393 protein-coding genes, 3 tRNA genes, 2 rRNA genes, 3 pseudogenes and 2 riboswitches (2 of these 403 only partly in view) are annotated in these 451259 nt (G+C 69.4%); of the genes and pseudogenes, 225 read left to right on the forward strand and 176 right to left on the reverse strand.

What is annotated here, in order from left to right:
- The 3 genes from K4L06_RS08650 to K4L06_RS08660 all read left to right on the forward strand — a co-directional run.
- Positions 1-1643, forward strand: a 23S ribosomal RNA gene (locus tag K4L06_RS08650); it begins 1223 nt to the left of the window's first position.
- Positions 1644-1811: 168 nt separating this feature from the next.
- Positions 1812-1926, forward strand: a 5S ribosomal RNA gene (gene rrf / locus K4L06_RS08655).
- 267 nt (positions 1927-2193) lie between these two features.
- Positions 2194-2757, forward strand: coding sequence for an SMI1/KNR4 family protein (locus tag K4L06_RS08660; RefSeq protein WP_221671014.1), 564 nt, complete (start codon positions 2194-2196; stop codon positions 2755-2757).
- A gap of 336 nt (positions 2758-3093) precedes the next feature.
- Here the strand turns inward: K4L06_RS08660 and K4L06_RS08665 are convergent, their stop codons facing one another.
- The 7 genes from K4L06_RS08665 to K4L06_RS08695 all read right to left on the reverse strand — a co-directional run bounded on the left by K4L06_RS08665 (position 3094) and on the right by K4L06_RS08695 (position 10187).
- Positions 3094-4410 (reverse strand): HAMP domain-containing sensor histidine kinase, encoded by a 1317-nt coding sequence (locus K4L06_RS08665; protein ID WP_221671015.1) that lies wholly within the window; start codon positions 4408-4410, stop codon positions 3094-3096.
- On the reverse strand, positions 4407-5081 hold the full coding sequence (locus K4L06_RS08670) for a response regulator transcription factor (RefSeq protein ID WP_221673567.1): 675 nt from the start codon (positions 5079-5081) through the stop codon (positions 4407-4409). The genes K4L06_RS08665 and K4L06_RS08670 overlap by 4 nt, the downstream gene beginning before the upstream one ends.
- Positions 5082-5099: 18 nt before the next feature.
- Positions 5100-6212 (reverse strand): type 1 glutamine amidotransferase domain-containing protein, encoded by a 1113-nt coding sequence (locus K4L06_RS08675; protein WP_221671016.1) that lies wholly within the window; start codon positions 6210-6212, stop codon positions 5100-5102.
- Positions 6213-6308: 96 nt separating this feature from the next.
- On the reverse strand, positions 6309-7022 hold the full coding sequence (locus K4L06_RS08680; RefSeq protein ID WP_221671017.1) for a 2OG-Fe dioxygenase family protein: 714 nt from the start codon (positions 7020-7022) through the stop codon (positions 6309-6311).
- 43 nt (positions 7023-7065) lie between these two features.
- The gene (locus K4L06_RS08685) at positions 7066-7464 is read right to left on the reverse strand and encodes an MAPEG family protein (RefSeq protein WP_221671018.1); all 399 of its coding nucleotides are present in this window, start codon (positions 7462-7464) and stop codon (positions 7066-7068) included.
- 140 nt (positions 7465-7604) lie between these two features.
- The gene (locus tag K4L06_RS08690) at positions 7605-9365 is read right to left on the reverse strand and encodes a M28 family metallopeptidase (RefSeq protein WP_221671019.1); all 1761 of its coding nucleotides are present in this window, start codon (positions 9363-9365) and stop codon (positions 7605-7607) included.
- A gap of 153 nt (positions 9366-9518) precedes the next feature.
- The gene (locus K4L06_RS08695; RefSeq protein WP_221671020.1) at positions 9519-10187 is read right to left on the reverse strand and encodes a hypothetical protein; all 669 of its coding nucleotides are present in this window, start codon (positions 10185-10187) and stop codon (positions 9519-9521) included.
- A 237-nt stretch (positions 10188-10424) separates the two neighbouring features.
- Between K4L06_RS08695 and gpmI the strand changes: the two genes are divergently transcribed.
- The 3 genes from gpmI to K4L06_RS08710 all read left to right on the forward strand — a co-directional run bounded on the left by gpmI (position 10425) and on the right by K4L06_RS08710 (position 14918).
- On the forward strand, positions 10425-11960 hold the full coding sequence (gene gpmI, locus K4L06_RS08700; RefSeq protein WP_221671021.1) for a 2,3-bisphosphoglycerate-independent phosphoglycerate mutase: 1536 nt from the start codon (positions 10425-10427) through the stop codon (positions 11958-11960).
- Positions 11960-13222 (forward strand): peptidoglycan DD-metalloendopeptidase family protein, encoded by a 1263-nt coding sequence (locus tag K4L06_RS08705; RefSeq protein WP_221671022.1) that lies wholly within the window; start codon positions 11960-11962, stop codon positions 13220-13222. Before gpmI ends, K4L06_RS08705 begins: the two co-directional genes overlap by 1 nt.
- 283 nt (positions 13223-13505) lie before the next feature.
- Positions 13506-14918 (forward strand): S41 family peptidase, encoded by a 1413-nt coding sequence (locus K4L06_RS08710; RefSeq protein ID WP_221671023.1) that lies wholly within the window; start codon positions 13506-13508, stop codon positions 14916-14918.
- An 82-nt stretch (positions 14919-15000) separates the two neighbouring features.
- Here K4L06_RS08710 and K4L06_RS08715 read toward each other — a convergent pair whose 3' ends face one another.
- Positions 15001-15318 (reverse strand): DUF1820 family protein, encoded by a 318-nt coding sequence (locus K4L06_RS08715; protein ID WP_064747972.1) that lies wholly within the window; start codon positions 15316-15318, stop codon positions 15001-15003.
- Positions 15319-15645: 327 nt separating this feature from the next.
- Positions 15646-16341 carry a rhomboid family intramembrane serine protease gene (locus K4L06_RS08720; protein ID WP_221673568.1) on the reverse strand — a complete coding sequence of 232 codons (696 nt, stop codon included), beginning with the start codon at positions 16339-16341 and terminating at the stop codon, positions 15646-15648.
- A 266-nt stretch (positions 16342-16607) separates the two neighbouring features.
- On the opposite strand from K4L06_RS08720, the gene K4L06_RS08725 reads away from it, so the two are divergent.
- The 3 genes from K4L06_RS08725 (at position 16608) to K4L06_RS08735 (ending at position 19158) form a co-directional block, all read left to right on the forward strand.
- Positions 16608-17987, forward strand: a complete 1380-nt coding sequence (locus K4L06_RS08725; RefSeq protein WP_221671024.1) for an outer membrane protein transport protein — start codon at positions 16608-16610, stop codon at positions 17985-17987.
- A gap of 122 nt (positions 17988-18109) precedes the next feature.
- Positions 18110-18841 (forward strand): MOSC domain-containing protein, encoded by a 732-nt coding sequence (locus K4L06_RS08730; RefSeq protein ID WP_221671025.1) that lies wholly within the window; start codon positions 18110-18112, stop codon positions 18839-18841.
- 62 nt (positions 18842-18903) lie between these two features.
- Positions 18904-19158, forward strand: coding sequence for a DUF2164 domain-containing protein (locus K4L06_RS08735; protein ID WP_221671026.1), 255 nt, complete (start codon positions 18904-18906; stop codon positions 19156-19158).
- Between the two features lies 1 nt (position 19159).
- Here K4L06_RS08735 and K4L06_RS08740 read toward each other — a convergent pair whose 3' ends face one another.
- Positions 19160-19633: a DUF3574 domain-containing protein gene (locus K4L06_RS08740; RefSeq protein WP_221671027.1), complete on the reverse strand. Its 474-nt coding sequence runs from the start codon at positions 19631-19633 to the stop codon at positions 19160-19162.
- A 222-nt stretch (positions 19634-19855) separates the two neighbouring features.
- Here K4L06_RS08740 and K4L06_RS08745 point away from each other — a divergent pair, with 222 nt between their 5' ends.
- Complete coding sequence (locus K4L06_RS08745) at positions 19856-20242, forward strand: hypothetical protein (protein WP_221671028.1); 387 nt, start codon at positions 19856-19858, stop codon at positions 20240-20242.
- A 106-nt stretch (positions 20243-20348) separates the two neighbouring features.
- On the opposite strand, the gene K4L06_RS08750 is transcribed toward K4L06_RS08745, so the two are convergent.
- Together K4L06_RS08750 and putA are read right to left on the reverse strand one after the other, a co-directional pair.
- The gene (locus K4L06_RS08750; protein ID WP_221671029.1) at positions 20349-20984 is read right to left on the reverse strand and encodes a LysM domain-containing protein; all 636 of its coding nucleotides are present in this window, start codon (positions 20982-20984) and stop codon (positions 20349-20351) included.
- Positions 20985-21426: 442 nt separating this feature from the next.
- Positions 21427-24618, reverse strand: coding sequence for a bifunctional proline dehydrogenase/L-glutamate gamma-semialdehyde dehydrogenase PutA (gene putA / locus K4L06_RS08755; protein ID WP_255595570.1), 3192 nt, complete (start codon positions 24616-24618; stop codon positions 21427-21429).
- A gap of 540 nt (positions 24619-25158) precedes the next feature.
- On the opposite strand from putA, the gene coxB reads away from it, so the two are divergent.
- The 5 genes from coxB to K4L06_RS08775 all read left to right on the forward strand — a co-directional run bounded on the left by coxB (position 25159) and on the right by K4L06_RS08775 (position 29441).
- Positions 25159-26067 (forward strand): cytochrome c oxidase subunit II, encoded by a 909-nt coding sequence (gene coxB, locus K4L06_RS08760; protein WP_255595571.1) that lies wholly within the window; start codon positions 25159-25161, stop codon positions 26065-26067.
- 27 nt (positions 26068-26094) lie between these two features.
- Positions 26095-27723 (forward strand): cytochrome c oxidase subunit I, encoded by a 1629-nt coding sequence (gene ctaD / locus K4L06_RS08765; RefSeq protein WP_221671032.1) that lies wholly within the window; start codon positions 26095-26097, stop codon positions 27721-27723.
- A gap of 64 nt (positions 27724-27787) precedes the next feature.
- Positions 27788-27922 (forward strand): hypothetical protein, encoded by a 135-nt coding sequence (locus tag K4L06_RS22590; RefSeq protein ID WP_255595026.1) that lies wholly within the window; start codon positions 27788-27790, stop codon positions 27920-27922.
- Positions 27919-28533: a cytochrome c oxidase assembly protein gene (locus K4L06_RS08770; RefSeq protein ID WP_221671033.1), complete on the forward strand. Its 615-nt coding sequence runs from the start codon at positions 27919-27921 to the stop codon at positions 28531-28533. Before K4L06_RS22590 ends, K4L06_RS08770 begins: the two co-directional genes overlap by 4 nt.
- A 29-nt stretch (positions 28534-28562) precedes the next feature.
- Positions 28563-29441: a cytochrome c oxidase subunit 3 gene (locus tag K4L06_RS08775; protein ID WP_221671034.1), complete on the forward strand. Its 879-nt coding sequence runs from the start codon at positions 28563-28565 to the stop codon at positions 29439-29441.
- Between the two features lie 368 nt (positions 29442-29809).
- Here the strand turns inward: K4L06_RS08775 and K4L06_RS08780 are convergent, their stop codons facing one another.
- Entirely contained in the window at positions 29810-30037 is a 228-nt protein-coding gene (locus K4L06_RS08780) for a twin transmembrane helix small protein (RefSeq protein WP_221671035.1), read from the reverse strand.
- 66 nt (positions 30038-30103) lie between these two features.
- Here K4L06_RS08780 and K4L06_RS08785 point away from each other — a divergent pair, with 66 nt between their 5' ends.
- The 4 genes from K4L06_RS08785 (at position 30104) to cyoE (ending at position 33567) form a co-directional block, all read left to right on the forward strand.
- A complete protein-coding gene (locus tag K4L06_RS08785; protein ID WP_221671036.1) occupies positions 30104-30829 on the forward strand; it encodes an SURF1 family protein in 726 nt (241 codons plus the stop codon).
- Entirely contained in the window at positions 30826-31407 is a 582-nt protein-coding gene (locus tag K4L06_RS08790) for a hypothetical protein (RefSeq protein ID WP_221671037.1), read from the forward strand. The genes K4L06_RS08785 and K4L06_RS08790 overlap by 4 nt, the downstream gene beginning before the upstream one ends.
- 67 nt (positions 31408-31474) lie before the next feature.
- Positions 31475-32635 (forward strand): COX15/CtaA family protein, encoded by a 1161-nt coding sequence (locus K4L06_RS08795; protein ID WP_221671038.1) that lies wholly within the window; start codon positions 31475-31477, stop codon positions 32633-32635.
- Positions 32635-33567 (forward strand): heme o synthase, encoded by a 933-nt coding sequence (gene cyoE, locus K4L06_RS08800; protein WP_221671039.1) that lies wholly within the window; start codon positions 32635-32637, stop codon positions 33565-33567. The genes K4L06_RS08795 and cyoE overlap by 1 nt, the downstream gene beginning before the upstream one ends.
- 7 nt (positions 33568-33574) lie before the next feature.
- Here the strand turns inward: cyoE and K4L06_RS08805 are convergent, their stop codons facing one another.
- The 5 genes from K4L06_RS08805 to K4L06_RS08825 form a co-directional block, all read right to left on the reverse strand.
- Positions 33575-34204 (reverse strand): hypothetical protein, encoded by a 630-nt coding sequence (locus K4L06_RS08805; protein WP_221671040.1) that lies wholly within the window; start codon positions 34202-34204, stop codon positions 33575-33577.
- 83 nt (positions 34205-34287) lie between these two features.
- Positions 34288-35280, reverse strand: coding sequence for a bile acid:sodium symporter family protein (locus K4L06_RS08810; RefSeq protein ID WP_221671041.1), 993 nt, complete (start codon positions 35278-35280; stop codon positions 34288-34290).
- A 247-nt stretch (positions 35281-35527) separates the two neighbouring features.
- Entirely contained in the window at positions 35528-35902 is a 375-nt protein-coding gene (locus K4L06_RS08815) for a hypothetical protein (protein WP_221671042.1), read from the reverse strand.
- A 21-nt stretch (positions 35903-35923) separates the two neighbouring features.
- Entirely contained in the window at positions 35924-36739 is an 816-nt protein-coding gene (locus tag K4L06_RS08820; protein WP_221671043.1) for a DNA/RNA non-specific endonuclease, read from the reverse strand.
- Positions 36740-36894: 155 nt separating this feature from the next.
- The gene (locus K4L06_RS08825) at positions 36895-38877 is read right to left on the reverse strand and encodes an alpha/beta fold hydrolase (protein WP_221671044.1); all 1983 of its coding nucleotides are present in this window, start codon (positions 38875-38877) and stop codon (positions 36895-36897) included.
- Between the two features lie 266 nt (positions 38878-39143).
- Between K4L06_RS08825 and K4L06_RS08830 the strand changes: the two genes are divergently transcribed.
- Positions 39144-40286 (forward strand): membrane dipeptidase, encoded by a 1143-nt coding sequence (locus tag K4L06_RS08830; RefSeq protein ID WP_221671045.1) that lies wholly within the window; start codon positions 39144-39146, stop codon positions 40284-40286.
- A 258-nt stretch (positions 40287-40544) separates the two neighbouring features.
- Here K4L06_RS08830 and dnaG read toward each other — a convergent pair whose 3' ends face one another.
- Both dnaG and K4L06_RS08840 read right to left on the reverse strand, forming a co-directional pair.
- Positions 40545-42284: a DNA primase gene (dnaG, locus tag K4L06_RS08835; protein ID WP_221671046.1), complete on the reverse strand. Its 1740-nt coding sequence runs from the start codon at positions 42282-42284 to the stop codon at positions 40545-40547.
- Between the two features lie 101 nt (positions 42285-42385).
- A complete protein-coding gene (locus tag K4L06_RS08840) occupies positions 42386-43207 on the reverse strand; it encodes a YihY/virulence factor BrkB family protein (RefSeq protein WP_255595027.1) in 822 nt (273 codons plus the stop codon).
- 67 nt (positions 43208-43274) lie between these two features.
- Here K4L06_RS08840 and K4L06_RS08845 point away from each other — a divergent pair, with 67 nt between their 5' ends.
- Positions 43275-43916, forward strand: coding sequence for a YihY/virulence factor BrkB family protein (locus tag K4L06_RS08845; protein ID WP_221671047.1), 642 nt, complete (start codon positions 43275-43277; stop codon positions 43914-43916).
- Positions 43917-44843: 927 nt separating this feature from the next.
- On the opposite strand, the gene K4L06_RS08860 is transcribed toward K4L06_RS08845, so the two are convergent.
- On the reverse strand, positions 44844-45290 hold the full coding sequence (locus tag K4L06_RS08860) for a GatB/YqeY domain-containing protein (protein ID WP_221671048.1): 447 nt from the start codon (positions 45288-45290) through the stop codon (positions 44844-44846).
- A 247-nt stretch (positions 45291-45537) separates the two neighbouring features.
- Positions 45538-45753, reverse strand: a complete 216-nt coding sequence (rpsU, locus tag K4L06_RS08865) for a 30S ribosomal protein S21 (RefSeq protein ID WP_031371286.1) — start codon at positions 45751-45753, stop codon at positions 45538-45540.
- Positions 45754-45889: 136 nt separating this feature from the next.
- Here rpsU and tsaD point away from each other — a divergent pair, with 136 nt between their 5' ends.
- From tsaD to K4L06_RS08895, 6 genes are all read left to right on the forward strand, one after another.
- The gene (gene tsaD / locus K4L06_RS08870) at positions 45890-46912 is read left to right on the forward strand and encodes a tRNA (adenosine(37)-N6)-threonylcarbamoyltransferase complex transferase subunit TsaD (protein ID WP_221671049.1); all 1023 of its coding nucleotides are present in this window, start codon (positions 45890-45892) and stop codon (positions 46910-46912) included.
- A 108-nt stretch (positions 46913-47020) separates the two neighbouring features.
- Positions 47021-47377, forward strand: a complete 357-nt coding sequence (folB, locus tag K4L06_RS08875) for a dihydroneopterin aldolase (protein ID WP_221671050.1) — start codon at positions 47021-47023, stop codon at positions 47375-47377.
- A gap of 116 nt (positions 47378-47493) precedes the next feature.
- Positions 47494-48324, forward strand: a complete 831-nt coding sequence (locus tag K4L06_RS08880) for a DUF6159 family protein (RefSeq protein ID WP_221671051.1) — start codon at positions 47494-47496, stop codon at positions 48322-48324.
- A gap of 291 nt (positions 48325-48615) precedes the next feature.
- A complete protein-coding gene (locus tag K4L06_RS08885; protein ID WP_343225744.1) occupies positions 48616-49800 on the forward strand; it encodes an SAM-dependent methyltransferase in 1185 nt (394 codons plus the stop codon).
- Positions 49797-50204: a VanZ family protein gene (locus K4L06_RS08890; protein WP_221671053.1), complete on the forward strand. Its 408-nt coding sequence runs from the start codon at positions 49797-49799 to the stop codon at positions 50202-50204. The genes K4L06_RS08885 and K4L06_RS08890 overlap by 4 nt, the downstream gene beginning before the upstream one ends.
- 213 nt (positions 50205-50417) lie before the next feature.
- On the forward strand, positions 50418-52913 hold the full coding sequence (locus tag K4L06_RS08895; protein WP_221671054.1) for a TonB-dependent receptor: 2496 nt from the start codon (positions 50418-50420) through the stop codon (positions 52911-52913).
- 250 nt (positions 52914-53163) lie between these two features.
- Here the strand turns inward: K4L06_RS08895 and K4L06_RS08900 are convergent, their stop codons facing one another.
- The 4 genes from K4L06_RS08900 to K4L06_RS08915 all read right to left on the reverse strand — a co-directional run bounded on the left by K4L06_RS08900 (position 53164) and on the right by K4L06_RS08915 (position 58112).
- Complete coding sequence (locus tag K4L06_RS08900; RefSeq protein WP_221671055.1) at positions 53164-54396, reverse strand: multifunctional CCA addition/repair protein; 1233 nt, start codon at positions 54394-54396, stop codon at positions 53164-53166.
- 119 nt (positions 54397-54515) lie between these two features.
- Complete coding sequence (locus K4L06_RS08905; RefSeq protein WP_221671056.1) at positions 54516-54893, reverse strand: PH domain-containing protein; 378 nt, start codon at positions 54891-54893, stop codon at positions 54516-54518.
- Positions 54894-55093: 200 nt separating this feature from the next.
- Positions 55094-56008, reverse strand: a complete 915-nt coding sequence (locus K4L06_RS08910) for a complex I NDUFA9 subunit family protein (protein ID WP_221671057.1) — start codon at positions 56006-56008, stop codon at positions 55094-55096.
- A 7-nt stretch (positions 56009-56015) separates the two neighbouring features.
- Positions 56016-58112 carry a lytic transglycosylase domain-containing protein gene (locus K4L06_RS08915; protein ID WP_221671058.1) on the reverse strand — a complete coding sequence of 699 codons (2097 nt, stop codon included), beginning with the start codon at positions 58110-58112 and terminating at the stop codon, positions 56016-56018.
- A gap of 326 nt (positions 58113-58438) precedes the next feature.
- Here K4L06_RS08915 and K4L06_RS08920 point away from each other — a divergent pair, with 326 nt between their 5' ends.
- Together K4L06_RS08920 and K4L06_RS08925 are read left to right on the forward strand one after the other, a co-directional pair.
- Positions 58439-59236, forward strand: coding sequence for a sulfite exporter TauE/SafE family protein (locus K4L06_RS08920; RefSeq protein ID WP_255595028.1), 798 nt, complete (start codon positions 58439-58441; stop codon positions 59234-59236).
- Positions 59237-59527: 291 nt separating this feature from the next.
- On the forward strand, positions 59528-62455 hold the full coding sequence (locus K4L06_RS08925) for a TonB-dependent receptor (protein WP_221671059.1): 2928 nt from the start codon (positions 59528-59530) through the stop codon (positions 62453-62455).
- A 777-nt stretch (positions 62456-63232) separates the two neighbouring features.
- On the opposite strand, the gene K4L06_RS08930 is transcribed toward K4L06_RS08925, so the two are convergent.
- The 4 genes from K4L06_RS08930 to K4L06_RS08945 all read right to left on the reverse strand — a co-directional run bounded on the left by K4L06_RS08930 (position 63233) and on the right by K4L06_RS08945 (position 66876).
- Entirely contained in the window at positions 63233-63991 is a 759-nt protein-coding gene (locus K4L06_RS08930; protein WP_221671060.1) for an endonuclease/exonuclease/phosphatase family protein, read from the reverse strand.
- A gap of 26 nt (positions 63992-64017) precedes the next feature.
- Positions 64018-64908, reverse strand: coding sequence for a thiol:disulfide interchange protein DsbA/DsbL (locus K4L06_RS08935; protein WP_255595029.1), 891 nt, complete (start codon positions 64906-64908; stop codon positions 64018-64020).
- Between the two features lie 131 nt (positions 64909-65039).
- Complete coding sequence (locus tag K4L06_RS08940; protein ID WP_221671061.1) at positions 65040-65708, reverse strand: thiol:disulfide interchange protein DsbA/DsbL; 669 nt, start codon at positions 65706-65708, stop codon at positions 65040-65042.
- A gap of 301 nt (positions 65709-66009) precedes the next feature.
- Positions 66010-66876, reverse strand: a complete 867-nt coding sequence (locus K4L06_RS08945; protein ID WP_221671062.1) for a c-type cytochrome — start codon at positions 66874-66876, stop codon at positions 66010-66012.
- A 171-nt stretch (positions 66877-67047) separates the two neighbouring features.
- Here K4L06_RS08945 and yihA point away from each other — a divergent pair, with 171 nt between their 5' ends.
- Positions 67048-67698, forward strand: a complete 651-nt coding sequence (yihA, locus tag K4L06_RS08950) for a ribosome biogenesis GTP-binding protein YihA/YsxC (protein WP_221671063.1) — start codon at positions 67048-67050, stop codon at positions 67696-67698.
- A gap of 26 nt (positions 67699-67724) precedes the next feature.
- Here yihA and K4L06_RS08955 read toward each other — a convergent pair whose 3' ends face one another.
- Positions 67725-68633 carry a DUF2007 domain-containing protein gene (locus tag K4L06_RS08955; RefSeq protein ID WP_221671064.1) on the reverse strand — a complete coding sequence of 303 codons (909 nt, stop codon included), beginning with the start codon at positions 68631-68633 and terminating at the stop codon, positions 67725-67727.
- Between the two features lie 81 nt (positions 68634-68714).
- Complete coding sequence (locus K4L06_RS08960; protein WP_255595030.1) at positions 68715-70370, reverse strand: alpha-amylase family glycosyl hydrolase; 1656 nt, start codon at positions 70368-70370, stop codon at positions 68715-68717.
- Between the two features lie 289 nt (positions 70371-70659).
- On the opposite strand from K4L06_RS08960, the gene K4L06_RS08965 reads away from it, so the two are divergent.
- From K4L06_RS08965 to K4L06_RS08975, 3 genes are all read left to right on the forward strand, one after another.
- The gene (locus K4L06_RS08965) at positions 70660-73470 is read left to right on the forward strand and encodes a TonB-dependent receptor (protein WP_221671065.1); all 2811 of its coding nucleotides are present in this window, start codon (positions 70660-70662) and stop codon (positions 73468-73470) included.
- Positions 73471-73687: 217 nt separating this feature from the next.
- Complete coding sequence (locus K4L06_RS08970; RefSeq protein ID WP_221671066.1) at positions 73688-75193, forward strand: MFS transporter; 1506 nt, start codon at positions 73688-73690, stop codon at positions 75191-75193.
- Positions 75190-76875: an alpha-amylase family glycosyl hydrolase gene (locus K4L06_RS08975; protein ID WP_221671067.1), complete on the forward strand. Its 1686-nt coding sequence runs from the start codon at positions 75190-75192 to the stop codon at positions 76873-76875. The genes K4L06_RS08970 and K4L06_RS08975 overlap by 4 nt, the downstream gene beginning before the upstream one ends.
- Positions 76876-77080: 205 nt before the next feature.
- Here the strand turns inward: K4L06_RS08975 and K4L06_RS08980 are convergent, their stop codons facing one another.
- The 4 genes from K4L06_RS08980 to K4L06_RS08995 form a co-directional block, all read right to left on the reverse strand.
- Positions 77081-78112: a LacI family DNA-binding transcriptional regulator gene (locus K4L06_RS08980; RefSeq protein WP_221671068.1), complete on the reverse strand. Its 1032-nt coding sequence runs from the start codon at positions 78110-78112 to the stop codon at positions 77081-77083.
- A gap of 150 nt (positions 78113-78262) precedes the next feature.
- On the reverse strand, positions 78263-79186 hold the full coding sequence (locus K4L06_RS08985) for an ABC transporter permease subunit (protein ID WP_221671069.1): 924 nt from the start codon (positions 79184-79186) through the stop codon (positions 78263-78265).
- Positions 79186-79905: a VIT family protein gene (locus K4L06_RS08990; protein WP_221671070.1), complete on the reverse strand. Its 720-nt coding sequence runs from the start codon at positions 79903-79905 to the stop codon at positions 79186-79188. Before K4L06_RS08990 ends, K4L06_RS08985 begins: the two co-directional genes overlap by 1 nt.
- Positions 79902-81470 (reverse strand): peptide ABC transporter substrate-binding protein, encoded by a 1569-nt coding sequence (locus K4L06_RS08995; protein ID WP_221671071.1) that lies wholly within the window; start codon positions 81468-81470, stop codon positions 79902-79904. Before K4L06_RS08995 ends, K4L06_RS08990 begins: the two co-directional genes overlap by 4 nt.
- Positions 81471-81820: 350 nt before the next feature.
- Here K4L06_RS08995 and K4L06_RS09000 point away from each other — a divergent pair, with 350 nt between their 5' ends.
- Positions 81821-83137 carry a glutamate--cysteine ligase gene (locus tag K4L06_RS09000; RefSeq protein WP_221673575.1) on the forward strand — a complete coding sequence of 439 codons (1317 nt, stop codon included), beginning with the start codon at positions 81821-81823 and terminating at the stop codon, positions 83135-83137.
- On the opposite strand, the gene K4L06_RS09005 is transcribed toward K4L06_RS09000, so the two are convergent.
- From K4L06_RS09005 to K4L06_RS09015, 3 genes are all read right to left on the reverse strand, one after another.
- Complete coding sequence (locus K4L06_RS09005) at positions 83131-83751, reverse strand: isochorismatase family cysteine hydrolase (RefSeq protein WP_221671072.1); 621 nt, start codon at positions 83749-83751, stop codon at positions 83131-83133. The genes K4L06_RS09000 and K4L06_RS09005 overlap by 7 nt on opposite strands.
- An 87-nt stretch (positions 83752-83838) precedes the next feature.
- Positions 83839-84594 carry a tetratricopeptide repeat protein gene (locus K4L06_RS09010; RefSeq protein ID WP_221671073.1) on the reverse strand — a complete coding sequence of 252 codons (756 nt, stop codon included), beginning with the start codon at positions 84592-84594 and terminating at the stop codon, positions 83839-83841.
- A gap of 31 nt (positions 84595-84625) precedes the next feature.
- The gene (locus tag K4L06_RS09015) at positions 84626-85687 is read right to left on the reverse strand and encodes a DMT family transporter (RefSeq protein ID WP_221671074.1); all 1062 of its coding nucleotides are present in this window, start codon (positions 85685-85687) and stop codon (positions 84626-84628) included.
- 66 nt (positions 85688-85753) lie between these two features.
- Between K4L06_RS09015 and K4L06_RS09020 the strand changes: the two genes are divergently transcribed.
- The 6 genes from K4L06_RS09020 to fghA all read left to right on the forward strand — a co-directional run bounded on the left by K4L06_RS09020 (position 85754) and on the right by fghA (position 93341).
- Complete coding sequence (locus tag K4L06_RS09020; protein WP_221671075.1) at positions 85754-86683, forward strand: LysR family transcriptional regulator; 930 nt, start codon at positions 85754-85756, stop codon at positions 86681-86683.
- A 275-nt stretch (positions 86684-86958) separates the two neighbouring features.
- The gene (ppc, locus tag K4L06_RS09025) at positions 86959-89706 is read left to right on the forward strand and encodes a phosphoenolpyruvate carboxylase (protein WP_221671076.1); all 2748 of its coding nucleotides are present in this window, start codon (positions 86959-86961) and stop codon (positions 89704-89706) included.
- A 444-nt stretch (positions 89707-90150) separates the two neighbouring features.
- A complete protein-coding gene (locus K4L06_RS09030; RefSeq protein ID WP_221671077.1) occupies positions 90151-90519 on the forward strand; it encodes a hypothetical protein in 369 nt (122 codons plus the stop codon).
- Positions 90520-90822: 303 nt separating this feature from the next.
- Complete coding sequence (frmR, locus tag K4L06_RS09035) at positions 90823-91095, forward strand: formaldehyde-responsive transcriptional repressor FrmR (RefSeq protein WP_221671078.1); 273 nt, start codon at positions 90823-90825, stop codon at positions 91093-91095.
- Between the two features lie 107 nt (positions 91096-91202).
- Positions 91203-92312 (forward strand): S-(hydroxymethyl)glutathione dehydrogenase/class III alcohol dehydrogenase, encoded by a 1110-nt coding sequence (locus tag K4L06_RS09040; RefSeq protein ID WP_221673576.1) that lies wholly within the window; start codon positions 91203-91205, stop codon positions 92310-92312.
- Between the two features lie 198 nt (positions 92313-92510).
- Complete coding sequence (gene fghA, locus K4L06_RS09045; RefSeq protein ID WP_221671079.1) at positions 92511-93341, forward strand: S-formylglutathione hydrolase; 831 nt, start codon at positions 92511-92513, stop codon at positions 93339-93341.
- Between the two features lie 120 nt (positions 93342-93461).
- Here fghA and K4L06_RS09050 read toward each other — a convergent pair whose 3' ends face one another.
- Both K4L06_RS09050 and K4L06_RS09055 read right to left on the reverse strand, forming a co-directional pair.
- A complete protein-coding gene (locus tag K4L06_RS09050) occupies positions 93462-93806 on the reverse strand; it encodes a hypothetical protein (RefSeq protein ID WP_221673577.1) in 345 nt (114 codons plus the stop codon).
- Positions 93807-93899: 93 nt separating this feature from the next.
- On the reverse strand, positions 93900-94700 hold the full coding sequence (locus tag K4L06_RS09055) for a helix-turn-helix transcriptional regulator (protein WP_221671080.1): 801 nt from the start codon (positions 94698-94700) through the stop codon (positions 93900-93902).
- Positions 94701-94819: 119 nt separating this feature from the next.
- Between K4L06_RS09055 and K4L06_RS09060 the strand changes: the two genes are divergently transcribed.
- The gene (locus tag K4L06_RS09060; protein WP_221671081.1) at positions 94820-96241 is read left to right on the forward strand and encodes an FAD-binding oxidoreductase; all 1422 of its coding nucleotides are present in this window, start codon (positions 94820-94822) and stop codon (positions 96239-96241) included.
- 10 nt (positions 96242-96251) lie between these two features.
- Positions 96252-97118 carry an SAM-dependent methyltransferase gene (locus tag K4L06_RS09065; RefSeq protein WP_221671082.1) on the forward strand — a complete coding sequence of 289 codons (867 nt, stop codon included), beginning with the start codon at positions 96252-96254 and terminating at the stop codon, positions 97116-97118.
- 6 nt (positions 97119-97124) lie between these two features.
- On the opposite strand, the gene K4L06_RS09070 is transcribed toward K4L06_RS09065, so the two are convergent.
- The 6 genes from K4L06_RS09070 to K4L06_RS09095 all read right to left on the reverse strand — a co-directional run bounded on the left by K4L06_RS09070 (position 97125) and on the right by K4L06_RS09095 (position 105857).
- Complete coding sequence (locus K4L06_RS09070) at positions 97125-100604, reverse strand: amidohydrolase family protein (RefSeq protein WP_221671083.1); 3480 nt, start codon at positions 100602-100604, stop codon at positions 97125-97127.
- 297 nt (positions 100605-100901) lie between these two features.
- On the reverse strand, positions 100902-101846 hold the full coding sequence (locus tag K4L06_RS09075; protein WP_221671084.1) for a DegV family protein: 945 nt from the start codon (positions 101844-101846) through the stop codon (positions 100902-100904).
- 100 nt (positions 101847-101946) lie between these two features.
- Positions 101947-102585, reverse strand: a complete 639-nt coding sequence (locus tag K4L06_RS09080; RefSeq protein ID WP_221671085.1) for a DsbA family protein — start codon at positions 102583-102585, stop codon at positions 101947-101949.
- Complete coding sequence (locus K4L06_RS09085; protein WP_221671086.1) at positions 102582-102986, reverse strand: DUF1761 domain-containing protein; 405 nt, start codon at positions 102984-102986, stop codon at positions 102582-102584. Before K4L06_RS09085 ends, K4L06_RS09080 begins: the two co-directional genes overlap by 4 nt.
- A 118-nt stretch (positions 102987-103104) precedes the next feature.
- Positions 103105-104397 (reverse strand): amidohydrolase family protein, encoded by a 1293-nt coding sequence (locus K4L06_RS09090; protein WP_221671087.1) that lies wholly within the window; start codon positions 104395-104397, stop codon positions 103105-103107.
- Positions 104394-105857 carry an amidohydrolase gene (locus K4L06_RS09095; RefSeq protein WP_221671088.1) on the reverse strand — a complete coding sequence of 488 codons (1464 nt, stop codon included), beginning with the start codon at positions 105855-105857 and terminating at the stop codon, positions 104394-104396. Before K4L06_RS09095 ends, K4L06_RS09090 begins: the two co-directional genes overlap by 4 nt.
- 138 nt (positions 105858-105995) lie before the next feature.
- Here K4L06_RS09095 and K4L06_RS09100 point away from each other — a divergent pair, with 138 nt between their 5' ends.
- From K4L06_RS09100 to K4L06_RS09110, 3 genes are all read left to right on the forward strand, one after another.
- Positions 105996-106772 (forward strand): AMP nucleosidase, encoded by a 777-nt coding sequence (locus tag K4L06_RS09100; RefSeq protein WP_206412281.1) that lies wholly within the window; start codon positions 105996-105998, stop codon positions 106770-106772.
- A gap of 206 nt (positions 106773-106978) precedes the next feature.
- Complete coding sequence (locus K4L06_RS09105) at positions 106979-107566, forward strand: lysozyme inhibitor LprI family protein (protein ID WP_221671089.1); 588 nt, start codon at positions 106979-106981, stop codon at positions 107564-107566.
- 278 nt (positions 107567-107844) lie between these two features.
- Positions 107845-108402, forward strand: coding sequence for a DUF924 family protein (locus K4L06_RS09110; protein ID WP_221671090.1), 558 nt, complete (start codon positions 107845-107847; stop codon positions 108400-108402).
- 216 nt (positions 108403-108618) lie between these two features.
- On the opposite strand, the gene K4L06_RS09115 is transcribed toward K4L06_RS09110, so the two are convergent.
- Together K4L06_RS09115 and grxD are read right to left on the reverse strand one after the other, a co-directional pair.
- Positions 108619-109056, reverse strand: coding sequence for an NIPSNAP family protein (locus tag K4L06_RS09115; protein WP_343225745.1), 438 nt, complete (start codon positions 109054-109056; stop codon positions 108619-108621).
- 272 nt (positions 109057-109328) lie between these two features.
- Entirely contained in the window at positions 109329-110255 is a 927-nt protein-coding gene (gene grxD, locus K4L06_RS09120) for a Grx4 family monothiol glutaredoxin (protein ID WP_221671091.1), read from the reverse strand.
- A 143-nt stretch (positions 110256-110398) separates the two neighbouring features.
- Between grxD and K4L06_RS09125 the strand changes: the two genes are divergently transcribed.
- Positions 110399-111193, forward strand: coding sequence for a polysaccharide deacetylase family protein (locus K4L06_RS09125; protein ID WP_221671092.1), 795 nt, complete (start codon positions 110399-110401; stop codon positions 111191-111193).
- A 12-nt stretch (positions 111194-111205) separates the two neighbouring features.
- On the opposite strand, the gene K4L06_RS09130 is transcribed toward K4L06_RS09125, so the two are convergent.
- The 3 genes from K4L06_RS09130 to K4L06_RS09140 all read right to left on the reverse strand — a co-directional run bounded on the left by K4L06_RS09130 (position 111206) and on the right by K4L06_RS09140 (position 113875).
- Positions 111206-111880 carry a methyltransferase domain-containing protein gene (locus K4L06_RS09130; protein WP_221673579.1) on the reverse strand — a complete coding sequence of 225 codons (675 nt, stop codon included), beginning with the start codon at positions 111878-111880 and terminating at the stop codon, positions 111206-111208.
- A 102-nt stretch (positions 111881-111982) separates the two neighbouring features.
- On the reverse strand, positions 111983-112600 hold the full coding sequence (locus K4L06_RS09135) for an SGNH/GDSL hydrolase family protein (RefSeq protein WP_221673580.1): 618 nt from the start codon (positions 112598-112600) through the stop codon (positions 111983-111985).
- A 21-nt stretch (positions 112601-112621) separates the two neighbouring features.
- The gene (locus tag K4L06_RS09140; protein WP_221671093.1) at positions 112622-113875 is read right to left on the reverse strand and encodes an aminotransferase class I/II-fold pyridoxal phosphate-dependent enzyme; all 1254 of its coding nucleotides are present in this window, start codon (positions 113873-113875) and stop codon (positions 112622-112624) included.
- Between the two features lie 226 nt (positions 113876-114101).
- On the opposite strand from K4L06_RS09140, the gene rsgA reads away from it, so the two are divergent.
- Together rsgA and K4L06_RS09150 are read left to right on the forward strand one after the other, a co-directional pair.
- The gene (gene rsgA, locus K4L06_RS09145; protein WP_255595032.1) at positions 114102-115217 is read left to right on the forward strand and encodes a ribosome small subunit-dependent GTPase A; all 1116 of its coding nucleotides are present in this window, start codon (positions 114102-114104) and stop codon (positions 115215-115217) included.
- A 378-nt stretch (positions 115218-115595) separates the two neighbouring features.
- Positions 115596-116870 (forward strand): flavohemoglobin expression-modulating QEGLA motif protein, encoded by a 1275-nt coding sequence (locus tag K4L06_RS09150; RefSeq protein WP_221671095.1) that lies wholly within the window; start codon positions 115596-115598, stop codon positions 116868-116870.
- Positions 116871-117044: 174 nt separating this feature from the next.
- Here the strand turns inward: K4L06_RS09150 and phbB are convergent, their stop codons facing one another.
- The 3 genes from phbB to K4L06_RS09165 form a co-directional block, all read right to left on the reverse strand.
- Complete coding sequence (phbB, locus tag K4L06_RS09155) at positions 117045-117785, reverse strand: acetoacetyl-CoA reductase (protein WP_221671096.1); 741 nt, start codon at positions 117783-117785, stop codon at positions 117045-117047.
- Positions 117786-117996: 211 nt separating this feature from the next.
- Positions 117997-119325: a CitMHS family transporter gene (locus tag K4L06_RS09160; RefSeq protein ID WP_221671097.1), complete on the reverse strand. Its 1329-nt coding sequence runs from the start codon at positions 119323-119325 to the stop codon at positions 117997-117999.
- Positions 119326-119435: 110 nt separating this feature from the next.
- Complete coding sequence (locus K4L06_RS09165) at positions 119436-120620, reverse strand: porin (protein ID WP_221671098.1); 1185 nt, start codon at positions 120618-120620, stop codon at positions 119436-119438.
- Positions 120621-120844: 224 nt separating this feature from the next.
- Here K4L06_RS09165 and K4L06_RS09170 point away from each other — a divergent pair, with 224 nt between their 5' ends.
- From K4L06_RS09170 to K4L06_RS09185, 4 genes are all read left to right on the forward strand, one after another.
- On the forward strand, positions 120845-121552 hold the full coding sequence (locus K4L06_RS09170; protein ID WP_221671099.1) for a response regulator transcription factor: 708 nt from the start codon (positions 120845-120847) through the stop codon (positions 121550-121552).
- Positions 121527-122957 (forward strand): sensor histidine kinase, encoded by a 1431-nt coding sequence (locus K4L06_RS09175; RefSeq protein ID WP_221671100.1) that lies wholly within the window; start codon positions 121527-121529, stop codon positions 122955-122957. Before K4L06_RS09170 ends, K4L06_RS09175 begins: the two co-directional genes overlap by 26 nt.
- A gap of 73 nt (positions 122958-123030) precedes the next feature.
- Positions 123031-124134, forward strand: a complete 1104-nt coding sequence (locus K4L06_RS09180) for an ABC transporter substrate-binding protein (protein WP_221671101.1) — start codon at positions 123031-123033, stop codon at positions 124132-124134.
- A gap of 195 nt (positions 124135-124329) precedes the next feature.
- Positions 124330-126621: an NADP-dependent malic enzyme gene (locus tag K4L06_RS09185; RefSeq protein ID WP_221671102.1), complete on the forward strand. Its 2292-nt coding sequence runs from the start codon at positions 124330-124332 to the stop codon at positions 126619-126621.
- A gap of 1182 nt (positions 126622-127803) precedes the next feature.
- Here the strand turns inward: K4L06_RS09185 and K4L06_RS09190 are convergent.
- Positions 127804-128409, reverse strand: a complete 606-nt coding sequence (locus tag K4L06_RS09190) for a flavodoxin family protein (RefSeq protein WP_221671103.1) — start codon at positions 128407-128409, stop codon at positions 127804-127806.
- A 145-nt stretch (positions 128410-128554) separates the two neighbouring features.
- Between K4L06_RS09190 and K4L06_RS09195 the strand changes: the two genes are divergently transcribed.
- A complete protein-coding gene (locus K4L06_RS09195) occupies positions 128555-129445 on the forward strand; it encodes a LysR substrate-binding domain-containing protein (RefSeq protein ID WP_221671104.1) in 891 nt (296 codons plus the stop codon).
- Positions 129446-129790: 345 nt separating this feature from the next.
- Here K4L06_RS09195 and K4L06_RS09200 read toward each other — a convergent pair whose 3' ends face one another.
- Positions 129791-130684, reverse strand: a complete 894-nt coding sequence (locus K4L06_RS09200; protein ID WP_221671105.1) for a LysR family transcriptional regulator — start codon at positions 130682-130684, stop codon at positions 129791-129793.
- 83 nt (positions 130685-130767) lie between these two features.
- On the opposite strand from K4L06_RS09200, the gene K4L06_RS09205 reads away from it, so the two are divergent.
- The 8 genes from K4L06_RS09205 to K4L06_RS09240 all read left to right on the forward strand — a co-directional run bounded on the left by K4L06_RS09205 (position 130768) and on the right by K4L06_RS09240 (position 140289).
- Positions 130768-131382, forward strand: a complete 615-nt coding sequence (locus tag K4L06_RS09205; protein ID WP_221671106.1) for a glutathione binding-like protein — start codon at positions 130768-130770, stop codon at positions 131380-131382.
- Positions 131379-131717 (forward strand): multidrug efflux SMR transporter, encoded by a 339-nt coding sequence (locus tag K4L06_RS09210; protein ID WP_255595033.1) that lies wholly within the window; start codon positions 131379-131381, stop codon positions 131715-131717. The genes K4L06_RS09205 and K4L06_RS09210 overlap by 4 nt, the downstream gene beginning before the upstream one ends.
- Before the next feature lie 267 nt (positions 131718-131984).
- On the forward strand, positions 131985-132521 hold the full coding sequence (locus K4L06_RS09215) for a transposase (protein ID WP_255595034.1): 537 nt from the start codon (positions 131985-131987) through the stop codon (positions 132519-132521).
- A 579-nt stretch (positions 132522-133100) separates the two neighbouring features.
- Positions 133101-135806 (forward strand): pyruvate dehydrogenase (acetyl-transferring), homodimeric type, encoded by a 2706-nt coding sequence (gene aceE / locus K4L06_RS09220; RefSeq protein WP_221671107.1) that lies wholly within the window; start codon positions 133101-133103, stop codon positions 135804-135806.
- Between the two features lie 126 nt (positions 135807-135932).
- A complete protein-coding gene (locus K4L06_RS09225; protein ID WP_221671108.1) occupies positions 135933-137126 on the forward strand; it encodes a DUF3696 domain-containing protein in 1194 nt (397 codons plus the stop codon).
- A complete protein-coding gene (locus K4L06_RS09230; RefSeq protein WP_221671109.1) occupies positions 137123-138121 on the forward strand; it encodes a hypothetical protein in 999 nt (332 codons plus the stop codon). Before K4L06_RS09225 ends, K4L06_RS09230 begins: the two co-directional genes overlap by 4 nt.
- 2 nt (positions 138122-138123) lie before the next feature.
- Positions 138124-139818, forward strand: a complete 1695-nt coding sequence (locus K4L06_RS09235; protein WP_221671110.1) for a DUF262 domain-containing protein — start codon at positions 138124-138126, stop codon at positions 139816-139818.
- Between the two features lie 117 nt (positions 139819-139935).
- Positions 139936-140289, forward strand: coding sequence for a helix-turn-helix transcriptional regulator (locus K4L06_RS09240; RefSeq protein ID WP_221671111.1), 354 nt, complete (start codon positions 139936-139938; stop codon positions 140287-140289).
- A gap of 285 nt (positions 140290-140574) precedes the next feature.
- On the opposite strand, the gene K4L06_RS09245 is transcribed toward K4L06_RS09240, so the two are convergent.
- On the reverse strand, positions 140575-141123 hold the full coding sequence (locus tag K4L06_RS09245) for a hypothetical protein (protein ID WP_221671112.1): 549 nt from the start codon (positions 141121-141123) through the stop codon (positions 140575-140577).
- A gap of 279 nt (positions 141124-141402) precedes the next feature.
- On the opposite strand from K4L06_RS09245, the gene K4L06_RS09250 reads away from it, so the two are divergent.
- The 6 genes from K4L06_RS09250 (at position 141403) to K4L06_RS09275 (ending at position 146732) form a co-directional block, all read left to right on the forward strand.
- Positions 141403-142041 (forward strand): hypothetical protein, encoded by a 639-nt coding sequence (locus tag K4L06_RS09250; protein ID WP_221671113.1) that lies wholly within the window; start codon positions 141403-141405, stop codon positions 142039-142041.
- A gap of 143 nt (positions 142042-142184) precedes the next feature.
- On the forward strand, positions 142185-142718 hold the full coding sequence (locus K4L06_RS09255) for a lysozyme inhibitor LprI family protein (RefSeq protein WP_221671114.1): 534 nt from the start codon (positions 142185-142187) through the stop codon (positions 142716-142718).
- 282 nt (positions 142719-143000) lie between these two features.
- Positions 143001-143534, forward strand: coding sequence for a hypothetical protein (locus K4L06_RS09260; protein WP_221671115.1), 534 nt, complete (start codon positions 143001-143003; stop codon positions 143532-143534).
- Position 143535: 1 nt separating this feature from the next.
- On the forward strand, positions 143536-145332 hold the full coding sequence (locus tag K4L06_RS09265; RefSeq protein ID WP_221671116.1) for an XVIPCD domain-containing protein: 1797 nt from the start codon (positions 143536-143538) through the stop codon (positions 145330-145332).
- A 272-nt stretch (positions 145333-145604) separates the two neighbouring features.
- A complete protein-coding gene (locus K4L06_RS09270; RefSeq protein WP_221671117.1) occupies positions 145605-145847 on the forward strand; it encodes a hypothetical protein in 243 nt (80 codons plus the stop codon).
- Positions 145848-146345: 498 nt separating this feature from the next.
- Positions 146346-146732, forward strand: coding sequence for a hypothetical protein (locus tag K4L06_RS09275; RefSeq protein WP_221671118.1), 387 nt, complete (start codon positions 146346-146348; stop codon positions 146730-146732).
- A gap of 268 nt (positions 146733-147000) precedes the next feature.
- On the opposite strand, the gene K4L06_RS09280 is transcribed toward K4L06_RS09275, so the two are convergent.
- Positions 147001-147963: an alpha/beta hydrolase gene (locus K4L06_RS09280; RefSeq protein WP_221671119.1), complete on the reverse strand. Its 963-nt coding sequence runs from the start codon at positions 147961-147963 to the stop codon at positions 147001-147003.
- A gap of 585 nt (positions 147964-148548) precedes the next feature.
- Here K4L06_RS09280 and K4L06_RS09285 point away from each other — a divergent pair.
- From K4L06_RS09285 to K4L06_RS09300, 4 genes are all read left to right on the forward strand, one after another.
- On the forward strand, positions 148549-148893 hold the full coding sequence (locus tag K4L06_RS09285; RefSeq protein ID WP_221671120.1) for a hypothetical protein: 345 nt from the start codon (positions 148549-148551) through the stop codon (positions 148891-148893).
- 140 nt (positions 148894-149033) lie between these two features.
- Positions 149034-149618: a lysozyme inhibitor LprI family protein gene (locus K4L06_RS09290; RefSeq protein ID WP_221671121.1), complete on the forward strand. Its 585-nt coding sequence runs from the start codon at positions 149034-149036 to the stop codon at positions 149616-149618.
- Positions 149619-149691: 73 nt separating this feature from the next.
- On the forward strand, positions 149692-150285 hold the full coding sequence (locus tag K4L06_RS09295) for a hypothetical protein (protein WP_221671122.1): 594 nt from the start codon (positions 149692-149694) through the stop codon (positions 150283-150285).
- A gap of 147 nt (positions 150286-150432) precedes the next feature.
- Positions 150433-150690 (forward strand): hypothetical protein, encoded by a 258-nt coding sequence (locus K4L06_RS09300; RefSeq protein ID WP_221671123.1) that lies wholly within the window; start codon positions 150433-150435, stop codon positions 150688-150690.
- Positions 150691-150762: 72 nt separating this feature from the next.
- Here the strand turns inward: K4L06_RS09300 and K4L06_RS09305 are convergent, their stop codons facing one another.
- On the reverse strand, positions 150763-151452 hold the full coding sequence (locus K4L06_RS09305; RefSeq protein WP_221671124.1) for a hypothetical protein: 690 nt from the start codon (positions 151450-151452) through the stop codon (positions 150763-150765).
- A gap of 80 nt (positions 151453-151532) precedes the next feature.
- Positions 151533-153245: a M91 family zinc metallopeptidase gene (locus K4L06_RS09310; protein ID WP_221671125.1), complete on the reverse strand. Its 1713-nt coding sequence runs from the start codon at positions 153243-153245 to the stop codon at positions 151533-151535.
- 602 nt (positions 153246-153847) lie between these two features.
- Here K4L06_RS09310 and K4L06_RS09315 point away from each other — a divergent pair.
- The 6 genes from K4L06_RS09315 to K4L06_RS09340 all read left to right on the forward strand — a co-directional run bounded on the left by K4L06_RS09315 (position 153848) and on the right by K4L06_RS09340 (position 159619).
- Entirely contained in the window at positions 153848-154471 is a 624-nt protein-coding gene (locus tag K4L06_RS09315; protein ID WP_221671126.1) for a hypothetical protein, read from the forward strand.
- A gap of 265 nt (positions 154472-154736) precedes the next feature.
- Positions 154737-155318 (forward strand): hypothetical protein, encoded by a 582-nt coding sequence (locus K4L06_RS09320; protein ID WP_221671127.1) that lies wholly within the window; start codon positions 154737-154739, stop codon positions 155316-155318.
- A complete protein-coding gene (locus K4L06_RS09325) occupies positions 155315-156604 on the forward strand; it encodes a lipase (RefSeq protein ID WP_221671128.1) in 1290 nt (429 codons plus the stop codon). The genes K4L06_RS09320 and K4L06_RS09325 overlap by 4 nt, the downstream gene beginning before the upstream one ends.
- 79 nt (positions 156605-156683) lie before the next feature.
- Positions 156684-157256 carry a relaxation protein gene (locus K4L06_RS09330; RefSeq protein ID WP_221671129.1) on the forward strand — a complete coding sequence of 191 codons (573 nt, stop codon included), beginning with the start codon at positions 156684-156686 and terminating at the stop codon, positions 157254-157256.
- Between the two features lie 421 nt (positions 157257-157677).
- On the forward strand, positions 157678-158256 hold the full coding sequence (locus K4L06_RS09335; RefSeq protein WP_221671130.1) for a dihydrofolate reductase family protein: 579 nt from the start codon (positions 157678-157680) through the stop codon (positions 158254-158256).
- A gap of 139 nt (positions 158257-158395) precedes the next feature.
- Complete coding sequence (locus K4L06_RS09340; protein ID WP_221671131.1) at positions 158396-159619, forward strand: MFS transporter; 1224 nt, start codon at positions 158396-158398, stop codon at positions 159617-159619.
- Positions 159620-159897: 278 nt separating this feature from the next.
- Here K4L06_RS09340 and K4L06_RS09345 read toward each other — a convergent pair whose 3' ends face one another.
- Positions 159898-160785 (reverse strand): hypothetical protein, encoded by an 888-nt coding sequence (locus tag K4L06_RS09345; RefSeq protein ID WP_221671132.1) that lies wholly within the window; start codon positions 160783-160785, stop codon positions 159898-159900.
- Positions 160786-161408: 623 nt separating this feature from the next.
- Here K4L06_RS09345 and K4L06_RS09350 point away from each other — a divergent pair.
- Both K4L06_RS09350 and K4L06_RS09355 read left to right on the forward strand, forming a co-directional pair.
- Positions 161409-161834 (forward strand): GFA family protein, encoded by a 426-nt coding sequence (locus tag K4L06_RS09350; RefSeq protein ID WP_221671133.1) that lies wholly within the window; start codon positions 161409-161411, stop codon positions 161832-161834.
- A gap of 64 nt (positions 161835-161898) precedes the next feature.
- The gene (locus tag K4L06_RS09355; protein WP_221671134.1) at positions 161899-162408 is read left to right on the forward strand and encodes a DUF1697 domain-containing protein; all 510 of its coding nucleotides are present in this window, start codon (positions 161899-161901) and stop codon (positions 162406-162408) included.
- A 55-nt stretch (positions 162409-162463) separates the two neighbouring features.
- Here the strand turns inward: K4L06_RS09355 and K4L06_RS09360 are convergent, their stop codons facing one another.
- Positions 162464-162889, reverse strand: coding sequence for a hypothetical protein (locus tag K4L06_RS09360; RefSeq protein WP_221671135.1), 426 nt, complete (start codon positions 162887-162889; stop codon positions 162464-162466).
- A gap of 221 nt (positions 162890-163110) precedes the next feature.
- On the opposite strand from K4L06_RS09360, the gene K4L06_RS09365 reads away from it, so the two are divergent.
- The 5 genes from K4L06_RS09365 (at position 163111) to K4L06_RS09385 (ending at position 166647) form a co-directional block, all read left to right on the forward strand.
- Complete coding sequence (locus tag K4L06_RS09365; RefSeq protein ID WP_221671136.1) at positions 163111-163650, forward strand: DUF2058 domain-containing protein; 540 nt, start codon at positions 163111-163113, stop codon at positions 163648-163650.
- Between the two features lie 92 nt (positions 163651-163742).
- The gene (locus K4L06_RS09370) at positions 163743-164024 is read left to right on the forward strand and encodes a hypothetical protein (RefSeq protein WP_221671137.1); all 282 of its coding nucleotides are present in this window, start codon (positions 163743-163745) and stop codon (positions 164022-164024) included.
- Between the two features lie 193 nt (positions 164025-164217).
- Positions 164218-164835 carry a glutathione S-transferase family protein gene (locus K4L06_RS09375; protein WP_221671138.1) on the forward strand — a complete coding sequence of 206 codons (618 nt, stop codon included), beginning with the start codon at positions 164218-164220 and terminating at the stop codon, positions 164833-164835.
- A 334-nt stretch (positions 164836-165169) separates the two neighbouring features.
- Positions 165170-166012 carry an arylamine N-acetyltransferase gene (locus tag K4L06_RS09380; RefSeq protein WP_221671139.1) on the forward strand — a complete coding sequence of 281 codons (843 nt, stop codon included), beginning with the start codon at positions 165170-165172 and terminating at the stop codon, positions 166010-166012.
- 92 nt (positions 166013-166104) lie between these two features.
- Positions 166105-166647 carry a hypothetical protein gene (locus K4L06_RS09385; RefSeq protein ID WP_221671140.1) on the forward strand — a complete coding sequence of 181 codons (543 nt, stop codon included), beginning with the start codon at positions 166105-166107 and terminating at the stop codon, positions 166645-166647.
- A gap of 45 nt (positions 166648-166692) precedes the next feature.
- On the opposite strand, the gene K4L06_RS09390 is transcribed toward K4L06_RS09385, so the two are convergent.
- Both K4L06_RS09390 and K4L06_RS09395 read right to left on the reverse strand, forming a co-directional pair.
- A complete protein-coding gene (locus K4L06_RS09390; protein ID WP_221671141.1) occupies positions 166693-166989 on the reverse strand; it encodes a hypothetical protein in 297 nt (98 codons plus the stop codon).
- Between the two features lie 26 nt (positions 166990-167015).
- The gene (locus K4L06_RS09395) at positions 167016-167444 is read right to left on the reverse strand and encodes a hypothetical protein (RefSeq protein WP_221671142.1); all 429 of its coding nucleotides are present in this window, start codon (positions 167442-167444) and stop codon (positions 167016-167018) included.
- 240 nt (positions 167445-167684) lie between these two features.
- Here K4L06_RS09395 and K4L06_RS09400 point away from each other — a divergent pair, with 240 nt between their 5' ends.
- Entirely contained in the window at positions 167685-168119 is a 435-nt protein-coding gene (locus K4L06_RS09400; RefSeq protein ID WP_221671143.1) for a PepSY domain-containing protein, read from the forward strand.
- An 87-nt stretch (positions 168120-168206) separates the two neighbouring features.
- On the opposite strand, the gene K4L06_RS09405 is transcribed toward K4L06_RS09400, so the two are convergent.
- Positions 168207-169511: a beta-1,3-glucanase family protein gene (locus tag K4L06_RS09405; RefSeq protein WP_221671144.1), complete on the reverse strand. Its 1305-nt coding sequence runs from the start codon at positions 169509-169511 to the stop codon at positions 168207-168209.
- Positions 169512-169892: 381 nt separating this feature from the next.
- On the opposite strand from K4L06_RS09405, the gene K4L06_RS09410 reads away from it, so the two are divergent.
- Positions 169893-170306, forward strand: coding sequence for a VOC family protein (locus tag K4L06_RS09410; RefSeq protein WP_221671145.1), 414 nt, complete (start codon positions 169893-169895; stop codon positions 170304-170306).
- A 557-nt stretch (positions 170307-170863) separates the two neighbouring features.
- Here the strand turns inward: K4L06_RS09410 and K4L06_RS09415 are convergent.
- The 3 genes from K4L06_RS09415 to K4L06_RS09425 all read right to left on the reverse strand — a co-directional run bounded on the left by K4L06_RS09415 (position 170864) and on the right by K4L06_RS09425 (position 172414).
- Complete coding sequence (locus K4L06_RS09415; protein WP_221671146.1) at positions 170864-171424, reverse strand: DUF3016 domain-containing protein; 561 nt, start codon at positions 171422-171424, stop codon at positions 170864-170866.
- A 153-nt stretch (positions 171425-171577) separates the two neighbouring features.
- Positions 171578-171931, reverse strand: a complete 354-nt coding sequence (locus K4L06_RS09420) for an excalibur calcium-binding domain-containing protein (RefSeq protein ID WP_221671147.1) — start codon at positions 171929-171931, stop codon at positions 171578-171580.
- Between the two features lie 108 nt (positions 171932-172039).
- Positions 172040-172414 (reverse strand): YciI family protein, encoded by a 375-nt coding sequence (locus K4L06_RS09425; protein WP_221671148.1) that lies wholly within the window; start codon positions 172412-172414, stop codon positions 172040-172042.
- A 189-nt stretch (positions 172415-172603) separates the two neighbouring features.
- Here K4L06_RS09425 and tsaA point away from each other — a divergent pair, with 189 nt between their 5' ends.
- The 6 genes from tsaA to K4L06_RS09455 all read left to right on the forward strand — a co-directional run bounded on the left by tsaA (position 172604) and on the right by K4L06_RS09455 (position 178329).
- The gene (gene tsaA, locus K4L06_RS09430; RefSeq protein WP_221671149.1) at positions 172604-173137 is read left to right on the forward strand and encodes a tRNA (N6-threonylcarbamoyladenosine(37)-N6)-methyltransferase TrmO; all 534 of its coding nucleotides are present in this window, start codon (positions 172604-172606) and stop codon (positions 173135-173137) included.
- A 261-nt stretch (positions 173138-173398) separates the two neighbouring features.
- Positions 173399-173914, forward strand: a complete 516-nt coding sequence (locus K4L06_RS09435) for an SRPBCC domain-containing protein (RefSeq protein ID WP_221671150.1) — start codon at positions 173399-173401, stop codon at positions 173912-173914.
- Between the two features lie 143 nt (positions 173915-174057).
- Positions 174058-175068, forward strand: a complete 1011-nt coding sequence (locus tag K4L06_RS09440) for an ABC transporter ATP-binding protein (RefSeq protein WP_221671151.1) — start codon at positions 174058-174060, stop codon at positions 175066-175068.
- Positions 175065-175826 carry an ABC transporter permease gene (locus K4L06_RS09445; protein WP_221671152.1) on the forward strand — a complete coding sequence of 254 codons (762 nt, stop codon included), beginning with the start codon at positions 175065-175067 and terminating at the stop codon, positions 175824-175826. Before K4L06_RS09440 ends, K4L06_RS09445 begins: the two co-directional genes overlap by 4 nt.
- Positions 175827-176276: 450 nt before the next feature.
- On the forward strand, positions 176277-177641 hold the full coding sequence (locus K4L06_RS09450; RefSeq protein WP_221671153.1) for an amino acid permease: 1365 nt from the start codon (positions 176277-176279) through the stop codon (positions 177639-177641).
- Between the two features lie 202 nt (positions 177642-177843).
- Positions 177844-178329, forward strand: a complete 486-nt coding sequence (locus K4L06_RS09455; RefSeq protein WP_221671154.1) for a tetratricopeptide repeat protein — start codon at positions 177844-177846, stop codon at positions 178327-178329.
- A 19-nt stretch (positions 178330-178348) separates the two neighbouring features.
- On the opposite strand, the gene K4L06_RS09460 is transcribed toward K4L06_RS09455, so the two are convergent.
- Positions 178349-178825 carry a DUF2165 family protein gene (locus K4L06_RS09460; protein ID WP_221671155.1) on the reverse strand — a complete coding sequence of 159 codons (477 nt, stop codon included), beginning with the start codon at positions 178823-178825 and terminating at the stop codon, positions 178349-178351.
- A gap of 165 nt (positions 178826-178990) precedes the next feature.
- On the reverse strand, positions 178991-179245 hold the full coding sequence (locus K4L06_RS09465; RefSeq protein WP_221671156.1) for a DUF3297 family protein: 255 nt from the start codon (positions 179243-179245) through the stop codon (positions 178991-178993).
- Positions 179246-179421: 176 nt separating this feature from the next.
- On the opposite strand from K4L06_RS09465, the gene K4L06_RS09470 reads away from it, so the two are divergent.
- From K4L06_RS09470 to K4L06_RS09480, 3 genes are all read left to right on the forward strand, one after another.
- The gene (locus K4L06_RS09470; RefSeq protein WP_221671157.1) at positions 179422-180129 is read left to right on the forward strand and encodes an SIMPL domain-containing protein; all 708 of its coding nucleotides are present in this window, start codon (positions 179422-179424) and stop codon (positions 180127-180129) included.
- A 205-nt stretch (positions 180130-180334) separates the two neighbouring features.
- Entirely contained in the window at positions 180335-181501 is a 1167-nt protein-coding gene (locus K4L06_RS09475) for a lactonase family protein (RefSeq protein WP_221671158.1), read from the forward strand.
- A gap of 611 nt (positions 181502-182112) precedes the next feature.
- Positions 182113-182484 (forward strand): hypothetical protein, encoded by a 372-nt coding sequence (locus tag K4L06_RS09480; protein WP_221671159.1) that lies wholly within the window; start codon positions 182113-182115, stop codon positions 182482-182484.
- A gap of 440 nt (positions 182485-182924) precedes the next feature.
- Here the strand turns inward: K4L06_RS09480 and K4L06_RS09485 are convergent, their stop codons facing one another.
- Entirely contained in the window at positions 182925-185051 is a 2127-nt protein-coding gene (locus K4L06_RS09485) for a hypothetical protein (RefSeq protein WP_221671160.1), read from the reverse strand.
- 341 nt (positions 185052-185392) lie between these two features.
- On the opposite strand from K4L06_RS09485, the gene K4L06_RS09490 reads away from it, so the two are divergent.
- From K4L06_RS09490 to K4L06_RS09505, 4 genes are all read left to right on the forward strand, one after another.
- Entirely contained in the window at positions 185393-187318 is a 1926-nt protein-coding gene (locus K4L06_RS09490; RefSeq protein WP_221671161.1) for a peptidoglycan recognition family protein, read from the forward strand.
- A gap of 133 nt (positions 187319-187451) precedes the next feature.
- The gene (locus tag K4L06_RS09495) at positions 187452-189584 is read left to right on the forward strand and encodes a SpoIID/LytB domain-containing protein (protein WP_221671162.1); all 2133 of its coding nucleotides are present in this window, start codon (positions 187452-187454) and stop codon (positions 189582-189584) included.
- 56 nt (positions 189585-189640) lie between these two features.
- A complete protein-coding gene (locus K4L06_RS09500; protein ID WP_221671163.1) occupies positions 189641-190405 on the forward strand; it encodes a M23 family metallopeptidase in 765 nt (254 codons plus the stop codon).
- Between the two features lie 145 nt (positions 190406-190550).
- Positions 190551-191465, forward strand: coding sequence for a HEAT repeat domain-containing protein (locus K4L06_RS09505; protein WP_221671164.1), 915 nt, complete (start codon positions 190551-190553; stop codon positions 191463-191465).
- A 44-nt stretch (positions 191466-191509) separates the two neighbouring features.
- On the opposite strand, the gene K4L06_RS09510 is transcribed toward K4L06_RS09505, so the two are convergent.
- A complete protein-coding gene (locus tag K4L06_RS09510) occupies positions 191510-192259 on the reverse strand; it encodes a hypothetical protein (protein ID WP_221671165.1) in 750 nt (249 codons plus the stop codon).
- A gap of 424 nt (positions 192260-192683) precedes the next feature.
- Here K4L06_RS09510 and K4L06_RS09515 point away from each other — a divergent pair, with 424 nt between their 5' ends.
- Positions 192684-192893: a cold-shock protein gene (locus K4L06_RS09515; protein WP_064747037.1), complete on the forward strand. Its 210-nt coding sequence runs from the start codon at positions 192684-192686 to the stop codon at positions 192891-192893.
- Between the two features lie 224 nt (positions 192894-193117).
- Positions 193118-193660 (forward strand): hypothetical protein, encoded by a 543-nt coding sequence (locus tag K4L06_RS09520; protein ID WP_221671166.1) that lies wholly within the window; start codon positions 193118-193120, stop codon positions 193658-193660.
- A gap of 390 nt (positions 193661-194050) precedes the next feature.
- Here the strand turns inward: K4L06_RS09520 and K4L06_RS09525 are convergent, their stop codons facing one another.
- Together K4L06_RS09525 and K4L06_RS09530 are read right to left on the reverse strand one after the other, a co-directional pair.
- Positions 194051-195667, reverse strand: a complete 1617-nt coding sequence (locus K4L06_RS09525) for a peptidoglycan recognition family protein (RefSeq protein WP_221671167.1) — start codon at positions 195665-195667, stop codon at positions 194051-194053.
- A gap of 208 nt (positions 195668-195875) precedes the next feature.
- On the reverse strand, positions 195876-197162 hold the full coding sequence (locus K4L06_RS09530) for an MFS transporter (protein WP_221671168.1): 1287 nt from the start codon (positions 197160-197162) through the stop codon (positions 195876-195878).
- A 321-nt stretch (positions 197163-197483) separates the two neighbouring features.
- Here K4L06_RS09530 and K4L06_RS09535 point away from each other — a divergent pair, with 321 nt between their 5' ends.
- The 10 genes from K4L06_RS09535 (at position 197484) to K4L06_RS09580 (ending at position 213625) form a co-directional block, all read left to right on the forward strand.
- Positions 197484-198161 (forward strand): DsbA family oxidoreductase, encoded by a 678-nt coding sequence (locus tag K4L06_RS09535; RefSeq protein WP_221671169.1) that lies wholly within the window; start codon positions 197484-197486, stop codon positions 198159-198161.
- Between the two features lie 286 nt (positions 198162-198447).
- Positions 198448-199437 (forward strand): hypothetical protein, encoded by a 990-nt coding sequence (locus tag K4L06_RS09540; RefSeq protein WP_221671170.1) that lies wholly within the window; start codon positions 198448-198450, stop codon positions 199435-199437.
- A gap of 166 nt (positions 199438-199603) precedes the next feature.
- On the forward strand, positions 199604-203983 hold the full coding sequence (locus tag K4L06_RS09545; protein WP_221671171.1) for an RHS repeat-associated core domain-containing protein: 4380 nt from the start codon (positions 199604-199606) through the stop codon (positions 203981-203983).
- Entirely contained in the window at positions 203980-204309 is a 330-nt protein-coding gene (locus K4L06_RS09550) for a hypothetical protein (protein ID WP_221671172.1), read from the forward strand. The genes K4L06_RS09545 and K4L06_RS09550 overlap by 4 nt, the downstream gene beginning before the upstream one ends.
- Before the next feature lie 1237 nt (positions 204310-205546).
- A complete protein-coding gene (locus K4L06_RS09555; protein WP_221671173.1) occupies positions 205547-205942 on the forward strand; it encodes a hypothetical protein in 396 nt (131 codons plus the stop codon).
- Positions 205943-206225: 283 nt separating this feature from the next.
- Positions 206226-206486 carry a hypothetical protein gene (locus K4L06_RS09560; RefSeq protein ID WP_221671174.1) on the forward strand — a complete coding sequence of 87 codons (261 nt, stop codon included), beginning with the start codon at positions 206226-206228 and terminating at the stop codon, positions 206484-206486.
- A gap of 689 nt (positions 206487-207175) precedes the next feature.
- Entirely contained in the window at positions 207176-208354 is a 1179-nt protein-coding gene (locus K4L06_RS09565) for an efflux RND transporter periplasmic adaptor subunit (protein WP_221671175.1), read from the forward strand.
- Positions 208355-208366: 12 nt separating this feature from the next.
- Positions 208367-211564, forward strand: coding sequence for an efflux RND transporter permease subunit (locus K4L06_RS09570; protein ID WP_221671176.1), 3198 nt, complete (start codon positions 208367-208369; stop codon positions 211562-211564).
- Positions 211557-213014: an efflux transporter outer membrane subunit gene (locus tag K4L06_RS09575; RefSeq protein ID WP_221671177.1), complete on the forward strand. Its 1458-nt coding sequence runs from the start codon at positions 211557-211559 to the stop codon at positions 213012-213014. Before K4L06_RS09570 ends, K4L06_RS09575 begins: the two co-directional genes overlap by 8 nt.
- On the forward strand, positions 213011-213625 hold the full coding sequence (locus K4L06_RS09580; RefSeq protein ID WP_221671178.1) for a TetR/AcrR family transcriptional regulator: 615 nt from the start codon (positions 213011-213013) through the stop codon (positions 213623-213625). Before K4L06_RS09575 ends, K4L06_RS09580 begins: the two co-directional genes overlap by 4 nt.
- Before the next feature lie 79 nt (positions 213626-213704).
- On the opposite strand, the gene K4L06_RS09585 is transcribed toward K4L06_RS09580, so the two are convergent.
- Positions 213705-215132, reverse strand: coding sequence for a PLP-dependent aminotransferase family protein (locus K4L06_RS09585; protein WP_221671179.1), 1428 nt, complete (start codon positions 215130-215132; stop codon positions 213705-213707).
- Between the two features lie 273 nt (positions 215133-215405).
- Here K4L06_RS09585 and K4L06_RS09590 point away from each other — a divergent pair, with 273 nt between their 5' ends.
- Complete coding sequence (locus K4L06_RS09590) at positions 215406-216326, forward strand: DMT family transporter (RefSeq protein WP_221671180.1); 921 nt, start codon at positions 215406-215408, stop codon at positions 216324-216326.
- Positions 216327-216483: 157 nt separating this feature from the next.
- Here the strand turns inward: K4L06_RS09590 and K4L06_RS09595 are convergent, their stop codons facing one another.
- The 7 genes from K4L06_RS09595 to K4L06_RS09625 all read right to left on the reverse strand — a co-directional run bounded on the left by K4L06_RS09595 (position 216484) and on the right by K4L06_RS09625 (position 222277).
- On the reverse strand, positions 216484-216762 hold the full coding sequence (locus K4L06_RS09595; protein ID WP_221671181.1) for a hypothetical protein: 279 nt from the start codon (positions 216760-216762) through the stop codon (positions 216484-216486).
- Between the two features lie 284 nt (positions 216763-217046).
- Positions 217047-218267 carry an RtcB family protein gene (locus K4L06_RS09600; protein WP_221671182.1) on the reverse strand — a complete coding sequence of 407 codons (1221 nt, stop codon included), beginning with the start codon at positions 218265-218267 and terminating at the stop codon, positions 217047-217049.
- A 1-nt stretch (position 218268) separates the two neighbouring features.
- Positions 218269-219030 carry a hypothetical protein gene (locus K4L06_RS09605; protein ID WP_221671183.1) on the reverse strand — a complete coding sequence of 254 codons (762 nt, stop codon included), beginning with the start codon at positions 219028-219030 and terminating at the stop codon, positions 218269-218271.
- 248 nt (positions 219031-219278) lie between these two features.
- Complete coding sequence (locus K4L06_RS09610) at positions 219279-220409, reverse strand: slipin family protein (protein ID WP_221671184.1); 1131 nt, start codon at positions 220407-220409, stop codon at positions 219279-219281.
- 368 nt (positions 220410-220777) lie between these two features.
- Positions 220778-220848: transfer RNA gene (locus tag K4L06_RS09615), tRNA-OTHER, on the reverse strand.
- Positions 220849-220850: 2 nt separating this feature from the next.
- Positions 220851-220920 (reverse strand) — tRNA-OTHER (locus K4L06_RS09620).
- Between the two features lie 775 nt (positions 220921-221695).
- The gene (locus tag K4L06_RS09625) at positions 221696-222277 is read right to left on the reverse strand and encodes a cysteine hydrolase family protein (protein ID WP_221671185.1); all 582 of its coding nucleotides are present in this window, start codon (positions 222275-222277) and stop codon (positions 221696-221698) included.
- A gap of 126 nt (positions 222278-222403) precedes the next feature.
- Between K4L06_RS09625 and K4L06_RS09630 the strand changes: the two genes are divergently transcribed.
- Positions 222404-222838: an Lrp/AsnC family transcriptional regulator gene (locus K4L06_RS09630; RefSeq protein ID WP_221671186.1), complete on the forward strand. Its 435-nt coding sequence runs from the start codon at positions 222404-222406 to the stop codon at positions 222836-222838.
- 243 nt (positions 222839-223081) lie between these two features.
- Here the strand turns inward: K4L06_RS09630 and K4L06_RS09635 are convergent, their stop codons facing one another.
- Entirely contained in the window at positions 223082-224074 is a 993-nt protein-coding gene (locus tag K4L06_RS09635) for a polysaccharide deacetylase family protein (RefSeq protein ID WP_221671187.1), read from the reverse strand.
- Positions 224075-224195: 121 nt separating this feature from the next.
- Positions 224196-224522: a DUF6249 domain-containing protein gene (locus K4L06_RS09640; protein WP_221671188.1), complete on the reverse strand. Its 327-nt coding sequence runs from the start codon at positions 224520-224522 to the stop codon at positions 224196-224198.
- 185 nt (positions 224523-224707) lie between these two features.
- On the opposite strand from K4L06_RS09640, the gene K4L06_RS09645 reads away from it, so the two are divergent.
- The 4 genes from K4L06_RS09645 (at position 224708) to K4L06_RS09660 (ending at position 227032) form a co-directional block, all read left to right on the forward strand.
- Positions 224708-225298, forward strand: a complete 591-nt coding sequence (locus K4L06_RS09645; RefSeq protein WP_221671189.1) for a sigma-70 family RNA polymerase sigma factor — start codon at positions 224708-224710, stop codon at positions 225296-225298.
- Positions 225295-225780, forward strand: a complete 486-nt coding sequence (locus K4L06_RS09650; protein WP_221671190.1) for a hypothetical protein — start codon at positions 225295-225297, stop codon at positions 225778-225780. Before K4L06_RS09645 ends, K4L06_RS09650 begins: the two co-directional genes overlap by 4 nt.
- A gap of 307 nt (positions 225781-226087) precedes the next feature.
- Complete coding sequence (locus K4L06_RS09655) at positions 226088-226642, forward strand: sigma-70 family RNA polymerase sigma factor (protein ID WP_221671191.1); 555 nt, start codon at positions 226088-226090, stop codon at positions 226640-226642.
- Between the two features lie 150 nt (positions 226643-226792).
- Positions 226793-227032 (forward strand): RebB family R body protein, encoded by a 240-nt coding sequence (locus K4L06_RS09660; protein ID WP_221671192.1) that lies wholly within the window; start codon positions 226793-226795, stop codon positions 227030-227032.
- On the opposite strand, the gene K4L06_RS09665 is transcribed toward K4L06_RS09660, so the two are convergent.
- On the reverse strand, positions 227007-227531 hold the full coding sequence (locus K4L06_RS09665; protein ID WP_221671193.1) for a hypothetical protein: 525 nt from the start codon (positions 227529-227531) through the stop codon (positions 227007-227009). The two genes, K4L06_RS09660 and K4L06_RS09665, sit on opposite strands and share 26 nt — an antisense overlap.
- On the opposite strand from K4L06_RS09665, the gene K4L06_RS09670 reads away from it, so the two are divergent.
- From K4L06_RS09670 to K4L06_RS09700, 7 genes are all read left to right on the forward strand, one after another.
- Positions 227530-227988, forward strand: coding sequence for a hypothetical protein (locus tag K4L06_RS09670; RefSeq protein WP_221671194.1), 459 nt, complete (start codon positions 227530-227532; stop codon positions 227986-227988). The genes K4L06_RS09665 and K4L06_RS09670 overlap by 2 nt on opposite strands.
- 33 nt (positions 227989-228021) lie before the next feature.
- Positions 228022-230241 carry a hypothetical protein gene (locus tag K4L06_RS09675; RefSeq protein WP_221671195.1) on the forward strand — a complete coding sequence of 740 codons (2220 nt, stop codon included), beginning with the start codon at positions 228022-228024 and terminating at the stop codon, positions 230239-230241.
- Between the two features lie 48 nt (positions 230242-230289).
- On the forward strand, positions 230290-230517 hold the full coding sequence (locus tag K4L06_RS09680) for a hypothetical protein (protein ID WP_221671196.1): 228 nt from the start codon (positions 230290-230292) through the stop codon (positions 230515-230517).
- The gene (locus K4L06_RS09685) at positions 230517-231254 is read left to right on the forward strand and encodes a hypothetical protein (RefSeq protein WP_221671197.1); all 738 of its coding nucleotides are present in this window, start codon (positions 230517-230519) and stop codon (positions 231252-231254) included. The genes K4L06_RS09680 and K4L06_RS09685 overlap by 1 nt, the downstream gene beginning before the upstream one ends.
- Before the next feature lie 78 nt (positions 231255-231332).
- Positions 231333-231653, forward strand: a complete 321-nt coding sequence (locus K4L06_RS09690; protein WP_064747070.1) for a RebB family R body protein — start codon at positions 231333-231335, stop codon at positions 231651-231653.
- Between the two features lie 113 nt (positions 231654-231766).
- Positions 231767-232102: a RebB family R body protein gene (locus K4L06_RS09695; RefSeq protein ID WP_221671198.1), complete on the forward strand. Its 336-nt coding sequence runs from the start codon at positions 231767-231769 to the stop codon at positions 232100-232102.
- A gap of 283 nt (positions 232103-232385) precedes the next feature.
- Positions 232386-233156: a Crp/Fnr family transcriptional regulator gene (locus tag K4L06_RS09700; RefSeq protein WP_221671199.1), complete on the forward strand. Its 771-nt coding sequence runs from the start codon at positions 232386-232388 to the stop codon at positions 233154-233156.
- A gap of 37 nt (positions 233157-233193) precedes the next feature.
- Here K4L06_RS09700 and K4L06_RS09705 read toward each other — a convergent pair whose 3' ends face one another.
- Positions 233194-233913, reverse strand: coding sequence for an arylesterase (locus tag K4L06_RS09705; protein WP_221671200.1), 720 nt, complete (start codon positions 233911-233913; stop codon positions 233194-233196).
- Positions 233914-233999: 86 nt separating this feature from the next.
- On the opposite strand from K4L06_RS09705, the gene K4L06_RS09710 reads away from it, so the two are divergent.
- Positions 234000-234764, forward strand: a complete 765-nt coding sequence (locus K4L06_RS09710) for an ABC transporter ATP-binding protein (RefSeq protein ID WP_255595041.1) — start codon at positions 234000-234002, stop codon at positions 234762-234764.
- Positions 234761-237274 (forward strand): FtsX-like permease family protein, encoded by a 2514-nt coding sequence (locus tag K4L06_RS09715; RefSeq protein ID WP_221671201.1) that lies wholly within the window; start codon positions 234761-234763, stop codon positions 237272-237274. The genes K4L06_RS09710 and K4L06_RS09715 overlap by 4 nt, the downstream gene beginning before the upstream one ends.
- A gap of 39 nt (positions 237275-237313) precedes the next feature.
- On the opposite strand, the gene K4L06_RS09720 is transcribed toward K4L06_RS09715, so the two are convergent.
- Together K4L06_RS09720 and K4L06_RS09725 are read right to left on the reverse strand one after the other, a co-directional pair.
- The gene (locus K4L06_RS09720) at positions 237314-237571 is read right to left on the reverse strand and encodes a hypothetical protein (protein ID WP_221671202.1); all 258 of its coding nucleotides are present in this window, start codon (positions 237569-237571) and stop codon (positions 237314-237316) included.
- A 114-nt stretch (positions 237572-237685) separates the two neighbouring features.
- Entirely contained in the window at positions 237686-238462 is a 777-nt protein-coding gene (locus tag K4L06_RS09725; protein ID WP_221671203.1) for a hypothetical protein, read from the reverse strand.
- Between the two features lie 99 nt (positions 238463-238561).
- Here K4L06_RS09725 and K4L06_RS09730 point away from each other — a divergent pair, with 99 nt between their 5' ends.
- From K4L06_RS09730 to K4L06_RS09740, 3 genes are read left to right on the forward strand one after another with little or no spacing between them, the layout of a single operon-like run.
- Positions 238562-239626, forward strand: a complete 1065-nt coding sequence (locus K4L06_RS09730) for a class I SAM-dependent methyltransferase (protein WP_221671204.1) — start codon at positions 238562-238564, stop codon at positions 239624-239626.
- Entirely contained in the window at positions 239623-240324 is a 702-nt protein-coding gene (locus K4L06_RS09735) for a 16S rRNA pseudouridine(516) synthase (RefSeq protein WP_221671205.1), read from the forward strand. The genes K4L06_RS09730 and K4L06_RS09735 overlap by 4 nt, the downstream gene beginning before the upstream one ends.
- The gene (locus K4L06_RS09740) at positions 240317-241039 is read left to right on the forward strand and encodes an HAD family phosphatase (RefSeq protein ID WP_343225748.1); all 723 of its coding nucleotides are present in this window, start codon (positions 240317-240319) and stop codon (positions 241037-241039) included. The genes K4L06_RS09735 and K4L06_RS09740 overlap by 8 nt, the downstream gene beginning before the upstream one ends.
- 337 nt (positions 241040-241376) lie before the next feature.
- Here the strand turns inward: K4L06_RS09740 and K4L06_RS09745 are convergent, their stop codons facing one another.
- Together K4L06_RS09745 and K4L06_RS09750 are read right to left on the reverse strand one after the other, a co-directional pair.
- Positions 241377-241916: a DUF1415 domain-containing protein gene (locus K4L06_RS09745; protein ID WP_221671206.1), complete on the reverse strand. Its 540-nt coding sequence runs from the start codon at positions 241914-241916 to the stop codon at positions 241377-241379.
- 11 nt (positions 241917-241927) lie between these two features.
- A complete protein-coding gene (locus tag K4L06_RS09750) occupies positions 241928-242410 on the reverse strand; it encodes a YajQ family cyclic di-GMP-binding protein (protein ID WP_221671207.1) in 483 nt (160 codons plus the stop codon).
- Positions 242411-242559: 149 nt separating this feature from the next.
- On the opposite strand from K4L06_RS09750, the gene K4L06_RS09755 reads away from it, so the two are divergent.
- From K4L06_RS09755 to K4L06_RS09765, 3 genes are all read left to right on the forward strand, one after another.
- The gene (locus K4L06_RS09755) at positions 242560-243615 is read left to right on the forward strand and encodes an NAD(P)-dependent alcohol dehydrogenase (RefSeq protein WP_221671208.1); all 1056 of its coding nucleotides are present in this window, start codon (positions 242560-242562) and stop codon (positions 243613-243615) included.
- A 270-nt stretch (positions 243616-243885) separates the two neighbouring features.
- Complete coding sequence (locus K4L06_RS09760; RefSeq protein ID WP_221671209.1) at positions 243886-244419, forward strand: DUF1453 domain-containing protein; 534 nt, start codon at positions 243886-243888, stop codon at positions 244417-244419.
- Between the two features lie 197 nt (positions 244420-244616).
- Entirely contained in the window at positions 244617-245459 is an 843-nt protein-coding gene (locus K4L06_RS09765; protein WP_221673585.1) for a DMT family transporter, read from the forward strand.
- A gap of 105 nt (positions 245460-245564) precedes the next feature.
- On the opposite strand, the gene K4L06_RS09770 is transcribed toward K4L06_RS09765, so the two are convergent.
- Positions 245565-246200 (reverse strand): OmpW family outer membrane protein, encoded by a 636-nt coding sequence (locus K4L06_RS09770; protein ID WP_221671210.1) that lies wholly within the window; start codon positions 246198-246200, stop codon positions 245565-245567.
- Positions 246201-246810: 610 nt separating this feature from the next.
- Between K4L06_RS09770 and K4L06_RS09775 the strand changes: the two genes are divergently transcribed.
- The 5 genes from K4L06_RS09775 (at position 246811) to K4L06_RS09795 (ending at position 252836) form a co-directional block, all read left to right on the forward strand.
- Entirely contained in the window at positions 246811-247575 is a 765-nt protein-coding gene (locus K4L06_RS09775; RefSeq protein WP_221671211.1) for a DUF2884 family protein, read from the forward strand.
- Between the two features lie 116 nt (positions 247576-247691).
- Positions 247692-249128 (forward strand): dihydrolipoyllysine-residue acetyltransferase, encoded by a 1437-nt coding sequence (gene aceF, locus K4L06_RS09780; RefSeq protein ID WP_343225814.1) that lies wholly within the window; start codon positions 247692-247694, stop codon positions 249126-249128.
- A gap of 103 nt (positions 249129-249231) precedes the next feature.
- Positions 249232-249930 (forward strand): hypothetical protein, encoded by a 699-nt coding sequence (locus K4L06_RS09785; protein WP_255595042.1) that lies wholly within the window; start codon positions 249232-249234, stop codon positions 249928-249930.
- A gap of 97 nt (positions 249931-250027) precedes the next feature.
- Positions 250028-251839, forward strand: a complete 1812-nt coding sequence (gene lpdA, locus K4L06_RS09790; protein ID WP_221671213.1) for a dihydrolipoyl dehydrogenase — start codon at positions 250028-250030, stop codon at positions 251837-251839.
- Between the two features lie 160 nt (positions 251840-251999).
- The gene (locus K4L06_RS09795; RefSeq protein ID WP_221671214.1) at positions 252000-252836 is read left to right on the forward strand and encodes a hypothetical protein; all 837 of its coding nucleotides are present in this window, start codon (positions 252000-252002) and stop codon (positions 252834-252836) included.
- Positions 252837-252961: 125 nt separating this feature from the next.
- Here the strand turns inward: K4L06_RS09795 and K4L06_RS09800 are convergent, their stop codons facing one another.
- Positions 252962-253813, reverse strand: a complete 852-nt coding sequence (locus K4L06_RS09800; protein WP_221671215.1) for a hypothetical protein — start codon at positions 253811-253813, stop codon at positions 252962-252964.
- Positions 253814-254080: 267 nt separating this feature from the next.
- Positions 254081-254287, reverse strand: a complete 207-nt coding sequence (locus K4L06_RS09805; RefSeq protein ID WP_221671216.1) for a DUF2061 domain-containing protein — start codon at positions 254285-254287, stop codon at positions 254081-254083.
- Positions 254288-254621: 334 nt separating this feature from the next.
- On the opposite strand from K4L06_RS09805, the gene K4L06_RS09810 reads away from it, so the two are divergent.
- The 9 genes from K4L06_RS09810 (at position 254622) to K4L06_RS09850 (ending at position 262064) form a co-directional block, all read left to right on the forward strand.
- Positions 254622-254990 carry a hypothetical protein gene (locus tag K4L06_RS09810; RefSeq protein ID WP_343225749.1) on the forward strand — a complete coding sequence of 123 codons (369 nt, stop codon included), beginning with the start codon at positions 254622-254624 and terminating at the stop codon, positions 254988-254990.
- Positions 254991-255000: 10 nt separating this feature from the next.
- Positions 255001-255837: a F0F1 ATP synthase subunit A gene (gene atpB / locus K4L06_RS09815; RefSeq protein WP_221671217.1), complete on the forward strand. Its 837-nt coding sequence runs from the start codon at positions 255001-255003 to the stop codon at positions 255835-255837.
- 75 nt (positions 255838-255912) lie between these two features.
- A complete protein-coding gene (gene atpE, locus K4L06_RS09820) occupies positions 255913-256182 on the forward strand; it encodes a F0F1 ATP synthase subunit C (protein ID WP_064748964.1) in 270 nt (89 codons plus the stop codon).
- A gap of 87 nt (positions 256183-256269) precedes the next feature.
- Positions 256270-256740 carry a F0F1 ATP synthase subunit B gene (locus K4L06_RS09825; RefSeq protein ID WP_221671218.1) on the forward strand — a complete coding sequence of 157 codons (471 nt, stop codon included), beginning with the start codon at positions 256270-256272 and terminating at the stop codon, positions 256738-256740.
- Positions 256741-256756: 16 nt separating this feature from the next.
- Complete coding sequence (locus tag K4L06_RS09830; protein WP_064748962.1) at positions 256757-257284, forward strand: F0F1 ATP synthase subunit delta; 528 nt, start codon at positions 256757-256759, stop codon at positions 257282-257284.
- A 134-nt stretch (positions 257285-257418) separates the two neighbouring features.
- A complete protein-coding gene (atpA, locus tag K4L06_RS09835; RefSeq protein WP_221671219.1) occupies positions 257419-258969 on the forward strand; it encodes a F0F1 ATP synthase subunit alpha in 1551 nt (516 codons plus the stop codon).
- 101 nt (positions 258970-259070) lie between these two features.
- Positions 259071-259934 carry a F0F1 ATP synthase subunit gamma gene (gene atpG / locus K4L06_RS09840; RefSeq protein WP_221671220.1) on the forward strand — a complete coding sequence of 288 codons (864 nt, stop codon included), beginning with the start codon at positions 259071-259073 and terminating at the stop codon, positions 259932-259934.
- A 124-nt stretch (positions 259935-260058) separates the two neighbouring features.
- A complete protein-coding gene (gene atpD, locus K4L06_RS09845; protein WP_221671221.1) occupies positions 260059-261483 on the forward strand; it encodes a F0F1 ATP synthase subunit beta in 1425 nt (474 codons plus the stop codon).
- Between the two features lie 155 nt (positions 261484-261638).
- A complete protein-coding gene (locus K4L06_RS09850) occupies positions 261639-262064 on the forward strand; it encodes a F0F1 ATP synthase subunit epsilon (protein WP_221671222.1) in 426 nt (141 codons plus the stop codon).
- A 182-nt stretch (positions 262065-262246) separates the two neighbouring features.
- Here the strand turns inward: K4L06_RS09850 and K4L06_RS09855 are convergent, their stop codons facing one another.
- Positions 262247-262630 (reverse strand): GtrA family protein, encoded by a 384-nt coding sequence (locus K4L06_RS09855; protein ID WP_221671223.1) that lies wholly within the window; start codon positions 262628-262630, stop codon positions 262247-262249.
- Positions 262631-262760: 130 nt separating this feature from the next.
- On the opposite strand from K4L06_RS09855, the gene K4L06_RS09860 reads away from it, so the two are divergent.
- Positions 262761-263687: a glycosyltransferase gene (locus K4L06_RS09860; protein WP_221671224.1), complete on the forward strand. Its 927-nt coding sequence runs from the start codon at positions 262761-262763 to the stop codon at positions 263685-263687.
- A 10-nt stretch (positions 263688-263697) separates the two neighbouring features.
- On the opposite strand, the gene K4L06_RS09865 is transcribed toward K4L06_RS09860, so the two are convergent.
- Both K4L06_RS09865 and K4L06_RS09870 read right to left on the reverse strand, forming a co-directional pair.
- Positions 263698-264618, reverse strand: coding sequence for an ADP-ribosylglycohydrolase family protein (locus tag K4L06_RS09865; protein ID WP_221671225.1), 921 nt, complete (start codon positions 264616-264618; stop codon positions 263698-263700).
- The gene (locus tag K4L06_RS09870; RefSeq protein ID WP_221671226.1) at positions 264615-266195 is read right to left on the reverse strand and encodes a glycosyltransferase 87 family protein; all 1581 of its coding nucleotides are present in this window, start codon (positions 266193-266195) and stop codon (positions 264615-264617) included. The genes K4L06_RS09865 and K4L06_RS09870 overlap by 4 nt, the downstream gene beginning before the upstream one ends.
- A gap of 90 nt (positions 266196-266285) precedes the next feature.
- On the opposite strand from K4L06_RS09870, the gene glmU reads away from it, so the two are divergent.
- Together glmU and K4L06_RS09880 are read left to right on the forward strand one after the other, a co-directional pair.
- Positions 266286-267650 carry a bifunctional UDP-N-acetylglucosamine diphosphorylase/glucosamine-1-phosphate N-acetyltransferase GlmU gene (glmU, locus tag K4L06_RS09875; protein WP_221671227.1) on the forward strand — a complete coding sequence of 455 codons (1365 nt, stop codon included), beginning with the start codon at positions 266286-266288 and terminating at the stop codon, positions 267648-267650.
- 119 nt (positions 267651-267769) lie between these two features.
- Positions 267770-268747, forward strand: coding sequence for a right-handed parallel beta-helix repeat-containing protein (locus K4L06_RS09880; protein WP_255595043.1), 978 nt, complete (start codon positions 267770-267772; stop codon positions 268745-268747).
- Between the two features lie 295 nt (positions 268748-269042).
- Here the strand turns inward: K4L06_RS09880 and K4L06_RS09885 are convergent, their stop codons facing one another.
- The 9 genes from K4L06_RS09885 to K4L06_RS09925 form a co-directional block, all read right to left on the reverse strand.
- The gene (locus K4L06_RS09885; RefSeq protein ID WP_221671228.1) at positions 269043-269873 is read right to left on the reverse strand and encodes a hypothetical protein; all 831 of its coding nucleotides are present in this window, start codon (positions 269871-269873) and stop codon (positions 269043-269045) included.
- A 470-nt stretch (positions 269874-270343) separates the two neighbouring features.
- Complete coding sequence (locus tag K4L06_RS09890; RefSeq protein ID WP_221671229.1) at positions 270344-271648, reverse strand: ATP-binding protein; 1305 nt, start codon at positions 271646-271648, stop codon at positions 270344-270346.
- Between the two features lie 10 nt (positions 271649-271658).
- Positions 271659-273017, reverse strand: coding sequence for a sigma-54 dependent transcriptional regulator (locus tag K4L06_RS09895; protein ID WP_221671230.1), 1359 nt, complete (start codon positions 273015-273017; stop codon positions 271659-271661).
- Between the two features lie 124 nt (positions 273018-273141).
- Positions 273142-275016, reverse strand: a complete 1875-nt coding sequence (locus K4L06_RS09900; RefSeq protein WP_221671231.1) for a DUF885 family protein — start codon at positions 275014-275016, stop codon at positions 273142-273144.
- Between the two features lie 147 nt (positions 275017-275163).
- Entirely contained in the window at positions 275164-276387 is a 1224-nt protein-coding gene (locus K4L06_RS09905; protein WP_221671232.1) for an FtsX-like permease family protein, read from the reverse strand.
- A 65-nt stretch (positions 276388-276452) separates the two neighbouring features.
- Entirely contained in the window at positions 276453-277763 is a 1311-nt protein-coding gene (locus tag K4L06_RS09910) for an ABC transporter permease (protein WP_221671233.1), read from the reverse strand.
- 10 nt (positions 277764-277773) lie between these two features.
- Positions 277774-278502, reverse strand: a complete 729-nt coding sequence (locus tag K4L06_RS09915) for an ABC transporter ATP-binding protein (RefSeq protein WP_221671234.1) — start codon at positions 278500-278502, stop codon at positions 277774-277776.
- Positions 278503-278545: 43 nt separating this feature from the next.
- On the reverse strand, positions 278546-278752 hold the full coding sequence (locus K4L06_RS09920) for a hypothetical protein (RefSeq protein WP_221671235.1): 207 nt from the start codon (positions 278750-278752) through the stop codon (positions 278546-278548).
- A 2-nt stretch (positions 278753-278754) separates the two neighbouring features.
- Positions 278755-280032, reverse strand: a complete 1278-nt coding sequence (locus K4L06_RS09925) for an efflux RND transporter periplasmic adaptor subunit (protein WP_221671236.1) — start codon at positions 280030-280032, stop codon at positions 278755-278757.
- Between the two features lie 187 nt (positions 280033-280219).
- On the opposite strand from K4L06_RS09925, the gene glmS reads away from it, so the two are divergent.
- Positions 280220-282052, forward strand: a complete 1833-nt coding sequence (gene glmS, locus K4L06_RS09930) for a glutamine--fructose-6-phosphate transaminase (isomerizing) (protein WP_221671237.1) — start codon at positions 280220-280222, stop codon at positions 282050-282052.
- A 296-nt stretch (positions 282053-282348) separates the two neighbouring features.
- Positions 282349-283740 (forward strand): aspartate aminotransferase family protein, encoded by a 1392-nt coding sequence (locus K4L06_RS09935; RefSeq protein ID WP_221671238.1) that lies wholly within the window; start codon positions 282349-282351, stop codon positions 283738-283740.
- Between the two features lie 60 nt (positions 283741-283800).
- On the opposite strand, the gene K4L06_RS09940 is transcribed toward K4L06_RS09935, so the two are convergent.
- The gene (locus tag K4L06_RS09940) at positions 283801-285111 is read right to left on the reverse strand and encodes an iron-containing redox enzyme family protein (RefSeq protein ID WP_221671239.1); all 1311 of its coding nucleotides are present in this window, start codon (positions 285109-285111) and stop codon (positions 283801-283803) included.
- Positions 285112-285941: 830 nt separating this feature from the next.
- On the opposite strand from K4L06_RS09940, the gene K4L06_RS09945 reads away from it, so the two are divergent.
- Positions 285942-286595, forward strand: coding sequence for a glutathione S-transferase family protein (locus K4L06_RS09945; protein WP_221671240.1), 654 nt, complete (start codon positions 285942-285944; stop codon positions 286593-286595).
- Positions 286596-286624: 29 nt separating this feature from the next.
- Here the strand turns inward: K4L06_RS09945 and K4L06_RS09950 are convergent, their stop codons facing one another.
- A complete protein-coding gene (locus tag K4L06_RS09950) occupies positions 286625-287029 on the reverse strand; it encodes a hypothetical protein (protein ID WP_221671241.1) in 405 nt (134 codons plus the stop codon).
- Positions 287030-287378: 349 nt separating this feature from the next.
- Here K4L06_RS09950 and K4L06_RS09955 point away from each other — a divergent pair, with 349 nt between their 5' ends.
- The gene (locus K4L06_RS09955; RefSeq protein WP_221671242.1) at positions 287379-289451 is read left to right on the forward strand and encodes a patatin-like phospholipase family protein; all 2073 of its coding nucleotides are present in this window, start codon (positions 287379-287381) and stop codon (positions 289449-289451) included.
- A gap of 162 nt (positions 289452-289613) precedes the next feature.
- On the opposite strand, the gene K4L06_RS09960 is transcribed toward K4L06_RS09955, so the two are convergent.
- Entirely contained in the window at positions 289614-290669 is a 1056-nt protein-coding gene (locus tag K4L06_RS09960) for a M23 family metallopeptidase (protein WP_221671243.1), read from the reverse strand.
- A gap of 408 nt (positions 290670-291077) precedes the next feature.
- Entirely contained in the window at positions 291078-292631 is a 1554-nt protein-coding gene (locus K4L06_RS09965) for an amidase (RefSeq protein WP_221671244.1), read from the reverse strand.
- A gap of 289 nt (positions 292632-292920) precedes the next feature.
- Here K4L06_RS09965 and K4L06_RS09970 point away from each other — a divergent pair, with 289 nt between their 5' ends.
- Positions 292921-293352 (forward strand): H-NS histone family protein, encoded by a 432-nt coding sequence (locus K4L06_RS09970; protein WP_221671245.1) that lies wholly within the window; start codon positions 292921-292923, stop codon positions 293350-293352.
- Between the two features lie 60 nt (positions 293353-293412).
- Here the strand turns inward: K4L06_RS09970 and K4L06_RS09975 are convergent, their stop codons facing one another.
- Together K4L06_RS09975 and K4L06_RS09980 are read right to left on the reverse strand one after the other, a co-directional pair.
- Positions 293413-294075, reverse strand: coding sequence for a glutathione S-transferase family protein (locus tag K4L06_RS09975; RefSeq protein ID WP_221671246.1), 663 nt, complete (start codon positions 294073-294075; stop codon positions 293413-293415).
- Positions 294076-294362: 287 nt separating this feature from the next.
- Positions 294363-295115, reverse strand: a complete 753-nt coding sequence (locus tag K4L06_RS09980; RefSeq protein WP_221671247.1) for a hypothetical protein — start codon at positions 295113-295115, stop codon at positions 294363-294365.
- A 150-nt stretch (positions 295116-295265) separates the two neighbouring features.
- On the opposite strand from K4L06_RS09980, the gene K4L06_RS09985 reads away from it, so the two are divergent.
- From K4L06_RS09985 to K4L06_RS09995, 3 genes are all read left to right on the forward strand, one after another.
- A complete protein-coding gene (locus K4L06_RS09985) occupies positions 295266-296384 on the forward strand; it encodes a histidine kinase (RefSeq protein WP_221671248.1) in 1119 nt (372 codons plus the stop codon).
- Positions 296384-297124 (forward strand): LytTR family DNA-binding domain-containing protein, encoded by a 741-nt coding sequence (locus K4L06_RS09990; protein WP_221671249.1) that lies wholly within the window; start codon positions 296384-296386, stop codon positions 297122-297124. Before K4L06_RS09985 ends, K4L06_RS09990 begins: the two co-directional genes overlap by 1 nt.
- Before the next feature lie 123 nt (positions 297125-297247).
- Positions 297248-298705: a serine hydrolase domain-containing protein gene (locus tag K4L06_RS09995; protein ID WP_221671250.1), complete on the forward strand. Its 1458-nt coding sequence runs from the start codon at positions 297248-297250 to the stop codon at positions 298703-298705.
- A gap of 46 nt (positions 298706-298751) precedes the next feature.
- Here the strand turns inward: K4L06_RS09995 and K4L06_RS10000 are convergent, their stop codons facing one another.
- On the reverse strand, positions 298752-299669 hold the full coding sequence (locus K4L06_RS10000; protein ID WP_221671251.1) for a LysR family transcriptional regulator: 918 nt from the start codon (positions 299667-299669) through the stop codon (positions 298752-298754).
- A 103-nt stretch (positions 299670-299772) separates the two neighbouring features.
- On the opposite strand from K4L06_RS10000, the gene gstA reads away from it, so the two are divergent.
- The 3 genes from gstA to K4L06_RS10015 are packed head-to-tail and all read left to right on the forward strand — an operon-like array spanning position 299773 to position 301048.
- Positions 299773-300378: a glutathione transferase GstA gene (gstA, locus tag K4L06_RS10005; protein WP_221671252.1), complete on the forward strand. Its 606-nt coding sequence runs from the start codon at positions 299773-299775 to the stop codon at positions 300376-300378.
- 12 nt (positions 300379-300390) lie between these two features.
- Entirely contained in the window at positions 300391-300612 is a 222-nt protein-coding gene (locus K4L06_RS10010; RefSeq protein ID WP_221671253.1) for a 4-oxalocrotonate tautomerase family protein, read from the forward strand.
- Position 300613: 1 nt separating this feature from the next.
- Positions 300614-301048, forward strand: coding sequence for a nuclear transport factor 2 family protein (locus tag K4L06_RS10015; protein WP_221671254.1), 435 nt, complete (start codon positions 300614-300616; stop codon positions 301046-301048).
- Positions 301049-301146: 98 nt separating this feature from the next.
- Here K4L06_RS10015 and K4L06_RS10020 read toward each other — a convergent pair whose 3' ends face one another.
- Together K4L06_RS10020 and K4L06_RS10025 are read right to left on the reverse strand one after the other, a co-directional pair.
- Positions 301147-301416 (reverse strand): hypothetical protein, encoded by a 270-nt coding sequence (locus tag K4L06_RS10020; protein ID WP_221671255.1) that lies wholly within the window; start codon positions 301414-301416, stop codon positions 301147-301149.
- Positions 301416-301745, reverse strand: coding sequence for a hypothetical protein (locus K4L06_RS10025; protein WP_221671256.1), 330 nt, complete (start codon positions 301743-301745; stop codon positions 301416-301418). The genes K4L06_RS10020 and K4L06_RS10025 overlap by 1 nt, the downstream gene beginning before the upstream one ends.
- 344 nt (positions 301746-302089) lie before the next feature.
- Between K4L06_RS10025 and K4L06_RS10030 the strand changes: the two genes are divergently transcribed.
- The 7 genes from K4L06_RS10030 to K4L06_RS10060 all read left to right on the forward strand — a co-directional run bounded on the left by K4L06_RS10030 (position 302090) and on the right by K4L06_RS10060 (position 316155).
- Complete coding sequence (locus K4L06_RS10030; RefSeq protein WP_221671257.1) at positions 302090-304555, forward strand: hypothetical protein; 2466 nt, start codon at positions 302090-302092, stop codon at positions 304553-304555.
- Between the two features lie 3 nt (positions 304556-304558).
- The gene (locus K4L06_RS10035; protein ID WP_221671258.1) at positions 304559-306370 is read left to right on the forward strand and encodes a hypothetical protein; all 1812 of its coding nucleotides are present in this window, start codon (positions 304559-304561) and stop codon (positions 306368-306370) included.
- A complete protein-coding gene (locus tag K4L06_RS10040) occupies positions 306367-307050 on the forward strand; it encodes a hypothetical protein (RefSeq protein ID WP_221671259.1) in 684 nt (227 codons plus the stop codon). The genes K4L06_RS10035 and K4L06_RS10040 overlap by 4 nt, the downstream gene beginning before the upstream one ends.
- Before the next feature lie 376 nt (positions 307051-307426).
- Positions 307427-309580, forward strand: coding sequence for a hypothetical protein (locus K4L06_RS10045; RefSeq protein ID WP_221671260.1), 2154 nt, complete (start codon positions 307427-307429; stop codon positions 309578-309580).
- A gap of 104 nt (positions 309581-309684) precedes the next feature.
- Positions 309685-311964 carry a hypothetical protein gene (locus tag K4L06_RS10050; RefSeq protein WP_221671261.1) on the forward strand — a complete coding sequence of 760 codons (2280 nt, stop codon included), beginning with the start codon at positions 309685-309687 and terminating at the stop codon, positions 311962-311964.
- A gap of 218 nt (positions 311965-312182) precedes the next feature.
- Positions 312183-315206 (forward strand): hypothetical protein, encoded by a 3024-nt coding sequence (locus tag K4L06_RS10055; protein WP_221671262.1) that lies wholly within the window; start codon positions 312183-312185, stop codon positions 315204-315206.
- A gap of 7 nt (positions 315207-315213) precedes the next feature.
- A complete protein-coding gene (locus tag K4L06_RS10060) occupies positions 315214-316155 on the forward strand; it encodes a hypothetical protein (RefSeq protein WP_221671263.1) in 942 nt (313 codons plus the stop codon).
- A 436-nt stretch (positions 316156-316591) separates the two neighbouring features.
- Here K4L06_RS10060 and btuB read toward each other — a convergent pair whose 3' ends face one another.
- The 3 genes from btuB to K4L06_RS10075 form a co-directional block, all read right to left on the reverse strand.
- Positions 316592-318439, reverse strand: coding sequence for a TonB-dependent vitamin B12 receptor (gene btuB, locus K4L06_RS10065; protein ID WP_221671264.1), 1848 nt, complete (start codon positions 318437-318439; stop codon positions 316592-316594).
- A gap of 121 nt (positions 318440-318560) precedes the next feature.
- Positions 318561-318810: riboswitch (cobalamin riboswitch) on the reverse strand.
- A 142-nt stretch (positions 318811-318952) separates the two neighbouring features.
- Entirely contained in the window at positions 318953-319399 is a 447-nt protein-coding gene (locus tag K4L06_RS10070) for a TfoX/Sxy family protein (protein WP_221671265.1), read from the reverse strand.
- Positions 319396-319878 (reverse strand): GAF domain-containing protein, encoded by a 483-nt coding sequence (locus tag K4L06_RS10075; protein WP_221671266.1) that lies wholly within the window; start codon positions 319876-319878, stop codon positions 319396-319398. The genes K4L06_RS10070 and K4L06_RS10075 overlap by 4 nt, the downstream gene beginning before the upstream one ends.
- 72 nt (positions 319879-319950) lie before the next feature.
- On the opposite strand from K4L06_RS10075, the gene bioD reads away from it, so the two are divergent.
- The gene (bioD, locus tag K4L06_RS10080; protein ID WP_221671267.1) at positions 319951-320712 is read left to right on the forward strand and encodes a dethiobiotin synthase; all 762 of its coding nucleotides are present in this window, start codon (positions 319951-319953) and stop codon (positions 320710-320712) included.
- Between the two features lie 191 nt (positions 320713-320903).
- Here bioD and K4L06_RS10085 read toward each other — a convergent pair whose 3' ends face one another.
- The 3 genes from K4L06_RS10085 to K4L06_RS10095 form a co-directional block, all read right to left on the reverse strand.
- A complete protein-coding gene (locus K4L06_RS10085) occupies positions 320904-321317 on the reverse strand; it encodes a phasin family protein (protein ID WP_221671268.1) in 414 nt (137 codons plus the stop codon).
- A 582-nt stretch (positions 321318-321899) separates the two neighbouring features.
- Positions 321900-322253 (reverse strand): 6-carboxytetrahydropterin synthase QueD, encoded by a 354-nt coding sequence (gene queD / locus K4L06_RS10090; protein WP_221671269.1) that lies wholly within the window; start codon positions 322251-322253, stop codon positions 321900-321902.
- Between the two features lie 140 nt (positions 322254-322393).
- Positions 322394-322470 (reverse strand) — tRNA-Met (locus tag K4L06_RS10095).
- Between the two features lie 127 nt (positions 322471-322597).
- Between K4L06_RS10095 and K4L06_RS10100 the strand changes: the two genes are divergently transcribed.
- The 3 genes from K4L06_RS10100 to bfr all read left to right on the forward strand — a co-directional run bounded on the left by K4L06_RS10100 (position 322598) and on the right by bfr (position 324133).
- Positions 322598-323215, forward strand: a complete 618-nt coding sequence (locus K4L06_RS10100; RefSeq protein WP_221671270.1) for an RNA pyrophosphohydrolase — start codon at positions 322598-322600, stop codon at positions 323213-323215.
- Between the two features lie 103 nt (positions 323216-323318).
- Positions 323319-323522 carry a (2Fe-2S)-binding protein gene (locus K4L06_RS10105; protein WP_221671271.1) on the forward strand — a complete coding sequence of 68 codons (204 nt, stop codon included), beginning with the start codon at positions 323319-323321 and terminating at the stop codon, positions 323520-323522.
- A 131-nt stretch (positions 323523-323653) separates the two neighbouring features.
- Positions 323654-324133, forward strand: a complete 480-nt coding sequence (gene bfr / locus K4L06_RS10110; RefSeq protein ID WP_064747275.1) for a bacterioferritin — start codon at positions 323654-323656, stop codon at positions 324131-324133.
- A 186-nt stretch (positions 324134-324319) separates the two neighbouring features.
- Here bfr and K4L06_RS10115 read toward each other — a convergent pair whose 3' ends face one another.
- Positions 324320-324910 carry a DUF4126 domain-containing protein gene (locus K4L06_RS10115; protein ID WP_221671272.1) on the reverse strand — a complete coding sequence of 197 codons (591 nt, stop codon included), beginning with the start codon at positions 324908-324910 and terminating at the stop codon, positions 324320-324322.
- A gap of 63 nt (positions 324911-324973) precedes the next feature.
- On the opposite strand from K4L06_RS10115, the gene K4L06_RS10120 reads away from it, so the two are divergent.
- The 9 genes from K4L06_RS10120 (at position 324974) to K4L06_RS10160 (ending at position 334500) form a co-directional block, all read left to right on the forward strand.
- Entirely contained in the window at positions 324974-325708 is a 735-nt protein-coding gene (locus tag K4L06_RS10120; RefSeq protein WP_221671273.1) for a DUF6776 family protein, read from the forward strand.
- A 3-nt stretch (positions 325709-325711) separates the two neighbouring features.
- Positions 325712-326134 (forward strand): polymer-forming cytoskeletal protein, encoded by a 423-nt coding sequence (locus tag K4L06_RS10125; RefSeq protein WP_221671274.1) that lies wholly within the window; start codon positions 325712-325714, stop codon positions 326132-326134.
- A 32-nt stretch (positions 326135-326166) separates the two neighbouring features.
- Positions 326167-326973: a DUF6776 family protein gene (locus tag K4L06_RS10130; protein WP_255595048.1), complete on the forward strand. Its 807-nt coding sequence runs from the start codon at positions 326167-326169 to the stop codon at positions 326971-326973.
- 58 nt (positions 326974-327031) lie between these two features.
- The gene (erpA, locus tag K4L06_RS10135) at positions 327032-327406 is read left to right on the forward strand and encodes an iron-sulfur cluster insertion protein ErpA (protein WP_221671275.1); all 375 of its coding nucleotides are present in this window, start codon (positions 327032-327034) and stop codon (positions 327404-327406) included.
- Positions 327403-328359 carry an NAD(+) diphosphatase gene (gene nudC, locus K4L06_RS10140; RefSeq protein ID WP_221671276.1) on the forward strand — a complete coding sequence of 319 codons (957 nt, stop codon included), beginning with the start codon at positions 327403-327405 and terminating at the stop codon, positions 328357-328359. Before erpA ends, nudC begins: the two co-directional genes overlap by 4 nt.
- 161 nt (positions 328360-328520) lie before the next feature.
- Positions 328521-329432, forward strand: coding sequence for a regulatory signaling modulator protein AmpE (gene ampE / locus K4L06_RS10145; protein WP_221671277.1), 912 nt, complete (start codon positions 328521-328523; stop codon positions 329430-329432).
- A gap of 379 nt (positions 329433-329811) precedes the next feature.
- Positions 329812-330573: an RNA polymerase sigma factor gene (locus tag K4L06_RS10150; RefSeq protein ID WP_343225750.1), complete on the forward strand. Its 762-nt coding sequence runs from the start codon at positions 329812-329814 to the stop codon at positions 330571-330573.
- Positions 330570-331562 carry a FecR domain-containing protein gene (locus tag K4L06_RS10155; RefSeq protein ID WP_221671278.1) on the forward strand — a complete coding sequence of 331 codons (993 nt, stop codon included), beginning with the start codon at positions 330570-330572 and terminating at the stop codon, positions 331560-331562. The genes K4L06_RS10150 and K4L06_RS10155 overlap by 4 nt, the downstream gene beginning before the upstream one ends.
- Before the next feature lie 94 nt (positions 331563-331656).
- Positions 331657-334500 (forward strand): TonB-dependent receptor, encoded by a 2844-nt coding sequence (locus tag K4L06_RS10160; RefSeq protein ID WP_221671279.1) that lies wholly within the window; start codon positions 331657-331659, stop codon positions 334498-334500.
- 3 nt (positions 334501-334503) lie between these two features.
- Here the strand turns inward: K4L06_RS10160 and K4L06_RS10165 are convergent, their stop codons facing one another.
- From K4L06_RS10165 to K4L06_RS10175, 3 genes are all read right to left on the reverse strand, one after another.
- Positions 334504-334926 carry a DUF2752 domain-containing protein gene (locus K4L06_RS10165; RefSeq protein WP_221671280.1) on the reverse strand — a complete coding sequence of 141 codons (423 nt, stop codon included), beginning with the start codon at positions 334924-334926 and terminating at the stop codon, positions 334504-334506.
- A gap of 25 nt (positions 334927-334951) precedes the next feature.
- Positions 334952-335281 carry a CD225/dispanin family protein gene (locus K4L06_RS10170; RefSeq protein WP_221671281.1) on the reverse strand — a complete coding sequence of 110 codons (330 nt, stop codon included), beginning with the start codon at positions 335279-335281 and terminating at the stop codon, positions 334952-334954.
- Positions 335282-335371: 90 nt separating this feature from the next.
- A complete protein-coding gene (locus K4L06_RS10175; RefSeq protein ID WP_221671282.1) occupies positions 335372-337255 on the reverse strand; it encodes an MFS transporter in 1884 nt (627 codons plus the stop codon).
- A gap of 709 nt (positions 337256-337964) precedes the next feature.
- On the opposite strand from K4L06_RS10175, the pseudogene K4L06_RS10180 reads away from it, so the two are divergent.
- A pseudogene (locus tag K4L06_RS10180) lies at positions 337965-338225 on the forward strand (glycerol acyltransferase); the annotation flags it as partial.
- Here the strand turns inward: K4L06_RS10180 and K4L06_RS10185 are convergent.
- Positions 338210-338470: pseudogene (locus K4L06_RS10185) on the reverse strand (glycerol acyltransferase); the annotation flags it as partial. The pseudogenes K4L06_RS10180 and K4L06_RS10185 sit on opposite strands and share 16 nt — an antisense overlap.
- Before the next feature lie 258 nt (positions 338471-338728).
- On the opposite strand from K4L06_RS10185, the gene K4L06_RS10190 reads away from it, so the two are divergent.
- From K4L06_RS10190 to K4L06_RS10200, 3 genes are all read left to right on the forward strand, one after another.
- Positions 338729-339784 carry an alpha/beta hydrolase gene (locus tag K4L06_RS10190; protein WP_221671283.1) on the forward strand — a complete coding sequence of 352 codons (1056 nt, stop codon included), beginning with the start codon at positions 338729-338731 and terminating at the stop codon, positions 339782-339784.
- 310 nt (positions 339785-340094) lie between these two features.
- A complete protein-coding gene (locus tag K4L06_RS10195; RefSeq protein WP_221671284.1) occupies positions 340095-341852 on the forward strand; it encodes a CocE/NonD family hydrolase in 1758 nt (585 codons plus the stop codon).
- Between the two features lie 106 nt (positions 341853-341958).
- Positions 341959-342636 carry an IS1595 family transposase gene (locus K4L06_RS10200; RefSeq protein WP_221669623.1) on the forward strand — a complete coding sequence of 226 codons (678 nt, stop codon included), beginning with the start codon at positions 341959-341961 and terminating at the stop codon, positions 342634-342636.
- Positions 342637-342811: 175 nt separating this feature from the next.
- Here the strand turns inward: K4L06_RS10200 and K4L06_RS10205 are convergent, their stop codons facing one another.
- Both K4L06_RS10205 and K4L06_RS10210 read right to left on the reverse strand, forming a co-directional pair.
- A complete protein-coding gene (locus tag K4L06_RS10205; RefSeq protein WP_221671285.1) occupies positions 342812-343417 on the reverse strand; it encodes a mechanosensitive ion channel family protein in 606 nt (201 codons plus the stop codon).
- 143 nt (positions 343418-343560) lie between these two features.
- Positions 343561-343965 carry a Rid family hydrolase gene (locus K4L06_RS10210; protein WP_221671286.1) on the reverse strand — a complete coding sequence of 135 codons (405 nt, stop codon included), beginning with the start codon at positions 343963-343965 and terminating at the stop codon, positions 343561-343563.
- 130 nt (positions 343966-344095) lie between these two features.
- On the opposite strand from K4L06_RS10210, the gene K4L06_RS10215 reads away from it, so the two are divergent.
- A complete protein-coding gene (locus tag K4L06_RS10215) occupies positions 344096-345019 on the forward strand; it encodes a LysR family transcriptional regulator (RefSeq protein ID WP_221671287.1) in 924 nt (307 codons plus the stop codon).
- A gap of 65 nt (positions 345020-345084) precedes the next feature.
- Here K4L06_RS10215 and K4L06_RS10220 read toward each other — a convergent pair whose 3' ends face one another.
- A complete protein-coding gene (locus K4L06_RS10220; protein ID WP_221671288.1) occupies positions 345085-345444 on the reverse strand; it encodes a HEAT repeat domain-containing protein in 360 nt (119 codons plus the stop codon).
- A 184-nt stretch (positions 345445-345628) separates the two neighbouring features.
- On the opposite strand from K4L06_RS10220, the gene K4L06_RS10225 reads away from it, so the two are divergent.
- Together K4L06_RS10225 and K4L06_RS10230 are read left to right on the forward strand one after the other, a co-directional pair.
- On the forward strand, positions 345629-345910 hold the full coding sequence (locus tag K4L06_RS10225) for a hypothetical protein (protein ID WP_221671289.1): 282 nt from the start codon (positions 345629-345631) through the stop codon (positions 345908-345910).
- A gap of 637 nt (positions 345911-346547) precedes the next feature.
- Entirely contained in the window at positions 346548-348170 is a 1623-nt protein-coding gene (locus K4L06_RS10230) for an FAD-dependent monooxygenase (protein WP_221671290.1), read from the forward strand.
- Positions 348171-348352: 182 nt separating this feature from the next.
- Here K4L06_RS10230 and purD read toward each other — a convergent pair whose 3' ends face one another.
- A complete protein-coding gene (gene purD / locus K4L06_RS10235) occupies positions 348353-349651 on the reverse strand; it encodes a phosphoribosylamine--glycine ligase (RefSeq protein ID WP_221671291.1) in 1299 nt (432 codons plus the stop codon).
- A gap of 266 nt (positions 349652-349917) precedes the next feature.
- Between purD and K4L06_RS10240 the strand changes: the two genes are divergently transcribed.
- Positions 349918-351375, forward strand: a complete 1458-nt coding sequence (locus K4L06_RS10240) for a sodium:alanine symporter family protein (RefSeq protein ID WP_221671292.1) — start codon at positions 349918-349920, stop codon at positions 351373-351375.
- Positions 351376-351581: 206 nt separating this feature from the next.
- On the opposite strand, the gene K4L06_RS10245 is transcribed toward K4L06_RS10240, so the two are convergent.
- Positions 351582-352268 (reverse strand): hypothetical protein, encoded by a 687-nt coding sequence (locus K4L06_RS10245; protein WP_221671293.1) that lies wholly within the window; start codon positions 352266-352268, stop codon positions 351582-351584.
- Between the two features lie 43 nt (positions 352269-352311).
- The gene (gene purH / locus K4L06_RS10250) at positions 352312-353898 is read right to left on the reverse strand and encodes a bifunctional phosphoribosylaminoimidazolecarboxamide formyltransferase/IMP cyclohydrolase (protein ID WP_221671294.1); all 1587 of its coding nucleotides are present in this window, start codon (positions 353896-353898) and stop codon (positions 352312-352314) included.
- Between the two features lie 393 nt (positions 353899-354291).
- Between purH and K4L06_RS10255 the strand changes: the two genes are divergently transcribed.
- Genes K4L06_RS10255 through K4L06_RS10290 form a run of 8 tightly spaced genes read left to right on the forward strand, consistent with a single transcriptional unit; the run spans position 354292 to position 362177 of the window.
- A complete protein-coding gene (locus K4L06_RS10255; RefSeq protein WP_221671295.1) occupies positions 354292-354939 on the forward strand; it encodes a CDP-alcohol phosphatidyltransferase family protein in 648 nt (215 codons plus the stop codon).
- Positions 354936-356696: a bifunctional alpha/beta hydrolase/class I SAM-dependent methyltransferase gene (locus tag K4L06_RS10260; protein ID WP_221671296.1), complete on the forward strand. Its 1761-nt coding sequence runs from the start codon at positions 354936-354938 to the stop codon at positions 356694-356696. The genes K4L06_RS10255 and K4L06_RS10260 overlap by 4 nt, the downstream gene beginning before the upstream one ends.
- Positions 356693-358039 carry a phosphatase PAP2/dual specificity phosphatase family protein gene (locus tag K4L06_RS10265; protein ID WP_221671297.1) on the forward strand — a complete coding sequence of 449 codons (1347 nt, stop codon included), beginning with the start codon at positions 356693-356695 and terminating at the stop codon, positions 358037-358039. Before K4L06_RS10260 ends, K4L06_RS10265 begins: the two co-directional genes overlap by 4 nt.
- Positions 358036-358503 (forward strand): hypothetical protein, encoded by a 468-nt coding sequence (locus K4L06_RS10270; protein ID WP_221671298.1) that lies wholly within the window; start codon positions 358036-358038, stop codon positions 358501-358503. Before K4L06_RS10265 ends, K4L06_RS10270 begins: the two co-directional genes overlap by 4 nt.
- Positions 358500-359930 (forward strand): TIGR04222 domain-containing membrane protein, encoded by a 1431-nt coding sequence (locus K4L06_RS10275; RefSeq protein ID WP_221671299.1) that lies wholly within the window; start codon positions 358500-358502, stop codon positions 359928-359930. Before K4L06_RS10270 ends, K4L06_RS10275 begins: the two co-directional genes overlap by 4 nt.
- Before the next feature lie 17 nt (positions 359931-359947).
- Entirely contained in the window at positions 359948-360601 is a 654-nt protein-coding gene (locus tag K4L06_RS10280) for a CDP-alcohol phosphatidyltransferase family protein (protein ID WP_221671300.1), read from the forward strand.
- Positions 360598-361230, forward strand: coding sequence for a lysophospholipid acyltransferase family protein (locus K4L06_RS10285; RefSeq protein ID WP_221671301.1), 633 nt, complete (start codon positions 360598-360600; stop codon positions 361228-361230). The genes K4L06_RS10280 and K4L06_RS10285 overlap by 4 nt, the downstream gene beginning before the upstream one ends.
- Positions 361227-362177: a phosphatidate cytidylyltransferase gene (locus K4L06_RS10290; protein WP_221671302.1), complete on the forward strand. Its 951-nt coding sequence runs from the start codon at positions 361227-361229 to the stop codon at positions 362175-362177. The genes K4L06_RS10285 and K4L06_RS10290 overlap by 4 nt, the downstream gene beginning before the upstream one ends.
- Positions 362178-362567: 390 nt before the next feature.
- Here the strand turns inward: K4L06_RS10290 and fis are convergent, their stop codons facing one another.
- The 3 genes from fis to prmA all read right to left on the reverse strand — a co-directional run bounded on the left by fis (position 362568) and on the right by prmA (position 364901).
- Complete coding sequence (gene fis, locus K4L06_RS10295; protein ID WP_031370276.1) at positions 362568-362840, reverse strand: DNA-binding transcriptional regulator Fis; 273 nt, start codon at positions 362838-362840, stop codon at positions 362568-362570.
- Positions 362841-362958: 118 nt separating this feature from the next.
- A complete protein-coding gene (locus K4L06_RS10300) occupies positions 362959-363966 on the reverse strand; it encodes a DUF3426 domain-containing protein (protein ID WP_255595050.1) in 1008 nt (335 codons plus the stop codon).
- Between the two features lie 14 nt (positions 363967-363980).
- On the reverse strand, positions 363981-364901 hold the full coding sequence (gene prmA, locus K4L06_RS10305; RefSeq protein ID WP_221671303.1) for a 50S ribosomal protein L11 methyltransferase: 921 nt from the start codon (positions 364899-364901) through the stop codon (positions 363981-363983).
- A 90-nt stretch (positions 364902-364991) separates the two neighbouring features.
- Here prmA and K4L06_RS10310 point away from each other — a divergent pair, with 90 nt between their 5' ends.
- The 3 genes and pseudogenes from K4L06_RS10310 to K4L06_RS10320 all read left to right on the forward strand — a co-directional run.
- Positions 364992-366011, forward strand: coding sequence for a hypothetical protein (locus tag K4L06_RS10310; protein ID WP_221671304.1), 1020 nt, complete (start codon positions 364992-364994; stop codon positions 366009-366011).
- 288 nt (positions 366012-366299) lie between these two features.
- The gene (locus K4L06_RS10315; protein ID WP_343225751.1) at positions 366300-367244 is read left to right on the forward strand and encodes a hypothetical protein; all 945 of its coding nucleotides are present in this window, start codon (positions 366300-366302) and stop codon (positions 367242-367244) included.
- A pseudogene (locus tag K4L06_RS10320) lies at positions 367241-367591 on the forward strand (hypothetical protein); the annotation flags it as partial. The gene K4L06_RS10315 and the pseudogene K4L06_RS10320, both read left to right, overlap by 4 nt.
- Before the next feature lie 290 nt (positions 367592-367881).
- Here the strand turns inward: K4L06_RS10320 and accC are convergent.
- The 7 genes from accC to K4L06_RS10355 all read right to left on the reverse strand — a co-directional run bounded on the left by accC (position 367882) and on the right by K4L06_RS10355 (position 375169).
- Positions 367882-369249 (reverse strand): acetyl-CoA carboxylase biotin carboxylase subunit, encoded by a 1368-nt coding sequence (gene accC, locus K4L06_RS10325; protein WP_064746090.1) that lies wholly within the window; start codon positions 369247-369249, stop codon positions 367882-367884.
- Positions 369250-369399: 150 nt separating this feature from the next.
- Positions 369400-369882, reverse strand: coding sequence for an acetyl-CoA carboxylase biotin carboxyl carrier protein (accB, locus tag K4L06_RS10330; protein ID WP_221671305.1), 483 nt, complete (start codon positions 369880-369882; stop codon positions 369400-369402).
- 58 nt (positions 369883-369940) lie between these two features.
- Positions 369941-370381 (reverse strand): type II 3-dehydroquinate dehydratase, encoded by a 441-nt coding sequence (gene aroQ, locus K4L06_RS10335; protein WP_221671306.1) that lies wholly within the window; start codon positions 370379-370381, stop codon positions 369941-369943.
- Between the two features lie 294 nt (positions 370382-370675).
- The gene (locus tag K4L06_RS10340) at positions 370676-371275 is read right to left on the reverse strand and encodes a TlpA disulfide reductase family protein (protein ID WP_221671307.1); all 600 of its coding nucleotides are present in this window, start codon (positions 371273-371275) and stop codon (positions 370676-370678) included.
- A 10-nt stretch (positions 371276-371285) separates the two neighbouring features.
- Positions 371286-373802 (reverse strand): protein-disulfide reductase DsbD, encoded by a 2517-nt coding sequence (gene dsbD / locus K4L06_RS10345; RefSeq protein ID WP_221671308.1) that lies wholly within the window; start codon positions 373800-373802, stop codon positions 371286-371288.
- Positions 373799-374131 carry a divalent-cation tolerance protein CutA gene (cutA, locus tag K4L06_RS10350; protein ID WP_221671309.1) on the reverse strand — a complete coding sequence of 111 codons (333 nt, stop codon included), beginning with the start codon at positions 374129-374131 and terminating at the stop codon, positions 373799-373801. The genes dsbD and cutA overlap by 4 nt, the downstream gene beginning before the upstream one ends.
- Before the next feature lie 111 nt (positions 374132-374242).
- A complete protein-coding gene (locus K4L06_RS10355; RefSeq protein WP_221671310.1) occupies positions 374243-375169 on the reverse strand; it encodes a LysR family transcriptional regulator in 927 nt (308 codons plus the stop codon).
- A 115-nt stretch (positions 375170-375284) separates the two neighbouring features.
- On the opposite strand from K4L06_RS10355, the gene K4L06_RS10360 reads away from it, so the two are divergent.
- Entirely contained in the window at positions 375285-376304 is a 1020-nt protein-coding gene (locus K4L06_RS10360) for an NAD(P)-dependent alcohol dehydrogenase (RefSeq protein ID WP_221671311.1), read from the forward strand.
- Between the two features lie 7 nt (positions 376305-376311).
- Here K4L06_RS10360 and K4L06_RS10365 read toward each other — a convergent pair whose 3' ends face one another.
- From K4L06_RS10365 to K4L06_RS10390, 6 genes are all read right to left on the reverse strand, one after another.
- Positions 376312-376722 (reverse strand): hypothetical protein, encoded by a 411-nt coding sequence (locus K4L06_RS10365; protein WP_221671312.1) that lies wholly within the window; start codon positions 376720-376722, stop codon positions 376312-376314.
- A 16-nt stretch (positions 376723-376738) separates the two neighbouring features.
- Positions 376739-377629 carry a hypothetical protein gene (locus tag K4L06_RS10370; RefSeq protein WP_221671313.1) on the reverse strand — a complete coding sequence of 297 codons (891 nt, stop codon included), beginning with the start codon at positions 377627-377629 and terminating at the stop codon, positions 376739-376741.
- Between the two features lie 175 nt (positions 377630-377804).
- Entirely contained in the window at positions 377805-379604 is a 1800-nt protein-coding gene (locus tag K4L06_RS10375) for an endonuclease (protein WP_221671314.1), read from the reverse strand.
- A gap of 162 nt (positions 379605-379766) precedes the next feature.
- Positions 379767-380177, reverse strand: a complete 411-nt coding sequence (locus tag K4L06_RS10380; protein WP_221671315.1) for a helix-turn-helix domain-containing protein — start codon at positions 380175-380177, stop codon at positions 379767-379769.
- Between the two features lie 368 nt (positions 380178-380545).
- Positions 380546-380917 (reverse strand): cupin domain-containing protein, encoded by a 372-nt coding sequence (locus K4L06_RS10385; RefSeq protein WP_221671316.1) that lies wholly within the window; start codon positions 380915-380917, stop codon positions 380546-380548.
- 77 nt (positions 380918-380994) lie between these two features.
- Complete coding sequence (locus tag K4L06_RS10390) at positions 380995-381249, reverse strand: hypothetical protein (RefSeq protein WP_221671317.1); 255 nt, start codon at positions 381247-381249, stop codon at positions 380995-380997.
- Between the two features lie 121 nt (positions 381250-381370).
- On the opposite strand from K4L06_RS10390, the gene K4L06_RS10395 reads away from it, so the two are divergent.
- The 3 genes from K4L06_RS10395 to groL all read left to right on the forward strand — a co-directional run bounded on the left by K4L06_RS10395 (position 381371) and on the right by groL (position 384541).
- The gene (locus K4L06_RS10395) at positions 381371-382240 is read left to right on the forward strand and encodes a helix-turn-helix transcriptional regulator (protein ID WP_221671318.1); all 870 of its coding nucleotides are present in this window, start codon (positions 381371-381373) and stop codon (positions 382238-382240) included.
- A 240-nt stretch (positions 382241-382480) separates the two neighbouring features.
- Positions 382481-382768 (forward strand): co-chaperone GroES, encoded by a 288-nt coding sequence (locus tag K4L06_RS10400; RefSeq protein WP_221671319.1) that lies wholly within the window; start codon positions 382481-382483, stop codon positions 382766-382768.
- 132 nt (positions 382769-382900) lie between these two features.
- A complete protein-coding gene (gene groL / locus K4L06_RS10405) occupies positions 382901-384541 on the forward strand; it encodes a chaperonin GroEL (RefSeq protein ID WP_221671320.1) in 1641 nt (546 codons plus the stop codon).
- A gap of 87 nt (positions 384542-384628) precedes the next feature.
- Here groL and K4L06_RS10410 read toward each other — a convergent pair whose 3' ends face one another.
- The 3 genes from K4L06_RS10410 to K4L06_RS10420 are packed head-to-tail and all read right to left on the reverse strand — an operon-like array spanning position 384629 to position 387241.
- The gene (locus tag K4L06_RS10410) at positions 384629-386047 is read right to left on the reverse strand and encodes a hypothetical protein (RefSeq protein WP_221671321.1); all 1419 of its coding nucleotides are present in this window, start codon (positions 386045-386047) and stop codon (positions 384629-384631) included.
- 43 nt (positions 386048-386090) lie between these two features.
- A complete protein-coding gene (locus K4L06_RS10415; protein WP_221671322.1) occupies positions 386091-386867 on the reverse strand; it encodes a hypothetical protein in 777 nt (258 codons plus the stop codon).
- A gap of 11 nt (positions 386868-386878) precedes the next feature.
- Positions 386879-387241 carry a hypothetical protein gene (locus tag K4L06_RS10420; protein WP_221671323.1) on the reverse strand — a complete coding sequence of 121 codons (363 nt, stop codon included), beginning with the start codon at positions 387239-387241 and terminating at the stop codon, positions 386879-386881.
- A gap of 465 nt (positions 387242-387706) precedes the next feature.
- Between K4L06_RS10420 and K4L06_RS10425 the strand changes: the two genes are divergently transcribed.
- The 5 genes from K4L06_RS10425 to K4L06_RS10445 all read left to right on the forward strand — a co-directional run bounded on the left by K4L06_RS10425 (position 387707) and on the right by K4L06_RS10445 (position 392735).
- Complete coding sequence (locus K4L06_RS10425; protein ID WP_255595052.1) at positions 387707-388459, forward strand: hypothetical protein; 753 nt, start codon at positions 387707-387709, stop codon at positions 388457-388459.
- Positions 388460-388480: 21 nt separating this feature from the next.
- The gene (locus K4L06_RS10430) at positions 388481-389626 is read left to right on the forward strand and encodes a type IV secretion system protein (RefSeq protein WP_221671324.1); all 1146 of its coding nucleotides are present in this window, start codon (positions 388481-388483) and stop codon (positions 389624-389626) included.
- The gene (locus K4L06_RS10435) at positions 389623-390114 is read left to right on the forward strand and encodes a DUF4189 domain-containing protein (protein WP_221671325.1); all 492 of its coding nucleotides are present in this window, start codon (positions 389623-389625) and stop codon (positions 390112-390114) included. The genes K4L06_RS10430 and K4L06_RS10435 overlap by 4 nt, the downstream gene beginning before the upstream one ends.
- Positions 390115-390143: 29 nt before the next feature.
- Complete coding sequence (locus K4L06_RS10440; protein WP_221671326.1) at positions 390144-390629, forward strand: DUF4189 domain-containing protein; 486 nt, start codon at positions 390144-390146, stop codon at positions 390627-390629.
- Between the two features lie 129 nt (positions 390630-390758).
- Positions 390759-392735, forward strand: coding sequence for an alpha/beta fold hydrolase (locus K4L06_RS10445; protein WP_221671327.1), 1977 nt, complete (start codon positions 390759-390761; stop codon positions 392733-392735).
- A 28-nt stretch (positions 392736-392763) separates the two neighbouring features.
- Here the strand turns inward: K4L06_RS10445 and K4L06_RS10450 are convergent, their stop codons facing one another.
- The 3 genes from K4L06_RS10450 to K4L06_RS10460 all read right to left on the reverse strand — a co-directional run bounded on the left by K4L06_RS10450 (position 392764) and on the right by K4L06_RS10460 (position 397941).
- On the reverse strand, positions 392764-395769 hold the full coding sequence (locus K4L06_RS10450; protein ID WP_221671328.1) for a tetratricopeptide repeat protein: 3006 nt from the start codon (positions 395767-395769) through the stop codon (positions 392764-392766).
- A gap of 198 nt (positions 395770-395967) precedes the next feature.
- Positions 395968-397422, reverse strand: a complete 1455-nt coding sequence (locus K4L06_RS10455) for an XVIPCD domain-containing protein (protein WP_221671329.1) — start codon at positions 397420-397422, stop codon at positions 395968-395970.
- A gap of 15 nt (positions 397423-397437) precedes the next feature.
- Positions 397438-397941, reverse strand: a complete 504-nt coding sequence (locus K4L06_RS10460) for a hypothetical protein (protein WP_221671330.1) — start codon at positions 397939-397941, stop codon at positions 397438-397440.
- A gap of 755 nt (positions 397942-398696) precedes the next feature.
- Here K4L06_RS10460 and glnE point away from each other — a divergent pair.
- On the forward strand, positions 398697-401558 hold the full coding sequence (glnE, locus tag K4L06_RS10465; protein WP_221671331.1) for a bifunctional [glutamate--ammonia ligase]-adenylyl-L-tyrosine phosphorylase/[glutamate--ammonia-ligase] adenylyltransferase: 2862 nt from the start codon (positions 398697-398699) through the stop codon (positions 401556-401558).
- A gap of 18 nt (positions 401559-401576) precedes the next feature.
- On the opposite strand, the gene K4L06_RS10470 is transcribed toward glnE, so the two are convergent.
- A complete protein-coding gene (locus tag K4L06_RS10470) occupies positions 401577-402560 on the reverse strand; it encodes a mitochondrial fission ELM1 family protein (RefSeq protein ID WP_221671332.1) in 984 nt (327 codons plus the stop codon).
- A 106-nt stretch (positions 402561-402666) separates the two neighbouring features.
- Between K4L06_RS10470 and K4L06_RS10475 the strand changes: the two genes are divergently transcribed.
- The 6 genes from K4L06_RS10475 to K4L06_RS10500 all read left to right on the forward strand — a co-directional run bounded on the left by K4L06_RS10475 (position 402667) and on the right by K4L06_RS10500 (position 407379).
- Positions 402667-403254, forward strand: a complete 588-nt coding sequence (locus K4L06_RS10475) for a malonic semialdehyde reductase (RefSeq protein ID WP_221671333.1) — start codon at positions 402667-402669, stop codon at positions 403252-403254.
- Positions 403255-403323: 69 nt separating this feature from the next.
- A complete protein-coding gene (locus K4L06_RS10480; RefSeq protein ID WP_221671334.1) occupies positions 403324-403902 on the forward strand; it encodes a YceI family protein in 579 nt (192 codons plus the stop codon).
- Positions 403903-403915: 13 nt separating this feature from the next.
- On the forward strand, positions 403916-404626 hold the full coding sequence (locus K4L06_RS10485) for a pirin family protein (protein WP_221671335.1): 711 nt from the start codon (positions 403916-403918) through the stop codon (positions 404624-404626).
- 81 nt (positions 404627-404707) lie between these two features.
- Positions 404708-404911, forward strand: coding sequence for a zinc-finger domain-containing protein (locus K4L06_RS10490; protein WP_221671336.1), 204 nt, complete (start codon positions 404708-404710; stop codon positions 404909-404911).
- 10 nt (positions 404912-404921) lie between these two features.
- A complete protein-coding gene (locus tag K4L06_RS10495) occupies positions 404922-406064 on the forward strand; it encodes a glycosyltransferase (RefSeq protein ID WP_221671337.1) in 1143 nt (380 codons plus the stop codon).
- On the forward strand, positions 406045-407379 hold the full coding sequence (locus tag K4L06_RS10500; RefSeq protein WP_221673594.1) for an O-antigen ligase family protein: 1335 nt from the start codon (positions 406045-406047) through the stop codon (positions 407377-407379). Before K4L06_RS10495 ends, K4L06_RS10500 begins: the two co-directional genes overlap by 20 nt.
- 76 nt (positions 407380-407455) lie before the next feature.
- Here K4L06_RS10500 and lpxL read toward each other — a convergent pair whose 3' ends face one another.
- A complete protein-coding gene (lpxL, locus tag K4L06_RS10505; RefSeq protein ID WP_221671338.1) occupies positions 407456-408379 on the reverse strand; it encodes an LpxL/LpxP family Kdo(2)-lipid IV(A) lauroyl/palmitoleoyl acyltransferase in 924 nt (307 codons plus the stop codon).
- A gap of 199 nt (positions 408380-408578) precedes the next feature.
- Here lpxL and waaA point away from each other — a divergent pair, with 199 nt between their 5' ends.
- Positions 408579-409871: a lipid IV(A) 3-deoxy-D-manno-octulosonic acid transferase gene (gene waaA / locus K4L06_RS10510; protein WP_221671339.1), complete on the forward strand. Its 1293-nt coding sequence runs from the start codon at positions 408579-408581 to the stop codon at positions 409869-409871.
- A gap of 268 nt (positions 409872-410139) precedes the next feature.
- Here the strand turns inward: waaA and K4L06_RS10515 are convergent, their stop codons facing one another.
- The 3 genes from K4L06_RS10515 to K4L06_RS10525 form a co-directional block, all read right to left on the reverse strand.
- Positions 410140-411564 carry a TolC family outer membrane protein gene (locus tag K4L06_RS10515; protein WP_221671340.1) on the reverse strand — a complete coding sequence of 475 codons (1425 nt, stop codon included), beginning with the start codon at positions 411562-411564 and terminating at the stop codon, positions 410140-410142.
- Between the two features lie 88 nt (positions 411565-411652).
- On the reverse strand, positions 411653-412336 hold the full coding sequence (locus K4L06_RS10520; protein ID WP_221671341.1) for a protein-L-isoaspartate O-methyltransferase: 684 nt from the start codon (positions 412334-412336) through the stop codon (positions 411653-411655).
- A gap of 134 nt (positions 412337-412470) precedes the next feature.
- Positions 412471-413130 carry a TetR/AcrR family transcriptional regulator gene (locus tag K4L06_RS10525; protein ID WP_221671342.1) on the reverse strand — a complete coding sequence of 220 codons (660 nt, stop codon included), beginning with the start codon at positions 413128-413130 and terminating at the stop codon, positions 412471-412473.
- A 62-nt stretch (positions 413131-413192) separates the two neighbouring features.
- Here K4L06_RS10525 and K4L06_RS10530 point away from each other — a divergent pair, with 62 nt between their 5' ends.
- Both K4L06_RS10530 and K4L06_RS10535 read left to right on the forward strand, forming a co-directional pair.
- Complete coding sequence (locus K4L06_RS10530) at positions 413193-414326, forward strand: efflux RND transporter periplasmic adaptor subunit (protein WP_255595056.1); 1134 nt, start codon at positions 413193-413195, stop codon at positions 414324-414326.
- 128 nt (positions 414327-414454) lie between these two features.
- Positions 414455-417619 carry an efflux RND transporter permease subunit gene (locus tag K4L06_RS10535; RefSeq protein ID WP_221671343.1) on the forward strand — a complete coding sequence of 1055 codons (3165 nt, stop codon included), beginning with the start codon at positions 414455-414457 and terminating at the stop codon, positions 417617-417619.
- A gap of 186 nt (positions 417620-417805) precedes the next feature.
- Here the strand turns inward: K4L06_RS10535 and glpK are convergent, their stop codons facing one another.
- The 16 genes from glpK to thrA all read right to left on the reverse strand — a co-directional run bounded on the left by glpK (position 417806) and on the right by thrA (position 440032).
- The gene (glpK, locus tag K4L06_RS10540; protein WP_221671344.1) at positions 417806-419311 is read right to left on the reverse strand and encodes a glycerol kinase GlpK; all 1506 of its coding nucleotides are present in this window, start codon (positions 419309-419311) and stop codon (positions 417806-417808) included.
- 179 nt (positions 419312-419490) lie between these two features.
- Positions 419491-420210 (reverse strand): MIP/aquaporin family protein, encoded by a 720-nt coding sequence (locus tag K4L06_RS10545; RefSeq protein ID WP_221671345.1) that lies wholly within the window; start codon positions 420208-420210, stop codon positions 419491-419493.
- Between the two features lie 377 nt (positions 420211-420587).
- Complete coding sequence (glpD, locus tag K4L06_RS10550; protein ID WP_221671346.1) at positions 420588-422129, reverse strand: glycerol-3-phosphate dehydrogenase; 1542 nt, start codon at positions 422127-422129, stop codon at positions 420588-420590.
- A gap of 326 nt (positions 422130-422455) precedes the next feature.
- On the reverse strand, positions 422456-423544 hold the full coding sequence (leuB, locus tag K4L06_RS10555) for a 3-isopropylmalate dehydrogenase (protein ID WP_221671347.1): 1089 nt from the start codon (positions 423542-423544) through the stop codon (positions 422456-422458).
- Positions 423534-424178, reverse strand: coding sequence for a 3-isopropylmalate dehydratase small subunit (gene leuD / locus K4L06_RS10560; protein WP_221671348.1), 645 nt, complete (start codon positions 424176-424178; stop codon positions 423534-423536). Before leuD ends, leuB begins: the two co-directional genes overlap by 11 nt.
- On the reverse strand, positions 424178-425617 hold the full coding sequence (leuC, locus tag K4L06_RS10565) for a 3-isopropylmalate dehydratase large subunit (RefSeq protein WP_221671349.1): 1440 nt from the start codon (positions 425615-425617) through the stop codon (positions 424178-424180). Before leuC ends, leuD begins: the two co-directional genes overlap by 1 nt.
- Positions 425618-425765: 148 nt before the next feature.
- Positions 425766-427370: a 2-isopropylmalate synthase gene (locus K4L06_RS10570; protein ID WP_221671350.1), complete on the reverse strand. Its 1605-nt coding sequence runs from the start codon at positions 427368-427370 to the stop codon at positions 425766-425768.
- Positions 427367-428539, reverse strand: a complete 1173-nt coding sequence (locus K4L06_RS10575) for a threonine dehydratase (RefSeq protein WP_221671351.1) — start codon at positions 428537-428539, stop codon at positions 427367-427369. Before K4L06_RS10575 ends, K4L06_RS10570 begins: the two co-directional genes overlap by 4 nt.
- 4 nt (positions 428540-428543) lie before the next feature.
- Positions 428544-429404, reverse strand: coding sequence for an aminotransferase class IV (locus K4L06_RS10580; protein ID WP_221671352.1), 861 nt, complete (start codon positions 429402-429404; stop codon positions 428544-428546).
- Positions 429405-429583: 179 nt separating this feature from the next.
- A complete protein-coding gene (locus tag K4L06_RS10585) occupies positions 429584-429820 on the reverse strand; it encodes an ACT domain-containing protein (RefSeq protein ID WP_221671353.1) in 237 nt (78 codons plus the stop codon).
- The gene (gene ilvG, locus K4L06_RS10590) at positions 429804-431558 is read right to left on the reverse strand and encodes an acetolactate synthase 2 catalytic subunit (RefSeq protein ID WP_221671354.1); all 1755 of its coding nucleotides are present in this window, start codon (positions 431556-431558) and stop codon (positions 429804-429806) included. Before ilvG ends, K4L06_RS10585 begins: the two co-directional genes overlap by 17 nt.
- Positions 431558-432586: a ketol-acid reductoisomerase gene (gene ilvC / locus K4L06_RS10595; RefSeq protein WP_221671355.1), complete on the reverse strand. Its 1029-nt coding sequence runs from the start codon at positions 432584-432586 to the stop codon at positions 431558-431560. The genes ilvG and ilvC overlap by 1 nt, the downstream gene beginning before the upstream one ends.
- Positions 432587-432640: 54 nt before the next feature.
- Positions 432641-434374, reverse strand: a complete 1734-nt coding sequence (locus K4L06_RS10600) for a dihydroxy-acid dehydratase (protein ID WP_221671356.1) — start codon at positions 434372-434374, stop codon at positions 432641-432643.
- Between the two features lie 618 nt (positions 434375-434992).
- Entirely contained in the window at positions 434993-436291 is a 1299-nt protein-coding gene (thrC, locus tag K4L06_RS10605) for a threonine synthase (protein WP_221671357.1), read from the reverse strand.
- A 175-nt stretch (positions 436292-436466) separates the two neighbouring features.
- A complete protein-coding gene (locus tag K4L06_RS10610; protein WP_221671358.1) occupies positions 436467-437444 on the reverse strand; it encodes a homoserine kinase in 978 nt (325 codons plus the stop codon).
- Positions 437441-440032: a bifunctional aspartate kinase/homoserine dehydrogenase I gene (thrA, locus tag K4L06_RS10615; RefSeq protein WP_221671359.1), complete on the reverse strand. Its 2592-nt coding sequence runs from the start codon at positions 440030-440032 to the stop codon at positions 437441-437443. Before thrA ends, K4L06_RS10610 begins: the two co-directional genes overlap by 4 nt.
- Before the next feature lie 740 nt (positions 440033-440772).
- On the opposite strand from thrA, the gene K4L06_RS10620 reads away from it, so the two are divergent.
- Positions 440773-441930, forward strand: a complete 1158-nt coding sequence (locus tag K4L06_RS10620) for a M23 family metallopeptidase (protein WP_221671360.1) — start codon at positions 440773-440775, stop codon at positions 441928-441930.
- A 52-nt stretch (positions 441931-441982) separates the two neighbouring features.
- Here the strand turns inward: K4L06_RS10620 and K4L06_RS10625 are convergent, their stop codons facing one another.
- The gene (locus K4L06_RS10625; protein ID WP_221673596.1) at positions 441983-442570 is read right to left on the reverse strand and encodes a hypothetical protein; all 588 of its coding nucleotides are present in this window, start codon (positions 442568-442570) and stop codon (positions 441983-441985) included.
- A 249-nt stretch (positions 442571-442819) separates the two neighbouring features.
- Positions 442820-442922, forward strand: a riboswitch (TPP riboswitch).
- 64 nt (positions 442923-442986) lie between these two features.
- Between K4L06_RS10625 and thiC the strand changes: the two genes are divergently transcribed.
- The 6 genes from thiC to K4L06_RS10655 all read left to right on the forward strand — a co-directional run.
- Complete coding sequence (gene thiC, locus K4L06_RS10630) at positions 442987-444864, forward strand: phosphomethylpyrimidine synthase ThiC (protein WP_221671361.1); 1878 nt, start codon at positions 442987-442989, stop codon at positions 444862-444864.
- Between the two features lie 200 nt (positions 444865-445064).
- On the forward strand, positions 445065-445745 hold the full coding sequence (locus K4L06_RS10635) for an ion channel (protein ID WP_221671362.1): 681 nt from the start codon (positions 445065-445067) through the stop codon (positions 445743-445745).
- Positions 445746-446034: 289 nt separating this feature from the next.
- Positions 446035-448368, forward strand: coding sequence for a winged helix-turn-helix domain-containing protein (locus K4L06_RS10640; RefSeq protein ID WP_221671363.1), 2334 nt, complete (start codon positions 446035-446037; stop codon positions 448366-448368).
- 143 nt (positions 448369-448511) lie between these two features.
- A complete protein-coding gene (locus tag K4L06_RS10645; protein ID WP_221671364.1) occupies positions 448512-449432 on the forward strand; it encodes a helix-turn-helix domain-containing protein in 921 nt (306 codons plus the stop codon).
- A 367-nt stretch (positions 449433-449799) separates the two neighbouring features.
- The gene (locus K4L06_RS10650) at positions 449800-450036 is read left to right on the forward strand and encodes a hypothetical protein (protein WP_221671365.1); all 237 of its coding nucleotides are present in this window, start codon (positions 449800-449802) and stop codon (positions 450034-450036) included.
- A gap of 205 nt (positions 450037-450241) precedes the next feature.
- A protein-coding gene (locus K4L06_RS10655) for a TonB-dependent receptor (RefSeq protein WP_255595061.1) crosses the window boundary here: on the forward strand, positions 450242-451259 show its 5' end (the start). Its footprint extends 1901 nt past the window's final position; 1018 of the gene's 2919 nt are visible here — the first part of the coding sequence; its start codon is at positions 450242-450244; the stop codon falls past the right edge of the window.

Raw genomic sequence — 451259 nt, forward strand, 5'->3', positions numbered from 1 at the left:
GGAAGTGCGAATGCTGACATGAGTAACGATAATGCGGGTGAAAAGCCCGCACGCCGAAAGCCCAAGGTTTCCTTGCGCAACGTTAATCGACGCAGGGTGAGTCGGCCCCTAAGGCGAGGCAGAAATGCGTAGTCGATGGGAAGCAGGTTAATATTCCTGCACCTCGCGTAAGTGCGATGGAGGGACGGAGAAGGTTAGGCAGGCCAGGCGTTGGTTGTCCTGGTGAGAGAGTTGAGGCGGTGCCCTTAGGCAAATCCGGGGGCGCAACGTTGAGACTAAGGACCGGTCCATTAGGACTAGGCTGCTGATATCACGCTTCCAGGAAAAGCTCCTAAGCTTCAGCTTACGCAGACCGTACCGTAAACCGACACAGGTGGGCAGGATGAGAATTCTCAGGCGCTTGAGAGAACTCGGGTGAAGGAACTAGGCAAAATAGCACCGTAACTTCGGGAGAAGGTGCGCCCTTTTTGGTTCATAGCTGAGAAGGGCCGCAGTGACCAGGCCGCTGCGACTGTTTATCAAAAACACAGCACTCTGCAAACACGAAAGTGGACGTATAGGGTGTGACGCCTGCCCGGTGCTGGAAGGTTAATTGATGGGGTTAGCCGCAAGGCGAAGCTCTTGATCGAAGCCCCAGTAAACGGCGGCCGTAACTATAACGGTCCTAAGGTAGCGAAATTCCTTGTCGGGTAAGTTCCGACCTGCACGAATGGCGTAACGACAGCGGCGCTGTCTCCACCCGAGACTCAGTGAAATTGAAATCGCTGTGAAGATGCAGCGTTCCCGCGGCAAGACGGAAAGACCCCGTGAACCTTTACTATAGCTTTACACTGAACGTTGAGTTCGTCTGTGTAGGATAGGTGGGAGGCTATGAAACTGTGGCGCTAGCTGCAGTGGAGCCATCCTTGAAATACCACCCTGTCGTGCTTGACGTTCTAACCTAGGCCCGTAATCCGGGTCGGGGACCGTGTATGGTGGGTAGTTTGACTGGGGCGGTCTCCTCCCAAAGTGTAACGGAGGAGCACGAAGGTACGCTCAGCGCGGTCGGACATCGCGCACTGTGTGCAAAGGCATAAGCGTGCTTGACTGCAAGATCGACGGATCAAGCAGGTACGAAAGTAGGTCTTAGTGATCCGGTGGTTCTGTATGGAAGGGCCATCGCTCAACGGATAAAAGGTACTCCGGGGATAACAGGCTGATACCGCCCAAGAGTTCATATCGACGGCGGTGTTTGGCACCTCGATGTCGGCTCATCACATCCTGGGGCTGTAGTCGGTCCCAAGGGTATGGCTGTTCGCCATTTAAAGTGGTACGCGAGCTGGGTTCAGAACGTCGTGAGACAGTTCGGTCCCTATCTGTCGTGGGCGTTGGAGATTTGAGAGGGGCTGCTCCTAGTACGAGAGGACCGGAGTGGACGAACCTCTGGTGTTCCGGTTGTCACGCCAGTGGCACTGCCGGGTAGCTATGTTCGGAAGCGATAACCGCTGAAAGCATCTAAGCGGGAAGCGCGCCTCAAGATGAGATCTCCCGGGAGCTCGACTCCCCTAAAGGAACCATCAAGACTAGGTGGTTGATAGGCAGGGTGTGTAAGTGCGGTAACGCATTGAGCTAACCTGTACTAATGATCCGTGTGGCTTGACCATATAACCTCAAGTGGCCTTGGACTCGACGACGCGTCGATATTCCAACCCAACACTGACTCGCTACATTCCAATCTATTCGCCGACAACGCAGATCACCGCGTTGAAAGCACCCAACGAGAGCGTGCGCGCTACTTCAATCCACCGAAGCCTGCGACCCTCCACCCTCTCCCTGGTGATAATAGCTGTGTGGAACCACCCGATCCCATCCCGAACTCGGAAGTGAAACGCACACGCGCCGATGGTAGTGTGGCTTAAGCCATGCAAGAGTAGGTCATCGCCAGGGGCTTTACCCCAGAAGGCCGGATCCGAAAGGATCCGGCCTTCTTCTTTTGCGTTCCGGAAACATCCAACCGCGTTCCCACCCCGGGAAACTCCGCTTCGACCGCTGCGATTCGTACGCTCATCATCGCCGACGGGATCAGGCGAAATCGTGCCGCCGGCCCCTTGCGGATCGTGGCCGTTGGACTTTCCCGCCCCTATGGGCGCTGGAGGATTCCGCTGGTTCGGCGACACTGCGAGCTCCGGTAAGGACTACCGATAAGGAGCGAGCATGAGCAAGGAATCGATCCAGGAGCGGTACGAAGTCTGCGCGCCGGCGCTGCGGCAGGCGATCGACCGGGCGGTGCAACGGCTGCGCGATTTCGTCGCCGAGACCGACGACATGAGCCTGGTTTTCGCCGAAACGCTGCCGATCGGGGCGATCGCGCAGTTGGAGAACAAGTACGGCCTGGCGCTGCCGCCGGCCTACGTCTACTTCCTGCGCACCTATGGCGCCTTCGTCGTGCACTACGGCGGCAACGAACTGATCGGCATGGTCGAACCCGGCCATCTGCATGCGACGGCGCCGGACCCGGACGACGCGGTCGGCGGCGACGAAGACGAAGTCGCCGCGGCGATCGGCGAAGCGCTGTTTTTCCAGTACATCGACGACTTTTCGGTCGAGAATTTCTGGGCCTTCAACCCGCGCGACCGTCGCGACGACGGCGAGCTCTGCGTGGTCGCCTATTACCACGATGAGGCATTCGCCCTGGCGCAGGACTCCGGCGCCCGCTTCCGCGATTTCGCTGCGCATATCGTCGATACGGTCGACGATTTCATCGCCACCTACGCTTGAACGCAGCGGTGCGGACCGGCGACAAGTCCCCGGTCGCGGCGCCACCACCAATGGGTAGGAGCAACGTCCCACAGGGATTTCCTCCGGTCACAAGTCGCGGCCAAGGAACGCGCAGGCTCCCAACGCCTTCGCCATCGATCGAAACGGAAAGCCCGACGCGAGCTATGAGCACCAATCGCGTTTGCCTGCCTTGCTCGTCAGCGCAGCCGGCATCGCAGACGGATGCATCGCACCCGTCTGCGGCTGGAGTTGCGCCTTCAGGCGTGCCCCGCCGAGACAGGCGCCGCTAGGACCGCCGATATCCGAGGCACTAGCACAGCAAGTCCCTGTCGCGGCTTACGCCGCTCCTACAGGAGCGGCGGCGATCGCGACCGGCGCGCTAAGGCCGACGACCGCGAGCAACTCGCCATCGTCGCCGTGCTCCAACCGCAGGTCGATACGATAGCGCTCGCATAGCCGCTGCACGATCGCCAGCCCGAGTCCATGGCCCGGGCTGCCGGCGCGACGATGGTGAGGCTCGTGCAGGAGCGCGCGCTCCGCTTCCGGCACCGCGTGGCCGCGGTTGGCGATGCGCAGCGCGCCGGCGTCGGCCTGGATGGCGACCCGGCCGCTGTCGCTGTGCGCGAACGCGTTGCCGATCAGATTCGACAACAGGATATGCAGCGCCGGCGCCGGCCACGGCGCCCGTAGCGAGGCGTCGACCGAGATGTCGACCTCGACCGGCTTGTGTTCGAGCAGCGGCGATTGCTCGATGATCACTTGTTCGATCAGCGGCAGTAGCGCCGTGGAAGTCGCAGCCGGCGCCGGTTCGTCCTCGCGCGCCAGCGCGAGCAGGGCGGTCACCGTCTGTTCGAGCCGCAGCGCGGACTGCTGCAGGTAATGCAGATGCCGTCGTCCTTGCGCGGATAACCCCGGCTCGCCGAGCAACTGCTCGCTGGTGCTGCGGATTACCGCCAGCGGGGTGCGCAACTCGTGGCTGGCGTCGCGGGTGAACTCGCGCTCGCGCGCGACGAAGGCCAGGGTGCGTTCGATCAGGGCCGACAAGCCCTGCGCCAGCACCCCGACCTCGTCGTCCGCGGTGCGCGTGTTCAGTCGCGGCGGCAAGCGCTCGGGCGAGAGCGTCGCGACTTCGGCGGCGAGGGCCGACAGCGGGGCGGTGATGCGCCGCGCCAGCCAGTAGCCGATCGCCAGGGCGACGCCGAGCGTGGCCAGCGCCGACCAGGCCAGCAGGCTCAGCACGCGATCGCGCATCGGCCGCACCACCAACTGGCGGCCGACTTCGGCCACCAGCCACGGGCCGTCCGGATCGCCGGCCGGCGCGAGCGAGCGCAGGTGGTAATGGCGGCCGTCGCGCCCAGCGAATTCCCTGCGTCCGGGTTCGTCGGCGAATGCCGCCCGCAGATCCGCGGGCAGGCTGTCGCGATCGGTATGGACGCGCATGTACGCGGCCTGCGGCTGCGGCCAGTGCGCGGAGGAGCCGCGGCGTTGCTGCAGCGTCGCGGCTTCCTGGGCCAGGGCGGCATCGAAGAACGCGTCTTCGGTCGCGTACATGAAGCTGATCGCGTACAGGCCGAACAGCCCAGCGACGAACAGCGCGAACGCGGCGAAGGCGAGCATCAACCGGTTGCGCAGGCGCTGGCGCGGCAAGCTCATGGTTCGGCCCGCAACTGGAAGCCGACCCCGTGCACGGTGCGCAGCATCGGCCAGTCGAACGGCCGGTCCAGGCCCTGGCGCAGCAGGTACAGATGCGAGCGCAACGGGTCCGACGGCGGCGCTTCGTCGCCCCACAGGCGCTGGATCAGTTCGCTGCGGGTCAGCGTGCGCGGCCAGGCCTCGGCGAGGATCAGCAGGATCCGGTACGGCGTGTGCTGCAGTTCCAGCGCACGGCCGTCGCGACTGGCGCGGCCGAGGCGCCGGTCGATCCGCAGCGGGCCGACCTGCAGCGCATGGGCCTGGCCGCTGCGGTGGCGCTGCGACAGCGCCAGGCAGCGCGCGAGCAGTTCGGCGCCGGCGAACGGTTTGACCAGGTAGTCGTCGGCGCCGGCGGCGAAGCCGTCCAGTTTGTCCTGCAAGGCATCGCGGGCGGTCAGCATCAGCACCGGCACGTGGCGGTCGGCGCGCTCGCGCAGCGCGGCGCAGACCTGCAGGCCGTCCATGCCGGGCAGGGCGAGGTCGAGCACCATCACGTCGGGCGGGTCGGCCAGGGCCAACTGCAGCCCGCCCGGGCCGTCGGCGGCGAAATCGACCCGGTGGCCGTGGCCTTCGAACATCGCCGCCAGCGAGGCGCGCAGCGGCAGATGATCCTCGACCACCAGGATGCGCAGGCATTCGGCCATCGGCGCTCAGTTCCCGATCCGCTCCATCAACTGCTTAGCTTCGGCCATGTCCGGGTGGCTTTCCAGCACGGCGGCGACCAGCCGCCGCGCCGGCTCGCGCTGCTGCAGGCGCAGATGCGCTTCGGCCATGCCCAGGCGCAGCTGGGGCTCGGGCATGTGCGGCTCGGCCAGTTGCATGATGCTCAGCGCGTCGCGCACCTGCGGTTGCGCTTGCGCGGTCTGCAACTGGTAGTAGCCGAGTAGGCCGATCAGTTGCGCGTGGTAGTCCTGCGGCGCCTGCGCCAGGCGCTGTTCGGCGGAGGCGTCGCCGGCCAGCCGTTGCCGCACCAGTTGCATGGTCTTCTCGTCGCGCCACGGCGTGCGCGCGACCGGGGTGCGGCCCAACGCGGCGACCACCGCCTCGGCGACGCCGGGGGTGGAATAGGGGTTCTGGCCGGTGACCAGGCGGCCGTCGACGACCACGTGCGGCATCATCAACGCCGCTTCGCTCCAGCGCGCACCGCGTTCGCGCAAGGCGTCCTCGAGCTGGAACGGGTATTGCTTGGCCCAGCGCTTGCCGAACACGGTTTCTTCTTCGTTGCTGAAGCCGGTCATCGCGCGCCCCGCGGCTAGCGCTCGGCCATCGGCCAGGCGCACGCCGACCAGCGCCGCCGGACCGTGGCAAACCGCCGAAACCACGCCGCCGCGTTCGTACACCGCCGCGATCAGCGAGCCCAAGGCCGGATCGGCGGGCAGATCGAACATCGCGCCCTTGCCGCCGACCACGTACACCGCGGCGTAGTCCTGCGCGCGCAGTCCGGCGGTGGCGCGGGTGTCGGCGAGCAGGCGCTGGGCCTGAGGATCGGCGAGCAGGCGCGCGTTGAACGGTTCCTTGGCGTCGTACTTGTCGGCCTCGACCCGGCCGCCGCGCGGGCTGGCGACCTCGACCTCCAGGCCGTTGTCGCGAAAGATCAGATAGGCCTGGGCGAACTCGTCCATCTCGAAGCCGGGACGGGTCTTGCCCTGGTCGCGGCCTTCGCCGCTGACCACGATCAGGACTTTGTCGCCGGCCCAGGCCGGCGCAGCGGATACGAAGGCGAGGCCGGCCAGCAGGCCGGCGAACAGGGACAGGCGAGGCATGGGCGGTCTCCGCGATGGGGAGACCTCAGTCTGTGCGGCGGATGTGAATCGAACTTCAAATCGCCGCGCCGCGCCGTCGTCAGGACCGCGCCGCAGTCAGGCGGACGGCGGCTCGGCGACGAAGGTCGCCACCAGCACGTCGCGCCAGGCCGGCTGCGCCGGGTCCAGCGGCGCGACCGCGGTGACGCCGTGGTAGACGTGGCGGTCGGCGGCCAGGGCGGTGTCGAGCGGGCGGGTCAGGGTGAAGCTGCCGATCTCGGTGCCGTCGGCGAGGTGGAAACTGGTGGTGCCGCTGCTGATGTTGTGGCGGTCGATCAGCAGCACCAGCACGTAGTCGACGCCGTCGCGGTGCACGCCTTCCGGGGTCGGCTGGCCGGCGGCGTCGGCGCGCGCCTCGATCCGGAACTGGTGCACTTCGATCCGCCACTGCGGCGTCTGCGGCGACAGGCCGGCGAACAGATCGCGACAGAACTCCAGCACGGTGCGCAGGCATGCGCCCTCGGCGATGCGGTCGCGGATCGGTTCGAAATTGCGCGCGATCCCGCCCTGCAGCGTGTTGTAGTCGCGGCTCTGGTAATGCGGCTGGTGCGGCTGGCGCAGCACCGGACCCTGGGCGCCGGCGGCGTACACCGCATGGCGGCGGCGACGGTGCAGGCCGACCTGGGCCAGGTAAGGATCGGGGGCCAGGTCGTTCCAACTGTCGGCGAAGGCCTGCCAGTCCTCGAGCGGGCGGTAGCGCTCCAGCAAGGCGCGCATCACGCCGGCGCCGACGAAAGCGAAATGGTCTTCTTGCAGCGCCAGCTTCAACATGGGCGAACGTCGGGTCCTGCGGCGGAGGTAAGGGGGCGTCGGCTCAGTTCGCGGCCAAGGCGGCCAGGATCAGCAGCGCGATCGCGCAGAGCAGGCCCATTGCCCAGGTCAGGCTGCGCAGGGTCGGTCGGCGGGCGAGGTAGAACACGCCGTGGAGCGTGCGGAACGCGACGAAGGCCAGGGCGAGCGCGGCGATCCATTCGGTATCGACGCCGGCCATCTGCGCGCCGATCACCCCGGCGGCGAACGGGGCGAAGGCTTCGAAGGCATTGAGGTGGGCGGCGTAAGCGGCGATCGAGCGCGGATGGTCCTGGCGCGCCTGCCAGCCGCGCGGGTCGCGGTTGTCGTAGCGCTGGCCGGTGCCCTTGGCGACCGCCACCCACAGATACGGCAGCAGAGCCGCGATCAACAGGCACCAGTACGCGGTGGACATGGTCAGCATGCGCGATCCTTCGGGCCGGCGCCGGCCGCGGCGACCGTATCAGCCTAGCGGAAAAAACGACGGCGCCCACGGGCGCCGTCGTCGTTTCGCTTTGCCCGGACGGCCGGTCCGCAGCCCGGCCGTGCGGCGGCGTGGCCGGCTTACTTCGCCGGCGCCGCCTTGAGCTTGTCGTGCGCGGCGCGGAAGGCGTTGCCTTCGTACCAGTTCGGCCACTGCTCGTTGCCGGCCAGGGTCTTGCCGACCTGGTACAGCGCGTCCAGGTCCTGGACCACGCCGTCGAGCTTCCAGTTCGGATCGAACTGGTCGGCCGGCTTGTGGTAGCGGTTGTCGCGATAGTCGACCTGGGCCTTGCGGCCGGCGTCGGTGCCGCCCTCCAGCAGATCGTCGCCGCCCTTGGCGTACAGCGCCGGCACGCCGGCCTTGGCGAAGTTGAAGTGATCGGAGCGGAAGTAGAAGCCGTCCTGCGGCGTGGCCTCGGCGTGCAGCACCCGGCCCTGGCCGTCGGCGACGGTTTTGAGCAGGTCTTCCAGTTCCGAGCTGCCGAAGCCGACCACGGTCATGTCGCGCGCCTTGCCGATGATCGGCATGGCATCGAGATTGATCACCGCCACGGTCTTGGCCAGCGGCACGGTCGGATGGGCGACGTAGTACTTGGAGCCGAGCAGGCCGGACTCTTCCAGGGTCACCGCCAGGAACAGCAGCGAGCGATCCGGCGGCGGCTGCTGCTTGCTGAATGCTTCGGCGATTTCCAGGATGCCGGCGACGCCGGAGGCGTTGTCGACCGCGCCGTTGTAGATGGTGTCGTGGCCTTCGCCCTTGGGCTGGGCGTCGTGGCCTTCGTGGCCGCCTTCGCTGGTGTGGTGGCCCAGGTGGTCCCAGTGGGCCATGTAGACGACGGTTTCGTCGGGACGCTTGGCGCCGTCCAGGCGCGCGACCACGTTGCGCGAGGACTTCTCGCTGATCTCGCTCTTCAGCTCGACCGAGGCCTTGGCCTGCAGCGGGACCGCCTTGAAGCCGCGCTTGCCGGCGGCCTGATACAGCGCGTCGAGATCCTGGCCGAGGTCGGCCAGCAGCTTGCGCGCGACGTCCTGGCCGATCCAGCCCTGCACCGGCAGGCGCGGTTCGGGGTCGTCCTTGGCCGGCAGGTCGAACTGCGCACCGGACCAGGAGTTGCGCACCACGTCCCAACCGTAGGACGCGCCGGCGTCGTCGTGGACGATCAGCGCCGCGGCGGCGCCCTGGCGCGCGGCCTCTTCGAACTTGTAGGTCCAGCGGCCGTAGTAAGTCATGCGCCGGCCTTCGAACAGGGTCGCGTCCTGGCCGTGGAAACCGGGGTCGTTGACCAGGATCACCACCGTCTTGCCCTTGACGTCGACGCCGGCGTAGTCGTTCCACTGCTGCTCCGGCGCGTTGACGCCGTAGCCGACGAAGACCAGGTCGCTGGCCTGGAGCTTGACCTCGGGCTGGCCGGTGCGGGTGCCGACCACCATGTCGGCGCCGAACTTGAGCTCGCGCGGCTGGCCCTTCACCTCGAGCTTGAGCACCGTGCTTTCGTCGGCGATGGTCTGCACCATCGGCACGGTCTGGAAATAGCTGTCGCCGTTGCCGGGCTTCAGGCCCAGGCGCTTGAACTGCGCTTCCAGGTACTGGACCGTCTTTTCCTCGCCGGGGCTGCCGGGCGCGCGGCCCTCGAATTCGTCGGACGCCAGGGTTTTGACGTGCTGGGCGAAATCGGCCGGGTTGATCGCGCCGTCGAAGGCGTGATCGGCGGCGGCGGACGGGGTTGGGGCATCCGTGCCGGCGGGGGCCTGATCGGCCGGGGGCTGCTTGCACGCCGACAGCGCCAGCGTGGCGGCCACCAGCGAGGCGGCGGTGAGAAGCGAAGTTCGGTTTTGCGACATCGGACCTCCAGGGACGGCCGCGAGGGGCCGGGAATGGCGGAGGTCCATTCTAGGGGCAATGGTCCGGGCGGTGCTTTCCGCGCTGCGGCGCGACCGAAAAGCCCGGCGTCCGGCGCCTGCGCTCGGATCGCAGGCGCCGGACGCAGGCAAGGCTTACTGCGCCGGCGGGGTCGCGGTGTTGAAGGCGATCGGCGTGGCGCCGGTGATCGAACCGGTCTTGGCGGTGGCGTGCACGTACAGCACGACCTTGCGCTCGAACACCAGCGGACCGTCGACGCGCGCGTTCGGGCCGATCACCACCCGCGGGTCGCGCTGCGGCTTGAGCTGGAAGTTGCTGCGCGGCTTGGTGTACTTGATGCCGCCGCGCACGTGCGAGTCCACGCCGACGGTGACGTCGCCGTTGACCGTCTCGATGCCGCCGCTGACGTCGGTGTCGACCAGGCCGATCGAGCCGTTGACGGTCTCGATGTCGCCGCCGATGGTGCCGCCGCGGTCGACGAAGATGCCGCCGTTGACCGTTTCCAGGTCGCTGCTGGCGGTGGTCTTGGCGCCGAGGCGGATACTGCCGTTGACGGTTTCCAGACCGCCGGTCTGGCTGCCGGCGCCGATGTGGATGCTGCCGTTGACGGTCTCGGCGTCGCCGACGCGAGCGTTCTCGCCGACCTTGATGCTGCCGTTCACGGTTTCCAGGTTGCCGCGCTGCTGACCGGCGTCGACGTCGATGCTGCCGTTGACCTTGCTGACCCCTTCCTGCGCGAACGCCAGCGGCGAGGACAGGGCGATCAGGACCGACAGAGCGAGAGTGAGGCGGTTACGGGTCATGGCGTGTTCCGTTTGGCTGATGGACAGGTACTGGGATGCGGCGATGGCCGAATCGGTTTAAGCCCGGCGACGAACGGGGCCTCGACGCGGCGGCGACGCCGCCGGATCAAGCACTTGCGCGCGTCGCGCCGGCCGGGCGGCGCTCGGGCGTCGGCGGTTCGGGCTTGATCGCCGGCTTCGCTACAATCGCAGGGCCCGCGTGCGCCGGCCCCTGCCCCAAGTCATAGGAATCTCGACGTGTCAGCGACCCCCCGCCCCAAGCCCGTAGTGCTGTTGATCCTCGACGGTTGGGGCCATCGCGACGATCCGGCCGACAACGCCCTGGCCCAGGCCGACCTGCCGAACTGGCGCGCGCTGCTGGCCAGCGAGCCGCACACCCTGATCCACACCGAAGGCCGCCACGTCGGCCTGCCGGACGGGCAGATGGGCAATTCCGAAGTCGGCCACATGAATCTCGGAGCCGGCCGCATCGTCTACCAGGACCTGACCCGGATCGACGCGGCGATCGAGGACGGCAGCTTCTACGCCAACGCCGAGCTGCGCGCGGCCTGCGCCGCGGCGCGCGAGGCCGGCGCCACCTTGCAGGTGATGGGCCTGCTCTCGCCGGGCGGCGTGCACAGCCACGAACAACATATCTTCGCCATGCTCGAGCTGGCCCGCCGCGAAGGCGTGGCCCGGGTCGCCGTGCACGCCTTCCTCGACGGCCGCGACATGCCGCCCAAGTCGGCCGCGCCGAGCCTGGAGCGCCTGCAGCAGGCCTGCGAGCGAGTCGGCAACGCGCATATCGCCTCGGTCAGCGGCCGCTATTTCGCCATGGACCGCGACAAGCGCTGGGACCGCCAGCTGCGCGCCTGGAACGCGATCGTCGAGGCCCAGTCCGAGCACCGCGCCGCGACCGCGCTGGAAGCGCTGGAAGCCGCCTACGCGCGCGGCGAGACCGACGAGTTCGTCGCACCGACCGTGATCGGCGCCGCCGCGCCGATCGCCGACGGCGATGCGGTGGTGTACATGAACTTCCGCGCCGACCGCGCGCGCCAGCTCAGCGCCGCCTTCGTCGATCCGGGCTTCGACGGCTACGAGGCGCGCCGGCTGGCGCTGTCGCGCTACGTCTGCCTGACCGAGTACGACGCCCGGTTGCCGGCGCCGGTCGCGTTCGCGCCGGACGAACTGCGCAACACTCTGGGCGAACTGCTCGCCGCGCGAGGTCTGACCCAGCTGCGCATCGCCGAGACCGAGAAGTACGCCCACGTCACCTTCTTCTTCAGCGGCGGGCGCGAAGAGCCCTATGCCGGCGAGCGCCGCATCCTGGTGCCCAGCCCGAAGGTCGCCACCTACGATCTGCAGCCGGAAATGAGCTGCCCGGAAGTGACCGCGCAGCTGACCGCGGCGATCCGTTCGGGCGAGTTCGACGTCGCGGTGTGCAACATCGCCAACCCGGACATGGTCGGCCACACCGGCGACCTGCACGCGGCGATCCGCGCCGCCGAGGCGGTGGACGTGGCGATCGGCGCGGTCGCCGCGGCGGTGCGCGAGACCGGCGGCGCGCTGCTGATCACCGCCGACCACGGCAACCTGGAAATGATGCGCGATCCGGACACCGGCCAGCCGCATACCGCGCACACGGTCGGCCCGGTGCCGCTGGTCTATCTCGGCCCGCGCAAGGCCGCGCTGCGCAGCGGCGGCGCACTGCGCGACGTCGCCCCGACCATGCTCGATCTGCTCGGCGTGGAACAGCCGATGGAGATGAGCGGGCAGAGCCTGCTGGTTTCCTGATGCGGCTGCGGCGCGCGCTGCTGCTGGCGGTCACCCTGACGGTCGCGCTGGCCGCGCCGGCGGCTGCGCAGAACAGCAGCCGCGAGACCGAGCGCAAGCTGGAAAAGGTCAAGAACGAGCTCAAGTCGGTCTCGGCCGAACGGCGCAAGCTCGAAGGCCAGCGCGGCGACGCCTCGCAGCGCCTGCGCGAGGCCGACGAGAAGGTCGGCCGTTCCAACCGGGTGCTGCGCGAGACCGAATCCCGGCTCGCCCGCGAGCAGTCCGCGTTGAAAGACCTGCAGGCCCGTCGCGACGGTCTCAACGCCAAGCTCGGCTCGCAGCGCAAGGAGCTCGCGCAACTGCTGCGCGCGGCCTACGCCCAGGGCAACGACGCGCCGCTGAAACTGCTGCTGTCGCAGGACAAGGTCGCCGACAGCAACCGCGTGCTGACCTACCACGGCTACGTGCAGCGCGACCGCGCCCGGCGCATCGTCGAACTGTCGGCGCAGTTGCGCGAGCTCGATGCGCTGGAGCGCGAGATCGTCGAGCGCCGCCAAACCCTGGACAGCACCCGCAAGCAGCAACGCGACCAGCTCGGCCAACTGCAGCGCGACCGCAAGGAACGCGCCAGCCTGGTGGCGCAGATCAACGAGAAGTACCAGGACCGCAGCGACCGCGAGCGCGAGCTCGGCCGCGACGCCAAGGGCCTGGAACAGCTGCTGGCCAAGCTGCGCGCCGCCGCCGCGCGCGCCGAGGCCCAGCGCCGCGCCGCCGCCAAGGCCCGCGCCGAGCGCGAGGCGCGCGAAGCCAAAGCGGCCGCGGCCGCCGCGGCGGCCGGCAAGCCGGCGCCGCCGCGCGCGCCGCGCAAGCCCGCGGTCGAGGTGGCCAAGGCGCCGCCGCCGCAGGTCGGCGGCCTGGGCTGGCCGGTGTCCGGCGCCTTGCTGGCCGGTTTCGGCGGCACCATGCCCGACGGCCGCAGCAGCGAAGGTTTGCTGATCGGAGCGCCCGCCGGCGCCACGGTCAAGGCGGTCGGCGACGGCACGGTGGTGTATTCGGAATGGATGACCGGCTACGGCCTGTTGCTGATCGTCGACCACGGCAACGGCTACATGAGCCTGTACGCCAACAACGATGCCCTGCTCAAGGACGCCGGCGCCAAGGTCAAGCGCGGCGACGCGATCGCCACAGTCGGCAGCTCCGGCGGCCACGGCCGGCCGGCGCTGTATTTCGAACTGCGCCGCGGCGGCCAGCCGGTCAACCCCAATGGCTGGCTGCGACGCTGAGCACGGTTTCCGGGGCGGTCGCGCGCTCCGCGCCGCATCCGTGCGGGCGAGAGCGGGGCGGCGCCAGTGCGAGCGGGCTCCCACCGGATCAAGCACTTGCGCGCTGATGCAGCGCGCGCTGAACGAATCGGCGCTTCGTTAACGAAAGCTTGCGCGCGCGCGGCTTAACGTGCGCAGATAGGCGATGGAACCCGCGCCCGCCGCGCGCGGTCGTAGCCAGGACCCGGCCCGCCGTTCGCGGCGGTCCGTCGCCAGCCCCTCACTCGCGTCCGGAGCGTCGTGCATGTCTTTGCGTTACCCCCTGCGTAGTCTGCTTCCGCTGGCCCTGGCGCTGGGCGCCGTACCGGCGTGGGCGCAGGAGCCGCCGGCCAAACCGGCCCAGGCGCCGCCGGCGCGCGAATCCGGCCAGCAGACGCCGGCTCCTGCCAACGAAACGCCAAACAAGGAAGCGCCGGCCAAGAAGAAAGCCGCGGGCAAGGGCGAGGACAGCGAGTCCAAGGTGCCGATCGAGGAGATCCGCCGTTACGTCGCGGTCTACAACGCGGTCAAGCAGGCCTACGTCGAACCGGTCGACGACGCCAAGCTGATGCATTCGGCGATCCGCGGCCTGCTGTTCGACCTGGACCCGCACAGCGTCTACCTGGACAAGGTCGCGGCCGAGGATTTCGACGAACAGTCGCGCGGCGCCTACGACGGCATCGGCGTGGAGCTGCAGCGCCAGCCCGACGGCAGCCTGCGGGTGATCGCGCCGATCGACGACACTCCGGCCGCGCGCGCCGGGATCAAGGCCGGCGACGTGATCACCGCGATCGACGGCAAGCCGTTCAAGGTCGACGAAGGCGACAACTCCGGCCCGCTGCGCGGCGCGCCGGGCAGCAAGGTGGTGCTGACCATCGTCCGCGAAGGCCGCGACAAGGCCTTCGACCTGACCGTGGTGCGCGAGACCATCCGCGTGGCCAGCGTGAAGAGCCGCATGCTCGAACCGGGCTACGGCTATCTGCGCATCAGCGCGTTCCAGGCCGACACCGCGGCCGATTTCGAAACCCAGCTGGAAAAGCTCAAGACCCAGGCCGGCGGCAAGTTGCGCGGACTGGTGATCGACTTGCGCAGCAACCCGGGCGGCCTGCTGACCTCGGCGGTGCAGATCGCCGACGACCTGCTGGAGAAAGGCAAGATCGTCAGCACCCGCGGCCGCATCGCGATCAGCGACGCCGAATTCGGCGCGACTCCGGGCGACCGCCTCGACGGCGCGCCGCTGATGGTGCTGGTCGACGCCGGTTCGGCCAGCGCTTCGGAGGTGCTGGCCGGCGCCTTGCGCGACAACGGCCGCGCCCGCGTGATCGGCAGCCGCACCTTCGGCAAGGGCTCGGTGCAGACCGTGCTGCCGCTGGACAACGGCGACTCGGTCAAGCTCACCACCGCGCGCTACTACACGCCCAGCGGCAAATCGATCCAGGCCCTGGGCATCGTCCCCGACGTGGTGGTGCGCGCGGCCAAGCGCGACGGCGATTCGCGTCCGAGCTATTCGGAAGCGGCCCTGCCGGGGCATCTGCACGGCGACGAGGAAGACGCGCCCGGCAAGAACGCCGGCGAGGTGCTGGAAGGCGAAGCGCCGATCGCCGCGGCCCTGGCCGAACTGAAGAAGCCGGCGCCGGCCAAGCCGGTCGCCGATGCCGGCGCCGCTACCCGGCGCTGAGCGCCGGAGAGGATCGGCAAACGAAAAACCCGGCCGAGGCCGGGTTTTTTCTTGCGGGTTTTTCTTGTTCGCCGCCGGCCGCTCAGCGCGGTTTGGCCGGCAACGGAAACGGCGTGACCACTTTCTCGCCGGTGGCGGCATCGCGGATCGCCGACTGGCCTTTGCGTTCGACTTCCTCGATCCGCACGATGCTCTGCATCGGCAGATGCAGCACCCGGGTATTGCCGAACTCGTCGCGCAGCCGCTCCTCGGTCGGATCGACCACCAGGCCTTCGTGCAGATCGAACACCAGTTCGCTGACCTCGGTGAAGCCCCACAGATTGCCCGAGGCGATCTTGCGCGCGTACAGCTCGTAGATCTTGCCGGCGTTGAGGAAGGTGATTTTGTAGAGCGTGGCCATTGGGGCGGGAGTGGGGAATCGGGAATGGGGAATCGGGAATCGGGAATCGGTGAGCGTAACGCGTCGCCTGTGTGAGTTAGCGTGGGGACGCCGGACCGAAACTCAATGGCGATCGCCGACCGCATCCAGCACGGCCGCCGCGGCTTGTGCTCTTTGGGCGGGAATGGGGAATAGGGAATAGGGAATCGGTGAGCGTAACGCGTCGCCTGTGTAAGTTAGCGAGGGGACGCCGGACCGAACTCAATGGCGATCGCCGACCGCATCCCCCATAGCCGCCGCGGCTTGTGCTCTACCTATTCCCCATTCCCAATTCCCCATTCCCGGCCTTCAATACCCCCGCTTGCGCCGCAGCCGCCGGGCGATGCCGGCGCGGGCGATCAGGGCGAAGGCGCCGCCGAAGGCGAAGCCGGCGAGGTGGGCGGACCAGGCGACTGCGCCGAAGGCCGGGCCGATGAAGGTGAACACCACCTGCAGCAGCGCCCACACGCCGATCAACAGCGGCGCCGGCACTTTCACGAACTGCAGGAACAGGCCCAACGGCACCACCACGCCGAGCTTGGCGCCGGGAAACAGCGCCAGATAGGCGCCGATCAGCGCCGACACCGCGCCGCTGGCGCCGATGATCAGCCGGTCGGGGGTGCCGATCGCGAGCACCGCGGCCAGGTTGGCCACCGCGCCGCCGAACAGGAACAAGGCCAGCAGGCGCCACGGCCCCATCGCGCGTTCGGCCGGCAGGCCGAAGATCAGCAGGAACACCAGGTTGCCGAGCAGGTGGGCCCAGTCGGCGTGCAGGAACAGCGCGCTGAACAGGCGCAGGATGCTGCCGTCGCGAATCGCCTCCCACCACGCCAGCGGATTGGACAGGCCGCCCGACAGCGCGCCCCATTCGAGCATCAGCCGGCGCTGCTCCGGTCCGGACAGCACCACTGCCGAGACGATGAAGGCGATCCACAGCAGGGCGAACACCAAAGGCGTGGCCCAACGCAGTCGCGTGCGTTCGCGTGAAGGGATGGCGACGAACATGCTCATGAGCGACGCCTATTCAGCATCGGACGAAGCCGGCGCGATACCGCTTGGAAGCGGAAAAACGCCCGCAATACATGGGTTTGCGACATCTGCACGGACGATTTTGCGATCTTGGGCGTATTGTTAGCGTTCGGTTAATAGCCGCGCTATAGTGCATACGGCGTCGTACGTCGGGAGGGGTTTCCGGCGGAACCGGGCCGACCCGCGCGGCCCGTGCTCAACGCCGCGACAGAACGAAAAATACTCCAACGGAGACTACACGCATGCAAGCCTCACACCGCATCTCCCGCCTGACCGCGCTCGCGCTCGGCATCGCCGGCGTCATCAGCGTCGGTTCGGCCGGAGCGACCGGCTTCCAGATCCGCGAAAACAGCGTCAAGAACCAGGGCCGCGCGTTCGCCGGCAGCGCCACCGCCAAGAACGATGCCGCCGTCGTGACCAACAACCCGGCCGCGATGGTGAACCTGGACTCGCTGACGATTCGCGGCGACGTGACCGTGATCGACCTGACCGCGAAGTTCCGCGGCGGCGGTTCGGCCGCGGCCGGTACCCCGCTCGCGCGTCCGCTGACCGGCGGCAACGGCGGCGACCCGGGCGATGCGCAGCCGGTGCCGGCGCTGTCGATCGTGATGCCGCTGTCGGGCGCGTTCGAGAAGCTGACCCTCGGCGCCCAGTTGAACGCGCCGTTCGGCCTGAAGACCGAATACGACCGCGACTGGGTCGGCCGCTACCACGCGGTCGAGTCGGAAGTGAAGACCATCGACCTGACCTTCTCCGCCGGCCTGGCCCTGACCGACCGCTTCTCGGTCGGCGCCGGCCTGGTCTGGGAACGCGCCGAAGCCACCCTGACCAATGCGGTCGACTTCGGTTCGGCGATCTGCCGCGTCAGCATCGCCGCCTGCACCACCCCGAGCCCGGCCGCCGCGCCGTTCGGCCCGCAGAAGAACGACGGCTACGCCAAGGTCAAGGGCGACGACTACGGCCTGGGCTGGATCATCGGCCTGCAGTGGAAGCCGACCGACAAGTTCTCGATCGGCTACTCGCACCGCTCGGAAATCGACCACGAGCTGGAAGGCAACATCGACTTCACCAAGCCGGCCAACGTCTCGGCGCTGCTGGCCGCGCGCGGCATCACCCAGTACAACTCGGGTCCGGGCGGCGCCAAGCTGACCACCCCGAGCGTCGATACCCTGAGCCTGCAGTACGAGTTCACCGATCAGTTCCGCATGATGTTCGATGCGCAGCAGACCGATTGGCACTCGCTGCAGTCGGTGGACATCGTCCGCGCCAACGGCACGCCGATCACCAGCGAGCCGTTCGAGTGGGAAGACACGATGATGTACGCGCTGGGCGCCGAGTACGACCTCAGCGACGCCATCACCCTGCGCGGCGGCATCGCGTTGGACGAGACCCCGACCAACGATCACCACCGCACCCCGCGCCTGCCGGACAACGACCGCACCCTGTACTCGGTCGGCCTGACCTGGAACGCCAACGAGCACCTGAGCGTCGACGCGGCCTACACCCGCATCGAGATCGACAGCCCGAAGATCGACGTGGTCTCGAGCAGCGGCTCGCGCCTGACCGGTACCTACAAGGGCCACGCCGACCTGTTCGGCATCGCGGCTCAGTACAAGTTCTGATCGGGCCCGCGGTCCGGGCGCAGGCCCGGGCCGCACGGCTGAACGAAAAGCCCCGCTTCGGCGGGGTTTTTCTTTTTCGCGCGTGCCACGATGGCGATTCTCCGCCCGTGGTCGCGCCGCGCATGGATATCGCTTCCGAATCCCGATCCGCCCCGCACGCCGCTGCCGCGGTGCCGGTGCTGGCCTGGCTGAGCGGCCGCGCGCGACCGTACACGCGCCCCGGCAGCTGCAGCGCGATCGACAAGTGCGCCGTCGTCGGCCGGGTGCGGATCGGCGAGCACGGGCTGGAAGGCGACGAGCAGGGCGACCGCCGCGTCCACGGCGGCGCGGACAAGGCCGTGCACCATTACCCCTTCGATCATTACCGGCGCTGGCGCGAGGAGCTCGGCGCGCATGCGCTGCTGGACGCGCCGGGCGCGTTCGGCGAGAACCTCAGCAGCGTCGGCCTGGACGAGGCGAGCGTGTGCCTGGGCGATCGCTATCGCTGCGGCGGCGCGGTGCTGGAAGTCAGCCAGGGACGGCAGCCGTGCTGGAAGCTCAACGACCGCTTCGGCGTCGCCGACATGGCGCGGCGGGTGCAGGCCAGCGGGCGCACCGGCTGGTACTACCGGGTGGTGCGCAGCGGCGAAGCCGAAGCCGGCGACGCGCTGGCGCTGATCGAACGGCCGTGGCCGCACTGGAACCTGCAACGCTTGGCGACCCTGCTGTACACGCGCACCCTGGACCGCGACGAACTGCGCGCCGCCCTGGCGCTGCCGCTGGTGCCGTCGTGGCGCAAGCTGGTCGAGAACCGCCTGGCGCGCGACGCGGTCGAGGACTGGGGCTCGCGCATCGAGGGGCCGGCATCGGCGTGAGCGGGCGCTCGGCCAGGCCGGGCTCGCCTACACTGGCGTCCCGACCGCCACCCGCCCGAACGATGTCCGCGATCCGTTTCGATGCCGAAGAAAAAGCGTTGCTGGTCGGCAAGCTGCAGGCCTATTTCGAGCGCGAGCTCGGGCAGCCCTTAGGGCGCTTCGACGGCGAGTTCCTGCTCGACTTCGTTTCCGAGCAGATCGGCGCGCACTACTACAATCGCGGGGTGCGCGACGCGCAGGCCTTGCTGGCGGCCAAGTTCGACGACATCGCCGACGCCTGCTACCAGCTCGAGCGGCCGACCGAGTTGCGGCGCTGAGTCAGCCCGCGGCGGCGCGCGCGTCGCCGGCGGCGGCGAAACAGGCGCGGGTCGGCGCGCTGAGGATCAGCACCGCTTCCTGGCGGAAGCGTCGTTTGTAGGACTCGGCGATCTCGACCACGCGGCGGCGGCCGTCCGCGCTGTCGACGTGGACCAGATCGATCGCGCGCGAATCCTCCTGTTCGATCTGGCCGCTGGCGCCGCGCCATTGGCCGCGGGCCGAGTAGACGGTCAGGCCGTCGGGAAAGCGCGGCGTCACCACCTCGGCCAGGAACGCCTGCCATTGCGCCTCGCTTACCGGTCCATCGGGGCTGTTCATGCCGAACAGCATCCGATCCAGGCGGCGTTCGCTGCAGGCGCCGGGCGTGAGCGGCAGCGGCGCCAGCGAGGCGCAGCCGGACAGCGCGCACAGCAGCGCGGCCACGGCGAGGCGCAACGGCGGTCGCGGCGGTGCGTGGCGTAGGGCGAGCGGCATGACGGCGTCCCGGTGAGCGGTGGGCTCATCTTGCCAGGATGAACCGCGCGGATACGCCGGTCGCGGCACGGCGTATCTGCGATGGCCGTCGCAGGTGCGCGCGCGGCGCCGGCCTAACCTGCAGATTCGCTTCGAACCGCGCGCGCGGCGCCGGCGGACCGCGCCTCCACCATGCCCTCGCGCCGTTTGCGTTCGGCCGTGTTCCTCAGTCTGGGAGCGCTCATGAGCACTTCATTCGCGCAGGTCCGGTTGCAGGCCCTGCAGCCCGACGATGCCGACTACGCGCCGCTGCTGGCGCTGGCGCAGCCGCGCGCCGAGCAGGCGGTCGGCTTGCCGCTGCAGTTGCAGGTCGACCATCTGGACCGGCAGGGCGATTGGGCGTTCTTGTTGTCGCGCATGCGCGCGCCGGACGGCAACCGGATCGACTGGAAGCGCACCGACTACGCCGAGCAGGCCGCCGCGGGGGCGATGTCGGAACGTTACGCCGCGCTGTTCAGGCGCGACGACGGGCAGTGGCGATTGATCGCGCAGGCGGTCGCGCCCGGCGACGTGGCCTGGGAGACGTGGCCGCAGGAACACGGCGCGCCGGCGAGCCTGTTCGGCTACTGAGCGTTCGCCGGCGGCGAAGCGCGCGTTGCGCGCCATCGCAGGCACGCCGTCGCCGCGCTGCGGCAGCGGCCGCAACGCGACGAAGGCGGCGCCGCGCGCGCTGCGCTCAGCGCGGCTTGGACAGGATGTACCAGTCGCCGCTGGCGCCGCCCCAGCTGATCTCCTGGGTGCCGTCGGCGTTGCGGTTGTTGGAGCCGATGAATTGCGGCTTGCCGTTGGCGTCCAGGCCGGCGAACAGCACCGTGTGCGATTGCCGCGAGTTCTGCATGATCACCACGTCGCCGGGCTTGGCCTGGCTGACGTCGACCCGCTTCCAGCCTTCGTCGATGAGCCGGTCGCGCAGATTGACCACCGAGTCGGTGTGCCAGTCGATCGCGCCGGCCTTCTGCAGGCAGGCAGTGACGAAATTGGCGCAGCACACGTCGCTGGGCACGTTCGGGTTCATCGGGATCTCGCCGCTGCGCTTGAGGTCGCTGGCGTCGCGGCCGAGGAAGCGCTTGGCGATGTCGGCGGCGTTGCCGCGTCCGGTGTCGACTCGGGTGTCGGTATCGACCCGGTTGTCGGTGTCGATGCGGCCGTCGCCGCGGCCCTCGCTCAACCCGTCGAGCTTGAGCGTGTCGCCGGCGAAGATCAGGTCGCGATTGTCGATCTGGTCGTTGAGCGACATCAGCCGCTCGACCGTGGTCTGGAACAGCAGGGCGATTTCGGACAGGGTATCGCCGCGGACGATGTTGTGGATCATGGTGACTCTCCCGTCGAGCGTGTGCCGGATACGGAGAGCAGCCCCCTGACTGCGTCTGCAGGCGAGTGTCCCGCCGTGCCGCGGCGCGCGACAGCCGGGGCGTGCCCTAGCTAGGGCGCGCCCGAGCACCGCAGTGCGATCGCGCGCACGAAACGAACGTTCGCATGAGGCGAGTAACCCGGCGGCAGGTTCCTGTAGGAGCGGCGTAAGCCGCGACCACCGCAGCGGTGTGCGCGAGCGGAGTATCCGCAGCGACGAAGCATCGAGCGCGAGGGGGCATGGGCTTCGGATGCTGCGCTTGCGTGCGTCTCTTCGGTGGTCGCGGCTTACGCCGCTCCTACAAGAGCAGGCCGCCGGTAGCAATTCCAACAAAAAACGGCGCGCCTGGCGGCGCGCCGTTTCGGTGTTGCGCGCATCGCGGCCTGGGCAGCCGCGACGCGGATCAATCGCCCAGGGTCAGCAGCGAGGCGTTGCCGCCGGCCGCGGTGGTGTTGACGGTGATGGTCTTCTCGGTGGTGAAGCGCGGCAGATAGTGCGGGCCGCCGGCCTTGGGGCCGGTGCCGGACAGGTTCTGGCCGCCGAAGGGCTGCACGCCGACCACCGCGCCGATCTGGTTGCGGTTGACGTAGCAATTGCCGACCTTGACCCGCGCGCTGATCCGGTCGATGGTCTCGTCGATGCGCGAGTGGATGCCCAGGGTCAGGCCGTAGCCGGTGGCGTTGATCGCGTCGATCACCGCGTCCAGCTGATCGGCCTTCCAGCGGATCACGTGCAGCACCGGGCCGAACACTTCCTTGTGCAGCTGGTCCAGCGACTTCAGCGCGTAGGCGCGCGGAGCGAAGAAGCTGCCGTGGGCGCTGTCGGCGTCGACCGCGACTTCGCCGATCTTGACCGCTTCCTTGTCCATGCGCGCGGCATGGTCGACCAGCATCTTCAGCGCGTCCTCGTCGATCACCGGGCCGACGTCGGTCGACAGCAGGCCGGGGTTGCCGACCTTCAACTCGGCCATCGCGCCGGCGAGCATGTGGGTGACCTTGTCGGCGATGTCGTCCTGCACGAACAGCACGCGCGCCGCCGAGCAGCGCTGGCCGGCCGAGGTGAAGGCCGAGCCGATCGCGTCCTTGACCAGTTGTTCCGGCAGCGAGGACGAGTCGGCGATCAGCGCGTTCTGGCCGCCGGTCTCGGCGATCAGCACGCCGATCGCGGCGTCGCGCGCGGCCAGGGCGCGGTTGATCGCGCGCGCGGTGTCGGTCGAGCCGGTGAAGGCCACGCCGGCCACGCGCGGGTCGCGGGTCAGCGCCGCGCCGACGGTGGCGCCGTCGCCGGGCAGGAACTGCAGCACCGCTTCGGGGATGCCGGCTTCGTGCAGCAGCTTGACCGCGTAGTAGCCGATCAGGTTGGTCTGCTCGGCCGGCTTGGCGATGACGCTGTTGCCGGCGGCCAGGGCGGCGGAGATCTGGCCGAGGAAGATCGCCAGCGGGAAGTTCCACGGGCTGATGCAGACGAACACGCCGCGGCCGGACAGGTGCAGGGTGTTGGATTCGCCGGTCGGGCCCGGCAGCGCTTCCGGCGCGAACAGCTTGCGCGCGTGAGCGCCGTAGTAGCGCAGGAAGTCGACTGCCTCGCGCACTTCGGCGACGCCGTCGGGGATGGTCTTGCCGGCTTCCTTGGTGCACAGCGCCAGGTACTGCGGCATGCGCTGCTCGAGCAGGTTGGCGGCGTGCTCGAGGATCGCGGCGCGGCTCGCGGCCGGGGTCGCGTCCCAGCCTTCCTGGGCGGCGACGGCGTTGCTCAACGCCCGCTCGACCGTGGCGCTGTCGGCGGCCTGCCACTGGCCGACGGTCTCGCGGCGGTCGGCCGGATTGGTGACGGCGATGTCCGGGCCCTGCACGGTCGCGCCCGGCACCAGCGGGGCGGCGCGCCAGTCGCCGACGGCGGCGTTGACGGCGGCGGCGAGGGACTGCAGTTGCTGATCGTTGGCGAGATTGACGCCCATGGAATTGGTCCTGTCGTAGCCGAAGCTGCGGTAGAGGTCGGCCGGAAGCGGAATGCGCGGATGCGGAATGCTGTCGAAGCCGGACACGGTCTCGACCGGATCCTGGATCAGGTCCTCGATCGCGATGTCCTCGTCGGTGATGCGGTTGACGAAGCTGGAGTTGGCGCCGTTCTCGAGCAGGCGGCGGACCAGGTAGGGCAGCAGGTCTTCGTGCGAGCCGACCGGGGCGTAGACGCGGCAGGGCGCGTCGAGGCGGTCGGCCGGAATGACTTCGGCGTACAGGTCGTCGCCCATGCCGTGCAGCTTCTGGAACTCGAAGTGCTGGGCCCGGCCCATCGACTGGGCGCGACGGTGGATCGTGGCGATGGTCTGGGCGTTGTGGGTGGCGAACATCGGGTAGATCGCGTCCGCGGCTTCCAGCATGCGCCGGGCGTTGGCCAGGTAGGACACGTCGGTGTTCGGCTTGCGGGTGAACACCGGATAGCCTTCCTGGCCGTCGATCTGGGCGCGCTTGACCTCGCTGTCCCAGTACGCGCCCTTGACCAGGCGCACCGGGATGCGGCGGCCGTGGCGGCGGGCCAGGTCGGCGATGAAGTCGATCGCCTCCGGGGCGCGCTTCTGGTAGGCCTGGATCGCCAGGCCGTAGCCTTCCCAGCCGTCCAGCGACGGGTCGGCGTAGGCGGCGGCGATCACGTCCAGCGACATCTCCAGCCGGTCGGCTTCCTCGGCGTCGATGGTGAAGCCGATGCCGTAGCCTTTGGCCAGTTGGGCCAGCTCGAGCACGCGCGGGGTCAGCTCGGCGAACACCCGGGCGCGCTTGGCGTGCTCGTAGCGCGGGTGCAGGGCCGACAGCTTGACCGAGATCGACGGCGCGGCGAATACGTCGGCGTTCTTGTCGTTGCCCCGAGCATCGCCTTGGCGATGCGGAGAGAAATGTTTGCCGATCGCGTGGATCGCGTCGCGGTAGGCCTGCAGGTAGCGCAGCGCGTCCTTGGTGGTCAGCGCGCCTTCGCCGAGCATGTCGAAGGAATAGCGGTAATTGGCGTTGTCGCCCTTCTTCGAGCGTGCCAGGGCCTCGCCGATGGTGCGCCCCATCACGAACTGGTGGCCCATGATCCGCATCGCCTGGCGCACCGCCAGCCGGATCACCGGCTCGCCGACCCGGCCGACCAGGCGCTTGAAGGCGTTGTGGACGTCGCGCTTGGTGTCGTCGGCCAGATCGACCAGCTTGCCGGTCAGCATCAGGCCCCAGGTCGAGGCGTTGACCAGGACCGAGTCGGACTGGCCCAGGTGGCGCTTCCAGTCGGCGTCGCCGAGCTTGTCGCGGATCAGCTTGTCCGCGGTCTCCTGGTCCGGAATGCGCAGCAGGGCCTCGGCCACGCACATCAGCAGTACGCCTTCCTCGCTGCCCAGGTCGTACTGGCGCATGAAGGCTTCGATCGCGCCCTGGTCCTGGGCGCGGGCGCGGACCCGCCGGACCAGGTCGGCCGCGGTCGCCTGGGCGGCGGTGCGGTCGGCATCGGGCAGGCGCGCGAGTTCGAGCAGGCCGCGCACGTGCTGGGCTTCGTCGCGGACCCAGCCGGCGGTGAGCGCGGCGCGCGGACCGGCCGCGGGCGGCGGCAGTTCGGGGCTGATCAGCGCGCTCGGCGCGGAGGCGTGCGAGCGCGGCGGCGGGCCGTCGCTGGCGACGGCGGAGGAGGCGTTGGTGGACATCGGACCCGGGACGGGGGGAGGAAGACGGCCATTTTAGAGCTTTCTATCGGTCCCGGCCTGTATGGCGAGCCGGGGCGCGCCGGCGGCCGGCGAGCGGCCGGGAACGCGCCCTCGTCGCGCCCTCGACGTGCCCGCGCTGCGCGCCGGAACCGGCTCGATTGCGCGAAAGCCCGCCGTTGCTGGCTTTGCGCGCGATTTTTCCTGTCCATGCGGCGGGTTGCCGCAGGGCGGGGCGACCGCTACCATTTCGCGGTTATCCGTAGCGCCGATGCCGGCGTGATGGGCCCTCATCAGGGCTCGCCAGCCACCTCTTCCCGCAAGGTCCCCGCGCTCAGCCAGAATCGGCGCGGCCGGCGCCCGGGAAGGGCAGCCCGCGGAGCGCGCGTTGAACACCACACTGATTTTCTGGGGCTCGATCTGATGAAAGCCGGTAGTTTCAAGCAGTGGGCAGTGGGCATCGCCGCGATGGCCTTGCCGGTTCTCGCAGTCGCCCAGGCGGCCGATCCCAAGCCGTGGCAGCTCAACATGGGCGAGGGCGTCACCGCACAGTCGGCCAACGCCTATTCGGCGCACATGCTGGCGCTGTGGATCTGCGTGATCATCGGCCTGCTGGTGTTCGGCGCGATGGCCGTGGCCATGTTCAAGTTCCGCAAGTCCAAGGGCGCCGTGGCCGACAAGGACTTCACCCACAGCACCAAGCTGGAGATCGTCTGGACCGTGGTCCCGGTCGCCCTGCTCGTGCTGATGGCCTTCCCGGCCACCAGCAAGCTGATCAACATGTACGACACCCGCGACTCGGCGATGACGGTGAAGATCACCGGCTACCAGTGGATGTGGAAGTACGAGTACCTGGGCCAGGACGTGGCCTTCACCAGCCGCCTGGACCGCAAGAGCGACCAGCTGCGCCAGAGCAAGAAGAAGATCACCGTCGCCGACCACGAGCACTACCTGCTCGACGTCGACAACGTCCTGGTGCTGCCGACCGACACCAAGATCCGCTTCGTGATCACCGCCGACGACGTGATCCACGCCTGGTGGGTGCCGGCGCTGGGCTGGAAGCAGGACGCGATCCCGGGCATCGTCAACGAGGCCTGGACCGAGATCAAGCAGCCGGGCGTCTACCGCGGCCAGTGCGCCGAACTGTGCGGCAAGGACCACGGCTTCATGCCGATCGTGGTCCGCGCCCTGCCCAAGGCCGAGTACCAGCAGTGGCTGGCCGAGCAGAAGGCCAAGAACGCGCCGGCCCCGGCCGCCGCGCCGGCGGCTCCGGCCGCTGCGCCTGCCGCCGCCCCGGCCGAAGCCGCGCCGGCCGCGGCCGCCGCTCCGAATTCCGACACCACGGCCGCCGCTCCGCGCGCTGCGACCGTCGGTTGATCGTCAAGCATTCATCAGAGGTAGGCCATGGCAGTCACGCACCCCGTCGCCGATCAGCACGATCACCACGATGATCACGCCCACCAGCAGGGCTTCATCGAGCGTTGGTTCTTCTCGACCAACCACAAGGACATCGGCACGCTGTATCTGATCTTCAGCTTCGTGATGTTCATCATCGGCGCTGGATTCTCGGTCTACATCCGCGCCGAGCTGGCCGAACCGGGCCTGCAGCTGCCGGGCGGCCCCGAGTTCTTCAACCAGATGACCACCATGCACGCGCTGGTGATGATCTTCGGCGGGGTGATGCCGGCCTTCGTCGGCCTCGCCAACTGGATGATCCCGCTGCAGGTCGGCGCGCCGGACATGGCGCTGCCGCGGATGAACAACTGGTCCTTCTGGATCCTGCCGTTCGCCTTCACCCTGCTGCTGATGACCCTGTTCCTGGACGGCGGCGCCCCGGCCGGCGGCTGGACCCTGTACCCGCCGCTGTCGCTGCAGGGCGGCTCCAACGTCGCCTTCGCGATCTTCGCCATCCACATGATGGGCATCAGCTCGATCATGGGCGCGATCAACGTCATCGCCACCATCCTCAACATGCGCGCCCCGGGCGTGGACCTGTTGAAGATGCCGATCTTCTGCTGGACCTGGCTGATCACCGCCTTCCTGCTGATCGCGGTGATGCCGGTGCTGGCGGGCGCGGTGACCATGCTGCTGACCGACAAGTTCTTCGCCACCTCGTTCTTCAACGCGGCCGGCGGCGGCGACCCGGTGATGTTCCAGCACATCTTCTGGTTCTTCGGTCACCCCGAGGTCTACATCATGATCCTGCCGGCGTTCGGCGTGGTGTCGGAGATCATCCCGACCTTCAGCCGCAAGCCGCTGTTCGGCTACCAGGCGATGGTCTACGCCACCGCCTCGATCGCCTTCCTCTCGTTCATCGTGTGGGCGCACCACATGTTCACCGTCGGCATGCCGCTCGGTGGCGAGATCTACTTCATGTTCGCGACCATGCTGATCGCGGTGCCGACCGGCGTGAAGGTGTTCAACTGGGTCACCACCATGTGGCGCGGCTCGATCTCGTTCGAGGCGCCGATGCTGTGGGCGATCGCGTTCGTGATCCTGTTCACCATCGGCGGTTTCTCCGGCCTGATGCTCGCCATCGTCCCGGCCGACTTCCAGTACCACGACACCTACTTCGTGGTCGCCCACTTCCACTACGTGCTGGTGACCGGCGCGCTGTTCTCGATCATCGCCGCGGTCTACTACTGGTGGCCGAAGTGGACCGGCCGGATGTACAACGAGGGCATGGCCAAGTTCCACTTCTGGTGGACCATGGTGTTCGTCAACCTGTTGTTCTTCCCGCAGCACTTCCTCGGCCTGGCCGGCATGCCGCGCCGCATTCCCGACTACAACGTCGTGTTCGCCGACTGGAACCTGATCAGCTCGATCGGCGCGTTCGGCATGTTCCTGACGCCGTTCATGATGGCCTTCATCCTGTGGCGCTCGAAGGTCTCCGGCGTCAAGGCCGAGGCGCGTTCCTGGGAAGGCGCCAAGGGTCTGGAGTGGACCGTGCCGAGCCCGGCGCCGCACCACACCTTCGCCACCCCGCCGGTGATCCGCGACGGCGACCTCGCCCACGGCGACATCACCCACTGACCGGACCGCGCCGCGGAATGCGACGCGCGCCCCGGGCGCCGCGCCGCCTTCCTGGCCACAGACGATGAACCGTCCGCCGACCGATCCGCAGGATCTCGCCCGCCGCCGCGCCGCGGCGCGACGCACGGCCTTGTGGTTCGGCGCCGCGGCGGTGACGATCTACGTGTTGTTCATCCTCAGCGGGGTGCTGTCGAAATGAACGAACGCGACGCCCAGACCGTCGAAGCCCGCCGCCAGGCCGGGCCGAAGATGACCCGGACCATGATCCTGGTCGCGCTGGGCGCGTTCGGCTTCACCTTCGCCCTGGTGCCGATGTACCGCATCGCCTGCGAGAAGGTGTTCGGCATCCGCCTCGAGCGCGGCGCCGGCCAGGCCCAGGCGCAAGCCGCGCCGGCCGCGGCGCGCCTGGTCACGGTGCAGTTCGACGGCAGCGTCAATTCCAAGCTGCCCTGGGACTTCAAGCCGCACCAGCTGAGCATGAAGGTGCGCCCGGGCGAGCAGTACGAGACCACCTACTACGCGCGCAACACCACCGACCGCGCCATCGTCGGCAGCGCCTCGCCGTCGGTCGCGCCGGCGCGCGCGTCGGGCTATTTCAACAAGACCGAGTGCTTCTGCTTCACCGCCCAGACCCTGCAGGCGGGCGAGTCGCGGGAGATGCCGGTGCGCTTCATCGTCGACCCGAACCTGCCGGCCGACGTGCACACGATTACGCTGTCCTATACCTTCTTCAAGAACGACGTGCTCACCGCGCGCCTGCAGCAGGGACCGGTCTCCAAGGCCGCCTCCTCGCCGCTGGCGGCGCCGTAAGCTGGCTCAGCACCCACAGGAACGCCGCCATGGCCCACGCCCATACGCCAGACGCCAATCACTATTTCGTGCCGCACAGCAGCCGCTGGCCGTTCCTCGGCTCGATCGGCCTGTTCACGACCATGATCGGCATCGCCAGCTGGCTCAACGAAGTCAGCTGGGGCAAGCCGGTGTTCTTCGTCGGCCTGGCGATGATGGTCGGCGTGCTGTTCGGCTGGTTCGGCGACGTGGTCCGCGAATCGGTGCGCGGCCACTACAACAAGCAGGTCGACGTCTCGTTCCGGATGGGGATGATCTGGTTCATCTTCTCCGAGGTGATGTTCTTCGCCGCGTTCTTCGGCGCGCTGTTCTACGCCCGCCAGTTCGCCCTGCCGTGGCTCGGCGGCGACGGCGACGGGGTGATGACCAACAGCCTGCTGTGGCCGGAATTCAGCGCGGCCTGGCCGAGCTCGGGCCCGGGCCAGGTCGGCGGCCACTTCCAGACCATTCCGGCCTGGGGCCTGCCGCTGCTCAACACGATGATCCTGCTGACCTCGGGCGTGACCGTGACCCTGGCCCACCACGCGCTCAAGGGCGCGCACCGCAAGGCGCTGCTGGTGTGGCTGGGCCTGACTGTGGCCCTGGGCTGCCTGTTCCTGTTCTTCCAGGCCGAGGAATACATCCACGCCTACAAGGAACTGAACCTGACCCTGGGCTCGGGCATCTACGGCTCGACCTTCTTCATGCTGACCGGCTTCCACGGCGCCCACGTCACCCTGGGCACGATCATGCTGGCGGTGATCTGGTTCCGCTGCCTCAAGGGTCATTTCAGCAAGGACAACCATTTCGCCTTCGAAGCGGTGGCCTGGTACTGGCACTTCGTCGACGTGGTGTGGCTGGGCTTGTTCCTGTTCGTCTACGTGCTGTAAGCGCGCAGGCAGTACCGACGACGAAAGGCCGGCAGCGATGCCGGCCTTTCGCGTTTACGGGGACGGAGGGGGTTAAGCGGGCTTAACCCCCTCCGTCCCTGGGCTTGCTGGGCCTGCGCAAGCTGCAGGCCGTGGTGCCGCGCAGGCGGGCATCGGAGACTTCAACGTCTTGTCGCGGTGGAGCCCTGGATCCCCGCGTTCGCGGGGATGACGGTAGGTGGGTTTCGAGGAATGGCCGTAGGCAGCTTTCGCGGGATGGCCGTGGCTGGGATTCGCCGCGTCTGCGTCGGGCCGTCCTGCCCGCGCAGGCGGGCATCCACAGACTTCAGCGCCATAATAGGCAGCCGGGCCGTGCCGCTCCGGTCGCCTCAGCCCGGGTTGGAGCCCACGCCGTGCGGGGTGATCCAGCCCATCCAGATCGACACGATCACGATCAGGATCAGCGCCACCGACAGCGCGATGCGCCGGGTGAGCGCGTTGACCGTGCGCTTGCTCTGCCCCTTGTCCACCAGCATGTAATACAGGCCCGCGCCCAGGTTCCACAGAATGACCCCGAGGAACGCGATAACCAGCAGGACCTTCAGCTCTTGGCTCATCGCGGCCTCCTTGGGTGCGCGCGCGGGTGCGAAGCGCGGATTATCGCAGTCCGCTCGGAGGATGGGGTGAGCCGTCGCGGCAGCCTGCTGTTCGGCTGGGCGCTGGCGCTGGGCGCGATCGCCTTGTTCGCCAACCTGGGCCTGTGGCAGGCGCGGCGCGCGGTCGAGAAGCAGGCCATGCTCGACGCCGCGGCCCAGGTGCTGCGCGAACGCCTGCCGCGGCCGTTGTCGGCGGCGGCCGATCCGGCGCGGCGCGCCACGGTCGACTGGGCCGCGGGCTTGGGCCGCTTCGACGAACGCGGCGCCTTGTTGCTCGACAACCAGCAACGCCACGGCCGCGCCGGCGTGCGCGCCTACCGCATCTTCCTGCCGCGCCAGGGCGCGCCGTTGCTGGTCGACCTGGGCTGGCTGCCGCTGGCCGGCGACCGCCGTCTGCCGGCGATCGCCCGTCCCGAGGGCGAGGTCGCGCTCAGCGGCCTGCTCGCGCCGCCGCCGTCGCCGGGCATCGCGCTCGGTCCCGGCCTGGCGCGCGAAGGCGAGGCCTGGCTGCTGACCCGGGTCGATCCGGCCGCGATCGCGTCGGCCGCCGGGATCTCGGTGCCGTTGGCGCCGCGCGTGCTGCGCCTGGATCCGGCGTTGCGCCTGGGTTACGACCGCGACCTGGAACTGCTCGCCAACACCTTGCCGCCGGACAAGCACCGCGGCTATTCCCTGCAGTGGTTCGCCCTCGCCGCCGCGGTGCTGATCACCGCCCTGATCCTGACTTTCCGCCCGCGCCGCGCCCGCCCATGACCGACACACCGAACCAGACCGTTTCCCCGCAGCAGCGCAAGCGCAACCGCCTGACCCTGCTGCTGATCGCCGCCTTCTTCTTCGTGCCGATGCTGGTCGCCGGGTTGCTGCGCTTCTCCGACCTGCACCCGGCGGTGAACCGCCAGCACGGCGAGTTGCTGGAGCCCAAGCCCGACCTGCGCCGGCAGCCGCCGCAGCTGGCCGACGGCCGTGCCTACGACTGGAATCCGGGCGCGCGCACCTGGCGGATCCTGGTCGCGCCGCCGTCCGGCTGCGCCGCCGCCTGCGTCACGTTGTCGCGCCAGCTCGACACGGTCTGGCAGTTGTTCGGCAAGGACGCCGACCACGTCGAGCTGCTTTGGGTCGGCGAACCGCCGGCCGGTGCGGCGCGTCCGGCCTCGTTGCGGGTGCTGGCGCCGTCGCCGGCGCTGAGCGCGGCCCTGCCGCGGCTGAACGACCCGGCCGGGGTGCCGGTGTACGTGGTCGACCCGAACGGCTTCGTGATTCTGCGTTACGCTCCCGGCTTCGAGCCGGGCGGACTGCGCGCGGATCTGTCCAAACTGCTGAAACTGATGTGAGCGACCGGCGGTCGCGCGCGCCCTGCGGGCGTCGCCGCGGCCGGCCGCTGCGGGAACCCTTTCCAGAATGAGCGTAACCGGCAAAGGCCTGGCGACCCCGGGCCTGTACAAGAACTTCCACCGCATCGCCTGGCTGGCGGTGGGGCTGGCGCTGTGCGTGATCGTGTTCGGTGCCTTCGTGCGCCTGTCCCACGCCGGCCTGAGCTGTCCGGACTGGCCGACCTGCTACGGCCGCGCCGCCTGGCCGACCACGCCGCACGAGATCGGCGACCACGCCGCGACCCAGATCCGTCCGGTCGAAGTCGACAAGGCCTGGCGCGAGCAGTTCCACCGCATGATCGCCGGCCTGCTCGGCGTGCTGACCCTGACCCTGGCCCTGGTTTCGGCGCGCCGCCGCAGCAAGGGCGTGGCTCAGGTGCTGGCCGCGGCGGCGGCGGTGGCGATCGCGATTCCGCTGTACATGCGCGGACAGCATGTCGCCGCATCGGCGCTGGCGATCCTCGGCGAGGGCATCCTGCTCGCCGCGGCGCTGCGCTGGAGCAATACCGACCTGTCGCGGGCCAGCGCGCTGACCCTGGCGGTGATCATCTTCCAGGCCCTGCTCGGCATGTGGACGGTGACCTGGCTGCTCAAGCCGATCGTAGTCATGGGCCATCTGCTCGGCGGCCTGCTGACCTTGTCGCTGCTGGTCTGGGTCGCCTGGCGCGCCACCGACCGGCCGATCCGCCTGGCCGACGCGCCGGCGCTGTGCCGCTGGATCGCGCTCGGCGTCGCCGTGCTCGGCGTGCAGATCGCGCTCGGCGGCTGGACCAGCGCCAACTACGCCGCGCTGGCCTGCGGCAACGACTTCCCGACCTGCGTCGGCCAATGGTGGCCGCGCCACGACTTCGGCGAGGGCTTCGTGCTCTGGCGCGGCATCGGCGTGGATTACGAAGGCGGCATCCTCGACGGCGAAGCGCGGATCGCGATCCAGCTCGCCCACCGGATCATGGCGCTGGCGGTGTTCGTCTATCTGATCGGCCTGGCGGTGAAGCTGCTGCGCACCCCGGGCCTGCGCGGCTGGGCCAGCCTGCTCGCCGCGCTGACCCTGCTGCAGGTCGGCCTGGGCATCGCCAACGTCAAGCTGGGCCTGCCGCTGGCGGTCGCGGTGGCGCACAACGCCGGCGCCGCGTTGCTGCTGTTCGTGCTGGTCTCGCTGCTCGCGCGCCTGCGCACGCCGGAGCCGTGATGAACGCCGCCACCCGCCCCACCTTCAAGCAGTACTGGGACCTGACCAAGCCGCGCGTGGTCGCGCTGATCGTGTTCACCGCGATCGTCGGCATGTTCATGGCCGTGCCTGGCTGGCCGCCGCTGCGCGAGTCGGTGCTGGGTTTCCTCGGCATCTGGCTGGCCGCGTCCTCGGCGGCGGCGATCAACCAGCTGCTGGATTCGCGCATCGACGCCAAGATGGCGCGCACCTCGTGGCGGCCGATCGTCGCCGGCCAGGTCAGTCCGACCCAGGCCCTGGTGTTCGCGCTGATCCTGGCCGCGGCGTCGATGCTGATCCTGGTGCTCTGGGTCAACGCGATCACCGCGCTGCTGACCTTCGCCTCGCTGATCGGCTACGCGGTGATCTACACCGTCTACCTCAAGCGCGCCACGCCGCAGAACATCGTCATCGGCGGCATCGCCGGCGCGGCGCCGCCGCTGCTGGGCTGGGCCGCGGTCACCGGCATGCAGGGCGAGTGGGACTGGGCCCACGCGCTGCTGCTGGTGCTGATCATCTTCGTCTGGACCCCGCCGCATTTCTGGGCGCTGGCGATCTTCCGCCGCGCCGACTACGCGCGGGCGATGGTGCCGATGCTGCCGGTCACCCACGGCGTGGCCTACACCCGCTGGCAGATCCTGTTCTACACCATCCTGCTGGCGGTGGTCTCGGTGCTGCCCTGCGTGTTCGGCATGAGCGGCTACTTCTATCTGTTCGGCGTGCTGGTGCTGGACGCGATGTTCCTCTACTACGCCTGGCGGCTGATGAACCCGCCGGACGAGCTGTACGCGATGAAGGTGTTCAACTACTCGATCGTCTATCTGATGGTGCTGTTCGCCTTCCTGATGATCGACCATTGGCTGCCGACCTCGCTGCAGCCGGCGCCGTTGTTCCAGTTGCAGCGCGCCGGCTGAGCCGCGCTCAGCGGCACCAGCGCTGGTGGCTGGCGTAGGCCTCCTGCAAGGTCGCCGAATCGCCGTCCTGGGCCATTTCCTCGATCTGCCGGCCGAGTTCGCGGCAGGGCGCGGCCGGATCGCCGCCGCCGAACAGGCGGCCGATCGAGCGCAGGACGCTCTGCGGCGAGCGCGGCGCGGCCATGCGGAAGCGTTCGACGCCGGCGCCGGGCAGGGCCGGCGCGGCGCGCGCGAACGGATCGCGCGCGGCGAAGCTCAGGCCGCGGTCGGCCTGGCGGCGGGCCTGATCGATGAAATCGGCCGACAGGCCGGTGGGCGGGTCGGCGCTGGCCGGCGCGATGGCGGCCGGCGATGTCGGTAACGAGGTCGCGTGCGTCGATGCGGGCGCGAGCGGTCGCCCGACGGCGGCCGTGGCGCGACGCGGCTGTGCCCGGACCGGTTCGCTGCGCGCGGGTGAGGCCGGCGCGGTCGGCGGCGGCGTGCGCACGATCCAGTACAGCTGGGTTTCCACCGCGGTCGCGATCGGCGGCGCGCTGCGCAGCAGCTTGTGCGCGGTCCAGGCCAGCAGGGCGTGGACGACGATGACGACGGCGCCCGCGACGACGCGGTCGTGGCGATCCTTGCCTGGGGAATGCATGACGTCCTCGCGATGCAGTGCGGGGAGTGTAGGCGCGGCCCGGGCGCGGACCCTGACTGGCAGCGAACCGGCGCGACGCCGGCTCAGTCGGCGACGTCGTCGCTCGCCGGCGATGCCGACGCATGGGACCGGCGGGCATACCGCGCCGCGACCTGGGCGCAGACCAGCAACTGGATCTGGTGGAACAGCATCACCGGCAGCACGATCGCGCCCAGCGCCGAACCGGCGAACAGCACCTTGGCCATCGGCACGCCGGTGGCCAGGCTTTTCTTCGAGCCGCAGAACACGATCGCGATCTCATCGCTGCGGTCGAAGCCGAGCCGGCGCGCGGCGACGGTCAGCGCGATCATCACCGTCGCCAGCAGCAGGACGCAGATCGCCAGCAGCAGATAGACCGATTCCACCGGTGTGCTCTGCCACAGTCCGCTGGCCATCGACGCGGCGAATGCGGCATACACCACCAGCAGCACCGTGCCCTGGTCGGTGTAGCGCAGCAGCGCGCGCCGTCGCGCCACCCAGGCGCCGATCCACGGCCGCAGCAGATGGCCGGCGACGAAGGGAACCAGCAACTGCAGCACGATCTTGCCGATCGCTTCGGCCGGGTCGGCCATCCCGCCGTGCGCGCCGACCAGCGCGCTCATCAGCAACGGGGTCAGGAACACGCCGAGCAGGCTGGACGCCGAGGCGCTGCAGACCGCGGCCGGGACGTTGCCGCCGGCCATCGAGGTGAACGCGATCGAGGACTGCACGGTCGAGGGCAGGCAGCACAGGAACAACAGACCCAGGTACAGCTCCGGCGTCAGTCCGCGCGTGGCCAACGGCTTGAGCGCCAGGCCGAGCAGCGGGAACAGGGCGAAGGTGGCGGCGAAGATCAGCAGATGCAGGCGCCAATGCGTCGCGCCGGCGAGGATCGCCTCGCGCGACAGGCGCGCGCCGTGGAGGAAGAACAGCGCCGCGATGGCGACGTCGGTGAAGCGGTCCAGCGCTGCGGCCGGCGCGCCGGACAGCGGCCAGGCCCAGGCCAGCGCGACGGCGGCCAGCAGGGCCAGGGTGAAGCGGTCGACGTGCAGGCGCATGGGCCGGGATTGGGGATTGGGGATGGGTAAGGGCGATCTTGCCTTGTCTTGGGGCAGAGGGGGCTGGGGTGTGCCGTGCATCAGGCGCGGCCAGGGCCGACGTGGCGTAGATCGCCATTGGCCTGGCGGTGTCTTTCCGAAGCCGTCATGCCCGCGAAGGCGGGCATCCAGAGACTTCAGAGTCGTGCCTCGATGAAGCCCAGGATCCCCGCTTTCGCGGGGATGACGGTAGGCGGGTTTCGTCGCCTCAGCAGGGGCGCACGCGCTCGGCGATTTCGGCGGCGCTGTCCGGGGTCACGTACCAGCGGCCCGGGTCTTCGTATTCGAAGTCGATCGCGACTTCCGCCGCTTCGCGGTTGATGCGCATGATGCACACCCGCCACGGCGCCTTGCCGGCGACGTGGGTGGCCAGGCGCAACTGTTCCAGGCGGTTTCCGATCTCCGCGCCCGACGGCGTCAGCGCCTCGCCGGGCTGGCCCTTGTCGTAGCGGAAGCCGTTCAAGCGGCTGATGCCTTCGCCGTACCAGGCGATCAGGGCATAGCCGTCCCAGGGCCGCTCGCCGGCCTTGGGGTCGACCACGATCAGGCGCGCGATCTCGCCGAGCAATTCGTCTCTGTTCATGTCCAACCTTGGGCGTTCGGGTTAGGCGCGGGCTGCGATCAGCTCGTCCATCTGCTCGCTGTCGACCCGGTCGTACCGCTGTCCGGCCCGGTTGTCGAAGCTCACGCGCTGATCGTAAACCCTGCCGCCGTCGGCCGGGTCGATCACCTCATAGGAAATGCGAACCCGGTCCGGTCGATCGGCGCCGCGCGGGCTCAGATCGATGGCGATGCGCACGTCCATGCCCTGGTCGATCCAGGCCGCCCATTCGTTCTCCAGGGTCTTGTAGGTGCCCATGTTGAAGTTGCCGTTCTGCGGGAACAGGTTCTTCAGGCCCTGGTCGGTGACGAAACGGTGACCGAACACGTGCCCGCCCTGGTCGCCGTCGATGCCGCGGTCGGCGGCGTCGCGTTGCGCCTGGGTTTCGGCATCGCTGCGGTCGAGGTCGCTGAACACGGTGCGCAGGGTGGCTTCGGCATGCACCGGACGGCCTTGCTCGTCGACGGTCCAGCGCGCGTCGTTGACCTCGCCGCCGTCGGGGTTGACCACCCGCGCTTCGATCTGCTCGGTGCCGGCGGCGACGCGCCCGGCATAGTCCTCGCGCACCGCCGGGCCGCTGCGTTCGTTCACGGCGCGGTCCAGGCTCTCGCCGAACGCACCGCGCAGCGCATGCAACTGGCTCGCGTCCAGCCGCTCGGCCAGGCCGTTGGCGAGGATCTCGCGCTCGGCCAGCGGCAGCGCGTTCAGCGTCGCCGGCGAGAGCCCGACGGCGGCCGCCGTCGCGTCGTCGCCGTCGAGCGGCGCGCCGGCCGACGGAAGCAGGGAATCGACGGAACGGAAGTTCAGCGGGTCGGTCATCGCCAGGGCCGGCAGCGCAGGACGCCGCCGACCTTAGCGAGGCGAGCGCTGCGGGCCCAGTTAGGGAAAACCCCAGGAGCGAGGAGTGAGGAGTGAGCGCAGAGTAGCGAGTAGCGAGCGACGGCCCGCTTTACTTACGCCTCACTTCTCCAAACTCACTTCTCGCTTTCGCCGATCAGATGCTCCTGCCAGAACCGCATCACCGCCGCGCCGAAGAAATCGCTGTTGGCTTTCTTCTGGAAGCCGTGGCCTTCGTCGTCGAACATCAGGAACCACACCGGCTGGCCGTTGCCGCGCACCGCTTTCACGATCTGCTCGGCTTCGGTGTAGGGCACGCGCGGGTCGTTCTTGCCCTGGGCGACGAACAGCGGCGAGCGGATCTTGCCGGCGTTCTTCAGCGGCGAGATGCGATCGAACACCGCCTTCATCTGCGGGAGGCGCTCGTCGCCGTATTCGGCGCGGCGCAGGTCGCGGCGGTAGGACTCGGTATTGGTGAGGAAGGTGCCGAAGTCGGAGATGCCGACCACGTCGACCCCGGCGCGGATCCGGTCGCTGTAGTGCATCAGCGAGGACAGCACCATGTAGCCGCCGTAGCTGCCGCCGTAGACGCCGACCCGTTGCGGGTCGAGTTCGGGCTGTCGGGCGATCCAGTCGAGCAGGGCGCCGATGTCCTTGACCGAGTCCTCGCGCTTTTCGGCATTGTCCAGGCCGAGATAGGTGCGGCCGTAGCCGGCGGAGCCGCGCACGTTCGGCACCAGCACCGCCGCGCCGAGTTCGTTGGCCAGGAACTGGGCGGTGGCGCTGAAGCTGGGCAGCGACTGCGCTTCCGGGCCGCCGTGGATCTGCACCACCACCGGCAGCTTCTTGCCGGCCGGCACCTGCGCCGGCTTGTAGTAGAAGGCCGGAATCGTGCGCGGCCGGCCGTCGACCTGGTCGAAGGTCGGGTAGCGCACCAGGCTGGGAGCGACGAATTTCGACGCGTCCAGGCCGCCGACTTCGCTGCGGGTCCAGCGGGTCAGCTGGGCCGGCGCCAGGTCGATCACGTAAACGTCGCTGGGCGAGGTCGCGGTGTTGATCGACAGGGCGATGCGGCGGCCGTCGGGCGAGAACTCGACCCCGCCGATCACCCCGACCGGCAGCTCCGGCAGGGTCACTTCGCGATGCCCCGGCAGCGCCAGCACGCGCAGCTTGCCGATCCCGTCCTCGTTGCTGACCAGGGCCAGGTGGCGGCCGTCGGCGGCGAGCGCGAGGTTGTCCACGTCCCAGGGGATGCCGGCGCTGAGCAGCTCGAACTTGCCGCTGGCCGGTTCGTGCCGGCGCAGGGTGGCGAACTCCTGCGGCTTGCCGTCGAGCGGCTCGTCGGAGACGTAGTACACCGCGCGGCCGTCGTGGGAGAAGCGGAAATGGCTGATCGAGGCCTTGCCGCCGTCGACCGGGAACAACTGCAGCTTGCCGGTCTGCAGGTCGACCAGGCCCGGGTAGGACTCGGCGGCCGAGACGTACTTGATCACCAGCAATTGCTTGCCGTCCGGCGAGAAGTCCGAGGCGCTCCAGTTGCCGCCTGCGGTGACCACCGCGCGCGGCTTGCGCGTGGCCAGGTCCATCACCCACACGTCGGTGTCGGTGCCGTTGCGCAGGGTGCTGCTGTAGGCCAGCTGCTTGCCGTCGTGGGAGAACAGCGGGCTCTCGTTGCGCGACTTGCCGTCGGTCAGCAGGGTGGTTTCGCGGCTGGCCAGGTCGAACCAGTGCAGCTGCCAGAACTCGTTGCCGCCGACGTCCTTGGCGAACACGAAGCCCTCGTGGCCGGCCGGCGCGGCGGTGAGGCTGCCGACCGGTTCGCGGTAGAAGGTCAGCTGCTCGCGCATGCCCAGCGGCTGGCAGACCCGGTGCGCCTGGGTGGTCTCGGCGAAGCGGGTGCCGATCAGCAGGCAGCCGTCGCCGGTCCAGCCGCCGAGCCCGGCGCCGCGGGTGTTCTGGTAGCGGTTGAGGCGCTCCAGCAGTTCGGCGGGAATCTCCGGCAGGTTCTCGCTGACCCGATTGCCGTGCTGTTCGCGTTTGATCGCGGACGAGGGTTGGGCGTGGACGCCGGCGCAGGCCAGGGCCAGCGCGGCGACGGACAGAACGTGGCGCAGCGACATCGGCGGTTCCCCCTGGTCGAATCGGATCGAATCGGATCGAAACGGGCGCCGGCCGCGGCGCGGCCGGCGGACAGCCGAGCTTAGCCGGTCGCCGCGAACCGCGCGCCCTCCCGAAAGTCACGGCAGGCGCGGCGCGCCGTTTGGCTTAGAGTGCCGCGATCGCCGCCCGGGTCCGTTTGCAGGAAGAGGGCGGCAGCGTTCGCAGGAACGCGCCATCCAGGGACGAACGCGTCGCGCGGCCGCCGGCCGTATTTCAGGGAGGAAACATGATCGACCGCAGAGGATTCCTGCTCGCCGCCGCGGGCTGGCTGGCCGCGGCCTGCGCAGGCCGCGCCCGCGCCGATGCCGGCGCACTGCCGGCTTGGGCGCCGCCGTCGTGGGCGCCCTACCCGCAGGCGATGGCGATCGACGGCTGCTGCTTCCTCGGCAACGAGGACGGCGAAGCCGACGCGCCGCTGGCGCCGGCGGCGATCGCCGATGCGCGCGCCAGCGGCTTGCGCGCGCTGCAGGTCACGGTCGGGCCGGTGGCGCGCTACGAGAACGCCTACGAGTCGACGGTGCGCGACCTGGCCTACTGGGAGCGCGAGTTCGTTCGCCACCCCGACCTGTTCCTGCCGGTACGCGGCGCCGCCGACCTGGAACGCGCGCACCGCGAGCGCAAGCTCGGCATCGTGTTCCATTTCCAGGACAGCGCGCCGATCGGCGAAAAGCTGGAACGGGTCGACGACTTCCAGCGCCTGGGCGTGCGCACGGTGCAGCTGACCTACAACCTGCGCAATCTCGCCGGCGACGGCTGCATGGAGCCCGGCGACGCCGGGCTGAGCCGGTTCGGCCAGCGCCTGATCGAGCGCCTCAACGAGCGCCGCCTGCTGCTGGACCTGGCCCACAGCGGGCGCCGCACCGCGCTGGAGGCGATCGCCGCTTCGAAGGCGCCGGTGCTGATCAGCCACACCGGCTGCGCCGCCCTGGTCGACCGGCCGCGCAACAAGACCGACGCCGAGCTGCGTGCGGTGGCCGAAGGCGGCGGCGTGGTCGGGATCTACCTGATGCCGTTCCTGCGCGAGAGCGGGCAGGCGACCGCGGCCGACGTGATCGCGCACCTGGAGCACGCCTTGCGCGTCTGCGGCGAGGACCACGTCGGCATCGGCACCGACAATGCGCTGTCGCCGGTGCGCTTGACCGAGGCCTACAAGCGCATGCACCGCGACACGGTGCGCGAGCGCCAGCGGCTGGGCGTATCGGCGCCGGGCGAGCACGAGGACGTGTACCTGTTCGTGCCCGAGCTCAACCACGCCCGCCGCTTCGAGCGCATCGCCGCGATGCTGGCGCAGCGGGGCCATTCCGACGCGCGCATCGGCAAGCTGCTGGGCGGCAATTTCGCCCGGGTGATGAGCGAGGTGTGGGGCTAATGCTCCTGTAGGAGCGGCGTAAGCCGCGACAACCGAAGCGGTGAACGCAAGCGTCCTTGCCAAAACCCGCGTATCGCAGGGGTAGGAGCGACGCAAGTCGCGACCAACCGAAGCGGTGTACGCAAGCGTCCGCGCCGAAGCCCGGATAGCCGGTATAAGCGGTAAGGGCGATCCGAATGCCCGGGCTTCGGCGCGGACGCTTTCGATCATCGCTGCGGTGGTCGCGGCTTACGCCGCTCCTACAGGAAGCGGCGTGGCTCAGGCCTTGGCCGTGGGCCGGGCCAGGCGGGCCTGCAGCAGCGACAGCAGTTCGCGCTTCTCGTCTTCGTTGAGGCCGGACTCGCGCTGCTGGGTCTGCAGCTCGGCCAGGCGCTGCTCGACGGTCTGCTTGTCGAGCTGGCCGATCGCGTCCAGGAATTCGCGCTGCAGGGTGTCGTCGCTGCCGGGCAGGGTCTGGCTGGCCAGTTTCTGCAGCGCCGCAGCCTGCTCGTGCTCGGCGAAATGCTCGAGCAGGGCGCCGGTGCTGATCTCCGGCCGCTGCTGGACCAGGTCGACGATCGCGGTCAGCAGTTCGATCCCCGGCTGACGCAACTGGGCGAAGCGGTACGGCGGCGCCAGCGCCGCGGCCAGCGAGGGCTTCTGCAGCACGATCGCGATCGCGCTGCGCACCAGCGAGCGCTTCGGCGTCGGCGCGGCGCGGCCGCCGCCGTGCGCGCGCTGCGCCGGCTCCGGTGCGGCGGCGCGCGCGCCGACCCCGGTCAGCTCGGTCAGGCGCTGCTTCATCAGGTCGCCGAAGGCGCCGTCGGGAATCTGCGCTAGCAAGGGCTTGGCGCGCTCGGCGAGGCGGCCCTTGCCTTCCAGGGTGTTGAGATTGACGTCGGCGGCGAGGCTGTCGAACAGGAACTGCGACAGCGGCATCGCCTCGCGCAGGCGATGGTCGAAACCGTCGGCGCCCTCCTGGCGCACCAGGCTGTCCGGGTCCTCGCCGTCGGGCAGGAACAGGAAGAAGGCCTGGCGGCCGTCCTTCATCCGCGGCAATACCGACTCCACCGCCTTCCACGCCGCGCCGCGCCCGGCGCGGTCGCCGTCGAAGCAGAAGTACACGTCGGCGGCGTTGCGGAACAGCAGTTCGGCGTGGTCGGGCGTGGTCGCGGTGCCCAGCGTCGCCACCGCGGTGTCGACGCCGTGCTGGAACAGCGCGATCACGTCCATATAGCCTTCGACCACGATCAGGCGCGGGATCTTGTTGTGCGCCTGGCGCACCTGCCACAGCCCGTACAACTCGCGGCCCTTGTGGAACAGCGGGGTTTCCGGCGAGTTGAGGTACTTGGGCCCGTCCTCCTTGTCCAGCACGCGGCCGCCGAACGCGATCACCCGGCCGCGGCGGTCGTGGATCGGGAACATGACCCGGTCGCGGAACTTGTCGTAGACCCGGCCGCTTTCGTTCTTGGAGAACAGGCCGGCGCGTTCGAGCAGCTTCATACGCCGCTCGTCGGTGCCGAGCGCGTCGCGCAGGCCGTTGAAGCCGTCCGGCGCATAGCCGATGCCGAAGCGTTCGCGGATGTCGATGCTGACCCCGCGCGCGTCGAGATAGCCCTGGGCCTTGCCGCTGCCCGCGTACTGGCGCAGGAAGAAGCGCTGCGCCGCCTCGACCGCGGTGTACAGGTCCTGGGTATCGGAATCCTGGTTGCGCGAGCGGGTATCGCGCGGCACTTCCACGCCGATCCGCTTGGCCAGTTCGTCGACCGCGTCGAGGAACTCGAGCCGGTCGTAGTTCATCAGGAAGCTGATCGCGGTGCCGTGCGCGCCGCAGCCGAAGCAGTGGTAGAACTGCTTGGTCGGCGAGACCCAGAACGAGGGCGAGCGCTCGTCGTGGAACGGACAGCGCGCCGAGTACTCCTTGCCCTGCCGTTTCAGCGGCACGCGCGAGCCGACCACCTCGACGATGTCGGTGCGGGCGAGGAGGTCGTCGATGAAGCCGTCGGGAATGCGCGCCATGCCGGGGCGCCCGGGCCTCGGGCGCGATCGCTGCTTGATGGATCGGCGCCTAGGATGCCATGCGCGGCGTCGGCGGGGCGTGGTCGGGTGCGGCCGCTGGCTCAGGCCGGCGCCGCCGCGGTGCGCGCTTCGCTCAGGCGCCGGCGCAGCCGCGCGCGTTCCTCCAGCGTCGCGGTGATCAGCGCGCCGAGCAGGAACACCACCGCGCAGTAGTACATCCACACCAGCATCACCACCAGGCCGCCGGCCGGGCCGTAGGCGCTGCCGAGGCTGGCCTGGCCCAGGTACAGGCCGATCGCGCTGCGGCCGAGCATGAACATCGCCGCGGTCAGCGCGCCGCCGACCAGGGCCCGGCGGCGGCCGACCGGCCGGTCCGGCAGCCAGCGGTACATGGCGGCGAAGACCAGGGCATAGAGCAGGAACGAGACGATGCCGGCGAACAGCGGCAACAGCTCGGGCAGGTAGGCGATCAGCAGCTGCAGCGCCGCCTGCACCGCCATCGACACCACCAGCAGGAAGCCGACGCTGATCGCCATGCCGAACGAGAGCAGGCGCTTGCGCAGCCAGGCCAGCGCCCCGCCCAGGCGCTGGGCGTCGCTGCGGAACACCCGGTTCAAGGCGGTCTGCAGCTGGCCGAACACCGCCGAGGCGCCGACCAGCAGGGCCAGCAGCCCGAATCCGGCCGCCATCGAGCCGGTGTCGGGCCGATGCTCGGCGTTGGCGACGATCAGCCGCGCGGTACCCTCGACCTCGCTGCCGACCAGCAGGCCGATCTGGCGGAAGAATTCCTCCTGCGCCGACGGGTACAGCGCGGTGGTCAGCCACAGCAGCAACAGCACCAGCGGCGCCAGCGAGAGCAGGGTGTAGAACGACAGCGCCGCGGCCAGGGCCAGCAGGTCGTACTCGAAGAAGCGTTCCAGCAACTGCCCCGGCGCGCTGCGCTCCAGCCGCGCCTGCAGGGCGCGGCTGGAGCGCAGCGCGCCGGGGCAGTTGCTGGAACGCTTCTTCGAGTACGACCTGCTGGCCCTGGCCGCGGCGCTGTCGTTCTACACCCTGCTCTCGCTGGCGCCGCTGGTGCTGTTGCTGCTGTGGCTGACCACCGCGCTGTACCCGTCGGCGCAGGAGGAATTCTTCCGCCAGATCGGCCTGCTGGTCGGCGCCTCGGCGGTGTTCGGCCAGCTGCAGACCGCCTTGAACCGGGTGTTCCGCAGCGACGCCCAGCGCCTGGGCGGGGCGCTGGCCTGGCTGCGCAAGCGCCTGCTCTCGTTCGGCATGGCGATCAGCGTCGGCTTCCTGCTGGTGGTGTCGATGGCGGTGCAGGCGGCGCTGCAGCTGCTGATCGCCTACCTGCCCGAGCTGTTGCCGCTGTTCGCCGGCATCGTCTCGTTCCTGCTCTATGCCCTGGTCTTCGCCGCCATGTACCGCTGGCTGCCGGACCGGCCGGTCGGCCGCCGCCGGGCCCTGGTCGGCGGCGCGCTGACCGCGGCGATGTTCATGCTCGGCCGCAGCGCGATCGGCCTGTACCTGGGCCAGGTCCTCGCGCGCGGCCGCAGGACCCGGACGCCGCCCACGGCGGCGTCCTTCACCGGCCCCGGCGATCGTCGGAGCCGCACACCAGGAGGTGTTCCATGAAACCACGCCATCGCGCCCGCCCCGACTGCTTTCGAGACCGCGCCCGCGCTTGAGCCCACCCGCAAGCGCCGCCAGGGCTATCCCTCGGAAACCCAGGTCCGCCGCGGCCGTCGCTTCGTCCACGGCGACAAGGAACTGGTCGAGAAACTGGGCCGCAACGATCCCTGCCCCTGCGGTTCGGCCCGGAGGTTCAAGAGAATTGTTGCCTGCACGGCGGCCGCCACGACGGCGCCGGCCGTCACGACTACTTCCGCGATTGAAGCAGCCGCGATCGAGGCCGCCGCGACTGAGGCCGCCGCAGCGACCGCGACCGAAGTCCGCCTGGGCCCGCGCCTGAACGCCGCGGCCACGCCCGGCTAACCCCGGCCCGGCATACTGGGGGCGACGCCGCACGCGTCGCCCCCAGTATGCCGGGCCGGGGTTAGCCGGGCGTGGCCGCGGCGTTCAGGCGCGGGCCCAGGCGGACTTCGGTCGCGGTCGCTGCGGCGGCCTCAGTCGCGGCGGCCTCGATCGCGGCTGCTTCAATCACGGCTGCTTCAATCGCGGAAGTAGTCGTGACGGCCGGCGCCGTCGTGGCGGCCGCCGTGCAGGCAACAATTCTCTTGAACCTCCGGGCCGAACCGCAGGGGCAGGGATCGTTGCGGCCCAGTTTCTCGACCAGTTCCTTGTCGCCGTGGACGAAGCGACGGCCGCGGCGGACCTGGGTTTCCGAGGGATAGCCCTGGCGGCGCTTGCGGGTGGGCTCAAGCGCGGGCGCGGTCTCGAAAGCAGTCGGGGCGGGCGCGATGGCGTGGTTTCATGGAACACCTCCTGGTGTGCGGCTCCGACGATCGCCGGGGCCGGTGAAGGACGCCGCCGTGGGCGGCGTCCGGGTCCTGCGGCCGCGCGAGATGCGCGCGCGGCGGGTGTGGCTGCGACGGTGGCCGCTCAGCCGGCCAGGCGCTGCTTGGTCAGGGCCGAGACCTGGCCCATGTCGGCCTTGCCGGCCAGCTTGGCCTTGAGCGGGCCCATCAGCTTGCCCAGGTCGGCCAGGCCGGTCGCACCGACTTCGGCGATGACCGCCTCGACCACCGCGAGGATCTCGGCCTCGCCGAGCTTGGCCGGCAGGTAGCGCTCGATCACCACGATCTCGTCGCGCTCGACCTGGGCCAGGTCCTCGCGCGCGGCCGCCTGATACTGGGTGACCGAGTCGCGGCGCTGCTTGACCATCTTGTCGAGCACCGCGATCACCGCGGTGTCGTCCAGCTCGATGCGCTCGTCGACTTCCTTCTGCTTGAGCGCGGCGTTGATCAGGCGGATCACGCCCAGGGACTGCTTGTCGCCGCTCTTCATCGCGGCCTTCATGTCTTCGGTGAGGCGTTGTTTGAGGCTCATGGGATGGGGTCGGGAATGGGGAATGGGGAATGGGGAATGGGGAATGGGGAATCGGGAATCGGGAATCGGGAATCAGGAATGGTTAGGAGCGGGGCGGTCTGCTTTGCCGATTCCCTATTCCCCATTCCCGATTCCCGGCCATCAGGCCACCGGAAACGCAAAAAGCCGGCTGCGCCCGAGGCGCAGCCGGCTTCTTGCTCGTTGCGCGCGCGGATCGGCCTGGGGCCGAACGGCGCGAAACGGGCGATCAGTACAGGCGCTGACGCTTGGTGACGTCGCGCGAAGCGCGGCGGGCCTGGCGCTTCACCGCAGCAGCGGCCTTGCGCTTGCGTTCCTGCGTCGGCTTTTCGTAGAACTCGCGCTTGCGGGTCTCGGCCAGGACGCCGGCCTTCTCGCAGGTGCGCTTGAAGCGGCGCAGGGCAAATTCGAAAGGCTCGTTTTCGCGGACTTTGACGCTGGGCATACGTTATCTCGTTAGGGAACCGGCCCGGGCAGACCGGGAGAGCCGCGCATTATAGCGATGCTCGGACGGAAGGTGCAACATACACCCCCATGAACGCGACATTCTCCCAGAAAACCGTGGCCGGTGGGGCGGTCCGATGAAGGTCCTCGGCATCGAGACCAGCTGCGACGAGACCGGCGTCGCCGTCTACGACACCCAGGCCGGGCTGCGCGCCCACGCCCTCTACAGCCAGATCGCCCTGCACGCCGAGTACGGCGGGGTGGTGCCGGAGCTGGCCAGCCGCGACCACGTGCGCAAGCTGCTGCCGCTGATCCGCCAGACCCTGGCCGAGTCGGACCTGCGCCCGGAAGACCTGGACGGGGTGGCCTACACCGCCGGCCCGGGCCTGGTCGGGGCCCTGCTGGTCGGGGCCGGGGTCGCCCGCGCCCTGGCCTGGGCGCTGGAGGTGCCGGCGGTCGCCGTCCACCACATGGAGGGCCACCTGCTGGCGCCGCTGATGGAGGACGACCCGCTGGGCCGGCCGCAGCCGCCGTTCGTGGCCCTGCTGGTGTCCGGCGGCCACACCCAACTGGTCGCGGTCGACGCCATCGGCCGCTACCGCCTGCTCGGTGAGACCCTGGACGACGCCGCCGGCGAGGCCTTCGACAAGACCGCCAAGCTGATGGGCCTGCCTTACCCGGGCGGGCCGCAGTTGGCGGCGCAGGCCGAACTCGGCGTACCGGGGCGGTTCAAGTTCGCCCGGCCGATGACCGACCGGCCCGGCCTGGACTTCAGCTTCAGCGGGCTCAAGACCCAGGTCCTGCTGGCCTGGCAGAACAGCGACCGCAGCGACCAGACCCGCGCCGACATCGCCCGCGGCTTCGAGGATGCGGTGGTCGACACCCTGGCGATCAAGTGCCAGCGCGCCCTCGACGCGGCCGGCTGCGACACCCTGGTGGTCGCCGGCGGCGTCGGCGCCAACCGCCGCCTGCGCGCGCAGCTGGCGGCGATGGCGGAAAAACGCGGCGGCCGGGTCTGCTTCCCGCGTCCGGCGTTCTGCACCGACAACGGCGCGATGATCGCCTACGCCGGCGCCCTGCGCCTGCAAGCCGGCCAGCACGAAGACGCCGCGGTCAAGGTGACGCCGCGCTGGGACATGGCGTTGTTGCAGGCGGTGTGAGGCGGGAATGGTGAGTCGGGAATCGGGAATCGCAAAAGCGTTCCGATCCCGCCTACCATTCGCCGCGCTTTACGATTCCCCATTCCCCATTCCCCATTCCCGGCACTCATGGACCACGTCTTCATCGAAGGCCTCGAACTCGAGGCCGTGATCGGCATCTACGACTGGGAGCGCAAGATCCGCCAGCCGCTGGTGTTCGACCTGGAAATGGCCTTCGACAACCGGGTGCCGGCGGCCAGCGACGCGATCGGCGACACCCTGGACTACAAGGCGATCAGCGACCGCATCGCCGACTATGTGGGCCAGTCGCAGTTCGGCCTGGTCGAGACCCTGGCCGAACGGGTCGCGGCGATCGTGATCGAGGAATTCGGCGTCAGCCGGGTTCGGCTCAAGCTGACCAAGCCCAGCGCGATCCGCGGCGCGCGCGGGGTCGGGGTGCGCATCGAGCGCTCGCGCGCGCCGTGATCCGCGGGCGCCGAGCGCGACCGGCGAGGCGATCGTCCGCCGGCCCCGGCGCCGCCCCTCTTGCGCATCGTCGCGCCAGGTTCGACGATGCGGCGGGGAATTCGTAGGGAACGGCGATGTTCGACAAACTTTCGCGCAGTTGGGAACTGGTCAAGGCCAGCGCCGCGGTATTGCGTTCGGACCGGGAGCTGATGCTGTTTCCGGTGATCTCGGCGATCTGCGTGTTGGTGGTGCTGGCCACCTTCCTGATCCCGGTGGTGGTCATGGACGCGTTCGCCGACGGCTTCGGCGTCGGCGCGGCGATGCTGAGCTTCGCCTTCTACTTCTGCCAGTACTTCGTGATCATCTTCTGCAACTGCGCCCTGGTCAGCGGCGCGATGATCCGCCTGGAGGGCGGCAACCCGACCCTGGCCGACGGCTTCCGCGCCGCGACCGCGCGGTTGGCCGCGATCGCCGGCTACGCCGCCATCGCCGCGACCGTCGGCATGATCCTGCAGGCGCTCAAGGACCGCGACAACAACTTCATCGTGCGCCTGATCGGCAGCGCGCTCGGCGCGGCCTGGACCATGGCCACCTTCCTGGTGGTGCCGGTGCTGGTGGCCGAGGACATCGGCCCGATCGAGGCGGTCAAGCGCAGCGTGGCCTTGTTCAAGCGCACCTGGGGCGAGAGCGCGGCCGGCATGGTCGGCATCGGTTTCGCCTTCGCCCTGTTGATGATCGGCACCGGCCTGGCCGGCTTCGGCCTGGCCTGGCTGCTGGGCCTGGTGTCGTCGGCGCTGGCGGTGCTGGTCGGCGCGCTGACCGTGCTCGCCCTGCTCGCGCTGGCGGTGTACCAGAGCGCGCTCGGCGGGGTGTACTCGGCCGCGCTGTACCGCTACGCCAACGAAGGCGAACTGCCGGCCGGCTTCGAAGGCCTGCAGCTGGAGAGCGCGCTGGTCCGGCGCTGAGCGAGGATCGCGGCGCGGCCCGAGGGCAGGAGCGACGCAAGTCGCGACCCACCGAAGCGACGTTCGAAAGCGTGCTAGCCGCAGTCCGGCCCGTCGGATCATGCGGATTGCGCCGTTTGCCCGGTCCGCGGCCGCCGCGCTGGCGTAAACCGCTGCGGCTGTCGCGGCTGATGACCGGAGGAAATCCCCGTGGGACGCCGCTCCTACAAGGGCGGCGGCGGTCGCGCTGATGGGGTTCGGGCCGTATCCTGGCGGCCCGCTTGCCGTGCGCCCGTGCGCGCCCCGAACCACGTGAATTCTTTCGATCTGCCGCCCCCCGACGCCGACGCGCTGGCGCACAGCGCGCGCCTGTCCGCCCTGATCCGCGAACAGATCGCCGCCCACGGTGGCGCGATCCCGTTCTCGCGCTTCATGGAGCTGGCCCTGTACGCGCCCGGCCTGGGCTACTACAGCGCCGGCGCGAGCAAGTTCGGCGCCGAGGGCGACTTCGTCACCGCGCCCGAGCTCGGCCCGGTGTTCGCCGCCTGCGTCGCCGAAGCGGTGGCGCCGGTGCTGCGCCAGATCGGCCCGCAGGCGCGTTTCCTCGAACTCGGCGGCGGCACCGGCGCGTTCGCCGAAGTGGCGCTCAAGCGCCTGCTCGAACTCGATGCGCTGCCCGACCGCTACGTCATCCTCGAGCCCAGCGCGCAACTGCGCCACCGCCAGCGCGAGCGCCTGCGCGAACGCCTGGTGCCGCCGGTGTTCGAACTGCTGGAGTGGCCCGACGGCCCGTTCGGCGACGAGTGGGACGGGGTGCTGTTCGCCAACGAAGTGATCGATGCGCTGCCGACGCCGCGCTTCGCGATCCGCGACGAGGAAGTGTTCGAGGAGTACGTGGTCGCCGAAGGCGAGGGCTTCGCCCGCACTCTGCGCCCGGCCGACGATTTCCTCGCCAATGCGGTGCGCCTGGCCGAGCGCCGGATGGAGCGGCCGCTGGCCGAGGGCTATCGCTCGGAACTGCTGCCGCAGCTGCCGTACTGGATCCAGGCGGTGTCCGGCGGCCTGCGCCGCGGCGCGATGCTGTTCGTCGACTACGGCTATCCGCGCAGCGAGTACTACGCGCCCGAACGCGCCGACGGCACCCTGCGCGCCTATTACCGCCACCGCATGCACGACGAGCCCTTGCTGTGGCCGGGGCTGCAGGACCTCACCGCCTCGGTCGACTTCACCGCCCTGGTCGAGGCCGGCGTGGCCGCCGGCTTCGACCTGGCCGGCTACTGCAACCAGGCCAGCTTCCTGCTCGGCAACGGCCTGGCCGGAGTGCTGGAACGGATCGAGCGCATCGACGATCCGGCCGAGCGCCAGCGCCGGCTCAACGAGGTCAAGCGCCTGACCCTGCCCAGCGAAATGGGTGAGCGTTTTCAGGTGATGGGCTTCGAGAAGGAGGTCGAGTTCGGGGTGGCGTTCATGGCCGGCGACCTGAGTTTCCGCCTGTGAGCGCGTTGCGCGAGTTCCATCGCCCGGCGCTATGGTGCGCGCTGGGCGCGGCGATGGTGCTGGCGGTGATCGGCGCGACCCTGCTGCCGGCGCGCGAGCTGCCGCCGCCGCCGTTCTCCGGTTTCGACAAGATCGAACACTTCGCCGCCTACGCGGCGATGTCGGCCTATGCCGGGATGCTGTTCGCGCGCCGCCGCGCCCAGGCGATCGCCGCCGCGGCGTTGATCGCGCTCGGTGTGGCGCTGGAATTCGCCCAGGCCAACCTGACCCAGTCGCGCAGCGGCGACGTCGTCGACGCCCTGGCCAACAGCCTCGGCGCCTTGCTCGGCCTGTTGCTGGCGGCGACCCCGGTGGCCGGCTGGCTGCAGCGCCTGGACCGCTGGCTGGCGCCGCGCGCCGGCTGAACGCGCGGCGTGTTTTTGCGCAAATGCCCCTGTTCAGTGTGCTTCGGGTGCCGTAGCAACTGAACCCCGGGTGAGCCTCGCGTCAGTAAGGCGAGGCTTGTCACATTGCCAGAGTCGGCAAGATCACATGGCAACTTGCGCAAAGGTTAAAAACTTGTGAGGCTCCACCGCGGGCTGATCCGGCCTGCCCGTCCCTCGCAAGGAACCCCTTCCATGTCCGTAGCGCATCGCAACCGTCTGGCCTTAGCCGTGGCCGCCGCCATGGCCGCCACCCTCGTGGCCCCCACCGCCTTCGCCCAGGAGCCCGCCCCCGCGCCCAGCCGCGAAGCGACGACCCTCGATGCGGTCCAGGTCACCGGTTCGCGCGTGCGCGGCCGCGCCGCCGAAGACACCGCGGCGCCGGTGGACGTGATCGGCAAGGAAGAACTGAACGCGACCGGCGCGACCGAGATCGGCCAGATCCTGCAGATGCTGGAGCCCTCGTTCAACTTCTCCCGCACCTTCGTCAGCGACGGCACCGACATCCTGCGCCCGGCGACCCTGCGCTCGCTGGGCCCGGACCAGGTGCTGGTATTGGTCAACGGCAAGCGCCGCCACCAGCAGGCGCTGGTCAACGTGCAGCAGACCATCGGCCGCGGTTCGGCCGGTACCGACATCAACGCGATCCCGCTGTCGGCGATCGAACGCATCGAAGTGCTGCGCGACGGCGCCGCCGCGCAGTACGGCTCCGACGCGATCTCCGGCGTGATCAACATCATCCTCAAGAAGCAGACCGAGGAGACCCAGCTCTCGTTCCAGGCCGGCCAGTACTACGCCGGCGACGGCGAGAACTACTCCGCCTCGGTCAATCACGGCTTCAAGCTCGGCGGCGACGGCTATCTGAACCTGTCGCTGGAATACCGCGACCGCGCCGAGACCAATCGCGCCGGTCCGGATAGCCTGCGGGTGAATCCGCCGCGGGTGACCCAGCGCCTGGGCGACGCCGACGCCACCGACGCCTATTTCTGGTTCAACGGCGGCCTGCCGGTCGGCACCGGCGAGCTGTACTGGTTCGGCGGCCTGTCGCGGCGCGAAGGCGACTCCTCCGGCTTCTTCCGCAGCGCCGGCGACAACCGCACGGTGCCGGCGCTGTACCCGAACGGCTTCCTGCCCAACATCCTGACCACGGTCGACGACCACTCGCTGGCGGTCGGCTACAAGGCGCCGATCAACGACAACTGGGACTGGGACATCTCGATCAACCGCGGCCGCAGCAAGTTCGGCTTCGAAGAGAGCAACTCGGTCAACGTCAGCTGGTGGTACGAGCCCAAGCCGGGCGGCGGCATCTACGCCGCGTCGCCGACCAAGGCCGACACCGGCACCCTGCAGGCCGACCAGACCACCTTCAACCTGGACTTCCGCGGCACGCTCAAGGGCTTCAACGACAACCCGCTGTACCTGGGTACCGGCCTGGAGTACCGCAAGGACGACTACCAGATCCGCCCCGGCGCGCCGGTGACCTACACCTACGGCCGCAACAACGATCGTTCGATCGCGATCGTCGGCCAGACCGGCGACACCGCCCAGCCCGGCATGCAGGGCTTCCCCGGCTTCTCGCCGAACGAAGCGGTCGACGACGGCCGCCACAACTACGCCGTCTACCTCGACCTGGAAACCAACCTGACCGAGCGCTTCCTGCTCGGCGGCGCGGTCCGCTACGAGGACTACTCCGACTTCGGCAACACCACCACCGGCAAGCTGTCGGCGCGCTTCGACGCCAGCGACGCCTTCGCCGTGCGCGGCACGGTCTCGACCGGCTTCCGCGCGCCGGGCGTGCAGCAGCTGTTCTACAGCCAGCGTTCGACCAACCTCAACGCCGCCGGCGAGCTGACCGACACCCTGACCGCGCGCCAGGACAGCGCGGTGACCCGCGCCTTCGGCATCGAGCCGCTGAAGGAAGAAACCTCCAAGAGCGCCTCGGTCGGCTTCGTGCTCAAGCCCAACGACCGCTTCTCGCTGACCCTGGACGTGTTCCGGATCGACATCGATGACCGGATCATCTTCTCCAGCAACATCCAGCCCGAAGCGGTCGGCAGCAACGGCCTGCCGTGCGCGGCCAACAACGCCAACTGCCCGATCCGCGCCATCCTCGACCCGATCGGCGTCGGCCAGGTGCTGTTCTTCACCAACGCCATCGACACCCGCACCACCGGCGTCGACCTGGTCGCCAACCACAACACCGAGTTCGCCGGCGGTTCCAAGCTCAACCTGACCGCGCTGGTCCACTTCAACAAGACCGAGGTCAAGTCGCGCCGCTCGCAGTCGACGATCCTGCCGCCGAACGTGCTGTTCGACGACACCCAGGTGACCCTGATCGAAGAAGGCCAGCCGCGCTCGCACCACGTGCTGCAGGGCGTGTACGAAGTCGGCGCCTGGGAATGGACCGCGCGCGCCAACTACTACGGCTCGGTCGCCGGCGAAGGCTTCACCCCGGGGGTCAAGCAGCGTTGGGGCGGCAAGTGGCTGGGCGACCTGGCGGTGCGCTACAAGTTCAGCGACCAGCTCAGCGTCAGCGTCGGCGGCAACAACATCTTCGACACCTATCCCGACAAGTGGGACAAGGTCGACGGCGCGCCGTTCCCGCAGTTGGGCTTCAAGTACGGCTGGGAAACCCTGCCGTTCGGCATGAACGGCGGCAGCTACTACGCGCGGATCGATTACCGCTTCTGATCGCGCTGTAACGCAGCCGAAAAGCCGCCGCGCTCACCCGCGGCGGCTTTTCTTTGATCGGCCCCTGTAGGAGCGGCGTCCCACAGGGATTTCCTCCGGTCATGAGCCGCGACCACCGCAGCGGTGTTCGCGAGCGTCTCGTCCGCAGCCCCGATCCACGACAACGACGATCGCGGCAGCGACGTAACGCTCCGGGCTTCGGAGGCCGCGCTTTCGAACGTCGCTGCGGTGGTCGCGGCTCACGCCGCTCCTACAAGGGCTGATCGGTCTTGCGCTGGGCGGCGATGGCTTCGATGCGGGCGCGGCGCATGGCTTCGCCGACCGCCGGGCCGCTGAGGCCGGGCGCGAGGTCGCCGGCGCGCACCGCCAGCGCGGCGCGCAAGGCCGCGACCAGGGCCGGGCCCGACGGATAGGGCTGCTCCTCCAGGCCCAGGCGGCCGCGCTTGTCGGCCTCGCAGACCAGGCTCATCTGCTCGATCCGCTGCGGGTTGCGGAAGCCGTCGCAGCGCGCGATCAGCTCGTACACGCTGCGCGGCCGCATCTCGGCCAGGCGGTGCACGTTGAGGTGCTCGCGGCAGACCGCCTCGGCCAGCAGGCGGTGTTCGGTCGGTATCTTGAGCCGCGCGCATAGCTGCGCCAGCGGTTCCAGCCCGGCGTGCTCGTGGTTGTGGTGGCGCGGCAACAGCTCGGCCGGGGTCAACGCCTTGCCCAGGTCGTGGGTCAGCGCGGCGAAGCCGATCACGTCGTCGCCGGGCGCCAGCCGCGCGGCCATGTCCATGACCATCTCGGTATGCACGCCGGTGTCGACCTCGGGGTGGTACTCCGGCCGCTGCGGCACGCCGTACAGCGCTTCGACTTCGGGCAGCACCGCGGCCAGCGCGCCGGCCTGGTGCAGGGTGCGCACGAACGCCGACGGTTGCGCGCAAGTCAGGGCGCGGCGCAGTTCCTGCCAGACCCGTTCGGCGACCAGTTCGGCCAGCTCGCCCGATTCGGCCATGCGCCGCATCAGCGCGATGGTTTCCGGCGCGACCTGGAAGCCGTGCGCGGCGAAGCGGGCCATGAAGCGCGCCGCGCGCAGCACCCGCAGCGGGTCCTCGACGAAGGCCGGGCCGACGTGGCGCAGCACGCGCTGTTCGATGTCGCGCGCGCCGCCGTAGGGATCGACCAGGCTGCCGTCCGCGGCGCGGGCGATGGCGTTGATGGTGAAGTCGCGCCGGCCCAGGTCCTCTTCCAGGCTCACCGCGGGATCGGCATCGACGACGAAACCGCGGTAGCCGCGGCCGGACTTGCGCTCAGTCCGCGCCAGCGCGTACTCCTCGCCGCTGTCCGGATGCAGGAACACCGGGAAATCCTTGCCCACCGCCTTGAAACCCGCGGCCAGCATCGCCTCCGGCGTTTCGCCGACCACCACGTAATCGCGGTCCCCGGCCGGCAGGCCGAGCAAGGCATCGCGGACCGCGCCGCCGACGAGATAGGTTTTCATGGTCGTTTCTCTCGCGGGAATCGGGAATAGGGAATGGGGAATCGTCAAAGCGGATTCGTCGCTGCGAGCAGGACGTTGCTTTCCCGACTCCCGATTTCCGATTCCCGATTCCCAGCCGCTCAGCGCGGCGAGTTTTGCGCCAGCAAGGCGATGATGTCCTCGGCGCCGGCGCTGCGGCCGAGGTGGCGCACGATCGGGTTCGGCTGGCCGGAGACCCACAGCCGCAGTTCGGCTTCCAGGTCGAAGTGGCCGGCGGTTTCCAGCGAGAACATGACGATGCTGCGGTAGGGCAGGCTGAGGAATTCGGTCTTGCGTCCGGTCACGCCCTGCTTGTCGACCAGGATCAGGCGCCGGTCGGTGAACACGATCAGGTCGCGGATCTCGCCGAACGCGCGCTGCACGGTTTCGCCCGGCGCCAGCAGCGGAGCGAAGTCGTCGTTGACCTTGTCGGCGGATTTGGCGCCGGCGTGGCCGAGCAGAGTGTCGAGCAGGCCCATGGCGGGTTCCTTTCGCGTGAGGTGGGGCCATCCTAGCGCAGCGCTGCGGGGCTTGTAGGAGCGGCGTGAGCCGCGACCACCGCAGCGGTGTACGCGAGCGTAGCGCCCGAAGACCTGGGGCGCAGCGCTTGGAGCGGGTACTGTCCGAACGTCCGGGCTTCGGCGACAGCGCTGTCGAAAACCGCTGCGGTTGTCGCGGCTCACGCCGCTCCTACAGGGGGCAGGCCGAGAATTTCGGGGAGCTTCGGCAGTACCGGGGTCGGTTCGACGCCGAGCTTGAGCAGGCCGTTCTCGACGCTGGTCGAATCGGTCTGCAGCGAGCGCCAGTTGTCGCGGCTGATCGGCTTGCCGGGCAGGTGTTCGCCGACCTCGGCCTGCAACTTGCCCAGCGCATCCGGCAGCGGCAGCACCAGGCGCAGGCGGCCGCGCGCGCGGGCGGCGGCGCGCACGATCTCGCCCAGGCTCAGCACGTCCGGGCCGACCAGGTTGTAGCTGCGGCCGATGTGCTGGCCGTCGTTCAACGCGTTGACGAAGGCCTGGGTGACGTCGCCGATCCACACCGGCTGGAAGCGCGCGCCGCTGCGGCCGATCGGCAGCGCCGGCGCGTAGCGCAGCAACTGGTCGAAACGGCAGAACAGGCCGTCGCCGGGGCCGGCGATGACCGACGGCCGGAACAAGGTCCAGTCGAGCTTGCTCGCGCGCACCCGCTGTTCGGCGCGGCCGCGCGATTCCAGGTAATGGCTCTGGCCGGTGCCGGCGTTGAGCGCGCTCATCTGCAGCAGGCGCTTCACCCCCATGTCGCGCATCGCTTCGAGCAGGGCGTCGAGCAGTTCGACGAACACGTGCTCGAAGCCGGCGCCGCTGTCGCCGCGCTCGTTGAGGATGCCGACCAGGTTGACCACCGCATCGACGTCGTCGAGCACGGCGCGCAGGAAGTCCGGATTGCCGACGTCGCCCTCGATCAGGCTGGCGTCGCGCGAGAGCCGGCGCTTCTTGGCCGGCTCGACGCCGCGGCTGAGCACGGTGACGCGGCAGCGCTCGCGCAGCAGATGGTCGACCAGATGCCGGCCGACGAAGCCGGTACCGCCGAGAACCAGGACATGACGGCGCGCCATCGCGGCCTCACTCGCCTTCGGCGCTTTCGGCCGCGGCCGCCGGCGCGGCGGCGGGCTGGGCGGCGGGCTCGGGCGGGCAGACGAAGGCCTTGCGCTTGCCGTCGACCACTCCGCGCAGGCGGTCGCTGACGTTCATCGCATCGCCGTTGAGTTGCCAGTCGTAGATCACGCTGAAGGCGAGCACGCGGGCGACGTACTCGCGGGTCTCCTTGTAGCTGATGGTCTCGATCCAGAACTCCGGCTCCATGCCCGGGCGCTGCGATTGCCAGCGCGCCAGCGGCGCCGGGCCGGCGTTGTAGCCGGCCATGGCGAAGTAGGGCTGGCCGCCATACTTGTCGAGCAACTGGCGCAGGTAGGCGGTGCCGAGCACGATGTTGGTGTCGGAGTCGTACAGGCTGGCGGCGCCGCCCCAGGGCAGGCCCAGGCTCTTGGCCACCTGCGCGCCGGTACCGGGCAGCACCTGCATCAGGCCCATCGCGTTGGCGCCGGAGCGCGCCTTGGGATTGAACACGCTCTCGGCGCGGATCTCGGCCGCGACCCAGGCCGGGTCGATGCGGTTGCTGGCGGCTTCGCGGCGGATGGTGTCGCCGTGGTGCAGCGGGAAGCGCAGGTAGTACAGGCGCTGTTCCTGCGGGGTCTTGTTGAGCGAGAACACCGCGCGGTCGAACCACTGGTAGCCCTGCGCGACCTCGATCGCCAGGCGCCGCTGAGTATCGTCGAAGCGGCTCAGCGCCTCGTCCCATTCGCGCACCGCCCAGCCGCTGCGGTCGATCTGGTACAGGCCCATCGCCCGCAGCAGCGCCGGATCGCGCGCGATCGCGCTCTTGGCGGCGAGGCTGTCCTGCGGCTGCACCGGGCACAGCGCGTACGGCGCGCCGAGCCGGTCGGCGGACAGGAAGCCGTGGAAGTCGGTCTTGCGCGCGGCCTCGCGGTACAGCCGCGCCGCGCTGGCCTTGTCGCCGGCGCGTTCGCTGAGCCGCGCCTCGAAGAACTGCCAGCGCGATTCGCCGCGCTGCTTGGCGCCCATCTTGCGGATCGCCGCCAGCGCGCCGGTCCAGTCCGAGCGCGACATCGCTTCGCGCGCGCGCCACTCGTGCAGGCGTTCGTCGTAGGCGACCTCGGGCACGGCATTGAGCCGGCGCGCCGAGTCGGCCTCGTAGGAGGCCACCGTCCACAGCGCGGTCTGGTACAGCACCCGGCCGCGGTCGGCGTCGCTGAAGCCCAGCGCCGCGGCGTACTTGGGCAGTTGCGCCTCGGCGCTGGCCGGCTGCGCCTTGGCCAGCTTGGCCAGGCCGTAGGAGGCGATCTTGCGGCTGCGCTCGGTCTTGGGCCAACCGAGCCCGCGTTCACTCACGTTGTCCAGGAACGCCGCGTAGTCGTTCGCTAGTGCGAGTTGATCCGCCGGCAGTCCGCGCGCCGCGGCGCGCATCACCGCCGGCTGCCATTCCGCGGCCGCGGCTTCGATGCGTTCCCAGCGCAGTTCCGGGCTCAGCCCGCCGCGCGCGGCGAGCAACGCGAACGGCGCGTCGCAGCCGTCGGGCAGCGACTTGCCGCCGCTGCGCCAGATCGCCTGGGCGTCGCGGTTCCAGGCCTCGTCCAGGCGGCCCAGCGCCTGGCGCGCGTTCAATTCGGCGCAGCGCAGGGCCACGCTGCGTTCCTTGCCGGCGACGCTGCGCGGGGTCCAGGCGGCGAGGAAGCTCGGCCAGTCCTCGCGGCGCGCGGTCGCGGCCAGCCAGATTTCGCGGAACGCGTCGCCGGAGGCTTCCTTGCCGCGACGGGCGAGGAAGTCGGCGGCCTGGCCGTTGTTGACCGCGTCGATGTTGCGGCGCAGGTTCGCGTACTCGATCCAGCCGTACAGCGGATGCCGGCCGAGGTCGGCGTACTGGCCGGCATCGAAGCCGGGGCGCTCGGCCGCTTCCAGGGCGGCGCGCACGCGCGGCAACTGCGGATCGGCCGCCGGCGCGGGCAGCGGATGGGCGATCGCGCGCGGCTTGACCGCGGTGCCGGCAGGGCTCGGCGCCGACGCCGTGGTCTGGGCGCAGGCGGTGGTGGCGAGGGCCGCGACGAAGGCGGCGACGGCGAGGCGGAGAGGGCGCGGGAGCATCGCCGGACTATAGCCCAGAGCGGATGAATGCCTTATATGAACAAGCCCGCGTTGCGAGCGGATTGCTATCGCCGTCGCGATCGACGCCGTCGCCTTGCGCGCTCGCGCAAGACGCGCGGTCGCCAGCGCGCGCAACGGGGCGCAGAATGCGGCCTTCGTTCGCCGCGCCGTGCGCCGCCATCCAGAGCGGACTTCGGTCCCGCGCCGCTGGCGTCGCCCCCGAGATCGCTCTGGACGATCGCATATCGTTGGACCAGGCCCGCTGCGATGAATCGAGTTTCGAATTCCGCCGCCTGCGGCGCGTCGGTTACGACCGGAGCGCAGGCATGACGGTGTGGTTGGTGTTCCTCGCGCTCGGCGCGGTCGCCGGCGTGCTCGCCGGCCTGCTCGGCATCGGCGGCGGCCTGGTGCTGGTCGCGGCCCTGGCCTGGATCGCGCCGTGGATGGGCATCCCGCAAGAGGCGGCCATGCACACCGCGCTGGCCAGTTCGCTGGCCAGCATCGTGCTGACCGCGACCGCTTCGGCGCGCGCCCACGCCAAGCGCGGCAGCGTGCTGTGGCGGACCGTGCGCTGGATGGTGCCGGGGCTGTTGCTCGGCGGCTGGCTCGGCAGTTTCGTCGCGGTGCGCATCGACGGCGACTGGCTGCGCCTGATCGTCGCCGGCTACTGCCTGATCGCCGCGGCGCAACTGTTGTTCGGCAAGAACCGCGCGCCGCTGGCCGACGGCGCGCCGCCGCCGCAGGGGCTGCCTCTGTCGGCGGCCGGGGTCGGCATCGGCGCGGTGTCGGCGGTGGTCGGCATCGGCGGCGGCAGCATGACCGTGCCCCTGCTGGTCTGGCGCGGGGTGGCGCCGGTGCGCGCGGTCGGCACTTCCTCGGCCTGCGGCGTGGCGATCGGCCTGGCCAGCGCGGTCGGCTACGCGCTCAACGCGCCGCCCGGCGCCCTGCCCGAACACGCGATCGGCTACGTCTACCTGCCTGCGGCGATCGGCGTCGCGGTGGCCTCGGTACTGGCCGCGCCCTACGGCACCCGGCTCGCCCATCGCCTGCACGGCGACACCCTCAAGCGGGTGTTCGCCGGCTTCCTGATCCTGGTCGCGGTCAGCCTGCTGCTCGGCGGCTGAGCCCGCCCGCACGGCTTCGCCCCGGCCTAGCTCCAGCCGCGCGCGGCCGGACGGGCGGCGGCTGTCCGCAGACCTGGCTGAACGGGCCACCGCACGACGCCGTATCGACCGTGCGTCCGCCGGCGCCGACGAAAGCGATCCGAAACTGGAACCGGTTTGGCAAGACCCTCCTGTTTGCGCCTTGTGGCGGATTCACGGATTGTTTACAACCTCTCGATGCCTTCCGACCGGTCGGACGGCGTGCCAATAGCCAGCAGAGCTAAGTCACATAACTTGAGGGAGAGAGAGTCGATGAAAGTGTCGCGTCGCCATGCCCTGGCGAAAGCCATCCAGTTGTCCCTGCTGATCGCACTGCCCGGGTTCGCCGCAGCCCAGGACGCCGCTCCGGCGAAGGACGCCACCACGCTCGACACGGTCCAGGTGACCGGCACCCGCATCAAGAAGGCCGAGATCGAAAGCCAGGTCCCGGTCCAGACCCTGACCCGCGACGACATCGAACGCACCGGCCTGACCTCGATCGGCGACGTCGTGCAGGAACTCACCGGCGCCGGCTCGGCGCTCAACACCAAGTTCAACTCCTCGGGCAACTTCGGCTTCTCGCCGAACGGCGACGGCATCGGCGCCGGCTCGGCCCAGGTCGACCTGCGCCACCTCGGCCCCAAGCGCGTGCTGGTCCTGGTCGACGGCATGCGCTGGGTCAACGAGTCCTCCGCCTCCGGCGTGGGCGCGGCGACCGACCTCAACACCATTCCGCTGGCCATCGTCGAGCGCATCGAAGTGCTCGAGGACGGCGCGTCCTCGCTGTACGGCTCCGACGCCATCGCCGGCGTGGTCAACATCATCACCCGGCGCAACTTCGACGGCGGCCAGGTCACCCTGAACTACGGCCAGTACGGCAAGGGCGACGGCGAGCTGCAGGGCGTCGACCTGGCCTACGGCTTCAACACCGACAAGGCCAACCTGTTCCTCGGCCTGAGCTACGTCGACCAGGATCCGGTGTTCTCGCGCGACCGCGCGCTGTCGCGCGTGCCGGTGCCGGGCCTGGGCGTGGAGACCGGCAGCTCGGCGACCCCGAACGGCCGCTTCATCATCACCCCGCCGACCGCCAGCACCGCCTGCCCGCTGACCGACACCGACGACGATCCGAGCACCCCGCCGATCCCGTTCTGCAACATCACCACGCCCAACGGCAGCAGCTTCCCCAACGGCGTGCGCTATCCGCAGGACTTCATTCCGTTCACCGGCGCGAACCGCTACAACTTCGCCCGCGAGAACATGCTGCTGACGCCGTCCAAGCGCACCGGCGCCTTCGCCCAGTTCCGCTACCACTTCAACGACAACGTCCAGGCCTACGTCAAGGCGCTGTACAACCGCCGCGAATCGGTCAACCAGGCCGCGCCGGAACCGCTGTTCCTCGGCCTCGACGCCGGCACCGGCAACATCTGGTCCGAGCACATCACCATCTCGCGCCTGAATCCGTTCAACCCGTTCGGCTTCGACCTGACCACCGAGGGCGCCAATCCGAACCTGGTCCTGCTCGGCCGCCGTCCGGTCGAGGGCGGCCCGCGCATCTTCGAACAGCAGGTCGACACCCAGTACATCGCCGCGGGCGTGGAAGGCAGCTTCGACGCCGGCGACCGCACCTACTTCTGGGACGTCAACTTCGCCAGCAACAAGAACGAAGCCGAACAGACCAACCGCGGCAGCTACAACATCCGCAACGTCAACATCGCCGTCGGCGATCCGGCGGTGTGCGCCGCGACCCCGGGCTGCGTGCCGCTGAACCTGTTCGGCGGCCCGGGCACGATCACCCCGGCGATGCTCAACTGGATCAGCCCGATCGTGCGCGACCGCAGCGAGCAGAAGCTGCAGACCTTCACCGCCAACCTGTCCGGCGACCTGTTCGACCTGTGGGCCGGCCCGCTGTCGTTCGCGGCCGGTTACGAGTACCGCAAGTACGAAGGCTTCTATCGCCCGGATCCGATCACCGTCGCCGGCTTCTACAATGGCACCCAGTCGCTGCCGACCAAGGGCGAGTACGACGTCAACGAAGCCTATGTCGAGCTGAATCTGCCGCTGATCAAGGAAGGTTCGTTCGGCAAGAGCCTGGACCTGAGCCTGGCCGGCCGCTATTCGGACTACTCGACCTTCGGCGGCCAGTTCACCCCGAAGTACGGCCTGCGCTGGCAAGTCGCCGATGAGTTCCTGCTGCGCACCACCTACGCCGAAGGCTTCCGCGCGCCGTCGATCGGCGAGTTGTTCGGCTCGGCCAGCCGCGCCGACCTGCAGCTCAGCGATCCCTGCCTGATCTCGATCACCGGCGCCCCGCCGACCGGCAACCGCGCCAACTGCGCCGCGCTCGGCGTGCCGGCCGGCGCGACCCAGGCCAACAGCCAGATCTCGGTGCAGACCGGCGGCAACCCGGACCTGGAGCCGGAAACCGCGCGCAGCTTCACCGCCGGCTTCGTCTACAGCCCGGCCTGGGCCGCGGGCGTGCCGTGGTCGGACAAGTTCGACTTCGAGGTCACCTACTACCGCCATTCGCTGGAAGGCGCGGTGCAGGCGATCGACGCCCAGACCCAGCTCAACCTGTGCGTGCAGACCCTCGACCCGACCTACTGCAACGGCATCACCCGTTCCAGCGTCGGCGGCATCAACTCGTTCGAGAACAAGCTGACCAACCTGGGTTCGATCAAGACCTCCGGCTGGGACATGGACTTCTTCTGGACCCTGCCGGAAACCTCGTGGGGCCAGTTCAAGTTCAGCTGGCAGAACACCTGGGTGACCCAGTACGACGCGGTCGGCGCCGCCGGCCAGGTGCAGCCGCGCAAGCCGGGCGTGGAAGTCAACGACAGCGCGATCCCGGAGTGGACCTCCAACGCCACCCTGTCGTGGAAGCGCAACGCCTGGAACGCGTCGTGGACCGTCCGCCACATCTCCGAGCTGGACGAAATCTGCCAGGCCTCGGCGCTGGAGTCGCCGTACTGCGACAACTCGGTGACCGGCGAGAACAAGCTCGACGCGATCACCTACCACGACCTGCAGCTGGGCTACCACATCGACTGGCTGAAGGGGCTGCAGATCACCGGCGGCGTCAACAACCTGTTCGACAAGGATCCGCCGGTGTGCCTGTCGTGCTCGCTCAACGGCTACGACGCGTCCACCTACGACATCCCGGGCGGCCGCTTCTTCTACCTGCGCGCGGACCTGCGCTTCTGATCGCGGCGTAGTTCGATCCGATCGCGGCGTAGTTCGCTACCCGCAGCAACGCGAACGGCCGGTGGGCGACCACCGGCCGTTTCGTTTGCGCGCCGGCGCCGGAACAGAAGCCGAGGCAGGGTGGGGATAGGGGTAGGAGCGACGCGAGTCGCGACCGCGTAGCTGCAATCTCGCGCCGTAGCTTCTGTAGGAGCGGCGTGAGCCGCGACCACCGAAGCGGTGAAATACCACGTCGCCGTTCGAAACCCTGTTGCCCGGGCTTCGGCGGCTGCGCTCGCGTGCATCGCTTCGTTGGTCGCGGCTTACGCCGCTCCTACAAGTAGGGGCGACGTTCGGGGTAGGAGCGACGCAAGTCGCGACCGCGAAGCCACGGTCTCGCGCCGCCGCTTACCGCGCCCTGTAGGAGCGGCGTCCCGCCGGGATTTCCTTCGGTCACAAGCCACGACCGCGTAGCTGCCATCTCGCGCCGTAGCTTCTGTAGGAGCGGCGTGAGCCGCGACACGTCTTTGCCGATTGCGCCGTCGCTGCGAGGCCGCGGTCGCGGCTTGTGACCGGAGGAAATCCCCGTGGGACGCCGCTCCTACCCCAAGAGCAGTGCGTCGTTTCGCTCGGCGTCGATGACGGTGTTAGCTCTGCGCATGCCCTGTCGCGGCTTACGCCGCTCCTACTGGAGGGGCGACATAACTGGCCCGGCCGCGCGCCGCCATCGCTTCGGTCGCGGCTTGTGACCGAAGGAAGTCCCGGTGGGACGCCGCTCCTACCCCAGGCGACGCGGGTTCAGCGCAACGCGCTTTCCGGTACGTCCAGTTCCAGCGACAGGGCCAGGTGGTCGGATTGCGCGGCCGGCACGGCGCGGGCGCCGGCGAAGCCGAGGCCGTCGCCGAGCAGGATGTGGTCGATCGCGCGCTGCGGGCGCCAGCTGGGGAAGGTCGCCAGCGGTTCGCTCGGCGGCTGCAGGCGGGTGCCGCGGAACAGGGCCTGCATCTCGGGGCGGTCGGGCGAGCAGTTGAAGTCGCCCATCAGCACCGCGTGCGGGTGGTCGTGCAGCAGCTCGGCGATGAAGGCCAACTGGCTGCCGCGCGAGCCGGCGCCGAGCGAAAGGTGGGCGACGGCGACGGTGAGGCCGTCGTCGCCCTGGCCGTAATGGGCGATCAGCACGCCGCGGCCGGAGATCCGGCCGGGCAGGGGATGGTCGACGACTTCGCGCGGTTCCAGCTTGCTGAGCAGGCCGTTGGCGCTGGAGGCGACGCTGCCGACGCGCCGGTTCGGCTGGTGGCTCCAGTACTCGAAGCCGCCGCGCTGGGCCAGGTAGTGGGTCTGGTTGGTAAAGCCCGAACGCAGGCTGCCCGGGTCGCTTTCGTTGAGGCCGACGATGTCGTGCTCGCCGGCCAACTGGGCGATCGCGTCGAGGCTGCCGCGCTTGTTGCCGGCGGGCAGCACGTGCGACCAGCTGCGCGTCGCGTAATCGCTGTAGCGACGCGTGCTGGAGCCGGCCTGGATGTTCGCGCTGAGCAGGCGCAGCCGGCGTGTGGTCATGCCAGGTCCCTGGGCGTGCGGGCCGATCAGCCCTGGGCCGGAGCCGCCGGGGCGGCGGCCGCCGCCGGAGCCGGAGCCGCGGCGCCGTCGGCCGGAGCGGCCGGCGCGGCGGCCGGGGCCTGCATCGCGGCGCGCTCGCGCGCGACCAGGTGATCGGCGACGCGCAGCATGTCGGCGAAGCCCTTCTCGGTGGTGACCAGGTACTTGCCGTTGATCACCAGCGAGGGGCTGGAGCTGACGCCCGAGCGCTGCATGAACTGCTCGGCGCGCTTGAGCTTGGCGTTGATCGCGAAGCTGTTCATGGTGCCGATGAAGTCGGCCGACTTGGCGCCGTACTTGGCGTAGAAGTCGCCGAACTGCTGGTCGGTCACGCTCTGGTACGGGATGGTCTGCTCGATGTGCACGGCGCGGAACATGGCTTCGTGGGTCTTCTCCAGCAGGCCCAGGGTCTGGGCGGTGTAGAAGGCCTTGGCGAACGGAATCGGGTTGCCGCCGAACGGGCCGGCGACCGGGGTGAACTTCACGTCCGCGGTCTGCTTCTTGCGCCAATCCAGCAGCTGCGGCTCGAACTGGGCGCAATGCGGGCAGGTGTAGCTGAACACTTCGGCGACTTCGATCTTGCCCGCGACCGGCTCGTAAGCCTGGCCGGCCGGGATTTCCTGGAAGTCGGTGCCGGCGACCGGGGCCGGGCCGGCCGGCGGGGTGGCGACGGCGGCGGGCTGGATCGCCGGCTGTTCCGGCGCCGCCGGAGCGGCCGGCGCGTTGTCGGCGGCCGGGGCGGCGGCATCGGCGGTCGGCGCGGCCGGCGCGGCGGTGTCGGCGGCCGGAGCGGTGTCGGTCTTGTTGCAGGCCGCCAGCGCGACCAGCGCGGTCAGCACGAGCGGATAGCGGGACAGCGAGGCCATACGCGAATTCATCGGTGGAATCTCCGCAAAGCGATCGGAATGCGATCAGTCGAGGGGGCGGGCGCGCGCCGGTGCGTCGCGGCTCCGCCGGGAATGGCCGCCAGGATAGCGGCCGTCATGGGCAAGCGGGAGTGCAGGCCGGCTCAGCGCTTCTTGCCGGCGCCGGCGCGCTCGCGCGCGATCAGGTGGTCGGCGACGCGCAGCATGTCGTCGAAGCCCTTCTGGGTGGTGATGCGGTACTTGCCGGCGACGACCATCGACGGGGTGCCGTCGATGCCGCTGGCCATGATGAAGGCCTTGGCCTTCTCCATCGCCTGGCTGGTCGCCGGGCCGGTCATGCCGGCGGCGAAAGCCTGGGCGTTGGCGCCGTAGCGGGCGTAGAACGCGGCGATCTCGGCCGGGGTGGCGTTCTGGATCGGCAGGCTGCGCTGCTCGTGCAGGGCCTTGAACACCGCCTCGTGGGTCTTGCCCAGCAGCTTCATCGACTGCGCGGTGTAGAAGGCCTGCGCGTACGGGGTCCAGTAGCCGCCCCACGGCGCGGCCAGCGGGACGAACTCGACGTCGGCCGGCAGCTTGGCGCGCCAGGCCGCGATCTGCGGGTCAAAGTGGGCGCAATGCGGGCAGGTGTAGCCGAACACCTCGACCACTTCGACCTTGCCCTTGACCGGCGCGAACGGCTTGCCGCCTTCGATCACGACGTAGTCCACGCCGATCTCGGGCGCCGGGCCGGCCGGCGCGCCGGCCTTGGGCGCGGCGAGGGAAGCGAAGGGGAGGGCGGCGAGCAACAGCAGGGCGGCCAAGCGCAGTTTCATCGGTGATCTCGTCGGTGGTGGCCCGCAGCGGACGGAGTCCGTCGCGCGGGCGGAGGGCGGACATGAAAAACGCCGGCGCTAAGGATAACGGCCGGCGTCTCAAGCGGGAGTGTTGGAATGGACCGGCGCGGCATCGCGGAAGTTCCCGTCGCGCGCAAGGTGACCGGGTTCACTGTTCGCGTCGCGGCGCGGCCGCGGGGCGCCTGTAGAGCGCGCCCGTAGAACATGCCTATAGACAGGCCCATAAAACGAAAACGCCGGCCTGTCGCCAGGCCGGCGTCGGGTCGCGGCGTGCGCCGGCTCAGCCCTTGGCGGGCGGCGCCGGAGCGGCGGCCGGGGCCGCAGCGGGCGCGGCCGCCGGGGCCGGCGCCGGAGCGGCCGGCTTGGCCGCAGCCGCCGGCATCTGCGCGGCGGCGACGTCGTCGGCGCGCGGGTGCAGGCCCTGCAGGTAGCTGGACAGCGAACCGATTTCCTCGTCGGTCAGCTGCTTGGCCACGCTGGCCATGATGTTGAACAGGTGCGGGTCCTTCTGCGTGGTGGTGCCGGCGCGGTATTCCTCCAGGCGACGCTGCGAGTAGGCCGCCTGCTGGCCGGCGATGTGCGGGTAGGCCGGGCCCGGATTGCCGGTGCCGCCCGGGCCGTGGCAGGCCATGCAGGCCGGGATGCCGCGGGCCTTGTCGCCGGAACGGAACAGCTGCTCGCCGACTTCGTAGAACTTCCTGCCCTTGTTCGGGCCGGCCGCGATCGCGGTGTCGTCGGCGACGCCGGCGCCGGACTTCTGGGTCGCGAAGTAGGCGCCCAGGTCGCGCGCGTCCTGGTCGCTCAGGGCGTCGGCGTAGGGCTTCATCGCCGCGGCCATGCCGGTATTGCGCTCGCCGCTCTTGAACAGGGCGATCTGGTGGGCGATGTAGCGCTCGCTCTGGCCGGCCAGACGCGGGTACTGCGGATCGGTCGGGTTGCCGTCCAGACCGTGGCAGGCGGCGCAGGTGCCGGCCTTGGTCGCGCCCGCCTTGACGTCGCCCCAGACAGGCTTCGGGCTGCCGGACAGCGGTGCGGTCTGGACCGGTTCCTTGTCGGGAATCGGGGTGACCGTGGTCTGGGCATACGCAACGGCGGCAGCCGCGAGGGCGACGAGGCCGACGAGGCCGAAGACGCGGGCTTGGCTCATGTAGCTGGGCTCCGAACTACTGGCTTGCTGCGGGATGGGCTGGCGGACTGCTGGCGCCCGGCGCGTCGCGCGCGCCGGAACCTTGGAATTATCAGGGTCGGCCCGGACTGGGTCAACGCGGATTCAGGCGCCGACGGCGCTGCGGACGCCGGCGCATGCGATCCTAGTGCGATGACCAATCACCTCGCCCGTGCCCGCTACCTGCTGTCGGCGCATAACCACAAGCAATTGCCGCCCGACGGCGGCCACGAGGTCGCTTTCGCCGGCCGCTCCAACGCCGGCAAGTCCAGCGCGCTCAACGCCTTGTGCCAGCAGAACGCGCTGGCGCGGGTGTCCAAGACCCCGGGCCGCACCCAGCAGTTGGTGTTCTTCGACGTCACCCCGCCGTACCGCGGCCCCGAACCGGCCCCGGACCCGGACCGCTTCCTGGTCGACCTGCCGGGCTACGGCTACGCCAAGGTGCCGCAGAACCTGCAGGCCCACTGGCAGGCCTTCCTGGACCGCTACTTCGAGACCCGCCAGGCCTTGCGCGGCCTGGTGGTGGTGATGGACATCCGCCATCCGCTCAAGGACTACGACCGCCACATGATCGGCTACGCCGCCGGTCGCGGCCTGCCCGCGCACGCGCTGCTGACCAAGGCCGACAAGCTCGGCCGCGGCCAGCAACAGCAGCAGCTGATGGCGGTGCGCAAGGAACTGCAGAACGCGTTCGGCGACACGGTCAGCGTGCAGACCTTCTCCGGCGAGTCCAAGCAGGGCGTGGACGAGGCGCGCGCGGTGGTGATGGGCTGGCTGGGCCTGGGCGAGGCGCCCGCCGAGTAATGCGCCGCTGAGCCCGGGCGCTCCGCTCAGGGCGCCGGCAACCGGCGCGCGGTGCGTACCTCGTGGCGCTCGTCGTACTGGCGCTGGGTGTCCAGCGCGCCGTCGCCGTCGCTGTCGATTTCGCCGCTGGTAAGGCGGCCGCCGGTCCAGTGATCGCGCTTGATCACCCGGCCCTGCGGATCGAACCATTCCTCGGTCCGCAGCACGCCGCGCAGCGCGGTCTGCTGCCGCTCCGGCGCGCCGTCGCCCGAGTAGTCGGTGGTCAGGCCGGTGAACTGGCCGTCGCGGAACGTGGTGACGGTTTCGCGCACGCCGTTGAAATCCTGGTCTTCCTCGACCTCGGTGACCAGGCCGCGAGGATCGTAATGGCTGACCTGGTCGGTCTGGCTGTCGGTATTGCGGTCGGCCTCGATCCGCACCAGGGTCTGGCCTTCGAAGATCAGGCGCTCGTCGGCGATGCCGTCGGCGTCGTAATCGGCGGGCTGCTCGCTGACGCCGGGCCGCAGCGCGAAAGCGGTCGCCGTCGCGCCGAGTGCGGCGCCGATCGCGAGGCACAGGACGATGACGCCCGCGCCCGCGCCGTGCCGGCGCGGTTTGCGCTGGCCGATCGGACGATAGAGATTGGCGTCTTCGACGTAGCCGGCCGTATCCGCCGGCGTTTCGTCGCCGTCGTCGAGTTCGTCCGTGGGCCGGTCGCCTTCGTCGTCGTCCGGGCCAGGCGGGATTTCCGTCTCCTGCCAGGCTTCGATGATCTGCCGCGCGCGTTCGGCGTCCTGGTCCGCGACTTCCAGGCGTACCGCGCCGCCGACCGGCAGCAGGCCGGCACCGGCCTCCAGAGCGGCGCCGAAGACGAAGGCGCGGATGCCTTCCTGGGCCAGGAGCCCGTGCACCAGTTGCGCGTCGGCCGAATGCGCCGCGTGATAGACGATTTGCATCCCTGCCTCCGAAGCGCCCGCGGTTCGTCGGGCGTGGGCGTCAGTATGCGGGCCGGGGCGACGTTCGCGCGATGTGTGTTATCAGCCTTCAGCGCGGGCGACGTAGATCGCGTAGCCCGGCAGGCGCAAACGGCCGGCCTCGACCGTGCCGCTGGGCAGGCCGTGGCCGTGGTCGGCGCGCCAGCCGGCGCGTTCGCCCAGCTCCAGCGCGACCTCGTCGGCGCCGAGGTTGAACGCGATCAGCAGCGCCTGCGCGCCCTCGCCGCGGACGAAGGCCAACACCGGTTCGGGCGTGTCGAGGAAGCCGATCGCGCCGTGCAGCAGCGCCGGATGGCGCTTGCGCCAGCCGAGCAAGCGGCGCAGGCGTTGCAGCGGCGAATCCGGATCGCGTTCCTGCGCGGCCACGTCCAGGCCGCGGTGCGCGTCGGCGATCGGCAGCCACGGTGCGGCGTCGCTGAAGCCGGCCAGTTCGGTCGCGTCCCAGGGCATCGGCGTGCGGCAGCCGTCGCGGCCCTTGAAGGTCGGCCAGAAGGTCTTGCCGTACGGGTCCTGCAGCGCCTCGAACGGCAGCTCGGCCTCGGGCAGGCCCAATTCCTCGCCCTGGTACAGGCAGACCGAGCCGCGCAGGCTGCAGACCAGGGCGCTGAGCAGGGTCGGGTAATGCGCCGGCAGGGCTTCGCCGCGGCCCCAGCGGGTGACCACGCGCTGCACGTCGTGGTTGGAGATGGCCCAGCACGGCCAGCCCTCGCGCATCGCGTCTTCCAGGGTCTGCACGGTGCCGCGGATGTAGCCGGCGGAACGGTCGTCGGTCAGCAGCTCGAAGCTGTAGCCCATGTGCAGGCGGCCGTGGCGGGTGTACTCGTCGGTGGTCGCCAGCGAATCTTCCGAGGAGATTTCGCCCAGCGCGACCGCGCCGGGATAGCGGTCGAGCAGGCTGCGCAGCTCGGCCAGGAAGGCCAGGTTCTCCGGCCGGGTGTTGTTGTAGTAGTGGTACTGGAACGCGTACGGATTGTCCGGGCTGAAGCCGCGGCCGACCCGCAGCTCCGCCGGCTTGGGCGGGTTGTCGCGCAACTGCGCGTCGTGGAAGCAGAAGTTGATCGCATCCAGGCGCAGGCCGTCGACGCCGCGCTCGAGCCAGAAGCGCACGTTGTCGAGCACCGTCGCGCGCACCGCCGGGTTGTGGAAATTGAGGTCCGGCTGCGAGGACAGGAAATTGTGCAGGTAGTACTGCTGCCGGCGCGGTTCCCAGCGCCAGGCGACGCCGCCGAACAGCGACATCCAGTTGTTCGGCGCGGTGCCGTCGGGGCGCGCGTCGGCCCACACGTACCAGTCGGCGTAGGGGTTGTCGCGGCTTTCGCGGCTGCGCTGGAACCACTCGTGCTGGTCGGAGGTGTGGCTGAGCACCTGGTCGATCATCACCTTCAGGCCCAGCGCATGCGCCTTGGCCAGCAGCCGGTCGAAGTCCTCCAGGCGGCCGAACAGCGGATCGACCGCACGGTAGTCGGCGATGTCGTAGCCGAAGTCGGCCATCGGCGACTTGAAGAACGGCGAGATCCAGATCGCGTCGACGCCGAGGTCGGCGACGTAGCCGAGCTTGTCGATGATCCCGGGCAGGTCGCCGACGCCGTCGCCGCTGAGGTCGCGGAAGCTGCGCGGATAGATCTGGTAGACGACCGCGCCGCGCCACCATGCGTCGTTGGCGTGCGGGACGGCGATCGGAAGGCTGGCGGCGGACAAGAGAAACCCCTGGAGATGGCGGGCGGCGTGCTGCATCGCCGCGATGCGCGGCAGCTTACCGCCGCCGGCTGCGGGCGCCGTCGCAACTGCATACGTATTCATGCCGTCGCGACCGGACGAACTGCGACATGAATGCGGCCGCCCGGCATGAATACGTATGCAGAAACCGCTGCGGCCGCGACGGCTTGCCTAACATGCGCTCGGACCGGGGGCGCACGCATCGCCCCGGCGGACGCAGCGCGCCGGCAGTGCGCGCGCGCCACGACTCACAGCGCTTCTGGAGGGGAGCATGTCGAAACTGAAGCCGGCTACGCCGCAATCGCAATTCAACCGCCACCTGCTGACCGCGGCCCTGGCCTCGCTCGGGCTGTGCAGCTCGTGGACGGTGTGGGCCGCCGACGCCCCCGCGCCGCAGGACGCTCCCGCCGCCGCTGCGCCGGCCGAGGCCGCCGCGACCGCGCACGAACTCGACGCGGTCCAGGTCACCGGCAACCGCCGCGTGCAGTCGATCCAGAAGTACGCCGGCACGATCCAGTCCTTCAGCGGCGAAGACCTGACCAAGCTCGGCATCAACACCGACTTCCGCAACCTGCAGGCGGTGGTGCCCGGCCTGCAGATCACCCGCCAGGAGGGCAAGTACGAGATCTTCCTGCGCGGCATCGGCGCGGCCGACTCGGATTTCTCCTCCGACCCGTCGGTGGCGACCTACTACAACGGCATCTACCTGCCGCGCCCGCGCTCGATCGGGCCGATGTTCTTCGACGTCGACCGGATCGAGGTCAACAAGGGCCCGCAGGGCACGGTGCGCGGCCGCAACGCCACCGGCGGCTCGATCAACGTGATCTCCAAGCGGCCCGAACTCGGCGTGACCAGCGGCGGGCTGAAGGTCGGCGCCGGCAACTACGACTTCACCACCGCCGAGGGCGTGCTCAACCTTCCGATCGGCGAAACCTTCGCCCTGCGCGCGGCGCTGTTCGACGAAGAGCGCTCGTCCTACATCGGCAACGGCTATCCCAAGTCGCTGTTCGACGCCGAAGGCCCGGGCGCGATCGACAACCAGGCCCTGCGCCTGTCGGCGCTGTGGGAGCCGAACGAGAAGTTCTCGGCCTATGTGATGCTGGACAAGGTGACCGAGCGCGGCACCGGCGACCCGGGCATGTTCGCCGAGCGCGGCCTGGCCGCCGGCTACGACATCGGCGACCTGTCCGATCCGTTCCGCCAGTACTTCCGCACCCAGGGCAAGACCACCAACGACATCGAGGGCGTCGCGGCGACCTTCACCTACGCGTTCAACGACGCGGTGGCGGTGGAGTTCAACACCTCCTACCGCAAGTACGACTTCTACAACCGCAACGCCTCGCGCGAGTGGCAGCTGGGCCCGGTGTATCCGGGCTCGGATCGCGAGGCCTACCATAATCCCGAACGCCTGGCCTGGTACGACACCTTCTACCAGGCCGACAAGTCCAGCTCGACCATCAACGAGCTGCGCTTCTTCGGCGACACCGGCAAGCTGATCTGGTCGGCGGGCCTGTTCAATTACGAAGAAAAGTACGACTACGTGTCCTGGGACGTCGGCAACGGCTACTTCGGCGATTGCGACTGGTGGCGGCCGGGCACGGTCTGCGGCTGGCAGGACGGCCTGGGCGGCGAGAACCGCGGCGACAACTCCAAGGTCGAGTCGAACGCGGTGTACGGCGACTTCAGTTTCGCCGCGACCGATTCGCTGCGCCTGATCGGCGGCGTGCGCTACACCCGCGACAAGAAGATCGCGCGCGAATCCAACCTCAAGTACCAGTTCGTGATTCCGGAGGGCCTGTTCCAGCAGTTCACCGGCCAGCCGATCGATACCGCGACCAACCCCTACACCACCGGCCTGGTGCTGGGCTCGCCGGGCTTCCGCCTGGCCGCGCCGGGCGGCCGTCCGGGCGGCGATCCGAGCATCTGCAGCGGCTGGACTCCGGCCGAGCTGCGCTGCGATCCGGGCGCGAACACGCTGGACTACTTCCTCGGCGGCTTCGCCGGCTTCGGCGTCGACGACAACTGGGCCCAGTTCCTGCGCCAGAACCGCGACCAGATCCAGGTCATCGCGCGCTCGGACTTCCCCGGCGGCCGCAGCGAGGACGTGTACAAGGACAGCTACGTCGATTGGCGGGTCGGTTTCGAATACGACCTGTCGCCGCAGGTGATGCTGTACGGCACGGTGTCCACCGGCACCCGTTCCGGCGGCATCAACCGGCCGCTGTCGCTCAACGACGGCAGCGCGCTGGCGCCGACCTTCGAGCCGGAAGAGCTGACCTCCTACGAGGCCGGCATCAAGGGCGACTACCTCTGGGGCGAGACCCCGGTGCGGTTGAACGCGTCGGTGTTCTATTACGACTACCAGAACAAGGTACTGCAGAACCTGATCGACGTGCCGGCGCCGACGCCGACCAACCCGAACGCGACCAGCCGCCAGGTGTTCAACGACAACGCCGCCAACGCCAGCGTGCTCGGCCTGGAACTGGAAGGCCGGGTCGGCCTGCCGTACGGCTTCAACCTGGGCTACAACTTCACCTACCTGGACGCGACCTTCGACGACTCCAAGGTGCTGGACACCCGTTCCGGCGGCCTCGGCCTGATCGTGCCGCTGGACGGCAACCGCCTGCCGAACACCTCCAAGTACAACGCCAACGTCAGCCTGTCGCAGACCATCGACATCGGCCGCGGCGCGCTGAACTCGTTCGACTGGACGGTCAACCTGACCTACCGCTCCGACTACTACCTGACCGCGTTCAACAGCCGCGGCTTCGGGCTGGATGCGGCCGGCAAGGTGATCGAGATTCCGCTCGCCGACATGCCGTTCAACAACGGCTCCAACCCGGCCGCCGGCGGCGGCCCGGCCAGCGGGCTGGCGATGCGCGACGACGTCGACGGCTTCCTGACCGTCAACGTCTCGGCCGGCCTGAACTTCGGCAGCGACAGCCAGTTCCGCATCGACGGTTTCGTGTCGAACCTGACCGACGAGGTCTATTCGGGCAAGGGCTTCATCAACAACGCCACCAACATCCGCTACTTGAATACGCCGCGGATGTACGGGATCCGGTTCTCGTCGCAGTTCTGACCGGGTAAGAGCAAGGCAAAGGCAAATCCCCCCTAACCCCCTTTTTCGAGGGGGGAATGCAACGCGGGATTTTGGGGCAGCGATGATCTTCGGGTAAGGCCGCTGCTCTGCTTGTCTTCCCCCTTCGTAAAAGGGAGATCGAAGGGGATTTGCTTTTGACCCAGCAGCGTCCGTCCGGTGTGCCTGTCCCAACCCGCTTCATGCCAGTATCCCCGCCATGACCGATCGCCCCGACGCGCCGTCCCGCAAGCCGCAGCTGTCGTTCTGGCAGATCTGGAACATGTGTTTCGGCTTTCTCGGAATCCAGTTCGGCTTCGCCCTGCAGAACGCCAACGTCAGCCGGATCTTCCAGACCCTGGGCGCAGCCATCGACGACATCCCGATGCTGTGGATCGCCGCGCCGCTGACCGGGTTGATCGTGCAGCCGATCGTCGGTTACCTGTCCGACCGCACCTGGAGCCCGGGCCTGGGACGGCGCCGGCCCTATTTCCTGATCGGCGCGGTGCTGGCTTCTCTGGCCCTGCTGGCGATGCCGAACGCGCCGTTCCTGTGGATCGCCGCCGGCTTGCTGTGGGTGCTGGACGCGTCGATCAATATTTCGATGGAACCGTTCCGCGCCTTCGTCGGCGACCAACTGCCGCCGCGCCAGCGTTCGACCGGCTATGCGATGCAGAGTTTCTTCATCGGCGTCGGCTCGGTGGTCGCCAGCGCGCTGCCGTACGTGCTGGCGCATTACGGCGTCGCCAACACCGCGATGCCGGGCGAAGTGCCCGACACGGTGCGCTACGCCTTCTATGCCGGCGGCGCGGTGCTGCTGTTGTCGGTCGGCTGGACCGTGCTGAGCACGCGCGAGTACCCGCCCGAGCAACTGGCCGCCTACGACGAAACCCCGCCGGCGCCGCCGCGCGCGCCCTGCGACCGGATGCGCTGCCTGCTGCTGGGCGCGGCCTGGGTCACGGTCGGCGCGATCGTCGCCGCGGCGATCGCGATGGCCGCGCTGGACCGCCAGTTGTACGTGCTGGCGGGCATGATCGCCGCGTTCGGCCTGGCGCAGTGGCTGCGCGGCCTGGTCGGCGAGGGCAGCGGCTTCGCCAGCATCATGGACGATCTGCACGGCATGCCGCCGACCATGCTGCGCCTGGCGGTGGTGCAGTTCTTTTCCTGGTTCGCACTGTTCGCGATGTGGATCTACACCACGCCGGCGGTGACCCAGCTGCATTACCACAGCAGCGATACCGCCTCGGCCGCCTACAACGACGGCGCCAACTGGGTCGGGGTGCTGTTCGCCGCCTACAACGGTTTCGCCGCGCTGGCCGCGGTGGCGATCCCGTGGATGGCGCGGCGCTGGGGCCTGCGCTGGAGCCACCTGATCAACGTTTGCCTGGGCGGCGCCGGGCTGATCTCGATCGCCCTGATCCGCGACCCGCAATGGCTGCTGCTGTCGATGCTCGGGGTCGGCTTCGCCTGGGCCTCGATCCTGTCGCTGCCGTACGCCCTGCTGTCGGACAGCCTGCCGGCGGCGAAGATGGGCGTGTACATGGGCATTTTCAATTTCTTCATCGTCATTCCGCAGTTGGTCGCCGCCAGCCTGCTCGGCTTCCTGCTCAAGGCCTTCTTCCACGGAGAACCGGTATGGGCCTTGGTGATCGGCGGCGCGAGCCTGGTCGTGTCCGGGCTGTGCGTGCTGCGGGTGCGCGAACCGGGTGCGGAGGCGAGCGCATGAGCCGGCTGGCGCTGGCGGCGTTGGCCTTGGCGCTGGCCGGTTGCGCGACGGCCGGGCCGGCCGCGCCGCCGCCGCGCGACTACTACGGCACGCTCGAGCCGATGGCCGGCGATGCGGTGTACTTCGTGGTCACCGACCGCTTCGTCAACGGCGACCCGAACAACGACCAGCGCGAGCAGGGCGGGCCGGATCCGGCCACGCGCAGCTTCGACCGGCCGGTGGCGGGCGCGCCGGCCGGCGAGAGCGACAACATCGGCTACCTCGGCGGCGACTTCAAAGGCCTGCTCGACAATGCCGGCTATATCCGCGAGATGGGCTTCGGTGCGGTCTGGCTGACCCCGATCGTCGACAACCCCGATCAGGCCTTCACCGGCGGCGAGGCGGTGACCTGGGGCGGCGCGTTCCAGGATCGCGGCAAGACCGGCTACCACGGCTACTGGGGCGTGGATTTCTTCCGCCTCGACGAGCATCTGCCCAGCCCGGGCCTGGACTTCGCCGCGCTCACCGCCGGCCTGAAGCGGCACGGGCTCAAGACCGTGCTCGACATCGTCGCCAACCACGGCTCGCCCTCGTTCACCATGCCGCAGGACCAGCCCAAGTACGGCGAGATCTACCGCGACGGGGTGCTGGTCGCCGACCACCAGAACCTGCCGCCGGAGCGCCTGGATCCTGAGCGCGAGCCCTTGCACCGCCTGTTCCGCAACCAGAAGGATCTGGTGCAACTGTCCAATCTGGACGACACCAACCCGGCGCTGTTGGACTACTTCGTCGACGCCTATTCGCAATGGCTGGACCAGGGCGCCGACGCGTTGCGCATCGACACCATCCGTCATGTGCCGATGCCCTTCTGGCGCAGTTTCGCCGCGCGCATGCGGGCCAAGCGGCCGGGCTTGTTCATGTTCGGCGAGGCCTTCGACTACAAGGCCGAGAACATCGCGCCCTTCACCTGGGCCGAGAACGGTGCGGTCAGCGTGCTCGACTTCCCGCTCAAGGAGCGCATGGCGCAAGTGTTCGGCCGCGCTCGCGCCGACTACGCCCGGCTCGACCAGCGCCTGTATCTGCAGGGCGGCCCGTACGCCAATCCCTACGAGCTGATGACCTTCTACGACAACCACGACATGGCGCGGCTGGACGCCAACGACGAAGGTTTCATCGACGCCAATAATTGGCTGTTCACCGCGCGCGGCATTCCGGTGATCTATTACGGCTCGGAAACCGGCTTCCAGCGCGGCCGCGCCGAGCATGCCGGCAACCGCAACTACTACGGCCAGGCGCGGGTCGATGCCGGCGCCGCGCATCCGATCCATGCCGCGCTCAAGCGCATCGCCCAGGTGCGCCGCGACTCGCCGGCCTTGCAGCGCGGCTTGCAGTCGAACCTGCTGCTGCAAGGCGACCGGGCCGCGTTCTACCGCGTCTACCAGCACGGCGGCACGGCCCAGATCGCCCTGGTCCTGCTCAACAAGGGCGACGCGCCGGCGGATTTCGCGATCGCCGAGCGCCTGCAGGCGGGCACCTGGCGCGCCGCGCTCGGCGGCGGCGAGACCGCGATCGGCGAAGGCGGCACCCTGCGCGCGCGAGTGCCCGCGCACGGCGTCGAGGTCTACCTGCTCGACGCCCCGGTGCGCGATGCCGGCCTGGCCGCGGCCCTGGACCGGGCGATGGCCCGCGCCCGCCGCCGCTGATCGCGCGCGGACTCCCTACACCCACGAACCCCGCCCGCAGATCCCCCCTTTGAAAAAGGGGGGCAGGGGGGATTTGCTCTTTGCATCACCGGAGCAGGCCACCTGCCCGCGGACGCTCCCGCGGTATCGCACCGCTGCCGCGGTCGCGGCTTACGACAACAGGACATCCCGTGGGCCGCTGCTCCTGCAAGCGGTGACGCCGCGGTCAGCCCGCGCCGCAGGACTTGCGCACCACTAGCGACGTCGGCAGCCGAACGCTGTGCGCTTCTTCGTCGCCGATCAGCTTCATCAGCGTATCGACCAGCAGTTCGCCGGCTCGCTTGGTGTCCTGGAAGATCGTGGTCAGCGGCGGATGGGCGAAGCGCGCCATCGGGATGTCGTCGAAGCCGACCACCGACACGTCCTCGGGCACGCGCAGGCCGCGTTCGGCCAGCGCGCGCATCGCGCCGATCGCGATCAGGTCGCTGGCCGCGAACACCGCGTCGAACGGCAGACCGCGCGCCAGCAGTTCGCAGGCCGCGGCATGGCCGGCGTCTTCCGAGCTTTCCGCGTCGACCTGCAGGGCGCGGTCCAGGCTCAGCCCGACTTCGCTCAGGGCCTGCTCGCAGCCGAGGTAGCGGTCGAGGAATTCCGGGTAGTGGCTGGAGGCGTCGCCGAGAAACGCGATCCGCTGGCGCCCCAATGCGACCAGGTGGGCGCCGGCCAGGCGGCCGCCGCCGACGTTCTCGCAGCCGATCGACAGCCCCGGCTGGTCCGGCAGCACCGCGCCCCAGCGCACGAAGCGGGTGCCCTGTTCGACCAGTTTCTGCAGCTTGCCCTGGTAGGCCAGGTAATCGCCGTAGCCCAGCAGGATCAGGCCGTCGGCCTTCATGCTGTCCTCGTAGTCGGCGGCCCAGTCGTCGGACAGTTGCTGGAACGAAATCAGCAGGTCCTGGCCGTGGCGGGCGCAGGCGCGGGTGATCGAGCCGAGCATCGACAGGAAGAACGGGTTGATGTGCGACTCGTCCGGGGTCGGGTCCTCGAACAGCAGCATCGCCAGGGTGCCCGAGCGCTGCCGGCGCAGGCTGGAGGCGTGGCGGTCGACCTTGTAGTTGAGCTCGCGCACCACCGCCTCGACCCGGCGCCGGGTGTCGGCGTTGACCAGCGGGCTGCCGCTGAGCACGCGCGAGACGGTGGCCTGGGACACGCCGGCCAGATGGGCGATGTCGACCGAGGTGGCTTTGCTCTTCTTGCGCATGGGCCGCAGTGTAGCCGGGACTCGGGACTCGGGACTGGGGACTGGGGACTCGTTAAGAGCCGGTCGGGATCGGCGATGCAGAGCGCTAGGCTTTTCGATTCCCGATTCCCGATTCCCGATTCCCGATTCCCGATTCCCGATTCCCAGCCCTCAGTCGCTCAAGCGAGGATCCATCCAGCCGCGCAGGGCGTCCACCGCGACGTTGATCGCCACGATCAGCGCGCCGATCGCCAGCACCACGCCCAGCACCAGGGTGTAGTCGCGGTTGAGCGCGCCCTGGACGAAATAGCGGCCCATGCCGGGGATGCCGAACACCTGCTCGACCACCGCCGAGCCGGTGACCACGTTGATCAGCGCCGGCGACAGCCAGGCCACCACCGGCAGCAGCGCCGGCTTGAGCGCGTGGGCGAACAGCAGCCGGGTTTCCGACAGGCCGCGCGCGCGCGCCGCGGTCAGGTAGTCGGCCGACAGCGTCTCCAGCAGCGAGGCGCGGGTCAGGCGCGCGCAGTAGGCGATGTTGGGCAGGGCCAGGGCGATCACCGGCAAGACGATGTTGTCCCATTCGCCCCAGCCGCCGGCCGGCAGCCAGTGCAGGCCGACCGCGAACACCAGCACCAGCAGCGGCGCGACCACGAACTTGGGCACCGCCAGGCCCAGCCCGGCCAGGCCCATCAGCAGCCGGTCGGTCCAGCCGCCGGCGCGCAGCGCCGCCCACACGCCCAGGGCGACGCCGAACAGCAGCGCCAGCAGCAAGGCCAGGCCGCCGTTGAGCATCGACACCGGCAGCGCGTTGGCGATCAGCTGGTTGACGGTGTAGTCGGGGTATTGGAACGACGGCCCGAGATCGCCGCGCACCGCGTCGCCGAGCCAGGCCAGGTATTGCATCGGCAGCGGTTGGTCGAGCCGGTACTGGGCGTCGAGCGCGGCCTGCACCTCCGGCGGCGCGGCCTTCTCGCTGTCGAACGGGCCGCCCGGCGCCGCGCGCAGCAACACGAAGCACAGCGTCGCCAGCAGCCACAGGGTGATCGCCGCCTCGAACAGGCGCGAACCGAAGCGGGCCAGCGCCGGCCGCATCAGACCTGCACGCCGAACAGGCGCCCGACCAGGGTCGCCGCCGCCATCGCCAGCGCGCCCCAGAACGCGACCCGCAGCGCGCCGCGCAGCACCGGCGCGCCGCCGGCCCAGGCGGCGAGCGCGCCGGACACGGATAGAGCGGTCAGGGTGGTCGGGATCGCCACCGCCTCGACCTGCTGGTGCGGCGCCAGCAGCACCGCGGCCAGCGGCAGGGCGGCGCCGCTGACGAAGGCCAGCGCCGAGGCCGCCGCGGCCTGCAGCGGCCGCGCGCGCAAGGTGTCGGTGATGCCCAGTTCGTCGCGGGCGTGGCTGCCGAGCGCGTCGTGCGCGGTCAGCTGGCGCGCGACTTCGTGCGCCAGCTCCGGGGCCAGGCCGCGCTTGACGTAGATCCGGGCCAGTTCTTCCAGTTCGCTGTCCGGATCCTCGGCCAGCTCGCGCCGTTCCACCGCGATGTCGGCGCGCTCGGTGTCGGCCTGCGAACGCACCGAGACGTATTCGCCGGCGGCCATCGACATCGCCCCGGCGACCGCGCCGGCGATGCCGCTGGTGAGGATCGCGGCGTTGTCGGCGCCGCTGGCGGCGACCCCGACCACCAGGCCGGCGACCGAGACGATGCCGTCGTTGGCGCCTAGCACCGCCGCGCGCAGCCAGCCGACCCGCTCGGAACGGTGCGCTTCGGGATGGCGGCTGAGCGAATGCGGGCGGGAGGAGGCGTTCATGGGCGCAGGCTCAACCAGCGGCTGGCGTGGCGGTCCAGGGCGTTGGGCTCGAAGCCGCGCACGCGCTCGGAGACCAGGTGCTTGGAGGTGTAGAAGTACAGCGGAATCGTCGCGTGATCGTTGAGCAGGCGCTGCTCGGCGGCGCGCAGCCAGGCGTTGCGCGCGGCGTCGGTGGCGGCCGCGTCGGCGCGCGCCAGGCGCTGGCGGTAGCCGGCGTCGTCGTAGCCGGTCCAGTTGAGCGGGCCGTCGTTGCCGAATGCGGCGAGGAAATTGCGCGCGTCGGCGAGGTCGCCGATCCAGCCGCCGCGGAAGGCCTGGGTGATCGCCCGTTGCTTGCGGTTCTGCACGAATACCTTCCATTCCTCGTTGCGCAGCCGCACCTGCACGCCGAGGGTCTGGCGCCACATCGCCGCCACCGCCAGGGCCAGGCGCCGGTGCGGGGTCGAGGTGTTGTAGCGCAGTTCGACCGTCAGCGGCTCGCGCGCCGAGTAGCCGGCGTAGCGATACAGCGCGCGCGCATGCGCTTCGCGCTCGGCCTGTGGCATCGACGCCCACGGCAGCGTCGCCGGCGCGTAGCCGGCGATGCCCGGCGGGACGATGCCGTAGGCCGGGGTTTCGCCCAGGCCGGTCACATAGCGGGTCAGCTTGTCGCGGTCGACCGCCATCGCCAGCGCCCGGCGCAGGGCCAGGGCGCGGTCGTCGCAGCGCGCCGCGCCGGCGGCGCAAGGCGCATCGCGGAACGGCGCGCGGGTGGTGTTGAGGCCGAGCCAGAACGCGCCCAGGTAGGGCGACAGGCGCAATTGCGCGCCGAAGCGCCGGCGCAGCGAGTCCAGCGGCTGCGGCGGCACCACCTCGGTAAGGTGCAGGTCGCCGGCGGCGAAGCGCTGCAGCTCGGCGGCGGCGTCTTCGGTGACGTGGAAGCGCACCCGCTCGATCGCCACCGCAGCGGCGTCGTGGAAGCGCGGATTGCGCACCAGTTGCAGATTGGCCTGCGGGGTCCAGGCCGCCAGGGCGTAGGCGCCGTTGCTGACCAGTTGCCCGGGCCGGGTGTGCTGGGCGCCGTGGCGCTGCACCGCCGGCAGGTACACCGGAAAGGCGATCGGCAGGGTCAGCAGGGCCGGCAGCGAAGCGCTGCGGTTGAGCCGGAACTCGACCGTGCGCGGATCCGGCGCCGATACCCCGAGCCGTTCCGGGGCCACTTTGCCGGCCTGCACCGCCTGGGCCTGGTCGAGGGCGTCGAACAATTCGCCGAACGGCGCCGCGGTGGCCGGCGCGAACGCGCGCCGGAAGCTGGCCACGATCTGGCCGGCGTCGAGCGGCTCGCCGTTGCTCCAGCGCAGCCCGGGACGCAGCGCGAAGCGCCAGGTGCGGCCGTCGGCCGAGACCGTCCAGCGCTGCGCCATGCCCGGGATCAAGCGACCCTGCGCGTCCTCGGTGACCAGGCCTTCGTACAGGTCGCGCAGCACGTTGCCGCAGGCCACTTCCTGGCAACGGTGCGCGTCCAGCGTGCTCGGTTCGGGGCCGTTGCCGCGCTCCAACTGCGCCGGCGCGGCCTGCGCAGGCACGGCCGGCGCCGCCAGCGCCAGTAGCAGGGCCGAACCATAGCGTTGCAGGACGGACGTTGTTCGGCGCAAAGCGAGGTCTACACTGCCGGGGTCTTGCGATTGTAGGCGAGCCGCCGCATATCCAGACTCGGAAACGGTGCAAGGTGGCACGCAACAGACCGGTCGGCGGGCCCATGACGGGGCGACGGCCGCGGCCGTTGGCCCGTCAGCGACGGCCGGCGGCTTTCCGCGCAGCGACGCGCGAGCAGGGCATCCCGCCTTGCCGAACAGAATCAAGCGAGGTGGATGTGTCCGGTCCCAGCCAGGTCAAGGATATCGAGATTCCCGACGTCAAGGCCGGCGGCCGCGACATGCTGGTCGAGTACCTGGCGTCGGGCGCGCGCCCGGATGCGGACTGGAAGATCGGCACCGAGCACGAGAAGTTCGGCTTCCGCACCGACGATCTGCGGCCGCCGACCTTCGACGGCGAGCGCGGCATCGAGGCGCTGCTCAAGGGCCTGGTCCAGTTCGGCTGGGCTCCGGTCGAGGAAAACGGCCGGGTGATCGCGCTCAGCCGCGGCCAGGCCTCGGTGTCGCTGGAGCCGGCCGGCCAGCTGGAACTGTCCGGCGCGCCGCTGGACACCCTGCACGACACCTGCGTCGAAGCGGCGACCCACCTGCGCGAAGTGCGCACCGTCGCCGAGCCGATGGGCCTGGGCTTCCTCGGCATGGGCTTCCAGCCCAAGTGGCGCCGCGACGAGATGCCGTGGATGCCCAAGGGCCGCTACAAGATCATGCGCGAGTACATGCCCAAGGTCGGCAACCTCGGCCTGGACATGATGACCCGCACCAGCACCGTGCAGGTCAACCTCGACGTGCGCGACGAGGCGGACATGGTGAAGAAATTCCGCGTCTCGCTGGCCTTGCAGCCGATCGCGACCGCGCTGTTCGCCGATTCGCCGTTCACCGAGGGCAAGCCGAACGGTTATCTGTCCTACCGCTCGCACATCTGGACCGACACCGACCCGGACCGCACCGGTCTGCTCGATTTCGTGTTCGAGGACGGTTTCGGCTACGAGCGCTACGTCGATTACCTGCTCGACGTGCCGATGTACTTCGTCTACCGCGACGGCCGCTACATCGACGCCAGCGGCCAGTCGTTCCGCGATTACCTCGACGCCAGGCTGCCGGCCCATCCGGGCCAGCGCCCGACCCTGAAGGACTGGGCCGACCACAGCACCACCGCGTTCCCGGAAGTGCGGCTGAAGAAATACCTGGAGATGCGCGGCGCCGATTCCGGTCCGTGGAACCGGATCTGCGCGCTGTCGGCGTTCTGGGTCGGCCTGTTGTACGACGCCGAAGCGCTCGACGCGGCCTGGGACCTGGTGCTGGACTTCACCCCGGCCGAGCGCCACGCGCTGCGCGACGGCGTGCCCCGGCACGGCTTCCAACTGCCGTTCCGCGACGGCAAGGTGCTGGACCTGGCGCGGCGCGCGCTGGAGATTTCCGCCCATGGCCTCAAGCGCCGCGCGCGCTTGAACCAGCACGGCGCCGACGAATCGATCTATCTGGAGCCGTTGGCCGAGTTCGTGGCGATGGGCAAGAGCCCGGCCGAACGCAAGCTGGAGCTGTTCCACGGAGCCTGGGGCGGCAGCGTCGACCCGGTGTTCAAGGATTTCGCCTACTGAGCGCAGGCGTGGGGGCTTGCCGACGGGCCGTCGCCGGCCCAGGCGGCGAAATCGATCTGCCCGCTATCGGCGACCGTCGCCACGGTCGCCAGCATCTCCAGCGCCGCGCGGTGCCTGAGCGGATCGGCGCTGGCGCACAGGTCGCCGATCACTGTCACTTCGAAATCGCGATCGTGGGCGTCGCGCGCGGTGGTCTGAACGCCGGTTTCGGTGCTGACCCCGCAGATCGCCACGCGCCGGATCGCCGCCGCATGCAGGCGCGCCTCCAGATCGGTGTCGAACAGCGCGCTGACCCGCGGCTTGGTCACGATCCAGTCGCGCGGCCCGATCTGCAATTGTTCGTGGAAGCGCGCGCCCCAGTCGCCGTCGCGCAGGGCGCCCAGTTCGGCCGCGCGGCCGAACAGCGGCGAGCGCCGCGGCAGGTCGGAATAGTCCGGCGCGAACGCCACCCGCACCATCGCCACCGTCGCGCCGGCGGCGCGGGCGCGCGCGGCCAGAGCGTTGCAGCGCGCGATCAGCCCGCTTTCGCGCACCGCATCGGCGGCGCGCGCGAGCTTGCCGTCCGGGTGGACGATGTCGTTGATCAGGTCGATCACGATCAGGGCGGTGCTCATGCGCTGGGCTCCGGAGTCGTGCGGCGGCGGTCCCGCCGAGACCGCAGTGATACCCGCAGCGGCGTGGACGCCGCGTCCAGGCGCGGCTCAGCCGGCGGCGAGCTGCTTGTCGAGTGCGCGCAGGCGGTCCAGGTCGGGTTTGTGCAGGCGGCGCAGGTGCGCCGGCATGCGCTGCGCGCGCGCAAGCGTTTGCGCGCACAGCTCTCGCGCACGCGCGCTGTCGCCCCAGCCGGCCAGGCATTGGGCGTAATGCGCATGGGCCTGGAAGCCGCTGCTGTAGCCGGTCAGGGCCTCGAACTCCTCGCGCGCCTTGGCCCGGTCGCCGCTGTCCGCGACCGCACGCGCATAGGTCAGGTGGCCGTCGGCGGAGCGGTAATCGGGGCGCTTGGCGATCAGCTCCTCCAGCAACTGCCGCGCCTGCGCCGGCTCGCCGGCTTCGAGCAGGGCCCGCGCCAGGCGCACCTGGATGTCCGGGTCGTCGCGATGGATGCCGCTCAGCGCGGCGCGGTAATGCGCCAGCGCCTCGCCGGCGCGGCCGGCGTCGAGCAACGCATCGGCCAGGCGCAGGCGGTGATCGGTGGTTTCGGCCGTATCGAAAGCGTCCTGCGCCTCGCGCAGGGCGCGGTCGGGATCGAGCAGGCGGCGCACGTTGCCGGCCAGGGCGCGGCCGTGGCGGCTGTGGCGCTGTTCCGGCAGCCACACCGCGAACGCATAGACCACGCTGCCGAGCAGCGGGAACATGAAGAGCACCATCAGCCAGTAGCGGTCCTGGCCGCTGCGCACCGCGTGGACGGCGAAATACAGGGCGACGACGACGTGCAGGCCCATTCCCAAGTACGGCATTGGCATTCCCTGGCCGAGTGAGTTCCGGGCGCTAGTGTCGGCATTCACTGCGTCCCGCGCCAGCGGATCGGCCCGCCGCCGGTCGGCGCACGAACGGCACGAATGTGCTTAGGAATGCGACCAGGCCCGAGCGCCGCTCTGCGATTCCGCATTCACCGTTCCCAGTTCCCGCCGTCGCACCAGGCGCCGGCGCGGCCGCGCGCCGCAACGCGACCACCGCGCCGGCGACGATCAGCGCCGCGCCGAACCAGGTCGACGCGCCCGCGACGCGGCCGAACAGCCACCCGTCCAGCGCCGCACCGACCGGCACCGCCACATACATCAGCGGCGCCAGGGTCGAGGCGTTGCCGAGCCCGCGATAGGCCAGGTCGCGCAGCGACTGGCTGCCGAGGCTGCACAGCGACATGCCGAGCAGCGCCGCGACCAGCGCCCAGGCCGGTTGCGCCGCCAGCGCGGCCGGGTCGATCCGGGTCGCGCCCCAGGCCGCCAGCGGCAGGCCGACCAGCGAGGCCTGCAGGTACAGCTTGAACTGGTTGCGGAACGGCGGCTGGTGCTGGGCGCTGCGGTAGAACAGCACCTGCGAGGCGGCCATGGCGAAACCGCCGGATAGCGACAGCGCGGCGAGCCGGTCCAGGCCGTGCGCGCCGGGATTGAGCACCACCGCCACCCCGCAGAAGCCGATCGCCAGGCCGCACAGCGCCGGCCCGCGCAGCCGTTCGCCTAGCCAGGCCCAGGCGATCAGCGGAATGAACAAGGGGCCGGTGTTGTACAGCAGCACCGCCTGCAACAGGTCGCCGTGGATCGCGGCGTAGACGAAGCAACCTTGCGAGATCACCACGCAGACCGCGCGCACCCAGGCCGGGCGGTCGGAGAAAGAAAACACTGCGCGCCAGTCTGCGCGCCCGGCCAGGGCGACTAGGGCCAGCCCGGGCAGGAAGAAGCGGGCCCAGATCACCAGCTCCGCCGGCAGGCCGCCGGTGTAGCGGGTCAGCAGGCCGAGCACGGCCAGGCAGATCGAGGCGGCGGCCATCAGGCCGGCACGCAGCAGCAGGGGGCGGGGGGCGCGGGCGGCGCTCGGAGCAGGGTGGGTCATGTGGTAAATCTAGGCCGCGACCCGTCCTGTTAAAATCTGCAAATCCAAGCCAGGCGGTAAGTTTTTATGACCACCAGCGACCCGTCCCCACGACGCCTGCCGGCGTTGCGCGCGCTGCAGGCCTTCGCCGCGGTGGTGCGCTACGGCGGCATGCGCCGCGCCGCCGAGCGCCTGCACCTGAGCCATGCCGCGCTCAGCCAGCACGTGCAGCACCTGGAAGAGGCCTTCGGCCTGCGCCTGCTCGACCGCAGCGGCGGCCGGGCGCGGCCGACGCCGCTCGGGCGCGAGTACGGCGAGGCCCTGATCGAGGGCTTCGAACGCATCGAGGCGGCGACCGCGCGCCTGCGCGCGCGCGGCGACGAAAGCCGGCGCTGGCTGCTCGGCGCGCCGACCAGCCTCAGCGTCAGCCTGCTGTTGCCGCGACTGGAAGATTTCGCCGCGCGCGCCGGCGCCGAGGTGCAGTTGTTCTGCCCGGCCAATGCCGACGACCTGGCCCAGGGCCGGGTGCACGCCTTGCTGATGCATCGCGACCCGGCCGCGCTGGGGCTGCGCGGCGAACTGCTGTTCGAACAGGCCTTGCAGCCGGTGGCCGCGCCGGCATTGGCGGCGCGCCTGGATCTCGCCCATTGGTGGCGCGAGCGCGCCCCCGGCGCGCGCCTGCTGCACGTGACCAGCGAGGGCTGGCGCGAGGACTGGCCGCACTGGTTCGGCGAGGATGCGGCGCACTGGCCGCTGCCGTCGCTGGGCCTGTCTTCGCCGATGCCGGCGCTGAGCGCGGCGCTGGCCGGGCAGGGCATCGCCCTGCTGTATCCGCGCCTGATCGCCGAACCGCTGGCGCATGGCGCGTTGCTGCCGCTGCCGTGTCCGCAGCCGCCGCCGTTGCGTCGGGTGTACCTGGCCTGGTTGCCGGAAGCGCACGGCAGCGCGCGGCTGGAACGCTTGCGCGACTGGGTCACGGCCTTGTTGCGCGACGACGAGGCGCCGCCGTCGCCGTGACGCCGCGCGCATCGCCGATCGCGAGCGCATCGCGCCGCGGTCGTGTGCGCCGCGGCGCAGCCGGCCTGCGATGCGCGTCGCCGCATATGCTCAGTAGCAAACGTCCTAAGTCGCCGGCGTCGCCGCGGCGGCGGCGCTAAGTCGCGGATGCGGCAGGGCTTGCGTGGCGTCCCGTTGCGCCAGTGAAAAAGTTGCAAAGGAAACGAATGCGCGCGACGGCGCGCGCCGCGCCTTCGGCTTGGATTCGCTTCGTACAGGTGTTGTAGCCTTGAAGGATGAATGTCCTCCTCGATACCAGCGACGAACCGTTGCGCGCCGTAGATTTCGCCTCCACCGACGCCTTGCTGCGCGACGACGTCAAAACGCTGGGCGCATTGGTCGGTGAGATTCTCGCCGAACAGCGCGGGCAGGGCTTCCTCGACGAGGTCGAGCGCCTGCGCCGCGCCGCGATCCGCCGCCGCGAAGCGCAGGCGCCGATCGGCGCGCTGGCCGACGCGCTGGCCGACACCGATCTGGAGCAGGCCGGCGATCTGGTGCGCGCTTTCGCCACCTATTTCCAGGCGGTCAACCTGGCCGAACGCGTGCACCGCATCCGCCGCCGCCGCGACTACGAACGCAGCGGCGCCGGCGCCCAGCCCGGCGGCTTGCGCGACGCGCTCGGCACTCTGGCGCGGCAGGGCGTCAGCGCCGAGGAAGTGGTTGCGCTGCTGGCGCGGCTGCGGATCGAGCCGGTGTTCACCGCCCACCCGACCGAAGCGGTGCGGCGCGCGTTGCTGGAGAAGGAGCGCACCATCGTCTCCTGCCTGGTCGACGATATCGATCGTGGCCGTACCCCGGCCGAGCGTCGCGCCGACCGCGAGCGCATTCGCCTGGCTCTGACCGCGAGCTGGCAGACCGCCGAAGCGCCGGCGGCCAAGCCCAGCGTCGCCGACGAGTTCGAACACGTCGGCTTCTATCTGTCCGAGGTGCTGTACCGGGTGCTGCCGGTGTTCTACGAAATGTTCGAGGACGCGCTGCGCGAAACCTACGGCAGCGCGGCCGCGTTGCCCGACCTGCTCGGCTTCGGCACCTGGGTCGGCGGCGACATGGACGGCAATCCCAACGTCGGCGCCGACACCATCGCCGCTACCCTGGCCGGCCAGCGCGCGCTGGTGCTCAATGCCTACCGGCGCGAACTGACGTCGCTGGCCGAGCTTCTGAGCCAGTCGGTGAGCCGGGTGCGGGTCGACGATGCGGTGTTGGCGCGGGTCGAGGATTACCGTTATCAGCTGCCCAAGGCGGCGGCGCTGCTCAAGCCGCGCCACGCCGACATGCCTTACCGCAACCTGCTCAGCCTGATGGCGGCGCGGTTGCAGGCGACCCTCGACGAGAGCGTGCACGGCTATCCCGACGCGGCGGCGTTCCTGGCCGACATCGGCCTGATCGAACGCAGCCTGGCCGCGCACCAGGGCGCGCACGCCGGCGGTTTCGCGGTGCGCCGCCTGCGCCGCCGCGCCGAGTGTTTCGGTTTCCATCTGGCCAGCCTGGACCTGCGCCAGGACTCGGCCACCCACGATGCCGCCCTGGCGGCGCTGCTCGACGAACCGCAATGGGCGGCGCTGGACGTCGCCGCGCGCGCGGCGCGCCTGCACGGCGTGCTCGACGGCGAAGCGCCGCCGCCGCGCAGCGCCGCGAGCGCGGCGCAATCGACCCTGGACGTGTTCCGCGCCGTGGCCCGGCTGCGCCCGCGCTACGGCGAACGCGCCTTCGGCCCTTACATCGTCAGCATGAGCCGCAGCGCAGCCGATGCGCTGGCGGTGCTGGCGCTGGCCAAGACCGCCGGCTGCGCCGAGCGCGACGGCCGGGTGCCGCTCGACGTCGCGCCCCTGTTCGAGACCGTCGACGACCTCGACGCCGCCGCCGACACCTTGCGCGCGCTGTTCGCCGACCCGGTATACCGCGATCATCTGCGCCTGCGCGGCAATCGCCAGGTGGTGATGCTGGGCTACTCCGACAGCGCCAAGGACGGCGGCATGCTGGCCTCGCGCTGGGCCCTGCACCGCACCCAGAGCGCGCTGACCGCGCTGGCCGCCGAAAGCGGCGTGCGCATCGCCTTCTTCCACGGCCGCGGCGGCTCGATCAGCCGCGGCGGCGGCAAGACTGAGCGTGCGGTGATCGCCGCGCCGCGCGGCTCGGTCGACGGCTATCTGCGCCTGACCGAGCAGGGCGAGGTGATCCACCGCAAGTACGGCATCCGCGCGCTGGCGCTGCGCAACCTGGAACAGACCACCGGCGCGGTGCTGCGCGCGACCCTGCGGCCGCGGCCGCCGGAACCTCGCGGCGACGGCTGGCGCGCGCTGGCGGCCGAACTGGCCGCGCAGGCGCGCGAGCACTACCGCGCGCTGGTGCACGAGAACGAGCTGTTCCCGGCCTATTTCCGCGCCGCCACGCCGATCGACGTGATCGAGCGCCTGCGCATCGGCTCGCGCCCGGCCAAGCGCGCCGGCGCCGGCGACATCGGCTCGCTGCGCGCGATCCCGTGGGTGTTCGCCTGGTCGCAGAACCGCGCCGGCCTGACCGCCTGGTACGGCGTCGGCACCGCCCTGGAGCGCGCGCTGCAGGCGCACGGCCGCGAGACGCTGGCCGAGATGGCGCGCGACTGGATGTTCTTCGGCACCCTGGTCGACGATCTGGAGATGGTCCTGGCCAAGTCCGACCCGGCGATCTTCGAGCGCTACTCGATGCTCGCCCGCGAGCTGCCCGAAGGCGACCTGCACGCGCGCTTCCATCCCGGCATCGCCGAAGAGTTCGAACGCACCCGCCGCGCGGTGCTGGCGATCAAGGGCAGCGACGAACTGCTGACCGGCGACCATCGCCTGCGCCAGTCGATCCGTCTGCGCAACCCTTACGTCGACCCGATCAGCCTGTTGCAAGTCGACCTGCTCGCCCGCTGGCGCGCCGCCGGCCGTCCCGACGACGCCCTGCAACAGGCGCTGGTGGCGACGGTCAACGGGATCGCGGCGGGGGTGCAGAATACGGGGTGAGGCGGGGATTGGGATTCGCAAGGCGGGTCGTCGCGCTGCGGGGTAGGAGCGGCGCCAGCCGCGACCGCGACTCCGCGGCGACGACGCGATTGGCCGCGATGCGCTCGCGTTGTGCTCCTTGTAGGAGCGGCGTCCCACAGGGATTTCCTCCGGTCATAAGCCGCGACAACCGAAGCGGTGCAATACCACGTTTCTTGCCGAAGCCCATCCACCGACCAGCGCTCGCGACCATCGGCCGATCTCCACGGGCTTCGGCCATTGCGCTTGCGACCACCGCTTCGGTTGTCGCGGCTTATGCCGCTCCTACAGGAGCCGCACGCTCTGGTGGGGGGCGTCGTCGTTGCGGAGTCGCGGTTGCGGCTCGCGCCGCTCCTACCCATAGAGCGAAGCCGCACCGTAGGCTTTGCGTATCCCCAATCCCAAATCCTCAATCCCGACCGCCCAATGACGTCTTTCGCTGCAGGGTTCCTGTTCGCCGGTTGGCTGGCGGTCGCGGCTTGCGCGCTGCTGTGGAGCGCGCGCCGGCCGCGTTGGTCGGCGCGCCTGCGGCCCGCGGTCGCCGGTGCGACCGTGGGCGCGATCGCCGGCGCGTTGGCGATCCAGGCCTTGTTCGCGCAGATGGCCGGCGTTTCGCTCGACCAGGCCATGGACGCGAGCGCATCGCCGCCGCTGCGCACGTTGATCTTCACCGCCTGGACCGCGACCAAACTGCTCGGCTCGGTATTGCTGCCGGCGTTGGGCTGGTTGATCGGCCTGGTCGTCGGCCTGTGGTGGGGCGCCAGGCGCCAGCGCGCGCAAGCGTCCGCCCTGTAGGAGCGGCGTCGGCCGTGACCACAGTAGCGGTGCGCGCAAGCGTGGCGGCCGCAGCGCGGATTTGCGGACGGCTTGGCCAACGTGTGGCAGTCGGCGGGCCGTGCACGGCTCGCGGTATTTCGCCGCTGCGGTGGTCGCGGCTCACGCCGCTCCTACAGAGGGAGGACCGGCGCGTCGTCGTTGTCGGCTAGCGGTCGGGCCGCGCAACCATTGCTTTCGAATCCCCAATCCCGAATCCCCAATCCCGGCTTTCTGATACTATAGGGGGGTATAGGATGCCAGCCGCCTCCGGAGCCCGCCGTCATGCCGCATTCGCCGGAAGAGAAAAAGCGCGTACTGACCCGGGTGCGCCGGATCAAGGGCCAGACCGAGGCGCTGGAGCGCGCGCTGGAGGCCGGCAGCGAATGCGCGGCGGTGCTGCAGCAGATCGCGGCGATCCGCGGCGCGATCAACGGGCTGATGTCGGAAGTGCTGGAAAGCCACATCCGCGAGGAACTCGGCCAGGCCGTGGCCGACCGCGGACGCGACGCCAGCATCGACGAGATCGCCGCGTTGGTGCGCTCGTACCTGAAATGACCGCGCATCCGACCTAAGCTGCCGCGGCCGAGCGCCGCGACGGATCCGTTCCACTGTTTCCCTTCCCGGGACGCCACCACCAGGAGACATCGCCCATGAGCCGGGTCATCAAGAGCCGCGCCGCCGTCGCTTTCGCCGCCGGTCAGCCCCTGCAGATCGTCGAGATCGACGTCGAACCGCCGAAGGCCGGCGAAGTGCTGGTGCGCATCACCGCCACCGGCGTCTGCCACACCGATGCCTTCACCTTGAGCGGCGACGACCCGGAAGGCCTGTTTCCGGCCGTGCTCGGCCACGAAGGCGGCGGGGTGGTGGTCGAGGTCGGCGAGGGCGTGACCAGCGTCAAGCCGGGCGACCACGTGATCCCGCTGTACACGGCCGAATGCCGCAAGTGCAAGTTCTGCCTGTCGGGCAAGACCAACCTGTGCCAGGCGGTGCGCGCGACCCAGGGCCGCGGCCTGATGCCCGACGGCACCAGCCGCTTCAGCTACCAGGGCCAGCCGATCCATCACTACATGGGCTGCAGCACTTTCAGCGAGTACACGGTCGTGGCCGAAGTCTCGCTGGCGGTGGTCAACCCCGCGGCGCCGTTGGAAAAGGTCTGCCTGCTCGGCTGCGGCGTCACCACCGGCATCGGCGCGGTGCACAACACCGCCAAGGTCCAGCCCGGCGACACGGTCGCGGTGTTCGGCCTCGGCGGCATCGGCCTGGCGGTGATCCAGGGCGCGGTGCAGGCCAAGGCCGGGCGCATCATCGGCGTCGACACCAACCCAGGCAAGTTCGAGCTGGCCAAGGCCATGGGCGCGACCGACTGCGTCAACCCGAAGGACCACGACCGTCCGGTCCAGGACGTGCTGGTCGAGATGACCGACGGCGGCGTCGACTTCAGCTTCGAATGCATCGGCAACGTCGAGGTCATGCGTTCGGCCCTGGAGTGCTGCCACAAGGGCTGGGGCGAGTCGGTCATCATCGGCGTCGCCGGCGCCGGCCAGGAGATCCGCACCCGACCGTTCCAGTTGGTCACCGGCCGAGTCTGGCGCGGCTCGGCCTTCGGCGGAGTCAAGGGCCGCACCCAGTTGCCGGGCATGGTCGAGCAGGCGATGAAGGGCGAGATCGATCTGGATCCCTTCATCACCCATACCTTGCCGCTGGAACGCATCAACGAAGCCTTCGACCTGATGCACGAGGGCAAGTCGATCCGGACCGTGATCCACTACTGAGCGCGAGTCCCTCACCCCAACCCCTCTCCCGCAAGCCGGAGAGGGGCTGAGGTGGCGAGCGTTACGCCGCTCAGCCAAGCGTAAAGGCAGTAGTTTCTTACCCTGTTGCGTGAGCGCCGAATGTTGTCCCTTCTCCCGCTTGCGGGAGAAGGTGCCCCGCAGGGGCGGATGAGGGCCACGAGCGACCGAGAACCCGACATGCAACGAATCGAATCCCACGCCTGCCACGGCGGCCGCCAGGAAGTCTGGTCGCACACAGCGACCACGCTCGGCTGCGCGATGCGCTTCGGCGTCTACCTTCCGCCGCAGGCCGAACGCGAAGACTGTCCGGTGCTGTATTGGCTGTCGGGGCTGACCTGCACCGAGCAGAACTTCATCACCAAGGCCGGCGCGCAGCGCTACGCCGCCGAGCACGGGCTGATCCTGGTCGCGCCGGACACCAGCCCGCGCGGCGAGGGCGTGCCGGACGCGGAGGGCTACGACCTCGGCCAGGGCGCCGGCTTCTATCTCAACGCGACCCGGCCGAAATGGGCCGGCCACTACCGCATGTACGACTACGTGGTCGAGGAACTGCCGGCGCTGGTCGACGCGCACTTCCCGACCGGCAGCGCGCGCGGCATCAGCGGCCATTCGATGGGCGGTCACGGCGCGCTGACCATCGCGCTGAAGAATCCGGGCCGCTACCGCAGCGTGTCGGCGTTCTCGCCGATCGCCGCGCCCTCGCACAGCCCCTGGGGCGAGAAAGCCTTCAGCGCCTACCTGGGCGACGACCGCGAGACCTGGAAGGCCTGGGACGCGACCGCGCTGATCGCCGGCGCGCGCGAGCGCCTGCCCTTGCTGATCGACCAGGGCGATGCCGACGAATTCCTGGTGCCGCAGCTCAAGCCGGAACTGCTGCGCATCGCCTGCGAGGTCGCCGGCCATCCGCTGCAACTGCGGATCCGTTCCGGCTACGACCACAGCTATTACTTCATCGCCAGCTTCATCGGCGAGCACATCGCCCACCACGCCGCCGCCTTGCGCGGCTGATCGGCGGTCGCGACCGCGGCACGCGTCATCGCGCGTGCCGCGTACGTCGTGTCGCCGGGCCGCTTTCGCCGGTTGCCTTTCGCTGGTTCCGTTTCGCTAGTTCCCGGCTCGCGGCTGCGTTCAAGCGGCGGTGACATCCCGCAATTCCCACCCGCTGCCCGCCAGCAGGCGCAGCCGATGCTTGATGATCGTGCCCGACAGCGCGGTGGTGACCACCAGGTCGATGCGCAGGTCGCGCTGTTCGCCGTGCACGGTCGCCGCCGGGTCGGTGGCGCCCAGGCTGGGATCGACGTCGTCGGGATCGGGCTGCTTGGCGCGCCAGCGCTCGAACAGGCCGTCGCCGCGCAGGGCGGCCTGCAGTTCTTCGGCGAAACCCTCGGCGCTGACCGCGCGGAACGACAACGCAGCGTCGCTGCCGCGGGCGCGTTCGCCGTCGGGCAGGGTGAGGTAGTAGCGGGTGGCCATCATGGCGCCTCGTGCGGAAGTTGCCGCCAGCCTAGGCCGGCGAACCTTGTTGGTTTGTGAACGCGCGAGGCGCGCAACGCCGGCGATCGCCGGTCAGCGCGCCGCGCCGCGGGGTCGGCGCCCGCCGCGCGCAGGCGCGGACGCGTCGTGCGCGTCCGCGTACTCGCTGCGCAGCGTCTCGATCAGCGAATAGACCCAGGGCCGGGTGGCCAACAACAGGCCGACGCTGCGTCGCTTCGACGGCGGCAGACTGAGATCCAGTTCCGCGGATTCCTTGAACTCCGCCTGCAGGCGCTCCAGCTTGCGCCGCAGCACCGCCAGCGACGCCGCGCCCAATTCGCGGATGTCCAAGGCCAACAGGGCGTCCGACGACTGGAATCCGTCGAGCAGGAACTCGCGGCTGGCCGCGCCCAGGTAGCGTGCGCGTACCGGGCCGTCGTCGCGCCAGGAAAAATCGCGCGGCACGCGCAGGCGCACCTTGTCGCCGGGCAGCAGTTCGGCCAGCGCCAAGCGGTCCAGGCGCGCCAGCAGGCGGGTCAGTTCGGCCGCGCTCAGGCCGAAACCGGCGCGGATCGCGTCGGTGCGCCAGCCCTGGCAGAGCAGGTGGAACACGGTCATCAGCCTCGGCGACCGCGCCAGTTCCGCCTCCTGCTTCGGGCTCAGGTGATGGGGCTGGTCGCGCGCGCCGCGGGCGCGCCGCGCGAGCTCGAAAAAGTCCAGGTCCAGCGCGGCGCAGATGCGCTCCAGCCGTTCCAGGTCGATGCGTCCGTTCGACAGCAGGCGTTTGACGGTGGGCTCCGACAGGTCCAACGCGCGGGCCAGATCGGCATAGCGCCAGCCGCGCTCCTTGAGCGTGGTCTTGAGCGCGGCGAGCAGGCGTTCGCGTTCGGCCATGGGGCGAAGGTGCGGGCAGTCGGAATGGAAGGGATCATAATCCGATACTTGTTTCGATGCGGTTGCTGTTTCCGATACCGGGCGGCCAAGGTGGGCCGGCCTCGTCAACGGTATCCGCCATGTCCGCCGCCCTCGTGCCGCACCGCGCTACGCCGCTGTACCTCAACGACGTCCACTCCGGCCTCAACCGCACCGCCGTCGCCGGCCTGCTGCAGCCGCGCAGCCTGGAACAGGCCTGTGCGGCGGTGCGCGACTGCGCGCGCCTGGGCCGTTCGACCATCGCCGTGGGCGCCCGCCACGCCATGGGCGGCCAGCAGTTCCTGTCCGGCGGCTGGCTGCTGGATACCTCGGGCCTGGACCGCATCGTCGATTTCGACCCCGAGCGCGGCTTGCTCACCGTCGAGGCCGGCGTGCAGTGGCCGGCGTTGCTGGCATGGCTGGCGCGGCATCCGCACAACGTCCGCGGCTGGACCATCCGCCAGAAGCAGACCGGCGCCGACGGTTTCAGCCTGGGCGGCGCTTTCGCCGCCAACATCCACGGACGCGGCCTGGCGTTCGCGCCCTTCGTCGAGGACGTCGAGTCCATCGTCCTGATCGATCACCGCGGCGAGGCGCGCATCGCCGACCGCACGCGCGACGCCGAGTGGTTCGCCCTCGCCGCCGGCGGCTATGGCCTGTTCGGCCTGGTCGCGCGGCTGACCCTGCGCCTGGTGCCGCGCTCGGTGCTGCGACGCGAAGTCGCGCTGCTGCGGGTAGGCGAACTGATCGCGCATCTGCAGGCGGCGATCGCCGACGGCTGCAGCTACGGCGACTTCCAGTTCGCGATCGACCCGGACAGCGACGATTTCCTCGATCTGGGCATCGCCTCGTGCTATCGCCCGCTCGCCGACGCCGTGCCCGATCCGGCGCCGCGCCACCTCGGCGGCGAAGACTTCGCCCGCCTGCTGCGCCTGGCGCATACCGATCCGAGCCGCGCGTTCGCCGAATACGCCGCGTTCTATGCGGCCACCGATGGCCAGCGCTACGCTTCCGACAGCCAGCAGGCCGGCGTCTACCTGAACGGCTACCACGCCGGCGTTGACGTAGCGCTGGGGCATTGCGGCTCGGAGATGATCACCGAGCTGTACGTGCCGCGCGAGCGCCTGGCCGAGTTCATGGCCGCGGCCGCCGCCTGCCTGCGCCGCCATCGCGCGCAGCCGATCTACGGCACCGTGCGCCTGGTGCGCGCGGAACGCAGCAGCATGCTGGCCTGGGCGCGCGAGGATTGGGCCTGCATCGTGTTCAACCTGCACGTGCGCCACGATCCGGCCGGCCGCGCCGCCGCGGCGGACGCGTTCCGCGGCCTGATCGACCAGGCCCTGGCCTGCCGCGGCAGCTACTACCTGACCTACCATCGCCATGCCACGCGCGATCAGGTCGAAGCGGCTTACCCGCAGTTCCGCGCCTTCCTGCGGCGCAAGCGCGAGCTGGACCCGGACCGGCGCTGGGACAGCGACTGGCTACGCCACCACGAAGCGCTGTTCGCGCGAGCCGGCGCATGAACGGCGGCGCATGAACGGCGTGTCCACCGCGATGCTGGTCGCCGCTGCGAGCGTGCGCGACGGCAGAGAGCGGGGCGAGCCGTCGGCGCAGGCGCAGCTCGCCCGTGCCTGCCTGGAACGCTGCGGCGCCGGTGGCCGCGGCCTGTTGCGCCTGGTCGATCATGCGCTGGGGCGCTCCTGCCTGAGCGCGCTCGAGGCGCTGGCCCTGCCGGGGCTGCGTGGGCACTACGCCTGGCGCAAGCGGCGCATCGCGCAATGGGCCGATCGCGCCTGTGCGGACGCAGCGGCGCAGGCGGTGCTGATCGGCGCCGGTTACGACGGCCTGGGCTACGGCTTGGCGCAGCGGCATCCGCGGCTGCGAGTGTTCGAGCTCGACCGCGCCGATACCGTGGCGGTCAAGCGCGAGGCCTTGCGGAGCGTGCGCGCGCACGCTCCGCGCCTGCGGCTGCTGGCGACCGATCTGCAGCGCGACGAGGCGCTGGGCGAGCTGTTCGCCGATCCCGGCTTCGATCCGGTCCGGCCGACCCTGTGCGTGGCCGAAGGCCTGTTGATGTACCTGCCGCCGGCGCGCGCGCAGCGCCTGCTGGGCGAACTGGCCCGGCGCCTGCCGCCGTGTTCGGTCTTGCTCGCCACGGCGATGGAACTGCGCCGCGGGCGGGCGCGTTTCCGGCGCGAGCGGCCGTGGGTGCGCGCCTGGCTGCGGCGGCGCGGCGAACCGTTCCGCTGGGGCTGCGAGCGCGACGCGATCGGCGCCTGGCTGGGCGCGTGCGGCTGGACGCTGCACGCGCTGGCCGAGCCGGAAGACTCGGACGATCCCGATCCGAGTCCCGGCGAATGGCTGTTCATGGCCGAGCGCGCGACGTCGCCGCCGCGCTAGTCCGGCTCAGTCCTCGTCGCTGTGCGCCTGGTGCGGGCCATGGCCCTTGGGGCAATGGCAGACCGACGTCGGGCCGTACTCCAGGCCGAAGGTCTGGCCGTCGCGATGGCGTTGCCAATAGAAGTGGGGCGCCTTCTCGCCGCGGTTGCCGAGTTCGGCCATGTCGGCGTCGACATCGAACAAACGGCCGTCGACCATCACGTAGCGGGTGTCGATGGTCGAGCGGATGTTCTCCAGCGGATTGCTGTTGAGCACCACCAGGTCGGCCTTCTTGCCGGTTTCCAGGGAGCCCAGCTGCTTGGACAGGCCGAGGTAGTCGGCGCCGTCGATGGTTGCCGCGCGCAGCGCTTCGAAGTTGCTGAAACCGCCCTGCGGCAGCATCCAGATCTCCCAGTTCGCCGACAGGCCCTGCAACTGGCCGTGGCCGCCGATCTGGATCTTGATCCCGGCGTCGCGCAGCTTCTTCACCGACTTGGCGACCTGGACATGCCAGTAGTCCCAATCCGGCGCGGTCTCGCGCCGGATCGAGCGCGCGTCCAGGGTCTCGCGCGGGAAGAAGCGGTTGAGCTTCTTGTCTTCCCAGACGTTGTCGCGCGCGTACCACCAGTATTCGCCGGACAGGCCGCCGTAGCTGACCACCAGGGTCGGGGTATTGCGCACGTCGGTCTGCCGCCACAGTTCCAGCACGTCCTTGTACAGCGGCGCGACCGGGATGTTGTGCTCGATGCCGGTGACGCCGTCGAGGATCATCGGCAGGTTGTGGTTGAAGGTCGAACCGCCTTCCTCGACCACCAGCATGCCCAGCTCGCGCGCGGCCTGGTTGATCTGCTGGTGCTGCTCGCGGCGCGGCTGGTTGTAGCTCTTGACCGAGAACGCGCCGTTGGCCTTCATCCGGCGCAGGTGGCTGCGCGCGTCGTCGATCGAATTGACCACCGCCTTGAAGTCGCCGTCGGCGCCGTACAGGATCGTGCCGGTCGAGAACACGCGCGGGCCGACCATCTTGCCGGCCTTCAGCAGTTCGGCTTCGGAGAACACGAACTCAGTGGTCGCCGAGGGATCGTGCATGGTGGTGATGCCGAACGCGAGGTTGGTGTAATAGGCCCAGTTCTGCTGCGGCACCACGCCCTGGCCGAAATGCGCGGCATGGGCGTGCACGTCGACAAAGCCCGGCAGGATGGTCTTGCCGCTGGCGTCGATGCTGCGCGCCCCGGCCGGCACCGCGACCGAGCCGCTGGGGCCGACCGCGACGATGCGGTCGCCGCGCACCACCACGGTGCCGTCCTCGATCACTTCCTGCTCGCTCTCGGCATTGCGCATGGTCACCACCCGCGCATGGGTGAAGGCGACCGTGTCCTGCGCCGCGTACACCGGCAGTTCCAGGCCGACCCGCACGCCGACCTCGTCGGCCGACGGCTTGGGCAGGGTCGCCGGCGCGCCGGGCAGGAAGGCGAAGGCCTGGTTGAGCGGGCGCGAGTGATAGCGGTCGCCGACCATCCAGTGCAGCGACCTGGAATCGGCGGCCCAATGCAGATAGCTGCCGACGTCGGCGCTGACCTGGGTCACCGGCATCGCCTTGCTGTCGCGGCTGAGTTCGACCGGGCCGGTGCCGCCGGTCATCAGCGGCGCGACATAGGCGTTGAAAAGCTCGGTGAAGGCGACCCACTTGCCGTCCGGGCTGAGGCTGACCGAATCGACGTACTTCAGGCTGTAGACCTCGCGCGGGTCCTCGCCGTGCAGGCCGACCGACATCAGCTTCTTCTTCAGCCCGCCGCCGGTCAGGTAGAACACGCGCGTGCCGTCGGCGCTGAACTGCGGGGTCTCGCCGCTGTCGGCCACCCGCACCGGCTTGCCGCCGTCGGCGCTCATCACGTAGATGCCGCGATCGACCGACCACAGGCTGCCGGTGAGACCGCCGCCGCCGCTCTTGGTGTAGACGATGCGCTTGCCGTCGGGCGAGAAGCGCGGGCCGTAGTAGAAGCCCTTCTCCTGGGTCAGGCGCTTGCCTCCGCCGCCGCCGGCCGAGGCGACGTAGATCGCGCCCAAGGCTTCGTCCGACCAGGTGGTGTACAGCAGCTTGCTGCCGTCGGCGCTGAAGCTGGGCTGGTATTCGTAAAGATTGTCGTTGCCGGTCAGGCGTTCGGGCTTGCCGTCGGGCAGGCGCTTGCGCCACAGCTGGCCGACCGCGTGGAAGACCAGGGTCTTGCCGTCGGCGCTGGTGGCGACGTCGCGGATCATCTTCGGCGCGAAGCGGCCTTCGTCGAGGGTCTGCTCGAAGCGCAGCGGCGCGGTCACGGTCTGCTCGACCGCGGCGGCGAACGGGATAGGCTGCGGCTTGCCGTCGCCGATCGCGACCCGCCACAGCTTGCCCTGGGCCCAGATCACCACCGCTTTGGAATCCGGGGTCCAGTCGAAGTTGGCGTAGGGGCCGAAGATCGCCCAGGCCTCCTGCATGTCGTGCGACAGCCCGTCCCAGACCGGGCGCGCTTCGCCGCTGGCCAGGTCGAACACGTGCAGCACCGACTTGTCGCGCACGCGCTTGACGAAGGCCAGCGACTTGCCGTCCGGCGAGGGCTGCGGCCGCACCGCGCCGCCGGCGGTATCGATCAGGGTCTCGCTCTTGCCGGTCTGCCGGTCCAGGCGCTTGATCGCGTAGATGGTGTCGTGCGGGTTCTTGTTGTACTGGAAGCTGGGGCCCGGGGTGACGTCTTCGGAGTAATAGACGTAGCGGCCGTCCGGCGACACCGCCGGCTCGCCCAGGTCCTGCTGGTCGTTCTTCTGCTTGGTCAGCTGCAGGCCGCCGCCACCGCCGGCGGCGTGGTAGATCCACAACTCGCCGGCGCCGAGCGAGCGTTCGCCGGTGAAGTGCTTGCGGCCGATCAGGAACTGGCCGTCCGGCGTCCAGGCCGGGTTGTTGAGCAGGCGGAAGTCTTCCTTGGTGACCTGGGTCGGCTGGCTGCCGTCGGCGCGCATGCGCCACAGGTTGTTGCCGCCGCCGCGGTCGGAGGTGAAAGCGATCTCGCGGCCGTCGGGCGAGAAGCGCGGCTGCACGTCCCAGGCCGGGCCGCTGCTGATGCGCCGGGCCTGGCCGCCGCCGATCGGCAGCAGGTAGACGTCGCCGAGCAGGGAGAAGGCGATCTGGCGGCCGTCGGGCGAGACGTCCAGGTCGATCCAGGTGCCTTCATCGGTGTCGAAGCGCACCGCCTTGGTCGGGCCGTGGGCGGCGGTCACGTCCCACTTCTTGTCGTCGGCCTCGGCGCCGGGCTTGCTCGCGCCCTTGGCGGTCTGCGCCGGCGCGCGCGCCGGATCGGTGCCGGCCGGCTTGAGCGCGTCCTGCTCGAGTTGGGCGGCGGGTTTGTCGCCTTGCTTCTTGTCCTGCGGCGCGGGTTGCGGCGCGGGTTGCGGTGCGGGCTGCGGCGGGTTCTGGGCGAACGCCGGCGCGGCGAACGCGCTGGCCAGGGCGAGGGCGAGCAGATGAAGACGGGGCATCGAGCGGCTACCTGGGAACGGGCAAGGTTCCGAGCCTAACCGCTGCCTCGGTGCCGGGGCCTGGGCTGGAAGTCCTGTGCCGTCGGACAGGGGGCGTCGCCGGTGCGGCGCTATCCGCGCTGCGCTCTACACCCGTCATTGCCGCGAAGGCGGCAATCCAGAGACTTCAGAGCCATGTCGCGTTGAAGCCCTGGATCCCCGCCTACGCGGGGATGACGAGCAAAAGAAGGCGAGGTGGCCGCTTTAATCGATTCCCGATTCCCGATTCCCGATTCCCGATTCCCCATTCCCAGCTCCTCACCCCTCGAACTGCGCCTGCTCCGCGGCGAAGCCCAGCGCCAGCGCGCCCTTGCCGACGTTGACCATGCCGGTCAGGCTCATCACGCTTTCGAACAACTCGACGTTGTTCTCGGCGCAGGCCGCGCGCAGGCGGTCGTAGCCGGGCAGGGCGCGCAGCTCGGCCAGTTCGCCGCCGTAGCTCACGCACATCGTCGGCGTGGCCAGGCCGCCGGCGCTCTTGCGCGCGGCGAACTCGAACAGCTTCTGCGCGGCCTGGTCGTAGCCCTTGATCTTGGCCACCGGGCCGGTTTCGCCGCGGTTGCAATGCAGCACCGGCTTGATGTCCAGGGCGCTGCCGAGCGCGGCGCTGAGGAAACTGACGCTGCGGTCGCCGCGCACTCGGGTGCGCGCGCGCAGGTAGTTGAGGTCGCGCGGAATCAGATAGCCGTGGGTGTGCAGGGCCAGGTACTCGAGCCGGGCGCGGATCTTCGGCGCGCCTTCGCCGGCTTCGCGCAGCCGCGCCGCCTCGACCGCGGTCACGCCCTGGGCGGCGAACAGGTTCAAGGTGTCGATCACGCGCAGAGCGAACGGGGTGTGGATGCCGGCGGCGCTGCGCACCGGCTTGTAGTCGTTGAGGATCGCGAAACTGGCCTGGTTGGCGTTCTCGTAGACCGGGCTGCGGGTCTTGGTGATGGTCAGGCAGAACACGTAGTCGTAGTCGATCGCCAACTGGCTGACGAACAGGTCGCGCACCTGCTGCACGGTGTACGGCGTGGTCTCGGCTTCGAAGCCGCGCTCGGCCAGATGGGTGTGCAGGAACTGCAGGGTCGCCTGCTCGTTGCGATGGTCCGCGAGCACGGCCTGGCCGATGCGTACGGTGATCGGCAACAGGTGGATATGGTGTCGTTCCAGGTACTCCAGCGGCAGGTCGCAAGCGGAGTCGACGACGATTCCAATGCGCATGTTCCCCCCCGGGTCGTGGCTGGTATCAATCGAATGTTACGAGCATACCTTTTTGTGGCGACGATCACGCATCGGCTTTGCATCGCTTGGCGGGCCAGGTTCAGGTGCGCCGTTGCTGGCCCAGGGGCAACCTTGTCAGACGCTGCATCTCCGGATCGTGAAGCAGCTCGGGATGCTGCAACGCGGCAAGCGCGAACTCGTGGGCGTCGTAGCCCCAGAACAGCTCGCTTCCGAACTTCAACGTAGGAACGCCGTAGACCCCGGCCGCGATCGCCGCGTCGGTATTGGCGCGCAGCGCGGTCTTGGTCGCCTCCGCGCCGAGCGCGGCCGGGTCAACGCCGAGCGCGTCGATCACCGGCTGTAGCGCCTCGATGCCGTCGCCGGCCTGGCCGCGGCGCCAGATCCAGTCGAAGATCGCATCGACCGCCTCGGGCGTGCCGCCGGCGACGATGCACAAACGCAACGCCGCGATCGGGTTGAACGGATGCGCCGGCGGGTAGCGCAGCTCGACCCCGTCGCGGCGCGCCTGCCACAGGGTGTGGCGATAGGTGAACTCGCGCTTGCCGGGGATTTCCGCCGGCCCCTTCTGCCCGCGCGCCTGCAGCACCGCGGCGAACACGATCGGCACCGGTTCCACCGCCAGTTCGGCCAGGCGCGGGCGCAGCTTCTGCCAGTGCAGATAGGCGAACGGCGAGATGAAATCGAAGAACCAGCGCCGCTCGCCCGCCGCCGCGCTCACTTCCAGGCCCCGAGGATCAGGCCGTACAGGGCGAACTGAAGGATGTGGTAGCCGCTGTCGATCATCCACAGCATCAGTCCGCGCTGGGCGAAGGCGTAGTTGATGCCGAAGCTCATCGAGACGAAGAACAGGCCGACCACGAAGCCGACCCCGAAGCCGTCGGCGGCGTTGGCCGACGGCGGCAGGAACACCGCGAACACCAGCGCGGCCAGGAAGCTGCACGCGATCGCGGTGGCGAAGATCAGCGCCGGGTGGCGCGGCTGCGCGTCCGGGTCGATCCCGGCGGCGCGGCACCACTGTTTCTTGAACAAGGGCCCGTACCACAACCCGCCGAGCAGGAACGAAGACGCGGTCGCGGCGAGGATCGCCAGCCAGTTGAGTTCCAGGGTGGGCAGGGTCATCGCGGCGTCTCCGGGGTTGCGGGTCGAGTCGACGGCCCCGCGCTCGGCGACGACGGTGGCCGTCGACAGCATACGCCGCACCGCACGCCCGCCGCAGGCGGACGCGCGGTGCCCCGGCTCAGCGCGCCGGCGCCGGGTAGGCGCGCGGCAGGCCGTTGTCGGCGCGCAGGTAGCGGTCGCGCAGTTCGGTCTGGCGGCTGCGCATCGGGATCGCGCGGCCGTCCATCCACACCTGCAGGGCGACATGGGCGACGTCGAGCGGGTCGCCGCTCCACAGCACCAGGTCGGCGCGCTTGCCCGGGGCGATGCTGCCGACTTCGCCGGCCACGCCGAAGGCGTCCGCCGGCACCCGGGTCAGCCCGGCCAGGCCGTCGGCCCAGGGCAGGCCGGCGGCGACCGCGTTGCCGGCCAGCTGGCGGACCTTGCGCGCGTTGTGCGCGGCGCCGCTTTCGCTGAAGCCGACCGCGACCCCGGCGGCGCGCAGCCGCGCGGCGTTGTCCATGCTGGCGCCGACCTGGTCGAAGTCGCTGGGCAGGTTGGACAGCGGATTGACGAACACCGGCACCTGGGCCGCGGCCAGCTGCGGCGCCAGGCGCCAGGCCTCGGCGCCGCCGGCGATGGCGATGCGCAGCTTGTGCCGCGACGACCAGCGCAGCAGTTGGCGGATGTCGGCGGCGCGGTCGACGCCGAACACGATCCGGCCGCCGCCGTCGAGGTACTTGAGCAAGGCCTGGCGCCCGGCCGGGGTCAGCAGGGCGGCGTGGTGGCCGGCCGGCAGGCGCCCGCGCGCCTCGTCGAGCAGCTGGTCGAGGATCATCCACTGCGCCGCGCGCGAGCTGCCGCTGAGGCCGAGGCTGTCCTTGCCCAGGCGCACGAACAGCGCGCGCGGGCCGATCGGGTCTGGGCCGCCGTCGAGGCGTTCGACCCCGCCCTGGCCGGCGACGATCGAGCCGCCGGTGGCGGTGCCGGCGCCGAGCAGGGTCCAGCCGATGCCTTCGATGCGCGCGACCGGGATCAGCACCGAATCGGGGTTGTAGGCCAGGGTCACGTCGAACTCCGGCCGCACCGTCATTTCCTTGGTGTCGGCGCCGAGCGCGACGGTCTGGTCGACGGTCGACTTCTCGCCGGACACCTCTTCCAGGCCGAGCTCGGTGATGCCGCCGAACAGGGTCGGGGTCAGCGGCCGGCCTTCGGCCTCGAACACCTGCGCGCCGGCCGGCGCGCTCAGGCCCTTGCCGATCGCCCGCACCACCCCGCCCGAGACCAGCACGTCGGCGTGCTCGATCGAGCCCTGGGCGGTGGCGGTATGCACGGTGGCGTTGCGGATCAGCAGGTTCTGCGCCGGCGCGGCGAAGCTGGCGGCGGCCAGCAAGGCGGCGGCGAGGACGCTGCGGCGGACGGCGCGGCTCATCGCACACCTCCGCTCGCGGCGGCGCCCTGGGTGGCCGGCTGGCCGAGCAGGAAGTCGGACTTGGGCTGGCGCGCCGGGTCGGCGCGGTCGTAGATCCGCGCGCCGTCGACGTAGACCTGTTCGGCCTTGGCGTAGACGCTGAAAGGATTCCCGTTCCAGACCACCACGTCGGCCATCTTGCCCGGCTCCAGGGTGCCGGTGCGCTCGCCGATGCCCAGCGCCTTGGCCGGGTTCTGGGTCAGCCAGCGGATCGCCCGTTCGGGCGCGATCTCGATCCCGGCCAGGCGCGCATGCGCGATCACCTTGGCCGCCTCCTGGTTGAGCCGCTGGATCCCTTCCTCGGAATCCGAATGCACGATCGCGCAGCTGTTGGCCGGACGGTCGACGATGGCGATGTTCTCCTGGATGCCGTCGAAGGCCTCCATCTTGAAGCCCCACCAGTCGGCCCACAGCGCGCCGCACACGCCTTCGGCGGCGAGCCGGTCGGCGATCTTGTAGGCCTCCACGCCGTGGTGGAAGGCGCTGACCTTGAAGCCGAATTCCTTGGCCAGGTCGAGCATGGTGGTCATCTCGTCGGCGCGGTAGCAGTGGATGTGGACCAGGATGTCGCCCTTGATCGCCCCGGCCAGGGTGTCGAGCTTGAGGTCGCGCTTGCCGCCGGTGTCCTTCTCGCTGTCGGCGCCGTTGCCGTTGGGCTTAGCGCTGCTTTGCCACCAGCGCTTCTTCTGCGGCGCGGCGTTCTTCGGCGTGGTCTTGCGCAGGTACTCGCTGGCGTCGATGAAGGCGGCGCGGTAGCCGGCGACGTTGCCCATGCGCGTGCCCGGCGAGGTGTTGCGGCCGCCGTAGACGCGCTTGGGGTTCTCGCCGCAGGCCATCTTCAGGCCCCAGGGCGCGCCCGGGAACTTCATCGCCTGGTAGCTCACCGCCGGCACGTTCTTCAGGGTCACGCCGCGGCCGCCGATCAGGTTGGCCGAGCCGGGCAGGATCTGCAGCGAAGTGATGCCGCCGGCCAGGGCGGTGGCGAAGCCGGGGTCCTGCGGCCAGATCGAATGCTCGGCCCACACGTTCGGGGTCACCGGGCCGGTCATCTCGTTGCCGTCGGAATGGGCGCCGACGCCGGGGCTGGGGTAGACGCCCAGGTGCGAGTGCACGTCGATGATGCCGGGGGTGATCCACTTGCCCTCGGCCGCGATCCGGGTCGCATCGGCCGGAGCCTCCAGGCCGCTGCCGACGGCGACGATCTTGCCGTCCCGCAGCAGCACGTCGGCGCGGTCCAGGCGCTGGCCGGTGCCGGTCAGCACGGTCGCGCCCTGCAGCAGCACCGGGCCCGAGGCCAGCGGCCGGTAGGTGCTGGGGTAGGGGTCCTGGGTGTAGCGCGAGGCGGCCGGCGTGGGCGTCGCGGCCTGCGCGGCGCTGCCCAGCAGCGCCAGGGCGCAGCCGGCGAAGAGCGGTCGAAGCATGGATTTCCCCGAAAAAGCGAGCAATTCAATGGATTGCGGGCGACTTCGAACCGTAGCGGGGGGCGCCGGCGCTGCCAACCCTGACGAAGGTCATAGGCGTGCCACAATGGCCGGACAACAACTAGAAAAGGCCAAAACGTGAAAGACAAAGAACAGATCGTCGAAAACTGGCTGCCGCGCTACACCGGCGTGCCCCTGGACCAGTTCGGCGAGCATGTCCTGCTGACCAACTTCGGCGGCTACCTGCACACCTTCGCCCGCCTGACCGGCGCCGAAGTGGTCGGCCTGGACCGGCCGATGCCGAGCGCGACCGCCGACGGCATCACCATGATCAATTTCGGCATGGGCAGCCCCAACGCGGCGACCATGATGGACCTGCTGTCGGCGATCATGCCCAAGGCGGTGCTGTTCCTGGGCAAGTGCGGCGGCCTCAAGCGCAAGAACCAGCTCGGCGACCTGGTGCTGCCGATCGCCGCGATCCGCGGCGAGGGCACCTCCAATGACTACCTGCTGCCGGAAGTGCCGGCGCTGCCGGCATTCGCCCTGCAGCGCGCGGTGTCGACCACGATCCGCGACCTCGGCCACGACTACTGGACGGGCACGGTCTACACCACCAACCGCCGGGTCTGGGAGCACGACGAGGCCTTCAAGGAACGGCTGCGGGCGATGCGCTGCATGGCCATCGACATGGAGACCGCGACCGTGTTCGCCGCCGGTTTCGCCAACCGCATCCCCTGCGGCGCGCTGCTGCTGGTCTCCGACCAGCCGATGATCCCGGAAGGGGTCAAGACCGAAGCCTCCGACGCCAAGGTCAGCGCCAGCTACGTCGACACCCACATCAGCGTCGGCATCGAAGCGCTGAAGCTGATCCGCCGCCACGGCAAGTCGGTGCGGCATCTGCGCTTCGACGAGTAAGCCGCCGCCGCGCATCGGGCCCCTCTCCCGCGTGCGGGAGAGGGGTTGGGGCGAGGGCTCCACGGTTCTGGCGCGGCTGAACAGTTCACCCATGCCGCCAAGCTCAAATCCCTTGTTTTTAAGGGTTCTGAGACGCCCCGCACGCCGCCTCGCACGGCCTGAGACCTGCCCGGACGACACTGTGCTCCACGACCGGAGGACAGGTCATGGAACAGCTCATCTTCACCGTCATCGGCGCCCTGCTGACCTGGGCGTTCTACTTCATCCAGCGCATCGCCGAACGTCGCGGCACGGTCGACGCGATCGAGCGCGGCAAGCAGTTGCTGGCGCTCAAGCAGGAACTCGACGGCGCCCACACCAGCGTCGAGGAACTGCGCCGCTTCGAAAGCCGCCTGATCGGCAAGGCCGAGACCACCGCGCGCATCGCCGACCGCTACGTCGGCAAGGCCGAGGCGCTGGCGCGCGACAGCGACGACGCCAACGTCAGCCAGGCCGACATGAGCCGGCATGCGCTGGTCGAGCTCGAGCGCGAACAGGCGCGGCTGGAACGCGTGGTCGAGCGCCTGCGCAGCCAGCTCGACGGCAAGAGCCGGGAGGCGTTCGAACAGACCCATCAGGCCTGGCTGGCGTTCCGCGAACGCCATGCGCGCTTCGTCGCGCAGTCGTATTCCTCGCGCGCGGTGCGGCCGCTGATCCACGCGGTCACCATGGAAAGCCTGACCGCGGCCTGGATCAACGAACTGGAGACCCAGCTCGGCGAAGCGCCCGACGCGGGCCCGCCTGCGGCGGCGTAAACCCTGGTTGTCTGTAGGAGCGGCGTGAGCCGCGACCAACCGCAGCGGTGATCGAAAGCGCTGTACCCGAAGCCCGGCCCTGCGGCCATCAGCCGCCGATCGTCGTGTCGGCGCACGGTCTTCGGATGCGACGCTCGCGTACACCGCTGCGGTGGTCGCGGCTCACGCCGCTCCTACAAGAGCAATGCGGCTCACGCCGCTCCTACAAGAGTGCTGGCTTCGACACGGTGTTGCGGCGGTGCTAGGGTGCGGCCTGTCTTTGCGACCTCAGGTTAGCCATGTCCGTCACCGCCCAAGACGTCGTCGCCTTCTGGCGCAACGCCGGACCGAGCCGCTGGTTCGACCGCAACGAGCAGTTCGACCGCCAATGCCGCAGCGGTTTTCTCGAAGCCCACTTCGCCGCCGCCTGCCGCGCGCACGACGACTGGGTCGAACGCGACGCCGAGTCGGCGCTGGCCTTGCTGATCCTGCTCGACCAGATTCCGCGCAACGTATTCCGCGGCAGCGCGCATTCCTATGCCACCGATCCGCTCGCCCGGCACTATGCCCGGCGCGCGCTGGCGCTGGGCCACGACCAGGCCATCGAGCCGGCGCTGCGTGCGTTCTTCTACCTGCCGTTCGAACATTCCGAAGACATCGGCGACCAGCGCCTGTCGCTGCAGCTGCACCGGGCCCTGCCGGCCAACGCCGACGGCAGCGACCCGGCGCAGTGGGCGCAGCAGCACCTGGACCTGATCGAACGCTTCGGTCGCTTTCCGCACCGCAACGCCGCCCTGGGCCGCGAATCCACCGCCGAAGAACAGGCCTACCTCGACGGCGGCGGCTTCAAGGGTTGAGCCGCGCCGGCGCGCCCTGTCGCGGCAAACGCTGTTTGTAGGAGCGGCGTAAGCCGCGACCACCGAAGCGACGAAAAAAACGCGTACCGGCCGAAGCCCGGCGATACGGGCACGAGCGGCTTCCCGCACCGAAGGCCCGGCTTCGGAGGCGTTCGCTCGCGTCCACCGCTGCGGTGGTCGCGGCTCACGCCGCTCCTACAAGAGCCGTCGCGCCGCTTAATCGAGCAAATGCTGCTGCGGCGAATACTCGACCACGCGCAGGGTGCGGTCCTGGATCTGCCCGACCATGCGGCCCTGGCCGCGGGTCTCGCGCTTGATCCGCGTCCATTCCTCGTCGGCCATGAACTGGGCCCAGCGGTCCTGCATCGTCGCCTCGTCCGGCCATTCCAGCAGGTAGGCGAACTCGGTGCGCTGTTCCTGCCGGGTTTCCCACATCGCGACGATGCGGAAATCGTAGCGCTGCATGATCCGCGTCGCGTGATCGCGGAAGCGGGCGTGGAATTGCGGCTTGGTGTCTTCGAAGATTTCGTAGATCCGCAGCTGCTGGATCGGCGCGGCCGCCGGCTTGGGCGGATCGGCGGCGCGGGCCAGGGTGGCGAGCAGGCACAGCGCGGCGAGCGCGCCCAGGGCGCGGATCGGGGAAGCGAAGGTCACGGGTTACTCCGTGGCAGGCGCCGTTCCGTGGCGTGGGTGGGCAACGAGGCGCGAGGTTAGGGCGCGCGGCGCGCGGCCGGCATCGGCCACAAGGCGGAGGCCGGGTTCGCGTTGTTCGCGAGTCAGCTTGGGCCGGAGACGGCGCCCGCACGAAGCGGCCCCCATCCTCGTCCGCCGCTCGCGCCGGCCTGCCGGATCGTCCCATGCAAAAACGACGACGGCCGCGACGCAGGGCGTCGCGGCCGTCGCTGCGGCGGGCTGCGGCAGCGGGCTCAGTACTTGGCGATGCCCGGCTCGATGTCGGCCCAGGCGTCGATGCCGCCGACCACGTTGTAGACCTCGGCGAACCCGAGTTGGCGGAAGTGCTCGGCGGCCTGGGCGCTGCGGCCGCCGTGATGGCACAGGAAGGCCAGCGCGGTGTCCTTGGGCAGGGCTTCGAGCGCGGCGGTGCCGGCGTCGAAGGTATCGAAGGCGACGCCGGCCTGGGCCAGGGCGCGCTCGTCGGCCGGGCGCACGTCGACCAGGCGCAGGCCGCCGGCGACGACGCGCTCGCGCGCCTGCGCCGGGGTCAGCGGCTGCACCGCCGGCGGCGCGTTCGGGTTGACGATCACCAGGCCGCGGCCGCGTTCGTCGTCGGCCCAGTCGATCGACACGCCGTCGGCGCGGCGCGCGTGCATCCAGTCGGTCTGGACCCGCACGCCCTCGATTTCGACCGCGACCGCCGCCGCGTCCACCGGCGCCAGCTGCAGGCGCACGTTGTAGCGCGGGTCGACTTCCAACTGCACCGCATAGCCTTCGCCGGCGTTGGCGACGGCGTCGCGCAGCATCTGCGCCGCGGCCGGGGTGATGCTGAGCTTGGGCGGGCTGCGGTCCGGCGCCGGCAGGCCGAGCAGGCCGTGCAGTTCGCCGCTGGCGGCCATCTGCTCGACGATGTCGCTGCCGCCGACCAACTGGCCGTCGACGTACAGCTGCGGAATGGTCGGCCACTCGCCGTAGACCTTGATGCCTTCGCGGATGTCCGCATCGGCCAGCACGTCGACGTGGGCGTAGCCCTGCGGCAGCAGCGCGTTCAGCGCGCCGGAGGCCTTGGCCGAAAAGCCGCACTGCGGGGCGTTCGGCGCACCCTTCATGAACAGCACGACGCGGTTGGACTGGAGCAGGGTTTCGATGCGCGAACGCAGGGCGGGATCGAGGGACATGAGAGGGGCTGGCGGACGGAGATTGAGGGCGAGATGGGGGCGGGACGCCGGCGGCGCAAGGTAGGATGCCCGGATCTGCCCGCTTGACCCGCCGACTTGATCAGTCCCCTTGATCAGGCCCCGCCCGAGACCGCGCCCGCCGCATGGACCGACCCTTCGCCGCCGCTCACCGTCCGCCGCGCCGGCCCTGGGCCTGGGCGGTCTGGTTCGCCGCCTCGCAGGCGCTGGTGGCGGCGCTGTGGTGGCGCTACGGCTGGGCGGCCGGCCTGGCCAGCCTGATGGCCAGCCATGCGGCGATGTTCTGGGGCACGCTGTGGCCGCGCTCGCGCCTGTTCGGGCCGGTGCTGTCGCGGCTGCCGACCGCCGAGCGCGCGGTCTGGCTGACCATCGACGACGGGCCCTCGGCCGATACCGAGGCGATGCTCGACCTGCTCGACGCGCACCGCGCCAAGGCCACCTTCTTCGTCGTCGCCGAACGCGCCGAGCGCCACGCCGGCCTGCTGCGCGAAATCGTCCGCCGCGGCCACGAGGTCGGCAACCACAGCCACAGCCACCCTTCGGCGTGGTTCTGGGCGCTGGGGCCGCGGGCGATGGCGCGCGAGATCGGCGAGGCCCAGCAACGCCTGGCCGCGTTGCTGCCGCAGCCGCCGCGCTGGTTCCGCGCCGTGGTCGGCATGGCCAACCCGTTCACCGCCGCGCCGCTGCGCCGCCACGGCCTGAGCCGGGTGGCCTGGAGCGCGCGCGGCTTCGATGCGGTCGAGGCCGACCCGGACAAGGTGGTGGCGCGGATCGAGCGCGACCTGGCGCCGGGCGCGATCGTGCTGATGCACGAGGGTTCCGGCCATGGCCGCAATCTCGAGGCGATGAAGCGCCTGCTGGCGCGGCTGGACGAGCTCGGCTACCGCTGCGTCCTGCCCGAGGCGCGCGCCGACGCCTGAGCGCGGCGCGGCTCAGTCCGGGCGCGCGGCGACGATGCGCCAGTTGTTGAACGGGGTGCGCCCGAACAGCGGCGTGAACTCCACCTGCAGTCCGGCCGCGGCCAGGCGCGCGCGCAAGGCGTCGCCGTCGGGGTAGTAGCGCGGGTTCGCGTTCATCCAGCCCAGCACGCGCGAGAACCGATCCACCGCACGGGTGATGCGGGCCCGGCCGGTGCCGTCGTCCAGGCCGGTGCGGATCACCAGCCGCGCGCCGGGCGTCAGCATCGCGATCATCGCGTCCAGCGCCCGCTCCTGCGCCGGGTAGGGAATGAACTGCAGCACGTCGAGGATCACCACGCTGCCGCGGTGCTCGGGCACTTCGCGCGCCAGGTCGACCACCTCGAAGCGGGCCTGATCCAGGCCGACCCGCTCCACCGCACGACGCGCGCGGCGGATCTTGGCCGCGTCGCTGTCGACCCCGCGATAGGGCAGGCGGATGCCGTCGGCGTGCAGGGTATGGGCCAGCAGCCCCAGGCCGCAGCCCAGGTCGAGCAGCGGCGCGCGGCTGCCGCGCAGGGCCGCGCTGACTCCCGGGTACAAGGGATCGCTGCCGAGCTTGGCGCGGCTGTAGTAGTAGTCCCAGCGGTTGCCGAGCGGGTGCTCGGGCAGATAGGCGCGCGCGATGCGGTCCGCCTGTCCGTGGGCCATGGCCTGTACCGCTTCGTTCATCGTCTGGTCGGGCGTGGGGCGCGGGCAGCGTTCAGTGTCGCATCCGCCGGCGCGCGCGGGAACCGCGGCCGGGCGACGCGCTCAGGCCGCGTCGGTCAGCAGGCCGCGGGCCACCGGCAGGGCCAGCGCGGTCCACTCCGCGTACATCGCCGCCGAGGGGTGCAGGCCGTCGTCGGCCAGCATCGCCGCGTCGCTGCCGAGCCGGCGCGAGACCGGCGCGATGTCGACGTAGGCCACGCCGTATTCCGCGCACAGGCGCTGGGCGGCCGCGTTGAAGGCGTCGAGCTCGGCGCCGATGACGGCCGCGCCGCGCGCGTCCTTGGCCCCGAACGGAGTCGCGCCCCAGTCCGGAATCGACAGTACCAGCACCCGGGCGCGGCGGCCGCGCGCATAGCCCAGCGCGCGCTGCAGCAACTGGCGGAACTCGCCGGCGTACTGCGGCGCGCTGCGGCCGCGGTACTGGTTGTTGACCCCGATCAGCAGACTGACGAAATCCCACTCGCCCAGCGGCTCGGACAGGTCCAGCGCGGTGGCCAGCTCGTCGGTGGTCCAGCCGGTGGTGGCGATGATGCGCGGGTCGGCCAGGCCGACCCCTTGCGCGCGCAAGCCCGCGGCCAGCTGCACCGGCCAGCGGCCGTTCTCGGCCACCGCTTCGCCGATGGTGTAGCTGTCGCCCAGGGCGAGGTAGGACAGGCCCATCTCAGGCAGCGCCATCGCCGCTCAGGCCACCGCGGCCTGGGCCTTGCCTTCGGCGCGCTCGGCGTAGCGGTCGAGCACCCGCTCGATGCGCTGGAACACCTCGCGCACCTGCTCCGGCAGCGGCAGCAGGGTGACCCGGAAATGATTGCGGTAGGGCACGTTGAAGCTCGAACCCGGCACCACCAGCACGTCTTCGGTCTCGAGCAGTTCCAGGGCGAACCGGTGGTCGTCGAAGCCCTGCGCCGCGGCCCCGGTCACCGCCGGGAAGGCGTACAGCGCGCCGGCCGGGGCGACCAGCTCCAGGTGCCTGCTGGCCTGCACCGACTCGATCACCGCGCGGCGCGCTTCGTACAGGCGGCCGCCCGGCGCGCACAGCGGGGCGATGGTGTCCTCGCCGTGCAGCGCGGCCTCGATCGCGAACTGGCCCGGCACGTTGGCGCACAGGCGCAGCGCGCCGAGCAGGTCCATGGCGTGATGGAAATCGCCGCTGGCGACCGGATCGCCCGACAGCACCGCCCAGCCCACGCGCCAGCCGCAGGCGCGGTGCACCTTGGACAGGCCGCCGAAGCTCAGGCAGGGCAGGTCGCCGGCGATCGGCGCGACCGGGGTGAACTGGGCGCCGTCGTAGAGGATCGAGTCGTAGATCTCGTCGCACATCAGCAGCAGCTTGTGGCGCGCGGCGATGGCGACGATGCGCTCGATCAGCTCGCGCGGGTAGGCCGCGCCGGTCGGGTTGTTGGGGTTGATCAGGACGATCGCGCGGGTGCGGCTGGAGACCAGTTGCTCGATCTCGTCCGGGTCGGGCAGGAAGCCGTTCTCCGGCTGGCAGCGGTAGTACACCGGACGGCCGTCGTTGAGGATGGTCGCCGCCGACCACAGCGGGTAGTCGGGCGAGGGCAGCAGCACTTCGTCGCCCGGGTTGAGCAGGGCGCGCAGCGACAGGTCGATCAGCTCGCTGACGCCGTTGCCGACGAACACCCGCTCCGGCGAGGCGTTGGGCGTGCCGCGCTGCTTGTGGAACGCGGCGATCGCCTCGCGCGCCATCGGCAGGCCCTGCTGATGGGTGTAGGGATCGGTGTCGGCGATGCGCTCGGCGATGGCGCGCTGCAGGTGCTCCGGCGCGCGGAAACCGAACGCGCCCGGGTTGCCGATGTTGAGCTTGATCTGCTTGCGTCCCTGGGCCTCCAGCTCGCGAGCTCGCCGGGCCAGTTCACCGCGGATTTCGTAGCGGACTTCGGACAGGCGTTCGCGGGTTTTCAGGGGCGGAAGGGACATCGCGGCAGGATCGGAATGGGAAAGGTGCCGTCCAGACTAGCTGAATCGCTGCCACTAATCAGCTGATCGCCCGGCCCGGCGGGGCCGGCGGCTTGCGGCGGGGCGCACGGTTCGGCCGCCCGCATGCCGGCCGGTCCCGTCGCGCGGCCCGCCGCGACGGGCGCGGACGGCAAAACCGCTCGGCCGGCTATGTAGAATCGCGCCATGTCCCCGGTTGTACGCGCCTTTGACCCCTGAACTGTCCGCCCTGCAGGCGATCGGCTGGCCGATCACGGCCACGGACCCGCTGCCGGCCGACCCGGTCTGGCAGGCGGCCCTGGCCGAGCACCCGCACGCCCGCCCGGCCCGGGTGGTCGAGCAGCACCGCAGCGGCTACGTGGTCGCCGACGGTCCCGACAGCAATTTCCCGGTCGATTCCCTGCCCGAATGGCAGCGCCCGCGCTTCCCGCCCGAGCAGCGGCCCGGGGTCGGCGACTGGCTGCTGATCGAGGGCGAGGGCCGGCGCCGGGTGGTCGCGCTGCTGCCGCGGCATACCGCGATCAAGCGCGGCGCCGCCGGCGAGCACTACAAGCAGCAGCTGATCGCCGCCAACGTCGACACCGTATTCGTGGTCTGCGGCCTGGACGCCGACTTCAACCCGCGCCGGATCGAGCGCTACCTGCTGCTGGTGCGCGGCGGCGCCGAGCCGGTGATCGTGCTGACCAAGGCCGACGAGGCCCTGGCCGCCGACGAGAACGCGATCGTCGCCGCGACCGGGGCGTTGATCGAGCTGGCCCAGGGCGTGGCGGTGCGCGCGGTCAATGCCCGCGACCGCGACGGCGTGCGCGAGGCCCTGGCCGACTGGCTGGGTCCGGGCCGCACCGCGGTGCTGGTCGGTTCCTCCGGCGCCGGCAAGTCGACCCTGACCAACAGCCTGCTCGGCATCGAACGGATGAAGACCGGCGCGGTGCGCGAGAGCGACGCCCGCGGCCGCCACACCACCACCCACCGCGCGCTGATCCCGCTGCCCACTGGCGCCTGCCTGATCGACACCCCGGGCATGCGCGAGCTCAAGCCGACCGGCGAGGAAGACGTCGCCGAGAACTTCGCCGACGTCGAGGCCCTGGCCGAGCAGTGCAAGTTTCGCGACTGCTCGCACAACCGCGAACCCGGCTGCGCGGTGCGCGAGGCGATCGAAGGCGGGCGCCTGGACCCGCAGCGCTTCGCCAACTACCTCAAGCTGCGCGACGAAGTCGCCGGAGCCGCCAACAAGCTCGCCAACCGGCGCGCGCAGAAGGCCGATGAGAAGGTGCTGGGCAAGGCGCTGAACAAGCGCCTGGAAGACAAGTATGGGCGGCGCTGAGGCCGGCCCGGGGATGTGCGTGCTGGCCTGCGGCCGAAGGGTGCTGCGGCGACTGCGAGAGCGAGAGCAACAGCAACAGCAACAGCAACAGCAAATCCCCCCTGCCCCCCTTTTTCAAAGGGGGGAGGCGATCGGGTTTCAAAGGGGGGAGGCGATCGGGGCGGTTGGTGAGGCGGCAACCGTCAGCGGCGTGCGCGGCTTTCAACGGCAGCTCGTCGCGCGCCGCCAACCTGTTCGGCCTTCGCTGCTTCCCCCTCCGAACGACGCTTTGCTGTTCCCCCCTTTGAAAAAGGGGGGCAGGGGGGATTTGCCGTTGCCTCTGCCTCTGCCTTTGCTGCAAACCCAAACCACACCGCACCCCGCCCTCCGAGCCGCCGCATGAGCCTGCTCTCGCCCAGCCTGCACGCCGAGATCCAGCACCACGCCGCGCTCGACGCGCGCATGGTCCGCGCCGCGCGCGGGATCAAGCTGCTGACCATGGCCAGTTGGCCGGCCGGGATGGAAGTGCAGTTCCTCGCCGACTACGCCCGCGGCACCGCGCGGCCGCCGGCGATCATCTATCCCAAGTACGACTTCACCGAGGTCCGCGCCGAACTGGACGCGATCGCCGCCGAGGCCGACCCCGACCATCCGCTCGGCGAGTACCTGATCGACTCCTCGCGCAGTTGGGGCGTCGCCGCGCAACTGGTCGAATCGCTGGGTTCGCCGGCGGTAACCGACTACTCGATCCAGTTGTTCGGCCAGCCCGACGTCGCCCTGCCCGGGCAGGGCCCGAGCACGCGCGAGGCCGCCAACCACTTCATCTCGATCGCCGACGAACTCGATCGCGAGCTGATGTCGCCGGCCGAGACGGTGCAGATCTCCGCCACCGCGCTGAGCCTGCAGTTGCAGCGCGACCTCGACGACTACTTCGACAGCCGGGTGATCGACGTGGTGCTCGACCCCGAGCTGATCGCCAAGGCCGCCGCCGGCGCGACCCGGATCCGCCTGCGCAGCGGCGCGGCGTTCAGCGACTACGACCGCCACCAGCTGCTGCAGCACGAGGCCTTCGTGCACTCGCTGACCGCGCTCAACGGCCGCGAACAGCCGGTGCTGCCGAGCCTGGCCCTGTCCTCGCCGCGCAGCACCGCGACTCAGGAAGGCCTGGCCACCTTCGCCGAACAGATCACCGGCAGCATCGACATCGGCCGGATGAAGCGCCTGAGCCTGCGCATCGACGCGGTGGCGATGGCGCTAGACGGCGCCGACTTCATCGAAGTGTTCCGCTACTTCATCGACGCCGGCCAATCGCCGGAAGACAGCTTCGCCTCGGCCCAGCGCGTCTACCGCGGCGTGCCGACCTCGGGCGGCTCGGCCTTCACCAAGGACACCGTCTACCTGCGCGGCCTGGTCGGCGTGCACACCTTCTTCCGCTGGGCCCTGCGCCAGCAGAAGCTGCACCTGTGCCGCTGGCTGTTCGCCGGCAAGATGACCCTCGGCGACGTGCAGCGTTTCGAGCCGCTGTTCCAGGACGGCGTGCTGGCCCCGCCGCGCTGGATGCCGCCGTGGATCACCCGCGCCAACGGCCTGGCCGGCATGCTCGCGTTCTCGCTGTTCGCCAACCGCATTCGCCTGGACCAGATGGCCGAAGGCGACTTCAGCGAAATCGGTTGACGCCTCTGTAGGAGCGGCGTCAGCCGCGACAACCGCAGCGATGTACGCGAGCGCTGCGGCCGAAGCCAGCACGCCGCATGCTCTGTTATTCCCGGACGACCGGTCTTCGGACAATCCGCTGTCGGTCACCGCTGCGGTTGTCGCGGCTGACGCCGCTCCTACAGGGTTGACCCCTCAAGCCATATGCAAGCCGCCGTTGACCGCATAATCCGCACCGGTCACGAACGCCGCATCGTCCGAGGCCAGCCAGGCGCACAGGCTGGCGACTTCCTCCGGCTTGCCCAGCCGGCGCACCGGCACCGAGGCGGCCAGGCGGTCGAGCACGTCGGGCGGAAACGCGCTGATCGCGGCGCTGGCGACGTAACCCGGCGAGACCGTGTTGACCGTGACCCCGCGCGCGGCGAACTCCTGCGCCAGGGCGCGGGTGAAGCCGTGCATCGCCGATTTGGCGGTGGCGTAGTTGACCTGGCCGATCTGGCCCTTCTGCGCGCTGACCGAGGCGATGTTGATGATCCGGCCCCAGCCGCGCGCCGACATGCCGTCGATGACCTGCTTGGTGATGTTGAACAGGCTGTGCAGGTTGCTGGCCATGACCGCGTTCCAGTCGTCGCGGGTCATTTGCCGGAACAGCACGTCGCGGGTGCCGCCGGCGTTGTTGACCAGCACGTCGATCTCGCCGACCTCGGCCTTGACCTGGGCGAAGGCCTCCACGCTGGAGTTCCAGTCGGCGGCGTTGCCCTCCGAGGCGATGAAGTCGTAGCCCAGCTCGCGCTGCTCGCGCAACCAGGCCGCCTTGCGCGGCGAATTCGGCCCGCAGCCGGCGACCACGGTGTGGCCACTGTCGGCCAGCCTCTGGCAGATCGCGGTGCCGAGGCTGCCCATGCCGCTGGTGACGTAGGCGATGCGGAGTGTCATGGCGAACGGTTCCTGTGTTGGACGAACGACGACGGATCGGACTTCTGTAGGAGCGGCGTGAGCCGCGACAACCGAAGCGGTGTACGCGAGCGTTATGGCCGAGAGCGAAAGCAGTGCAGTTGCAATCGGCCTTGACGATCAGCGGTTTCGGGGGAGAGACGCTTTCGATCGCCGCTCCGGTTGTCGCGGCTCACGCCGCTCCTACAAAAGCTCAGGTGGCGAGCGGGTACAGCGCCAGGGCCAGCGATGCGAACATCAGCACCAGCGACACCAGCACCGCCCACTTCAAGGTGAAGCGCTGGTGGTCGCCGAAGTCGACGTTGGCCATGCCGACCAGCAGATAGGTCGAAGGCACCAGCGGGCTCAACAGGTGCACCGGCTGCCCGGCCAGCGAAGCGCGCGCCATCTCCACCGGGGTAATGCCGTAGTGGCCGGCGGCTTCCGACAGGATCGGCAGCACGCCGAAATAGAACGCGTCGTTGGACATGAAGAAGGTGAACGGCATGCTCGCGATCGCCGTGATCACCGCCAGGTAAGGGCCCCAGGCGTCCGGGATCACCGCCAGGAAGCTGCGCGACATCGCCTCGACCATGCCGGTGTTGGACAGGATGCCGGTGAAGATGCCGGCGGCGAAGATCAGCGACACCACCGCCAGCACGTTGCCGGCGTGGTTGCCGATGCGCCGGCGCTGCTCGGCCAGGTCCGGGTAGTTGATCACCAGCGCGATCGCGAAGCCGATCATGAACAACACCGGCAACGGCAGCACGCCCAGCACCAGCGCGGTCATCAGCGCCACGGTCAGGCCGGCGTTGACCCACAGCAGCTTGGGCCGCTTGGTGTCCTCGCTGTCGGCCAGGGTCGGCAGGTTGTCGCTGGCGGTGTCCAGCTCCGGATTCCAGTCCGCGGCATGGCCGTGCAGGGTGACGATGCCCAGGCGCTTGCGTTCGCGCAGGCCCAGATACCAGGACAGCGCGAGCACCGACAGCAGCGCCACCGCCATCGCCGGCACCAGTGGCACGAACACATCGCTGGGGTCGACGTGCAGCGCGGTCGCCGCGCGCGCGGTCGGTCCGCCCCACGGGGTCAGGTTCATCACCCCGCCGGCGAGGATGGTCACGCAGGTCAGGTTGAGCGCGTTCATGCGCAGGCGCTGGAACAGCGGCAGCATCGCCGAGACGGTGATCATGTAGGTGGTCGAGCCGTCGCCGTCGAGCGAGATCAGCATCGCCAGCACCGCGGTGCCGACCACGATCTTGAGCGGGTCGCCCTTGACCAGCTTGAGGATGCGCTTGACGATCGGATCGAACAGGCCGGCGTCGATCATGACCCCGAAGTACAGGATCGCGAACATCAGCATCACCCCGGTCGGGGCGATCTTCTTGATGCCCTCGATCATCATCTCGCCGATGCCCGCGCCGTAGCCGCCGAGCAGGGCGAAGGCGATCGGGATCACGATCAGCGCGACCAGCGGCGACAGCCGCTTGCTCATGATCAGGTACATGAAGGTCAGGACCATGCCGAAGCCGAGCGCGGTCAACATGAGGGACTCCCGGGAAGGCTAGAAGTGAGCGGAGAGGAGTGAGGAGCGAGCGGAAGGCGGGGCGCAGAGAGCGATTTCTCACTCCTCGCTCCCCTGCGCTCGCTCCTGCTTCAAAAGTCGTACTGAAACCGCCCGGTCAACGCCCGGGTCCGGTCGAGCGTGACGCCCGCCAGCCGGTCGCGATTGCGGCTCTCGATCCAGTCGAGCATGAAGCGCAGGTTCGAACGCAGGTGCCAGTTGACGCCGAGGCTGGCCTGTTCCATCGACACGTCGCTGAAGTTCGCGCTGCCGTCGAGGTGCTGCTTGCCGCGGATCGTGTCGTAGCGCAGCGCCACCTGCCAGGCGCCGCTCTCGCGCAAGGGCTTGACCCGGGCGAAGCGGCCGGTCTTGCTGTCGTAAGGCATCGATTCGCCAGTCAGGAACCAGCCGACCAGGCCGTAGGCGGAACGCACCTGGCCGCGCTGCGAACCGTCGTCGAAGTTCGCTCCGCCCAATTCCGACTGCACATACAGCGGCCCCTGCGACAGGCCGAACTCCAGCGAGTACTTGTCGACGTCGGTGTCCAGGCCGCGGTTGAAGTTGACCAGGGTCGCGCGGCTGTTGTCGGACAGGTGGCCGGCCGGGCGCGGTGCGATGCGCAGCCCATTGGCGCCGTCGCGGCCCGGATGATCGTAGTACTCGCGCGCCAGCGACAGGCCCAGATGCAGGGTGCGGTCTTCGTCGCGCAGCGGCGTCCAGGTGCCGCGCGCGCCGACCGCATGGCCCTTGACCTTCCAGGCGTCGATGCTTTCCAGGCTGTAGACGCTGCCGCCGACGGTATAGTCCGGGCGCGCGGTGATCCAGGCCGCGCCGAGCCGGTACAGCGGCGCGACCGAACTGGCGAACATCGAGCGCTCCATGAACACGCCGTAGTTCGAGCTGATCCGGTCGTCGAGGGTGAAGTACTGCTTGAACTGGCCGACGGTCAGCTTGCCGGCCTTGAAATCGCGGGTGAGGTAGACGTCCTTGGCCTCGACGCTGTCGCCGGAGAACTCGTCCTGCAGGCCGGCGAAGTCGCCTTCGATCTTGTAGCCCCAGCCGTAGAACTTGCCCGACAGGTCCAGCCACAGCCGGCGCACTTCGGTGTCGTCGGGGTTGCGCGGGCCGCGCGCGTCGTTGTCGAAACTGGCGAAGTCCCAGTGGATGCGGCCGCCGAATTCGGCGGTGACCGGGCCTTCGGCCTCGTCGGCGGCGAAGGCGGGCGCGGCGGCCAGGCACAGTGCGACGCACGCGGCGGCGTGGCGGATACACGACATCGATGTTCTCCCGTTGCCCCGTCGCCGACCCGTTTTTTATGGGATTTCCGGCGACAGGCGCGCATGTCTGCGCTTATAGTTGCTTCAGCCGGGACGGCCAGCCGCAACCCCTCGAACCCAGGCTAGGCGGGCGAAGCTGTCATTGACCTGTCATGCCGTCCCCGCCCGTCCGATCCGATCGGCGGCTTCACCTGACCGCGGCCGCGCCGCGACGAGAGCATTGCGTGCGCATCCTGCTGGTCGAGGACAATGCGGACCTGGCCGACGCCATCGTCAGGCGCATGCGCCGCGACGGCCATGCGGTGGACTGGCAATCCGACGGCGTCGCCGCGGCCAGCGTGCTGCGCTACCAGGCCTTCGACCTGATCGTGCTCGACATCGGCCTGCCGCGGCTCAGCGGCTTCGGCTTGCTGGCCGGCCTGCGCGAACGCGGCGACGCCACGCCGGTGCTGATGCTGACCGCGCGCGACGGCATCGAGGACCGGGTCAAGGCGCTCGATGCCGGCGCCGACGACTACCTCAGCAAGCCGTTCGATTTCCGCGAGTTCGAAGCGCGCTGCCGCGCGCTGCTGCGCCGCCATCAGGGCCGCGCCGCCGACGCGGTGCAGATCGGCGGCCTGGTGTTCGACGCCGGCGCGCACCGGGTGACCCTGGACGGCGAAGCGATCGAACTGCCGAACCGCGAGTTCCGCCTGCTCGAGATCCTGATCGGCCGGCTCGGCCAGGCGGTCGGCAAGGACGAGATCGGCAACGGCCTGTTCGGCTTCGACGACGAGGCCGGGCCGAACGCGATCGAGCTCTACGTCGGCCGCTTGCGCAAGCGCCTGGCGGCGGCGCCGTTGCGCATCGTCACCGTGCGCGGCGTCGGCTATCTGCTCGAACCCAGCGACGGCCGCGGCGCCACCGATGGCGGTGGAGCGGGCGATGACTGAGCCCGCCGCGCGCCGCGATTCTATCCGCCGCACCCTGCTGCTGTACCTGGGCACTTTGTCGCTGATCGGCGCGGCGCTGCTGTTCCTGGCCGCGCGCAGCTACGGCCGCAGCGCCGCCGACCGTTCCTACGATCACCTGCTGGTCGCCTCGGCTTTGTCGATCGCCGACAGCGTGGCCTTGGTCGACGGCCAGTGGCAGGTCGATCTGCCCTATGCCGCGCTCGACCTGCTGGCGATGGCGCCGGAGGACCGGGTGTTCTACCGCGTCGCCAGCGCCGAGGGCGCGACCATCACCGGTTATGCCGACCTGCCGTCGCCGCCTTCGCCGCCGCCGCGCGACGGCCGGCCGCGGCTGTTCGACGCGGTCTATCGCGGCGAGCCGACCCGCTTCGTCGCGGTCTCGCGCTCGGTCGCCGGGCCGGCGACCCAGGGCCGCGCCATCGTCCAGGTCGGCCAGACCCGGCTCGCCCGCGAGGCCCTGGCCGACGACGTGGTGCTGCGCGCGCTGGTCGCGATCGTGGCCTTGTCGCTGGCGGCGCTGGCCCTGGTCTGGATCGGCGTGCACCGCGCGCTGCGGCCGTTGCAGAAGCTCGAACGCGACCTGTCGCTGCGCGAGCCGTCCGACCTCAAGCCGGTCGCCGGCGAAGTGCCGCTGGAGCTCGACCAACTGGTCGGTGCGTTGAATCGCTTCATGGCCCGGCTGGCGGCCAGCAACGAAACCCTGCGCGCCTTCATGGGCGATGCCGCGCACCAGATGCGCACCCCGCTGGCGGCGCTGCGCGCGCAGGCGCAGCTGGCGCTGGACGAGGACGACCCGGCCGAACAGCGCCGCAGCCTGGTCACCATCGAGCGCAACGCCAGCCACATGAGCCGGCTGCTGAACCAGTTGCTCAGCGACGCCAGCGCGATCCATCGCAGCCACCTGCAGCAGTTCGAAACCGTCGATCTGGCCGAGGTGTTGCACCAGGCCGTGTACGAATCGATCCCGCAGGCCGGGCCGCGGCCCGAAGTGCGGCTGGCCGCGACCGGCGAACCGATGCGCGTGCACGGCGACGCCTTGCTGCTGCGCGAAGCGCTGAAGAACCTGATCGACAACGCGCTCAAGCACGGCCGTCCGCCGCCGGGCCGCGACGGCGGGCCCTTGCAGATCGCCCTGACCGCGGCCGAAGACCCGGCCTGGGCGGTGCTGACCGTCGCCGACCACGGCCCCGGCATCGCCCCGGCCGACGCTGGCAGCGTGTTCGAACGCTTCGCCCGCGGCCGCGACGCCGCCGCCGGCGGCGCCGGCCTGGGCCTGGCGATCGTCAAGCGCATCGTCGACAGCCATGGCGGCCGGATCGATCTGAGCAACCGGGTCGGCGGCGGGCTGGTGGTGACCTTGCGGCTGCCGAGGAGCGAGAAGTGAGGGTAGAGAAGTGAGGAGCGAGCGGAAGCAAGAACAACAACAACGGCAGCGGCGCCTGTGGCGGCGTGGCGGCGTGCGCTTGTGCCTTTACTCACTCCTCACTCCTCTCCTCTCGCTCCTCGCTCTTGCCAGCCCCGCCGCCCCCGGCGACGTCCGCGTCTTCAAGGCCCCGCAAGCCGTTACCGCCCGCCTGCGCATCCACGGCTCGACCGACATCGAGAACTTCGCCGCGGTGATCGCCGACTACCAGCGCCTGCGCCCCGGCACCGAGGTCGAGTACGCCGACCTGGTCGCGCAGGACATCTACCGCCGCCATCTGCAGGCGCGCGAGGGCGGCCGCGCCGGCGCCGACCTGCTGATCAGCAGCGGCATGGACCTGCAGACCAAGCTGGCCAACGACGGCCACGCGCTGGCCCATCGCTCGGCCGCCACCGCCGGCCTGCCGGCCTGGTCGCAATGGCGCCACGAGGCTTTCGGCATCAGCTACGAGCCGGTGGTGATCGTCTACAACAAGCGCCTGCTGCCGCCGGCCAAGGTCCCGCGCACCCGCCGCGAGCTGCTGGCCCTGCTGCGCGACCCGGCCGCGCCGCTGGCCGGCAAGGTCGGCAGCTACGACGTCTCGCGCAGCAGCGTCGGCTACCTGCTGGCGACCCAGGACCACCAGCTCGGCAGCATGGCCGGCGCCCTGCAGGCCGCGCTCGGCGCCAACCGGGTGCGGCTGGAGGAGCGCACCGGCGCGCTGCTGGACCGGGTCGCGCGCGGCGAGCTGGCCCTGGCCTACAACGTGCTGGGCTCCTACGCCCAGGCCCGGGTCGACGCCGGCGCCCCGCTCGGCATCGTCCTGCCCGAGGACTACACCCTGGTCCTGTTGCGCACCGCGCTGATCCCGCGCGGCGCGCCCAATGCCGCCGAGGCCGGGCGCTTCCTCGACTACCTGCTGTCGCCGCGCGGCCAGGCCCTGCTCGCCCGCCAGGTCGGGCTGCAGCCGATCCGCGCCGCCGACGGCGCGCCGCTGGCCCCGCACGCGCGCGACGGCGCCGGCGTGCGCGCGCTGCGGCCGATCACCCTCGGCCCCGGCCTGCTGGTGTATCTGGACGCGCTCAAGCGCCGCCAGTTCCTCGAAGCCTGGCGTAGCACGGTCCAGCCCGGCCGCAAGGAGCCCGCCGATGCGCCCTGAGCCGGGCGCCCATACGCAGGCGTCGGGCGGCTTTCGCGCCGCCCGCGCCGGCTTCGGCAAAGCGCCCGCGGCGCCTGCCGGGTACAACTCCAAAGTACTAAGGACTCCTCCGACGCGGTCGCGCGAATCCGCCTCGGCGATCCTTTAGACTGCTAGCCCGACCACCTCGCGCCCTTGCCACGGCACTTTTATCTGATGTCCGACAACGATCTGAAAACCGCCGCGCTCGACTACCACCGCCTGAACCCGCCGGGCAAGATCAAGGTCACCGCGACCAAGCCGATGGTGACCCAGCGCGACCTGGCCCTGGCCTACTCGCCGGGCGTGGCCTACGCCTGCGAGGCGATCGTCGAGGACCCGAACACCGCCAGCGAGCTCACCGCCCGCGGCAACCTGGTCGCGGTGATCAGCAACGGCACCGCCGTGCTCGGCCTGGGCGACATCGGCCCGCTGGCCGGCAAGCCGGTGATGGAAGGCAAGGGCGTGCTGTTCCAGAAGTTCGCCGGCATCGACGTGTTCGACATCGAGATCGACGAGCGCGACCCGGACAAGCTGGTCGACATCATCGCCTCGCTGGAGCCGACCTTCGGCGGCATCAACCTGGAAGACATCAAGGCGCCGGAGTGCTTCATCGTCGAGCGCAAGCTGCGCGAGCGGATGAAGATCCCGGTGTTCCACGACGACCAGCACGGCACCGCGATCATCGTGGGCAGCGCGGTGCTCAACGCGCTGGAGATCGTCGGCAAGAACATCGGCGAGGTGAAGCTGGCCACCAGCGGCGCCGGCGCGGCCGGCATCGCCTGCTTGGACATGCTGGTCGCCCTGGGCATGAAGCCGGAGAACATCCTCGCGGTCGACCGCGACGGCGTGCTCTACACCGGCCGCGGCAAGATGGACCCGGACAAGGAGCGCTACGCGCGCGACACCGACAAGCGCACCCTGGCCGACATCGTCGCCGGCGCCGACGTGTTCCTGGGCCTGTCGGCCGGCGGCGTGCTCAAGGCCGAGATGGTCGCGACCATGGCCGACAAGCCGATCATCCTGGCCCTGGCCAATCCCTATCCGGAAATCCTGCCGGAGGACGCCAAGGCCGTGCGTCCGGACTGCATCATCGCCACCGGCCGTTCGGACTACCCGAACCAGGTCAACAACGCGCTGTGCTTCCCCTACATCTTCCGCGGCGCGCTCGACGTCGGCGCGACGGTGATCAACGAGGAGATGAAGCTGGCCTGCGTGCGCGCGATCGCCCAGCTGGCGCGGATGGAGTCCTCCGACCTCGGCGGCGCCTACGGCGGCGAAGTGCCGACCTTCGGCGCCGAGTACCTGATCCCGCGCCCGTTCGACCCGCGCCTGCTGGTGATGCTGGCCCCGGCCGTGGCCAAGGCGGCGATGGACTCCGGCGTCGCCGCGCGTCCGATCGCCGACATGGACGCCTACGAAGAAAAGCTCAGCCAGTACATCTACCGCACCAGCCTGCTGATGAAGCCGGTGTACGACAAGGCCCGCGCCGACCGCAAGCGCGTGGTCTATGCCGAGGGCGAGGAAGAGACCGTGCTGCGCGCGGTGCAGACGGTGATCGACGAAGAGCTGGCCTATCCGATCCTGATCGGCCGCCCCGACGTCATCGAGACCCGCATCCAGCGCCTGGGCCTGCGCATGCGCGAAGGCGTCGACTTCGAGTTGACCAACATCAACGACGACCCGCGCTTCAACGACTACTGGCAGCAGTACCACGCCCTGACCGAACGCCGCGGCGTGACCCCGGCGGCGGCCAAGAACCTGCTGCGTTCGCGCCCGACTCTTATTGCGGCGCTGATGGTCGAACGCGGCGAAGCCGATGCGATGATCTCCGGGTTGGTCGGCCGCTTCCACAAGAAGCTGGGCTACATGCGCAGCATCTTCGACTTCGACCCGGGCGTGTCCGGCACCGCGGCGATGACCGGCGTGATCAACGACCAGGGCGCGTGGTTCTTCCTCGATACCCACGTGCAGGTCGACCCGACCGCCGAGCAGATCGCCGAAGCCACCCTGCAGGCGACCTACCGCCTCAAGCTGTTCGGCATCGAGCCCAAGGTCGCGCTGCTGTCGCACTCCAACTACGGCAGCCACGACAACCCGTCGGCGGCGAAGATGCGCAAGGTCCGGCAGATCGTGAAGCAGCGCCAGCCCAAGCTGGAAATCGACGGCGAGATGCAGGCCGACACGGCCTGGGACGATCTGCTGCGCAAGCGCATCTTCCCCAACGCCACCCTGCACGGCCGCGCCAACCTGTTCGTGCTGCCCAACCTGGACGCCGCCAACATCACCTACAACATGGTCCGGGTGATGACCGACGGCGTGGCGATCGGCCCGATCCTGATGGGCTTGGACAAGCCGGCGCACATCCTGACCCCGGCCTCGACCCCGCGCCGCGTGGTCAACATGACCGCGATCGCCGCAGTCGACGCCCAGATCCGCGCCGCGCGCGAGGCCGAGCGCAAGGCCTGACCGGGTTCCGGCGACGCGGCCAGCCCGCGTCGCCGCCTGATCCCCAGCGTTCCCACCCGAAGCATTCCCCCCCTTTGAAAAAGGGGGGCTAGGGGTGGATTTGCTTCCAGCGCCATGCCTCGATGACGCTGGTCGCTCCGACCGACGACGAAGGCGCTCTATATTCTCCGCGTCCCCGGTCGCGGCTCACGCCGCTCCTACAAAAGCCGATCTCGCGCCCTTGCGGTTCCCCCCTTTGAAAAAGGGGGGTAGGGGGGATTTGCTTCTAGCGCCATGCCTCGATGACGTTGGCCGCTCCGACCGACGACGACGGCGCTTCTGTTTTCTCCGCGTCCCCGATCGCGGCTCACGCCGCTCCTACAAAAGCCGATTTCGCGCCCTTGCGGTTCCCCCCCCTTTGAAAAAGGGGGGGTAGGGGGGATTTGCTTCTAGCGCTATGCCTCGATGACGTTGGTCGCTCCGACCGACGACGACGGCGCTCTATTTTCTCCGCGTCCTCGGTCGCGGCTCACGCCGCTCCTACAGAAGCCGATCTCGCGCCCTTGCTGTTCCCCCCTTTGAAAAAGGGGGGAACAGCAAGGGCGCGAGATCGGCTTCTGTAGGAGCGGCGTGAGCCGCGACCGAGGACGCGGAGAAAATAGAGCGCCGTCGTCGTCGGTCGGAGCGACCAACGTCATCGAGGCATAGCGCTAGAAGCAAATCCCCCCTACCCCCCCTTTTTCAAAGGGGGGGGAACCGCAAGGGCGCGAAATCGGCTTTTGTAGGAGCGGCGTGAGCCGCGATCGGGGACGCGGAGAAAACAGAAGCGCCGTCGTCGTCGGTCGGAGCGGCCAACGTCATCGAGGCATGGCGCTAGAAGCAAATCCCCCCTACCCCCCTTTTTCAAAGGGGGGAACCGCAAGGGCGCGAGATCGGCTTTTGTAGGAGCGGCGTGAGCCGCGACCGGGGACGCGGAGAAAACAGGAGCGCCGTCGTCGTCGGTCGGAGCGAGCAGCGTCATCGACGCATGGCGCTAGAAGCAAATCCCCCCTACCCCCCTTTGAAAAAGGGGGGTAGGGGGGATTTGCTTCTAGCGCCATGCGTCGATGACGCTGCTCGCTCCGACCGACGACGACGGCGCTCCTGTTTTCTCCGCGTCCCCTGTCGCGGCTCACGCCGCTCCTACAGGGAATGCGGCCGCCCTCAGCGAACGCTATCGAACTGCAGGTCCCAGTACCGCCGCTGGAAAAATTCGCGGCCCAGGGCGCGCGCCGCCTGCAACGGCGCTTCCGGCGCATCGACGATCTCGCCACGCTGATTGCCGTAGGCGTGCACCGTGCCGATGAATTGCGAACGCGTATAGCGCGCGTACTCCTGCAGCTGCTGCACGATCCCCAGCGCGATCCCCGGATAGATCTCCTCCGACGCCGTCAGCAGCGCCACCTTCTTGCCCGCCACGCCGGCACGCGTTTGCGCGTAATCCGGATAGCTGCGGGCGAAATAGCAGAACATCCGGTCGAAGAACGCCTTCGCCTGCGCCGACATCCCGTACCAGTACACCGGCGTGCACAGCGCCACGCCCTGCGCCGGCAGGAACTCGTCGAAAAACAGATCGCGGAAACCGTCGTCGATCCGACAGCGCCCGTCCGCGTCGCGGCACTGACGGCAATCGCGCAGGAATCCCGTCAAATGGTCGTCGAGGAAGCGCACCACCGCCGGCGTGCCGGCGGCTTCGGCGCCCTCGCGCACGGCGGCGGCCAGGGCGGCGCTGTTGCCGTTGCGGCGGGGGCTGGCGGCGAGGATCAGCAAACGGGGTGGGCTGGCGGTCATTGAGTGGCATCGATAGCGGCGCTAGGCTGGCCGGAGCGATGAATCTAAATCGCCGACAGATAGCTCTACAAAAGACAAAAATTCGCTTGAGATGAGTTGAATTCAGCTCAAACCGGAGCCGTCCGTGTTCGCCGACCTGCCCCTGACCGCCCTGCGCAGCTTCGAATCCGCCGCCCGCCGGCTCAGCTTCAAGGCCGCGGCCGAGGAACTGCACGTCACCCCGACCGCGATCTCGCACCAGGTCCGCCAACTCGAATCCTGGCTCGGCGCCGCCCTGTTCGAACGCCGCGCCCGCGGCGTGGCGCTGACCGCCGAAGGCCGGCGCTTGTTCGACGCCGTGCACGGCGCCCTGCTCGACGTCGTCCACAGCGTCGACAGCCTGCGCCCGCAGCGCAGCGCCGGCAGCCTGACCGTCACCACCACCGCCTCGTTCGCCGCGCTGTGGCTGATCCCACGCATCGGCCGCTTCTACCAGCAGCATCCCGAGCTCAGCCTGCGCATCGACACCGGCGCGCACGTGGTCGACCTCAACCTCGACGCCGGCGTCGACGTCGCGATCCGCTACGGCGGCGCGGTGCCCGCCGACCTGGTGCGTCACGGCGGCCTGCGCGAACACTTCGGCGTCTACGGCGCTCCGGACCGGATCGAACAACTCGCCGCCGATCCGGCGCCGACCCTGATCGGCGTGGCCTGGAGCGATTCGACCCTGTACCCCTGCAGTTGGGCGGCGTGGTGCGAACAAGCCGGCGTCGACTGGCTGGGCCCGGACACGGTGGTGCGCGACTACGACGAAGAGCACTACGCCATGCACGCCGCCGGCGCCGGCCAGGGCCTGGTGCTGGCGAGTTCGATCGTGGTGACCGGCAGCGTCGCCCGCGGCCTGCTCGCGCCCGTGCGCCCCGACATCACCGTCCCCGGCGAGACCTACCACGTCCTCACCGTCCCCGGCCGCGAACGCCACCCGCCGGTACGCGCCTTCCTGCGCTGGCTCGACGCCGAGATGCGCGCGCTTTGATGCCAAGCGGCGTACCGCCCCCTGTAGGAGCGGCGTGAGCCGCGACAACCGAAGCGGTTGACGTCAGCGTCTTATCCGAAACCTCGCACCTACACACCGCGCTTCGGAACCCTCGCTTCCGAACGTCGCTTCGGCTGTCGCGGCTCACGCCGCTCCTACAAGAAGCCACGCACTCACCGTGCTAATAATCCCACCCGAAGGATTCCCCCCTTTGAAAAAGGGGGGCAGGGGGGATTTGCTCTTGGCGCCATGCCGCAGTCGCACTCGCAACCCCGACCAACGACGACGTCACCCGCATTTTCTCCGCATCCCCTTATCGCGCCTCGCGCCGCTCCTACAACACCGTCACGCCAGCGCCACCTCCCCCGGCAACCAGCGCAGCGCGAACTCGCGCAACAGCTTCACCTTCGCCGAGCGGCGCAGGTCCGGATGGGTGGCGAACCACAGATCCGTCTGCACCGGCGCCAGCGGCGCCGAAATCCGCCGCACCCACGGCGAGGCATCGGCCAGATAGCACGGCAACAACGCCCGCCCCAAGCCCGCCTCGCACGCCGCCAACGCCGCCGGCAGCGTATTGACCCGCATCGCGATGCGTTCCTCCGCCACCCGCCCCTGCAACCACTGCGCCGAGGACAGATGCGCCAGGCTCTCGTCCAGCGCCACCCAATCGCCCTGCACCAACGCCGTCTCGTCCAACAGCTTCGCCCGCGCCGGCAGCGAGGCCTTGGCCGCATACGCCGCGATCGAAATCGCCGCGACCTTGCGCGACGACAAACCCTCCGGCGCCAGCGCGCTGGCGCGCAAGGCCACGTCCGCGTCCTGCTGCTGCAGGCTCAGGAACGCATTGGCGATCACCAACTCGCAACGCAGCCCCGGCTGCTCGGCGCGGAACGCCGCGCACATCCGCGCCGCCACCGGCGCCAGCGTGTCGGGCAGGGTGATCCGGATCCGGCCCTCGGTGCGCGCGTCGCGCCCCGACAGCTCGCGCTGCAGGCGCTCGCTCTCGGCCAGCATGCGCTGCGCCCCGGCGATGGTCAGCTCGCCCGCGTCGGTCGGCGTGTAACCGCGCCGGCTGCGCCGGAACAGCGCCGCGCCGACCCGCGCCTCGACCGCCGCCAGGCGCCGGAACGCGCTCGAATGATCCAGCCCCAGCGCCTTGACCGCGCCGGTCAGGCTGCCGTGCGCGCCGATCGCGCGCACCAGTTCCAGGTCGTCCAGGCCCAAGCGTTCGTGTCGCATCTGCAAGCAATCCTTGTCGATTCGCCGTGTTGGCGCCGCCGCGGCGGACGCCGAAAGTAGCGCCATCCCAACGGAGCGCACTCATGAAACTGTACTTCACCCCCGGCACCTGCTCGTTCGCCCCGCACCTGGCGATCCGCGAACTCGGTCTCGACGTCGAACTCAGCCGGGTGCGCATCGGCGCCGACCCGGTCGTGGTCGCCGACGGCCGCGATTTCCGCCAGATCAACCCGCTCGGCTACGTGCCGGTGCTGGAGCTCGACGACGGCCGCGTCCTCACCGAAGGCTCGGCGATGCTGCTGCACCTGGCCGACGCCCATCCGGAGGGCGGCCTGGCCCCGCCCGCCGGCACCGCCGAGCGCGACGAACTGCACCGCTGGCTGGTCTTCATCGGCACCGAACTGCACAAGACCTTCAGCCCCTGGCTGTTCCACCCCGAATACGGCGAACAGGCCGCCCAGGTCGCCCGCGAGCGGTTGTTCAAGCGCCTGGCGGTGGTCGAGCGCCACCTCGAAGGCCGCCAGTACCTGCTGGGCGAGCGCTTCGGCATCGCCGACGCCTACCTGTTCACCGTCGTCGACTGGGTGCGGCCGCTGAAGATCGCGCTCGACGACTACCCCAACATCGCCGCCTACCTCGAACGCGTGCGCGCCCGCCCGGCCGTCGCCGAGGCCTTGCGCCGGGAGAAGACCCCATGAACGCGGAAATGCTGCGCCCCGGCACGGCCTGGACCCTGCTGATCGCCGCCGGCCTGATCGACGTGGTCTGGGCGCTGACCATGAAACTGTCCCAGGGCTACACCCGCCTGGGCTGGAGCGTGGTCTCGGTGATCTCGCTGATCGCCTTCGTCTGGCTGCTCGGCCGCGCCCTGACCGCGCTGCCGGTCGGCAGCGCCTACGCTGTATGGACCGGCATCGGCGCCGCCGGCACCGTGTTGATCGGCTCGGTCCTGTTCGGCGAAGCCCTGACCCCGATGCGCCTGGCCGGCGTCGGTTTGGTGGTTGCCGGCATCGTGGTGTTGCGTAGCGCGTGAGCCGTGCCACCCTGCGTGCCGCCCCTGTAGGAGCGGCGTGAGCCGCGACAACCGAAGCGACGCACGCAAGCGCACCATCCGAAACCTGCCGCAACCAACGCATCACCGCTTCGGCTACAACGCTTTCGATCACCGCTTCGGTTGTCGCGGCTTACGCCGCTCCTACAAAGGGCGGCTATGCCGCGACAACCGGCTGCGGCGAAACCCCACCGCGCGACGTCGCCTATTCCGATCCCGCTTCAACGCCGCAGCGACCACGCTGCCCGCATGGCCCCGATCCCGCCACGCCCACCCGGACATGCCGCGTTGCGTCGCGGCCGCGCATCCGAATCCGGCCGTGTCTATTTCGTCACCTGCGTCACCCGCGACCGCCGCGCGCTGTTCGCCGATCCCATCCTCGCCCACACCATGGCCGAGGCCTTGCTCGACCGCCGCCTCTGGCCGCGCTCGCGGCTGCTCGCCTGGGTGCTGATGCCCGACCACTGGCACGGACTGATCGAACTCGGCGCCTGGGAAACCTTGCCGGACCTGATGTGCCGGCTGAAATCCAACACCGCCCGCCACATCCGCTTCGCATTGCCGCTGGCCTGCCAGGTATGGGCCGCCGCCTACCACGACCGCGCGCTGCGCCAGGACGACTGCTTGCTAAGCGCAGCCCGTTACCTCGTCGCCAACCCACTGCGCGCCGGTCTGGTCCAAAGCATCGGCGACTACCCCTACTGGGGCGCCGTCTGGATCGACGGCGTCCCGCCCCACACCCGTGCCGCCCCACCGCACCGCCTGGCGACGAACCCACCTCTGTAGGAGCGGCGTGAGCCGCGACATCCGCAGCGGTGCACGCAAGCGTCCCATCCGAAGCCCGGCCAACCGGAACGAACATCCCCAACACCCCGATTCGGCCGGCTTCGGCCAACGCGCTGTCAAACACCGCTGCGGCTGTCGCGGCTCACGCCGCTCCTACAAAAAACCGTCACGATCGATGGCGTCCCACCCCGTAAGACGGCGTACCGCCCCCTGTAGGAGCGGCGTAAGCCGCGACATCCGCAGCGATGCACGCAAGCGCCCCATCCGAAGCCCGGCCAACCGGAACGAACATCCCCAACACCCCGATTCGACCAGCTTCGGCCAACGCGCTGTCGACCACCGCTGCGGATATCGCGGCTCACGCCGCTCCTACAAAAAACCCACCCGACCCGCAGCGGCAAAGGCCACCGTCACACACCCACCACACGCCCCCGTATCCACACCAACGCCCCTAGCCAAAACGAACTATTCCACCCCACCGGCCACCCCCCGCAAGCCGTAACCCGGTCGCCGTTTGTTAGACTCGGGGCTCTAATCCGCCCCCCACCTCCGAGGCGCGGCCACGGGGCCGCGAGATCGATGAATCAGCCGCTTGCCAGCTCTTTGCACGACCTGCTCCAGAACGATCCCGATCCGACCGAAACCCAGGAATGGGTCGAATCCGTCCAGGCCGTCATCGCCCGCGACGGCGCCGAGCGCGCCCACCAGCTGCTTGAGGGCATGGTCGAGGTGACCCGCCGCGCCGGCGCCCACCTGCCGTTCCAGCCCACCACCGAATACATCAACACCATCCCGCCGCACCTGGAGGCCAAGAGCCCCGGCGACGCCGCGATGGAATGGCGGATCCGCTCGCTGATCCGCTGGAACGCCATGGCCATGGTCGTGCGCGCCAACCGCAAGCCCGGCGACCTCGGCGGCCACATCGCCAGCTTCGCCTCGGCGGCCACCCTGTACGACGTCGGCTTCAACCACTTCTGGCGCGCGCCCTCGGCCGATCACCCCGGCGACCTGGTCGGCATCCAGGGCCACAGCTCGCCCGGCATCTACGCGCGCTCCTTCCTCGAAGGCCGCATCAGCGAATCGCAGATCGACCACTTCCGCATGGAAGTCGACGGCCGCGGCGTCAGCTCCTACCCGCACCCCTGGCTGATGCCCGATTACTGGCAGATCCCGACCGTGTCGATGGGCCTGGGCCCGATCAGCGCGATCTACCAGGCCCGCAACTGGAAGTACCTGGAAGGCCGCGGCCTGATGCCGAAGTCCGACCGCAAGGTCTGGGCCTTCCTCGGCGACGGCGAGACCGACGAACCCGAATCGCTCGGCGCGATCTCGGTCGCCGGCCGCGAAGGCCTCGACAACCTGATCTTCGTCATCAACTGCAACCTGCAGCGCCTCGACGGCCCGGTGCGCGGCAACGGCAAGATCATCCAGGAGCTGGAAGGCCAGTTCCGCGGCGCCGGCTGGAACGTCATCAAGACCGTCTGGGGCAGCTACTGGGATCCGCTGCTGGCCCGCGACACCACCGGCAAGCTGCGCCAGCTGATGATGGAAACCGTCGACGGCGAATACCAGAACTGCAAGGCCTTCGGCGGCAAGTACACCCGCGACAATTTCTTCGGCAAGTACCCGGAAACCGCCGCGCTGGTCGCCAACCTGTCCGACGACGACATCTGGCGCCTCAACCGCGGCGGCCACGACCCGCACAAGGTCTACGCCGCCTACCACGAGGCGGTGAACACCAAGGGCATGCCGACCGTGATCCTGGCCAAGACGGTCAAGGGCTACGGCATGGGCGCCTCGGGCGAATCGCTCAACCCGACCCATGGCACCAAGAAGATGGACGACGAAGCCGTCCGTCTGTTCCGCGACCGCTTCAACATCCCGGTCACCGACGAGCAGCTCAAGGACGGCGCCGTACCGTTCTACCACCCCGGCGAGAAGTCGCCGGAAGTCGAATACATGCACGAGCGCCGCAAGGCCCTCGGCGGCTACCTGCCGCAGCGCCGGCGCAAGGCCAGCACCTCGCTGGACGTGCCCAAGCTGGACGCCTACGACCGCCTGCTCAAGAGCACCGGCGAGCGCGAAATCAGCACCACGATGTCGTTCGTGCAGGCTCTGAACATCGCCCTGCGCGACAAGCAGGTCGGCCCGCGCCTGGTACCGATCGTCGCCGACGAAGCCCGCACCTTCGGCATGGAAGGCCTGTTCCGCCAGCTCGGCATCTACGCCCCGCACGGCCAGAAGTACAAGCCGGTCGACCGCGACCAGCTGATGTACTACCGCGAAGACGTCACCGGCCAGGTGCTGGAAGAAGGCATCACCGAAGCCGGCGCGTTCGCGTCCTGGCTGGCGGCCGCCACCAGCTACAGCACCAACGACCTGCAGATGCTGCCGCTGTACATCTACTACTCGATGTTCGGCTTCCAGCGCATCGGCGACAGCGCCTGGCAGGCCGCCGACATGCGCGCCCGCGGCTTCCTGCTCGGCGCCACCGCCGGCCGCACCACGCTCAACGGCGAAGGCCTGCAGCACGAAGACGGCCACAGCATGATCCAGGCCGGCCTGATCCCGAACTGCCGCAGCTACGACCCGACCTTCAGCTACGAAGTCGTGACCCTGCTCCAGCACGGCATGCAGCGCATGCTGACCGAGCAGCGCGACGAGTACTGGTACCTCACCCTGATGAACGAGAACTACCCGCACCCCGACATGCCGGAAGGCAGCGCGGACGGGATCATCAAGGGCATGTACCTGCTCAAGGACGCCGGCAAGCCCAAGAAGGGCGAACTGCGCGTCCAGCTGATGGGCAGCGGCACCATCCTGCGCGAAGCCATCGCCGCGGCCGAGTTGCTGGACAAGGACTTCGGCGTCACCGCCGACATCTGGTCCTGCCCCAGCTTCAACGAGCTGGCCCGCGAAGCCATCGACGCCGAGCGCTGGAACCGCGTCAACCCCGAAGCCAAGACCCCGCGCAAGCCCTACATCACCGAACTGCTCGACGGCCGCCAGGGCCCGGCCATCGCCGCGACCGACTACATCCGCATGTACCCGGAACAAGTCCGCGCCTACGTGCCGATGCGCTACACCGTGCTCGGCACCGACGGCTTCGGCCGCAGCGACACCCGCGCCAACCTGCGCCGCCACTTCGAAGTTGATCGGTACTACATCGCCCACGCCGCCATCGCGGCGCTGGCGGCGGAAGGCAAGATGACCGGGAAGGACGTGGCTCGGGCGATCAAGCAGTACAAGATCGATGTGGAGAAGCCGAATCCGTTGGGGGTTTGAATTCCATTGGTGAACAAGAAGGCGGCCTTAGGCCGCCTTCTTCGCTTTTATGAGCTAGATTAGTGAGAGCCTTAAGTAGTTAGGCGCGTCCTGCGAGCACAATCGGCGAAAACCCTGGCCAAGAATATGAAGATTAAATGCATAAAATTTCACGGATACAAAGGGTTCCCGCCGGAGAAAAATGGTCGCGGGATGCAGTCATTTTCTATTGAGCCATTAACACTCGTTTTGGGGAAAAATAACAGCGGGAAAAGCGCTGTCGCACGATTGCCGAGGCTAGTGGTTGGCGGGCTGGCTGCCGAGGATGGAAGAGCATTCCCCACGGAAGTTCGAGGCTTGAAATATGGGAATAATTTTATTGATTTAGTTTACGATGCGGCATTTTATAATATGCCGTATTTTGGTGTTGTTGCCGAAGAGGAGGGGGTGGGGGAGCTAGATTTTGATGTGAAGCTTTACATACAAGGGCTTTTCTCTGCGGAGGATGCTCCGAAAATTTGGGAGTATGAGATGAGGTCTCCGACGCGTTTACGTATTGGCAATCCTTCATCTTCCGCGAATTCCGAGGACCGGCAATCGTTTAAGGGCATGTTGCCAACAACTCTGGGCCTAGATGCATGGAGAAGGGGGGCGAGTTCTCTCTTGGATCGAATGATTCACTTAGGTCCAATTCGAGAGAGGATTGCTACCGGGTACGAAAATGAACCTTTCTCTGCATTGGGCTGGAAAGGAGAGGGGGTTCCTCAACTTTTACGGCAAGACGACCAATTGCTAGAGGATGTCTCCACTTGGTATCTAAATAATATGGGGGGGTGGAGGCTTTCTCTCCAGCGACAAAATGATGCATTCAATATTCGGCTGAGTCGGCCTTCAAGTTCCGTAACAGTGAACTTGTCTCAAGGAGGGGAGGGGCTTCAGCAGGTTCTGCCTATTGTTGCTCATCAACTTTGGAGGGCCCGGTCGAAAGATCATTTTTTAGATATCGTTGAACAGCCCGAATTGCATCTGCATTCGGCTGCGCAAGCTCCATTGGCCGATTTATATGTCAATAGTGCGGTAAGGGGGGGCGGACAGGTAATTGTGGAAACGAACTCAGAAGCTGTGTTGCTTCGTGTGCAGCGACGAGTGGCTGAAGGCGTCATCCCGGCAAACATGGTTGCCATATATTTTGTTGAGAGTGACTACGAAGGTAGCGTGCTGCGCAGGATAAATATGGATGCAAATGGTGACCTTGACTGGTGGCCAGAAGGCGTGTTTGACGAGAATTTTAGGGAGGTCGCCGCGATTCGTCGTGCTCAGCGCCGCAAGGGTGGCGAATGAAGTTTGTTATTTCGGACAAGGCGCTAAATGGCGGGGATCTTTCACTCGCGTCTTTCGACAGACTGGTGGATCGGGTTGCTGATGAAGTCCACAAGTTTGATTTTCCAGGGGCGGATCTCCTCGAGGAATCTCAATGGTATACATCGGCGAGAAGTACACGGAAAAAACTTGTAAGTTCGATGTTGGCAATGCCTCCGGTTAGGCCGGTGCATGAGATACATCGGAAAAGCATCGTGGTAGATTCTCCAGAGAAAATTGATTCTGCAGTTAAAGCTGCTTATTCGCCGCTGGTTATATTGGTCGAGGATCGGGAGGCGGATGGTGTTTTTCTCGATCTGATCATGTCTGTGTTGGGCGCAGATGAGTTGAAAGATCTGTGGGCGCGCGGCAAAAAAGTGATTCCTTCCGGTTACGAGTTGACGAACTCTGGTGGTTTGCATGCAATCCCGCAGCGAATTTCCCGGCTCATTAAAGACTCAGCTGCTGCCGGTGTTTCGCCCCGCATAATGGTCTTATGTGATAGCGACAAGCGCTGGCCGGGCGATACAGAAAATATGAGTTATAGAAAAATTGAAGAGATAAAGCAGGTCTGTCTTGATGCCGGCGCAGCGTTACATATTCTAGAAAAGCGATGCATAGAAAATTATTTGCCCAATGAAGTCTATATTGAGGCTCGCAAGAAGAATCCGGGAAAAGCCTATCAGGCGCTGATCGATGCTCTTCTGAGGCGCACCTCCCAGCAAAGAGACCATCTTCCAGTAAAATCATTTCTCACCGAGAGTGAGCACGACGCCGGAGAGCTCGTCGGGTTTTACACTCCGTCCGAGCGCTCTGATCTGGAGCTTTTTAGGGAAAGAATATTTCCGCCAAGGCCGCGCGTAATGCTTCAGATGCTTAATAATTATCAAGCATGCTTCACCGAAAAGGGGCTTCGCGAGCGTGACGGCCGTGATGAGTTAGGTGCCCTGCTGAATACTATATCTGGAGAACTTTGATCATGAATGATGTCAGCAGTCAGGTGCCGGAAATCACGCCGCAAGTGGTTCACTTGGTTGACCTGCTAAAAAGAGCAAAAGAAGGTCGACTTCGTGTGCCTAGGTTTCAGCGCGAATATGTCTGGCGGCGTCAAGATATCGTAGACCTGTTCGATTCTGTCGTTCGACAGTACCCGATAGGAACTCTGTTTCTCTGGGGCGCGCAGCCCGTGCCAAATAGTAGGGAAAACATTGGTCCCTTGTTTCTCCCGAAGCACGAAGGTGAAGTTCTTCTTGTTTTGGATGGTCAACAAAGGCTGACCACTCTTGTTGGGGTGCTGCTGGCTGATGAGGCGCAATGGGACGCAAGTGGCGATCAAGACCCGGGGCGTTGGGTCTTATATTTTGATGCCAAATCAAGTGGGTTCAGTCATGCGGCGGCTGGGGAAGTGCCGCCCATTTATTATATTCCGGTGTCTACGCTGCTGGATACCGTGAAACTATTTGCCCAAGTTGAAATAATGCTGAAATCAGAGGCGGCTCGTGATGATGTCTTTGATTGGGTAAATAAGGCCCAGGAGGTGGCTCGCGCTATTCAGGGATATCGAATTCCTCTGGTTGAAATAAAAACGAATAATCTCAGTGTGGCCGTTGAGAGCTTTTCTCGATTGAATAAGAAAGGTAGGAGCATCGGTCAGGATGAGATGTTTTCAGCGCTTACGTATACAGAAAATGCTGCTAGTCCATTTCATCTGGCGGTGGAAATTGATGGTTTGCAGGCGGAAATGGTGCGATCCGGCTTCGGTGCCGTCGATCGCAATGTCTTGCTGAGAGCCGTGCTGACTGCCGCTAATTTAGATATGTATCGAACGGATTGGACTAGATTGGGTGATCAGGTTAAGGACGATGTGAGAGGTGGGCTGCCGCAGGCGATTGATGAGGCCCAGAAAGGGCTGGATCTCGCGCGTAAGTTCCTTGCTAGCGTGGGCGTGTATAACGAGCGGATGCTCCCTTATAGTATGCAGTTGGTGGCACTCTCTGCATTTTACGGTCGATGCGAGAAGCCAACGGAAGAGCAGGTGGCGTTGTTAGTTCGTTGGTTTTGGTCGTCATCATTTGCAGGGTGGTTTGGGTCAGGTAACCCTGCTCGTGTTAGGCGTCTTGTTGATGAATTTCGAGATCGTATCTCCAAAGATCCTGCACCTTTAGTACTCGAAAATATGGATATAGCGCAGCATGCACTTCCTACGCCAAGTCGATTCGATTTGCGTAGCGCTCGGGTGCGCGCCCTACTTTGCGTACTCTTCGGCATGAATCCCCTTAGGCCAGATGGAAAGCCCTTGGGGGCTGTGGGTGCTGGCGAGTTGCTGCTAAATCGGGGGCCGGAAGCTATGAATACACTTTGTGCAACCGTAAGTGACTCTGAACTCAGGACTGGTCCCGCGAATCGTATAATTGATGTGTATCTCGAGGGGGCTGGACAAGCGAAGAACTGGGTACTCAATTTAGCAGATGAGATTAGAGGGGCTGTCTTATTGAGCCATTGCATTCCTCTGGATGCATTTGATCTCCTGCGTGAGAATAACAATAACGAATTCTTGCAGCGTCGCATGCATGCGATGATTGATTTGGAGGTCGAGTTTATGAAGAAAGTATCTGTTACACCTCCGGCATCGAGAACGCCGGCATTACCTCCCGTTGATGCGGATGATTTTTGAGCTCATCGCGTGCTGCGAAGAGATCCCTATGCAGTCCATGTCATAGGGTCATAAGGTAGACACGTTATTACGTTTAACGTAATTTACGCTCCGGAGGTTTGAAGCCATCCTTTGCGCATGGCCCAGACCGAAGTAGACGCCCGCTCCATCTTTGCGCAGCGGCTGAAAGCAGCCAGGGAAGATGCCGGGCTCACTCAGAAGGAGCTGGGCATGTCTGTGGGGTTGCCGCAAGAAACGGCCGCGGTCCGCATCAACCGCTACGAAAAGGGCGTCCACGACGCCGATCTGGCCACCGCGCGCCGCATCGCGCAGTCGCTGGGCGTCCCGCTCGCCTTCCTCTACGCCGACACCGACGTGCTGGCCGAGGCCATCCTGACCCTGGGCCTGCTGTCAAAGTCCGAGCAGCGCAAGGCCGTGGCCGACCTCAAGGCCCGGCTGGCGCAGGCAGGAGCTGACCGTCCTCAGCCTTAAGGGCTGCGAGCGCTAAGCTGTCCGATCAGCAAGCGGCAGGTTTGGGCAGGCAAAGCGGAAAATGAGCGAGTCCAGTTCACTCAAACAAGAGATCCGCAAGCGCTTGTTCCGCGCGGCAGCCCGTGTAGGGGACGCGACCGTCCTGTATGGCTTGCGTTGGTGCCGGCGCTGCCGCGGTGTAGGTGACGTGTGCGTCGAGTACTCCGACGGGGCCAAGCACTGGGCAGCCTTCGAGGTGTGTTCGGAGTGTGCGGGCGAGGGCATCGTCACCGACGACAACCCACCTCAGCCCTGAGACGCGCGGTCGCGGCTGTGTGCGCCCGGTATCTCGGCAATCTCAACCGACCCCACGCACTCGGGCCTGGCCGCGTCCACTGAGAACGTCACCGACATCCCGCGCCCGGTCGCCAGGTAGATACCTGTGCGCCGGTAGTAGTCGAGCTGGGACGGATCGGGCTGCGTCAGCGATACCGCGAGTTGCACCGGTACGCAGGGCATCGTGGCGAACTCGGCCATCAGGTGGCGCCCGTCTTCCAGCCGCAGGTAGCGCTGCACTACATGTCCGTCCTGCAGCGTTACTGATGCTTGCTGCGCCGTGCGATCCATGGCCGAAGCAGAGGCGGGAACGGAGAGGCGCCGTTGTAGTGCAAGGTCCAGCCGGTCGAAGCCGTCCGGGCCGTCGGTCAGCGGCAGAGTGAAGAAATCCTCTATCCGGTCGCCGGCATTGGCTTCAGGCGACGGCGGGCGGCCGGCTGACGTGGCGCAAGCGACTAGCAGCAGCGGGACGAAGCACATTGCCAGACGGTATCTAGACGTCTTCATCGTCATCTCCATGGCTGAGCGATCAGGCTAGTGCCGAGTCGGGCAGGACGGGAAGAGATGACGTAGAAGTCGAGGTTTAGTGTGTGATATCGACGCCTAACCGCAACTGCGGGTATCGCGTAGCCGAGGACGCGACGTTGGGGCAGAATGCGACCACGCCTTGAGCCTGGAAGCGGATACAGGCAACGGCGGCAGGCATAAGGAGCGTGCGATGCGCGGAGCCAATTGGGTAGTGGTCGCGACATGGTTAGGGATGCTATTGCTCCCCGGCGCCGCGTTGGCCGCCGGCTCATGAAATCCTTGACGTTTCTATGCGGTAGCGTCGTTGCGCTATTGCTGTGTTCGATGACGGCAGGAGCCAGAGCGCTCATCCAAGATGACAAGAAAGCGAGGGATAGCCTAGGTCCGGTGTCGGCCGATACGTACAAGATCAGCCAGGCGAGCGAGTATCCCGAACTGACAGCCGAGGAAGCCGGGCGACGGGTGCTGAATCTGATCGAAGGACTCGGGTCGATGGACGAGCTTTCGTTGGAACACGTGATCGAGCGAACCCGAATGCCGCTCAAATACGCCCCGGCCGGGAAGGTATACGCCTTCGCCGTGGAGCTGGCCAAGGAGGATGGATTCTACAACGTCATCTACCGCGACAAGGATGGGCGGCGCTTCGTCGAAATACGATACGAGGCGCCTGACAAGCCAGCGAAGGGGAACGCATTTCCTTGCGCACTGGGGGCCACCGCGGTTGCGGAGCGTCTGAAAGTACTGGGCTATGGCATGACCACCGACGTCGATGAGATCGGCCGCACGCTAGAACACATCTTCAGTCGAAACGATGTGCGCGTGCGTGTCGTGCCGAGCCAACACAGTATGCCCAGTCCGATCGGATTAGATTCATGCGTGGAAGTACTGACCATTCAGGCGAAAGGCTGATGGTTGACGGCTGCGGCAGAAAGTGTGCCATGAGCGCAACAGCGAGTATCGCGTAGTCGCGATTGATGCGTTGGGGAAGAATGCGGTACCCGTGGGATTCTAAGTGGCCGTTGCGTAGCATCTTCAACAGGAGCGAGTCAGGCATGTCAGAGTTCAGACTGCACAAGCATGGAGGGCTGGTTATCGCCTTGTCGCTGGCATGTGGTTGCGCAACTGCAGCTCGTCCTCCCGCGGTGGAACCGCCGCCGACGGTCGCGGTCGAGGACTGTTTCTCCGCCAGCGATATCAAGGCGCGAGAGCTGTGCTTCTCCAGGATGCCAGACGAAGAGATCGACGAATGCGAGCGCATGCGGTTTCTGGCCTGCGAGCCCTACCGAGACATGTATCGCCTGGACCAGGAGCTAGCGGCTTTGCAACGCGAGGCACTGGCTAGCGTGCGGAAGCGGTTCGCATCGTATGTAGACGGCGATCCGGCCTATCTGGACGATCTGGCCGACTACCTGGGAAAGTCTGCCCAAGCCTGGTCCGTGTTTCGCGACGCGGATTGCCTGCTGGAGCCGCTCGCACAAGGCATGTCGCGGCGCGAGGCAGAAAACCTGACCGAGTCCTGCCGCGCCGAGCGTACCCAGGCGCGTATCGGTCAGCTGAGAGGGCTGTTTTTCCCCAAGGAGACATAACCGTGAATTCAGGGGCGCGAGATGCGCGCGCATGCGTTTCGGACGTGCCAAGAAAACATGGATCACGCATTGTCTTGCTCGCAAAAACTGACGTACGCTCCACTCACCCCGAAGCGTGACCCTATGACAGTCATGGATGAAATAGAACGCCTGCGCAACCCGCGGTTGCGCCTACCTAAACGGATCGTGCTCGGCGGCTTGTCCACCGCCTGCATAGCCCTGTCTGCCTGCGCCAGCGCCCCGTCGCAACCGTCGGCGGCTGCATCTTCGGAGTCCACTGTCATGAGCTCGACCGATGCCTTCAAGCCAAGCCTTGCCAGCGACTATCCGGACATCACCCCCGAGGAGATGGGGCGGCGCTTTCTGAAACTGGTTGACGGGCTCAAGACCGTCGATGAATTGACGCCGGACTACGTCGCCGGAAAAACCGGCTTGCCCTTGAAGTTCGCTCCAGCCGGGAAGGTGTACTCGTTCACTCTGCACGAGCCTGCGTCCGGCTGGTACTACGGACTGGAGTACTACCAGAGTCCCGCGGCGGGGTGGAAGACCGCCAGCCTGGAATTCAACAACCCGGCTGACCCCACTGCGGACATGGCTCCGGTTTGTGGCTTGGACTTTGATGGCTATGCGGCGGCGCTCAAGCGGATGGGCTTCGCGATGACGCCTACCCGCGACATGCACGGCAACGTGCTGGAATACCACTTCTACCGTGGCGAACTCGACGTGTCGGTGGGCTATCGTGAGCAGGCCCGATCGACCCAGGCCGAACAGATGCATCTCTGCGTGGAGTCGATTTCGGTTCACGGGGTGAAGTGACATGGCCCTGGAAAACGCCAAACTGCAAGCGGCCATCCAACGTTTCGCGGCGCAGCAGGGCGTAACCGCGGATCAGGTGGCGCAACTGCAGTCGACTATCGCCACCGACCAGGACTTGCTCGCAAGGTTGAACGCTGCGGCCCAGGCGGGGCAGCTGAAAGGCTTCGACTCGCCTTCTTCTAGTGGCGCGCCGAATCTGGTCGGCCGATACGACCTCGCAACCGGTATGGTCACTTTGCCGGCATCGGACTTCCAATCCGGTTCGGTCCCGCGCTCCGATCTGGGGGCGAGCCTGCGGGTTCAAGCGATGTCGATCGAGTTCGCGCACGGGACGTATCAGGATGCTACGGGGGCGCGGCAACTGATCACTCAGGACATGCTGAACAACTTTCAGCAGGCCATGAATGATTCGCCAGTGCTGGCGCAACAAGTGAAACTTGCGTCAACGGTGCGACCCGAGCCGCATCTCAAGCATTTCGCGATCACCTCGGTCGAGTCCGGCCTGGGCGGCGGCTACGACGGCGTCAGCAGAACCTTGACGGTTCCTGCGGTGATCTTGCAGCCGGGCCCAAATGGACGGGTGGACCGCGACAACCTGACGTTTACCGTCGCCCACGAGGTCGGCCACGGGTTTGCGCATGCGGACTTTACGAAGGCTTTGACGAAGTTCGATAACGACGTCATGCGAATCGCCAAGGACTCCAATCCGATCAACGACTACACCGTTCCAATTGGCGAGCGTATCCAGGCAGCGCGGGAAAACGAGGCGAAAGCGCAGTTGGCCGGTTGGAACGCGCTGGTAAGCAAGCACCAACAGGCCGGTCCAGTCGGTCTTGACGATATGTATCGAGCCAGTAAACGTGCTCATGACTTCGTCGAGTACGACGTGACGAAGGGGCAGGCCGTTCCGAAGCAGGGTTTTGTGCTGGGCACCGACATGATGCTGTCGGAAACACCAAGCAACGTGGCTGCCGCCGGAAAGTACTACTTCGACAAGTTCCCGAAAGGCCACGCCGGTGTGCCCGTGGACCAAACCGCGACAATCGGGCCGCATCGCGAAGCGGACAACATCAATTACGCGGGCAAAGGCGCCGTCTCGCGTGCCATCACCCTGGACAGGACGTTTGCGCATGCGGTCAATGGCGTCGAGCCGCAGATGCATATCAACATGGCGCAACTACGCCTGGACGAGCGCCTGATCGAGCGACTGGGTTTGGCCATCAAGGTCAGATCGGAGGAGCGGCAGCCGTACTACGACACTAGCCAGACTCCGGCTTCGCTGCGCCATTTCGATCATACGCGCAGCGGGGCCAACCTGAACCAACATGTTCCGCTCGAACCGGTGGTCGAGGGCGCACCCGTTGCCAACAAGCCAGGTGATCCAACGCAGCCATCGCACCCGGACCACCAGTTGTACGGACAAATCCGCGATTTGGTCCGCGCCCAGGACCAGCAACACGGCCGCCAGTGGGATCAGACCAGCGAACGCCTCACCGCTAGCCTGCTGGCCCTGTCCAAAGAGGCCGGCTTGACCCGCGTCGACCACGTCGTATTCAGCGCCCGTACCGATCGCGTTGCCGCCGGCGAAAACGTCTTCGTGGTGCAAGGTCGGCTGGACGATCCGGCCCACGTCCGCGCGCATATGAAGACCGAAGAGGCCACGCGCACCCCGGAAATCGCCTCGTTCGCTAAGGTTGAGGCGCTGAACGACCGGGCCATGCAGCAGGCACCGGCTTTACAGGCGCAACAGCAGCCACAGGATGAGCAGCAGTCGCGTGGCTTCGGGATGGGGCGCTGATCGGAACGTGGCAAGCTCCGGTGCGTTCTCGCTAAGTCGGCAAGAGGATGATGCGTTGAGTCGTTGGGGCTCCTTGTCGCCCAGGATGGGTATCGCCGCACTGGCATGCCTGCTTGCATCGTGCGCGCACACTCCCAGAAGCACCGATTTTGCCGGCGACTGGGGCTACTCCAGCTCCTGCCGTTTCGGCCACTTCGTCAACATGGAGATCACCCAGCAAGGCGCCAACCTGACGGGAACTTGGGCCGATGGCACCCGCGTGCGTGGCTGGAATGGCAACCTGCAAGGTCAAGTACGCGGCGGCCGCCTATCTCCGGTTCTGCACCCAGGCCGATAAAAACCCGCGCTACGCCTGTCCGAACTATGGCCAGGAGGCGGGCCACCTGCAGCGGTCCGGGCAGACGCTGGCGTGGTTCAGGTCGCCGTACATGACGGAGCCTTATGTCGTGCTGGTGTCCGCGGGTAGCGACGCGGATAAGGATCATGGCAAGGACGATTGTCCGGACGACGATTAGCGCGACGCTTCGGTAGGGCGGCACGTCGCCGCTGCGCTAAAGACGCCGCGGGACAGCATCCGACAACTCGCTGACACAAGGATGGGGACGCCCCGGCGCCCCCATCCATTGCACCACTACCGACAGCAGCGATCGCCGCTGCCGACTTCGATCACGAAGGCCGGGTCTCACTGGCCGGGTGCCGCCGTTGGCGCGGGTTGCAGGTTTCGGCGCTATATAGCCATGCGGTTGAGTTGCGGTGCTTAGAACGAAAGATTCGCGCCGGAAAGTGTGACAAGTTCTGTCTGAAGCAAGTTGTCGAGAGAATTCACGCCATAATCAATCGCGATCTCGTGGAAATCTATAATGGCACCTATAATTAGCCTCGCTAAGTCTTTAGTTGTTACGGCCTCGCTTGCGATGCCGCTCGCCGTCGTTGCATCGGACTCAAGTGGCGATCGACGAGGAAGCGCCATCGCAGTTGGGTTTTACACGTCATGCGCTCAGCCCGAGCGGTTGATGCTGGCGTTCCGTAATACAACCGGCCGGACGCTGAGTTTCTCCGAAGGCCATCTCCCCTGGAACAATCGGTATGCCTTGAGAGTCAACGCACTTCTGGCGAAAGACGGAAAAGTGACTCGTTTGCAGGCGCATGCTCCAGTTTCAGATCACATGCGAGACGTATCAGTGCAGCCGGGCGAGGTCGCCAGCGACGGTATACTTTTTGGAGATCTCGTTCGAGATTTCGAGAAGTTCAACCGTGAAGGCGACATCATTGTTCACTTCTCAATCGAGTCTCGGTCGACTGTGCAGCCTCGCTTCTATGGTGCGCCCGGCGTGGTGTTGATTCCGCAGCGGTCCCGTTTTTCCGCAAGTTGTCCAATGATTGTGACGAAGCCTCGCTAGGGGGGGCAGAAGGGCGTTGATACAACCCGGCCTAGGCCTGGGATAGGCGGGGTGCTTCGGCGCCCCGCTTCTCGTTGCGCTTTCTAGTCGGCGCAGATGTGGTCTATCCCAAAGAGCTTCTCAGCATCTGGGATCTGTTGCCGTACCTTCTTGCATCGCGGCTGGTTTATCGGCATTCGGCACCAGCCATCGCCAGGATGGGGACGCCCCCGGCGCCCCCATCCATCGCACCACTACCGATCGCAGCGATGGCCGCTGCCGGCTTCGATCACGAAGGCCGCGTCGTCACCGGCCGGGTGCCGCCGTTGGCGCGGTCCGCGATGCCGGGCGTCCAGGTCGCGGTGGCCGCGGCCTTGAGGTGGTTGAGGATGCCGGTGGTGATGGTTTCGAGCAGGGGCTGCGGCAGGTCGTGGCCCATGCCGACGACGCCGTTCTGCGGGTCGCCGATCCATTGCGCGCCGGGGACGGCGTCGCGGGTGGCGCGGCCGCCGGAGACGTTGATCAGCGCGTCTTCGTTGCCGTGGATGACCAACGTCGGCAGGGTCAGGGCGTTGAGATCCTTGGTGCGGTTGCCGGCGAGCAGGATCGCGCCGATCTGGCGGGCGCCGCCGCCTGGGTGGAGCGGGGTGCCGTCCGGAGCGGTCGAGCGGTCGTAGGCGGCTTCGGCCAGCGCGCGGCGGCGTCCGGCTTCACTGGCGGCGTGGGTCTTGGAGCCGATCAGGTTGAACAGCGCCACGGTGTGGTTGATGATGCCTTCGCGGTCGCTCGGCGGCTGCTTCAGCAGTTCTTCGATCACGCCGGGTTGCGGTTGGCCGACCAGGATGCTGCCGGTGGTGCTCATGATCGAGCACAGGCTGCGCGCGTAGGTCGGATGGTCGATCACCAGCCGTTGCGCGATCATGCCGCCCATCGAGGCGCCGATGACGTCGGGCCGGTCGATGCCCAGGTGCTCGATCAGCTGCACGGTGTCTTTGGCCATGTCCGCCAGGCGATAGCCGTCGGCCGGCGGTTCCCCCGTCCGCCAGGTGGTCAGGCCGCTGTCGCGGTTATCGAAGCGGATCACGTAGTGATCCTCTTTCAGCTTGTCCACCAGCGCCTGCGGCCAATGGATCAGCTGGGAATTCAGGCCCATGATCAACAGCACGGGCGGGTTCGACGGGTCGCCTTCGACCCGGTAGCACAGCTTGACGTCTTCGAGTTCTACGAATTTGTCTTCGGACTTGACGGCCATGAAGGTTCTCCGCGATGGGCATTGGGGGAATGCGCGTGGATCTGTACGCGTGGATCTTGGCGCGTGGATCTGGAGCGGGTCCGGCTTGTCGCGACTGCAACCCGCATGAGGGGCGCTCACGCGCGCCGTCCGGGCGATCGCGCCCGAGCCGCCAGGCAACGGCGGCAGCGACAAGGTGAGCGTGCGGGTCCGCCGCCGCTGCCTGGTCGACTCGGCTTGCGGCGGGTGCAGTGGATATACGCCTCCTTCGGATTCGATTCCGAGACGGCGTAATCGGACTTCGGAGTAATGCGAAAGAATCACCGAAACTAACCAACGCGCACGAACGCTAACGGCCGTGCGGGCGCGTTCTCCGGGCTGTCGCACACCCGCATCGCGCGGTGCGTCGCGATTGCGGCGTGAGACTTCGTATGGGGTTTGTGCAGATCGCAAAGCATGCGCCGCGTTTTGCGCCGACATCCGCGCGGGTCGCTGAGCCAACTGGCACCAGTGGATGCTTAACCGCGTCCGACTTCTACGGCCGCCAGTGCGACGCTTTTCCGTCTCTCGGAATCCTTTGTGTTCACTGCACACCGAGGAATCCGCATGTCCCGTCCGTACGCCGCACTGCTATGCATCCTGCTGGGCGCCAATCCCGTGGCTTCGGCCCAGCCGGCCGAATGCACGAAGTTGAACTCGACCTCGCAGATGGCGAGGGCGCGCGGCGCCGTACTGATCAAGCACGGGGATGAGCGATACCTGTTGCACCTGGCCAAGGAGTGCAGCGACGTGGCCAGCGCGCGCCATCTGCGCGTCGTGACCGGCGGCGATGAGCACCTGATGTGCCCGCAAGGCAGCGAAGTGGCTAGCCCTTCGCGGCGTTGCGCCGTCACCTCGGTCGAGAAGGTCGACGCCGCCGAGTTCGAAAAGGCAAGGCTGCATCGTTACTGACGGCGTAGGCGGTCCGGGACGGCGAACGGTCGACAGCTGTGTCCGAGTCGCGGTGTCGATTGTCGGCGAGCTGAGCCTACAATCGGGACGGCGGCCGCGGGTGCCTGGCCGCCCCGGGAACCCGTCACGCAAGGACGACGATGCAAGAACCGATACGAACGCACGGTTACAGGCCGATCAACCACGTGGCGCGTGGGCGCTGGCGGGGCGCTGCGATCGCCCTGGCGCTGGCCGTCTTGTCGGTGCCGAGCGTCCAGGCGGTAGAGAACGCGTCCGGTCCCGCCGATACCGACCCCGACTGCCTGGCCATGGGCGACACCCAGCAGCGCGAAGCCTGCTTCGCGCGCTGGTCCGACAGCCGCATCGCCGAGTGCGAGCGCATCCGGCTGTACGCCTGCGCGCCGTACCGCGACATGCACCGCCTGGAGGCGCGGCGGCTGAGCGCGGCGCGCTCGCTGATGAACCTGCTGCGGGCGAAGTACGCCAGCTATGCCGGCAACGACCCGGCCTATGTCGACGATCTGTCGGCCTACCTGCGCGCGGACGAGCAGGCCTGGGCGGCCGCGCGCGACGCCGAGTGCGAGCTCGAGCCCTTCGTCCAGGGCATGGCCCGGCGCGAGGCGCCCGGATTGACCGAGGCCTGCCGGGTCGGGCGGACGCAAGCGCGGATCGAGGCTTTGGAGGCCCGCAAGGCCTCGCTGCTGCGGGAAACCGGGGCGAAGTGAGTCCGGTGCTGCGGTCGTATCGTGTAGAGCGAACCAGGCGGCCGGCTAGCGGAGCTCAGGGACAGCGCAAGCCATGATCACGGAAGAACAAGCCCGCCAGATCGTCCTGACCACGGCCGAGCATATTCCCCTGGCGATCTACGGCTGCGAGCTCTCGCCGCGCGGCGACTACTGGGTGATCGAAGCCAACTCTGAAGCCTGGGTGCTGCATGGCGAGTTCAGCGACATGCTGGTCGGGGTGAGCGCTTACCTGGTGCACACCGTCACCGGCCGCTTGAGCCTGGTGGGCAGCGCACAGCATTGGCCGGACTGCGTCGAGGATCTGCACGACCTCGAAGTCGCCGACGGCCGCCATTACCTGCTGGTGCCTGGCTGCGATGCGGACGACAAGCAGGCGGCGATGCATCTGCATCGGCAGCTGGCTTGTTCGTTGTTGGACATCGGCTATCTGCTGTCTCCGGCCGGCCGCAACTGGTTGACCGGGACGCGGCGCGCCTTGGCCGCGGCGCAAGCCGTGCTGCAGGAGCGGGGCATCGCCACCGATATCGTGCTGATGCCTGAAGCGGACGCTGCGATTTTGGTGGAAGTGCAAGATACGAGTTGGGGCCACGTATCGTTGCTGGTCCGTCGGCGTGCTTCGGGGCGACAGGGGCGGCGTAACCTGTAGCTGTCGCCAGGTATCGCTGGCCGCAATGGATGACAGAACGATGACTAGTACTTTCCGGCGATTGACCTGCACCGGCGTGCGGCACACAGTGCCGCCAACCGCCGGTGGGGTGACGCCATGCAGTGGCAAACGGCAGTACTTGGGATCTTGGGCGTACTGAACCTGATCGCCACCATCACGGTGATCCGCAGCCCGTCCTATTCTTCAGCGCAGCGGCTGCTCCAGATCCTCTTCATCTGGCTGGTGCCCGTGGTGGCGGCGGTGCTGTGCGTCCGAATGGCTCAACTGGACGCGAGCGAAGCTCGACCGGAGGTGTCCCCGCACGATCCGGACCCGGGCCAGGGCGTCGAGGCCCAAGGGCCTTCCTTCTGCGGCTGTGGCGGTGCCGGCGCGAACGGCGACTGACCGCAAACCCAGGTCATGAATGAAAACGGGCCGCTTGCGCGGCCCGTCTCCGAGTCCAGGCCTTCGCCCGGCTTACTCGACGAACTTCCCCGCCCCCACGTCGAACCAGGGCGTGCACACCTGCTGCACCGCGACGCCGCCTTCGCCGGCGGCCCAGATCGTGCCGTGGCTGGTCTTGGTCGGCATGCGCAACTGCTTCTCGTCGAACGGGGCCACCGCCACGCACCAGCGCACGCGCTGCGGGGTCTGGTCGCCGAAGCGGTGGACGAACTGGTCGGCGTGTTCGGCGCCGGCTTTGACTTCGACCGCCAGGCCGGCGTTGCCGAGCGGGTCCATCGGGCTGGCGGCGGAGGCCGGCGCGGGGGCGTGCAGCAGCACGGTGCCGCCGTCGCGGGTTTCCACCCGCGGCGCGCCGATCGGGCCGGGGTTGTAGACGGCGCCGGCGCGGTCGCCGTAGCTGCCGCGGTCGAACACGGCCAGGGCGCGGTCGGCGCTGCCGTTGCGCAGGCGGTAGCGCACCAGCAGGGTGTTGCTGGCGGCGGTGTACTGGAACTCGGCGTGCAGGCTCACGTCCTGGCCGTCCTGCACGCGCAGGCGGGTGTCGGCGGTGGCGGCGGTGGATGCGGGTTGGGCGTTCATTGGGGTTTCTTCTGCAGGATGCGGTAGGCCATGCGCGCAGGCCGCGGCGGTCAGGGCGGTCAGCACGGCGGCGGCGGTGATCGCGCGTCGGGTGCGGGCGGCGGTGGTGCGGGTCGCGGTCATCTAGCGGCTCTCGGCATGGGACTGTCGATTCAAAGGTGGGCGGTAGCGTGTCGCGCCGGCGCGAAGGCCGGCGCGTGCGCTCAGCGGCGCATGCCGCCGGCGCTTTGGGTCGGCTCGGCCTGGGTCGGCTGGGCTTGCGCCTGGGCGGCCTGCTCCTGGCGGTCGGCAGCGTGCGCGGCCTCGTGGCGCAGTTCCTGGCCGGCGGCTTGCCCGGCGAGGTTGCGGGTGGCTTCGCGTGCGGCGTTGCGGTCGCCGGATTCCATCGCCTGCAACAACGCGTCCAGGTGGGCGTGGTTGTGGTTGTGCCCACCGTTGCCGCCGGCGCCGGTCGCGCTGGGGTTGCCCGGGGCGGAGAAGGCGCTGGTGGCGTCGACGCTGTAGTTCTGCCGGCGCGCCAGGCCCATCTCGTCGCGCATGCCGTTTTCGGTCAGGTTGGCGGGGTTGGTCTTGGTGTTCGGCGTGGCCGCGTTGTGGTCGAAGTCGAAGGCGACGCCGCTGTTGTCCAGGCCCACCGCCTGGCGTTCGAAGTTGCGCACGCTGCCCGAGTCCGGGCCGGTGCCGCTGTACACGCCCTGCTGCAGGGTGCCGCCGGTGATGTTGTAGGCGTGCGACATCTCGTGGTGCAGGACCACGGTCGGGGTTTCGAAGAAGTCGCTGTGGAACGAGGGGTTGTAGCTGATCACCGAATCCATGCCGGCGCCGCGCGTGGTGACGCCGGTGGTCGGGTCGGTCTGGAGGAAGGCGTCGTTGGTCAGCGAGGGGCCGGCGAAGCCGTTCATCTCGTTGCCCAGCTCGGTGATGCTGACGCTGTGGCCGGTGCCGACGCCGGGGTTGGCGTTGCGGTCCAGTTCCGACAGCATCTCGCGGCCGTTGTTGGACGAGCGCAGCATGTCCAGGTCGGCCTCGACGCGCTGGCGGAACGCGTCCGACGAGCCGGCGGCGACGGTGACACTGGCGCCGACGTTGGTGCTCATGTCGACTTCGACTTGGTTGTTGCGCGCGCCGCGGACGGCGGTGACGGTGTCTTCGCCGCTCTGGCCGTAGACGGTGTCGCGGCCGGCGCGGTTGTCGACGGTGTCGGCGCCGGCGCCGGTGTAGACGCGGTCGTTGCCTTGGCCGCCGCGCAGGATGTCGTTGTCCTGGCCGCCGGACAGGATGTCGTTGCCCTGGCCGCCTTCCAGTGTATCGGCGCCGCGGCCGCCTTCGAGGTAATCGCGGCCCTGACCGCCGCGCAGGATGTCGTCGCCGTCGCCGCCGTAGACCACGTCGTTGCCTTCGCCGGCGTCGATGGTGTCGTTGCCGGTGTTGCCGAACACGTCGTCGCGGCCGCGGCCGGTGTTGATGACGTCGTTGCCGGCGCCGCCGTCGACGCGATCGCGGCCGCGCCCGGTGGTGATGGTGTCGTTGCCGTCGCCGCCCTGAACGTCCATGTTGACGCGCACGTTGGAGGCGGCGTGGATGACGTCGTTGCCGTCGCCGCCGCGCACGCCGAGCTGTTGCTGGGCGGCGAGGGTGATCTCGAACGGCTGGCCGTTGATGTTGACGTCGAGGACGCCGTTGGCGCGCTGGCTGACCCGCACGTTGTCGTCGCCGGCGCCGCCGTTGATGACCAGGGTGTCGGCGAACTGGTCGCCGCCGGTGACCTGCTCGCGGCTGATGACGATGTCGCCCTGGCGGAACAGTTCCTGCGAGGTGATGCCCTTGCCGTCGGGCGTGCTGCGCGAGGTGTCGGCGGCGGGGCTGCCGGGCGGAACGGTGCCGCCGTTGATGACGATCGGGGTGGGGCCGGCCATAAAGCGCTCTCCTTGGCGTTGCAGTGGCTGACGGTGGAAGGCGCGCGCGGCGCAGCCGTGTTCCTGCCGCGCGTCCTGATGGGCCGCCCGCTGCGGGCGACGTGGTGTGCCGACTATAGGGCGGGTGGCGGCGGCGTAGGAACCCGGGTCGTCCCCCGCCCGTGCCTGCGGCCGCCCCGCCGGTCGGCGAAGCCGCGCTCCGCTGCGGCCGGTGGCCGCGAAATCGGGAGCGCAGTCACAGGAACGGGCTGGGTCGCGCGGTCCGGCCACGGTGGGGCGGAATTTCCAGGGCGTTTGTTCATGTTTCGGCCGCTGCGCTGATACGGGCGTTCTGTTCGGTGTCGCTGCAGTCGTCGGGCTGGGGACGGGCGGGTAGGGGGCGGTGTCGTTGCCGGGGCGATGTCACTACCGTCGCGATGCGAGGCGGGTGTGGTTCCGCAGCGGCGTTGTGTGCCGAATGGACGCAACTTTTGGTTGCCGTTGTCGGCGTTTCCAACTTGGCGTAGGCTCGAATCCAAGGGCTCAGCCTTGGGCTCAGGCCGGTTCGCCCGGCATTCGCCGGTGGTTCCGGCGTATTGCGATGGCTTGCCAGGGAGGCATGGATGCGCGGTGTGTTTCGCTATTTGTGTTGGTTGTCGGTGTTGGGCGTTTGCGCTTGTACCGATTCCTCTTTTCCATCGATTGACGAGTTGGCGGCCAAGTACCAGCGCAACCCGGTGCCGAAGCTGGCGTACCGTATCGAGCTGAAGTTGGCGGATGCGCCGGGGCCGTTTGCCGCGGGGGAAGGGTTCGTCCGCTACGAAGCCCCCAATTGCAGCTACACGCCCAGTGCGATCATGGGCGTGCGCAGGCGCCTCATGCAGTCGCTGCCGATGCAGCTCACCAAGATAGACGATGCGACTTTCATCGCGACGGTCTACTTCGATGCGATGCTGGACGAGGATTACCAGCTAGGTGAGGGCGTCTGCCACTGGGAATTACAGAGCGTGAACGCCTGGCTCAAGGCGACCGGCGCCAAGACCGATACCGGCTACGTCGTCAACTTGTCTGGCGACGAGGTGATCGCACGGAAGTCGCAAACCAACTACTACCTCATGGATGGATACCCTGGCGACGATCCGGACGGGTGGTCGGATCCCGGAAATCAGAGCCGTGATTGGTTCAAGCCGGAGTTCCAGAATCAACTGTTCGCAATCACCATGACGGCGCAGGTCGCGACGCGATGAGTATCGGGCTACGAGTGCTTATTTGGTGAGGATGGCCGATTTCGAAGCAATCTGTGCACCGCTACTTTTGGTTGCCGTTGTTGGCGTTTCGTACCTGCCGTAAGCTCTGCCGTAAGAGATCCGAGCCGGATCGTCGCGCGCTGACCGCCGACGCTCCACGTTCCATAACCGTCTTGCCATGGAGGCATCGATGCGCGGTGTGTTTCGCAGCTTTTGCCTTCTGCTGGCGATGAGTACTTCCGCCTGTAGCGCCCCCGAGGCCACCATGAACGCCGAAACCCCCACCTCCGACTCCGCGCCGTCGACGGCCGAGCTGGAAGCCAAGTACAAACGCAACCCGGCGCCGAAGCAGGCGTACCGGATCGAGCTGAAGGTGGCGGATGCGCCGGGGCCGCTTACCGCGATCGAGGGATATGTCGATTACGAGGCGCTGGACTGTGTCTACACTCCGGATCCCATTGCCGGCGTGCCGATGACACCCTCGTACAGCCTGCCGATCCAGTACGCCAAGGTCGACGACGATACATACGTTGGCACAGTCTATGCCGATGCAATGCTCGACGAAGACTATCTCGGGCGAGGTGTGTGCCACTGGCAGCTGACGAATCTGAACGCAATGTTGAGAGCCACCGGCGCCGAAACGGATACCCGCTATGTCGCCAACTTGAAAGGCAGCGAGATGCGGGCGGAGAAGGCGCGTACCAATTTTTACACCGACACCGCATACCCGGGCAGCGAACCTTCCGATATCCCCAATTTCGGCAACGTGGATCGCAGTAGGTTCAGGCCTGACCTGCAAGACCAACTGTTCACCATCACTCTGACACCAAAGGCAGGGACGCCATGAGCCTCAACAGCCAGCAGTACGCCGCGCTCGCCAGCGACTCTTACAAGGTGCGCCCCATAGGTAGAGAGTTCGAGCTCGACGGCGTGGAGTACAAAGCGCTCAAACACGTCGACAAACCATCCGGGTATCAGGGCACGATTTATCAGCGGGTGGATACGGGCGAGATCATCGTTGCCCATCGCGGCACCGAGTTCGATCGGGAGCCGTTCAAGGATGGCCTTACCGACGCCGGCATGGCCCTGGCGCGCACCAACGCCCAAGCCAAGGATGCGATCGCGCTGACCCGCGATGCGATCAACGAAGCGCGAAAGCTCGGCGCCGAAGATCCGCCGGTGCGCGAAGTCAGCGTAACCGGCCACTCCCTTGGCGGCACCCTGGCGCAAATCACCGCCCATCACTACGACCTGCGCGGCGAAACCTTCAATGCCTACGGTGCGGTCAGCCTGGGTTACCGCATCCCCGAGGGCGGCAACCGCGTTACCAACCATGTCATGGCCGGCGACCCGGTCAGCGCGGCCAGTGATCACTACGGCCAGGTCAAGGTCTACGCCACCGCGCAGGAAATCAAGGCGATGCAGGACCACGGTTACGAGAACAACCGTAACACCCTGTTCGATGCGCGGGCGTCGGTGCCGGCCGCGAAGGAAATGGTCGGAACGTCGCATAGCATGAATAACTTTCTCAACATCGACGCCAAAAAGATGCCGGACCGTTCAGTGCTCGGCGACCCGCAGGCGCAACGCCTGGCGCAGCAGTACGACCCGATGATCGACAAGTACCGCAACGACATCGAGAACCTGCGCCGCGGCATCACCAACACCTTCCGCGATCCGCTCGGCCGGGCCGGCGACCTGATCGACGAGATCCGCGGGCCGGCCAAGCCGGGCGAGCCGGGGCGCAAGGAGCAACGTCACGAGGCGCCGGCGCGGCCGGACCGCAATGCCTCGCCGTGGCAACCGGCGCCTTATGGCCCGGGTCTGCAGGACTACATCCATCCGGGCAAGACGCCGACCGTGAGCCCCGGCTTCCCGATGCGCGCGACCAGTTCGCTCGACGACAACCCCTCGGCCTTCGTCGACCGCATGCTGGCCGCCTCGCAGAACGGCGACCGCGATGCGTTCCGGCAGATGACCCAGCAGGCCGCGGCGGCCACGCCGGGCCGCGAGTTGCGCAACGATGCGGTGGCGACAGTCGATCGCCAGGAACAGGCCCTGGCCCAACAGGCGATGCAGCAGCAGGCCAACGAGCAGGCCGCGCCGAGCCGCCAGGGTCCGCGCATGGTTTGACCGGCGTCGCCGGCGTGCAGCGCGCGCTGGGTTCCCTAGAATATCCGTTCGGCACGAGGCCGCTTTGGAGAGCGCTGGCATGCAACAGGACGAGTTGATGGCGCTGATCAGCAAGACCGCGGTCTTGATGGAGCAGTTCGAACGCCGCTGCGAGGAAATCGAGAAACAGCAGCGCGCGGTGTATCAGCAACTGCAGCATCTGGCGCAGCAGGTGCCGGGCGTAGTGCGCCAATCCGCCGACGAAAGCCTGCGCAATCTGCCGGGCGCGGTGATCGGCAAGGTCGAGGGCGGCTTGTCGCAGCCGGTCGGCGCTTACGAAAAGCGCCTGCAAGAGGCCGGCGCCCTGCTGCAGGAGGGCTCGCAAGGCCTGGCCGCGCAGATCAAGCGCATGGAATGGCTGCACAAGCAGCTGGTGTGGAAGGTGGTCGGCGCGGCGCTGGGTAGCGTATTGCTGCTGTTGGCCGGCGGCGGCTGGCTGCTGTGGCAGTACCGCGCCGACATCAACCAAAACCGGATCACCGCCGACCTGTTGCGCGCCTACAACCAGGCCGACGTGACCCTGTGCGGCGGGCGCCTGTGCGCGAACGTCGACATGAAGGCCAAGCCCTACGGCGACGACAAGCGGTACCGGCCGGTGCAGGCGCGGCAGTAGGCGGCGCCGCCGGCATCGCCGATGCCGCTGTTGCGATGAGTCCGTTGGCGGATGCGACACCGGCCCCTCGGTGGAATTCGCAGTAGTTGCGATTTCGCGGTCGCGGCTTACGCCGCTCCTACAAGAGCTCATGTAGGAGCGGCGTAAGCCGCGACCACCGAAGCGGTCGACGTTAGCGCCGCGTCCGAAGCCCGGATACTCCCGGCGCCCCTTCGCGCGCGGCCCGGACTTCATGCGGCCCTGCCGCACGCGCCGTATCGTCTGTCTCGCAGCCCGCACAGCCCCGCATCGGCCAGTCGCCGACCGCTCGCAACTCCGTCGCCCACCGGCACCACAACGCCGTCGAAACCGCAGCTCCCCATTCGTCGATGAGAAGAACCGCGCCGATCCCCGGCGCGGCCTCATTCCCCGGGAGCCCGCCATGCGCAAGATCATCGCCGCCTTGCAACTGTCACTGGACGGCTACATCGAGGGCCCGCAGGGCGAACTGGACTGGATCGACAGTTGGGAGGACCGCTTCGGTCTGCTCGACCGGGTCGACACCTTCCTGCTCGGCGCACGCATGTACCCGGCCTACGAGGCCTATTGGAGCGCGATCCAGGCCGACCCCGACGCGGTGCTGCCCTTCGTCGACCGGCCCGCCCTGCCGTTCGAGATCGACTACGCGCGCATCGCCGCGACCACCCCGCACGTGGTGTTGTCGCGCACCCTGACCTCGGTCGGCTGGGCCCACACCCGGATCGTGCGCGAGCTGGACGAGCTGCGTGCGCTCAAGACCCAGCCCGGCCGCGACCTGCACGCCGTCGGTGGCGCCGCCTTTATCGCCAGCCTGCTCAACGCCGACCTGGTCGACGAGTTGTGCTTGGTCGTGCACCCGGTGCTGCTGGGCGCGGGCAAGCCGTTGTTTCAGGGGCTGGAGGGGCAGCGCCGGTTGCGGCTGACGGAAGCGGTGCCCTTGGGCGACGGGCTGGCGCGGTTGTCGTACACGCTGAGCCGCTGAGCCGCTATCGGCGCGCGAAGCCCAGGTCGTTGACGGCTGGGCCGCTGAAGGCCGGGCCGCTGAAGGCCCGGCCGAGCGGGCGGGGCGTCGCGCCCGATCACGCACAGTCCACGTTGCTGCAATGCACAATAATGGCCCCATGAGCGCCCCCCTCCCTGCCTCCGTCCCGCTGCCGCCGCGCCGGGTGGCCCTGATCCTGTTCGCCCTGGCCATGGGCGGTTTCGCCATCGGCACCAGCGAGTTCGTGGTGATGGGCCTGATCACCGAGATCGCCCGCGCGATGGCGGTGACCGAACCGCAGGTCGGCCACGTCATCAGCGCCTATGCGCTGGGCGTGGTGGTCGGCGCGCCGGCGCTGGCCTTGCTCGGCGGGCGCCTGTCGCGACGCAGCCTGCTGCTGGCGTTGATGGGCTTCTACGCGGTCGGCAACCTCGCCAGCGCGCTGGCGCCGGGCTACCTGAGCCTGATGCTGGCGCGCTTCGTCGCCGGCCTGCCGCACGGCGCCTACTTCGGCATCGCTGCGCTGGTGGCGGCGCGGATCAGCCCGCCCGAGCAGCGCGGCACCGCGGTCGGGCGGGTGATGTTGGGGCTGTCGGTGGCCTTGCTGATCGGCAATCCGCTGGCGACCTGGCTCGGCCAGGCCTTCGGCTGGCGCTGGGCCTTCGCCCTGGTGTCGCTGATCGCGCTGGCGACGGTGGCGATGACCGCGCAGGCGCTGCCGCGCGGCATGAACGCGCCGCGCCCGGATGCGATGCGCGAGCTGCGCGATTTCAACCGCAAGCCGGTGTGGCTGGCGCTGGGCATCGGCGCGATCGGCTTCGCCGGCATGTTCTGCGTTTTCAGCTATCTGGCGCCGACCCTGGTCCACGTCACCGGCGTGCGCGAGTCCTTCATACCGTTCGGCCTGATCGCGTTCGGCATCGGCGGCATCCTCGGCACCCTCGGCGGCGGCTGGTTGTTCGACCGCTTCCAGTTCCGCGGCGCGGCGCTGGTGCTGGTGTGGTCGGTGCTGATCCTGCTGCTGTTCCCGCTGGCCGCGCGCTCGGTCTGGACCGTGCTGCCGGCGGTGCTGGCGGTGGGCACGATGGGCGCGCTGGCGACGGTGCTGCAGGCGCATCTGATGGACGTCGCCGCCGAAGCGCAGACCCTGGCGGCCGCGTCCAACCACTCGGCCTTCAACATGGCCAACGCGCTCGGCCCCTGGCTGGGCGGCATGGCGATCACCGCCGGTTACGGCTGGACCTCGACCGGCGTGGTCGGCGCGCTGACCGCGCTCGGCGGCCTGGCGATCTACGCCTGGGCGCGCGCGGACCTGCGCGCGTCGGAGACGGCGGCGCTGGAAGGTTCGGGCGAGGCGGGGTGAGATCGAGCTCCGCCTGGCTTCGGCAGGGGCGCTTGCGTACACCGCTGCGGTAGTCGCGGCTCACGCCGCTCCTACAAGGGACGCTTATGTAGGAGCGGCGTGAGCCGCGACAGCTAATGCGGCGGAATACCACGTTGGTATCCGAAGCCGGGTTGTCTGGGATATTTCGAACGACAGCGCTCATGGGGCCGGGCTTCGACCGGGGCGCTTGCGTACACCGCTGCGGTGGTCGCGGCTCACGCCGCTCCTACAGGGGCAGGACTCCGCTCCTACCGATCCTATTGGGGAGCAGGCGGAGAAGGAGGGGCGCAGATCGCGCAGTGGTCGTGCTCCGCTTCCTGGCCTTTGCTGCGCGCGAGTACGGTGCGGATGTGCTGCTGGCGCTTAGTCATCAGCGCATCGCGCTCGCTGCCGTAGCGCACGGCCAGGTCGTAGACCGCGTCGGCGGTCTCGATCGGCCCGCCGGCCAGGTTCAACGTCGCCCAATCGCGCAGAAGATTGGCGACGACCGGGTCGGGCGCGGCCACGAACTGCAGCCTTTCGTGCAACTGATAGCTGAAAGACCAGTTGAGCAGCCAGGGGCTGACCGGGCGTCCATCGTTCCCGGCCGGCAGCTCGGTCGGCAGCGGCGGCACCAAGGTCGGCGCGAAGGCGATGCCGGCGACCGAACGGCCTTGCAGGTGGTTCGGATCCTTGGCCAGGGCCAGCTTGGCTTCGAGGATGCGCAGGTGCAGCCATTCCGAGCGATGGTGTTCTTCGGGGTTGCGACGAATGCCGATCCGGATCCAGCGCAGCGCTGTGGCGTCGTGGCCGGTCAGTTCCAGCGCCGTGCCGAGATTGGCGGCGGTCTCGTGGTGGCCCGGGTACAGCTTTTCCACTTGCACGAAATGTCTGACCGCCGCGGCGAACTGACCTTGGCGGATCAGCAGTACGCCGAGGTCGTTGAGGTGTTCGAAGCTCGGGTCGATCAAGGCGTCGCGGACCGTCGTCCGGACCCAGAACAACGGCGGCGTAGCGCCCTTGAGTTCCCGGACGAAGTCCTGGCCCACCGGCCAACTGGGATGGAATTTGCGGCCCGCCGCGTCGGTGCCGACCGAATTGATGCAGGCCTGGGCGGCGCTGGTCAGGGTCAGCAAGGCGGTGGCGGCGACGATCCGGAGCTTCATGGCGGTCCTTGCTCGAACGGTCCTGGAGTCGCTCGAGTTTGCCTGGACCGGAGCGGGTCGTCACGCGGCGTCGGGCCGTGTCTGCTGCCGAAGCTACGGCCTGAGGGTAAGTGCGGCGCCCCAAGGGATTTTCTTCGGGCAGGAGCCGCGACCACCGAAGCGATGGGATGCAGCGTTGGTGTCCGAAGGCAGTCGCCCGGGGGGTGAATAGAAGCGCTCGCAGAGCCGGGCTTCGGTAGGGACGCTTGCGTACACCGCTGCGGTGGTCGCGGCTCACGCCGCTCCTACAAGGGACGCTTATGTAGGAGCGGCGTGAGCCGCGACAGCTAATGCGGCGGAATACCACGTTGGTGTCCGAAGCCGGGTTGTCTGGGATTTTTCGAACGACAGCGCTCATGGGGCCGGGCTTCGGCCGAAGTGCTTGCGTACATCGCTGCGGTTGTCGCGACTTATGACCGGAGGAAATCCCGTGGGACGCCGCTCCTACAGGGGCGGCCGACGCTGCGGTTTCGACTTGATAAATGTCAGCTTCTGCCCCTGCGCACGGCGCAGGCCGCGGCGGCGGCGCTAAGCTCGCGGGCGACGCAGCGGTCGCGGTGTCGGCCGGCGAACGGAGGCGAAGGATGAAGCAGACCTATCCAGGCAGCTGCCATTGCGGCGCGGTGCGGTTCGAATGCGATCTGGACCTGGCCGCGGGCACGCGGCGCTGCAATTGCAGCTTCTGTCTGAAGACGCGGATGTGGAAGGCGTTCGCGATGGCCGGCGAATTCCGCCTGTTGCAGGGCGAGCAGGAGCTGGGCGACTACCGCGCCGCCGATTCGCAATGGCCGCAGGGCCACGTCCATCACCACTTCTGCCGGCGCTGCGGCGTGCGTCCCTTCAGCCGCGGCTATCTGGAGATGGAACCGTTCAACGGCTGGTTCCATGCGGTCAATGTCGCCTGCCTGGACGGGCTGGACGACGCGGCCCTGGCGGCGATCCCGATCGAGTACGAGGACGGCCGCCACGACCGCTGGGAGTCGGCGCCGGCGGCGCCGGGATACCTGTAGCGACGCAGCGCCTGCGACCCGAACCGGTATCCTGGCGGTCTTCGCCGTCACCGCCGGACCCGCCATGACCACTTACATCGCCCTGCTGCGCGCCGTGAACGTCGGCGGCACCGGCAAGTTGCCGATGGCCGAGCTGCGGGCGATGTGCGAGGCGGCGGGATTCGAGGACGTGCGCACCTACATCGCCAGCGGCAACGTGGTGTTGCGCAGCAAGCTCAGCGCGCAGCGGGTGCGGGCGGCATTGGAAGAGAAGCTGCAGGCGTATGCCGGCAAGCCGGTCGGGGTGGTGGTGCGTACCGGCGCGGATTTGCGGCGCGCGCTGGAAGCCAATCCGTTCAAGCAGGCGGCGCCGAACCGGGCGGTGCTGATCTTCCTCGACGACGCGCCGCCGGCCGATGCGCTGGCGGCGGTGAAGCACCGCAACGGCGAGGAGATCGCGCTCGGCGAGCGCGAGATCTACGTCCATTACGGCGACGGCATGGCCGATTCGAAACTGATGATTCCGGCCGCCAAGGCCGGCACCGCGCGCAACTTGAACACGGTGGCCAAGCTGATCGAGATGGCCGGCGCTTGAGGCCGCGTCTCGCCGGCGCGCAGGCGTGCGCGCGGCCGGCGACGCGAGCGGGCGTTTACTGCAGCGGCTGCAGGCCGAGCGAGGCGAACAACTGGTTCTGCGCCTTCTTGGCGATCGAGCGCGGCAGCTTGACCAGGAAGCCGTCGCCGGCCAGGGCCACGTCGCCCTGCAGGATCAGGCCGTTGATGCGCACGTAGCTCTTGATCGAGTAGCGTCCGCCGGCGCGGTCCAGTTCCAGGAACATCGGCGCGGTCAGAAAGCCCTTGCCCTTGCGGTAGACCTGGCGCGCGCCCTCGCTGCGGATGAGCGCATAACCGTTGCCGGCGGCCCAGGCGGCGACCGTGGCGGCCACGTCCTGGTCCGAGGAGAACTCGACCAGATCGAACTGATGCTTGCCGTTCTTGGCCACCAGCGCCATCACGTTGAGCAGGCCGAGCCCGCACAGCCCGCCGAAGATCGCCATCCCTATGATCGAACCCATATCCGTCCTTGATTGATTGCGTATGCACTGCCGCGGCCGTCGCGGCCGGGGGGCGGGCACTATAGCAGCGGCTTCGCCGGCGCGAATTGCGCGAAACCGACAGTGGCCGGCCGCCGGCGACCGCCCTGTCCGCCGCGGTCCCCATGGACGGCGCCCGGCCAGACCGCCCGGCCGGAGCCCGGCGCTTCCGGTGCCGGGGGATGCCGTACTAGACTCGGGACATGCGAAATCCCCTGCAAGATCAATTGTTGAAGGCCGGGCTGGCCAAGAAGTCCCAGGTGTCCCAGGCCGTGCGCGAGCAGGCCAAGCAGCGCCAGGGCAAGGCGCCCGCGGCGCCGAAGGAAGACCAGGTCGACGTCGACCGTTTGCGCGCCGAACGCGCCGAGCGCGATCGCGCGCTGGCGGCCGAGCGCAATGCGCAGGCGCGCGCGCACGAACTGCGCGCGCAGGTGCGGCAGATCGTCGAGGCCAACCGGGTCGAGCGCAAAGGCGAAATCGACTACCGCTTCGCCGACGGAGACAAGATCAAGAGCCTGCTGGTCGACAAGGCGCTGCGCACCCAGCTGGCCAGCGGCGCGCTGGTGATCGCGCGCCTGGACGAGGGCTACGAACTGTTGCCGCGCGCGGCCGCGCAGAAGGTGCGCGAGCGCGACCCGGCGGCGATCGTGCTCGATCACGGCGCGCCGCAGGCGGCCGCGCCGGCGAGCGAGGACGACGAGTATTACGCGCAGTTCCAGGTGCCCGACGACCTGGTCTGGTAACGACACAGGGACGGAGGGGGTTAAGCGCGCTTAACCCCCTCCGTCCCCTTTGTTGCCCCTTTGTTGCCTTTGCCGCACTCGAGCATCGCGCCATGTCCACGCCTCCGGCGACGACGCGTCTGTACCGCTTCCGGCTCGACGCGATCCAGTCGCGCTACGGCGCCGGAAACTTCGACGACGCCGGCGACGAGATCGCTGCCGCGCTGGTCGCGGCCTGCGCAGACCGCGGCGTACCGCCGCTGTCGTTCGACTTCGATACCGCCCATCCCAATCCCTGGTTCCACGCCTTGGTGGCGACGGTGCACGGGCTGACGCCGGCACAACACGACGATTTTCTGAGCCGGCTCGCCCTGGCCGGGCTCGAGCCCGAGTAGGGCGGTCCAGGGACGGAGGGGGTTAAGCGCGCTTAACCCCCTTCGTCCCTTTCGCGTGGGCTCGCATGGGGAGCCTGCGCATGCCGGTACTTCGGCAGCCGGCGCTGCGGCGCGAAAACGATAGAGGACCCATCCTGTCCGCATTGCGCCCTTAAGGTGAGCGCCTCTTTCACCGCACCTACGAGGCCTCGCCATGTTGACCCTGATCCACTCGCCGCATTCGCGTTCGACCCGCATCATCGCCCTGCTCAAGGAGCTCGATGCGCTCGATCGGGTCGAAGTGCGGCCGGTGGAAATCCAGCGCCAGGGCCAGGATCACCCCTTCGCCGGCGACGCGCGCAATCCGCATCCGGAAGGCAAGGTGCCGGTGCTGATGCACGACGGGGTCGAGATCTGGGAAAGCCCGGCGATCATCCAGTACCTGACCGACCTGTTTCCCGAGCGCGGCATCGGTGCGCCGATCGGCAGCCGCGAGCGCGGCCGCTACCTGTCCTGGCTGAGCTGGTACGGCGACGTGATCGAGCCGGTGCTTTTGCTGGCGACGATCGGGGTCGAACATCCCTTCCTCACCGCGACCTTCCGCGGCGTGGCCGAGATGGAAGCGCGCCTGGGCAAGGCGCTGGAGCACGCGCCGTATCTGCTCGGCGATCGCTACAGCGCCGCCGACCTGCTGCTGCACACGCCGTTCGTGTGGTTCTCCGAATCGATGCCGGCCAACCCGGCGATCCAGGACTGGGTGCGCCGCTGCAGCGAGCGGCCGTCGTCGCAGTTCGCAGCCGAGTACGACGAGGCCCTGCTGGCCCAGGCCTGAGCGAACTACCGGCGCGTCTTCCCCGCGAAAGCGGGGATGCAAGGCGAGCCGGAACCTGAGCCTCGGTCCCAGCACGTCATCCTCGCGTAGATGCACGTGCGGGACGTCCAGCCCTGAGCGCCCCATCCAGCACGTCATCCCCGCGAAAGCGGGGATCCAGGGCTTCACCGCGGCACGACCCGCAGACCCGCGGCTTCACCGCCGCGCGCCCCGGCAGCGACGCCGCAGCCTCATTCGTGCACCACAGCGTTGCGGCGCCGACGGCCCGCAACGCTGGACCTCAAGCGAGGTCGAGGTCGTAAGGTAGCGGCAGTCCAACACGCCGAGACCGACGATGTCGCCGCAGCCGGAATCCACCCTGCCGCAGGAAGACCTGCAGCTTTACCTGCAACGCCTGGGCTACGAGCGCGCGCCGGCGCCGACCCTGGACAGCCTGCGCGAGCTGCAACGCCGGCACAGCCACGCGTTCGTGTTCGAAACGATCAATAGCCTGCTGCAGGCGCCGATCCCGATCGACCTGCCGTCGCTGCGCCGCAAGTTGTTGCACGACGGCCGTGGCGGCTATTGCTACGAACTCAACGGCCTGTTCCTGACCCTGCTGCAGCAACTGGGCTTCCAGGCGCGCGGCCTGACCGGGCGGGTGCTGATGGGCGGCCCGGAGGACGCGGTCACCGCGCGCACCCACCTGGTGGCGCTGGTCGAGATCGACCGCGAACGCTGGATCGCCGACGTCGGTTTCGGCGGCATGGTGCCGACCGGGCCGCTGCGGCTGGACGAGACCGGCGAGCAGACCACCCCGCACGAGCCGTACCGGCTGGAGCGTCGCGATGCAGGCCAATACCTGCTGCGGGCCAAGGTCGGCGAGGAATGGCGGGCGATGTACGTGTTCGATCTGGCGCCGCAGGAACAAATCGACTATGTGGTCGGCAACTGGTACGTGTCCTCGCACCCGCAGTCGCCGTTCCGCGGACAGCTGTTCGTCGCCCGCACCGGGCCCGGCTGGCGCAAGACCTTGAACAACGACAGCTACGCGGTGCACCGCCTGGGCCAACCCAGCGAACGGCGCGAACTGGCCGGCGCCGACGAGGTGATCGAGGTGCTGCGCGAGCAGTTCGGCCTGCGCCTGCCCGACGAGGCCGCGTTGCGCGAGGCGATCGGGCGGCAGCGGGCGGCCTGAGCTGCCTTGCGCGCTCGCCTTGCCCGCGCGCTTGCCCGATACTGGAGGCCCGCCGCGCCGAGCGCGGCCTGCTTCTGCCATCAGGACGGCGCATGAAATCCATCGTTTCGGTGGTCGACTGGTACGGTCCCTACACGCTCGAGCAGGCGCGCCAGGCGGCGGTGGATTTCGACGACGGCATCTACCTGGCCATCGGCAAGCAGAAGTGGAAGCACAAGGTGCGGATGCAGTACGTCGGCCTGGCTTCGAGCCTGCCGGCGCGGCTCAACGGCGCCCACCACAAGCTGCCGCTGATCAACCGCGACCTCAAGATCTGGCTAGGCGAGGTCGCCTCGCCGCGTTCGCCGGGCAAGAAGGTCAAGGTCACCGACCGCATGCTCGACCTGACCGAATGGGCGCATTGCTACTTCCTGCAGCTGCCGCTCAACGCCAAGAAGAAGGCCAGGCCGCCGGATCGGGCGATCATGGTCTACAACCGCTGGTGGAAGACCGACGGCGAGACCGCCTGCCGGCAGCGTCCGAACCGCGCCTGGCCGGACCTGATCGACTACCTGGGCCAGGAGTATCCGGCCAAGCTGGTCTGGTTCGGCGGCCGCCAGCGCGTCGACCGGGTGGAGAATTTCCGCCCCGGCTAGGTCGGCAGCCGATGCCGGCGGCGGTCGCCTGCGACGATGCCGTATTCAGTCGCTATTGGTCTCGATCTCGTGGCCGCCGCGTGCGGCATGGCTGAAGAACGCCAGCCAGCGCAACACGGCATAGGTCAGGCCGCGCTCGCGTCCGCCGTTGCCGTGGCGGTCGAGCAGTTCGATCAGTTCGTGCACCATGGCGCCGGCCTGTTGCGGCGAGAAGCGCGGATCGTCGAAGAACGCGCACCACAGCGCGTGCAGTTGCGGATAGCGCGCGGCGTCGTCGGCGGCCATCTGCAGCACGTATTCCTCGCCGTGGCGGATGCTCTCCTCGCGTCCGCCGGCACTCATGTCGAATCCCATGGCGCCGGGCCCGCTCAGTCGATCAGTTCGAAACCGGCCGGCGCGATGCGCGGCGGCGGGCGGTCGCAGTGGTACATGTCCAGGTAGATCGAGGTCTCGCGCGTGCCGCACATCACCCGGTAGCGGTCGACGACGTGATGGTCCGGCTCGCCCGGAGCCAGCGGCTTGCCGGCCAGCAGCGCTTCGACCAGGCGCTCGGACTGCGCCTCGGTCATGTCCGCCGGCAAGGGCGTGCGCTCGCCGACGCTGCCGGCGCGTTCGAACTGCGGATGGCTACGGTCGGGGCAGACCAGGCGGGCGAGGTAGCGGCGTTCGCCATCGGGTTCGCAGACTTCGATCGCGCTGGCCACGGTGCTGCCCGGTGCGGCCGCGGCGTCGGGCGGCGATGGCGCCGCGGCGGAGCCGGCGGAGGCGAAGGCGAGAACGAGCAGGGCAGCATGCATGGGCAGAGGTCCTTTCCGCGAAGTCGGCTACAGCATAGGGCAAAGGCGCGCGAATGCGATGCTGCGGCGCGCGCGGACATTAGCGCCGGGTGACGGCAGGGTGAGGCGAAACGAAAGCCGTGCGCGTCGTTGGCGCGTTCATTCGCATTCGTCGGCTGGTGCGCGATGAACGCGCGAATGTTCATCCCGGGTTCGCGCGTGCCGTCCAGAATCGAGTCTCCCCCAGCACAGGAGCGCGCCATGAGGAAGATCATCCTGGCCCTCGCCCTGGCGGCCTGCGTACCGGCCGTCGCTGCGGCGCAGGACACGGACGGTCCGGTCGCATTGACCGAGCATCAGATCCGCACCCGCCTCGCCGAACAGGGCTACACCAAGGTCAACGACCTGAAGTTCTCCGATGGCGTCTGGCACGCCGACGCGCGCAGCGCCGACGGCAACTGGGTGCAGGTGCGGCTGGATCCGGGCGGCGGCACGGTGTTCGCCAACGAACTGGTCGCGCGCATGAGCGAACGCGATGTACGCGCCGCGCTGTCGGCCGCGGGCTACACCAACATCCACGACGTGGACTACGAGGACGGCATCTGGAACGCCGAGGCCGACGATCCGGCCGGCAAGGACGTCGAGCTGAAGATCAATCCCAACAACGGCAAGATCATCGGCAAGGAAAAAGACTGAGCGTACGGCGCCCGCGGGCATCCCGGTGCCCGCGTCGCGCCCGCAACGGCCCCGGCCGCCCGCGCGGCCGGGGCCGTTGCGTCGGCCTCAAGCGTAGAAGTCGCCCAGCACCACGGCGACGCTCTGGGTGCCGTTCAACTGGATCGACGGGTTCTGGTCGCACAGGTCGTCGTAGGGAAATCCGTAGGCCAGGCCGTTGGCGCTGATCGCATGGGTCAGCTGCGCCCAGGCGTTCCAGGTGCCGCCGGCCGGATAGAAGCCGCCGGCGGCGCCGGCGCAATCGGCGTCGTCGAGCAGGTAACTCACCACTCCACGGTTGAACGCCGCGGCGATGTTCTTGCCGACATTGAGTTGCGCGGCGCCGCCGTTGGCCAGGGCGTTGTTGCATTGCCAGACATCGAGCGAGCCGAACTGCACGGTCGACGGCGCCGCGCCGGTCAGCGCGAACGCCAAGGGCGGCGCCGCCGCCTGCCATTCGGCCAGGGTCGGGTATTGGCCGGCGTAGAAGTTCAGCACTCCGCTGCCGGCGTCGACCACGCCGGTGTAGTAGCCGCTGGCGACGTCGTGCACCACCAGCGGCTGGCTCTGCCAGTTGCGGTACCAAGTGGAGATCTCGGCATCGAACCAGGTGACCGCGGCGCTGCCATACGTGGGGTCGCCGGTCAGGGTCTTGGGCGAGATCGCGCGCAGCCAGGTCACGCCGGCCGGATAGGCCGGCGCGGCCGCCGCCGCGATCGCGATCGCCAGCGGTTGCCCGGCCAGCGGCGCCGGCAAGGCCTGCACCTGGGCGATGACCGCATCGCGCGACACCGTCAGTACCCCCTGGGCACTGCCGCCGGGCGTGCCGTCCAGGCTCAGGGCGAAGCCGAACTGGTCGACCTGGGTGGTGTTGCCGTTGAAGTTGCCGTCGCTGTCGTAGGAGAACTCGATCCAGTCGAACAGGCATTGCGCGCCGGGACCGTCCTGGTACGGCACCGGTGCGGTATAGCCGCCGCTCAGCACGGTGAACGGCAGCCGCGGTATGCCGACCGAGATATAGATGCGGCCGCTGAAGGCGGCGCTGCCGGTACCTAGGCTGGGGATGTTCGCGGTGTTGATCTGCGACAGGTCGATTTGGGTCGGCGGGCCGCTGCGCGCCAGGACGATCGAGTAGTCGGCCCAGGCATCGGGATAGTTGCCGGCCAGCGCGGCGACGGCGGCCGGGTCGAGCCCGCCGGCGCTGGGAAAGCTGCCCGCGGCCTGGCTGTTGTCGCCGGTCTGCATCGGCCAGGGCAGGCCGGACGCGTCGAGGCGATAGAAGCCGCCGGGCACCAGGCCGACGATGTAGGCGTAAACGGGGACGTCTTCGGCCAGGTCGGTCTGGGTGGCATCCAGGGTCAGCGGGACGGTCATGGTGGTCTCCGAAGCGTTGGGCGGCGCGACCGGCCGGTCGCGCCCGATGGCGGGAACGCGCCAGGGCGGGCGGTGTGAGGCGTCGCCGCCGAACACTGCGGCCGGGTCCGGTTGGGTGGGCGACGCGCCGGGCGCGCGAAAAAATCTTCGCAGGTTTGTCGATTGCGAAGGCCGCGGTTCGTCGCAGTGAGGAGCAGGCAGGAAACCGCGCCGGCCCGACACAGAAAAAATCATCGGAGCTTGTCGATTCCTGCGATCCTGTTTCGTCGCTATCGGGAGCAGGCAGGAAACGATCCCAACCCGGAACGCCGGACCCGCCCGCCGCTATCGCCCTTCCATCCTCTTTCAACCCTTTCATCCTCTTTCAACAAGGACTTCGCCATGACCAGCCACGCCCAGATCTTCGTCAACCTGCCGGTCAAGAACCTCGACCGCTCCGTCGCCTTCTTCACCCAGGTCGGCTACAGCTTCAATCCGCAGTTCACCGACGAGAACGCGACCTGCATGCTGCTGGGCGAGAACCTGTTCGTGATGCTGCTGGTCGAGCCGTACTTCCAGACCTTCACCAAGAAGAGCCTGTGCGACACCAGCAAGAGCGTGGAATCCCTGGTCGCCCTGCCGGTCGGCAGCCGCGCCGAGGTCGACGCCCTGATCGCCAAGGCCGCCGCGGCCGGCGGCAAGGTCCTCGGCGAGCCGCGCGACTACGGCTTCATGTATTCGCATGGCTACGAAGACCTGGACGGCCACACCTGGGACGTGTTCTACATGGACATGAGCGCGATGCCGCAGCAGTAAAGGTCCATCGGCCCGTCTCGCCGCCGCGAACGGGCTGCAGCGCAAGCCGCCGCAAGGCGGCTTGCGTTCGTCTGGGGGAATAGTTTGTCAGCAGACAAAGTTCCCCCTTGCGCCGTTCCTACAGAAAGCGGCGCCGCTTCTGCTGTTCCCCCCTTTGAAAAAGGGGGGCAGGGGGGATTTGCTCTATGCCGCGCACGTTCGTCCCCTTTCGACCGGATGCAGAACGCGGTCCCGAACGCCGACGGCGTGATTGGCTGGTCTGCGCGTCCCGGGGTCGCGGCTTGCGCCGCTCCTACCCCGGTGCGGAGCGCGGCTTCGTCGAATGGCGGCGTCGTTGCGCTTTCTGCGCGTTCCCTGTCGCGGCTTACGCCGCTCCTACAGAAAGCGCCGCCGCCTTTGCTGTTCCCCCCTTTGAAAAAGGGGGGCAGGGGGGATTTGCTTTCGGCTTCGCAACCAACGCAGCCCCCATCCGCGACGGCGTCGCCGTTGCGTCTTCTTCGCGTCCCCTGTCGCGGCTCACGCCGCTCCTACAGGGGGCAGGGCTTGATTGCGCCGGCTCAGGCGCCGGGGGCCTTGAACTCCTGGCGCAGCCAGTCGTCGATCAGGCGCTTTTCGTAGCGCAGCGGGTCGCTGTCGCTGAGCGGGCGCGGCCCCATCAGGAAGCTGAGGTCGCGCAGGGTGCGCTGGCCTTCCTCGACCACCCGGCCGTCGGCATCGGTGCGCTTGAAGTTCAGCACGATGCGCGGCGGATAGATGTCGCGGACGAAGCGGGTGTCGTCGAACTGCGGGCCGTGCCAGGGCTCGTAGTCGCCGGCGCGCTTGATGTCGGTGATATCGACCGCGAGCTGCTCGCCGGCCGGCAGTTCTTTCTGCGCGCGCTGGCGCAGGTGCTGGGCCAGTTGCTCGACCCAGTTGCCGCGGCGGGCGTCGTAGCGATTGCGGCTGTAGCGGATCTCGGCGAAGTTGGCCGGATCCTCCCAGCGCACGCTGACCGGGCCCTGCTCGGGCAGGGCGCGCGGCGCTTCGGGATCGGTGACGGTGCGCGAGCGGGCGCCGGCGTCCCCGGCCGCCAGCGCGGCGGCCGACAACGCCAGGATGAGCGCGATCCGGTGTTTCATGGCGGACTCCCAGGCGATGGGTACGACGGCATTGTCCGCCCGTGTTCGTGCGCGGAACAAGCGAAACCGGGTTAAACGCCGACTCGGCACGAAGACCGTTGGCGCCAATTCACGATCGCGCGTCGGCCATGGCGGCGGCGCCCGTTCAGGCCGTCATTCGCAACCGACTCCGTCGCCGTCGCGGTCCAGCCGTCGGCTGTAGCCCGGATCGCCGCGCCGTACCGGCGCGGCCCCGGCGGCGCGCGCCGCGCTGCAATTGGCGAACGCGCCGCCGCCGCCGGGCGCTGCGTTCGCAGGCGCCCACGACGAGGACGTCGCGGGCCGCGAGCGCGACGCCGGGGCGGGCGCCCAGGCCGCCGCCGGCGCGGTGCCGCCATGGCAGTGATAGCCGCCGCGCTTGCGGTCGTGGTGGCAGCCCTGCTTGTCCAGCCCGCCGCCGTGGCCGAAGGCCGGTACGGTCGCGCCCAAGGCGAGCGCGACCAGAAAAAAGACGATTTGCCTGTGCATGAATGGATCCCCCGTGCTCGTCCCAACGCGGCGGGAGCGGGAAATCGGTCATGCGTTGGCGCAAGCTCGACTCGAGCGCCGTCGCTTCGCGACGGCGCGGGGTTCGGCTCAGGCCGCGAAAGCGCGGCGGACGTCGGCGAAGTCCATCACCGGGCGCACTTCGATCCGGCCGGTGCGGCTCCAGGGGAATTCTTGGGCGATGCGCAGGGCCTCGTCCATGTCGGCCGCCTCGATCAGGTTGAAGCCGCCCAGGTACTCCTTGGCTTCGGCGAAGGGGCCGTCGAGGAAGGTGGTGCGGCCGCCGCGGGTGCGCAGCGACACGGCCTTGGCCGGCGGCGCGAGCATCTGCGAGTCGAGCAGGACGCCATCGGCGTGCAACTGGTCGGCATGGGCCAGGCAGCCGCGCATCATGGTTTCGTACTCGCCGGGCGGCAGGGCTTCGATCAGGCTGTCGTCGTTGTAAATCGAAACGAGGAATTTCATGGGGGCCTCGGAAGCGGAGTCGGGAGGGGTCGTGGTGGACCGCGACGGCGCCGAGCATAACGCCTATGCGGCGCTGCGCCAGGGACGATGGTCGGAGAGCTTGGGCGAGGCCGATCGCAGAGGTTGCGACGGTCGACCGCGTCGCCGCGCAGGGCGACAATGGCGCAATCCGTTCAGTCCGCTCCCCGCATGTCCGACTTCGCCTGCCGCCCGATCGCCTGGCTGCGTTCGCCCTATGCGCAGCGCATCGATGCGCCGCACCAGCCGACCGTGGTCCAGGGCACCGAAACCGGCACCGCGGAAGAAGCGCGGATCGAATTCGCCGACGACATTCCCTTCGAGGCCTATGCCGACCTGCAGGGCTTCGAGCGGATCTGGCTGATCTTCGCGTTCCACCGTAGCCAGGGCTGGAAGGCGCAGGTCAAGCCGCCGCGCGGCGGGCCCAAGCGCGGCGTGCTGGCGACGCGCTCGCCGCATCGGCCGAACCCGCTGGGTCTGTCGGCGGTGGAACTGGTCGCGGTCGAACCGGGCGCGCTGCGGGTGCGCGGAGTCGATCTGCTCGACGGCACGCCGGTGCTCGACATCAAGCCCTACGTGCCTTACGCCGATGCGTTCGCGCAGGCGCGCGCGGGCTGGATCGATGCGATCGACGCCGTGCAGGGCCGGCAGTCCGCGCCGGGTCCGAAGCGGCCGCGCCGGCCGCGCACGCCCGCTGCGGACTGAGGCGCCCGCGTCTTACCTCGCGCGTCATCGGTTCGCCTACGTAATCAAGCGCAGGAAGTTGTACCGATTTTGCGATTTCGTGATAACGGTCGGATTTCGACGCAATAGTGCGATCGATGCCGCAGTCCGAGCGGAGAATCGGCTTGACCCTGTGGGTACCCGGATGTAGTTTCCGGCCGGGTTAATTAGCTTGTCGGTTTAGAGGCGCTTCAGGCCTCCTTTTGCGCGCCCGTCGCGCTTCGTTCGTACAGGAAGTCCGTCATGACCGCCGATGGTTCCCGCCGTGCCGGCGCCTCGCCGCCTGCCGCCGTCACCTCGCACCGCATCGAAGATCGTCGCATCGTCCTGCAGCGCGTGATCCACGCGCCGCGCGACCTGGTGTTCCTGGCCTGGACCGATCCGGTCCACATCGCGCGCTGGTGGGGGCCGCACGGCTTTCGCAGCGTGGTGCGGCAGATGGACGTCGCCACCGGCGGCGAGTTCCGCATCTGCATGGTCGGTCCCGACGGCGTCGAATACCCGCTGCGCGGCCGCTATCAGGAACTGGTCGCGCCCGAGCGCCTGGTGTACTGGGTCGACTGGGACGATCCCGCGCGGCCTCCGCAGCCCTCGTTGAATCGGGTCAGCCTGGCCGAACGCGGCGACGGCCACACCGAAGTCTCGCTGGAGCTGGAGTTCGCCAGCGCCGGCGAGCGCGAGGACGTGCAGACCCAGCAGGTCGTGCCGGGCTGGGGCGAGTGCTTCGAGCGCCTGGACGCGTACCTCGCGCAACGCTGAGCGCGGCGCGTCCGCGCGCTTGCTCTTACACTGACCGAGGCGGTCCGCGTTGCGGCCGCGCCCGTCGCCGCAACGCGGCGATGCGGCGCCCGCGCCTCGGTCCGGCCGCCGTACGGTCCGCGATCACGGAGGCTTCCCTGCGCATGGTTTCGGTTACTGGCTCGTCCGTCCCCGCCGCCGAGGCCGCGCCGATCGTATCGATCCGCAGCCTGGCCAAGACTTACGCCGGCGGCTTCCAGGCGCTCAAGCGGGTCGACCTGGACATCCGCCGCGGCGAGATCTTCGCCTTGCTCGGCCCCAACGGCGCCGGCAAGACCACCTTGATCAGCATCGTCTGCGGCATCGTCAACCCCAGCGAGGGCACGGTGCTCGCCGACGGACACGACATCGTCCGCGACTACCGCGCCGCGCGCGCGACCATCGGCCTGGTGCCGCAGGAACTGCACACCGACGCCTTCGAAACGGTGTGGGACACGGTCAAGTTCAGCCGCGGCCTGTTCGGCAAGGCGCCCGACGCGGCCTATCTGGAGCGGGTGCTGCGCGAGCTGTCGCTGTGGGACAAGCGCGGCGAGAAGATCATGGCCCTGTCCGGCGGGATGAAGCGACGGGTGCTGATCGCCAAGGCGCTGTCGCACGAACCGAGCATCCTGTTCCTCGACGAGCCCACCGCCGGCGTCGACGTCGAGTTGCGGCGCGAGATGTGGGCGATGGTGTCGCGGCTGCGCGCCAGCGGGGTCACGATCATTCTGACCACGCACTACATCGACGAGGCCGAAGAGATGGCCGACCGGGTCGGGGTGATCGACCGCGGCGAACTGGTGCTGGTCGAGGACAAGCGCGCGCTGATGCGCAAGCTGGGCAAGAAGCAGCTGACCCTGCAATTGCGGACCCCGCTGGCGGCGCTGCCGCAGGCGCTGGCCGAGCCGGCGCTGAGCCTGTCGGCCGAGGGCGGCGAGCTGACCTACACCTTCGACGCCCAGTCCGAGGAAACCGGGATCGCCGCCTTGCTGCGCCGGCTCGGCGAGCACGGCATCGACTTCAAGGACCTGCACACCTCGCAGAGCTCGCTGGAGGAGATCTTCGTCAACCTGGTCAAGTCGCCGGCGGCGCAACGCGCGGCGCCCGGCAACGGCAAGGCGGAGGGCGCGGCATGAACTGGCATGCGATCCGGGCGATCTACTACTTCGAGATGCACCGCACCTTCCGCACCCTGATGCAATCCATCGCCACCCCGGTGCTGTCGACCTCGCTGTACTTCATCGTGTTCGGCTCGGCGATCGGCTCGCGCATGGTCGAGATCGACGGCATCGGCTACGGCGCCTTCATCGTGCCGGGTCTGGTGATGATGGCGCTGCTGACCGAGAGCATCTCCAACGCCTCCTTCGGCATCTACCTGCCGAAGTGGTCGGGCACGATCTACGAGCTGTTGTCGGCGCCGGTGTCCTTCGTCGAGGCGGTGGCCGGCTACGTCGGCGCGGCGGCGACCAAGTCGGTGATCCTGGGCGCGCTGATGCTGGTCACGGCGCGCTGCTTCGTCGATTTCCAGATCGTGCATCCGCTGTGGATGGCGACCTTCCTGGTCCTGACCGCGGTCACCTTCAGCCTGTTCGGCTTCATCATCGGGGTCTGGGCCGACGGTTTCGAGAAGCTGCAGATGATCCCGATGATGGTGGTGATGCCGTTGACCTTCCTCGGCGGCAGCTTCTATTCCATCGACATGCTGCCGCCGTTCTGGCGCTCGCTGTCGTTGTTCAATCCGGTGGTGTACCTGGTCAACGGCTTCCGCTGGAGCTTCTACGGCAAGTCCGACGTGGACATCGGGCTCAGCGTCGGCATGACGGTCGGATTCATGCTGCTGTGCCTGGCCGCGGTGTGGTGGATCTTCCGTACCGGGTACAAGCTCAAGCGCTGAGGCCTGCCCTCACCCAACCCCTCTCCGCTCTGCACTTCCTTCGGTCGCCGCGAGCGGGTGAGGGGCTTCGCGTTGCTGCGGGATGGATTCCCTCTCCCGCTTGCGGGAGAGGGCTAGGGTGAGGGAGAGCGCCGCAGGCGCGAGTTTCGTCGTTGCTGGTTGCCGCATGCCCTCACCCCAACCCCTCTCAGCTCTGCACTTCCTTCGGTCGCCGCGAGCGGGAGAGGGGCTTCAAAGCGGTTGCGACGTTGTTCCTTCGGTCGCCGCAAGCGGGCGAGGGGCTCGATCTGTTGCGAGGCCGTTCCCCCTCGAGCGAGCGAAGAGGGGCGCAAACACGCCCAGCGCCCAACCCTGCCGCAGCCCCGCCGCGCGGAGTATGCTGCGCCGGTCCCGGCCCGGCCGCGCTGAGTGCAGCGCGGTCGACGCGCCGGCCAGCGGGAGCCCACGCGGATGACCGATCACCAGCAACTCCACCGTGGCCTGAGCGAGCGCCACATCCGCCTGATGGCGCTCGGCGCGGCGATCGGCGTCGGCCTGTTCCTGGGCTCGGCCAACGCGATCAAGCTGGCCGGCCCCGGCATCCTGCTGGCCTATCTGCTCGGCGGCGCGGCGATCTTCATCATCATGCGCGCGCTGGGCGAGATGGCCGTGCACCACCCGGTCGCCGGCTCGTTCAGCCGCTACGCCCGCGACTACCTGGGGCCGCTGTCGGGCTATCTGACCGGCTGGAACTACTGGTTCCTGTGGCTGGTGACCTGCGTGGCCGAGATCACCGCGGTCGGCGTGTACATGCAGGTCTGGTTCCCCGGCTCGGCGCAATGGGGGTGGGCGCTGGCGGCGCTGGTGGCGATGGGCTCGGTCAACCTGATCGCGGTCAAGGCCTACGGCGAGTTCGAATTCTGGTTCGCGATGATCAAGGTCGTGACCATCGTGGTGATGATCCTGGCCGGCCTGGCGATGATCCTGTTCGGCTTCGGCAACAACGGCGTCGCCACCGGCATCAGCAACCTGTGGGCCCACGGCGGCTTCTTCCCCAACGGCGCCCAGGGCGTGCTGATGTCGCTGCAGATGGTGATGTTCGCCTACCTGGGCGTGGAGATGATCGGCCTGACCGCGGGCGAGGCGGCCAATCCGGCCAAGTCGATTCCGGACGCGATCAACTCGGTGTTCTGGCGGATCGTGATCTTCTACGTCGGCGCGCTGTTCGTGATCCTGTCGCTGTACCCGTGGAACGAGTTGGGCACCACCGGCAGCCCGTTCGTGATGACCTTCGAGCGGATGGGCATCCGCGAGGCGGCCGGCATCATCAACTTCGTGGTCCTGACCGCGGCGCTGTCGTCGTGCAACAGCGGCATCTTCAGCACCGGGCGCATGCTCTACAACCTGGCCCAGCAGAAGCAGGCGCCGGCGCTGTTCGCGCGCACCTCCGGCGGGGTGCCGCGCGCGGCGATCCTGGTCTCGGTGGCGGTGCTGCTGATCGGCGTGGCGCTGAACTACCTGGCCCCGGCCAAGGTGTTCGTGTGGGTGACCTCGATCGCCACCTTCGGCGCGATCTGGACCTGGGGCGTGATCCTGGTGGCGCACATGAAGTTCCGCGCCCGCCTCAGCGAGACCGAGCGCGCCGCGCTCGCCTTCAAGGCGCCGATGTACCCCGTGGGTTCGTGGATCGCGCTGGCCTTCCTGGTGCTGGTGATCGGGCTGATGGCCTACTTCCCCGACACCCGGGTGGCGCTGATCGTTGGCCCGGCGTTCCTGATCCTGCTGACGGTGCTGTTCTACGCGATGGGCTACCACCGCCGCGAAGCGCTGGCCTGATCCACCGTTTCGCCGCCAGACCACGAACGCCGTCCCGCTTGCGGGGCGGCGTCGTGCTTATCACCCAAGCGCATATGACCCACGCGCTTATGACCCAGTCGGTTTTTCGTCGCCGGCCGGCACGGCACAATACTGGGTCCGATTCGAGGCCGCGCCGGGGAGTGCGCGGCCCGGCCCGTCCGCAACGCGACCCGACCGCAGCATGCCGCAACCGCCCACCGACCTGTCCGCGCTGCTCGCCGGCGCCCACGCCGCCATCGCCCAAGCGCGCGACGTCGAGGCCGTGCGCCTGCTGCAGCAAGTGCTGGAGCGCGACCCGGGCAATCTGCACGCGCAGTATCTGCTGGCGATCCAGCACGCCCAGGTCGGCCTGTACGAGCGCGCCGAGCAGCGCCTACGCGCGGTGCTGACCCAGGTGCCGGGTTTCGTGGTGGCGCGCTTCCAGTTGGCGCAGTTGCTGCTGATGCGCGGCACCGGCGGCGACGCGCGTCACTGGCTGCAGCCGGTGCTGGACGCGCCGGCGCCGCTGGGCGACTACGCCCGCGCCCTGGATGCCGCCGCCGCCGGCGAGGCCGCGCGCGCCTGCGCCCTGATCGAGGCCGCCCAGCGCCTGCCGCAGCCGATTCCGGAACTCGCCGCCGATATGCAGCGCCTGTTGGCGCAACTGCGCGCGACCGCCGCGGCCTGAGCGCCGTCGGCGCGGCCGCTCAGACCGGCAGGTTCACCACCGCCGTCGCCACGCAGGCCAGGCCGACCAGGACCAGATGCTGCAGCTGCAGGTTGTCCTGGCGGATGTAGTAGGCGAACCAACTGCCGCCGAGCAGCATCAGCAGGCAGGTGGCCATGAACGAGGCCAGCGCCAGGGTCGCCAGCGCGGCCGGCTCGGCGCTGGCGCCTGCGTAGCCGATCGCGGCCGCCCACAGCAGCGCCGCGCTGACGAGTTCCGCCGCCAACACCACGCTCAGTACCGCGCGGTGCCAGCCGGTCGCCTCGACCCGGCGCCGCTGCAGCGGCGTCTGGATCGCCGGCGCCAGGTCCAGCGGCGCCATGCGCATGATCTGGCCGATCGCGAACGCGCCGTTGCGGAAGGCGAGGAGGTTGTTGAACGCGACCACGCTCAGCCAGGCGGCGAGGCCGGCGAGCAGGACGAACTTGAACACGATCAGGCTGAAAGCGAGGGACATGGCGGGCTCCTGGAGGTCGGCGCGCCCGCGGCATTCCGGGGCGTTTGCTGATTTGACGATCCAGGGCGGCGATTTTGGACATCGCCCGGCAAACAAGTTTTCGCCGCCGCAAACGCAGCGGGAGGGGCCTGCCCCTCCCGCGAAGACGGCGAACCGGCCGGCGGATTACTCGGCGTCGGGCGTCGGCAGCACGTAATAGGCCTCGACCGTGCCCTTGTGCTTCATCGTCATCGGATTGCCGCGGCGGTCGAGCGACTTGCCGACCGGCAGGCGCACCCAGCCTTCGCTGATGCAGTATTCCTCGACGTTGGTCTTCTCCACGCCGTTGAAGCGGATGCCGATGCCGCGCTCGAGCACGGCCGGGTCGTGGAACGGGCTGCGCGGGTCGTTGGAGAGGCGGTCGGGCGGGGTGTCGGTCATGCGGAAGGCTCGTTCGGTGGGCGTGCGGGTGCGGCGGGCTGGCGGGCAGCCGGGTCTAGCGCCGGCCTCGGCCGGCGACGGCCAGGATACGCGCGCGGCCGGCCCCGGCCCAGTCCTGCGATAGGGATGCAGGGGTTAAGCTGGCTTAAACCCCCTGCGTCCCTGTCGATAGCGCGATGAAACCGTTCTGGACTTGCCTGCTGGCGCTCGCTGTCGCCGTCTGCGGACCGGGATGGGCGGGCGAGGCCCAGGCCGTGGATCCGGCGCGCGCCGGCCGCTTCCACGTCGCCGGCTTCGGCCGGGTCGCGTTCGACCCGGACCGTTTCGGTTTCGCCTTCGTCGTGGTCAGCGCCGCAGCCGAACCGGGCGCGGCGCGCGAGCGGCACGAGCGAGACCTGGCCCAGGTGCGCGCGGCGATCGACGCGCAGCGCGCCGAGCTGGACGAAACCGGCGCCGACGCGACCGGACTGCAGCGGCGCGACGATGCCGCGGCGACCCGCTACCGCTACCAAACCCGCTTCGTCCTGCGCCTGCGCAGCCGCGAGGCCCTGATGCGCCTGCAGCAACGCCTGGCCGAACTGGGCGTCGAGGAACTCGATCGGGTGCAGCCGCTGTCGCAACGCCTGCCCGAATACGCCGAACAGGCGCGCCGGCTGGCCATGCAGGATGCGCAGCGCAAGGCCGAAACCCTGGCCGCGGCCGCGGGTTGGCGCCTGCTCGGCCCGGTCGCGGTGCGGATCGAAAACGACCGGCCGTGGTGGACGCCGCCACCGCCGACCGCGCCCCAGTACGGCGCGCGCGCCTACAACTACGCCGCCGAGGCGCCCGCGCGCGGCAGCGAAACGACCGCGCAGGTCGATGTCGAATACGCCTACGCGCGCTGATCCGCGGCGCCCCGCCCGGCTTGCGTCCGCGGCGCGTGTTGCCGCCGCGGCGCGGCCGATCCGTTGCCGCGCAAGGTTCTTAGCCGCGATGCGGCGGCGCGTGTAAATCCGCGGGCCGCGCCGGCATCGCATCGCCGCACCCGGCGTGGCGATCCGGCCGGGCTTGGGGCAGGATCGGACCTCGCGCCGCCGCGCCGGAGCCCCGATGAATCTGCGAACCGTCCTGCTTGCCTGGAGTCTGTCGATGAGCTTTACCGCCATGCCCGCCGCTGCCGCCGCCCCGGCGACCGAATTGCTGGTCGGCTGCTACACCGGCCCGCAGTGCCGCGGCATCGGCCGCTATCGCTTCGACACGCAAAGCGGACGGATCGAGCCGCAGCCGTTGGAAGTGATCGAAACCGACAATCCGTCCTGGCTGACCTTCTCCGCCGACGGCCGGCATCTGTTCGCGCTCAACGAGAACGGACCGGGCTCGGCCGACCCGGTCGGACGCGCCAGCAGTTACGCCCTGGCGCGCGGCAGCGCGCGTTCGCAGCGCCTGTCGCAGGCCAACAGCCTCGGCGACGAGCCCGCCCACGCCCGCGTCAGCCTCGACGGCCGGTATCTGTTCGTCGCCAATTACGCGGTCGAGGCCGCGCCTGGCGGCACCCTGGCGGTATTGCCGATCGACGGCGAAGGCCGCTTGCAGCCGGCGGTGCAGGTGATGACCCATCACGCCAGCGGCGCCGATCCGCAGCGGCAGGCGTCGACCCACGTGCATGCGGCGGTGCCGACGCCGGACGGACGCTACCTGCTCGCCGCCGACCTGGGCGCGGACAAGGTCTATGTCTACCGCTACGACCCCGCGCGCAGCGCCGAACGCCCGTTGCGCGCCGCGGCCACGCCGCACCTGGCCTTGCCGCCCGGCACCGGCCCGCGCCACCTGCTGTTCGACGCATCCGGGCGGCACGCCTATCTGAGCCTGGAAATGAGCGGCGAGATCGCGGTGCTGGCGCGCGACGAGGATCGTTTGACGATCGTGCAGACCCTGGCGCTGGATCCGGGCCGGCGCCAGGGCAACGCCGCCGCGGCCCTGCATCTGTCGGCCGACGGCCGTTATCTCTACGCCAGCAACCGCGGCGAAGACAACCACATCGCCGTCTACGCGGTCGACGCCGCCAGCGGCCGGCTCAGCGCCCTGCAACGCCGCAGCAGCGAAGGCCGCGGCCCGCGCGAGTTCGCCCTGGCCCCGGACGGCCGCCATCTGGTGGTGGCGAACCAGCACAGCGGCTCGCTGGTGGTGATCGCCCGCGATCCCGACACCGGCCTGCTCGGCGCCACGGTGCAGACCTTGCCGGCGGTCGCGCCGTCGGATGTGAAGTTCGTGCCTTGAGGCGGGGATGGGGATTTGCGAACCGTCGTTTGTGTGGTGTCGCTGGCGATAAGTAAGCGACTACGGCCAACGATCAGGTCGGCAATGCTGTTCCCCCCTTTGAAAAAGGGGGGGTAGGGGGGATTTAGCTTTTGCGGTTGCTCGAACGTCGTCGGCTGCGTAGTCAAAAGCAAATCCCCCCTGGCCCCCTTTTTCAAAGGGGGGAAGCGGTAGGAGGCTGGCGATAAGAGTTGGGGCGACTGATGGACGGGGTGGTTTCGTTCGAACGCCGAAGCCGAATCTCCAATCCCCAATCTCCAATCCCCAATCCCCAATCCCGCGTCGCAGTTTCCGAATCGCCGCGTCGCATGTGCTTCGCACCTCGACGAGTTCTCGTTTCGGCGCATCGATCGCGACGCAATGTGGCCGGGTTCGCGAAACCGTGCGCTCGGGGCTTGGACCGGGCGCGGGCTTGGCCGACACTGCCGGCCCCCATTCGCGAGCCAGGCATGCAGCGCCGCACGCCGCCGGGGAGCGACCGGCGCTCGTCGTCTTCCGCCCGGCCTTCCACTGTCGCCCTCGTTGCGCCGGCTCGTCCGGTCCGTCATGACGCGTCGCCGGAGGCGGCGGGCGTGGCGCAGGCGGCCCGCCACGGGCCGATCGGCGCCGGTGCGCGGGTGTTCGCGGCGTTGTTGGCGTTGATCTGCGGCAGCACCGCGCTGTGGGGCATGGCCAATCTGCTCGCCACCGCGCTGACCGGCGTGGTGCGCCTGCGCCGGGCCTCGTTCGTGTTCGCCGAGCAGCCGGCGCGCTTCGCCATGGAGGTCGGCGCGCAGGCGCTGGTGTCGCTGCTGTGCGCGGGCATCGCCTGCGCGGCGGTGCGGATCGCGCTAGGCCGCGACGATGGGCGCGCTGCGCCCGCGGCGACACGGCGCCGCTGGCGGCGCCCGCGTTGGACGATCCTGAGCCGGCATGCGCGCAAGAAGGCGCGGCGCGCGCGCTAGCCGGCGCGCGGCTCGATCGCGACACGACGCCGAAGCCCCTGGATGCCCGCCTGCGCGGGCATGACGGCTTGAGGGTTCGCGGCAAGCGCCGTGACCGACGGTCAGGGCGTCGATGCCCTCCAACGCAGGCCATGACGGGCGGATTCGAAACGGCTTGGGGTTCGCGGCAAGCGCCATGACCGACGGTCAGGGCGTCGATGCCTTCCAACGCAGGCCATGACGGACGGATTCGAAACAGCCTGGAGGTTCGCGGCAAGCGCCATGACCGACGGCCAGGGCTTCGACTCTTTCCATCGCGGACCGCCGGTCGAATTCGAAGCGCGGAGCTTCGCGGCGGGGACGCGGCGCACAGGCCGTTTAGCCCGATGCGGCGAGGCCCGGCATGGCCGGGTCTCGTCGCGTGTCGCCGGCGGCACCTCAGCGAGGTGCGATGGCCAGGCTCAACCGGCGTCGCGCAGCTTGATCGTGCCCGGCACCGCGCGGTTGCCCTGCTCGAACACCATCGCCAGCAGGTCCTCGGGGATCTGGCTGGTGTGGAAGTCGTTGCTCAGCACCGCGAACACTTCGTCCGGAGTCTTGGCCACCGCCAGATGCTCGGCGACGTTGGTGTTCCACGGCGTGATCCGGCCCGAATCCAGGTCGGCCAGGTGCTCCTGGCCGCCGACCGAGCCGACGTGGGCGCGGCTGCGGTCGCGCAGCTCCATCAACTGCGCGCTGGTGAACTCCAGTTGCACGTGCTGCTCGCCGTCGAAGTCCTTGTTCACCTGGTCGGGCTTGTAGGCGGCGTTGAGATAAGAGGTGAGGATCGGATTGAAATCGCTCAGCACGATCTTCCACTCGGTCTTGCTGTCGATCGGCTTGCCGTCGCTGCCGACCTGGAACTGCACGTCGCTGGTCATGCCGTCGGCCGAGGTGTAGGTGTTCTGCTGATCGACCGTGCCGTCCTGCCAGACGTTGCGGGTGATGGTCAGTTGGCTGTTGCCGCCGGTCTGCCACGACAGCGGGCCCAGGTCGATGCCCAGGCGGGTGGCGTGCTCGGCGTTGAGCACCTCGCTGGTGCCCGAGCGCTGCACGCCGGGCGGGTTCCAGTCCGGCACGCGGCCGCCGTTCATGAAGTTCTGGTAGGCCTGCTGGCCTTCCGGCGTGGCCAGGTCGATGCGCGCGGTGCTCAGCGAGCGGTTTTCCATACTGGTGTCGACGCTGACCCCGATCGCCGCGGTGCCGGCGCGGCCGAGGCCGAAGAAGGTCGCGTTCTCCACGGTCTGGATCGGACCGGCGTAGACCTCGACCACCGAGCCTTCGAGCTTGCGCACGCCGAAGCCGGCGCCGTCGAGCTCGGTGTGGTTGCCGGCCAGGGTGAAGGCCTTGTAGTTGATCGCGAAGTCCGAGCCCTGCAGGTCCTGGCCGCGCATCAGCACCGAGGTGCCGGTGGGCATGCCGAGCGGATCCAGCGGGTTGGGCATGCCGCTCATGTCGCCGTTGGCGAGCTTGGTGCCTTGCTGCGTGGTCACCGTCGCTTCGTAGCTCAGGCGGCTGCCTTCGAATTCGGTGTAATGGCCGGAGATCGGCAGCCCCTTGACCACGTTCTTCAGCAGCGGCGAGCCTTCGATCAGCTCCTTGGCTTCGGGCGAGACCTGGCGCAGCAGGGTGGCGGCCTGGTAGAGCTTGTTCAGCGGCGTCTTGCCGACGTCGACGCCGGCCTCGCTCTGCAACTGCACCGAGGTCTTGAACTGCTGGGTCTGCTGGAAGTCGACGCCGGTCTGCACGTCGGACAGTTCGACCTTGCCCTCGAAGCTGAAGCCCGCCTCGGCGCGCACCGGTATGAACGACGGCGTGCCGATGCCGGCGAGCGGCGCGTTGTAGGTGACCTGGGTGCCGGGATTGATCGCGTAGGCGACCAGGTCCTGCGGCATCGCGCCGAGCAGTTCGTAACCGGCCGCGATCTGCTGCGGGGTCGGGTTGGCCGGCAGCTCCACGCCGAAGGTCTTGAGCGCGTCGCGCGCGGTGTCGATCGGCAGATTGGTGACCGCTTCGGGATTGGTCCGGGTCGAAGGATCGTTGCGCAGGTAGGCCGGCACTTCGGTCGGCTTGTCGGTGGCTTCGCCGACGATGCGCTTGAGTTCCTTGACGTAGGGATTGTTGTTGAACGCGTCGCGCGCCTCGCCGTATTCGTAGCTCGCGGTCGCGCCGTTGAGGCCGCTGTCGCGGTAGTCCTCCCACTTCGGCTCGAAGCGGTCCAGCGCGGCCTGCGCTTCCTCGCGCCGGGTGGTGGTGAACTGGGTCACCCGCGGCTGGTAGACCGACTGATACACCGGCGACGGCATGCCGTTGAGGTCGTCGGTCTTGGGCAGGGGCAGGTCGTTGATCGAGGCCACCGCCTGCTCCGGCGTTTTCGCCTCGGCCGGCTTCAGCGCCGGCGGGGTCTCGGTGCCGGGCGCGCTGGCCGGCGCCGCGGGCTCGCTCTGCACGGCCTCCTGGCGCGCGACCGAGTCGCGGATCGCCTGCTGGTCTTCCGGCGGCAGGCGATTGAACGTCTGCCAGCTGACTCCGCCGATTCCTCCACTCATGCCTCTCTCCCCAGTCGCTACGGCAACGGATGTGCCTAAACCGCGACACGCTATCCAATGTCACAAATCGGCAACATTAGGGTTTACCCCAGGTGCTGCGCACCGTTGCGCTCGGCGTTTTCGCGCATTTCCCCGCGGCGCGCCTGCGGCGCTGCATCGCGTCCATACGGCCGGGGCGGCCGGCGTTTTGCAGCCTTCCGCCGCCGCGCTCAATTCACGAGTGATCGCAGTCGCGGAACGCGACATTGCTACCTCACGACCCATCGCGCAGCACTTGCCGGTCAGGCAAATGCAGTACAAGGGCGGCGCGGGAATTTTTAATTCTCTTGGGGATAAATATCATGAACGAATATTCCGGTGGCCGTTCCGCTGTCGCGCGGCGCCCGCTCCACTCCGGCCTGAGCCTGGCCCTGGCCGCCCTGATCGCCGCCGTCGCCGCGCCGGCGCTGGCCCAGTCGAGGCCGCAGGCCGCGGGCGAAGACCGCGCCCTGGCCCAGCGCCTGCAGGTCGAGGAATCCCTGGCCCGGGTCGATCGCGCCCTGTACGCGAACTACTTCCGCCAGGCCTACGCGCGCTATCCGTCGATTCCGCGCGGCACCCTGGAATCGGTGGCCTACGTGATGAGCCGCTGGCAGCACCTGCAGCCGCAGACCGCCGGCTACGGCGAGCAGCACCAGCACATGCCGCAGTCCTATGGCGTGATGGGCCTGTACCGCGGCGAAGGCTTCGCCGACCAGATCGGCGAGGGCGCGCGCCTGCTCGGCGTGCCGGCCGCGCGCGTGCAGCGCGACCCGGCGAGCAACATCCTCGCCGCCGCGGCCCTGCTCGATCGCGAACTGCGCGCCGACGGCCTGCGCGCCGACGCGCCGGTCGAAGCCACCCGCGCCGCGCTGGAACGTTACGCCGGCTTCGCCCACGGCGGCGTCGCGGCCAAGAGCGCGATCCAGGACCACGCCCGCTCCAGCTTCGCCTTCGACGTCCTGCTGGCGCAGGACAAGGGCGTCAACGACCGCGGCATCGTCGTGCCGGCGCGCGCGGTCGCCTGGGAACGCGCCTTCGACGCGCGCAAGCTGGTCCAACTGCGCGCGCCGTTCGTGCGCCTGGACGTGGCCAACGACAAGGTCGAGGCGGTCGGCGCGGCCGCGCCGAGCTACGCCATCGACCCGCGCAGCGAAACCCTGACCGCGCCGGCGGCGGCCAACTTCGACACCAAGAGCACCGACTACGGCCCGGCGCTGTGGGTGGCTTCGCCCTACCACTCCGACCGCACCTCGTACGACTCGGTCACCATCCACACCATGCAGGGCTACTACGCCGGCAGCATCTCCTGGTTCCAGAACAACCCCTACAGCGTCAGCGCGCACTACCTGATCCGCAGCTCCGACGGCCAGATCACCCAGATGGTGCGCGAGAGCCGCGCCGCCCATCACGTCGGCGTGCACAACAAGACCACCCTGGGCATCGAGCACGAAGGCTTCGTCAACAACGCCAGCTGGTACACCGCGGCGATGTACAACGCCTCGGCCGCGCTGACCCGGCACTTCTGCGCCCGCTACAGCGCGATCAGCTGCGCCAGCGCCTACAAGGGCCCGGCCGGCAGCGGCATCAACGTGCTGCCGACCAGCGTCAAGGTGAAGGGCCACCAGCACTACAGCAGCCAGACCCACACCGACCCGGGCATCAACTGGGATTGGGCGCGCTACTACAACCTGCTCAATCCGGGCAGCGGCACCGGCAGCGTGATCGACAGCTTCGAAAGCTCGGTCGGCCACTTCGACACCGGGCCGGCCTACTCGGGAAGCACCACCGGCATCTCTTCGGCCTCGCTGGCCGAGCGCAACTGCACCACGCGCAAGAACGGCGAGTGCTCGCTGCGGGTGCTGTTGAAGGACGACACCGCCACCGCGTCGGATTGGGCGGTGCGCCTGCTCTCGGCCAGCGGCACGCCGGCCAGCAACGCCGCGCTCAACCGCAGCAACGGCAAGGTCGGGTTCTGGGTCTACACCGGCGCCACCGGCCTGAGCGCGGCGCTCGGCGTCGACGACAGCGACGGCACCGAGCGTTCGGTCAGCCGCGCGATTCCGGCCAACGCCTGGACCTACCTGGAGTGGCGCCTGGACGACGCCGCGCAATGGGACGCCTGGGTCGGCGGCGCCGACGGCGCGATCACCGCCTCGACGGTGAAGCTCGACGCGGTGTGGTTCTACCGCGACCAGACCGCGTACGACGTCAACGTCTATCTGGACGACGTCCAGGTCAAGTACTGATCGGCGCGTCGCGCAGGCCGGCCTCCCGCACCCGGCCTGCGCGCGCCCGGTCGCCTTGGCGCGCTCCGCGCTCCGCATCGCGTTTCCCATCGCCCGACCATGACGCGCCGCCTGCGGCGCACAGGGGGAATTCATGTCCGACAATCCGCACAGCGGCCGGCCGCGCGCGTCCGCGCGGCGCGTGCCGGCCTGGCCGGCGCCGCTGGCCTTGCTGCTGGCCGGCGCGGTCTTCGCTCATTGGCTGACCCGCCCGTCCGCGCCGCCGTCCGCGCCGGCCGGCGCATCCGGCCTCGCCGCCGATGCCGCGCCGTTGCGTCGTCCGCTCGATATCCGCGTGCGCGACGCGGTCACCGGCCGCGCTCTGGCCGCGCAACTACGGCTGGAGCGCGACGGCGCGCGCGCGCTCGAACTGAACGCCGGTACGCGAGGCGGGCGGGTCGCCAGCCTTTCCGCCGGCGATTACCGCTTGACCGTCGCCGCACCCGGCCACGAGGCCCTGAGCCTGCCGCTGCGCGTCGACGCCGCGCCGAGCCTGCCGACCACGGTCTGGCTGTCGCCGTCGACCCCGTCCGAGGCCTTGGACCTGCTGGCCTTGAAGGCCGCCGCCTGCGCCGATTGCGCGGTGTTCAGCGGCCACGTCTACGACCGAGCCAGCGGCGCGCCGGTGGCCGGCGCGCGCGTGCGCAGCAGCCAGGGCGAGCAGGCGCTGACCGACGCGAGCGGCTATTTCGAACTGCAGGCGCGCCTGCCGCAGGCGCAGAGCGCCGATCGCGAGGCCTTGCCGGCGGAAATCGAATTGCGCGTCGCCGGCGCCGGCTACCGCAGCCAACGCCTGAGCGGCCTGCCGCTGCTCAACGACAGCCGCCACCTGATCGTCGACCTCGACGCCGGGGCCGGCGTGGCGGTGGTCGATCGCCGCCACGTGCAGGCGCGCGCGCGCGAAAGCGTCGACCGGCAGCGGCCGGTGTCGGCCGCCGACCAGGTCCGGATCGATAGCGATGCCGCGGCCCAGGCCGACGCCGCGCTGGACCCGGCCCGGCCCGCTTCGCGCGCGCTGGCGCAGCAGTTGGCGGCGCAGGCGGCGAGCGTGCCGGTGCCGAGCAGCATCCGCGTCGGCACCAATTGCTCCGGCCGTTCCTGCACCGGGGTGTCGGTGTACGCGTTCGAGGACTACGTCGGCCGCGGCCTCGACGAGGAGTGGATCCCGTCCTGGGACGCCGACTCGCTCGCCGCCGGCGCGGTCGCCTATCGCAGCTACGCGGCCTATTACGTCGCCCATCCGGTCAACAGCCGCTACGACATCTGCGCCAGCACCTCCTGCCAGGCGTTCAACGCCGACAGCGTCTCGGCCACCGTCGCCGCGGCCGCGGCCACCCGCGGCGTGCTGCTGACCCGCGACGGCCGCACCGCCGCCTTCAGCGAGTACTCGGCCGAGAACAACGCCTGGGACGATCCCTCCGACGGTCTGTCCTGCGTCAACAACGACCTCAGCTGCGGCAACGGCCGCAACGGTTCGCCGCGCAACAACTGGCCCTGCCTCAGCGACGAAGTCGGGCGCAATCGCGGCTGCTTCGGCCACGGCCGCGGCATGAGCCAGTGGGGCACCCAGCGCTGGGCCGCCAACCAGGGCCGCGACTGGCGCTGGATCGCCAATCACTACTTCAACGGCAACAACCAGCCCGGCGGCATGCGCAACGCCTTCCTCGCCAACGACGGCGGGGTCGGCGGCGGCGCGGTGGTGATGGACGGCTTCGAGAGCGGCGTCGGTCGCTTCGCCAGCGCGCCGACCCTGTCCGGCAGCACGGTCGGCATCTCCACCGCCTCGCTGGCCCAGCAGGACTGCGGCACGCGCAAGAACGGCAACTGCTCGCTGCGCGTGCTGCTGAAGGACGACCCGGCGGTGAGCACGGCCTGGGCGGTGCGGCTGTTGTCCGGCGGCGGTGCGCCGGCCAACAACCTGGAACTGGTGACCGCGCGCGGCCGGGTCGGCTTCTGGGTCTACACCGGCGCCAGCGGCGTGACCGCCTCGCTGAGCATCGACGACAGCGACGGCACCGAGCGCGCGGTCGCGCGCGCGATCCCGACCGGGCAATGGACCTGGCTGGAGTGGGCGCTGGACGACCCGGCGCAGTGGAACGCCTGGGCCGGCGCCAGCAACGGCAGCATCGACGCCGCCAGCGTGCGCCTGGACGCGGTCTGGTTCCTGCGCGAACAGACCAGCTACGACGTGAACCTCTATCTGGACGACGTGCAGATCGTCCATTGATTTCCCCCCGTGTCGCGCCGTCGGCAACGGCGCGACCTCATCCTGGAGCATCCGCCATGCCTTGTTCCTTCCGTACCCGAACCGCCGCCGCGCTGTTCGCCTTCGCCGCCCTGTTCGGCACCGCGGCGCAGGCCGCACCGAACTTCCAGATGCCGTTCCCCTGCGGCCAAGTCTGGTCGGGCCAGACCCGCACCAACCACAACCCGGTCAACTCGGTCGACTTCAACCGCACCAACGACGAAGGCGACCCGGTGGTCGCCGCCGCCGCCGGCACCGTCACGGTCGTGCGCAACCTCGGCAGCACCAGCTACGGCAAGTACGTGGTGGTCGACCACGGCGGCGGCTGGACCACGCTGTACGCCCACCTCAACGCGTTCTCGGTCTCGGTCGGCCAGAGCGTGGCGATGGGCCGCCAGATCGGCACCGTCGGCAACACCGGCGGCTCCACCGGCGCCCACCTGCACTTCGAAGAACGCCTCAACGGCAGCGCGCAGCGGATCGTGTTCAACGGCAGCCAGATCCTCTACTACGGCACCAACAGCTACACCAGCCGCAACTCCTGCGGCAGCAGCAGCGGCAACGGCCAGGTCAACACCAACGGCACCCCGCTCAACGTGCGCTCCGGCCCGGGCACCTCGTACTCGATCGTCGGCAGCCTCGCCGACGGTACCAGCGTGACCATCCAGTGCCAGACCACCGGTAGCTCGGTCACCGGCACCTACGGCACCAGCAACATCTGGAACCGGATCGGCAGCGGCCGTTTCATTCCGGACGCCTACACCTACACCGGTTCGGACGGCCGCGTCGCGCCGCCGTGCTGACCGGCTGAGTTTTGCGTTTTCGCCGGCCGTTCCGCCGGTCGGCGTACGCTGCGGTGTCCCCCCGACGCCGCAGCGTATTCTTTTTGCCGAACGCCCCGCGCCGCTAAGCTTCGCCAGTCCCGAATCCCGAATCCCCCGTCGTCCGATGAAACCCGCCTCCGTCGTGTTGATTGCACTCGCCTCGGCCGCGCTCGGCGCCGTGCTGGGCGGCGCCTACGTGGCGCGGCGCGACGGCGCTGCCGCGCCTGCGACGCCGGACACCGCCGCCGCCGCCGCGTCGCGAGCGACGACACCCGCGCACGATGCTTCCGCGGCGCTGCCGGACTACGTTTCGATCGGCAGCGAGCGGGTCAGTTTCGAAGCCCTGCGCCGCCGCGCCGCGTCCGACCCGGCCTTCCTGCGCGGCCTGATGCAGCGCTATCGCGACCAGACCGAGCCGGTCGCGCGCGGCGAACTGCTGGCCCTGCTCAACGCCGTATCCGGCGAGGAGGTGCTGCGCTTCGCCCTGTCGCTGACGGCGAGCACGCGCGCCGAAGACGAACGCGACGGGCTGGCCCTGCTCGCCGCCTATCCGATGGACCGCGCCGAAGTGCGCGACACCTTGTTGGCCAAGCTCGGCCAGGGCGGCGACCCGCAACGCATGGGCGAACTGGTGGCGATGCTGACCCCGGCGACCATGGCCAGCGAGGACGCCGCGCCGGTGATCGCCGAACTGGCGACGCTGGCGCGCCACCCCGATCCGGCCCTGCGCGCGCAGGCGGTGCTGCAACTGGCGCAATGGGACGATGGCGAACAGGCCGAGGACCTGCTGCACCGCGCGATCCTGGACTCTTCCGCCGAGGTGCGGGCCAAGGCCATCGCCGGCATCCAGGGCTCGCACATCCGCAGCGACCGGCTCAAGGAAGCCTTGTTGGCGATCGCCGCCGACCCGGCCTCCAGCGCCGCCGACCGCGGCGCGGCGACCTTCGCCCTGCAGCAGTTCCGGCTCAACCGCGCCGAGTACGGCATCTGGCGCCGCGCCCAGGCCCAGGCCGACGCCGACAGCGGCGAGGGCGGCTGAGCCGCGGCCTCGCGCGCGCCTGGCTGCGCGCGGACGGGGCGGGCCTAGCTGCGCACCGTAGGCGCGACGAAGCGATGCACCCAGTGTTCGCCGAACGAGGCGAGCAACTGGTCCAGATGACGCCGGTCGCGCCGGTCGAACACGTGTTCGCCGCGGGCGCCGGCTTGCAGCGGACGGTGCTCGACGTCGAAGCCGGCGCCGGCCTCGAAGCCGTGTTCGTCGCCGATCACCGCGCGGGCGCGGATCGCGCCCAGGGCCTCGAGCGCGTCCTCGCCCGGTTCGCCGCGGCGGTCCGCGCCGCGCTCGCCATGGATCAGGCCGCGCGCGGCGACGTCGCCGCCGGCCAGGATCCAGCCGCTGCTGTCGATATGGCCGGCGCGCACATGGCCGGTCACGACGATGCGCGAGGCCGGCCCGGCATCGCGCAGCACGCCGTGGACATTGAGGTTGCCGGCCACGACCAGGGCCGCGCCGACCGACAGGTCGCCCTCGACTTCCAGGTCGCCGACCAGGGCGCGCGGACTGTGGCCGTCGAGCGTCGCGCCCGCGCTGCGCACGCTGCGCGCCGGGGCCAGGCGCTGGGCCAGGTGGGCGGCGCCGAACAGGGTGCCGCAATGGCAGGGCGACAGGCGCCGGACCAGGGCGGCGAAGCTACCGCCCTGCGCCGCGGCGGCCTCGATCGCGCCGAAATCCGGGTCCGGCGAGACCGGCAGGGACGGGGCGCCGGCGCGGACCGCGGCGAAGTCGGCCGCGGTCGGCGGCGACAAGGGGGTGTCCAGTTCATGCAACGGCATCGGATCGTCCCTGGCTAATGTGCCAAGAAGTATGAATGTCGTTCAGCTGGGAAACCTTGAGCGAATCCGGCGATCGTCGGCCCATACCTGGACCTGCGGCACGAAATCGAACTAAATCAAGCAACTACGGGCGAGGGGGCGGCTCCGGCCAGGGCCGGAAGGGGCGCCGGGACCGGCCTCGGGGACTGTGAACCCGGCATCAGATTGCCGAAACGGCTGAACATCGATGCCCGGGGCCAATTGATTTTCGTCCTGGACACCACTACGGTGTGCGTGCTGAGTTCGTCAAGGGTCACCGTAGGTCGTGACCCGATGCCGTAGATCGCTGATCCACTCCATCGTTTCACCTGGCTTCCTCCTTGCAACCAGCTCAACGCCGCCTCGGCGGTATATCCATAGTTAAGTATGTTCAAGGAGTTAGCAAATGTCGGATCGTGAAGTCGGTACCGTCAAGTGGTTCAACGATGCCAAGGGCTTTGGCTTCATCAGCCGTGAGAGCGGCGATGACGTGTTCGTGCATTTCCGCGCGATCCAGGGCACCGGTTTCAAGAGCCTGCAGGAAGGCCAGAAGGTCTCCTTCGTCGTGACCCAGGGCCAGAAGGGCCTGCAGGCCGACCAGGTGCAGGCGCTCTGAACCTTAGGGTTCTGCGTTGACCTCGCCGCCGCGCCTTCGGGCGCAGCGGCCGCGAAAGCCCGGCGCAAGCCGGGCTTTTTCGTTTCCGGAGGCCTCCGGCCGGCGCCCGGCGTTCGCAATCGGGCGGCTGCGCGGCCGGCCGCGCCCCGCGCTTCCCAAGCCGCGCGCCAGCGCGCACCATCGGCGCGGCTTTTCCCGATTTCGACCCTGCCTGCGACCCGGCCATGAGCGCACCCGACAACGAATCCGATTACGAAGACGACGGCTACGATTTCGCCGACGACGACCGCGAGTTCGACGACGAAGCCCTGGTCTGGCAGTTGCTGCTGCTGATCAATCCCGGCGACGAGGACACCGCGCTGCAGCAGTTCGGCCGCTTCCGCGAGGCGCGCGAGGAGGGCGAAGCCGGCGACGTCGCCGACCTGGTGCAGGAGATCATCGACTGGACCTCGGGCTACTACGTCGACTGGAAAGACACCGAGACCTTCATCGACGCGATCGCCCAACTGGCCGCGCGCTGGAACCTGCGCGTGGACTGGGGCGTGGAAGACCCGGGCGACGAGGAATTCCTCGCCGGCACCGACGTGCCCGAACTGATGGCCCGCGCCTACGACCGCCTGCGCGAGCACGGCTACACCCTGTGGAACCGCGACACCGGCGGCGACGCCTACGCCGGCTGGATCGCCCTGCGCCGCGACGACGAGAACATGCAGGCGGTCTGCGCCGCCCTCGGCATCGACCTGCGCCCGGGCAGCGACGCGTTCTGAGCGTGGCCCTGCGTGCAGGCGGGGTAGCCGCGGCCTAAGCCGCGACCGCGCAATCGCGCCGCCCGGCGCAAACGCCGCAAGCCGCCGCCGAGGCTAAAGCCGAGCCAAAGCAAATCCCCCCTAGCCCCCCTTTTTCAAAGGGGGGAACAGCAGCGCTACGCGCAGAGCGACCAGCCTTACGGCCTTACGGATGAGAAGCGGCATTGCTGTGCCTTTCCCCCTTTGAAAAAGGGTGAGAGCGTGCGCTTGCGAACCGCAGGTTCGCGCACGATCGAACGCCAGCAGGCTGGGCCTGCTGGCCGGACGGGTAGGGGGGATTTGCTCTTGCTTCAAGCCAATCCCAGCCGCCGCGCTGCGGCCCACCCGCAGCGCGGCGGCCGCGTCAGCGGATCAGCAATCCGGTATCACCGCACCGCTGTTGTCGCGGGCCTCGTCGTTGCCCCAGCGGCTGAGGTAGTACGCCGACACCCAGGCTCCGGCCGGGCCGACGTCGAGGTCGGTCTTCAGCCAGTAGTGGTTGTAGCTGTCGCCGACCCGCACTTCCTGGCCCCAGGCCTTGCAGTACACGTAGTTCGTGCCCTTGTAGAGCGTGCCCAACGGGGTCAGCGTCGACGGCCACTTGTAGCCGGTGGCGTCGGCGAAGGTGTCGACCCAGTACTTGCCCGGGGTCGGCGTGCCGCCGCCGCCGTTGAGCAGGGTGTAGTAGCTGGTCCAGGGGAAATACTTGCCCGGGTCGTAGCGGTTCTGGTTCTGGCTCAGCATGCCGTGGCCCTTGATCCGCACGCTGTCCGGGACCAGGTGCCAGGTGTCGTAGCCGGGCCCGTTCCAGGCCGTGCGGCAGTCGATGCCGCGCCGCGCGCACAGGCTCTTGGTCAAACGCGCCGAAGCGTTGAGCATCGCGCTCGACCAGTTGGCCGCATCCGCGGCGCGGCCGTCGTGCTCGATGCCGACCGTGTAGTTGTTGTGGTACTTGGCATGCCAGGCCTGATGGTGCTCGCGCACCATCTGGGTGATCTGGCCGTCCGACTTGCGGATCAGGTAATGCGCCGACACCTGCGCGCTGGGGTTCTGGAACCAGGCGATCGAGCCGGCGTAGGAGCCTTCCATGGTGTGCAGGATCACCGCGCTCATGGCATTGCCGGCGGTGCTGTAGTTGCTCGAGCTGGCCGGGTTCCAGATCGCCTCGCCGAAGTCGACCGCCTTGACCGAGACGTCGCCGGACGGCGCGGCGCGAACCTCTTGCGACAGCTCGCGCGCGAACGCCTCGTCGACCCGCACGCTGCCGTCGCCGGCATCGATGCGCAGCGCCGGCGCGCGCAGCTTGCGCAGTTGTTCCGGCGCGAACGCGCGCTCCAGCCGCAGCGGTTGCGGCGCGATCCGCACGCCCTGCGCGTCGACGCCGCGCTGCAACGTGTCCAGCACCCCGTAAGCGAAGCTCTGCCGCGCGTAGGCGGCCAGGCCGTGGTCGGAGGCGCCGTAGCCGGCGTAACGCGCCAGCGCCGGAGCGAGATCTTCGCTGCGCGCCAAGGCGCGGCTGCGCGCGCCGCCCTGGCCGGCAGCGAGGGCGCGGTCGAGCAGGGCGGCAGCGGCGAGGATATTGCTCTGCGGATCGTCGATCACCTGCCGCGCGGTGCGCCCGATCAGGCGTGCGCCGTCGCCCACTTGATCGGCGAAACCGCCGCCGTGATAGAGGCCCATCACCCCGTAGGAACGCGGCATGTGCAGCTCGTGCGCGTCCTGTGCGGCGTCGGGCCGGACGTGGTTCCAGCCGGTTTCGGCGTAGGCGATGGCTTCCAGCGCGCCGGCGGGCAGGTTGGGATAGCGCGCATAGGCGCGGCGGAAGTACTCCGGATAGGCCGCGCGCTGGGCTTGCGCCAGCACCAGGGCCTGGGTGCGGTCGAGTTCGAAACGCAGGCTGTCGAGACTGGGCCGCTGCGCGGCGCCGGCCGCGCCGACGGCCAAACACAGTGCGCCGCCGATGCCGGCGGCGAGATGGTGCAGATGCATCGAACGATCTCCTTCGGAAGTCTGTATCCGTTGAAAGATGCGTATGGATCCCGTTCGATCATTGTCGTGCGCGCTCGCGGCGGCGACGTGACACGCTGCCGGAAACCGACCGCGTGCGCATTTGTAATCTGTGTCCTGGCTTCCAGTCCGACGCAGCGCAGAAGCGGCTGCGCGTCGATGCGTCGGATGAACGGGTGAGGTCGCGCTCTTACCAACTGTCCTCGAGCAGGCGCGGCTTGCACGCCAGGTAGGCGCCGAAACCCAGCACCAGCAGGCAGGCGGTCAGCATCGCGAACGGCCACCGCCAACCGTGGCTGAGGTCGTGCAGCCAGCCGAACAGCAGCGGGCCCAGGCAGCTGACGGTGTAGCCCAGGCCCTGCATGAAGCCCGACAGCGCCGCCGAACCGGCCGGCGTGCGCGTGCGCAGATTGATCAGGGTCAGCGCCAGCGGGAAGGTGCTCGGGCCAAGACCGATCAGCGCCACCCACAGATAGGTCAGCTGCATCGGCGCCAACAGCAGGCCGGCGAAACCGCCGAGGAAACACAGCAGGAAACCGATCACCAGCGGGAACGGATTGGCCATGCGCACCGCCAGCGACGGGATGCACAGCGCGCCGACCAGGCCCAGGGTGGAGAACAGCGCGACCATGCTGCCGCCCAGCGCCGCGCTGCCGCCGGCTTCGGTCAGCAGCTTGGGCAGCCAGGTGAACATCGAATAGGTGATCAGCGAGGTCATGCCGAACATCAGCGTCATGCCCCAGGCCACCGGCGAGCGCCACACCCGGCCGCGCGCGGCCGGTGCCGGCGGCGCGGCCAATTCCGGCGCCTCGTCGCCGGCGCGCACTGCGCGGTCGTGGGTGTCGGCCAGCGCGCGCGCCTGCGCCGAACTGCCGCGCCGCTCCATCCACAACACCGCCAGCCACGGCAGCGCGGCGGCCACCGCGACCAGCGACCACGAGCCCAGCGACACCCGCCACCCGGCCTGTTGCGCCAGCGGCACCGCGGCCAGCGCCGGCAGGATGGTGCCGAGCTGCAGCACGGTGATGTAAGCGGTGCTCAGCGTGCCGACACGGTCGGCGAAATAGCGTTTCACCAGCGGCGGCAACACCACGTTGCCGATGCCCATGCCGGCCAGCGCCACCGCCGAGGCGGCGAGCAAGGGCCAGGTGCCGCCGGCCAGGGCGCGCGCGAACAGACCGACCGCGGCCAGCGCCATCGCCAGCAAGGCCGCGCGTTCCAGGCCGATGCGGTGCGCCAGCGCCGGCGTGGCCACGCCGAAGGCGGCGAACGCCGCGGTCGGCACCATGCCGAACACGCCGGTCATGGTCGAGCCGAAACCGAATTCCTGTCCCAGCGCCTGCAGCAGCGGCGTCAGCGAAGTCACCGCGGTGCGCAGGGTGAACGCCGACAGCACGATGCCGGCCAGCACCCAGGCGCGGTCCTGCCACAGCGGGCGGGCGGTAGGGGCGGCGACGGAGACGGCGGAAGCGCTCATGCGGAATCGGACAGGCCAGGGCGCGCAGGTCGCGCGTAGCGGGAAAGGGCGGATCGGCGAACGCGCATGGCGCGGAGTCGCGAGTCCACAGTGTGGGCACCGCGCCGGGCGCGCGCCATAGCCGCAGCGGCAACGGTCAGTTGCGGCAAAGTCGGGTGAGGCCGGGGTGAAATCCGGTGCCGTCGCCGGACCCGATCGCGTCGCTTCGCGATGGCCGTGGAACGCATCGATCCGCGCATGCGCACCCGGTCGGATTGAACCTTTCCCGCCGCGGCCGCATGGTGGAAGTCTTCCCGACAGCGCCGAGCGCGGAGTTTTCGCATGAACCAGGCCGTTTCCCCGGCCCCGCGGATCAAGATCGACTTCGTCTCCGACGTGGTCTGCCCCTGGTGCGCGGTCGGGCTCAACGCATTGGAGCAGGCGATCGCGCGGGTCGGCGACCAGATCCAGGTCGAGCTGCACTTCCAGCCGTTCGAGCTCAATCCGCAGATGGCCGCCGAAGGCGAAGACATCGACCAGCACCTGGCGCACAAATACGGCTTGGGCCCGGAACAACTGGCCAGCAACCGCGAGGCCTTGCGCCAACGCGGCGCCGCGCTGGGATTCGAGTTCAACGCCCGCAACCGCATCTACAACACCTTCGACGCGCATCGTCTGCTGCATTGGGCCGGAACGTTCGGCGCGGACCGCGAACGCGCGCTCAAGCACGCCCTGCTCAAGGCCTACTTCACCGACGGCCAGGACGTGTCTTCGCCGGCGGTGCTGGCCGAGGTCGCCGCCTCGGTCGGGCTGGATGCGCAACGCGCGCGGCAAGTGCTGGACTCCGACGAGTACGCGGCGCAGGTTCGCGAGCAGGAACAGTTCTACCAAAGCCAGGGCATCCGCGCGGTGCCGTCGGTGATCCTCAACGACCGCCATCTGATCCAGGGCGGCCAACCGGTCGAGCAGTTCGAGGCCGCGTTGCGGCAGATCGCGGCGATGCCGCGCGAGGCCGGTTGAGCATGGGCGGGCGTCGGCAACGCGGATCGGCGCGTCGACGGCCCGCACCGATCGATGTGAACGCCGTCGCCGCGCGGCTTGTGCCGCGGCACGGCGCTGCGTAGCATCGGGACTGCGGCTTCAGGGCCGCAACTCCCCCTCGTTTGCCAGCCGGTTCATCGCCCGCCAGCCTTCTTTTTCGCGGTGGATGGATCGGCGCTGGCGCCTGCACGTGTCTGCGCCGGCTGCCACATTCCTGCCACGGGCGCGCGGGCATGCTGCGACTTCCTCGTCCAGGAGAGTCGCGATGGCATTCCGGTTCCCTTCCGTTGCCGCGGCCGCGATGGCCGCGATATGCGCAGTCGCTTCCGACCCCGCGCATGCCCTGTCCGCGCAATCCGCCGCCGACCGCGCCGCCCTGGCCCAGCGCTGGGCGCCGGTGCACTACCAAGACGTCGACCAGACCGGCGCACACGCGCTCGGCGGCGCGGCCGACTACATCGCCCGCTACGACTTCGACGGCGACCTGGATGCGCGCAACAACTGGGACCGCGCCGGCCAGGCCGCGTATCCGCTGGCCGCGCATGCCTATTACTCGGTGGTCGAGACCGCCACCCATTGGTACATCACCTACCTGTTCTTCCATCCGCGCGACTGGACCGACTCGTTCTTCGATACCGAACACGAGAACGACGCCGAAGGCGTGATGTTCGCGATCGCACGCGACGGTTCGACCTACGGCCGGCTCAAGGCCGCGGTCACCGTCGCCCACACCGACTTCTTCTCCTACGTTCCGGCCGGCAGCGACTGGACCGGCAACGCCGAGAACGTCGACGGCCCGCTGTCCTTCGCCAGCCATCAAGGCCTGCCGCATCCGGTCACCGCGCAGGAGGCCAAGGGCCACGGCCTCAAGGCCTGGCCGGCCTACGACATCCGCGGCGACGGCCTGATCTACTACCCCTCGTCGACCGCCGCCGAGGTGCCGTCCGGGCCGGACGACCGCAACGTGCAGTACAAGCTGGTCGATATCTTCGAACCGGGCGGAATGTGGGAGCAGCGCAACAACGCCGTCCTGTTCGCCGCCTACGGCAGCTTCGCCGGCAACAACAGCGGCGGTTGCGGCAGCGGCGCGATCGGCTGCACCGCGAATGCGGCCAACGCGCCCTGGGGCTGGGACGACAAGGACGACGGCCCCGGCCGCGGCGCGCTGGCGACCGATCCGGCGGCGTTGGCGGCGAATTACTTCCGCATTCCGGAGGCGAGCAGTCCGGTCTATACCTACAACCCTTATCGATGAGGGCAGCCGATGCCTGCGGGGTCTGGTCGCGTTAGCGGGTGCGAAGTGAATGTGTAGCCGAGTGTGCTGATTCGGCGAGCGCTTAATGTGTTTAGCGAATCCGTTTGCATGCCTCTTACTTGCGTGGCAAATTCCCTGCGTCTTTGGCGCCAGGGAGGGCTTGGCCATGCAGGCTCGGTATCCGATTTTTCGATTGACGTCGTGGGTTGCGCTGTTGGCGCTCGGCTGGATCTTGCTGGTTTTACCGGTCTCGGCCTTCGCTGCCTGCGACGAGGATTTGAGCTACTCGATCTATCCGACGCATCGCAAGGTGGAAGCGATTTGCGCGAACGATGCCGAGGCGAGGCAAGCTTGCGTCAATTTCGTTGAGTCCCACGGCTACGGCAGCGAGTACTGCACGGGAGCGTACTGGGCGGGTTGGTTGCGCGATGGAGACTACCGCTATTACGGCTCGTTCGGATGGGCCGAAAAAGCTAAGCCGGAGTACAACGCCGGCGCTCCGGAGTGTCCGGGACAGTGTTTCGGCGACCCGATCAACGCGGGAAACGGTAACAAGTTCGAGTCCAAGGTCGAGTATCGCGGCGAGGGTCTTTTCCCGCTCGAGTTCTCCTGGACCTATAACTTCATCTTGCCGGGACTCATCCTGCCCGCGGATTCCTTCGTTCTCGGTGGAAACAGGACATTCAACTACGGCAGTCGCGTAGCGCGCATGGAGTGGGGCTCCAAGCCGACCGTCTACGTGTCTCGCCCGGACGGAAAGTACATAAGATTCACCAAGGCCAGCGCCGCTTCGGGCTGGCTGCCGGCAGCGCATATGGATAGCCGTCTTACGGAACTGCCGACGGGCTGGGAGTTCGAGGACGACGACGGACGAAGGGAGCTGTTCGACGCGGCCGGTCGCCTGGTGGAAATCCGCAATCTTGCAGGCCATAGGCAATACTTGTCCTATGGCTCGGACGGACGGCTGGCATTCGTCCGCGATATGGTCGGAAGACAGCTAAGATTTTCGTACAACACCGATGGCTTGATCAGGGAGCTGACGCTGCCCGACGGGCGCTCGATCAAGCTGTCCTATACCCTGGAACGACGGCTGACCAAGGTCGAATACCAGGACGGCAGCTCGATCCAGTACCTCTACAACGAATCCGGATACGTCACCACCAACAACAGCGGCGCCTTGACCGGCGTCATCGACGAGTCGGGCATGCGTACGTCGTCGACGACGTACAACCACATGCACGCCACCGGGACGTCGTTGGCGGCTGGAGCGGATGCCTATAAAGCGACCTATACGATTTCCAATAATCGTACCTATGTCACGTACGCCGCGGTCGGGCTGCCGTCGGGCGCTTCGCGGCAACTCAATTTGACCGCGATCAACGGCCGAGTCGTGCCGAAGAAGATCGTTACGGCTTGCAACGGATGCTCCCCGAGGCAGGTGGAGTACATCTACGACGCCAACGGTCGGTACGACATCGTCACCGACAACGGCGTCGCCACCGATTACGACCACGACAGCCGCGGTCTTCCGCTGCAGGTCGTCGAGGCCGCCAACGATGCCGCGGGCCATCGGCGCACCACCCAGACCGACTGGCATGCGGAATTTCGCGTGCCGACCGAGCGGCGTGTGTTCGACGCTTCGGGCGCGCTGGTCGCCAAGACCTCCTGGAGTTACAACTCTCGCGGTCAAGCGCTGAGTGCGACCGTGACGGATCCTACCGGCTTGCTCGCCCCGCGCTCCACCACGTACGCCTATTGCGAACAAGGCGACATCGCGGCCGGGGCATGTCCATTGCTGGGATTGCCGACATCCGAAGACGGTCCGCGTACGGATGTGGCCGATGCCATCCGTTACAGGTACTACGCCAGCGACGATCCGGGCTGTGCGACGTCCCCGGCGAGTTGCGTCCATCGCAAGGGCGATTTGTGGCAGGTCGAAAACGCCTTGGGTCAGGTGGTCCTTGAAGTGTTGCGCTACGACGGCGCCGGCCGCGCGCTGTCGGCCAAGGACCGCAACGGCGTGGTCACGGACTATGAATATCACGCACGCGGCTGGCTGCTGGCGGTCAAGGCGCGCGGCCCCGACCATGCGGGCGAAGCCGACGATCTGGTCACCCGGGTCGATTACTGGCCGACCGGCCTGGTCAAGAGGGTCACCCTGCCCGACGGCGCCTATGCGGCCTATACCTACGATGCCGCCCGGCGCCTGACCGACATCGCCGACGAAGCCGGCAACTCGATCCACTACACCCTCGACAGCCGCGGCAACCGCACCCAGGAGGACACCCGCGCCGCCAACGGTACGCTGACGCGTTCGTTCTCGCGCGTGTTCAACCTGCTCGATGAAGTCCAGGCGGTGAAGGACGCCGCGCAGAACGCCACCTCGTTCGCCTACGACAGCCGCGGCAACCCGAACCTGACCACCGACGCGCTCGGCCGGGTGACCGACCAGGACCACGACCCGCTCGATCGCCTGGTGCGCACCCTGCAGGACGTCAATGGCCTCGCCGTCGAAACCCGGCTGCAGTACGACGCCAACGACCGCCTGACCCAGGTCGTCGACCCCAAGGGTCTGAGCACGAGCTACGGCTACAACGGCCTGGGCGATCAGATCCGGCTGACCAGCCCGGACACCGGCGTCACGACCTACGGCTACGACACCGCCGGCCAGCTGATCAGCAAGCAGGACGCCAACGACGCCGTCGCTCACAGCTACAGCTACGACGCGCTGGGCCGGCCGAAGACGATCTCCTACGGCAGCGGCGGCAACGACGTCGAATACGACTACGACAGCGTCAACGCCGAGTGCGCGGCCGGGGAAACCTTCGCCGTCGGCCAGGTCGCCGCGATGCGCACCGAAGGCACCGCGCTCAAGTACTGCTACGACCGCTTCGGCCGGGTGGCGCGCAAGCTGCAGACCGTGGACGGCCGCAGCTTCGTCCTGCGCTACGCTTACGACCCGGCCGGCCGCATGCAGGCCCTGACCTACCCGGACGGCGCCGTCGCCGAATACACCCGCGACGCCGGCGGCCGCGTGACCCAGGTCCACGTCACCCCCGCGGGCGGCGTCCGCACCGCGCTGCTGACCGGCGCGAGCTACCGGCCGTTCGGCCCGGTAAGCGGCTGGACCTACGGCAACGGCCGCAGCCTGAGCCGCAGCCACGACCTCGACTACCGCGCCAAGACCATCTTTGATGCCGCCAGCGGCGGCCTGTCGCTGGGCTACGGCTACGACGAAGTCGGCGAGCTGACCGAACTCAAGGACGGCCTCCAGAGCGCCTTGCTGGCCAAGTACGACTACGACGCCCTCGGCCGCCTCAAGACCACCCGCGATGGCCCCACCGGCACCCCGCTGGAAACCTACGGCTACGACGCCACCGGCAACCGCACCAGCCTGCAGCGCGCCGGCACGACGACCACGTACGGTTACCCGGCCAACAGCCATCGTCTGACCGACGTCGGCGGCGTGGTCCGCGGCTACGACGCGGTCGGCAACACCACCAGCATCGGCGGCACGGCGAAAGAGTTCGTCTATAACGCCAACGACCGCATGAGCCAGGTCAAGTCGGGCGGCGTCGTGAACCGCAGCTACCGCTACAACGCCAGGGGCGAGCGGGTTGCCGCGACCGATGGCGCCAGCGGCCCGGCGGCGGTTTACACCCTGTACGACGAAGCCGGGCATTGGATCGGCGACTACGACGCCAACGGCGCGGCCCGGCAGCAGGCCGTGTGGCTAGGCGACGCGCCGGTCGGTCTGCTGGCCGGTGCCGGTGCTGCGCAGAAGCTGCACTATGTCCAACCCGACCACCTGGGTACGCCGCGCGCGGTGATCGATGCGGATCGGAACGTCGCGATCTGGTCCTGGAACGCCAAGGGCGAGGCCTTCGGCAACGATGCGCCGAATCAGGATCCGGATCAGGATGGCACTGCGTTCGTGTTCGATTTGCGGTTCCCGGGGCAGCGGTTCGATGCGGCTACGGGGCTGAACTACAACTATTTTCGGGATTACGATTCAACGACGGGACGATACTCACAGAGCGATCCAATCGGGTTGATGGGTGGGGTCAGTACTTATTCATACACCGGCTCAGATCCAAATTCGAAGATCGATCCTTTCGGGCTACAGTCCGCGTTTGTTCGGACTTACCCTCGCAAGGATTACTCCGAGTGTGAGACCCAGGACTTTCTGGATAATATTAGGAAGAGCGTGACTGAGGTCCCGATGCCTGTGCGGGCATATAGAATGTATAAAAACCATACAGGCGAATATGACTTCAAGGCAACCCGGAAAGATTCAACTTTTTTTGTGGATGGAAAGAGGCTTTCTGCCCCTGCATTCGGAAATTATATAGCAGGGTATGCGAGCAAATACTACTATCCGGGTGGATATTACGATGTGCGCATGTTCGGAATAGCTTTCGACTATCTTGATGGTGCGAAAAACTGGGATCGAGATAGTATCGCTGACATTGATGCCGGTGCTGCTCGTGCAGATGCGGAAAGAAGTGGAAAAATATCTTTAGACCCATGCGGATGCCATAAATGAACGCTCCTATGATTATTGTTCTGGTCGTGGCCGCAGTTGCACTGATTGTTTGTTTCATTGCTAATAACATCAGGATTGTGGCGGCCGGGTTGGTAACTGTCTGGTTGAGTATCTGCTATATGCTGCTCATTCCTTTTGTGAGTGCTTTTCGTCTGGCTGTGATGCCCGCCGATTCGTCTTCTCAAGAATATATGGCAGTGGGGCGGGCGCTGTCGATCTTGTTGGATGAAGTGGCATCCGCAAGATGGGCGATTGCTGTTTTGTCTTTCGCTTTAGTGGTTGTGGCACTCTTTAAATCACGTCGTGGCTCGCGTGATGAGCGGTAGGCCGTGCCTCTGGGATTGCGGTAGAGGTAGGAGCGGGGCCGTAGCATCTTTTAGATTGTGTCGCACAGGACATCGTACGGCTTGCTGAAAACTATGGCGGCTCGGTAGCGGCGCACGACTCAATTTCCTGCGAGAAACCCGGCGATAGCATGGAAAAGAGAGTGGCCGCAGATCTTGCGAGGTACAAGCTGGAAAATGGAGGCCTGAATCCGTGCGGATGCAAGGGCTGAAGTGGTTCCTTTTGCTGTGTTTTGGTTGCGCGACAGCAGCTTGCGTTGCTAAGGGGGAGGGCTGCTCGGACTTTTCGAAGGTGGATTCGATGCCCGATGACGACCAGAGGCGAATGGCGGCCTCACTTAGTCCACAGGAATTGGTCGATGCATACTCCTGTGCGGTCAGTGAATATCGGCCGCGTCGGTCAGGATTCGCTAGATTCTTCGTCGGCAGAGAGAGTGAAGTGCTCCCTGTCCTCGTTAAGGAGGTGAAAGTTGCCGCGGGGGATGAAGATCCGTTCTTTCATGTTCTCGCTATATTTGAGATGGCCAAACGAGATCCTTCAATTTTGAGCGAAGATGATCGATCCTCTTTGCAGAAGTTATGTAGGGATAGGGCGGGGAAAGAATCGGAATGCTATAAATTGGCTTCAGCGCTCTAGGTCGGTGAGTGGGTGGCGTGAGTGGCGTACTGTTCGGAAATTAGGGCCTGCGTTTAATCAAAGGATGCGTGTGCATGCAGAAGGTGATTTGTTGGCTTGCGCTGTTGAGCTTGATTGCAGTGCTCCCGGCATGTTCGGATCCTGGGCGCGGTGCCGAATACGAGCGCGCGCGGGCCGAGGTGATGTTGCTGGTCAGGGCGTTGGATACGTACAAGTCTGACAACGGAGTTTTCCAGAGCAAATTAGTGAGTTGTCGCCGAGGTACGTTAGTGAGGAATTTCTGAAAAATCACGATCCTGGTCGGTCAGTAAGTTTCTTCTATGAGAGGATTTCTGGCGACGAGTATGGGATTACATTCAAATATACTGATATGGGTAGGAATGTATGCTCGATGCGGAGTGGTCGTTCTGCTGATAGTTGGACTTGTAGTGGTTATCTTTAATTTGATGATGTTGTGCCGGAATTTATGGGTGGAATAGCGAAGAAGGGGTCGGGGCAATCTTTGGATTGGAAACCAATCACTGTTGGCCCTATCACTTGACGCTTCGATCTGATCCTTGAACTTTCCAGGTGCGGCTAAAAATGAAAATGCGCGACGTGTTTGTGCTTGGAGTGGTGCTTCTTGCAGTTGGATGCGATAAAGGTGATGTTGGAAATTTGGCTGGAGGGTGGATATCAAAAGGGTCGCATGCGGGCGGCAAATTTTTAATGCAGCCTGATGGGCGCTTCACTATGGAGCACGCCCCTTTGTCCCATGTTTGCGATGGAGTTAGTTCCAGCTCGCCGGTGCAGGCCGAGGGGCGTTGGGAGAAAGAAGGCGACGAAGGCCGAGTTCTATTTGTCTTCAGTCGCTACTCTGATGCCCGATGCAAGGCGCCGTACGCGATCGTGGCTTTTCGGGGAACTGATGATGAGCTCTCGTTCTTCCTAGATGTGGACTCGCCTGAGAGCGCCCTTGTGTTCTTTCGTGATCGCTAGTCTGTGTAAGCCGTCGAGTGGCTCCGTTGCGAACTTAGCTGGCCGAGCATTTGCGATCCAAAGGATCTACTGACGGCGGTGTTCCACCTTCCTCAGGAGTTTAGGAACGGCTTGAACCCAGTAGACGTAGAGGCTGCGGTTGCGAATTGCCGTAATGTGGATGGTGCCGGCGAGTACTCGCTTTGTACGGATCTGGGGCGAAGATTGACTGCTCGCCAGTAGTCCGATCGTCGTGAGTTGCCTGAACTCGTGAATCTAAGTGCTCCAAGGGCGAGATCGAAGCATGAAGTCTCTGGTCGCGTTGCTGGCGCTGTTGGCAGGAGGCTGCACCGCCGATCCCAGCCAGACGCACGTCGTCAGTCAGCGCTTCGCCCTTTGCATCGCGACCCCCGAGCCGGTCGCCGTTTCCTTGCACGATGGCATCGACGCGACCCAGGGCGAGATCCGGGTGGGCGCGAGCAGGGCCAGCCTCACGGTCGATCCGCACCCTTACTGCCCGGGCGTTCGCAAGATCGCGAAGCCCCAGCGGCGGGGGGCGATTTGATTTCCATCGATTCCGGCGTGTATCGGACGAGGGTGGGGGGAAGGCGGGCCATGACGCTGTCCGCTTACGAGCTTGCGGACCGCGGGGTTGTGTATGTCGTGCTTGCCGGTGCGCCGGGAGAGGGGCCGATGCTGGAGCGGATTCGGGATCGGTTCTGCGCGTGCGGCCGTTGTTGATGGCCGCCGGTTGCGCGGAATGACGGTGCGGTTCCCGTAGGAGCGGCGTCCCGCGGGATTTTCTCCGGTCATGAGCTGCGGCCGGTGGGGCGACGGGAATGGCGGGGCTGCGTCGGGCCGCGGTGCGGGGTCGCATCGTTTTGCTGCGCGACATGGCTTCGGATGGAGGCGTGGTATTGCGCCGCTTCGGTGGTCGCGGCTCACGCCGCTCCTACAGGAGCAGTAGGGCTGCGCGGCAAGGTTGAGGTATGGAGGTCGCGGCTTGTGACCGAAGGAAATCCCGTGGGACGCCGCTCCTACCCCTCAGGGTGGTGCGCAGCGGTCCATGGCCGGCACCACCCGCGTCGACGCCATGTGAAACAAAACCCCGGATCCGGCAAGCCGGAAAGGCCCTCTGCCGGGTTGACCGCGCGCGCCCAAAAAAAGAGAATGATCGTTCATTCTATGATGTGCCCGCGGTCCGTCCTGGCCGCACCAACGACCTGAGGCTCCCCCATGCCGTCGCGCAAGTCCATGTCCTATAAGACAATTCTCACCGTTTCCGTGCTCTGCCTGGCGCTCGCCGCCTGCGGCGGGGGCGGCGACCAGCAGGGCGGTCCCGGCGGGCCGGGTGGCCAGAAGGGCCAGGTCACGGTGGTGACCCTGAAGCCGCAAACCATCACCCTGACCCGCGAGCTGCCTGGGCGCACCAGCGCCTCGCTGATCGCCGAGGTCCGGCCGCAGGTCAACGGCATCGTCGAGAAGCGCCTGTTCACCGAGGGCGGCCTGGTCAAGGCCGGCCAACCGCTGTACCAGCTCGACGACAAGACCTACGCCGCCGATGCCGAGAGTGCCAAGGCGACGCTGGCGCGCGCCGAGGCGGCGCTGAATTCGGCCCAGCTCAATGCCCGCCGTTCGACCGAACTGGTCAAGATCGACGCGGTCAGCAAGCAGGACGACGAGAACGCCACCGCCACGCTCAAGCAGGCCCGCGCCGACGTCGCCACCGGCCGCGCCCAGGTGCAGAGCACCGGCGTGGTGCTCGGCCGCGCCCGCATCGCCTCGCCGATCAGCGGCCGCATCGGCAAGTCGGCGGTCACCGCCGGCGCGCTGGTCACCGCCAATCAGGCCGATGCGCTGGCGGTGGTGCAGCAGCTCGATCCGGTCCACGTCGACATCAGCCAGTCCAGCGCCGAACTGCTGGCCCTGCGCAAGCAGATCGCCGCCGGCACCCTGACCGAGGCCAGCACGCCGGTGACCATCCTGCTCGAGGACGGCACCAAGTACGAGCACGCCGGCAAGCTGGCGTTCTCCGAGGTCACCGTCGACGAAGGCACCGGCAGCTTCCTGCTGCGGGTGGTGGTGCCGAACCCCGACAACATCCTGATGCCGGGCATGTACGTGCGCGCCCAGGTCGGTACCGGCGTGCGCCAGAACGCGCTGCTGGTGCCGCAGCAGGGCGTGTCGCGCGATCCCAAGGGCGCCGCGACCGCGATGGTGGTCAACGCCAAGGGCCAGGTCGAGCCGCGCGAAGTGCAGGTCAGCCAGGCCATCGGCGACAAGTGGCTGGTCGAGGGCGGTCTGAAGGCCGGCGACAAGGTCATCGTCGAAGGCCTGCAGAAGATCGGTCCCGGCATGCCGGTCGATGCGGTCGAGAAGGGCGCGCAACCGGCCAAGCCGGACGCCGCGCCCGCCGCCGCGCCGAAGCAGTAATCGGAGAATTTCATGGCACGGTTCTTTATCGATCGCCCGATCTTTGCCTGGGTCTTGGCGATCATCATCATGATCGGCGGCGCGATTGCGATCACGCAGTTGCCGATCTCGCAGTACCCGACCATCGCGCCGCCGACCGTATCGGTGAACGCGTCCTATCCCGGCGCCTCGGCCAAGGCGGTGGAAAACTCGGTGACCCAGATCATCGAGCAGAACATGAAGGGCATCGACGGCCTGATGTACATGTCGGCGACCAGCTCGTCCGACGGTCAGTCCGGCGTCACCCTGACCTTCGAGAGCGGCACCGATCCCGACATCGCCCAGGTCCAGGTGCAGAACAAGCTGCAGCTGGCCACCCCGTTGCTGCCGCAGATCGTGCAGCAGCAGGGCGTCAGCGTGTCCAAGGCCAACTCGGCGTTCCTGCTGGTGATCGGCTTCGTGTCCGAAGACGGCAGCATGAACGGCGCCGACATCGCCGACTACGTCGCCGCCAACCTGGTCGATCCGCTGGCCCGCGTCGACGGCGTCGGCAGCACCCAGCTGTTCGGCACCAAGTACGCGATGCGGATCTGGCTGGATCCGGACAAGCTCAATACCTACAAGCTGACCCCGAACGACGTCATCACCGCCTTGCGCGCGCAGAACGCCCAGGTCGCGGTCGGCCAGCTCGGCGGCACGCCGTCGGTGAAGGGCCAGCAGCTCAACGCCACCGTCACCGCGCAGGACCGCCTGCAGACCGCCGAGCAGTTCCAGAACATCGTCGTGCGCGCCAACAGCAGCGGCGCGGTGCTGAAGCTGTCCGACGTGGCCCGGGTCGAACTGGGCCAGGAGGACTACAGCACCATCGCCCGCTTCAACGGCAAGCCGGCCACCGGCATCGCGATCTCGCTGGCCACCGGCGCCAACGCCCTGGCCACCGCGCAGGCGATCCAGGCCGAGCTGGAACAGCTCAAGCCCTCGTTCCCGAAGGGCCTGAAGGCGGTCACCCCGTTCGACACCACGCCGTTCGTGCGGGTGGCGATCGAGGAAGTGGTCAAGACCCTGCTCGAAGCGATCGTGCTGGTGTTCCTGGTCATGTACCTGTTCCTGCAGAACTTCCGCGCCACCCTGATCCCGACGATCGCGGTGCCGGTGGTGTTGCTGGGCACCTTCGGCCTGCTCGCGTTGTTCGGCTACTCGGTCAACATGCTGACCATGTTCGCCGTGGTGCTGGCGATCGGCCTGCTGGTCGACGACGCCATCGTCGTGGTCGAGAACGTCGAACGCGTGATGAGCGAGGAGGGGCTGACCCCGCTGGAGGCCACCCGCAAGTCGATGGACCAGATCACCGGCGCCCTGGTCGGCATCGGCCTGGTGCTGTCGGCGGTGTTCGTGCCGATGGCCTTCCTCGGTGGCGCCACCGGCGTGATCTACCGCCAGTTCTCGGTCACCATCGTCTCGGCGATGGGCCTGTCGGTGCTGGTCGCGATCGTGCTGACCCCGGCGCTGTGCGCGACCATGCTCAAGCAGATCGAGAAGGGCCACCACGCGTCCGACAAGGGCTTCTTCGGCTGGTTCAACGACAAGTTCGACCGCAGCAACAAGAAGTACCAGGGCGCGGTGCACGGCATCGTCACCCGCGCCGGCCGCTTCATGATCGTGTTCGCGGCGATGGCGGCGCTGATGGGCGTGATGTTCTTCCGTCTGCCGTCCTCGTTCCTGCCGCAGGAAGACCAGGGTTTCCTGTTCACCATCGTCCAGGCGCCGGTCGGCGCCACCCAGGAACGCACCGGCGAGGTGCTGAAGAAGGTCGAAGAGCAGTTCCTCAACGACCCGGCCGTGGATTCGCTGTTCACCGTGCAGGGCTTCAGCTTCGCCGGCAACGGCCAGAACGCCGGCATGGCGTTCTCGCAGCTGAAGTCGTGGGAAGAGCGCGAAGCCACCTGGGGCGACCGCTGGCGTTGGCTGACCAGCTTCGGCAAGACGCCGATGCCGGACAACAGCGTCAACGCCGTGGTCGGCCGCGCCATGGGCAGCTTCATGCAGATCAAGGACGCGTTCGTGTTCGCGCTGGCGCCGCCGGCGGTGTTCGAACTGGGCAACTCCAACGGCTTCGTGTTCTACCTGAAGGACAACGGCGCGCTCGGCCACGATGCGCTGGTCGCCGCGCGCAACCAGTTCCTCGGCATGGCCGCGCAAAGCCCGCTGCTGCAGAACGTGCGTCCCAACGGCATGGAAGACACGCCGCAGTTCCGGGTCGACGTCGACAACCAGAAGGCTTCGGCCCTGGGCCTGAACATCGCCGACATCAACTCGACCCTGCAGGCGGCCTGGGGCGGCCAATACATCGACGACTTCGTCGACCGCGGCCGGGTCAAGCGCGTCTACATCCAGGCCGATGCGCCGTTCCGCATGGCGCCCAGCGACTTCAACCGCTGGTACGTGCGCAACGACAAGGGCGAGATGGTGCCGTTCTCGGCCTTCGCCAGCACCCGCTGGGAATACGGTTCGCCGCGCCTGGAACGCTACAACGGCGTCTCGGCGCTGGAAATCAACGGCGAGGCCAAGCCGGGCGTGAGCTCGGGCGAGGCCATGGCCGAGGTCGAGAAGCTGGTGGCGCAGTTGCCGCAGGGCATCGGCCTGGAATGGACCGGGCTGTCGTTCCAGGAACGCCAGGCCGGCGCGCAGACCCCGCTGCTGTACACCCTGTCGCTGCTGATCGTGTTCCTGTGTCTGGCGGCGATGTACGAAAGCTGGGCGATCCCGACCTCGGTGCTGCTGATCGCGCCGATGGGCATCCTCGGTACCGTGCTGGCGACCTGGATGCGCGGCATGGAGCGCGACGTCTACTTCCAGGTGGCGATGCTCACCACGGTAGGCCTGTCGAGCAAGAACGCGATCCTGATCGTCGAGTTCGCCAAGGAGAACCTGGAGAAGGGCATGGACCTGATCTCGGCCACACTGGCCGCGGTCGGCGACCGCCTGCGCCCGATCATCATGACCTCGCTGGCGTTCGGCCTGGGCGTGCTGCCCCTGGCCCTGGCCAGCGGCGCGGGTTCCGGCGCGCAGCGCGCGATCGGCACCGGCGTGCTCGGCGGCATGGTGGTGGGCACCTTCCTCGGCATCTTCTTCGTGCCGCTGTTCTTCGTGGTGGTGGAAAAAGTGTTCGTCAGAAAGAAGAAGCACGCGCCCTCGCCGCAGGCCGCAGAAGGAGCGCACAGCCATGAGTAAGTTCTCCCTCCACGCCCTGGCGATCGCGATCGCCCTGGCCGCCAGCGGCTGCGTCAGCCTGGCGCCGAAGCTGCCCGAGCAGCAGTCCGGCATCGCCGGCGAGTGGCCGCTGCCGCCGACCACCCAGTCCTTCGTCGGCGCGCAGCCGCTGAGCTCCGACCCGGCGGCCTCGCAGGAGGCCGTCGCCGGCGGCGGCGCGGCGGTGGCCGACATCGGCTGGCGCGATTTCTTCGTCGATCAGAACCTGGAAGAACTGATCGCCCGCGCCCTGGTCAACAACCGCGACCTGCGCGTGGCCGTGCTCAACGTCGACAAGGCGCGCGCGCAGTACCGCATCCAGCGCGCCGACCGGGTGCCGGCGCTGAACGGCGTCGCCCAGCTCGAGCGTCGCGGCGGCGACAACCAGAACGTCACCGACCTCTACACCGCCGGCGCCTCGATCGCCAACTTCGAGCTCGACCTGTTCGGCCGCGTGCGCAGCCTCAGCCAGTCGGCGCTGCAGCGTTACTTCGCCCAGGAGGAAGCGCGCCGCGCCGCCCAGCTCAGCCTGATCGCCGAAGTCGCCAACGCCTACCTGACCCTGGCCGCCGACCGCGAGCTGCTGTCGGTGTCGGAAGCCACGCTGAAGAACCAGCAGGCGGCCTACGACCTGACCCAGAAGCGGCGCGAACTCGGCGCCGTGTCCGGGCTGGAACTGAGCCAGGCCCGCACCCAGGTCGAGCAGGCGCGCGCCGACGCGGCGCGTTACGCCGGCCAGGTCGCGCAGGACACCAACGCGCTCAACCTGCTGGTCGGCGAACAGGTCGATCCGGCGTTGCTGCCGCAGAAGCTGACCGACGGCGTGACCGGGCTGGCCGCGCTGCCGGCGGGGCTGCCCTCGGAGGTGCTGTTGCGCCGCCCCGACGTGCTCCAGGCCGAACACGTGCTGCGCGCGCAGAACGCCAACATCGGCGCCGCGCGCGCGGCGTTCTTCCCGTCGATCAGCCTGACCGGCTTCCTCGGCAGCGGCAGCAACGAACTGTCGGGCCTGTTCGAAGGCAATACCCGGGTGTGGTCGGTGACGCCGGTGGTCAATCTCCCGATCTTCCAGGGCGGCAAGCTGCGCGCGGGCCTGGCCTCGGCCAAGGCCGATCAGAAGATCGCCCTGGCCGAATACGAGAAGGCGATCCAGGCTGGGTTCCGCGACGTGTCCGATGCCTTGGCGCTGACCAAGACCCTGGCCGAGCAGCGCCAGGCCCAGGAAGCGCTGGTCGAGGCCGCCGGCCGCGCCGACCAGTTGTCGACCGCGCGCTACAAGGCCGGCCGCGACAGCTACCTCAATCAGCTCGATGCGCAGCGCACGCTCTACGCCGCGCAACAGGGCCTGGTGTCGACCCGCCTGGCCGAGCAGGCCAATCGGGTGACCCTGTACAAAGTGCTCGGAGGTGGCTGGAACGAGCGCAGCCAATGAGCACTCCGGGCAAGCCCACCGCGAAGGCAGAAGCGCGCGCGCAAGCCCAGCGCGAGCGCATCCTGGTCGCTGCGCAGCAGTGTTTCGTCGTGCACGGCTTCCACGCCGCCAGCATGGCCAACATCGCCGAGACGGCCGGCATGAGCGCCGGCCTGATCTACCGCTACTTCAAGGGCAAGAACGACATCATCCTGGCGATCATCGAGCGCCAGCTGGAGGAAGCGCGTTCGGACATCGCCAAGCTGCACGCGACCAGCGACCTGGTCGCGGGCATCGCCGAGGTGTTCCAGCAGTGGCAGGCCAACGACCCGAACATCACCAGCGCGGCGCTGTTCCTGGAACTCACCGCCGAGGCCACCCGCGACGCCGAGATCGCCGCGGCGACCCATGCCTCGGACCGGGTGTTCCGCGCCGATCTGGCGGCCTGGTTCGCGCGCAGCCATGAGGACGGCGGCCTGGGCGTGCCGCAGGATCAGGTCGCGACCCGGGTGCTGATCCTGCAAAGCCTGATCGAAGGCCTGGCGATGCGCGCGATCTCGCAGCCGGACCTGACCGTGGACCAGGTCAAGGCGGCGCTGGAGCAGTTCCTGCCTAGCCTGCTGTCGGCCTAGCCGCGGCGCGCATGCTTGAATCGACGGGCCGCCTTGCGGCCCGTTTTCTTTTGGGTTCCGCCGCGCCGCGCGCAGCGGCCTAGGGCCGCCGGCTCAGGCGCTTGGCCATCTCGCCCAAGGAACGCATCGCCGCGCTCATGCGCGCGTCCAACGGGTAGCCGCAGCTGAGCCGGACGTGGTGACGGTAGTCGCCGCGATTGGAGAACAGATGCCCGGGTAGGATGCCGATGCCGGCGGCCAGCGCGGCTTCGAACAGGGCCTGGCCTTCGACCCGTTCGGGCAGCTCCACCCACAGGGTCAGGCCGCCGGCGGGCTCGGCCACGCAGGTGCCGTCGGGCCAGTGCTCGAGCACGGCCTGGCGATAGGCCTGGGCGTTGTCGGCCAGGGCGCGCCGCAAGCGGCGCAGGCCGCGCTCCATGTCGTGGCGGGCCAGGTAGTCGATCAAGGCCATCTGCGGCAACGCCGCGGTGGCCACGGTGGAGAAGCTCTTGGTGCGCAGCAGTTCGGCGGTGCGGCGGCCGCCGGTCATCCAGCCGACGCGCAGGCCGGGCGAGAGCATCTTCGAATACGAGCCGCACACCACCACGTGCTCGCCGTCGTCGTAGCGCCGCATCGGCGAAGGCCGCTGGCCGGAGTACGCCAGTTCGCCGTACAGGTCGTCTTCGATGACGATGGTGCCGTGGGCGGCGCAGGCGGCGACCAGTTCGCGCTTGGCCGCCTCGCTGGTGAGGCTGCCGAGCGGATTGTTGAAGTTCGGGATCAGCAAGGCCGCGCGCACCGCATGCCGTTCCAGCAGTTCGCGCGCGTGCGCCGGGTCGATGCCGACGCCGGGGCGGTTGGGGATTTCCAGCACCCGCAGGCCGTGCGCGGCCACCGCCTGCAGCAGGCCGTGATAGGTCGGCGTTTCCAGGATGACGATATCGCCGGGGCGGGTCAGGCTGCGCAGGGTCAGGCTGATCGCCTCCATCGCGCCGGCGGTGATCACGATCTCGTCCGGGTCCAGCTCCACACCGCACTGGCCGTAGCGCTGGGCGATCAGTTCGCGCAGCGGGCGCAGGCCCTGCGGCGGCGCGTAGTTGAGCGCGGTGTCCGGATCGCGGCGCAGGGCGCGGGTCACCGAAGCGGCGAGCGCGGCGTTGGGCAGCAGCGACATCGCCGGCGAGGCCGAATGCAGCGGCACCAGGTCGTGGCGCGCCTGCACGTCGAGCACGCCGAGCAGGGCCGGGTTGCGCACCGGCATCGGCGCGCGCGCGAGGTGGCGCATGCGCCCGGCGCGCGGCACCGGCGCGCTGGCCGCGCGCACGTAGTAGCCCGAGCGCGGACGCGCCTCGATCAGGCCTTCGCGCTCGAGTTGTTGGTAGGCCTCGACCGCGGTGGCCAGGCTGATGCGCTGGTCGCGGCCGAGCCGGCGCAGCGAGGGCAGGCGCTCGCCGGCGCGCAGCACGCCGCGCTGGATCTGCCGGCGCATGCGCTCGGCCAGGCGTTCGTAGAGCAAGTCCTGGGACATTCCTGAGCCTCGCAATGATCGAAGCCCCTCTCCCGCTTGCGGGAGAGGGGTTGGGGTGAGGGCTGGCAAGCGTTCGAGAAATCCCAGCGCCCGTGAGCTGCCCTCACCCGGCCCTCTCGGCTCTGCACTTCCTGCGGTCGCCGCAAGCGGTAGAGGGAGACAAGAGTAAATCTGTACCGGTCGAAATCGATCCTAACTGAATCTGTATCGGTCCGCAGCGCCGGCCTACCCTGGTTTTCCCCGCCGTTCCAGGCGCCCCGCGCCCCGCCGCCCATGAGCACCGTCGCCGCCTCCGCCGCGCCCGCCGCCGATTCGCGCGGCGCCCTGATCCAGTTGCTGGTCGCCGAGTTGCTGATCGGTTCGGTCGGCGTGTTCGTCCACGAGAGCGGCCAGGACGCGATCACCGCGGTGCTGTTCCGCTGCGTGTTCGGCTGCGTGTTCCTGATCGCCTGGGGCAGCGCGCGCGGCCTGTTCCGCGGCCTGCTCGGCGAACGCGCGCTGATCCGCTCGGCGATCGTCAGCGGCGTGCTGCTGGTGCTGAACTGGGTCGCCCTGTTTGCCGGCATGGCGCGCTCGTCGATCGGCGTGGCGACCATGGTCTATCACTTCTTCCCGTTCGTGGTCCTGGGCATGGCGGCGCTGTTCTACGGCGAACGCACCCGCGCCGCCGACCTGGGCTGGACCGCGATCGCCTTCGTCGGCGTGCTGTGCTCGGCCGATCCGTTCAAGCTCTGGAGCAGCGCCGGCAGCGGCTATCTGATCGGCGTCGGCCTGACCTTCGTCGCCGCGATCCTGTGCGGCGCCTCGCTGTTGCTGTCGCGCAAGATCAGCCGCGAACGGCCGCTGGCGGTGGTGCTGATCCAGTGCCTGGTCGGGGTGCTGATGCTGGCGCCGCTGGCCGACTACGCCGCGGTGTGGAAGCCCGGCTCGCACTGGTTCTGGCTGGCCGGCCTGGGCCTGATCCACAGCGGCGTGTGCTACGTGCTGTTCTATTCGTCCTACCCGCGCCTGCAGGTGGCGACGATCGCGGTGGTCGCCTTCATCTATCCGGTGATCGCGCTGCTGCTGGACTATCTGATCTACGGCCACGCGCTGGCGCCGGTGCAGCGCCTGGGCGTGGCCTTGATCGTGCTCGGCACGCTCGGGGTGAATCTGAAATGGCAGTGGCGCCGGGCGCGGCCGGCGCGGGCCTGAGCGAAGCCGATCGGGCCCCAGGCATGTCTGCAAACGCTTTACTCGACCCGGTCCGCTCTCGACGCGGATCAGCGGGCTTGCCGCTCGCCGCGCAAGGATGCGCCGGCGGGGACTTTATCGGCGTCGTGCGGCCGGGCGCTCCGCCCGGCAGATTCGCTCAGCCGGTCTGGACCAGCCGCCAGGCGCCTTCGACGTCGGACTCGACCCGCGCCCACGGCACCGGTTCGCGCCCGCACAGGCGTTCCCAACCGGCGGCGAGCTGATCGCAGATGTCTTCCCAATGGCGTTCGCCGTGATGGGCGCGCGCACCCAGGCCGTAGGCGATCGCCAGTTCGCGCACCCGGTGCGGAATCGAGCCGTCCGCGCCCGGATCGGCGCCTTGAAACGACCGCAGCGGCGGCGCCGCGCAGAGCCAATCGACATCCGTATGCGTCATGGGCGAAATCCGTTGGCATTGCTCTTGCATCCGGACGATATCGTCTTTGCGTGAAGAAGGGCGCGGCGAACCGCGGCCAACGCACACGGCGAGCGCGAACCCAGTCGCAAACACGCAAAGCGGCGAGGCGGGAAGCTTTCATATCGGCCGCGGTCACGCGCGCATTGCGATGCCAAGCTGAACCACGAGTGCGCGGCATCCTGAATCGACGTGCGTACCGTCACGGCCGCGCAAACAAAAAAGCGCCGCCCAGGCGGGCGGCGCCGCGAGCGCGACCTGCGCGCTCAACCCTTGATGCAGACCACTTGGCGCAAGGTGTGGACCACCTCGACCAGGTCGGACTGCGCCGCCATCACCGCCTCGATCGGCTTGTACGCTGCCGGCGATTCGTCGATGACCGCCGCGTCCTTGCGGCATTCCACGTGGGCCGTGGCCTCGCGGTGCTGTTTGAGGCTGATCGTCCGCCGCGCCTCGGCGCGGCTCATCAGCCGGCCGGCGCCGTGGCTGCAGCTGTGGAAGCTGTCCGCATTGCCCTTGCCGCGCACGATGTAGCTGCGCGCGCCCATGCTGCCGGGGATGATGCCGAGCTCGCCCTCGCGGGCGCTGACCGCGCCCTTGCGGGTCACCCACAGCGATTCGCCGAAGTGCTGCTCGCGCTGGACGTAGTTGTGGTGGCAGTTGACCGCGGTCTTCTCCAACTGGAACTTCGGCAACTGGATCCGCATCGCGTGCAGCACCCGTTCCATCATCGCTTCGCGGTTGTGGCGGGCGTAGTCCTGCGCCCAACCGACCGCCTCGACGTAGTCCTCGAACAGCGGCTCGCCTTCGAGCAGGAAGGCCAAGTCCTTGTCCGGCAGATGGAAGCCGAGCACGCGCCGTTCCAGCTTGATCCGCGCCAGCTCGATGAAGTAGCTGCCGATCAGGTTGCCGGTGCCGCGCGAGCCGGAGTGCAGCATCACCCACACCGCGCCGGCCTCGTCCAGGCAGACCTCGATGAAGTGGTTGCCGCCGCCGAGCGTGCCGATCTGCTTGTCGAGCTTGTCGGTGCGCAGCTTGCGGTGCTTGGCGTGGATCGCGTCCAGCCGCGTCGCCAGCCCGGACTTGGCCAGGCGGGTGGCGTGGCTGTCGGGCAGGCGGCGGTGTTCGCCGCCGCGGCCGTTGCCGACCGGGACGCAGTGCTCGATCGCCGAGCGCAGCTTGGCCAGGCTGTCGGGCAGGTCCTTGGCGCGCAGGCTGGTGCGCACCGCGGCCATGCCGCAACCCAGGTCGACGCCGACCGCGGCCGGGATGATCGCGCCGCGGGTCGGCACCACCGAGCCCACGGTCGCGCCCTTGCCCAAGTGAGCGTCGGGCATCACCGCGATCCAGGGGCCGACGTGGGGCAGGGCGGCGAGGTTGCGCAGCTGCCGCCGCGCCCCTTCGTCGACCGCGACCCCGCGCACCCATCCCTTGACCGGGACCGAGCCTTCCTCGGCGTGCAGCAGTTCGTAGCTTGATGTACTCATGTCAGTGTTCCTTGTGCAGTGCGCCGGTACGGATCGGTCCGCGGTACTTGCCCGCGCGACGCGGGCGGCGTGGAGCGGGCGCGTCGTAGGCGTCCGGCAGGTCGTCGTTGTTCAATCCGTGTTCGAGCAACTCCGCCCGTCCCAGCTGTCGTTTGCGCTGCGCGTACAGGTCGGCGCGACCGTACAGGCTTTCGCGCCGTCCCTTGCACTCGCTCGCCTGTCGGCCGAGCACCGCGTCGTAGGCGAACGCCCGCACGGTGGCGTGCGGGCCGTGCCGGGGCTGGCGCTGCCACGCCGGCGGCACGGGCGCCAGTTCGATCGCATACCAGACGCCATCGATACGGCGCAGTTGGGCGGTCGGCCCGAGCTTGCGCACGTCCGGCTCCAGGCCGCGTTGGCGCAGCTGGACCGCCCGGGCATGAGCCCGCTTGCGTTCGATCTGTGCGCGCAGCGCCGCTTCGTTGCGCATCAGGCAACCGCTGTCCGGGCACACGTACAGATCGTGCCAGGATTCGGCCAAGGCCGTCAGGCCGCCGTAGCGGCGCATCGCCTGCAGTTCGCCGTCGATGCGCTGCACGCGCATCGCGACGAAATCGTCGATGTGCTGGTGGATGTGCTGTTGCACGGTGTTGCGCCGGTCGACGCGCTGGCACAGCTCCGAATAGACGAAGTCCCAGCGTCGCCCGACCTGCCGGTCGAGGTAGCGTTTGAGCGGATTGAGGTTTTCGTTGAGCCACTTGCGATTGCTGTGGCGGTGTTTCATGCCCTCTTGACGGGGATGATCCTCGGGATCGCGCGGCGGGCGCGTGCGGGCCTGGGGGCCGCCGCCGCGACGCGGTCGTTCGACGATCACTTTGTACATGTCGTTGCGCATAGTCGTTTGGTCCGATAGTCCGTCGCCGGCGCTGCGCGCACGGCGACGCTGGCCGCTCCCGCAGGAGCGGCGTGCGTAATGGGCTTGCGGCCCCGGCGCTATCGGAATCCGGACGGCGGCGCCGCCCGGTCCTGCTTTCAGCCGTGGCCCTTGAGGCTGACCAGTTGCTTCATGACTCCCTCCAGACCGCCGAACACGGTCAACTTGTCGATCTTCTCGGTGATCTTCTCCAGCGCCTCGAGCTCCTTGAGCCGCATCAGCACCGGGCTGTCCTCGATCAGCTTGGCGGTGTTGAGCAGGCTGCGGGTCGCGTTCGCCTCCTCGCGGCGGCGGATCACGTTAGCCTGCGCCGTCTTTTCCGCCTGCACCACGCCGTTGAGGATCTCCTTCATCTCGCCCGGCAGGATCACGTCCTTGACGCCCACGCCGAGCACCTCGATGCCGAACTGGCCGACCTGGCCGCGCACGTAGCCGAAGATGTCGGCGTCGAGCGAGGCCTTGTCGCCGAGCAGCTCGTCCAGGCTCTTGGCCGACACCGCCTTGCGCAAGCCGTACTGCAGCTCGCGGTAGACATGCTCGGCGTACTTGGCGACGCGGGTGCGCGCGGCGACCGGGTCGGTCACGCGCAGGCTCGCGGCCAGGTTGACGCGCAAGGAGACCTTGTCGCGGGTCAGCAGCTCCTGGCCCGATACCTCCATCGCCTGTACGCGCAGCTCCACGGTCTCGACCGCGACGTTCTTGCGCAGGTTCCAGAACGCGTACGCGCCCGGCGCCAGTTCGCGCACCAGGGTGCCGTCGACGAACAACAGGCCGGCGGACTCGGAGGGCACGTTGCCGGCGACGGCGACGCGCTCCAGCCAACCGATCTGGCGCAGGCCGTCGACGATCTCGCGCTCGATCTCCAGGCCCTCGCCCAGCGCGATCGCGCGGATCTTCACCTGGCCCAGGCCCTTCCAGTACAGGCGGCGAGTGCCGGGATTGAGCACATCGGCGATGCGGCCGTTGCGCAGCATCAGGCCGACCTCGTCGCTGCCGATGTCGGCCAGGACGAAGTCGTCGTACAGGCGCTCGGCCAGGCCGGCAATCAGCGCCTCGCCGTCGTTGCCGCTGTATTGCGGCTGGACGATGGCGTGGACGGTCAGCTCGAGTTCGTTGCCGAAGTCGGTCAGCTTGTGCACGCCGGGACCGAGCACGCGCTCGATGCGGCGGTTGCGGTACACCAGGACGCGCTCGGCATCGCCGACCACGACCTTCTTGATCCAGAACATGATGAGTCTCCTTGTCGTTCCGGTGATCCGATCCGTGGTGAGCTGCCGCAGCGACCGAATCGGTTCGTCGCCGGGCGTGGTGGGCGGCGCGTTGGCGCGCGCCGCGGAATAAGTGGAAACGCCCCCGACGTCGTCGCTGCGGGGCCGGCGTGCTGCCTGCGGGGCCGGTACCGGCCCGCCGCGGCGACGTTCCCTGTCGCTGCGGGCGGGCGCCGTACCGCAGACCGCGTCGAGGACGCGGGTCCGGCATCGTCGCCGTTGCGGTGTTCCTTGGCGCGCCCCAGGCCGGCGGCGCGTTGCGGAACGCCGCTGAGGGCGTTTCCTGGTGCGGAACTTTCGTTCCTGTTTCTAAGCCGTCGTGAAAGGACGGTGGACAGCGGGAGTCGAACCCGCGACAACAGCACGGATGCTGCGCTCTAACCGAACTGAGCTATATCCAAGTGGAGACGAGCCGGACTCGAACCGGCGACCTGCGACTCGCGTCGCCGCTCTAACCTACTGAGCTATCGTCACTGAGAAACATCCCGACGCGGACTTCGGCATACGCCACGGCACAGCCGCGCGCACCGGACGGGAACGAACCCGTACCGCTGTAGTCCTGGCCTTGCGGATGCTTCGTATTGCCGCCTGTCGCCAAGCGGCAATGCGTTCGGGCGCAAGCGCCCCTGTTCTGCGATTCCCTACGCGCGGCCCGTGCCGAAGCACCGGAGCACGGCGCTGATGCGCCTCATTGGCCTGTCCCCTTTCCTCTCGGATGCTTCGGGGCGTCTGGAATGGCGGAAATCCTGCCGTTTCCGGCGGTTCTCGAGTGTTTCCCTTTGCGAGCGCTGAAACGAAAACGCCCCCGGAGTGGAGTCCGAGGGCGTTCGCTGTCCTCGGGAGATCGGGGCGACCGACCTCCCATGGGCGGGAGATCAATCCGGCGTGTGCAGTTCCTGGTGGCGACCGCGCTTCGACGAGGCGCAGTCGAACGACCCGAGGCACAGTGGCCGCGGCGCGTTCTGCATGGCGATGTCGGAGTGGATGAACATGGGAAGGCGGTCGTTGGAGATTGCGTCGCGAGGACGATGGAGGCGCACGATACTCGTGAGAAATTCGTTATGCAAGACCGTTCGTCGCCGCATGAGCGGACGAATGCAAGTGCGATGTGTGTTGGGGCGTAGGCGCTGCACGCGCATCGCACATCAAGCGCGAGCATCACGCGGCGACGATGGCGAGTCGAGTCGGAAGTCGGCCGTCGGTGCGGCCGATGCGCGACATCGTGCTCGACCGCGCTGCGTTCCGTTTCAGTCCGCGCGAAGGCGCGACAACAAGGCCTGGGTGTCGACGACTTCGGCGAACTCCGCGTGCAGGGTCGCCAGATGCGCGCGGCTGACGGTGTCGGCATCGATGCGCCGGCCTTCGGCATCGACCAGGTCGAAGCAGAAGCAGGCGTCGCCGACGACCAGCACGCGATAGCCCAGATTGGCCGCGACCCGCGCGGTGGTCGATACGCACATGTCGGTGCTGATGCCGAACAGCACCACCGTGTCGACGCCGAGGCGGCGCAGGCGCAGGTCCAGATCGGTGCCGATGAAGGCGGCGTTGACCGACTTGGTCACCAGCGGCTCGTCCGGCAGCGGTTCGAAGCCTTCGCGAAAATCGTTGCCCGGATGCGAGGGGTGCAGGGTCGAATCGGGCAGGACCGAGTCGTGGCGGACATGGATCAGCGGCCGGCCGGTTTCGCGCCAGGCGGCGAGCAGGCGTCGGCCGTTGGCTTCCATCGCCGGGTTGTTGCGCGCGCCCCAGGGCGGAAAGTCGAAACCGCGCTGCACGTCGATCGGGATCATTGCGGCAGAAGCCAGGGCAGCGGAAGCGAGGTCGGACATCGGGCTGCTCTCCTGCGGGGCGGCGTTGGTCGAGACGCCACTGTGGGCGCTCGCGCCGGCCGGTCTCAACCCGGCAAAATGCCGGCCAGGCCGACGCGCCTTCCCACCGCGCCCCGCATTGCGACCATGAAGACCCTCGACGACACCGACCGCAAGCTGATCGCCCTGCTGCAGGACAACGCCCGTCTGTCGACCGTCGCCCTGGCCAAGGCGGTCGGACTGGCGCGCAGTTCGGTGCAGGAGCGCCTGCAGCGGCTGGAGTCGGCCGGGGTGATCGCCCAGTACACGCTGCGCCTGGGCAGCGGCGGGGATCCGTTGCGCGCCTGGCTGCTGCTGCGTTACGGCGAAGGCTTCAGCTGCGACGACGTAGTGCCGCCGCTGATCGTGTTGCCGCAAGTGCGCGCGATCCACAGCGTCGCCGGCGAGATCGACCTGATGGTGCTGGTGGAAACCGCCGGCCCCGGCGAACTGGCGGACCTGCGCGAGCGGGTCGCGGCCTTGAAGGGCGTGGACGACGTGACCACGCTGCCGGTGCTGCGCACCGCGTTGGAGCGGGGCTGAGTGCCCTGGATGCCCGCCTTCGCGGGCATGACGGCTGTTGGGGGCGCGGTGAGTCCGTTGCGTAACGTTCGCGACGAAACCTGCCCATCGTCGTTCCCGCGAAGGCGGGAACCCAGGGCTTCACCGCGATGTCGCTCTGAAGTCTCTGGATGCCCGCCTTCGCGGGCATGACGGCTGTTTGGGGGGGCGGCGTAACCGTCCTGTCGTCGCGTCCACGGATCGCCGCTCCTGCGACTGGGCCCGCTACTCCGACTCCACCCCGGCCAGGTTCAACACCCAGTCCGGGGTTTCCGGTTCGCCGGCGAAGAACGTCGGCGGTTTGCGTTCGCCGATCGCCCAGCGGTGCAGCCAGCTCGGCCCGGCCGGGCCGAGGTAGGCGTCGGCGCGCTGGTAGGCGCGGTCGCGCAGCGCTTCGTCGAGGCCGACGAAACGGTAGCCGCGCTTGCGCGCCATCGCGATCAGCTCGCCGTAGGCGTCGGCGTTGAGCAGGTTGGCGTGGATCAGCCACACCTGCGGCAGGTTGTAGCCGAGCAGGGCGATCGATTGCCGCTCGTAGTAGTCGAGCTTGGCGCCCATGTAGCGCAGGTAGTCGCGGCGCAGGCGCGCCTTGAGCCGGGCGTCGCCGCGCTGGTCCAGGCGCAGGTAGGCCCCGGCCCAGATCCAGTCGGCGTTGTCGACCGTTACCGGGGCGATGCGGTAGCCGTGCTCGGCGAGAAAAGCCTGCAGGGCGGCCTTGTCCTCGACGCTGCGGCCCGCGCGCAGATAGGGATGGCGGAACCAGCGCGGAGCCGGCTGCGACTTCTCGTCCGTCAGCGCCTTGAGCTGACGCTCGCCGCGCAGGATGTCGGCCTGGTAGGCCGCCAGCCCGACCGCGTGCAGGTCGGAATGGCCGTAGCTGTGGTTGCCGAGTTCGGCTCCGGCATCGCGCCAGTCGCGCAGCATCTGCAGGCGCTCGGGATCGATCCGGCCGCGGTCTTCGAGCTTGCCTTCGTTGACGAAGCCGACCACCGGCACGCCGGCGCGGGCGACCGCTGCGACCAGGCGCCGGTGTCCGGGCAGGACCTCGGCGGTGGGAACCTCGGGCAAGGGCACCCAGGGCAGGTCGTCGACGGTCAGGGCGAGGCGCCGGTCCGGCGGCGGCGCGGCGACCGCGCCGGCCGCGGCGGCAAGACTCAGGATCAGGCTCAGGATCGCAGCACGGCCCCACGGGGCCGCGACGGACGGAAACGGACGCATGCGGCGTTCTCGGCGGACGACGCGGCGATCATCGCCGCGCCGGAGCCCCATGCCTAGCGAACTGCGGCAAGACCGCGGCGAGTGTCGACCGCGGTCCGCCTGGCTTGCGATGGCGGTCGCGTCAGCCCAGCCGGCGCGAGATGAAGTAGTACGCCAGGTTGCCCAGGCCGCAGGCCGCCAGCAGCACCGCGACCATGCCCGGGGTGACTTCGCGCCAGCCGGCGCCCTCGATGATGCCGAACGCGGCGGCCAGCAGGACCAGGACGATGCCCCAGCGCAGCGCGCCGTGGCGGCGGCGCTGGTCTTCGTCGCGGGCCATCGAGCGCAGCAGCTCGTCGGCGCCGCCGGTGGACAGCAGCTTGCTGCGGAAGCGCGCCTCGACGGCGATCTTGATCGCCATGACGATGCAGATGAACAGGGTGATCGGAATCAGGACTTCGACATCCATGGGGCGCCTCGGCGGTGGGTTGGGTGGGTTCGAGGCAAGAGATACGGCCGGGCCGGGATCGGTTGCAGCCGATCCGGCGGGCCCGGGAACCGCCCGGCGTCACGTGTTCGATATGTCGTGTGTCATATTTGGCCGGGTATCGAAGTCACTGCAACCGATCCCGCCATGCCCGCATCCTCGATGGGATGACCGGCGAATCCGACCGTCCCGACCATCCCGACCGCCTGCTGGTGAGCGCCGTGCTCGAGCGCGCCCCGGGCGCGTTCGAGCGCCTGGTGCGCGAGTACCAGGGCCTGTGCTGGCACATCATCCAACGCATGGTCCGGCACCCGGACGATACCCGCGAGCTGTGCCAGGAGGCGTTCCTGCGCGTGCACCAGTGCCTGCACCAGTACCGGCACGAGAGCCCGCTCAAGTCCTGGATCGGCCAGGTCGCCTATTCGGTGGCCAAGCGCCATCTGGAGCGCAAGCGGATCCCGATCGTGGAGGCCGCCGACGACGAGGACGCGCTGTCGCCGCTGGACAGCGTCAGCGACGGCTTCGACCTGGAGGCGGCCTGCGCCGACGAAGAGATCGCCGCCGGCCTGCACGCCGAGATCGAGGCCCTGCCGCCGTTGCAACGCACCTTGTTGACCCTGTATCACCTGGAAGAACTGCCGATCGGCGAGATCGCCGCGATGACCGGCCTCGCCGAAGGTACGATCAAAAGCCACCTGTTCCGAACCCGGGCGCGGCTGCGCCAGCGCCTGGAAGCCCGGTTGGGAGAATTCGCATGAACCGCACGCCGCCTCCGTTCGATCCTTCCGATGACCGCGATCCCGCCGTCGCCAGCGAGTGGCGGCTGCAGGAACGGGCGCTGCGCGATGAGCGCGCCGGCGCGCCGATGGAGGCCGACGACCCGCGCCTGGCCCAGTACCGGCTGCTCAGCCGGGCGCTGCGCGCGCCGGTGATGGAGCCGATCCCCTACGGCTTCGCCGAGCAGGTCGCGCGTCGCGCGCAAACCGCGGCGCAGGGCAACGACCGGCTCGAACGCTGGCTGCAGCAGGGGTTGCTGGCCGCGCTGGTGGCCACCGGCTTGGCGGTGGCCGCGCTCGGCAGTGCGCAATGGCTGCCGGCGTTCGCTTCCGCCGCCGGCCTGCTGCCCGACGGCAGCCTGTCCTGGGGCCTGGTGGTGGCCGCCTGCTGCATCGTGACCTGGGGCTGGGACGGCGCGATGCGCAGCGTCGGCCGGGGCCAGGCCTCCGCCCGCGCCGCCTGAGCGCGATCGCGGATCTGCTGCGGCCGCGTCCGTGCGGCCGCACGCTGTGCCGCGCCACACAAGCGTTTGGTGAAGCGCGACGGCTTTGTCCGCACGCGCGCGCACGCGTGCGCCGGCGCTTGCCGCACCGCGCACGCGCGCGCCGATGCGCGCCGACTGCGGACCGCGATCGGCATGGAAATCGCGTACCGCGACGGGGTACGCAGTTCCGTGCCGGAGCCGGCAGGCGCGTGTCACCCAAGTAACAGCTATCCCCCGACCCCCTAACCAGACTCGCCTCACGTGCTCGACACAGGAGAGGCGAGTGATGGAACGTAACGAAATCGAACAGGGCGGTTACGCTGCGGCCGATGCGATGTTCACCGTCGCCTGGCGCGAGAATCTGCCCGAACTGGAAGCGCGCGCGCGGCGTTTCGCCGAAGGCCAGCGCGACCGCGCCGAGGAGTTGCTCGGCAATACCGCGATGAAGGCATGGCTGTTCATGCGCAATTCGCCGCAGACGATCACCGACCCGTGCGGAATCCTGTTCGTGGTCATGCGCCATGTCTTTCTCGACAGCGTGCGCCAACGCAACCGCGACCGCGAAGTCTTCGACCGCAACCGCGACATCGACAGCGATGCCGCCGGCTTCGCCCACGACGGCCTGTCGGCGCTGCAGCAACTCGAGCTGGACGAGCAGCTCGACCGGGTGATCGTCGCGGTATCGAAGATGAGCCGCGAGCAGCGCCGTCTGTTCGCCTACCGATTCATCGACGACCTGCCGTACCCGGAAATCGCCGCGCGCCTGCACATCAACCAGCCCCTGGCGCGCAAGCGGGTGGAACTGTTGCGCAATCGGCTGCGCAGCGCGGTCGGCGACTGAGCCCCCCCGATTCGGCGACAAGCCGCGGCTTCCGGCTTCACAAGCCGCCAGGGGCTGCGTTCCACCCGTTAGACCCACGCGACACCGTCATGCGGCTCAGGACGTCGGTCCTGCAGACGTTTCCTCCACCGACCGATCAAGGACAGGCTCATGGCCGCTCCCGATACTCCCGTCAATTCGCAGATCACCGATGCAGTCACCCAGACCAACGTAAAAGTCGTCGCCGAAGCGCCCGCGCAAGCGATCGCCTCGCTGTACCAGGTATCCAGCCATTCGGCCGGGCTTTCGCTGCAGAACGCGGTGTACAGCCAGCAGGCCCTGAACCAGATCTCGACGGCGGTAGTGTCCAAGGCGGTCGCGCTGATCATGTCGATCGGGGAGAAGTCGTGACGCGCGCAACGCCGATCCGGCGCGCATTCGCCGTGGCGAACCGATAACGCGGGAGAACAGCGATGAGATGGTTCGGCAAGAAGAAGACGCCGCCGGCGGCCGCTGCGCCCGCAGCCGCCACGACGGCCGCCGCACCGGCATCGCCGGCCGCGGCGACCACCCCCGGCGCCGCGGCGTCGCCCGCACCTGCGGCGGACGCCGCGACCGAGGCGGCGGCGACGCCGGCGGCCGCGGCGCCCGCCGCCGCAGCGGCCGATGGCGCGAGCGCTGCCGCCGCCGGCAGCGGCGCCAGCGGTACTGCGGCGAGCGGCACCGGCACCAGCGGCGCTGCGGCGAGCGGCGGCGGTTCGCCGGCGGGCGCAGGCAATGGCGGCAGCGGTAGCGGAAGCGGAAGCGGCGGCAGTGGCAATGGAAGTGGCGGCAGCAGCGGCAGCGGCGGGTCGACGTCCGATAGCGGCTCCGGTTCCGCCGCCGCGGCGCCCAAGTCGCCGTTGAGCATGGCCCGCGATCGCGCCGTCGGCCAGGCCGACGCGGCGGCGCCGCCGCCGACCGATTCCTTGAACCAGCAGATCGTCCAGGCGGTGCAGTTCACCAATGCCGAAACCGCGTCCTACGCGCCGTCGCAGATCGCGATCGCGCCGGACATGATGATCAGCCAGGCCGCGGGCCTGGTCGCGCAGTCGGCCGCCGGCTACTTCGACGGCATCAGCAAGATCACCCTGGCGGCGCAAGGCATGCTGATGAAGCAGCTGACCCAGGACCTGGTCGAAGGCCAGCTGGAAAAGGCCGCCGAAGACGCGCTGGGCATCCTCGCCACCGAGATCCTGATGGGCGCCGCCGCCGCGGTCGCCGCCGCGTCCGGCGCGATGGAGGCGGAGTCGGCCAGCTTCGCCATCGACCGCATCGACCAGAGCATCTCCAAGTACTCCTCGCTGCTGCAGAACCGCAAGAGCTAGGCGCTGCGCCTACCGCTTTGACAGGACCCGGCCATGGCCTACTTCGCTTTGCCCGCGATCGAATTGCCGCGCTACCGCTTCGACTACCGCAGCCGTCTGGAAGCGATCCTGCCGGTCGACGCGCCGGCGGCGACCGCGAGCGCGTCGCTGATCCTGCCGGTGAGCTATCGCCGCCGGGACGCGGACAGCCAGGCCGAAGTGCGGGCCACGGTCGAGGTGGTGCAGGGCCTGCCGTTGTCGCTGGTCGGCCTGTTCGGCGGCGGCGGCGACGGCGGGCAGCGCGCGCGCGGCCAACTGGCCTTGTTGGTCGGCGCGCTGCGCTCGATGGAGCGGCGCAACCCGCTGGCCGCGCTGGCCGCCAGCGCCGATCGCCGGCGCTACCGGCGCGGCGAATGCGCTGCCGAGAATCTGTACGTGGCATGCCAGTGCCTGGCCGGGCCGCTCGGATTGGCGTCGGCGGCGGCTGCGGCCGCGACCGACCCGGTGCTGTACCGCAGCGTGCGCCGCGCGCTCGAGCGCCTGCAAAGGCGGGCGCCGGCCGACGGCGCGGCGCGATCGTTGCAGGCCCTGCTGCCGGCCCTGGACGAGTTCAACCGGCGGATCTACGACGCCGGCGCCTACACGCCGTTCGAAGACGCCTGCCGCGCGCGCTCGCTGGCGCTGCGCCGTCTGCGCGCCACGCCCGGGGGCGAAACGCGCTATCTGCAATCGATCGCGATGAGCCTGCGCAGCCTGGAGCAGCAGGGCGTCGTGCATGCCCAGATCGGCGTCGGCGTCGACCAGGTCGAGGCCGCCAATGCGGTGGTCGCTGCCTATAACGGCGTTCGCCAGACCGCGTACAAGCTGCTGGTGCGGGTCGCGCCCGGCGCGGCGGGCACGCTGGGCGAGCGATTGCGGACCCGGATCCTGCCGCTGTTCGAAGACCCGAGCCTGAGCGAGCTGATCGGGATCGACCTGAGCGGCGGCGGGAGCGAGGACTACCGCCAATGGCTGGATTTCCTCGACCGGCAATCGGCGACGCTGACCCAGTACTTCGGCGCCGCCGCCGGAGCGCGTGCGTTGCAATTGTGCAACCGGGTGGATTGCGGCGCCGGCGCCGGCGTGGCCACCGATCAGCGTTCGGCGATCGGCTATGCCATGGCTTATGCGCGGCAGTTGCCGGACGCCGGCTTCTATCGCGCCTATGCCGGCCAGATGTCGGCCGCGCAGGCGCTGGAGCGCGGCGATACCGCGGCGGGCGTGTTCGACGCTCTGTTCCGCGACGCCACGCTGAGCCTCGACGGTTTGGCGCTGCGCCGCTACCGCGCCGACAGCGAACCCTGCCGCGCCTTGGTCGCGCAGGCCGGCCGGCGCGACACCATGGCGCTGTGCGAGGCGCTGGATCGGCCGCTGCCGGGCGCGGACGCCGCCGATGCGGCGGCCCCGGCCGGTTCCGCCACCGCGGCGGGCACGGCGACGGCACCGGCCAGCGCTTACGCGACATTGGCCGCGACCCAGGCCCCGTTCGGCTTCCGGCTCGGCCCGGCCGCCGACGGTCGAAGCTACTTCGCCGCCCGGTATCCGCTGTTCGCCTTCGACACCCGTCTGCAGGCCGTCGCCTTCGATGCCTTCGAGCCGGCGCCAGGCGGCCGTCTGGGCTATGTCGACACCGATGCGCTGCAGGCCCTGAGCGACCGGCTGATGCTGTTCGGATTGCAGGCGTTGGCCCCGGCGCAGCTCGATGCCCTGATGGAACTGGTGCGCGGCGCCGATTCGCTCGCCGACCTGCTGAGCCAGGGCCAGGGCGTGCTGCAGCCGATGCTGGCGGCGGCGCTGGCGCCGATCGGCCCGGCGTTGAGCGCGGACCAGGGCTACGCCGCCTTCTCCGCCCTGGTCGAGGCGATGGCCGGCGGCAGCGCCTTGCGCAGCCTGTGGTTCGCCGCCCTGGCGCGGGCCTTGAACCTGTTCATCAACTGGCGCGCCTACCTGCTCGGCAGCGGCGGCCAGGGCGCGGTGCAGAGCGACGTCCAGGAGGCCTTCCTGCGCACGGTGCTGCTGCTGGCCTATGCGCTGGTGCCGCTGGACGCCGGCGCGCAGAGCCAGGTCGGCGCGCAGCTGCAGCAGCTGGTCGGCGCCGTCGCCGCGGCGTACTGGCAGACCAGCGTCGGCCCGTTGGCCGTCGCCGCCGACCCGCGCACCCGCACCGCGACCATCGCCGGCTACAAGGCGCCGGGCTCGGTCGTCACCGTCACGCGCGATGCCGCGCCGGCCTGATCGGCAACCGCATTGCGTATCGAATCCCTTGTAAGACCGGAGTTGGCCATGGACGAGAATCTGCGCTGCCTGCTGCACATGGAACTGGAGGGGCTGTTCGATCCGCGCGCGCCGGCCGCGGCAGCGCCGGAGCGCGCGCCGTCGCCGGCCGCGGCGAACCAGGCCGATGTCGGGCCGGACGATGCGAGGCTGGCCGACGCGGTGTGCGCGCGGCTGCGCCAGCCCGACATGCGCGCGACGCTGGGACGGCTGGCCACGCAACTGGGGCTGCACTGATGGCGCGTACCGAGCAGACCGCGCAGCCGATCGCGTCGCCCGCGCCGCCGCCGGCCGCGCCCGCGGCCGCGCCTGCGCCCGCGCCCGCGCCGGTCGCCGAGACGCCGAGCGAGCTGGACCACCAGATCGGCGTGTTCGCGCAGAAGTGGTTCGGCTTGCAGTTGGACGCGGAGAAATGCCGCCAGGTCGCGGGCCTGCTGAGCGCGTCGAACGCCGCCGGCGCCGCGCCGACGCGCGCGCCGGATTCCGCCACGGCGGTGCAGGCCAAGGCGGTCAGCGCGGTCGACGCCGGCCGCGAACGGATCCAGAAAGTGATCCAGCAAGGCCTCGCCCGCACCCAGGACACGGTGCGCAGCGCGACCCAATCCGAACGCGAAGCCGAAGCCAACATCCTCGGCGCGGTCGAGCGCGCCACCTCGCTGGAAGACCTGCGCCTGCCCAAGCCGCGGGTCGGCGACGAGTCGGTGCAGCCGCCGCTGGCGCAGTTCGCGCACCAGCTGCAACGGCTGATCCGGGCCGAAGTCGACACTTGCTTCCAGCAGCAGTTCGCGCCGCTGGCGCAGCAGCTGCAATCCGTCATCGAAGCCGCGCGCAGCAAGGGACTGCTGCCGGGGCAAGCAGATTCCGATCCCTCGGAGCCATCGCGATCCGGGCCGGAAAACCAGGGCGGCGCCGCAAAAAACGCCGCGAAACCCGATCCGAACAACAATCAAAACAACGCCGGCACGGCGCCATGATCGGATTCACAACGCGATAGACGCTTCGTTACTAACCAACGTACGGCATGGGCCGTACACCACTTCAAGGAGTTCAACATGGCTTTCCCGACCGCCGTCAACGACCAAATCACCGATGCCGTCACCCAGTCCAACGTCAAGGTCATCGGCGAAGCGCCCGCCTTCGCGATGGGCTCGATCTACCAGTCGATGGCGCACTCGACCAGCATCCTGTTCGAGAACGCGGTGTCGGCGCAGCAGCAGCAGAACACGCTGTCGCAGGCCGCGACCAACCAGGGCGTGATGCAGATCTACACCGTCGACACCACCGCCGCCGCCGGCGCCACCGAGAAGGTCGCCCAGACCGGCGTGTCCGACAACCTGACCAGCCTGCTGACCGTGCTCAACGCGTTCAAGTAAGCCGAACGGTCCGACCGTTTAGATCGGCCGCAGGGCGCCGGTCAGGAAGTTCGGCTACCGCCGGCGTCCGCGTCCGATCCGTTTTTCGCTAATCGCCAATAGAGGACCTTGTTATGGCTTACCCTACCGCAGTCAACAATCAGATCACCGACGCCGTCACCCAGTCCAACGTCAAGGTCGTCGGCGAAGCGCCGGCCTTCGCGATGGGCTCGATGTTCCAGGCCGCCGCGCACTCCACCAGCATCCTGTTCGAGAACGCGGTGTCGGCGCAGCAGCAGCAGAACTCGCTGTCGCAGGCCGCCGCCAACCAGGGCGTGATGCAGATCTACACCGTCGACACCACCGCCGCCGCGGGCGCGACCGAGAAGATCGCCCAGACCGGCGTGGCCGACAACCTGACCAGCCTGATGACCGTGCTGAAGGCGTTCAAGTCGCCGTACGGCTCGTAAGCAGCGCCAAGCGATGCCGGTCCGCTACGGCGCCGGCATCGTTACGGCTCCCGCACCGGCGCGCAGGCGCGCGCCGCGGCGATGCCGAGCCGATCGCCGGGCCTGCGTCGTCCAGCTTCGATCGCTGGGCTTCGATCGCTCAGTCCCGGCCGCCGGATGACGTCCTCGCTGCGGGCGTCGAAGGCAGACGAAACACCAAGGGGGGCGTTATGGAATCCGCAACCGGCCGCTGCCGCGGCCGTCTCGTGGCCGCATCGACGGCCGCGCGGTACCCGCTATGGGCATGAGCGCCGACGACGGCGTCGCGGTCCGGCGCAGGCGCTGGGGACTGGATCGCTGCAGCCTGCTGCGCGGCTTGCCGCCGGCGCTGCTCGACCAGATCGCCCGTCACGCCAGCGAAGTCAACCTGGAAGAAGGCGACGCGCTGTTCTTCAAGAACGATCCCAGCGACTTCCTCGCCTTCATCGTCCATGGCCGCATCTACAAGCTGCTGTACGGGCCGGACGGGCAGGAGCTGATCGTCGATACGATCGAAAGCGGCGAAACCGTCGACGAGACGCCGCTGCTGGATGCGCATCCGCACACCTTCACCGCGGTGGCCTACAGCCCGACCCGGGTGCTGCTGCTGGCGCGCCGGCATTTTCCGCTGCTGACCGCCGATGCGATGGTGCTGGAGCGCGCCCACGCCTCGCTGTGCCTGCGCCTGCGCCACGCGGTCGAGAGCCTGGAAACCATGTGCCTGCACCGGCTCGAATCGCGCCTGGCGCGCTATCTGCTGTCGCTGATGCGCACCCAGCCGCATGCGCGCGGCGAGGACTTCGAAGTCGCCTTGCCGCCGACCCAGAGCATCCTGGCGGCGATGGTCAACGCCAGCCGGCCGAAGTTGAACGCGCAATTGCAGACCTGGCACCGCAGCGGCCTGGTCAGCCGCAAGCGCAACATCCTGCGCATCAACGATATCGATCAGTTCCGCTGCAAGGCCTATCTCGGCCGCGAAACCGAGCGCCCGGCGCAGCAGCGCGCGCGCTCGGCGGTCTCGCGGCGCAGCGCCTGACGCGGCTGCGCCGCGCCGGCCGCCGACTCGCCTCGGCTCACTTCAGCATCGGCCCCAGCGCGGTCCAGACGTGGTCGCGCAGTTTGGGCTGGGCGCTGGCGATCGGATGCAGGTTGTCGGCCTGGAAGGCGTTGCGGTCGAGCGCGATCGGCTCGAGCAGGAACGGCAGCAGCGCGGTGCCGTGCTGGCGCGACAGTTCGCGGTAATTGCGCTCGAAGCCGGCGGTGTATTCCTTGCCCAGGTTGGGCGGCATGCGCATGCCGATCAGCAGCACCTGGGCCTTGGCGGCCTTGGCGGCGAGGATCATCCGTTCCAGGTTGGCCCGGCTTTGCGCCAGTTGCAGGCCGCGCAGGCCGTCGTTGGCGCCCAGCTCGATCACCACCACCGACGGACGGTTGCGCTGCAGTTCGCCGCCGATGCGCGCCGCGCCGCCGGCGGTGGTCTCGCCGCTGACGCTTGCGTTGACCACTTTCCAGCCCGGACGGCTGCGGGCGACGCGCTCGGCGGTCAGCGCGACCCAGCCCTGCGACGCGGCCAGGCCGTAGCCGGCGGACAGCGAATCGCCCATCACCAGCACGCTGCGCGCGGCCTTGGCCGCCGGCGCGGCGGCCGCCGCGCGCGGCGCGGGCTGGGCCATCCCCGTCGTGGGCAGGCCGGACGCGGCCAGGCCGAGCGCGAGCAGCGCGGCGGTCAGGGCGCGCGGCCATTGAACGCGGCGGCCCGATCCCGCATATCGTTGCCTGGACCGTGACTTCATGGACCCGACAGGGTTCTTAAGAATCATTTAATAACGTCTCCCGAAGATGCGGCGAGGCGACCGCAAGGGCAAACATAAGGGCGATCATGGCAGCTTCCCACCTGGCCGATACGATCATGGCCGATTCCATCGCCAAAAGCGCCGACGCGGACGCGGCCGAAGACGCCGCCGCGCGCGCGACCACGCCGACCCTGCAGGTCGAGCGGCTGGGCAAGACCGTGAGCCTGCCTTCGGGCGAGCTGACCATCCTCGATGCGGTCGGCTTTTCGATCGCCAAGGGCGACAGCGTGGCGATCGTCGGCGCCTCGGGTTCGGGCAAGAGCACCTTGCTGTCGCTGATGGCCGGGCTGGATTCGCCCAGCAGCGGCCGGGTACTGCTCGACGGCGAAGCGATCTCCGCGCTGGACGAGGACGGCCGCGCGCGGGTGCGCAGCGAAAAGGTCGGCTTCGTGTTCCAGAGTTTCCAACTGCTGCCCTCGCTGACCGCGCTGGAGAACGTGATGCTGCCGCTGGAGCTGCGCGGCGATCGCGACGCGCGCGCGCCGGCGCAGGCGATCCTGGCCAAGGTCGGGCTCGGCCAGCGCCTGGATCACTATCCGCGCCAACTGTCCGGCGGCGAACAACAGCGCGTGGCCCTGGCGCGCGCCTTCGTCACCCGGCCGTCGCTGCTGTTCGCCGACGAACCCACCGGCAACCTCGACACCCACACCGGCCAGGCGATCATCGAGCTGCTGTTCGAACTCAACGCCGACGCCGGCACCACCCTGGTGCTGGTGACCCACGACGATCACCTGGCCGCGCGCTGCCATCGCCGCCTGCGCCTGGACAGCGGCCGGCTGGTGCAGGGATGAACGGCGCCGCCACCACCCTGGCGATGGCCTGGCGGCAGCTGCGCCGCGACCTCAAGGCCGGCGACGTGCGCATCCTGCTGACCGCGCTGATCGTCGCGGTGCTGGCGGTGACCGCGGTCGGCTTCGTCACCGACCGCGCCGAGCGCGCCTTGGCGATCGAAGCCAACCGCCTGCTCGGCGGCGACGCGGTGATCCGCGCCGACCAGCCGATCGCCGGCAAGCTGCGCGCAGCGGCCAGCGTGCCGCAGTTGCGCCGCGCCGAAGCCACCGAACTGCAGACCATGATCCGGGTCGGCGAGCGCCTGCAGCTCGGCGACCTGCGCGCGCTCGGCCAGGGCTTCCCGTTGCGCGGCAGTTTCCGCATCGCCGAGCGCGCCGGCGGCGTCGAGCGCGACGCCGACGGCGTGCCGGCGCGCGGTACGGTGTGGATGAGCCGCGCCGGCGCCGACACCCTCGGCGCGCAGATCGGCCAGCAGATCGCGATCGGCGATGCGCGTCTGCGCCTGGCGGCGCTGGTGACCCAGGAGCCGGACGCGTCGCTGGACTATTTCAATATCGCGCCCAAGGTATTCCTCAACCTGGCCGATTTGCCGTCGACCGGGTTGATCCAGCCCGGCAGCCGGATCCGCTACCGCCTGGTGGTGGCCGGCGCGCCCGGCGCGGTCGAAGGCTTCGTCGCCGCGGCCAAGCCCGCGCTCGGCCGCGGCCAGCGCCTGGAGACGATCGCCGACGCGCGCCCGGAAGTGCGCTCGGCGCTGGACCGCGCCGGCCGCTTCCTCGGCCTGGCCGCGCTGGTGTCGGTGGTGCTGGCGGCGGTGGCGGTGGCGATGGCCGCGCGCCGGCACAGCGAACGCCATCTGTCCGGCACCGCGGTGATGCGTTGCCTCGGCGCCAGCCAGCGTCGCCTGGTCGGCATCCATGTCGGCGAAATGCTGTTGCTGGGCCTGATCGCCAGCGCGATCGGCGTCGGCCTGGCGTTCGCCTTGCAATGGGCGATCGGCGGCTGGCTGGAGCAGGCGCTGAAGATGTCGATCCCGGGCGCCGGCTGGTTGCCGGCGCTGCAGGGCCTGGGCGTGGGCCTGGTGGTGCTGCTCGCGTTCGGCGCGCCGCCGGTATTGGCGCTGCGCCGGGTGCCGGCCCTGCGCGTGCTGCGCCGCGACCTCGACCCGACCGAGCCCAGCGCCTGGCTGGTCGCGATCGCCGGCCTGCTCGGCCTCGGCGGCCTGCTGTGGTGGAAAGCCGGTTCGGCCGCCCTCGGCGCGGCCATGCTCGGCGGCATTGCCGCGACCCTGGCGGTGCTGGCGCTGCTGGCCTGGGGCTTGATCGTGGTGGTGCGCCGCTTGCGTTCGCGCCTGCGCGGCAGTCTGCGCTACGGCCTGGCCAACGTCAGCCGCCGCGCCGGCACCAGCATCGCCCAGATCTCGGCCTTGGGACTGGGGCTGATGGCGCTGCTGCTGCTGACCTTCGTCCGCACCGATCTGCTCGACCGCTGGCAACTGGCCTTGTCGGCCGATGCGCCGAACCGCTTCATCATCAACGTGCAGCAGGACCAGGTCGCCGACCTGCGCCGCTTCGTCGCCGACCAGGGGCTGGCGGCGCCGACGATGTTCCCGATGATCCGCGGCCGCCTGACCGAGCACAACGGCAAGCCGGTCACCGGCGCCGACTACGCCGAACGCGGCGACCGCGCCAAGCAACTGGCCGAGCGCGAGTTCAATCTGTCGGTGGCCGACCGTCTGCGCGCCGACAACAAGATCGTCGACGGCAGGTTCTGGGCGCCGCAGCGCCTGACCGCGCCGGAGGTGTCGGTCGAGGAAAGCTTCGCCGAGACGCTGGGCTGGAAGGTCGGCGACACGGTCGCGTTCGACATCGCCGGGCAGTTGTTCGAGGCGCGCATCACCAGCCTGCGCAAGGTCGACTGGGAAAGCTTCCGGCCGAACTTCTTCGTGATCGCCTCGCCGGGCTCGATGGACGGTTACGCGGCCAGCTACATCACCGCGATCAGCGTGCCGCCGGCGCGGACCCGCTTCACCTCCGAACTGGTCGAGCGCTTCCCCAACCTGTCGGTGATCGACATCGAGCAGGTACTCAAGCAGGTGCGCAACACCGCCGACCAGGTCTCGACCGTGGTCGAGGTGGTGTTCTACTTCTCGCTCGCCGCCGGCCTGCTGGTGCTGATGGCCGCGGTCAGCGCCAGCCAGGACGAGCGCCTGCTCGAAGGCGGGGTGATGCGGGTGCTCGGCGGCAGCCGCCGCCAGTTGCGCTTGGCCCAGGCCTCGGAGTTCGCCGCGATCGGCCTGTTGTCGGGACTGACCGCGGCGATCGCGGCCTCGGTGCTGGCCGGGGTGGTCGCGGTGCAGGTGTTCGATCTGCCGTGGCAGTTCGATGGGCGCATGGCCGCGGCCGGCGCCGGCGCCGGCGTGCTCGCGGCGCTGCTGGCCGGCCTGTTCGCGACCCGGCGCGTGCTCGACGCGCCGCCGTCGGTGACCCTGCGCGAATTGCAGGGCTGAACCGGCGCGGGCGCCGCAGGCCGCGGCGCCCGCGGGCGTTCAGGCGCTGAGTTGCGGCTCGGCCTGGAAGCGGCGCGCGTAGCCGCGCTCGTCGGCGACCCGCTCGACTTCGCCGTCGGCGAGGTCGGGTGCGGCGTAGACCGCATACACGGTGGCGCTGTCGCGGCGGCCGATGTGGTGCAGGCGATAGCGCGAGGCGCCGCTGCCGGTGTTGGGCGGGTAATGCTGCGGCGGTACGCCGCCTTCCAGATCGAGTTCGCTGTTGTCGACGGTACCGCCGACGAAGAGGGCTCGCATCGTGCGGGTCTCCTGTGTGCTGGGCCGTGGCTCGATCCTCCCGGGGCGGACGTTGGCGGGCGATGAAGCCGTCGTGCAAAGAACGCAAAGCGGCGCAGGCGGCGCCGAGACGGTTCAGTCGCCGGGCGTCAGATGGCCGGAGAACAGCTTGCGGCGCAGGCGTGCGCGCAGCCAGGCGGTCTGAACGAGCAGGCCGAGGCCCAGCGCGAGCGCCAGCCAGGCCACCAGGATCGCCCCCGGCCGCGCCGAGGCCGATTGCTCGAGATAGACCCCGGCCAGCCCCCACAGCGCGGCGAAGACATAACCGGGATTGCCGCGCATGCGCGCGTTGAGCGCGCCCAACAGCAGCGCCATCGCCGCCAGCAGGGCCAGGCTCCAGCCCAGCATGCGTTCGGTCGGCAGCAGCCGATAGGCGACGATCGTCTGGGCGGTGTTCAGAAACGCCGCCAGCGACAGCCAGCCGGCGTGCAGCGAGACCGGCAGCTTGGCCCACCACGCCTGCGCCGGCAGCGGTTCGCTGTCGCGCGCCAGCCGCAGCGCGGCCCAGGCCAGGCAGGCCAGGGCCAACCAGATGATCGCCAGCGCGAGCCAGAACCACTGCTGCGAGAACACCGGCATCCACAGCGCGGTCAGGGTGAAACCGGCCGCGACCGCGGGCCGCACCCGGACCAGGGTGGGGTCGTCGCGGTAGCGGCGGCGCGCCTGCCACAGCGCGAACAGCAGGTCGGCCAGGAAGATCGCGCCCCAGATCGAGAACGCATAACCGGCCGCGACCAGCAAAGTGGGGTAGCGGTCGGACAGGCTACCGTTGTCGGGGCCGAAGGCGCCGCGTTGCGAGAACCAGGCCACGACCGGCATCAGGGCCGCGGCGACGACGACGGGCAGGCGCATGCGCGGGCCTTCTCTCGATCCGGTGCCGACACCCTAGCCCGGGGCCGCGTAAAATCCTTGCGATGACCGCTCAACTTCGCTCACGAGACCGTTGCCACGATGCGCGCTGACCGCTCCGACGACGCGCTGGAAACGCTGTTCCAACCCTTCGCCGACGGGCTGCTGCGCTGGCCCGAACAGGGCGGCGCGCTGTTCCTGGGCGCCCGCGACGGCATCGGCCTGCGCCAGCGGCCGCGCCCGGGCCTGGTCTGCGAGCAGGGCTTCAAGCCCGACGTCGACGCCTTGCACCGCGCCGGGCTGGATACGGTCGACCTGGAAACCCTGGATCCGCAGCAGCGTTACCCGCTGGTGCTGGTCCTGCCGCCGCGCCAGCGCGACGAGGCGCGCGCGCTGTACGCGCAGGCGCTGGCGCGCACCGCGCCGGGCGGGCGGGTGGTGGCCTGCCTGCGCAACGACGAGGGTGCGCGCACCGGCGAGGCCGACCTGGGCCTGATCGCCGGCCCGGTGGCCAGCCTGTCCAAGCGCAAATGCCGCGCGTTCTGGACCGCGCCGCTGCAGGGCCCGAAAGACCCGGCGCTGGCCCAGGCCTGGGCCGGCGCCGACGCGCCGCGCGAAATCCTCGGCGGGCGCTACCTGAGCCGGCCCGGCGTGTTCGCCTGGGACCGGATCGACCCGGCCTCGGCCCTGCTCGCCGAGCACCTGCCGGCCGACCTGCGCGGGCGCGCCGCCGATCTCGGCGCCGGCTACGGCTATCTGGCGATGGAGTTGCTGGCGCGCTGCCCCGGCATCGTCGCCCTGGACCTGTACGAAGCGCAGTCGCGCGCGCTAGCGCTGGCGCGCGCCAACCTCGCGCGCACGCCGACCGCGGCGGCGCTGGAATTCTTCTGGCACGACGTCACCGCCGGACTGGAGCGGCGCTACGACGTGATCGTCAGCAACCCGCCGTTCCACGCCCAGGGCCGCGAGGAGCGCCCCGACATCGGCCGGCGTTTCATCGCCGTCGCCGCGCAGGCGCTCAATCCCGGCGGCCGGCTGTGGCTGGTCGCCAACCGGCATCTGCCTTACGAAGCCGAACTGGACCGCAGCTTCGGCGAGGTGCGCACGGTCGCCCAGCAGGGTGGCTTCAAGATCGTCGAAGCGATCCGCCGGGCGGTGCGCGCATGAAACTGGTCAAGCTGATCGCCAACCTCGGTTACGGCAGCCGCAAGGAGGTGAGCGCGATGTTCCGCGAGGGCCGCATCACCGATGCCGCCGGCGAGGTGCTGTACGCCGACGACCAGGTCGCGCACGAGGCGATCCGGATCGACGCCGAGCCGCTGGACCCGCCGGCCGGGCTGGCGCTGATGCTGCACAAACCGGTCGGTTACACCTGTTCGACCAAGGACCCCGGCCGGGTCGTCTACGACCTGCTGCCGCCGCGCTTCCGCCAGCGCTCGCCGCTGCTGTCGCCGGTCGGGCGGCTGGACCGCGACACCAGCGGCCTGTTGCTGCTGACCGACGACGGCCAATTGCTGCATCGGATCGTCTCGCCCAAGGCCAAGCTGGCCAAGGTCTACGAGGCGAGCCTGGCCGCCGACCTGCGCGGCGACGAAGGCGCGGTGTTCGCCAGCGGCGAGTTGATGCTGGAGTCGGAGAAGACGCCGCTGGCGCCGGCGCAGCTGGAAACGCTGTCGCCGCGGCAGGCGCGCCTGACCCTCACCGAGGGCCGCTACCACCAGGTGCGGCGCATGTTCGCCGCGGTCGGCAACCACGTAAACGCCCTGCACCGCAGCCGCATCGGCGGGCTGTCGCTGCAGGACCTGCCGAGCGGGCAGTGGCGCACGCTCGACGCCCACGATCTGGAGGTGTTGTTCCGTGGTTGATCCTGCGCGGGCGGCGATTGCGCCGCCGATCGATTTCCGGCCCCAGGCGGTGCTGTTCGACATGGACGGGCTGATGCTCGACAGCGAGCGGGCGATGCTGGAAACCTGGCGCGAAGCGGCGCTGGCCGAGGCCATCGACGCCGACGACGCGGTCTGGCTGAGCATGGTCGGGATGCACGACCGGGCCAGTTTCGCGATGCTGGTCGAGGCGTTCGGCGAGGACGCGGCGACCCGGCTGCGCGACGTCAGCTACCGGCTGTACGACGCCCGCGTCGCCGCCGGTCTGCCGCGCAAGCACGGCTTGATCGAACTGCTGGACCTGCTCGACGCGCATGGCATTCCCAAGGCGGTGGCGACCTCGACCCGGCGCGAGCGCGCCCTGGCCAAGCTCGCCGCCAGCGGCCTGATCGACCGCTTCGCGGTGATCGTCACCGGCAGCGACGTCGAGCATCCCAAGCCGGCGCCGGACATCTACCTGCTGGCCGCGCGCGAGCTCGGCGTCGACCCGGCGCATTGCCTGGTGCTGGAGGATTCCGAGCCGGGCGTGCGCGCCGCGCTCGCCGCCGGCGCCACGCCGATCCAGGTGCCCGACCTGGTCGCCCCGGGCGACGCGCTGCGCGCGTTCGGCCACCGCATCGTCGCCTCGCTGGTGCAGGCGCGCGAGTTGCTGGCGACGGTGCTGACCGGGGCCGCGCAGCCGGCGGCGGGGCGGTGAGCGTTTAGGGCGCGGAGCGGAAAGCAGAAGCGAAGAGCAAATCCCCCCTGGCCCCCCTTTTTCAAAGGGGGGAACGGCCGAAACTCAGGACGCCTGCCACGCCTGCCACGCCTGCCACGCCTGCCACGTTTGCAGGGGCTGCAAGGTCTGCAAGGTCTGCAACGTGTGTCCCGTCCGCCACGCCCGAGGTATCACCACGACTGCTCCTGCCTTTCCCCCCTTTGAAAAAGGGGGGGCAGGGGGGATTTGCTCTCGCCGTTGCCGTTGCCGTTGCCGTTGCCGTTGCCGCAATCGCAGCGGCGGTGCTCGCATCGTCAACCGAAGCCGGCGACGAACCTCACTCCGCCATCAACTTGCGCCAACCCTCCGGCCCCAGCTGCTCCAGGGTGGCCAGATTGCGCTCCACGATCACCTCCGGATCCGGAAACGCGGCGACCGCGCGTTCGACGCTGGATTCGCGCAGCAGGTGCAGGGTCGGGTAGGGCGAGCGGTTGGTGCAGTTGCCGACCTCGTCGTAGGCGGTGCCGGCGAACTGGTAGTCGGGGTGGAAGCTGGCGACCTGGATCTCGCCCTCCAGGTCCAGCGCGGCGACCGCGCCGTCGGCGAGGTCGAGGAAATCGTTGAAGTCGAGAAAATCGCCCAGCACCTGCGGATGCACGATCAGGGTGGTGTCGATCCGCTCCGGATCGCTCTGCTCCAGCAGCACCAGTTCGGACGACAGCTCTTCCAGCAACTGTTCCGGCGTGGTCGCCGCGCTGAGCACGAAGCGCACCTGGCCCTTGGCCAGCACCGCCTTGGCGAACGGGCACAGGTTCAGGCCGATCACCGCGCGCTCCAGCCAGCGTCGGGTCGCGGCGATCGGGTCCTGGGCGGTCATCGCGCGCGGACTCAGTCGCGGAAGTTGTCGTACTGCAGCGGGCGTTCGAAATTGCCGGCCTTGAGCAGGGCGATCGCGCTCTGCAGGTCGTCGCGCTTCTTGCCGGTCACGCGCAGCTTGTCGCCGTTGATCTGGGTCTCGACCTTGAGCTTGGCGTCCTTGATCGCCGCGGCGATCTTCTTCGCCAGCTTCTGCTCGATGCCCTGCTGCACGGTGATCTTCTGCCGCGCCCCGGCCAGGTTGGTCTCGACGTCGCCGAACTCCAGGCAGCGCGCGTCGATCTGGCGCGCCGACAGGCGCTGGCGCAGGATCAGGGTCATCTGCTCGAGCTGGAACTCGCTCGGCGCCGACTGGGTGATCGACTTGTCGTCGAGCACGAACTTGGCGTCCACGCCCTTGAAATCGAAGCGCGTGCTCAGCTCGCGGTTGGCCTGGTCGACGGCATTGGTGAGTTCGTGGGTGTCGACTTCGGACACGACGTCGAAGGAAGGCATGGCGCACTCGCAGGGGTTGGGGGAACGGCGCCAAGGTTAACGCAAGCGCCGCGGCGATATGCACTGTTGCGGGCGTTTTTGCCGGTCCTTCGCCCGACGGCGGCGGGTTGGCCGCTAAAATCCAGGTTTTCCACGCCACCGGACCGATCATGCTCAAGACCGCCGCCTTCGCCGCGCAAAGCGCGCGCGCCCCGCTGGCCCCGTTCGAGATTGAGCGCCGCGAGCCGGGTCCGAGCGAGGTCCTGATCGACATCCTCTATTGCGGCGTCTGCCACTCCGACATCCACCAAGCACGCGGCGAATGGGGCCGCTCGCGCTTCCCGATGGTGCCGGGCCACGAGATCGTCGGCCGGGTCGCCCAGGTCGGCTCGGCCGTGGACACGTTCCGGGTCGGCGACGCGGTCGGGGTCGGCTGCTTCGTCGACTCCTGCCGCGAATGCGCCCAGTGCCGGGCCGGCGAGGAGCAGTACTGCGACCAGGGCATGACCAGCACCTACAACTCGACCGAGCGCGGCAGCGGCGCGCCGACCTACGGCGGCTATTCGACCCGGATCACCGTCGACGCGGCTTACGTGCTGCGCATCCCCGAGGCGATCCCGCTCGACCGCGCCGCGCCCTTGTTGTGCGCCGGCATCACCACCTATTCGCCGCTGCGCCATTACGGGCTCAAGGCCGGCGACGCGGTGGCGGTGGTCGGCCTCGGTGGACTGGGCCACATGGCGGTCAAGCTGGCGGCGGCGATGGGCGCCCGGGTGACCGTGTTCAGCACCTCCGAATCCAAGCGCGAGGCGGCGCTGCAGCTCGGCGCCCAGGCCTTCGCCGCGACCCGCGACCCGGTGGTGTTCAAGACCCTGGCGCGGTCGTTCGACTTCGTCGTCGACACCGTCTCCGGCGAGCACGACTACAACGCCTACCTGAACCTGCTCAAGGTCGACGGCACCATGGTCCTGCTCGGCATCCCCGAGCAGCCGGCGCCGGTCGCCGCCGGCGCACTGATCGCCCATCGCCGCCGTCTGGCCGGTTCGATGATCGGCGGCATCCGCGAGACCCAGGAGATGCTCGATTTCTGCGCCGAGAACGGCGTGGCCTCGGACATCGAGCTGATCGGCATCGACCGGATCAACGAGGCCTACGAGCGCATGCTCCAGGGCGACGTGCGCTATCGCTTCGTGATCGACATCGCCAGCCTGCGCGACGCCGGCTGAGGCCGCGGTCCCGGCACCCCTGTAGGAGCGGCGTAAGCCGCGACGACCGAAGCGTCGTACGCGAGCGCGCTCGCCGAAGTCCTGATCGCCGGCCACGCCGGCGCGTTCGTTCCCGATCGCATCGGATGAGGGGCAAGGCGTGGGTGCGCCGGCACGGTCCGGCGCGCGCAGCGAGCGGGTTTCGGGTCGATTCGCTGACGTACCTCGCTTCGGTGGTCGCGGCTGAGGCCGCTCCTACAAGGGATGGGGCCCGGGGCGTAAGCTGCGGTCATGCCACTGCTGCTGATCCCGCTGGCCCTGCTATTGCTCGTTCTGCTGTGGGCGCTGCTGGTGCCGCTCGGCCTGGTCCTGCGCTACCGCGCCGGCCGCGCGCGCCGGCGCGCGGTGCCGTGGGCGGTGACTCTGGCCGTGGCGCTGTCGCTGCCCTCGTGGCTGTTGTTCTTCGCCGCCGCCTGGACGGTCGCGCACTGGGTCGACGATGCGGCGCTGTTCGCCGCGGCGGGCTGGTTCGCCGGGCTTGTGACCGGGGTGGCGGGGCTGATGCTGACCCGCTTCGAGCCGACCCCGGGCGGGCTGTACTACACGCCGAACCGCTGGCTGGTGCTGGCCCTGACCTTGACAGTCGCCGCGCGCGTCGTGGCCGGCCTGTGGCAGGCCGCGCATGCCTGGGACGACGCCGCCACGACCGCGTGGTTGCCGCGCCAGGGCGGTTTGTTCGCGGTCGGCGGGTTGCTGCTCGGCTACTACCAGGCCTACACCCTGGGCCTGCGCCGTCGCTTGCGGCGATCCGATCCGCGCCGCTGAGGCGGCCGCGCGCCGCGACTGCGGACGGATGACGGCCATCGCCGCGCACGGCATGATGGGACGTCCACGCGATTGTTCCCGATCATGCCCGCTCCCCACGTCTACGCCGGCCCGCAGCGCGCGCCGCATTCCGCCGCTGCGCCGGCGCCCGCGCCGTGAGCGCGGCCCACCCGCATCGCGGTCGCGCGGTGATCACCATGCTGGTCGCGGTGGTGATGTTTTCGCTGATGGACGCGATCCTCAAACTGCTGTCCGAGCACTATCCGCCGTTCCAGGTCGCGACCTTGCGCGGTCTGTCGTCGCTGCCGTTCGTGCTGACCTGGGCGCTGGCCAGCGCCGGCTGGCGGCCGCTGCTGCGGGTGCGCTGGCCGCTGCACCTGCTGCGCGGCGTGCTCGGCGTGGGCATGATGGCCAGCTTCGTCTACGGCGTGAACCGGTTGCCGCTGTCGAGCGCGTACTCGATCTTCTTCATCGCGCCGCTGCTGATCACCGCCTTGTCCGGGCCGATCCTCGGCGAACGGGTCGGCCCGCGGCGCTGGGTGGCGATCGGTATCGGCCTGCTCGGCGTGCTGGTGCTGTTGCGGCCGACCGGCGAGGGCATGCTGAGCCTGGCGGCGTTGGCGATCCTGGCGGCGGCGCTGGGCTATGCGGTCAGCGCGATCACCGTGCGCCTGCTGGCGCGCACCGACAGCACCCAGGCGATGATGGTCTGGCTGATGGTGATGATCACCGTCGGCGCGGGCGCGCTGGCCTGGACGCAATGGGTGCCGATCCAGGCCCGAGACCTGTGGCTGATCGCCGGGTTGGGCGTGGCCGGCTCGATCGGCCAGTACGCGGTCACCGAAGCGTTCCGGCTGGGCGAGGCCTCGCTGATCGCGCCGCTGGAATACACCGCGTTGATCTGGGGAGTGCTGCTCGATCTCAGCCTGTGGGGCGTGTTGCCCGACTCGGTGACCTGGGTCGGCGCGGCGATCATCGTCGCCAGCGGCCTGTACCTGCTGCGCCGCGAAAGCGTGCACGCGGAATCCGAGCATCCCTGAGCCGGGCGCGGGAACGCGCGGGGCAGGGATGGGCAAAAAACAACGGGCTCCCGAGGGAGCCCGTTGCGGTGTTGCCGATCGGGCCAGCCGATCGGACGCGCTTTCTCAGAAGCGCGCGCCGATGCCCACGCCCAGGGTGATCGGGTTCAGTTCGGCTTCGCCGACCTTGACGCCGTCCAGCTTCACGTCCGACTTGCTGCCCTGCATGTAGCGCACGTCGGCGCGGGCGAACCAGGTCGGGTTGATGTTGAGGTCGACGCCGGCGGTGGCGATGCCGCCCTTGGCGTTCTCCACGCCCAGGCGCTGGCCGTCGATCAGCTTCTCGCCGCTGTAGTTGGCCTGGTAGTAGCCCAGGCCCACGAACGGACGCACGATGCTGTCGGCGCCGCGGAAGTGGTACTGGCCGCTCAACGCGACCGGCTGCGAGTCGACGCTGCCGATCTTGCCGCCGCCGCTGTTGACGCGGTGACCGAACTTGTCGGCCGCGCCCCAGGCTTCGATGGCGATGTTGTCGTTGATGTAGTAGCTGGCGCTCAGGGTCGCGGCGCCGTCGCCGTCGAGGCTGGTGCGCGCGCCGCCGATCTGCGGATTCTTGGTCGGCTCGGTCAGCGCGTAGCCGCCGACGACGGCGAAGCGCTTGCCGCTGGCGCTGTCGGTGGTGGTGGCATCCTGAGCGAAGGCGGCCGGGGCGAAGGCCATGGCGCCCATCAGGGCAAGGGTCAAATGACGAATGCGGTTCATGGAGTGGACTCCTGTTGTTGTGGTGTTGCTGACGCCTTGGGGGAGGCGGGGCACAAGGTAGCCACGCATGCATGAACCGAACTTGCCGGGCGAACGCGAGTGAAGGAACTTTCACGCAAGCATCGTGTTAGAGGCGGTTTTTCCTGGGAAAAAGTGAACTAGATGAACGTGCGAAGGCTTGCGTCGCGTACGCCAGGTCGCGTATGCGTGGGCGCATGCGTTGCTTTTCATTATTCTTCAAGTGCATAGAAAACCGCTGTTTCCAAGGGGTTTATCGCAGGTCGAGGCGCCGCTTCCATAGCCGAATCGAAAAGCACACTGTCGTGTGCAGTGCATGAAATGCGAAGGAATGAATCGAATTCGGAAAACGATTCGCCGGGAAAAACCGCATGAATCGAGCCTGACCGCATCGGTTCGCCGCGTCGCCTCGCGCGGTTCCGGATCGCGCGCGGTCTCGCCATGCCGAGCAGGGACGGAGGGGGTTAAGCCTTCGCTTAACCCCCTCCGTCCCTGCGCCGCGCCATGACGAAGGTCATGCCGCCGACCGGCACGGGACGGCCGCGGGGCGCTGGCGGCAGACTGGCGCCACTCCACCGTCAAGGATCCGGCGATGCGTCCCCTGCAAGCGCTCCGACTGACCGCTCTGGCCGCAGCGACGCTGGCCTGCGGTTCGGCTTTCGCGGCCAACATCGATGTCGATGCCGAGTGCAACATCGACAGCGACTACCACCTGACCCTCAACGAACGCAGCCTGATCCTGACCCGTCACGAGGGCGCGCCGAAAGCGATCGTGCTGCGCCAGGGGCGGATGTTCGTCGACGACCGCTGGGTGACGCTGAGCGCCGAGGACTCGCGCCGGCTGGCGGAGTTCGAGCGCGGCACCCGCGCGGCCATGGTCGAGGCCCAGCAGATCGGCCGCGAGGCGGCGCACATCGCCTTCACCGCGCTCGGCGAGGTCGCCGCGGCGCTGGGCAACCAGCCCGAGCGCACCCGCGCCCAGGTCGAGAAGGCCCGCCGCGAACTCGACACGCGCCTGAGCCAGGTCATCACCCCGACCCGTTTCAGCGGCAAGGCGCTCGGCGACGGCATCGGCGAGGCGATCGGCGAGGCCTTGCCGGCGGTGCTCGGCGACGTGGTCGGCGGCGCGGTCAGCGCGGCCTTCAGCGGCGACGTCGAGCGGTTCAAGCGTCTGGAGCAGCTCGACGCCAAGATCGAGGCCGCGGTGCAGCCGCGCGCCAAGGCGCTGGAACGCAGCGCCGACGGCCTGTGCCGGCGGATGGGCGAGCTGGACAAGATCGACGACACCCTGGGCTACCGCTACGAGGGCGGGCCGCTGAACCTGATGCGGGTCGAGTACAAGCCGAAACAGCCCTGATCCGGCGCCAATACCGGGGCGTACGCTGGGGCCGCGACGGCCGGCTTTGTGCCGCTTAGGCCTTTAGTACGCCCCGGCCGGCAGCGCGGTTGGCGTGACCGCCTGCAACCGCCACAATAGGGTTTTCGCGCATTGCGGAGCCCCACGAAATGGCTGAGTTGAAGGAAGCACGCGTCCCCGATATCGGCGACTACGACGGCGTACCCGTCATCGAACTGCTGGTCGCGGTCGGCGACACGGTGACCCAGGACCAGAGCCTGGTCACGCTGGAATCCGACAAAGCCACCATGGAAGTGCCGGCGCCGTTCGCCGGCATCGTGCGCGAAATCAAGGTCAAGATCGGCGACGAGCTGTCCGAAGGCAGCGTCGTGGCGCTGATCGAAGTCGCCGACGGCGACGCCAAGCCGGCGCCGGAACCGGCCAAGCCGGCCGCCCCGGCGGCGGCCAAGGCCGAAGCCCCGACCAAGACCGAAGCCCCGGCCAAGAGCGAGCCCGCTCCGGCCAAGGCCGAGGCGCCGGCCGCCCCGGTCGCCCTCGCCGGCGCCGGTCAGAACACCGATCCGGAAGCCATGCCGCCGCGCAGCCCGCCGGTGGCGTTCACCGCCGATGAGCTGATGCCGGACAAGGTGCCCTACGCCAGCCCGGCGGTGCGCCTGTTCGCGCGCGAGCTCGGCGTCGACCTGGGCCGGGTCAGCGGCAGCGCGCGCGGCGGCCGGATCAGCAAGGAAGACGTGCAGGGCTTCGTCAAGAGCGTCATGCAGGGCGCGGCCGCGCCGAGCGCCGCGACCGGCGCCGCGCCGTCGTTGGGCGGCGGGCTCAACCTGCTGCCGTGGCCGAAGGTCGACTTCAGCAAGTTCGGCGAAACCGAAACCAAGCCGCTGACCCGCATCCAGAAGCTCTCCGGCGCCAACCTGGCGCGCAACTGGGCGATGATCCCGCACGTCACCCAGCACGACGACGCCGACATCACCGACCTGGAAGCGCTGCGCGTGGCGCTGAACAAGGAAAACGAGAAGGCCGGCATCAAGCTGACCATGCTCGCGTTCCTGATGAAGGCCTCGGTGTCGGCGCTGCAGAAGTTCCCGACCTTCAACGCCTCGCTCGACGCGACCGGCGACAACCTGACCCTGAAGAAGTACTTCCACATCGGCTTCGCCGCCGACACCCCGAACGGCCTGGTCGTGCCGGTGGTGCGCGACTGCGACAAGAAGGGCGTGCTGCAGATCGCCCGGGAAACCGGCGAACTGGCCGCCAAGGCGCGCGACGGCAAGCTCGGCCCGGCCGACATGAGCGGCGGCTGCTTCTCGATCAGCTCGCTCGGCGGCATCGGCGGCACCGCGTTCACCCCGATCGTCAACGCGCCGGAAGTGGCGATCCTGGGCGTGTCCAAGTCGGCGACCAAGCCGGTCTGGGACGGCAAGCAGTTCGCCCCGCGCCTGATCCTGCCGCTGTCGCTGTCCTACGATCACCGCGTGATCGACGGCGCCGCCGCCGCCCGCTTCACCGCCTACCTGGGCCAGCTGCTCGGCGACATGCGCCGCGTGCTGCTGTAAAAGCGTTCGTTCGCGACCGGCGCGGCTCGCCGCCGCCGGTCGCACGGCGCCTGCGCGCCGCCGATCGCTTCCAGCCCCGACGTCTACAGGAACGCCCGCCGCCATGAGCCGCCACGCCCTCGCTTCCGCTTCCCGCCGTCCGCATCGTCGCGGCCTTTCCGTCTGCGCACTGGCCGCGCTGTGGTCGATCGCGTCGCTGGCCCAGGCCGAGGACGGATGCCGGGTCGCGCTCGGCCGCGGCTGGCCGCCGGCCACCGAAAACCACGGTTCGGCGGTGGAGCAGTTGCTCGCGGCCAAGGCCGCGCCGCAGCTGAGCCTGACCTACCTGCCGGCGCGCGGCGCCGAAAGCGGCCTGCTGCTGATCCCCGGCGACGGCGACTGGACCCTGCGCCACGCCAGCGCCAACGAGCGCGTCGCCGCCTGGACCTCCTCGCGCAGCGGCGGCGCCCTGCAGCTGCGCGTCGACCAGGAAGTCGAGACCGAAGAAGCGCCGATTCCGGCGCCGCTGGCGCAGCGCCTGGTCGCGAGCTGGAAGCGCGCGCTGGCGGCGATGGTGCCGGAGGACCGCGGCGCCGAGTTCACCGACAAGGACCAGATCCTGTTCGTGGTCGACGGCCTGCGGGTCAGCGGCCTGCGCCCGGACTGCGGTCCCGGCGAAACCCTGATGGAGCAGGCCGGCCTGTTGACCGAGGCCTCGAACGAAAGCGCCTCCAAGCGCGAGCGCCGCTGGCGCGAGCTGGAAGAGTCGCTGGACGAGCTCGACCAGCGCCTGAGCGCCGCCGCCGCGCCGTCGGCCGACTGAGCGCGGCGCCACCGCGGCCGCAGGCCGTCCCCCACACGCGAGCGCGGCCGGCCCCGCCGCCTCGCCACCGAGATACGAATCAAAGGAACCCCGCGCCATGGCCAGCAGCATCGAAGTGAAGGTCCCCGACATCGGCGATTACGACGACGTACCCGTGATCGAGTTGCTGGTCGCGGTCGGCGACACGGTCAAGAAGGACCAGAGCCTGGTCACCCTGGAGTCGGACAAGGCGACGATGGAAGTGCCCTCGTCGGCCGACGGCGTGGTCAAGTCGCTCAACGTCAAGGTCGGCGACAAGGTCTCCGAGGGCGCGGTCATCGCGATCCTGGAGAGCGCCGATGGCGCCGACGCCGGCGCAGCGGCCAAGCCGGCCGCCGCCGAAGCCAAGCCCGCGCCCGCGCCCGCCGCCGCGCCGGTCGAAGCGCCCAAGCCGGCCGCCGCGCCGGCGCCCGCCGCCGCGTCCGCCAGCGGCCGCAAGGCCGACGTCGAATGCCGCATGCTGGTGCTCGGCTCCGGCCCCGGCGGCTACACCGCCGCGTTCCGCGCCGCCGACCTCGGCCTGGATACGGTGCTGGTCGAGCGCTACGCCAGCCTCGGCGGCGTGTGCCTCAACGTCGGCTGCATTCCGTCCAAGGCGCTGCTGCACGCCGCTGCGGTGATCGACGAGGCCGAGCACGCCGGCGACTACGGCGTCAGCTTCGGCAAGCCGACCATCGACCTGGCCGCGCTGCGCAAGTACAAGGAAAAAGTGGTCGGCCAGCTGACCAAGGGCCTGGCCGGCATGGCCAAGCAGCGCAAGGTGCGCACCGTGACCGGCACCGGCAGGTTCGTCTCGGCCAACGAACTGGAAGTGCAGGGCGAGTCCGGCACCCAGCTGATCCGCTTCGAGCAATGCATCATCGCCGCCGGCTCGCAGGCGGTGAAGCTGGGCAACTTCCCCTGGGGCGACCCGCGGGTGATGGATTCCACCGACGCGCTGGAGCTGGCCGAAGTGCCGGCCAAGCTGCTGGTGGTCGGCGGCGGCATCATCGGCCTGGAAATGGCGACCGTGTACCGCGCGCTCGGCAGCGAGGTCACCGTAGTCGAGTTCATGGACCAGCTGATGCCGGGCGCCGACCCGGACCTGGTCAAGCCGCTCGCCGACCGCTTGAAGAAGCAGGGCGTGGCGGTGCATCTGAAGACCAAGGCCGCCGCCACCGAGGCATTGCAGGAAGGCATCAAGGTCTCGTTCGAGAGCGCCGAGGCCGGCAAGGCGCCGGCGCTGGAATCGGGCGTCTACGACCGCGTGCTGGTCGCGGTCGGCCGTGCGCCCAACGGCGCCAAGATCGGCGCCGACAAGGCCGGCGTGCAGGTCACCGAACGCGGCTTCATCCCGGTCGACCGGCAGATGCGCACCAACGTGCCGCACATCTTCGCCATCGGCGACCTGGTCGGTAACCCGATGCTGGCGCACAAGGCCACTCACGAGGGCAAGCTCGCGGCCGAAGTCGCCGCCGGCGAGAAGAAGGAATGGGTGGCGCGGGTGATTCCGTCGGTGGCCTACACCGACCCGGAAATCGCCTGGGTCGGCGTCACCGAGACCGAAGCCAAGGCCAAGGGACTCAAGGTCGGCGTCGGCAAGTTCCCGTGGGCGGCCAGCGGCCGCGCCATCGGCCTGGGCCGTACCGAGGGCTTCACCAAGCTGATCTTCGACGAGGCCACCCATCGCATCGTCGGCGGCGGCATCGTCGGCGTCCACGCCGGCGACCTGATCGCCGAGGTCGCCCTGGCCATCGAGATGGGCTGCGAAGTGGCCGACATCGGCCACACCATCCACCCGCATCCGACCTTGAGCGAATCGGTCGGCATGGCGGCCGAGGTGTTCGACGGCACCATCACCGATCTGTACATCCCGAAGAAGAAGGGCTGACCGGTCCGGCGTCGGCGCGGCTCGCCCGACGCATCGCAAGCCGGCGGCGCCGCCGGCGGCGGGCCGCGGCAAGGGGGGGCGACAAGGGAGCATATCTCCGCGGCCGAAAGCCGCCCCAGGGTCGCCGCAGCCGCAAGAGGCAACGCCAAGGAGAGCACCGATGGCCTCAGTTCGTTCGATCGCGTTCGCGCATCGCTACCGGCGCGCGGCGGACCCGTTGCGGCGCCGATGGCGGACGATGTGGCTGGCCGCGTTCGTCGCGCTCTGCGGACCCGCCGCGGCGACCGTCGTCCTGCCGGAGTTTCCCTCCGACCAGGACTATGCCGGTTGTCCCGGCGGCCAGGCCTGGTACGACGCGTCCGCCGCGCGCGCGGATCGGGCGCGGGTACGGCGCGAAACGCGCGCCGCGCCGCGCGATGCGGTACTGCGTGCGGCCCTGCTGCAATGGTCCGGCGGCGCGAGCGCGGCCGAATTGATGTCGCAGGCCTCGATGGCCGACTACAACGAATCGCTGCGCAAGGCCTTCGCGCATCCGGACACCGACGAGGTGCGTGCCGAACGCGCCCAGGCGCAGGCCAAGGCCGCGCAGATGCGCGAATTCCTCCAGCGCGATCCGCTGCCGGGCCTGGACGAGGTCGGCGAGGACGGCCTGGAAGTGCTGTGGTACGGGATCACCGCGATCGGCGACGATGCGGCGTTCCAGCGCGAGGCGGGCGAGCGCTTTCTGCGCGCCGAGATCGCCTCGCCCGGGGCGCCGGCGTATTACCTGCGCGGCGTCGCCGAACGCATCGACCAGGCCTTGATCGACGACGGGCGACCGCAACGCTACGGCACCGCGCACGACCACCCCGAAGGCAAGCGGGTGGTGCGCGCGGCCAGCGACGACGAGGCCGCGATGGAAGCGCGTCGCGCGCGGCTGGGGTTGATGCCGGCCGCGCTGGAGACCTGCCTGCGCCAGCGTCTGAACAATCCTTACGGCTGGCTGCCGGATCTCTGACGTCCCATTGTCCGGGTAGCAGCTGCTTCCCGCGGGATTTCCTCCGGTCACGAGCCGCGACCGCGCACCGGCGACCACCGGCGCGGCGGTCATGGAGCTGCGTGGTCGCGGCCTGTGACACGGCCTCAGAACGAGAACGTCACCCCCGCCATCGGCCCCTTGAAGCGCTGGTCCAGGCCGAGCACGCCGTCGCGGCCGCTGCGGCGCGCGTCGATCTTGAACCAGTCGTAGCCGACGAAGGCGCCGATCGCCGGGGTGAAGCGATACTCGACCAGGGCGTTGGCGCGGCTGACGTCGCCCTCGTAATCGCCGAAGTCGCCCCAGTCGGCGTCGAGGTACTGGCCTTGCACGACGAACCGCCAGTGGTCGTTCGGCGCCAGGGTCAGGCGGGTGCCGATCACCGGCGCATAGCCGTCCTCGCTGGAACTGGTGCGGTAGCTGTCGGCACCGGACACCGCGCGCAGCTTGCCTTCCAGCTTGGCGTACTCCACGCCGATCTGCAGGCCCCAGCTGACGGTGTCGGTTTCGATCACCGCGTAGTCGTACATCAGGCTGGCCAGTTCGAACTTGGCCTTGGCTTCGGCGAAGCTGCCGGCCGGAATGGTGGTGTCGTCGAAGGACACGTTTTCGCTGAGCGTGGCGCGGCGTTTCTTGTCGTAGCCGAAATAGTTGAACAGCAGGCGGTTGCGCTCGCTGAAGCGGAACAGACCTTCGATCCGCGGCACGGTCTGGTCGCTGCCGAAGTCGAAGTCCTGGCTGAAGCGGTAGGGATCGCCGCGGAAGGTGGTGCCGGCGCTGAGTTCGCCGCTGGCGTCGACCGACATCGCGCCCAGGCGCACGGTGAAGCGATCGTCTTCGGCATGGGCGGGCAGGGCGGCGCATGCGCCCGCGCCGATCAGCGCGAGCGTCAAAGGCAGGAATCTGGAAGTCACGGAATCACTCCATCTGCATCTGCGGGGGAAGAGCGGCACATTCATGTACCGTCGCGTCCATGAATGCCCGCGCAGAAGTAGTGCGTCCGTGAAAAAAACCGCGCTCGACCGTTGCGGCAAAGCGCGATGTCGCAAACGGTGAACCCGTAGACGGAAAAAACGGACCCAAAGGCGAAGCCCCGGCGGATCAGGCCGGGGCTTCGGGGTGCCCACCGCTGCTTTGCCATTGACGAGGAGAGAGTGGCGGCGGGCGTTCCTAGATACTGACCGGTGGCTCGGCGAAAGGTTCCGCCGTTCGTCAAAGAATTTGCTTCAGGGCGCCAGAGCCGGGGTCGGGCCGGCGGCGCGGCGCAGTTCGATCCGCTTCCAGACCTTTTCGTGCAGATGGAAGGCGACCGTATTGCAGGCCGGCTCGACCAGGGCCAGGGCACCGCCGACCCAGACGCTGCCGGTCATCAGATAGCCGACCAGGAAGGCGACCGAGAAGTGCACGCAGGCGAAGCTGAGGGTCTTGGTCATGGCGCCGGGGCCTTGTTGAGAATTGTTCTCAACAATACGCCGCTCCCCGGTAAAGGCAAATTGAAATATCGGCAGGTTGTGATAGCTTTCACCTATCGTTAGCGCTGCCGCGGCGGCCTGCTTACTTCCCAGGTAATTCAATGCCGGCGCGGCTCCGGCGATAGTGCCGGCATGCACCGCCGCTCCCGTCCCCCGTCCGCTGCGATAGAGACCGTAGACCGGACGCCGTTTGACCGCATTGTGACTTCGCCGGTTGCCGCAAAGTCGGCCGCGTTCTATACTTTTGCGGCTCTAACGGGCGCTTTGCGCCACCTCCCAGACCGACGAGACCCGCGTGCACGATCCATTGTCCGCAGGCCGCCGGCTGGCGTCGCGCGCGATTGCCTGGCAAGCCGGCGCGATGGCGCTGGCGGCGCTGGCCTTCCTACCCCTCGGCGCACAGCATGCGCTGGCGGCGGCGGTCGGCGGCGCAGCGGCGACGGTGGGCAGCCTCGTAGCCGCCAGGATGGCCTTGGGGGGCGGCGTGCAACCGGCCGGGATGGCGGTCGGGCGGTTGTTGGTCGGCGTCATATTCAAGTGGGTGGCGGTGCTGGCGGTGCTGGGGCTTGGAATGGCCTGGTGGCGTTTGCCTCCACTCCCAATGCTGGTGGGACTGCTCGCGGCGACGCTGGGCTTCGTACTGGCCAATCTTTTGAAACGATAAGGTGTCTTTCGTGAGTGAACAGACCGGTTCGGGCGGCCTGAACGAATACATCAAGCACCATCTGACCCACAACACCAGTGAGGTCTTTGGCAGCGATGCGATGTCGAAGTTCAATTTCGACTCATGGATCGTCGCCTTGGTGCTCGGCCTGCTATTCATCCTTTGGTTCGGTCTGGCGGCGCGCAAGGCGACCGCGGGCGTGCCGGGCAAGGGCCAGGCCTTCGTCGAGATCATCCTCGAGTTCATCGACGGCCAGGTCAAAGACACCTTCCACGGCGACCGCCGTTCGGTGACTCCGCTGGCGCTGACCATCTTCATGTGGGTCGCGTTCATGAACACCATGGACCTGCTGCCGCTGGATCTGGTCGGCTGGCTGGTGCATACCTTCGCCGGCGCCGAAGCCGCGCACCACACCTATTTCCGCGCGGTTCCGACCGCCGACCTGAACACCACCTTCGCGATTTCGGCCTCGGTGTTCTTCATCCTGATCGGCCACGCCATCTCGGCCAAGGGCGGTCTGGGCTTCGGCAAGGAACTGGTCACCGCGCCGTTCCACGCCCACGGCCCGATGAAGCTGCTGCTGGTCCCGGTCAACCTGGTCATGAACATCATCGAGTGGCTGGTCAAGCCGGTTTCGCTCGCGATGCGACTGTTCGGCAACATGTACGGCGGCGAGCTGGTGTTCATGCTCATCGCCGGTCTGATGGGAAGCATCTACACCTTCGTGCCTGGCGTGCTCGCCAACGCGGCCTGGGCGATCTTCCACATCCTGATCATCCTGCTGCAGGCCTTCATCTTCATGATCCTCACGGTCGTCTACATCGCCGGCGCCCGCGAGAGTCACTGATTCCGGTTCCAAATCGCGTCACCCCATTCGTTTTCCCTTTCACCGTTTAGCACTACCTCTACCAGGAGAAGCACCATGGAGTTCATCGCCAACGTTCAGGGTCTGACCGCCATCGCGATCGGCATCATCATCGGTCTCGGCGCGCTGGGCGCCTGCCTCGGCATCGCGCTGATGGGCTCGAAGTTCCTCGAATCCGCCGCCCGTCAGCCGGAACTGGTGCCGATGCTGCAGGGCCGCATGTTCCTGCTCGCCGGCCTGATCGACGCCGCGTTCATCATCGGCCTCGCCGTCGCCCTGTTCTTCGCGTTCGCCAACCCGCTGATCAGCGTCCTGCAGGCCGGCTGATCCGTGTCGGTCCGCGCCCTCGGGCGCGGACCGGGCAATCCGGGCCGGTAAGCATCGGCCCAACGTAAGCAACGTCGAGGACCCGTCATGAATCCCAACATGACTTTCTTCGGCCAGATGCTCTCCTTCGCGATCCTCGTTTGGTTCACGATGAAGTTCATTTGGCCGCCGCTGAACGCAGCGATCGAAGAGCGCCAGAAGAAAATCGCTGAGGGCCTGGCTAACGCCGAAGGCGCCGAAGTGCTGATCAAGCAGGCGCAGTCGCAGGCCGACGAGATCGTGCGCGAAGCCCGCACCAAGGCCAACGAGGTCATCGAGCAGGCGCATCAGCGCGCCAATCAGATCGTCGATCAGGCCAAGACCGATGCGATGGTCGAGGGCACCCGCCTGAAGGCGCTGGCCGACGCCGAGATCGCAGCGGCCGCCGACCGCGCCCGCGAGGACCTGCGCAAGCAGGTGTCCGCGCTGGCCGTGACCGGCGCCGAGAAGCTGCTCAAGCGCGAAATCGACGCCAACGCCCACAAGGCGCTGCTCGACGAGCTGGCCGCAGAAATCTGATCGGAACGCCCACGCGATGAGCCAGAACCTCACCCTCGCCCGTCCGTACGCCCGCGCCGCCTTCGCGCTCGCGCGCGATGCCGGCCGCTCCGCCGAATGGTCGCAGGCGCTCGCCTTCTCGGCGCGCGTCGCCGCCGACCCTCAGGTGCAGGCGGTCCTCGGCCACCCGCAGCTGAGCGCGGCCGACGCCGTCGGCCTGGTCGCGATCGACGGCGCGGACGAATCGGTGCAGCGCTTCCTGGCGCTGCTCTCCGACAACCGTCGCCTCGGCCTGCTGCCGGAAATCGCCGGCCTGTTCGAAGAGCTGCGCGCCGACGCCGACCGCGTGGTCAAGGCCAAGGTCACCTCCGCCAGCGACCTGCCGGCGGCCGAGCTGGACTCGATCAAGGCCGCGCTGGTCAAGCGCTTCGGCCGTCAGGTCGAAGTCGAGACCGCGGTCGACGCTTCGCTGATCGGCGGCGCGGTGATCGACGCCGGCGACGTCGTCATCGACGGCTCGCTGAAGGGCAAGCTCGCGCGCCTGCAGACGGCGCTGGCCGGTTAAAGCTGGGAACAGGGAGCCGGGAATCGGGAATCGTCGAAGCACAGCTCTCCGACTCCCCATTCTCGATTCCCGATTCCCGTTAAAAGAAAGCACCCGCGCGTCGCCCATCGCGATGCAGGACCAAGGAAACGACAATGGCAAGCACCCAGCTCAACCCGTCCGAAATCAGTGAACTGATCAAGACCCGCATCGAGAAGGTCAAGCTGGCCGCCGAAGCGCGCAACGAAGGCACCGTCACCTCGGTGTCCGACGGCATCGTGCGCATCCACGGCCTGGCCGACGTGATGCAGGGCGAAATGATCGAACTGCCGAACAACACCTTCGCCCTGGCGCTGAACCTGGAGCGCGACTCGGTCGGCGCCGTGGTGCTGGGCGATTACGAGCACCTCAGCGAAGGCGACACCGCCAAGACCACCGGCCGCATCCTCGAAGTGCCGGTCGGCCGCGAGCTGCTGGGCCGCGTCGTCAACGCGCTGGGCGAGCCGATCGACGGCAAGGGCCCGATCGCCGCGACCCTGACCGCGCCGGTCGAGCGCGTCGCGCCGGGCGTGCTGTGGCGCAAGTCGGTCGACCAGCCGGTGCAGACCGGCTACAAGTCGGTCGACGCCATGATTCCGATCGGCCGCGGCCAGCGCGAGCTGATCATCGGCGACCGTCAGACCGGCAAGACCGCGATGGCGATCGACGCGATCATCAACCAGAAGGGCACCGGCATTAAGTGCATCTACGTCGCGATCGGCCAGAAGGCCAGCTCGATCGCCAACGTGGTGCGCAAGCTGGAAGAGAACGGCGCCCTGGCCCACACCATCGTGGTCGCCGCGACCGCGTCCGAATCGGCCGCGATGCAGTACATCAGCGCCTACTCGGGCTGCACCATGGGCGAGTTCTTCCTCGACCGCGGCGAAGACGCGCTGATCGTGTACGACGACCTGTCCAAGCAGGCCGTGGCCTATCGCCAGATCTCGCTGCTGCTGCGCCGTCCGCCGGGCCGCGAAGCCTACCCGGGCGACGTGTTCTACCTGCACAGCCGCCTGCTCGAGCGCGCCGCGCGCGTCAACGAGGACTACGTCGAGAAGTTCACCAACGGCGAAGTGAAGGGCAAGACCGGTTCGCTGACCGCGCTGCCGATCATCGAAACCCAGGCCGGCGACGTCTCGGCGTTCGTTCCGACCAACGTAATCTCGATCACCGACGGCCAGATCTTCCTGGAAACCGACCTGTTCAACGCCGGCATCCGCCCGGCGGTCAACGCCGGCATCTCGGTGTCGCGCGTCGGCGGCGCCGCCCAGACCAAGATCGTCAAGAAGCTGTCGGGCGGCATCCGTATCGCCCTGGCCCAGTACCGCGAGCTGGCGGCGTTCGCCCAGTTCGCTTCGGACCTGGACGAAGCCACCCGCAAGCAGCTCGAGCGCGGCCAACGCGTGACCGAGCTGATGAAGCAGAAGCAGTACGCTCCGATGCCGATCGCCCTGCAGTCGCTGTCGATCTACGCGGTCGACAAGGGCTTCATGGACGACGTGCCGGTGAACAAGATCGGCGCGTTCGAAGAAGCGCTGCATTCGCACTTCGTCAACACCAACGGCGCGCTGATCGAGAAGGTCAACGGCACCGGCGACTGGAACGACGAAATCGAAGGCGCCTTCAAGAAGGGCATCGAAGAGTTCAAGGCGACCGGCTCTTACTGAGCCGGCGGGAATTGAGAATAGGGAATAGGGAATAGTAGAAGCGGGGCGGCTTTGCCGATTCCCCATTCTGCATTCCCCATTCCCGGCGAGCGGAGCGAGCAATGGCCGGCGGCAGAGAAATCAAAACCAAGATCAAGAGCGTGCAGAACACCCGCAAGGTGACCCGCGCGCTGGAAATGGTCTCGGCTTCCAAGATCCGCAAGGCGCAGGATCGGATGAAGACCTCGCGCCCGTACGCGCGAGTGATCAAGCAGGTGATCGGTCACCTGGCCCAGGCCAATTCCGATTACCGGCATCCGTACATGGTCGAGCGCAAGGACGTGAAGCGCGTCGGCTACGTGATCGTGTCGTCCGACCGCGGCCTGGCCGGCGGCCTCAACAACAACCTGTTCCGCAAGCTGCTCGGCGAGTTCCGCAAGTGGCAGGAGCAGGGCGTCGAGGTCGACGTGGTCACCATCGGCCAGAAGGCGTCGGTGTTCTTCCGCCGAATCAAGGTCAACATGCTGGCCTCGGTCACCCACCTGGGCGACCAGCCGCACCTGGAACAGCTGGTCGGCGTGATCAAGGTGATGCTGGACGCCTACAGCGCCGGCAGCATCGATCGCGTGTTCGTCTGCTACAACGACTTCGTCAACACCATGACCCAGCGCGCGGCGTTCGATCAGCTGCTGCCGCTGCCGGAACCGGAGACGCAGGTCGCCAAGCACGACTGGGACTACATCTACGAACCCGATGCGCAGACCGTGCTCGACCACGTGCTGACCCGCTACATCGAGTCGCTGGTGTACCAGGCGGTGCTGGAGAACGTGGCTTCCGAGCATGCCGCGCGCATGGTCGCGATGAAGGCGGCGAGCGACAACGCCACCAAGCTGATCGGCACCCTGAACCTGGTCTACAACAAGGCCCGCCAGGCGGCGATCACCCAGGAAATCTCCGAAATCGTCGGCGGCGCCGCGGCGGTTTAAGCCGGGAATGGAGAGTCGGGAATAGGGAATCGAGCGAAAGCAAAGGCTTTTGACTTCCCACTCCCGATTCCCAATTCCCCATTCCCGACAAACGAATCAAACAAAGTTTAGTGGAGTATCAACCATGAGCCAGGGCAAGATCGTTCAGATCATCGGTGCGGTCGTCGACGTGGAATTCCCGCGCGATGCGGTGCCGAAGGTGTACGACGCGCTGAAGGTCGAGAACACCGCCGTCACGCTCGAGGTGCAGCAGCAGCTCGGCGACGGCGTCGTGCGCGCCATCGCGCTGGGCTCCACCGACGGCCTCAAGCGCAACCTGATCGCGACCAACACCGGTCGCGCGGTCGCCGTGCCGGTCGGCACGGCCACCCTGGGCCGCATCATGAACGTGCTCGGCGAGCCGATCGACGAGCGCGGCCCGGTCGAAAGCGACGTGCATTGGGAAATCCACCGCGCCGCTCCGGATTACGCCGACCAGTCCTCGGGCAACGAGCTGCTGGAAACCGGCATCAAGGTCATCGACCTGATGTGCCCGTTCGCCAAGGGCGGCAAGGTCGGCCTGTTCGGCGGCGCCGGCGTCGGCAAGACCGTCAACATGCTCGAGCTGATCAACAACATCGCGACCGAGCACTCGGGCCTGTCGGTGTTCGCCGGCGTGGGCGAGCGTACCCGCGAGGGCAACGACTTCTACCACGAAATGTCCGACGCCAACGTCATCGTGCAGGACGACCTGTCGAAGTCGAAGGTGGCGATGGTGTACGGCCAGATGAACGAGCCGCCGGGCAACCGTCTGCGCGTCGCCCTGACCGGCCTGACCATGGCCGAGTACTTCCGCGACGAGAAGGACGCCAACGGCAAGGGCCGCGACGTGCTGTTCTTCGTCGACAACATCTACCGCTACACCCTGGCCGGCACCGAAGTGTCGGCGCTGCTGGGCCGCATGCCGTCGGCGGTGGGCTACCAGCCGACCCTGGCCGAGGAAATGGGCGTGCTGCAGGAGCGCATCACCTCGACCAAGACCGGTTCGATCACCTCGATCCAGGCCGTGTACGTGCCCGCGGACGACCTGACCGACCCGTCGCCGGCGACCACCTTCGCCCACCTCGACGCCACCGTCGTGTTGAGCCGTAACATCGCCGCGCTGGGCATCTACCCGGCGGTCGATCCGCTCGACTCGACCTCGCGCCAGCTCGACCCGAACGTGGTCGGCAGCGAGCATTACGACACCGCCCGCCGCGTCCAGGCCACCTTGCAGAAGTACAAGGAGCTCAAGGACATCATCGCGATCCTGGGCATGGACGAGCTGTCGGAAGAAGACAAGACCGCGGTCGCCCGCGCGCGCAAGATCGAGCGCTTCTTCTCGCAGCCCTTCCACGTCGCCGAAGTGTTCACCGGCGCCCCGGGCAAGTACGTGTCGCTGAAGGACACCATCCGCGGCTTCAAGGGCATCGTCGAAGGCGAGTACGACCACCTGCCGGAGCAGGCGTTCTACATGGTCGGCGGCATCGAAGAAGCGGTCGAGAAGGCCAAGAAGATGGGCGTGGGCTAAACCCGCGATTCCCTCTCCCGCTTGCGGGAGAGGGTAGGGTGAGGGCGCTGTTACCGATTGTTCCTGGCGACGTTCGTACTCATCCATCGCGTGCCCTCACCCCTGCCCTCTCCCGCTGAGCGGGAGAGGGGGACAATGAATAGAGGCGTTTCTTTATGGCATCCACCTTCCGTTGCGACATCGTCAGCGCCGAGGAAGAAATCTTCCACGGCGAGGCGACGCTGCTGGTCGCCACCGGCGAGATCGGCGAGCTCGGCATCGCCCCGCGGCATGCGCCGCTGATCACCCGCCTCAAGCCGGGCAAGGTCGTGGTCACCCTGCCCAACGGCGAGCAACTGGATTTCGCCGTGTCCGGCGGCATCCTCGAAGTGCAGCCGCAGGTCGTGACCGTGCTGGCCGACACCGCGATCCGCGCCCAGGACATCGACGAAGCCGCCGTGCGCGCGGCCAAGGAAGAAGCCGAGCGCGCGCTGGCCAACCGCGGCCCGCAGATGGACGTCGCCGAAGCCCAGGCCAAGCTGGCCGAGGCGATGGCGCAGCTGCAGGCGCTCGAACGCCTGCGCAAGAACGTCAAGCACTGATCGGCCGCGCTGCGGCCCGATGCGGAAACGCCGGCCCTGGGCCGGCGTTTTCGTTTGTGCGCGCCGCATGCGCGTCGGCCCCTGCAGCAGCGGCGTCGCTCGGGGATCGCCAACGCTCGCCAGCCGCGACCGCAATCCGGCCCGACCGCTCCGCCGACGGCCTGCCGCCGCCTCGCGAAACCTCAGCGCCGATACACCCAATGGCGCGAGATCAGGAAGCCGACCCCGCCCAGGATCACCTCGATCACCGGTTTGGCCAGCCAGGTCCACTTGAGCCCGGCGTAATCGTCGACCGTGCCGACCGCCCAGGTACTGACCAGGGTGGTGCCGATCCACATGGTCACGAAGCGCCCGAACTGGCGCCGGCCGACCGTGGTGTCCTCGCCGGCGAAGGTGAAGCGGCCGTTGAGCCAGAAACCGAGCATCGCGCCGCTGATGCGGCCGGCCAGGTTGGCCGCCTCGACCGGCATGCCCAGGTGGCTGAGCCCGACCATCACGCCCCAGTCGAGGAAGTACTGCAGGGCGCCGAAGGCGAGGTAATTGCGGCCCTGGCGGGTCAGGCTCATGCGCGCGCTCCGAGCGAAGCGACGGGACAGGGCCGGACGGCGGCGGCTCGGGTAATGGGCATTCGCGCATTCTAGCCAACCGACCCTGTACCATCGCGGCCACTCCCCTAGGCCTTCCGGAGCGGCGGTTTTGCGCAGCGCGGTCCTGATTCCCTGCTACAACGAAGCCAAGACGGTGGCCAAGGTGGTCGCCGATTTCCGCCGCGCCCTGCCCGAGGCCCAGATCTGGGTGTTCGACAACGCCAGCACCGACGACACCGCCGCGCTGGCCCGCGCCGCCGGCGCGCAGGTGCGGCGGGTGCCGGCCAAGGGCAAGGGCAACGTGGTGCGGACCATGTTCCGCGAGGTCGAGGCCGACGTGTACCTGATGGTGGACGGCGACGACACCTACCCGGCCGAGCACGCGCGCCAGTTGCTCGAGGACATCGTCGAAGGCCGCGCCGACATGGTCGTCGGCACCCGCCTGGAGCAGTTCGACTCCGACTCGTTCCGCCGCTTCCACGGTTTCGGCAACAAGCTGGTGCGCTGGAGCATCGGCCGCCTGTTCGGCCAGCCGGTACGCGACGTGCTGTCGGGCTATCGCGCGTTCTCGCGCCGCTTCGTCAAATCGATGCCGGTGCTGTCGCGCGGCTTCGAGATCGAAACCGAGATGACCGTGTTCGCGATGGCCAACGCCTTCGTGCTCAGCGAACGCACCGTGCCCTACGGCGTGCGCCCGGAAGGCAGCGAATCCAAGCTCAACACCTTCCGCGACGGCTTCCGGGTGCTGCGCACCATCGGCTTCCTGTTCAAGGACCTGCGCCCGCTGCTGTTCTTCGGCACCGCCGCGCTGCTGGCCGCGCTGGCCAGCGCCGGTTTCGGCGCCTTCGTCGTCCACGAATACAGCCTCACCGGCGCGGTCACCCATCCCTCGACCGCAGTGCTCGCCGCGGCGCTGGCCCTGACCGCGTTCATCCTGCTCGCCACCGGCCTGATCCTGGACACCGTCAACCGCCGCTCGAACGAGATCCTGCGCCTGATCACCGACCAGGTGGTGCACGGCCGCGACGGACGCTGAGCGAGGATGATCAGGTGGGCGCCGCGGCGGCGAACGGCCACCGCGGCAACGCTTCGCGACGTTCGATCCAATCGCTGGGAATGCCCTGTACCCCGGTGAAGCAGGCGACCACGCCGCCGACGATTGCGCCGAGGGTGTCGCGATCGCCGCCGGTGCCGACCGCCAGCCATAGCGCGGCCGGGTAGTCGTGCAGCGATTGCGCGCAACACCACAACGCATAGGGGACGGTATCTTGCGCCGAAATCAGCGTGCCGTTGCCGAGCACGGCGACGGCGTAGTCGGGCGAGGACACTTGCTCCATCGCCTGGGCTCGCGCGAGCTTCGAACGCACTTCGCTGACCGGCAGCGATTCGATCACGGCCGCGAGGAACTGAGCGTGTGATGGCCGCACGCCGGTTTGACGGAAGCGCCAGGCGTGCGCCGCCGCCAGCGCCGCCGCGACCGCGCCGGCGACGCCCTCGGGATGCAGGTGGGTGACCTGGGCCGAACGCGTTGCCTGTTCCACGACCGCGTCGAGGTCATCGCAGAAGTAGGCGCCGATCGGCGCCGTTCGCATCGCCGCGCCGTTGCCGTAAGAGCCGGCGCCGCCGAACGACGAGGCCGCGACCTCACGCCAGGGTTCGCCGGCCTCGATGCGGGCCAACACCCGATGCATCGAGGGGCCGTAGGCGCGGTCGTAGTCGTAGTGCCGGGCCAGCGAACGCGCCAGCGCGTCGGGTTCGATGCAGGCATCGGCCGCCAGAGCGGCGAACACCGACAGCGACATCTGGGTGTCGTCGGTGTACGGCCAGGGGCCGGGCGGTGGGACACGCTGCTCCAGCCATGGCTGGGAGCGTTCGGCCGGCTGGAAGAAGCACTGACCGAACGCATCGCCGACCGAAAGCCCGTCCAGCGATTCGCGCGCGCGTTGCAGCGCTGTCTCCCGGTTCATGGGGCGTCCTTGCTACAAATCGGAGTGAACGGCTCGCGCCGCAGCGGGCACAGTTCCAGCCGCGCCAGGCTGTCCTCGATCGGCCGGCAGGCGCCGGCCAGGTGCAATCCGTACAGGCTCATGCGCTGCGCGGCGACCGCGTCGACGGCGACCGGACGCAGCAGCCATAGCGGTCCCTGGTGGGTCGCAATGCCGCGTTCGACCCGCGACTGCAGGCGGGTGCAGCGCTGCGGGTCCATGAAGTTGTTGCGGATCGCGTACAGCGGCACCTCGCGCGGCAGGAACGCGGCGGCGTGGCCGATCGGTTCCTCGGTGCTGGACAGCACCAGGCTGCCGGGCGGCAGGGCCGGGAACGCGACCGAGATCATCGGGCTGCGGAACGGGTCGCGACCCCAGCCCGGGTGCTTGGTCGGGGCGATCGCGAGCAGGGCGCCGAGGACCAGCGCGGTGCGGGTCCAGCGCCGCGCGAACAGCTGCGACAGCAGGCCGACGATCAGCAGCGAGCACAGCAGCTCCAGCGGCAGCAGATAGCGGTAGATGCAGTAAACGCCCAGCCAGAATCCGTAGCTGACCAGGACGAAGGCCAGCAGGGGCCAGCGCAGCGCCTGCGCGGCGTTTTGCGCGCTGTCGGCGGCGCGCGTCGCGCCGTCGCGGCGACGTCCCGCCCACAGCCAGCCGGCGAGCGCAGCGAAGCCGAGCAGCAGCCGCGCGTCGGCCAGCGAGGCCTCGGAGAAGTCGTTGCTCTTGCGCAGCAGGCGCAGCGGCACGTTCACCGCGTCCCACGCGGTCTGCGGCAGGAAGCGCAGGTCGCGCCGGTCTTCGAACAAGGCGTCGGGCGAATGGAACCACTGGTTGAAGTAGGGGAACAGCGGATTGCCGTGCTGCTGCCACAGGTACCAGCCCCACGGCCCCCAGCTCAGCGCGGCGCCGATCGCCCCGCCGAGCGCCAGCGCGCACAGCCGCGCCGGCGCCTGGCGCCAGGGCCCGGCCAGCGCCGCGGCGGCGATGAAGCCCAGGCAATACATGACTGCGGTCAGCTTGAGTCCCGCGGCCAGGCCGCCGAGCAGGCCGACCGGCAGCCAGGTCGCCCAGGCGCCGCGGCGGCCCGGCGAGTCGGCCAACCACCACAGGCCGGCCAGGACGAAGGCGGCGACGATGTGGTCGTTGAAGGTCGCCGCCGCGCCCGGGTAGACCGCCGCGCCGGTGATCGCGACCAGTCCGGCCATCCAGCTGCGCAGCGCGCTGCGCTGCGCCGGCCACAGCCGGTCGAGCAGGCGCAGGCCGAAGAACAAGGCGAGGAAGGTAGGCAGCGCCAGCCACAGCGAGACCAGCCAGCCGCCCGCGCCGGCGCGCACCAGCAGCGCGAACGGCAGGTCGGCGATCGGGTTGTGCCAGGTCTGCATCTGCGCCGCGGCGATGTCGGTCTGCAGCCGACCGTCCAGCCATGCCAACGGCGTATACAAATGATAGTTACGCAGGTCCCAGTTCGCGTCCTGGCGCTGCACCAGGGCCGCGAGCAGGGTGAAGAACAGGGCCACGGCGGCGGAGGGGCGCCAGGAAACTCGCTCAGCGGACATGCAGGGTCCCGCAATCGACAGTTGCTAAGATTCGGCCCGGGCGCGGCATGCGCGTCAAGGAATCGGACATTTTCGATGGCTCGTGATTCGATGAACCAGTTGCATATCGTCATCCTCGCCGCGGGCGAGGGCAAGCGGATGAAGTCGGCCACCGCCAAGGTGCTGCAGAAGATCGCCGGGCAGCCGATGCTGGCGCACGTGATCGACACCGCGCGCGCGCTGAAGCCGGCCGGCATCCACGTGGTCTACGGCCACGGCGGCGAGCAGGTGCGGGCCGCGTTCGCCGGCCAGGACGACCTGTCCTGGGCCGAGCAGAGCCAGCGCCTGGGCACCGGCCACGCGGTGCAGCAGGCGATGCCGGACGTGCCGCAGGACGCGCGCGTGCTGATCCTGTACGGGGACGTGCCGCTGATCGCGCCGGATACGCTGCAGCGCCTGCTCGCCGCGCCGGGCCGGATCGCGGTGCTGGTCGCCGACCTCGACGACCCGACCGGCTACGGCCGCATCGTGCGCGATCCGGAAGGCCGGGTCGGCCGCATAGTCGAGCACAAGGACGCCGACGACGAGCAGCGTGCGATCCGCACCGTCAATACCGGCATCCTGGTCGCCGACGGCGAGCCGCTGCGGCGCTGGCTGGAGCGCCTGGGCAACGACAACGCCCAGGGCGAGTACTACCTGACCGACGTGTTCGGTTCCGCCGCGGCCGAGTACACCGCGGCCGAGATGGTCCATGTCGACGACCCGATCGAGGTCGAGGGCGCCAACGATTCCTGGCAGCTGGCCCAGCTCGAGCGCGCGTTCCAGCGCCGCGCCGCGCGCGCGCTGTGCGTGCAGGGCGCGCGCCTGGCCGATCCCTCGCGCTACGACCAGCGCGGCACGGTGACGGTCGGCCGCGATGTCGAAATCGACGTCGACGTGATCTTCGAAGGCACGGTCGAACTCGGCGACGGCGTGCGGGTGGGGCCGTTCAGCCGGCTCAAGGACGTGCGCCTGGGCGCGGGCACCGAAGTGCGCGCGCATTGCGACCTCGACGGCGTGGTGGTCGAAGGCGCGGCGCAGATCGGCCCGTATTCGCGGCTGCGTCCGGGCACGGTGCTCGCCGACGGCGCTCACGTCGGCAACTTCGTCGAAACCAAGAACGCCCGGATCGGCGTCGGCAGCAAGGCCAATCACCTGACCTACCTCGGCGATGCGGTGATCGGCGCCGGGGTCAACGTCGGCGCGGGCACCATCACCTGCAACTACGACGGGGTCAACAAGTCGACCACCACGATCGAGGACGGCGCCTTCATCGGCTCCAACGCCTCGCTGGTGGCGCCGGTGACGATCGGCAAGGACGCGACCATCGGCGCCGGCTCGGTGATCACCCGCCCGGCGCCGGCCGGCGAACTGACCGTGGCGCGCGCGCGCCAGGCCACGGTCGAAGGCTGGAAGCGGCCGGTCAAGAAGAAGTAAGCGCGACCCCGCGCATCGCGGCGCGCCGCATGGCGCGTTCCGTGATGCGCGGCAGCGCGGTCGGCGTCGCGCGCGCGCTAGCCTGCCGTCGGCGCGGGGAGCGCGATGGGAACCGATCGATGGACAGCAGGCTCGCCGGCGCGATGCTGGCCGCAACCGCGTTGCTGTGCGCGCCGCCGGCGCAGGCGGTGTTCCGCCTCTACCTGGCGCCCGATGGCGACGACGCCCGCGACGGCCGCAGCGCCGCGACCGCGATCCGCAGCCTGGCGCGCGCCGACGCCCTGCTGCATCGGCATGCGCCGCGCGAGGAGGTCGAGGTGCGGATCGCGCCGGGCACCTACCGCGGCCAGCAGGTCGTGTGGACCTACTTGAACGGCTATCGGATCAGTTTCCTGCCGACCCCGGGCGCGACCGCGCGGCCGGTGTTCGACGGCGGCGGCGCGGCCGGCACCTGGTTCGAACTGCGCAGCGCCGCCGGCGCATCGAAGCTGCATTTCCGCTACCTGACGGTGAGCGACTACTGGCTCGGCGTCGACCTGGTCGGCGACCGCAACGACCCGGCCGGCGGCTGGAACGGCTACAACGAACTGCGCAGCATGCGCTTCGTCCGCATCGGCGGCCGCTACGGCGTCGGCCCGGCGCCGTACTCGTACGCCGCGGTGCGGATGATCAATTCGCGCCGCAACGGCCTGTACGACAATCACTTCGAATCGATCGAGAATCCGACCGAGTACTCGGGCTATTTGCACGCGGTGTACGCCGCGCACGGCTCCGGCGCCAACCGGATCGAGCGCAACCGCTTCGTCGCGGTCAACGGCGATGCGATCCGCACCCGCGACGGCGCCGACGGCAACTGGATCGTCGGCAACGTATTCGACCGCGCCGGCAAGCGCGCCGCGTACTCGGACTGGTACTGCATCGAGCGCTGCACGCTGCCGCGGCCGGAGTGCCCGTCGGCCGGCAACGTGTTCCGCGACAACCGGGTCGGCGATGGCTATTACGGCGCCATCGCCTCGACCCTGCTGTTCGGCGCCGACGACGCCTGCGGCGCGCTCGGCGAGCCGCGGTTGATCGAGTCGCGCACGGTGCGGGATTAGGCGCGACGGCGAGGGGGTTCGCGCCGCGGCGTCGTGCCTGCCGGAGGAGCAGGGACGGAGGGGGTTAAGCGGGCTTAACCCCCTCCGTCCCTGAGGTTCGCTAAGGGCTTGAGAGCCATGCCTGGATGAAGCCCTGGATCCCCGCGTTCGCGGGGATGACGGTGGGGGATTCCATCAGGCGTTGCCCAATCGAAGCGAGATGAGCCTCATCGAAGCGGTGGTGGATGGACTTCGCCGCGGACTCCCAGCCGTCATGCCCGCGCAGGCGGGCATCCAGAGGCTTCAGCGCCATGCTTCAGGGCACGTATTCGACCGACTCGGTGGCGCCTGCCTGGGCCTTGACGATCTCGGTGTAGTACTGCGCTGCCGCGGCGTTGCTGAGGAAGGCGTTCGGCGCCCAGATCATCACGCCCTGGTAGCCGCCGCTGGCGACGCTGCCGGCGATCGAGCCGGCCTGCGACGCCGAGCTGAATTCCGGCGAGATGCCGAGGAACAGATTGCTCTTGGCCATGCCGTAGCCGACGTAGGGCGCCAGGTAGCCGACGCTGCCGCCATAGGTCATCTCATAGCCTTCGGTCAACTGGGTGGCGGCGTTGTAGGGCGAACGGAAGTACTGCGAGTCCGACCACAGCGCCTTGCTCAGGGTCTTGCCGCTGAAGTAGGGGTTGCTGCGGATCGCCTTCAGCACCGCATAGAACGAGCTCGCGCTGCCCGAGCAGGTGGAGTACTCGTCGTCGACGCTGATGCCGTCGAGGCCGTACTTGACCATGTCGGTAACCATCGCGTTGCCGAGCCGGTTCGCGGTCTTGGTGGTCATGTTGCACGACCAGCCCGCGTTCTGGTGATTGCCCAGGTACGAGATCTGGACCTTGATTCCCGCCGTCTGCAGCTGCCGGACGGCGTCGATGTTGTCCTTCAGGATCGCGCTCATTTCCGTGTTGTAGTACAGCACCGGCGTGTTGGGCGTGCTGCCGTTGATGTTGGCGGCGAACAGCACCAGGTCGGAGAAGAACGGCTGGCCGGTGCTCTTGACCCGGAAGTGGCCGATGTCCTTCACGTTCTGCGGCGAAGGATTGTTCAAGAACACGACGTTGCGCGTAGCGCTGGCGCCGAAACTGGCGAGCATTGCCATTAGACCGACAGCCAAAAGCGTAGATGTGCGAAGCATTGGCGGATCTCCTCTTCCATTGTTTGGAAAAACGGCTCGATTCGAGGGCGCGAAGCGATCGTCGGATGCATGCGCCCACGCTAGAAACGAACCAGGATGCGTTTCACCCTATGGTTCGCACGACGAATGCTGTGGATGCGACGCGATGCGGTTCGCCGCGCAAGCGTGGAGCAGGCGGCGGGCGAAGACCATGCGTTCGTTCGCGAATCGGGCAATCCGCGCGCCTCCGCGCGCCTGCCGCCGCAGTCGTCGCCGAGCCGCGGTCGGAGCGTCGAAGAGACAGGCGAGCGGCCGGCGCAAGCGCGACTAGCGCTGCGCTATCGCCGGCGCGGCCGGGTTCGCAGCGTGACCCGCCTGCGGATATCGGGATCTTCGATAAACGCGCGAAGGCCCCGTTGCAGCGCTTCGCCGCCGCCGAAGCGGATCGCTCAGTCCGGCAACACCATCGACACGCACAAGCCGCCGCCCTGGCGATTGAGCAGGGCGATGCGGCCGCCGTGGGCCTCGGCGATCTCGCGCGCCAGGGCCAGGCCCAGGCCGGTGCCGTTGCGTTTGGTCGAGTAGAACGGCAACAAGGCGTTGGCGAGCACGGCATCGTTCATGCCGCTGCCGCGGTCGAGGATGTCGATGCGCCAGGCGTCCTGCACCCGGCGCAGTTGCAGACGCACTTCTTCCGGGGCCGAGCCCGACTCGTGCGCGTTCTTGAGCAGGTTGATCAGGCTCTGTTCGAGCTGGGCCGCGTCGACCCGCGCCACCGCTTCGCCGGGCACGCCGTCGTAGGCGAAGGCGACCTGGCTGCGCAACTGTTCGATGAAGCGCGACCATTCGATCGGCTGCAGCCGCGGCGCCGGCAGCTTGGCGAAGCGGGCGTAGTCGCGGATGAAGCCTTCCAGGTGGCGGGCGCGTTCTTCGATGGTCTGCAGCGCGGTCGGCAGGCGCTCGTGCTGGCCGCGGCGCAGCAGCTCGGCGCCGGAGTGGGCCAGCGAGGCGATCGGCGCCAGCGAGTTGTTGAGCTCGTGGCTGATCACCCGGATCACCTTCTTCCAGGTCTGCACTTCCTGCCGGCGCAGCTCGGCGGTGAGCTGGCGCAGCAGCACCAGTTCGTGGGCGCGGCCGTTGAGCCGGAAGATCCGCCGCGACAGGTGGTAGATCTCTTCGTTCTCGATGTCGCCGACGCTGAACATGCCGTCGCCGCCGCGCTCGAAGGCCTCCTGCATCGGCCACGGCGCGCGCGCCAGCAACTCGGCGAAGTCCTGGCCTTCCAGGCGCCGGCCGTCGCCGAGCATCTTGCGCGCGGCCAGGTTCCCGTGAACGATGCGCCGCGCCGGGTCGACCAGCAGCATCGCCACCGGCGTGTTCTGGACCATGGTGTCGAGCAGAAGTTCGCGCTGGACCAGGCTCAGGCGTTGCTCGCGCAACGCATCGCCGAGGCGGTTGTGGCTGGCGACCAGTTCGCCCAGGTCGCCGCCGCCGGTCCAGTGGAAGCTGATCGAGTAGTCGCCGTCGCGGTAGCTGGCGACCGAGCCGGCGAGGGCGCGGAACAACGAGTTCATCGGCGCGAACGCGCGCCGCACGTGGTAGATCAGCAGCGGCGCGAGCGCCGCAACGGCGATCGCCGGCGCCAGCCAGCGCTCGGACAGGTAGGCCGACAGCCACAGGGTCAGGGCCGTGCCGACGGCGAGATAGGCCAGCGCGATCGCGGCGAAGACCAGGCTCAGGGACGGGCGGCGCATGCGGGCGGCCTCAGTCGCGCTTGATGCCGAGGCGGTCGAGGCGGCGATACAGCGCCTGCCGCGACAGGCCCAGTTCGCTGGCGGCCTGGGCCAGCACGCCGCCGCTGCGCTCCAGCGCGGCCTCGATCGCGGCGCGATCGGGCTCCTCGACGGCGCCGTTGCCGCCGGCTCCGGCCGACGCCGGCGGCAGGCCCAGGTCGGCCGCGCCGATCACTTCGCCGCGCGCCAGCAGGGCCGCGCGCTGCAGGGTGTTGCGCAGTTCGCGCACGTTGCCGGGCCAGGCATGGCCGAGCAGGGCGCGTTCGGCGTCCTCGCCCAGGCGCTTGCCGGCGCCGAGCGGATTGGCCTGGAGGAAATGCCGGGCCAGCGGCAGCACGTCGTCGCGGCGTTCGGCCAGCGGCGGGATGTCGATCTGGATCGTATTGAGCCGGTAGTAGAGATCCTCGCGGAAGCGGCCGTCGCGGATCATCGTCGCCAGATCGGCGTTGGTCGCGCTGATCACCCGCACGCTGACCTGGCGCTCGCGGTTGGAGCCCAGCCGTTCGAAGCGTCCGGTTTCCAGCACGCGCAGCAGTTTCATCTGCCCGGCCGGCGGCAGGTTGCCGATTTCGTCGAGGAACAAGGTGCCGCCGTCGGCGGCTTCGAACTTGCCCTCGCGCGATTTGTTGGCGCCGGTGTAGGCGCCGGCGTCGGCGCCGAACAATTCGGCCTCGATCAGCTCGGTCGGCATCGCCCCGCAATTGAGGGTCACGAACGGGCCGGCCTTGACCGCGGAGTTGGCCTGGACGATCTCGGCGATCTTTTCCTTGCCGGCGCCGTTGGGGCCGGTGATCAGCACCGGCACGTCGGCGCGCGCGACCTGGCCGGCCAGTTCGATCACTGCGGCCAGTTGTTCGGAGCCGAATACCAGCCCGCGCAGGTCGAAACGCGCTTCCAGGTCGCGGTGGCGCTTGCGCCGCTGTTCGTGCAGGCGCGAGACCTCGCGCGTGCTGGCGCCGAGTTCGAGCAGGTTCTCGACGCTGGCGAGCAGCTTCTGGTCGTCCCAGGGCTTGGCCAGGTAGTCGGCGGCGCCGGCCTTGGCCAGGTCGACCGCGGTATCCAGGTGGGTCCAGGCGGTCAACAGGATGATCGGCAGGTCGGGGTGGCGCGCGCGGATCGCCCGGAACAGGGCCACGCCTTCCTGGCCGGAAGTGGTGTCGGCGCTGAAGTTCATGTCCTGCAGCACCAGGCCGACGTCCTCGCGCGCCAGCAGCTCCAGGCCCTGCTCCGGCGACTGCGCGGTGACCACACGGATTTCGCGCAGCCCGAACAGCAGGTCCAGCGCGGTGGCGACCGCGGGGTTGTCGTCGATGACCAGGACCGTGCGCATCGTGCATCCAGTGAGCGTGCGGCGGCGCGACGCCGCGCCGCCGTAGTGCGGTGAGTATGCCAGCGCCGCCCGGCGCGGGCGAACGCGGCGTCCGCGCCGGCGTCGTCCGGCCGTTGCTCGGCCGTTATCTGGCCGCATCCTGCGCGTTGCCGGCGGGCCGGGTCGCGGCGATCCAGCGCCCGATCCGCGCTTCCAGTTCGTCCAGCGGCAGCGCGCCGCCGCCGAGCACCTGGTCGTGGAAGGCGCGGATGTCGAAGCGCTCGCCGAGTTCGCGCTCCGAAAGCGCACGCAGCTCGCGGATCTTCAGCTGGCCCATCTTGTAGGCCAGGGCCTGGCCCGGCCAGGCGATGTAACGGTCGGTCTCGGCCTGGATGTTCGGCTCCTCCATGTCGGAGTGATCGCGCATCCACTGCACCACCTGGTCGCGGTTCCAGCGCTTGTGGTGGATGCCGGTGTCGAGCACCAGCCGGTTGGCGCGCACCAGTTCCTGCGAGAGCCGGCCGAAATCGCTGTACGGGTCCTGATAGAAGCCGATCTCCTTGCCCAGGTCTTCCGAGTACAGGCCCCAGCCTTCGATGTAGGCCAACTGCCCGGTCAGGGTGCGGAACTTCGGCAGCGCCGGCAGCGCGCGGGTGATCGAGGACTGCAGGTGATGGCCGGGCACGCCCTCGTGATAGGCGATCGCCTCGATGGTGCCGAGCAGGCGCTTGTCCGGCTCGCCGGTGTTGACCGTGATCAGGCCCGGGCGCGCGCCGTCGGGCGTGCCGGGCATGTACTGCGCGGCCGAGGCCTCTTTCTCGCGCCAGGCTTCCACCGCCTGCACCTGCACCCGGGTCTGCGGCAGGGTGCCGAACAGCTCCGGCAGGCGCTGTTCCATCTTGGCCAGGTAACCGCGGTACAGCTCGAGGATCTGCTCGCGCGACTGCGCATGCCGGGCCGGGTCGGCGGCCATCTTGGTGCGCGCGGTCTTGAGGTCGGCATAGCCCAGCCGTTTGGCGATCCGGGTCTGTTCGCGCTCGATCCGCTCGACTTCGCTCAGGCCCAGGGCGTGGATCGCCTCGGCGCCCAGCGAGGAGCCGGTGAACTGGTCGATCTGGTAGCGGTAGTAGGCCTCGCCGTTGGGCAGCGACCACACGCCGTATTCGCTGCGGCCCTGCGGCGCGTACTCCTTGGCGACGAATTCGGCCAGGCGGCGATAGGCCGGGCGCACTTCGCCGTCGACGGCCTCGAGGATCTGCTTGCGCAGGCGTTCGCGTTCGGCTGCCGGCACGCTGTCGGGGAACTTCTTCAGCGAGGCGGCGAACACGCTGTCCTCGCCGGCGGCGTCGGCGATGCCGTTGCACTGGCCGACGATCTTCTCCAGCAGGTAGCGCGGCGGCATCAGGCCTTCGCGCGCGCCCTGGCGCGCGACTTCGGTGACCTGGTCGAGAATGCGCGGGATCGCGCGCAGCCGGACCAGGTAGTCGTCGTACTGGCGGGTATCGTTGAACGGAAACGCCTTGACGATGATGGTCAGGAACAGATGGCTGCCGTTGAACTGGTCCAGCGGCATCAGATGGCTCTTGATCGCGTAGGACTGCAGGTCGTTCTCGATCCAGCGCAGCAGCAGGCGGTGGTTGAGCAGGTCGGCCTCGGCGAAGCCGCGGGTGTCGACCGCGCGAACCTTGCCCAGCATCTCGCGGCCGAAGGCCTGGCGGCGCTCGGCGCCGGCCAGGGAGAAGTCGCTCCACTGGGTGTTGTAGCGGTAGTCGCCGAAGAAGCTGGCCTGTTCCGGCAGCAGCCGCAGCATGCCCTGCCAGTGTTCGTCGATCAGGGCGTTGAAGGCGCGGGTGCGGACGGCGACGTCGTCGGCCGCGTCGGCGCGCGGCGCGGCGGCCGGGGCGGTGGCTGCGGCTTGAACCGCGCCGCCGGCGAGCAAGGCCAGCATGGCGAAGGCGAGCGCGCTGCGGCGCAGGCGGGCACTGGGACGGGAATGCGGACGCGGGGCGGTGGGGCTCATGGCGGGCTCCGTGGCGAGAGGGCGGGATCGCGCGCGGACGCGCCGTCCCGAGCGCCCGGCGCGAGACCGGGCGAACGAAGGAATAGTGTGAAGCAGTGTGAAAGGGACGCAGGGGGTTAAGCGCGCTTGACCCCTGCGTCCCCGGTCTCAGGCCGAGCGCGTCGCCAGCGCCGGCGGCACCATCGCCGCGCGCCGCGCCGGTCCGTACACCGCGAGCTGGCCGAGCAGCCACAGGCACAAGGCCCCGACCGGCAGATACCAGGCCGGCAGGCGCGGCAGTTCGTACAGCTTCATCAGGCCCAGATTGATCGCGAACGCCAGGGCCATGCCCAGGGCGATGCCGATCGTGGTCAGCAGGAAGTTCTCGGTCTGGAAATAGCGCAGGATCTGGCCGCGGGTGGCGCCGAGCGCGCGCCGCACCCCGATCTGCTTGGTGCGCTGCTGGACCCAGAAGCTGGCCAGGCCGACGATGCCGAGCGCGGTGACGATCAGCAGGGCCAGGATCACTCCCGACAGCAGCCAGGCCATGGCCCGGTCCTGGCGGTAGTACTCCTCGCGGACCTCGGCGAAGGTGTTCTCCTTCAGCACCACCCGGCCCGGACGGGTGCGCTGCAGTTCGGCGACCGCGGCCTTGAGCACTTCCGCGCGCCGGCCCGGCTCGGTGGCGATCAGATAGTTCGACCAGCTCCAGTGCGGGCGGACCGGAAAGATCATCGAGTACTGGCCGTTGCCGTAGTCGTTGGGCCGCAGCAGTTCCTCGACCACGCCGATCACGGTGATCGGATTGTTGCCCCAGCTGTAGAACTGCTTGCCGAGCGCCGTCGCCGGCGTGGCGCCCGGGAACAGGCGCTCGGCGAAGCGGCGGTTGACCACCGCCACCGGAATGCGCCCCTCGTCGAAGGACACCTCGATCGCTTCCATGTTCTGGTATTCGCTGGGCAGGAAATCGCGCCCGGCGATCAGGCGCAGGCCCATGGTCTCGATCAGATCCTCGCTGCCCAGGTAGACCGAGGCGTTGAAGCTGTTGTCCTTCTGGTCGGCGCTCATGCGCACGCCGCTGTTGGAGCTGGAGCCGCCGAGCGGAATCTGCGAGGCCGACGCGACGGAGATCACGCCGGGCACGCCGCGCAGGGACTGCACGTCCTCCTGCACCCGCGCCGAATCGTTGCGGTTCTTGCCGGGACTGACCGTCTGGATGCGCAGCAGGCGTTCCTCGGCGACCCCGGTGGGGCGGTCCATGCGCTCCAGGCGCTGCGAAATCAGGTACACCGCGTTGCAGACGATGGCGCAGGCCAGGGCGATCTCCAGCACGATCAGCGCGGCGGCGGTCTTGTGCCGGCGTAGGGTGGAAAGAATGGGGCGGATGTCCATGGATGCTCCGTCGAGGCCGCCGGACATCGCCGGCGGCGGGTCGTTTCTGGTTCGCGGCGTGCGCGTTACTGGGATTTGAGCTGGATCGCCGGAGTCACCTGGCAGGCGCGCCAGGCCGGCAACAGCCCGGCCAGCACGCTGGCGCCGATCGACAGGGCGAAGGTGGTCAGCAGCATGGTTCCGTCCAGTTGCGCCAACTGCGCGTACTGGGCCGGGTTCTGCCGCACCGCCCACAGCCCGAGCAGGGCCAGGCCCAGGCCGAGCACCGCGCCGGCCACGCCGAGCGTGCCGGCCTCGACCAGGAACTGCAGGAAGATGTCGCGGCGCGACGCGCCCAGGGCGCGGCGCACGCCGATCTCCGCCGAGCGCCGCAGGCACTTGGCCAGCAGCAGGCCGACGGTGTTGATCAGGCACACCAGCAGGAAGCCGAACGCCAGCCAGACCTGCAGGCGCACGTCGTTGGGCACCACCTTGTTGTGTTCCAGGTGCTGCATGACGTCGCGCAGGCGCGGATTGGGCGGGCGCTGGAAGCGGCCGGCCTTGCGTTGTTGTTCGGAATAGGCGCCCAGGTAGTCGCGGTAGGCGCCGGCCTGGGCCGGGTCCATCTGCGCCCAGTACTGCACCCAGGCGCAGGGCGCGGTGGAAGACAGCTGGTCGCCGCCGGAATCGGCCCAGCAGTTGCGGTTGCCGCTGTGCTCCAGGCCGATGTCGCGTGCGGTCCAGAACGGCACGAACAGTTCCTCCGGCTCGCCGTAGCGCGACAGGTTGAGGTCGTAGAAGCGCGGCACCGGGCGCCAATCGCCGAGCACGCCGACGATGCGCAGGTCGACGTTCTCCACCCGCACCGTGCGGCCGACGCTGTCGGCGCCGCCGAACAGGGTCTGATTGAGTTCGCGCGAAATCACCGCGACGCGGGCGTGACCCTCGTCTTCGGCGCGGGTCCAGCCGCGGCCGTACTGGAACGGCGTATCGAACAGATCGAAGAAGCCTTCGCTGGTGTAGCGCGCCTCGCTGATCTTCGACGACTGGCCGTCGGACGGAGTGACCACGACGTTGCCGCCGGACATCAGCGCCTGGCGCTCGGCGCGGCCTTCGCGCAGCAGGGCTTCGGCGTCGAAGCGGGTCAGCTGGTCTTCGGGCTCCTCGCCGGGCTTGAAGCCGTGCAGGTCGGCGGCATCGAGCTGGACGTAGAACAGGCGCTCGCTCTTGTTCGGTATCGGATCGCCGGACAGCACGTGGAACACGGTCAGGGTGGTCATCGACGCGCCGATGCCGAGCGCGATCGCCAGCACCATCAGCGCGGTCAGCACCCGGTTGCGCTTGAAGCTGCGCAGGGCGAGGTGGAGGTAGTAGGCGAATTGGCTGTTGCCGGACATGGCGGCGGCCTCAGGCGGACAGGGCGTCGGCGATTTCGGCCGGAGCCGGGGTGCGGATCAGGCTGGGCTCGGCCTTCAGGTCGGTGGCCATGCCGTCGACGATGTGCACGTTGCGCTGCGCGCGCGCGGCCAGCTCCGGGTCGTGGGTGACCATGACTATCGTGGTGCCGGCGGCGTTGATCTCCTCCAGCAATTCCATCACCCCGCGCGCCATTTGCGAGTCCAGGTTGCCGGTGGGTTCGTCGGCGAGCAGCAGGCGCGGCGTGCCGGCCAGGGCGCGGGCGATCGCGGCGCGCTGTTGCTGGCCGCCGGACAGCTCGGCCGGGTAGTGCTTCATGCGCGAGCCCAGGCCGACCTGGGCCAGCGCCTGCTCGATGCGCTGCTTGCGCTCGGCCGCGGGCATGCGCCGGTAGCGCAACGGCACGTCGCAGTTGTCGAACAGGTTGAGGTCGGGGATCAGGTTGAAGCTTTGGAAGATGAAGCCGATCTTCTGGTTGCGCAGCCGCGAGCGGGCGTCGTCGGACAGGCCGCGCACGTCTTCGCCGTCGAGCCGGTATTCGCCGCCGGTGAAGGTCTCCAGCAGGCCGGCGATGTTGAGGAAGGTGGTCTTGCCCGAGCCGGACGGCCCGGTCACCGCGACGAACTCGCCCTCGCCGACGTGCAGATCCAGCGAACGCAGCGCGTGCGTTTCCACGAGTTCGGTGCGGTAGACCTTGGTGACCTGGCGCATGTCGAGCATGAAGGCTATTCCTCGAAGAGATGTCTGAAACGAAAGGCGATGCTCAGCGCACCGCGAACATCGGCAGCGCCGCGGCGGCCGCGTAGTGCGCGCCGCGCAGCGGCCGGCGCGGCTCGGCGTTGGCGCTGCGCGCCGCGGCGGCGTCGCGGGCCAGGTCGAAATCGACCAGCTGATGCAGGCGCAGCGGCACCGCGTCGGCCAGCTGTTGCGGGTTCCACGCCGGGGCGGCGGGCTTGTGCATGGCGTACATGATCATTCTCCACTGATGCGGACCGCGTCCGCGTTGTCGAATTGGTCGCTGCCGGAGACCACGATGCGCTGGCCCGGCTGCAGGCCGTCGAGGATTTCCACCTGGCTCAGGCTGCTGGCGCCGGTGCGGATCGGCCGGCGCGCGGCCAGGCCGTCGTCGACCACATAGGCGTAACGGCCGCCGGACTGCTCCAGGAACGGGCCGCGCTCGACCATCAGCACGTTGCGGCGCGTGTCCAGGACGATGCGCGCGCTCATGCGCTGGTTCTGGCGCAGGCCCGAGGGTTGACGGTCGATGAAGCGCAGGCGGCTGACCACTTCGCCGCCGACCACTTCCGGCGACACCGCCGAGATCCGCGCCGGGAAGTTGTCGCCGCTGCCGCCGCCGATCTGCGCCGGCATGCCGATCGCCAACTCGCGGGCGAAGCTTTCCGGCACCTTGATCTCGACCTCGAACACGCCCAGGTCGACCACGCTGAGCACCGGCGCGTTGGCGGCGACGTTGGCGCGCTGGGCGACTTGGATCTGACCGACCTGGCCGTCGAACGGCGCGCGCAGGGTCAGCGCGTCGACCTGGCGCTGCGCCTCGGCGACGATCGCGCGCTGGCGATCGGCCAACAGGCGCTTGTTGCGTGCGTCCAGGCCGGCGCTGCGGCCCTGGCGGTCGAGATCGCCGCGTGCGTGGTCGAGGCCGATGTCGGCTTTCTTCAATTCGTCCTGGGCCTTGGCGACGTCGACCTTGGCCACCGCGCCGCCGTCGAAGGCGCGCTGGTAGCGCTCCAGGTCGCGCACCGCGGCGACGCGGTCGACCTGGGCCTGGTCGAGTTCCTTGCGTGCGGTCGAGCGGGCCAGTTCGGCGGCCAGGTCGGCGCGGCTGGCTTCGGCCTCCAGGCCGGCCAGGGTGGCCTGTTCCTGGGCCAGCTTGCTGCGCAGTTCGGGGCTGTCGATCTCGGCCAGGACCTGGCCGCGGCGGACCACGTCGCCGGCGACCACCTTGAGCTCGACCGAGCCGCCGGCGATCGCGTACAGGATCGGGCTGTTGGCGGCGATGACCCGGCCGTCGGCGGCGATGTCGCGGACCAGGTCGCCGCGCTTCACTTCGGCGAAACGCAGCCGCTCGGCCGCGATCGAACGCCCGCCCGCGCTCCAGCCCGACAGCAGCCAGGCGCCGGCGGCCAACGCCAGCACGCCGGCGCCGGCACCGAACAGCCACGGCCGGCGCCGCGCGGCGGCGGACGGGGCGACCCGGTGGTCCTGCGCAGAAGTGTCGCGGATACTCATTTCGATGCGGCTCGCGGCGGGTGTCTGGGCTTAACCCAAGCACAACCCGTGCCAACCGCAAGTCGTTGATTTGAAATGACCTGCGAGCCTGTCCGCGCGTCCGTCCGGACGCTCGCGCCGTCCGCCGGACATGTCGCAAAGCGCACTGGCTAGAATCGGCGGATCCCCCGAAGGAGTTGCCCCCAGCATGTGCGGAATCGTTGGTGCGATCGCCGATCGCGATGTGGTCCCCGTCCTCATCGACGGACTCAAACGTTTGGAATACCGCGGCTACGACTCGGCCGGCATCGCCGTGTTCGACGGCGCGCAGCTGCGTCGCGTGCGCCGCACCGGCCGCGTCGGCGAGATGGAGGCCGCGGCCCAGGCCGAAGGCTTCAGCGCCCAGGTCGGCATCGGCCACACCCGTTGGGCCACCCACGGCGGCGTGACCGAAGCCAATGCCCACCCGCACATCAGCTTCGGCGAGCTGGCGGTGGTGCACAACGGCATCATCGAAAACCACGACGAGCAGCGCGAGCGCCTGCGCGCCGCCGGCTATGCCTTCGAGTCGCAGACCGACACCGAAGTCATCGCCCACCTGATCCACCACCACCTCAAGCAGGACGGGGACCTGCTGACGGCGGTGCAGAGCACGGTGCGCGAGCTGGTCGGCGCCTACGCCATCGCCGTGGTCAGCAAGCGCGAACCCGGCCGGATGATCGCCGCGCGCATGGGCTGCCCGCTGCTGATCGGCCTGGGCGAGGGCGAGAACTTCATCGCCAGCGACGTCTCGGCGATCCTCCAGGCCACCCGACGGGTGATCTTCCTGGAAGAAGGCGACACCGCCGACCTCGGCCGCGACGCGGTGCAGGTGTTCGACGCGCAGGGGGCGCGCATCGAACGCGAAGTGCACGTGTCCGACGTCTCGCTGGCCTCGCTGGAGCTGGGCCCGTACCGCCACTTCATGCAGAAGGAAATCCACGAGCAGCCGCGCGCCATCGCCGACACCATCGAGGCGGTGATGGACAACGGCGCGTTCTCGCCGTCGCTGTTCGGGGCCCAGGCCGAGTCGGTGTTCGCCGGCATCGAGGGCGTGCAGATCCTGGCCTGCGGCACCAGCTACTACGCCGGCCTGACCGCGCGCTACTGGATCGAGGCCATCGCCGGCCTGCCGTGCCAGGTCGAGATCGCCAGCGAATACCGTTACCGCGCTGCGGTCGCGAATCCCAAGCAACTGATCGTCACCATCTCGCAGTCGGGCGAAACCCTGGACACGATGGAGGCGCTGAAGTACGCCAAGTCGCTGGGCCACGAGCGCACCCTGTCGATCTGCAACGTGCCCGAAAGCGCGATCCCGCGCGCCAGCAAGCTGGTCTACTACACCCGCGCCGGCGCCGAGATCGGCGTGGCCTCGACCAAGGCCTTCACCACCCAGCTGGTGGCGCTGTTCACCCTCACCGCGACCCTGGCCAAGCTGCAGGGCAAGCTGTCGGCCGAGCAGGAAGCCGAGTTCGTCGACGCCCTGCGCCACCTGCCGGGCAGCGTCCAGCACGCGCTCAACCTGGAGCCGCAGATCACCGCCTGGGCGGAGCGTTTCGCGCCCAAGCAGCATGCGCTGTTCCTCGGCCGCGGCGTGCACTACCCGATCGCCCTGGAAGGCGCGCTCAAGCTCAAGGAAATCTCCTACATCCACGCCGAGGCCTATCCGGCCGGCGAGCTCAAGCACGGCCCGCTGGCCCTGGTCGACGCGGCCATGCCGGTGGTGGTGATCGCGCCGAACGACAAGCTGCTGGAGAAGGTGAAGTCCAACATCCAGGAAGTGCGCGCGCGCGGCGGCGAGATGTTCGTGTTCGCCGACCTCGACAGCCACTTCGGCGAGTCCGAGGCGGTGCACGTGATCCGCACCCCGCGCCATGTCGGCGTGCTGTCGCCGGTGGTGCATGCGATCCCGGTGCAGTTGTTGGCCTACCACGCCGCGCTGGCGCGCGGCACCGACGTGGACAAGCCGCGCAACCTGGCCAAGGCGGTGACGGTGGAGTAAGCCGCCGCTGTTTCGCCGCCGCGCCCGCCGCGCGGCGGCGACAGCTGCGACAGTGGCCGGCGGCGCGACCGCCGCCGGTCCGGCGCGTTGGATCCGCGCGTGCGGTTTGGCGAGTAGGGTTTCGCGAGTACGGTTCCGATCGATAACCTGATCTGCGCGCTCGGCGCTCCGCCGACGCGGACCTCCCGTCCGGCCCGCAAGCCGGAGCAACAAGGCGGCGCGCAACGCCGCCGTTCGGCCCAGCCCCACGGCGCACCGGCCGTCGCCCAGCGCCCTCATCCGAGTCCCGCGCTGCCATGACGATCGACCTCGAACGCTCCATCTCCCGCTCCGGCCCGAGCGCGGCCGCCGCGGAACCATCCGCCGCTTACCGCAACGACCGCGCCCACGTCATCCATTCCTGGTCGGCGCAGGCCGGCCTGGACCCGGTCGTCGTCGCCGGCGCCAGCGGCTCGCATTTCTGGGACGAGAGCGGACGGCGCTGGCTGGATTTCTCCAGCCAGTTGGTCAACGTCAACCTGGGCCACCAACACCCCAAGCTGGTCGCCGCGATCCAGGCCCAGGCCGCGCGCCTGTGCACGGTCGCGCCCTACCACGCCAACGAGGCCACCGCCGAAGCGGCGCGGCTGATCGCCCAGGCCGCGCCCGGCGATCTGAACAAGGTTTTCTTCACCAACGGCGGCGCCGAGGCGGTCGAGAACGCGGTGCGCATCGCCCGCCATCACACCGGCCGGCTCAAGGTGTTGTCGGCCTACCGCAGCTACCACGGCGCCACCGCCGGGGCGATCTCGCTGACCGGCGACCCGCGCCGCTGGGGCGCCGAACCGGGCATGCCGGGCACGGTGCGGTTCTGGGGGCCGTATCCGTACCGCTCCGCCTTCCATGCCGATTCGCCGGCGCAGGAATGCGAACGCGCGCTGGCCCACCTGGCCGATACCTTGATGGTCGAAGGGCCGCACACCGTCGCCGCGGTGCTGCTGGAATCGGTGGTCGGCGGCAACGGCATCCTGGTGCCGCCGGACGGTTATCTGCAGGGCGTGCGCGAGCTGTGCGACCGCCACGGCATCGTCATGATCGCCGACGAGGTCATGGCCGGCTTCGGCCGTTGCGGCGAATGGTTCGCGATCGACCATTGGGGCGTGGTGCCGGACCTGATCACCTTCGCCAAGGGCGTCAACTGCGGCTACGTGCCGTTGGGCGGGGTGATCCTCAGCGAATCCATCGCCAGCACCTTCGACGACCGCCCCTTCCCCGGCGGCCTGACCTATTCCGGCCATCCGCTGGCCTGCGCCGCGGCGGTGGCCTGCCTGAACGTGTACCGCGAGGACGGCATCATCGAGCGCGCCCGCCGCCTCGGCGAGCGGATCGTCCGGCCTGCGCTGGAAGAACTGCAGCGCAGGCACCCCAGCGTCGGCGAAGTGCGCGGCCTGGGCATGTTCTGGGCGATCGAACTGGTGCGCGACCGCGACAGCCGCGAGCCGCTGGTGCCTTACAACGCGGCCGGCGCCGACAACCGGCCGATGGCCGAGTTCGCCGCGGCCTGCAAACAGCGCGGCCTATGGCCGTTCGTGCACTTCAACCGGGTGCATGTGGCGCCGCCGCTGACCATCGACGAGGCCGACCTGCGCAGCGGGCTGGCGATCATCGACGACGCCTTGCAGGCGGCCGATCGCCACGCGGCGGGCTAACCTGCCGCGCCGGCGAACGCGAAAAGCCCCGGCCTGGGCCGGGGCTCGGGTATCCGCGTCTCAGGCCGCGGCCGCTTTCTCCGCCAACGCGTCCAGGCCGAAGATGTCCTTGGTGCTGTCGGAGAAGATCACCGAAAACACTTCGTCGTGGTTGCGGAAGGCCTTGAACTCCAGGCAGTTGCCGCTGGGGTCGCTGAGGAACATGGTGGCGTGCTCGCCCGGCAGTTCGCGCATGCGTACGTGCGGCGGGTCGATGAAGCCGTAGTCGCGCGCCTTGATCCGTTCGGCCAGCCCGCTCCAGTCGCGCCAGTTGAGGTTCATGCCGAAGTGCGGCACCCGCACGGTCTCGCCGTAGAAGGCCGAGCCGAACGAATGGTCCGCGTCGTCGCCGGTCTGCGGGGTCTGGTGGATCACCAGGTGGTGGCCGTAGAAATCCAGGTCGATCAGATTGCGGGTCGAGCGGCCCTGCTTGGCGCCGAGCACCTCGCAGTAGAACCGGCGCGCTTGCTGCAGGTCGTGCACGCCGATCGCCAGGTGGAACTGATGGATGGCGTCGTCGCGGTGGCCGGCCGCCGGGCCCAGCACCAGTTCGGCGACCGCGGCGCGCTCGCCGGCGGGCGCATCGTCGGCCTTGCTCGCCTCGTCCAGGATGTTGCTCCAGAACGACGACCACGCCGCCATGCTGTCGCAGAAACCCTGCTGCAAGGCCTCGACGCTGCCGCTGTCCATGCCGGCGATCTCGTCGCCGATCAGCTTGCGCAGCTGCTCGCGGTGGGCGATGTCGTGCTCGCCGACATGCAGATCCCAGAACGTCCAGGCGATCCGGTCGTGGTTGCGCTGGATATAGGGATTGCGGATCAGGTGCTGATACAGCCGCGCCAGGTAAATCTGGCAGACGCACTCGCCGCCCATGCCGCGCAGGCCGATGCCGTAGGCCGGGCTGCAGGCAGGGTCGATCAGGCGCGCGCGGGCCTGGTCCAGCAGTTGGATATTGCCGGCCAGCGCCATCGTCTGCGGCGAGGGCTGGGCGACGTCCAGGCTGGCGAGAAACCCGTCGTACAGTTCCGGGTGCGCCTGGGCCGGGTCGCCGCCGCCGAGCTCGTCGAGCAGGATGTCGGCGAGGAAGCTGCGCATCCGGCCGGGTTGCAGCCGGGCGACCAGCAGCGCGATATCGGTGATGTAGTAGCTGGTGAAGTAGCGGTACTGCAGCAGCAGCGAATGCAGACGCTGCGGGCTGGCGGTTTCCACGAAGGCGAACATGGCCTGCGCGCGCTCGACGGTCTGGCGTTGCAGCTCGTCGGCCAGGGCCCAGAACCGATCGATATCCACCTGGTTGGAGCAACACGGCTGTGATGGCGAAACAGTCTTCATGTTGGTCATCCGTCCTCTAGCTTCGAAGGTGAGTGACGTCGCCCGGAGCGGGATTGCGCCCGCGGCCGGGCTGTGCCGAAAGCCCCTGGTCGAACACGTGGCGGCGGCGGGGCGGACCGCACCCGTTCTTTTCCGTAATGCGTCCCGGCGGCGCCAGTGACAGGGCGCTGGAACGGCGATGACGGCCCGGGCGAAACCCCACGGGCGTGTCGCGCAGCCAGCGCGCCGGCCGGCCGCGACCGGCGCATCTGCGGCGAGCGCAGGATCGGCGGACGATGCGGCGCACAGCCTCTCCGGAGCGGGTCGCGCCGGTTGCGACCCGAGCCCGGATGCCGTCCCTGGTCGGCTACGGATGGGACGTCGTTGCACTCGGCGCTGCTGCTGTCGCCCGCGGCAAACGTTCGCGTCGATCGGAGCGTCGATCGGAGCGGCCGGCCGTCGGGCCAGCATCCACACTCGCCCGCGCCGACACCGTGATTCGCGGCTCCGAATTACAAGTCGTCGGGTCGGGCCGCGGGACCAGGATCCGGCGCGAGATCCGCATTCATACGGCAGCGCAAGCCCGCAACGGCGGCATGCGGATGTACAACCGGTTGCGGAATCGGACGCTGCGCCGCGAAGGGTCTGGGATCGCCCGAGACAGGAGCTGGGCTCTCCGAAAAGCGCGGCAGCTTGGGGCCGGCTGGATGGCCGCCGCTTGCCGGGTAAGGTCGAGCCGGGCAGGTGGCCCCGTCGCATGTCGAATCCACGGCCGGCCGTTCGTCGCCAGGGTGAAAGGCGGCCAGTTCTTCCGATCGAGCCGCACCAAGACCCAGCCAGGAGCACTCGCCATGAGCATCGTCATCACCGCCTTCGAACGCTCGCCCGACGGCGGCCAGGTCCTGGCGCGCGATACCCGCGTACGCTGGGCGCTGGAAGAAGTCGGCCGGCCCTACGCAGTGCGCCTGCTGTCGTTCACGGCGATGAAGCAGCCCGCGCACCTGCGCCTGCATCCCTTCGGCCAGATTCCCACGTTCGAGGAGGGCGGTCTGGTCCTGTTCGAAACCGGCGCGATCGTGTTGCATCTGGCGCAGAACCGCCCCGGCCTGCTGCCGGATGAGGCCAATGCGCGCGACCGCGCCATCGCCTGGATGTTCGCCGCGCTCAACACGGTCGAGCCGCCGATCCTCGACCTGGCGGTGGCCAAGATCCAGGAAGGCGATCGGCCGTGGGCGCAAGAACGCCTGCCGCTGGTCGCCGATCGCATCCGCCAACGACTGACCCAGCTGGCAGAGCGACTGGATGGCGAGGAATGGCTCGATGGCGGTTTCAGCGCCGGCGATCTGATGATGGTGTCGGTGTTGCTGAGGCTCAGGCCGTCGGGCCTGCTCGCCGAGTATCCGTCGCTGGCCGCCTATGTCGCCCGCGGCGAAGCGCGGCCGGCCTATCGGCGCGCCTTCGCCGCTCAGTGGGCGGTCAACGCCGGCCCGCCGAAAGCGGGCTGATCCTCATGCCCGCCGCGTAGCGCAGGGGCTCAGACGCCGGCCTCGCGCCCGGCCAAGTATTCTCTCGCATAGTCGACGACGTCCGCAGGCGCGTCCGGGTGATCGAGGATTTCGCCCACGACTTCGTCCAGCGTCCGGCCTGCGATCGGTGCGGCGCCGACGTTGTGCAGACGCAAGACCATCCGGGTATTGAACTCGCCAGGTTTGCGGCGCACCGATGCCAGCAGTTCCGGCTCGTAGCCTCGGCATTTTTCCAGCGCATGCAGCAGACTCCAGAACAGGCCGTAGGCGTCGTCCTCGGGAAAGCGCTCGAATACGCCGAATGAGGCGCGGAACTCGTCCTGCCCGCACGTCGAAGGGTCGATCTTGCCGATGGCCTCGGACAGAGCGTCGAGGTGCTCCTCGCTATCGGGGTCGGTGAAGCTCTGCAGCAATTCGATCAGCTATGGCGACATGGCATGGGGCTCGATGCTCGACTCAGGCCGAGTGGGGAAGCGGTCGCGGCTCGGATGAACCAGGCGCGGAACGATAGCCTGTCATGTTCCATGCGCCCGGCCAAGACGGGCTCGATCGAAGAAGCCTGCCGCAATAGGCGTCCCTGCGTCCGCCGGTTCCGGCAGGGGCGAGTCGTGAGCCAATGCAACGCGATCGGGCGGCCGCGGGGGCCGGGTGCAGTCGTCCGGCCTCGGCTTCGGCGACGACCGCCGGCAAGACTCGCTGCGTTGGACGGCCTGCCGCTCTTGAAGGCCGCGCAGGTTCGTCGCCGACGACAAGCGAGCGCGAGTGGCCTTGGCATTCGCGGTTCCGCGTAACAGGGGAGACGAGGCGCGCGACGGCCGTGGCGGCACGGGCGACGGCGGCCTGAGGGAGGGCGAGATGACGGACGAATCGACCACGCAAGCGGCGCCCGGCCGCGTCTTTGCGACCCAGTGCGACCTGGTCATGAAGGGCGGCATCACCAGCGGCATCGTCTACCCCCTGGCGGTGGTGGAGATCGCCAAGGCCTTCACCTTGCGCAGCATCGGCGGAACCAGCGCCGGCGCGATCGCTGCGGCGGCCGCGGCGGCGGCGGAGCTGGGGCGGCAGCGCTGGAACAACGACGCGGGATTCCAGGCCCTGGCTAAACTGCCCGAGCACCTGGTGAGCAAGCCCGTCGGCGGGCGCGGCACCAAGCTGTTGGCGTTCTTCAAGCCGGCGCCGAAGCTTCGGCCTTTGTTCGACGTGTTCCTGGGCGTAATGGGCGAGCGTACCGGCTGGCGTCGCGCCGGCGCCGGCGCGAAAGCGCTGTTCGCCCACTTCGCTCCGGCCATCGTGCTCGGGGCGGCGATAGGCAGCGTGCCGCTGGGCTGGGCGGTGGCGCGCAGCGGCGCCGTGTTGGTATGGCCCTGGGTGCTCGCCGGTGCGCTGACCGGCGCGGTACTGGTCGCGCTGGCCCATGCGCTGTGGCTGCTGTTTCGCGAGTTGCCGAACAATCGTTTCGGCGCCTGCACCGGCATGCCGGCTGCGGACGATCGGGCGCCGGAAGAGGCGCTGACCGTGTGGCTGGCGGACTATCTGGATGCGCTATGCGGTCAGCGCGACGCGCAAGCCGGCGAGGACGACGAAGTGGATCGGGCCAAGCCGCTCACGTTCGGCGACCTGCGCAAGCACGGCATCGATCTGCAGATGATGACTACCTGCCTGACCCTGGGCCGGCCGTTCCGGCTCCCGTTCCGCGACGATGAGCAGGTGCGGGAGAACAAACAGTTCTTCTACAAGGAGTCGGACTTCCGCGAGTTGTTCCCGCCGCGGGTGAATGCCTGGATGCACGCGCGCGAACGGCCGGCGTCGGCGGACGCCGGCTCGGCTTCTGAGGACCTGGACCTGAGCGGATTCCGCCGCTTGCCTGCGCCCGACGACCTGCCGGTGGTCGTGGCGGTCCGCATGAGCCTGAGTTTCCCGTTGCTGCTCAGCGCGATACCGCTGCATGCGGTGGACTTCAACCGCCGCCCGCGCAAGCGGTCCGCGACGCATGCGGCGCAGCGCGGCGAACCGCGGCGCAAGCTGGAACCGTGCTGGTTCACCGATGGCGGCGTGGGCTCCAATTTCCCGATCCATTTCTTTGATAGTTCGCTGCCGTGCCGGCCGACGTTCGGCCTCGACCTGGGGCAGGCGGAGGAGGGAGAGCCCGAGCGGGTGCGTTTTCCGAAGAAGAACGGCGACGCCCGGCTGACCTGGTGGCATCGGTTCGAGGGCGGAGGATTCGCCAGGCTGGCGGGATTCCTCGGTACGGTGGTCCATGTGGCGAAGGATTGGAACCACGAAACGCTTTCGCATCTTCCCGGCTTCCGCGACCGCATCGGCCTGATCCTGCTGACCAAACGCGAAGGCGGCTTGAACCTGTCGATGGACTCGGAACTAATCAAGGTCCTGACCGAGTATGGACGCATCGCCGGCCTGAACTTCGTCGAGCGCTTCGGCAACCCGGACCTGTGGACCGATGTGACCGATCCCTCCAGCATGAACTGGGGCAATCACCAGATCATCCGCCTGCGCTTGCTGCTCGCCGGCATGAGCGAGCTGCTCGGTTCGCTGGAGGGCGCGTGCGGAAAATTGCAGGGCACCGACGCGAACTTCGACCGCTTCTTCGAGCCGTCTGCGCACGCGTGCAGCTACAGCTTCGAAGGACTGGACAATCTGGACGCCGATCCGCAGGGCCTCTACTACACCCAGGCCGGACTGGCGTTGGAGGCGTTCAAGCGCCTGCGGGCGCTGGCCAAGCTGATCGATGCGTCCAACCAGGCGCGGCCGAGCACGCGATTGGAGCGCGAGGCGCCCAGGCCGACGCCCGAACTGAAGACGCGTCCGCGGATCTGAGCGGCCGGCGCACCGGTCGGGCCATCGCGGTTCGCGCGCCGCGAGATCGCAACCCACTGGCCGCGTACGCCCGACAACACGGTGGAGAGCGATGGCAGGAGCGCGATCGCGCCTAGGTTAGGCTTGAAGCCGGGACCAAGTCCGAGCCCGAGATGGGCGCCGTTAGCGCCCAGCGAATTCGATGATGACGTTTCCCAACGGAAACTCATTGGCTCGCTCCTGCCAACTGCCGTCCGGAAGCTTCATTCGAAATCGGTCGATGACGTAGGGCAGGCCTTCGCTCGCCAGAATGCCGGGGCCATCGGTCACCTGGAAATGGAGGTGCGGCTCGCGCGCATCTCCCGAATTTCCGACTGCCGCAATCGCTTCGCCCAGGCGCACTCGATCGCCCGTCTTGACGCGTACGCTGCCCGGTTTCAGATGAGCGTAGTAGGCGAACTGCCCCCGGCCCAGGTCGAGCACCACCGAATTCCCGGCGACCGTCTCCATCGTCACCGGAACCGCCGTTTCGAAGCCCGCCGGCGTACGTGGAATATTATCTGGCAAGTCGTTCCTGACCTGCACGACCGTCGCATCCGCCACCGCGCGAACGTCGGCGCCGTACGCATGATAGGAGCGCACGTCCCGCGGGTCGCCGGAGAAAAAGGCGCCGTCCTTGCGGCGCTTCCAGTCGATGGCGTATCGGCGCGAGATCTGCCCGAGTCCGCCGGCGACGATGAGGCCCGATCGGTGATGCGCGCCGACGCTCAAGCCGCTCACGGCTGCCCAGTCCGAGCCCGACAGCGGCGCGGCCAGGATCTTGAGTTCGCCTGGCTTCATGTCGACGATCGGTCCGTCGGCCGCGGCATCGTCGAGCAGCACCCGATGCGTCAGCTTTCCGGGCGGCGACCGGTCGTCGAAGGCGAGACACAGGAAGGCCACGGCCAGGCGACCGGGGCCCAAGGTCGGCGCTTCATCGAGCTCGCCGCCACCCACGAGCATGAGCTTGCCCTTGAGTCGCTCGCCTGAGAGAGAAACGAGGGGGGCGTCCATGGCGCGGGTTCCATCGAGAACCTGGATAGCGCGCAACGGCAAGGGGCTGTCCGAGAAGTTCTGCAGGTGCAGCTCGTAGATCATCATCGAATGGCCGTTCGCGGCGAATGCGGTGGGCGCGATCGGTGTGCGGAGCTCAAGCTGCACCGGCGGGAACGACGGGCCTCGAGCGGCCGGTGCGGGCATCGTCTCCTGTTCCGATCGGACGTAATCGCATCCGCCTGGAAGAGGCAGGTCGTTGGTTTGCGCCGCGAATGCCGGCGCGCCTCCCAACAGCACAAGCCCCAATGCGGCGGCGCGCAACCATGATGTCGACACTCTGGATTCCCTCCCGGAACGTTTGGCGAGGCGAAGTCTAGCCGAGTCGGCAACTGCATCGCTCTGACGGAGCCGGGAGGTCGCCAGCGGATCGAACAGGTCACGGGTCGTATCTGGGCCCGTTGGCGCTCGATGCGTGGAGTGCGCAGTTCGATTCGCATCGTAAAACGGTCGTGCCGCTGTCCGCTTCCTGCCGGAGACCGGCATCGCCAAGGACGCCGCTTTCCGACGATGCAGTTCGATGAGCGGCCAAACGCAGACGCTCGGCCGTGGGTGCTAAGCTCCGAAACCGGGCGGCGCCCGGAAACCGCCTAGCTCTCGTGCGATCAGCCGGGCCACTTCGATGGTGGTCCGGTCGCCGTACTCCGGGCCGATGATCTGCAGGCCGATGGGAAGCCCGGCGCTCGACAATCCGCAGGGAAACGCGGTGCTCGGCAGGTACGCGGCGGTCGCAAGGCCGACCCAGAAGTAATGCTCGTAGTGCAAGGTCCGTGCCGTGTCGACGGCGAGGACCCGCTCAAGCTTGGGCCGATGATCGTGTTCGTAGGCCGTGGTGGCGGAGACCGGGCATATCAGCACATCCCAATCGTCGAAAAAGGCGCGCCAGCGTAGTCGGTGCCGGGTGCGCGCTTCATCGTGATCGGCCCAGCTTCGATGATCCAGTACGCGCGCCCGCATCAGCACCGCCAACGGCGACTCATCGTCCGCATCGAGTTCCGCCGCCTCCTTGCGGATGAGGGAGTAGTACTCATCGGAAAGCTTGGCGAGTCCCGCCGATGCCAACAGGCTCAGGTAGGTGTCGTACGACTCTCGTGGATCGAACCCGGGCCGCGCCAGATCGGAGACCGCCGCGCCGGCCCGGGCAAGCATCTCCCCGACTTCCTGCACCCGATCCGATATCTCGACGGAGGTGGCGACGAAGTCCTCCTGCGGCCAGATCGCCACGCGCAGGCCCCGCAAGGTGCGGGCCCTCGGTTCTGGAAGTTCCAGCTTCCAGCCCGACGACCGGAACCGATCGGGACCGGCTACGACCTCCAGGGCCAGCGCCAAGTCTTCGGCGCATCTTCCCATCGGCCCGACGACATTCAGGTCCGGCGCGGATACGACGCCCAGAGGATTGTGGCCAAGCGTCGGAACGATCGCATAAGTGGGTTTGTGCCCATACACGCCGCAGAAGTGAGCCGGATTCCGGATCGATCCGCCGATATCGGAAGCGAATTCCAGACCGGTCAAGCCGGCCGCCAGCGCGGCGGCCGAGCCGCCGGACGATCCGCCCGGCGATCTGCGCGTATCCCAGGGATTGTGGGTCGTTCCGTAAATATCGTTATAGCTCTGCCAGTCGCCGAGCCGCAGCGGGACGTTGGTTTTTCCCAGGACATGGGCGCCGGCCGCTTTCAGGCGCTCGACCACCGTCGCGTCGTGCCGGGCGAGGTGGTCCCGATGCTCCGGCACGCCCCAGGTCGTGGGCAATCCGGACACGTCGAAGGACTCCTTGATCGTCATCGGGACGCCGTGCAGCGGCCCCGATCGGTGTCCACGGGCGAGGGACTGATCGGACGATTTCGCCGCTTCCAGCGCGCGTTCGAAATCCCTCACCACCACCGCATTCAAGGCTTTATCGAGCCGTTCGATGCGCTCGATGTAGTACCGGGTAAGTTCGAGCGAGCTGACTTGTTTTCGCCGAATCAGTCGCGCCAGATCGGTCGCCGACGAAAAAGCCGGCTCTTGCGATGAGAAGCCAGTGCGCGCAGACGCAATGGGGGAGTCGCAGGACGGAACCGCAGCGCCGTCTGGCGCCCCAGGAAAATCAGGCCCGGAAATCGGGTTCATAATGCCCTGTGTGTAGGTCGGTGGACTGCGGCCAAGGGTGTTTTCGCCCCTGGTGCTTGCCGGCTTGTCCCGCGATGCCGGAATTCTAGCGGAAACGCAAGTGGCCGCAACGAGTCGCGCCGCGTCTCCGATTTGCTCGGCCAGGAGAGCCCGATCGATGCCTTCGCCAGGCGTCGGTCACGGCAATTCCCCGCGTAATGGGCCGAAGTTTCCGGCCCGAAGCGGATTCTCGCCGGCCATCGGCGTTATTGCTTGACAGGCCGATGGCTATGGCCGGACCCTGCGCGGCATGAATATCGATATCGAGAAGCTCAGCCTGCCGGAACTGAATTCCCTTCTGGCAGCCGCGGAGCGGCGCAGGAAGCTGTTATCCAGCCGTCGCCCTGTCGCCTTGGTTCGTCGGAAGGCGATCGCGCTCGCCGCGCAGCACGGCTACACGATCGAAGAACTCTATGGGGACCCGCCGGCGGCCGAGGTCTCGCGCAAGAAGCGGGCCCCGCGGAGAAAGGCGGGCAAGAAGGCGAGCAAGGTCGCCGCCAAGTACCGCGACCCGGACAACAAGCGCAATACCTGGTCGGGTCGTGGGCGGATGCCGCGCTGGCTGGCTCAGAAGACCAAGCACGGCCGTAGCGTCACCGATTTCCTGATCCCCGGCCTGGCCAAACCGACCGCACGCAAGAACAGTCCGATCGGCCGGCGTACGCTGGTCAAGAAGAGCTGACGCCGCATCCCCGCTGCGCGAAGCGGCTCGCGCGGGCTCCATTCGGGCTCTTATGCCCCATCAGTCCCGGCGATAGTCGTCCAGGTAGACCGGCGGCAGCCCGCGCGCGTGTCGCATCCACTCGTCCACGGCCGGCCGCCTCAACAGGCGCGAAGCCCACTCGACACTCAAAGGATAGGCGCTCAGATCCGGCGCGTGCGCCAGCAAGCGGACGACCGTCGGCACGAAGGCCAGGTCGGCCAGGGACAGTTCTGCGCACAGCCACGGCCCGCCATTGCGTTGGAGCGCGCCCTCCCAGGCGGCGGCGATGCGCTCGGTCTCGGCTTGCTCGTTTTCTGTCATCGCGCGGCGGTCCGGATAGAACGCGCTTTCGAACGACAGCCGCGCACACAGACCCGACAGCCCGGCGTGCTGCCATGACACTAAGGAGCGTGCGGTAGCGCGGGCCGCTAGGTCGCGCGGGAGCAGGGCCCCGCCGGAAAGATCGTTGGCGTATTCCATGATCGCCAAGGAGTCGTAGACGACATGGTCGCCTTCGACCAGGACCGGGACCGCGCCGGGCGGCGAGAACGCCCGGATGCGCGCGAGATTGTCGTAGCGCTGAGGCACGCGGATATCGACGATGCGTTCCTCGAAATCGACCTGCGCCTCCCTGAGTGCGAGCCACGCCCGAAACGCCCAGCTCGAGGCATTGCGCGTGCCTGAATACAGGATTCGACTCACCTTTTCCTCCAGATGGCTGGTCGCGCAGGGCAAGCCCCCCGCGGGATACGGTTCACGGCGCGGATTGTGGCACGCGAAGCCGCGCGCCCAAGGTCGGCATGAGGATAGCGTCGTGCAGTACCGGCAGCAGGTAGAGCAGCCCCGGTGCCATCGCGTCGCGCTTGATCATTTGTCTCTCCCCGAGGTCCGGACAGGCTAGTGAACGAAATGCTGCGTGCTCATGCGCTGGTCGTCAGGAGCCCGATAAGCAGCGAGGCGAACCCACGCGGAAGCGGCCGACCGACAGCTCAACCCACCACGGAAGGATCCGCCGTCTCGATCACCAGTGGGGCATCGGCCGCGGCGTCTGGCACGCGCCAGACCCGCGCCTGCGCACCGACGCCGGGCACCTGCGTTTGCAACAGGCATTCGCGCGAGTTGTCCGGATTCCAGTGGGCTTGCAGCGCAAGGCCATCGGCGAGCCGCACCAGCAGGACGAAGGACGACACCGAGCCGTCTTCGGCGAGCACCCAGCACCGGCCGGTCACCTGGCCGGCGGTCGCGACCGCGGTAGGGCCGATTTCGCGCCACAGCGCTTCGAGACGGCGTTCGAGCGTCGCCTGTCGGATCGAGCCGGCCAGGATCGCCCACAGCGCGAGCACGAGGCAGGCGAGCAGGACGGTGAAGATCAGGTTGAACCACCAACCGGGAGTTTCGTCGGTCCAGAGTTGGACGATGGCCCAGGCGGCGCCGGCGCTGGCGACGAGGTTCAAGAACGCGAACCCGGTGCGTCCCGCGGTGCCCATGCGGCGCGGGAAGCGCAACGACTCAGGTGGCGGTGCGGACGGCGGCGCGGCGGCGTCCAGCCGCGGCACGAGGTGGACGACGTGGCCGTCCTGGTCGTCCTGCGTCCGATGCGTCGACATGCGCGCATGGTAGCGGGCGGGGTTGGGGCGGCCAAGCGCCTCGGGCACCGCCGACGAGGCGTCGGCGGGGGCGGCGGGGCGTTGCTGCAGGTCGGGATAGCGCGCCGGGCGCAGCGCCCGGCCGGCTGGGCCCACCGTCCCGGCGCGACGCAGGCACGGTTGGCCGCCTCGGTCGGGGCTTTGCGCGTCGGGATGGCCGGCGCCGCGGTATACCGGTCCGGCGCGCCCGCCGGCGCTGGCATGATGGGCGTTGATCGCCCGTATGGCATGGGTGCCGCCGATCCGATGAACGCCTCCGCCGACGATTTGGACCGCCGCAACGACGAGCCGCCGTTCTGGCTGCCCTTGCTCGCGGCGCTGCCGCTGGCGGCCTGCCTGCTGCTGAGCGCGGTGCCGATCCTGGGCCAGGGGGCGGCGAGCGCGTCGCGCACCATGTACCTGTGGGCGTTCGTGCTCTGGCTGTTGCCGTTGACGGCCTTGCAGCGGGCGTTGCGGCAGCGCTGGTCGCTGGCGACGACGGCGGCGGTGCTGCTGCCGGCGACTTTCCTGATGGCCTGGGCCAGCCGTTGGTTGTTGCTGTTGCCGCCGTTGCTTGCGCGCGGATCGCTGCCGCCGCACTTCGATTGGGCGATGAGCTTGCGCGGCCTGGAAGGCACCTGGCTCAGCCTGGTCGCCGCCTGCGCGATCCATGCGGTGGTCGCCTACGCCGTGCAGCTGCGCCGCGAGCGCGAGCGGGTGGCGCAGGCGCAGGCCTGGGCGCGCGATGCGGAGCTGACCGCGCTGCGCTATCAGTTGCAACCGCATTTCCTGTTCAACACCCTCAATGCGGTCTCGGCCCTGATCGGCGAAGGGCAGGGCGGGCAGGCGCAGCGGATGCTGGCGCGCCTGAGCGAGTTCTTGCGCGCCACCCTCGACGGCGGGCGCGGGCACGAGGTCAGCCTGGCCGAGGAGTTGGCCTTGACCGAGGCCTATCTGGAAATCGAGCAGGCCCGCCTGGGCGAACGGCTGCGATTGCGCTGGCAGATCGGCGCCGGCGTGCTGTCGGCGCGAGTGCCGTATCTGCTGCTGCAGCCGCTGGTCGAGAACGCGGTCCGCCACGGCATCGCCCGGCGCAGCGCGCCGGGTCGGATCGACCTGGACATCGCCGCCGATGGCGATGCCTTGCGGATCGAGATCGTCAACGATCCGGCCACGACTCCGGCCACGACTGCGGATGGCGATGCCGATCCGGCGCCGGCGGGCGGCACGATCGGCTTGCGCAACGTGCGCGAGCGCTTGCAGGCGCTGTATCCGCAGCGGCATGCGTTCGAAGCCGGCATCGACGGCGACGGCCGCTACCGGGTGCGCCTGCGCCTGCCGCTGCAGCCGGTTCTGGCCGCGGCCGACACGCAGGAGGCGCGCTGATGCGGGTGGCGGTGATCGACGACGAACCGTTGGCGCGGCGCGGAGTGATCCAGCGCCTGGCGCGCCACCCCGACCTGATGCTCGCCGGCGAGTACGCCGACGCCGAATCGGCGTGCGCCGGGCTGCCGGTCGCGCCGGTCGACCTGGCCTTCGTCGACGTGCAGATGCCGGGCCGGAACGGCCTGGAATGGCTGGCCGCGTTGGCGCCGGCGCAGCGGCCGCTGGCGATCCTGCTGACCGCGCATGCGCAGTACGCGGTGCAGGCCTTCGCCTTGGAGGCGGTCGACTATCTGCTCAAACCGATCGACGATGCGCGCTTCGACGAGGCGGTGGAGCGCGCGCGCCGGCGCCGCCGCGAGCGCGAAGGCGCCGGCGCCGCTGCGCCGGCCGTCGCGCCGCTGCGTCGGTTCGCGGTGCGGGTCGGCCGGCGCGCGGTGTACGTCGAGGCCGACCGGGTCGAATGGATCCAGGCCGACGGCGACTACGCTCTGCTGCACATCGGCGGGCGCAGTCATCTGTTGCGCGAACCCTTGCATCGGCTGGCCGAGCGCCTGGACCCGCGGCGCTACGTGCGCGTGCACCGCTCGGCGATCGTGCGCGTGGACTGCGTGGCCGAACTGCAGGCGCTGCCCAACCGCGACGCGATCGCACGCCTGCACGACGGCACGCCGTTGCGGGTCAGCCGCACCTACATCGACGCCTTGTTGGCCCGCTTGCGCGACGGCGCCGGCACCGGTTGAGCGGCTGGGCCGGGACGGGTCCACCGGTTCGCCTCAGCGCGCGCACGGTCCATCCCAAATGCGGTGCGGCCGCGAACGCCGGCTCCTACAGTGAAGGCCAGCCTTCCACGGAGCTCCACCGGCATGATCCGCCTGCGCCGCAACCGCCGTTCCCTGGCCGCCTGCCTGCTGGCCGCGACGCTGTCCGCCGTCGTGTCGCCCGTTTGGGCCGACTGCGGCCGGGCGCCCACCGACCCCGCCGCGGTCACCGCCCAGTCCCTGCTCGACGCGCTGGTCGGTCTCAACGGCGTGCCCGGCATGGGCGCGGCGGTGTGGCGCGACGGTGAGTTGGCGTGGACCGGCTGCGCCGGCTGGCGCGATCTCCAGGCCCAGCAGCCGGTGCGCGCCGACACCGTGTTCCGTTTCGCCAGCGTGTCCAAGGCGATCGCCGCGACCGCGGCGGCGAAACTGGCCGAACAGGGCAAGCTCGACCTGGACGCGCCGTTGCAGGCGCGGCTGCCGTGGCTGCCCGCCGCTTGGGCGCCGATGACTCTGCGCCAGGTCGCGGCGCACGTGGCCGGGCTGCCGCACTACCAGGCCGGCGACCAAGGCATCGGCCGCGACGGTCGCCGTTACGCCAGCCAGCGCGAGGCGGTCGGCGTGTTCGCCGGGCGAGCGCTGTTGAGCGCGCCCGGCAGCCGGTACCACTATTCCTCCTATGGCTACACCCTGGTCGGTGCGGCGGTCGAAGACGCCGCCGGCGAACCGTTTCTGGATTACCTCGGCCGCGCGATCGTGCCCGGCCTGAGCATCGACGCCGAGCAGGGCGGCCGCGGCGAACGCGAATCGCAGTTGTACGAACTCGAAGGCGGCGCGGCGCACCGGGTCGAACGGCCGCGCAATCACAGCTACTCCTGGGGCGGCGGCGGCCTCGCCGGCACGCCCGAATCGCTGGCCCGTTTCGGCGGCCGGCTGATGAGCGGGCAGATCCTCGAGCCGGCCAGCTTCGCCGCCCTGCAGCAGCCGCTGCGATTCGACGACGGCCGGCCGGTGCGCGAGCGCGACTACCGGCTCGGCCTGGGCTGGCGTCTGGGCACGGACCTGGACGGCGCGCGCATCGTCCACCACGCCGGGATCACCGAAGGCGCGCGCGCGGCCTTGGTGCTGTGGCCGCAGCGCGCGATCGCCGCCAGCGTGGCCTCGAACGCGGAATGGGTATCGTCGATCGAATCCACGACGATGATGCTGGCGGCGCCGTTTCAGCCGCTGCCCGCGGGCTTGCCGACGGCGGCGTGTCCGCTGGCCCAGCGCCGCTACCGCGGCCGCCTGGGCGAGCAGGCGCTCGGCGGCGCGATCCGCTTCCGTCTCGAACGCGGACGCTGCGTCGGCGAGTTGGAGGCCGATGCGGTCCTGCGCGCTCATTTCGCCAAGGCGTCGGCGTGGACTCGACCGCGCCTGCAGGCGATCGCGCTCGATGCCGGCGGCGGGCTGGCGCGCGCCGCGCTGGTCACGCCGTTCGGCCTGTACGACCTGCGCGCGCAAGGCGACGGCCGCTACCTGGCGCAGTTGAGCGGCGACAAGCTGCTGGAGTTGCGGCTGTGAGCGCGCGTGTGGCGATGCGGCGGGCGCTGGCCGCGCTGAGCGCCGCTCAGACCTGTGCCGGCCACTCGGCGATCAGGAAATCGATCAGCGCGCGCACTCGCGAGGACACGTGGCGCGCGCTGGGGTAGACCAGCGAGAACGGACGCGAGCGGCCGGCGTAGTCGCCCAGCACTGCCTGCAGCCGGCCCTGGGCGAGATCGTCGGCGACGATGAAGCGATAGGTCTGCAGCAGCCCGGCGCCGGCGCGCGCCAGCGTCGCCGGGCCGAGGAAGTCGTCGCTGCATTGCAGGCCGCCGCGGGTATCGAGGTCCAGGTCGCGGCCGTCGCGGCGGAATTGCCAGGGCACGGCCTGGCCGCTGCTGGGCAGAACGAATTGCAGGCAGTCGTGCGCGGCCAGGTCTTCCAGCGTGCGCGGGACGCCGGCGCGCTGCAGATAGTCCGGCGCGGCCACCACCACCAGCGCGGCGTCGAACAGCTTGCGCACGATCAGGCCCGAATCCGGCGGCGTGCGGCCGCGCACCGCCAGGTCGAAGCCGTCGGCGGTGAAATCGATGTTGCGATTGCTCAGCTGGATGTCCAGCGTCACCTCCGGGTAAGCGCGGCGGAATCGCGCCAGCGCCGGCAGCAGCAAGTGATGCGCGACCGGCGTCGGCAGGCTGAGCCGGACCTTGCCGGCCGGTGCGCGCTGCTGGCCGCTGACTTCGCGCTCGGCTTCGGCGAGTTGGTTCAGGCCCAGCCGGCAATGGGCGAGATAGCGACGGCCGGCGTCGGTCAGGCGCACCCGGCGCGTGCTGCGCACGAACAGCTGCACGCCCAGGCGCGCTTCCAGCCGCGCCACCGCGCGGCTGACCGCGGCCGGGGTCAGGCCGGCCTGCTGGGCCGCGGCGGTGAAGCTTTCGGCTTCGGCGCAGAGGCAGAACAGCTCGATGCTGCCGAGCATGAGGGCGTCGAACTGTCGGCTCATGGTTTACGCCATGTAACTTATGAATTGATTCCGGACGCGTTTATACGCTTGCGGCGCATCAATAGCATGCCGGCTGTCGTTCCCCGCCCACAAGGAAGCCCGCATGAAGCTCTATTACTCGCCCGGCGCCTGCTCGCTGGCCAGCCATATCCTGCTGCGCGAAACCGGCGCCGAATTCGCGCTGGAGCGCGTCGACACCGCCCGCCATGCCACCGAAGCCGGCGCCGACTATTACGCGATCAACCCCAAGGGCCAGGTGCCGCTGCTGGAGCTGGCCGACGGCCAACGCCTCAGCGAGGGCCCGGTCATCGGCCAGTACCTCAGCGAGCGCGCCGGCGCGCAGTCGCTGCTGCCGCGCGAAGGGCTGGCGCGCTACCGGGTGCTGGAATGGCAGAACTACGTCGCCACCGAACTGCACAAGTCGTTCACCCCGCTGTTCCGCACCGATCTCGATGCCGCCGCCAGGCAGCCTCTGCGCGCCAGCCTGCGGGCCAAGTTCGAATGGCTGGACAGCCGGCTCGATGGCGAGCATCTGACCGGCGCGGCGTTCACCGTCGCCGACGCCTATCTGTTCGCGGTCGCGCGCTGGGCGCCGCACGTGGCGCTCGACCTGAGCGACCTGCCGCGCTTGCAGGCCTTCCTGGCCCGGGTCGCGCAACGCCCGGCGGTGGCCGCGGCCTTGCGCGCCGAAGGCCTGCTGTCGGCCTGACGGAGAGCCTCGATGCCCTACATCCTGATCCAGGTCACCCGCGACGGCCTCGATGCGCCGCGCAAGGCCGAGCTGATCCGCCGCGCCACCCAGATGGTGGTCGAGGTGCTCGACAAGGACCCGGCCACCACCTTCGTCGTGATCGACGAGGTCGAAGCCGAGAACTGGGGCGTGGCCGGGCGGCCGGTCGCGGCCTTGCGCGCCGAACGCGCGGCGACGGCTGGAGAGCGCTGACATGTCGCCCGCACAGATCCAGGCTGAACGCGCCGCGTTGAGCGCGGCGATGCAGGACTACTTCGATGGCCTGTACCACAGCGACAGCGCGCGCCTGCGCCGGGTGCTGCATCCGCGCGCGTTGTACGCCACCGCCAGCGGCGGCGAACTGCTGGCCCGCAGCATGGACGAGTACTGGCCGGTGATCGATGCGCGGCCCGCGCCGGCGGGCAAGGGCGAGCCGCGCGAGGACCGCATCGTCTCGATCGAACTGTTCGGCCCGGTCACCGCCCTGGTCCGCGCCGAATGCACGCTGCGACCGCGGCGCTTCATCGATCTGTTGACCTGGCTCAAGCTCGATGGGCGCTGGTGGATCGTGTCCAAGGTGTTCCACTACGACGAAATCGTCGTCGCTGCGAATCCGCCGCAACAAACTTCATTGCGGCCGGCTTCATAGCAGGCGGCTTCATAACAGCCGGCCCCGCCGGGTTCGCAATGACGAGAACGGCCCGGCCGTTCGCTCGGCCGGGCCGTTCCAGTCGCTTCAACACAGGCTCAGTTGCAGCTGCCCTTGTGCTTGGCCCGCACTCCGCGGCAGCGGAACCGGCCGTCGGCCAACTGGACGCAGGTCTCGGGCCTGGGATAGGTGCTGACGCAGCGCCGGGCGGCCTTGGCCGCCGCCTCGACGTTGCGCGTCGCGTTCGCCATCGCCTCGTCCAGCGTGGCGCCGTCTCCGGTCACCGCAACCCCGGCGTGAACCGGCGCCGACAGCGCCAGCAGCGCCGCCACGACCGGCGGCAGGGCCCATCGGGAACGGGACCGCATCACCGGCCTCCCGCCAAGAAGGCCTTGGCCGCGGGGCCGCTGAGGCCGTTGGCCGCCTTGATCAGATTGTCCAGGTCCGAGGGCTTGTTGGCGCAACTGCCCTTGTGATTGGCGCGTATCGCCACGCACTGGAAGTAGCCGGAAAATTTCTTCGATTCTTCGCAGCTGTCCAGCGACGGATAGCGCGACACGCAGGTGCCGTGGACGGCCGCGGCTTTCTCCACCGCCGCGACGCTCTTCTCCAGCGCGACCCCCAGGTCCTTGTCGACGCCGTACACCTCTTCTCCGGCCACCGCCTGTCCGCAGGCCATGGCCAACGCAACTGCCATCGCGATCGAAATCCTGTTCATGCATCCCCCTGTTCGCGTGATGTGTAAACACAGACAGCACCGCGATGCAGACCTCATCCCCGGCGCTGCCCGGCGATGCTAACCAGCGCGGTCGGGCGTTCGCAACGCGGACCGGGCGGGTCCGGCGGGCGCCGTCGAGGGCATCGGGCCGGGCTGGCGCAAAACGTTTCATTCCTGAAATGTCCGCCGCGCAACTGCACGCGCGTTTGATTCGAACGTGATCGGTGCCGCAAAGCGCACCCCGCACCCACAGACCCAAGGACGACGGCATGGCGCTCGCGCCCGGCCGGACAGCGCCCTGTCGCTGATTCAAGGAGATCCGCATGCCCGCAGGCCGTCTGCTCAATCTCAACCAGATCCTCGCCGGCGTGCGCCCGCCGGTGGCGGCGCCGCATCCGGCGACGCCGGCGACTCCGCCGCCCGCGGTCGTCGTCGCACCACCGCCGGCCGCGCCGAGGCCGCCGCCGCCGGGCGTGTCGGTGACCGCGCCGCCTGCCGCGGCGGGCGAGCTGCGCATGCGTCCGGCGGTGCCGGGGCTGCGGATGAATCCGGCGGTGTTGCGCGCGCAGATCGAAGGCCGCGGCTTGCGTCCGCGCTTGAACGACCTGCGCCCGGACCTGTTCGCGACCGCACCCGGCGCCGGCTTCGCGCGCGCGCAGTCGCCGCAGCCGATCAGCCCCAGCGCCGCGCCGGACGACCGTTGCCTGTACGAAGATCCGCACAATCCGCAGCAGCGCTACTGGCTGCCGCGCTACCGCCTGCGCCAGCACGGCGGCCAGTACGAGGTCCGGGTCGCGTTGGGCCAGGACGGCCTGTGGGCGGTCAGCATCGCGCTGGAAACCTATCCCGCCGAGGAGATCGCCGAGGCCGCGCGCACGGCGCAGATGCTGCCGCTGACGCGCCAGGCCAGCGTCGCCTACCGGGTGCCGGGCACGGCGATCGAACAGCGCGTGCCGGCGGCCGAGATCCAGGACGACCCGCGCGGCGGTTGCATGATCCTGTTGCGCATGGGCCTGGCCGAACGCGACGGCCTGTTGCGCGCCTTCATGTCCGCCGATGCGCAGGCGCGGCTGCTGGTGTCGCGCGCGTTCTCGGTGGCGGTGCCGCTGCCGGCGGCGACCGCGCCGGACACGCCCAAGCGCCAGTTGATGATGGTCAAGGGCCAGATGCAGTTCTCCAAAGCCAGCGTGTTGCGCGCCGGCGCCGCGGTGCGGATGGCGCCGGGCGTCGCCGCGCCGGCCGCGTTGGCGCCGCATGCGGCCACGCCAGCGCCTGCAGGCATCGCCGCCGCGCGCGCGGTGCGCATCGGCGATGTCATGCCCGGCGGCGGCATCGCCGGCGGACTGCCGGGCGGGCGTCCTTTGCCCGGACGCGGCCGTATCGGCGGCATCGGATTTCCGCCGCCGCGCCCGCGTCCCCAGCCCCAGCCCCAGCCCCAGCCCCAGCCCGAACCGCAACCGCAGGAACTGCGTTACCAGACCAGCAATCAGTCGCAGGACTGGGCGGTGGCGCTGTTCTTCGACCCGCAGCTGCATCCCTACGTCTACCCCGCGGGCAGCCGCAACAACCCCGGCGCCAGCCGCTGGGTGGTGCACTCGCTGCGCTATCCGGCCGGCAGCGGCCGCAGCCATCCGTATTTCCAGGACCTGTCCGATCCCAGCCGCATCTACTACCTGCCGGACGCGTTCAAACTGGCGCGGCGCAGCGAGACGCCGCACGCGCCCTCGCTGGTGTTCCGGGTCGACCAGGGCGATACCCCCGACGATGTGATGGTCGACCTGACCTGCGAAGTGCGTCCGGTCACCGACGGCGAACGCCTGCTCGCCGCGCGCCGCGAACTCGCCGCGCAGGTGCCGGCCAGCGCCGACAACCCGCAGCGCGAGTTCGAACTGCGCCTGCTGCGCGCCTCCTCGACCCTGCAGCTGGCCTTGAACCGCAACGGCGGCGTGCGCACCGAAGCGGTGCCGGCGACCATCGACTGGGACAACGGCTTCACCTTCAACGAGCGCTTCGAGTTCGCCGCCTTCCAGGAAGCGGTGGCGGTGTTGATGACGACCTCCAATTCGAACCTGCTGCAGGGCCATGTGGTGGTCAGCAGCGGCGTCAACGAGAACGTGACCGTGCCGGTGCGGCTCAACTTCGCCGACATGGAAGGCGAGATGTTCCAGTCGATCGAGACCCCCGACCCGCAGACCGGCGCGGTCGCGGTGCAGCTGATCAACGCCACCGAAAGCAAGCTGCGCTTCCAGCGCCTGCCGACCTGGATCAGCCGCGGCGAAAGCCTGGTCGAGGGCCGGATCGACGGGCTGGACCTGAGCCAGCCGATCGAAATCGAACCCGAGCAGCGCGTGGCCTTCACCGTGCAGCCGCTGGCGCCGCCGCCGGGCACGCTGCCGGCCGACGCGATCTTCGACACCGGCTCGGTGCGCAGCGTACCGGACGGCGAGGCGATCATGAAGTACGTGCTCGACGATTCGATCGAGCAGGAAACCGTGCGCCCGGTGCTGATCGAGACCGCTGCCGACATCCTGCTCAACGCCGGCCAGCCGGACGGCGAGATCCACAGCATCATCGTCGAGTTCCGCGGCAACCGCAGCGCCGTCCTCAACGCCGCCAACCTGCAGGCCGAGGTCGAGGTGCCGGTGCCGTTGATGGACATCCTGTTGCGCCGCGACAGCGAGGGCTATTACGACTACCGCCAGACGGTGGTCTACAAGTCCGGCCGCAGCGCGCCGGCCACCGCCTGGCGCCACGTCGATGCGGCGCGCCTGTTCCTGACGGCGGTCTGAGCCATGTCCTTCTCCGGCCGTCCCGACTGGCGCAATCCGATGCAGATCGGCGAACGCCTCGCATTCGCCGTCTACGACCGCCCCGGCGCTTTCGCGTTGCCGCCGACCGAACTGGTCGCCTGCGGCGCCGACGCCGAGCCGCCGCTGCGCCTGGACCTGTTCCAGCAGGACCGCGGCCGCGCGGGCCTGGAGCGCTTCTCGATCCTGTCGCTGGGTTTCGCCGCCGAGTTCGGCCTCGATGGCGCACGCCAGGCCGCCTTCGATGCCGGCCAGGATTTCGCCCTGTCGGCCTTGCCGGCCGAAGGCGGCTGGCTGCGCCTGGATGCGGTCGACGCCCTCGACCTGCCGCCGGCCTTGGGCGAATTGCTGCCGCTGGATGCCGCTACGCTCGGCGCCTTGGGCCTGGCGGTTCGCCTGGACAGCGCCGCCAGCGACTTGTTCGTCGCCGCGCTGCAGCGCGGCCTGCTGTCGGTGAGCGCGCAGGCTTGGCTGCGGGTGCGCGGCGTCGCCGAGCGCCTGCCGCTGAGTCTGGAGTTCGACCCCGCCGCCGTGCTGAGCGCGGTGCGCCAGCTAGGCGCAGGCCAGCTGGCGCTGGACCGCGACCTGCTGCGCGCGCGCCTGATCGAAGCGCCGCAGAGCCTGGGATTCGGCGCGCAGATTCCGGCCGGCGCATGGTCGCCGCAGGCCTTGGCCGACGCCTTGCTCGACCGCATCGCCGCACGTTTCGCGGCGCCGGCGCCGACCCCGGCCGACGTCGCCCCGGGCGTGCGTCTGGTGTTCGATCCGACGGCGATGGCCGCCGGGCGGGTGCGCTGGGACCTGGCCGAGCCGATGCTGGCCCCGCGCCTGTTCCCGATCGAAGCCGATCCGCTCGGCCCGCTGCGCACGATGCCGGCGGCGATGCACGACGCGGTGGTGCGTCGCCACGACGTGCGCGCGTTGAGCAGCGGTTGGCGCGCGCTGACCGTGCGGCCGAATCTGCCGGAGCGGCGGGTCGGCCTGGTCCAGGCCCAGGTCGAAGTGAAGCTGCCGCCGCGGTTGCCGTCGCGGCCGTTCACGATCAAAGCCTCCGCACCGCTGGATGCGAGCGACCGGCCGGCGCGGCTGGACCTGCGCCTGTCGCCGAGCGAGCCGCTGAGCTATTCCTGGCAGACCGCCGCGGTGTTGCTGCACGAAGGCCGCGCGGAAATCTTCAAGGGCCCGCTGCAGCAGTCCGAACGCGAGCACCTGCTGGTCGCGCCGGAAGACTTCGGCCTGCGCCTGATTCCGGTCGAAGCCGAACCCGCCTTTCTCGATCAGGCCGATATCGAACTCGAATGCGCCGGCCTGCGCCGCGGCAAGCCCTGGTCGACGCGCGGCCGGCTCGAGCGCGATGCGCCGACCCTGGCGTTCGCGTTGCCGCCCGACCTCGAGCAGGCCACGATCCGCGGCCTCGCCCGCGCCCATGCCGACGACCGCAGCTGCGTTCTGGCGCCGGTCGAAGCCGACGCCTTGCGCCTGGACGCCTTCAGCTTCGAAGGCGCGGGCGCGCGCGAACTCGGCATCAGCGCCGAGTTCGACGACGACGCGCCGCAGCTGCTGATCGAACTGGCTCCGGAAGACCGCATCGACGACCCCGCGCGCCGGCGCAGCCTGCGCCTGAGCCGCCAGGCGGCTCAAGCGAGCTGGCAGTGGCTGGCGCTGTCGCCGTTCCGCAGCGGCTATCGCTGGCGCTGGTCGCCGCAGTCGCCTTGGTCGCCGGTGCTGCAACCCGATACCCCGCTGCGCCTGCGCAGCAGCCAAATCCCAAGGACGACCGTCGGAGCAGGAGCATGATCCGCAATCCCGTGCACGAGGAATATCAGGAAATCGCCGGCGTGCTGGTGGCGCCGGCGGACGAACCGGCGAGCTGGTACTACCGCGCCAAGGCGCCGGCGCTGGCATCGGACAACCAGGGCCGAGCGCAGTTCTCGCTGGTCGCGGTGGGGGCGATGGCGATGCTGTCGCTGACCGCGATCTGGGGCGTCGGCGCCGAGCGTCTGGACGCGCTGCGCGCCGAGCTGGCCGCGCGCGCGCAACTGCCGCCGGAACAGGTGCGGCTGTACCCGGCGCCGGTCGAGGTCGGCGATGCGGTGCTGCTGATCGGCGACGGCCAGGGCGGCTATCTGCCATTGGCGAGCAGCCGTTCCTCGGGCGCGCCGCCGTACCACGCCGCGTTCAGCGCCATGCTAGCCGGGGAGCAGCTCGACAAGGCGCGCAAGGCGCTGTCCGGCCAGCGCGGCTGGTTGACGATCCGCTATCTGATCGCCGACCTCGCCCCGGCCCAGCGCGAAAGCACGGTCTCGTCCAGCGAAACCAGCGAGTACGAACTGCGAGTGCGCAGCGACGCGGGCGAGGCCGGATCGAGTGCGGTCGCGCGCAGCGACTACCGCCAGGACGACATCAGTGCGCGACCGGTGCCGAAGACGCACTGGTACGCGGCGGACGCGGCCGACTGGGGCCTGCCGCGAAGTTGACCCTTGCGCCGCGGCCCGCGCGCCAGCGTCGCGCGCGCAGCGGCGGACTTTATCGGCGCGCCATTGCGCCCGCGGCCTGAGCCGCAGCAAGCAGGCGAACGCAACGCGGCCGTCGCCGGCCGCGCCGGGATCGCTTGTTCGAAAAACAACGTGCGCCGACCGGCGCGCGGCGGGGGAAGGCATGCCGACGCCGCGCAAGCGGCGCCGCGAGACAGCGAAAAACCAGGGAAAAAGCGCTGTCCGGCCGCGATCGCCGGCGGCGTTTGCAAGGTTCGACCGGATCGCAAGGGGCCGCGGCATTCGCGCCGCGGCGACAGGAAAACGCAACGCGCCCCCGGACTAGGGCGCGGCGGACTATCGGATAAGGAGCAGGTCCATGATGAAACTCGACAGCGGCAGAAGCGTCGGCGATTACTTCGTACACGGCGACGATGCCAACGACCATACCTTTTACATCCTGCCGCAGGGGCCGACCTTCGCGCGCATGAGCAACGGCGACCTGGCCCTGCGCTTCGTCGAATACGGCCAGATCCGCGAGGACGGCGGCAAGAAGTTCGGCGGCTTCATCGCCTTCGACACCGATCTGTCGATCCCGGCCGACGACAAGAAGAAGATCGTCGCCGAGCTGCAGAAGGAACTGGCGGAAAAGTACAAGGGCAAGACCCCGCCCAAGGTGGTGATCGCGCCGGTGCTGTGGACCGACGGCACGGTCGAGCTGCTGCTGACCGAGGGCGGCGCCCTGGTCGAGAAGATCCGCGGCGCCGGCAAGCCCTCGCTGTACGGCGACAACAAGGCCTCGTTCATGGTCGAGCTGACCGAGCTGGGCACGGCGATCTTCAAGGAAACCCTGAGCACCGGCTCGGCCTCGGCAGTGCAGGTCGTGTACAAGCTCAACTGCTACATGCGCCTGCCGGAGATGAAGGCCTGGGGCACCTGGAACGCGTCGGAGTTCTACCGTTTCGCCCAGGAAGTCACGGTCAAGGAGAACTGCTGGGGCGACGACGCCTACAGCGAGATGGTCAGCTCGACGCGTTGGAAGAACGACGTCACCAAGACCCATTTCGACTTCGTCCAGGCGCCCAACGGAACCCCGGAAGAGAACGCCAAGCTCGAGGCCGACATCCGCGCGGCGATCAACAAGCAGCTGGAAGCGGCGGTGCAGCGCAACCTGCTCAAGGAAATCGCCGAGGTCGACCCCAACATCAAGGAACTGCAGGAAGGCCAGGACTTCGAAAAGATCCGACGCGCGGTCAGCAAGACCCAGATCGCCAATGTGCGGATCGAATGGAGCGAGGCCAAGGCGGTGATCGTCAACCGCATCCCGCAGGGCATGCTGCCGACCATCACCTCGCTCAAGGACGGCAAGAACAAGCCGCTGAAGTGGGAGAACTACTACTCCAAGATCAACCTGGACGAGTTCCTCAAGACCGTGCGGGTGAACATGCGGGTCAACGCCGACTTCGCCAACCTGCCGATCCACAGCGTCGAGGTCAAGATCAACTACCCGCACGGCCCGAACAAGAAGGTGCAGGAGTTCACCTTCACCAGCCCCGACGACGTGGCCAAGTTCGAGGCCTTCGTCCACCAGGGCATCCGCAAGTTCAAGTACTCCTACACGGTCAACTACAAGGGCAACGCCTTCAAGCACCAGTCGCCCGAGATCGAGACCGACGACACCAACCTGGTGATCAACGTCGACGACCTCGGCCTGCTGACGCTGGACATCGGCCCGGGCGACATCGACTTCGCCCAGGTGCCGCGCACCCAGGTCACCGTGCGCTACAAGGGCGGCAAGCAGCCGGTCGAGGCCAAGTTCAACCTGACCAAGGACACCCCGACCTTCCAGCTGCGCAAGATCATCGGCGTGCCGCGCACCCAGGACATCGAGTACGACTTGCTGTACTCGCTGGCCGACGGCCGCCAGATCAGGAAGAGCGGCGCGCAGCAGGCCAAGGAGCTGTACATCGACGACCCGTTCACCGCCCAGAAGACGATCAGCTTCCGCGCCGCCGGCGACCTGGAGAACGAGATCGCCTCGATCACGGTGGAAGGCAGCTACGAGGACACGGCCAACAAGTACAGCCAGAAGACCGTGATCACCCTGTCCAAGGACATGACCTCGTTCGACTGGGCCTTCCCGGTGGTCGAAGAGACCCTGGGCACGGTCAAGTACGCGGTCACCACCCTGTACGCCGACGGCACCAGCAAGGAAGAGCCCGAACAGGTCGCCACCCGCTCGACCGTGCTGGTCGGCAAGAAGCTGGACGCGCTGGAAGTGGCGGTGGTGCCGGACCTGCTCAACTGGGACGATCTGAAGATGGTCAGCGTGGCCCTGTCGCACGGGCCCAAGCGCATCGATCTGCGCTTCAAGGCCGGCGACGAGGAGAAGAGCTGGAAGCTGCCGATCGCCAACGGCGAGGACCCCGAGTACGACGCCAAGATCACCTACTTCATGGCCGACAACTCGCGCAAGGTGGTGGCTCTCGACGACGCCACCGACCTGACCTTGTTCCTGGAAGTGCCGGCCTGAGCGCCGCGCCGCCGCCGCCGGGCCCGCGCCGCGGGTCCGGCGCGGCGGTTCCGCGCCGCGCCCAGCCCACCCGCCATCACGCCTGACTCGGAAGGAGTCCGATCATGCTTCTCCTCGACAGCCGCACTCGCGAGATCAACGGCATCTCGGTCTTTCCGGACCATGCCGATCCCGAGCAGTGGTACTACATGCCGACTGCGCCGCACCTGACCACGGTGCGCGACCCGGCGCTCGGCATCGACGTGCCGCAATTCCTCCTGATCGGTTTCCGCGGCGACGCGGGCACCGGCGGGTTCCTCAACTTCGACTGCAACGTCGGCGCCAGCGCCAAGCAGATCGACGACCTGGCGCGCGAGATCGCCAACGCCGAGAACCTGCGCAACAAGCCGCGCATCGCCCCGGTGCCGCTGGAAGACGGTTCGGTGCGCCTGCTGATGCTGGGCAAGGCCAGCGGCGACACCGCCGCGACCCCGGGCGGCGGCCCGCAGTTCGTGCTCAAGATCGATCAGGCCGCCAAGCCGGCCCTGTACGGCAACAACCAGGCCGCGTTCTCGGTGCGCCTGGACCAGGACGGCTATACGGTCATGGAGCAGTGCCTGGAGGGCGAGATCCTGCCGGTGGCGGTGATCTACTCGCTCGACTTCCTCGGCCTGCGTCCGGCCTACAACATCAACCTGAAGATCGACTGGGACCGCGTCCAGAAGCACATGGACGAGAGCTTCTCCGGCGGCAACATCTTCTTCTCCACCGAGATCGGCAAGGCGGTCGACGAACTGGTCGAAAAGCGCGCGATCGTGCTGGAGTCGGACACCTTCGTCGCCGAAAGCGAGGACACCAAGGGCATCATCGACCGCCGCGACGCGGCCCTGGCCCAGGTCCGCAACATGGTCACCGACGCCTTCTTCCAGCCCAGCCTGCCGCCGTGGTCGCCGGAGAAGAAGAACGACTTCGAGCGCGGCCTGGAAGCGATCGGCAAGTTCGCCGCCGAGTCCTCGGCGCGCGCCGCCGGCGGGCCGATCGGCGCGCTGATGCCGAGCTTCAGCTACAAGCGCATGGACTACAAGCGGGTCGACCGCAAGAAGCTCAACGTCAACTTCTCCGAGCGCGTGGCGATCAAACGCTCGATCCATCCGCAGGGCCACCTGGCGGCGCTGTTCAAGACCGTCCGCGACGGCAACGTGCCGCGCGAGCGCCTGGTCAAGCAGATCAGCCTGGACAACGACTTCTTCAAGAAGCGCAGGGTCAAGGTGATCTCGCGCGCCGACCTGGCCGGCGACGACATCGGCAGCATCAACGTGCGGGTGCGCTACGGCGACAAGGCCCAGAACGCGCTGCTCGGCGCCAACGCCGGCGAGGCCAGCTTCGAGTGGCTGAGCCAGCTCGAGCGCGGGGCGATGAAGCGCGAGGTGCAGGTCGAGTACGAGGTCAACTTCAAGGGCGTGGACGCGGCCGAGCGGCCGACCAAGCTCAAGTCCAAGCCGCAGGTCTTCGACGTCGAGAACATCGAAGTCGTGCCGCGCGACCTGTACGCGATCAACACCGTGCCGGTGCTGGCCGAGAACTACCCCTGGGACCGCTACAGCTCGGTCGACGTGTTCCTGCGCTATCGCGACCCGGCCAACAAGATCAACCAGAACGACATGGTGCGGCTGACCAAGGACGCGCCTGCCGGCTCCTGGAAGATGTTCATGATCGACCTGGCCAAGACCGGCTACCAGGTGCGCCTGGTCCATCACGCCATCAGCGGCCCGGACAAGGTCGTCGACTGGGCCGACCTGGACGAACCGCAGGTCACCGTGCGCAACCCGTTCCCGACCCGGCGCGTGCTGCAGGTGGTACCCAACTTCAACTGGAGCGAAGTGCAGGAGGTGTTCGTCGACCTGCGCTACGCCGACCGCGCCAACGACGTGCTGATCGAGCAGCCGATGAGCTTCCAGGAAGGCACGGCCTCGCAGACCTTCGCCGTGGACATGCGCAACCCCGACATCAAGGCGGTCTTCTACAGCGTCAGCATCCTGTACAAGGACGGCCGCGACGTCGAGGAGATTCCCGAGTCGGTGACCTTCGGCAACCGGATCATGCTCAAGGCGGGGATGAAGGGCCGGCGCATCGTCACGGTCAAGCCGCCTAGCGATTTCGCCAAGCGCAAGATGCGCAAGGTCAGGGTGTCGCTGCGCTTCGAGGACCTGGTCGGCGGGCTGAACTTCGCCGAGGACTTCGAGTTCGACAACGCCCAGGCGGTCGGCGAGTTCGAGTACGACTACCTCGACCCGGCGCGCATGCGCTACGAGTACAAGGCCAGCTACCTGCTCGAGAACGGCACCAACAAGAGCCTCAACTGGTCGCCGGGCGAGGCCACCGATCTGGTGCTGAAGATGCCCTGATCGGCCGCGCCGCCAAAGGAACTTGCCGGCCGCGCAGCGGCTTTCCACGACCGTCGTCCCCGCGCAGGCGGGGATCCGGAGACTTCGGCGCCGAGCATCGGCGCAGCCCTGGATTCCCGCGTTCGCGGCAACGACGAGGCGAAGACCCGCACCGCCCGGCAAGCAAGCACAAGGACCGGCCGCGCCCGCGCGGCCACCGCAGAACCCCGGAGTTCGACATGCTCAGCCTCGAAAAGCCGCTCGTCATCGACGGCATCACCGTGTTCCGCGACCACTCCGACAAGAGCCAGTTCTGGTATCTGCCGGGCCCGGTCGCGCTGGCCTCGCGTCCGGCTGACGGGCGCAAGGAATTCAGCTTCCTCAAGTACCGCGTCGCCAACGCCGCGGCCGCCAACAAGGGCGGCGGCTTCGTCACCTTCGTCACCACCCTGCAGCTGCCCTCGTCGATGGAGAGCAAGATCGTCGGCCGGCTCAACGCCGAGCCCGGCGTGCAGCTGCCGGTGCGCCTGAGCCCGGCGACGTTCGAAGAAGGTTCGGTGCAGTGCGTGGCCTTGAACGTGCAGGGCGCCGGCGGCACTTCGGCCCAGCCGGCGCAGCCGGGCACCTTCAACGCGGTCGAGCACATCCTCGGCGCCAGCGTGCCGTCGATGGACGCGGCCAACCGCGCCGCCTTCAGCCTGAGCCTGTCGGCCGAGGGCTCGACCATCCTCGAGCAGGCGCTCAGCGACGGCATGACCCCGATCGGGGTGATCTACAACTTCAAGTACCTGGCGATGCGGCCGGCGCTGCGGGTGACCATCACCGCCGACTTCGAGCGCATCTACAACCACTTCAGCGCCAGCCTGGAAGGCCAGTACGCCTGGTTCAAGGCCGGCATCGACGCGGCGTTCGAGTCGCTGGTGCAGAAGGGCGTGATCGACATCCAGGTCGAGGCCTTCACCGATGCCGAAGACCGCCGCGACCAGGAACAATGGGCGCTGGATTTCTTCAAGAACGACCTGCTCAGCAAGTGGTTCGAGCCGACCCTGGTGCCGGGGCGCCTGGCCGCCGACGGCACCACGCCGGGTACCGGTACGCCGCCGGGTACGGGCACGCCGCCCGGCACCGGTACGCCGCCGGGCACGGGCACGCCGCCGGGCACCGGTACGCCGCCGGGTACGGGCACGCCGCCGGGCACGGGGACGCCGCCTAGTACCGGCACGCCGCCGGGCAGCAGCGCGCCCGGCTTCAACGGCACCACCGCCACCAGCCCCGGCACCGCGCCCGGCACCGGCACCACGCCGCCGCCGGCGCAGATCCAGCCGGCGGTGCTGACCGTCGAATCGCAGCAGCCCTCGCCGCTGCCGGCCGGGCAGTCGGTCAGCCACGCGCCATCGAGCAGCGGCCTCAGCGAAACCATCACCGTGACCGGCGCCGGCGCGGTGGTCAAAGTCGACACCCAGCCGGTGGCGCTGGACGCGCAAGGCCGTTGCACCGTCAACGTCGACCCCAATGGTTCGCGGCTGATCGAAGTCGAATGGCCGGCCGCGACCCAGGAACAGACCTTCGGCCTGTTCTTCGATTTCGACAAGCCGGCCGCGTCGGGCTGGCGGGTCAGCCCGCCGTCGCCGCAGTACCGTGCCTATGTCGAGAACGCCACCACCGACCCGCGCTACCAGGACGCTTCGGGCACGCTGCGCATCCAGGGCGACGGCGACTGGACCGGCCCGCAGCGCGGCGCCGAGCGCCTGGCCGAGTGGATCCGCAACCTGCCGCCGCCGCGCAACGTGCGCCTGCAGGCCTATGCCAGCCACGAGCACGTCAGCGGCGCCAGCGAGTCGCAGCGGCGTTCGCACAATCAGTCGCTGTCGCAGCGCCGCCTCGACGTCGCCCTGGCGGTGGCGCGCCGCGCCGGCGCCACGGTCACCTCGCACACCGCCAGCGGCGACAACCCGGCCGACACCCGCCCGGGCTCGCATTCGCCGATGGGCGGCGATCCGGACAACCGCGTGGTCCACGTCACCGGCCGCGTCGCCGGCACCCAGCCCAGCCGCTGGCGCGGCCAGCTGCGCCGCCCGGCCTCGCTGCAGCCCCAGCCTCAGCCGCAACCCCAGCCGCAGCCGCAGCCGCAACCGCAGCCCCAACCGCAGCCGCAGCCGCAGCCACAACCGACCGTGCCGACGCCGCCGACCGCGATCAGCCTGTCGCTCAAGCTCAAGTTCGTGCGCCAGGAAGAACGCAAGAAGCTGACCCTGCGCTACAACCGCGCCGAGGCCACGCGCCGCACCTACGCGCCGCAGGGCTTCTTCGGCCTGATGCTCGGCGACCTGCGCGACAAGTCCAAGTACTTCAAGGAAATCGACCTGGACGATCCGTTCTTCCGCCAGTTCGCGGTCGAGGCCAGCCTGCCGATCGCGTTCGAGCCGATCGACCTGCTGTCGGCCCAGGTGGCTTTGGATTACGGCGATAAGAGCAATCCGCGCGACCACAAGCACGCCGACTTCGTGTTCACCCCGGACGACCACGGCGTGCGCCGGTTCGAAGTGTTCATGAACCAGACCCGCGACATCGACTACGACGCCGCCTACCAGTTCCACTTCAATCCGCAATCGGACTGGGCCGCCGACCGGCACTCGTACACGATCCCGGCGTCCTCGACCGAGGACCGCACCTTGTTCGTGAACCCTTACGAGCACGTCGAGTTCCGCGAGATCAACGCGATTCCCGGCGACATCGACTGGGACGTGATCGATTCGATCGAAGTGCGGCTGCAGGCGCGCGGCTATTCCAGCCCGGAGCCGCGCACCAGCCTGATCCTGAGCAAGGACAGCGGGCCCAAGACCTGGCGCCTGCGCGGCGCCAAGCCGGGTCCGGCCAACCGCGGCGTGACCTATCAGCTGATACAGCGGCGCAAGGGCGCGTCCCAGCCGGATCCGGCGACCGCGCCGGTCGAGGTCGACGTGCCGCAGATCGTGGTCCACGACAGCTTCGAGGACGCGCTGCAACTGGAGTTCATCCCGACCTTCGACCCGCTGCAGGTCAAGCGCGTCTACATCGACGTCAAGTACAAGGACGGCAGCTACGAGCGCAGCGAACGCATCGAGATGCCGGGCGTGCAGACCGACCCGGCCAAGCTGCGCATCGCCCTGCGCAACAAGGACCTGCGCAAGTACCGGCGTCGCTACACCTTCGTCGGCATGCAGGGGCAGTTCGACCAGCGCGCCTGGGTCGACGAGACCGAAGAACTGGTCGCAGTGCTGTGAGGCCGGCATGAACGCGATGCTTGCCGAACCTAATCGCGAACCGGCGGCCGAGGCGACGCCGGCGCTGCCCGCGCCGATTGCCGCGACCCTGCAGCGCCTGAGCCGGGTGCTGCCGGGCCCGGCCGCCGCGGCCGAGGCCTTGCTCGGCCGCACCCTGGCGCCGCTGTCGCGTTCGCTGTGGCCCGAGGTGGCCTGGGATTTCAGCGACCTGACCAACACCGGCGTGCCGGTGGAGTTCTCGTGGAGCTCGCGCGAGCCCAGCCTGCGTTGGGCCGCCGAAGTCGCCGCGCCGGAGACCGACGATCGCGAGCGACTGGCGCTGGCGGCGCAGGCCTTGGATTGGCAGGGCGACCTGAGCGCCTGGTTCGAACATCAGCGCCACGGCCGGCTGATCTTCGGCGCCTGGGCCTCGGCCCGGCACGGCGCGGACACCTTGGCGACCAAGCTCTACGTCGATCTGCCCGGCGGACGCTTGCCGCCGCAGTGGAGCGAACGCCATGCCTGGTTCCGTTCGCCGCTGCTGGTGTGGCGGCTGTGCGGGGTCAATCCCGACGGCGCTACCGAGTTCTATGCCCGTGCGCACGAACTCGACCGGCAGCGCCTGGCGGCGATGGCCCAGGCCGCGCTCGGCGACGCGGGGCCGCTGATGCGCCAGCTCGACCTGCTGCTGTCGGGCGCGGAACTGCCGCGCCCCAGCGGTCTGAGCCTGGTGTTGTCGGCGCAGGGCCAGCCGCTGGCCTTGAGCTGGTTCGTGATCGCCAAGGCGGTGTTCCGCGACGATGCCGAAGCCGGTGCGCGCCTGCAGCGCTGCGGCGACGAGAACACGGTGCCGGTGCACCGCGCGCTGATCGGCGGGCCGGAAGACGGCCGCTGGCGGCACGGCGTGATGGGCGTGGTCGCCGACGTGGCCGGGCGCTCGTGGGTGCAGTGTTCGTTGCGGCCGACGTGAGCTGTCGGAACGGGAGGGGTAGCGGCGGCCAGGTTTCCCTCACCCCAACCCCTCTCCCGCACGCGGGAGAGGGGCTTAGACGGTTCGATCAGATTCGATCAGGTTTTGCGACGATGGCGCAGTCGTTCCCTTCTCCCGCTTGCGGGAGAAGGTGCCCCGAAGGGGCGGATGAGGGCGCGTGGCCGCACTGGCGCGCGGCGATTGAGGATTCGCTCCCCGGCCCGAACGCATGGCGTTCGGCGTGAACTTTCGGGACGGGAGCGGTAACGGCGGCCAGTTGCCCTCACCCCAACCCCTCTCCCGCATGCGGGAGAGGGGCTTTGAGGGTTCGATCGGACTTCAACGCCGCCGCCGCAGTCCTTCCCTTCTCCCGCTTGCGGGAGAAGGTGCCCGAAGGGGCGGATGAGGGCGGCGGACAAGCCGCGGCGAATCGGCCTCAGTTGGCCGGCGCGTAGCGCAGGGTCAGGAACCACTCGCGGCCGGGCTGGTTGTAGTACGACACGGTCTCGTACTCGCGGTCGAACACGTTGGCCACGCGCGCCTGCAGGCTCAGCGCCGGAGTGAAGGCGTACTCGGCGCGCAGGTCGAAGGTGCCGTAGCCGCCCAGGCGGGTGCTGTTGGCGGCGTCGTCGTAGCGCGAACCGTAGCCGACCGCGGTGGCGCCGACGCGGAACTTGCCGAAGGCGCGGTCCAGGTCGATGCGGCCGCTGTGCTTGGCGCGGCGCGGCAGATCGTTGCCGCGGTTGAAGCCGCGACGGTTCTCGGTGTCGAGGAAGCTGGCGCTGGCAGCCAGGGTCCAGCCGGCGAATTCGGTGTCGATGCCGATCTCGGCGCCGCGCATGCGCGCGCGTTCGATGTTGTTGGGCAGGTTGATCGCCGCGTCGAAGGTGATCAGGTCGTCGGCGCGGGTGTCGAAGCCGTCGATCCGCGCGCTGAAGTTGTCGCCGCGGTAGGCCAGGCCGACTTCCCAGGTCTTGGACTCTTCCGGCTTGAGCTGGGCGTTGCCGAAGAACGGGTAGTACAGCTCGTTGAAGGTCGGCGCCTTGAACGCGGTGCCGTAGCCGACGGTGACGCGCCAGTTCTCGGCGAAGTCCAGACCCCAGGCGGCGCCGCCGGTGGTGTGGCCGCCGAACTGTTCGTTGTCGTCGCGGCGCAGGCTGGCTTCGAAGGAGTGGGCACCGAAGCGGCCCTGGTACTGGACGAAGCCGGCCTTGTTGTCGCGCTCGGCCTCGTCGTAGATGGTGTCGCTGTCTACGCGGTCGCGCAGCCAATCGAAGCCGGCGGTCAGCACGTGGCCGTCGGCGACGGTGAAGTCGGCCTGCAAGCTGGCGCTGTCGCGGTCGGTGCTGAAGAAGCCCATCGGCAGCGAGCCGAGGAAATTATCCGAACTGTCGACGTTGCGGCCGGCGACCAGCTGCACGTTGACGGTCTCGCTCGGGCGCCAGCGGAGCTTGCCGCCGATCACCTGCTGCACAGTCTCGGAGTAGTTGACGAAGCTGCCGTCGTAGTCGTTCCGGCCTTCGGCGCGCAGGGCCTGGCCTTCGATGCTCCACTGCTCGTTGAGATCGATGCCGCCGCGCAGCGACAGCGCGTGGCTTTCGTAGCCGTCGCGGTCCGGTTCGTCGGTGAAGCAGCCGGCGAACACCGGGAAACCGGCGCCGCGGCAGGCGTCGATGCCCTGGGTCTTGCGGAAGCTGTAGTCGGCGCCGAACCAGCCGCGGCCGCTGCGGCCGCCGAAGCCGCTGCCGAACTCGATCGCGCCGTTGCTGCCGCCGCCGACGTGGACGCGCGGAGCGAAGCCCTGCTGCTCGCGGCGGGTGAACACCTGGATCACGCCGCCGATGGCGTCGGCGCCGTACAGGCTCGAGCGCGGGCCGCGGACGATTTCGATCCGGTCGATCAGCGCCAGCGGCAGGTCCTGCAGCGAGGCCAGGCCGGAGGTCGGCGAGCCGATGCGGATGCCGTCGACCAGGAACAGCACGTGGTCGGATTCGCTGCCGCGCAGGAACAGGGTGCTGAGCTTGCCGGCGCCGCCCTGGTTGGACAGCGAGATGCCGGCGCGGCCGCGCAGCAGGTCGTTGAGGTCGCGGGCCTGGCTGCGCTCGATCTCGGTGCGGGTCAGCACTTCCACCGGGCTCAGGGCGTCGTTGACGCTGACCGCGGTGCGGTTGGCGGTGACCACGACCTCGTCGAGATCGGTGGCCTCGCCCGCGGGCGCGGCGAGGGCGGTGGCCGGCAGCGCGAGCGCGCAGGCGATGGCGAAGGACAGATTCAGGGCACGCATGGCAAAGCTCCACGACGCGCGCGTCGGCGCGCGTCAAAACGGCGAAGGAGGCGGCGGGGGAGGAGGCGGGCGACGACGGGCGCGCGAGAACGGCGGCCGTGCCGCGACGCCCTCCGCATCGCAACCGATGGCGCCTCAAGGCCGGTCTCCGGACTCGCGGGCGAAGCCGGCCGTGCCGGCTTCCGGTCGCGGCGCCTTCCCGTGCATCGCACAGTGGCGCAGGCCGCGACCTGGCTCGCTTACCGTTGCGGGGGCAGTGCCGGACTGGGCGCGGCGCCAGCGGAAGATCCGTCGGCCCGGGCGCGTCACCGGCTTCCCGTTTCAACCCCGCGGCGGTCGGCCGTGGGGTCACCTCGAAGCGGGGCGGATTCTACGCGATGGCGGGCGGGCTGTCCGAATGGGCTGTCCGAGGGGAGCCGCCCGGCCCATTGCCCGCGCGGCGGCATCGCCCCGGATCGGCGGCGGCAGGGCTGGGACGGTCGTTCGAATGGAGGCGGCCGCGGCCGCCCCGACTCAGTCGCGCTCGCCGTCTTCGGCGCGCTCGTCGTGCTCTTCGACGCCGCCGTCGCGGTCGAAACCGTCGCCGTGGTCGTCGTCGCGCTCGCCGGCCGCGGCGAAGCCGGCGCCGGCCTCGTAGCCGCCCTCGTCGGCGTGCACGGTGGTGCGCACCGGCGCGGCGGCCGGCTTGTTGCGCGGCGCCGGCAGCAGCGCGGTGGCGGCGTCGGCGGCCAGGATCAGTTCCTGCCGGCGCTCCTCGCTGATCTCCTGCCAGTGGCAGTCGAGCAGGGCGCCCTCGATCGCGTACAGCAGGTTGAGGGTCGGTTTGAAGCCGGCGCGCTTGACCCGCATGAAGGCCTCGACCGTGCCGACCGCGGCCAGGTCCTCGTGGGTGCGCAGGCCGACCTGGCGCAGCCAGGCGGCGCTCTTGGGACCGATGTTGCGCATCTTCGCCGCGCTCATGCCAGCGACTCCAGGTAGATCCGGGCCATCGCTTCCAGGCCGGCTTGATCGTCGGCGTCGAAGCGTTCCGGCAACGGACTGTCGAGATCGAACACGCCGATCAGCTCCTCGCCGCGCAGCAGCGGCACCACCAGTTCCGAACGCGAAGCCGCATCGCAGGCGATGTGGCCGGGGAAGTCGTGCACGTCGGCGACCCGCTGGGTCTGCCGGGTCGACGCCGCCGCGCCGCATACGCCCTTGTCGAGCGGAATGCGCACGCAGGCCGGCAGGCCCTGGAACGGACCGACCACCAGTTCGCGGCCGTCGTAGAAATAGAAACCGACCCAGTTGAGGTCGGGCAGGGCGTGCGCGATCAGGGCCGACAGGTTGGCGGCGTTGGCGACGCGGTCGCGTTCGCCGTCGAGCAGGCCGCGCGCCTGCGCGGCCAGCTGCTGGTATTGCTCGGCCTTGCTGCCGGTCAAAGAAGAGGCGGTAAACATCGCGGAAGTGTAACAGCGGCGTCTTGCGCGACTACCATGGGCCGATCCGGGAAGCAGGAACAAAAGCGCGAGATGAGTCACAACCAGCCTTCGGTCGCCGACGCCATCCGACCAACGGACGCAAAACGCGCCGACGCCGGCGATCCGGGCGCGCGCCCGGCCTGCCCGCCGGGCCTGTTCGTGACCGGCACCGACACCGGCATCGGCAAGTCGGTGGCCAGCGCGGCGCTGCTGCATGCCTTGCGCGCGCGCGGCCTGCGTGCGGTCGGCATGAAGCCGGTCGCCAGCGGCTGCGAGCCGGGGCCGGACGGCTGGCGCAACGAGGACGCGTTGCTGCTGCAGGCGGCGAGCCTGCCGCGGCCGCGCTACGAGGACGTCAATCCCTATGCCCTGCCGCAGCCGCTGGCGCCGGAGATCGCCGCCGCCGAGGCCGGCGTGCACATCGAATTGGACGCGATCCGCGCCGCGCATGCGCGCCTGGCCGCGCAGGCCGACTGCGTGGTGGTCGAAGGCGTCGGCGGCTGGGCGGCGCCGATCAGCGCCGCGCTGGACCAGCTCGACCTGGTGCGCGCGCTGGACCTGCCGGTGGTGCTGGTGGTCGGCCTGCGCCTGGGCGCGATCAGCCACGCCCGACTCAGCGCGCGCGCGCTGCAGGCCGACGGGGTGCGCGCGATCGGCTGGATCGCCAACGGCATCGACCCGGACATGGCCCGCGCCGACGAGAACTTCGAGATCCTGCGCGCGCGCCTGCCGATGCCGTGCTGGGGCCGGCTGCCGTATGCGCCGCAACCCGATCCGCAGGCGCTGGCGCAGCGGCTGATGCCGCTGTTCTGACGGCGCCGTTCGAAGCCGCGCTGCGGCCCGCCCCGCGGCTTGCGCCGGCGCCGCGCGGCGCAGACGACAAAAAACCCGGCAACCGAAGTTGCCGGGTTTTTTGTTTTCCGACTGGGCTTGCCGATGCCGGCCGTCGATCGCGCGCAGAGAGAGGGACGCGTAATCGGCGGCCGCAACCGGCCTGAGCGGAATTACTTGGCGGCCGGGGCGACGCTGGCCTTGGTCGCGGCCTTGGCGGCCTTCTCGACGTTGGCCTGGGTGGTCTTGGCGGCCGATTCGATCTGCGACTTGGCCAGCTCGGCGATGGCTTCGTTGGTCTTCAGCGTGCGGCCGAAGGTTTCCTGGCCGGTGCTGACGGCGCGCTCGACGTTCTCGCGTGCGATCTGCACGCCCTTCGGCCACAGGGTCTTGAAGGCGTCGAAATCGCGCGCTTCGGCGGCTTCGCCGAAGAAGGCGAAGGTCGCGTTGACGCGGTCTTCGATCGCGGCGATCTGCAGGCCGAACACCGCTTCGGCGTTGTCGAGGGCCAGACGGTTGACCTGAGCGGCCGTGTCCGCGAACTGGCGCGTGGCGGCGGCGAACTGTTCGTTGAACTGCTGGTACATGGCTTAGCTCCTGAGTGGTCCAGGCGGAGAACGACTGGATGGTGCGGTGCAGCATAGCCAGGGCTTTGTTGCGATGCAACATCGCACCGATGAGCGGTCTGAACCGGTTCAGAAAAGCTGCCTGTTCAGCCGGTTAGCGCCCAAGCAGCGGTTCAGGCAAAGCCTAGTTTCGGGCTGTGACGCTCAGGTTTCGCGCGTCTGACAGGCGCGCCGAGGCGCCGCCGCGCGGTGGGCGCCGGCGTTTTTGCGCGGGGGTGCGAGGCGGCCGGGAGACCCTCACCCCAACCCCTCTCCCGCAAGCGGGAGAGGGGCTTCGAGGGGGGGGGCGATCGGATTCGATCGGGCATTGCGACGATGGCGCCGCCGTTCCCTTCTCCCGCCTGCGGGAGAAGGTGCCCCGAAGGGGCGGATGAGGGCGCGTGGCCGCACCGGCGCGTGGCGATTGAGGATTCGCTCCCCGGCCCGAACGCATGGCGTTCGGGCGTTCGGTGGCGCGCGAGCCGGTGGCTCGCAAGCGCGCCCCCTCACCCCGCTTGCGGGAAAAGGTGCCCCGAAGGAGCGGATGAGGGGCCGAGCCGCCGCTCAACCGCGGTAGCGGCAACCGGCGGTGCAGGTCTCGTGGACGACGATTTCGCTCAGCAGCGGCAGCACCGGCTTGAGCTGCTCCCAGATCCACACCGCCAGGCGTTCGCTGGTGGGGTTTTCCAGGCCGGGGATGTCGTTGAGGTAGTGGTGGTCCAGGCGGTCGTAGATCGGCTGGAAGGCTTTCTTGACGTCGGCGTAGTCCATCACCCAGCCGCTGTGCTCGCCCAGTTCGCCGGTCAGGTGCACCTCGATGCGGAACGAATGGCCGTGCAGGCGCGCGCACTTGTGCCCTTCCGGCACGTTCGGCAGGCGGTGCGCGGCCTCGAGGGTGAAGACCTTGAAGATGTTCATGGCGGACATTGTGCGGCAAGCGCTCGGGCGGTGGACGCCGCCGGTCCGGAGCGGGCCGGGCGCGGCGTCGGGACGGCGGATACGAAAAAGCCCGCGGCGCTGGCGGGCTTGGCTGCGGCGGCGGGGCCGACGCGAATCGATGGTGGCTATGGGTGGACTCGAACCACCGACCCCAGCATTATGAGTGCTGTGCTCTAACCGGCTGAGCTACATAGCCACGGGGAACCGCGAATTCTTCATGCCGGAGGGGTTCGTGTCAATGGGGGCGGCGCCGCTTTGCCCGACTTGTCGTCTGCCGCACCCCGTGGCAGAGTCGGACTCAGTAGAAATTCGGAGTCCGCATCGTGATCGATCCGGACGGTTACAGGCCCAATGTCGGCATCGTGCTGATGCACCCGGACGGCCGCCTGTTCTGGGCGCGCCGCGTGCACCGCGACGGCTGGCAGTTCCCGCAAGGCGGGATGAACAGCGACGAGACGCCGCTGGAGGCGATGTATCGCGAATTGCGCGAGGAGACCGGCCTGCTGCCGCAGCACGTCGAAGTGCTCGGCGCGACCCCGGGCTGGTTGCGCTACCGCCTGCCGCGGCGGGCGGTGCGGCGCAACGACCGACTGGTCTGCATCGGCCAGAAACAAGTCTGGTTCCTGCTGCGCCTGACCGGCCAGGAGTCCGACCTGCGCCTGGACCTGACCGAGAAGCCCGAGTTCGACCACTGGCGTTGGGTGGATTTCTGGTACCCGGTCGAGCACGTGGTGATGTTCAAGCGCGGCGTCTACGCCAGCGCCCTGCGCCACCTGGCCCCGTTCGCGCGCCATGTCGCCGGTTCCCTGGCGGTGCCGGCGCCCGGCCCCGACACCCGCCTGCACGACCCGCGCCTGGCCGGCCACAACCGGCAGCGGCCGCGCGCCCGCGGCGGCCTGCCCGGCAGCCCGGTCCGCGGCGGCTCGGAACCGGGCGCCTGAGGCCGGGCCGGCAGCAGTCGGCTGCTGTTAATTGACAATCATTCTCATTCCTGGCGGAATGGGCCTCGCAGCCATCCGGCTGCCTGCCCGAACGCCCGCCACCGTGTACGTCTGCATCTGCAACGGAGTCACCGACCGCGACATCCGCCAGGCCGCCGAGGCCGGGTGCCGCAGCCTGCCCGAGCTGACCATGCGCACCGGCGCCGGCGCCAACTGCGGCAGCTGCCTGGAACTGGCCGCCTCGCTGCTGGAGCAGGCGCGCGGCACGATCGACCTGCCGCTGACGGTACTGCCGCAAGCCGCCTGAGCCCGCCGCCCGGCTCGGCCGGGCCCGCGAACGCCACTGATTCTCGACTCCCGTTGCGCACGATTCGCGTTCCGTCATCGCGTCCGCGAAGCGGCTAGAGTGCCCGGCATAGCAACGTCGGAGCCACGGCCATGAAAGGCGACCCCAAGGTCATCGAGTATCTCAACAAGGCGCTCTACAACGAGCTGACCGCGATCAACCAGTACTTCCTGCACGCCAAGATGCTGAAGAACTGGGGCCTGAAGGAACTGGCCGAACACGAATACCACGAGTCCATCGACGAGATGAAGCACGCCGACAAGCTGTCGGACCGCATCTTGTTCCTCGATGGCCTGCCCAACTTCCAGGCCCTGGGCAAACTGCGCATCGGCGAGAACCCGCGCGAGCTGCTGGCCTGCGACCTGGCGTTGGAGCTGGAAGCGATCCCGCTGCTGCGCGAGGCGATCAAGTACTGCGAAACCGTCAGCGACTACGTCAGCCGCAAGCTGTTCGCCGACATCCTCGACTCGGAAGAAGAGCACGTCGACTGGATCGAAACCCAGCTGGCGCTGATCGAGCGCCTGGGCGAGCAGAACTATCTGCTGACCAAGATCGAGAAAGGCGAGGAGTGAGGTTGGGGCTGGGAGTCAGCGGTTAGGAGCTGGCGTTCGCCGCCGCTCGCGTTCGATCCGTATCCAGCCAGCCGCGCGCAAGCGCCGCCAGCCAGACACCAAAAAGCCGCCGGTTTCCACCGGCGGCTTTTTCTTTTCCGTAGCCCGAGTCGGCCAGCGCTTGCGTTCGCCGACGCCGGGCACCTCTCAGCCGACGCCCAGCTCCTTGGCCTTGCGCCGCCGCCCGAACAGCTTCCGCCACAACCACCACAACGCCATGCCGATGGTCAGGCTGATCAGCACCACGATGGCCAGGGTCACCCAGGGGTAGGCGAATACCAGGGCCAGGCCGCCGACCACGGCGGCGTCCTCGGTGACCGAGGCGGTCCAGTTGCTGATCGGTTCGGGCGAGGTGTTGAGCAAGGCCCGCGAGCCGGACTTCAGCAGGTGGCTGGTCAGGGCCACGCCGGCGCCGGCGGCCAGGGCGCCGGCGCCGAGCTCGCCGTCGGGCGACATCGCCGCCGCGGCCAGGAAGGCGCCGACCGGGACCCGCAGCAGGGTGTGCAGCAGGTCCCAGCCCGAATCGACCCCGGGGATCTTGTCGGCGAAGAACTCGCCGGCGGCGAGCAGGCCGCAGACCCCGAGCACCCACGGCGACTGGGTCGCCTGCAGCGCCTGGGGCAGGTCCAGCCAGCCCAGGAAGCCGGCCAGGCCGACCCCGAACACGGTCAGGTAGACCCGGACCCCGGCCAGCCAGGCCAGAACCACCCCAACTGCGAACAGGTGCGCATCGGACACGGCGGCGTTCCCGTTAAGATCGAGGGTTGAGTATAGGCAAAGCGGCGTCCGTCGCAGTCCAGTATGGCCAAAGCCCCGCCGCCGCGTTTCGTCATCGTCCAGCAACAGCCGGACAAGCGTCCTTATATCTGGGCCGCCGTCGGCGTGGCGTGGGCGCTGACCCTGGCCGGCGCCTGGTTCTGGTCGCAGTCGCGGGCCGCGCCGATGCTGCCCGAGGTCAGCGCCGAGCTGGCCACCACCCAGCGCGAGCTGCGCCAGCGCCAGAACGAACTCGACCGCCTGGCCCAGCGCGAGACCACCCTGCAGCGCTCCGACCAGATCAGCCGCGCCGCCAACAAGCAGGTCCAGGAAGCCCTGGCCCAGCGCGAGGAGGAGATCTCCGACCTGCGCGCCGACGTCGCCTTCTACGAGCGCCTGGTCGGCGCGACCGCGCCAGCCAAGGGCTTGAACGTCCACTCGGTCGAGTTCCGGCCCGAGGCCGGCGGCACCTGGCGCTACCAGATCGTGCTGACCCAGAATCTCAACCGCGGCGCGGTCAGCAGCGGCGGCCTGCAGTTCCAGGTCGAGGGGGTGCGCGGCGGCAAGCTGGCGTCGATCGGCTGGGACGAGCTGCACCAGAAGCCCAAGGCGCTGCCGCAGAATTATTCTTTCCGCTACTTCCAGCAGCTCGACGGCAGCGTGATGCTGCCGGCCGGGTTCACCCCGCAACGCGTACGCGTTTCGTTGCGCGGGGAAAACGCTTCGATCGAGCAGCGTTTCGCCTGGAAGAGCGGCGTCACCGTAACCGGGGAAACTTAAGCGATGTTCAAGACCAGCAAACCGACCCAGCTGCGCGAAGGCCAGGTCGACACCATGATCGGCCCGCAGGTGGTGATCCACGGCGACCTGCATTTCAGCGGCGGGCTGTATATCGAAGGCCGCATCGTCGGCAAGCTGGTGGCGCAGGAGGGGCAGCCGGCCAGCCTGACCCTGGCCGAGAACGGCAGCATCGAGGGCGAGGTGCGCGCGCCGGTGGTGGTGCTCAACGGCACCCTCAACGGCGATGTGTACTCCAGCGAGCGGGTGGAACTCGCGGCCAAGGCGCGGGTCCAAGGAAACGTGCATTATCGGGTCGTGGAAATGACCGCCGGCTCGATGCTGACCGGCCGCCTGATCCACGCCGAAGCCGCAGCCGCCCTGCCGGCGCCTGAAGGCGCCATTACCGCCCTCGCCGCGATGGATTGAGCGGCGCGGGCCCAGCCCCCAAGACGGTGTGGATGAGCGAAACGACCTCCCCCGCCACGCCGTCCCCCGCCGGGCCCGACCCGACCGCCGCCACGCCGGCCGTTGCCGGACAGCACCATCCCTGGCGGATCCCGGCCGCGATCGTCCTGGTCGCGGCGCTGGGGTTCGGCGCCTGGGGCCTGTGGCGTTCGCTCAGCCAGGCCGGCGACGAAGCGCCGCCGGCGCCGCCCGGGGCCGAGGCCTTGACCCCGAAGCAGATGCGCGCCGAGCTGGAGCAACTGCGCCAGCGGGTGACCACCCTGGGCCGCTCCGACGAGATCAGCCGCCAGGCCAACCGCGACCTGCAAAGCGCCCTGGCCGAGCGCGACGAGGAGCTCGCCGGCCTGCGCGCCGATGTCGCCTTCTACGAGCGCCTGGTCGGCGCCACCGGCCAGCGCCGCGGCCTGACCGTGCATGCATTGAAGATGCAGGCCCAGGACGGCGCGCCCAGCGCCTGGCATTTCACCACCACCCTGACCCAGAACCTCAACCGCGGCGCGGTCAGCGCCGGCCGGCTGAGCCTGGCCCTGGAGGGCACCCGCGACGGCAAGCTGGAGAAGCTGGCCTGGACCGACCTGCGCCAGCAGCCGGCGGCGCCGGGCGTGGCCTACTCGTTCAAGTACTTCCAGCAGGTCGAGGGCGACGTGTTCGTGCCCGCCGGGCTGACCCCGGTGCGGGTCACGGTGCGGCTGACCCCGCAGTCCGGCGCCGCGGTCGAACAGTCCTTCACCTGGGCCGAAACGACCCGCGACGCCGCCGCCAGCCCCGCCGCCAGCCCGGCGACCGGCACCGGCGGCTGATCGCAGTGTTCGCCCGGTGCGCTTGAATGCGCGCCGCCGGGCCCTCATCCTTTTGCGCATGGAAACCACTCTTCACCCCGCCGTTCCGGGCTATCAATCGCTGGAGCGGCCGCTGCAGTTCACCTCGGCCGCGGCGAACAAGGTCCGCGAACTGATCGCCGAGGAGGGCAACGACGCCCTCAAGCTGCGCGTCTACATCCAGGGCGGCGGCTGCTCGGGCTTCCAGTACGGCTTCGAGTTCGACGAGCAGCAGGGCGAGGACGACCTCGCCGTGCAGACCGACGGCGTGACCCTGCTGGTCGATCCGCTGAGCCTGCAGTACCTGATGGGCGCCGAAGTCGATTACACCGAGAGCCTGCACGGCTCGCAGTTCGTGATCCGCAATCCGAACGCGAAGACCACCTGCGGCTGCGGTTCTTCGTTCGGCGTGTGAGCGAGCCTCACGCCCCGCCAGCGTCGGCGTTCGCCTTCGTCGAATCCGGTTCGGCCTGGCGCGCGGCGCTGGACCGCGCCGACCATCTGCGCGACGACGCCGAGGCCCTGACCGCGCTGTGGCCGCAGGCGCGGGTGATCGTGCTCGACGCGTCCGGCCAGGCCCATGCCGACGAAGACGGCGGCTTGCGCGCGCCCAGCGGGCAAGAACTCAGCGAAGGGCCCGGCGGTGTCGGCGCAGCGGTGTTCCTCGGCCTGGACGGCGACGGCGCGGCCTGGTTCGCGATCGAGGCCGAACTGGTCGCCTGGCAGGCGCCGCGCCGGGTCGACCTGCGCAGCGCCGCCGCGCAGTGGCCCTGGCTGCACGCCAGCGTGTTCGCCCAGGCGCGCGCGCTGCAGCACTGGCGCAGCCGGCACCGTTACTGCGGCGCCTGCGGCGGCGAAGTCGGGTTCTCGCGCGCCGGTTGGCTCGGCCGTTGCGGCCTGTGCGGAAGCGAACACTACCCGCGCACCGACCCGGCGGTGATCGTCGCGGTCGACGACGGCGAGCGCCTGTTGCTCGGCCGCCAGAGCGGCTGGCCGGCGCGCCGTTATTCGGTCATCGCCGGCTTCGTCGAGCCCGGCGAATCGCTGGAGCAGACCGTCGCGCGCGAGGTGCTGGAAGAAACCGGCGTGCGCGTGCGCGGCTGCCGTTACCTGGGTTCGCAGCCCTGGCCGTTCCCGGGCGCGCTGATGCTCGGCTTCGCCGCGCTGGCCGAAGCCGACGAACCGCAGGTCGGCGACGAACTCGAAGACGCGCGCTGGTTCACCCTCGACGAGATCCGCGCCGCCGCGGCGCGCGGCGAACGCGGCGCGGACGACGGCGTCGGGCCGTTGCTGTCGCCGAGCATTTCCATCTCGCGCTGGCTGATCGATCACTGGCTGGCGCAGGCCGAGGCGCGCACGCGCGGCTGAGGCCCCGGCGCCGGCCGCAAGCGCCGGCGCAATGCGTTCGCGTACGGTAGGCGCGCGGCATCGGCGCCGATCTCGGGCCTGTGCGGTCGCGCCAGTTCGGTCGCGCTAGTTCGGGCGCGTTAGAATCGGACTCAGATTCGCTACGCCAGGAGCGTCGCCCGATGTCCGTCACGTTGATCGCCGCCGTCGTCGCACTGGTGCTCGGCCATCTTGCCCAGTCGCTGGCCGCGTCGGTGCGTCACTACGGTTGGTACGGCGACTGGCTGCGCTGGATCGGCAGCCGCTTTCCCGAAGGCAGCTTCTGGCACGGCCGCGGCGGCCTGGTCCTGGCCCTGCTGCCGCCGCTGCTCGGCGTCGGCCTGTTCCAGCTGGCCCTGGACGAGCCGCTGATCGGCCTGGGCGGGTTGGTGTTCGCGATCGTGGTGCTGTTCTACGCCTGGGGCCCGCGCGACCTGGACCTCGACGTCGAGGCGCTGGCTTCGGCGCGCGACCCGATCGCCCGCCGCGAAGCCGCGGCGCGCCTGTTTCCCTACGGCGACACGCCGGCCCTGGACGGCGGCTCGCTGATCGAGGCGGTGTTCCGCAGCGCATTGCGGCGCTGGTTCGGGGTGCTGTTCTGGTTCCTGGTGCTGGGCCCGGTGGGGGCGCTGGGCTACCGCCTGATCGCCCTGGCCGCCGAAGGCGAGGCCTCGCGCGAATTGCCCGGCGAGAACCGCGCCGGCGCGCGCGCCGCGCTGGCGGCGCTGGACTGGCCGGTGGCGCAGCTGATGACCCTGGCCCTGGCCCTGGTCGGCAATTTCGACACCGTGCTCGGCGCCTGGCGCGAATCCGGCGGCGCCCGGCCCAGCCTGGACCACCGGTTCCTCGGCGCGGTCGCGCGCGCCAGCGTCAAGTGCGAGCTGGCCGAGGAGGCCGCCGACTATGTCGACGAGGCCGGGGTCGGCGCGCCGGCGACTCCGGCGGCGATCGGCGAAGTGCCCGAGCTGCGCGACGCGATGAGCCTGGTCTGGCGCAGCCTGCTGGTGTGGCTGGCGGTGCTGGCGCTGTTCGTGATCGCCGGCTTCGTGTCCTGACCGCCTGCGCCCGGGACCTCCGGGCGCGTTCGACGACCTTCCTGCAGCCCCGGCGGTCCCTGCGGCGGCGACCGTTCGCTCCGCTTTTGCGACCGCCTGAACCGAATCCCGACGCCGGCGCATGGAACGGGTAGGGAGCCCCCGCCCCGGCTGCGTTTCTGGTCACGGGTACGGCGAGATCCGGCGTGCCGCGCGAGTCGCCCGCTTCCCGCAACGCGGGGAGGCGTAGTTCCCGCCGGGGAGGCGGGGCGCGGGTCGCGCGCTGCGGATCGGCCGAGCCCGGCGATCGTGCTGACGCGCGCGCCGTGACGCATGGGCGTCCGGGGGGCGGTGCGGATTCGGCGGAAGCGACCGATCGAGCCGTTCCGGTGTGCGTTGCGTGATTGCCGTCGCGCCCGCGCGCCCAACTTCCTGCGGAGAACCCGATCCGGTGAGTCGATTTACGCCCATCATCCAGGCCGGTTTCGCGCCCGGCCTGGCCGTGCACGAGACCGCGGACTTCGTTCGCCCGGCGCAGGCGGCTGGGCTAGTATCGAAACAATTCCCGGGAACGTGGGCGAAAGTGGACGTGGGTCAGGACTCTTCGGCGGCGAACCAGGCGGCTTCGACGCGCGTGGACGAAGACCATTTCGTCGCCTTCCTGCGCGATCACCGCGAGCCGCTGATCGCCTTCCTGCGCAAGTCCGCCGCCTCGCTCGAGGACGCGCAGGACATCGCCCAGGAAACCATGATGCGGATGCTGCGCTACCGCGAGCAGCCGCCGGAATCGCTCAAGATCCTGATGTACCGGATCGCGATCAACGCCCTCAACGACCGCGGGCGCAGGCAGAAGACGCGACACGCGCCCGAGCACGTCAGCCTGGACGAGGACTACCATGCGCTGCCTTCGCAGGAGCCCGCGCACGACCAGCGCGTGGCGACCGAGCAGGAGCTGGCGGTGGTGCGCGCGGCGATCCTGCAGTTGCCGGCGCGCAGCCGCCAGGTCTACCTGCTCAACCGCATCAACGGCATGAGCTACACCCAGATCGCGCGCCATTGCGGTATTTCTGTAAAGGCGGTGGAGAAGAATATCGGCCGGGCGCTGGCGCTGTTGCGCACGCGCATGAAGGAAAGCGGCTACGAGAGCTGGCAGGAATCATGAAGACTTCACTCACCGCATCGACGGATGTCGACGACGGCCGCGCGGAAGCGTGGGTCGCGCGGCTGGATTCGCCCGAGTGCACCGCCCAGGAACGGGCGCAGTTCCAGGATTGGCTGGACGAATCGCCCGCGCACCTGGAGGCCTATGTGCAGGCCGAGCGCGCGCACCAGTTGGCCGCGCAGTTGGCCGGCGACGAGATGCTGCAGGCCGCCGCGCGCATCGCCTGGCGCGCCAGCCGCGACAGCGCGCGTCCGCGCTGGTGGGCGCCGGCGGCGCTGGCCGCCTCGCTGCTGGTCGCCACCGTGGTCGGGATCGGCTGGCTGCGCACGCCGGCGCCGCTGCCGGCCGGCGAACGCTACGCCACCGCGGTCGGCGAGCAGCGCTGGCTGCGCCTGGCCGACGGCACCCGGGTGCTGCTCGACACCGACTCGGCGATCGTCGCCCGCTTCGGCGAGGACCGGCGCGAGATCGAAGTCGACCGCGGCCGGGTCCAGTTCCAGGTCGCCGCCGATCCGCAGCGGCCGTTCTCGGTCAAGGCCGGGCGCGGCACCATCCGCGACATCGGCACCACCTTCCAGGTCAGCAAGGCCGACAGCGCGGTCAACGTCGGCCTGATCGAGGGCGCGGTCGAGGTCACCGGCGCGGCGGCCCAGGCCCACAGCACCCTGAGCCCGGGCCAGCAGCTCAACTACGACGGCGAAGGCCGGCTCGGCGCGCCCGAGCCGCTGGACCTGGCGGTGGCCCAGGCCTGGCCAGACGGCGACCTGGTGTTCAAGAACCGCCGCCTGGACGCCTTGCTCAGCGAGATGAACCGCTACTCGGCGACCAAGCTGCGCCTGGCCGAGCCGGGCCTGGGCGACATCACCGTCAGCGGCGTGTTCCATATCGGCGACCAGGCCTCGCTGCTGCAGGCGCTGGAGCGCGGCTGGTCGCTGCAGAGCGAGCGCAGCGCCGACGGCGACATCGTTTTGCGGCGCAAGGCGGGTTGAGACACCGCATCGGCCGAGTCGATGCTATGGTTGGGTCAGCGCCGTCCACAGGGGGCGCCGTGTTCCGCTGTAGTCCGATCGATGCGGTTGGTGGATGGCCAAGATTTTCCCTGCGTTCCTCGTTTCCGTCGCGCTTCTAGCCGCGTCCGAAGCCGGGGCTTTTCAGGCCCCTCCTAACGATTCCACTGGGGATGGCTACCACATCCGCGCCGGTGCCCTGGACGACGCCCTCAACGCCTTCGCCGCGCAGAGCCGGGTGCAGATCCTGTACTCGCCGTCGCTGGTCGCCAACCGTCGCAGCGCCGGCCTGGACGGCAAAGCCCCCACCCGCGAGGCCCTGGCCCGGCTGTTGCAGGGTACCGGCCTCACCGCGGTAGCCGTAAACGCCAACACCTACTTGTTGCAGGCGGTGCCGCGCCCGCGCCCGGTCGCGCCCCCGCGTGCGACGGTGCGGCGCGAGTCGGCGCCGCCGAGCGCGCCGACTCAGCTCGACACGGTCCACGTCACCGGCACCCGCATCCCGCGTTCGGCGTTCCAGACTTCGACCCCGCTGACCATCATCACCCGCGAGGAGATCCGCGCCAGCGGTCACCAGACCCTGTTCGACCTGCTGCGGCTGATGCCGGGCATGACCGGCCACCACCCGCGCGACGTCGCCACCGGCGGCGGCGCCTCGCAGGTGCCCTCGGCCGCGGCGGCGTCCTCGAGCCTGTACTCGCTGGGCCCGCGCGCGACCCTGTTCCTGGTCGACGGCCGGCGCATGGCCAACTACGGCCTGGTCTCGACCGACATGGGCGCGCTCAGCGACCTCAACGGCATTCCGTTGAGCATGATCGACCGGATCGAGATCCTGCACGGCGGCGCCTCGGCCATCTACGGCGCCGACGCGATGGCCGGGGTGGTCAACATCATCCTCAAGAAGGACTACAGCGGCGGCGAGATCACCGCCAACTACGGCGTGTCCGACCGCGGCGACGCCGAACAGCAGCGGCTGTCGGCGAGCATCGGCCTGCAGACCCGCGGCGGCGGCAGCGTCTTCCTCAGCGCCGACCATTTCGCCCGCAATCCGCTGGTCGGCAGCCAGCGCGACTGGAGCACGGTCGACCAGCGCGATGCCGGCCTGCGCGATGCGCGCATCCCGTTCGGCTACTACATCGGCAATTTCTACGTGCCGATCAAAGGCTGCGAGGACCGCGACCCCGGCCTGGAGGGCAAGGCCTGCAGCCTGGACCGCGCCCAGTACGTGAGCCTGCAACCGGGCATCACCAGCAACGCCTTCTACGCCCACTACCGCCAGCCGGTCGGCGGCAACGGCGAGTTCTACGCCGATCTGCGCGCGACCCGGGTCTCGCTGGAGATGCAGAACGCGCCCTTCTACGGCCTGGTCAACTTGCCCGAGGACAACCCCGACGCGTTCGCGCCGCTGCCGATCCTGCCGCTGGCCTATGCCTTCTCCGAAGTCGGGCCGGTGCGCAACCGCACCGTCACCAACACCCGCGACGCCACCGTCGGCCTGCGCGGCTACCGCGGCCGCTGGGAGTGGGATCTGAGCCTGGCCCAGCGCCGCAACAAGGTGCACAACCGCATCGACGGCCTGATCGACGAGACCGAGCTGTTCGAGGCGGCCGACCAGCGCCTGTTCCGCTTCGACCAGAGCGGCAAGTCCAACGAGGTGATCGAGCGCATCTCGCCGCAGAACACCCTCGGCGGCGAAGTGGTGCTGGACAGCGCGGTGGCCAACTTCGACGGCCCGCTGTTCCGCATGCCCGGTGGCGAGGCCACTGTCGCGGTCGGCGCCGAGTACCGCCGCGAGCGCCTGCGGACCCGCCCCGGCGCGTCTTTCGTCAACGGCAGCGTGGCCCTGGCGCAGGAGATGGAACGCAGCAACTCCAGCCGCAACGACTCGGCGGTGTACGGCGAGATCAACCTGCCGCTGCACGACACGCTGTCGATCGACGCGGCTTGGCGCCTGGACCGCAACGGCGGTTTCGGCAGCCGGGTCTCGCCCAAGGCCGGCTTCAAGTGGACGCCGACGCCGAGCCTGACCCTGCGCGGTTCGGTCGGCGAGGGCTATCGCGCGCCGACCCTGTTCGAAGTGCGCCGGCCGATGATCTTCGGCGACATCGACTACATCCCGTATTCCGATGCGATCGGACCCTGCCTGATACCGATCGACGACGACGCCACCTGCCTGGTCGACAAGCACGCCACGGTCAATCCGAAACTGAAGCCGGAGACCTCGCACAGCCGCACCCTGGGGGTGATCTGGCAGCCGGCCGAGGCCTTCAGCCTCAGCCTCAATCACTACCGCATCGTGCGCAACAACGAGATGCTGGTGATCAACTCGCTGCAGCGCCCCGAGTTGTACCCCGAAGCCTTGCTGCGCGACGACGAGGGCTATCTGTACGGGGTCAACATCTACCTCGACAACGTCGGCCGCACCGAAGTGCGCGGCTGGGAACTGGACGCCGATTACCGGGTCGAGACCGCGCGCTGGGGCAAGTTCGCGCTGCGCCTCAACGGTCACTACCTGGACCGGCTGATCCGGCGCTCGCACCCGCAGGTGCCGGCGCTGGACTACGCCGGCTACACCACGCCCGACCGCAGCGTGCTCGGCAGCGTGCAGTGGAACTACCGCGACTGGATCGCCACCCTCAACCTGCGCTACATGGGCCCGGCCAAGGTCGACTTCGGCGACCCGACCGTGGACTGCATGAAGCGCTGGAAGCGCGCCGGCAAATGCAGCACGCCCAGCGCGACCCTGGTCGGGCTCAACCTGGCCTACGGCGGTTTCGAGCACTGGCTGCTGAGCCTCAACGTCAGCAACCTCACCGACCACGCGCCGGTCAACTACGACGAAAGCGCCGGCGGCTACAGCATCGCCGACGACGATCCGGTCGGGCGCTATTACCTGATCAGCGCGACCTACCGCTTCTGAGCCTCAGCCCGGCGCCAGCCAGGCGAACGGCGGCCAGGGCAGGTTGCGCAGCACCCAGAAGCCGAGCAGCAGGCCGATCCACAGCCGGGCGCTGGTCAGCGAAGCGACCACGGCCTTGGGCAGGCGATAGCCGTAGGCGTGCAGCACCAGCAACGGCAGCGCCAGCATCAGCCAAGGCAGCAGCGGGTTCATCGCCAGCATCTGGGCGAAATCGCCGTGGACCAGGGCGTGCGCGGCGCGGGTCATGCCGCAGCCCGGGCAGTACAGGCCGGTGAGCTGATAGAACACGCAGCCCGGCAGCGGGCTGTTGGCCGCATTGGGGTCGAAGCGGCGCAGCAGCCAGACCGCGGCGCCGCCGGCCAGCGCCGCCGCGGCGGCGGTCGCGGCCAGGGCGGCGTGACGGCGGCGTGGGCTCAGTGCGTTCATGGCGACCACAGGACGCAGCGCGGGCTCAGCGCCACTGCCGCGCCTGGTCGAGGATCATGTCCACGCCGCTGGCCATGCCTTCGACGAACAGGCTCAGCACCTGCATCACCACCGCCAGGCCGACCAGGGCGGTGCAGACCCAGGCCCAGGTGCGGGCGTTGCTGGAGGCCAGCGCGGCGCCGGCCTCGTCGCCGGCGGCGAACTTGCTGTCGACCTGGGTGCCGTAGACGATCGAGACCACGCCGGGGATCGCGCCGACGCCGCAGCAGGCGCAGAACGCGATCACGGTGATGATGATCGACCAGACCAGGTAGTTCGGGTACGGCGACCTGGCGCCGACGACGGGTTGATTCATGGACGCGCTCTCCCTCGCGTTGCGGCGGCGGCAACGGTGCCGCCGCGCTCGCCGATCATCCTAGCAGCGCGCCCGCCGCGGTGGCGGCGCTCAGGCCAGGTCGCCGCGCAGCGCCCGTACCTGCGTCTCCAGCGCCGGGGCGTCGACCGCGGCGCCGTCGCGCGGCGGGTCGGCGACCACCTCGACCTGGGCCCGGAAACGGCGCGGCACCCGCATCCGGCGCAGCCGGCCGTCGCGCCGGCTCCACATGCTCGACCACATCCCGCGCAGCGCCATCGGCACCACCGGCACCGGGTTGTCGGCCAGGATGCGCTCGACCCCGGACTTGAACGGGGCGATCTCGCCGTCCTTGGTCAGCGCGCCCTCGGGGAAGATGCCGACCAGTTGGCCGTCGGCCAGCGCCGCCTCGATCTCGGCGAACGCGCGCCGCATGACTTCCGGGTCCTCCTTGGCGCCGGCGATCGGGATCGCCTTGGCGGTGCGGAAGATCCAACTCATCACCGGGATGTTGAAGATCTTGTAGTACATGACGAAGCGCACCGGACGCGGAATGCTGGCGCTGAGGATCAGCGCGTCCATGTAGCTGACGTGGTTGCACACGATCAGTGCCGCGCCTTCGTCGGGGATGCGCTCGGTGCCGGACACGCGCAGCCGGTACAGGGTGCGCACCAGCACCCAGCTGAGGAAGCGCATCAGGAACTCGGGCACGATCGTGAAGATGTAGATCGCGACCAGGGCGTTGGCGATCGCCAGGGCCAGGAACACCTGCGGGATGGTCCAGTGGAAGAAGCGCTGCACGACCACGCCCAGCACCGCCGCCAGGACGATGAAGGCGGCGTTCTGGATGTTCATGCCGGCGATCACGCGCGACAGCTCGTTCTTGGGCGAGCGGTTCTGGATCAGCGCGAACAGCGGCACCACGAAGAAACCGGCGAACACGCCGATGCCGAGCAGATCGAGCACGATCCGCCAGGCGCCGTCCTGGGCGATGAAGCCGGCGACGTCCAGCCCGGTCGCCGTGGCGGCGCCGGGGCGGGCGAAGTGCAGGTCGACCATGAACGCGCTCATGCCGAACGCGCCCAGCGGCACCAGGCCGATTTCGACCGTGCGCGCCGACAGCCGTTCGCACAGCATCGAGCCGACGCCGGTGCCGACCGAGAACAGCGCCAGGGCGAAGATGTACAGCGTTTCGGCGCCGCCGAGGTTGGCGATGGCGTAGGTCGGCAGCTGCGAGGTCAGCACCGTGCCGACGAACCAGAACCAGGACACGCCGAGGATCGAGTTGCGCACCGCCGGCTGGCGCCGGGTCATGCGCAGGATGCGCACCGACTCGGGAATCGGGTTCCAGTTGATCTTCAGATCCGGCTCGCCGGCATCGGCGCGCGGGATCATCCGACTGACCAGGTTGCCGGTCACCGCCAGCAGCACGATCGCGGTCGCCGCGACCACCGGGCCGTGATCGCCGGCGAGCTTGAAGATCAGTCCGCCGAAGATCATCCCGACCAGGATCGAGATCGAGGTGCCCATCTCGACCAGGCCGTTGCCGCCGGTGAGTTCCTCGGGCTTGAGCACCGAAGGCAGGATCGAATACTTGACCGGCCCGAACAGGGTCGACTGCAGCCCGGTGCCGAACAGCGCGACCAGCAGGATCGCCATGTTCTGGGTCAGAAAGCCGATCGCCGCCAGCGACATGATCACGATTTCCATCGTGGTCGTGATCCGGATCAGCTTGTGCTTCTCCAGCTTCTCGGCGATCTGCCCGGCGGTGGCCGAGAACAGGAAGTAGGGCAGGATGAACAACGCCGGCGCCAGATTGGTGTACAGCGTGCGCTGGGCGTCGCTGACGCCGAGGTAGAACAGCAGGCCGATGATCGCCTGCCGGTACACGTTGTCGTTGAAGGCGCCCAGGGCCTGGGTCAGGAAGAACGGCAGGAAGCGCCGTTGGGTGAGCAACGCGAACTGGTTGTGCGCCATGCCGTCCTGCTATCGGTTCTGGTCCGCACCTGGATGGGCGGCTCGGGCGAAGGATTCGTCGGGCGAGCCTAACAAACCCGTCCCCGCATCGTGTAGCGGGAATGGGCGGAGTAGCGGAAAAGTAGACCTCCCAGCTACGGTCCCGAGCCGCGGCGCTGCCGTCCGGCTTCTCCGGCGCATCGTCCCGACGCCGTTCGAATCTGCCTTCGTCCCGCCTGGGTCGAAACGGGGGGCGCCTTTTGCTGGTGCGCAAGGCAACAGCCGCAGCTCAAATCCCCCGCGCCCGCTGCGCGGTCGCCGCCCCCTTTGTCTAAAGGGGGCAACAGCAAGCGGCCTGTCCGATGGGAAACAGCAGACGCTGTTGCTGCCCGGATCCCGCCTTTGCCGTTCCCCCCTTTGACAAAGGGGGCGGCGACCGCGCAGCGGGCGCGGGGGATTTGAGCTGCGGCTGTTGCCTTGCGCACCAGCAAAAGGCGCCCCCCGTTTCGACCCAGGCGGGACGAAGGCAGATTCGAACGGCGTCGGGACGATGCGCCGGAGAAGCCGGACGGCAGCGCCGCGGCTCGGGACCGTAGCTGGGAGGTCTACTTTTCCGCTACTCCGCCCATTCCCGCTACACGATGCGGGGACGGGTTTGTTAGGCTCGCCCGACGAATCCTTCGCCCGAGCCGCCCATCCAGGTGCGGACCAGAACCGATAGCAGGACGGCATGGCGCACAACCAGTTCGCGTTGCTCACCCAACGGCGCTTCCTGCCGTTCTTCCTGACCCAGGCCCTGGGCGCCTTCAACGACAACGTGTACCGGCAGGCGATCATCGGCCTGCTGTTCTACCTCGGCGTCAGCGACGCCCAGCGCACGCTGTACACCAATCTGGCGCCGGCGTTGTTCATCCTGCCCTACTTCCTGTTCTCGGCCACCGCCGGGCAGATCGCCGAGAAGCTGGAGAAGCACAAGCTGATCCGGATCAGCTTGTGCTTCTCCAGCTTCTCGGCGATCTGCCCGGCGGTGGCCGAGAACAGGAAGTAGGGCAGGATGAACAACGCCGGCGCCAGATTGGTGTACAGCGTGCGCTGGGCGTCGCTGACGCCGAGGTAGAACAGCAGGCCGATGATCGCCTGCCGGTACACGTTGTCGTTGAAGGCGCCCAGGGCCTGGGTCAGGAAGAACGGCAGGAAGCGCCGTTGGGTGAGCAACGCGAACTGGTTGTGCGCCATGCCGTCCTGCTATCGGTTCTGGTCCGCACCTGGATGGGCGGCTCGGGCGAAGGATTCGTCGGGCGAGCCTAACAAACCCGTCCCCGCATCGTGTAGCGGGAATGGGCGGAGTAGCGGAAAAGTAGACCTCCCAGCTACGGTCCCGAGCTGCGGCTCTGTCCTGCCCGCCTCGCATACAAAACTCCCGGTCCGCGGACACGCGCCGGATACCCCGTCCCGGTCCAATGCCCTGGCCCACCCACCCGCCAGGAGCCCGTCATGACCGCCGCACCGACCGACCGTCCGCACGACCCGCAACGTCGCAGCCTGCTCGGCGGCGCCGCCCTGGCCCTGCTCGCCGGTCCGCTCGGCGCCGTCGGTTCCGCCTTCGCCGCACCCGCCGGCGCGGCCGGCCCTCGCCGCTCCGCCCCGCCCGCCGCCTGGGGCCCGCTCAAGCAGATCGATGCCGGCGTGCTGCGGGTGAGCTACGCCGAGCTCGGCCCGCGCCACGGCACCCCGGTGCTGCTGCTGCACGGCTGGCCCTACGACATCCACACCTACGCCGAGGTCGCGCCGCGCCTGGCTGCGCAGGGCTACCGCGTCGTCGTTCCCTACCTGCGCGGCTACGGCCCCACCGCCTTCCTGTCCGCCGACACCCCGCGCAACGGCCAGCAGGCCGCGCTCGCCGCCGACGCCGTCGCCCTGCTCGACGCGCTGGGCATCGAATCGGCGATCGTCGGCGGCTGCGACTGGGGCGCGCGCACCGCTGGCATCCTGGCCGCGCTGTGGCCGCAGCGGTGCCGGGGCCTGGTCTCGGTCAGCGGCTACTTGATCGGCAGCCAGCAGGCCAATCAGGCGCCGTTGCCGCCGAAGGCCGAACTGCAGTGGTGGTACCAGTTCTACTTCGCCACCGAACGCGGCGAACGCGGCTATGCGCAGAACCGGAGCGAATTCGCCCGCCTGATCTGGGAACTGGCCTCGCCGCAATGGCGCTTCGACGACGCGACCTTCGAACGCAGCGCCGCCGCCTTCGACAACCCCGACCATGTCGCGGTGGTGATCCACAACTACCGTTGGCGCCTCGGCCTGGCCCAGGGCGAGGCGAAGTTCGACGAACTCGAAGCGAGGCTGGCGAAGGCGCCCACCATCGCGGTCCCGACCATCACCTTGGAGGGCGACGCCAACGGCGCTCCGCACCCGCCGGCCGCGGCCTATGCGCGCAAATTCACCGGAAAGTACGCGCACCGCGAACTGCAAGGCGGCATCGGCCACAACCTGCCGCAGGAAGCGCCGGAGGCGTTCGCGCAGGCGATCGTCGACGTGACCTCGTTCTGAGCCTTCGCCGCACGTGCGTCGTCCCCGGGCGACGCACTCCCGCTCCCACCTGCTCTGCTGTTCCCCCCTTTGAAAAAGGGGGGGGAGGGGGGATTTGCTTTTGCTCTCCAACACCGCAAACAGCGACACCTCGACCATCCGGCATCACTAACGCACCTAGGCCTCCCCTCATCCGCCGACCCAGCACGAGCCCAATCCTGCCACCTGAATCACATTGATGGTTTTCCGTCCTGCGGCTGAGCGTTTTCCCGGGTGCCGGACGCCGACGGCGATGCCGACACTGCCCGCATCCGTCGTAGGAGCCTGGTTCATGCACGTCCGTCACCGCCGCTTCCTTGCCGTTCTGCTCGCCGTCCTCGCCATTCCGGCGGTATCCGCCCTGGACCTGGGCAGCCTGCCTGTCGACACCCCGCAGGCGACGCCGTCGCCGTCCGTGTCCAGCTACCTGCACGACGTGTCGCAGCCGATTCCCGGGGTGAGCTGGATGACCGGCATCAGCGAGCATCACCGCATCACCATGGCCGACGGCGTGGAACTCGATGCCTGGGTCGTGCGGCCGGACATCGCCGGTCCGGTGCCGCTGGTGCTGGAACTCACCCCGTACTACGGCGGCGGAGACCCGGCCGCGACCCGGGCGGTCAGCAGCGCCGCCAACTATCCGTTCAACCTCGCCATCGCCGCGCCGTTCCAGGAACTGATCAAGCGCGGCTACGCCTTCGGCATCCTGTCGGTGCGCGGCACCGGCGCGTCCGGCGGTTGCTTCAGCATCGGCGGGCCGCAGGAGGCCAAGGACATGGCGACCGCGATCGAGTACTTCGCCGCGCAGCCCTGGTCCAACCAGGCGGTGGGCGCGATGGGGGTGAGCTACGACGGCACCGCGCCGCAGGACCTGTGGGTGGAGGCGCCGCCGCAGCTGAAGACGATCGTGCCGATCAGCGGCCTGTCCGACATGTACAAGTACAACTACGTCAACGGCGTGACGATCGAAAGCACCCGCGGATTCAACACCTATTACTGGCTGCTCGACGGCCTGGTCCCGGCCGGCCTGGAAGGCGGCAGCCAACTGCTCGATCCGGCCACCGCGCCCGATGCCGCGATCGGCGAGGTCTGCAAGGAGCGCATCGACGTCACCGCCGAAGGCTTCACCTCCCTGGTCGCCGGCGACAAGACGCCGTACTGGCAGGCGCGCGACCATCTCGCCGCGCTCAAGGCCGACCCGGCCAAGAAGCGCGCCAGCGTGTTCTACATCCACGGCCTGCAGGACTGGAACGTCAAGCCGCACAACATGGAAGGCTGGATCGAAGCCCTGCAGGGCAGCAACGTGCCGTTCAAGGCCTGGCTCGGCCAATGGGATCACGCCTGGCCGGACCGCAGCGACTGGATCACGGTGATGACGGCCTGGTTCGACCAGTTCCTGAAGAACCGCAACACCGGCATCCTCGACGCGCCCCGGGTGCAGGTGCAGGACGACGCCGGGAAGTGGCGCAACGAGCCGCGCTGGCCGGCGACCGCCAAGAAGCTGACCCTGTACCCGCAGGTGACCGGTACGCTCGGCACCGTCCAGGGCGTGGGCTACGCCGACTACAACGATTATTTCGGCCAGGACGTCAACGAAACCGCGCCGCAGCCCGACGACCGGGTCGCGTTCGTCACCGCGCCGCTGGCCAACGATTTGCATCTGTCCGGCATGCCGCGCTTCGAGGGCATCGTCGCCGCGACCGGCGCGCGCGCCAACTTGATGCTGACCCTGGCCGAACAATTGCCCGACGGCACGCTGCGTCCGTTCAACTTCGCCTCGCTCAGCCTGAATCACGCGCAGAGCCTGGAGCGAGGCCAGCCGAGCGTGGCCGGCGAACCGCAATACGCCGGGGTGAACTTCTATCCGCAGGAAGACGTGGTGCACGCCGGCAATCGGCTGGTGCTGCTGGCCGCGGGCGACCTGATGTTCTATGGGCAACCGGGCCCGGCCATGGCGCCGCTGGCCACCGGTTCGCAGATCATCCTCGATCTGGCCAGCAGCAAGCTGGTGCTGCCGAACGACACGACCTTGAGCTACGAATCGCCATAAGCCGCCGACCGTCAGCTGCTCCAGCGCAACCCCGCTTTTGCCGTTCCCCCCTTTGACAAGGGTCTTAGGAAGCAAAGCTGCCTCATAACGCAGCTATCTTCCTGAAATGAATAAGAAAAATAGGTACTACAGCCGTTCGAAAATCAGCGAGGCCCGATTTCGGGCCCTCGTGCGCTGCTGGGCCCTGGACCTGACCGCGACCAGCACCGCGCAACTGACCGGGTTGAGCGTGCGATCGGTCAACTCGATCTTCCTTGCCTTGCGTCGTGCCATCGCCACCGAATGCGAGCAGCATTCGCCGTTCACCGGCCAGGTGGAAGTCGACGAATCCTTCTTCGGACCGTGGCGCGTGCGCGGCAAACGCGGCCGCGGCGCCGGCAAGAAAACCATCGTCTTCGGCATGCTCAAACGCGGCCAGCACGTCTACACCCAGATCGTCCCCAACTGCAAAACCGCCACGCTTCAGGCCTTAATTCGTGGGCATATTCGCCTGGAGAGCGAAATCCTCTCCGACTGTCTGTCCAGCTACGACGGCCTGGTCGACCTGGGCTATGCCAAGCACTGGCGCATTCGCCACAGCGGCAATCATTTCGCCGAGGGCGACAACCACATCAACGGCATCGAGAGCTTCTGGAGCTTCGCCAAGCGGCGCCTGGCCAAATTCAACGGGGTGCCCAAGGCCACCTTCTACCTGCACCTGAAGGAGTGCGAGTTCCGCTTCAACCACCGCCACGAAGACCTCTACCGGGCGACCCTCAAGTTGCTACGATCCAACCCACTCTGAGGGGCTGTTTGCTTCCTAAGACCCTTGAAAAAGGGGGGCAGGGGGGATTTGCTTCTGCTTCGTCCCAAGCAACAGCAACAGCAAATCCCCCGCGCCCGCTGCGCAGGCGCCGCCCCCTCTCCAAAGGGGGCAAAGAAGCATGCCGCGCTGCGGCTGACGTATCTCCCTCGCCCGCTCAGCGACCCGCCGCGTCCTGCCAATCCGCCGAGCCTTCCGCCCGTTCCCGCGCCGTCCGCGCCCAGCCCGGCTCCTGCCGCCAACGCCGCGTGCTGCGCTGGAAGAACTGGCTGTTCGGCACCTGCAGCACGGTGTCGTCGCCGTCGGCGTGGACCTCCTGCAGCGAGGTGTAGATGAAGTTGATGTCGACCACCCGCCCCTTCAGCCCCGGCTTGTCGCCGTTCTCCAGCACTTCGATGTAGTCGTACAGCCGGAACGGCCGCGTGGTCAGGATCAGGAACGCGCAGAAGATGTTCGACAGCACGCTCCATGCGGCGAAGAACGCCACCGCGCCGACCGCGACGAAGCCGGTCAGCGTGGTCCACACCACCGAGCCGGAAATGCCCAGGCGGTTGAGGAACAGCAGCAGTGCGGAGATATAGATCAGCGTGCTCAGCACCCGGCGCAGGCCCAGCGCGAACGCCGGCGCGATGTCGTAACGGATGCAGATCCGCCGCACCAGCTGCCGCAGCAGGGTGGTCAGCAGCCAGGCCCCGGCCAGGATCGCCAGGGCCTCGCCCAGCTTCATGGCGACATAGGCGCTTTGCGCGATGCTCGGCGACATGACGGGGGCGATCCTCGGCGCGTGGGATGGCCGGGCAGTGTAAGCGGGCGCGGGTTAGGGCGCCGTGCCCGAGGCGGCGGCAACGCCGGCCGAGCCGCGTCCGCCGCCCTCGCGATCGCGCGCGATCGCGCGGCCAGCGCCGATCAATCCGCGACGCTCTCCGGCAACTTCGCGATCGCCTTGATCTCGAACTGGAACCCGTACAGCCAGGTCGCCCCGATCCCGGTCAGGGTGGGATGCGGCGCCTCGCCCCAGAACTCGGGCACGATCGCCCAGATGCGCTCGAAATTCCGCTCTGGGTCGACCACGAACAGGGTGACGTCGACCACATCGTCGAAGCGGCAGCCGGCCGCGGCCAGCACCGCGTTCAAATTGGCGAACGCCAGCCGCACCTGCGCCTCCAGTTCCGGCTCGGGCGAGCCGTCCTCGCGGCTGCCGACCTGGCCGGAGACGAACAAGAAACCGTTCGACCGTACCGCTGGCGAATAGCGGTTGCGCTGGTACAGCGCCTGCCGTCCTGCGGGAAACACCACATCGCGCTTGCTCATCGTTGCCTCGGCATGCAGCCGTCGTTGTCGATGCGGCCACGATAGAGAGGCGCTCGATGCCGATAGACCCGGCGATCGGGTTTTCACTGTTTGTAGAATCCGGACAATCCAGAACCAACCCGGAGCCGCGATGGACCGTATCGACGCGATGCAGGCCTTCGCCCGCGTGGTCGAGACCGGCAGCTTCACCAAGGCCGCCGACACCCTGCGGATCAGCAAGACCAGCGTCACCCAACTGGTGCAGCAGCTGGAGGCGCGGCTGCGGGTCAAGCTGCTCAACCGCACCACCCGCAAGGTCGTCGTCACCGCCGACGGCGCCGCTTACTACGAGCGCGTGCTGCGCCTGCTCGCCGACCTCGACGACGCCGAAACCAGCCTGTCCGGCGCCGCGGCCGCGCCGCGCGGCCGGCTGCGCGTGGACGTGCCCAGCCCGCTGGCGCGGCTGATCCTGATCCCGGCGCTGCCGGCGTTCTGCGAGCGCTATCCCGAGCTGCAGCTCGACCTGGGCGTCAGCGACCGCCGGGTCGACCTGATCGGCGAGAACGTCGACTGTGTGATCCGCGGCGGCCCGATCGCCGACCCCTCGCTGGTCGCGCGCCACATCGGCGACCTCGCGCTGGGCGCCTACGCCTCGCCCGCCTATCTGCAGCGCGCCGGCGTCCCCGCGCACCCGCGCGAGCTCGACGACGCCCGCCACCGCATCGTCCGCTTCCAGTGGCCGCGCGCCGGCCAGCCCCCGGCCCAGACCCTGCAGCGCGGCGACGAACAAGTGCCGCTGCAGGGCCGTTACGCCCTCGCCGTCGACGACGGCAACGCCTACCTCGCCGCCGGCCTGGCCGGCCTCGGCGTGCTCTGGCTGCCCCAGTACATGGCCCGCGCCCACGCCGAACGCGGCGAACTGGTGCGACTGTTCGCCGACTGGCGCCTGCCGCCGATGCCGCTGTACCTGGCCTACCCGCCGAACCGCCACGTCAGCGCCAAGCTGCGGGTCTTTATCGATTGGGTGGTGGAAGTGGTGGGGCGGGAGGCGCCGATGATGGCAGCGGCAGGTTGATCGGGTTTTCGGACTTCAGTGGAAGCCAGAGCGCTACCTGCCACCGATGAATGCCTGTGTCCGGTTCAAGGAATCGGCTGGGGAACCGCGACGCCGAGATACTGCGAAAGATCGTCCGCGGCAGCGTCGGCCTGGCCGCGGACATGCGGATCGGCGTCCTGCAGCGCCGCAGCGATGGTGGGAACGGCGACGCTCAGATCGAGCCGGCCGCAAGTCCGGGCCAAATGGCCGAGGCCGAGTACGGCGTTGGCCCGGACATCGGCGTCGGGGTGTCGCGCCAGCGTCACGCAGATGGCCTCGGCCCAGGCGCAATCGGGCGGGTCCATGCCGATGAGGATCGGTACGTACGCAAGTTCATCGGGCAAGCCGCGCGTTATCGCCGCTTCGATGTCCTGTTTGGTCCAGCCATCCTTGAACGGGCCCATCGCCGTCGGGTTCCCTATGGGGATACGAAGCCGGATTCTCGCATGCCCGATGAACGCGTTCGGCAATGTCGGCGCGAAGTGAAGAACTATCGGCTGAACGCGTGTGCGGCGACGAGGCGGAATTTCACGTCGCGGTGGCATCGGCTGGCTACGCTGGGCGCGAACCTTGCGAGAGGAGGTCGCCATGTCTGCGGACCCGAAGACGCCGTTGGATCAGGTCAACGCGGCGCTGAACCAGCTCAAGGAAATGCGTCATTACTCGAAGAACTACGTCGAGCAGCTGACCGCGCAGTGGCTGTTGTTCGACGGCGAGCTGAAGAAGTTGAAGCAGGCGCAGAACATCGAGGAATTGATGATGCGCCAGGGCGAGTTGTACGACGCCCTGGAGAAGGAGATCGGCGAGCTCGAGGAGTTGGCGGTGACCCTGCAGCCGGCGCCCGAGGAGCCTGCGGGGACGCTGCATTAGGCCCGTTTTCGCCTGTCCGCGCGTCCTAGGCTTCATGCGTTCGGCAGGAGCGGGGTGTGGTTTGCGCCGCTCCTGCCCGTTGCCCGTTGCAGTCCGAACGCGGCTTCGGTCGATGGCGATAGCGTCCACGTTTCCGCGCATTTTTTGTCGCGGCGTACAGTTTTTTGGTTCGGGGACAGGAGCGACGCGAGTCGCGACTAGGGTGCGTCAGGTCGCGCCGTTGTTGTGTTGTCGTGGTCGCGGCTTGCGCCGCTCCTACAAAGGTCGCGGTTCTGGGGTAGGAGCGACGCGAGTCGCGACCGCGTTGCGGCAGGTCGCGTCGTGGTTGCGTTGCCGTGGCCGCGGCTTGTGGCCGGAAGAAATCCCGTGGGACGCCGCTCCTACCCTGGAGGTGAAGCGCGGCTTCGGCCGATGGCGATAGGGCTGGGCTTCTCTGCGCGGTCTCTGTCGCGGCTCACGCCGCTCCTACAAGGGGGCAGGCGGCGCTTTGTCGGCGTTGGCGGTTCGCCGCGTGCGCATCGGGAGCGGATGGGCTCCGTCCCTATGACTATCTTAGCCCCCTGGGGGCTTGCCGCAAGCCCCGGGGCGTGGGGCTCAATCGCCGGCCGTAGCGAGGGCTACGTGTCGGGAGACGGCGATGAGCATGTGGTTGTCGAAGTGGAAGGCGCGGGAATCGCGTGGCCGCGGTGGCGCGGGCGCGGCGACGGGCGGGCCCGAGGTGCGGGCCATCGATGTCGGCGCCGCTAGCGAGCGGACGTCGGCGCCGAGGTCGCATGCGGTCGTGATCGCTGGGGGCGGGCCGACCGGCTTGATGCTGGCGGGGGAGTTGGCGCTGGCGTGCGTGGATGTCGCGATCATCGAGCGGCGCGAGTCGCAGGCGTTGCTGGGCTCGCGCGCGGGCGGCTTGCATGCGCGCACGCTCGAGCTGCTGGACCAGCGCGGGATCGTCGAGCGTTTCCTGGCCGAAGGACAGATCGCCCAGGTCGCCGGTTTCGCCGGGACGATGTTCGACCTGAGCGGATTTCCGACCCGGCATCCGTACGGACTGGGGCTGTGGCAGAACCATATCGAGCGGATCCTGGCCGGTTGGGTCGACGAGCTTGGGGTAAGGATCTATCGCGGTCGCGAAGTGGCCGGGTTCGTGCAGGATGAGGCCGGGGTCGATATCGCCTTGTTCGACGGCACGACCTTGCGCGCGCAGTACCTGGTCGGCTGCGACGGCGGGCGCAGCGCGGTGCGCAAGGCGGCGGGGATCGATTTCGCCGGTTGGGAGGCGACCGCCAGCCATCTGATCGCCGAGGTCGAGATGGCGCAGACGCCTGCGTTCGGCACCCATCGCAGCGCGTTCGGCGTGCACTCCTTCGGCCGGACCGAGTACGAGATCCGCGACGGCCAGGTGGTGTACGCCGAGCGAGGGCCGATCCGGTTGATGTTGACCGAGCCGCAGGTCGCGAGGGGCGAGCCGAGCTTGGAGGATCTGCGCGCGACGCTGATCGCGGTCTGCGGTACCGATTACGGCGTGCACAGCCCGGCCTGGATCTCGCGTTTCAGCGATGCGACCCGGCAGGCGGCGGCCTATCGCGAGCGGCGGGTGCTGCTGGCCGGCGACGCGGCGCACGTGCATGCGCCGGACGGCGGGCAGGGCCTGCAGTTGGGGCTGCAGGATGCGGCGAACCTGGGCTGGAAGCTGGCGCAGGTGGTGAAGGGGATTTCGCCGGAACGCTTGCTCGATACCTATCAGACCGAGCGGCATCCGGTCGCGGCGCGGGTGCTGCGCACGACGATGGCCTCGGTCGCGCTGCGGCGGGCGGACGAACGCACGACGGCATTGCGCGAGGTCGTGGCGGGACTGCTGGATGCGCAGGAGCCGCGGCGGCAGTTGGCGGCACAGCTGTCGGGTTTGGATATCCGCTACGACCTGGGCGAGGGACACCCGCTATTGGGGCGGCGGATACCGGATCTGGAACTGTCGGTCGACGGCGAGGCGGTGCGGACGTACGCCTTGTTGCATGCGGCGCGGCCGGTATTGCTGAACCTCGGTGCGAAGGGGGCGTTGGCGATTGCCGATCCGGTCGATCGGGTTCGGGCGGTCGATGCGCGTTACGACGGCGCTTGGGAGTTGCCGGTGTTGGGCGAGGTCGCGGCGCCGACGGCGGTGCTGATCCGGCCGGACGGGTACGTGGCCTGGGTCGGAGAGGGGAGCGAGGCCGGCTTGGCCGAGGCGTTGGCGCTTTGGTTCGGGGGGAGGGACGGCGGGTAAACCGCTTCGGCCGGTGGCGACGCTGTTGCGGTGCTTGCGCGTTCCTTGTCGCGGCTTACGCCGCTCCTACAGGAAGAGCCGGTTTTTGGGGTAGGAGCGACGCGAGTCGCGACCGCGTGCAGGTCGCGTCGATGCCGGGACGAAGTCGGTGCGTCGCGCTCGGGCGCGACGCACCGCGGGGCTCAGGCCTTGGCCTGCTGTTCGCGCTCGATCGCGCGCCAGCCGATGTCGTTGCGGTGGAACTCGCCGTCCCAATGGATCTTGGACAGCGCGGCGTAGGCTTCGCGCTGGGCCTGGGCGACGTCGTCGCCGAGGGCGCAGACGCACAGCACGCGGCCGCCGGCGGTGAGGGTGTCGCCGCCGTCGCCGAGCTTGGTGCCGGCCTGGAACACCTTGGCGTGCGGGGGCTGCGGCACGGTCAGGCCGTGGATGACGTCGCCGGTCTGCGGCGTTTCCGGATAGTTCGCCGCGGCCATCACCACGCCGAGCGAGGGGCGCGGGTTCCATTGCGCCTGGGCTTGGTCGAGGCGGCCGTCGATGGCCGCTTCGACCAGGTCGAGCAGGTCGGATTCCAGGCGCAGCATCACCGGCTGGGTTTCCGGGTCGCCGAAGCGGACGTTGAATTCGATCACCTTGGGCGCGCCGGCCTGGTCGATCATCAATCCGGCATAGAGGAAACCGGTGAAGGGCACGCCGTCGGCGATCATGCCGTTCACGGTCGGCATGACGACTTCGCGCATGACCCGCTCGTGCACCTCCGGCGTCACCACCGGCGCCGGCGAATAGGCGCCCATGCCGCCGGTGTTGGGGCCGGTGTCGCGGTCGCCGACCCGCTTGTGGTCCTGCGAGGTGGCCATCGGCAAGGCGTGCTGGCCGTCGACCATGGAGATGAAGCTGGCCTCTTCGCCGTCGAGGAATTCCTCGATCACCACCCGCGCGCCGGCGGCGCCGAAGGCGTTGCCGGACAGCATGTCGACGACCGCGGCCTCGGCTTCTTCCAGGGTCATGGCGACGATCACGCCCTTGCCGGCGGCCAGGCCGTCGGCCTTGACCACGATCGGCGCGCCCTTCTCCCGCACGTAGGCGAGCGCGGCGTCGACCTCGGTATGCACGGCGTAGTACGCGGTCGGGATGCCGTGGCGGGCCAGGAAGTCCTTGGCGAAGGCCTTGCTGCCTTCGAGCTGGGCCGCGGCCGCGGTCGGCCCGAAGATGCGCCGGCCGGCGGCGCGGAAGCGGTCGACCACGCCGGCCACCAGCGGTGCCTCGGGACCGACCACGGTGACCGCGACGGCCTCGTCGGCGACCAGTCGCAGCAGGCCGTCGAGGTCGGTGGCGGCCACGTTCACGTTGCGGCACTTGGCCTCGTGCGCGGTGCCGGCATTGCCGGGGGCGACCAGGACCTCGTCGATGCGCGAGGACTGGGCGAGTTTCCAGGCGAGCGCGTGTTCGCGCCCGCCGGACCCGATGACGAGGACCTTCATGCGTGCTCCGGGGATATGACGGATGGGGAGGGGCTTATGACCCATGGGATTTTACGGCAGGGGCCGGGGCGGGGCGACCGGCTGCTACCATCGCCGGGTTTTCCGGCCTAGGGATGGGGCCGCGGCCCACGGGCCGGCGGCGGCGCGCAGCGCCCGGAGCGGCGGCCGCCAGGCCGGTACCGAAGCCTCGCACGGCGAGGGCCGGGCCGAGGCCGGCGCGGCGCATCCGCGCTACTTCCTCTCGCCCCTACTCGGAACCGTCCCGCATGGATTGGCTGCTGCACCGGATCGAACAGGCCATCTCGCCGATCATCGGCGCGATCAACAATGTGCTTTGGAACTATGTGCTGATCTACGGCCTGCTCGCGGTCGGCATCTTCTTCACCGTGCGCCTGCGTTTCGTCCAGGTGCGCCGGTTCCCGCACATGCTGCACGTGATCGGCCGCGGCACCGACGGCGACAACGCCGGCATCTCGCCGTTCCAGGCCCTGTGCACTTCGCTGGCGGCGCGGGTCGGCACCGGCAACCTCGCCGGCGTCGCCATCGCGATGAGCCTGGGCGGGCCGGGCGCGTTGTTCTGGATGTGGTGCACGGCCGCGGTCGGCATGGCCACCGCTTATGCGGAAAGCGCGCTGGCCCAGTTGTACAAGGTGCGCGACGAGAACGGCCAGTACCGCGGCGGCCCGGCGTATTACATCGCCCGCGGCCTGCGCATGCCGAAGATGGGCTGGGCGTTCGCGTTCTGCCTGCTGTTCTCCTACGGCGTGGTGTTCAACGGCGTGCACGCCAATGCGATCGCGCAGTCGGTCGGTGAGACCTTCAAGTTCAGCCAGACCCAGGTCGCGGTGGTGCTGGTGCTGCTGACCGGCGCGATCATCTTCGGCGGGCTGCGTTCGATCGCCAAAGTCGCCGAGTGGGTGGTGCCGTTCATGTCGGCCGGCTACATCGGCCTGGCGCTGTGGGCCTTGGTCGCGCATTACGACCAGGTGCCCGCGGCGGTGATGATGATCCTGCGCGGCGCGTTCGGCCTGGACCAGGCCGCGGGCGGCATCGCCGGCGGCATGGCCGCGGCGATGCTCAACGGGGTCAAGCGCGGCCTGTACGCCAACGAGGCCGGCATGGGCAGCGCGCCGAACATCGCCGCGGCGGCGACGCCGGTGCCGCACCACCCGTCCAGCCAGGGCTTCGTGCAGTCGCTGGGCGTGTTCTTCGACACCATGTTCATCTGCACCGCGACCGGCCTGATCGTGCTGCTGTCGGGCGTGCTCGGCCAGGGCGGCGACGGGGTGATCATCACCCAGCGCGCGATGACCGTGTTCTTCGGCGAGTGGGGCGCGTGGTTCGCCTCGATCGCGCTGTTCTTCTTCGCCTTCACCACGATCCTGGGCAATTACTCCTATGCCGAGAGCGGCTTGCTGTACATCGGCGGCGGGCGCAAATCGCTGTTCGCGCTGCGCATCGTCGCGCTGTGCGTGATCGTGTGGGGCGTGTTCTCCAAGGTGCAACTGGTCTGGGACGCGGCCGACGCGGCGATGGCGGTGATGGCGACGTTGAACCTGGTCGCGGTGCTGGCCCTGGCCAAGGTGGTGGTCAAGCTGACCCGCGACTACGACCGCCAGCTCGACGAAGGCAGGTCGCCGGAGTTCCATATCGCCCAGTACCCGGAGCTGGGCGACGGGGTCGACCACGAGATCTGGAAAGAGCGCAAGAAGCCGGGCGCCTGAGCGCCCATCGATCGCTCCTACCCCTTGGGGCGCGGAGCCTCTGTAGGAGCGGCGTGAGCCGCGAAAGCCGAAGCGGTTTACGTAAGCGCAGACACCGAAGCCCGGGCATCCGGGCTTCTTTGTTTGCGGCATCCGGGCTTCGGGTTGTGGCGTGGTATTGCACCGCTGCGGTTGGTCGCGGCTCACGCCGCTCCTACATGGGCGGGTCAGCGGATGATCGCGGTCTGGCCGATCACGCCGTCCTGGCGCAGGCGCTGCATCGCCAGGTCGGCGAGGCTGTCCCATTGCGGCGGCGGCAGGCGGTTCTTGCGCAGGTGCCAGAGCAGGGCGATGGACTGGTAGCGGCCTTCGCGCCAGGTCAGGGTCGCGCGCCAGGCCGGCTGCAGCGATTGCGGGTCGAGCAGTTCGACCCGGTAGCTTTGTTCGGCGATGCGGCGGCCGTCCATTCGCTGGTCGGCCAGCGATACCCGCAGCACCGGTGCGGCGAACTCGCGGATCGCCTGCGCGGTGCGCGCCTGGTGCGCCACGGCGGCTTCGCGGTCCTGGCCCTGGGCGGTCTGGCCGAAACGCTCCTCGTCGCTGCGCGCGGACAGCGATTGGGTGCGATAGCCGGCCTCGTCCAGGCGCCGGGCCAGGGCGCGGGCGAGCTGGCCGGTGTAATCGCGGCGCACGCCGCTGTCGATGCCCAGCGCGACGTCGGGCTCGACCAGCAGCACGGTCAGGGCCTGGCGGTCGGCCGGCAGCGCGCCCAGGGTCTGGCTGTCGACCGACTGCCGGCGCAGGTACTGCCACGCGCCCCAGCCGGCCAGGACCAGCAGCATCAGGCCCAGCACCAGCAGCTTGCGCAACAGCGCGGCGCGCAGGCCGGCGCGGCGGGTCGGGGCGGCGGTCATGGTCGCGGTCGCGGGGACGCGCGCGGCGTCCCCGCGTTCGGGCTCAGTGGCGGAAGTGGCGCACGCCGGTGAACACCATCGCCAGGCCGTGTTCGTCGGCGGCGGCGATGACTTCGCTGTCGCGCATCGAACCACCCGGCTGGATCACCGCCTTGATCCCGGCCGCGGCGGCGGCGTCGATGCCGTCGCGGAACGGGAAGAAGGCGTCGGAGGCCATCACCGAGCCCGGCACGACCAGGCCGGCTTCCTCGGCCTTGAGCGCGGCGATTTTGGCGCTGACCACGCGGCTCATCTGCCCGGCGCCGATGCCGATGCTGCGGTGGTCGCGGGCATAGACGATGGCGTTGGACTTGACGAACTTGGCGATGCGCCAGGCGAACAGCAGGTCGTTGAGCTGGGCTTCGGTGGGGGCGAGCTTGCTGACCACCTTGAGTTCGTCGCGGCCGACTTCGCGCAGGTCGCTGCTCTGCACCAGCAGGCCCGAGCCGATCCGCTTGACGTCGTGGATGTTGCGGCCGGCGCCGTGCGGGATGCGCAGCACGCGCACGTTGGCCTTTTTCTTGGCGTATTCGACCGCGCCGTCCTCGTAGTCGGGGGCGATCAGCACCTCGACGAACTGGCGGTCGAGGATGGCCTTGGCGGTGGCGGCGTCGAGCTTGGTGTTGAAGGCGATGATGCCGCCGAAGGCCGAGGTCGGGTCGGTGGCGTAGGCCAGCTCGTAGGCGTCGCCGCAGGCCACGCCCTCGGCCACGCCGCAGGGGTTGGCGTGCTTGACGATCACGCAGGCCGGGCGCTCGAACTGGCGCACGCATTCCCAGGCCGCGTCGGCGTCGGCGAGGTTGTTGAAGCTCAGTTCCTTGCCCTGCAGCTGGGCGAAGGTGGCCAGGGTGCCCGGCACCGGGTACAGGTCGCGGTAGAACGCGCCCTGCTGATGCGGGTTCTCGCCGTAGCGCAGGTCCATGACCTTGACGAAGTTGGAGTTGTGCTGGGCCGGGAAGGTCTGCGCGCTGCCGTCCTCGGCGATCGCCGAGAGGTGATTGCTGATCGCCGCGTCGTACTGGGCGACGCGATTGAACGCGGCTACGGCGAGGTCGAAGCGGGTCTTGGCCGACAGCGCGCCGGCGTTGGCTTCGAGCTCGGCGAGCAGGCCGGCGTACTGGGCCGGGTCGGTGGCGACGGCGACGCGGGCGAAGTTCTTCGCCGCCGAGCGCAGCATCGCCGGGCCGCCGATGTCGATGTTCTCGATGACGTCCTCGAACGAGCTGGACGGGTCGGCGGAGACCTGTTCGAACGGGTACAGGTTCAGCACCAGCAGGTCGATCGCGGCGATGCCGTGTTCGGCCATGACCGCATCGTCGGTGCCGGCGCGGCCGAGCAGGCCGCCGTGCACGATCGGATGCAGGGTCTTGACCCGGCCGTCCATCATTTCCGGGAAGCCGGTGACCTCGGAGACGTCGCGCACGGCCAGGCCGGCGTCGCGGATCGCCTTGGCGGTGCCGCCGGTGGACAGCAGTTCCACGCCGTGCGCGGCGAGGGCGCGGGCGAGATCGAGGAGGCCGGTCTTGTCGGACACGGACAGCAGGGCGCGACGGAGTTTCACCGGCGAGCCGGTCGAGCGGTCGGAGGTCATTGCGGGGAGGGAGGCTGCGGAAGGGCGCGGGAATTATAGCCGCCGGGGGCGGGCGGCCGGTCCGTTCAGGGCGGTATGGGGAGGGGACGGTGGGGCCAAAGGCAAGGGCAAGAGCAACGGCAAATCCCCCCTGCCCCCCTTTTTCAAAGGGGGGAGGCGATCGGGTTGGTTCGTGGCCTTCCCATACTCATCGGCTTTTGCAGTTCCCCCCTTTGAAAAAGGGGGGCAGGGGGGATTTGCTCTTGCCCCTCAAGCCCGCAGTGCCGCCGCTGGCCCCGCCCGGGCTACTGGCGCTATACCGCGCCGATCGCGCGCCCGCCCCGGGCCCGCGGCCGCGCGCAGCGGCTAAGCTGTCCGCCGGCGCCCACCGGGCGCGAAGGAACGCAGGAGCCGATGGCCTCGATCTACGCTTTGAAAGGACGCTTCCAGGCCCTGTTGCGGCCGCTGGTGCGGCGCTTGCATGCGCTGGGCGTCACCGCCAACCAGGTGACCGTGGCCGCGGCCCTGGTCTCGCTCGCGGTCGCCGCGGCGGTGGGCTGGGGCGCGACGGCGCGGCCGGCGCTGTTCCTGCTGCTGCCGGGCTGGATGTTCCTGCGCATGGCGATGAACGCCATCGACGGCATGCTGGCGCGCGAGTTCGGCCAGCAGTCGCGGCTGGGCGCCTACCTCAACGAACTGGCCGACGTGGTCGCCGACAGCGCGCTGTACCTGGCCCTGTTCGCCGTGCCCGGGCTGATGCCGGCGCCGCTGATCGCCTTCGTGGTGCTGGCCGCGCTGACCGAGTACGCCGGCGTGCTCGGGCCGATGGTCGGCGCGCCGCGCCGCTACGACGGGCCGATGGGCAAGAGCGACCGCGCCTTCGCGGTCGGCCTGCTCGGCGTGCTGCTGGCCGGCGGCTGGATCGGCGCGGCGACGGTGGATGCGGCCCTGGGATTGTTGAGTGTGTTGTGCGCGTGGACGGTGGTGCGCCGCGTCCGCGCCGGTTTGCGGCATGATGCCGCGCAGGACGCGGTGCAGGAACGACAAGGAGACCACCCGTGAGGGAAGCGCAGGAACGTTATTTCGCCAGCTTCGACGACACCGAGCTGTTCTACCGGCATTGGCCGGCGCCGGCGCCCGTCGCCGGCCAGCCGCGCCGGGCGATCGTGCTGCTGCATCGCGGCCACGAACATTCCGGCCGGGTCGCGCACCTGGTCGACGAACTGAACCTGGCCGAATACGACGTATTCGCCTGGGACGCGCGCGGCAACGGCCGCTCGCCCGGCGAGCGCGGCGACGCGCCCGGTTTCGAGGCGCTGGTGCGCGACCTGGACCGTTTCGTCGCCCACATCGGCGGCAAGCACGGGGTCGCGGTCGAGGACATGGCGGTGGTCGCGCAGAGCGTGGGCGCGGTGGTGGCCGCGACCTGGGTCCACGACTACGCGCCGCGCCTGCGCGCGCTGGTGCTGGCCTCGCCGGCGTTCAAGGTCAAGCTGTACGTGCCGCTGGCCCGTCCCGGCCTGAAGCTGATGCAGGCGCTGCGCGGCAATTTCTTCGTCAACAGCTACGTGCAGCCGCAATGGCTGACCCACGACCCGGAGCGGGTCGAGAGCTACCGCAAGGACCCGCTGATCGCCCGGCCGATCTCGGTGCGGGTGCTGCTGGGCCTGTACGAGGCCGCCGACCGCGTCGTCGCCGACGCCCAGGCGATCACCGTGCCGACCCAGTTGCTGGTCTCGGGCGCGGACTTCGTGGTCCACCGCGGGCCGCAGGACCGTTTCTACGAAAACCTCGGCGCGCCGATCAAGGAACGCCACCTGCTCGACGGCTTCTACCACGACACTCTCGGCGAGAAGGGCCGCGCGGCCGCGGTCAACCGCATCCGCAGCTTCCTGCAGGCGCGCTTCGCCGAGCCGCTGCGCCGCGCCGACCTCGCCGACGCGCACCGCAGCGGCCCCAGCTTCGAGGAATCGGAAAAGCTCAGCTGGCCGCCGCAACGCTGGTCGCTGGCCGACCTGCGCTGGCGCTTCGTCCGCGCCGGCCTGCGCTTCGGCGGCAAGCTGTCGGAAGGGATCAAGCTCGGCCTGGACACCGGCTTCGATTCGGGCAGCAGCCTGGACTACGTCTATCGAAACCAGGCGCGCGGCACCGGCCCGCTCGGGCGGATGGTGGACCGCAATTACCTGGAGGCGATCGGCTGGCGCGGCATCCGCGTGCGCCGCAGCCACCTCAACGAACTGCTGCGCGAGGCGATGCGCCGCTTGCGCGCGGCCGGGTTGCCGGTGCACGCGATCGACATCGCCGCCGGCCACGGCCGCTACGCCTTGGAGGCGCTGGCCGGCGAAGGCGCGCAGGCCGATTCGGTGCGCCTGCGCGATTACAGCGAACTCAACGTCGACAAGGGCCGGGCCCTGATCGAGGAACTCGGCGCCGGCGCGCTGGCGCGCTTCGACCAGGGCGACGCCTTCGACCGCGACGCCCTGGCCGCGCTGGATCCGCGTCCGACCCTGGCGGTGGTGTCGGGCCTGTACGAACTGTTCCCCGACAACGACCAGGTGCGGCGTTCGCTCGAAGGCCTGGCCGCGGCGGTGCCGGAGGGCGGCTTCCTGGTCTATACCGGCCAGCCCTGGCACCCGCAGCTGGAGTTCATCGCCCGCGCCCTGACCAGCCACCGCGGCGGCGCGGCCTGGGTGATGCGCCGGCGCAGCCAGCAGGAGATGGACGAGCTGGTGCGCGCGGCCGGCTTCCGCAAGGTCGAGCAGCGCATCGACGCGTTCGGCATCTTCACCGTGTCCCTGGCGCAGCGGGTCGGCGCATGACCGGCGCGCCCGGGCGGCGTTCGTGGGGACGCGCCGCACTGTGGCTATTGGTGCTGGCGCCGCTGTTCTTCCTCAGCTACGGCTACGCCAACGGCGTGGCCGCAGCGCGCGCCGGCGTGCCCAGCATCGTGTTCGACTGGGAGCGGGCGATCCCGTTCTGGGCCTGGACCATCGTGCCGTACTGGTCGATCGACCTGTTCTACGGCATCTCGCTGTTCGTCTGTCGCGACCGCCGCGAACTCGATACCCAGGGCCTGCGCCTGCTGACCGCGCAGGCGATCGCGATCGCCTGCTTCCTGCTGTGGCCGCTGCGCTTCTCGTTCCAGCGCCCGGACAGCGACGGCGTGTTCGGCTGGCTGTTCGACGTGCTGCTGGGCTTCGACAAACCCTTCAACCAGGCGCCGTCGCTGCACATCGTGCTGCTGATCGTGCTGTGGGTGCGCTTCGCCGCGCACCTGCGCGGGGCCTGGCGCTGGCTGCTGCACGGCTGGTTCGCCCTGATCGGCGTGTCGGTGCTGACCACCTACCAGCACCACTTCGTCGACATCCCCACCGGCCTGCTCGCCGGCTGGCTGTGCGTATGGCTGTGGCCCGAGCGCGCGCCGGCGCCGTGGCGTGGCGCGGCCCTGGCGCGCGACGCGCAACGCTGGAAACTGGCGGCGCTGTACGCGCTGGGCGCGGCGGCATGCACGGCGGCGGCCTGGTGGCTGCGTGGGGCCGCGTGGTGGCTGCTGTGGCCGGCCTTGTCGCTGGCGCTGGTCGCGATCAATTACGCCCTGCTCGGCGCGAACGGCTTCCAGAAGCGCGCCGACGGCCGCCTGAGCATGGCCGCGCGCTGGCTGTTCGCGCCGTACCTGCTGGCGGCCTGGCTCAATTCGCGCTGGTGGACCCGGCGCGCGCCGCAACCGGTCGCGGTCGCCGACGGGGTCTGGCTCGGCCGGGTGCCGGGCGCGGGCGAACGCGGCGTCTTCGCCGCCATCGTCGATTGCAGCGCCGAGCTGTCGTTGCCGGTGCGGCGCGAGGGCGATGCGGTGCGGCCGATGCTGGACCTGGTCGCGCCGACGCCGGCGCAACTGGCCGAGGCGGCGCAGGACATCGAACGCCTGCGCGCGCGCGGCGAGGTCCTGGTCTGCTGCGCGCTGGGCTATTCGCGCAGCGCCGCGGCGGTGGCGGCCTGGCTGCTGCGCAGCGGCCGCGCGCATTCGCTGGAGGCGGCGATCGATACCCTGCGCCGGGCGCGGCCGGCGATCGTGCTCGGCCCGGCGCACCGGCGCGCCCTGCAGGCTTGCCTGGACGGCGATGCCCCGCTGCCGATGAGCGCGGTCGGGGGCGAAGCCGCATGAACGCCGGCGGATTCGAACTGCGCGCGATGGCGGCATTGCTGGCGCAGGGACGCTGGCTGCGGGCGATTTCGCTGTTGCTGCTCGCGGCGGCGCTGGCCGGGTGGTGGCTGTCGACGGCGTGGCTGTCCGATGTGGTCCTGCTCGGCAGCATCGCCGCTGGACTGGCGCAGGCCTATTACGCCCTGCGAGTCGATTTCGATGCGCGCCTGCTGCAAGCCCTGGCCGATACCGCGCCGGCCGGCGAGGATCCCGCCGACGCGGCGCGGCGGCTCGATGCGGGGCTGATCGGGCTGCGCCTGCTGCCGGCCGCGCGCGCCGGCCGCGACTGGGACGCGCGCTGGCGCGGCGCGCTGGGCCTGTTGCGGCGGCAGGCGATCGCGCTGGGATTGCAGTTGCTGTTGCTGTCGAGCGCGGTCTTGCTGGACCGTCCCGGGTGGGGAAGCATGGCCGGAGCGAATGGATGAGCGGCACGATAGGCGTCTGGACCGACGCGCAACGGGCCTTGTGGCAACGGCTGCAGGACTACCGCTTCGGCGGCGACCAGGGCGAGGCCTTCGTGTCGCGGGTCGCGCACGAGTGCGGCTGCGACCGCGAGACCGCCTTGGCGGCGCTGGAGGAGTACCGGCGCTTCTGCTTCCTGGCGGTCGAGGCGGGGCATCCGGTCACCCCGAGCCAGTTCGTCGACCGGGTCTGGCACGCCCACGTCACCGACACCCGCGACTACTGGGACCGGTTCTGCCCGCAGGTGCTGCAACGGCCGCTGCATCACGCGCCCTCGCGCGGCGGCGCCGCCGAGGACGAGCGCCATCGCCGGCAGTACCGCGATACCTGCACCAGCTACGGCTTCTTCTTCGGCGAGCCGCCGGCGCGATTCTGGGGCGAGGCCGAACCGGCGGCGCCGGCGGAGCCCGCCGCGGCGGAACGGCCGTCCATCGGGCTGCCGTGGCCTTCGGAGCCGCGCGGACTCGGACGAGCTTTCCGGATCTGGAGCGCGCTGCTGCTCGCCACGTTCGCGCTCGGCGCCACGGCCAACGGCACCGCCGCTCCGCTGCAGTGGCGCGGTGGCGGATTCCTGGCCCTGTACGTGGCCTTGCTGGGTTGGACCTTCGTCGCCGGCGGCGCCGCGCAACGCGCGCTGCGCGGGCCGAACCGGCGCAGCCAGCGCACGGTCGAGGATCCGGTGGAGCTGGGTTTCCTGGCCGCCGGGCCCAAGCGCGCCGCCGACGTGGCCATCGTCGAACTGCTGAGCTGCGAGGCGTTCAAGCTCGATCTTTCCGGGCCGGCCCGCCAGATCGATGCCTCGCGGGCCTGGCTGCGCCGCGACCGCACCGATGCGGCGCTGCCCGAGCGCCTGCGCGCCGCCGCCGCGCTGGTGCAGCGCAAGCAGCGCCTCGACGAGGCGCATCGCGCGCTGGAGGAGCATTACCACGACCTGGCCGAACCGATGCGCGCGCAAGGGTGGTGGCTGACGCCGGCGCAGGACTGGCGGGCGCGTGCGGTGGCGGTCTTGCCGATGATCGCGCTGATCGGCTTCGGACTGAGCAAGATCGGCATCGGCCTGGCGCGCGACCGGCCGGTCGGGTTCCTGGTGGTATTGAGCCTGCTGGCGGCGCTGTTGACGGTGGTGCGCTTGTGCAGCCTGCAGCGGCGCAGCCGCAGCGGCGACTGGGCGCTGCACGACGGCTCGCGCCGTCCGTGGAACTACGGCGACTACGGCGCGCGCGTGGCCGTGGCCGGCAGTTCGGCCCTGGTCGGCACCGCGCTGGTCGACTATCACTGGGTGCGCACGCCGGTGTCGTCGAGTTCCAACGATTCCGGCACCAGCACCAGCGGTTGCAGCGGCGGCGGCAGTTGCGGGGGCGGCGGCGGTTGCGGCGGCTGCGGCAGTTGAGCGAGGGGCAAGGACAGATGAGCGAACCCACACCGATCCGGCACCGCGACGGCTGGCGCCTGGCCTTGCTGGCGCGGCTGCGCGCCAGCGGCGCGACGCCGAACGGCATTTCCCTGTTCGCGATCGGCCTGACCGCGCTGGCCGGGCTGGCGTTCCTGTTCGCCCTGCGCGATCCCCCGCACTACGGCGCCGCGCTGCTGGCGTTCGCGGCGTTGTGCCTGCAGGGACGCTTGCTGTGCAACCGGCTCGACGGCCTGCTGGCGCGACGCGGCGGCCTGATCGGCAAGGCCGGCGAGGTCTACAGCGATGCGCCGGACCGGCTCGCCGACGCGCTGGTGTTCCTCGGCGTCGGCTACGGCTTGGCGCCGTGGCTGGCCTGGGGGCCGGACCTGGGCTGGGCTGCGTCGCTGTTGTCGGTCGGCACCGCCTACGTGCGCGTGCTCGGCCTGGCCTGCGGCCTGCGCGAGCATCGCGAAGGCCCGATGGCGCGGCGGCCGAGGATGATCGCGATGAGCGTGGCCGCGGCCCTGGCCGCGGTCGGCCTGGCGCTGGGCCAGGCGGCGGCGGTGGCCTGGCTGCTCGCCGCCGCGCTGGCGGCGGTGGTGTTGGGCGCCGCTTGGACGGTGGCGGTACGACTGCGCGCGATCGTGCGCGAACTGGAGTCGCGATGATTTCGCAATTGCTCGCCGCCGGCTTCAGCGGCGCGATCCGGGCCCTGACCGGCGCGCGCGCGCTGTGGCGCTGCGCGCCCTCGGCCGATCACCGGGTGTATTACGGCAACCACGTCAGCCACGGCGATTTCGTGATGATCTGGTCGGCGTTGCCGCCGGCGCTGCGCCGCGACGTGCGGCCGGTGGCCGGCGCCGAGTACTGGCAGCGCGACGGGCTGCGCCGCTATCTGATCCGCGAGGTCTTCAACGGTGTGCTGATCGAGCGCGATCCGGCGCAGCGCAAGCGCGATGCGATCGAGACCCTGTGCGAGGCGGTCGACGGCGGCAGTTCGCTGATCCTGTTTCCGGAGGGCACGCGCAACCAGAGCGACGAGCCGCTGCTGCCGTTCAAGAGCGGCCTGTACCACCTGGCGCGGTGTCGCCCGGAACTGGAGTTCGTGCCGGTGTGGATCGACAACCTGGCCCGGGTCATGCCCAAGGGCAAGCTGCTGCCGCTGCCCTTGCTGTGCACGGCGACCTTCGGCGACACCCTGCGGCTGCAGGCCGACGAGGGCAAGGACGCGTTCCTGGAGCGCGCGCGCGGCGCGCTGCTGGCGTTGTCGGAAAACGGCCAGGGAGGCCAAGCATGATCGAGTTCCTGCGCGGGCAACCGCATTCGGTGCTGCTGTTCGGCGGCGTCGCCGCGGTGTTGCTGTTCGCCACCGCGATTTCCGAGTTCCTGCGCTGGCGCACCCGCGACCGGCCGAGCGCGGTGATCGCCAACCTGGTCGCGCGGATCCGCGCCTGGTGGGTGATGGCGTTGGTGGTCGGGGTCGCGTTCGCGATCGGACGGGTCGGCATGATCGTGCTGTTCGCGCTGGTGTCGCTGTTCGCGTTGCGCGAGTTCATCACCCTCACCCCGACCCGGCGCAGCGATTACTACGCCTTGCTGGCGGCGTTCTATCTGGCCCTGCCGCTGCAGTACTGGCTGGTCTACACCGACTGGTACGGCCTGTACACCTTGCTGATTCCGGTCTACGCGTTCTTGCTGCTGCCGATCCTGTCGACGGTCGGCGAGGACACCACGCGCTATCTGGAGCGCACGGCGAAAGTGCAGTGGGGGCTGATGATCTGCGTGTTCAGCATCTCCCATGTGCCGGCCTTGCTGAACCTGCGCATCCCCGGTTACGAGGGGCGCAACCTGCTGCTGATCGCGTTCCTGGTGATCGTGGTGCAATCCTCGGACGTGCTGCAGTACGTCTGGGGCAAGCTGTGCGGCAAGCGCCTGATCGCGCCGCGGCTGTCGCCGTCGAAAACGGTCGAAGGCTTCGTCGGCGGCGTGGCCTCGGCGACCGCGCTCGGCGCGGCGCTGTGGTGGATCACCCCGTTCTCGCCCTGGCAGGCCGCGGCCTTGGCCCTGGTCATCAATCTGATGGGCTTCTACGGCGGCCTGGTGATGTCGGCGATCAAGCGCGACCGCGGAATCAAGGACTGGGGCCACATGATCGAAGGCCACGGCGGCGTGCTCGACCGCCTCGATTCGGTGTGCTTCGCCGCGCCGGTGTTCTTCCACCTCATTCGATATTGGTGGGTGTGACCGAACCGCTCAGCGCGCATTGCGCGCTGGTTCGGTCACACGCCCGGCCAAGGATGGCCGGGCCGGGCGTTCCGAAGCCCGCGCAAGCAGCGCCATGGACGGCACCTGCTGCCGATAGAAGCGCCGTATGCGCGCATTGCGCGCTGTTCGGCCACACCCCCGCCAAGGATGGCCGGGCCGCCTTCTGTAGGAGCGGCGTCAGCCGCGACAACCGCAGCGGTGCGCGCAAGCGTTGCGTCCGAAGACCGGACATGCGAAACCGGCGTGCGCCCGCGAGCGCAGGATAGGACGCACAAAAAACGGCCGTTTGTCGGCCGTCTCGGGTGGAATGCGTGGTATTCGGCCGCTGCGGTTGTCGCGGCTTACGCCGCTCCTACAGGGCGGCGAGGCTTACTCGAGCCCGTACTCGCGCAGCTTCTTGCGCAGGGTGGCGCGGTGGATGCCGAGCATCGCCGCGGCGCGGCTCTGGTTGCCGTCGCAGTGCTGCAGCACTTCGGCGAACAGCGGGATTTCCAGCTCGCGCAAGGCGATCTCGTACAGGTTTTCGGTGCCGCTGCCGTTCAGGTCGCCCAGGTAACGACGGATCGAAGTCGCGACATGATCGCGCAGCGGAACGCGGGGTCCGGAGCGGGCGGCTTCGTTGCGGTCGTTGAGAGCGTTCAAGTGCGTCCCCGTGCAGGTATGTCCGCCGGGATCAGTACGGCGCGCTCGTTGCGCGCCCGCCGACGGGAGGGGGAGTCTAGCGCGCGGGAGTCGCGGCAGACAACGCGACGGTCGGTTTTCAGCGGAAGTCGAAGGTGAACGCGACCACGTGCGGCGCCGGTTCGAGCACGTCGAACTGGACCGCCGCGCTTTGTCCCGGCGCGATCAGTCCGGCCGACGGCTGGCCTTTGCGGTAATCCTGTGGAGAGAACGCGCGCTGCCCGACCCGGCGGCCATCGACGTCGTCCAGACTCAGCACCAGGGTCGGCCAGGGCTGCGGCCAGCGCGCGTCGTTGCGGAAGCTGGCGGTGACGCGCAGCACCCCGGCGCGGCCGTCGACCGGCAACACATTGCGGTTGAGCATGGTCAGCGCGGCCGGTTCGCGCCACGGCGGAATCGCGCACGACAGCGCGCTGCACAGGCCGGCGACCAGCGGCCGCCAGCGCGCGTCGGCGGCGAGTTCGGCGCGTTGCGCCAGCAGCAATTGCAGCGCCAGCGCCAGGCTCAGCACGGCGACCGCGAGCGGGCCGAGCCACGGTCGCCGCGACGGCGCCGCGGCGGCTTGCGCGCGTGCGCGGCTGCGCACGAAGCTGGGCTGGGCGCGCACATGCGCGACCGCGGTTTCGGGCTTGCCTTGGCGGCGCGCCGGCGCGCGGCGCGGCGCCGGTTCGGGCGCGGCCTGGGTCAGCGGCGGCAACGGCGCAGCGGGCGCGGCTGCGGCCGCGTCGGCCGCCGCTTCGTCCACGCTCTCCTGCGCGGCTTCGCCGTCGCTGTGGTGCGCGCCCTCGTCGTTCTCGTCGTCGGCTCCGCCGAGCGCCGCGTTCGTGGCGTCGAGCGGCTCGGCGCCGGGCGCAGCATGCGGCGGATCGTCGGCGGGCGGCGCGGCGGTCTCGCCTGCGGGCGGCGCAGTGGTCTCGCCTGCGGCTCGATCGTCCGCCGCGGCGTCGTCGGCCGCCGGCCCCGCCTCCGATGCCGACGGCAAGGCGCGTCCGCAACGCGGGCAGGAGCGCGCCGGACCGTCCTGTCCGACGATCAGGGCGACGAGGTAACCGCAATGAGGGCAGGCGACGAACATCGGTTTATTCAATCACGCCCGGAGCCTCAGCGCCGGCGCACGCCTGTGACCCGCATCCAGTCTTCGAGGCGGTCGGCGCGCAACTGCTCGAAGTCCTGCGCGTAGCGGGCCAGCACCTCGTCTTCCTGGCCGGCGAGGATGCCGGACAGGGCGATGCGGCCGCCGGGTTCGACCCGCGCGGCCAGCGTGTCGGCCAGCGCGACCAGGGCCGAGGCGAGGATGTTGGCGACCACCACCGGGTAGCGCTGCGCCGGTTCGTCCTGCGGCAGGTAGACCTCGATGCGCTCGCCGACCTGGTTGCGTTCGGCGTTGTCGCCGGTGGCGAGGATCGCCTGCGGGTCGTTGTCCACGCCGACCGCGTGCGCGGCGCCGAGCTTGAGCGCGGCCAGGGCGAGGATGCCGGAGCCGCAGCCGAAATCGAGCACGCGGCGGCCGCCGAGTGCGCCGTCGTCGGCGAGCCGGTCCAGCCACTGCAGGCACAGCGAAGTGGTCGGATGGGTGCCGGAGCCGAACGCCAGGCCCGGGTCCAGCCGCACCACCGCCGCGTCGGCGGCGTCGGCGCCTTCGGGCAATTCCTGGTTCCAGGGCACGATCCAGGTGCGGCGGCCGAACTGCAGCGGCTCGTACTGGTCCATCCAGGCGCGTTCCCAGTCCTGGTCCTCGACCCGGCGGAACTGCACCTGGGTCCATTCCAGGTCGGGATCGAAGGACTCCAGCGCCGCCAGCAGCACCAGCGCATCGGCGTCGTGCGGGAACAGCGCGCTGAGCACGATCGACTGCCACAACGGCGTTTCGCCGACCCCGGGTTCGAGGATGGCGTGTTCGTTGCCGGTGTCGGCATCGGCGTCGAGCATGGTCACGGCGAGCGCGCCGACGTCGTCCAGTGCGGCTTCGTAGCGCGGCTGTTCGGCTTCGCTGCAGCGCAGGGTGATTTCGAGGAAGGGCATCGGCACGGCGCGGGACGGAAACGGCGGCCATTATTGACCCGTTTCGCGGCGATCAGATAGCGTGCCGCCACCGAACAGGAGCGATACGCCATGGAACCGCATCTCCCGACCGCCGCGCGCCTGCGCACCTGGGTTCTGCTCGGCGGGCTGGCCCTGGCCGCCGCCTGCGCCCGCGAGGCGGCTCCTGCCGCGACCGCCGATGCGCCGGCGCCCGCCGCCAACGCGCTGCCGGCCGCCAGCGCCCCGCCGGCCGAACCGGCGCAAGCGCCGTCCGACGGTGCCGCGATCGAAGTGCGCGGCGAGTTCCCCGGGCTGCGCCTGGAGGCATTGAGCGCGCTGCCCAGCCCCGGCGAAGCGGCGCTGCCCAGCGAAGCCGACTCCAGCGATTGCGGCGCCTCCGCGCTCTCGCAGGAGGGCGGCCTCGCCGACAAGGCCGGCTGGACGGTGTTCGCCGAAGAAGAGTGGAACGGCTACCGGGTGGTCGGCATCTCGCATCCGGCGGTGATGCTGGCCGGCATCGGCTGCACCTACCCCGGCGGGCGGGTGCTGTTCTTCCGCGACGGCCGGCCGGTGGCGCAGGTGTTCGATCCGAACGCCGACACCAGCGAAGCCGACAGCGGCCTGCAGGGCCTGTGGAATCCGAGCAAGGACAAGGCGCCGGCGATGGAGGGCGCGGCCGAGGAACTGCGCGTGGGCGGCCTGCATTCCTCGCGCGCGCGGGTGCTGGCGCGCGGGCAGGCGCTGGAGTTGGCCGCGTTGCCCGAGCTGGACCGCTACTGCGGCGGCCAGGCGCAGGTGCCGCGGATCGAAGGCCTGGACCTGTCCAAGGCGCGCGCGCGCCTGTTCGCCCAGGGCTGGCGCGGCGATCCGCCGCAGCGCGAGGAGGGCGTCGAGAACTTCCTCGGCGGCATGATCCAGGCCTTCCCCGAAGTCGAGGACTGCGCCGGCACCGGCATGGGCTTTTGCCGCTTCGCCTATCGCAACCCGGCCGGGCATGGGCTGGCCCTGATCACCGCCGGCGAGTACCAGGCGGCCGAGGGCGATCAGCGCGGTTACGAGCCCTCGGCGGTCGGCTACGACGTCAGCTGCGCGGCCGGCGGCCCCGGCTGAACCTGAACAGGCGCGCGGCCGGACCCCGGCCGCGCGGCCAAACCGAGTAATGGTTCACGATTCATCCGGGCGCAGGCATCGGCGCCCGGCTTGACTTACTATCGGCATCTCAGCGAAGCACCTCTTGCGCCGCGCGGTTCCCGCCGGCCGGCGCCGGGGGGCTCGTCGCGCCTCGCGGCGAGGCTTCCTTTTCCGCCGAGCAGTTCCCGCCGAGTAACGGTCTTGATCTCCGATGCCTGTACGTCCGACTACAAGCAGCGCCCGCCCGCGGCGTTGGCGGGGTCGCGCGTGAGCCGCTGGCCGCTGTTGGCGGCGCTGGGCGTGGCGGCCCTGACCGCGGCGCTGGTGTATGCGCGCCGCCCGGTGGAAGCGCCGTCCGTAGCCGCGCAGGCCGCCCTGGTCATGCCGACCACGGCGCGGGTCGCGCACGGCGATGCGGCCCGCGACGACGCGGTGGCCGCGATGGCGCCGCGCGCCGTGCCGCGCGGCGCGTCCTCGCCGTCGGCGCTGCGGGTCCAGTTCGAGCAGGCGCCGGACTTGTTCGCTTATGCCCAGTCGATCCGCTCGCGCGCCGAAGCCGGCGAGCCCGAAGCGATCTGGCTGCTGAGCCGGGTCTACGACTACTGCGCGAACTATTCCAGCGCGCCGGTCGACTATGCCGCCGACACGCGCGCGATCGAGGCGATGAAGCTGCGCACCTCGGCGGCGATGGCCGGCGCGCGGCAACGGGTCAGCGATCGCTGCGCGCGTTTCTCGCCGGACGACGGGCTCAATTATCAATTGGTGTTCTTCAAGCAGGTCGAAGCGGCGCAGGCCGGCAGCCTGCCGGCCGAGGCCGCGCTGCTGGCCGGCGGCAAGCCGCTGGAGAAGACCGAGGAATACCGGACCAACCTGGTCGACCGGGTGCTGCGCTCGAAGGACCCGGAAGCGTATTCGGCGCTGGCGCCGGGCATGGGCATCGCCTCGACCGGCCGGCGCGGCTCGGCCTCGCGCGTCGCCGGCACCCAGTTCGCGGAACTGGCCTGGCAGCTGGCGGCCTGCCAGCTCGGCCAGGACTGCAGCCAGCAAGGCTCGTTGATGACTTCGTATTGCGCCAATGGCGGCATCTGCTCGCAGGATCCGACCCAGGATTTCGCGGGCTTCGTATACGACGCGGCGATCCCGCGTCAGGGGGCGGAAGTGGTGGATGAAATGGTCGATTCGCTGGTCGGCGAAAAGAGGACAGTGCAATGAACCGCAAGCACTACGTAACCACGGCCAAGATCGGTTTCTGGGCGCTGCTGCTCAGCGCGTACTCGGTCGGCGCCGCCGGGGTGATGATCGATGTGTTCGCCGACGACTACCGCGACCTGTCGCGGGTCGCGGTGACCTCGGTCGACTCCAAGAGCGAGTTGCGCTCGCTGAGCGCGGCCCAGATCGCGGCGGTGTACCGCGCCCAGAGCGGCGCGCCGTTCTCGTCGCTGCCGCCGGGCAGCACCTTCAAGGTGGTCTGGCCGGACGGCTCCAGCGAGTACGTCATGGTGGTCAGTCCGTCGTCGAGCGGCGGGGTGCGGCCGATCCCGGGCACCCAGGTGCCGGCCAGCGGCAAGGGCGGCAAGCAGGCGCCGGCACTGGTGCCGCCGTCGGCCGGCCTGACCGAAGGCGACGTCCAGGATCTGGCGGCGTGGGTCGACCCCTCGCTGCGGTGAGCCGGCGCCGCGTGCCCAGCCGGCGCGGCCGATAGCGACTGCATTGCGGGCGCTGCCGGCGCGCGCGCCGGTTTCGCCGGAGGGCCGGCGGACCCGGCGAGTCGACCGGATCGACCAGACAAACGAAACGGCCCGCGTCCTGCGACGCGGGCCGTTTCTGTTTGCGCCGTGGCAGCCGCGGCTCAGACGATCGAGATCGTCTTTTCCTTCTGTTCCTTGAGCCGCTTTTCCAGGTAGTGGATGTTCATCCCGCCCTGCTGGAAACCGGCGTCGGACAGGATGCGCTGCTGCAGCGGGATGTTGGTCTTGATCCCGTCGACGACCATCTCGCTCAGCGCCACGCGCATGCGCGCGATCGCGGTCTCGCGGTCGGGGCCGTGGACGATCAGCTTGCCGATCATCGAGTCGTAGTTCGGCGGCACCCGGTAGCCTTCGTAGATGTGGCTGTCCACGCGCACGCCCGGGCCGCCCGGAGCGTGGAAGTGCTGGATCAGGCCCGGGCAGGGCATGAAGGTTTCCGGATCCTCGGCGTTGATCCGGCATTCGATCGCGTGGCCTTCCAGGACCACGTCCTCCTGCTTGATCGACAGCTTGCGGCCGGCGGCGATCATCAGCTGCTCGCGCACCAGGTCGATGCCGGTGACCAGCTCGGTGACCGGGTGTTCGACCTGGATCCGGGTGTTCATTTCGATGAAGTAGAAGCGGCCGTTCTCGTACAGGAACTCGAACGTGCCGGCGCCGCGGTAGCCGATGCGGATGCAGGCCTCGACGCAGACCCGGCCGATCTCGGCGCGCTGCTCGGCGCTGATGCCCGGCGCCGGCGCTTCCTCGACCACCTTCTGGTGGCGGCGCTGCATCGAGCAGTCGCGTTCGCCCAGGTGGATGGCATTGCCCTGGCCGTCGGCCAGCACCTGGATCTCGACGTGGCGCGGGTTCTCCAGGAACTTCTCCATGTACACCATGTCGTTGCCGAACGCGGCCTTGGCTTCGGACTTGGTGGTCTGGATCGCGGCGTTGAGATGGGCTTCGGTGTGGACCACGCGCATGCCGCGGCCGCCGCCGCCGCCGGCGGCCTTGACGATGATCGGGTAGCCGATCTCGCGCGCGATCTTGATGTTCGCCGCGTTGTCGTCGCCGAGCGGGCCGCCGCTGCCGGGTACGCAGGGCACGCCGGCCTCCTTCATCGCCCGGATCGCCTCGACCTTGTCGCCCATCAGGCGGATGGTCTCGGCGCGCGGGCCGATGAAGACGAAGCCGGACTGCTCGACGCGCTCGGCGAAGTCGGCGTTCTCGCTGAGGAAGCCGTAGCCGGGGTGGATCGCCTGGGCGTCGGTGACCTCGGCCGCGGCGATGATCGAGGCCATGTTGAGGTAGCTCTCCGACGACGGCGCCGGCCCGATGCAGACCGACTCGTCGGCCATGGCGACGTGCTTGAGATTGCGGTCGACGGTGGAATGCACCGCGACCGTGCGAATGCCGAGGGCGTGGCACGCGCGCAGGATGCGCAGCGCGATTTCGCCGCGGTTGGCGATTACGACTTTGTCGAGCATAGAGGTTCCGGGACTCGGGACTCGGGACTCGGGACTCGAAGCGGATCTCGCGATCGGATATCGGCGGCGGGTCGCGTCCGGCGCGCGAACGCGCGCGACGACGTACCGCCTTGCCGAGTCCCGAGTCCCGAGTCCCGAGTCCCGCGCATGTCAGCCGATGACGAAGAGGGGCTGATCGAACTCGATCGGCTGACCGCTTTCGGCCAGGATCTTGAGCACGGTGCCGGAGACGTCGGCTTCGATCGGGTTGAACATCTTCATCGCCTCGATGATGCCCAGGGTGTCGCCGGCCTTGATCGACTGGCCGACCGAGACGAAGGACGGCTTGTCCGGGGCCGGGGAGGCGTAGAAGGTGCCGACCATCGGCGCGCGCACGACGTGGCCGTCGGGCAGGTCGCTGCCGGCCTTGGCGCTGCCGCCGGTGGCCGCTTCGGTCGGCGAATGCATCGGCATCGGCGCGGCCGGACGCTCCGGAGCCGGGGCGTAGACGGCCGGGGCCGGCGCGGCGACCGCGTAGCCGCCCTTCGGCGCGCGGGCCAGGCGGACCGACTCTTCGCCTTCCTTGATCTCGATCTCGGCGAGGTTGGACTCCTCGAGCAGGTCGATCAGTTTTTTGATTTTGCGCAGGTCCATGGAACGGGCCTCAAGTGGGATTCGTCGGGCGGGCCGCGCGGGCGCGGCCCGGTTGGATTCAGGATGCCAGCCGCTTGATGGCAGCTTCGAGTGCGTAGCGGTAGCTGTCGGCGCCGAAGCCGCAGACGACGCCGACGGCGAGGTCGCTGACATAGCTGTGGCGGCGGAACGGCTCGCGGGTGTGCGGGTTGGACAGGTGGATCTCGATGAACGGGATCGCCACCGCGGCCAGGGCGTCGCGGATGGCGACGCTGGTGTGGGTGAAGGCGGCCGGGTTGATCAGGATCAGGGCGGTGCCGTCGCCGCGCGCGGCCTGGATCCGGTCGACCAGGGCGTGCTCGGCATTGGACTGCAGGCTGTCCAGGCGGTGGCCGGCGGCCTCGGCGCGGGCGCGCAGGTCGGCGTCGATCTCGGCCAGGGTGGTGCGGCCATAGACCTCGGGCTCGCGCGTGCCGAGCAGGTTCAGGTTGGGGCCGTGCAACACCAGGAGCTGGGCCATCGGACCGGGGGCGGGTAGCCTTCGAAGGCCGGCAGTGTGCGTCACCAGCGCGGAGCTGTCCAGAAGTTGCCCGCCAAATCGACGAAGTTGCGGCGTTTTAAGCAGTTGTTTGAGTGCCTGCTCTAGACCGGATCCGGTCGCTTGGCAAGTCCCGGAACGGCAGGGCGCGACGGCTTTCCGGCCTGATCGTGGCCGCTGCCGCGGTTACGGCTTGCAATCGGCGTCACGCCGGCCGGCACCGCGTTTCGGCGACGTTCGCCGCCGTTGCCGGCACGACCCGGCTCGGCGCGCCGATCACTCGACCCAGGCGTCGATCTCGCCCTCGGCGAAGGGCCCGATGCGCTGTTTGAGCAGTGTGCCGTCCGCGCCGATCAATACCGTGTACGGCAGCACGCCTTTGGGATTTCCCAGCCGTACTCCGGCATCGCGCGGCCCCGGGGCGTCGAGCAGGATCGGGTAGCCGACCGGCACCCGCTGCAGGAAAGCGGCGACGGAATCGCGGTCGTCCAGGGCGATGCCGACCACTTGCACGCCGTTGCCGCCCTGGCTGCGCGCGTAACGGTCCAGTTCGGGCATTTCCTTGATGCAGGGGCCGCACCAGCTGGCCCACAGGTTGACCAGCACCGGCCGCCCGGCGTGGGCCTGCGGCAGCGACATCGGGCGGCCGTCGAGGCCGGGCAAGGTCAGGCTGGGCACCGGCGCGCCGCGCCGGGCCACGGCCAGGCCGGCCGGCGGCGCGGGCGCGTCCTTCGCGTACCAGGACTGCAGCGCGCGCTGGCCGAGCTCGGTGCGGGTCAGCAGGCCGCCGCCGCCGACCCACTGGCCGGCGAGCAGGCCGATGCCGCCGGCGAGCACGGCCACGGCGACGATCTTCAGGCTGGACGGGATCGCCATCGGCGCCGGCTCAGGGCTGGGCCGCGCGTGCGGCGCGTTCGGCGAAGGCAGGCGCCTTTTCGAAGCCGAACAGGCGCAGCTCGCGGCGTTCGGCGCCGGCGACGAAGTACAGGGTCGCCGGCGGGCCGATGATGCCCAGGCGCTGCATCAGCGCCTGATCGAGTTCGTCGTTGGCGGTGACGTCGGCCTTGAGCAGGACGAAACCGTCCAGGGCGCGGTGCACCTGCGGCTCGGGGAAGGTGTACTTCTCCATCTCCTTGCAGGCCACGCACCAGTCGGCATAGAAGTCGAGCATCAGCGGCTTGCCGGCGGCCTGGGCCGCGGCGATCTCGCGGTCGAGGTCGGCGCTGGACTTGATCTTGCGGAACGGCAGTTCGGCCGGATGCGCGGCGCCGCCGCGCAGACCCGCCAGCGGCCGCAGCGGATCGCTGCCGCCGGCCAGGGCGCCGAGCACCTGCGCCGCGCCGGCCAGGCCGAGCAGCAGCGCGGCCAGCCAGGCCAGCGCGCGCAGACCGCTGCCATGGCCGCGGCCGCCGCCCGCCAGCGCGATCAGCACCGCCGCGCCGAGCAGCAACGCGCCCCACAGGGCCAGGGTCAGCGCGCCGGGCAGGATCCGCGACAGCATCCACACCGCCATGCCGACGAACACCAGGCCGAACGCGCGCTGCACCGCGACCATCCACGGCCCGCTGGTCGGCAGGCCGCGGCCGGCGGCGACGCCGAACGCGATCAGCGGCGCACCCATGCCCATCGCCAGGGCGAACAGCGCCGCGCCGCCGAACAGCGGGTCGCGGGTCTGGCCGATGTACAGCACCGCCGCGGCCAGCGGCGGCGCCACGCAGGGGCCGACGATCAGCGCCGACAGCGCGCCCATCACCGCCACGCCGAGCCAGGAACCGCCGCGCTGGCGGTTGCTGAGCTCGCCCAGGCGGTTGCGCAGCGCGGCCGGCAACTGCAGTTCGTACAGGCCGAAGCTGGACAGGGCCAGGGCCAGGAACAACAGGGCGAACAGCACGATCACCCACGGCGTCTGGAAGGCGATCTGCAGATTGGCGCCGACCAGCCCGGCGACCACCCCGGCGACGGTGAACACCACCGCATTGGCGAGCACGTAGACCAGCGACAGGGCGAACGCGCGGCGTGCGCCCAGGCCCGGGCCCTGGCCGACGATCAGGCCGGACAGGATCGGCACCATCGGCAGCACGCAGGGGGTGAAGGCCAGCAGCAGGCCGAAGCCGAAGAAGGTCAGCAGCGCCCAGTAGCGGTTCGGGCCTTTCAGCGAAGCGGCGAGCAGGCTGTCTTCGGCCTGCGGCGCGGCGGCGTCGGCGCTTGCCGGTGCGGTTGCGGCGATCGCGGCCGCGGCGGTGGCGGCATCCGTGCCGGCGGCCTGCGGCGCCGCACTCGCGGCCGCATCGTTGGCGTCCGTCGCGGCCGCAGGCGCGGCAGCGGCGCCGGCCGCATCGGCCGCCGAGGTCGGGTTCGGCGCGGTCGGGGTCGCGCCGGCCGGCAACGTCGCCGCGGCTGTCGTCGCGGTGCCGGCGGCCGTCGCGGCGGTCGCGCCGACGTTGCCGCGCGGCAGGTCGACGGCGATCTTGCGGGTCATCGGCGGGTAGCAGATGCCGTCGGTCTGGCAGCCCTGGAAACCGACGGTAAGCGTCAGCCTGGCCGCGTCGGCGGTCTTGCGCAGCAGCGGCAACGGCACGTCGATCTGGTCGAAGAACACCGTGACCTGGCCGAAGTGCTCGTCGCGATGGGCGACGCCGCGCGGCCATTGCGGCTTGCCGGCGGCGATGTCGGCGCGGTCGGTCTTGAGCGAGGTCTTGTCGCGATACAGGTAATAGCCGCGCGCCGGGGTGAAGCGCAGCAGCAGGCTGTCGCCGTCGCGGGCGATGGCTTCCACGCCGAAGGCCTGTTCCGGCGGCAGCGGCAAGGCGTCGGTGGCGCCGGCGGCATTGCTCGGCGCGCCCAGGGCCGGGGCGCCCAGCAGCGGATTGGACGCGGCGCCGCCGCGCACGCCGAAGCCGGCCAGCGGCGCGGCCGTCGGCACCGGATCGACCGCGGCCTCGGCGGCTGCGGGCAGGGCCACGGCGACGGTGCGGGTCTGCGGCGGGTAGCAGATGCCGGCGTCGGCGCAGCCCTGGTACTTGATGGTCAGCTTGACGCTGCCGGCCTGGGCCTGGCCGGGCAGGCTGGCCACCACCCGGTCGCGATACGTCTCGACGTCGCCGAAGAACTCGTCCTTGTAGGCCTTGCCCTTGGGCAGTTGCAGCGCCTGCGCGGCGAAGCCGGCGTCGGCCTTGACCGAAATGCGGTGCTTGTAGAGGTAATAGCCCTTGGCGATCTTCCAGTCGATGGCGATGCGATCGGCGGAAGCGGCCTGGGCGCCGAGCACGAAGGCCTGGTCGACCGGCAGCAGGTCCTGCTCGTTCACCGCCAGGGCGGGAGCGCTGCCCAGGGCGGCGACGGCGGCGAACGCGAAGGCCGCGGCGGCGCGCAGGCGACGGCGGCGGAACGGATGGTCGGTCATCGGTCGGGGGTCTGCTCGTTCACCCATAAGCCGTAGGGTCGGTAGTGGTCGCGCGGTTCGACCACAAGAACCTCCGGCAGTTCATACGGATGCAGTTCGATCAGGCGTTCGACCAGGGCCGGATAGGTCGCGGCCCCGGTCTTGATCAGCAACTGCACTTCGGTGGCCTGCTCGACTTGGCCCTGCCAGCGGTAGGTCGAGCGCGCCCCGGGCAGGCGGGTGACGCAGGCGGCCAGCCGTTCCCCGACCAGGGCCTGGGCGATGGCGTCGGCGCTGGCCTCGTCGGGGCAGGTGCTGAGCACCAGCACGGGCAGGGTGGAAGTCGGCATCGGCCAAGTGTAAGGCCCCGCGCCGCGGCGCCGCCGGGCGCGGACCGCGACGGCTTTGCCGATTCGGCGCGGTTGCCGCGCTCGCGCGCGGCCGGGCCTGCCGCTGCGCGCTCAGCCTCCGCCGGCGACGACCCGGTCCCAATGCGCCGGCTGGCCGATGGTCTGCTCGAGGAAATCGATGAAGGCCTCGACCTTGCGCGGCCGGTACTCGCGGCTGGGATACACCGCATAGATGCCGATCGGCAGCAGGCTCCAGTCCGGCAACACCTCGACCAGGCGGCCGTCGGCCAGTTCGTCGGCGACGGCGAAGGTCGCGGTCTGCAGGATGCCTTCGCCGCGCAGGGCGGCCTCGACCAGGGGCAGGCCGTAGTTGGCCTTGAGCCGGCCGCGCACCGGCACCCGCAGCGGTTCGCCGTCGCGCTGGAACTCCCAGGTCGGCGCATCGCGGAACAGGGTGTAGTGCAGGCAGTCGTGTTCGATCAGCGCGCCCGGCGCGGCCGGCGCGCCGCGCCGCTGCAGGTAGGACGGCGCGGCGACCAGGATGCGCCGGGTCTGGGCGATACGCCGCGCGACCAGCCGCGAATCATCGAGCGCGCCGATCCGGATCGCGGCGTCGAAGCCTTCGCCGATCAGGTCGACGAAGCGGTCGTCGAACTGCAGGTCGAGTTCGATCTGCGGCCAGCGGCGCAAGAATTCGCCGACGTGGGGGATCACGTAGAGGCGGCCGAAGTTCATCGGCAGCGACACTCGCAACTCGCCGCGCGCCTGCGCCGACAGGTCGTGCACGCGTTCGCCGGCGGCCAGGATCTGGGCCAGCGCCGGCGCGACCTGGGCGTAGTAGTGGCGGCCGGATTCGGTGAGGCTCAGCCGGCGGGTCGAACGGTTGAGCAGCTTGGTCCCCAGCCGGGCTTCGAGCGCGGCCAGGCGCCGGGTCACCGCGCCCGGGGTCAGCTCGAGATGGCGCGCCGCGGCGGTGAAGCTGCCATGGCGGAGGATGGCCTCGAAGGCTTCGAGTTCGGAGTACAGCCCGCCGGACATTATTGAGCCGCTCTCAATGATGAGTTGTCGCGACGATCCTATATCGCCGTGTCCGGCAACAATAGCCTGTCCATCCCCGGCGCCACCGCGCGCCGTCCTGTCCCAGGAGCACTCGATGGACGCGTTCCAACTGCAAGGCCACGACCTCGCCAGCCTGCGCCGGGTGGCGCTGCCCGAACCCCGGCCCGGCCCCGGCGAAGTGCGGATCCGGGTCGCCGCGGCCTCGGTCAATTACCGCGACTACGCCCTGGCCACCGGCCGCTACCAGCCCGAGTTGCCGCGCCCGTTCGTGCCGCTGTCCGACGGCGTCGGCCGGGTCGATGCGGTCGGCGCCGGCGTCGACGGGATCGCGCTCGGCGAGCGCGTGCTCGGCCACTACACCACGCGCTGGACCGACGGGCCGTTCAACTCCGAGAACCATCTGAGCAAGCTCGGCGGGCCGCGCGACGGCTGGCTGGCGCAGTGGATCGTGCTGCCGGCCGCGGCGGTGCTGCGCGCGCCGGATTTTCTCGACGATGCCGCCGCTTCGACCCTGCCGGTGTCGGGCCTGACCGCCTGGAGCGCGCTGCGCAAGCTCGAACTCGCCCCCGGCGCCAGCGTGCTGGTGCAGGGCAGCGGCAGCGTGTCGCTGATGGCCTTGCAACTGGCCGCGGCGCGCGGCCTGGACGTGATCGCCACCACCGGCGACGCGGCCAAGGCCGAACGGCTGCGCGCGCTCGGTGCGCGCGCGGTGATCGATTACCGCGCCCGGCCCGACCTGGCCGCGGCGGTGCGCGAGGCGACCGGCGGCCGCGGCGTCGACGGCATCGTCGACGTGGTCGGCGGCGCGTCGTTCGCCGGCCTGCTGCAGGCCGCCGCCGACAACGCCCACATCGCGGTGGTCGGCTTCCTGCAGGGCACGCGCGTGGACGGCGAACTGATCGGGCCGATCATGGCCCGCCAGCTCAACATCCACGGCGTCAGCGTCGGCAGCCGGCGCGACTTCGAGGCCTTCCTGGACGAAGTCGAGCGCGCACGCATCCAGCCGGTGGTCGGCGAACGCTACGGCTTCGCCCAGGGCGCCGAGGCGATCGCCGGCATGGCCGGCGCGCGCGCGTTCGGCAAGCCGGTGGTGCTGTTCGACGGCGCCGCCTGAGCCGGGCTCAGGCCGTGGCCGGTTGCTTGGCGGTGTCGACGACGGCAGTGATCGCCTTGGACACCGCTTTGACTTTGCCGGCCTGCAACGCGATCGTCAGGGCCACCACGGCGCCGGCGATGCGCAGCGCACGTTTGATCTGGGCGATGTCCTGCAGGGCGTCGCGCGCCTCGCCGATCGCGCCGGACAGGTCCGCCGCCGCCTGCGCGGCGCCCTCGCCCAGCAGCAAGGTGCCGTGCTTGCGGAACAACACCACGAACATGCGCACCTGGTCTTCGTGGCGTTCGAGTTCGCGCGCCTGCTCGTCGTCCACGTCCGGGGCGGTGATCCGCAACTCCAGAATGCGGTCGGCGATGTCGGAGAAAGTGCGGGCGATGGCGTAGGCCGCTTCGGCCTGGATCTTGATCGATTCGGACATGGGAGCCTCCTTCGGCTCAGAACGCGTCGCGCAGTTGCTTGCGCAAGGCGTTGACTTCCTTGGCGTAGTCGTTGAGCTGCTTGGCCAGTTCCGCGTCGTCGAGCCGGTCGATCTTCTCGCGCAGCTTGGCGTGGCTGACCTTCAGCTGGTCGGCCGCCTTGACGAACTGGTCGATCGAGGCGCGCCGGGCTTCGATCTGGCGCGTTTCGGTCAGCAGCGTGGATTTGGCCGCATTGGCCGCCAGGGGTTCGGTCTTGGCGGCGCGCTCGAGCGACAGCTGCAGCGGCTTCATCGTGCCCAGTTCGTCGTCCAGGTAGCCCTTGTAGTTGAGCGTGGCATAGCTCTTGAGCGTGTCGACGATGGTGAAGACGGCGGCTTCGTGGCCGAGCAGTTCGCGGATGTGCTTGCGCTGCTTGTACTGGGTGCCGATGCGGGCCAGGAAGTCGGCCAGCGCGATCACCGAGTCGAGTTCGGCCTTTTCGAACGTCGGCGTCGTGCCGTCGTCGTCGGTCAGCTTGGCCAGGCTGCCCTTCAGGGCGCCGAAGTCCTCGCTGTAGGACGGAAGCTTCTTGTCGCTGAGCGCGGCCAGCGTGTCGGCGTACTGCGCCAGCAGGTCGTTGAGGGCGGCGATGGGCTCGTTGGCCTCGACCGCTCCCTTGCAATGCGCCTGCGCTGCGGTCTGGACCTGGGCCGGATCGAACGAGGTCGAGGTGATCAGCTTGCGCCGCGTGTAATGGTCGACGCAGCTCTGCACCGAGCCGGCCATCATCGGCGCGAACGCGGCCGAGAGCTTCTTGGTCTGGTCGGAATACTTCTCCACCGCGGAGAAGTTGGCGCAGGCGCCGGCCGCCAGGCACAGCGCGAGCGCGGCCGGCAGGCGCAGCCGCGCGGTCAAGGTCCTTCTCATGCATCCCCCTGTGTCCTCGGCGCCGGTTGCGGCCGGGCGGCGCAACGGCCGGCGCCGATTGCCTGGAACAACGCGATGGCGCCGCGAAACAGGACAGTGTGCCGACCGGAAAAACGAACGCCCGCAACCAGCGGGCGTTCGTACTGCGCTGCCTGCGGCAGCCGTGCTGCAGCGATTACGGAATCAACTGGCAGCTCGCCGGTTTGGTCGAGGTGAACAACGACGCCGTCGCCCATTCCGGATGGTCGATGAAGGGGTTGCGGTTGCCCTGGAAGCTGTAGATGACTTCGTTGCGGGCCTTTTCCGCCGCGGTCGGCGGATCGGCCTGGTGCCACTGCAGCAGGGTGGTCAGCAGACCCATGTAGGCCGGCGAGGACGAAGTGATGACGATCTTGCTGCGGTCGTCGGTCAGTTCCAGGTCCGGCTCGGACTGGCCGCTGTTCGGGTCGGTGCCGCCTTCGTAGCGGATCGCCATGTACAGGATCGCGCGCGCCATGTCGCCCTTGCGCTGGCCCCAGACTTCGAACGAACCGGCGTTGCCGTCCGGGGTCTTGAACCAGTTCGAGTTGCCCGGGTACACGCCGCTGCCGCCGCCGCTGCCGTTGCTGATCTCGGTGACGCGCTCGCCGCAGCCGCTGGACAGCGAGCAGTTGGCGTAGGGCTTGTTGCCGCGGTCGGCGTTGTAGCCGGCGTCGGTGAGATACAGCATGTGGGTGTCGGTGTACGGCGCGTTCGGCAGGCCCAGGTTGCCGGTGGTCGAGCCGAAGCCCAGCGAGTTCGGCCAGGTGTGTTCGCGGTTGTACTTCAGCCCGCTGCCGCTGCCGGCGCGGTCGGTGACCTTGAGGTAGCTGCGGTTGCGGTAGGCGTCGAGGATGCGGCCGGCGTTGTTCGGGTCTTCGTCGGCGATCTCGAGGATCGACCAGGTGTTGCTGGTGCCGCCGCTGTACGGATAGACGGTGTGGCCCTTGATGGTCGCGTGCAGCGAGCAGCGCAGCTGGCTGGCGCTGCTGGTGTTGACGTGGGCGTAGTAGCCGCTGGTGCCGCCGCCGCTGGCGACGTTGAAGTTGACCACGGTGTTGGCGGCCGGGCTGGCGCCGCCGGCGTCGGTGACCTTGCTGGCCACCACGGTGAAGGTGCAGGCCTCGCCGGCGTACAGGGCGGTGCCGGTCGAGGCGGAGATCGCGGTGCCGCTGGACGGGTAGGTCAGCGCGACCGCGCCCGAGGTGGCGCACTGCAGGGTCAGCGCGCCCGCGGCCAGGCTGACCGCTTCGCTGAAGTTGGCGACCAGGTCGCCGGCGGCCGGGAAGTTGCTGGCGCCGTTGGCCGGGGTGGTCGAGGTCACGCTCGGCGGCGTGTTCGGGTTCGAGCCGGTGAAGCTCTGGCCGTTGTTGCAGGCGCCGAAGGTCTGGTTGGCCGAGCTCTGCCAGGCGAACTGCGAGTACGCGCTGCCGCTGCCGGACAACTGCAGCGAGGTGCCGGCCGCGGTCGAGCCGGACTCGGACACCGGCAGATTGCTGCTGGTCTTGCCGGCGGCCGGACCGTTGCTGGCGGTGATCGAGCCCTCGTAGCTGAGGAACTGGACCACGTTGCCGCTGCCGTCGACCAGGGCGAAGCCGTCGTTGGAGCCGTTCTGCAGGCCGTTGGTGGGGTAGCTGAGGGTGGCGATGCGCACGCTGCCGCCGCAGCTGACCACGCTGCCGGCCGGCACCAGGTCGTTGTCGTAGGTGGTCGCCGCCGACGGCGAGCTGCCGTTGTACAGGTAGATGCGGTAGTTGCTGAGCGTCTCGCCGGCCGTGGCCACGACCTCGATGCGCTCGCCGACGTCGCCGGCCGAGGTGGCGTCGTCGTAATGGAATTCGTTGATGAACACCGCGGCCGGGGCCACGGACGGGATCAGCGCGGCGAGCGCCAGCGCCAGCGGCGCGCGGCGGCGCCAGGGCGAAACAACGGGACAGCCACGAACGGACTTCGACATCGAACGGCTCCTTGTGATGGCGACGCGCACGCATGACGGTGGGCGCAGTCGGAAAGCGCCTCCCCCAGGCGCATCCGGTCGAGTCTAGTCGGGGTTTGTGACAGCGCCGGCTGCCCTGCGTCACGCTTTGCGAGCGCGGCGCCGGTCACGCTTCGCGCGGGCTCAGCCCGATGCGCGCTTGGACACCGCCGAGCGCGCGCGGCCGGTGCGCAGTTCGGCCAGTTGCTCGGCGACCTCGACCAGCGGCGCGCGGCTGCGGGTCGGCGCCTCGCGGAAGGCCAGGATCAGGCGCAGTTCCAGCGGGTCGTCGACCAGCAGCGCCTCGGCCGCGGCGACCGAGTCCATCGCGGTGTCGGCCGAGAGGTTCATCTTGCCGCGCCCGGTCGCCAGCCACTCGAACTGCACGCCGGTCACCAGGGCCAGTTCGCGCAGGTGGGCCATGCTCGGAAACTTGCCCTGCGCCGACTCCCAGTGGCCGACCGCGCTGCGCTGCACGCCGACGGCGGCGGCCAGCGCGGCCTGCGACAGGCCGGCGTGGCGGCGGGCGAGGCGGATGCGCTGCTGCGGGGTCATCGGCGTTGCTCCGGCATCGAGGTAGGCGCTGAGTGCATTTTGCTACCGATTTTCACCTGGTGACCGATAGACGCCATAGCTGGTGCGCTACCGGTCACTTCTGGGAATAGAGTTTATTACGAAAACAACAAGTTACCTTGGTGTGTGACCGCTGGTGCTACCGATAGTAGCGTCGTTCGCGTCCCTGTCGGCTGGTAACCGTTACCCGGACTTCGCAAGATCGGTTCCACGCCGATAAGGAGTTTGGCGAGACACGAGGTCGGTTCGGGGGAAGGGCGCCGGATAGCGCCATGCAGAGGACAGGCCGTCTCCGTACCAAAGAGCGCGTTCCACGGGACGCGCTCTTTTCTTTTGTCCGCTGCGCCCGCTCAGGCGAGCGGGCGCAATTGCTCGTCCAGCGAGCGGGTCTTGTCGGTGACCGCGTCGCCGGTGTGCAGGGTGGTCTTGCGCTCGATCAGCAGCAGGTGGCATTCCTCCTCGGCGATCGGGTTGTGGCGCACGCCCTTGGGCACGACGAACATCTCGCCCTCGCCCAATTCGATCCGGCGGTCTTCCAGCTCGATCGTCAGCCGCCCCTTGAGCACGTAGAACAGCTCGTCTTCGTCCTGGTGGCTGTGCCAGGCCAGGGTGCCGTGCACGCGCGCGACCTTGACGTAGGCATCGTCGACCTCGGCGACGATCCGGGGCGACCACAGTTCGGTCAGGGCAGCGGCGATGCGGGCGGGGGAGGTGGCGGACATGCGGGTTCCTGGCGACGGGGCTGGGCGCGCGATGGCGGTATCGGCCTTACCTTAGCGCGCGCCCGCGCCGACCGCGCTCAGGGCTGCGCTTCGACCCAGGCGCGCAGCTGCGGATCGCGGATCTGCATCGCCTCGAACAGGCCGATCGCGCGCAGCGCCGGCAAGACCTCGCGGATATGGCGTTGGGCCTGCGCGCGCGCCGCGGCATCGGCCTGCGGATCGGCCAGGGTGCGGGCGTTGGCGAGAAAGGCGGCGACCGAGCCTTTGCGCACGGTGGCGCCGCCGAGCACGGTGGTATCGGCGCCGTCGGCAAGAATGTCGTGGGGACGCATGCGGGGATTCCTCGAATGGAGCGGGGTGGAAGCGGGAACGCCAGCTTGGGCGCCGAGCCCCGGCTCTGCTACGTTGCCGCGGCCGAGTTCCGTCGCGTTCCGGCCAAACCGGAGGCCGCCCTTGCCCGATCCTCACTCGCGCGACCTGGCCCGGCGCGACGCTTCCGCGTCCGCCCAGGCCTGGCTGAGCGCTGCGCAGGCCGACGCCGGCGACGGCCCGGCGGTGATCGCCGTGGTCGGCGATGCCTCCGGCCCGCGCGCGACCGCGCCGCACCGCCACGCCCGCGGCCAGTTGCTCGGCGCCCGGCGCGGCCTGCTGACCGTCGGCAGCGAGCGCGGCCGCTGGCTGGTGCCGCCCTCGGACGCGGTGTGGATGCCGCCGCAGGCCGAACATTGCTTGCGTTCGCACGGCCCCGGTTTCGCCGGCTGGAGCCTGTATGTGGCCGCGGACGCCTGCGCCGGACTGCCGGCGCAGCCCTGCGCGCTGCGCGTGTCCGGGCTGCTGCGCGAGGTCGTCGCCCGGCTCGGCGATGGCGCCGAGGCCACGCCGGCGCGGGCCCGGCTGGGTGCGGTGGCGCTGGACGAGATCGCCGCCGCGGGCGGCCGCGACGGCCGCCTCGGCCTGCCGATGCCCGACGACCCGCGCCTGCTCCGGCTCGCCCAGGCCCTGGTCGAACACCCGGGCGACCCGCGCAGCGCGGCCGAATGGGCGGCCTGGGCGCACCTGTCCGAGCGCAGCCTGCGCCGCCGCTTCGCCGCCGAGACCGGCTACAGCCTGCTGCAATGGCGCCAGCGCGCCGGGCTAATGGCCGCATTGGAACGGCTGGCCGCCGGCGTCGCGGTGACCACCGTGGCCTTCGACCTGGGCTATGCCAGCGCCAGCGCCTTCGGTGCGATGTTCCGTCGCCATCTCGGCGCGAGTCCCGGCGCCTATCTCGGCGCGGCCGGGCTGGGCCCGGCCGGGACCGGGGCGGAGCCGGGCGCGCCCTAGCGCCGACGCGAGCGGCGGCCGGGGGCTGGGGTACGGCCTAAGGCACCGCCGAAGCCGGCCGGCCGGGGCGGCTTTGCGACTTTTTTCGGCCGGGCCCTTGAAAGGCGCCGGCCGCGCCTCATCTAGCGTCCAGTCCCGGCGCGTCCGGGCGCTTTCGTCCCCGGCGTTGGCACTCTCCGGTGGCGACTGCTAAAATTCCGATTCTTTTCCCGCTCATTCAATCACTTACAGAGGGTCGCCATGAATCTCAAGCCGCTTTACGACCGCGTTGTGGTCAAGCCGATCGAAGCCGACGAAATCTCGGCCGGCGGCATCATCATCCCCGACGCCGCCAAGGAAAAGTCGACCAAGGGCGAAGTCGTCGCGGTCGGCGAAGGCAAGGCTCTGGACAACGGCAGCGTGCGCGCGCCGAAGCTCAAGGTCGGCGACAAGGTCATCTACGGCCAGTACGCCGGCAGCACCTACAAGCAGGACGGCGTCGAATTCAAGATCCTCAAGGAAGACGACGTCCTCGCGATCGTCGGCTGAAAGCCGGGAATCGGGAATGGGGAATCGGCAGTCGTAGAGCGCTTGCGCTGACGCCCCCGCCCCGACCGATTCCACTGGCTTTCGCTCTTCCCATTTCCGATTCCCCATTCCCCATTCCCGGAGTCAGCAACAATGGCTGCTAAAGAAATTCGTTTCGGTGAAGACGCTCGCGCCAAGATGGTGCGCGGCGTGAACGTGCTCGCCAACGCCGTCAAGGCCACCCTCGGTCCGAAGGGCCGCAACGTCGTGCTCGAGAAGAGCTTCGGCGCGCCGACGATCACCAAGGACGGCGTGTCCGTCGCCAAGGAGATCGAACTGGCCGACAAGTTCGAGAACATGGGCGCGCAGATGGTCAAGGAAGTCGCTTCCAAGACCTCCGACAACGCCGGCGACGGCACCACCACCGCGACCGTGCTGGCCCAGGCGCTGATCCGCGAAGGCATGAAGGCGGTCGCCGCCGGCATGAACCCGATGGACCTCAAGCGCGGCATCGACAAGGCCGTGACCGAAGCCGTCGGCGAGCTGAAGAAGCTGTCCAAGCCGTCCTCGACCTCGAAGGAAATCGCCCAGGTCGGCACCATCTCGGCCAACTCCGACGCCAACATCGGCGACCTGATCGCCCAGGCGATGGACAAGGTCGGCAAGGAAGGCGTGATCACCGTCGAAGACGGCTCGGGCCTGGAAAACGAACTCGACGTCGTCGAGGGCATGCAGTTCGACCGCGGCTACCTGTCGCCGTACTTCATCAACAACCAGCAGTCGATGTCGGCCGAGCTGGACGACCCGTTCATCCTGCTGCACGACAAGAAGATCTCCAACGTCCGCGACCTGCTGCCGGTGCTGGAAGGCGTGGCCAAGGCCGGTAAGCCGCTGCTGATCGTCGCCGAGGAAGTCGAAGGCGAAGCGCTGGCGACCCTGGTGGTCAACACCATCCGCGGCATCGTCAAGGTCTGCGCGGTCAAGGCTCCGGGCTTCGGCGACCGCCGCAAGGCGATGCTGGAAGACATGGCCGTCCTCACCGGCGGCACCGTGATCTCCGAAGAAGTCGGCCTGCAGCTGGAAAAGGCCACGATCAAGGATCTGGGCCGGGCCAAGAAGATCCAGGTCTCGAAGGAAAACACCACCATCATCGACGGCGCGGGCGAAAGCTCGGGCATCGAAGCGCGCATCAAGCAGATCAAGGCGCAGATCGAAGAGACCTCTTCGGACTACGACCGCGAGAAGCTGCAGGAGCGCGTGGCCAAGCTGGCCGGCGGCGTTGCGGTGATCAAGGTCGGCGCCGCGACCGAAGTCGAGATGAAGGAAAAGAAGGCCCGCGTCGAAGACGCGCTGCACGCCACCCGCGCTGCCGTGGAAGAAGGCATCGTCCCGGGCGGCGGCGTCGCGCTGCTGCGCGCCAAGGCCGCGATCGCCGGCCTGAAGGGCGCCAACGAAGACCAGAACCACGGCATCCAGATCGCCCTGCGCGCGATGGAAGCGCCGCTGCGCGAGATCGTGACCAACGCCGGCGACGAGCCGTCGGTCATCCTCAACAAGGTCATCGAAGGTTCGGGCGCCTACGGCTACAACGCCGCCACCGGCGAGTACGTCGACATGATCGAAGCCGGCATCCTGGATCCGACCAAGGTCACCCGCACCGCGCTGCAGAACGCCGCGTCGATCGCCGGTCTGATGATCACCACCGAAGCGATGGTCGCCGAACTGCCGAAGAAGGACGAGCCGGCGATGCCGGGCGCCGGCGGCATGGGCGGCATGGGCGGCATGGATTTCTGATCCGCACCGTTCGCCGTTCGCGCGAAACGAAAAACCCCGCCGCGAGGCGGGGTTTTTTCGTTCCGGGCCGCGTCGCCGCAGCGGCGGCTACATCAGCTCGTCGAGCAGGTCGCGGTTCAAGGGCGTCACGTAGGCGGCCATGTCCAGCACGGTGAAATCGCCGGTGATCCTGGAGCGGGCGAACTGCTCGATCACGCCGACGCATTGGTTGCGCTGCTTGGGCGGCAGGAAACGCAGGATCGGCACCATGCGGCGATGGCCGATGGCTTCCCACCGCGCCACCGCATCCAGGCTCGCCATCCACTGCAACTGGTGCTCGTCGGCCATGCCCAGCGCCGCGTGTCCGCCGATGGCGCGCACGCGCTGCTCGCGCAGTTGCACGATGTGGCGGTGCCTGGACAGGCGGCTGTCGGAACGGGCGAAGCCGATGTCGCCGCTGGCCGGGCCGTAGCTGGTCGGCACGTCCTGGGCGGCGGCGCCGAAGCCGAAGCCCGACAGCAGTTGTTCCTGCTCCTGCAGGCTTTCGCTGACGGTGCTGAGCGTGCGCATGCGGCTGCCGCCGAGCAGGGTCTCGCAGGGGAAGAAGTAGCCGAAGCCGTCGAACACGCGCTCGTGCAGCGCCGCGTACTGCCGTTGCCGGCCGCCGCGGACGGCCAGCGCGGCGTCGACCGCTTCGATCAGCTCGGGCGAGCCTTCCAGATCGGTGTCCGGGTCCAGCATCAGCACGACCCGCGGCACGATCATCTCCTCGACCAGGTGGATCTGAGTGACTTCGCTGCGGCGCAAACGCTCCAGGTCGTCGCGGAATCTGGCCGCCAGGGCGAAGCCGTTGACGCCGCCGCCGGCGTTGGCGTTGTGGATGCTGCGGGTGTGCAACTCGTGCAGGACCCGGCTGGCGGTGGCGCTGATGTTCCAACTGGCGGTGTAGGGGACCCCGCCCGAATGCGGCGGCCGTTGCGGATGCCGGTAGATCACCGGCGAGCGCGGCGAGCGCGCGCCGAACAGGTGGTCGTTCGCCTTGGGGCCGAAGCGCAGGCCGCGGTCGAGCCGGCGCGCGCTGAACAGCGCGGCGATCGTTTCCAGCGGCAGGGCGGTGAATTCGTCCGGGTCGCGCACGTTGGCCGCGGCCATCCGGGTCTGCCATTGCGGCAACAAGTCCGGAGCGTCGGCCTCGTTTCTCAGCCCCCACAGCGCCTCGCCGGGCCGCGCCTCCGGCGCGGTGACCCGCGGCACGGGGCGCGGTTGCGCGGCCGGCTTGGCCGGCGCCTGCGCGCGCGGCGCCGGCCGGACCGTGATCGTGCGGTCCTTGTCGATCGCCTCGGCGACCGTGACCTCGCCCTCGATCGACGGGTCCAGGCCGGCGTTGCCGAAACGGAAACGCTCGGCCGGCAGCATTCCGGCCTCGGCCGCGAGCCGTTCGCGCAGTTGTCGCAGCGTGGTTTCCGGAGTCAGGCGCAGGACGGTGTCGCGGTCGGAGGCGCCGGCGAATGCGATGGTGACGAACATGCGGAAGCCTCGGTTACGCGATGCGTGGAACGGGCGCCGCCGCTCAGTCCGGGTCGACGACGAAGAAGTGCACCTGCAACGCGCCGATGCGCTGGTGTTCGGGATCGTCTTCGGCCTGCACCTGGATGCGTTCGAAGCGCTGTTCGGCGTTGCCGTCGGCCCAGATCACGCCCGGATTGACCCGCACCTGGCCCTCGGTCGCGGCCTCCAGCGCGTGGCCGCGCCGGGTATCGATGCGTCCGGCTGCGGCCGGCGCGGTGTCGATGTCCGGCGCGGCCGTCGGCAGGGGCGAGGCGAAGCGCGGGTGGTTCTCGTCGTAGACCCGTCCGGAGACGGGGTCGAGAAACTGGCGCACCTTCCAGGTCGAGATTTCGCAGCGCCACAGCCGTTGCAAGGCATCGCGGTCGCGCGCATCGCCGAGCCGCGCGCGCATCGACTCGACCACGATCAAGCGCCGGTCGTGCTGGAACCGGCGCACGGTGGCGGTGCGGTGGTCCCATTCGTCGGGGCGGTCGACCGCGTAAAGGCGGTCGACCACCGGCCCGGCGTCGGTGGCGATGCGGAAGCCGAAGCCGAGGGGCGAGGGCGAACGGACCTGGATCGACAGCGCCGCGCCGCGGCTGACCGCGACCAGGTTCGGGAACACGCGACCCGGTGCGGCCTGCGGCAAGCGCGCGTCGGTGAACATCAGCGCCTGCGCGCCACGATTGCGGCGGCGCGCGTCGGCATCCTCGACGTTGAGGCCGAAGCGCACGAACAGGTTGTCCTGGTCGCGCAGCCAGTCGGCGGGTGCGCCGTCGAGGACATGAGACCCAGCCATGGGCGCGGCCCTCAGATGCGGTTGATCGAAAAGCTGGCGATGGTGCCGCGGACGTTGAAGGTCGCGGTATGGCCATTGGGCGCAAAGGCCACCGAAGGGCCGTTGCGCCGGCCGCCGCCGACTGCGCCCACGCGGACGCGAACCCGATCGCCCACTTGCAGCTTGCGGCCGTGGAAGAGCAGCGTGGACAAATCGACGCTGCGGGTCTGGCCGAGCGGGAACGCGCCGGCGGCGAGGGCCTGGCTTACCGCCGTGTCGCCGTCGAGGCGCTGAACGACGAAGCGCATGGAGAACCCGGCGTTGTTGATGCAGGCGATGTGCTGGACGTGCAGTTCGGGCTGGCCGGATTCTGCGGGATTCGCGGACGGCTGCATGGCGGGGCCTCGTGCGCGGAGAGAAAACTGTTCGGGTCGATAAGGGGAACGCCGCTGCGGGAAGAGCGTGAACGCATCCGCGGCCCTGCGGCCGCTGCCGCGGCGCGATAGCCGGTTATGGCCGTCGACGGACGGCCCGGAATGGGTGGGTTGAGGCCATCGATACGGCGGCGGCCCGAATCCGCGCGTGGTCGAAGCGGCCGGAGCGGATCGCCGGGACGATCCGGGAGTGCGAACCGGTCGCAAGACTGGAACCCTGCGCGGGTGTCGGCACGCGGCCCGATTCGCGCAGGCGAAGACCTCGAAGCAACGCTCTCGACCGAAAAGTCGTGTAGACGAATGTGTAGTGGGTAGAACCACTTACACCGCTCGTCGGGCCAGCGCGATTATTTCGTTGCACATTCGACATGTCACATTTCTCATGCGCGATAGTGCAGCCGTCGATCGACAAGGACGGGATGCGAAATGGAACTTCATTCAGGCAAACAACGAGCGCACAGCCGCCGTGCCAGGCGCTGGTTGTGGCCGCTGCTATTTGTGGCGATGCCGGCGGCCGCGCAGCAGACGGTGCACGACCCGATCAGCTTCGTCGAGCAATTGCGCCAGGTCGCGTCCGATGCGATCGAGTTCGGCAAGACCGCCAAGCGCTGGGGCGAGACCGCCGACCACTACCAGCAGCAGTTGATCCGGGTGCAGCGGCTCAACTTCGGCCAGGCGCAAATGCACGACGACTTTCCGTCGCGGGCGGCCGACCACGGCATGGACGACCTCTGCCCGAGCGATGCCGGCCCGCGCGAGCCGGTCGCCGCCGCGCTCAAGCTGGCGCTGCCCAAGCTCGACGGCGACCTCGTCCGCGAGCAACTGTCGCTGTGCCAGCGCCGGGTCTATGCCGAGAACATGAAGTACAACGAATCGGTACGGATGCTGCGCACCCTGCTGGCGCGCAACCAGGAGTTCCAGTCGCTCGAGCTGCAACGCGACGCCGCCGGAACCAGCCAGGGCGCGCTGGCCGCCAACGACAACGAAGCCCAGCGTTTCATGCTGCGCACTTCGATGGAGCTGGACTACTGGCAGGCGCGGATGAAGGCCTACGACGACTACATCGCCGCGCTCAAGGCCGACCAGTCGCGCCTGGCCAAGCGCGCGCTCGACGGCAAGAAGGGCACGATGATAGGCAACGTGATCCAGGCCGGCGTGCTTGCGGCCGCGCTGCGCTGAACGGACGGAGGGCGAAGCGCGATGGACCTGCCGTTCGAAGAATTCTCCCGCTGGCTGGCGCCGCAGACCCAGTCCGGCGTCGTCGACTACGCGTTCTACAAACTGATCAACAACTACTTCACCGAGGAGATCAACGCCTTCGGCTTCGCCCTGATGCGGCGCATGATGAGCTGGGTCGCCAGCGTCGCCTTCACCCTGGCCACGCTGTACTTCCTGGTCATGGGCTACCGCGTCGCCACCGGGCAGTCGCGCGAGCCGATGATGGGACTGGTCGTGAACGGCATGAAGGTCGCGCTGGTCCTCGGCGTGGCCACCACGATGAGCTTCGGCAGCCTCGACCTGTACCGCATGCTGACCACCGGCCTGGACCAGGAGATCCACCAGGCCGTCAGCGGCAACCCTGGCCAGACCGCGGCCGAGGCGGTGGACGAGAACCTGGCCTACATGCAGATCGCGATGAACGCGATCGATGCGGTGCGGATCGTCGACGGCGACGACGAGACCCGCGAGCAGAAATCGCGCGCCCTGCTGATGGCCGGCTTCGGCACCGCCAGCGTGCCGATGACAGTCGGCGCGCTGATGCTGATGTACAAGTTCGGCATCGCCTTCTTCGTCGGCCTGGCGCCGCTGTTCATTCTGTGCCTGATGTTCGACCAGACCCGCGACCTGTTCCGCAAATGGCTGATGTCGGGCATCGCCACCTTCTTCTCGATGGCGGCGCTGAGCATGATGTCGGCCATGGCGCTGAAACTGACCGGCAAGGTCGCGGTCGCGTTCTGGGTCTCCAAGGCCATCGGCGGCATCCGCGGCCTGGAAGCCGAGGGCATGTCCTCGCTGGCGATCCAGCAGGGCGGCTTGGGCCTGATCCTCACCGTCGCCCTGGTCACCGTGCCGCCGATGGTGGGGATGTTCTTCCATGGGGCGCTGGGGAACTTCATGCAGTTCTCGGCGTTTGGGGGGCAGGGTGGGGGTGGTCAAGGCGCGAGCAGTAGCGCTACATCCGGCATGCCGGGTTACACAAACGGCGGCGGTCATTCAAATCGTCCCAGCGCCGATCCAGGATCCCAGCGCCGCGAGAGCGTGGGCGATATGTCCGGCCATGGCGCGCGTTACACACTGGGTGAATCGATCGATCGGTCCAACGGAAACGAGATCAAAAAGAGATGAAACTAAACGTCCTGATATCGCTCACCACAATTGCGCTATGCGTGGGTCAGGTCCGTGCTGAAGGAGGCTGCCCGGCCGGCATGATTCCGGCCCAAGGAACGAATATTTCCTCGTGCATGCCCATATCCAGTAGCGGGGAAGAAGCTGCGCCATCGTTGGGGCCGCGCTGGGCGCCCAGTTGGGGAGCGACGGCGCAAGATCCAGAGAGTGGCGTCATGGGAGCTGTAGCCGATAAGCCGAACAAGCGCAGCGCCAAGCAGGGGGCGGTTGCGGACTGTCTTTCCAGAGGCGGTGTCAAGTGCAAAGTACAGGGCGTGTACAGCAATCAATGCATCGTGACCGTGCAGGGCGGTGGATTCGAGAACGATGTATATGCCGAATCGATCGAGCGCGCGACTCAGCAGGGAATGGATGCCTGCCGGAAGAAAGGCCGTAGTAATTGCCGGGTGTATTACCAAGCTTGCAGCTTGCCGATCAAGATTCGCTAGCTATCAAATGGCCGCGCTTGGACGCCGCGATGAAATGGAGAGTCAGGGCGTTGGTGCTATCCGGACTGGCGATTCCCGCTTTCACCTTCGCCGAAGGCGGCTGCCCCACCGGCATGACTCCCTATCAAGGATCGAACGTCGCCTCATGCGGCCCGATCCCGGTATCGGGCGATACCTGGGCGGCCGAGCCGCAGTGGGCGGATCGCTGGGGGGCGATTGCCGGCGATGCAGGCCGCGGCGTCGCTGGGGCAGCGGTAGAGCGACCCCGCAAGCACGACGCCGAGAAGGACGCCATCGCAGCATGCCGGGCGCGTGGCGGCGTCCGTTGCGTCATCGAAGTCACCTACGCCAACCAATGCGTCGTGACGATCCGATGGGCAACCGGAACCCAACACGTCAGGGCGGTTTCGATCGATAGCGCCACTGAATCGGGGCTTGCGCTCTGCCGCCAACGCGGCGATCGAGGGTGCCGTGTTCGCTACCAGGCCTGCAGTTTCCCGGCCCGCATTCGTTGAATCTCCGGTTCCGTTGGACCATGCCCGATGGAAGGTCGGAGGGGTTGTCGGAGGCGGTTCGTCATCGGTCGATTTACTCCCGCCCCGCCCGCCCCGGACAATAGCCGCACATCCCGTCCGGTATCCGTCATGTCCCGATCCCCCGTTGCCTGGCTCGCGCTCGGCCTCGCCGTCCTGCTCGGCAACGGCTGCGCCGTGGTCAAGGTCAAGGAGCGCGCTTTCGGCGAGGTCGCGGTCGAGCGCAGTATCGATGCGCTCAGCGGCGACCGGCTCAGCGCCTCGGCGGCGAGCGTGCTCGGTTCGGCCGGGCTGGATCCGGAGGCCTGCGCGCGCGAGCCGGGGCCGTGCATCGAGCAGTTGCGCCCGCTGGCGCCGGTCGAGGACTGGCTGGCGGCTTCGGCGGAACTGCAGTTGCTGCGCATGAACGCCTTGCCGGCTTCGGTGAGCCGGGCGGCCGAAAGCGCCGGCCTGGCGCGCAAGCCGGTCGAACCGCCGGCCGCCGCCGCGCCGGACGTGGCCGACGATGCGCGCACCGCGGCGGCGATCGAGGCTGCGCGTTATGCCTACGCCTACCTGTTTCTGACTCCGCGTACGCCGGAGCAGCGGGTGTTCGAGGCGCGGCAGGAGCGGATGCTGCGCTTCTACAACCGCGCCGTCGATGCGGTCGCCCAGGCCGCGTTCGAGGCCAGCCGCGGCCAGGTCGGCGCCAGCCCGGTGCGGGTCGGCGGCCTGGAGTTGAGCATCGCCCTGCACGGCTACGAATCGTCGGAGATCGAGCAGCAACCGGAGGCGTTGCTGGCCTCCGACACCCTGGGCTTCGACAATCTGCGCGCGGTGTACCGCCGCGACGGCTTCGGCACCTCGCTGGTGGCGGTGTTCCCGCGCCGCGCGGCGACGGGGCAGGGGACGCCGGCCGAGAACGTCCCCTACCGCGACACCCGCTACCTGCCGGTCACCGCGACCCTGCGCTTCGGCGGCGATTCGCTCGACGCCGTGCTCGCCGATCGCAGCGCGCGCATGGACGTGTACAACCCGTTCCGGATCGAAAGCGAGACCATCGCCGGGCGCAGCGTGCCGCTGGCGGCGAACTATTCGGCCGCCTACGGCATCTGGCTGGCGCGCTCGGAACTGGCGCGGCTGAGCCTGTCCAGCCTGCTGCGGCCGAAGCAGGCGCGCGCGTTCTCGCCGCGGGTCTACCTCAACCAGCCCTACGACCCGGACAAGCGGGTGATCGTGCTGGTGCACGGGCTGGCGAGCAGCCCGGAGGCCTGGGTCAACCTGGCCAACGAACTGCTCGGCGACGAGACCCTGCGCCGCAACTACCAACTGTGGCAGGTGTTCTACCCGACCAACCTGAGCATCCTCGGCAACCGCGCGGCGATCGAATCGGCGTTGGCGCGCACCTTCGCCCACTACGATCCGCAGGGCGACGACATCGCCAGCCGCGATGCGGTGCTGGTCGGGCACAGCATGGGCGGGGTGATCTCGCGCCTGCTGCTGAGCGACAGCGGCGACAAGGTGCGCGAGGCCAGCCTGAGCGGCTTCGACGCCGCCACCGCGCAGCGCCTGCGCGAGGATCCGCTGGTGCGCGAGTTGACCGTGTTCCGGCCGATGCCGCAGTTCGGCCGCGCCGTGTTCCTGGCCTCGCCGCACCGCGGCGCGGTGGTCACCGACGGCTGGCCGCTGCGCATGGTGCGCAAGCTGATCCGGCTGCCGTTCGACGTGTTGCGCGACACCGCCGAACTGATCCAGCGCAGCCAGCTCGATCAGGACCAGTTGCAGAAGATCGGCTTCCGCAAGGGCCGACCGCCGACCGGGCCGGACGATCTCAGCCCGAATTCGTTGTTCATGCGCAGCACCGCCGGGCTGACCCTGGAGGCCGGCCTGCCGTACCACACCGTGGTCGGCTGGCGCGATCCGAAGCTGCCGCTGGCGCAGTCCAGCGACGGCGTGGTGCCTTACGCCAGCGCCCACCTGGAGGGCGCGCAATCGGAGAAAGCGATCGTCTCCGGCCACAGCGTGCAAGAGACGCCGCAGGCGATCCAGGAACTGCGCCGTATCCTGCGCATCGATCTGGCCGAACACCGCCGCCGCAGCGGCCGCTGAGCGCCCGCGCGGCGCGGGACAGCGTCGCTCAGCGGCGCTGGCGCCAGTAAGCGGCGCGCTCGGGGTCGTGACGTTCGCTGTCCTCGTCGCCGTACAGCGCCAGCAAGTGCTCGATGCTGCCGCGATGGCCGCCCTCGGCGGCGGCCAGCCATAGCCGTTCGGCCTCGTCGACGTCGCGCTCGACGCCCTCGCCGCGCGCCAGCAGGCCGGCCAGGTCGCTGCCGGCGATGTGCGCGCCGGCGTAGCTGTCGTGTTCGGCGGCGCGCCGCAGCCAGCGCGCGGCTTCGGCGCAGGCGGCGGCGCGGTCGGCGCCGGCATTCGCGCCCAGGCGCAGCGCGACCAGCCCGGCGCGATGGGCGCCATCGCCATCGCCGACTTCGGCGGCGCGCCGGTAGTGGTCCAGCGCGCGTTGGTGGTCGATCGCGGTGCCGAGGCCGAACTCATGCGCGTGGCCGAGGTTGTACAGCGCGTCCGGTTCGGCTTGCGCGGCGGCGCGTTCGAACAGGCGCAACGCGCGCTCGGCATCGGCGTCGCCGCCGACCCCGTTCTGCAGCAGATGGCCGAGGCGGATCTGCGCCCGCGGATGATCGGGCGCGAGCGTGAGCAGCCGCTCCAGCCAGTCCCGCGCCAGCGCCGGCGCGGCGGGGCCGCCGATGCCGTCGATCAGCATCGCCGCCAGTTCGTCCATCGCATCGACGCTGGCATCGGCGGCCGCGCCGGCCGGCGTCCAGGCGGCATCGGCGGCGCCGAACAGGCGCGCGAACAGGCCGGGCCGACGCGCCGACGCGTGCGGCTCGATGCCGGCGGCGCGCGCCATCCACAGCCGCGCCGCGACCGGATCGGCGTCGACGCCGTAGCCGTCGCGCAGTTCGCGCGCCAGGCGCAGCGCGGCGCCGCGGTCGCCGGCGGAGAACCCGGCGGCCAACCACTCGAGGTGATCGTGGCGACGGCCGTCGCGGCGCAGCCATTCGAAGCGGTCGTCGTCGCTGCGCACCGCCTCGACCGGCTGGTCCGCGGACCAGGCGCGGTACAGGTGCAGGGCGATCGCCGACAGCTCGCTCCAGTCCAGCAGGCGGGCCACGCCGATCCAGGCGTAGCCGGCATGCAGCACGGCGCCGTCGGCGCGCAGCACCTGCATGCGCTGGTGGCCGTAGTCGTGGTCTTCGTGCTCGGGTAGGTCCTCGGCGACCAGGTAGCCGCCCACGACCTCGTCGCCGTCGCGGTACAGCGCGGCGGCGAATACGTGATCGTGCGCGCAGGGCACGACTTCGCGGCCGAGCCGCAGATCCCAGGCGCCGCGCCGCTCGCGGCCGCCGACTTCGCGCCGCAGCGCGATCAGGTGCTGCGGCGTGCGCCAGGGCCCGTCGTGTTCGTCCGCCGATTCGCCGGGCCCGGCTTCGATCCAGGACGCGAACGCCGACAACTCGTCGTAGACCGGCGGAACCAACTCGCGGCCGTCGGCGTCGATCATGCCCAGGCCGCCGTCGCGGCCGGCGGTGCGCACCAGGTAGCGCAGCGCTTCGCGCCGGGTCGGCTGCGCGCCGTCGACGGTCTCATGATCGAGGTCCAGGGCGCGGTAGATCGGTGCGACGCATTCGCGCCCCGACCAGTCGAGCAGGCCGTAGCGGCCCTTGCGCCGCACCCGGATCGCCGCGCCGGCGGGCATCGCATCGATCTCGTCCCACTCCATCCCGACCCAGGCGCGGCCGTCGGCGTGCAGCCAGCCGCACTGGCGGCCGCGCCGGGCCAGGTAGGCGCCGGCCTGCTCATGCCATTCCAGCGCGTCGTACTGCGGTTCCAGCACCAGCGCGCCGTGGCGGTCGATCAGGCCGACCCGGCCCTTGCGCCGCACGTCGGCATGGCCGGCGGCGGTGAACTCGCCGCCGCCATCGAACGCCGGCGCCACGCACCACTGCCCGGCCGGGTCCAGATAGCCGTAGCGTTCGCCGCTGCGCGCGCAGGCGCGACCGTGGCTGAAACGGCCGATGTCGTGCGCCGGCGGCGAGGCCGCGTCCGGCGAAAGGCGCCAGGCGCCGTCGTCCTGCAACAGGCCGGCACGCTCGCCGATCCGCACCGCGGCCAGGGCGCAGGGGCCCAGCGCCTGGAACTCGTCGACCTCGTCCAGCACCGGCTCCAGCAACAATTGCAGGCGACCGTCGGCATGGCGTTCGAGCAGGCCGTAGCGGTCCTCGCGCGCGACCCAGTACAGCTCGCGCGCTCCATGGCCGGCATCGAGAATGTCCTGCCATTGCGCCGGAATCAGCACCTCGCCGGCTTGCAGCCGATCGTGTTCGTCGTACTCGCCGCGCCGGCGCAGGCCGCGCAGGCCGCCGGCCTCGAACAGGATCCGGTCGTGGCCGATCTCGGGCTGGTCGGCGTAGTCGTCGTGCTCGAAGGCTTCGAATGCGATCCGCCGCGGCCGCTCGCGTTGGCCGAAATAGGGGTGGTCGAGTCCGCCGAAGCCGAACTGCCACAGCCAGGAACTCCATTCGTCGACGTGCCAGGCCGGACCCTCGACTTCGAGCAACTCGGCCACCTGTTCGGCGTGGTCGGCCGAGATCGCTTCCTGCAGTTCGCGCCAGAACGCGCCGCACTGCGCGGCCATGCGCTCGATGAAACCCTCGCCGTCGCCGTCGAGCCAGGACAACTCGTCGAGGTCGGCGGAAAACTTCAACGGCGCGCCGGGTCGGTCGGCGCCGGCGCGGACCAGGGCCGACTCCTCGTCGAAGTAGCGGCGGAAGGCTTCGAACTGCAGGCTCAGGCCGGGAATGCGGTCCAGGCGCGGGTGGCCGACCACGTAGCGCTCCAGGATCGCGAAGCGCTCGCGCGCGGCGGCGGCGTCGCCGATCAGATTGCCGGTGTCGGTGTCCAGGAAGGCCAGCCGTTGCGCGGCGTTGGACGGCCCCTCGCGGCTGTCGGCGAGCAATAGCTGCCACAGGGTCGGGAAGTGGTTCTTGGCCTCGGCGAACGGCCGGCCGCCGCCTTGCGCGGCTTCGACTTCCGTACACAGATAGAGGAAGACCCGATTGCCCATGGACGCTCCCTGCATGGCGGGGCGAGCAGGGTAAAGGATCTTCGCGCCGGCGGCCTGGCCGCAATGGGCGAAGCGGCGAAATGACGGGCCGGTCGCAGCCGGCGGCGGCCGTGGTCGAGCATTTGCGGGCGGCCTGGAGGAACGAGTGCGGAGAAACGAGCGACTCGTTCCTGCGCACTCGTTCCCCGCCGATCGCCGTTACATCGCGCGGCTGTGCTGCTGCTGTTGCTGCGTCTGCGATCCCTGTCCCTGCTGCTGGTTCAAGGCGTCGAGCTGGCGGAACGCATCCTCGGTCGGCGGCGCCTGCTGCAGCGACATGCCCACCCGCAGGTGCGAGGGGCTGCTCGGGTCGCCCTGGACCAGGAACGCGGTCTTGCCGACTTCCTTGGTGGTCGGGTCGACGCTGAGCACCACGTGGTCCGGGCTGGACAGGTGGTTGCGCTTGCTTTCCAGGGCCAGGCCCGCGGCCAGGCGTTCGGCGTCGCGCTCCGGCAGGGTGCCGCCGAGGCGCGCGTACTCGCCCTGGACCTTGTCGAGGATGCCGCGGAACAGCCGGTGGTCCGGGTGCTCGGCGCTGCGCGGATCGAGCTTGCCGTGGTCGTGCGCGTGCCCGTCGCCCTGCAGCTCGCGCAGCGCGTCCAGCGGCGCGTTGCGGATGTTGACGTGGGTGTGGGTGGTCTTGGTGTGGTCGAAATGGCTCTGCTTGGGCGGGTTGCTGCTGGTGTCGTAGTACGGCTGGCGCCCGGCCGAGTTGGCGCCCAGGTCGATGCCGTTCTGCTCCATCAGCTTTTCGTTGAGCTTGAGCTCGGTCATGTTGAGGTGCACCTGCGGCTTGCCGCCGCTGGCGGTCTTGCCGTGGGCGTGCTCGAGCTGGCTGATGTAGCTCATGTACGACGCGCCGTAGTAGTTGGCGTAGTCCGACTTGCCGTCGTGGCCCAGGCGCGCCTGCGCCGGCGGCATGTCGAAGTAGTACTTGCCCATCGACTTGACGTTGTCGGCGCTCATCTTCATCGACAGGTCGGCTTCGACCGTCAGCCCGGCCTTCAACGCGTAGTTGAAGTTCGGCGCGGTGCCGGTGCGGTCGATGAAATCGCCGGCGCGGCCGGGCGACTTGGCGTAGACGTCGGCCAGGGTGGCCTTGGGGTTGGCCTCGCGCACGTTGCCGACCAGCGCGTTCCAGCCGGCGATGTGGGCCTTGGCCTCGTTGTCGCGGTCGGCCTGGATCACCTTGCCGACCGAAGCGGTGTAGTCGTGCTTGTCGGCGACGGTCTTGGCCAGCGCGGTGGCTTCGGTGGCGAAGGTCTGGATCGCCTTGTCGCGGTCGGTGCGGTAGAAGCCGTGCTGGACCTCGTGGCCGAGCACGAAGGTCATGTTGCCGGCGTCGTAGGTGCCGGCGGGCGCCTTCTCCAGGCCCTTGATCGGCAACAGCATCGCCTGTTCCTTGCCGTTGTAGGCGCCGCCGGCGTGCGGATCGGTCAGCGGCTTGAACGACTTCAGATGACCCTGGGCGATGGCGTCGTCGAGCTGCTTGGACAGCGCCGGCGAGCCTTCGATGGTGGATTTGAGATTGGCCGAGGCGTCGGCGCTGACGCCGGGCTGCTTGGCGAATTCGTCGAGCAGCTTCTGCAGCTCGGGACTGATCTTGGCGGGCATGACGGCCTCCTTGCCTTATTCGATGGTGAGGGTCTTGACGCAGTGGTGGCCGATCTTGGCCGGCGATTCGCTGGATTCGCCTTCGACGAAGATCTGCAGCGACAGGCCGGTGCGGCTGAAGTTCCAGTGGTCCAGGCGGCCGTGTTCGGCGTAGCTGGCGTCGCCGTTGAAGCCCATGCTCTTGAGTTCGCGCGCGTAATGCTCGAAGTCCAGGCCGCAGACCGGGGTCATCGGCGCGCTCTGGTCGCCGGTGCGGGCGAAATCGAAGATCAGCTTGCTCTTGTGCTCGCCGGCCGGGCGGGTGACGTAGAGGTTGTACGACCAGTCCGGGTCCAGCTGCGCGCCGGTGCCGAAGGAGCCGTCGCCGTTGGCGGCGAGCTGGACTTCCAGGCCGGTGTGGCGGCGGACGTGGTCGGCGTTGAGGTCGGCGTTGGACGTCAGGCTGCCGATCAGCTTGAGCATGCGGCGGCTGATGTCCTCGCCGGTGACGTGGGGCGTGCCGCTGGCGGCAGTGCTCATGGGGTCCTCCTTGATGGGCGTCGATGTTGGGGCATGCGCGCAAGCGGCCGAGGCCAGGCCCAGGGCCAGGACGGCGGCCGCGCGCGCGGTGCGGGGGAAGCGGGAGCGGGGCATTGGCGTCTCCTCCGTGTAACGCGAATCGCTCCGCGGATTACAGCAGGCTGCGACACCTGGTGAACGGCGGATGCGCGTGGCTCCGGACAAAGTTGCGACCGCAGACACATTGCGGCCTCGGCCTCGGCGCAGTGCTCGCGCAGTCTCCCCATTCAGTTTTGCCTCGGTACGGCTCGCGCCCGGCTTGCGCGACGGTGCGGGCGAATCGGCTGTCATCGATAACAGCCCCGCCGCTGCTGGCTTCCGCGGGACTCCCGTGGGCGTCGGCGGGCGCGTTTCAAATGAACTGGCAAGTTCTGTTTTGCACTGCAGCGTGCAAACCCAATAACGCTTCCTTCACGATCGCCCCGCATCCCGACGTGGGGGAGGGAGCAAGCCCGCAACCGGTTCTACCGGAAGCGGGCTTTTTATTTGTGCGGCTTTTTTTCTGCGGCAGCGCCGGTCGCCCGGGTCGGGCGCAGCCCGGGCGCGTCTGCTGCGTGGTTGCGCGGCGATCCGGATGCGCTGCGCCGAGCGAGGCTTGGGCCCGGCGACGGCGCCATCGGCGCCGATCGGCAGCCAAGTCCGGCGATGCGCGGATATCTCGCCTGCCGCGCGCTGCGCGCGAGGCCGCCGCAACGAGCGCATGCGATCATCGGCGCATGCCTGCATCACAGCCCTCCGCCGCCGCGTCCGATACCGCCGTCATCGATCCGCTCGCCGCTGCGCTCGCCGAGCGCGCGCTGGCGCGTTTGCGCGCCGCGTCCGCGCAGGCGCGCGATGCGCTCGAGGATCCGGGCCTGGTGGCGCGGGTGGTGCGGGTGGCGGTGGTCAGCGATTTCGCCATCGACACCCTGGTGCGGCAGCCGGCGCTGCTGCTGGCGCTGGCCGGCGACGACGGTGCCGCCGAGCCGGCGCCGCCGGAACTGCCGCCCGAACACCGCAGCGACTGGGGCACGCGCCTGCGCCGTTACCGCGCCGCCGGCTCGACCCGGTTGATCTGGCGCGACGCGCTGGGCCTGGATCGGGTCGAGGACACCCTGGCCGGCAGCACGGCCTTGGCCGAGCGCTGCCTGGACAGCGCCCTGCGCGCGCTGGAGGACGAGTTCGCCCGCCAGCGCGGCAGCGTCCGCACCCGCGACGGCGAGGCGGTACGGTTGGTGGTGTTCGGCCTGGGCAAGCTCGGCGGCGGCGAACTCAACTTCAGTTCCGACGTCGACCTGGTCTACGCCTACGAGCACGACGGCAGCACCGAGTTCGACGGCCGCGATCCGGCGCGCGCGCTCGACGCCGAGGCCTATTTCGCCCGGCTCGGCCAGCAACTGGCGCGCTTGCTCGACGAGATCACCGGCGAGGGCTTTTGCCACCGCGTCGACCTGCGCTTGCGCCCCTACGGCAACGCCGGCCGGGTGGCATGGTCGTTCACCGCGATGGAGCAGTACTTCCAGCGCGAAGGCCGCGACTGGGAACGCTACGCCTGGCAGAAGGCGCGGCCGGTGGCCGGCGACATCGAGGCCGGCGAGCGCTTCCTGGCCGCGTTGCGGCCGTTCGTGTACCGGCGTTACCTGGACTTCGGCGCGCTCGACGGGCTGCGCACGATGAAGGCGGCGATCAGCGCCGAGGTCGCGCGCAAGGAACTGGCCGACGACATCAAGCGCGGGCCGGGCGGAATCCGCGAGATCGAATTCCTGGTCCAGGCCTTGCAGCTGATCCGCGGCGGCCGCGAGCCTGAACTGCGCGGCCGCCGCTTGCAGCCGGCCTTGCGCGAGCTGGTCGCGCAACGCCAGATCGGCGAGACCGCCGGCGCCGACCTGGCCGAGGCCTATCGCTTCCTGCGCCGCCTGGAAAACCGCCTGCAGATGCTGCGCGACGCGCAGACCCATGCGCTGCCCGCGACCGCCGAGGATCGCGCGCGCATCGCCCTGGGCCTGGACTACCCCGATTGGGAGGCGCTGCAGGCGCAGCTGGCGCATCACCGCGAGCGCGTCACCGCCGAATTCGAAGCCCTGCTCGCGCCGCGCCGGCGCCGCGCCGCGCCCGACGCGCTGACCGCGTACTGGCGCGCGCTGCCGGAGGCGGGCGAGGCGGCGGTGCTGGACGAGGCCGGCTTCGAGCCGGCCGCCGACGCCGACGCGGCGCTGCGCGATTTCGCCCGCAGCCCCGGCGTGCGCGGCCTGTCGGATGCGGCGCGGGTACGCCTGGACCGGGTGTTGCCGGCCTTGCTGCACGGCGCGGCCGGGTCGACCCAGCCGATGCTCGCGCTCAAGCGCCTGCTCGCGCTGCTGCACAACGTGCTGCGCCGCAGCGCCTACCTGGCCCTGCTCGACGAACAGCCGGCGGCGCTGACCCGGTTGGTCGAAGTGGTCTCGCGCAGTGCCTTGCTGGCCGAGCGCCTGGCCTCGCATCCGCTGCTGCTCGACGAACTGCTCGATGCGCGCGTGGTCGGGCCCTTGCCGGGACGCGAGGAGTTGCTGGCGGCCTGCGCCGAAGTCGACGGCGGCGACGACGCCGAAGCGACCCTGCAGGCGCTGAACGAAGTGCGCCAGTCGCTGAGCTTCCGCATCGCCATGGCCCTGCGCGACGGCCGCCAGTCGGCCGAGGACAGCGCGCGCCAGTTGGCCTGGCTGGCCGACGGCGTGGTGGTGCGGATCCTCGCCTTGGCCGAAAGCGAAGTGGCGTCCGCGCACGGGCGCATCGCCGGCGGCCGCTTCGCCGTGCTCGGCTACGGCAGCCTCGGCGGCGAGGAACTTGGTTTCGGCTCCGACCTGGATCTGGTGTTCCTGTACGACGCACCCGCGGTCGAGGGCGGCGCCTGGTCGGACGGCGCGCGCTCGCTGGACGCGCCGCGCTGGTTCGCCCGGCTGGCGCAGAAGGTCGTCGCCCTGCTCGGCGCGGTGACCGCGGCCGGGCGTTTGTTCGACGTCGACGTGCGGTTGCGCCCGGACGGCGCCAAGGGCCTGCTGGTGTCGTCGCTGGCGAGTTTTTCCGAGTACCAGTTCGAGCGTGCCTGGACCTGGGAACACCAGGCCCTGGTGCGGGCCCGCTTCGTCGCCGGCGACGCCGGCCTGGGCGAGCGCTTCGAGGCGGTGCGCGCGCAGGCGCTGGCGCGGCCGCGCGACCCGGACAAACTGCGCGAAGAGGTCGCGGCGATGCGCGCGCGGATGCGCGCCGAGCTCGACCGCAGCGATGCGGCGCACTTCGACCTCAAGCAGGGCGAGGGCGGCCTGGTCGACCTGGAATTCCTGCTCCAGCACCGGGTGCTGGGCGATTCGGCCCAGGCGCCGGCGCTGCTGCGGCCGCGCGACACGCCGGGGCTGATCGAGGCCGCGCGTGCCGCCGGCCGGCTCGGCGATGCGCAGGCGCAGGCCCTGGCCGCGGCCCACGGCGTGCTGCTCGCGGCCGGGCTGGAATGCACCCTGGACCGGCGTCCGCGCCGGGTCGCCGAGACCGCGCCGATCCAGGCCGCGCGTGCGGCGATCGATGCGGCGATGCGCGAGCAGGGCCTGCGCGGCGCCGGATCCTGATCCGCGGCCGCGCCGCGCTCAGTCCGGCAACCGCAGCCGGCGCCGCACCTCGGCCGCGACCCGCGCGGTCTCGCGCAACGGCGTCACCGGCCAGGCGCGCAGCGAGGCGTCGAACGGCCGTACCCGGCCCAGGCCGAGCAGGCTGTCGACGAAACGCCGTGGCCGGCCGTCGATGCGCTCGACGCCGTAAGCGAACACCGGCGCATGGGTGGCCGCGGCTTCCGACAGCATGTTGACCGAGTCGGCGGTGCAGACGATGCGGTCGGCCCAGCCGAGCAGGCCGGGGTAGGGGTTGGCGCCTTCGCCGGGCTCGTACCAGGACACCCGCGGCAGTCGCGCCAGGCGCTCGCGCAGGCGCGCGCGCACCGGCGCCGGGGTGCGTCGCGAGGTGGTCGCCAGCAGGCTGCCGCCTTCGCGTTCGAGCACCGCCTGCAACTGCCCGGCGAGGTCGTCGAACGCTTTCTGGTCGAAGTCGGCGTGCGCGCTGGAGCCGCCGAGCAACAGCGCGGTGCGCGGGCCGGGCAGGGCGCCGAAAGCGGGGAAGGTCTTGCGCGCGCCGGCCAGCCACAGGTCGTCGACCGGGTTCAGGCTGCCGAGCAGGGTCACCACGTTGGCGCCGCGCAAGCCGTCGTGTTCGGGCGCGACCACCAGATCCCAGAACTGCGGATCCAGTCGCGGATCGAGAATCTGCACCGCCGCGCAATCGGCGCTGCGCAGCAGCCGGGTCGCCAGCGCGGCCTGGCGGCCGCAGCCGATCGCCAGGCGCGGCCGTGCCGCCAGGGCCTGGGCGAAGGCCGGGCCGAACGCGCCGCGCGCGCCGGGCAGGCGCCGCGGCGCCAGCCAGCGCCAGGGCGCGCGCGGGCTCAGGGTCCAGTCGGCCGTAGCGCGGCCCAGGGCCAGGGCCAGGGCATTGGCCTGGCGCTGATTGCCGGCACGGCCGTCGGTCAGGACCCAGGTTGCAGCAGTGGAACTAGTTTTGGCGGGAAAGCCGTTTTGTTGCACGAGTGTTGTTAATCCGTTCCGAAGGTGTCGGTTCTGCGGTCGGATCGAGACTCTACACTTCCCCTCCCGATCACATGCCGAGCCTGGCAGCCTCACGGAGAAAACGATGTCCCGGATCTTGACCGACGACGCGCTCGATCAGCTGTTCCGCACCGCCCGCACCCACAACGAGATCGGCGGCGAGGTCAGCGACGAGACCCTGCGCCAGCTCTACGATCTGGTGAAGTGGGCGCCGACCAGCGCCAACGGTTCGCCGGCGCGGTTCGTGTTCGTCAAGTCGGCGCAGGCCAAGGAGAAGCTGCGTCCGGCTCTGTCCGAGGGCAATCTGGCCAAGACCCTGGCCGCGCCGGTCACGGTCATCGTCGGCCACGACCTGGAGTTCTACGAAAAGCTGCCCTACCTGTTCCCGCACGCCGACGCGCGCAGCTGGTTCGCCGGCAACGACGAGTCGATCCGCACCACCGCGTTCCGCAACGGCAGCCTGCAGGGCGCCTACCTGATCCTGGCCGCGCGCGCGCTGGGGCTGGACACCGGCCCGATGTCCGGCTTCGACAACGCCAAGGTCGACGAGGCCTTCTTCGCCGGCACCCAGATCAAGTCCAACTTCCTGGTCAACCTCGGCGTCGGCCAGCCGGAAAAGCTGTTCCCGCGCTCGCCGCGCTTGCCCTTCGACGAAGCCGCGCGCATCGACTGAGGTTTGGCCGCCGCTTTGCCCGCAGTTCCCCGCAGTTCCTTCCTGTCCGCCGTTTCGAGGAGATCACCCATGAAGCGCATCCTGCTCGCCGCCGTCATCGGCTTCGCTTTCGCCGGCGCCGCCGTCGCCGCTCCGCTGACCTACAAGATCGACCCCAACCACACCGACGTCGTCGCCGGCTGGAGCCATTTCGGCTTCTCGCACCCGGTCGCCCACTTCGGCAAGGTCGACGGCAGCATCACCTACGATCCGGCCAAGCCGGCCGCGTCCTCGGTGCAGGTGACCATCCCGCTGGACGGTCTGAACTCGCACGTGCCGGACTTCGACGAACACCTCAAGAGCGCCGACTTCTTCGACGCCGCCAAGTACCCGACCATCACCTTCAAGAGCACCAAGGTCGAGGCCGCGGGCGAGAAGAAGCTCAAGGTCACCGGCGAGCTGACCGTGCACGGCGTGACCAAGCCGGCAGTGCTGGACGTCACCATCAACAAGATCGGCGAGCAGCCGATGGCCAAGCGCGCCGCGGCCGGCTTCGACGCCAGCACCACGCTCAAGCGCAGCGATTTCGGCCTGGGCAAGTACGCGCCGAACGTCAGCGACGAAGTCAGCATCCGCATCACCACCGAAGCGCTGGTGCCGAAGCAGTAATAAACTGCGCGGCATGATCATCGAACGTCCATCCGCCGCCCGCGGCCTGCTGCAGGCGGACCAGCGCGAGAGCCGCCACGCGTTTTCCTTCGGCGGCTACTACGACCCGGCATGGATGGGCTTCGGTGCCTTGCGAGTGGTGCACGAAGCCCGCGTCGGTCCCGACGCGGGCTTCGAGACGCACCGCTACGCCAACATGGACATCCTCAGCGTCGTGCTGAGCGGCGCGCTGGCCCATCCGGAACTGGACGGCGGCGGCGCGGTGCAGGCCGGGCAATGGCAGTGGATCGGCGCCGGCCACGGCCTGGCCCACGGCGCGCGCAACGCTTCGGCCGAGCAACCGTTGCACTTCCTGCAATTCTGGATCCAGCCCGATCGGCTCAATGCGCGCCCGGCTTGCGCCCGCGCCGCGCCGGCCGCGGCCGGCGAGGGCGAATGGAGCCTGCTGGCCTCGCGCGACGGCGCCGACGGCGGCCTGCCGGTGCGCCAGGACCTGCGCCTGTACGCGCTGCGCCTGGGTCGCGACGGCCGTGCCGGCTACCCGCTCGACCCCGGCCGCAGCTACTGGCTGCAGATCCTGCGCGGCGAGGTCGAGGCCAACGGCCGTCGGCTCCAGGCCGGCGACGCCCTGGGCCTGCACGGCGAAGCCGGCACGCTGGCCCTGAGCGGGCTCGGCGAAGCGCCGGCCGAGCTGGTCTGGTTCGATCTGCCGCCGCTGGCCTGAGCGGTCCCGGCCGGCCGCGTACAGCGGCGCGGGGCCGCACGCTGGTAAACTGCCCACCCGCGTCGCCACCCGTCGTTTCCCATGACCACCGCAGCCAACGCCCATCCCACCCAGGCCAACGCCGACCAGCGTTACACCGTCACCCGGGCGGACCTGCCGCTGAGCTGCCCGCTGCCGTCGATGGCGCTGTGGAACTCGCATCCGCGCGTGTACCTGCCGATCGAGGCCGAGCGCGAGTGCCAGTGCCCGTACTGCGGCGCGCACTACACCCTGGTCGACGACTGACCGCCCGCGTATGGCATCGCCGGAGCCGCGCCGGCTGACGGTGGTGCAACTGCTGCCGGCGCTGGAGTCCGGCGGGGTCGAACGCTCCACCCTGGAAATCGCCGACGCGCTGGTGCGCGCCGGCCATCGCGCGATCGTGGTTTCGGCCGGCGGCCGGCTGGTGCCGCAACTGCTCGCGCTCGGCGCCGAGCACGTCGAACTGGCGATCGGGCGCAAGTCGCCGGCGACCCTGCGCCACGTCTTCGCGCTGCGCCGGTTGTGGGCTGCGCAGAACGTGGACCTGGTGCATGCGCGCTCGCGCCTGCCGGCCTGGGTCGGCCTGCTGGCCTGGCGCGGCCTGGCCGAAGACGCGCGGCCGCGTTTCGTCACCACCGTGCACGGACTCAATTCGCCCTCGCGCTACAGCGCGGTGATGGCCCGCGGCGAACGGGTGATCTGCGTGTCCGACACGGTGCGCGAGTATGTCCTGCAGCACTACCCCGACACCGATCCGGCGCGGCTGCGGACGATTCCGCGCGGCGTCGATACGGCCGCGTTTCCGCGCGCGCCCTGGCCCGACCCGGACGCGCGCGCCTGGGCCGCGGCGGCGCATCCGGCGCTGGCCGGCGACGGCCCCTTGTTGTTGCTGCCGGGCCGCGGCACGCGCCTGAAGGGCCATGCCGATGCGCTGGCGCTGTTGGCCGCGCTGCGCGGCGAGGGCCGCGACGCGCGGCTGTGGCTGCCCGGCGCGCGCGAAGCCGGACGCGAAGCCTATATCGCCGAACTGGAACAGCAGGCGCAGGCGCTGGGCATCGCCGACGCGGTGGCCTTCGCCGCGCCGACCGATGCGATCGCGCGCGCCTACGCGGCCAGCGACCTGGTCCTGCAGTTGTCGCGCAAGCCCGAGGCCTTCGGCCGCACCGTGGTCGAGGCCTGGTCCTGCGGCCGCGCGGTGCTCGGCTGGAACCACGGCGGCGTCGGCGAGCTGCTGGCGCGTTCGCAGCCTTCCGGCGCGGTCGCGCCGTTCGACGCGCAGGCCTTGCATCGGGCCGCTTGCGAATTGCTAACGCAGACGCCGCCGGCTGTGGATACGATGGCGTTTTCCTTGCGGGCGATGCAGGAGGCCACGCTTGCCGTCTATGCCGAACTCGTCGATGGCGCCGACCGCGGCTGAGCCCGGCGCGCCCGCGCCGCCCGAGCCGCGCCACGCGATTGTGGGCTGGCGCTGGGCGCCGGCGTGGATCCTGGCCTACGTCGCGCTGCTGTTCGCGCCCGGCTACGCCGAGGGCGTGCTGACCCTCGGCGCGTTGACCGCGCTGGTCAAGCTGGCGCTGGCGCGCTTCAACACCGGCGCGCGCCTGCTCAGCGATCCGGCCTGGGCGCTGACCAGCGTATTGTTCGCCGCCTACTGGCTGCCCGAACTGGTCTCGGCGATCGATGCGGTCGACCCCGGCCGCGCCTTGCGCGAAGCCGCGGTAGACCTGCGCTATCTGCCGTTCCTGTGGCTGGTCGCGGCCGCGGTGGCTTCGCCGCAGGGGCGCCGCACCACCTTCGGCGGGCTGGCGATCATCCTCTCGGTCTGGACCGTCGACGCCCTGATCCAGTGGCTGGCCGGCACCAGCCCGTTGTTCTTCGGCATCGACGCGCTCAAGCAGGCGATCAGCGGCCACGGCATGTGCAGCGCCGCCGAGACCGCCGCCGCCGATCGCCTCAGCGGCGTGCTCGGCCCGTGCAATCTCAAGCTCGGCCAGGTCATCGCCAGCTTCTCGCCGTTCGTGCTCTACGCCGCCGGGCGCCGCTTCGGCAGCGCCGGTTGGCTGCTGGCCGCGGCCGCGGTCGGGGTGGTCGTGGTCCTGGCCGGTTCGCGCGCGTCGTGGATCACCTACGGCCTGGTGCTGCTGCTGTCGGGTTGGCGCCTGCTCGGCTGGAAGCGCCTGCTCGGGGTGTTCGCCGCCGGCGTGCTGATTCTCGGCGTGCTCGACCGCACCTCGCCGCAGGTGCACGAGCGCCTGGTGCGCACCGCGCACGTGGTCAGCGCCGACGTCGAAGGCGTCGACAACGCGCTGTCCGGCCGCACCCGGATCTGGCGCGCCGCGCTGTGCATGGTCGCCGAGCATCCGGTCAACGGCGTCGGCGCGCGCGGCTTCCGCGAAGCCTTCCCGGCCTGCGATCCGCAGCCCGGGCGCCTGACCTCCTGGGGCGAGGGCCCGGCCCTGCATGCGCACCAGTTGCTGCTGGAAGTGCTCAGCGAAACCGGCGCCTTCGGCCTGCTGATGTGGCTGGCCGGCGCCGCTTTGGCCTGGCGCGCCTGGGCCTTCGCCGACGCCCAGGCGCGCGAAGCCGCGCGACCGGCGATGCTGGCCCTGCTGGTCACCGTGTTCCCGTTCAACACCCACCTGGCGTTCTACTCGACCTTCTGGGGCGGGCTGACGCTGTTGCTGGCGGCGTTGTATGCGGGGAGCTTGTTGGCCCAGCCCAGGAACGAGTAGATAGCGGGGTAGCGGATAGGAGATAGCGGAAAGCGGCGACGCGCCTGGCCTGCGCTATCTCCGATCCGCTATCCGCTCACTTCTGCTTGTAGGGAGAGATCTCCCCGGCCGGCCGCCGCTTGAAGCGCCGGTGGATCCACAGGTACTGGCTCGGCGCCTGCCGCACCATGGCCTCGATCTGGGCGTTGACCCGGGCGCTGTCGGTAGTGGCGTCGGCGGAGGGGAAATCGGCCAGCGGCGCGCCCAGCCGCAGCACGTAGTCGGCGCCCTCGCGGCGATGGAAGAACGGCACCACCGCGCAGCCGCTGAGGCGGGCGAACTGATGGGTCGCGGTGATGGTCGCCGCCTGCACGCCGAAGAACGGCGCGAACACCGTGTCCTTGCCGCGCATGTCCTGGTCGGGCGCGTACCACAGGAAGCCGCCCTGCTTGAGGTGGCGCATCGCCGGGCGGATTTCCTCGTTGGTGAACATCGCGCTGGCGTAGCGCAGGCGGCCGCGCTTGACCGCCCACTCCATCACCGGGTTGCGGTGGCGGCGGTACATGCCGGCCAGCGGCAGGTGCTCGCACATCAGCCGGCCGCACATCTCCAGGGTCATGAAATGGCCCGAGACCATCAGCACGCCGCGGCCGGCGGCGCGGACTTCGTCCAGCCGTTCCAGGCCTTCGATCCGCACCGTGCGCCGCATCGGCGCCACCGAGCCCCACCAGGCGCGGGCGAATTCGAACAAGCCGATGCCCAGATCGCGGAAACTCTCGCGCAACAGCGCCTCGCGTTCGGCCTCGCTCTTTTCCGGGAAGCACAGCGCCAGGTTGATCCGCGCCGCGCGCCGGCGAGTGCCGGCCACGCCCAGCGCGAACGCGCCGATCCAGCCGCCGAGCAGGCGCTGCAGGCCCCACGGCAGGCGCGCGCCCAGGCACATGCCGGCCAAAGCCAGCCACATCGGCCACAGGCGCGGCGAAAGCAGGGACGGACGCGGGGGCAGGGCAGGTTCGGCCATGGCGATAGTTTATGCGGTGCGGGCGTGAATGCCGGCGCGCCGAAGGCGGCGTCGCGCTGCGCGCGCTCCGATTCCGGCGGCCCTCGGGCCGGACAACGCCGCGATCGTATCGGCCGCGCTGCGCGCGCCGCCCCGTTCCGGCCCGGCGCGGACGCCGCCTGCACGACCGAATCACCTCGCCAGCCTTTATCCTTGGCGGATGCGGAAAGACTTGATCGAGCGCCTGTTGCGCGGCCTGTATTCGGTCGCGCTGTATCTGTTGGCACCGGTCACGGTCTACCACCTGATCTGGCGCGGCTTTCGCCAGCCGGCGTATTTCCAGCGCTGGCTGGAGCGCTACGCGGTCTATCGCGGACCGGCCCAGGCCCGCACCCTGTGGCTGCATGCGGTCTCGGTCGGCGAGGTCAACGCGGCGATCCCGCTGGTGAACGCCCTGCGCCGCGGTCGCCCGGACCTGCGCCTGCTGGTCACCACCATCACCCCGACCGGTTCGGACCGGGCGCGCTCGGCCTGGGGCGATTCGGTCGAGCACGTCTACCTGCCCTACGATCTGCCCGGCGCGGTCGCGCGGTTCCTGCGCCACCACCAGCCCTGCGCGGCGCTGATCATGGAAACCGAGCTGTGGCCGAACCTGCTGTTCGGCTGCCGCGACCGCGGCATTCCCGCCTACATCCTCAATGCGCGCCTGTCCGAGCGCTCGCTGCGCGGCTATCGGGTGCTGGCGCCGCTGGTCGGACGCGCGCTGCGCACCGTGCGCACGGTCGCGGCGCAGTCGCGCGCCGACGGCGAGCGCTTCGTCCAGCTCGGCGCGCGGCCGGAGCAGGTCACCGAAACCGGCAACCTCAAGTTCGACGTCAACGTGCCCGACGCGCTGGACGAGTTCGCCGCCGAATGCCATCGCCATACCGGCGAGCGGCCGGTGTGGATCGCCGCCAGCACCCACGAGGACGAGGAAGCGGCGACCATCGCCATGCACCGGCGCCTGCGCGAGCGTTTCCCCGATCTGCTGCTGCTGTGGGCGCCGCGCCATCCCGAGCGCTTCCGGGTGGTGGCCGAGCAGGCGCGCAGCGCCGGCTGGCAGGTGTCGGCGCGTTCGCGCGCGCGCTGGCCGCAGCCGGGCGACGACGTGTTCGTGATCGACACGCTCGGTGAGCTGATGAGCTTCTACGCCTGCGCCGACGTCGCCTTCGTCGGCGGCAGCCTGCAGGCGATCGGCGGCCACAACCTGCTCGAACCGGCGGCCACCGGCACGCCGATCGTGACCGGCCCGCACCTGCACAATTTCGTCGAGATCGCCCAGCGCCTGGACGCCGCCGGCGCGCTGCGCATCGGCGCCGACGCCGATGCGGTCGAGGCCGCGGTCGAGCGCCTGCTCGCCGATCCGCGCGAACGCGCGCAGATGATCGAGGCCGGACGCGCCCTGGTCGAACTCGGCCGCGGCGCGCTGGCGCGCACCATGGCGCTGCTGCGCCCGGCGTTGCCGCCGGCGTGATCGCGCGCTTGTAGGAGCGGCGTCCCGCGGGGATTTCCTCCGGTCATAAGCCGCGACAGCCGCAGCGGTCTATTGCCGCGCTGCATCCGAAGCCCGGCCAAACGGCCAAACGTCTTGAGTGCGAACCGCACGCTGGCTTCGGCCGCTGCGCTTTCGATCACCGCTGCGGCTGTCGCGGCTTACGCCGCTCCTACAGGGGCGAGGTTCGGGCATAAAAAAACCGCCGGTGGTGCCGGCGGTTTTTCGTGTCGCGCTGCGAGCGTGAGGCTTACTGCATTCCGCTCGGCGGCGGCGCCAGGCTGGTGGCGGCATCGGCGCTCAGCAGCCGGTTGATCTCCTGCACGTCGGTCACGTCGAGCGAGCCGGCGGCCTGTTCCAGCAGCAGGCGGTTCTGCAGGTAGTTGTACTTGGCGGTGGCGTAGGCCTGCTGCGCCTGCAGCAGGGTGCGCTGGTTGTTGAGCACGTCGAGCACGGTGCGGGTACCCACTTCCAGGCCGACCTGCGAGGCGTCGTAGGCGGCCTGCGCCGAGACCAGGGCCAGGCGGCGCGCTTCGACTTCGCTGATGCCGGCGACCAGGGTCTGGTAGGCGTTGCGGGTGGTGCGCACCAACTGGCGCTTCTGCCGTTCCAGTTCGTCCTGGGCGGCGTCGCGGCGCGCCAGCGCCTGGCGCACGCCGGACTGGATCCGGCCGCCGGCGTAGATCGGCACCGTCAGTTCGATGCCGATGCTCGGGCCGTAGCTTGAGTTGCCCGGCGCATTCTGGGTGGCGCCCATGAAGGTGCGGTCGCCCCAGGTGGCGCTGTCGCTGTAGCCGCCGGTCAGGCTCAGCGTCGGCCAATGGCCGGCGCGCGCGGTTTCCACGCCGATTTCGGCGGCCTGGACCTGCAACTGCTGCGCGTGCAGCGAGGGGTTGTTCTGCACCGCGTTGTCGACCCAGCTTTCGACGTTGCGCGATTCCGGCAGCGCCGGCTTGAAGTCGGCCGGCAGCGCCTTGAGCGTGCGCACCGGCTGGCCGGTGATCTGGCTCAGCGCCTGGTAGGCGTCCTCGACCGCGTTGCGCGCGGTGATGGTGCCGGCGCGCGCGCTGTCGTACTGGGCGCGCGCTTCGTGCACGTCGGTGATCGGCGCCAGGCCCACGTCCAGGCGCTTGGAGGCGTAGTCGAACTGCTTCTGCAGCGCGGTTTCGGCGGCTTCGGCGGCGGCCAGGTTCTCGAGCTTGACCAGCACGTCGAAGTAGGCCGCCGAAGTGCGGGTGATCAGTTCCTGGTTGGCCGATTCCAGGGTGAAGTCGCTGGCCTCGCTGAGCACGTTCTGACCCTGGTAGGTCTTGATGCTGGCGCGGTTGTAGAGCATCTGGCTGGCCGACAGGCCGGACCGGCGGCTGGTGCTGTCGGACTTGAACATCGCGCCGGCCGGCAGGTCGCTGCCGTCGCCGCTGCCGCTGTTGCCCTGGCTGGTGGTGCGGCCGCGGTTCAAGCTCACGTTGCCCGACAGCGACGGAAGCAGCGCGGCGCGGGCCTGGATGCGGTCTTCCTTGGTCGCCAGGCGGTTGGCTTCGGCCGCCGACAACTGCGGGTCGCCCTGGCGCGCCAGTTCGTAGGTCTGCAGCAAGTCCTCGGCCGACGCCAGCGTCGGCAACAGGCTCAGGGCCAGGGCGAGAACGAGCGGACGGCGGATCGTGCGGCTTCCCATGCGGCTTCCTTGAGCTTGCTTGTTTTTGGGAACCCGCATGCTGGCACGCGGGTTCTTACGGGGGACTGACGTTGAGCTGACAGGACGGTCAGAACTCGAAGGCGGGCGCGGGCGCCGCGCCGACGAGATACGGCAAATCGGTTTCGAACAACGATTGGATGCGCGAAGCGTTGACTTCGTTGCGCTCGCCGGCGGTGACACGGATCGCTTCCATTGCCGGCGAGCGGCCGCGGACCACGAACAGGCGGCCGCCCGGCTGCAGCCACTGCAGCCACTGCGCCGGCAGCTCGGCGACCGCGCCGGTCACGCAGATGGCGTTGAAGCGGCGGTCGGTGCGGTAGGAGAACGCGTCCGCGTCGACCACCTGCACGTTGAGGATCGACTGCGCAGCCAGGCGCTCGCGCGCGGTCGCGGCCAGGTCGGCATGACGCTCCAGACTGACCACTTCGCGGGTCAGGCGGCCCAGGCAGGCGCTCAGGAAACCGCTGCCGGTGCCGATTTCCAGCACGTCGTCGGTCGGGTCGAGCTCCAGCGCCTGCAGGGCGCGGCCTTCGAGCACCGGCTTGAGCATGAATTCGCCGTGCGCCATCGGCAGGGCGAGGTCGGTGTAGGCCAGGTTGCGGTGCGCTTCGGCGACAAAGGCCTCACGCGGCAAATTCGCCAGCACATCGAGCACGCGCGGGTCGAGCACGTCCCACGGCCGAACCTGTTGTTCGACCATCAGTTCACGAGCCTTGGCGTAATCGAGCGTAGTCATGGGAGCGTTCTTCATGTAGCGCGGGGAATCGCGAATTCTACCGGGACCGCGCGGCCCCCGGCGGAAAAAGAATTAACCACGCCCCTGCTGGGGCTTAGTGCCGAAAGTCACCAGAACTCACGGCACCGTATGGCCTGCACGGCGGCCCGCTAGCGCCGGCCATACGCGCGCAGGAACAGGGTCACGGTCGCCTCCAGGTGGGCCCGCACCTCGTCCGGCCCCGGCGCGCCGCAGCCGAACATCAGCAGGGCGTGCGGCTCGCCCTTGGCCAGGCAGAAGAACTGCGGCGCGGCCCGCGCCACGTCGTCGATCTCCAGTTCCCCGGCCTCGACCCGGCGCTGCAGCAGGGCGCCGAATTCGTCGTGCAGGCGCTGCGGGCCGGCCTCCCAGAACATCTTCGACAGCGGCGATTGCGCCACCTGCGGCGAGCACAGCAGGCGGTGGATCTGGATCGCCTCGGGCGAGCTGATCATCTCGTAGAAGGCCGTGGCGATCGCCAGCAGGCGCTCGCGCAGCGGCGCGGCCGGGTCCGGAGCGAACATCGGCGAGGGCAGGTGCTGCTGGCAATAGGCCTGCACCGCGGCCGCGAACAGGCTGTCTTTGTCGCCGAAATGGCTGTAGACGGTCAGTTTCGAGACCCCGGCCTCGGCGGCGATCTGGTCCATGCTCACGCCGTCGAAGCCCTGGCCGAGGAACAGCCGCTTGGCCGCCTCCAGGATCGCGTTGCGCTTGCTCAGGTCCTTCGGGCGGCCGGGGCCGGCCGGCTTGGCCGGTTCGGGGGCGGGGCTGGAGGGGCGGGGCGACATCATGGTTGAATACTGGACTATCGGGTTCGTTATTTATACAGTACTGGCTAGTACATTAATTCCCGATGAGGCTCACCGCAATGCGCCACCGGATTTTTTCCGCCGCGCCCGCCGTTCCGGCGCTGCTCGGCGCGGCCCTGGCCGCGACGCTGTCGCTGACTGCCTGCAGTAAAGCCGAGCCGCAGGCCGAAGCCGCGCGGCCGGTACTGGTGACCCGCCCGGGCGCCGCCGCCAGCGCCGTGTCGGCCTTCGCCGGCGAGGTGCGGGCGCGCGAGGAAAGCCCGCTGTCGTTCCGGGTCGGCGGCAAGCTGATCGAACGCAAGGTCGATGTCGGCGCCCACGTCGCCGCCGGCCAGGTGCTGGCGGTGCTCGACGCCGGCGACCTGGACGCCCAGGCGCGCGCCGCCCAGGCCCAACTGACCGCGGCCGAGGCCGATTACGGCCGCGCCCGCGCCGACCAGGTGCGCTACGCCCAACTGGCCAAGGACCAACTGGTCAGCCGTTCGACCATGGACGCCCAGGACGCAGCGGCCAAGGCCGCGCAGGGCCAGGTCAACGCCGCCCGGGCCAACCTCGACGTCGCCCGCAACCAGTCCGCCTACACCCATCTGCGCGCGCCCAGCGCCGGGGTGATCGCCTCGCGCAGCGCCGAGGCCGGCCAGGTCGTGGCCGCCGGCCAGCAGGTGTTCGCGCTCGCCGCCGACGGCGTGCGCGAAGTCGCCTTCGCGGTGCCGGAAGGCGCGATCGCCACCTTCAAGCCCGGCCAGGAGGTTCTGGTCGAACTGTGGTCGCAGCCCGGCAAGCGTTGGCCGGCGCGGGTGCGCGAAGTCGCGCCGGCGGCCGATCCGGCCTCGCGCACCTACGCCGCACGGGTCAGCGTCGACGCGCCCGCCGGCACCCTGGAACTCGGCCAGAGCGCGCGCATCTACCTGCCCGGCGCGGCTACGCTCGGCCTCAGCGTGCCGCTGTCGGCGCTGCAGCGCACCGCCGCCGGCGGCAGCGCGGTGTTCGTCGCCGACCCGCGCAGCGGCACGGTCAAGTTGAAGCCGATCCACACCGGGCCCTACGGCGCGCAGAGCGTGCCGGTGCTGTCGGGCCTGGGCGCACAGGACTGGGTCGTCAGCGCCGGCGGCCATCTGCTGCGCGACGGCCAGAAAGTGCAGCCGGTCGACCGCGACAACCACCCGGTCGCGCGCTGAGCGGGTCGCGGCGCGCGCAGCGCCGCGATCGCGACCGCGCGACCGTCTCGCGCGCCGGCGCCGCCGGCGCACCCCAGATCCCGCTGCCGCGCCCGCGCGGCGGCCGTTGAACGAAGCGAGCCCAGCGTATGCGTTTCAACCTCTCCGAGTGGGCGCTGCGCCATCGCAGCCTGATCATCTACGCGATGCTGGTGCTGGCCGTCGCCGGCGCCATGTCCTACCTGCGCCTGGGGCGCAGCGAGGACCCGGCCTTCACCTTCAAGGTCATGGTGGTGCGCACCTTGTGGCCCGGCGCCACCGCCGAGGAGGTCTCGCGCCAGGTCACCGAGCGGATCGAGAAGAAGCTGATGGAGACCGGCCAGTACGAGTACATCCGCTCGTACTCGCGCGCCGGCGAATCGCAGGTGATGTTCGTCGCCGGCGACGCGATGCGCTCCAAGGACATCCCGCCGCTGTGGTACCAGGTGCGCAAGAAGATCGGCGACATCCGCCCGACCTTGCCCAGCGACGCGATCGGCCCGTTCTTCAACGACGAATTCGGCGACACCTTCGGCAACATCTACGCCCTGACCGGGCCCGGCTTCGACTACGCGGTGCTCAAGGACTACGCCGAGCGCGTGCAGTTGGCGCTGCAGAGCCAGACCGACGTCGGCAAGATCGAACTGTTCGGGGTCCAGGACGAGAAGATCTGGGTCGAGCTGTCGAACGTGAAGCTGTCGACCCTGGGCGTGCCCGCGCAGGCGGTGCAGGACGCGCTGAACCAGCAGAACGCGCTGGTCTCGGCCGGCTTCTTCGAAACCCCGACCAGCCGGGTGCCGATCCGGGTCGGCGGCCAGTTCACCTCGGTCGAGCAGATCCGCGACTTCCCGATCCGGGTCGGCGACCGCACCTTCCGTCTGGCCGACGTCGCCGAAGTGCGGCGCGGCTTCTCCGATCCGCCGCAGCCGCGCATGCGCTTCATGGGCGAGGACGCGATCGGCATCGGCGTGTCGATGAAGCAGGGCGGCGACATCCTCAAGCTCGGCAAGACCCTGGAGGGCGAGTTCGCGCGCCTGCAGAAGACCCTGCCGGCGGGCATGCAACTGCGCAAAGTCGCCGACCAGCCGGCCGCGGTCGAGGAATCGGTCGGCGAATTCGTGCGCGTGCTCGCCGAGGCGGTCGCGATCGTGCTGCTGGTGAGCTTCTTCTCGCTCGGCCTGCGCACCGGCCTGGTGGTCGCGCTGTCGATCCCGCTGGTGCTGGCGATGACCTTCGCGGTGATGGACTTCTTCGGCGTCGGCCTGCACAAGATCTCGCTCGGCGCGCTGGTGCTGGCGCTGGGTCTGCTGGTCGACGACGCGATCATCGCGGTGGAGATGATGGCGATCAAGATGGAGCAGGGCTTCGACCGCCTGCGCGCGGCGGCCTTCGCCTGGGACAGCACCGCCTTCCCGATGCTGACCGGCACCCTGATCACCGCCGCCGGCTTCCTGCCGATCGCCACCGCCGCCTCGAGCACCGGCGAATACACCCGCTCGCTGTTCCAGGTGGTGACCATCGCCCTGCTGGTGTCGTGGATCGCCGCGGTGGCCTTCATTCCCTTCCTCGGCGACAAGCTGCTGCCGGACTACGGCCACGCCGCGGCGCCGCCGAAGCCGGGTTCGCCGGCCGCGCGCTGGCGCGACGCGCGCAGCGCGCTGGCCCGGCGCCTGCCGATGTTCGCCAGCGTGCTGGCGCCCAAGCCGCCGATCGACGGCCACGTCCACGACCCGTACGAATCCAAGTTCTACGTCGGCTTCCGCCGCTGGGTGACCTGGTGCGTGCGCCGGCGCTGGCTGGTCATCGCGATCACCATCGCCGCCTTCGTCGGTTCGATCTTCATGTTCCGCTTCGTGCCGCAGCAGTTCTTCCCCGACTCGGTGCGTCCGGAGCTGATGGTCGACATGGAACTGGCCGAAGGCAGCTCGCTGCGCCAGACCTCCGCCCAGGCCCAGCGCCTGGAAGCGATGCTCAAGCAGCGCAAGGACCTGGCCAACTACGTCGCCTACGTCGGCACCGGTTCGCCGCGCTTCTACCTGCCGCTGGACCAGCAGCTGCCGGCGGCCAACTTCGCCCAGTTCGTGCTGATGCCCAAGGACCTGGAAGCGCGCGAAACCCTGCGTCGCTGGGTCATCGAAGAGGTGGCGCCGCGCTTCCCCGAACTGCAGCTGCGCGTGACCCGGTTGGAGAACGGCCCGCCGGTCGGCTATCCGGTGCAGTTCCGCGTCTCCGGCGAGCACATCGACCAAGTGCGCAAGATCGCCTACCAGGTGCGCGAGAAGATCCGCGCCAACCCGCACGTGGCCAACGTCAACCTGGACTGGGACGAGCCGAACAAGGTGGTACGCCTGCAGGTCGACCAGGAGCGCGCGCGCGCCCTCGGCATCAGCTCGGCACAGCTGTCGCAGTTCCTGTCCAGTTCGCTGTCGGGCTCGCACATCAGCACCTACCGCGAGAGCAACGAGCTGATCGAGATGCTGCTGCGCGGCCCGGAACAGGAGCGCCTGCAGCTGGACATGCTCGGCAGCCTGATGGTGCCGACCGGCAACGGCCGCAGCGTGCCGCTGACCCAGATCGCCACCCTCGACTACGGTTTCGAGGAAGGCATCATCTGGCACCGCGACCGCCTGCCGACCATGACCGTGCGCGCCGACATCTACGACGGCACCCAGCCGTCCAGCGCGATGGCGCAGATCTCGCCGACCCTGGACGGGCTGCGCGCGCAGCTGCCGTACGGCTATTCGATCGACATCGGCGGCAGCGTCGAGGACTCGGCGCGCGGGCAGAAGTCGATCAACGCCGGCATGCCGTTGTTCCTGTTCGCGGTGTTCACCCTGCTGATGTTGCAGCTGCGCAGCTTCTCGCGCAGCTTCATGGTGCTGCTGACCGCGCCGCTGGGCCTGATCGGGGTGACCTTGTTCCTGCTGGTGTTCCGGGTGCCGTTCGGCTTCGTCGCCATGCTCGGCACGATCGCCCTGGCCGGCATGATCATGCGCAACTCGGTGATCCTGGTCGACCAGATCGAGCAGGACCGCAGCGAGGGCCACGAGCCGTGGAAGGCGATAGTGGACGCGACCGTGCGCCGCTTCCGGCCGATCGTGCTGACCGCGCTGGCGGCGATCCTGGCGATGATTCCGCTGTCGCGCAGCGCCTTCTTCGGGCCGATGGCGGTGGCGATCATGGGCGGACTGCTGGTCGCGACCGCGCTGACCCTGCTGTTCCTGCCGGCGCTGTACGCAGCCTGGTTCAAGGTCAAGGTGCCGGCGGAGGCCTGAGCCGCGCCGGCACGATTTCGGGGTCTCTCGCCCCAGCCCCCTTCCACGTACGGGAGGGGCGTTTTTCTTCGCCGGGGCAGGCTTGCCTGCCCTCGCCAACCTTTCGGCTCTGCAGCCTTTAGCCCCTCTCCCGCGTGCGGCGACCGGAGGAAGCGCGGAGCTGAGAGGGCGTGAGGGGCTCGAGCCCTAAGCGTGCTCGACGCTGAACGCCAGCGTCGCCTCGATCGCCCGCTTCCAGCCCGCATACAGCTTCTCGCGTTCCGCGCCGAGCATCTGCGGCTCGAAGCTGCGCTCGACCTGCCACTGCTGGGCGATCTGCTCGCGGCTGTCCCAGAACCCGACCGCCAGCCCGGCCAGGTAGGCCGCGCCGAGCGCGGTGGTTTCGCTGACCCGCGGCCGCTTCAGCGGCACGTCGAGGATGTCGGCCTGGAACTGGGCGGTGAAATCGTTGCCGATCGCGCCGCCGTCGGCGCGCAGCGAGGTCAAGCGAATGCCCGAATCGGCCTGCATCGCTTCGAGCACGTCGCGGGTCTGGTAGGCCAGCGACTCCAGCACCGAACGGACGAAATGCTCCTTGCTGGTGCCGCGGGTCAGGCCGAACATCGCCCCGCGCACGTCGCTGCGCCAGTACGGCGCGCCCAGGCCGACGAAGGCCGGGACGAAATAGACTCCGTCGGTGGAGCGCGCGCGCTCGGCGTAAGCCTGCGAATCGCCGGCCTTGCCGAACAGGCGCAGGCCGTCGCGCAGCCACTGCACCGCCGAGCCGGCGACGAAAATGCTGCCTTCCAGCGCGTACTCGACCTTGCCGTCGATGCCCCAGGCGATGGTGGTGAGCAGGCCGTTGTCCGAACGCACCGCTTTCTCGCCGGTGTTCATCAGCAGGAAGCAGCCGGTGCCGTAGGTGTTCTTGGCCATCCCCGGGGCGAAGCAGGCCTGGCCGAACAGCGCCGCCTGCTGGTCGCCGGCGACGCCGCAGATCGGCACCGAATTGCTGAAGAAATGGCGCGCGCCGGTATGGGCGTAGACCTCGCTGCTGGAGCGCACTTCCGGCAGCATCGAGGCCGGCACGTCGAGCATTCTCAGCAGCTCCGGGCACCACTGGCGCTTGTGGATGTCGTACATCAGCGTGCGCGAGGCGTTGCTGTAGTCGGTGACGTGGGCGCGGTTGTCCGACAGGTTCCAGATCAGCCAGCTGTCGATGGTGCCGAACAGCAGGTCGCCGCGTTCGGCGCGCTCGCGCGCGCCCTCGACATTGTCGAGGATCCACTTGACCTTGGTTCCGGAGAAGTAGGCGTCGATCAGCAGGCCGGTGCGTTCGCGCACCAGGGGCTCGTAGCCCTCGGCCTTGAGCCGGTCGCAGATCGCCGCGGTCTGGCGCGACTGCCAGACGATGGCGTTGTGCACCGCCTGGCCGGTGTGGCGGTCCCAGACCACGGTGGTCTCGCGCTGGTTGGTGATGCCGATGCCGGCGATCTGGTCGGCGCCGACCTGGGCCTTGGTCATCACCTCGATCGCGGTGGTCTGCACGCTGGCGAGGATCTCGCGCGGATCGTGCTCGACCCAGCCCGGGCGCGGAAAGATCTGCTCGAACTCGCGCTGGGCCACGCCGACCACCGCGCCCTGGCGATCGAACAGGATCGCCCGCGAGCTGGTCGTGCCTTGGTCGATGGCCAGAATGTAGGGCTTGTCCATGTGGGTACTCGTTCGGAGGTCGGGAGTCGGGAGTCGGGAATGGGGAATCGGGAATCGGGAATCGGGAATCGGGAATCTGGGATGGGGAGTCAGGAACTGAGTGAGGGAGCCGTAAGGATCAAGCGACGCACCGCTTTACGATTCCCCATTCCCCATTCCCCATTCCCCATTCCCGCCTCTCACCCATACACAGCCTGGAACGCGAACGCCCCCAGCACCGCACCGGCGATCGGCGCGACCACCGGGACCCAGGCGTAGCCCCAGTCCGAGCCGCCCTTGCCGGCGATCGGCAGCAGCGCATGGGCCAGACGCGGGCCGAGGTCGCGTGCGGGGTTGATCGCATAGCCGGTGGGGCCGCCGAGCGACATGCCGATCACCACCACCAGCAGGCCGACGCCGAACGGTCCCAGGCCGGGAGACAGCGTGTTGGCGCCGATCGCGAGCGCAGCGAAGGTCAGCACGAAAGTGCCGATGGCCTCGGTGAGCAGGTTGGCGCGGGTGTCCCGCACCGCCGGCGCGGTGCAGAAGATCGCCAGCTTGGCGGCCGGGTCGTCGCTGAGCCGCCAGTGGGCGAGATAGCTGAGCCAGACCAGCACCGCGCCGGCGAACGCGCCGGCGAGCTGGGCGGCGACGAAGCCCGGCACCAGCGACCAGGACAGCTTGCCGATCGCCGCCAGGGCCAGGGTCAGGGCGGGATTCATGATCGCGCCGCTGGTCGGGCCGGCGATGAAGATGCCGATCAGCACCGCCAGGCCCCAGGCCGCGGTGATCACGCCCCAGCCGGCGCCCTGGGCCTTGGATCGATTGAGCAGCGCGCCGGCGACCACGCCGTTGCCGAGCAGGATCAGGATGCCGGTGGCGACGAACTCGCTGAGGTATTGCGACATCGGGGTGGGCATTGCGGTGGCTCTCCTGGGCGATGCGGCGGTTCGGGCGTACGAGGCTGGGCGGGATGTCGAAAGACTCGAGAGGCTAGGCGCGGTCCGGCAAGGTTGCGCGCGATCTGGCGCGGTCTGCTACCCGTTGCGAAACACTCTCCTGTCGTCATCAACGCGAAAGCGGGGATCCAGGGCTACACCGCGAGATGGCTCCGAAGTCTCTGCATTCCCGCCTTCGCGGGAACGACGGCAGCAACGAGCGCCGAAGCCCGGCCGGGGACGATGGCAAGCGGGAGCGCCGCTGGAGCCCGGCCGAGCATGACGGACGGCAGTCCTTCGGCGACCGGATCCGGCCAAGCCGCCCGCGCAGACATCCCGCCCTGCGGATGCGCGGCGACTCATGCCAACCCCACTTCGGCCTGCGCATCCGCCCGGCTAGCCATGCGCCGCGCCACATAGTCCTGCAGGCGTTCGACCCCGGCGGCGTCGATGCGCAGGCCGAGCTTGGAGCGTCGCCACAGGATGTCTTCGGCGGTGCGCGCCCATTCGCAGTCGACCAGGTAATCGACTTCGACCGCGTACAAGTCGGCGCCGAAGCAGGCGCCCAGGTCGTCCATGCGCGCGCAGCTCTCGAGCATGCGCAAGGCGCGGCTGCCGTAGCTGCGGCACAGGCGCAGCGCCAGCGCATCCGGCAACCACGGCCGGCGCAGACTGAAATCCTCGTGGAAGGCGTCGAAGTCGGCGCCGGGCAGGTCGCCGCCGGGCAGCGGCGCATCGCCGGTCCAGGCCGGCCGGGGCTCGCCGAGCTCCGCGGCGAGGCGGTCGCAGGCCTCTTCGGCCAGCTTGCGCGCGGTGGTCAGCTTGCCGCCGAACACGTTCAGCAGCGGCGCGCCGTCGCGGTCCAGGTCGAGCTGGTAGTCGCGGGTGATCTGCGAGGCCTGGTCGTTGTCGTCGTCGAGCAGCGGGCGCACGCCGCTGTAGCTCCAGACCACGTCGTGCGGCCGGATCGGCCGCTTGAAGTAGCGCGAGGCGGCGGCGCACAGATAGGCGGTCTCGGCCTCGTCGATGCGCGGCGCGGCCGGGTCGCCGCGATAGTCGACGTCGGTGGTGCCGATCAGGGTGTAGGCCTGCTCGTAGGGGATCGCGAACACGATGCGCCGGTCGGGCTGCTGGAAGATATACGCATGGTCGTGCTCGAACAGCCGCGGCACGACGATATGGCTGCCCTTGATCAGGCGCAGATGGCGCACGTGCGGCAGCCGCGCGACTTCGTCCAGGAAACGCGCCGCCCACGGCCCGGCGGCATTGACCAGCACACGCGCGCGCGCCTCGCGGACCCTGCCGCCGGGGCCGCGCAGGCGCACCCGCCAGCCGTCGCCCTCGCGCTGCGCGGCGACGCAGGCGGTGCGGGTCAGCACGCCGGCGCCGCGCTCGGCGGCGTCCATCGCGTTGAGCACGACCAGGCGCGCGTCCATCACCCAAGCGTCGGAGTAGACGAAACCGCGTACGAACTCGTCCTGCAGCGGACGCCCGGCGATGTGCTTGCGCAGGTTGACCGAGCGCGAACCGGGCAGGCCGCGGCCGCGGCGTCCGCCGAGGCGGTCGTACAGGAACAGGCCCAGGCGGATCAGCCAGGCCGGGCGCAGATGCGGCTGGTGCGGCAGGACGAAGCGCAGCGGCCAGATGATGTGCGGGGCCATGCGCAGCAGGCGCTTGCGCTCGGCCAGGGCCTTGCCGACCAGGGCGAACTCGTACTGCTCCAGATAGCGCAGGCCGCCGTGGATGAGCTTGGTGCTGGCGCTGGAGGTGTGCGCGGCGAGGTCGTCGCGCTCGCACAGCAGCACCGACCAACCGCGGCCGGCGGCATCGCGCGCGATCGCGGCACCGTTGATGCCGCCGCCGACCACCAGCAGGTCGACCTTGAGATCCGTTTCGGTCATGCGTTCCCGCGACTGGCTGCAGGTCGCACGTGGCCGACCCAGGTTGCGTCAGGATGATGGCACAGGCTCGTGGCGCGATTGTTGCCTGGGTTCACATCAACGGCGGGTGAGGGTTGCGCGATCGCGCGGCTGTGACGCGGGCAAAAAAATCCCGAAGCCGCCCGGCTTCGGGAAGGGGGTTACAGACGGGCCGGAGAGACCTCTTTGTAATGCGCGGTAGTCCCTGAAGCCTGCGGCTGCGCGGCGCGCGCCCCGCGGCGATTCGATGCAGCGTATTCAGCGAAGCGAGGCGGATCGCGTTTCCGCTCGCTTGCGGCCAATCCCGGTCAATCGCGCAACTCGGCCACCTGGCACGGCAGCTCAAGTTGGGCCAGCACCGCCGCGGTGACCTCGGCGGTGGTCGCGGCGCGGCCGGCCGGGGCCAGGTCGGCGGTCAGCGTGCCGGCCTCCAGCACCGCAGCGACCGCACGCTCGACGCATTCGGCCTCGGCCTCCAGGCCCAGCGAATGGCGCAGCAGCAGCGCGGCGCTGAGGATGGTGCCGCAGGGGTTGGCGATGCCGCGGCCGGCGATGTCCGGCGCCGAGCCGTGGATCGGCTCGTACAGGCCGACCTTGCCCTCGCCGAGCGAAGCCGACGGCAGCAGGCCCAGCGAGCCGGCCAGCATCGAGGCTTCGTCGGTGAGGATGTCGCCGAACATGTTCTCGGTGACGATCACGTCGAAAGCGCGCGGCTTGGCGATCAGGTGCATCGCCATCGAATCGACCAACTGGTGTTCCAGGGTGACGTCGGGGAACTCCTCGCGCGCCACCTTCGCGGCGACCTCGCGCCACAGCCGCGAGGTCTCCAGCACGTTGGCCTTGTCGACCGAGACCACGTGCTTGCGACGGCCGCGGGCCAGTTCGCAGGCGCGGCGCACGACCCGTTCGATCTCGGCCACGCTGTACTCGCACAGGTCGCTGGCGGCGTCGGCGCTGCGTTGCTTCTGGCCGAAATAGATGCCGCCGGTGAGTTCGCGCACCACCATCAGGTCGACCCCGGCCAGCAGGTGCGGCTTGATCGGCGAGGCGCCCAGGGTGGCCGCGTGCGGCTGCACCGGACGCAGGTTGGCGTACAGCCCCAGGCCCTTGCGCAGCGCCAGCAGGCCTTGTTCGGGGCGGACCTTGGCCTGCGGGTCGGACCACTTCGGACCGCCGACCGCGCCCAGCAGCACCGCGTCGGCGCGCTGGCAGGCCTGCAAGGTCGCCGCCGGCAGCGGTTCGCCGCTGGCGTCGATCGCGGCGCCGCCGATGGCGTGCTCGTGCAGTTGGAATTGATGGCCGTAGCGGGCGGCGACCGCGCGCAGCACTTCGACCGCGGCGGCGGTGACTTCCGGACCGATGCCGTCGCCGGGCAGAACGACGATGTCAGCGCGCATGGGAGGACTCCTGGGTTTGGGACTGCGCCGCGGCGCGGCGCTGTTCGTAGTGATTGATCGCCTGCTGCTGGCGCAGCAGATAGCCGAGCTGGTCGACGCCTTCGATCAGGCAGGTCTGGGCGAAGGCGTCGAGCGGGAACTCGACCGAACGCCCGTCGGGCAAGTGCAGGCGGCGTTCGCGCACGTCGATGCGCAGTTCGATGCCGGGCTGGGCCAGCAATTCGTCGAGCAGGGCCTGCTCGATCACCACCGGCAACAGGCCGTTCTTGAGCGAATTGCTGCGGAAGATGTCGGCGATCTCGCTGCTGATCACCGCGCGCAGGCCGAGGTCGGTCAGCGCCCACGGCGCGTGTTCGCGCGAGGAGCCGCAGCCGAAATTGCGCCCGGCGACCAGGATCGCGGCGCCGGCGTTTTCGGGCTTGTTGAACTCGAAGGCCGGATTGGGCGAGCCGTCGGCCAGGTAGCGCCAGTCGTTGAAGGCGAACTTGCCCAGACCCTTGCGTTCGGTGGTGGTCAGAAAACGCGCCGGGATGATCTGGTCGGTGTCGATGTTGCGCTCGCGCAGCACCACGGTGCGCGAGACCAGTTCGACGAAGCCGGCGCCGGCATCGGTAGAGGCGATGGAAGCGGACATCACGCGACCTCCCGGGCGGCGGAAGTTTGGGCGGCAGGGTTCAGGTAATCGCGCGGGTCGACCACCCGGCCGGCGACGGCGCAGGCCGCCGCGGTCAGCGGCGAGGCCAGCAGGGTGCGCGCGCCCTTGCCTTGGCGGCCTTCGAAGTTGCGGTTGCTGGTCGATACCGCCAACTGACCGGCGCCGACCAGGTCGCCGTTCATGGCGATGCACATCGAGCAACCCGGTTCGCGCCATTCGGCGCCGGCGGCGCGGATCACCGCGTCCAGGCCCTCGGCCTCGGCATCGCGCTTGACCTGCTCGGAACCGGGCACGACCAGCATGCGCACGCGCGGATGCACGTGGCGGCCGCGCAGCACGTCGGCGGCCTGGCGCAGGTCGGACAGGCGCGAATTGGTGCAGCTGCCGACGAACACCACGTCGACCGGACGCCCGGCCAGCGCGGCGCCGCCTTCGAAGCCCATGTAGGCCAGGGCCTTGGCCTCGTCGGCGTCGCTGGCCTGCGGCAGGGTCGCATCGACCGCGGCGACCTGGCCCGGGTGCGTGCCCCAGGTCAGGGTCGGTTTGATCGCGGCGGCGTCGATATGCACCTCGCGGTCGAAGCGCGCGCCGGCGTCGGTCTTGAACTCGCTCCAGCGCGCCAGCGCCTGGTCCCAATCGCTGCCGCGCGGCGCGCGCGGGGTCTTGGCCAGATAATCGTAGGTCACCTGGTCGGGCGCGATCAGACCGGCGCGGGCGCCGGCCTCGATCGACATGTTGCAGACCGTCATGCGCTCGTCCATCGACAGCGCGCGCACGGTCGAACCGCGGTACTCGATGACGTGGCCGGTGCCGCCGTTGACGCCGATCTCGCCGATCACGTGCAGGATCAGGTCCTTGGCGCCGACGCCCGGGGCCAGTTCGCCTTCGATGTTGATCGCCAGGGTCTTGGGCTTGCGCTGCAGCAGGCACTGGGTGGTCAGCACGTGGCCGACTTCGCTGGTGCCGATGCCGAAGGCCAGCGCGCCGAAGGCGCCGTGGGTGGCGGTGTGGCTGTCGCCGCAGACGATGGTCTGGCCGGGCTGGGTCAGGCCCAGCTCCGGGCCGATCACGTGGACGATGCCGCGATGGGCGCTGTCGAAATCGAACAGTTCGATGCCGTGGCGCGCGCAGTTGCGGCGCAGGGTATCGACCTGGTGCTCGGCCTCGGCGGTGTAGTACGGCAGGCGGCCGTCGGCGCCGGCGGGCAGGGTCGGGGTGGAGTGGTCGAGCGTGCCCTTGGTCAGGTCGGTGCGGCGCGGCTTGAGACCGCGCGCGTCGAGTTCGGCGAAGGCCTGCGGCGAGGTGACCTCGTGGATCAGATGCAGGTCGACGTACAGCACCGCCGGCGCGGCCTCGGATTCGGGCGCGACCAGGTGGGCGTCCCACAGTTTGTCGAACAGGGTGGTGGGTGTGATCATGGATAGGTGATGGCGTTGGCTGTCATGGCTAAGGCGGCGTACCGCTCGGGTTCTATCCGAGCGACGCGCTGCGCTGCGTTCGCTGCGGTTCCGGAAGCTGCGCGGTCTCGACCGTCGAGGCGTTGCGGCGAATGGTGCGTTGCGCGGTTCATGCGGTGGCGGCGACCTTGTGCGGCTGCGCTTGCGGTTGCGGCTGCTGGCGCGTGCGCACCACCCGGTTGGCCAACTCCAGCCAGGCCAGCGCGCTGGCCTCGATGATGTCGGTACTGGTGCCCGAGCCGGTCAGCTCGACCCCGTCCACGCGCGCGGTCACGCTGGCCTGGCCCTGGGCGTCGTCGCCGGTGGTCACGCTGGAGACGTTGTAGCTGTCGATGCGCAGGGCGATGCCGGTGGCGCGGGCCAGGGCGGCGAACAAGGCGTGCACCGGGCCGTCGCCGACCGCGGCCTCGCTGATCGTGGCGCCGTCGGGCTCGACCAGTTGCACGCTCGCGGTCGGCAGGCTGCCGTCGGCGACGCCGGTGCTGACGTGGGCGCGTACCAGCCGGTAGCCGCGCGCGGCCTTGGCGTCGGCGCCGAGCACCAGCGCTTCCAGATCGGCGTCGAACACTTCGCGCTTCTTTTCGGCCAGGGCCTTGAAGCTGGCGAACACCGCGTTCAAACGCGCCTCGTCCAGGCTGAAGCCCAGCGCCTGCAGGCGGTCGCTCAGCGCGGCGCGGCCGCTGTGCCGGCCCATGACCATCTGCGATTGCGCCCAGCCGACGGTTTCCGGATGCATGATCTCGTAGGTGCCGCGGTGCTTGAGCATGCCGTGCTGGTGGATGCCCGATTCGTGCGCGAACGCGTTCTGGCCGACGATGGCCTTGTTGCGCTGGACCACCATGCCGGTGATGCGCGACAGCAGGCGCGAGGTCGGCACCAGGCGGCGGGTGTCGATCCGGGTGCCGACGTTGTAGTAGGCGTTGCGCACCCGCAGCGCCATCACCAGCTCTTCCAGCGCGCAGTTGCCGGCGCGTTCGCCGATGCCGTTGATGGTGCACTCGACCTGGCGCGCGCCGCCTTCGATCGCCGCCAGGCTGTTGGCCACGGCCAGGCCCAGGTCGTTGTGGCAGTGGGCGCTGAACACCGCCTGGTCGGTGCCGCGCACGTTGGCGCGCAGGTATTCGAACAGGGCGCGGATCTCGCTCGGGGTGGTGTAGCCGACGGTGTCGGGAATGTTCAGCGTGCGCGCGCCGGCGGCGACCGCGGCGCTGCAGATTTCGACCAGGTAGTCGTGCTCGGTGCGCAGCGCGTCTTCGCAGGAGAACTCGACGTCGTCGACATAGCGGCGCGCCTGCTCGACCGCGGCGATCGCGCGCTCGGTCACCTGTTGCTTGTCCAGGTTGAGCTTGTGCTGGCGATGCAGCGGGCTGGTGGAGATGAACACGTGGATGCGCGGCTTGGCCGCGCCTTCCAAGGCGCGCGCGCAGGCTTCGATGTCGCCGGGGTGGCAGCGGGCCAGGGTGGCCAGGGTCGAGCCGCGCACTTCGCGCACGATCGCCCGGGTGCCTTCCAGGTCGGCCTCGGAACTGGCGGGGAAGCCGGCCTCGATCACGTCGACGCCGAGCTCGGACAAGGCGTGGGCGAAGCGCAGTTTCTGGCTGGCGGTCATGCTGCAGCCCGGCGACTGTTCGCCGTCGCGCAGGCTGGTGTCGAAAATGGTGACCTGTTGCTGCGGCGCGTCGGTCGGTACTACCGGTCCTGACGTGTCGTTCATGGGAATCGATCCTCTAATACGGCGTAACGCGGGTTGGAAGTCGGGGCATCGTCGGTGGGGCGGGAGTCGGGGCCGCTGCGGCCCCGACTAAGTCGCATCGCGGGATCGAGATTGGCGAGCTTGTAAATGTCCGCCTCGACGGTGGCGGCCTCGCGACCGAGGCCCTCGCGGTTGCGCCGGCGCGGTCGCCGCGGCGGCTGCGGCCGCACCTCCGACAACAACTGCGCCAGCACCCCGGCATCCAGATTGCCGCCCGACACCACCGCGCATTTGCGCTTGCCGACGATGCGGCGGCCGGCCGCCAGGGCCAGGGCGCCGGCGCCCTCGGCGATGATGTGTTCCTCCAGCGCCAGCCGGACCAGGGTTTCGCGCAGTTCGGCCTCGCGCACGATCACCACGTCGTCGAGCAGTTCGGCCAGCACGCGCTCGGTCAGCCGGCCGGGGTCCTTGACCCGCACGCCGTCGGCCAGGGTCGCGGCCGGTTCGACCAGTCGGCGGTCGCCGCGCAGGGCGCGCGCCATCGAATCCACGCCTTCGACCTGGGCGCCGATCACCCGCACCCTGCGTCCGGCGGCGCCGGCCGCGAGCAGTTGCGACTTCAGCGCCATCGCCACGCCGGCGGCCAGGCCGCCGCCGCCGATCGGCACCAGCACCACGTCGGGCAGGAACCCGGCCAGCTCCAGGCCGACCGTGCCCTGGCCGGCGATCACGTCCGGATCGTCGAAGGCCGACAGCAAACGGTAGCCGTGCTGTTCGGCCAGCTCCTTGGCGAAGGCCTTGGCCTCGTCGTAGCTGTCGCCGTGCAGGCGCACGGTGGCACCCCAATGGGCGACGCCGGCGACCTTGGTCTGCGGCGCGCAGCTCGGCATCACCGTGATCGCATTGACGCCCAGGCGATATGCGGCCCAGGCCAGGCCTTGGGCATGGTTGCCGGCCGAGGCGGCGATCACCGGACGCTGATCGCCGCGTTCGCGCCCGGCCAGCAGCGCGTTGAGCGCGCCGCGTACCTTGTAGGAACCGGTGCGCTGCAGGTTCTCCAGCTTCAGCCAGCAGCCGAAGCGCTCGGCGTGGTGCAGCGGCGTCGGTTCCAGATAACGGCGCAGCCGCACCTGCGCCGCCAACAGGTCGGCGGCGCCGAGCGAGGCCAGACTGGCTACGTCGCAGTCCATGGCCTCAGACCGCGGTCAGCCAGGCGGCGTAGCGCGGCTCTTGGCCGCGCACGACGCGTGCGTACAGGGCGGCCAGCTCGCGCGTGACCGGGTTGTCGCCGAACTCGCGCCGGTCCAGCACGCAGATCGCGGTCGCCTCGGCGGCGGTGCCGCAGACGAAGACTTCGTCGGCGTCGAGCAGCTCGTGCAGGGTGACTTCGCGCGATTGCGCGCCGGACAGCTCGATCATGGTGTCGCGGGTGATGCCGGGCAGGGCGTCGCGGTGATCGACCGAGGTGACCACGCCGTTCTTGACCATGAACACGTTGGCGCCGGTGCACTCGACCACATAGCCCTTGTCGTCGGTGAACAAGGCCTCGTCGAAGCCGCGCTGCTTGGCTTCGCGCTTGGCCAGGATCGAATTGACGTAGGCGCCGCTGAGCTTCAGCGCCGGCAGCGAGGTGGCCGGGTTGCGCTTCCACGGCGACACGGTCAGGCGGGTGCCCGCGCCGCCCAGGTGCACCAGCTTAGGCAGGGTCGCGATCATCAGGTGCTGGGTCAGCGGATCGACGTCCAGGCCGATGCTGCCGGTGCCCATCCAGGTCAGCGGGCGGATGTAGGCGTCGCGGTGGCCGTTGGCGCGCAGGGTGGCCAGGGTGGCCTGGCTGGCGCGTTCGACGTCGAAGTCGATGCCGAACATGTCGGCGCCCTTGCGCATGCGCTCCATGTGCTCGGGCAGGCGGAACACCGCCGCGCCGCCGTCGGCGGTGGCGTAGCTGCGGATGCCCTCGAACACCGCGGTGCCGTAGTGCATGGCGTGGGTGGTCAGCGGCGCTTCCGGCGCATCGCCGGGGATGAACTGGCCGTCGAACCAAATGAGAGGCATTCGCTGGGAAGTCGGGACTTCGCTGCGAGCGCGGGACTCAGAACTACGAGCCGCGGCCGACGGCTCGATTTCAGCGGTCGTGGCCTCGCTGCGCGCCGGCGCATACGCGCGCTCGCGCACCGCGGCTTGCGCCGGCGTTTGGTTCTCGGCGGCGGCCGGACGTTCCAGGGTTTCGGCGGTCAGGTGCATGGGGAAACCTCAACGGCAAGACAGTCGTAGAGCTTGGCGAGCTGGGTCTGCAGCGCGGTGTCGGCGCGTTCGCCCTCCACCGTCATGCGCAGGTGCCAGCGATCGCCGTCGGGTTGCGCTTCGCCGTCCACCGACAGGGGACGGAAGCCGCGGCGTTCGGCGGCGCCCAGTACGCGAGCCAGCGCGCCTTCGGCCTGGCGCAGGGTCAAATCAAGCTGGTATCGCATGGGCATCCTCCTTCGCGTTGGGAGTGGCGGGGGTCAGGCTGACGATCGCGTCGGCGTCGCCGGCCTCGGGGTCGAGCATCTGTGCGTTGTTGTGGTTCGGCGGCACCAGCGGCCAGACGTTGGCGGCCTGGTCGATGGCGACGTGCAGCAGCACCGGGCCCGGGGTTTCCAACATGTAGGCCAGGGCTTCGTCGACCGAATCGGCGCGGTCGAGATACATCGCCTTGACTCCGAACGCGGCGGCCAGGGCGCAGAAGTCCGGGTTGTCGGACAGGTCGATCTCGGAGTAGCGGCGTTCGAAGAACAGCTCCTGCCACTGCCGCACCATGCCCAGGGCCTGGTTGTCGAGCAGCACGATCTTCACCGGCAGGCGGTAGCGGGCGATGGTCGCCAGCTCCTGCACGTTCATCAGGAACGAGCCGTCGCCGCTGACGCAGATCACCCGCGCGTCAGGATTCTCCAGTTGCGCGCCCATCGCCGCCGGCACGCCGAAGCCCATCGCGCCCAGGCCGCCGCTGGTCAGGTGCTTGCGCGGATCGTCGAAGCGCCAATGCTGGGCGACCCACATCTGGTGCTGGCCGACGTCGCAGGCGACCACCGCGTCGGGCGCCAGTTGCGACAGGCGCTGCAGCAGGGCCGGCGCGTACACGGTTTCGCCGGGCGCGTCGTAGCGCGGCGCGCAATCGCGCTTGCGCTGCAGGCAGGTATCGCGCCAGGCGCGGCGGGCGCCGCCGTTGCGGCCCTGCAGCTGAGCGGTGACCGGCGGGGTCAGCGCGTCCAGCGAGCGGCGCAGGTCGCCCTGCACCGCGGCGTCGGCGTAGCGCAGCTTGCCGATCTCGCAGGCGTCCAGGTCCATGTGAACGACCCGCGCGTTGGGCGCGAACTCGGCCAGCTTGCCGGTGGCGCGGTCGTCGAAGCGCGCGCCGACCACGATCAGCAGATCGCATTCCTGCACCGACAGATTGGCGGCGCGGTTGCCGTGCATGCCGAGCATGCCCAGGTTCAGCGCGTGCTCGGCCGGCAGCGCGCCCAGGCCTTTCAGGGTCAGCACCGCCGGAATCTGGCTGCCCTCGACGAAGGCGCGGAACGAGGCCGTGGCTTCGGCCAGGGCGATGCCGCCGCCGCCGTAGATCAGCGGTTTGCGCGCATGCGCGATCAGCGCCGCGGCCTCGTGATAGGCCGCGTCCGGCGCGTGCGGCGTCGAATCGACCGGCAGCGGCGCGTGCGCGGCCAAATGCGAGGCGTCGGCGTTCTGCACGTCCTTGGGCAGATCGATCAGCACCGGGCCGGGCCGGCCGGAACGGGCCAGGCGGAACGCCTCGGCGACCATCCGCGGCAGCTCGTCGACGCTGCGCACCAGGAAACTGTGCTTGACGATCGGCAGGGTCATGCCGAACACGTCCAGTTCCTGGAACGCGTCGGTGCCCATCAGGGTGGTCGCGACCTGGCCGGTGATGGCGACCATCGGCACCGAGTCCAGCATCGCGTCGGCGATGCCGGTGACCAGGTTGGACGCGCCCGGACCGGAGGTGGCTACGCAAACGCCGACTCGCCCGCTGGCACGGGCATAGCCGTTGGCCGCGAAAGCCGCGCCTTGCTCGTGGCGGACCAGGACGTGCTTGAGGTCCGACCCGTGCAGGGCGTCGTAGAAAGGCATGATGGTGCCGCCCGGATAACCGAACAGCGTGTCCACGCCTTCTGCGGCCAGTGCTTGCACCAGCCAGCGGGCACCGTTCATCAGGCGGCCTCTTCCTGTCGTTCGCCGCGGGTCGCGGCGGGAGCGGCGGGCTGCGCCTTGGGCGCGGTGTCCAGCCACTTCATGTTGGCGCGCAGCTTCTTGCCGACCGCTTCGATCGGATGCTCCAGGTCGCCCTGCTTGAGCGCTTTGTAATTGGCGTTGCCGGAGGCGTACTCGGCGATCCACTGCTTGGCGAAGGTGCCGTCCTGGATCTCGGTCAGGACCTTGCGCATCTGCGCCTTGGTGTTGTCGTCGACCACGTAAGGGCCGCGGGTCAGCGCGCCGTACTGAGCGGTCTCGCTGATGAACTCGTGCATGCGGGTCACGCCGCCTTCGTAGAACAGGTCGACGATCAGCTTCAGTTCGTGCAGGCACTCGTAGTAGGCGACTTCCGGCTGGTAGCCGGCTTCGACCAGGGTTTCCCAGCCGGCCTGGACCAGCTTGGTCGCGCCGCCGCACAGCACCGCCTGCTCGCCGAACAGATCGGTCTCGGTCTCTTCCTTGAAGGTGGTCTTGATCGCGTTCTGGCGCGCGCCGCCGATGCCGGCGCAGTAGGTCAGGGCGAACTCCTCGGCGCGGCCGCTCTTGTCCTGGTGCACGGCGTAGACGCTGGGCACGCCGCGGCCGATTTCGTACTCGCGGCGCACCAGCGCGCCCGGGCCCTTGGGCGCGACCAGGACCACGTCCAGGTCGGCGCGCGGCGCGATCTGGCCGTAGTGGACGTTGAAGCCGTGCGCGAACAGCAGGCAGGCGCCCTGGGCGATGTTGGGTTCGATCACCTCGCGGTAGAGCTGCGCCTGCACCATGTCCGGGGTCAGCACGGCGACGAGTTCGGCGCCGGCGACGGCTTCGGCCGGCGACTTGACCGCGAAGCCGTCGGCCTTGGCCTTGATCTCGGTCGGGCCGCCCGGGCGCAGGCCTACGGTGACGTCGAAGCCGGAGTCGCGCAGGTTCAGCGCATGGGCGCGGCCCTGGCTGCCGTAGCCGACGATGGCGATCTTGGGGCGGGAGGCGGTGCTGGTGGTCATGGTGGTCTCGGGAGGAGTGAGTGGAGAAGAGCGAGGGGAGAGGAACGAGTTGCGTCAGGCGGGTTCGGGAACGGCGCTGTCGATCAGCGCCGCGTCGATCTTTCTGGGCGCCGGCGACTGCAGCGGGCCGGGCGCGGTGACCGCGCCGCGCGAGGCCGAGCCGACCAGGCGCGCGTACTTGGCCAGCACGCCGGTGGTCACGCGCGGCGCCATCCGCGCCGGTTCGCGCGCAGCCAGGTCGGCGTCGACGTTGAGGGTGCGGGTCTTGACGTCGATGCCGACGATGTCGCCTTCGCGCAGGCGCGCGATCGGGCCGCCGTGCGCGGCTTCGGGCGAGATGTGGCCGACCATGAAGCCGTGGGTCGCGCCGCTGAAGCGGCCGTCGGTGATCAGGGCGACGTCGTTGCTCAGTCCCTGACCGACCAGGGCCGCGGTGACCGCCAGCATCTCGCGCATGCCCGGGCCGCCGGTCGGGCCTTCGAAGCGGATCACCACCACGTCGCCGGCGCGGATCTGCCGCGCCTGCACCGCGGCGAACGCGGCCTCTTCGGAGTCGAACACCCGCGCCGGGCCGGCGAAATGCTCGCGGCCGTGGCCGGCCAGCTTGAGGATGCAGCCGTCCGGCGCCAGGTTGCCGTAGATGATCGAGTAGCCGCCGCGCGGCTTGATCGGATCGGCGACCGGACGCACCACGTCCTGGGCGTCGCTCATCGCGGCATCGGCCAGTTCCTGGAAAAAGGAACGGCCGGTGACCGTGGGAATGTCCTCGATCAGGCCGGCCGTCTTGAGCTCGCGCGCCACCAGTGCCGCGCCGCCGAATTCGAACATCTCCGCGGCGGTGTAGCGGCCGCCCGGTTTCAGGTCGGCGATCACCGGCGTGTGCGCGGCGGCTTCGAATTCTTCCAGGTCGAAGGCGACGCCGGCTTCGTGGGCGATCGCCAGCAGATGCAGGGCGGCGTTGGTCGAGCCGGCGGTGGCCGAGACCGCGCGCGCGGCGTTGCGCAGAGCCTGGGGAGAGAGCAGTTCGCGCGGTCCCGGCCCGCCGTCGCGCAGGCGTCGCATCACCATTTCGCCGCAGGCGCGCGCGGCTTCGGGCTTGTCGGCGTGGATCGCCGGGATATCGTTCAGGCCCAGCGGCGACAGGCCGAGGAAGGTCAGCACCATGGCCATGGTGTTGGCGGTGAACTGGCCGCCGCAGGCGCCGGCGCCGGGGCAGGCGTGGGTTTCGATGCGCTGCAGTTCGGCGTCGTCGATGCGCCCGGCCGAGTGCGCGCCGACCGCTTCGAACACGTCCTGCACGGTCAGCGGCTTGTCCTCGCCGGTGCCGCGCTTGGACGGGCAATGGCCCGGCATGATCGTGCCGCCGTAGAGGATCACGGTCGGGATATCCAGACGCGCGGCGGCCATCGCCGCGGCCGGGATGGTCTTGTCGCAACCGACCAGCAGCACCATCGCGTCCAGGCAATGGCCGGACACCGCCAGTTCGATCGAGTCGGCGATGGTTTCGCGCGAGGCCAGCGAGGCGCGCATGCCGTCGCTGCCCATGGCGATGCCGTCGGTGACGGCGATGGTGTTGAACTCGATCGGCGTGCCGCCGCCGTCGTGCACGCCGCGGCGCACGTGCTGGGCCAGATCGCGCAGGGTGATGTTGCACGGCGACACGTCGGACCAGGTGTGGACCACGGCGACCAGCGGTCTGGCGATGGCCGCGTCGTCCAGCCCGGTGGCGCGCAGCATCGCGCGCGCCGGGGCTCGGGCCGGGCCTTGCTTGATGGCGTTGCTTCTCACGTACAACGGTTCCTGTGTTGCGCGTCCGTGGCGCGAATCCGCACGTCCGCGTGCGGTGCTGCAGGAACCCAGGGCCGTAAAACGAAAAACCCCGCGCCTTTGGGGCGCGGGGTTCGAGGTTCTTTCGACCTTGGGTTGTGTGGTTTTGCTACACGAACCCGACTCCCGCGCTGGTAAGCGAGGTAATAAGTACGAGGACGAGAATAATCGTGGCGATCGCGGGTGCGAGCTTGAGCGCGGCGCGCGCGGCGTCGTTCGAGGCCTTGGCGGCCTGGAGCGAAGTCGTCTGCGTGCGAGTGTTGCGCTGCGTCATGCGGACGAGAAGAACATGCCCGTTTGCGGCTTGTCAATAGTTTCTTGGAAAACCATCGCGGGGCGTGCGAGCAGTCACAGCCGTAGAACACGTGCGATCGATCATCCGAATTAGTGTGCTTCGAAGCGAAATTACGATCGGCATCAGCCGGCGCTTGCGTCCATGCGTCGCAGCATCGCTTGCGTTCAGTGCGTTCAGCCGCGCCACGCGTTTGTGCCGAATTGGCCCAGCCATCGCGAAAGGGACGGAGGGGGTTAAGCCACAGGCTTAACCCCCTCCGTCCCTGAGGCGCTCACCTGAGGCGCTCAGGCCCAGGCGGTCGCCAGCAGGCGATCGCGCAAAGCGGCGTAGTCGGCCGCCAGCGGCTCGGCCGAGGCCGGCCGCGCCAGCGACTCGGCCAGGGCCGGCGGCGGTTCCACCGCATGCCCGACCAGCGGCTCGACGATGCCGTCGAACTTGGCCGGATGGGCGGTCGCGACCACCGCCCACGGCCGCTCGTCGCCCTGCGCGCGCAAGGTCTCGAGCAGGTGCAGGCCGGTCGCGGTGTGCGGACAGGGCACCACGCCGTGTCGTTGCGGCGCTGCGGCGATGGTGGCGCGGATGGTGGCGTCGTCGACGCCGACCGCGCGCACCGCCGCGCGCAGCTCGGCGTCGTCGCGATGCCAGTGGCGCAGGCGTTCGAAATTGCTCGGCGCGCCGACGTCCATCGCGTTGGCCAGGGTGGCGCGGGTCGGCTGGGCGGCGTAGTCGGCGCCGGCGAAGTAGCGCGGCAGGGTGTCGTTGGCGTTGGTGGCCAGGGCGATCTCGCCGATCGGCAGGCCCATGCGGCGGGCGACGAAGGCGGCGCAGGCGTTGCCGAGATTGCCGGTGGGGACGATGAAGTTGAGCGGTTCGCCGCGCTGCGCGTAATGCCGGCTGGCGGCATGGGCGTAGTAGGCGGCCTGCGGCAACAGCCGGCCCAGGCTGATGCTGTTGGCCGAGCTCAACGGCAGACGCGCGCGCAAGGCCTCGTCGGCCAGGGCCTGCTTGGCCAGGCGCTGGCAGGCGTCGAAATCGCCGTCCACGCGCAGCGCGCGCACGTTGTCGCCCCAGCAGCCCAGGCCGTGGGCCTGGCGCGGCGAGACCCGGCCGTCGGGATACAGGATCGCCACTTCGAAACCGGGCCGGCGATGGAAGGCGGCGGCGACCGCGGCGCCGGTATCGCCCGAGGTCGCAACCAGGATCGTGGTCGGCGCGTCGTCGGCGCGGCGCAGGCCGGCCAGGGCGCCGGCGAGGAAACGCGCGGCATAGTCCTTGAACGCGGCGGTCGGGCCGTGGAACAGCTCGAGCAGCCAGTCGTCGGCGCCGGCGAGCGGGCGCAGCGGCGCGTCGAACGAGAACGCCTGCGCGCAGATCTCGCCGAGCCGTTCGCGCAGCGAGGACTGTTCGAAGTAGGGCGCGAGCAGCGCGTGCGCGGTGTCGGGCAGGCGCTCGGCGGCGAGCGGCTGATCCAGCGCGGGAATGCGTTCGGGAACGTAGAGGCCGCCGTCGGGGGCGAGGCCGGCGGCGAGCGCGGCGTCGATCGGCGTCGGGGCGGTGCGGCCGCGGGTGCTGAGGAAGTTCATGCGGGGTCCGGTGATGGGGGCGTGGGTGCTTGCGGGGAGAGCAAATCCCCCTCGGTCCCCCTTTTTTAAAGGGGGAAGACAAGCAGATCGAATAGGTGAGGGCCTAGGCTCTTGCGGTTGCCTTTGCGTTTGCTGTTCCCCCTTTGTTGAGGGGGGCAGGGGGGCTTTGCTCTGCCTACCCGATCACCTCCGCCCGCGGCCCCGCCACCGGACCGACGTAGGCGCGCGAATCGAATCCCGCCGCCGCGAAGGCCGCGCGCATCGCCGCCGCCGCGGCCTGCGCCTGGGCCTCGTTGACGAACCAGGCGAAGCAACTCGGGCCGGCGCCGGAAATGCTGGCGCCGAGCGCGCCCTGCGCCAGCGCGGCGGCCTTGACCTGGGCGAAGCCGGGAATCAGCGGCGCGCGGCGCGGTTCCACCAGCAGGTCCACCAGGCCTTCGCGCAACAGGCTGGCGTCGCCGCGCTGCAGCCCGGTCAGGAACAGGGCCAGGTGCTCGCTCTGCTTGACCACCTGCGCCAGCGGATACGGCTCGGCGAGCGCGGCGCGCGCGCGCCGGGTTTCCAGCACCTGGTCCGGATGCACCACCACCGCATGCAGGAACGAGGGCACCTCCAGCGCGATCATCCGGGTCGAGGTCGCCATCACCACGCCGCCGAGCAGCATCGGCGCGACGTTGTCGCCGTGGCGGCTGCCGCTGGACACCGACTCGCCGTCGAGGGCGAATTCGTACAGCGCTTCGCGCGACAGCGGCTGGTCGAGCAGCGCGTTGGCGGCGACCAGGGCGGCGACGCAGGACGCGGCCGAACCGCCGAGGCCGGAGCCCAGCGGAATGCCCTTGTCGAGTTCGAGTTCGAAGCCGTAGGCCAGGCCGAGCTTTTCGCGCAGCGAAATCAGCGCCTGGCCGGCGGTGTTGCGCGCCGCCTCCAGCGGCAGCGCGTCCGCGCCCGGCACTTCGCCGCGGATCGCCCGGATCCGCACCGTCGCCTCGTCGATCCGCCGCACCGTGGCCAGATCGCGCGGGCCGGCGATGGAGTGGCCGAGCACGTCGAAGCCGACCCCGATGTTGCCGACGCTGGCCGGGGCGAAGGCCCGCGCCTGCCGCGCCGCGGCTGCGGACGAGTCGGCGGCGGATGAAGACGTAGCAGCGCTCATGCACGGGCTCCCAAGGCTTGCGCGATCGTCAGCAGGTCGCCGAACACGCCGGCGGCGGTGACGTCCGGGCCGGCGCCCGGCCCTTGCACCACCAGCGGATTATCCGCGTAACGCAAGGTGCGGAACTGGATCAGGTTGTCGGTCAGCGCGCCGTGCAAAGCCGCATGCCCGGGCGGCGGCGAAACCACGCCGACGCTGGCGCGGCCGTCGCGGCCGAGCCGGGCCAGGTAGCGCAGGCTCAGGCCGGCGGCGCGGGCGGTGTCGAAGCGTTGCTGCAAGGGCGCATCGAGTTCGTGCAGGCGTTCGAAGAACTCTTCCTTCGATACCGAGCGCAACGCTTCCGGCACCAGGCTCTCGACTTCGATCTGCTCCAGCGACAGGGCGCGGCCGGCCTCGCGGGCCAGGATCACCAGTTTGCGCGCGACGTCGGTGCCGGACAGGTCGTCGCGCGGATCGGGCTCGGTATAGCCCAGCGCATGCGCCTCGCGCACCAGTTCGGAGAATGCGGTGCGGCCGTCGTAGCGGTTGAACAGCCAGGCCAGGGTGCCGGACAGGATGCCCTCGACTTCGGTCAGTTCGTCGCCGGTGTCGAGCAGCGAGCGCAGGGTCTGGATCACCGGCAGGCCGGCGCCGACCGTGGCCTCGTAGCGGAACTGGCCGCCGTTGCGCGAGGCGTCGCGGATCGCCTGGTAGCGCTCCAGCGGGCCGGCACCGGCGTGTTTGCTCGGCGTGACCACGTGGATGCCGGCGGCGATCCACTGCGGGTAGCACGCGGCGACCGCGTCGCTGCCGCTGCAGTCGACGATCAGCGCATGCGGGATGTGTTCGGCGCGCACGTGCTCGGCGAAACGCTCCAGGTCCAAGGCTTCGTGCGCGTCGGCCAGCGCCGCGGCGCCGTCCTCGAACGCCAGCGCGCGCGGCGCCAGGTGCATGCGCCGGCTGTCGGCGAGCGCGCGCAGGCGCAGGTCCAGGCGCGAACTGCGCTGGAAGCGCGGTTGCGCGGCGGCGAGCTGGGCGAGCAGGGCGCGGCCGACCTTGCCCGGGCCGATCAGGCCGATCGAGATGCAATGCGGCGACAGCCAGAACGCCGAATGCGCGGCGCGCAGGGCGCGGGTCGCGTCGCGCGCGGCGATCGCCACCGAGATATTGCGCTCGCCGGCGCCCTGGGCGATCGCGCGCAGATTCACCCGCGCCTTGGCCAGGCCGTCGAACAACTGCGCGGCGACGCCGGGCAGGCCGACCATGCCGTCGCCGACCGCGGCCAGCACGCAGATGTCGGGCGTGACCGTGACCTCCTGGGCCTGGTCGTCGGCCAGCGCCTCGGCGAACGCGGCCAGGATCGCCTCGCGGCCGCGCTCGGCCTGGTCGGCGCGCACCGCGCAGCAGATCGAATGTTCGGACGAGCCCTGCGAAATCATGGTCACCGACACGCCGGCGCTGCGCAGCGCGCCGAACAGGCGCTCGGCGGTGCCGGGCACGCCGACCATGCCGTTGCCGACCAGCTCCAGCACCGCCAGGTCGTGGACCAGGCTCAGGCCTTTCACCGGCACCGCATCGGGTTGGCTGTGCAGGCTGATCAGGGTACCGGGCGCCTGCGGGTTGCGGGTGTTGCGGATGCGCAGCGGAATGCCGCGCTGCTGCACCGGCGCCAGGGTCTGCGGGTGCAGCACCTTGGCGCCGAAGTAGGCCAGTTCGCAGGCTTCGGCGTAGGACATCGACGGCAGGCAGACCGCATCCGGCACCAGGCGCGGATCGGCCGAGAGCACGCCGTCGACATCGGTCCAGATGGTCAGCGCGTCGGCGTCGAACAGGTTGGCGAAGATCGCCGCGGAAAAATCGCTGCCGTTGCGGCCGAGCGTGGTGTCGCGCCCGTGCGCGTCGCGGGCGACGAAGCCGGTGATCACCACCTGGCGGTCGTCGTGATCGCGGCGCCATTGCGCCAGGCGCTCGCGGCTGGCCGTCCAGTCCACGCCGACGCCCATTTCGCCCGGGTGCACCACCAGCACCTCGCGCGCGTCCAGTCGGCTCCACCCCGCCGGCGCGCCGCCGAGCGCGGCCTGCAGCAGATGCGAGGACAGCACTTCGCCCAGCCCGGGCAGGGCCGCGGCCAGCGCCGCGTCGTCGTGCGCGGCCAGTTGTTCCAGGCGGCGGCGCAGGCCTTCGCATTCGGCTTCGACCGCCTCGCGGGTGCCGTGGCGGCGGTGCGGGTCCAGCGAGTCGGCGGTGTCGACGTGGCGCTTGCGCAACGCCGCCCATGCCGGCGCCCAGTCCTGGCCGGCGCGGACTTGCGCGACCAGGGCGACCAGGGCGTCGGTGACGCCCTGCATCGCCGAGACCACCGCCAGCCGCTGCGGCGCGCCGTCGTCGAGCAGGCCGACCGCGACCCGGTAGCGGTCGGCATCGGCCAGGCTGCTGCCGCCGAATTTATGCGCGTGGCGCTGCGGCAGCGGCGCGGGGCGGGCGATCGGCCCGGCTAGACAGGCGTCGGGGTCGGACGGATCGAGCAGGGACGCATCCGGCGCGGACGGATCGGCGTCGCGATCGAGCGCGGGGGATTCGAGTACGGCTTGGGAGAGGGCGGACGACATGGGGAGGCTCCTGGTGGAGCTCCGCGTCCGGTTCCGGGTTCAGGCTGCCAGCCCGCACCCTGGTCGGGTGCGGAGCGGCGTGGTGGTTTACCTGGACACGCCCGTCCGCACCCCTGGCGAGGTGGTACCGGTACCGGTGGTGGTAATCGACATCGACGCGCACGACGACGAGCCGGCGGACCGGGTCGAGGCGCTGCGTACGAGGGCGATGGCGGGGTGCATGGGGCTAGCAATAACCCGCCGTTGTGCGGCGCGTCAAGAGGGGCGGCGAAGGTTTCCGGCGGACGGTCGTCCGCTGCGTGGGCCGCGGAGGGTGGCCCGCGCAGGCGCGGCCAGCGCTCGCGTGCGGGGCTTATGCGCTCGCTGCGCGACCTGGAATCCGCCCGCGACGACACGTTGCGCGACGCGATTTCGCCCTGCGTTGCAGCAAATGCCTTCGTCGCCTGCGACGGCACACTGCGCGGGCAGGAAAAGATGTGCCTTCGCATCGCCCGCCGTCTCACTCCGAATCTCGGCTGTTTCGCGTATTCCTGCGTTTCGCCGCCGACTGCGCACTGGAATAGCCAAAGCGTCGAAGCCATCGCACTCGCGACTAGACGCGACGCGTCAATCGCCCGGCGCCGGCGCGCGGCAGCGGGCAGAGTCGGGCCGCTCGCGTTCTTCAGGGCGGCGGAAGCGAGCGATGTCCGTGCGCTTCGGTATGCGCGCAGTCGCCCGCATCCATCAGCGAAGAGGGCGACATGAAGCGAGTTTCCAACGTGGGTTGTGCGGTGCTGGCCGGTTGCGTGCTGGCGGCGTTCGGCGGCGGCGCGGCGGCGGCCGAGCGCGCCGAGGCGGGCGGTTTGAACAGCCGCGACCTGGTGTATTCCTACGACGAGATGTTCGATTTCGACATCGAGCGCTATCTCGACAAGCAAGCGCCGCACCTGCGGCCGTATGCCGAGACCATCTCGCACTGGGCCGGCTACAGCGCGATCAGCCCGAAGGTGTTGATCGCCCTGATGGAGCAGCAGAGCGGCGTGGTCAGCCGCAAGCAGGCCAGCCGCGACGCGCTGCGGCGCCCGTTCGGCAAGCTGGCCAAGGCCGGCGATTTCAACGGCCAGACCCGCGAAGTCGCGCTGGCGCTGCGCCAGGCGCTGTACGAGCGCGAAGACGCCGACCTGGCGGCGAAGGGACCGGTGCCGCTGGCGCGGGCCAATCCGCTGCAGGCCTTGTACGCGCAGTCGGGCGAGAACGAAGCCAATGCCGCGCTGCTCGGCGACGGCCAGTTCCAACTGGTCTACGGCCGCCTGTTCAACGAGCCGCGCCAGGCCAAGGCGCCGTCGGCGCGCTTCGCCGCGCAGGGCGACGTCGCCGCGCTGGCCGGCCCGCCGAACGGCTTCCTGCAGTTCCCGTACCCGCGCGGCCAGCGCTGGCACGTCGGCGGCGCGCACACCAACACCGGTTCGGGCAATTACCCGATGTCGTCGCTGGACATGTCGCTCGGCGGCGGCTGGGGCAGCAACCAGAGCGGCGTGTGGGTGTCCTCGTCCGCGTCGGGTTCGTTCAAGCGCCACTCCTCGTGCTTCGCCGAGGTCGTGCACAGCGGCGGCTGGTCGACCACTTACTACCACCTGATGAACATCCAGTACGGCACCGGCGCCAGCGTCGCGGCCAATACCCGCATCGCCAACCCGGCCAACACCCAGGCCCAGGCGCTGTGCAACGGCGGCGCCTCGACCGGCCCGCACGAGCACTGGTCGTTGAAGTCGAACGGCAGCCACTACCACCTCAACGGCGTCTACCTGTCCGGCTTCCAGATCACCGCGATCGGCAGCAGCTACGACACCAACTGCAGCCGTTTCTATCTGACCAAGAACGGCACGCGTTACTGCTCGGGCTGGTTCACCAACCCCTGAGCGCGCTTCGCGACGCGTCCGGCCGGCAGCACCGGCCGGGCGTCGTCGACGCTCAGCCGCCCCACGGCGGCGGCGGGGCCGCGACCGGCGCGCTCAGGTCGAACTCGACCCGGAACAGGCGCCCGGGCCGGGCCAGTTCGTAGGCGAAGCGGCCAGGCTCGACTTCGAGCGCCCAGACATTGCCCAACGACGCCTCGCGTCCGAGCCGGCGGAACAGCGCCTGGCTCTCGGCGTCGGCCGGAAACTCCCAGCGCCCGGCGGTTGCGCCCGGGCCCAATTCGCCGCCGTACCAGGTCAGCGCATCGGCGCTGCCGTCGCGGTGGCGGTGATCGTGTTTCAGCCGCAGGCGGCCGTCGCCGAGCGCGTCGATCACCCAGGTGCGCGAGCGGTCCTCGCCGACCTGGAAGGGAATGCGGATCTGGTCGGCGCGGCAGTCGCGCACGTGCATCACCAGGCGCTTGCCGGCGAACGGGTCGTCGGCGCTGGCCGGGGTGTCGGCCACGACCCGGCCGGCATAGGCGCGGCCGCACAGCGGGCGCAGGGCCGCGAGCAGGTCGGCCGTGGCGGCCGTGGCCGCATCGGCGCCGACCGGGCGCGGCGCCGGCGCGGCGCAGGCGGCCAGTCCCAGGCCCAGGGCCACGGCGAGGGCCGGCAGCAGGCGGCGGATCGGGGCGCGACGGTGCGCGCAGCGGAAACGGGGCGGGAAGAGTGAGCGCATCCGGCCACGCTAGCCGCAGCGCCGGTTGCGGGCAATTGCCGTGGCAGGGCGGTGACGGCCCCGGGGCGGCAGGTCTCGCGGCCCGCCGTCGCGCGCCTCTGGGCGGGGCAGCCTGAACGGGCTTGGACCTGCCCGCCGATTGGCGCCGGCTGCGGTTTCCATGTCTAATGCGCACTGAAGCGGGGGTACCGCGGCCTTCGGGCCGACGGTTGAGACAGTCCCTTCGAACCTGATGCGGTTGAGACCGCCGTAGGGAAGCTTCGCCGGACGCGCCGCGGGCGCGGCCGCGCGCGCCCGCTTCGTCCCGGCTCGAAAGAGCGAATCTCAGGACGAAAGCCATGAATGCGGTGCCCTCCGAACTGATCCAGCAAGCCGAGCAGCTCTCGGCCGACGTCACTCGCCCGATCCCCGGTTCGCGCAAGATCCACGTGCAAGGCTCGCGCGCGGACCTGCAGGTGCCGATGCGCGAGATCGCGCTGGCGCGCACGCCGACCATCTTCGGCGGCGAAGACAACGCGCCGCTGGCGGTGTACGACACCTCGGGCGCCTACACCGATCCGGCCGCCGACATCGACCTCGCGCGCGGCCTGGCGCCGCTGCGCGCGGCCTGGATCGCCGAGCGCGGCGACACCGAGCAGCTCGCCGGCCTGTCCTCGGAGTTCGGCCGCAAGCGCGAGCACGACCCCAAGCTGGCCCACGTCCGCTTCGGCAATCGGCCGCTGCCGCGGCGCGCGATCGCCGGCGCCAACGTGACCCAGATGCATTACGCGCGCCGCGGCATCGTCACCCCGGAAATGGAATACATCGCGATCCGCGAGAACCAGCGCCTGGAGTCGATCCGCGAGTCGCACCTGCTCAACCAGCACCCGGGCCACAGCTTCGGCGCGAACATCCAGAAGATCATCACCCCCGAGTTCGTCCGCGAGGAAGTCGCCCGCGGCCGCGCCATCATCCCCAACAACATCAACCATCCGGAAAGCGAGCCGATGATCATCGGCCGCAACTTCCTGACCAAGGTCAACGCCAACATCGGCAACTCCGCGGTGTCCTCGGGCATCGCCGAGGAAGTCGAGAAGCTGGTCTGGTCGATGCGCTGGGGCGCGGACACGGTCATGGACCTGTCCACCGGCAAGCACATCCACGAAACCCGCGAGTGGATCATCCGCAATTCGCCGGTGCCGATCGGCACGGTGCCGATCTACCAGGCGCTGGAAAAGGTCGACGGCCGCGCCGAAGAGCTCAACTGGGAGATCTTCCGCGACACCCTGGTCGAGCAGGCCGAGCAGGGCGTGGACTACTTCACCATCCACGCCGGCGTCCTGCTGCGCTACGTGCCGCTGACCGCCAAGCGCGTCACCGGCATCGTCTCGCGCGGCGGCTCGATCCTGGCCAAGTGGTGCCTGGCGCACCACAAGGAGAATTTCCTCTACACCCACTTCGAGGAAATCTGCGAAATCATGAAGGCCTACGACGTGGCCTTCTCGCTCGGCGACGGCCTGCGCCCGGGCTCGATCGCCGACGCCAACGACGCGGCCCAGTTCGGCGAGCTGGAAACCCTGGGCGAGCTGACCCAGATCGCCTGGAAGCACGACGTGCAGACCATGATCGAAGGCCCCGGCCACGTGCCGATGCAGTTGATCAAGGAAAACATGGACAAGCAGCTGGAGGTCTGCGGCGAAGCGCCGTTCTACACCCTCGGCCCGCTGACCACCGACATCGCCCCGGGCTACGACCACATCACCTCGGCGATCGGCGCGGCGATGATCGGTTGGTACGGCACTGCGATGCTGTGCTACGTCACGCCCAAGGAACACCTGGGCCTACCCAACAAGCACGACGTGCGCGAAGGCCTGATGGCGTACAAGATCGCCGCCCACGCCGCCGACCTGGCCAAGGGCCATCCGGGCGCGCAGGCGCGCGACAACGCGATGAGCAAGGCGCGCTTCGAGTTCCGCTGGGAAGACCAGTTCAACCTCGGCCTGGATCCGGAGCGGGCGCGCGAGTACCACGACGAGACCCTGCCCAAGGACGCGCACAAGGTCGCCCACTTCTGCTCGATGTGCGGCCCGCACTTCTGCTCGATGAAGATCACCCAGGACGTGCGCGACTACGCCAAGGAGCACGGCGTCGACGAACAGGCCGCGCTGGACGAGGGCATGGCCGAGAAGTCGGCCGAGTTCCGCGCCCAGGGCGCGGAGGTGTATCGCCGCGCCTGACAGGCGCAGGGACGGAGGGGGTTAAGCGCGCTTCGCCCCCTCTGCCCTGTCGCGGCGGGTGCATCGTCGCGTCCGAGGACGCTGCGATAGGCGTCCTCGGGCGCACAGAAGACGGCAATGCGCAGCAGGCTTGCCGCGGCCGGGGCTTTGGCCCCTACTATCTGCCGACTCCTGCCCGCTACCCTCCCGCTCCCAGCTCCATGGCCAGCTACGCCTCCCGCAAATGGCGCGCCATCGCGCGCCGGCATCCGTCCGCGTTCCTGCTCGCCGCGCAGCTGCTGAGCATGCTGGCCTATCCGCTGTTCGAGCCGGCCGGCGGCGGGCGGGTAGTGTTCGGCGCGTTCGGGGTGCTGGTGCTGGCGCTGGCGGTGTGGGTGGTCAACCGCAGCCCGGCGATCAAATGGATCGCCTGGCTGATCGCGGTGCCGGCGTTCGCCTTGTCGGTGTTGTCGGTGCTGTACGCCAGCCCGTTCCTGCTGGTGGCGTCCTCGGCGCTGGAGGCAGCGCTGTATTTCTACGCGGCCGGGGCGCTGATCGCCTACATGATGAGCGACCACCGGGTCACCGCCGATGAGTTGTTCGCCGCCGGAGCGACCTTCACTCTGTTGGCCTGGGGCTTCGCCTACGCCTTCCTGGTCTGCCAGGCCTGGTACCCGGGCAGCTTCGTCGGCGCCGAGCGCCCGGGCGAGCCGCGGACCTGGCTCGAGCTGCTGTTCCTGAGCTTCACCAACCTCTCGGCGGTGGGCCTGGGCGATATCCTGCCGATCAGCCCGGCGGCGCGGGTGCTGACCATGTTCGAGCAGTTCGCCGGGGTCGGTTACATCGCCGCCGTGGTGTCGCGCCTGATCGGCCTGACCATCCTGCGCCACGACCCGCGTTAAGCCCGCAGCGGGTTTCTTTACAGAAAAACACACGCTTATCGGCGTCTTTTGGAACGATACGTTTCGGCGCCTTCACACCAGCCAGGCGTTTTCGCCCAGCCAAACCGACCCGTCCCGGCTCACGGGGCGCTAGAATAGTGTGCTGGTGGTGCGCTTTTCCCATCGCGCCACCGCGCCATGCCGGATATGTCGGTTTGTCGTTCGGCCGCCCATGCGTTCAGGCACATGACTGGCGGTGGGCGAGTGCGCACCATCAGCAGGATCCATGCCCCGAGTTCACGAGCCATCGATGCCGCCCTTGCCCGCAGAGCACCTGCGGGTCGGCGATTGCCTGGTCGACATCCCCTTGCGCGAGATCCGCGCACCGGGGGCGCGTCGTCCGCGCCGGATCACGCCCAAATCCATGGGCGTGCTGCTGGTGCTGGTCGAGCATGCCGATCGGGTGGTCAGCCGCGACGCGCTGATGGCCGAAGTCTGGCCGGACACCCTGCCGACCGACGACGTGGTGACCCAGGCGATCACCCAGCTGCGCAAGGCCTTCGACGAAGACCGCGGCAATCCGCGCTACATCGAAACCATCGCCAAGAACGGCTACCGCCTGCTGGCGCGGGTGGAATGGCTGCGCGCCGAAGGCGCGCCTGCGCCGGCCGCGGACGCCGACATCGAAGCCGCGGTGGCGCCGGCCCATGCCGCCGCGACGGCGCTGCCGGGTGCGCCGGGCTACGCCGGCCGGCCCGCGGCCGAGCGGCTGGACCCGATTCCGCCGCTGCCGGGCAGCACGCGCCCGCGCGGCAACTGGCGCTCGATCCTGGGCGTGATCGGCGCGGTGCTCGGCCTGGTCGCCGGCCTGGTCTGGTGGTCGCTGGCGCGCCAGCCCAACCTGCAGGCGGCGCTGCCGACCGCCGACCCGGCGCGGGTCGCGGCCAATACCGCGCGCGCCTACCGGTTGATCACCTCGATGCCGGGCTTCGAACTGGCCCCGACCCTGTCGCCCGATGCGGCGATGGTCGCCTATGTCGCCGTTCCCGAGGGCCAGCGCGGCACCGCGATCCTGGTCCAGACCACCGACCAGACCCCGCCGCGCCAGCTGACCCAGCCCAGCGGCCTGGCCGAAGACAGCGCCCCGGCCTGGTCGCCGGACGGCCGCTCGATCGCCTTCCTGCGGGTCGAGCCGGGGGTGTCGTGCCGGATCCTGATGGTCGCCGCCAACGGCGGCGCCGAACGCGAACTGGGCGACTGCGATTCGCGCAGCCCGCCGACCTACGACTGGACCCCGGACGGCCGCGGCCTGATCTTCGGCAGCATGTGGACCCCGCAAGGCACGGTCGGCATGCGCGTGCTCGACCTGGCCAGCGGCGAGTGGCGCGCGGTGCCGTACGAGCCGGGCGTGGGCAATCTGGACCTGTGGCCGCGCTTCTCCCCGGACGGGCGCTGGCTGGTGTTCGTGCGCAACAACCCGCAAGGCGATTTCTGGCGCCTGCCGGCCGAGGGCGGCACGCCCGAGCGGCTGAGCAAGCTCGGCGCCGACGTGCGCGGCTGGGACTGGCTGCCGGACAGCCGCGGTCTGCTGTTCGGACGCATGATCGACGGCGATACGCGCATGTTCCGCCTCGATCTCGACGGCGGCCAGGCCCGCGACCTCGGCATCGAATCGGCCCAGGCGCCGGCGGTGGCGGCGGCGCGGCCGGCGGCGGCCTTCGTCCAGCGCAAGCCTTACTTCGGTCTGTTCCGGGTCGTGCTCGGCGACACCAGCAAGGGCGCGGTGCACGTGGTCGATCCGCTGTTCCCCTCGTCGGCGCGCGACATCCTGCCGACCGTGGCCCCGGACGGGCGCCAGATCGTGTTCGCCTCCGACCGCTCCGGCAGCACCCACCTGTGGTGGGCCGATCTCGACCAGCCCGATTCGCTGCGCATGCTGCAAGGGGTGCTGCCGAACATCCGCTACGCGCCCTCGTGGTCGTCCGACAGCCAGCGCCTGACCGCGGTCGGTACCGATGCCGAAGGCCGCAATGCCCTGTACGAAATCGTTCCGACCAGCGGCAAGGTGACCCGCCTGCCGGCGCCGGTGGCCGAACCCTTGCAGGTGGTGCAGGTGCCGGACCCGGATCGCCTGCTGGTCGTGGCCGGCGGCAGCGACGGCCGCCTGCAGGCCCAGCTGTTCGACCGTCGCCGTTCGCCCTGGCGCCCGATCGCCGCCCTGTCCGACGTGTCCCAGGTCCGGCTGGACCGGGCCCAGTCGCGGCTGCTGTTCACCCGCCAGACCGAGGCCGGCCTGTGGCAGTCCGATCTGCAGCTGTCTCCGGCCAGCGTGCGACGCATCGACGCCAACGAACCGGTCGCCGACCGCTACCGGCTGTGGGATGTGGCCGGCGCGACCGGCGAGCTGCGCTACCTCGACCAGCAGCCGACCTGCCTGTCCCTGCTGCGCCGGGTGGCCGATCCCAGCGCCGCGCCGTCGGTGCTGTGCCTGGACCAAAGCCGGCGTTCGGCGATCAATGGATTCAGCCTGAGCCCGCGCGGCGACACCGTCTATCTGGCCCTGGCCAAGTGGGATGGCGCTGATATCGGTTACATGGACCTGCCCGAAGAACCGAAGACCTTCGTTCCGGGCTGGCTCAACTGATTGATAACAAAGAAAAATAAGCTTTCGGAAAAGCTTCGGTTGTGACCTCGTTCCGAATTCGCCTAACTCTCCGTCAAATTTCCGGCGCCGCGGTCCTTGCTCAGGCAAATAAAAACCTCATTCCCCGCAAATGAGGTGGACCAATGGAGCAAGCATTGTGGGCGGATCGCGGACAGCTGTTGCAGCTGGACGCGCAGGATCCCGCCGCCCAGGCCAGTTGCGTCGGCGTCTCGCGTCTCGGCAGCGCCCAGCTGGCCGGGGCTCATTTCTCGATCTGGGTCCAGCTGCGCGGCAGCTCCTGGGTCGAAGCCAAGGAAGGTAAGTTCCGGCTGAAGCGCGGCGACTGGATCGCGTTCGAGCGCGACTCCAAGCCGGTGCTGCAGGCCGACCGCTACGGCGTCTGCATCGGCCTGAACCTGACCGGCGAGGCGATCAAGGCCATGGCCCGTCTGGCCGACTGCACCCTGTACTCCGGCCGCGGCCGGATGAGCGTGCACGACGCCCGCATCGCCCTGCGCCTGTGGCGCCAGGCCCATGCCCGCAACGGCGAAGCCGATACCGGTTTCGACCTGAACGCCCTGCGCCCGATCCTGCTCCACCTGGCCGGCGTCCAGCGCGATCTGACCGCGCGCATCCAGCGTTGCCCGGGCCGCTCGCGCAGCCGCAAGCGCCAGGTGTTCGGCCGTCTGCAGCGCGCCCGCCTGTACCTGGAAGGCAACTGCGACCGGGTGGTGCGGATCAGCGAACTGGCCGAGCTGACCAGCTTCTCCAGCTGGTACTTCTCCAAGACCTTCCACAGCCTGTACGAGGAGAGCCCGCAGGCCGCCTCGGCGCGGATGCGTCTGGAGCACGCGGCCGATCTGCTCGAGAACACCTCGATGATGATCGGCGAAGTCGCGGCCGCCAGCGGTTTCGACAACTGTTGCAGCTTCGCCCGCGCCTTCCGCGCCCGCTTCGGCACCTCGGCGACCCGCTACCGCAGCGCCGCGGCCAACGCCAAGCAGGAAGCGGCCAAGCCCAAGCCCGCGCCGGTGGTGGCGATGGTGCGCAAGCTCGCGGCCTGACGCCCGTCGTACCGTTTCAGTCGTTCGTTCTACGCCAGCACGCATTACCGCAACGCCAGCAACACGACTCCCCCAAGTCGCAGACCGTCTGAAGCCGTCCGAGTGACGCCATAGCCCGCCGAAGTTTCGACCGCGCCGCGCGCGGCGAAACTTCGGCGCCGCGCAAGCCGGCGCACCGCCTTCCGTTCCGCCCTCCCGCTCCCGGCTCCGCATGCGCGCTGCGCCTGCGGGCTCGGCCGCGCCCGGCGGATCGGGCGCGGTCGGCGTCTTCCGCCGCAGCGTCGTGGTCGCGCCTGCGCGCATCGCCCGCCGCGCCGGCGCCATAGATATGCACGCGCGCGAATAGCCGCTGGCGGCCAAACGATGCATGAACGAAGCCGGTGTAGCGATGCCGGATGCGTCGATGCCTTTGCCGAATGCGGCCGATGTTCGTCCGAAATTCTTCCGCGCGCGTCGCGCGATGGGTCGAAACGTCTTGCGCCATCGGCGCGCGCGCCGCGATCGCGTCGTCGCGCAGCGCGCCGCATGCGTCAGGCAGCGTTGTCGCGCATCGTTCGCGCCGCGATTCGCGTGCGATAACCGCGCGATGCAAAACAGCGCATGAACGCAGCGATGGATGCGATGCGATGCGCGAAACCGCAACGCGATTACATCTTCGCGCTTGCATTTTTCATGCGCATGCGCGCGCGTCCGCGACGACTCACTCAGCAAAATCTCTCAACGTCAGCCGCAAAGCAGTCCAGGCGCATGGGCCGTACTTTTGCGAGGCGTTTTAACACGCCTATAACGAGATTACTGGAGAGAGATAGATGAACCATCGCAGTCTGCGCCACGAGGCGCGGTTCGGCATGCTGCCGACCGCCATCGCCGCGGCGTTAGTGTCGGCTCTGGTCCCGGCGGTTGCCGGCGCTCAGGAAGCCGATGCCTCCAAGAGCACCACCACCCTCGACCGCATTGAGGTCACCGGTTCGCGCATTCGCCAGGCCAACCTGGAAACCGCGCAGCCGGTGGTCACCATGTCGCGCGCCGACATCCAGAAGCAGGGCTTCACCAGCGTCGCCGACATCGTCCAGAACATCACCGCTTCGGGCTCGCCGGCGATCTCGCGCGCCAACGCGCTGTCCTCGGGCGAAGAAGTCGGCGGCCAGTACGTCGACCTGCGCAACCTCGGTCCGGAGCGCACCCTGGTCCTGATCGACGGCAAGCGCATGGGCATCAGCTCGGGCGGCTACTCCGACCTGGCTTCGATCCCGAGCTCAATCGTCGAGCGCATCGAAGTGCTGACCGACGGCGCCTCGGCCCTGTACGGTTCGGACGCCATCGCCGGCGTGATCAACATCATCACCCGCAAGCGTTTCGACGGTCTGGAAGCCAGCGCCTACCTGGGCCAGTACGGCCAGGGCGACGGCAACAAGGAGATCTACAACTTCGTCATCGGCCAGACCGGTGAGCGCGGTTCGATCACCCTCGGCGCCGAGTACAGCAAGGAAGATCCGGTCCTGGCCAAGGATCGCAGCTTCACCCGTTACCCGAACGGCAAGGGCCACCCGGTTCCGGACCTCGACGCCAACGGCGAGTACCGCGACAACGGCTGGAGCAACATCTCGCGCAACGGCATCCTGGTCCGCGACAGCGGCAACCTGACCGCGCTGCCGGGCCGCACCACCACCGGTAGCGAAGCCGACTTCCGCGCCTACAACCCGCTGACCGACGCCACCAACACCAACGAGCAGATGTACCTGCAGACGGGTCTGGAGCGTCGTTCGGTGTTCGCCAACGCCGAATTCGACATCACCGACAACCTGCGCGCCAAGGCCGACGTCCTGT

The organism is Lysobacter sp. BMK333-48F3 (genome assembly GCF_019733395.1).
Taxonomy (GTDB): Bacteria; Pseudomonadota; Gammaproteobacteria; order Xanthomonadales; family Xanthomonadaceae; genus Lysobacter.

Excerpts from the sequence above, each read along its gene's own strand:
- K4L06_RS09830 (WP_064748962.1), top strand. The coding sequence starts at position 256,757 with ATGAGCCAGAACCTCACCCTCGCCCGTCCGTACGCCCGCGCCGCCTTC.
- K4L06_RS09395 (WP_221671142.1), bottom strand. The coding sequence starts at position 167,444 with ATGCATGCTGCCCTGCTCGTTCTCGCCTTCGCCTCCGCCGGCTCCGCC.
- K4L06_RS10035 (WP_221671258.1), top strand. The coding sequence starts at position 304,559 with ATGTCCTTCTCCGGCCGTCCCGACTGGCGCAATCCGATGCAGATCGGC.
- K4L06_RS09385 (WP_221671140.1), top strand. The coding sequence starts at position 166,105 with ATGAAATCCATCGTTTCGGTGGTCGACTGGTACGGTCCCTACACGCTC.
- dsbD (WP_221671308.1), bottom strand. The coding sequence starts at position 373,802 with ATGACCGACCATCCGTTCCGCCGCCGTCGCCTGCGCGCCGCCGCGGCC.
- K4L06_RS09005 (WP_221671072.1), bottom strand. The coding sequence starts at position 83,751 with ATGAGCACCGCCCTGATCGTGATCGACCTGATCAACGACATCGTCCAC.
- K4L06_RS10650 (WP_221671365.1), top strand. The coding sequence starts at position 449,800 with ATGAACGAAGCCGGTGTAGCGATGCCGGATGCGTCGATGCCTTTGCCG.
- prmA (WP_221671303.1), bottom strand. The coding sequence starts at position 364,901 with ATGCCCTTCCTCGAAATCACCCTGCGCTGCAGCGAAGCCGAACAGCCG.
- K4L06_RS09310 (WP_221671125.1), bottom strand. The coding sequence starts at position 153,245 with ATGGCCGGCCCCACCCCGATCGTCATCAACGGCGGCACCGTTCCGCCC.
- thrA (WP_221671359.1), bottom strand. The coding sequence starts at position 440,032 with ATGTCGTCCGCCCTCTCCCAAGCCGTACTCGAATCCCCCGCGCTCGAT.
- K4L06_RS09075 (WP_221671084.1), bottom strand. The coding sequence starts at position 101,846 with ATGCGCATTGGAATCGTCGTCGACTCCGCTTGCGACCTGCCGCTGGAG.
- grxD (WP_221671091.1), bottom strand. The coding sequence starts at position 110,255 with ATGTCCCTCGATCCCGCCCTGCGTTCGCGCATCGAAACCCTGCTCCAG.
- K4L06_RS09520 (WP_221671166.1), top strand. The coding sequence starts at position 193,118 with ATGAGCGCACCCGACAACGAATCCGATTACGAAGACGACGGCTACGAT.
- K4L06_RS09340 (WP_221671131.1), top strand. The coding sequence starts at position 158,396 with ATGAGCGCCCCCCTCCCTGCCTCCGTCCCGCTGCCGCCGCGCCGGGTG.
- K4L06_RS10440 (WP_221671326.1), top strand. The coding sequence starts at position 390,144 with ATGAAATGGAGAGTCAGGGCGTTGGTGCTATCCGGACTGGCGATTCCC.
- K4L06_RS09800 (WP_221671215.1), bottom strand. The coding sequence starts at position 253,813 with ATGAATGTGCCGCTCTTCCCCCGCAGATGCAGATGGAGTGATTCCGTG.
- K4L06_RS10075 (WP_221671266.1), bottom strand. The coding sequence starts at position 319,878 with ATGTTTACCGCCTCTTCTTTGACCGGCAGCAAGGCCGAGCAATACCAG.
- K4L06_RS09485 (WP_221671160.1), bottom strand. The coding sequence starts at position 185,051 with ATGAGTGGAGGAATCGGCGGAGTCAGCTGGCAGACGTTCAATCGCCTG.
- K4L06_RS10430 (WP_221671324.1), top strand. The coding sequence starts at position 388,481 with ATGGACCTGCCGTTCGAAGAATTCTCCCGCTGGCTGGCGCCGCAGACC.
- K4L06_RS09500 (WP_221671163.1), top strand. The coding sequence starts at position 189,641 with ATGCCTTGTTCCTTCCGTACCCGAACCGCCGCCGCGCTGTTCGCCTTC.
- K4L06_RS09325 (WP_221671128.1), top strand. The coding sequence starts at position 155,315 with ATGAGCCTCAACAGCCAGCAGTACGCCGCGCTCGCCAGCGACTCTTAC.
- atpD (WP_221671221.1), top strand. The coding sequence starts at position 260,059 with ATGAGCCAGGGCAAGATCGTTCAGATCATCGGTGCGGTCGTCGACGTG.
- K4L06_RS09420 (WP_221671147.1), bottom strand. The coding sequence starts at position 171,931 with ATGCACAGGCAAATCGTCTTTTTTCTGGTCGCGCTCGCCTTGGGCGCG.
- K4L06_RS09575 (WP_221671177.1), top strand. The coding sequence starts at position 211,557 with ATGAGTAAGTTCTCCCTCCACGCCCTGGCGATCGCGATCGCCCTGGCC.
- K4L06_RS08985 (WP_221671069.1), bottom strand. The coding sequence starts at position 79,186 with ATGCGGCCGGCGCTGGCCCGCTTCGGTTCGCGCCTGTTCGAGGCGGCG.
- K4L06_RS10450 (WP_221671328.1), bottom strand. The coding sequence starts at position 395,769 with ATGGGCAATCGGGTCTTCCTCTATCTGTGTACGGAAGTCGAAGCCGCG.
- K4L06_RS09345 (WP_221671132.1), bottom strand. The coding sequence starts at position 160,785 with ATGAAGCTCCGGATCGTCGCCGCCACCGCCTTGCTGACCCTGACCAGC.
- K4L06_RS09765 (WP_221673585.1), top strand. The coding sequence starts at position 244,617 with ATGCTGGTCGCGGTGGTGATGTTTTCGCTGATGGACGCGATCCTCAAA.
- K4L06_RS09630 (WP_221671186.1), top strand. The coding sequence starts at position 222,404 with ATGAAGACCCTCGACGACACCGACCGCAAGCTGATCGCCCTGCTGCAG.
- K4L06_RS10015 (WP_221671254.1), top strand. The coding sequence starts at position 300,614 with ATGTCGCCCGCACAGATCCAGGCTGAACGCGCCGCGTTGAGCGCGGCG.
- K4L06_RS08935 (WP_255595029.1), bottom strand. The coding sequence starts at position 64,908 with ATGAATTCGCGTATGGCCTCGCTGTCCCGCTATCCGCTCGTGCTGACC.
- K4L06_RS10230 (WP_221671290.1), top strand. The coding sequence starts at position 346,548 with ATGAGCATGTGGTTGTCGAAGTGGAAGGCGCGGGAATCGCGTGGCCGC.
- K4L06_RS09360 (WP_221671135.1), bottom strand. The coding sequence starts at position 162,889 with ATGGGTTCGATCATAGGGATGGCGATCTTCGGCGGGCTGTGCGGGCTC.
- K4L06_RS10170 (WP_221671281.1), bottom strand. The coding sequence starts at position 335,281 with ATGAATCAACCCGTCGTCGGCGCCAGGTCGCCGTACCCGAACTACCTG.
- K4L06_RS09605 (WP_221671183.1), bottom strand. The coding sequence starts at position 219,030 with ATGAAACACCGCCACAGCAATCGCAAGTGGCTCAACGAAAACCTCAAT.
- K4L06_RS09140 (WP_221671093.1), bottom strand. The coding sequence starts at position 113,875 with ATGTCCCTTCCGCCCCTGAAAACCCGCGAACGCCTGTCCGAAGTCCGC.
- K4L06_RS09675 (WP_221671195.1), top strand. The coding sequence starts at position 228,022 with ATGGCCTACTTCGCTTTGCCCGCGATCGAATTGCCGCGCTACCGCTTC.
- K4L06_RS09585 (WP_221671179.1), bottom strand. The coding sequence starts at position 215,132 with ATGTCCCAGGACTTGCTCTACGAACGCCTGGCCGAGCGCATGCGCCGG.
- K4L06_RS08905 (WP_221671056.1), bottom strand. The coding sequence starts at position 54,893 with ATGGGCCTGCTCGACACTCTGCTCGGCCACGCCGGCGCCAAATCCGCC.
- purD (WP_221671291.1), bottom strand. The coding sequence starts at position 349,651 with ATGAAGGTCCTCGTCATCGGGTCCGGCGGGCGCGAACACGCGCTCGCC.
- dnaG (WP_221671046.1), bottom strand. The coding sequence starts at position 42,284 with ATGGCGCGCATTCCCGACGGCTTCATCGACGACCTCCTCGCCCGCACC.
- K4L06_RS10390 (WP_221671317.1), bottom strand. The coding sequence starts at position 381,249 with ATGCGTCCCCACGACATTCTTGCCGACGGCGCCGATACCACCGTGCTC.
- K4L06_RS09050 (WP_221673577.1), bottom strand. The coding sequence starts at position 93,806 with ATGGCCACCCGCTACTACCTCACCCTGCCCGACGGCGAACGCGCCCGC.
- K4L06_RS09625 (WP_221671185.1), bottom strand. The coding sequence starts at position 222,277 with ATGTCCGACCTCGCTTCCGCTGCCCTGGCTTCTGCCGCAATGATCCCG.
- K4L06_RS10640 (WP_221671363.1), top strand. The coding sequence starts at position 446,035 with ATGCCGCCCTTGCCCGCAGAGCACCTGCGGGTCGGCGATTGCCTGGTC.
- K4L06_RS09635 (WP_221671187.1), bottom strand. The coding sequence starts at position 224,074 with ATGCGTCCGTTTCCGTCCGTCGCGGCCCCGTGGGGCCGTGCTGCGATC.
- K4L06_RS10285 (WP_221671301.1), top strand. The coding sequence starts at position 360,598 with ATGATTTCGCAATTGCTCGCCGCCGGCTTCAGCGGCGCGATCCGGGCC.
- K4L06_RS09825 (WP_221671218.1), top strand. The coding sequence starts at position 256,270 with ATGAATCCCAACATGACTTTCTTCGGCCAGATGCTCTCCTTCGCGATC.
- K4L06_RS10255 (WP_221671295.1), top strand. The coding sequence starts at position 354,292 with ATGGCCTCGATCTACGCTTTGAAAGGACGCTTCCAGGCCCTGTTGCGG.
- K4L06_RS09245 (WP_221671112.1), bottom strand. The coding sequence starts at position 141,123 with ATGGAGATGACGATGAAGACGTCTAGATACCGTCTGGCAATGTGCTTC.
- K4L06_RS10340 (WP_221671307.1), bottom strand. The coding sequence starts at position 371,275 with ATGGCGATCCCGTCCAGCCTGAAGATCGTCGCCGTGGCCGTGCTCGCC.
- K4L06_RS09700 (WP_221671199.1), top strand. The coding sequence starts at position 232,386 with ATGAGCGCCGACGACGGCGTCGCGGTCCGGCGCAGGCGCTGGGGACTG.
- K4L06_RS09470 (WP_221671157.1), top strand. The coding sequence starts at position 179,422 with ATGAAACCGTTCTGGACTTGCCTGCTGGCGCTCGCTGTCGCCGTCTGC.
- K4L06_RS09550 (WP_221671172.1), top strand. The coding sequence starts at position 203,980 with ATGAACGCTCCTATGATTATTGTTCTGGTCGTGGCCGCAGTTGCACTG.
- K4L06_RS09410 (WP_221671145.1), top strand. The coding sequence starts at position 169,893 with ATGACCAGCCACGCCCAGATCTTCGTCAACCTGCCGGTCAAGAACCTC.
- K4L06_RS09065 (WP_221671082.1), top strand. The coding sequence starts at position 96,252 with ATGAACGGCGTGTCCACCGCGATGCTGGTCGCCGCTGCGAGCGTGCGC.
- K4L06_RS09590 (WP_221671180.1), top strand. The coding sequence starts at position 215,406 with ATGAGCACCGTCGCCGCCTCCGCCGCGCCCGCCGCCGATTCGCGCGGC.
- K4L06_RS09990 (WP_221671249.1), top strand. The coding sequence starts at position 296,384 with ATGCGGGTGGCGGTGATCGACGACGAACCGTTGGCGCGGCGCGGAGTG.
- K4L06_RS08920 (WP_255595028.1), top strand. The coding sequence starts at position 58,439 with ATGACGGTGTGGTTGGTGTTCCTCGCGCTCGGCGCGGTCGCCGGCGTG.
- K4L06_RS09380 (WP_221671139.1), top strand. The coding sequence starts at position 165,170 with ATGTCGCCGCAGCCGGAATCCACCCTGCCGCAGGAAGACCTGCAGCTT.
- K4L06_RS09595 (WP_221671181.1), bottom strand. The coding sequence starts at position 216,762 with ATGACGCATACGGATGTCGATTGGCTCTGCGCGGCGCCGCCGCTGCGG.
- K4L06_RS10410 (WP_221671321.1), bottom strand. The coding sequence starts at position 386,047 with ATGTTCGTCACCATCGCATTCGCCGGCGCCTCCGACCGCGACACCGTC.
- K4L06_RS10475 (WP_221671333.1), top strand. The coding sequence starts at position 402,667 with ATGTCCCGGATCTTGACCGACGACGCGCTCGATCAGCTGTTCCGCACC.
- K4L06_RS09055 (WP_221671080.1), bottom strand. The coding sequence starts at position 94,700 with ATGGCCGAACGCGAACGCCTGCTCGCCGCGCTCAAGACCACGCTCAAG.
- K4L06_RS09545 (WP_221671171.1), top strand. The coding sequence starts at position 199,604 with ATGCAGGCTCGGTATCCGATTTTTCGATTGACGTCGTGGGTTGCGCTG.
- glmU (WP_221671227.1), top strand. The coding sequence starts at position 266,286 with ATGAACCAGTTGCATATCGTCATCCTCGCCGCGGGCGAGGGCAAGCGG.
- K4L06_RS09650 (WP_221671190.1), top strand. The coding sequence starts at position 225,295 with ATGAACCGCACGCCGCCTCCGTTCGATCCTTCCGATGACCGCGATCCC.
- K4L06_RS09490 (WP_221671161.1), top strand. The coding sequence starts at position 185,393 with ATGAACGAATATTCCGGTGGCCGTTCCGCTGTCGCGCGGCGCCCGCTC.
- K4L06_RS09850 (WP_221671222.1), top strand. The coding sequence starts at position 261,639 with ATGGCATCCACCTTCCGTTGCGACATCGTCAGCGCCGAGGAAGAAATC.
- ampE (WP_221671277.1), top strand. The coding sequence starts at position 328,521 with ATGTCCGTCACGTTGATCGCCGCCGTCGTCGCACTGGTGCTCGGCCAT.
- K4L06_RS08975 (WP_221671067.1), top strand. The coding sequence starts at position 75,190 with ATGAGCCGGCTGGCGCTGGCGGCGTTGGCCTTGGCGCTGGCCGGTTGC.
- K4L06_RS08750 (WP_221671029.1), bottom strand. The coding sequence starts at position 20,984 with ATGATCCACAACATCGTCCGCGGCGATACCCTGTCCGAAATCGCCCTG.
- cutA (WP_221671309.1), bottom strand. The coding sequence starts at position 374,131 with ATGCCGACTTCCACCCTGCCCGTGCTGGTGCTCAGCACCTGCCCCGAC.
- K4L06_RS08770 (WP_221671033.1), top strand. The coding sequence starts at position 27,919 with ATGAACGAACGCGACGCCCAGACCGTCGAAGCCCGCCGCCAGGCCGGG.
- K4L06_RS10455 (WP_221671329.1), bottom strand. The coding sequence starts at position 397,422 with ATGCCCGCCAAGATCAGTCCCGAGCTGCAGAAGCTGCTCGACGAATTC.
- K4L06_RS10520 (WP_221671341.1), bottom strand. The coding sequence starts at position 412,336 with ATGAAGAACGCTCCCATGACTACGCTCGATTACGCCAAGGCTCGTGAA.
- K4L06_RS10060 (WP_221671263.1), top strand. The coding sequence starts at position 315,214 with ATGAACGCGATGCTTGCCGAACCTAATCGCGAACCGGCGGCCGAGGCG.
- K4L06_RS09750 (WP_221671207.1), bottom strand. The coding sequence starts at position 242,410 with ATGCCTTCCTTCGACGTCGTGTCCGAAGTCGACACCCACGAACTCACC.
- tsaD (WP_221671049.1), top strand. The coding sequence starts at position 45,890 with ATGAAGGTCCTCGGCATCGAGACCAGCTGCGACGAGACCGGCGTCGCC.
- K4L06_RS10415 (WP_221671322.1), bottom strand. The coding sequence starts at position 386,867 with ATGGCTGGGTCTCATGTCCTCGACGGCGCACCCGCCGACTGGCTGCGC.
- K4L06_RS08690 (WP_221671019.1), bottom strand. The coding sequence starts at position 9,365 with ATGTCGCAAAACCGAACTTCGCTTCTCACCGCCGCCTCGCTGGTGGCC.
- K4L06_RS09760 (WP_221671209.1), top strand. The coding sequence starts at position 243,886 with ATGCCACTGCTGCTGATCCCGCTGGCCCTGCTATTGCTCGTTCTGCTG.
- thiC (WP_221671361.1), top strand. The coding sequence starts at position 442,987 with ATGAATGCGGTGCCCTCCGAACTGATCCAGCAAGCCGAGCAGCTCTCG.
- K4L06_RS10000 (WP_221671251.1), bottom strand. The coding sequence starts at position 299,669 with ATGAGCCGACAGTTCGACGCCCTCATGCTCGGCAGCATCGAGCTGTTC.
- K4L06_RS09870 (WP_221671226.1), bottom strand. The coding sequence starts at position 266,195 with ATGTCCGCTGAGCGAGTTTCCTGGCGCCCCTCCGCCGCCGTGGCCCTG.
- cyoE (WP_221671039.1), top strand. The coding sequence starts at position 32,635 with ATGAACGCCGCCACCCGCCCCACCTTCAAGCAGTACTGGGACCTGACC.
- K4L06_RS10485 (WP_221671335.1), top strand. The coding sequence starts at position 403,916 with ATGATCATCGAACGTCCATCCGCCGCCCGCGGCCTGCTGCAGGCGGAC.
- K4L06_RS09945 (WP_221671240.1), top strand. The coding sequence starts at position 285,942 with ATGAGCATCGTCATCACCGCCTTCGAACGCTCGCCCGACGGCGGCCAG.
- K4L06_RS09745 (WP_221671206.1), bottom strand. The coding sequence starts at position 241,916 with ATGACCGCCCAGGACCCGATCGCCGCGACCCGACGCTGGCTGGAGCGC.
- K4L06_RS09160 (WP_221671097.1), bottom strand. The coding sequence starts at position 119,325 with ATGTTGACCGCGCTCGGCTTCGGCATGGTCCTGACCTTCATGTACCTG.
- K4L06_RS10030 (WP_221671257.1), top strand. The coding sequence starts at position 302,090 with ATGCCCGCAGGCCGTCTGCTCAATCTCAACCAGATCCTCGCCGGCGTG.
- K4L06_RS10480 (WP_221671334.1), top strand. The coding sequence starts at position 403,324 with ATGAAGCGCATCCTGCTCGCCGCCGTCATCGGCTTCGCTTTCGCCGGC.
- K4L06_RS10635 (WP_221671362.1), top strand. The coding sequence starts at position 445,065 with ATGGCCAGCTACGCCTCCCGCAAATGGCGCGCCATCGCGCGCCGGCAT.
- K4L06_RS08880 (WP_221671051.1), top strand. The coding sequence starts at position 47,494 with ATGTTCGACAAACTTTCGCGCAGTTGGGAACTGGTCAAGGCCAGCGCC.
- K4L06_RS10040 (WP_221671259.1), top strand. The coding sequence starts at position 306,367 with ATGATCCGCAATCCCGTGCACGAGGAATATCAGGAAATCGCCGGCGTG.
- K4L06_RS10375 (WP_221671314.1), bottom strand. The coding sequence starts at position 379,604 with ATGTCGAAGTCCGTTCGTGGCTGTCCCGTTGTTTCGCCCTGGCGCCGC.
- erpA (WP_221671275.1), top strand. The coding sequence starts at position 327,032 with ATGGAAACCACTCTTCACCCCGCCGTTCCGGGCTATCAATCGCTGGAG.
- glmS (WP_221671237.1), top strand. The coding sequence starts at position 280,220 with ATGTGCGGAATCGTTGGTGCGATCGCCGATCGCGATGTGGTCCCCGTC.
- K4L06_RS08660 (WP_221671014.1), top strand. The coding sequence starts at position 2,194 with ATGAGCAAGGAATCGATCCAGGAGCGGTACGAAGTCTGCGCGCCGGCG.
- K4L06_RS09230 (WP_221671109.1), top strand. The coding sequence starts at position 137,123 with ATGAAGTTTGTTATTTCGGACAAGGCGCTAAATGGCGGGGATCTTTCA.
- K4L06_RS09185 (WP_221671102.1), top strand. The coding sequence starts at position 124,330 with ATGTCCGACAACGATCTGAAAACCGCCGCGCTCGACTACCACCGCCTG.
- K4L06_RS10225 (WP_221671289.1), top strand. The coding sequence starts at position 345,629 with ATGTCTGCGGACCCGAAGACGCCGTTGGATCAGGTCAACGCGGCGCTG.
- K4L06_RS09510 (WP_221671165.1), bottom strand. The coding sequence starts at position 192,259 with ATGCCGTTGCATGAACTGGACACCCCCTTGTCGCCGCCGACCGCGGCC.
- K4L06_RS09710 (WP_255595041.1), top strand. The coding sequence starts at position 234,000 with ATGGCAGCTTCCCACCTGGCCGATACGATCATGGCCGATTCCATCGCC.
- K4L06_RS09315 (WP_221671126.1), top strand. The coding sequence starts at position 153,848 with ATGCGCGGTGTGTTTCGCTATTTGTGTTGGTTGTCGGTGTTGGGCGTT.
- K4L06_RS08990 (WP_221671070.1), bottom strand. The coding sequence starts at position 79,905 with ATGAACGCCTCCTCCCGCCCGCATTCGCTCAGCCGCCATCCCGAAGCG.
- K4L06_RS10620 (WP_221671360.1), top strand. The coding sequence starts at position 440,773 with ATGAAGCGAGTTTCCAACGTGGGTTGTGCGGTGCTGGCCGGTTGCGTG.
- K4L06_RS08715 (WP_064747972.1), bottom strand. The coding sequence starts at position 15,318 with ATGGCCACGCTCTACAAAATCACCTTCCTCAACGCCGGCAAGATCTAC.
- K4L06_RS10525 (WP_221671342.1), bottom strand. The coding sequence starts at position 413,130 with ATGATGTCGCCCCGCCCCTCCAGCCCCGCCCCCGAACCGGCCAAGCCG.
- K4L06_RS09270 (WP_221671117.1), top strand. The coding sequence starts at position 145,605 with ATGGCAACCTGCAAGGTCAAGTACGCGGCGGCCGCCTATCTCCGGTTC.
- K4L06_RS09355 (WP_221671134.1), top strand. The coding sequence starts at position 161,899 with ATGACCACTTACATCGCCCTGCTGCGCGCCGTGAACGTCGGCGGCACC.
- K4L06_RS09445 (WP_221671152.1), top strand. The coding sequence starts at position 175,065 with ATGAACTGGCATGCGATCCGGGCGATCTACTACTTCGAGATGCACCGC.
- K4L06_RS10360 (WP_221671311.1), top strand. The coding sequence starts at position 375,285 with ATGGACGCGTTCCAACTGCAAGGCCACGACCTCGCCAGCCTGCGCCGG.
- K4L06_RS09725 (WP_221671203.1), bottom strand. The coding sequence starts at position 238,462 with ATGCGCCTGCCCGTCGTCGTCGCCGCGGCCCTGATGCCGGTCGTGGCC.
- K4L06_RS10220 (WP_221671288.1), bottom strand. The coding sequence starts at position 345,444 with ATGGGCCCGTTCAAGGATGGCTGGACCAAACAGGACATCGAAGCGGCG.
- K4L06_RS10645 (WP_221671364.1), top strand. The coding sequence starts at position 448,512 with ATGGAGCAAGCATTGTGGGCGGATCGCGGACAGCTGTTGCAGCTGGAC.
- K4L06_RS09640 (WP_221671188.1), bottom strand. The coding sequence starts at position 224,522 with ATGGATGTCGAAGTCCTGATTCCGATCACCCTGTTCATCTGCATCGTC.
- K4L06_RS09935 (WP_221671238.1), top strand. The coding sequence starts at position 282,349 with ATGACGATCGACCTCGAACGCTCCATCTCCCGCTCCGGCCCGAGCGCG.
- K4L06_RS10400 (WP_221671319.1), top strand. The coding sequence starts at position 382,481 with ATGAATCTCAAGCCGCTTTACGACCGCGTTGTGGTCAAGCCGATCGAA.
- K4L06_RS09235 (WP_221671110.1), top strand. The coding sequence starts at position 138,124 with ATGAATGATGTCAGCAGTCAGGTGCCGGAAATCACGCCGCAAGTGGTT.
- K4L06_RS09330 (WP_221671129.1), top strand. The coding sequence starts at position 156,684 with ATGCAACAGGACGAGTTGATGGCGCTGATCAGCAAGACCGCGGTCTTG.
- K4L06_RS09965 (WP_221671244.1), bottom strand. The coding sequence starts at position 292,631 with ATGAACCCGATTTCCGGGCCTGATTTTCCTGGGGCGCCAGACGGCGCT.
- K4L06_RS08710 (WP_221671023.1), top strand. The coding sequence starts at position 13,506 with ATGTCTTTGCGTTACCCCCTGCGTAGTCTGCTTCCGCTGGCCCTGGCG.
- K4L06_RS09655 (WP_221671191.1), top strand. The coding sequence starts at position 226,088 with ATGGAACGTAACGAAATCGAACAGGGCGGTTACGCTGCGGCCGATGCG.
- K4L06_RS09000 (WP_221673575.1), top strand. The coding sequence starts at position 81,821 with ATGCTGGTCGAGTACCTGGCGTCGGGCGCGCGCCCGGATGCGGACTGG.
- K4L06_RS09165 (WP_221671098.1), bottom strand. The coding sequence starts at position 120,620 with ATGTCGTGTATCCGCCACGCCGCCGCGTGCGTCGCACTGTGCCTGGCC.
- K4L06_RS10270 (WP_221671298.1), top strand. The coding sequence starts at position 358,036 with ATGAACGCCGGCGGATTCGAACTGCGCGCGATGGCGGCATTGCTGGCG.
- K4L06_RS09600 (WP_221671182.1), bottom strand. The coding sequence starts at position 218,267 with ATGAGTACATCAAGCTACGAACTGCTGCACGCCGAGGAAGGCTCGGTC.
- K4L06_RS09320 (WP_221671127.1), top strand. The coding sequence starts at position 154,737 with ATGAACGCCGAAACCCCCACCTCCGACTCCGCGCCGTCGACGGCCGAG.
- K4L06_RS09370 (WP_221671137.1), top strand. The coding sequence starts at position 163,743 with ATGTCCACGCCTCCGGCGACGACGCGTCTGTACCGCTTCCGGCTCGAC.
- leuD (WP_221671348.1), bottom strand. The coding sequence starts at position 424,178 with ATGTCCGCTTCCATCGCCTCTACCGATGCCGGCGCCGGCTTCGTCGAA.
- K4L06_RS09365 (WP_221671136.1), top strand. The coding sequence starts at position 163,111 with ATGCGAAATCCCCTGCAAGATCAATTGTTGAAGGCCGGGCTGGCCAAG.
- groL (WP_221671320.1), top strand. The coding sequence starts at position 382,901 with ATGGCTGCTAAAGAAATTCGTTTCGGTGAAGACGCTCGCGCCAAGATG.
- K4L06_RS09175 (WP_221671100.1), top strand. The coding sequence starts at position 121,527 with ATGGCGGTGGAGCGGGCGATGACTGAGCCCGCCGCGCGCCGCGATTCT.
- K4L06_RS10355 (WP_221671310.1), bottom strand. The coding sequence starts at position 375,169 with ATGTCCGGCGGGCTGTACTCCGAACTCGAAGCCTTCGAGGCCATCCTC.
- K4L06_RS10210 (WP_221671286.1), bottom strand. The coding sequence starts at position 343,965 with ATGAGCAAGCGCGATGTGGTGTTTCCCGCAGGACGGCAGGCGCTGTAC.
- K4L06_RS10010 (WP_221671253.1), top strand. The coding sequence starts at position 300,391 with ATGCCCTACATCCTGATCCAGGTCACCCGCGACGGCCTCGATGCGCCG.
- K4L06_RS09240 (WP_221671111.1), top strand. The coding sequence starts at position 139,936 with ATGGCCCAGACCGAAGTAGACGCCCGCTCCATCTTTGCGCAGCGGCTG.
- K4L06_RS09900 (WP_221671231.1), bottom strand. The coding sequence starts at position 275,016 with ATGAGCCCCACCGCCCCGCGTCCGCATTCCCGTCCCAGTGCCCGCCTG.
- K4L06_RS09665 (WP_221671193.1), bottom strand. The coding sequence starts at position 227,531 with ATGCTCAACGGCGACTTGGGCGCCGCGGCGGCGGAACCGGAGCCGCTA.
- K4L06_RS09985 (WP_221671248.1), top strand. The coding sequence starts at position 295,266 with ATGAACGCCTCCGCCGACGATTTGGACCGCCGCAACGACGAGCCGCCG.
- atpA (WP_221671219.1), top strand. The coding sequence starts at position 257,419 with ATGGCAAGCACCCAGCTCAACCCGTCCGAAATCAGTGAACTGATCAAG.
- K4L06_RS10500 (WP_221673594.1), top strand. The coding sequence starts at position 406,045 with ATGGCGCCGACCGCGGCTGAGCCCGGCGCGCCCGCGCCGCCCGAGCCG.
- K4L06_RS09855 (WP_221671223.1), bottom strand. The coding sequence starts at position 262,630 with ATGAGCCTGACCCGCCAGGGCCGCAATTACCTCGCCTTCGGCGCCCTG.
- K4L06_RS08955 (WP_221671064.1), bottom strand. The coding sequence starts at position 68,633 with ATGCAAATCGTCTATCACGCGGCGCATTCGGCCGACGCGCAACTGGTG.
- K4L06_RS09560 (WP_221671174.1), top strand. The coding sequence starts at position 206,226 with ATGAAGTCTCTGGTCGCGTTGCTGGCGCTGTTGGCAGGAGGCTGCACC.
- K4L06_RS22590 (WP_255595026.1), top strand. The coding sequence starts at position 27,788 with ATGAACCGTCCGCCGACCGATCCGCAGGATCTCGCCCGCCGCCGCGCC.
- K4L06_RS09280 (WP_221671119.1), bottom strand. The coding sequence starts at position 147,963 with ATGGCCGTCAAGTCCGAAGACAAATTCGTAGAACTCGAAGACGTCAAG.
- K4L06_RS09255 (WP_221671114.1), top strand. The coding sequence starts at position 142,185 with ATGTCAGAGTTCAGACTGCACAAGCATGGAGGGCTGGTTATCGCCTTG.
- K4L06_RS09895 (WP_221671230.1), bottom strand. The coding sequence starts at position 273,017 with ATGCGCACGGTCCTGGTCATCGACGACAACCCCGCGGTCGCCACCGCG.
- atpG (WP_221671220.1), top strand. The coding sequence starts at position 259,071 with ATGGCCGGCGGCAGAGAAATCAAAACCAAGATCAAGAGCGTGCAGAAC.
- lpxL (WP_221671338.1), bottom strand. The coding sequence starts at position 408,379 with ATGGCCGAACCTGCCCTGCCCCCGCGTCCGTCCCTGCTTTCGCCGCGC.
- K4L06_RS08665 (WP_221671015.1), bottom strand. The coding sequence starts at position 4,410 with ATGAGCTTGCCGCGCCAGCGCCTGCGCAACCGGTTGATGCTCGCCTTC.
- K4L06_RS08730 (WP_221671025.1), top strand. The coding sequence starts at position 18,110 with ATGGATATCGCTTCCGAATCCCGATCCGCCCCGCACGCCGCTGCCGCG.
- ilvG (WP_221671354.1), bottom strand. The coding sequence starts at position 431,558 with ATGAACGGTGCCCGCTGGCTGGTGCAAGCACTGGCCGCAGAAGGCGTG.
- K4L06_RS09475 (WP_221671158.1), top strand. The coding sequence starts at position 180,335 with ATGAATCTGCGAACCGTCCTGCTTGCCTGGAGTCTGTCGATGAGCTTT.
- K4L06_RS09905 (WP_221671232.1), bottom strand. The coding sequence starts at position 276,387 with ATGGACATCCGCCCCATTCTTTCCACCCTACGCCGGCACAAGACCGCC.
- K4L06_RS09335 (WP_221671130.1), top strand. The coding sequence starts at position 157,678 with ATGCGCAAGATCATCGCCGCCTTGCAACTGTCACTGGACGGCTACATC.
- K4L06_RS10070 (WP_221671265.1), bottom strand. The coding sequence starts at position 319,399 with ATGAGCGCGGCGAAGATGCGCAACATCGGTCCCAAGAGCGCCGCCTGG.
- K4L06_RS10445 (WP_221671327.1), top strand. The coding sequence starts at position 390,759 with ATGTCCCGATCCCCCGTTGCCTGGCTCGCGCTCGGCCTCGCCGTCCTG.
- K4L06_RS09920 (WP_221671235.1), bottom strand. The coding sequence starts at position 278,752 with ATGTACGCCATGCACAAGCCCGCCGCCCCGGCGTGGAACCCGCAACAG.
- K4L06_RS09940 (WP_221671239.1), bottom strand. The coding sequence starts at position 285,111 with ATGAAGACTGTTTCGCCATCACAGCCGTGTTGCTCCAACCAGGTGGAT.
- K4L06_RS09610 (WP_221671184.1), bottom strand. The coding sequence starts at position 220,409 with ATGTTCTGGATCAAGAAGGTCGTGGTCGGCGATGCCGAGCGCGTCCTG.
- K4L06_RS09570 (WP_221671176.1), top strand. The coding sequence starts at position 208,367 with ATGGCACGGTTCTTTATCGATCGCCCGATCTTTGCCTGGGTCTTGGCG.
- tsaA (WP_221671149.1), top strand. The coding sequence starts at position 172,604 with ATGTCCGACTTCGCCTGCCGCCCGATCGCCTGGCTGCGTTCGCCCTAT.
- K4L06_RS09375 (WP_221671138.1), top strand. The coding sequence starts at position 164,218 with ATGTTGACCCTGATCCACTCGCCGCATTCGCGTTCGACCCGCATCATC.
- atpE (WP_064748964.1), top strand. The coding sequence starts at position 255,913 with ATGGAGTTCATCGCCAACGTTCAGGGTCTGACCGCCATCGCGATCGGC.
- K4L06_RS09910 (WP_221671233.1), bottom strand. The coding sequence starts at position 277,763 with ATGTCCGGCAACAGCCAATTCGCCTACTACCTCCACCTCGCCCTGCGC.
- K4L06_RS09135 (WP_221673580.1), bottom strand. The coding sequence starts at position 112,600 with ATGGGCCTGTCCTACCTCGCCCTGGGCGACAGCTACACCATCGGCGAA.
- K4L06_RS09455 (WP_221671154.1), top strand. The coding sequence starts at position 177,844 with ATGCCGCAACCGCCCACCGACCTGTCCGCGCTGCTCGCCGGCGCCCAC.
- K4L06_RS09515 (WP_064747037.1), top strand. The coding sequence starts at position 192,684 with ATGTCGGATCGTGAAGTCGGTACCGTCAAGTGGTTCAACGATGCCAAG.
- K4L06_RS10200 (WP_221669623.1), top strand. The coding sequence starts at position 341,959 with ATGAATAAGAAAAATAGGTACTACAGCCGTTCGAAAATCAGCGAGGCC.
- K4L06_RS10160 (WP_221671279.1), top strand. The coding sequence starts at position 331,657 with ATGGCCAAGATTTTCCCTGCGTTCCTCGTTTCCGTCGCGCTTCTAGCC.
- K4L06_RS09205 (WP_221671106.1), top strand. The coding sequence starts at position 130,768 with ATGAAACTGTACTTCACCCCCGGCACCTGCTCGTTCGCCCCGCACCTG.
- K4L06_RS09580 (WP_221671178.1), top strand. The coding sequence starts at position 213,011 with ATGAGCACTCCGGGCAAGCCCACCGCGAAGGCAGAAGCGCGCGCGCAA.
- K4L06_RS10175 (WP_221671282.1), bottom strand. The coding sequence starts at position 337,255 with ATGGCGCACAACCAGTTCGCGTTGCTCACCCAACGGCGCTTCCTGCCG.
- K4L06_RS10460 (WP_221671330.1), bottom strand. The coding sequence starts at position 397,941 with ATGAGCACTGCCGCCAGCGGCACGCCCCACGTCACCGGCGAGGACATC.
- K4L06_RS09890 (WP_221671229.1), bottom strand. The coding sequence starts at position 271,648 with ATGCGCCGCCCGTCCCTGAGCCTGGTCTTCGCCGCGATCGCGCTGGCC.
- K4L06_RS08805 (WP_221671040.1), bottom strand. The coding sequence starts at position 34,204 with ATGCATTCCCCAGGCAAGGATCGCCACGACCGCGTCGTCGCGGGCGCC.
- K4L06_RS09440 (WP_221671151.1), top strand. The coding sequence starts at position 174,058 with ATGGTTTCGGTTACTGGCTCGTCCGTCCCCGCCGCCGAGGCCGCGCCG.
- K4L06_RS09720 (WP_221671202.1), bottom strand. The coding sequence starts at position 237,571 with ATGCGAGCCCTCTTCGTCGGCGGTACCGTCGACAACAGCGAACTCGAT.
- K4L06_RS09225 (WP_221671108.1), top strand. The coding sequence starts at position 135,933 with ATGAAGATTAAATGCATAAAATTTCACGGATACAAAGGGTTCCCGCCG.
- K4L06_RS10545 (WP_221671345.1), bottom strand. The coding sequence starts at position 420,210 with ATGCCCACCCCGATGTCGCAATACCTCAGCGAGTTCGTCGCCACCGGC.
- K4L06_RS10050 (WP_221671261.1), top strand. The coding sequence starts at position 309,685 with ATGCTTCTCCTCGACAGCCGCACTCGCGAGATCAACGGCATCTCGGTC.
- K4L06_RS09250 (WP_221671113.1), top strand. The coding sequence starts at position 141,403 with ATGAAATCCTTGACGTTTCTATGCGGTAGCGTCGTTGCGCTATTGCTG.
- glnE (WP_221671331.1), top strand. The coding sequence starts at position 398,697 with ATGCCTGCATCACAGCCCTCCGCCGCCGCGTCCGATACCGCCGTCATC.
- K4L06_RS10515 (WP_221671340.1), bottom strand. The coding sequence starts at position 411,564 with ATGGGAAGCCGCACGATCCGCCGTCCGCTCGTTCTCGCCCTGGCCCTG.
- K4L06_RS10535 (WP_221671343.1), top strand. The coding sequence starts at position 414,455 with ATGCGTTTCAACCTCTCCGAGTGGGCGCTGCGCCATCGCAGCCTGATC.
- leuB (WP_221671347.1), bottom strand. The coding sequence starts at position 423,544 with ATGCGCGCTGACATCGTCGTTCTGCCCGGCGACGGCATCGGTCCGGAA.
- K4L06_RS09735 (WP_221671205.1), top strand. The coding sequence starts at position 239,623 with ATGAAACTGGTCAAGCTGATCGCCAACCTCGGTTACGGCAGCCGCAAG.
- K4L06_RS10265 (WP_221671297.1), top strand. The coding sequence starts at position 356,693 with ATGACCGGCGCGCCCGGGCGGCGTTCGTGGGGACGCGCCGCACTGTGG.
- K4L06_RS08925 (WP_221671059.1), top strand. The coding sequence starts at position 59,528 with ATGAAAGTGTCGCGTCGCCATGCCCTGGCGAAAGCCATCCAGTTGTCC.
- K4L06_RS10045 (WP_221671260.1), top strand. The coding sequence starts at position 307,427 with ATGATGAAACTCGACAGCGGCAGAAGCGTCGGCGATTACTTCGTACAC.
- K4L06_RS10365 (WP_221671312.1), bottom strand. The coding sequence starts at position 376,722 with ATGTCCGAATCGATCAAGATCCAGGCCGAAGCGGCCTACGCCATCGCC.
- K4L06_RS09390 (WP_221671141.1), bottom strand. The coding sequence starts at position 166,989 with ATGAGTGCCGGCGGACGCGAGGAGAGCATCCGCCACGGCGAGGAATAC.
- K4L06_RS10530 (WP_255595056.1), top strand. The coding sequence starts at position 413,193 with ATGAGGCTCACCGCAATGCGCCACCGGATTTTTTCCGCCGCGCCCGCC.
- K4L06_RS10020 (WP_221671255.1), bottom strand. The coding sequence starts at position 301,416 with ATGCGGTCCCGTTCCCGATGGGCCCTGCCGCCGGTCGTGGCGGCGCTG.
- K4L06_RS09660 (WP_221671192.1), top strand. The coding sequence starts at position 226,793 with ATGGCCGCTCCCGATACTCCCGTCAATTCGCAGATCACCGATGCAGTC.
- K4L06_RS10380 (WP_221671315.1), bottom strand. The coding sequence starts at position 380,177 with ATGACCCCGCAGCAGCGCATCCGCCTCGCCCGCCGCCACGCCGGCCTG.
- K4L06_RS10580 (WP_221671352.1), bottom strand. The coding sequence starts at position 429,404 with ATGCCTCTCATTTGGTTCGACGGCCAGTTCATCCCCGGCGATGCGCCG.
- ilvC (WP_221671355.1), bottom strand. The coding sequence starts at position 432,586 with ATGACCACCAGCACCGCCTCCCGCCCCAAGATCGCCATCGTCGGCTAC.
- phbB (WP_221671096.1), bottom strand. The coding sequence starts at position 117,785 with ATGACACTCCGCATCGCCTACGTCACCAGCGGCATGGGCAGCCTCGGC.
- K4L06_RS09770 (WP_221671210.1), bottom strand. The coding sequence starts at position 246,200 with ATGAACCGCATTCGTCATTTGACCCTTGCCCTGATGGGCGCCATGGCC.
- waaA (WP_221671339.1), top strand. The coding sequence starts at position 408,579 with ATGCGGAAAGACTTGATCGAGCGCCTGTTGCGCGGCCTGTATTCGGTC.
- lpdA (WP_221671213.1), top strand. The coding sequence starts at position 250,028 with ATGGCCAGCAGCATCGAAGTGAAGGTCCCCGACATCGGCGATTACGAC.
- K4L06_RS09925 (WP_221671236.1), bottom strand. The coding sequence starts at position 280,032 with ATGAGTATCCGCGACACTTCTGCGCAGGACCACCGGGTCGCCCCGTCC.
- K4L06_RS10575 (WP_221671351.1), bottom strand. The coding sequence starts at position 428,539 with ATGGACTGCGACGTAGCCAGTCTGGCCTCGCTCGGCGCCGCCGACCTG.
- K4L06_RS09460 (WP_221671155.1), bottom strand. The coding sequence starts at position 178,825 with ATGTCCCTCGCTTTCAGCCTGATCGTGTTCAAGTTCGTCCTGCTCGCC.
- K4L06_RS10495 (WP_221671337.1), top strand. The coding sequence starts at position 404,922 with ATGGCATCGCCGGAGCCGCGCCGGCTGACGGTGGTGCAACTGCTGCCG.
- K4L06_RS08910 (WP_221671057.1), bottom strand. The coding sequence starts at position 56,008 with ATGGCGCGCCGTCATGTCCTGGTTCTCGGCGGTACCGGCTTCGTCGGC.
- K4L06_RS10205 (WP_221671285.1), bottom strand. The coding sequence starts at position 343,417 with ATGTCGCCGAGCATCGCGCAAAGCGCCTATGTCGCCATGAAGCTGGGC.
- K4L06_RS08795 (WP_221671038.1), top strand. The coding sequence starts at position 31,475 with ATGAGCGTAACCGGCAAAGGCCTGGCGACCCCGGGCCTGTACAAGAAC.
- K4L06_RS08735 (WP_221671026.1), top strand. The coding sequence starts at position 18,904 with ATGTCCGCGATCCGTTTCGATGCCGAAGAAAAAGCGTTGCTGGTCGGC.
- K4L06_RS09305 (WP_221671124.1), bottom strand. The coding sequence starts at position 151,452 with ATGACCGCGACCCGCACCACCGCCGCCCGCACCCGACGCGCGATCACC.
- K4L06_RS09555 (WP_221671173.1), top strand. The coding sequence starts at position 205,547 with ATGAAAATGCGCGACGTGTTTGTGCTTGGAGTGGTGCTTCTTGCAGTT.
- K4L06_RS08810 (WP_221671041.1), bottom strand. The coding sequence starts at position 35,280 with ATGCGCCTGCACGTCGACCGCTTCACCCTGGCCCTGCTGGCCGCCGTC.
- K4L06_RS09105 (WP_221671089.1), top strand. The coding sequence starts at position 106,979 with ATGGAACAGCTCATCTTCACCGTCATCGGCGCCCTGCTGACCTGGGCG.
- frmR (WP_221671078.1), top strand. The coding sequence starts at position 90,823 with ATGCCGCATTCGCCGGAAGAGAAAAAGCGCGTACTGACCCGGGTGCGC.
- K4L06_RS10190 (WP_221671283.1), top strand. The coding sequence starts at position 338,729 with ATGACCGCCGCACCGACCGACCGTCCGCACGACCCGCAACGTCGCAGC.
- K4L06_RS09405 (WP_221671144.1), bottom strand. The coding sequence starts at position 169,511 with ATGACCGTCCCGCTGACCCTGGATGCCACCCAGACCGACCTGGCCGAA.
- K4L06_RS09260 (WP_221671115.1), top strand. The coding sequence starts at position 143,001 with ATGAGCTCGACCGATGCCTTCAAGCCAAGCCTTGCCAGCGACTATCCG.
- K4L06_RS09290 (WP_221671121.1), top strand. The coding sequence starts at position 149,034 with ATGCAAGAACCGATACGAACGCACGGTTACAGGCCGATCAACCACGTG.
- K4L06_RS09090 (WP_221671087.1), bottom strand. The coding sequence starts at position 104,397 with ATGAGCCGCGCCGTCCGCCGCAGCGTCCTCGCCGCCGCCTTGCTGGCC.
- K4L06_RS09150 (WP_221671095.1), top strand. The coding sequence starts at position 115,596 with ATGAGCCTGCTCTCGCCCAGCCTGCACGCCGAGATCCAGCACCACGCC.
- K4L06_RS09885 (WP_221671228.1), bottom strand. The coding sequence starts at position 269,873 with ATGCTCGCCAGTTTCGGCGCCAGCGCTACGCGCAACGTCGTGTTCTTG.
- K4L06_RS09730 (WP_221671204.1), top strand. The coding sequence starts at position 238,562 with ATGCGCGCTGACCGCTCCGACGACGCGCTGGAAACGCTGTTCCAACCC.
- K4L06_RS08790 (WP_221671037.1), top strand. The coding sequence starts at position 30,826 with ATGACCGACACACCGAACCAGACCGTTTCCCCGCAGCAGCGCAAGCGC.
- K4L06_RS09425 (WP_221671148.1), bottom strand. The coding sequence starts at position 172,414 with ATGAAATTCCTCGTTTCGATTTACAACGACGACAGCCTGATCGAAGCC.
- K4L06_RS08895 (WP_221671054.1), top strand. The coding sequence starts at position 50,418 with ATGTCCGTAGCGCATCGCAACCGTCTGGCCTTAGCCGTGGCCGCCGCC.
- K4L06_RS10275 (WP_221671299.1), top strand. The coding sequence starts at position 358,500 with ATGAGCGGCACGATAGGCGTCTGGACCGACGCGCAACGGGCCTTGTGG.
- K4L06_RS09450 (WP_221671153.1), top strand. The coding sequence starts at position 176,277 with ATGACCGATCACCAGCAACTCCACCGTGGCCTGAGCGAGCGCCACATC.
- K4L06_RS10490 (WP_221671336.1), top strand. The coding sequence starts at position 404,708 with ATGACCACCGCAGCCAACGCCCATCCCACCCAGGCCAACGCCGACCAG.
- K4L06_RS09995 (WP_221671250.1), top strand. The coding sequence starts at position 297,248 with ATGATCCGCCTGCGCCGCAACCGCCGTTCCCTGGCCGCCTGCCTGCTG.
- K4L06_RS10055 (WP_221671262.1), top strand. The coding sequence starts at position 312,183 with ATGCTCAGCCTCGAAAAGCCGCTCGTCATCGACGGCATCACCGTGTTC.
- K4L06_RS09795 (WP_221671214.1), top strand. The coding sequence starts at position 252,000 with ATGGCCTCAGTTCGTTCGATCGCGTTCGCGCATCGCTACCGGCGCGCG.
- K4L06_RS09265 (WP_221671116.1), top strand. The coding sequence starts at position 143,536 with ATGGCCCTGGAAAACGCCAAACTGCAAGCGGCCATCCAACGTTTCGCG.
- K4L06_RS09715 (WP_221671201.1), top strand. The coding sequence starts at position 234,761 with ATGAACGGCGCCGCCACCACCCTGGCGATGGCCTGGCGGCAGCTGCGC.
- K4L06_RS08930 (WP_221671060.1), bottom strand. The coding sequence starts at position 63,991 with ATGACCACACGCCGGCTGCGCCTGCTCAGCGCGAACATCCAGGCCGGC.
- fghA (WP_221671079.1), top strand. The coding sequence starts at position 92,511 with ATGCAACGAATCGAATCCCACGCCTGCCACGGCGGCCGCCAGGAAGTC.
- K4L06_RS08970 (WP_221671066.1), top strand. The coding sequence starts at position 73,688 with ATGACCGATCGCCCCGACGCGCCGTCCCGCAAGCCGCAGCTGTCGTTC.
- K4L06_RS09535 (WP_221671169.1), top strand. The coding sequence starts at position 197,484 with ATGAACCAGGCCGTTTCCCCGGCCCCGCGGATCAAGATCGACTTCGTC.
- K4L06_RS09695 (WP_221671198.1), top strand. The coding sequence starts at position 231,767 with ATGGCTTACCCTACCGCAGTCAACAATCAGATCACCGACGCCGTCACC.
- K4L06_RS09495 (WP_221671162.1), top strand. The coding sequence starts at position 187,452 with ATGTCCGACAATCCGCACAGCGGCCGGCCGCGCGCGTCCGCGCGGCGC.
- K4L06_RS09350 (WP_221671133.1), top strand. The coding sequence starts at position 161,409 with ATGAAGCAGACCTATCCAGGCAGCTGCCATTGCGGCGCGGTGCGGTTC.
- K4L06_RS09540 (WP_221671170.1), top strand. The coding sequence starts at position 198,448 with ATGGCATTCCGGTTCCCTTCCGTTGCCGCGGCCGCGATGGCCGCGATA.
- K4L06_RS10370 (WP_221671313.1), bottom strand. The coding sequence starts at position 377,629 with ATGAGAAGGACCTTGACCGCGCGGCTGCGCCTGCCGGCCGCGCTCGCG.
- K4L06_RS09865 (WP_221671225.1), bottom strand. The coding sequence starts at position 264,618 with ATGAACCGGGAGACAGCGCTGCAACGCGCGCGCGAATCGCTGGACGGG.
- yihA (WP_221671063.1), top strand. The coding sequence starts at position 67,048 with ATGACCAATCACCTCGCCCGTGCCCGCTACCTGCTGTCGGCGCATAAC.
- K4L06_RS08780 (WP_221671035.1), bottom strand. The coding sequence starts at position 30,037 with ATGAGCCAAGAGCTGAAGGTCCTGCTGGTTATCGCGTTCCTCGGGGTC.
- K4L06_RS08830 (WP_221671045.1), top strand. The coding sequence starts at position 39,144 with ATGATCGACCGCAGAGGATTCCTGCTCGCCGCCGCGGGCTGGCTGGCC.
- K4L06_RS08680 (WP_221671017.1), bottom strand. The coding sequence starts at position 7,022 with ATGTTGAAGCTGGCGCTGCAAGAAGACCATTTCGCTTTCGTCGGCGCC.
- K4L06_RS09680 (WP_221671196.1), top strand. The coding sequence starts at position 230,290 with ATGGACGAGAATCTGCGCTGCCTGCTGCACATGGAACTGGAGGGGCTG.
- ctaD (WP_221671032.1), top strand. The coding sequence starts at position 26,095 with ATGGCAGTCACGCACCCCGTCGCCGATCAGCACGATCACCACGATGAT.
- K4L06_RS09970 (WP_221671245.1), top strand. The coding sequence starts at position 292,921 with ATGAATATCGATATCGAGAAGCTCAGCCTGCCGGAACTGAATTCCCTT.
- K4L06_RS10570 (WP_221671350.1), bottom strand. The coding sequence starts at position 427,370 with ATGAACGACACGTCAGGACCGGTAGTACCGACCGACGCGCCGCAGCAA.
- K4L06_RS10420 (WP_221671323.1), bottom strand. The coding sequence starts at position 387,241 with ATGCAGCCGTCCGCGAATCCCGCAGAATCCGGCCAGCCCGAACTGCAC.
- K4L06_RS09435 (WP_221671150.1), top strand. The coding sequence starts at position 173,399 with ATGACCGCCGATGGTTCCCGCCGTGCCGGCGCCTCGCCGCCTGCCGCC.
- K4L06_RS10435 (WP_221671325.1), top strand. The coding sequence starts at position 389,623 with ATGAAACTAAACGTCCTGATATCGCTCACCACAATTGCGCTATGCGTG.
- K4L06_RS09805 (WP_221671216.1), bottom strand. The coding sequence starts at position 254,287 with ATGACCAAGACCCTCAGCTTCGCCTGCGTGCACTTCTCGGTCGCCTTC.
- K4L06_RS08940 (WP_221671061.1), bottom strand. The coding sequence starts at position 65,708 with ATGAAACTGCGCTTGGCCGCCCTGCTGTTGCTCGCCGCCCTCCCCTTC.
- K4L06_RS09465 (WP_221671156.1), bottom strand. The coding sequence starts at position 179,245 with ATGACCGACACCCCGCCCGACCGCCTCTCCAACGACCCGCGCAGCCCG.
- K4L06_RS10240 (WP_221671292.1), top strand. The coding sequence starts at position 349,918 with ATGGATTGGCTGCTGCACCGGATCGAACAGGCCATCTCGCCGATCATC.
- K4L06_RS09085 (WP_221671086.1), bottom strand. The coding sequence starts at position 102,986 with ATGACCCTGCCCACCCTGGAACTCAACTGGCTGGCGATCCTCGCCGCG.
- K4L06_RS09130 (WP_221673579.1), bottom strand. The coding sequence starts at position 111,880 with ATGGCCCACGGACAGGCGGACCGCATCGCGCGCGCCTATCTGCCCGAG.
- aceE (WP_221671107.1), top strand. The coding sequence starts at position 133,101 with ATGAATCAGCCGCTTGCCAGCTCTTTGCACGACCTGCTCCAGAACGAT.
- K4L06_RS08685 (WP_221671018.1), bottom strand. The coding sequence starts at position 7,464 with ATGCTGACCATGTCCACCGCGTACTGGTGCCTGTTGATCGCGGCTCTG.
- K4L06_RS08775 (WP_221671034.1), top strand. The coding sequence starts at position 28,563 with ATGGCCCACGCCCATACGCCAGACGCCAATCACTATTTCGTGCCGCAC.
- ppc (WP_221671076.1), top strand. The coding sequence starts at position 86,959 with ATGAATGTCCTCCTCGATACCAGCGACGAACCGTTGCGCGCCGTAGAT.
- folB (WP_221671050.1), top strand. The coding sequence starts at position 47,021 with ATGGACCACGTCTTCATCGAAGGCCTCGAACTCGAGGCCGTGATCGGC.
- bfr (WP_064747275.1), top strand. The coding sequence starts at position 323,654 with ATGAAAGGCGACCCCAAGGTCATCGAGTATCTCAACAAGGCGCTCTAC.
- K4L06_RS09200 (WP_221671105.1), bottom strand. The coding sequence starts at position 130,684 with ATGCGACACGAACGCTTGGGCCTGGACGACCTGGAACTGGTGCGCGCG.
- K4L06_RS09010 (WP_221671073.1), bottom strand. The coding sequence starts at position 84,594 with ATGCCGTACTTGGGAATGGGCCTGCACGTCGTCGTCGCCCTGTATTTC.
- coxB (WP_255595571.1), top strand. The coding sequence starts at position 25,159 with ATGGCCTTGCCGGTTCTCGCAGTCGCCCAGGCGGCCGATCCCAAGCCG.
- K4L06_RS08695 (WP_221671020.1), bottom strand. The coding sequence starts at position 10,187 with ATGACCCGTAACCGCCTCACTCTCGCTCTGTCGGTCCTGATCGCCCTG.
- aroQ (WP_221671306.1), bottom strand. The coding sequence starts at position 370,381 with ATGGCCCAGCTCCTGGTGTTGCACGGCCCCAACCTGAACCTGCTCGGC.
- rpsU (WP_031371286.1), bottom strand. The coding sequence starts at position 45,753 with ATGCCCAGCGTCAAAGTCCGCGAAAACGAGCCTTTCGAATTTGCCCTG.
- glpK (WP_221671344.1), bottom strand. The coding sequence starts at position 419,311 with ATGGACAAGCCCTACATTCTGGCCATCGACCAAGGCACGACCAGCTCG.
- K4L06_RS10425 (WP_255595052.1), top strand. The coding sequence starts at position 387,707 with ATGGAACTTCATTCAGGCAAACAACGAGCGCACAGCCGCCGTGCCAGG.
- K4L06_RS08915 (WP_221671058.1), bottom strand. The coding sequence starts at position 58,112 with ATGCTCCCGCGCCCTCTCCGCCTCGCCGTCGCCGCCTTCGTCGCGGCC.
- K4L06_RS09020 (WP_221671075.1), top strand. The coding sequence starts at position 85,754 with ATGACCACCAGCGACCCGTCCCCACGACGCCTGCCGGCGTTGCGCGCG.
- glpD (WP_221671346.1), bottom strand. The coding sequence starts at position 422,129 with ATGACCGAAACGGATCTCAAGGTCGACCTGCTGGTGGTCGGCGGCGGC.
- K4L06_RS08820 (WP_221671043.1), bottom strand. The coding sequence starts at position 36,739 with ATGACCGACCCGCTGAACTTCCGTTCCGTCGATTCCCTGCTTCCGTCG.
- K4L06_RS10130 (WP_255595048.1), top strand. The coding sequence starts at position 326,167 with ATGAGCGAAACGACCTCCCCCGCCACGCCGTCCCCCGCCGGGCCCGAC.
- K4L06_RS10280 (WP_221671300.1), top strand. The coding sequence starts at position 359,948 with ATGAGCGAACCCACACCGATCCGGCACCGCGACGGCTGGCGCCTGGCC.
- K4L06_RS09505 (WP_221671164.1), top strand. The coding sequence starts at position 190,551 with ATGAAACCCGCCTCCGTCGTGTTGATTGCACTCGCCTCGGCCGCGCTC.
- K4L06_RS09525 (WP_221671167.1), bottom strand. The coding sequence starts at position 195,667 with ATGCATCTGCACCATCTCGCCGCCGGCATCGGCGGCGCACTGTGTTTG.
- K4L06_RS09880 (WP_255595043.1), top strand. The coding sequence starts at position 267,770 with ATGGACAGCAGGCTCGCCGGCGCGATGCTGGCCGCAACCGCGTTGCTG.
- K4L06_RS08720 (WP_221673568.1), bottom strand. The coding sequence starts at position 16,341 with ATGTTCGTCGCCATCCCTTCACGCGAACGCACGCGACTGCGTTGGGCC.
- K4L06_RS09685 (WP_221671197.1), top strand. The coding sequence starts at position 230,517 with ATGGCGCGTACCGAGCAGACCGCGCAGCCGATCGCGTCGCCCGCGCCG.
- K4L06_RS09400 (WP_221671143.1), top strand. The coding sequence starts at position 167,685 with ATGAGGAAGATCATCCTGGCCCTCGCCCTGGCGGCCTGCGTACCGGCC.
- K4L06_RS09285 (WP_221671120.1), top strand. The coding sequence starts at position 148,549 with ATGTCCCGTCCGTACGCCGCACTGCTATGCATCCTGCTGGGCGCCAAT.
- K4L06_RS09415 (WP_221671146.1), bottom strand. The coding sequence starts at position 171,424 with ATGAAACACCGGATCGCGCTCATCCTGGCGTTGTCGGCCGCCGCGCTG.
- btuB (WP_221671264.1), bottom strand. The coding sequence starts at position 318,439 with ATGCGTGCCCTGAATCTGTCCTTCGCCATCGCCTGCGCGCTCGCGCTG.
- K4L06_RS09785 (WP_255595042.1), top strand. The coding sequence starts at position 249,232 with ATGAGCCGCCACGCCCTCGCTTCCGCTTCCCGCCGTCCGCATCGTCGC.
- K4L06_RS09295 (WP_221671122.1), top strand. The coding sequence starts at position 149,692 with ATGATCACGGAAGAACAAGCCCGCCAGATCGTCCTGACCACGGCCGAG.
- K4L06_RS08900 (WP_221671055.1), bottom strand. The coding sequence starts at position 54,396 with ATGAAAACCTATCTCGTCGGCGGCGCGGTCCGCGATGCCTTGCTCGGC.
- K4L06_RS08825 (WP_221671044.1), bottom strand. The coding sequence starts at position 38,877 with ATGTCGCTGCGCCACGTTCTGTCCGTCGCCGCGCTGGCCCTGGCCTGC.
- K4L06_RS08945 (WP_221671062.1), bottom strand. The coding sequence starts at position 66,876 with ATGAGCCAAGCCCGCGTCTTCGGCCTCGTCGGCCTCGTCGCCCTCGCG.
- K4L06_RS10585 (WP_221671353.1), bottom strand. The coding sequence starts at position 429,820 with ATGCGATACCAGCTTGATTTGACCCTGCGCCAGGCCGAAGGCGCGCTG.
- K4L06_RS09775 (WP_221671211.1), top strand. The coding sequence starts at position 246,811 with ATGCGTCCCCTGCAAGCGCTCCGACTGACCGCTCTGGCCGCAGCGACG.
- K4L06_RS10610 (WP_221671358.1), bottom strand. The coding sequence starts at position 437,444 with ATGAGCGCTGCTACGTCTTCATCCGCCGCCGACTCGTCCGCAGCCGCG.
- K4L06_RS10245 (WP_221671293.1), bottom strand. The coding sequence starts at position 352,268 with ATGACCGCCGCCCCGACCCGCCGCGCCGGCCTGCGCGCCGCGCTGTTG.
- queD (WP_221671269.1), bottom strand. The coding sequence starts at position 322,253 with ATGAACATCTTCAAGGTCTTCACCCTCGAGGCCGCGCACCGCCTGCCG.
- K4L06_RS10125 (WP_221671274.1), top strand. The coding sequence starts at position 325,712 with ATGTTCAAGACCAGCAAACCGACCCAGCTGCGCGAAGGCCAGGTCGAC.
- K4L06_RS10385 (WP_221671316.1), bottom strand. The coding sequence starts at position 380,917 with ATGTCCGCCACCTCCCCCGCCCGCATCGCCGCTGCCCTGACCGAACTG.
- K4L06_RS09565 (WP_221671175.1), top strand. The coding sequence starts at position 207,176 with ATGTCCTATAAGACAATTCTCACCGTTTCCGTGCTCTGCCTGGCGCTC.
- K4L06_RS08740 (WP_221671027.1), bottom strand. The coding sequence starts at position 19,633 with ATGCCGCTCGCCCTACGCCACGCACCGCCGCGACCGCCGTTGCGCCTC.
- K4L06_RS09915 (WP_221671234.1), bottom strand. The coding sequence starts at position 278,502 with ATGCTCGACATGCGCCAGGTCACCAAGGTCTACCGCACCGAACTCGTG.
- K4L06_RS08725 (WP_221671024.1), top strand. The coding sequence starts at position 16,608 with ATGCAAGCCTCACACCGCATCTCCCGCCTGACCGCGCTCGCGCTCGGC.
- K4L06_RS10120 (WP_221671273.1), top strand. The coding sequence starts at position 324,974 with ATGGCCAAAGCCCCGCCGCCGCGTTTCGTCATCGTCCAGCAACAGCCG.
- K4L06_RS10165 (WP_221671280.1), bottom strand. The coding sequence starts at position 334,926 with ATGAACGCACTGAGCCCACGCCGCCGTCACGCCGCCCTGGCCGCGACC.
- K4L06_RS10025 (WP_221671256.1), bottom strand. The coding sequence starts at position 301,745 with ATGGCAGTTGCGTTGGCCATGGCCTGCGGACAGGCGGTGGCCGGAGAA.
- K4L06_RS09755 (WP_221671208.1), top strand. The coding sequence starts at position 242,560 with ATGCTCAAGACCGCCGCCTTCGCCGCGCAAAGCGCGCGCGCCCCGCTG.
- K4L06_RS09030 (WP_221671077.1), top strand. The coding sequence starts at position 90,151 with ATGACGTCTTTCGCTGCAGGGTTCCTGTTCGCCGGTTGGCTGGCGGTC.
- K4L06_RS09670 (WP_221671194.1), top strand. The coding sequence starts at position 227,530 with ATGGCCCGCGATCGCGCCGTCGGCCAGGCCGACGCGGCGGCGCCGCCG.
- K4L06_RS09015 (WP_221671074.1), bottom strand. The coding sequence starts at position 85,687 with ATGACCCACCCTGCTCCGAGCGCCGCCCGCGCCCCCCGCCCCCTGCTG.
- K4L06_RS10310 (WP_221671304.1), top strand. The coding sequence starts at position 364,992 with ATGGAACCGCATCTCCCGACCGCCGCGCGCCTGCGCACCTGGGTTCTG.
- K4L06_RS08860 (WP_221671048.1), bottom strand. The coding sequence starts at position 45,290 with ATGAGCCTCAAACAACGCCTCACCGAAGACATGAAGGCCGCGATGAAG.
- K4L06_RS09690 (WP_064747070.1), top strand. The coding sequence starts at position 231,333 with ATGGCTTTCCCGACCGCCGTCAACGACCAAATCACCGATGCCGTCACC.
- K4L06_RS09960 (WP_221671243.1), bottom strand. The coding sequence starts at position 290,669 with ATGCCCGCACCGGCCGCTCGAGGCCCGTCGTTCCCGCCGGTGCAGCTT.
- gstA (WP_221671252.1), top strand. The coding sequence starts at position 299,773 with ATGAAGCTCTATTACTCGCCCGGCGCCTGCTCGCTGGCCAGCCATATC.
- K4L06_RS09275 (WP_221671118.1), top strand. The coding sequence starts at position 146,346 with ATGCTGGCGTTCCGTAATACAACCGGCCGGACGCTGAGTTTCTCCGAA.
- accC (WP_064746090.1), bottom strand. The coding sequence starts at position 369,249 with ATGCTCGACAAAGTCGTAATCGCCAACCGCGGCGAAATCGCGCTGCGC.
- K4L06_RS09060 (WP_221671081.1), top strand. The coding sequence starts at position 94,820 with ATGTCCGCCGCCCTCGTGCCGCACCGCGCTACGCCGCTGTACCTCAAC.
- K4L06_RS10195 (WP_221671284.1), top strand. The coding sequence starts at position 340,095 with ATGCACGTCCGTCACCGCCGCTTCCTTGCCGTTCTGCTCGCCGTCCTC.
- K4L06_RS09210 (WP_255595033.1), top strand. The coding sequence starts at position 131,379 with ATGAACGCGGAAATGCTGCGCCCCGGCACGGCCTGGACCCTGCTGATC.
- K4L06_RS09125 (WP_221671092.1), top strand. The coding sequence starts at position 110,399 with ATGGACCGACCCTTCGCCGCCGCTCACCGTCCGCCGCGCCGGCCCTGG.
- K4L06_RS09645 (WP_221671189.1), top strand. The coding sequence starts at position 224,708 with ATGACCGGCGAATCCGACCGTCCCGACCATCCCGACCGCCTGCTGGTG.
- K4L06_RS09070 (WP_221671083.1), bottom strand. The coding sequence starts at position 100,604 with ATGCCCCGTCTTCATCTGCTCGCCCTCGCCCTGGCCAGCGCGTTCGCC.
- K4L06_RS08965 (WP_221671065.1), top strand. The coding sequence starts at position 70,660 with ATGTCGAAACTGAAGCCGGCTACGCCGCAATCGCAATTCAACCGCCAC.
- K4L06_RS10215 (WP_221671287.1), top strand. The coding sequence starts at position 344,096 with ATGGACCGTATCGACGCGATGCAGGCCTTCGCCCGCGTGGTCGAGACC.
- thrC (WP_221671357.1), bottom strand. The coding sequence starts at position 436,291 with ATGAACTTCCTCAGCACCCGCGGCCGCACCGCCCCGACGCCGATCGAC.
- K4L06_RS08705 (WP_221671022.1), top strand. The coding sequence starts at position 11,960 with ATGCGGCTGCGGCGCGCGCTGCTGCTGGCGGTCACCCTGACGGTCGCG.
- K4L06_RS08745 (WP_221671028.1), top strand. The coding sequence starts at position 19,856 with ATGAGCACTTCATTCGCGCAGGTCCGGTTGCAGGCCCTGCAGCCCGAC.
- K4L06_RS09110 (WP_221671090.1), top strand. The coding sequence starts at position 107,845 with ATGTCCGTCACCGCCCAAGACGTCGTCGCCTTCTGGCGCAACGCCGGA.
- K4L06_RS08675 (WP_221671016.1), bottom strand. The coding sequence starts at position 6,212 with ATGCCTCGCCTGTCCCTGTTCGCCGGCCTGCTGGCCGGCCTCGCCTTC.
- K4L06_RS09095 (WP_221671088.1), bottom strand. The coding sequence starts at position 105,857 with ATGCTTCGACCGCTCTTCGCCGGCTGCGCCCTGGCGCTGCTGGGCAGC.
- K4L06_RS08815 (WP_221671042.1), bottom strand. The coding sequence starts at position 35,902 with ATGAACAGAGACGAATTGCTCGGCGAGATCGCGCGCCTGATCGTGGTC.
- K4L06_RS10155 (WP_221671278.1), top strand. The coding sequence starts at position 330,570 with ATGAAGACTTCACTCACCGCATCGACGGATGTCGACGACGGCCGCGCG.
- K4L06_RS08980 (WP_221671068.1), bottom strand. The coding sequence starts at position 78,112 with ATGCGCAAGAAGAGCAAAGCCACCTCGGTCGACATCGCCCATCTGGCC.
- accB (WP_221671305.1), bottom strand. The coding sequence starts at position 369,882 with ATGGACCTGCGCAAAATCAAAAAACTGATCGACCTGCTCGAGGAGTCC.
- bioD (WP_221671267.1), top strand. The coding sequence starts at position 319,951 with ATGAGTCACAACCAGCCTTCGGTCGCCGACGCCATCCGACCAACGGAC.
- purH (WP_221671294.1), bottom strand. The coding sequence starts at position 353,898 with ATGACCTCCGACCGCTCGACCGGCTCGCCGGTGAAACTCCGTCGCGCC.
- K4L06_RS09215 (WP_255595034.1), top strand. The coding sequence starts at position 131,985 with ATGGCCCCGATCCCGCCACGCCCACCCGGACATGCCGCGTTGCGTCGC.
- leuC (WP_221671349.1), bottom strand. The coding sequence starts at position 425,617 with ATGATCACACCCACCACCCTGTTCGACAAACTGTGGGACGCCCACCTG.
- K4L06_RS10290 (WP_221671302.1), top strand. The coding sequence starts at position 361,227 with ATGATCGAGTTCCTGCGCGGGCAACCGCATTCGGTGCTGCTGTTCGGC.
- K4L06_RS09705 (WP_221671200.1), bottom strand. The coding sequence starts at position 233,913 with ATGAAGTCACGGTCCAGGCAACGATATGCGGGATCGGGCCGCCGCGTT.
- K4L06_RS09530 (WP_221671168.1), bottom strand. The coding sequence starts at position 197,162 with ATGAGCGCTTCCGCCGTCTCCGTCGCCGCCCCTACCGCCCGCCCGCTG.
- K4L06_RS10085 (WP_221671268.1), bottom strand. The coding sequence starts at position 321,317 with ATGTACCAGCAGTTCAACGAACAGTTCGCCGCCGCCACGCGCCAGTTC.